Here is a 461,373-nt window from a genome sequence, read left to right as displayed (position 1 = left end):
CCAGGCTGCGGGAGCGATCACATGGAAAGCGAATTCTGCTTTGAGGTCGGGCTGTTCAAAGTTCGCGAAGACGCGGCGGCTGTCAGCCGGTTCGTACTGGGTGTAGAGGTAGCACTGGCCATCGGCAGGATCTACGAAACGGTGCATGCCCTCTCCGGAGCGGCTGTACAGGGCCGTGCCTGACACCGTTACTACATTCTCGGCCAGCAAGCCTTCCAGGATGATCCTGTCGCGGTCCACCGCTTTATCCACATCCAGGGACTGCCCGTTCAACACAACGCTGTTCACGGCATCACTGATGAAATCAAGGAACGTGGCCGTTCCGGGTTCCGCTGAAAACTTGATGGTGCTGGTGCTCGGATAGCCGGCGACCGCGGGATCTGCCGCATTCCGGATATCGAGGGTGACGTCGTAGCTGTGGGTGGTGATCAGGGCTGAACGGCTTGCGGCTTCGTCGCGTGAGAGATTGTGATTCGACACACAGCTATCTAATCATGATCCATACGGCACCCAGGCCCAGCGTTGCAATCAGCAGCCACGATCCCAATGCCACCGCAACGGCGCGGCCTCCGGTGTGGATCAGGGTGCGGACACGCACGGCGGAACCGAGCCCAAACAGGGCAGTCGCGAGCAGGATGTCCTGTACTCCAGCGGCCGCTTCCAGCGCTGCAGGTGGCGCCCATCCCAGGGTGCGGACGCCCACCATCGCGATGAAGCCGAGGACGAACAGAGGGACAATCGGGGGAAACCTGCCGTCGCCGTCGTCCTTTCCTGATTGGCCTGGCATTCCGTTCGCCCGTCGCCGTACGTGCATCACCCGCTGGTGCAGCCCTGCTGCCGCGGCGATGGGCGCCAAGAGGACCACGCGCGTCAGTTTCACGACGACGGCGACAGCCAGCGCCGCTGTTCCGGCAGTTTGGGCGGTGGCAACCACTTGGCCGACATCATGCACCGACGCACCTGTCCACGCACCGAATTGTTCCGGGTTCAGGCCCAGGGGGTGCATGAGGAGGGGCAGCACGCCAATCGCCAGAGTTCCACACAAGGTCACGAGCGCCACAGGAAGTACTGTGTCCTGGTGTTTGACCCGCCTCACCGCTGCCACAGCACCGATGGCCGACGCACCACAAATCGAGAACCCCGCGGCGATCAGGAGGGCAGCCTCGTCCGGAAGGCGCAGGATTTTTGCGAGCCCATAGGTCCCGGCGAAACTCAGTACGACCACGGCCGCAATAAGGAGCAGTGCCAACCAGCCCAAGCCAAGGACGTCGCCCATGCTCACCTTGAGTCCGAGCAGGACGATTCCTGCACGCATGAGGTGCTTCCCGGCGAAGTCCAGGCCAGGCCTGGCGCGCCCCGCGGCCCAGACTGCGGTACCCGGTATATTTGCAGAGAGCAGGCCCAATGCAACAGCGAGCGTCATGACGGGAATGACCCCAAATGCGGGAAATACCGCGTGGACGGTGAAGGCGACCCCCGTTGCGGCAATACTCAGGACCAACCCGGGCCCCAGCCGGGGCAGGTGGGGTGCAAGACTGTTGAAGGGCATGCCTCAACCCTGCCGGATGGGGGCACGGAAAGGCGAACCGGGAGTCCCCGGAAACCACGACACAATCAGTGCGAAATGCGCTTGACTCAAAAAGGTGATTGTCTAATTCCCATGTCTGACCTATTCCAGGATTATTCCGAGGCCGCTGCGCGCAGTGGCGCCTATGACGAGATGTTTGCACCAGGCCACGTCGCCAGAAAATCCTACGGTCAGGTTGCCGGTGCACTGCGCGAGCTCTCCCTGGCCGATGTCACCGCACGTGCCGATTCCATGGCGCGCACGTTCCTGGACCGCGGCGTGACATTCGACTACGCGGGGGAGGAGCGGCCGTTCCCGCTGGACATCGTCCCGCGCGTGGTCCCGGCGGACGAGTGGGACGTCCTTGAACGCGGCGTGGCACAGCGGGTCAAGGCGCTTGAAGCGTTCCTCAACGATGTCTATGGCCGGATGGCCGTGGTTACCGACGGCGTTATTCCCCGGCAACTCGTTACCACAAGCGCCCACTTCCACCGTGAGGTTCATGGCTTCGAACCTTCCGGTGGCGTGCGCGTCCACGTGTCCGGTATCGACGTCGTCCGTGATGCCGCCGGCACCTTCCGGGTCCTCGAGGACAACGTCCGCGTGCCCTCCGGAGTGAGCTACGTACTGGAGAACCGCCGCGCCATGGCCAAGGGCCTGCCCGAGGCCTTCGGCCAGCAACACATTCGGCCGGTAGAGGAGTACCCCCGCAGGCTCCTCTCGGCACTGCGCAAGACCGCACCAGCCGGCGTCGACGACCCCACGGTTGTGGTCCTCACCCCCGGGGTCTTTAACAGCGCGTATTTTGAGCACACCCTCCTTGCCGGACTCATGGGCGTGGAGTTGGTGGAAGGGCGGGACCTGATCTGCCGCGGCAACCGTGTGTACATGCGGACCACCGCGGGCGAACAGCGCGTGGATGTCATCTATAAGCGCATCGACGACGAATTCCTGGACCCCCTGCAGTTCCGTTCGGATTCCATGCTTGGTTGCCCAGGCCTGGTCAACGCTGCCCGTGCTGGCGGCGTGACCATCGCCAACGCCGTGGGCAACGGCGTAGCCGATGACAAGCTCGTGTACAGTTACGTGCCTGACCTGATCCGGTACTACCTTCACGAAGAGCCGATCATCGCCAACGTCGACACTTTCCGGCTCGAGGAAAAGGAAGCCAGGGAACATGTTCTGGACCGCTTGGAGGAACTGGTGGTCAAGCCGGTCGACGGTTCAGGCGGCAAGGGCCTGGTTATCGGTCCTGACGCCTCCAAGGATGAGCTTGATGCTTTGCGGAGGCGCGTGATTGCTGATCCCCGTGGCTGGATCGCCCAGCCCGTCCTTCAACTCTCCACGGTGCCCACGCTGTCCGGAGATAAATTCGGCCCCCGGCACGTGGACCTGCGTCCCTTTGCGGTCAACGACGGCGACGACGTCTGGGTCCTGCCCGGCGGCCTGACCCGGGTGGCGCTGAAGGAAGGTTCCCTGATTGTGAATTCCAGCCAAGGCGGCGGTTCCAAGGACACCTGGGTGTTGGCCAATTCGCCGCAAATGCCGGCTGAGATCATTCCGCGCCAGTCGGTGACCGTCCGCGAACAGGTTTCTGTATGGCCTGTGGAAAGCAACTGGCGCGACCGCCAAACGGAGCAGCAGCAGTGAACAGGGCCCCAAGCCTCAAAGGAACCCTTATTTCATCAACACCTGAACTTCGACAAGCACCACGCGAAGGAGGCACAGTTCCATGCTGAGCCGTATTGCCGAGTCACTTTTCTGGATCGGACGCTATGTAGAGCGGGCCGACGGCACTGCCAGGATTCTGGATGTGCACCTGGAGCGCCTGAACCACTTGCCCTTGGAGGAACAACGCAGTGTGGCCAGGGAACTCCTCGCCGTCATGGGTGCAAAGCCACAAAGCGAAGATTTCGGACTGCCCGAGTTGTTGCATGCCCTTGCCTATGACAAGCAAAGCGCATCGTCCATCGCAGGCTCGCTTGGTGCTGCCCGCGAGAATGCTCGCAGGGCGCGGGAGACCGTCTCGCAGTCGCTCTGGGAAAGCCTTAACACCACGTATTACGGCCTCAACCAGCATCGCAAGGACGTCGTGGGAACCTACCGCTTCTGCAATTGGGTCCTGGAACGGACCGCCATGGTGCGTGGGCTGGCGGACACCACCGTTAGCCACGACGAAAGCTGGCTGTTCATGGTGCTCGGGCGCTCCCTTGAGCGTGCCGATATGACTGCCCGCATGCTTTCCACGCGCGACGTCCAGTCCGCCGGAATGTCGTGGGTCAACATGTTGCGGTGCGCTGGCGCCTACGAGTCCTTCATCCGGACCCGGAGGGCGGCATTTGGCGACCAGCACGCAGCTGAGTTCCTCCTTCTGGACCGGCTGTTCCCGCGCTCGATCGTCTACGCGCTCCGTGACGCCGACGAGTGCTTGGCGAAGCTGGATCCTTCCGCGCAGCGGGTCGGCTTTATCAACGATGCCCGTCGCATCGTTGGGCAGGCCAGAACGTTCCTTGAATTCCATCGGACGGATGACCTGATGTCCGAATTGCCCGAGCATATGGAACGTGTGCAGAAAGCCGTGACCCAGGCTTCGGACGCGATTTCCCGTAAGTATTTCAATCAGGCTGATGAGCACGCCTGGGTGGGAGAGGTTTCATGACCAGGCTGAATATCGTCCACAAGACGGCCTACAAATACAACCGGCGCGTGACGTTGTCCTACAACGAGGCGCGCATGACTCCGCTGACGGACGGCCAGCAGGTGGTCCTGGAATCCTCGTTGAAGGTTTCGCCCAATCAGGCTTCTGTCAGCACCTACCGCGACTACTGGGGGACCCGGGTCACTGCCTTCGACATGCAGATGCCGCACGAGAGCCTTGAGGTCCTTGCGACGGCCACCGTGGAAGTGCACCGGACCGAGCGTGTGGCAACCGAGGATGACATCGTGGGCTGGGACGTCATCGCGTCCGGAAAGATCCAGGACGAATTCAGCGATTGGTTGCCCCAGTCCCGCCTGAGCGGTCCCGGCGAGGAAGTCCTGGGCATTGTTCCAGGCGTGGTTCAGGGTAAGAACCCTCACGAGGCCGCGCTGGCGGTCTTTTCGTGGATGGCCGGCGAGATGACGTACATGAAGGGCACCACAGGTGTCACTACGAATGCCGAACAGGCGTGGAACCAACGCCAGGGCGTCTGCCAGGACCTTGCCCACTTGGCTATCGGCGCGTTGCGCAGCCGGGGCATTCCTGCCCGCTACGTTTCGGGCTACATCCATCCCCGCTCGTCCGCTGATATCGGCGAAACGGTTGCCGGGCAGTCCCACGCGTGGCTGGAGTGGTGGGACGGCGAATGGCGCAGCTGGGATCCCACCAACCATAAGCCTGCAGGCGATTACCACGTGACAGTGGCCAGGGGGCGGGATTACCGGGATGTACCGCCGCTGAAAGGCATTTTGTCTGGCGGCGGCGGTTCGGGGCTGTCTGTTTCCGTGGAGATTACCCGCCTCGCGTAGGGCCTACCAGGGCGAGGGCTTGTAGTCCTTGAGGAACACGCCGTACTGGTCCTCGCCCTTTTCACCCATCACGATGGGGTCATAGACGCGGGCGGCGCCGTCCACCAGGTCCAGGGGTGCGTGGAATCCTTCTTCCATCAGCCGCACCTTGGTGTAGTGCGGGCGTTCATCGGTGATCCAGCCGGTGTCCACCGCTGTCATGAGGATGCCATCGGAATCCAACATTTCCTGCGCGCTGGTGCGCGTCATCATGTTCAGGGCAGCTTTGGCCATGTTGGTGTGAGGATGTCCCGGTCCCTTGTAAGCACGGGAGAACTGGCCTTCCATGGCCGAAACGTTCACGATGTACTTTCGTCGGGCCGTCGAGCGTTTCATGGCATCGCGCAAGCGGCTGACGAGCAGGAACGGTGCCGTCACGTTACAGAGCTGTACTTCGAGCATTTCGAGCGGATCCACCTCGTCCACCACCTGCGTCCAGCTGTTGATCGTGGCGAGGTCCGGGACCAGCCCACCGGCGTCAATAGCCGTTCCGGATTCGATACGGGCCAAAGATGCCGAACCCGTGGAGAGCGCCAGGGAAGTGATCGCATCGCCGGCAAGGACAGGATGTTCGGTGACGCTGCTGGCCAGGGCCAGCGGATGCTTGTCATGGGCGTGCCCGAACGTGACCAGCTCGGGTCCGCCGTTGGCAGCCTCCAAAGCGGCGGGCAACGGCTCGTCCTCGGCGTCAACCAGAGGTTTGTAGGCGTTTCCTGAGCGTCGCACAGTCTGGGCGGCGTTATTGATGATGATGTCCAGCGGCCCGGCTTTGTTCAGGGAGTCCGTCAGGGCCATTACCTGCGCGGGATCACGGAGGTCGATGCCAACGATCCGCAGGCGGTGCAGCCAATCCGCGCTGTCTTCCATGGCGGCAAACCGGCGTGCCGCGTCCTTGGGGAAACGGGTGGTGATGGTGGTGTGGGCGCCATCCCTGAGCAGGCGGAGCGCAATGTACATACCGATCTTGGCACGCCCACCGGTCAACAAGGCATTTCGGCCGGTGAGGTCCGTACGGGCATCACGTTTGCTGTGGCTGAAGGCCGCGCACTCGGGGCACAGCTGGTGGTAGAACGCGTCCACCTGCGTGTAGTGCTGCTTGCAGATATAGCAGGGACGTGAACGGATCAGGTGGCCCGCGATTTCGCCAGTTGCTGACGGAGCAAGCTTGTTGCCACGGGTTTCGTCATCAATGCGGTCCGGTGCAGCTGTGGCGGTGAGGGCAATGACTGCACGGTCCGCTTCCGCAATCAGATCCCGCTTGGTCACGCGGCGGTGGCGCTTGACAGCTTTAAACATCTTGCCCGTTGCACGGCGAACGGCGACGTAGTCCGGGTGCTCCTCGTCGTAGACGTGGATTGTGGTCAGAACCTTGAGGCAGGCCTGGATCTCTTCAGGCGTCAGATCGGTGGAGCTCATTGACCTGATTTTACAGCCTTGGGAGACTACGGCCTGCCTCGGGTTCTGCTACTGCAGCGGCTGGTGGGACGGGACCCTAGCGGGCAGCGCCCTGTGACGTTGCGTCTACCACCCTGGCCTGGATTCCGGCAGCTACCTTTTCGGCCGAATCGCGGATCACGGGGTCATCCTGCGTGGCAGCCTTGACGGCTTCCGGCAGACTCCGGCGGTACTCCGCGGACAGGGCGAGCTCTGCTTCGCCAGGTTCCGGGACAAGCTGCCCCTTGGCAAGGACGGTGATCCCGGATTCGGTGACCTTGTATCCGCGGGCCTTGTCCAACGCCGGATCCAGTCCGATCGCGGCGCCGGCGGGGACCTTGACGTTCTTGTCCAGGATTGCCCGCTTGATCACGGCACCTTCGCCAACGCGGACCTTATCCATCAGCACGGAGTCCTGGACGCGGCTGCCCGCCTCCACGAAGACGTCGTTGGACAGTACGGAACCTTCGACGATGCCGCCTGAGATCACCACTCCGCTGGCAACAATGGAGTCCAGGGCAGTACCCACGGTGCTGTTACCACCGCGCACAAACTTGGCGGGAGGGGAGATGCTCTGGCGGGTGTAGATGGGCCATTCGGAGTTGTATAGATTGAAGATCGGCATGGGGGAGATGAGGTCAACGTGGGCGTCGTAGAAGGAGTCGATGGTGCCGACGTCCCGCCAGTAGGTACGGTCACGTTCCGTCGCACCAGGAATGTCGTTAAGCGTGAAGTCGTAGACCCCGGCTTCGCCCTTGTCCACGAAGTAGGGAATGATGTCGCCGCCCATGTCGTGCTTTGTATCAAGGCGCTCGGCGTCAACGTGCAGCGCCTCAACCAGGGCGTCGGCGTTGAAGACGTAGTTGCCCATGGAGGCGAGGAACTGGGTGGGATCGGCTGCCAGCCCGGGCGTGCTGGCCGGTTTCTCGACGAATGCTGCAATCTTCTGGGGATCGTTCTGGTCAACCTCGATGACGCCGAACTGGTTGGCCATGTTCAGCGGCTGCCGGACGGCTGCTACGGTAGCCTTCGCGCCGCTGGCAATGTGCTGTTCGACCATTTGAGAGAAGTCCATGCGGTAAACGTGGTCTGCGCCGACCACAACCACAATGTCCGGAGCGTCGTCGTGAATAAGGTTCAGCGACTGGTAAATGGCGTTCGCACTGCCAAGGAACCAGCTCTTGCCGACGCGTTGCTGCGCCGGAACGGAGGCTACATAGCGGCCCAACTGCGTGGACATACGCCAAGTCTCGGAGATGTGGCGGTCCAGGCTGTGCGACTTGTACTGCGTCAGGACCACGATTCTCAAATATCCCGAATTGACCAGATTCGATAGTGCAAAGTCAATAAGTCTGTAGCCCCCTGCAAACGGAACTGCTGGCTTGGCCCTGTCCGCCGTCAAAGGCATGAGACGGTTGCCTTCGCCGCCAGCCAACACGATTGCCAATACTTTCTTCAACGCCATGGTCATAGCTCCCCGTACGTCTTCGTAGCCCCCAAAAGTCCGATTTTCCGGACTCTTTCACACTAGAACACATAAGCCGGAACGACTACGTTGGGTAACGTGCGAATAGACATTGTGACTAAAGAATTCCCTCCGGAAATTTATGGCGGTGCCGGTGTCCACGTTGCCGAGCTCAGCCGGGTGCTGGCGAAGCACGTGGATCTTCATGTTCGGGCGTTTGGCGCCCCACGTGATGCCGACTACCATGGCGCCACCGTCGCCTCCTACGCCACGCCCGAAGACCTCGGTGATGCCAACGCCGCCATCCAGACCCTGGGCGTTGATCTTCGGATCGTTCCGGACATTGCGGGAGCGGACCTTGTCCACTCGCACACCTGGTACGCCAATATGGCAGGACACCTGGCTTCGCTGTTGCACGGCATTCCGCATGTGCTCAGCGCCCACAGCCTTGAGCCGCTGCGCCCTTGGAAGGCCGAACAGCTTGGTGGCGGCTACGCGTTGTCATCGTGGGTTGAGAAGACGGCCTACGAAGCGGCTGCCGCGATCATCGCCGTATCGGATGGAATGCGGCAGGACATCCTGCGCAGCTACCCCGAGGTGGACCCGGCCAAGGTCCGTGTCGTCCACAACGGAATCGACGTTTCGTTGTGGGAACGGGACGAAGAGGACGACGCCATTCGCGCGTTGGGAATCGATCCTGCCAAGCCGAGCGTGGTTTTCGTTGGCCGGAACACGCGTCAAAAAGGCGTGCCCTACCTGCTGCGCGCCGCTTCCAGCCTTCCCGCCGACGTGCAGCTTGTCCTCTGCCTGGGCGCGGCCGATACTCCCGAATTGGCGGCTGAAACGGCACGCCTGATTGAGGAACTCCAGAGCAAGCGTGGGGGTGTCATCCTGATTGAGCGGATGCTCCCGCGCCGGGAACTCATCCAGGTCCTCAGCCACGCCACCGCATTCGCCTGCCCCTCCATCTACGAACCGCTGGGCATCGTTAATCTTGAAGCTATGGCTTGCGGCGCCGCCGTCGTGGCAAGTGCTACCGGCGGCATTCCAGAAGTCGTCCAGCATGGCGAGACCGGCCTCCTGGTTCCCTTGGAGCAGGTCACAGACGGTACGGGAACACCGCTTGATCCTGAAAAATTCGTGGCCGATTTCGCTGCAGCCCTGAACGAGGTAGTCGCCGATCCAGAGCGCGCCCGCAAGATGGGCATTGCGGGCCGGCGCCGTGCCGAGGAACATTTCTCGTGGGAATCCATCACCGAAACGACGCTCGAGGTGTACCGGTCAGTGCTTATCTGAGCAACAAACCGTCCTGAAAAGCAGGCAAAACCACGACGGCGCCGCCCCCTGCCTGGGGGACGGCGCCGTCGCGCTTTGGCGAAACTTCCGAAAAAGTTCACCGTTCGGAAATCACGTCCTGCTAGCGGGACTTTGACGCTTTCAAGGCCAGTAACGACTTCTCGTCGGCCGGCGCGGAGCCGCTGGCGCGCTGTTTACGGAAGTGGATGGCGGCCTCATCCTGTCGCCGTGCTTCAGCGCCGGTCGCGATTGCGGCGCGCAGGTGCTCGGGGCCGTAGCCAAAGGCCTCCACAAGGTCAAGCGCGTGCGGACGGATCTTGACCAGCAGCCGGTTGATGTAGGTGCCCACGGTCCGGCCACGCTGCATCGAGAGCCGGCCGTTCATGAGGTACCACGCCAGGTGCTTCTCGATAAGCGAAAGACCGAACAGATCACGCAGCCATGTGAGGACCCGCTTGGTCCCGTCGTCGGAAACCTCGGCCAACGCCTCCGTGAAGGCTTCCCACTGGAGCAGCTCGGCGTGTGCCTGCGCGGCTTCTATGAGTTCGTGCTGGTGCTGGTTGAAGAGGGCCGCGGCCTGGTGCTGGGGCAGCTTATTGGCGCCTTTCAGCGCAGCCCCGACTTCCGCCACCATGGACTGCACGCGGTCAGTCAGCAGGGTCCTCTGGCCTTCCTCGTCGCGCAAAGCCAGCGCTGCTTTCTGCACCGAACCCGTGTCCGCTACGAACTGGGCAACTTGGCGAAGTCCCGTCCGGTGCAAAGCGACGCCAGCGGCCTGGTCCACTACGTAACGTGCGAGCACGCCGAAGTCGGCACTGCGGAATTCCTTGGCATAGTCAGCCAGGAGACGTTTGGCCACCAACTGCAGCAGGACGGTGTTATCGCCTTCAAACGTCACATAAACGTCAAGGTCCGCACGCAGCGAGGCAAAGCGGTTCTCGATCAGGAATCCCGCGCCACCGCAGGCTTCACGGCATTCCTGCAGGGTGTCCAGGGCGTGCCACGTGCTGAGCGGCTTCAGAGCCGCTGCCAATGTTTCCAGGTCCTGGCGGTCGGCGTCAGTGTCGTGGGCACCGGAGAAGACGTCGTCGAACTTCTGCAGAAGCTGCTCGTGGGCAAAACTGGCAGCGTAGGTGGTGGCGAGCCGGGTGAACAGGCGCCGCTGGTGACGCTGATAGTCCAGCAGGACTTCTTCATCGGTGGGGGAAGATGCATTGAACTGACGGCGCTCGGTGGCGTACTGGATGGCTGTTTTGAGCGCCACCTTGCTGGCTGCCACGGCGGCACCGTCCAGGGAGACCCGGCCTTGGACCAAGGTTCCGAGCATGGTGAAGAAGCGGCGGCCGGGGCTTTCGATCGTTGATGAATACGTACCATCGACGGCTACGTCGCCATAGCGGTTCAGGAGGTTGGTGCGGGGAATACGCACATCAGTGAAATGCAGCCTTCCGTTGTCAATGCCGTTGAGGCCGCCCTTGATTCCGTCGTCCTCCCCGCCAATCCCTGGCAGGAACTCTTTGGTGACGGGATCCCGCAGCTCTACATAGAAGGCGTGGACGCCGTGGTTGACGTTCCTGGTGACCAGCTGTGCAAAGACGACGGCGGCAAGGCCATCGTTTGCCGCGTTGCCGATATAGTCCTTCCAGGCTGCCCGGAACGGGGTATTGATGACGAATTCCTGGCGCGCCTCGTCATAGGTGGCCGTGGTGGCGATGCTTGCGACGTCGGAGCCGTGGCCGGTCTCGGTCATCGCGAAACAACCCGGGATGGCCAGGCTCATGATTCCGGGGAGCCATTGGTCGTGGTGCTCCCGGGTACCAAGGTGCATGACAGCGGAGCCAAAGAGGCCCCATTGAACGCCGGCCTTGATCTGCAGCGACGGGTCTGCCGTGACGAGTTCTTCGAATCCGGCGATGTTGCCGCCGTGGTCATCTGAGCCGCCCATGCGGGTGGGAAACGCCCGGTGCACGGCATTGTTATCCACCAGGAACTTCAACTGTTCGAACACGCGGGCCCGGTGTTCGGTGTGATGGAGCCCTTCAATTTTCTGGACATCGGGATGACCCGCTATTTCGCGGGCCTGGCGCCGGATGTGGGCCCACTTGCCCAGGAGCTGCTCGCCGAGCCCTGCGACGTCGACCACCGGGTCCCCAACCTGGCCGGCGGATCCACCAGTGTGCACTGCCGCTTCCTCGCGGCCGGATGGTTGATGGGCTGACGACGCCCGGTCCACTACTTCAGTCATGCTGATTCCTTCTTTGGTTCCTACAACTGATGGGTCTTTTTCATGTCAGGTGGTTGGTTTGAGCTCCGGAGCGATGCCCAGGCATAGCCAGTCCGTGATGTGCCCGGCCATGGATGCCTGGTCCGGTTTGGTGTCGGAAGCGGGGCTTCCCAGCCACATTTCGCCGGCATTCCGAACGAGCCCGATGGCTGCTGTGGGCCAGTACTCGATCAACGCTTCGTTCTCGGTTCCGAGGTACTGCCGCATGGGTGTCGCGATCATGTCCGTGATTTGCTCGAAGAAGTTACCCAGTGCCCCTGACGCCGCAATGGCATCCTGTGACGAAGCTTCCCCGGGTGTCAGCCGGGTAATGAACGCGTAAACGTTGGGGCTGGATTCTGCCATTTGCAGGTACGCCGACACCATGGCGCAGAGCCCTTCCCGGGGCGTCTGCGCCAACTGGGCCGCTTCCTTCATGCGGCGTTGCATTTGCCCCAGGACTACTTCTCCCATGGCCTGTTGAAGGCCTGCCTTATCACCGAAATAGCGGTAGTACACAGACTTTGAGGTGCCGGCGGCTCCAGCGATGTCTTCCATGGAAGCCTCGCTGCCCAGGGCGTGCACGGCCCGGCGTGCTGCCTTGATGAGCTCGCGACGACGTGACTCGCGATGGCTTTGCCATCTGGCGGCGCGCCCATCGATTCCAGCGTCCGGAACGGCACCGCCGGAGTCCTCTGAAACATCAACAGCATTGGCCCCGGAGGAGGCAGAAGCTTGCGGGAAATCTGTACTGCGACTGTTCACGATACCCAGCGTATCAGGTACGCTGGGTATCAGTAACTGGCATTGATCGAAGGAGTCAGGCATGGCCGCAGCAGAAACACCCGCAGGCACGAACACAGACACAAGCGGCTTCGCAACGGGGGAACAGGGCAAACGCCGTCAGGGAACGCGTTCTGCAGTCATTGCGGGCGGCAACAGGATCCCCTTCGCCCGCACGGGCGGCGCTTACGTGAAGTCGTCCAACCAGGACATGCTCACCGCGGCATTGGACGGGCTCATTGCCCGGTTCGGACTGCAGGACGAACGGATAGGCGAAGTAGCGGCAGGTGCCGTCCTGAAGCATTCACGCGACTTCAACCTCACCCGTGAAGCTGTATTGGGTTCGGCATTATCGGCAGAGACACCGGCATACGACCTCCAGCAGGCATGCGCCACCGGGCTGGAAACCGTCCTGGGGCTTGCAAACAAAATCAAGCTGGGACAGATCGATTCCGCCATCGCCGGGGGTGTTGACTCGGCGTCCGATGCCCCGATCGCCGTCAGCGAAGGACTCCGGGAGATCCTCCTGGACCTCAACCGCGCCAAGACACCGGTACAGAAGCTAAAGATCCTGGCACGCATGCGCCCCAAGGACCTGGCCCCCGATGCTCCCAACACGGGTGAGCCGCGCACCGGGCTGTCCATGGGCGAACACCAAGCCCTCACCACGGCACAGTGGAAGATCAGCCGGGAGGCGCAGGACGAACTCGCCTTCAACAGCCACCGCAACCTCGCCGCCGCTTACGATCGTGGCTTCTTCGACGACCTCATCACTCCGTACCGCGGCCTTAATCGGGACTCCAATCTTCGCGCGGACACCACCTTGGAGAAGCTCTCCACCCTGAAGCCTGTCTTCGGCAAGAACCTGGGGTCCGAGGCCACAATGACGGCCGGCAATTCGACACCATTGACCGATGGAGCCTCAACAGTCCTGCTTGCCACCGAAGAGTGGGCGGACAGCCGGGGCCTGCCCAAGCTCGCCACCGTCCTGGACGGTGAGGCGGCCGCCGTCGACTTCGTCCACGGCAAGGACGGACTACTGATGGCGCCGGTCTTCGCCGTGCCGCGCCTCCTTGCCCGCCACGGGCTGACACTGGAAGATTTCGACTTCTTCGAAATACACGAGGCCTTCGCCGGGACCGTCCTCAGCACCATGGCCGCCTGGGAAGACGAGGACTTCGGGCGGACGCGGTTGGGGCTGGACGGCGCTTTGGGAAAGGTGGACCGTGCAAAGCTGAACATCAACGGGTCTTCACTGGCGGCCGGCCACCCATTCGCAGCAACCGGTGGCAGGATTGTGGCATCGCTGGCAAAGATGCTCCACGAGAAGGGACTTGTGGACGGCAGGCCGGCACGGGGCCTGGTTTCGGTGTGCGCCGCTGGCGGGCAGGGCGTTGTTGCCATTCTGGAAGCAGCCTAGGGGAGCGTGATGACAGACAAGTACACCAGGATCGTCAGCCAGGGACTGGGCAAGGGCGTCGCAAAAAGGCTCGGCCTGCCGCAACCGGTTGAGTTGCGCCGCCACCAACCAGGCGCACCGCTCATTACTGGGCCCGTGCTGGTCAACGGCGATAGCGTGGGCGCAGATGACCTCGCCACCACGCTTCTAGGTTGGGGCTTGGACGTCCGTCGCCACGCCTTGCCCAAGGAAAAGCTCGGCGCCATCGTTCTTGTCCTGGATGCCGTGCAGCACCCAGCGGACCTGGCCAAACCCGTGATGACAATTGGTGCTTCCTTGCGGGATCTCGCGCCCAACGGACGCATCATTACTGTCTCAAGGACGGCCCGGTCCGCGCCCACGCCCGCTTCGGCCGCCGCCCGGCAGGGCATCGATGGCCTCCTGCGTTCATTGGCCAAGGAATTACGTGCCGGAGCGACTGCGAACGGCATTCTTCTTGATGAGGATTTGGCCACCACCAGCCCTTCAGCGCTGGGAGCCCTGCGCTTCTTCCTTTCCGGGCGCTCCGCCTATGTGGATGGCCAGTTCCTGACGATCAGTTCATCCTCCGGCAGCCTGCCCGTCGAGGACGACAAACCGCTTGCAGGCAAAGTCGCCGTGGTCACTGGTGCAGCGCGGGGTATCGGCGCCGCGATCGCCCGGACGCTGCACCGTGATGGAGCGAAGGTGGTGTTGGTGGATATTCCCGCCGCAGGCGACCATCTCGCGGACGTGGCCAACGAGGTCCACGGGACGGCCCTCCAGCTCGACATCACGCGGGACGACGCCGGTCACCGGATTATCGACCACGCAGTGGAACGCCACGGCAGGCTCGACGTCGTCATCCACAATGCCGGCATCACCCGCGACCGCCTCTTGGCCAACATGGATGAGGGCCGCTGGCAGTCGGTCATCGCGGTTAACATCGCCGCCCAATTGAGGATCAATGAGGCACTTCTGGCCTCGGAGCACTTCAAGGAGGCGCCGCGCATCGTTTCGGTGGCGTCCACTAGTGGCATTGCCGGCAACAGGGGCCAAACCAACTATGCCGCGTCCAAAGGCGGCGTGATCGGAATGGTGCGCTCCACAGCCCCGCTCATGGAGTCCTTCGGGGGCACGATCAACGCAGTAGCACCGGGCTTCATTGAAACAGAGATGACGGCGCGGATGCCGTTCGCCATCCGGGAAGCCGCCCGCAGGCTCAATTCACTGAGGCAGGGTGGCCAGCCACAAGACGTCGCGGAAGCAATCGCCTTCCTGGCGAGCGACGCCGCCGGAGGAATCTCGGGGGGAGTACTTCGCGTGTGCGGACAGCAATTGGTGGGAGCATGAGCCAACCGCAGCCGGTCATCCTTGGAGAGCTGCCGTCCCTGTCCAAGCTCTACGTCAACGCCGCGGCAACCGCCGCCCGTCGCCGGGTCCTTGGTTCATCGACGGGACAGGCGACGTTGCCAACGGTCAGCCACGAGGTCAGGGATGTCCAGGCGGACGTCGCAAACCTGACTGCCTACCAGCACCTTCTGGGGGAGACGGCCAGTGACATCCTGCCAGCAGGATTCGTCCATGCCCTGGCCTTTCCGGTCTCCATGAGTGTGATGAACCGGGATGACTTTCCGTTGCCGCTGCTCGGCATGATCCACCTCAGGAACCATGTGGAACAGCGGGTCCCCATACAATTCACGGAAGCCTTGGACATCCGGTCATGGTCAGAAAACCTCTCCGGCCACCGGGCTGGGACGCAAGTGGACGTCATAGCGGAAGTCCGCTCCAGCTCCTCAAGCGAGTTGCTGTGGCGGGGCGTGTCCACCTACCTCGCAAAAGGGGTCTTCCTGCCTGGCATCGACAAGCCGGGAAACCCAAGCAGCACGGGAGATAACAGTGATTTTTCCCCGCCGGATCCCACGGCCGTATGGCAACTGGACCTGGACATTGGACGCAACTACGCCGCTGTCTCCGGCGATTTCAATCCCATCCATTTGAGTGTCTTATCCGCCAAAGCCCTGGGCCTGCGGGGGTCCATTGCCCACGGGATGTATCTTGCCTCCCGTGCGCTGGCAGACGTCGGGTCGGTCAAGCCCGATGCCTTCACGTGGGAGGTGAGGTTTGAGGCGCCAGTTTTCCTGCCCGCACGGGTGGCGCTGGACATCTCCACGATCCAGGCGGACACCGGGGCGTGGCAGCGCTCGGATTACGTGGCGTGGAACCCACGCAGCGGCCGGCGTCACTTCAGGGGCAGCGTCGCGCCGTTGTCTTAAGCCCTCCATAAATCCTTGCGAGCCGGATATTCTCTTGAGACGTATTGCCGGAGGAGGAGAGACTCGCCACATGAACCAGATCAGTTTGTGCGTCTCGACCTACAACCGCGTCGATGATCTCAAGAGGTTGCTTTCGAGTGCTCTTGCCCAGGAACCCGCAATCCCCATCATTGTCTACGACGACGCATCCTCGGACGGGACGCCAGAGGTGGTTCGAGAGCAGTTTCCCGGCGTTCAGCTCATTTCCGGCCAGGAAAACGTCGGCCTGATCGCTGCCCGGAACATTTGCATCAAGGCAGCATCCACTCCCTTCGTCCTCATTTTGGACGATGACGCATACTTTCGGTCCGTCTCCACGGCCCGGCAAACGCTGGCGGACTTTTCGTCAGCTGCCATTGCAGCGGTTGCCGTTCCCTTTACCGAGAATGGTGCCCTAATGCAGGGCCATCGGGGCGGCGATACTGTTGAGCTGGCCAGGAGCTTTATCGGCGCCGCACACGCTCTGCGCCGGGATGCAGTACTTGCCTGTGGCGGTTTGCGTGAATCGTATAGGTTCTACTGCGAGGAATCCGATATAGCGATTCGTCTTTTGGCCTCTGGCCTCGTAGTCAGGCACGGCACCGCAGATCCGGTTGAGCACTGCCCGAATGCTGACCGCCAACCTTTGCGAAGGCGCCAACTGCGGTGGCGTAGCGAACTTCGTTTCAAGTGGTATCACACGCCCGCTTTGCTTGTGGTGCCCGTGCTCGTTGGTCACCTGGGCCTTCTGCTGGTGAGGTCCGGGCAGTTTGGTGGCCTCCGGGAATCTCTTCGGCTGTGCTACACATCCTGCAGAGACGTCCTCGCGTCACGGTCCGAACGCAAGGGAGTGGATATCCGGACCTACCTCCTGTGGAGGCGGCTTGCCAAGCTTCCCCGAGTGACCCTGGACGCGGCCGACCATATCCTTGCGGCTGGACGTGCTCCCGGTGAGCGGAATCTTCAGGGGCGCGGCATATCCCTCAGACGATGAGCGGAACCAGGCCCCGCGTGGTTGAGGGCACAAAAAAACCCCGGTTTCCCGGGGCCTTCTTTGTGCGCGGAGGGGGACTTGAACCCCCACCCCCTTTCGAGGACTAGCACCTCAAGCTAGCGCGTCTGCCATTCCGCCACCCGCGCAGGTGGTGTTCGGAGAAGCCATTCTGCACCTTCCGGTGCTTCACTTTCCTCCGAAGCAGCGAGAAAAACTCTAACACGGTTTGAAGGAACTAAAAAATCGATGCGGGTCAAGGCTGGCCTGCAGACTTTCGAGGCGTGGCGGCGCCCGGAATTGCTCAACCGACGAGGCTTTCGGTGAGTAGGCTGGAGGAACACGGGACGGTAGAGCTGCGGGATCCGCAGTGCGCGTCGCCCGCACCTGCAGCCCAGCCACGCAAGGAGAATTTCCATGTCTGTCATCCGCCCCGAAGACGAAGTTGTCCGGATCTGCCAGGAGCTCATCCGTATCGACTCCTCCAACTTCGGCGATGACACCGGACCGGGCGAACGGGCCGCTGCGGAGTACACGGCCGGCCTCATCAGCGAAGTGGGTCTCGATGCCGAGATTTTCGAGTCAGCACCGGGACGCGCCAACGTCGTAACGCGCATGGCAGGGGAGGACCCGTCAGCTGACGCCCTGGTTGTCCACGGACACCTGGACGTTGTACCGGCCCTGAAGGATCAGTGGAGCGTTGATCCGTTCAGCGGCGAACTGAAAGACGGCCTGATCTGGGGCCGTGGAGCTGTGGACATGAAGGACATGGATGCCATGATCCTTTCAGTCATGCGGAACTTCGCCAGGACTGGCCGCAAGCCCAAGCGGGATATCATTTTCGCCTTCTTCGCCGACGAGGAAGCCGGCGGCACTTATGGTGCCCGCTATGCCGTGGAGCACCGGCGCGAATTGTTCGACGGAGCCACCGAGGCTATCTCCGAAGTCGGCGGATTCTCCGCGACCATCGGCGGTCAGCGGACCTACTTGCTTCAAACTGCCGAAAAGGGCCTTTCCTGGTTGCGGCTGGTGGCCCATGGACGGGCTGGCCACGGCTCGCAGATCAATACGGACAACGCGGTCACCCGGCTTGCGGCGGCTGTCACCAGGATCGGAGAATACAAGTGGCCTGTAGAGCTGACCCCCACCACCAGGCAGTTCCTGGACGGCGTGACTGAGCTAACGGGCGTCGAGTTTGATGCCGACAACCCGGACATCATCCTCAAAGAACTCGGCACGGTTGCCCGGTTCGTGGGCGCAACGCTGCAAAATACCTCCAACCCCACCCTGCTCCGCTCCGGCTACAAGCACAATGTCATCCCGGAATCGGCCGAGGCATTCGTGGACTGCCGCACGCTGCCCGGCCAGCAGGAACTGGTGTTCGAAACCATCAAGGAGCTCGCTGGAGACGGCGTGGAGATCAGCTACGTTAACAAGGATGTGTCCCTTGAAGTGCCCTTTGCCGGCAACCTGGTGGACTCCATGATCGATGCCTTGCACTCCGAGGACCCGGGCGCCAAGGTGCTTCCTTACACCCTTTCCGGAGGCACCGATAACAAGTCCTTGAGCAAGATCGGCATCACAGGTTACGGCTTCGCTCCGCTGATGCTGCCGGACGAGCTGGACTTCACCGGCATGTTCCATGGAGTGGACGAGAGAGTGCCGGAGGAGTCCCTGAAATTCGGGGCGCGCGTCCTGGACAGGCTGCTGAGCAACTACTAGACCTTCCCAACATCAGGAGGCCCAGCCATGACTCCAGAGGAAATCCTGCCAGAGGCCCTTCTTGAGCGGCTACGTGGACGCGCTGCCGGCTACGACCAAAACAACCTGTTCTTCCACGAGGACCTCGAGGAGCTGGTGAACGCCGGCTATCTGAAGCTTTTCGTGCCGGAGGGCGACGGCGGCATGGGCCTTGGGCTCGAAGCGGTGGCTGCGCTTCAGCAACGGCTCGCGACGGCGGCCCCGGCCACAGCGTTGGCTGTCAACATGCACTTGGTCTGGACCGGCGTCGCGCAGGTCATGGCCACGCGGGGTGATGACTCGCTGGACTTCGTGCTTAAGGAAGCAGGCCGAGGCGAGGTTTTTGCGTTCGGCATTTCGGAGGCCGGCAATGATTCGATGCTGTTCGATTCCACCACGGTTGCTGAGCCGCTGCCGGATGGCGGCTATCGCTTTACTGGCCGGAAGATCTTCACGAGCCTCTCCCGTGGCTGGACCCGTCTAGGGACGTTCGGCAAGGATGCGGACGCCAGGGATGGCGAGGGCGAACTCGTATTCGGCTTTCTCCGCCGTGACGAACCCGGCCATGAGACGCTCAGTGACTGGGACACGCTGGGCATGCGGGCAAGTGCGTCGAACACCACCTTGCTGCATGGCGCGGTCATTCCTCCGGAACGGATCTTCCGAAAATTGCCTGTGGGCCCCAACCAGGACTTGCTGATCTTCGCCATTTTCGCTTGTTTCGAGACGCTGCTTGCCGCCGTCTACACGGGACTGGCGCAACGTGCCTTCACACTGGGCGTTGAGAATGTGAAGCGTCGGACCTCGGCGAAGCACGGCGGTCGGAGTTTCGCGCAGGATCCGGACATCCGCTGGAAAGTTGCCGACGCGGCGCTGGCCATGGACGGTATCTATCCCCAGTTGTCGGCAGTTGCGCGCGATATCGATAACCTGGTGGACCATGGACCCCAGTGGTTCCCCAAGCTTGTTGGGCTCAAGTCGCGGGCCACGGAAAACGCCCGGTACGTGGTGGATCTGGCGATCAGGATCACGGGAGGATCCAGCTACTTCCGGGGCTCGGAAATGGAGCGCCTCTACCGCGACGTTCTCGCCGGAATTTTCCATCCGTCCAATGACGAGTCAGCGCATAACACAGTGGCAAACGCTTGGCTGGGGCCTTTGGAAAACTAAGGAAACCCTCTGCAAAACCAAGGAAACAGAGGGCCGGCCCGCGCTGCTTGTGACTTCAGCTAGACCGTGCGCTGCACGGAATAGACTTTGCGGCGCAACCAAAAGCGCCTGCCGCCGCCGAGGTATAGCCGGCTACGTTCCAACTCCCATTTCCCGTACTCCGAATGCTCCGCGAGCCGACGCCGGGCTTCGGGCAGTGAATCGTCAGGTCCGACCGTCAGTACGAGGTACTCGTACTGACGTGCATAGTCACGTTGGCGCTCTTCGGAGCTGCCTCGAAATTGTTCCTTCATCCCTCTCCATTTTCGTCCTTTTCGGGCTAACGTGAAGTCATGAGCATCGATCCGCGTGTCGCGCTTCAATCACTGACTGCTGCCCTGGAAGAGCATTTGGCCGCCGCTTCAGCCCGTCGAGGTGAGGGTGACCCCAATGTCGAGGCGGCGTTCTTCGCCGTCGCGGATGCCTTCGAAGTTTACGAAGACGCCCTGTACGAGGCATATTCAGAGGTTACTCCGCTGCAGGTGTTTGATGACGAGGAAGAGGACGACGACGAGGTCCTCGACGAAGACCTCGAAAGCCTGGAGGACTAAGAGCTGTTAGAACGGCAACTGACCGGACGGAACCGGCCACCGGTGGTGGCCGGTTTTTTGTGTCGTTTTTCAGGTTGTTTGTGTTGTGCTTGGCCCGGATTTCCGCGGTTTTCCGTGGTGTCGTGCGGATTAAAGCACGTAGTCCTGCATCAGCCAGCTAGGTACTGGCACGTAGGAGCCATAGGTAAAGCTGCGCAAACTTGAGTACCGACTACTGGTGCGCCTCCTGACCGCCGCCGCTTCACTGGGTTGTAGGCAATGGCAGGTCTGCGAAGAAGGCTGACATGGTAAAGGTTCCAGTCTTGCGTTCGGGCAAGGAGGGCGCACCACAAGGTGCGCACCCCTTTTCCTTGGGCGCGGCGTTCACAGCCAAACCTGCCGTCGCCGATGTCAATCCGCCGGTGTCTCCCTGGATTGACAAGTCCGTTGCTGCACAACGGGCTGAAAAGGCGGGACTGGCGGCGTTGAGGGCAGATGTCACCCTGAACCTCAAGCCGCCAGTCACCCACCGCCGCTCCGCCCTGGCCCGCCGGTACGGCTGGACGCGGTTGCTTACCAACAGCCTTCGCTTGGCAGATACCGCTCTTGTAGCTGCGGCCGTGACGGCCGGTTTCCTCTTGAACACGGATGGCCTTTCCGTTGCGGTGGGCGGCACGGGCCATGAGCGGCACCTCATGCTCGGTTTTATACTCGGCGTTGCCTGGTTGGGCGCGCTGGAGGTCTACCGGACACGGGATCCGAAGGTGCTGGGGGTGGGCCCCGAAGAATACAAACGCGTCCTGTCCGCGAGCCTGCGTGTTTTCGGCTTCCTGGGAATCGTGGCGGTTGTTTTCCGGCTCGAGTCCGCAAGCTCATTCGTCCTGGTGTCGCTGCCGGTGGGCTTGGTGGCCCTGACAGGTAGCCGGTGGATGTTCCGGCGCTGGCTGACCCGTGAAAAATCACGCGGCCGTTGCCTCTCCCGTGCCATTGTGGTGGGAGAGCCCCAGGACGTCAGATACGTCATCAAGCAAATCAACCGGAAGTCCGGTGCCGCCTACAACATCCTGGGGGCATGCCTTCCAGGGGCACGGCGTGGCGCCGTCCTGGTGGTGGATAACGATCGCGTCCCCGTCCTGTCATCGATTTACGGCATTGCCCACACCGTGCGCCAGACGGGCGCCAACGCGGTGATCGTTGCCGGTCCTGTCCCCGGGGGCAACCAATTCATCCAGGAGTTGGGCTGGCGCTTGGAGGAAGATTCCGCCGAACTTGTCCTGGCAGCAACGTTGACCAACGTGGCCGGCCCGCGCATCCACTGGCGTCCCGTGGAGGGATTGCCCTTGATGCACGTGGATATTCCGCACTACTCGGGCGGCAAACACACGCTCAAGCGCCTGATGGACATCGTGGTCTCCGCTGCTGCTTTGCTCTGCCTGGCGCCGCTTCTGGCGGTTCTGGCGCTGATAGTCAGGTTGGACAGCCCGGGTCCCGTGCTTTTCAGGCAGGAACGGATCGGTAGGCGAGGCACCACCTTCCAGATGCTGAAGTTCCGTTCCATGGTGGTTGACGCCGAAGCGCGGCTGGAAGAACTCAGCGGGAAGGACCAGGGAGCCGGCGTCCTCTTCAAGATCCGTGAGGATCCCCGCGTCACCAAGTGCGGCCGTTGGATGCGCAAGTACTCCCTGGACGAGCTACCGCAGTTCTGGAATGTGCTGGCCGGAAACATGAGCCTGGTAGGCCCCCGCCCGCCACTCCTGCGCGAAGTCAGTGGCTACGAACGGCACACCCACCGCAGGCTTCTCATCAAACCCGGAATCACCGGCTTGTGGCAGATCAATGGACGATCAGACCTCCCATGGGATGAAGCCGTCCGGCTGGACCTCTATTACGTCGAAAACTGGTCCATAGCCGGCGATCTGATGATTATGTGGCGGACCTTCCGGGCCATGATCCAGCCCTCCGGAGCCTATTGAACGACCTGCCGGAACTTACTGACACGAGAGCAATAAAAAGAAGCTTTACAGGGAAAGAACCGAGTTATCCAACACAGAATCCGAGTGGAAAATGAGCATAGGAACTATTCCATCAGGCCACCTTAACGGCCACGGGATGACCCCGAAGTTACGGATCGCCGTGGTCGGAGCAGGATATTGGGGGCCGAACCTCGCCAGGAACCTCAAAGCAAGCCCGGACTGGGAACTCGTGGCGATTTGCGATCTCGACGTCGAACGCGGCCTCCGGCTGGCCGAAACAGTAGGCGGCGTCGCCGTCGTTGAGTCCTTGGACGAACTCCTGGACACGTACAACCTGGACGCAGTCGCCGTAGCCACCCCGGCGCACACGCATCACGGAGTAGTGATGACAGCCTTGCGGGCCGGCATGCACGTGCTCGTCGAGAAACCACTGGCGGATAGCCGTGCCAAGGGCCTGGAAATGGTGGAGGAAGCCAAGGCGCGCGGCCTGGTCCTCATGGCAGACCATACCTATTGTTTTACGCCCGCAGTTTTGAAGATCCAGGAGCTCGTATCCAGTGGGGCATTGGGCGACATCCTTTATGTCGACTCCGTGCGTATCAACCTCGGACTCGTCCAACCGGACGTCAACGTGTTCTGGGACCTTGCACCCCACGATCTCTCGATCCTGGATTTCGTCCTTCCGGGAGGCCTGCACCCCACCGAGATCGCCGCCCACGGCGCAGATCCGCTGGGAACGGGCCGCGACTGTGTAGGCCACTTGACCTTCGGCCTGCCAAACGACGCCATGGTCCATATCCACGTGAACTGGCTCAGTCCCACCAAAATCCGCCAGATGATCATTGGCGGCTCAAAGAGGACGCTCGTCTGGGACGACCTGAACCCGCAACAACGCCTCAGCGTCTACGATCGCGGAGTCAGCCTGGAACAGCAGCCCCGGTCTGCGGCGGACAAAAAGAACTCAGCCATCTCCTATCGCCTGGGCGACACCTGGTCACCAGCGTTGCAGGAACGCGAACCGTTGGGCCAGGTGGTCGCCGAGCTGGCCGGATCCATCCGGAACCACACGATACCGCGCACCAGTGGCGAATCCGGGCTCAGGGTCCTCTCAGTACTGGAGGCCGTCACCCAAAGCCTTGGAAAAGACGGCCAGTCAACCATTGTTGCCGGCAACGAGGTCGCTCTCCAGGTCGCACAGTGAAGAAGCTGCTCGGCGCCAACGTCCTGGTCACCGGAGGCGCCGGAACCATCGGATCCACCCTGGTAGACCAACTGCTCGACGCCGGTGCGGCGCACGTGGACGTGCTGGACAACCTGGTCAGGGGACGCCGGGCCAACCTCAGCGACGCCTTGGCCACCGAACTTGTGCAACTGGTGGAAGGTGACCTGCGGGACCGGGACCTGGTCCACGACCTCACGCGGGGCAAAGACCTGGTTTTCCATCAGGCTGCAATCCGCATCACCCAATGCGCTGAGGAACCACGATTGGCCCTCGAGGTACTGGTGGATGGAACCTTCAACGTGTACGAAGCCGCCGTGGAACACAACGTCGACAAAGTCATCGCGGCGTCGAGCGCTTCCGTCTACGGAATGGCCGAAGACTTCCCCACCAAAGAACGCCACCACCATCACAACAACGACACCTTTTATGGCGCCGCCAAATCATTCAACGAAGGCATGGCGCGGAGCTTCCGGGCAATGTCCGGCCTGGACTACGTAATGCTGAGGTACTTCAATGTGTACGGGCCCCGCATGGACGTGCACGGACTTTATACAGAAGTACTGGTCCGTTGGATGGAACGGATAGTCGATGGCCTGCCGCCGCTGATATTCGGCAGCGGCCACCAGACCATGGACTTCATCCACACCGCGGACGTCGCCAGGGCCAACATTCTGGCCGCCACCAGCGACGTCCGCGAAGGCGCATACAACGTAGCCAGCGGCACGGAAACCAGCCTCGCCGAACTGGCACAAACCCTACTTCGGGTCATGCAGTCCCCACTGCACCTTGAACACGGACCCGAACGGGCAGTCAACGGCGTCGCCCGCCGACTCGCAGACGTCACCGCCGCCAAGCGGGACCTCGGCTTTGAAGCAGCGATAGAACTCGAAGATGGACTGCGCTCGCTCGTCACCTGGTGGCGTCCACTCCGTGAAGAAATCGCAGCCTCCCGGCAGCTGGCCCGGCCTGAAGCACCCTCAGTAGGTGCCCGATGACCACCTCCGAGACCTCGCTGGCACGTATCGACGTCATGAAACCCTGGCTCGGAGAAGAAGAAGCCCAAGCCGTGGCCGAAGTCATCGCATCCGGCTGGGTGGCCCAAGGCCCCAAGGTCAGGCAGTTCGAGGAAGCCTTCGCCCTGGAGCAACAGGCTGGCTTCGCCGTAGCGGTCTCCAGTTGCACTTCTGCCCTGCACCTGGCGCTCGCCGTAGCCGGGGTAGGACCAGGAGACGACGTCGTCGTCCCGTCCTTCTCCTTCATTGCCACGGCCAACGCACCAACATACGTAGGCGCCCGGGCGGTCTTCGCCGACGTCGACGTCCTAACAGGTTGTGTCACCGCTGAAACCGTTGCCGCCGCCTTGACGCCTGCCACGCGGGCTGTCATTGCCGTGGACCAAGGCGGAGTGCCCGTTGATCTCGATCCTCTTCGGGCCCTCTGCGATCCCCTTGGCATCATCGTCATCGAGGACGCAGCCTGCGGCATCGGTTCACGCTACCGCGGCCGTCCAGTGGGAGCCGGTGCCGAACTGGCCGCCTGGTCCTTCCACCCCCGCAAAATCCTGACCACAGGGGAGGGCGGGATGCTCTCCACACCGCGGCAGGATTTCGCCGACCGGTCCCGCCGACTCCGCGAACACGCAATGAGCCTCTCAGCCGCGGAACGTCACGCCAGCATCCTTGCCCCCGCCGAGGAGTACCTCGAAATAGGGTTCAACTACCGCATGACTGACCTTCAGGCCGCCGTCGGGCTCGTCCAACTAGGCCGCCTACACCAAGCAGTACAACGCAGGCGCGAACTCGCCGCCAACTACGCGCATGCCTTCGCGGGCATCGAAGGCCTCCGGTTAGTGGACGACCCCGGATACGGAACCGGAAACTTCCAGTCTTGCTGGCTGGAAGTAGGCCCGGCGTTCCCCATGGGAAGGGACGCACTGATGACCCGCCTGGCAGAGGACGGAATTTCGGCACGACGCGGCATCATGGCCGCACACCGGCAACCCGCCTACGCCGGGACGAACACGGACGCGGTTTCACTGGAAGCAACTGAGTGGCTGACGGACCACACGCTCATCCTGCCCCTCTACCACCAGCTCTCCTTGGGCGACCAGATCCGGGTCATTGATTCAATACTTCGCGCGGCAGGACAGGGAAGATGACCGAGCTCCTCCTCATCGCCGCCAGCGGACTCGCCCGCGAAGTCCTGGCCATGGTCCGCAACACCGGACAGTACGACGTCATCGGAATCCTGGACGACGACGAAGACAAAGTGGGCCGCGTCGTGGACGGCGCCCACGTCCTGGGCCCCATCCGTGATGCCCTGACATTCCCGCACGCCATGCTGCTGGTCTGCATCGGCTCGGGCCGTGGACGGGAAAGCGTCGTCATGAGACTGCGCACCTTGGGCCTGGCTGAGGACCGCTACGCGACGGCGATCGACTCGTCCGTACACCCACCCGAAGGATGCAGGATCGGACTGGGGAGCATCCTCCTGGCGAACGTCACCATGACAGCCTCCGTCACTGTCGGAAGCCACGTGGTAGCCATGCCAGGAGTCACGCTCACACACGACGACGTCGTCAGCGACTTCGCCACCCTGGCCGCCGGCGTATCCCTCGGCGGCAACGTCCACATCGGCAGGGCAGCCTACATCGGCATGAACGCCAGCGTCCGCGAGCGCCGCACTGTCGGCGCCGGGGCAACCATTGGCATGGGAGCGGCAGTGCTTACCGATGTCCCTGACGAGGAGACCTGGGCCGGGGTGCCCGCACGGGTAATACGCCGCGGATTCTCCCCCGAACTGGAGGACGCCCTGTGACCCTCCGCAGCCGTGCTGCAAGCCCGCGAACGCCCACTCCAACACGGGCGTTCGTCATCAGCGTCCTGAACGCAGTCGTGACACGCCTGGGAACGATCGCAATCGGCATCGCACTCGCGCGGTTACTCGGGCCCGAACAGTTCGGAACATACGCTGTGGCCTTCGTAGCACTCATGGCCGTATTGAGTTTCAACGAACTTGGGGTCAGCCTGGCAATCGTTCGGTGGCCGGGGGAACCCAAGGAAATCGCAGCGACCGTGACTACGATCTCAACGGCATGCAGCATAGTCCTCTTCGCAGGTTCCTACGTGATGGCCCCCTATTTCACGGCAGCCATGGGAAACGGAGCCGCCACCGACGTGGTCAGGGCGCTCGCCTTCTGTATCGTGCTCAATGGACTGGTGGCTACGCCTGCGGCCCTTCTGCAACGGAACTTTCGGCAGGGCCAACGCATGGTCATTGACCAGGTCAACGTTTGGCTCGGAGCGGGTGTGTCCCTGGTTCTGGTCATCATGGGCCTGGGAGCCATGAGCCTGGCAATCGGGCGGGTGCTGGCCAGCCTCATTTCGGCTGTCCTTTTCCTTATTTACTCGCCGTTGCCGTATCGCTTTGGGTTCTCCAGGAAGTTGGCGAAACAGCTGCTGGCTTTTGGGTTGCCCCTGGCGGGGGCGAGCATGGTGGTCTTCGGTGTGGGTTACATTGACCAACTGGTTGCTGGAAAGATGCTCGGGCCAGTGGTGTTGGGGTTTTATGTCATGGCCACCAATATGGCCGGTTGGCCGGCCAGCTTGCTGTCCCAGCCTCTGCGCAGCGTGGCTCCGGCGACCTTTGCAAGACTGCAGGGTGCACCCGCGGAGATGCGTGCCGCGATGCTATCCATTGTCGCGGTGGTGGCTTCGGCGATGCTACCGGTCTCCGCGGTCCTGACGGCTTGCGCTGTTCCTGTCGTGACGCTGCTGTATGGCGAGGCATGGGCGCCCGCTGCTGTTGCGTTGGCTTGGCTGGCACCTGTTGCCGTCTTCAGGGTTTTTCACGAACTCATTTACGACTACCTGGTGGTGATCAAGCAGTCGGTTTCTATTCTGAGGGTCCAAGTCTTGTCACTCCTGGCCTTGGTGCCGGCGCTGGTTTTGGGCGCACAAGTGGGTGGCCTCGCTGGTTTGGCAGCAGTTCCCCTTGTCATTGCGGCAGCTGTCACTTCGCCTCTCTATCTCGGAGCTCTCTCACGAGCGGGCGTTCCCTTGAGAAGCCTTGGAGCCAGCATCTGGGTTTCCACCACCATATCGGTCGCCGCCGGAGTGGTCTGTTTCGTCCTGTCCTCTTCGATTCCGTCGCCAGTCATGGCAGTTGCTGCGTGCCTGTTCGTTGGGATGCTGGCACTTACGGCATCGGTGTTCCTCAGACTGGGAGACATCCATCAATTACGTCGGATGGGTCTGGAACAGGAGGCTGTCCGGTGAAGATCCTTGTCTATCCGCATGACCTTCGAATCGGTGGCAGCCAGACCAATGCCATTGAGTTGGGAGCCGCTGTCCGGGACCTTGGCCACAGTGTCGTCATCTTCGGACAGCCCGGGACGCTTATGCGGAGGGTTCGGGAGCTTGACCTCGAATTCATTCCGGCACCGACTCCCCGCAAACGCCCGTCTCCGACAGTGTGCGGCGCCTTGGGCAAGCTGGCCCGTGACCGCTCCATTGACATTCTCCACGGCTACGAGTGGCCACCGGCACTGGAGTGCTTGATCGCTTCCAAACTCGCATACGGCAGCACCAGCATGGCGACTGTCATGTCCATGGCAGTGGCCCCGTTTATCCCTGCGACGATGCCCCTTCTCGTGGGAACTGAACAGATCCTTAAGGCCGAATCAGCATTTGGCCGCCAGAGGGTGGGGCTTATGGAGCCCCCAATCGATGTCGTCCAAAACAGTCCGTCGGCCGCGGTAGGACATGACAAATTTCGGGAACGGTTCGGGCTGGCTCGCCATGCACAAATAGTCGTTTGCGTTTCACGACTTGCCCGGGAGTTGAAGCTTGAGGGCATCTTGGCCGCGATGGATGCTGTCGCAGGATTGGCCCGGAATAGAGACGTTCGCCTTGTGATTGTCGGCGACGGGCCCGGGATGCGGGAAGCGGTTGCCAAAGCTTCTGTCGTCAATGACCGGCTAGGACGGCCCGTTGTCCTGTTAACGGGTGAGCTGGACGATCCCCGGCCAGCGTATGCGGCTGGTGATGTTGTTCTGGGGATGGGCGGCTCGGCCTTGCGTGGTCTTTCCTTCGGGAAGCCACTGGTTGTTCAAGGAGAGCGCGGCTTCTGGGAATTGTTGACCCCTGAAACGCTGGACCGCTTCCTATGGCAGGGGTGGTACGGGGTGGGCAACGGCACGGAGGTGGGCATGGAGAACTTAACCTCCATCCTTGGATTCCTCTTGGACAACGGACACGAACGGGCACAGTTGGGCTCCTTTGGACGCCAACTTGTTGAGGATAGGTTTTCGCTGACCAACGCCGCCCGGGTGCAGGTTCAGTTCTACCGGCGATCATTGGCGGAAAGCGCTGGAACACTCTCTACGTTGTGGGCCGAAGCGGCAGCTGGTGCCAGGTATGCCGCGTACGTGGGGCATCGGCGCCTCCACCGCTACTTCGGACGCAATGCAGCTGATGACTTCAATGCGAAGCCGGTCGCCTCGCTGACTTCCCTGGCCGTGCGCGGGCGGAGCAGATGATGGAAACAATCGTCTACATGTCCGGTACCCGGTGGGACAGTCTCTCGGGAACTGACAAGATGCTGGCCAAATCACTGGCCAGGACACACCATATTTTGTGGGTTGATCATCCGGTTCCACTGACCAGCTTCCAGGATGTTCGGAGCCACCTGATCCACAGTCTTCGTGGTGTCACCGAAAATGTCGCGACGGACATCACCCGCCTGCGGATTCCGGCGCTGCCCGGTGTGAGCAAACCAGTTGTGCGTCGCTCTACGGATGTTCTTGTGCGCCGCTGTGTAGATGCAGCCATGGAACGGGCTGTCGGGCCTATTGCCGGCATCGTCAACTCATCGCCGATCATGCTGTTTCCGTCCTACCCTGAAGGGACGCGGCTCCTGCATTTGACCGATGATTGGCTGGCGGGGACGAACCTCATGGGCTTCACTTCGTCCCATTTGATCCGGGTGTTGGAAGCGAACATCCGATCGGCCGACGCCATTTCTGCGGTCTCCGAGGAGCTGGCAGCCAAAATCTCGAAGTTCTCCGGCAGGGGTGTTGAAGTCTTGCCCAACGGCTGCACTCCTGCGACCCTTGCACCGGATTCGCGCCGCCGTCCGGTTGTGGCACTGGTTGGTCAACTCAACAATCGGTTGGATCTTGATGCACTGGAATCCGTAGCGGCAGCAGAGGTCCAACTGCTCATTATTGGGCCCCGGGCTGACGGCGATCCCGTTGTCCGCTCCAGGCTGGACGCCCTGTTGTCCAGGCCAAACGTGGATTGGCGGGGGTTGATGGGTCACGACGACGTTGCCCGGCTCCTGCAAACCGTGTCAGTTGGTATCACTCCCTATGCAGACACGGAGTTCAACCGGTCAAGCTTTCCCTTGAAGACCCTCGAATACCTTGCCGCAGGGCTTCGGGTGGTGGCCACTGACCTGCCATCGACCCGGTGGATCGGCTCTCCGGCCATTTCTTCAGCCAAGTCACCGGCCGAGTTCTCAAAACTCGTCCTGAACGCCCTCCGTGAGCCCGTAACACAGGAACTTCGGGAACATATTGACGCCACTGCCCGGTCCCATAGCTGGGATTCGAGGGCCGCCAAAGTCCGTACGCTCCTGGCCACTGGAAAGCAGGCACCCAACAACAGCGTAGGGCACCCAACGGAACAGGCAGCTCCTGCCGGACAGGGCCGACCGGATGACGTGCAGCCAACGGTAGACCACGCGCTCCTCACCAGGTTCAACCTTCCGTCCAAGGGGTTTGAGAGCCTTGTCCGGGCAAAAGAGGGATGGCTGCACAACCGCGTTGAACTCTTCGAGAGATATTGCCTTCCCTCAGTTCGTGCCCAGACACGCAAAAGCTTTCATTGGATTGTCTACTTCGACCCCGAAAGTCCTGATTGGTTATTGGACCGGATTCAGGACATGAGTGCGGACGGCCTGTTCACCCCGATTTTCCGGGCCGAGGTTGATGCCGCCGAGCTCCTCTCGGACATCGAGCGCGTCACCGGTCGGCGTACGCAAGATCTGTTGACTACCAATGTCGACAACGACGACGGTCTGGCGGCTGACTTTGTGGCCCAGGTACAGGACGTCCAGTGCTCCCAGTTGCCTTCAGCCATTTATCTCTCCTCCGGATTGGTCAAAGGAGGTGCCTCGGTCTACTTGAGGCACGATGACAGGAATGCATTTTGTTCGGTGCGGTGCACCTGGAGTGCTCCCGTTACATGTTGGTCTGCCTGGCATAACCAGCTGGGCGGGATCATGGCCACCGAGGAAATCGGTGGGCCGCCAGCATGGTTGCAGGTTGTGCACGGGTCAAACGTCAGTAACAGAATCCGCGGACGACTTGTGGCTGTTGATCCATTTGCAGACAGGTTCCCCGGGTTGCTGGACGACGTGGCTACCGTGCGCACGCTGGAATTAGTGCGCGACGCCCTGGTTGAGGGGCCAGTACGCCTCCTTCGCGACGGCCTTCGCAGCGCCATCAAAGCGGTCACGATCAGGCTCCTCGGCAGAAATGGAATCGACAGGGTGAAGGTTTTCCTGGGACAGAATAGGCGGGAGATCGGATAATGCAAATTAGAACGATTCTAAGGAGCCTGGGCCGAAGGTGGTACTTCGTTGTCCTCGGCCTGATGATGACGCTTGTGCTGTGTTTCCAGGTCCAACAGAACACCCCCGAGAAATTCAAAGCGCAAGCAAGCCTCGTGATCATGCCATCCACGCACAGTGTTGGAACTGACGGTAATCCCTACTTGAACCTGGGCGGGATGGGTGAGGCGCTGGATATCCTCACGCGCCGGCTCTCGGCCGAGGACATCCGTGGCAAGATCGCGGAGGACTTTGCAAACGCAACATATACGGCCGAAACCGACCGAGGCACCAGCGGGGCTATCCTCCTGATCACAGCCACGTCACCGAACCCGGATGAATCCTTGGGCACCATGCGGGCCGTCATGGACCAAGCCCCACTGTTGCTGGAAAACATGCAGGGTGCGCTGAATGTTCCGCAGGAGTCCCGCATTTCAACCATGACCCTTCTGGTCGATAGTCGGGCCACGCCGGAATCCAAGGCACGAACCCAAATCCTCCTCGTGGCAGCAGCCGGGGGAGTAGGGCTGACCTTGGTACTCACCGTTCTGTTGGACAGCCTGATGAAGTCCCGGAAACACCGCCGCGACAGGGCCAGGACGCGTACTCCGGAGGACACCACCCGTCCAATGCCCGCCGCGGCGACAGCACTGGAACCTGCCCACGATGAAGTTCCGGCCGCATTGCCAGTCTCCCAAAGGCCCTCGTAGCCATGACTCCCAAAACTCTGCTCCAGGTCCTGCGTAGGAGGTGGTACGCCGCCGTTGCTGTTCTGTTGATTGGCTTTGCAGGGCTGGGGGCCATCCGGTCCCTGGATCCTGTGTATTGGACGCAAGCAGAGGTCTCATTCGTTGCACCCAAAGGCGAACCGGCCTACTGGGTTCCAGGAGGAGATGTGGCTGCGCTCGTGCCCTTTGCCGCTTTGGTGGAGAAGCGCGTCAACGATGACTCCGCATCGGTCAATTTGGTCCTGTCCCGGGGAACCCTCTATGGAGCAGGGGTCAAGCACGGATATTCCGTGACGCTGCCCAACACCGGAGGCCAGTGGACCAAGAGCTTTTCCCGGCCGGTGTTGGCGGTCCAAGTGGTGGACTCGAGCGCGGAGAGGGTCAACGAAGTCCTGTCTGCAGTCATCGAGCGAATCAAGGAGGAATCCGCCGCACTGCAACAGGAACAGGACGTCCATGGCGCCCTGATAACCACTGTGACCACGCCATCAAGTCCCGAGATTATCTTCGGCGGGGGTACGCAGACGGACCGCGTCAAAGGCGCCAGCGCCTGGCTGGCCCTGTCAGGCGCTGCCGCAATCGCCTTTGCCGCGACTGTTGAACGCCAGATTGCCCGGCGCCGCGGAATACCTCGAGGGGCAGGGCAGTAGGAGATGCGAGGCACATCAGATGGCTGGGCCGCGCAGGGTGTAACCATGGGCCAGACAGCACAGCAGCCCGAGCGCTCGGAGGTCGCAACGTTTGTCACCATATATCTGGTGGTCACGTGCGCGGTTCCCTCCAACCTGACAATATCCGCCTTAGGCACTGTAGGACGGTTGACTACCTTGTGGGCGCTGTTGGCACTCATATGGTGGGTGCTGTACCAAGTCCATAGGACGAAGCCGGAGGCCGTGGGGCGGCGCCCGGTCCGGCTCGCATTAGCCCTCTTTTTGGCCGTCGCTGTGGCCAGTTACGCCGTCGCCATGCTGCACGGCTTACCCGATAAGGAATCCAGTCCCGCTGATGGTGGACTCATTCGGTTGCTCGCCTGGGCCGGGATTCTCCTCCTGATCCACGATGGGCTGAAGAACCGAGATGGACTGGTCACCGTCATGCGCAGTGTCGTATTGATGGGAACATTCACCGCAATCCTTGGACTTCTTCAGTTCGTCACAGGAGCATCCCTCATCGACTGGATCACCATACCGGGCATGTCATCGAGCGCCGACTTCTCCAACATTGACGTCAGGGGCGGATTTGTCCGCGCTGCTGCCATGGCCTCCCACCCTCTTGAGTACGGAGTTGTCCTTTCGAGTTCATTCCCCATTGCGTTGACGTTGGCACTCACGGAAACCACCAGGAATTGGCTACTACGGTGGCTGCCAGTGATAGCTATCGCCGTAGCTTCCGTCCTGTCGGTATCGCGGTCCGCACTGATCGCGGTCGCCATAGCCTTCGTTGTCCTGATCCCCGCATGGTCCAGATCATTGCGGCGCCGAGCCTATGTGGCGTCCATAGGACTTGTGGCCGCTGTCTATGTAGTCACTCCCGGATTGCTCGGTACGCTTCGGGGGCTGTTCACTGTTGGAGGCGACGACAGCAGCATTACTTCCCGGACAAACGGGTACTCGACAGCGTTGGGGATGCTGGAGAACAATCCCATCGTTGGACGGGCTTTCGGAACATTCCTTCCCGAGTACATCATCGTCGACAACCAGTATTTGGGACTGCTTGTGGAACTGGGGGTTCTTGGACTGGCAATGTTCCTTGCCTTGATCGCCAGTGGGCTAAGTTGCGCATGGCGTGCGCGTCGCCTGGCAGTAGACAACGAAATGCGTCAAATGAGCCAATCAGTCCTGGCGTCCCTGGCCGCAATTGCTGCTACCTTCGCGTTTTTCGATGGGCTCTCTTTTCCCATGGCCGCAGCCATGTTGTTCGTCATGCTTGGAGTCGCGGGTGCGTTGTGGCGCATCGTGCAGGATGAACGGGGAGGCCTCCTTACGGAGAGGCTGCGCGCGCTGCCCGGCGGAAAGACGGCTGTTTTCGGATTACTGCGCCCGCGTCGAGACGGAGTTGATGATGGTTCGAACAGATGAAGCCTTCCCGGCAGATGCGCCGAGAATCCTCCTCGTCAAGACCCGGGGTCGCGCCACCGTGGAACGTTCCGAGCGGCAGCGCCGCGAATCGGCTGGCGAAGAGCCTCGCAGTCTCCTGTTTGAGGAAACCCTCAAGTGCGATGTCCTGGATGAAAATACCATTCGCCAGACAGCGGGCTTCCGAGCACACATCTATAAGCGTTTGCCGGCTTTTGCCGCCCAGGCCTTGGAAGCAACGCGGATCAGCCGCTCCTACGACGTCATTATTACGTGGTCGGAGCGGCATTCAGTCGCCGTTGCGGCACTGTTCGCAATCCTTCGTGTCAAGACCCCGCATTTGGCCCTGATGTTCTGGCTGTCAAAACCGGCAGTCCGATGGCCTCTCAGGTTCGTTCGGACAGGCATTGACAAAATCGTCACGTGGAGCTCGATCCAACGGGCCGTAGCGATTGAACAGATTGGATTTGATCCCGGGGATGTTGTCCTCGTTCGTCATCCTGTCGATCTGGACTTCTTCAAACCAGCCGGCTCCGGGCACGAAATCATTTTCTCAGCAGGGTCCACGCAACGGGACTTTCAGACCTTCTCAAACGCCGTCAGGGGACTGGACGTTCCGGTTCACATTGCGGCCTCGCTGGTGGTTGCCCTCGACGGATACAAAATCGTCACGCGGGACGTTCGCGATGAACCAGGGTGGCCTGATAATTGCCAGGTTCGCCCGCTCACGTCCCTTGAGCTGCGTGACTCGTATGCCGCCGCCAAGGTAGTGGTTGTCCCGCTGCTGCCCACCGACATTGACGCAGGCGTGAACGTCATTCTAGAGGGTATGGCCATGGGAAGACCGGTCATTGTCTCCCAAACCCTCGGCCAGGTGGACGTTATACGTGACGGCGACAACGGAGTATTCGTGCCAACCGGGGACTCCTCTGCGCTGAGGAGTCGCATAGAGTCCTTTCTTGCCGATCCGGAAGCTGCGGAGGAACTTGGGCGCCGTGCCCGCGCCTATGTGGAGCAAAACCATCGTTTGGAAGACTTCATAGAGAACGTTAGGGGGACTGTGCTGGAATTGTCGGTGGGGTCAAGCAGAAGGAACTTTTGGTCCAAGAGGAGCAGAGTCCCACTAAGGTCCAGCTAGGCCCCGCCCGTCCTCTACGCCCCGAAAAGCATTATTGCCTGCTGCTTTCATCGCGTTCCCAGCCATCGCTCTTTCCTCCGGGAAAGAATGCTCCGTACCGGCCAACAACAGCGAAAACTGCATAGACAAAGGCATCGAATGCGCTGACTGGCCCCCGGATTGAAACGGCAAGCTCCCGCAATGTCTGCCGCGTTGAGGAAGCTGAGCCAGATGCCCCCGACCCACGGTCCTGTGACGCTCTTTGCTGGCGGTTTCCCCGGTAGTTTCGCCGAAGAATGGCAAGCAATGCCCTCGATGAGCGTGGGGTCCTCACGACAACCGGGTCTGTCGCCAGAACCCGCTTTTCGCCGGCTTGGAACAAACCGTCCACGAAGTAGTCGTCGCCGGTCAAAGCTGGAAACTCGCCCAGCCGTTCATGTCCCTTCGCGTTCAGCGCGTAGGCGCCGGCACCCCACATTCCTTGCGCGTTTCCAGGAATCCGGTTCCGGGCCCGGTAATACGCCCGGACCAACGCAGGGGCCCCTGTGGTTTCGTAGCTGAAGGCCGGCCGCGCAGCCAGAAGGGTCCCGCCCTCAAGGGCCTTGAAGACGGCACGGACAGCCTCAGGTGTGGGCTCTACGTCCGCATCCAGATATAGGCGCGGCCACAACTCCGTAGCACCGTCTGCGGCGTTGAGCGCCGCTGTCTTGGACGCTTCCCCGACGTGCAGAACTTTGACGCCGCGATAGTGGGAGGCCACAGTTTCCGTATCATCGGTACAGCCATTGCACGCCACGATGACGTCCACGGTTCCGGCATTGATGACTTCCTTCAAGGATTCCAGTGTCCGGCCGATGACTTTTGCCTCATTGTGCGCCGGGATGATGACCGCTCCGGCTGGAAAGACCTGAGGGAGAGCAGGGGATCGGGTGGCATGGGGCAATGTCGGCCAGAGCCGCTTCCTTAGCAGGGCCCGTGCTGCTTCCCGGTGGCCCGGCTTATTTATTCGTGCCAATTCCGCAGCGAATACAGCCGCCCGGAAGAGCACGGCCTTGCTCCGCCCGAGATGTTTGGATGCGTAGCGAACGCGATTCACGGACATAAGCGCCGTCAATTGGGGCGAGGTGCCCGAGCCTCCGCCTTCATGCCACATCCTTGCTGTGGGCTCGAACCAGATCGATTTCCCTGCTTGGCGGATTCGATGGCAATAATCTGTCTCTTCCGAGTAAAGGAAGAATTGCTCATCCCATTCCCCAACGGCCCGTGCTGCATCTTCGCTTATCAGGAGGGCTGCGCCGGTGGCCCATTCGATGCGATGGGCGTATTGGTAGCCCTCCACGTCAAAGTCCATTTCGGAGAGCCAGGAGGGGCGGCGGCGCAGATGGCTGCCCAGTGCGGCATCGCCCAGGGCGCGCATCACACTCGGCTCGCGGCGCAGCGACGGATAGACTTTGCCATCGTTTTCCAGCAGGACCGGCACAACCACGCCAGCGTGGGACTCACTCATCCTTCGACGTAATGCTGCTACCGCGCCAGGACCCACGCGCAGGTCCGGATTCAAGATGAGGTAGGCGTCGGCAGGGCCCGCCACGCGCAGCGCCGCATTGATCCCACCCGCGTAGCCGAGGTTTCCTCCCGTGCGCAAGGCCATAACGTCCGGATGATGCGCAAGCTCGGTCATCGTGAGCTCGTCAGGGGAGTTGTCGGCAACCACTACCTTCATGGTTTGGTCAACCGTCTCTGCCCTCAGACTCGAAATCAAAGGCCCGACGTCGTCGGCGTTATTGTACGTAACTACTATGACTGCGATGTCCGCCTTGGCCCCAGCCAGCAGGAAGGGCCTCGGAGCCTGTTTGCCGGCCTCGGCAGGGGCAACGATTGGGTCCTCTGGCCTTTGGTTCATCGGCAGTGCGGTTGGCGGGACGTCTGCGGCGCTGACCTGGCGCAGCTTCAGGTAGGCCTCGGGCCCATCCACCAGGTACCGGCGAGCAAGCCTGCGCGGCTCAAGCATAAGTCGCCAGGCCCACTCGAAGCCGTGGGAACTGATCCAGGATGGGGCGCGCCGGATCCTTCCAGCAAGAAAATCGACAACGGCACCGAACGCGAGCAGGATCTTGGCTCCTGTGAGGCGTCCATACTTACTGACCCACAGTTCCTGCCGGGGCTTGCCCATGCCCACCACAAGGATGTCCGGCGCAGTGGCCGCTATCTGCGCGGCGAGTTCCAACGAAGCCTGCTCGTCGCTGATCACGGACCTTTCCGGAGCCCACCAGCCTGCCACGGCCAAATCCGGACGCTCCACTGCGAACCTGCTGCGGATAAGTTCCTGTGCCTGCTCGGTCCCACCCAGGAATCCTACGCTGAGCCCGCGGCGTTCAGCTTCGTCCAGCAATGGCTCCACAAGATCGCTTCCTGCCAGTCGCGGCCACGGCTGGTCCGTCAGGCGCCGTGCCTGGGCAACCAGCGGGGCTCCATCCAACAACGTCAGCCACTCGACAGACGTGTGCTCCGCCATGGTGCCCATCCACCTGCTGCCGGCACCAAAGTGCAGGATATGGTCCAGGTTCGCAGAACAAACGCCAAGAGGTGAAGAGCCAACCGAAGTCGCCCGGTCCATGATTTCCTGCAGGGCACCGTCAAACTCCAGGAGCTTCACGGGGACGCCACCCAGGCTTACCCACAAACCCTGCCCGGGTTGGGAAACGGCTGGACGCTTGGAAACAGTTGGACGCCTGGAGTCATGCCCTCTGGCTTCTCCCGGGCGAAGACGGGAAGAAATGTGGCGGGTTGCGACCCGGGAGGGCGCAGTATCTGGGTGCAGCATTCTCGGCTCCAGGCTCGATGATCCAACTCACGGCACAAACGTGCCCGGCGATCCAAGTTGCTGCACTTCCCGGATCGCCGAAGCCGGACGGCGGGTGCCGTCCGAGCAATTTACTTACTTGAGTTGTCTCCCGGCCCTGCTTGTGTCGAGCCTGCCGTAGGGCTACTTTAGGACGATTTCCCCGGGTGCACCAGAGCGTCCGTCCACGATCGGCTGAGTCAGGGTATTGCTTGCGGGCCCCTGCCGGGAGAGGATGCGTTATGTCGATACGAAGGGGACCAGCTCTGACCACGTAGAGGACGGACATGGGCAGCGAAATCACAGATTGCTCGGGGGGCTCGGCAACCCATTTTGTTCTGACACGCTTCAATGTCCGCAGCTTTTATCACAGGGCAGAACCCACGGACGCATGGCTTCGCGAGCGACTTCAACTCTTTGAGATGTACTGCATCCCGTGCTTCCGGAATCAAACGGAACCCCGGTTTACCTGGCTGGTTTTCCTTGATTCCCTGTCACCGTTGTGGTTGAGGCAGGAGATTGACAAACTATCGCAAGGTGTCTTTCGCCCCGTTTACGTTGAGGGTGCCTTCTCACAGGAATTTCTTAGCCGCACAATCGGCCAACTTAGTGCCACTCCCTATGTGATCACCACCCGGGTTGACAACGATGACGCCGTATCAAACGACTTTATTGAGACAATCCAACGGTGTTTCAGGGAACAGGACAAAACCTTCGTTAATCTGGTGAATGGGGCGCAATATGCCCAGCGGAAACTTTACATCCGCCCGTATACGATGAATCCTTTTTCGAGCTTGATTGAGCGGACCGCGGACCGCCGTCCGGCCACGGTGTTTGTTGAACACCATTACCGGATCGATGCGTACGCCCCCGTTCTGAATGTGCGGACCGCCCACCCGATGTGGTTGCAGGTGATCCACGGTGGAAACGTCCTCAACGAGGTCGTGGGGTTGCGGGCAAGTGCCCGAAGCATTTCCCCACACTTTTCCGTTTCCCTCGATGTGGACGACCACTTGCCCAGCCGCATCGTGGACAGCGTCCTGGGCGCCTGGAAAATTCTGCTTCGCCTCCTCCGAAAACCCGCGCGGCTAAGGGAGTTGACCAAGACCCTCGTGGCGCGAAAAGCGGGACGCTTCGTCTCAAAGTGACGTTTCGGAGCGCAGGTACGCTTCCAGCCGGGAATGGGACGTGGGTGGACTAAAGCCCGTTTCCTTGATTTTCGAAAGGTCCAGGACGCTGCTGCCTGGACGCGGCGCAGTTCCGGGCTTTGCGTACTCGGACGTGCTGATGGTGATGATCTTTCGGGGATCCGCGCCGCAGAGACGATAAACATCCTGTGCAATTCCCGCCCAGGACTGCGGCTCGCCGTCGCTACTGAGGTTGTAGGTTCCGTAAGGTGCGTGGCTGTTGATCAGGTGCCGGATGCCTGCGGCAATATCGGACGCAAATGTCAGACGTCCCCACTGGTCGCCCACCACAGTGGGCGCTGCACCTTTCGCGGCCAACGCAGCCATGGTGCGGACAAAGTTGCGGCCCTCGCCCACTACCCAACTGCTCCGCACGATGTAATGCCGTGGCACGGCGGCCACAGCAGCGTCTCCGGCGGCTTTGCTTTGCCCGTAGACGCCCAGGGGAGCTGGTGCCTCGTCCTCCTTGTGCACGGCAGCCGTACCGTCGAATACGTAGTCGCTGGACACATGGACAAGCGTTAGTGAATGCTCGACGGCGGTCCTCGCCAAACGGGACACTGCGGCTGCGTTGATGCTCCAGGCAGCAGTACGGCCTTCCGCTGTCTCCGCCGCGTCGACTCCCGTAAAGGCTGCCGCGTTGATGATGATGGAGTACTTCCGCCAATCTGTGGCGAGAAAGGAATCCTCTGCCGAAATATCGAACTGCGTCCTGCCCGCAAAGTCCACTGTCGGGTCGCCGTCGAACTCCTGCCTCAGTGCTTTCCCCAGCTGTCCGTCCGCACCAAGCACCAGCGTCCGCCTGGGTTGCATGGGAGCGACGGCTGGCAGCCGAGGATGACTGCGGTCCTGCGGTGACAGGATGGCCCGTTCCAACGGTATGGGCCAAGGCACGGCGACGTTTTCGTCAGCAAGGTTCAAGAATGTATATTCGGCCTGCGCCCCGGCGCTCCAGTGGTCATTGACCAAATAGGTGTATGCGGTGTCGTCCTCCAGGGTCTGGAAAGCATTGCCCACACCGCGGGGAACGAAGATGGCATCCTTGGCCGTCAGTTCGGCATGGAAACTCATTCCGAAAGTGGGGCCGTCCCGCAGGTCCACCCACGCACCAAAGATCCGCCCCGATGCGAGGGAAATGAACTTGTCCCACGGTTCGGCGTGGATACCGCGGGTGGTCCCGCGTTTGGCATTGAAGGAGATGTTGTTCTGCACGGGTCCAAAATCCGGAAGGCCCAACGCCATCATCTTGCTACGGTGCCAGTTCTCCTTGAACCACCCCCGGTTGTCGCCGTGGACCGGTAGATGGAAAAGCACCAACCCGGGAATCGGCGTGCTAAGCGATGTCAATTCAGCAGGCTCCATGGGCTAGTGGCCCTGGCCTGCATATTTGGTCTCGGTTGCGGCCTTTTGTGGCCGCCACCAGGCCTCATTGTCCTGGTACCAGCGAACAGTGTCAGCCAGTCCGGCGTCGAAGTCCGCATATCGGGGCATCCAACCCAGTTCGTTCCGGAGCTTGCTGGAGTCGATCGCATACCGGAGGTCGTGTCCGGGCCTGTCAGTTACCAGGTCATAGGCCTCCGGGGACTGGCCCATGTGCAGGAGCAGTTTCTCGACGACGTTCCTGTTGGATTGCTCACCGTCGGCACCGATCAGGTATGTTTCGCCAATCCGCCCATGCTCGAGAATTGCTGCCACGGCCGAGGAGTGGTCCTCCACATGGATCCAGTCCCGCACATTGCGCCCAGTGCCGTAGAGGCGGGGACGGTTGCCATCCAGGATGTTGGTGATCTGACGGGGAATGAACTTCTCTACATGTTGGTACGGCCCATAGTTGTTGGAGCAGTTGCTGATGGTCGCTTGGAGGCCAAACGACCGAACCCAGGCCCGCACCAACATGTCGGAACCGGCCTTGGTTGCAGAGTAGGGGCTCGTGGGCCGATAGACCGACGCCTCGGTGAAACGCTGGGGGTCCTCCAACGCCAAGTCCCCGTATACCTCATCTGTGGATATGTGGTGGAAGCGGGTCCTGTGTTTCCGCGCCGCTTCGATGAGCGTGAAAGTCCCCACGAGGTTCGTGTCCACGAACGGCCGGGGATCCTCCAGTGAATTGTCGTTGTGCGATTCGGCCGCAAAATGGACCACTGCGTCAACGGCTGCCGTCATGCGGTCTACCAGCGGGGCATCGCAGACATCGCCCCGGACGAAATCGAAGCGTTCAGGAGGCAGTCCGGCGAGGGACTCGATGTTTCCCGCATAGGTGAGTTTGTCCAGGGCCGTGACATGGAGGCGTGAGTGCTCCATGATGTAGTGGATAAAGTTGCATCCAATGAATCCGGCCCCGCCGGTGACAAGGATTCTCTGCATGGCCATAGCGTAGCCGTCAATTGTGGCTATGTGCAGCGGGAAGGGACAGCTAATATGCGCGGCATCGTTCTTGCAGGCGGCACGGGCTCCCGGCTTCATCCAATAACGCTTGGAATCAGCAAGCAATTAGTCCCTGTATTCGACAAACCCATGATTTATTACCCCCTTTGCACGTTGATGCTGGCCGGCATTCGGGACATTCTGGTGATTACTACGCCCACTGATGCGCCGCAGTTTGAGAACTTGCTGGGCGACGGATCCCAATTCGGCATAAATCTCACATATGCACAACAACCTACCCCTGATGGATTGGCCCAGGCATTCATCCTGGGGGAGCAGCACATAGGCAGCGGCAAAGTGGCGCTCATCCTGGGGGACAACATCTTCAACGGCCCAGGCATGGGTAACCAGTTCCGCAAGTACGCCGATGTAGAGGGCGGAGCGATCTTCGGCTACTGGGTCAAGGATCCGAGTGCTTACGGCGTGGTGGAATTCGACGACGATGGGCTGGCCGTCTCCATCGAAGAAAAGCCGACGGCACCGAAGAGCAACTACGCGGTCCCGGGCCTGTACTTCTACGACAATGACGTCGTTGCCATGGCAAAGGACCTCAAACCCTCGCCTCGAGGGGAACTTGAGATCACGGATATCAACCGGCAATACATGGAACTCGGCAGGCTCCACGTGCAAAAATTTCCACGCGGGACTGCCTGGCTGGATACAGGAACCTTCAGCGACCTCAACGATGCGTCAAACTATGTCCGCACCACCGAGAACCGGCAGGGCCTGAAGATTGGAGCGCCGGAGGAAGTGGCCTGGCGGATGGGATACCTGAACGACGACGAACTCCGCCAGCAGGCTTCCAAGCTGGCCAAGAGCGGCTACGGCAGTTACCTGCTGGATATCCTCGACCGCCAATAGGGAACGCAACGGCTATGTCGCGGAAACGTCCTCCAGGGCACGCGAAATCTCAGCCGGGAGGACCGTCAACTGCGCATCCAGCAATTCCTTGAGCTGGACAGCGTTCCTGGCCCCCACGATCGCGGTGGCAACGCCAGGACGCGAGAGCAACCAACTCAGGGACACGTCCAAGGGCGAACGCCCCAAACCCCGCGCGGCCATAGCCACGGCCTCCACTACCCGTGATGCCTTCGGCTCAAGGTATGGCTCGACATACCCGGCGAGCCGGCTCTGCGCGGCACGCGAATCGGCAGGAATCTGGCCGCGGTACTTCCCGCTCAAAACACCACGCCCCAGGGGAGCCCAGGCCATCAGGCCAAGCCCGGCGTCTTCCACGGCCGGAATGAGTTCTTCCTCCGGTTTGCGCTGTACCAGGGAGTATTCGGATTGGTTGGCTACGAGTGTGAAACCAGCGACTGCCGCTGCCTTGGCCGTCTGCCAGCCGTTGTAGTTGGAAATTCCCACATAGCGGGCGCGTCCTGTCCTCTGCGCGAGCTCCAATGCGGAGAGAGTCTCGTCCAGGGGAACATTCGGGTCCCACTCATGGACAAACCAGATGTCAAGGTAATCGGTTCCGAGCCGTGCCAGGCTGGCATCCAACGCTGACAGCAGGGCACCGCGTGATGCGTTGATACTGCGCCTGGATTCCGACGACGAGACGCCGGCTTTGGTAGATATGACGACTTCCGAGCGGGCCACGACGTCACCCAGCATGGAGCCCAGCATCGCCTCCGCCTGCCCATGGGCGTAGGACGCAGCGGTGTCGATGACCGTGCCGCCGGCGGCTACGAAAGCATGGAGCAACTCGGCAGCGTCCTGCTCATCCGTCTCCTGCGCCCAGGACATGGTTCCGAGGGACAAAGAGGAGACACGGAACCCACTGTTCCCGACATAACGCTGCTGCATGCTGATAGCTTACGGGGAGTTCCCAGTCTTCATGACGTAGGGTCTATTCACGTGAACTGGATAGAAGCAGCCCTGCTGGGCCTGGTGCAAGGCCTCACCGAATTCCTCCCGATCTCTTCAAGCGCTCACCTGCGGATCGTTGGCTCATTCCTTCCGAATGCAGCAGATCCCGGAGCGGCCTTCACGGCCATCACCCAGCTGGGTACGGAGACGGCGGTCATCGTCTACTTCTGGCGCGATATCGTGCGGATCATCGGTGCCTGGTTTGGATCCTTGGGCGGAAAGGTCGATCGAAGCGACCCGGACGCCCGCATGGGATGGCTGGTAATCCTGGGCAGCCTTCCGATCATCGTGCTGGGCTTGTTGTTCCAGGACCAGATCGAGTCGGTCCTGCGGAGCATGTGGATCGTGGCCACCATGCTCATCGTCTTCGGCATGTTCCTTGCAGTTGCCGACGCCGTGGGCCGCCAGGAACGCGATCTCACACAGCTCAGCTACAAGCACGGTATTCTGTATGGCTTTGCGCAGGCGATGGCCCTGATTCCGGGCGTTTCGCGTTCCGGCGGAACCATTACTGCCGGCCTGCTGATGGGGTATACGCGTGAGGCCGCGGCCCGCTACTCATTCCTCCTCGCGATTCCCGCGGTTTTCGGCAGCGGCCTCTACCAGCTCTATAAAACGGTCTCCAAGGAGGGCCTGGCCGGTCCCTACGGCCTTCCGGAGACCGCACTGGCCACAGTTATCGCCTTCGTGGTGGGCTATGTCATCATCGGCTGGTTCCTGAAGTTCGTCTCAACACGTAGTTACAGGCTCTTTGTCTGGTACCGCATCCTTCTCGGCCTGGCCCTGTATGTCCTGCTCGGTTTCAATGTGATCAGCGCCTAGCACTAAGGTTGAGTCGTGAAATCGTGGACTTCCCGCCCTGTTCCTGAGCTGCCCGGCAGTATGCCCCAACTACGCCTCTTCGACACCGCCTTGGGCCGCGTCGTGGAGATAGAGCCGCAGCCGGAACAATCGATGTACGTCTGCGGTATTACGCCGTACGACGCCACGCATATGGGACACGCCGCAAGCTATGTGGCCTTCGACCTTCTCAACAGGGCCTGGCGGGACGCCGGAATCCGCGTAGCCTATGTTCAGAACGTCACCGACATCGATGACCCCCTCCTCGAGCGTGCCACCGCCACCGGCGTGGACTGGCGTGACTTGGCGCAGAGCCAGATTGAACTGTTCCACACTGACATGGACGCCCTGAACGTCCTTGCCCCGGATCACTACATCGGCGCGGTCGAGGCCATCCCGGACATCGTGCCCGCGATCGAACAGCTCATTGCTGACGGCGTCGCCTACCGCGTACAGGGTACGGATGGCGAGCCCGACGGCGACGTCTACTACGACGTCGAAGCGGCAGGCAAACGCTCCGACGCCACGGATGCGTGGACGTTGGGCGACGTTTCAGGCCTTGGCGAAGCGGAAATGCTTGCCCTCTTTGCAGAGCGTGGCGGCGATCCGGGCAGGGCGGGAAAACGCCAAGCACTCGATCCATTGCTCTGGCGGGTAGCCCGGGAAGGCGAACCCAGCTGGCCGGGGGCCACCTTGGGGGACGGCCGTCCCGGTTGGCACATTGAGTGTACGGTCATCGCGCAGAAGTACCTGCCCGCACCCTTCACCGTTCAGGGCGGCGGCTCTGACCTCGTGTTCCCGCACCACGAAATGGGAGCAGGACACGCCTATTCATTGGCTGGCGTTCCGCTGGCCAGGCACTATGCCCACGCCGGTATGGTGGGCCTTGACGGAGAAAAGATGAGCAAGTCCAAGGGCAACCTGGTACTTGTCTCCAAACTCCGCGCCGCCGGAGAAGAACCAGCGGCCATCCGCCTTGCAATCCTCGCCCACCACTACCGCTCGGACTGGTCCTGGACCGATGAGGACTTTGCGGCAGCAAAGGACCGGCTGGCCCGGTGGCGAAAAGCGCGCGACGTGGCTCCTGCTGGTTCGGCTTCCGCACTTGTCGAGGCCATGCGCCGGGAATTGGCCAATGACCTCAACGCTCCCGGAGCCATTGCCGCCGTCGACCGCTGGGCTGAGGAGGCATTGAGCACCAATGCTCCGATGTCTGAGCTGGACGCCGCGCTTATGGGCGATGCCGTCGACGCGTTGCTCGGCGTGGAGCTCTAGCCGAACCGGGGCAACACAAACCAACGGCCCTGGCTAATCGCCAGGGCCGTTGGTTTTGGAGATGGTAGTTGTCTAAGTGGTTCTGCCCCTAGGGCCGGTCCTTGCCACGGCGCTTCAAATACCGCTCGAATTCCCGGGCGATGGATTCGCCCGACGCTTCAGGGAGGTCCGCAGTGTCCTTGGCTTCCTCCAGTTGGCGCACGTAGGCAGCAATCTCAGGATCTTCTGTGGCGAGTTCATCGACGCCCCGTTCCCAGGCCTCCGACTCTTCTGCCAGGGCCTGGCTGTCCAAGGGAACCTGGAGCAGGTCTTCAATCTTGTGAAGGATGGCCAGCTGGGCTTTGGGTGAGGGCGGTTGTGCGACATAGTGGGGCACAGCTGCCCACAGGGAAACCGTTGGCAGCCCGGCAAGCATGGCGAACTCGGCCAGGACACCAACAATTCCCACGGGTCCTTCGTACTGGGAAGCCTCCAGATTCAGCCGTTCCCGCAGCGAACTGTCTTCCGTGGTGGTGCTGACCGGAATTGGCCGGCTGTGGGGTACATCGGCCAGCAGTGCACCTACAAGAATGACCGAATCGACTTTTAGCGCCTCGGCATGGACCAAAAGTTCGGTGGTGTAGGCCCGCCAACGGTATGAAGGTTCGGTGCCGAGAACAAACACCACGTCCACATTGCTGTCCGGAACTGAGGCCTTGTAGATCCGCGTTGAGGGCCACTTGACCTTCCGCGCACCCGAGGACGTGCGGCGCACGGTTGGCCGGGTGAACTGGAAGTCGTAGTACTCCTCGGCATCTACCGTGGCAACCTTCTTGCCGTCCCAGACTTTGTTCAAGTAGTGCAGCGCATCGCTGGCGGCCTCACCGGCGTCGTTCCAGCCTTCAAACGCAGCGATCATTACGGTGACGCGTTGGCCTTCCGCGGGTTCCTTAAGGAAACGCTCGGGCTCCGCGGTGATGTCCTGTCCTTCGGGGGTCCCGTCCACACTGTTCATCCACTCACCCTACGTCCAAGACCCTTGTGGATGCATGGCATTTCGCGTCGAAGCGTGTCCTGTATTCGCCCACAGCGCAAGCCCGGCGGGAAGCGCCCCGGGTTCCACGTAGACTTGAAACCATGCCTTCGTCATCCAGTCAGCCCCTTCTCAAAGCCGTGCTCTGGGATATGGATGGCACCCTTGTGGACACTGAGCCTTACTGGATTGCCGCCGAGCGCGCACTGGTGGAGGCGCACGGGGGGAGGTGGTCACACCAGCAGGCGATGCAGTTGGTGGGCCAGTCCCTGCTGCACTCGGCCGCGGTGCTGCAGGCCGCTGGAGTCCGCCTTGAAGCCCGGGAAATCGTGGATACGCTCAGCGCGCAGGTGATCAAGCAGGTCCGTACTGAAGTTCCCTGGCGTCCCGGCGCCCGCGAGTTGCTGGACGAATTGCACCAGGCGGGCATCCGTTGCGCCCTGGTCACCATGTCCGAGGGCCCGTTGGCCGGCGTTATTGTTGAAAGCCTCCCCAAGCCGTACTTCGAATTCCTGGTCACCGGAGACAGTGTGACCAACGGAAAACCCCACCCCGAGGCCTACCTGACGGCTGTCGAACGACTTCGGCTCGATGACTCCTCGCTGACCATCGATCACTGCGTCGCCTTGGAAGATTCCATTCCGGGAGCCACGGCCGCCTTGGCATCCGGCGTACTGACTGTGGGCATCCCACACCAGGTTCCGCTTCCCGAATATCCCGGAATGGTCATGTGGGAAACCCTGGTGGGCCGATCCGCGGCGGACGTCAGCCAATTGGTGGTAGACCGTTTCGCGCCACGGAACCTCCTTGAAGGGGCAAACTAGGTGAGCAGCTCCTCCACGCCACATCATGCTGCCACCAAAAAGGACGGCATCCCACTAGGAAAAATCGGCGGTATCCCCGTATACCTCGCGTACTCGTGGTTCGTCATCGCCGGTTTCACCGTGATCGTCTATGGGCCAGCGCTGCTGGTGCGAATGCCGAACCTCGGCATCTGGGCCTACTTTGTTGCCCTCGGCTATGCCTTGCTGCTCGCGCTCTCCGTCTTGGTCCACGAGCTTGCCCATGCGCTCAGCGCCAAGGCGTTCAACTGGCCCACGGAAAAGATTGTCCTGAATCTGTGGGGCGGACATACCCAGTTCGAGAACTTCACCGCATCGCCGGGACGCTCTGTAATCGTTGCCCTCGCCGGACCGGTTTCAAACTTTGTCCTGGCCGCCGGAATGTGGGCTGTCCTTTCGGCGGGTATCCTCGGTGGCGTCACTGAAATCCTGGCAAACATCCTTATGTGGGCCAACCTCCTCATTGGCATCTTCAACGTTCTTCCCGGTTTGCCCTTGGATGGCGGCCGGCTGGTGGAATCAGCGGTCTGGAAGGCCACGGGCAGCCAGGACAAGGGAACCATTGCCGCGGGCTGGTCCGGGCGCGTCATCGTTGCCGCACTGGTCATTTGGTTTATCGCAGTGCCGCTCTTGAGCGGCGCACCCTTGGACATCAACCTCATGCTGATCACCGTCCTCGTCTGCGGCTTCCTGTGGATGGGCGCATCGAGTTCAATCAACCACGCAAAGCTCCGCAGCCGCCTTTACCTGGTTAGCGCGGCCGGCCTCGCGGAGCCAGCAGTGGGCCTGCCGAACGCGGCCACTGTGGCAGACGTCCTGGCGGTGTCCCCGGCAGGGAGTCCCGCCGTCGTGATTTGCGGACCTGACGGAAAGCCGCAGGGAGTAGTGGATCCGGGCGCAGCTGCCGCGGTCCCTCCTGAGGCGGTAGCGACGACGCCGGTCACCGCCGTAGCGCACGCCTTGGCGGCCGGTGCCTACGTCCCGGAATGGTCCAAGGGCCAGGAGCTGATTCAGTATCTGGCGCGGCTGGAGGGTGGCGAATACGCTGTGGTGGACCACAACGGAACCGTGACCGGTTTGCTCCGCCAGCAGGCAGTAGTGACAGCGATTACAGGTAAAGAAGCCCGGGGCAGCGGGCGCGCCTGACGCCCTTGCCGGTAGAGTTACCTGCCGGTCCACAAAACAAACCATCGATTTTCGGCGCCCATACGGCAGCAACACATGGCGGCGCAGCCGCCCAGGAGCGAGGAACACCACATGAGCAGCGAAACCGCCGCGGCTGAGACAAGCGCAGGCACGGAGACCGGCACCGACAAGCCAGCCACTGACTCTGCCATGCAGCCAACAGGGGCAGCGCGGCGCCGTGGGCCTTTCCGCGTGGGCGAGCGTGTGCAGCTCACGGATGAGCGTGGCCGGATGAACACCATCACGCTTGAAGTGGGCGGAGCTTTTCATACCCACCGCGGTTTCCTGAACCACGATGAAATCATCGGCCAGGTTGATGGCTCGGTGGTCAGCAACAACATCGGGCAGCAGTACCAGACTTTGCGTCCCCTGCTCTCGGACTTCGTCTTGTCCATGCCCCGTGGCGCGGCCGTTGTCTATCCGAAGGACGCCGGCCAGATTGTCACCATGGCTGATATCTTCCCGGGTGCGCGCGTTGTTGAAGCCGGCGTGGGCTCCGGTGCGTTGTCCATTTCCCTGCTCCGTGCAGTGGGCGATGGCGGCTACCTCCATTCCTTTGAGCGCCGCGAAGAATTCGCGGACATCGCCCGGGGGAACGTCGAGACGATATTCGGTGGCCCGCACCCGGCTTGGCAGATCTCCCTGGGGGATTTCCAGGAAGAGGTGGTCCGTGCCGAGGCACCTGGCTCCGTAGACCGTGTAGTGCTTGACATGCTTGCTCCGTGGGAGTGCCTTGACGCGGTGGCAACCGTCCTGGCCCCTGGCGGCGTCTGGATCAATTACGTGGCCACCGTGACGCAGCTTTCCCGCACCGCCGAGGCCATCCGGGCGGACGGACGCTTCACGGAACCGGACGCCTGGGAATCCATGGTCCGCGGCTGGCACCTCGAAGGACTCGCAGTCCGTCCTGATCACCGTATGGTGGCCCACACGGGATTCCTTCTGGTCACCAGGCGGCTCGCCGACGGCGTCACTGGGATCTCCGTCAAGCGGCGCCCATCCAAGACCGAATTCAGCGCAGAAGACCTGAACGCCTGGACTCCGGGGGCGGTGGGGGAGCGCGCGGTATCAGACAAGAAACTCCGCCGTGCCGCACGCGATGCCATTGCCGGAACCAACGTCCAGGACGACCCCTCGGTCACAAACTGAAAAGGTCACAATAGGGTCCGCATTCCGGATGTCACGAAGCACCCTGAGCTTTTCGGGACTAAGGTCTTGTTAAGCGCAGGAAGGGGCTGATGAATCGTGGATACGTCGAACAACGACATTGGACGGCCGACGCCGGAGGAAGCTAACGCCGCAGCTGAAGAGGCAGCAAACCGGAGGCTTGCCGCCATCCAGCCGCCCGACCCCTCGAGTGAATTGACCGTGGCCGAACGGCAGATCAACATCCTCCGGGACAAGCTTCGCCACATCGACCGCCAGCTTGCCGCCGCCACCCAGAACAACAGCAAGCTCGTCAGCATGCTTGAAACGGCGAAGGGTGAAATCCTCCGCTTGAAGGGTGCCTTGGAGCAGGAAGGGCAGCCGCCTTACAGCTTCGGGACCGTGGTTCAGATCAACCCCCGCAGGCAGCCAAGCCCAGGCAGTTCGGGGCAGGCGGCCACGGAAGAATCCGTGGACATTTTCAATGCGGGCCGCAAGATGCGCGTTGGCATCAGCCCGCTGGTGAATGTCAACCAACTCGCCGTCGGACAGGAAGTCCTCCTGAACGAGGCCCTGCTGGTGGTCGCCGGACTTGGCTACGAGCGTGCGGGTGAACTCGTCACGCTCAAGGAGATGCTGGGCAAGGACCGCGCTCTGGTAGTTGGTCGGGCCGATGAGGAGCGGGTGGTCCGGCTTTCCGGAGCACTGCAAAGCGTGCACCTGAAGGTGGGCGACGCCTTGTCATTGGATTCCCGCACCGGCTATGCGCTGGAGAAAGTCCCGCGCGCCGAGGTAGAGAACCTTGTCCTGGAAGAAGTCCCGGACATTACCTATCAGGACATCGGCGGCCTAGGCCCCCAAATCGAGCAGATCCGCGATGCTGTGGAACTCCCGTTCCTGCATCCGGACCTGTACCGGGAACACGGTCTCAAGGCGCCCAAGGGCATCCTGCTGTACGGTCCGCCAGGCTGCGGCAAAACCCTCATCGCCAAGGCCGTGGCAAATTCCCTGGCCGCCCGTGCTGCTGAGCGCGCCGGAAACACCGACCTCAAGAGCTACTTCCTCAACATCAAGGGACCCGAGCTCCTGGACAAGTATGTCGGCGAAACCGAACGGCATATCCGGCTCATCTTCTCCCGCGCCCGCGAAAAGGCATCCGATGGCAGCCCCGTTGTGGTTTTCTTCGATGAGATGGACTCGCTGTTCCGCACCCGTGGCACCGGTGTGTCTTCCGACGTCGAAACCACCATCGTCCCGCAGCTGCTCAGCGAGATTGACGGCGTGGAGCGATTGGACAACGTGATCGTCATTGGTGCTTCAAACCGTGAAGACATGATCGATCCCGCGATCCTTCGTCCCGGCCGCCTGGACGTAAAGGTCAAGATCCAGCGGCCCGATGCCGAGGCCGCAGCAGACATCTTTGGCAAGTACATCACCACGGACCTGCCGTTCCACGCGCAGGACCTGGCTGAGTACGGCGGGGACGTCCAGGCCACGGTCGACGCCATGATCCAGCGCACGGTTGAGGCCATGTACTCCACCGAGAAGTCGAACGAGTACCTGGAAGTCACCTACGCCAACGGCGATACGGAGATGCTCTACTTCAAGGACTTCAACTCAGGTGCAGTGGTCCAGAACGTGGTGGACCGGGCTAAGAAGTACGCGATCAAGGACCTGCTGACCAACCACCAGAAGGGTCTGAGGATCGACCACCTGTTGCGGGCCGTAGTGGACGAATTCCGGGAACATGAGGACATGCCGAACACCACCAACCCTGATGACTGGGCAAGGATCTCGGGGAAGAAGGGTGAACGGATCACGTACATCCGCACGATCGTGCAAGGCAAGGCCGGCCAGGAACCTGGCAAGTCGATCGAGACCACGGCCAACACGGGCCAGTACCTGTGACGGCCCGAACCGAGGGCGTGCCCGGCGAGAGGTTGCCTGTTGGCGGCGCCATGCGCGTCATGGGTTCCGAAACCGAGTATGGAATCCATGCGCCATCGGCGCCGGGGGCCAACGCCACCATGATGTCCGCCCGGATTATCCAGGCCTATGCCACGGTTACCCGGCAACGCGCCGCCGGTGGAGCGGAAACCCGATGGGACTACACGGACGAAGAACCTTTGCACGATGCCCGCGGCTGGACCGTGGACCGGGCAAGCGCCGATCCCAGCCAGCTGACTGACCAGCCGCCAGTGCTCGACGCCGAGGCAGTAGCGTTGGCGTATGGTCGCCAGGAGTTGGAACTGGATGGCCAGGACGAATCCGGTTCGCTCCTCATGAACATGGTCCTTGGCAACGGTGCACGCCTTTACGTAGACCATGCGCACCCGGAGTACTCGAGCCCGGAGGTTACCAACCCAAGGGACGCGGTTGCCTGGGATGCCGCCGGCGATCTCGTAGCCCTAGCCACCGTGAGGAAAGTAGCGGCGGACACGAGCCTTCCGCCGATCAACCTCTACAAGAACAACACTGACAACAAATCGGTGTCCTATGGCTCGCACGAGAACTACCTCATGCCCCGGTCCGTTCCCTTTGGTGACATCATCCGGGGGCTCATACCGTTCTTTGTGTCCCGGCAGGTGGTTTGTGGGGCCGGACGTGTGGGGATCGGACAAGACAGTTCCACTGCCGGCTACCAGATCAGCCAACGGGCAGACTTCTTCGAGGCTGAGGTTGGCCTTGAAACTACCATCCGACGCCCCATCATCAACACCAGGGACGAGCCACACGCGACGGCGGATAAGTACCGTCGGCTCCATGTCATCATCGGTGACGCGAACCTCAGCCAGGTTTCCAACTACCTGAAGTTCGGCACCACGGCCATGGTTCTCAGCCTCATCGAGGCAGGCCAGGCACCCCGGATCGAAGTCCACGAACCCGTCCAGGCGCTGCAGGCCATCAGCCATGACACAACCCTGGCCACTACGGTCCGGCTGTTGGACGGACGCAGGGTAACCGCTCTGGACATCCAGTGGATGTACTACGAGGCGGCGGCGAAGCTGGCGCAAGAGACCGGAGTTGCCGATTCGGTCACTGGCGACGGGCACACGCACGCCCTCCTGGAGCGCTGGGAATCGACGTTGTCAGTACTTGGCAGCGATCCTGCTGCCGCGGCGCCATCCGTTGAGTGGGTGGCGAAGAAGTCGCTCCTTGAGGGCTACCGAAACCGGGACGGCCTTGGTTGGGACGACGCCAGGCTCGGGTTGGTAGATCTCCAGTGGTCAGATATACGGCCAGAGAAGGGCCTCTATTACAGGTTGCTGTCCAAGGACAGGATGGCCCGAATCGTTGACGACGCCGAGATCGCCCGGGCGGTGGGCGAACCGCCGTCGGACACTCGCGCGTACTTCCGCGGACGGTGTGTTTCAACCTTCGGCAAAGACGTTGTCGGCGCCAGTTGGGACTCGGTAATCTTCGATGTTCCGGGACTCGGGAAGCTGCAGCGCGTCCCCACCCGGGAACCACTGCGGGGAACCCGGGCGCTGACCGGTGCACTCTTTGACAGGCACCAGGACGCTGGCTCGTTCCTGGCCGAATTGCTGGGTCAAAAACCGCCGCCGCCCAAGAGCTGAGGCATTCAGCCACGAGCAAAAATGGTGCCCTGGCAAAGCCGGGCGCAGCAGCCCATGGCGTGGCAATATGGCAGTAGGAAGTCCCCACAAACGGGGGCTGACAGTAGGGAGATAGAAATGGCAGCTCAGGAGCAACAGCAACCGCAGTCACGGGACACCGAGACTGAAGTCGACGTCCCGGAGGCCCCACCGGCAGCACCCGAAGCCCAGGCCTCGGATGCCACCCAAGGTGTGGACGACCTCCTTGACGAAATCGACGGCGTCCTGGAATCCAACGCTGAAGAGTTCGTCAGGGCCTTCGTCCAAAAGGGCGGCCAGTAAGCGGACCCGACACACCATGTACTGCCCGGCTGGCGCGAGGCCACCGGGCATCGGAATGCAGAGTCGAAGGAGTGCAGCAATGCAGGACCCATCAACCGGCCCCCTGGCCACCCAGGCAACGTCTTCATTCACGGAGCACCTTCAACGCTCGCGTCCCGAACTCCTTCCCTTCAACCAAACGTTGCCGGCCGGCACCGTACCGTCCTCGCCGCACGCAACCACGATCGTCGCCTTGACGTATGCCGGTGGCGTGCTGATGGCGGGGGACCGGCGGGCAACCATGGGAAACGTGATCGCCAGCAGGCACATTGAGAAGGTCTTTCCCGCGGACCAGTATTCGGTGCTGGGCATTGCCGGTACAGCTGGCCTGGCGATCGACATTACGCGGCTCTTCCAAGTGGAACTGGAGCATTACGAGAAGATTGAGGGCACCCTCCTCAGCCTGGTTGGCAAGGCCAACCGTTTGGGTGCCATGATCCGCGGCAACCTCCCCATGGCAATGCAGGGAATGGCAGTAATTCCCTTGTTTGCCGGCTTCGACCAAGTATCAGGCACCGGACGGCTGTTCTCCTACGACGTCACTGGTGGGCGCTATGAGGAACAGGAACACCACTCCGTGGGTTCGGGTTCAGTCTTTGCGCGGGGTGCGCTGAAAAAACTTTGGAAACCCAACCTCTCGGAAGAGCAAGCTGTCGCCGTAGCGGTAGAGGCGCTTTACGACGCCGCAGACGACGACTCCGCAACGGGCGGCCCGGACCCTGTCCGTCAGCTGTGGCCCGTGGTGTACACCGTCAACCGTGCCGGCAACCGCCGGGTACCCGAACGGGACTTGGCTGCGATAGCTGGTACCATCGTCGAATCCCGTGCCATCGCCGGACGGGAGGCCTGAGATGACGCAGCAGTTCTATGTCTCGCCCGAACAGTTGATGAAGGACCGTGCGGACTTTGCACGGAAGGGCATAGCCCGCGGACGTTCCGTAGTGGTGATCAGTTGCGCGGACGGCATCGCGCTGATCGCTGAGAATCCGTCACCGTCGCTGCACAAAATCGGCGAGATCTACGACAAAATAGCCTTCGCGGCAGTGGGCAAGTACAACGAGTTCGAAAGCTTGCGCCAGGCCGGCGTACGGTATGCGGACGTCCGTGGCTACTCCTACGATCGCGAAGACGTGACCGCGCGGGGGTTGGCCAGCGTGTACGCGCAGAGCCTTGGCGCCGTGTTCACGGCCGAACAAAAGCCCTTTGAAGTGGAACTGGCCGTGGCTGAGGTAGGCCTGACGCAGGAGCAGGACCACCTGTACCGGCTCACCTTTGATGGTTCGATTGCCGACGAGAACGGCTTTGTGGTGATGGGCGGCCTTGCCGACCAGATTTCCGACGTCGTTAGCGGGGCTTGGGAGCCTGAGCTTGGTTTTGCTGGGGCAATGCGGCTGGCTTTGCGCGCTTTGGCGGCAGACAAGGAAGCCGACGCCCTTCCGGCTACGGCCGTCGAAGCCGCTGTCCTGGACCGCGCTTCGGAGAGCCACCGGGGTTCCCGCCGGGCTTTCCGGCGTCTGCGTCCCGAGGACATGACACAGCTGCTCACAGAGGAGGCTTGAGATGGACAAGCGCATATTCGGCATCGAGACGGAATTTGGAATTTCCTATTCCAGCCCCGACTCACGTCCCTTGGCCCCCGAAGAAGTGGCCCGCTACTTGTTCCGCAAGGTGGTGAGCTGGGGCAGGTCTTCGAACGTCTTCCTGACCAATGGCTCACGCCTGTATCTGGACGTTGGTTCGCACCCGGAATACGCCACCGCAGAATGTGATGACCTCGCGCAGCTCATCGCCCACGACAGGGCAGGGGAGCTCATCCTGGACGACCTCGTCGATGAAGCCCAGGCCCGCCTCGCTGCTGAGGGTTTCAACGGAACTGTCTACCTCTTCAAGAACAACACCGACTCTGCCGGAAACTCCTACGGCAGCCACGAGAATTACCTCATACCCCGCCGGGGTGAGTTTTCCAGGCTGGCCGAGATTCTTATCCCGTTCCTCGTGACCCGTCAGCTCATCGCAGGAGCGGGCAAAGTCCTGAAGACGCCCCACGGTGCAACCTTCGCCTTTTCGCAGCGGGCCGACCACATCTGGGAGGGCGTGTCCTCCGCCACCACCAGGTCCCGGCCCATCATCAACACCCGCGACGAGCCGCACGCCGATGCCGAGTTCTACCGCAGGCTCCATGTGATCGTTGGTGATTCCAACATGTCTGAAACCTCCACACTCCTCAAAGTGGGTACGGTGGATCTCATCCTGCGAATGATAGAGGCAGGCGTGATCATGCGGGACATGCGAATGGAAAACCCCATCCGCAGCATCCGCGAAATATCCCATGACCTTTCGGGCAGCGCCTTGGTACGCCTGGCCAACGGCAGGCAACTGTCGGCCCTTGATATCCAGCGGGAGTACCTGGCAAAGGTCAAGGAGTTTGTGGCCGCGAACGGCGCACACAACGCCCATGTGCCGCTCATTCTTGATCTCTGGGAGCGGACACTGGACGCCATTGAAAGCGGCGATACCAGCACCATCGATACCGAGGTGGACTGGGCCATCAAGAAGAAGCTGATGGATTCTTACATGCGCCGGCACGACCTCAGCCTGGACTCCCCACGCATTGCCCAGCTGGATCTTACCTACCACGACATTTCACGGCAGCGCGGTCTCTTCTTCCTGTTGCAGTCACGCGACGCCGCGCGGCGCCTGGTCCCTGAAACCGAGGTCAAGGACGCCGTGGATACTCCTCCACAGACCACCAGGGCAAAGCTGCGGGGCGACTTCGTCCGCAGGGCGCAGGAACTTGGACGCGACTACACGGTTGACTGGGTTCATTTGAAGCTCAACGACCGCGCACACCAGACGATCCTCTGCAAGGACCCGTTCCGCAGCGTGGATGACCGCGTTGATGCGCTCCTTGACTCCATGGGCTAACGGGTTTTCTGAGGGGACTCCCAGCTTCACCGGCTATTCTTGACTGTGGCCTCTTACCAAGAGGCCATTGCCTTGGATCTGCCATGCGCCTTTCCGAGTGTCCTTTGCCCCGACGAAAGTGTCTTTTTTGTGCGCCGACTCCTAGCAATTCTTCTTCCTGCCCTGCTGCTCATCACCGCGTGCGGGGGAGGGGGCACGCCAGCCGCCGAGCCCACCAGCCAGTCATCCGGCGATGTCTCCAAACTTGATTCCGTCAAGGTAACGGACAACGGAGACGACAAAGCACCCGGCCTGGACTTCACCAAGCCGCTCACCGTCACTGAACCCACCATCAAGGTAGTCAGCGAAGGCGACGGAGATCGCATCAAGGCCGGCCAGGTAGCCGAACTCGCGTATATCGCCGTAGACGGCAACGACGGCAAGACCGTTGAAGATGTCTACAAGAATGGTCCGCAGCCCATTGAGCTGAATGACGAGCTCAAGAAGGGCAACGAACTGATCTACAACGCCATTGTCGGCGCCAAGATCGGCTCACACATCGCTTTCGCCGCACCGGGCTCGGCCGCCACTGGGGCGGCAGCGGGCTCAACGCAGTTGGTCGTTTTCAAGCTGCTTTCCGCCAAAGAGGCGGCACCGGTTCTGTCGAAGCCGGAAGGCGAGACCATTACCCCTCCGGCTGGGCTCCCAACCGTCAAGGAAGACGACAAGGGCATCCCGCAGATCTCCGTTGACGGCGCAGCCGCTCCGAAGGAACTCATCGCCCAGGACCTGATCAAGGGTTCCGGCGCTGCCGTCAAGGCAACTGACACCCTGACCGTCAACTACGTCGGCGTCAATCTTGTGGGCGGCCAGAAGTTCGACTCGAGCTTTGACCGCGGGCAGACAGCGAGCTTCGCGCTCTCGGGCGTCATCAAGGGCTGGACCCAGGGCCTGGAAGGCAAGACGATCGGCTCCCGGGTCCTGTTGGTTATCCCGCAGGACCTTGCTTACGGCGCGGCCGGACAGGGTGAAGCCAAGGGCGATCTCGTCTTCGTCGTTGACATCCTCGGCGTCAAGTAGCAGCCACATAATCAGGCTGGCTAAGCTTGTTCCTGACACCATTCATCCCCCAAACCAAGGAGCAACCATGTCATTTGGTCAGCGTGACTTCGACCGCACCAAGCCGGAAATCGACTTCCCGGAAGGCGATGTCCCCACCGAACTCGTCATCACGGACCTCATCGAAGGTTCCGGCGCCGAGGCCAAGGCCGGCGATACCGTTTCCACCCACTACGTTGGCGTCGCCTGGTCCACGGGCGAAGAGTTCGACGCTTCCTGGGGCCGTGGCGCACCGCTGGACTTCCGTGTTGGCGTAGGCCAGGTCATCCAGGGCTGGGACCAGGGCCTGCTGGGTATGAAGGTTGGCGGCCGTCGACGCCTGGAAATCCCTTCAGAGCTGGCGTATGGATCCCGTGGCGCTGGCGGAGCGATCAAGCCCAACGAGGCCTTGATCTTCGTGGTTGACCTCGTAGCTGTCCGCTAGGACGCAAGCTTCCTGACAAGGCGCGTTACCTTCCGGCTTTGCCGGGCGGTGACGCGCCTTGCTGCTTTCGCCCAGGACTTTAGTAACGTAGCAAGCGTGTCCGCATCCCGCACTGAACGACTCCTGAACCTCCTGCTTGCCTTGCTCAACACCAGGGTGGGCCTTCCGCGCGCTGTCCTGCGGGAAAAGGTCTATCACGACTCCGCCGAAAACGATGTCGCCTTCGGGCGGATGTTCGAGCGCGACAAAGCGGAACTGAAGCAGTTCGGCTTTGAGATCGAGACTCTCACGGACCCCCGCGCCTTTGGGGGCGACGACCCGGCATCAACCCGATACCGCATCGGCAAGGATTCCAACAGACTTCCTGATGTCAGCCTGACGCCGGCTGAATGCACAGTCCTCCTGCTGGCCGCCCAGTTGTGGGAACGGGCTGCACTCGGCAACGCCGCAGTCAACGCCGTCCGGAAGCTGCAGGCCGCCGGTGGATTCACCGACGTCGACCTGCCTGCCGGCGTCCAGCCGCGGATCAAGCCCGCTGGGCAAGCATTCGACGACGTCGTGGCGGCGATGCACGGCCGGCATGCGGTCCGCTTCGGCTACCTCGCCGGAAGCACCGGGCGTGAAGAAGTCCGCGAAGTGGAGCCCTGGGGCCTGGGAAGCCGGTTCGGACAGTGGTACCTCGTGGGATTGGACCGGGGGAGGGCAGCCAAGAGGATCTTCAGGTTGTCGAGGATGACCAGCGCCGTCTCGGCCATACCGGGGAGTTCCTTCGAGCCGCCTGCAGGTTTCAACGCCCGCGCTGAGCTGGACTCACTTAACGAACTTCCCTTGCAGCAGGCGGTCATGGACGTGGACGCCGGCCGACTGCTGGCACTGCGTAAGCGGGCTGTTTCCACAGAAGCTGACAGTGGCCAGGGCGGCCGGGACCGTGTGGTCGTGGAATTCCGGGATCCCGAGCAGCTTGCCGAGGAACTGGCCTCGTACGGCCCCCACGTCAAGGTGGCTGAGCCTGCCGAGTTGCGTGCCGCCGTCGTACGCAGGCTCAAAAGCGCCGCCGCGTTCAATGCGTCTCCTGCCATCCCGGTGGAATTCCCCGAGGCTGCGCGCGCGCAGCGATCGCGGAAACGAACGTCCGAAGACCAGCTCACACGCATGCTGCAGCTGGTGCCGTTCCTCGTCCACCACCAAGGCCTGCACGTCCAGGAAGTAGCGGACCGCTTCGGCATCAGCCGCAAAGCCCTCATTGACGATCTCAAAATACTGATCTGCTCCGGGCTGCCCGGGGGCTATCCGGACGACCTCCTGGACATCCAATGGGAAAACGACCATGTGTACATCACGGAGCACCTGGACCTGAATCGTCCTGTGCGGTTCAGCGAGGACGAAGCCGCGGCGTTGCTGACTGGATTGTCCATGCTCGGTGACCTGCCCGCACTCGCAGGTCTGCCTGAGGATGAACCGGGAAGCGCCTTGGAGTCAGTGACGATCAAACTGACGGGTGCCGCAGGGCAGGCCGGCCGCATGGCGGGTGCCGTCGCCGGCCAATCAGTAGCCCCCGAGCAATCGGAGGCGTTCGCTACCATTACACGCGCCATCAGGGATGGCCAACAGCTGCGCCTGGACTACCTTTCCCCGCAAAGGGATGAGGTAACGGAACGCGACGTGGACCCCCTGAGGCTCTACTCGTTGGACAACACGTGGTACTTCGAGGCGTACTGCCACAGCAAGTCCGGACTCCGCAATTTCCGGCTGGACCGGGTTCAATCCCTGGAGCCCAATGGCCGGGCCGTCTCCGGAACAGCAACTGCTGACGCAGACTTTCCTGCGAGGCTTTTCACTCCCAGCGACGACGACGTCCTGGTGGTGCTTGAGTTGACCCGGCAGGGCGTTGGCTTGGCTGATGACTACTACGCCGAGCGGACCGCGGAATTGCCGAACGGTGGGCTCTTGGCTGAGGTGCGCTTTGGAAACGTGGAATGGCTGCCCATGTTTGTGTCCCAACACGGAGGAACGGTGCGCGTGCTGGATCCTGCCGAGCTGCGCCAGGAAGCCCAGACGTGGCTCATAGCGGCCCTTGCGCAATACGACACTGACCAGTACGGCACTGCCCAATACGACGCCGTTTCCTCCCCGGACAACGCGGCTGGCTAGACTACTCAGATGCCTTGGTGGTTTTGGATCCTGTTGTGGATCGCGCTCATAGCCCTTTCGTTGCTCCTCCATGTGACCCTGGGTTTTCGGTTGTTCAGGAAGTTCATGGCTACTGTTCACGAATTAGGGGACGCAGGGAAACGTTTCGGCCATATTTCTCCTGCCGCGGAAACCTCCGATGTTGAGGCCCCTGATGGTCGCCCGGAGCCGGGTTCCGCAATTTTTGCCTCGCCGGAGCAGATGCGTCATGATTACCTGACGGCCAAAGCCTTCCGCCAGGAAGTTCGTCGCCAGAAGCGCGTTCAGCGCAAAGCAGAGCGGGGTCAGCCCCAATCCCTGCACGACATTGAATTCAGATAGACGTAGGATGTATCCAAAAGGAAAGGACCTCCCCACATGAGGCTCGAAGGCTGGCATCTCATCATCATCATCGTTCTGGCTCTGGTGCTTTTTGCTGCACCGAAGCTGCCGTCCATGGCGCGCAGCATTGGCCAGTCGATGCGTATTTTCAAGTCTGAAGTCCGGGAAATGAAGAAGGACGGTTCCTCCGAAAAGAAGGAAACCGAGGACCCCTCTGACGCCGTCGAAGGCAGGGTTGTAGACCACCCGGACGTCAAGGCCAAGAACACTGGCGAGACCGACGTTCCGCCCTCCAACCGCGTCTAAGAAGAAGTGGTAGAGACGAAGGGGCGCAAGGCCAACCCCGAAGCCCGGATGGCGCTCCTTGACCATCTTAAGGAGCTGAAGAACCGGCTCTTCAAGGCTGCCATCGGCGTTATTCTTGGGACGGTGCTGGGCTTCATTGTCTATCAACCCCTCTTGGAAGCTTTGATCAAGCCGATCAAAGACCTGAACGAAAAAGAGGGCCGCGCAGCCAGCCTCAACTTTGATGGCGTAGCCAGCTCATTCGACCTCATGGTGCAGGTCTCGGTTTTCCTTGGCGTGATCCTTTCCAGTCCCGTCTGGATCTATCAGCTGTGGGCCTTCATAGTCCCGGGCCTGCACAAAAAAGAGCGTCGGTTGGCTCTGTCCTTCGTTGCGGCTGCCGTTCCGCTGTTTATCGGCGGCGTCCTGTTGGCATGGCTGGTGCTTCCCAACGCAGTGCGTGTCCTGACGGACTTCACGCCCACCGGCGCTTCAAACTTCATTAGTGCCGAAATCTACCTTGCGTTTGTCCTTAGGCTGCTTCTGGCCTTCGGCATCGCCTTCCTGGTGCCGGTGGTGCTGGTGGGGCTGAACCTGGCCGGAATCATCAAGGGCAAACAACTCGTCAAGAGCTGGCGTATAACGATCTTCCTGGTCTGCCTGTTCGCGGCAATGGCTGCCCCGGGTGCAGATGCCATGAGCATGTTCTACTTGGCTGCGCCTATGCTGCTTCTGTTCTTCGCTGCAATCGGCGTTTGTCTCTGGAACGACCGCCGGCGGGAACGTCGTTCCATCAAACGGGCTGCTGAGACCGAGGCCACGGCAGATATTGCCACCCCGGCCTCGGATCTGGAGAATCTCTAGACCCCGGGCCATTAGGCTTGGTGCATGTCCTCCATTTCCGGGTCCCAATCACCATCAGAGAGCTACCAGGCGGCGGCGCACCGGGCAGCTGAGGCCAAGACGTATCTTGGTGCCTTTGCCCGTTCCCTGGACTTTGAATTGGATGACTTCCAACGTGAGGCGTGCCGCTCACTGCAGGAGGGCCGCGGTGTCCTCGTTGCGGCCCCAACGGGTGCGGGAAAGACGATCGTTGGTGAATTCGCTATCTATCTGGCCTTGGAACGTGGCCTCAAAGCGTTCTATACGACGCCCATCAAGGCGCTAAGCAACCAGAAATTCTCGGAGCTCGCCGCGAAGTACGGCGCTGCCAACGTTGGACTGCTGACGGGCGATACCACCATCAACGGTGAGGCACCCGTTGTGGTCATGACCACCGAAGTCCTCCGCAACATGCTGTACGCGGAGTCCGAGACACTCGGGGACCTCGGCTTCGTGGTGATGGACGAGGTCCACTACCTCGCAGACCGCTTCCGCGGTGCAGTGTGGGAAGAAGTGATTATTCATTTGCCCACTGAGGTACAGGTCGCTTCGCTGAGCGCCACTGTGTCCAACGCCGAAGAGTTTGGTGCTTGGCTGGATACAGTCCGGGGCGATACCGATGTCATCGTTTCCGAGCACCGGCCTGTCCCGCTCTGGCAGCACGTCATGGTAGGCCGGGAGATTGTTGACCTCTTTGCCGGTGATACCACTTTCGATGAAATCGCCCCTCAGATACCGGACACCGATGTACCGGATCTCAGCGATGTTGAGGATGCCGTGGACGAAGCCACCCTTCCGGCAGAAGCACGAAAGATCACTGCCAAGAGTTTTGTGGCATCCACGGCCCGGCAGGCAGTAACTGGACCTGAGTTCGAAGTGAACCCGGACCTGCTGGCAATGGCCCGCTCCGAGAGCCGGATGAATTTCAACGGCCGCTTCGGCCATGGTGGCCGGAGCCGCCGTCGGCAGGACCGCTACCGGGATGAGCGGCAGAACACTGAGCAGCGCAGCCCGGTCCGGAAAGCAAGCCGCCCCCAGGTCATTGAGAGCCTTAACCGTCAGGGCCTGTTGCCCGCCATTACGTTCATTTTCTCCCGGGCCGGTTGCGATGCTGCGGTGGCCCAGTGCGCGGCGTCCGGCCTGTGGCTCACAACTGAGCGCGAACAGCAGATCATTGCCCAGCGGGTGGATGAAGCAAGCCACGAAATTCCTGCAGACGACCTTGACGTCCTTGGTTTTTGGGGTTGGCGGGACGGCCTCATCAGGGGCTTCGCGGCTCATCACGCAGGCATGCTTCCCACCTTCAAGGAAGTAGTGGAGAAGCTGTTTGCCGATGGCCTGGTCAAGGCGGTGTTCGCTACGGAGACCTTGGCACTGGGCGTCAACATGCCTGCGCGTTGCGTGGTCCTGGAAAAGCTCGAAAAATTCAATGGGGAAGCCCATGTCAACATCACCGCGGGGGAGTACACGCAGCTGACCGGTCGGGCCGGACGCCGCGGTATCGACGTCGAAGGCCACGCAGTGGTCCTGTGGCAGCCCGGGACGGACCCAGCAGCAGTGGCGGGCTTGGCGTCACGCCGCACGTATCCGCTGAACTCGAGCTTCACGCCCACGTACAACATGAGCATCAACCTGATTGCCCAATTCGGCCGGGTGCGGGCGCGCGAGATCCTGGAGTCGTCCTTCGCGCAGTTCCAGGCTGACCGTTCCGTGGTGGGCCTGGCCAGGCAGGTCCGTGGACGTGAAGAATCACTGGCTGGCTACGCCAAGTCCATGGAATGCCACCTTGGCGACTTCACGGAGTACGCCCGGCTCCGCCGCGAACTCAGCGACACGGAGCAGTTCGCGGCGCGCGACCACCAGCGCGCCCGGAAATCCCGCGTGGCTGATTCCCTGACCCGGCTCATACCGGGGGACGTCATTAGTGTCTCCAGTGGCAGGTTGGCGGGGCACGCCGTCGTGCTTGATGTCGACCCCAATGCCCGCGAACCGCGGCCGTCCGTCCTCACGTCGGACAACCAGCTGCGTCGTATCGGCGTCCATGACCTCGACGGCCCCATTTCCCCAGTGACCCGGATTCGGATTCCCAAGTCGTTCAACGCCAAGGTGCCTAAGTCGCGCCGCGATCTTGCAGCCTCCATGCGGCACGCGGTTAGCGATGAAGCACCGCGGGCCAGGCGCAACAGCAGGCACGAGGACTTCGGCCTGGGTTCGCGTGCCCAGGACCAGGAACAGAAGATCACTGAACTACGCAGGGCGCTCCGGGCGCATCCGTGCCATGGCTGCAGTGAACGCGAAGACCATGCCCGCTGGGCGGAGCGGTGGTGGAAACTCCGCAAGGAGACGGACGGCCTGATCCGCCAGATCCAAGGCAGGACCAACACGATTGCCAAGACGTTCGACCGCGTGTGCGACGTCCTGTCAGCCTATGGGTACCTGGAAACGAACGACGCCGGAATGGTCACCATCAGCACCGATGGGCAGCGGCTTCGGCGCATTTACGGTGAAAAGGACCTGCTCATCTCGCAGTCCATCCGGCGGGGCGCCATCAATGATCTCGACGCCGCTGAGCTTGCCTCTTTGGCCAGCACCCTGGTGTACCAGGCAAAGCGCGAAGACCGGGGTCTTCGCCCCAAGATGCCGTCGGTTTCGCTGGAGACCGCGGTGGATATAGTGGTCCGCGAATGGTCACAGCTGGAGGACACCGAGGAGCAGAACCGTCTTCCGCTGACTGGTGAACCGGAGTTGGGCCTTATGTGGCCCATGTACAAGTGGGCCAAGGGCCGCCATCTTCAGGACGTGCTCAGTGGCACGGATCTCGCCGCCGGCGATTTCGTCCGTTGGGCAAAGCAGGTGGTTGACCTCCTGGATCAACTGGCCAAGATTCCGCAGCTGGATCCGCGCTTGACCCGGATCTGCCGCGAATCCATCGATCTGGTCCGGCGCGGCGTGGTGGCCTACTCCACGGTCGCCTGAACCAGAACCGTTTTCGATCCCAGACTTTTCTTCAACGCTCGAGGAGCACACAGCATGAGCCAGGCAGGCCTGTCCGCCGGGGACCACCCGCACAATAACGACCGCAAGGTCACCATGTACCGGAATGGTTCCATTTACACGGCTGCCGATCCTTTCGCTACTGCCATGGTGGTGGATGGCGACACTGTCGCCTGGGTGGGTTCCGAGCAGGCAGCGACGTCCATAGCGGATTCCTCCATGGAAATCATTGATCTCAGGGGTGCCCTCGTGGCGCCGGGTTTTGTTGACTCGCACACGCATCTGACGGAGACGGGCCTCGCCTTGGCCGGACTGTCCTTGTCCGGCGTGCGCTCTGCCCGGGAACTGCTCGACGCCGTTGCTGCCGCCGGCGGTTCGGGTACCGTCATTGGCCACGGTTGGGATGAAACAACCTGGCAGGATCCCACCCTTCCAATGCTTGAAGAGCTTGAACAGGCCTCGGGCGGGAGGCAGGTTTACCTTTCCCGCGTGGACGTCCACTCCGCTCTCGTATCTTCCTCCCTTGCCGCCGCGGCAGGGCTGGCGGGCATGGACGGCTTCACGGGAGTCGATGCCCGTGTAGTAAGGGCTGCCCACACGGCCGCCCGCCTGGCCGCGCGGCGCTTTAGCGACGCCGAACGGAGTGGGTATCAGGTGCAGGCCCTCCATCATGCGGCTTCCAACGGGTATGTTGCCTTGGCGGAAATGTCGGCACCACACATTTGCGGGCCGGAAGATCTTCACATGGCGACGTCCTGGAACAGGCAGGCCGGAAAACCGCAGGTGCTGCCGTATTGGGGTGAGCTGGCGTCCTCCGAAGATCACGCCCGCAGGATCCTGGAAAGTGTAGTGCCCGGAGTCCTGGGCTTGGCAGGAGACCTGAACATCGACGGTTCCATCGGGTCGCGCACAGCTGCCTTGAGACATGACTATTCCGACGCGCCAGGGCAACGTGGCAACGTGTATCTGTCTGTGGATGAGGCCGCCAAGCACCTTGCCGCTTGCTCACTCCTGGGTGTCCAGGGTGGTTTCCACGTCATCGGTGACGCGGGCCTTGATGCTGCGCTTGACGCATTGGATGCCGCAGCTGCCGAGGTGGGGGAGCAGCGTATCCGCGCAGCAGGACACCGCTTTGAACACGTTGAGCTCGCCGACCAGTCTGCCGTGAAGAAACTGGCGAAGTACTCCGTGACGGTCAGCATGCAGCCGGCATTCGATGCTGCATGGGGAGGCCCTGGAGGACTCTACGAGCAGCGACTGGGCGACCGCAGCAAGGCTATGAACACGTTCGCGGCGTTCTACGCCAACGGAGTTCCGATCACCTTTGGCAGCGATAGTCCCGTGACGCCACTCAGCCCATGGTCCAGCATCCGTGCCTGCTTGGAACACAGCAACCCTGAGCAGCGCATTTCAGCACGCGCGGCCTTCCTTGGCCACACGCGGGCAGGCTGGCGGGCAGCCAAGCACAGGAACCCCCTCATGGGCCAGCTAGTGCCCGGTGCGCCAGCCAGCTTCGCGGTATGGGAAGTTGAGGAACTTATGGTGCAGGTAGCCGATAGCCGTGTGCAGTCGTGGAGCACCGATCCGCGCGCCCGCACGCCCTTGCTCCCGGCGCTGGATACCGGGAGCGATCCTGTGTGCCTGCAGACCGTGAGGGAAGGCCAGGAGCTCTTCGCGCACCAATCTCTTCGAGTCTGAGCGCATATTTCCCCACCTTCGACTGTCCCCTGCTGAACTGGGACGATGCACGAATGGGCAGGTCAGCCCGTGGTTGACAGCTTTTGTAAAGTCCGTAACATTGAGGCTCAACAGATCATTAAGGCTTGGGTTCACCCGGGAGTAATTATCTGGTCGCGGCCAGGATTTGGCCTGGTGGCGGTACGCGAGTGGGCAGGCCCATAGGGCCCCAGAAAACGGTTCGTCCGGCAAAATACCTGTCCGGACAACACTGGTCCTGGGTCTATGGACCTGCCCGCAGCACTTACCTGTGTGTGGCCAGGGCCACAGCTGCCTCAGCAGTGCACGCAATCGCCCTATAATGGAGAGTTGCGCCAGAACGCCAGCCCTGAGGCTGGTCCGGCACACTGACCGCTCCATCAAGGAAAGGCCTCTTCTTGCGTGTCCTGACGATCATCCCTACCTACAACGAGCTGGAATCGCTCCCCAAGACCCTGGGCCGGCTGCGGACAGCAGTCCCAGAGTCGGACGTCCTGGTGGTTGATGACAATAGCCCGGACGGCACGGGACAACTTGCCGACGGCATAGCCGCCGAGGACCAGCAAGTGCACGTACTGCACCGTAAAGGCAAAGAAGGCCTCGGCGCAGCCTACATCGCCGGCTTCAAATGGGGCCTCGCCGCCGGGTATGACGTCTTGGTCGAAATGGACGCCGATGGCTCCCACAAGCCCGAGCAATTGCCCCTCCTCCTGGATGCTGTCAAAGAGGGCGCGGACCTGGCGATGGGCTCACGCTGGGTACCGGGAGGCAGTGTTGTTAACTGGCCGCTCTACCGCCAGGCGATCTCACGTATCGGCAGCACCTATGCCCGCATCATGCTTGGCTTGAAAATCAAGGACGTCACTGGAGGCTACCGTGCATTCCGCCGCAGCACGCTTGAAGCCCTCAAACTGGATGAAGTGGACTCAGTAGGCTACGGCTTTCAGGTTGACCTTGCCTGGCGCGTTGCCAAGCTCGGCCTGCGCATTGAGGAGCGCCCCATCACCTTCGTTGAGCGGGAACTCGGCGCATCCAAGATGAGCGGCAACATCGTGGTGGAAGCCATGATCAACGTGACCAAATGGGGCCTCGCAGCACGCTGGGCCAAGCTCACCGGCAAACAGCCGGCCCTCGCAAAGTAGAGGTAGCTTCCAAAAGAAGAGGCCGGGCCGGTTCCCGAAGGAACCGGCCCGGCCTTTCTGCTTGAGTCTGAAGACTAAGCTGAGCGACGCTCTCCGCGGCGCTCACGCAGGATGTTCAAACGATCCTCAAGGATCTGCTCCAGCTCTGGAAGGCTGCGGCGTTCCAAAAGCATGTCCCAGTGTGTACGGACTGCTTTCTCGTTGGCATCCACGGGACGCTCGCCATCTACAAGCAAGGCTTCCTTGCCGGTCTTGGAAACCCAAACAGGGGGGATCTCGGCTTCAGCAGAGAAGGTCACGAAGACCTGCTCGCCGTCCTCGCAACGGTATTCAACCCGCTGGCGCGGTGCCGGTTCAACGCCGGACTCGGTTTCCATGCTTTGGGCGCCAAGACGCATACCCCGCAGGCTGCGATCGCTCATGATTACTCCCTCTGTCTCTTCGCGGAGCCTGAAACCCCGCGCTAGCCGTAAGCCGTTTGCACGTTCCTTACGGACTACTTCTGCACACCTTGCATCACTAATTGCAACGCCTGGCCAAGCCTTAATGTTCCATCCACACTGAACCAGCCGGACAAATATCCCATTATACCCGGATGGATAGCGAGTACCCAAAAGCTGTATAAACGCATCGAGCGGCCAGCCTCGCTGGCTGGCCGCTCACTTGCCTCAAAACGGAGTTAGTCTGGGGGCCTTGACGCTACTCTGTGGGCCTCGACTGTGCTGCCGGGCTGGACTCGACTGGCGCTGCCGGCACCGGAGCTGCAGCTTTGTTGCTGCCGCCAAAGAGGCCAGCAGCATCCGAGTCGCCGTTGGTGCCTCCGAGCGCGCTGCCAATGCCCTTAAGGGCTTCGCCAACCTCGCTCGGAATGATCCACAGCTTGTTGGAACTGCCCTCTGCGAGCTTGGGCAGCGTCTGCAGGTATTGGTAAGCCAAAAGCTTCTGGTCCGGGTTGCCCTTGTGGATGGCGTCAAAGACCTTCTGTATCGCCTGGGCTTCGCCGTCTGCCCGAAGGATGGCCGCCTTCGCATCACCTTCAGCGGCGAGGATGGCCGCTTGGCGCTGGCCTTCTGCTGTGAGGATTTGCGACTGCTTTGTTCCTTCAGCGGTCAGGATGGCTGCTCGACGGTCGCGCTCGGCACGCATCTGCTTTTCCATCGAGTCTTGGATGGAGTGGGGCGGATCAATAGCCTTCAGTTCAACGCGTGAGACGCGGATGCCCCAGCGGCCGGTCGCTTCGTCCAACACTCCACGCAGCTGGCCATTGATCTGGTCGCGGGATGTGAGCGCCTCTTCGAGGTTGAGGCCACCTACAACGTTACGAAGCGTGGTAGTGGTCAGCTGCTCAACCGCCTGGATGTAATTGGCGATTTCGTAAGTGGCTGCCCGTGGGTCCGTCACCTGGAAGTAGACCACGGTGTCGATCGAAACAACGAGGTTGTCCTCGGTGATGACTGGTTGCGGCGGGAAGGACACAACCTGCTCACGGAGGTCAAGCAACGGCAGGAGCCGGTCGACGAACGGAATCAGGATGGTAAGGCCCGGGTTGAGCGTGCGCTGGTACTTGCCGAGGCGTTCAACGACGCCGGCACGCGCCTGCGGGATGATCCTAACCGACCGGACCAACACGATGATGACAAAAATGACGAGAACAATCAGCACAACTGCTGCCGCTGTTCCTCCTAAACCGTCCATGCGTCTCCTTCATTCCCCAATTGCGTGGCTTGCTATGGCCTTTTGCGGGCAGGCTACCAGCCCGTCACCCGCGTAATTCTGATTGTCTTGGCTAAATCAGCGTGGGCTGTTTTCGGCAGGCGAGGCGACTACCGCCGTCGCGCCGTCAATCCTGGTGACCTGAACGGTGGCGCCTGCGTCGAGGACTCCCGCAGTGCTTCGGGCGCTCCAGACATCGCCGCCGATCTTGACCAGTCCACTGGTGCCTGTGACGGCTTCAATGACCAGGGCGGGCTGACCGATGAGCCGGTCAATGTTCGTCCGCTGTTCCGCTGGTCCCTTATGCAGATGCTTCAGGGCGACCGGCCGGACGAAGGCGATCATCAAGAGGGAGACCACGCTGAAGATGACGATCTGGAGCCAGAAATCGGCGCCGGCGAAGTCTGCGATCAGTCCCGCAAGTGCTCCGCCGCCAAGCATGATGAAGAAGAGGTCGAGGGTAAGCATCTCCACCACCGCGAACGCGAGGAAGACGGTGAGCCAGAGGGCCCACCAATTCTCGCCGAGCCATTCGAACATCAATTCCCCCTTGGTCCCGGACCCCGCTGGCGGGATCACAGTCGCTGTTCCTCCATCCTAGCCCGACGCGTAGTCCCTCGTCAGGAAGCCGAAGCCCCCACTGTGAAGAGGCTGATTCGGAACTTCGCTGTGGTTGCCACGGTCCCATCCGCATCGGCCAGCAGTGCGAGTTCTTCGGGCTTGATGTGGTGGCCGGCCGGTCCCATGTAGGCGATGTCGGCCAATTCGGAGCCCGTGAGGAGCAGGGGTACGTCAAGGTCGAAACCTGACGTTGCATGAAAATAGCCTTCCAGTGACTCGGCCAAACGCGCGGCCTTGCCTTCCTCGATGCCAAGCATTCCGGTTCGGGCAGCGATTTCAGCCAGATGTCCCGGCTGCGGCGTCACGACAATCAGTGTTCCACCCGGCCGCAGCACTCGGGCGAACTCTGCCGGATTTCGTGGGGCAAAGACCACGATGACGACGTCGACCGCGTTATCGGCGACGGGCAGCGGACGCCAAATGTCCCAGACGAGGTTGGCAGCGTGGCCGTTGAGCCGTGCGGCACGCCGGAGTGCGAATTTGGAGATGTCCAGCCCTATGGCTGGAACCGGAGCCTCTTCCAGGACCCTGTGCAGGTAGTGCCCGGTGCCAGTTCCGGCGTCGAGAACCAGGGCCCCCGGCCGCTGCAGCGATGCGGCTGCCAAGCCGGCAACGCGATCAGCCAAGGCGGCATAGTGTCCGCTATCCAGGAACCGCTGGCGGGCTCCAACCATCCCTGCCGAATCAGCTTCGAAAACCGTGCCTTTGCCCGTGAGCAGGTTGAAGTAACCCTGTTTCGCGGCATCGAAAACGTGCCCTGAACCGCAAACGAGCCTCCGCTGCGGATCCTCGACCAGCTGAAACGGCCCTTCGCAAACGGGACAACGGAGGGCGGCAACAGCGTTGGACAACATGGGTTCAATCCTACGGTGGGCCGGAGTGTCTGGTGCCTGTGGCAAGGTGGCAGGGCTAGGCTCACCAACGTGAAACCCGAGCAACTGCCTTTGTTGAACTCCGTCTCCGCCCCTGCCATCCACCCGGACGGCACCAAAGCGGTGGTATCCGTCGTCAGGCCCGATTTCGACGCCGATACCTACGTAGGTCAATTGTGGAACGTGCCGCTGGACACCACCAAGCGCCCACGGCGTATCACCCGCGGGTTCAGGGACACGTCGCCGGCTTTCTCGCCTGACGGCCTTGTTTTGGCCTTCCTGCGGAGTGATGCCGAGGGAAAAGCACAACTGTTCGTCGTGGAATCAGCAGGCGGCGAACCACAGCAGGTCACGGATCAGCACACCGGGGTCAACGGTTTTGCGTGGGCTCCCGATTCCCATCGGCTGGTCTTCACCAGCCGCGTTGCGGAACCGGGACGCTATGGAACCGTCGACGGCGTTGATTCCGGAAGCGAAGACGCCCGGCTTATCGCCGTGAACCAGTACCGGATGAATGGCGTGGGGTACGTCCTGGACCAACGCCAGCAGCTGTTCCTGATTGACGTGCCGGAATTGGGCGGCGAGCCTGTTGTCATTCCACGTGGCAGAGCCGCCCACGAACGGTCTGGGGCCAAGGTAACCGGAGTCCCCACCGCCAAGCAGATTACGTTTGGCGAATCGGATCATGAGGCGCCCTGCTTCTCGGCAGACGGCAGGTTCCTTTACTTCATAGCCGCACTGCACGACCGGCACGATGAAGACCTCGTGACGTCCGTGTACCGGGTTGACGCATCAGGCGGCCAGCCCGGGCTCGTCAAAATTAACAACCAACGTCTGCAGACGGTCACAGCCGTGCGGGAATCTACCGATGGCCGTTGGCTCTTCTTCACGGCGCAAGACCTCGGCCACACCGGACGGGATTTTGTGGCGCGCAACGGAGTTCTCTATTCAATGCCCGTTGCCGGGGGAGAGGCCGTTGCCCTTACCGACGTCGAGCATTTGGACATCTCGGGGCCGCTGGAACCGAGCGGGCCGGACAGCGTCCTTGTATTAAACACGGCGCTGGGCAGCGTGGAGCTCCTCGATATCACCGCGGAAGGAAGCATCACTCCTCTGGTGCATGGAGCGCGGGTAGTCAGTGGAGCCACCGTCGCCGCCAATGGCGAAATTGCCGTGAGCTTCCAGGACGCCTCCACCGCAGGCGACGTCGCCTCCCTGGAGCGAGGTGAACTGCGCCTGCTGACGGACTTCTCGGCGGAACTGCGGAATAGTTCCCGCGTCAGTGAACCCATGGAATTCCAGGCAGATGCCAGTGACGGGTACCTCGTGCATGGTTGGTTGGTGCTGCCTGACGGACCAGGGCCACACCCTGTCCTGCTCACCATCCATGGTGGACCGTTCTCCCAATACACGGGAGCCTTCTTTGACGAAGCGCAAGTCTATGCAGCTGCGGGATATGCAGTAGCAATGTGCAACCCCCGGGGTTCGTCAGGCTATGGACAATCCCATGGGCGCGCCATCAAGGAGCGCATGGGGACCCTGGACATGCAGGACGTGCTCGCCTTCCTGGACGCCGCCTTGTCCACGCATACAACTTTGGATGCTGATCGTGTGGGCATCATGGGCGGATCATATGGCGGCTATCTCACGGCATGGACCATCGCACACGATCACCGTTTCAAAGGGGCAATTGTGGAACGTGGATTCCTGGACCCGGTCAGCTTCGCGGGCACTTCCGACATCGGTTGGTTTTTTGGTGGCGAATACGCCGGAGCGACACCGGGGCAGCTTGTGGCACAGAGCCCATTGGCCGTAGCCGCCTCGGTCCAGACACCGACTCTGGTAATCCACAGCGAAAACGATCTTCGGTGTCCACTGGAACAAGGGCAGCGGTACTTCGCGCTGCTGAAGGAGAGAGGAATTGAGACCTCGTTACTGGTCTTCCCCGGGGAGGATCATGAATTGTCGCGCTCCGGGACCCCGCATCACCGCAAGCAACGGTTCGAACACATCCTGGCATGGTGGGCCACCCACCTGCCTACGGCATCGAACCGCATGCCCGACTGAGGCACGTCACGGAACGGCTAGCTGTGCAGGAAACCAAGAGTCCTGCGCGCGTCCTCAATATCCGGATTGGACCACCGTTCTGAGTGCTCCGCGTTGCTGGAAAGTGATCGCAGTTCCGCCTTGTCCAGGTAAAGAATCCCCTGTAAGTGGTCCGTTTCGTGTTGCACTATGCGTGCCTGCCACCCCGAGAACCATTCCTCCACAGGGCGCCCCTCTGGAGTGAGATAGCTCAATTCCACGTTGCGGTGCCTCGTGACCACTGCCTGGTAGCCGCTGACTGACAAACACCCTTCGTAGAACGCCGCCGTCTCGTTGCCCAACGGCCGATACTGCGGGTTGAGGACAGCCAGGAACTCCAAGGGCTCCCTATGCCGGACCGTTGCCGACTCGGGATCCACCTCGTACTTGTCTTCGAGTACTGCCAACTGCAACGGAATGCCCAACTGCGGTGCTGCCAGCCCGACCCCCGGTGCTGCACGCATGACGTCCCGCATCCGCTCGATGAACGCCGCCAATTCAGGGCCATCAAGCTGGCCGTCATACGGCGCCGCTTGCTGCCTCAGGACAGGATGTCCGGCTTGAACGATCGGCGGAAGTTCCTCTGATTCAAGTAGCCGCAGGACTGCGTCCCTGATCTGAAGGGGATTGAAGTCAGTAGCCGGGCTGGGCGCCTCGGGGTGAGGTTGGTGCGTCATGACTTGAGCCTAACGCGAAGGCCTCGCCTCGTGCCTGGGCATTGCGCTTCCGTTCGCCCTGCCGGGCCGCGCCGTCCGCGTTTCGGCTAGGCTCGTCGGATGAGTATTAGCAACCCTCTGGAACATGTACTCGGGTTTGTCAGGACGGTTGAGGCTGGTGGCGGCGCCGCTGAGATCAGCCCGTACCTGGCCCACGACTTCACACTCACGGAGTGGCCGCACGCCTTGTCCAAAACAGGTTCTACAAGAAGCCTTCAGGAGACGCTCACCGGTGCCGATCACAGCAAGAACATTGTTTCGAACCAGCGTTTTGAGGTGGTCCGCACCACGTGCCAGGGAAACCGCGTTGTGCTTGAAATGAACTGGTCAGCCACTTTGCTCCTGGACCTTCCGCACTGGGATGCGGGTGAGACCATCCGGGCGCGCAGCACTGCCGTCTTTGAACTCCGCGACGGACTGATAGTCAGTCAGGATACGTACGACTGCTACTACACCCTTCCTGATTCGGAGCCCGGCGCTGGGTGACTGAAAACCGACGAGCTAGCGCATAGTGAAGCGCCGCTCGACCAGCGCGGAGACAGCCGGCAGCTCCAAGGCATGGGCAAAAAGCAGGTTTCGGGACGCCATAATTGCCGGATGCAGGGGCCTGCCAAGGGCCATGTTCAACCCGGCCTGCAGCGAAGCACGCGATGCCGCCCGGCGGCGCTTCTCTTCGAACTCCCGGAGTCGCACGCCCACCGCTTCACCCTTCAACGAAGAATCAACTATGGGTGCCAAGGCAGCGGCATCAAGCCATCCAAGGTTCATTCCCTGGCCTCCGATGGGGCTGATCTCGTGGGCGGCGTCGCCCAACAAAACCGTCCTGCCATGGACCATTCTCTTCGCGAGCCTTGATTGGACCTCGAAGGCGCTCAGCATGGTGCTGCTGTCGGGGTCCACGACAACGCCCGTCCTGGCTTCCACCAACGCAGCCAAGCCCGCCGCCGTCGGGCTTCTTGCGGGGACGCCAAGCCGCACCACCCATCGCCGAATATGGCCGGGCAAGGGGAAAGACTCCACGATGCCATCCGGCTCAAGGTAAAGAACTGCGTCATCTCCGTGCCCTGTGCTGTCGATGAAGTCTCCCATCAGATAGCAGTCCGGATAGCTGCGTACGGAAAGGCCTGGGAGAAGGCGCCGGCGTATCATCGAGTGAGCTCCGTCGGCCGCCAGCAGCAAGCGGCTTGTGTAGGCGAGGGCACCGGACGGCGAGTCGGCCAGGACGCTGACGGTTCCGCCGTCGTCGCTAAATTCCCTGACGGTGGCGCCACGGACAATCGCGTCCGGATCCAATGCCAGTACTGCCTGTTCAAGCACCTGTTCCGTTATTGGCTGCGGCACGGCAAGAATGAACGGAAAGTCGGGATCCCCGCTAAAAGGCAACTCGGCGACCTTTGCGCCTTTGCTGTACGCAACGCCCCGCTCGATGCGGACGCCGGATGCCACCAAAGCGGGCGCGAGACCGGCATGGTCCAGTTCCTTTAGCGCCGGAGGGTGAATCCCTATCGCCCGTGAACGGCGGCTTCTGTTCGGCCGACGTTCAACTATGCGGACGCGGTGCCCCTGTTGGAGCAGGATAACGCCCATGAACAACCCAACGGGCCCGGCCCCAACGATGACGACGTCAAGCATGCCGGTAGACGAGCAGGTTGTGCCATGGACCATTGTGTTCCACGTTCCAGCCCGGCGGAGCCGCCCGCTGGAGCTCTGCGGCGGTAAAGCTTCGCTTGATGGAAACCAAGCCGTCCCCGCAAATATAGGAGCCGATACCCAACGGCCAAAAGCCGGCCGCGAACAGCACGTACGCGGCGTTGCTGCGTTTGAGGTCGTTGTGGAGCACTAGTCGCTTGGCGAGTGCCTCCGAGTCCTGCAACACTGCGGCGAGTTGATCGGCGTCGAGGTGGTGGAGGATGTGGTTGGACAGGACAATATCGAACGCACTGCCTTCAGCGACGAGCTCGGCACTATGGGCCCGCCGGAAACTGACACCCTCAACGGCTGGGGCCCGGCTGGCAAAGCTATACGCGCGCTTGTCAGGATCGATGGCCGTCACCAGCAAAGAGAACCCGTCCCTCGCGGCCCACTTGGCAAGGCTTCGAGCGACGTCTCCACCACCGCATCCGATGTCCAGGACCGACGCCGTACCGGTAGAGGCCAGAATCGGCCGAAAACGGTCACGGTAAATGCGGTGCCATCCTGAAAGGAGGCCGTTTACCACCGGGAAGCGGGCATAACTACGGTTGAGGCGCTGGAGGTCGCAGTCAGATCGGTCCATCTCCTCAATGATCTGCAGATCCCTGTCCCGCAGGGATCCCCACGGGCTCACAGGCTGGGGGAGACCAGCGTAAACAGGCCCGTCTCCACCGTGAGGCCGGGGCCAAATGCCATGGAACAGATTGGTTCCTCGCGCTGGCTTGGCGTTTCTCCGAGCATGTATTTGAGGACAAAGAGCACCGTGGCACTGCTCATGTTGCCGTATTCCCTGAGTGTTTCCCTTGCTGGAACCAGTTGCTCCTCAGTCAGTTCGAGCTTGGACTCAACCTTGTCCAAAATGCTTCGTCCACCCGGATGGATGGCCCAGTGCGTTATTTCGCGGTAAGGGAGTCCCGCCAGTTGTGGCGCCTTAGCCAGCAATGGCTCCAACGCGCCAGTGATGTGTTCCTCGATGATATGGGGCACATAGGAACCCAACACCATTTCGAATCCTTCGTCGCCGATGTTCCAGGCCATGGCTTCTTCGCCCACGGGCGTGAGAACCGTTTCGAAGTGGTCCAGCCTGATCACCGGCTCAGGCCCCTGGGGTTCCTTGGCCGTTACTATGGCCGCCGCCGCGCCGTCGCCGAATATCGCTGAACCCATAATGGTGTCCGGGTCGTTGGAGGTCCGCACGTGCAGCGAACAAAGCTCCACACAGATAACAAGGACGACGGCGGCCGGGTCAGCCAGGCAGAACTGCTTTGCTGCCTTCAGAGCAGGGAATGCGGCATAGCAACCCATGAAGCCCAGATGGTAGCGCTGCACAGCAGGATTCAGTCCAAGTGCCCGGACTACTTTGTAGTCGGGACCGGGGTTGAAGAATCCCGTGCAGGAAACGGTTACGACGTGGGTGATGTCATCGAGGTCAATGTCAGGGACCCGGGCCACTGCAGCCTTGCCGGCCTCGATGAAGAGTTTGGTGGCTTCCGTAGCAAAGATCTCGTTCCGGACTTTGGTGCTGGGGCTGAGCACTTGGTTGGTAGCGGGGTCGAAGAAGCGCGGATTCTCTGGGTGTGCATCCAGGCTTAACTCTTCCACAGCGGTGTAGCGGGTATCGATGGCAGCTGAGTCGAAGCAGGTGGAGACAAGCCGCGATCCCAGCCGCGTCAGGCCTGGTTGGGCTGCGAAGACGTCGCGTGCCTGCGACTGCACGAGGATGGTTGGGGGAACTGCGGTTTCAAGGGACCTCATGTATACCGGCATGCTTCATTGTTAGTGAGTCCGTGGCTGATGACAATGGTTGGCGTGGGTTCCGCTTCGCGTCCTCCCCGAGGCCCGTGGCGTAGGCCGTTAGTGTGGACAATGACCGTTGCCGCATTCGCGACGACGAACGAGAATTTTTACGTACTGACCGAGGCTGGTCAGTCCTAGCCAGGCGACGCCGACGGGGGACTGTTGGGCAGCGCCGCCTAACAGATGGAGCGATCATGAGCATTGCCACGAGCACCGACACTCAGTCTCCTGCGTCGCACGTAGCAGACACCCACGACCTCATACGGGTGCAAGGTGCGCGTGAGAACAACCTCAAGGACATCAGCCTCGAGATCCCCAAGCGTCGCCTCACCGTGTTCACCGGCGTTTCCGGTTCGGGCAAGAGTTCGTTGGTCTTTGGGACCATCGCGGCAGAGTCCCAGCGAATGATCAATGAGACCTACAGCGCTTTTGTCCAGGGCTTCATGCCGTCGTTGTCGCGGCCGGACGTGGACATGTTGGAAGGCCTGACCACAGCCATCATCGTGGATCAGGAGAGGATGGGATCGAATCCGCGCTCAACCGTGGGCACTGCGACAGATGCCAATGCCATGCTCCGCATTCTCTTCAGCCGGCTCGGGCAGCCCCACATCGGATCGCCCAACGCGTACTCGTTCAACGTGCCAACCGTTAAGGCCAGCGGGGCCATCACAGTGGACCGCGGTGAGGGTAAAACCAAGACGGAGAAGGCCAGCTTCCATCGCCTGGGCGGCATGTGCTCACGCTGCGAAGGAATGGGCTCGGTCAACGATTTCGATCTCACCGCGCTGTACGACGACAGCAAGTCCTTGAACGAGGGCGCTCTCAGCATTCCCGGATACACGATGGATGGTTGGTATGGCCGGATCTTCAGCGGGTCAGGCTTCTTCAACATGGACAAGCCAATCGCCAAGTTCAGCAAGAAGGAGCTCCACGACCTCCTGTACCGGGAACCCACCAAGATCAAGGTAGAAGGCATCAACCTCACCTATGAAGGCGTCATCCCCAAGATCCAGAAATCGATGCTCTCCAAGGACGTCGACGCACTTCAACCGCATATCCGCGCCTTCGTCGAGCGGGCCATCACATTCACCACCTGTCCGGAGTGTGAAGGTACAAGGTTGAGTCCGGAGGCCCGATCTTCCAAGATCAAAGGCAAGAGCATTGCCGATGTCTGCAAGATGCAGATCAGTGACCTGGCCGTTTGGATCCGGGAGCTCGAAGAGCCTTCAGTGGCACCACTTCTCAAGGGACTGCAGCATCTTTTGGATTCCTTCGCCGAGATAGGCCTCGGATATCTGTCGCTTGACCGGCCTGCCGGCACGTTGTCCGGGGGAGAGGCGCAGCGGACCAAGATGATCCGGCACCTGGGCTCATCCCTGACTGACGTCACATACGTCTTCGATGAGCCAACTATCGGGCTCCACCCGCATGACATCGAACGCATGAACCAGTTGCTGCTGCAGTTGCGGGATAAGGGCAACACGGTGCTGGTGGTCGAACACAAGCCGGAAACCATAGCGATCGCCGACCACGTAGTAGATCTGGGGCCCGGCGCGGGCACTGGCGGCGGCACCGTATGTTTCGAAGGCGACCTGGACGGGCTGCGGGGGAGTGACACCATCACCGGACGCCATTTGGACGACCGGGCGTCCATCAAGGAGCGGGTTCGTTCAGCCTCCGGCACGCTTGAGGTCCGTGGCGCATCCACCAACAACCTTCAAAACGTGGATGTTGACCTTCCGCTGGGCGTGTTGTGTGTGCTCACCGGCGTGGCCGGATCCGGCAAGAGCTCACTGATTCACGGCTCAGTAGCAAACCGCGAAGGTGTCTTGGTGATCGACCAAGGTGCCATACGGGGTTCACGCCGAAGCAATCCTGCAACATACACGGGACTCCTTGAGCCCATCCGTAAGGCGTTCGCCAAGGCCAACAATGTGAAACCTGCACTTTTCAGCTCCAACTCGGAGGGGGCATGCCCCACATGTAACGGCGCAGGAGTAATTTACACAGACCTGGGGGTCATGGCCACTGTGGAATCCACCTGTGAGGAATGTGAGGGAAAGCGCTTCCAGGCAGCCGTATTGGAGTACAGGCTTGGCGGCCGCAATATTGCAGACGTGCTTGCAATGTCTGTGGACGAGGCTGAGGTTTTCTTCAGTGAAGGCGAAGCGCGCACACCCGGCGCCCATAAGGTCCTGGACCGCCTGGCCGACGTCGGACTCGGTTACCTGACGCTTGGACAGCCTCTCACCACCCTCTCGGGCGGCGAACGCCAGCGGCTCAAGCTTGCTACGCAAATGTCCGAAAAGGGCGATATCTACATCCTGGACGAGCCGACTACAGGCCTGCACCTGGCCGACGTCCAAAACCTGCTGGGAATGCTGGACCGCTTGGTCGAGTCGGGAAAGTCGGTCATCGTGATCGAACATCATCAGGCTGTCATGGCGCATGCCGACTGGATTATCGATCTCGGGCCCGGCGCAGGGCACGACGGCGGCAAGGTCGTCTTCTCCGGAACGCCAGCTGACCTTGTGGCTGATCGCTCAACGCTTACGGGTAAGCATCTGGCGGCCTACGTCGGCGCTTGATACTCCATTTTGGCCTGAAAAAAGGCCAATCATTCTGGCTTCGACACGGCCGGTGATGGTTGCGGCTATGCACGTTGGCTCGAATTCCTTGACTATTGCAGGTGGTGTACCTCACACTTACTCAAGACATTTGGACTATTTACAGACCATTAAGACTCTTGAGAGCAGGGGGAAAGCATGTCCGCATCTTCGTCAGGTCAGGTCAACTATGTCAACATCCACAGGAAGGAATCCCGCAGGAGACACTATGTCCGCCTTGCAACCTCCGCAGCGATAGTGACCACGCTCATGTCGGCCACGTCCTGCGCCACGCCACTGGCAAACAACGCCGGGACAGCGGCTGAATGCCGCCAACTTGAGGCCCAAATGGCGTGGCCTGGGGAGGTCCGCGAACAATTACAAAAGACCATTGACGCCCACAGCAGCTGCACCGGAACGGCCCGTGGAGACAAAGCCCCAGTGGCAATCTTCGACTGGGACAACACCGTAGTGAAGAACGACATTGGCTACGGCACCAACTTCTGGATGCTGCGCCACGACAAAGTCCTGCAACCGGCCAACAAGGACTGGAAGAGCACAAACCGCTACCTTACGGACGCGGCCGCTACGGCGCTGTCAACGGCATGCGGCACCGACACGCCCGCTGGCCAGCCCCTCAAAACCAGCAGCAACACGGACTGCGCTGATGAAATCCTCGCCATCCTCGAGGACAAGACGCGCTCGGGCGAACCAGCTTTTGAGGGCTTCAACGCCCGCCACCTCATAGGCGCCTACGCTTGGGGTACGGCCTTGTCTGCCGGCTATACCGAGGAGCAGCTCGGCCAGTTCGCACTCGCAATGAAGCAGGAGAACCTGTCCGCAGCGGAGGGCAGCATGCAGACCGTTGGAAGTCAGCAGGTGGACGGCTACATACGGATCTACCCACAGATCAAGGACCTCATCGGAACCCTCCAGGCGCACGGCATCGAAACCTGGGTGGTGTCCGCATCCCCTGAGCCGGTGGTCAAGGCGTGGGCCGGCGATGTCGGCATCGATGCCGGGCACGTCGTTGGCGTCCGCAGCGTATATGAGAACGGCATCCAAACCTCCCATCTGAAAGGCTGCGGCGGAATACCCGACGGCGAAGATTCCGTCATGACCTACATCGAAGGAAAACGTTGCTGGGCCAATCAGGTGATCTTCGGCGTCGAGGGGCCTTCAGCCTTTGAGCAGCTTCCCGCTGAACGCCGCCAGATCCTGGCCGCCGGCGACTCTGGCACGGACGTTACATTCGTCGGCGACGCCACCGAAGCCAGACTGGTTGTGAACCGGAATAATGCCGAAATAATGTGCCGCGCGTACGACAATGAAGATGGCAAGTGGCTGATCACGCCTATGTTCATCGACCCCAAACCTCAGCGTAGCGAGCCCTATGCATGCGCCACCAAGGCGTATACCAATCCGGACAACAGCAAGGGACCGGTGCTCCGCGAGGACGGCAGCGTCATTCCGGACCAGGTGGATCGCGTCCACTAAACGGGAGTTCGTCGGTGGCGAGTTGGCGGAGCGCCGCGGCCAACTCGCACCTACTTCTACTCCCGTGGATTGAACGCCGATAATGGACCATATGTCGGGTTGCACTCGGCGAACCCATCCGTCGAATCATACGCGTCCGGCCTTCTCACGGGGTGACCGCGGTCCGTCGGCATCTCGAGAGCTAGACGTTTCCTCAAGGGATTCAATTTGCGTGACCGTCAGCCGAGAACGGATTCCAGCTGTTGAGGTTCGGCATTACCTGTCCTCGGTTGTCGTTCGTTAGCTGAAGCGTTGGACTCGCGGGCAGAGTCAAACGCCGCAATGCATTGTGCGTAGTAGGGCGTCTCCAGCAGGCAGCGCTCACCTAAGGCTCGCTTACAGGCGGCAGCGGCATCCTCGAACGTTTGCCCGCTCCCAAATATTATCGTCAGGAAGTCTTCAGTAGGGTGCGACGTCGCGGTGTTAGTAAACCGCAATTCATCACCCTCCAGCTGCTCGATACTAAGCTCCCAGATGACCCGCGTGGTGGCCCAAACGGAGGATGGGAAAGCATCGGGGACTGACACCATTTTGCAGTAGTGGGGGTGCCGACTTCCATGCGGTATTGCTCGATTACGATGCCTGTTCCAATTACCTCAGCATTGATCGACATCACGTCGCTGTAGCCGGCGTTCTTGTTATGCCCAGCTGGGCGCTGCTGATATTCAAGGGCCTGCTGAGTTTTCAACCATTGCTCAATGTTGGCGTGCGCAAACGGCGCGCTCACGTCTGCAGTGACGATCGCGCGGGAGAGGACTAAGTCGTCCCGAACAACAGCACTCATCGGCTCTGCCCTTCCAGCTGTGCCGTGATCCGGCAGAGCTTGCTGTGGACAGTACTTCTCGTTCCTAGACTGACAAACGACCGTGGGTGGGTGTAATACACCCGTCATGCCCGTTCGGTGGAGAAACTTGTGTCATGGTGCTCGGCGATCGCCTGTTCGGCGACCCGGAACGAGGCCAGCGCAGCAGGGGCACCACAATAGACCAAAGTCTGCAGCAGTACTTCCTGGATTTGTGCTTCCGTGAGCCCGTTGTTGAGGGCTGCGTGGACATGTCCTGCCAGTTCCTGAGGACGGTTCAGTGCCGTGAGCATGGCGAGATTGAGCATGCTGCGGGTCTTGTGGTCAAGTCCGGGCCTGGACCAGATTTCTCCCCACGCATACTCGGTAACAAGTTCTTGAACGGGACGACAGAATTCACTGGTTTGTTTGAGGGCCAGTTCCACGTGGGCACTCCCCATTACTTTTGTTCGCAGGCCCAGACCTTCGGCGTACCTCTGTGATTTTTCCTCGCTTTGTGACACGGCATCCTCCTTTCTTTTCAGCTGCTGAGGTCCTGCTCGGTCGTTTGTGTTTGCTTGAACCGATGCAGGGTTGCCTCGGCATGCTTCAGGATCGGACCGTCGATCATCTTGCCGTCGAGCCGGAACACGCCATTTTCGGCGTTGGCCGCCGCTTCTAGGATCCTCTGTGCGGCTAGAACCTCAGTTTCGGAGGGCGCGTAGGCAGCGCGCACTACATCTACTTGGTTCGGATGGATGCACGCTTTGAACCCGAAGCCCGAGGCTGCGGCATCGCCGGCTTCGACGGCCAGCCCGTCAAGGTCGAAGATATCCAAGTAGACCGAGTCGATGGCGGGCTTGCCAGCAGCCGCCGCTGCTATGAGCACAGAAGATCGTGCCTGGACCGCGACGTCCCGGTAGCTCCCGTTAGGATGACGGCTTGATGTCCCACCGATAGATGCCAGCAAGTCTTCGGCCCCCCACATCACGGCCACTACGTTGGGCTCGGCAGCAATGGCGTTTGCATTTGCCACGCCCGCGGCGGTCTCACAGAGAGCAACCACTCGGTAGCCCTCCAGGACTCGGGTCTGTGCGGCGTTCTCGGTTTTGGCCAGCATTATGGTGCGGTAGGGCGTAAGTGCTAGCCACTGCAGGTCCTTTTCAAAGTCTTCGGTTGCTACACCACTTATCCGAACAATGGTCCTGTCGGGCTCCAGACCGTGGAATTTTCCATGGTCGCTAAGCCGGGAGAGGATTTCCCGTCTGGCTCCTACCCGATCTTCTGATGCCACGGCGTCTTCGAGGTCGAGAATGACCGCGTCTGACCGGGCAGCGGCCTTGATGAACCGGTCAGGTCTGTCGGCGGGGCAAAACAGGAGTGCAGGGCCGGTAGAGAATTCCATATTCATGAAAACCGCCTGGAAGCTTTGTGAGCGTCTTCAGTCCACATGAGGGCGCTGCGTGTCGCTACGGCGACAGCAACCATGTGTTGATTTCTGCCGGTGTGTTTCATGACGGCGATCCCCTGCCCGGGCCTGGTGGCGGACAGCCGCTTTTCGAGGACAACGGTCTCGGTGTACAGAGTGTCCCCGTGAAAGAGCGGATGAGGGAAGGAAACGTCGGTCATCCCTAGCTGGGCAATGATTGTTCCCTGCGTTAATTGGGTTACAGACTGCCCCACCATCGTGGCCAGGGTAAACATGGAGTTGATCAGTCTTTGACCAAGGGGCTGCTGGGCGCTCCATGCGGCGTCCAAGTGAAGGGGCTGGGTATTCATTGTGATGGTGGTAAAGAGCACGTTGTCTGTTTCGGTGACGGTTCGGCCTGGCCGGTGGGCATAGGTGACATCCAGGTCGAGTTCATCAAAGTACAGCCCACGTTGTTCGATGAGTGGGGGAGCGTGCGCGGGTGAGGGCACAGGGATCTGCGTCATGGTTCTATCGCTCCGCTACAGGCCGAGTTCACGGGCAATGAGCATCAGCTGGACCTCAGTGGTACCTTCGCCTACCTCCAGAATTTTGGAGTCTCGGTAGTGTCGAGCTACAGCGAATTCGTTGATGAAGCCGTAGCCGCCAAACACCTGGGTAGCATCTCGCGCGTTGTCCATGGCTGCCTCGCCTGCGACCAGCTTGGCAATAGCAGCTTCGGTCTTAAAGGGTTTGCCGGCTAGCATCCTGGCAGCGGCGTCGTAGTACGCAAGGCGCGCTGTGTGGGCTCTGGCCTGCATACGCGCGATTTTGAACTGGATGGCTTGGTACTTGCCGATGTTCTGTCCGAATGCGCTGCGTTCCTTGGCGTACTTCACGGACAGGTCCACGCATCCTTGGGCTGCACCGGTGGCCAGTGCAGCGATCGCGATTCGGCCCTCATCCAGGATGGCGAGGAAGTTTGCGTAGCCGCGTCCTTCCTCTCCAAGCAAATTCGACTCAGGTACCCGGACGTCCTTCAGTGTTAGAGGGTGCGTATCCGAAGCGTTCCAGCCAACCTTGTTGTACGCCTTTTCGGCGGTGAACCCGGCAGTGTTGGACGGGACCAGAATGGTGGAGATTTCTTTCTTCGTGGTGCCGTCCTCGCGTTCCCGCTGGCCGGTGACAGCGGTGACCGTGACGAGCCGGGTGATGTCCGTTCCGGAGTTGGTGATGAACTCTTTGTTACCGTTGATCACCCATTGGCCTCCATCACGGTGGGCGTGGGTTCGGGTGCCGCCGGCATCGGAACCGGCCTCCGGCTCTGTGAGCCCGAATCCTGCCAGTGCTCGTCCGGACGTCAGCTTAGGCAGCCATTCGTTCTTCTGGTCTTCAGTTCCAAAACGGAAGATTGGCATGGCGCCGAGCGAGACGCCGGCCTCCAGGGTGATGGCTACAGACTGGTCCACTCGCGCGAGTTCTTCCAGAGAGAGGGCGAGTGCGAAGTAGTCGCCGCCCATGCCCCCATATTCTTCAGGAAAGGGGAGCCCGAAGAGGCCCATGTCCGCCATCTGGGAAACTACGTCGTACGGAAAGCTGTGTTCCTCGTCGTGTTTGCTTGATACGGGAGCGACGACTTCGTCGGCGAAGTCCGCCACCGTCTTCCGGAGTTCTTGGTACTCCTCGCTGAGTTCAAAATCGACCATTTTTTGTTTCCCTTCTTAATATCTTCTGTCTGTGTTTTGTTTACAGCGCGTGAGTTGAGGTGTTGCGTCCGGGTGCGTCTAAGGAAGAAGTGCCATCCGGTGTGAAGTTCTAAGAGTCAACGGCTTGTGGACCGCGGACCGTCGCCAAAATCTGGTTCGCCCTGACCAGTGCACCGGTGTGCGCGTTTATTTGGACGGTTCCGTCTTGCGGGGCCAGTAGTTGATGTTCCATCTTCATGGCTTCCACGGAGAGGAGGACTTGGCCGGCAACGACTTCTTCACCGGTACTGACTGCTACAGATACGACAGTTCCCGGCATGGGGGACCGGACTTCGGGGTCTACCGTGCCCTCCGCTCGTTGGATCCTTCCTAGCATCCAGTCGAGGCGGGCCTGACGTGTCAGAATATCCATGCGGCAGGCCCAGCCGTGTTCGCCCAGATACAACGCGGTCGGGTAGTTGATTACTTGTTGTTGGTACGAGCTGTTGGTGGTGGTAGCGATGGAGTACTTACGGACTTCGCCGCTGTAGCTCAGCAAAATGGCATCGTCGCCGAGCTGGGAGAGAGCAGCGGTGTGCGGCGGACCGTTGTCCACGCTTACCTCGAACTCGCTGCCGGTGCAGTCCCCGTGGGTGACTGACACGGTCCTCACCTCACCACTGGAAGCACTTAGACTGATGCGCCGTGGTGCGTGTTCTCCCAAGCGCCAGCCTGTGGGCTGGGTCCAAACGTCGGCTTCCAACGCCGGTCGGCCGGCGTCCATCGCGAGCAGGTACAGGGCTGTCGCCACAAATTCTCTGTCGGCAGCTGCCCTGAAGGAGAACCCCGGCATCTTGCGTTCAATAAGTTCCGTATCGAGCTCTCCTGCACGGACCTCGGCGTCGTTGATCAGCAGGCGCAGATACTCCACATTGGTCTCGACGCCAAGTAGCCTGTAGCCCGAGAGTGCGTCATCGAGGGTATCGAGCGCCGACTCACGGTCCTCGCCCCAGGCGATTACTTTGGAGATCATCGGGTCGTAATGGGGTGATATTTCAAGGCCGGGCAGCAGGGCTGAATCGATCCGAACTTCACCTTTCGCCTCTGCCCCGGCTGCCGTCCAAGTTGCCGGTTCGTGTAAGAGCTGAACCGTGCCGGTTGACGGTAAGAAGTTCTGCTCGGGGTTTTCCGCGTAGATCCGGGCCTCGACGGCGTGACCCTTGAGTTCGACATCGGATTGCGACAAAGTAAGTTCTTCACCGGCGGCGATCCTTACCTGCCATTCGACGAGGTCCACTCCGGTGACCATTTCCGTGACGGGGTGTTCCACCTGCAGCCGGGTGTTCATCTCCATGAAGAAGAACTCGTCCGGAGCATCATTGGAGACGATAAATTCGACAGTACCTGCACCGCTGTAGTCGACGCTGCGCGCCGCTTGGCAGGCCGCTTCCCCGATCCGAGCGCGGACGGCTTCCCCATCGTGAAGTCCTCCAAGCAGCGGCGAGGGGGCTTCTTCGATGACTTTCTGATGGCGGCGCTGCAGCGAACATTCGCGTTCGCCTAGATGGATCACGTTGCCGTGATTGTCGGCCAGGATTTGGACCTCGATGTGCCTGGGAGTGCGGACCAGACGCTCAAGGAAGAGAGTGTCATCACCGAAAGCACTGGCTGCGACGCGGCGGGCAGTAGCCAGGGTAGCCGGCAGGTCCGCTGGATCTTCGACAACGTGCATGCCTTTGCCGCCACCACCCGCGGAGGGCTTGATCAGCAGCGGAAATCCGACAGCAGCTGCTTCGTCGATGAGTTGTCCGTCTGTCATACCGGGCTGCGCGATGCCTGGGACGACTGGAACGCCGTAACCGGCAACATGATTCTTGGAACGGATTTTGTCGCCCATGACGTTTAGCGATTCGACTCCGGGACCAATGAAGGCGATGCCGGCCGCTTGAAGTTCACGGGCGAAGTCGACGTTTTCGCTGAGGAATCCATACCCAGGGTGCACAGCGTCGACGCCGGATTCCCGGCAGGCTCGGATTACGGCGCCAATGTTCAGGTAGCTCTCAGTGACAGAGGCGGGGCCGATCCGCACCGCTCGATCTGCCTCTTGCACATGCCGGGCATGGGAGTCAGCATCGCTATACACAGCTACTGACTGGATGCCCAAGGACCGCAGGGTCCGGATGATGCGGCAGGCTATCTCACCACGGTTGGCAATGAGCACAGTTTCGAAGAGGGGTCTAGTTGAGCCGATGCCGGTGGGATTGTGAGCGGAAGAGGTGAGTGAGGGATGAGTCATTGTGGGCTCACATTCTGAAGAGACCGAAGGAGGTCTCCGGCAGTTGTTGGCGGGAGACGACGTCCAGGGCCATCCCCAGGACACGGCGGGTGTCAGCGGGATCGATGATGCCGTCGTCCCAGAGACGTGCGGTGGAGTAGTAGGGGCTTCCCTGGTCTTCGTATTGCTGTTTGATGGGGGCTTTGAAGGCTTCCTCGTCCTCGGTGGACCATTCCTGGCCGGCCGCCTCGTACTGGTCCCTTTTGACCGTGGCGAGGACGCTGGAGGCCTGGTTTCCGCCCATCACAGAAATACGGGCGGCCGGCCACATCCACATAAACCGCGGCGAGTACGCCCGCCCGCACATGGAGTAGTTGCCGGCCCCGAAGGAACCACCGATCACTACAGTCAGTTTCGGCACGCGTGCCGTAGCTACGGCGGTGACCATTTTTGCGCCGTTCTTGGCGATGCCGCCTTGTTCGACGTCTTTGCCCACCATGAAGCCGGAGAGGTTCTGCAGGAAGATCAGGGGAATGCCGCGTTGATCGCAGAGCTCGATGAAGTGGGCGCCTTTGAGCGACGATTCGCTGAAGAGGACGCCGTTGTTGGCCACGATGCCCACTGGATGGCCGTGCAGGTGCGCGAAGCCGGTCACCAGGGTGGTGCCGTAGTTCTTCTTGAACTCGTGGAATTCGGATCCATCAACCAGCCTGGCAATGACTTCGCGGACGTCGTACTGGGCGTTGACGTCCGTGGGAACCACGCCGTAGATCTCTGAAGGATCGACGACGGGCGGCAGGACGACGTCGGACACGTCCCAGGCCGGCTGCGCCGGCTTCGGCAACGTCGCTACGATGTCCCGGACAATTTCCAGCGCGTGCTGATCGTTCTCGGCCAGGTGGTCCGTTACGCCGGAAATCCGCGAGTGAACGTCGCCGCCGCCCAGGTCCTCGGCGCTGACAATCTCACCAATGGCTGCTTTGACCAAGGGCGGGCCACCCAGAAAGATCGTGCCCTGGTTCCGGACGATGACCGTCTCATCGCTCATTGCAGGTACATAGGCGCCGCCGGCCGTGCACGATCCCATGACAGAGGCGATCTGCGGGATCTTGGCTGCGGACATTTTGGCCTGATTGAAGAAGATCCGGCCGAAGTGCTCTTTATCCGGGAAAACCTCGTCCTGCTTCGGTAGGAAAGCTCCGCCGGAGTCCACGAGGTAGATGCAGGGAAGCTTGTTCTCCAAGGCGATTTCCTGGGCCCGGAGGTGCTTCTTCACGGTCATGGGATAGTAGGTACCGCCCTTGACGGTGGCGTCATTGGAAATCACCAGAACATGGCGACCATGGACCAGGCCAATACCTGCGATAACCCCGGCACCTGGCGAATCATCGTTGTACATGCCATTCGCAGCCAGAGGCGCGATCTCAAGGAACGGGCTGCCGTCATCGAGCAAGTAGTCGATGCGTTCCCTCGGCAGCAGTTTCCCGCGGGAGATGTGCCGCTCACGCGACTTGGCTGGGCCGCCGAGGGCCGCCGTGGCCAACTTGGACCGGAGCGTGGCTACGAGATCCCGTTGTGCAGCATGATTTGTGGCATATGTTACATCGACGAAATCTGCTGAGCTTTGCAAGGCATGCATGCACATCTTCCATTCCACATAGGTTTCTTGCCCCAAATGGGGGCTTCCTTCACGTCTTTTCGAAAGCCACTGGAGAGCTTTCCGGAGAGATGCTGTGAGGGGCGACTGATACTCAACTACTTCGGTATCACCGCTTTACAAATTGGTACTACCACTCTACGAGTTGTGGACCCGGTGTCAAGAGCTCTGAAGTGGCTACCTATAGAATCGGAGGGTCCGCCAAGAGGTGAATGAGGTAAGGGCCGATGACAATACATGATGGGGAAGTCCACTCCCTCGCCAGCGTCTTCGCGAACGACCCAGTCTCTGCAGCTCTCGCGCGGCTCATTAGGGAACTGCGTCCTGGCGATCGACTTCCTAGTGAACGCGACCTTGCCCTTGAACTGGGAGTGAGTAGGACGGCGTTACGCGACCGTTTGGGGGTGCTCGAGGGTTTGGGAATCCTGCGGCGCCGTACCGGGTCGGGAACATTTGTTGAGACTCTAAACCCAGATGCTCTGGCACTGGCTCTGAACTTGGCCATTGCTTCGTCGCACCTTCCGGTATCTGCTCTTGAATCTGTCCGGATCGCGCTAGAGCGGCAAGCGGGCCGTGAAGCGGCTACATCATCGGATCCCGTCCTTGTTGCTTATATGCAGCGCGCCATTAACACGATGGCATCCACAGATGTCCGAGCAGACGTCATGGATGCCGATCTCGCATTCCACCAGTCCCTTCTTAGGGCGGCAGGGAATCCCGCACTGTCCTTCTTTGCTGAAGCACTCTCTGATGTCTTCGCCCAAGACCTCGCATACCGCAGCGCGCGTCTAAACAGCACGAGACTCACTGACTCCGTCCAAACCTTGTTGGTCGAGCACCATCAGAGGATCCATGACGCAATCGTTGCCGGTGATCCTTCTGCTGCGATGCAGGCAATCGATGACCATTTCGACGCCCTTCGCATCAGTTGAAGCATTCCTGGCCAGCTTCTAACGGGTGACCGACCCTGTCATAGCGGCCACCGGGCGCAGGAACAGAGGTCGCGCCAATCCCCACGCGGCGACCATAGCGGCCAGGGAAGCGGAGAAAATCCAGAAACCAACCCAGCTTTCACCGTCCTGTGCGGCGTACATATGGTTTAGGTTTCGCAGCGTACCCGTGGCCAAAACCAGAGTCACGTGAACAGCAATGAACGAAACCAGATAGAACATCACCCAAAGATGCACCTTGCGGCAGATCTCCATGGGGAGAATGCGACTCAATATGGCGGGGGCCTTTGTCCAGGCCGGGGACATTCGTAGGCCTGTCACTATGGATAGAGGTGAAGCAACGAAAACTGTTGTGAAGTACGCCAACAGTTGCAGCGAGTTGTAGTTGTTCCAGCCGTTCTCCACAGGCCAATTTAGAGAAATGTACTGCAGGGCAGCTGACGCCGCGTTGGGCACGACGTCCCACCCCGTGGGTACAAGCCGCATCCAGTGCCCCGTCGCGAAGATGAGAACGAAAAACACGGCACCGTTGAGTACCCAGAGCGCATCAAGGGAGAGATGAAACCAAAGGTCCAGGCTGATCTTTGTGAGCCCCTTCTGGGACTTCTTCGACCAAATCAGTCTCTTGGGTGTCCAGTACGCAGGCGGTTTGCTTCGAGTTCGAACAAGCCACCCTGATCGGATGATCAGTACGATCAGCAAAGAGTTGAGGAAGTGCTGCCATCCCACCCACGCCGGAATACCTGGTTGCGCTCCTTCGGGCTGGTGCGACTCACCGGGATACGCCGCGATGAAATCTTGTATCGGGCTCATCTCGCGGAGCCACAGTCCCAACAGGACGAATACAAGCAGGATGCCGAGAGCCAGCGCAACCCTGCCTGTTATGTGAACCCAGCGTCGCCTGGCTGTGGGTGGGGCTTTGGACTTAGTAGACATGACAGATTCTCCGTGCTTCCGTGAACCGCGGCAGTTAGCGGATTCCCGAGGATTCAATGAGTCGACAGAGTTCCAAGGTGTAGTCTCCTGCGGTGGCTCCATCAATTACACGATGGTCGAACGTTACGGTGACGTTCGAGAGTGTCCGAACAACCACTGCACCGTCACGGACCACAGGGCGTTGGACAGCCCGGTGGACCCCAATAATTGCAGTCTGAGGATGGCTGATGAGCGGAGTCGCCAAGACCCCGCCTCGTTTCCCGGGGCTGGTGAGCGTGACTGTTGCCCCGGTCATGTCAGCTGGAGTGAGCTTGCCGTCGCGTGCGAGTGCAGCCAGCCGTCGAATCTCTTCCTGGATATCGTCGACTTTTCGGTTTCCTACGTTGCGAATCACCGGGACCATGAGGCCGCGTGGGGTATCTACGGCTATGGCCACGTTGCACTCGTCGAAGCAGACAATTTCCGAGTCCACGACATGGGCGTTGAAGTAGGGGTACGTGGCAGAAAGTTGTCCGATTGACGAGCAGGTGATGGCCACGATCCTGCTGAGATCAACCTCAGTGACGTCACATTCCTCGACAACGTGGACACCCGGGATTTGTGTGTGTGACAGGACCATGCGGTCTGAAATGATTTTGCGGATCCCCGAAATTTTAATGCGACGTTCCCCGGGAGCCGTCGTCGTACTCATATCGGTCACGCTGCGCCTCCCTCTGCGGGAACGGCAGTGGACCTGGCGATCGCGTTCCTTCCGTGTGCCTTACTGACCGCGGCTGCGATGTTTTCGATGCTAGGAACGAAAGCCGCTTCCAACTGTGCCGCGAAGGGAACGGGGGTGTGGGGTGGCTCCACGAAGTCGACAGTGAAACTTGGGAGACCGTCCACCGCACGGATCAGTTGTGCGCAAATTTCGGACGCCGGACCCGCGACGGGCCAGGACTCTTCGGCTATAACCAGGCGGCCTGTTCGTTGCACCGACTTCAGAATGGTGGAAATATCCAAAGGGGCCATCGACCGGGTATCAATAAGCTCAACGTCGATGCCTTCGGCCGCTAAAGCCTTGGCAGCTCGAAGTGCGCGGGAGACCATCAAGCCTGAGGCTACGACAGTGACGTCATTCCCGGGCCGCCGTATGCTTGCTGTTCCTATTTCGATGCTCAGCTGTGTGTCCACCTCTGCCCGTGCACCGTGGAGCAGACTCATGTGTTCGAGGAAGACGACCGGATTGTCATCTTGAATAGCTGCGCGCATCAGAGAGTAGGCATCCTGTGGACTGGTCGGGATGACGATCTTCAAGCCGGGAAAGCCCATCAGCATGCCAATGCACGACTCGGCATGGCCGCGGTGCGGCCCAATCCCAAATTTCGCCCTCACGACAAGGGGAACGGTAACCCCGGACCGGGTGCGATAAGCCACCGAGGCGCCTTCAAGAGCCAGCGGCGTCATGGTGAGGGCGAGGAATTCAGCAAACATGAGGTCGATAATGGGGCGGCTGCCGGCCATTGCGGCCCCCACAGCACTGCCAACCATGGACGCCTCAGAGATGGGCGCATCAATGAGTCGGCCGGCGGGACCGAACCGTTCCCACAACCCCTTTGTTGACTGCATTGGACCCTCGAAGATCCCAATGTCTTGCCCCAGAAGGTACACAGAATCGTCTGTGTCCATTGCATCGCCGATCGCCGCAACGATGGCTTCACTGATGGTCATCCTGGTCACGATGCGATTCTCCAGTCCTCGGCATAGGCCGACGGGTTCAGTACCAAGTTCTCTGTCGGCGGAGCATCTTTGGCCGCCGCAACAATGTCATTCATTTCCGCCATCAGGGACAGCGTCTCCGAGGCAGCTTCGTCGGCCCCTAATTCGCCAGCAACAATCAGCTTCTGCTCGAAGCGTGTGATGGGATCCAGCTTCTCCCAAGCGGCCACTTCGTCTCTTGTTCGATATGTCTCCGGATCATTCATGTAGTGCCCTCCCATCCGGTAGGTGAGCGCGTGGATCAAAGTAGGACCTCCGCCCTCGCGTGCCCGCGCGACCGCTGTGGCGCGGGCACTGATCACTGCCTCGAGATCGTTGCCGTCAACGTCAACGACCTCAAGTCCCAAAGCCTTTGCCCGGTCAGATACTGTCCCCCCGGCAATGGCAGTGGTCGCCGGAAGAGAGGTGGCGTACTGGTTGTTTTGGCAAATGAAAACCAGCGGCAGCTTCAGCATGGATGCAAGATTCATTGACTCAGCCACAATGCCCGCGTTCGCGGTGCCGTCGCCGAATGCACAGACGGCGACGTTTTTCAGGTGTCGCTGCTGCAGATGGAGCGCGGCTCCGGTTGCGTACGCGACGGTGGTTCCAAGCGAACCCGAGAACATCCCGATAAAGCGCTCACTGGGAGTGGGACAGATGTCCCCGCGCCAGTTTCCCCCCGAATTGCTTCCATCCGTGCCGAAGACCCCGGCAGCCAACTCGGCCGGATCACTGCCACGCATCAGGCTAACGGCGCAAGCACCGCGGAAATGAGGTGCGACGATATCGTCTGCTTCAAGTTGCGCGAAACCTCCGATGAAGACCGCTTCTTCGCCGCGGGCCTCATGCCAATGGTTGTTGTGCCGGCACATGGCTTGATCGAAAGCACGACCCCGGACCATCGCCCGCCACAGGTTCATTCGGCCCTCTGGTGTTCCGTGGTCAAAGCTCATGATGCCTGCACATCAATCAAGCCGATGACCTGGCCAAGGCGGACAGTGTCCTCGGGCTCACAATCCTGGCTCGCAAGCACGCCGGCCACGGTTGACTCGATTTCGAGGTTGACCTTGTCGGTCATGACCTCGGCGATTGCTTCACCGACAGCGACGGAGTCCCCGACCTCCTTCAGCCAAGCAGCGAATACAGCCTCTTCAACTCCGTCGCCTAGGTCATTAATAGACACCTGAGCACTCATGTGACACGTCCTTTCCGTTCGAAGTCGCCGCGTGTAGAGTGGTACCACCGCCTGACGAATTGGTATCACCACTCTACGAGACGTGAGCTTTCTGTCAAGGGCCTCGTCTCGACGCCATCGCGGACCATACACGAAGGAGTGTTCTTTGAAGATCATCGTGCTCATCAAGCAAGTTCCGGATACCTCCGACGAACGATCGCTCGATATGTCCACCGGCCGCATTGAACGAAGTCCGGACAGTTGCGTCGTCGACGAGATAAGCGAGCGTGCGCTCGAAATGGCTCTGCGATTCAAGGACGTTGACAAAAAAACTGAAGTTGTAGCGATGTCGGTCGGGCCGCGGCAGGCTAACGCGGCACTGCGCAAGTGCCTGTCAACAGGAGCGGATTCGGCCATTCATGTCTGCGACGACGGACTTATCGGAGCTGACTCAGTCTGGACTTCCCAGGTCCTCTCAACTGCCCTGCGCGACTCCACATTTGACCTCGCAATCGCCGGAAGCCAGTCCACAGACGGCTGGACCGGAGCGGTGCCGGCCATGATTGCCGAGTACCTGGGCCTGCCTTTGCTCGGCTTCGTCGACGATGTGGACGTCTCGGGAAATCTTGTCAGCGGTCAACGCCACGGAGATGGAACAGTCATGAAACTGCATACGACGCTGCCGGCCCTCGTGACAGTCACAGAACGCTCACCTGAGGTACGCTTTCCAAACTTTAAGGGCATTCTGTCGGGCAAGCGAAAATCCATCACAAACCTCTCCCTCGCTGACCTGGGCCTGGTGGCATCGGACCGTAACGGGAGCGGCCAATCCGTTGTCGTGTCCACCAACGCCAAGCCGGCAAGGACTGCCGGTAAAAAGATCGTCGATGATGGCGCGGCTGCCAACGATCTGGCCGAATTTCTTATCTCCAGCAAACTCATTTGAAAGAGGAAGCGACGATGCCCAACGTACTAGTGTCAGTTGACACTTCTCCCGAAGGAAAACTCAGCCGGAGCACCCGGGAGGTCCTCGCTGCGGCTTCGCAGCTAGGCTCGCCGGTGGCCGTTCTGGTCGCTTCAAGACCCATAGAGGACAGTGTCGTCGCGGAGCTGGGCAACCTCGGAGCCGAACACGTATTCGCGGCTTACTGCGAGGACGCCGAATCTCTCCTGTTGGCACCTCAGTTGGAGGCGCTGCACCTGGCAGTGGAACACTTTAAGCCTTTAGCAGTTCTTTTGGCCGCTACTCCAGGAGGGCGGGAACTCGCTGGCCGTCTCACAGTCCGCACGAAGGGCGGACTGATCGCCGATGCGGTCGACCTGCAGCTCACTGACGGAACAATAATTGCCACGCACTCTGTTTTCGGAGGATCCTACGCGGTTGAGTCCATGGTTGCCGACGGCCTACCGGTAATAACGCTCCGAGAAGGAGCAATCGAAACACAGGCAAGGCCGGCTACGCCTGCCATGACCACGGCAAAGGTACTTTGCGAAAAGCGCAAATCAGTGGTCATCGATGGCTCCTCTGCAATGACAGTTTCCAGTCGCCCGGAACTGCGTGCTGCGACTAAAGTCGTCTCAGGTGGCCGAGGCCTGGCCTCCAAAGAGAATTTCTTGCTCGTCGAGCAGCTTGCCGATGCACTCGGAGCAGCCGTTGGCGCTTCCCGGGCAGCTGTTGACGCTGGTTTTGTCGGCCGTGACTCGCAAGTTGGCCAAACCGGAGTCAGCGTGACCCCGGACCTGTACGTGGCGCTGGGAATTTCCGGAGCGATCCAACATCGGGCCGGTATGCAAACCGCGAAGACGATCGTAGCCATCAACTCGGATCCGGATGCGCCCATCTTCGATATTGCTGATTTCGGTGTTGTTGGAGATGTCTTTTCCGTGGTTCCGAAGCTGATCGAGACCATCAATTCCCGCCGCTGAAAAGACAACGCCATCCGGCAGGCTTCACCTCTCGAAGTCTGCCGGATGGACAACAAACCTGGATGCACCGGCCAGCTTTCCGGTCACGGCTGTCGCGATGCTAGTGGGCCGGCTCCAAGCGAATGAAATGATGGTTTACCGCTGCCATCGCTCGCTCTGGGTCCCGGGCGAGAATAGCTTCGTGGATTTCACGATGTGCATCCAAAAAAAACTCAGTGGAGCTCTGGGAACCTTCTCCGGCAAGCGCCTGGCTGGAGCGCGTCTTGACATCTTGAGTAAGAACGCCAGCTATGGCGTCCGCGAAGAAGGTCAAGGCGGGATTGGAGGCGGACCGGAGCAGCGCCTGGTGGAATTGCCTATCAGCCTCATCCCTCGTTGCCTGATCTTGCGCTGACGCCATAAGGTCCAAAGCGCGATGCATATAGGCGACAAGCACCGGGTCAGCACTCGTCGCAGCCTCCATCGCCGCCTGTCGCTCCAGCGCAATGCGTACCGACTCCAGCGCCTTGAGCGGGAGTTGGGCGGAACTGATGCCCAAATTCAGGGCCATCGATACGGAGGCCGGATTGAACTCCTGCACATAAGTGCCCGAGCCGGGCCGACGTTCCAGTATGCCCAAGCCTTCAAGGACACCCAACCGGTCACGCAACGCGGTTCTACCGACGGCAAGCTGCTTGGTGAGTTCTCGTTCCGTCGGCAATTTATCGCCAGGCTTGAGGCTCTTAACAATGTCCGAGAGCGCAGCAACGAGCGGGTCTTCCTGAGCAAGTGCGTCAAAAGGATCTTTCGCCGGCTCCAAGGCCGGTTCTACCAGTTGTGACATGAACCCTTCAGCTCTCCAGTCGGCCCGCACTCCGCGGGCAGCTCCAGTTGTTGGATGATCGGTCGAATCTACCCCAATCATAGCAACCACGGTCTACCAAATTAAAAAATTGGTGATACCGACCACAAATTGGTAACACCAGGGTTAGACTGAGTTTCATCGGCCCTAGTGGGCTAGGACACAATCAGGAGGTTTTCGAGTGGACCCCGCAACGATGACTCACGAGGACACCAGAGTCTTCCACCGTGATGTCACCAACGTACCCGTCCGGGTAGAGCGCGCTGAAGGCGTGCATATCTGGGACGAGGCTGGAAATCGCCTCCTAGACGCATCTTCGGGCCTCAACGTCGTTGTCAACATTGGCTACGGCGTACAGGAGGTCCTTGACGCCATGCAGAAGCAGGCCGCCCTGGTAACCTTCTGCGGCGGATTTACCAGCGCACCACAGGAGGAGTTGGCCAGAGTTCTTGCCAACATGGCCCCCGGGGACCTCAACCACGTTCGCTTCACATCGGGGGGAGCTGAGGCGACAGAGACAGCCATCAAGCTGGCCCGTCATTACTTTGTCGAAATCGGCCAGCCCTCCAAGTGGAAAATCATCAGCCGATGGAAGAGCTTTCACGGCAACACTTTGGGGGCCCTTGCTGCCTCCGGTTACACGGCGCGACGGCTGGAGTACACACCGTATCTCAGTAACTTCCCGCACATTTCGCCAGCTTATGACCTGGCAGCAGCCGAGGAACTCGAGGCTGCGATTCTCAACGAAGGACCCGATGAGATAGCAGCTTTCATAGCCGAGCCTGTGGTGGGCTCAGCCGACCTTGCCCGGATACCTCCCGAGGGCTACTTCAAGCGTGTCAGGGAGATCTGCGATAAGTACGACGTTCTCTTCATAGCCGACGAGGTTTTGTGCGGCATTGGCCGCACCGGCAAGAACTTCGCGATTGATCACTGGAATGTGACACCGGACATGATCATCTTCGGCAAGGGCGTCTCCAGCGGTTACACCCCGTTGGGCGGGGTCATCACAACTGACGGTATCTACGATGCAGTCTCAGAAGGATCGGGACTTTTCGACCATGGCTACACATACAGCGGCAACCCCCTTTCGTGCGCGGTTGGCCTAGCTGTGCTGAACTACCTCAACGAGCACCAGCTGGTCGAACGTTCCGCAGAGACAGGTCAATACCTCCTGAATTCGCTTCGGCGGGCCTTGGCAGAGAGCCCGATCGTCGGAGAAATCTCCGGACTGGGGATGCTCACAGGTATTGAGCTGGTTTCAGACAAATCAACACGCACTCCTTTTGCCGCAGCGAAGCGAATCGGAGCAAGGATCGGCAAAGCAACCCGTGACCGGGGTGTGCTCATCAACCCGGGTTTCGGGGCACCCAGTCTTCCCACGGACCCCGAACGGATTGGCGTCTGCCCGTCATTTATTTTCACCAGGGAACACGTCGACGAAGCCGTAGCCGCCCTCTCCGCTGCAATCATGCAGATCGCCCAAGAAGAAGGTCTCGCTTAGTTCCCTGCCTTCCTTTTCCCCAACACCCCAGTAAGGACTCACTATGCGCATTATCAAGCCTTCGGCTCTCGCCGGCCTTTTCGGCGTGTCCGTTTTAGCACTCTCTGGCTGCTCAAGTCCGTCACCGGCAGAGAGCTCAAATCCGTATTCGGGCAAAACCGTCTGCATCGACCAGTACGCGACGGCCACAGCGATCACGGACATCATGGCCGGGCTGGAGACCGGCTTGGCTGACGCCAAGGCTAATGGACTCAAAGTCGTCATCGAGAACCCCAACGCTGACCCGGCCACCGAGCAGAGCATTGCTCAGAAGTTCATCAGCAGCGGTTGCGATGTCATCGGGGGAGTAGGAACTGCAGCAGCGCAGCTACAGGCCAACGCTTCCAACGGAATCCCGGTCGTGTTCCTTGCTTCGTCCACCCCGGTAGAAGCCGGCCTCGTAGCATCAATGGATGCGCCGGGAAGGCACGTCACGGGCGTGGCCGACGTCCTTGACCCAGCTCCCGATATCGACGCAATGATCAAACTGGATCCGTCCATAAAGACCATCGGTCTTATCTGGAAGACGGGTGACCCTGCGGGAGACACACTTGCGAAAGCCGCGCAGAAACACATGGATTCATTGGGTCTCAAGAACATCACATCCACCATTACGACCGGAGCCGACGTTACCCAGGCGGCTCAAAGTCTCGTAGGCCGTGTTGATGCAGTCATGATCCCGGGCGATACAACCACCATCAGTGCCGCCGCGGGAATCACTGCAGTTACAGACGCTGCCAAGATCCCGGTCTTCGGCGGGACAACGTCGGCCGTCGACGCGGGTGCAGTGCTGGCCTCCGGTTACAACTACGTCGACGTAGGCACCGAGGGCGCCAAGCTGATGCTGGGCATCTTGGATGGGAAGGACCCGGCAACCACCCCGGTTGTCATCCCCCACGTCGGAGGCTTCGACATTGCCACCGACAAACTCTCGACCTTCGGTCTTACGCTGCCTGACTCGCTTAAAGACCAGCTCTTGAAGAAGAAGTAGAACGGAAATTCTGTGCTTGAATCAATCACTATCGCAGTCCAGGTGGGGCTGTTGTACATCCCGCTCGTCCTAGGTATCTACATCACCATGGGCGTCCTAAGCCTGCCCGACTTCACGATGCAAGGATCGTTTGGCATCGGCGGAGCGACGGGAGCCGTTCTGGCGATTAATGGAGCGAACCCACTCGTCGCAATCCTGGTCGCAATGATTGCCGGGGCTCTCACCGGCCTCGTGACCGCGGCGATGCACTTGTGGCTTCGACTCAACGTCCTGCTGGCAAGCATCCTGGTCTCGGCGGCCGCATATTCGGTGGCGCTCGTCATCATGGGCAGCGGAAATCTCTCTCTGATGGGCAAAAAGAGCGTCTTCTCCTGGTTCCAGAGTCTGGGGCTGACCCCCCAGATGTCGACGATACTCGCCGGCTCTGCCATCACGATCCTTCTGAGCGCCGCAATTCTGGTCTTCCTCCGCACACAGTATGGTGTCTCCTTGATCGCCTCAGGCCAGAGTATTCAGACGGCCCGAGGTCTGGGTATCCGAACTGAATCCAGGCAGGTCGTCGGTTTGGCGATCGGCAACGGGCTCGCCGGCGTATCGGGTGCCTTGATCGTCCAAAATCAAGGCTTCATGGACGTCACCATACAAAACGGAATCATCGTCATCGGACTCGCAGGAATGATGGTTGGGCTCAGCCTTGTTCGCACCAACAAGACGACCCTTGTCCTCATCGGACTCATCCTGGGGGTCTTCATCTACCGGCTCGTTGTGGTCTACGCGATCCAACTGGGCATCAATCCTAACCTTGTTCAGCTGATCACAGCAGCACTTGTTGTGCTCGTCGTGTGGTTGCGTAACAACGGCAACATGCTCACCGGACTTACATCCAAACGCGGACGAAACAATCTCCAAATGTCACGCGTCAAATTCTACGAGGAGGACCGTGTTGCTAGTTTCTTCTAACTCAGCCCCCGACCTGGAGATCGTCCATCTTGCCAAGCAATTCAAAGGGCTTGGCAAAGAAGTCAACAAGGTCATCACAAATTTCTCTCTGACCATCGAGAAGGGAACCACCGTCGCCGTCGTAGGATCCAACGGCGCAGGTAAATCCACGCTTCTGAACATGGTCTCGGGAACAGTTCTGCCAGACTCAGGACGGATCTCAGTCCGGGGAAAAGACATAACTTTCCTCCCTTCCTGGAAGCGGGTTCCCCTAGTTCGCCGTGTGCGTCAGAATCCGCAAGACAACATGATTTCATCGCTAACAGTTGAGGAAAACTTCGCCATGGCCCTCTCTGGTACCCGTCAGAGATACAGGCTGACTCCTGCCAGAAACAAGGCAGTTCGAGAGCTGGCCGTGAGGCAGATCGAGATGCTGGGAATGGGCCTTGAAAACCGGCTTCATGCGACCTCAGAGAGCCTCTCCGGAGGCCAAAGGCAAGCGATCGCCCTTGCCATCGCCGCTCTCGGCTCACCGGCTGTCATGCTCCTCGATGAACATACGGCGGCTCTCGACCCAAACAGTGCCCAACGAATCAAGGAAGTCACTGAGCGCATCGTGAAAGAGTCTGGAACAACAGCTCTCATGGTTACTCACGACATGGCGCATGCGCTCAAACACGCCGACCGGCTGCTCATGCTTCACGCGGGAACCATAGTCATGGATCTGAACAAGGACGAAATGCAGCGCCAGAGCGTCCAGCAGATCTCCGCGCAGTTCGCCGCCCACGCGGGGGAGTCCCTACCTGACGAAACAATGCTGACCGCATCGTGAACGGGTACCGTCTCCGGTTCGGTGCACGACTAGAGCCCTAACCAGTGAATGCAGGTGGTGGGCGTAGGACTCATGTAGAGGCTGCGCCCACCACGCCATAGGCCCTCGAGTCGTGCGCTGTGCCCACCCGGAGAGCGCGCCGCCACAAGCCACGTGATTTTCAGCCCTTTGACAGCAGGTAGTACTCATGATCGAGATGTACAGATATGACGGCTGGTCCCTCCTACGAGGTCACTTCGTGGAGGTAAGACGTCGGGACAACGTTGTGCGGAGAGGTTTCATCGAAGAGGCCACTTCAGATTCGGAAGTTATGTGGCTGACCGCAGACGGCACTTGCACTCGACAGATGTTTGAGAAGGCCGAGGACTACGAAGTTTGGGTTTGCGTGAACGCCGCCCAGCCTCAAGTCCCGGACGAGAAAGGAGCCTTGAAATGAAGAAGCGCAGTAATCATTGGGCCCGGACCGGTGAACATTGCCCTATGACAGGGTGGTGGAGCCCCAACGCAGAAGGCCAGCGCACGATGTTTCTGAGCGAGGGCACCTTGATGCCTCCAGCAAAAAGCGAACCGACCACCTGGCGGATGCTACAGCAGCCATCCCTCGGGACACTGCCGGCGTACCACCCCCTCTATGACCTACCCGCGACTGGGCGCAATCAGACCGGACCAGCTTAGGCTCCATTGTGTGGTCGTGCGCAAAATCTCGCACAATACGCCCTTTAAGCGGCGCCAATTTGAGTCTCATAGAGAGTCCCCGGCCGGTGGGCTCCGGGAGCTGCTTCCGCTCTCGTTCAACTGGCATGCACGGTTATTCATGAGGCGGGAGTAGACCGTTTTGTCGCACGTGACGTTCAACTAAGTCATTTGGGGTCAGGGCCCTATGGTGTTGCTATGGAATGGTACCAACGAGTGGAATGGCACCACGGCTTCGACGAAGAGCCGATCGTGATCTATAGCGAGATAGATGCCAAAGGGTTCGAGACGCGCAAAGTCGAACAGTTCCGGGACGGCTCCACCACCTTCGCGGACGAATTAACGGCCACTGGGAGCAGTTGGCTCTCGGAAGTTGCCCTTCCTTCCTTGGAGGAGATCAACGAGCAGTCTGAGTTCAAAGCAGAGCCGATCGCAGCATCGACTTTCGAAGGCGTCTGGCGATCCGCTCACGAGGAGCGTGGGTAAACCTTCAAGGTCGTTATTTGCGTGCGGCAATGTATTGGGCATAAGCGGCGGCCGAGTCTGTGGCGTGGCGTTCGATGGTTTTGGGGGAGTAGCCGAGGGTTTCGGCGATGATGGCCACGGGTGCGAGTTTGGTGAGTTCGTGGCGAGTTCCAAGTCGTGCGGCCCGCGTGCTGAACAGCTTGCTGATGCGTGTTGTGAGGTGCCCGGGGTGGATATGTCGGCCGGGATGCGTTCGGGGGTGGCGGTGACCAGCCGGTAGACCTGGCTCTCAGAGAGGTTGATGCCGCGGGATCTCAGAAGGGGCATCAACTCGGTGGTCTTCCAGAGGTTGCGCTTCGCCATGAGGGCGCGCAAGTTCCAGCGGTAGCCGATCCGGCGCTGTTCAGGCATCGGGGTCCTCCAGGTTCGTGATGCGGCGGGCGATCATCTGCTGCACGGTTTTCTGCTTGAAGTCCGACGATACCGATGTGTAGAGGCCGGTGGTCGAGGCGTACGAGTGGCCGACCTGCGTCTGCACGAATGCCGGGTCGTAGCCGGCTTCGATCAAATATGTCACATACGAATGCCTGAGGCAGTGCAGCCCCCAGCTCGTTTGGCAATCCAACGGCATCCCGTGCAGCTGCAAAGGCATCCCCGAAAGAACCAAGCGACATCCGGGCGCCCCGCTCGCTTGGCCACATCGCCGATGACCGGTCCGCTGTTGCGAAATTCGCCCGCATCCCTCCGGATGTCCACGTCCTCAGCTGATCGACGACCCAGTCGAACTCCGGCACGGTCAGAACAGTGCGCCGCCTGGGCCCTGAACCTGCATTGCCTTTGGCAAACCGCACCTGGATGGCACCGAACCGGCCATACTCACTCACGTGGGGATTCGGCCCGAAGTCCTCAAGATCCAGCATCGTCATCTCACGCCGGCGAAGCCCATAGGCATAACAGACTTTAAACGCCACAGAATCACGGAACAGGGGCAGCCAGCGCTTTGTGCCGGCCGCGTACTCACGGTCGACGAGATCGTCGATGTGATCGAAAATCCGTTGGAGTTCCGGCTTGGTGAACGCCCGCCGCGCTGCCGGGACGGCGTCATCGGTCGTGTGCCTGGGCGTGTTCCATTCAAAGCAGATCTGGCTTGGAATATCGCCGAAAGTGCGTTCGCAGAACTCACCCCCATCCGTAGCCAGGGTGCGTCAGGTAGGCTCAGAACATCGCCACGGCATTGTTGTACGAGCGCAGCGTCGTCAAGCTGATCGGCTTCTCACCGGAACGCAGCCCGGCCAGAAATTCCTCAATGTCCATTGGACGCCATTGCCACGGAAATTCACCCGTGAACTCCTGGAACCGTTCCAGCAACTGGCAGCTGATGGTCTGCGTCGTGAGCCCACGGGCCAGCATCTGTGCCCGCCAGCCATAACGCCAAATTCGTCAAGGAACGGGAGTTCTCGCATCCACTTCTACTCCCGTGCGTGGAACGCCGATAATCTACATTATGTAAAGTAGTGGTTTTCGTATGTCATCATATGGATCAATCAGTCCCTCTCCTGCTCACCTCGCCGTCGACGCCATAGCTTCAGACGTGCTCTGGCGTTCGGCACAGCTAGGCGTCACTGTATGACTATGCAATCCCCCAACTAGAGAATTGGAGGCGGCACGATGGCAAGTGAACGTAATGTCTTGGTTACGGGTGGCGCGCGAGGAATCGGCCGATCCATTTCCGAACATCTCTCAGGACTTGGCTGGAAAGTTGTTGCAACATACAACACCGGCCTCGACGAAGCCAGGGAACTCAACCGCACGCACGGGGTAGACATGCGCCAGCTTGATCTGACAGATCGATCCCGGACGCGGGACTTCGTTCGCCGGATTTGTGATGAATTTCAGTTTCATGCGCTGGTCAACAATGCCGGGATCCTTGAAAAGGAGTCCTTTGAGGAATTCACGTTTGACGTGTGGGACAAAACCTTCGAGGTAAATGTCACCGCACCCCTCATCCTTGCCCAGGAAATCGGCCTCCGTATGCCTCACGGTGGGAGCATCGTTAACATAGCCAGTACAGACGCGCACATCGGGTCCTTCCGCAGCATCGCTTACTCAGCCAGCAAGGCAGCTCTTCTGTCTGTCACCCGCAGTCTCGCCAACGTGCTTGGCCCCCGTGGAGTTCGAGTTAATGCTGTGACTCCCGGCTGGGTTGACTCCGGCATCCTGTCCGAACGTTACGAAGCGGCACGTCTCACTCCGTTGGGTCGCAATGGCAGCCCGGAAGACATAGCCAGGATCGTCGCATTTCTTCTCAGCTCAGATGCATCCTTCATCACGGGCGCTTCCATCGTCGCTGATGGCGGTTACACCGGTGTGGATTACTTCATGAAGAAGGAGAATGATTCCCTCGGCTGAGCGCTCAGCCGAGGAAGGCAAACTCCGAGGCACCCGTATTTCCAGCGTGGGCGCCGGCATGTTTCATTCGTGACTGAACGTCCACCAACTCAGCCACCACACCTGTGCATTGAAGGCAATTGTCCAAGTGGTGGCGAACCTTGTCGTGGGCCGTCCGGCGCACTGCATTTCGGACGTATTTGCCTAAGTAGCGGGAAAAGTCCGCGCAAGGGTCCGTCGCTGATTCCTGCACATGTTTTTGCAGGTACGCCTGGCGGAGACCTTCCCGTGCCCGGATGAGCAATGACGACACAGCGTTTGGAGTCAGTTCCATAGCCCGGGCCGCTGTAGCCGGCTTCATTCCCTCAACGTCCACGTGCCAAAGTACGGCCTGCCAGCGGGATGGCAGGGAACGGAACGCCAGCATAAGGATCGTATTCTCGAAGTCTTTGAGAACAGGATCATCGTTAACATCCATGACCTGACTCTCAACGCCATTCACCGTCGCCGCTGCTCGTCTGCTTTGAAGATTGCGGCGGTGCGACATTCGCCGGACGGTGGTCAACAGATAAGCCCTGAATGAGTCCACCGGTCCCCTGCCCCCCAGCAGGGATTCCAGGATCGATGCAAATGCCTCGGAGACCACGTCGTCAGCATCCGTTGGATTATCCGATTCAGTCCGGGCGACATAGGTGGCGATGCTTTGGTGCCGGCGAAAAAGCTCCTCGTAGGATCCAGAGTCACCCCCGCGCACGGAAGCAAGCAGAAATGTTTCACTCTCGCCCGCCACTATTGGGTGTGTGCCCAGTCCCCTCCCCTGCTGGCTAAGTGCAGGCTTCGGAAGCACTTGTACTTGCTGAGCCGTCGTGGAAGATTGGACGCGGCCGAACGGCAGGATGGGAGCAAGCATGGCTGCCTTCCGAAGTGTTTGAGTGGTGACGCCTAGAATCTAGGCAGCAAGTGATTGGTCACACTCAAAACGCAGGCAATTTGTTGGAAGTAGACGTTCCATGCAGGATTTCGACTTTGATGAACGGGACCTCAAACTCCTGCATGCCCTTCAGATCCGCCCCCGGGCACCATGGACGGCATTGGCACCTGGTGTGCGTGCCGATGCAGTCACCTTGGCCCGACGCTGGAATTTTCTTTCCGGTGAAGGGCTGGCATGGGTAGCAACCTATCGTGGGCGAGGTTCCAATGTCGCCTTTGCCTTGGTGGAAGTTGAGTGCTCGCCTGCCAGCATGGCAGCAGTGACCGAAGAACTCGCGGCGGAGCCGGATGTGCTCTCAATAGATCACACCGCAGGTGGCAGGGATATGGTCATCACCGTCGTGTGCCGCGATGAGGCAAGCCTTGGACGGTTCATTTTGGACCGCCTGCCAACCGTGAACGGTGTCCGCAGCACAAGAACCCATCTCGGCATCAATCTGGTGGCCGACGCCCGGAGCTGGCGCTTGCGCTCCTTGCAGGACCACGAGGTAAAACTCATAGAACGCGCAGCACCTCAACCAAGTCCGGCCGTGAAGGGCGCATCGGCGGACCTGGAAGAACAACTTTTTTGGATCCTACGCGCTGATGGTCGGGCCTCGATTACTGAAATATCCCAAAAGCTGGGAATCAGCCCACCGCGCGCGAAGAGCGCCCTCGGGGCAGCCCTTGCCCAGGATCGGATCGTTGTCCGGCTGGAAATCGCCCGTACATTGTCTCCTTGGCCGGTCAACGTTTGGTACTTCCTTCGTGTCCCGGCCACGCAGGTGGAGGCAGTGGCGGCCAGGTTGGTCGGCCTAGGAGAAGTGCGTCTGGTGGTCACCACTGGTGGGCTGTATTCGATTGTCATGTCGGTGTGGCTTCGCCGGCTTGAGGACATGACAATCTTGGAGCGGCAACTGGGCGAACGATTGCCCATGGTGGAGATCATGGACCGTTCCGTCGTATTGCGCACCCCCAAGCACGTCGGGGTCAGGCTGGACCCTTCGGGACGACGGATCATGTAGGTGCCCGGACACGCGAATACCTCGTCCAGCGCGCACTGGATGAGGCATTCGTTGTTTCGTCGTTCCGCGCGGCCTGCTACTGCTCCTGTTGTTGCGCTCCTGCAATGTTGACCAGCCACGCGATGCCAAACTTGTCCACGCACATCCCGAAAGTGTCGCCCCAAGGTGCGCTTTCCAGGGGCATGGTGACGGTACCGCCGTCGGCCAGTTTGTCCCAGTAACCACGAAGCTCGGCCTCGTCCTCGGACTGGCCGCTTAGCGAGACCGACATGTTGTTGCCGGGGTTGTAGTCCATGCCGTTGGGCGTGTCAGCGGCCATTAACGTCAATCCGTTGGGGGTCACCAGCATGGAGTGCATGACCTTCTCAGCTTCGGCGGGGTCTTCGCTCGCCTGGTATTCGCCGAAAGTGCTGAGTGTCAGTTCGCCACCAAAGACGGACTCGTAGAAGTTGATTGCGTCCCTGGCATTGTCGCGGAACGAGATATACGGGTTGAGGCGGGTTGTCATTAGTCAGTTCTCCTCATGGTTGTAATCGGTGCGCACGTCACCGTGCGGTAATGCTAGCAGCGCCCAAGGCGCCTGTCCCCCCAAACTTTCAGTCGCCGTCGTACGCCCTTTGCAGAACGTTGATATCCAGCTTGCGCATCTTCAACATGGCCTCCATTGCCCGCTTGGAACCAGCTGCATCCGGACCGTTCAAAAGCCTGGGCATCTCAGTCGGGACGATCTGCCACGACAAGCCAAACTTGTCCTTCAACCATCCGCACTGGCTTTCTTCTCCCCCTTCCAGAAGTGCATTCCAGTAACGATCCACCTCCTCCTGCGATTCGCAGTTCACCACAAGGGATACTGCCTCGTTGAAGGTGAAGGCCGGTCCCCCGTTCAAGGCCATGAAATGGCGGCCTTCAATTTCAAAGTCCACGGTAAGGACCTGTCCATCTGGTCCGGGCATCGATGTAAGGATGGACGAATTGTCAAATGTCGATGTGTAGAACTCCGCAGCCTCTGCCGCTTTGCCGTCAAACCACAAACAGGTGGAAATCTTCTGCATTCTGCAAGTCCTCCAGGATCGTGAGGAACCTCTTGTCCCCCGACCGAGGCTAGTCGCGAGCGTTCGCATGCACAACGCCTAAAAAATCTCCGCGGAGGGGTTCGTTGCCGCCTCTCCTCAACGCCCGGACGTTCCGCCTCAATGACCTTTGAAGGCCTCGGCCAGCCACCACGCGCCACCATCAGAGGCGATCCGGGCGTCAATGACCAGGGGCGCATTCTGTGGACCCGCAACCCATTCCTCAACCGGGGCCAGATCAGCGAGGCACCGGACCGTTACGGCCGTGGCACCGTAGCCTGCTGCGATGGATGCGATATCTGTCGTAGGAAAGCGAACCACTTCCAAGTCTTCGTCATCCGCATCGAAGTGATGGACCTCGGCGCCGTACGCGGAATCGTTGTAGACAATCACCACCATCGGGATCCGCTCACGGACCAGCGTCTCCAGTTCGGAAATGGCCATGAGGAAGCCGCCATCGCCGGTGCCAAGGACCGGCAGGCGTTCGGGGTGGGCAATTGCAGCGCCGATCGCAGAGGAAAGCCCCAGACCGATCGACTGAAAGGCCTGCGTGAAGCAGAATCCAAACTCATCGGGAACTGAGAGGTAGGTGCTCGGGTACCCCATGAAATTGCCGGAATCAACGGAAACAATCCGGTTGGCCGGCAATATTAGGTCCAACTCGCGGCTGAGCACCCGGGGATCAATCGCCTCGGCAGTGGATAGGTCCGCAGTTTCGACCGAGTTCCAGCGGGCATGCCGAGCGATCCGGTCAGCCATCTCTGGGGTACGCAGGCCAACCGCTTGGTGTCCGGCAGAACGCAGTTCATTAAGCACAGCTAAAGCTGTCTCGCGGCAATCACCCAGTACGCCCAGGTCGATGGGTCGGTTTGCCCCCAGTGCTGAGTCATCAAGGTCCACCTGCACCACTTTTGTTCCAGGCCCAATTAGCGAACCATGGCGCATCGTCCACATGTTCAGCGCGCAGCCCCAGCCGACGATCAAGTCCGCTTCCCGCACGGCATCCGCAGTGAAAGGCGAGGAGAATCCGCCGGAAATACCCAGGCTGTACGGGTCGCCGTTGAAGAGTCCGTGAGCGACTGCAGAGGTCGCCACGAGTGCTCCCGCAGTTTCGGCGAGCGCCGCGATTTCCGGGCCTGCTTCGCGGCCTCCACGGCCGGCCACGAATACCGGCTTCTTCGCTCCTTGGATGAGCGCCGCCAGCTTCGTGACTGCCGCCTCTGAGGGCCTAACACGTTGGCGGGGTTCCAAAGGCTCCGTGAGGCCGTTTCCTATCGGCGCTTCCATAGTTTGGATGTCTGTGGGCAGGGAAAGGACCACTGTGCGGCGTTCATTAACTGCTGTCCTGTAGGCCCGGACGGTATCTGCTACCGCGCTTTGCGGCGAGTGGATCCGCTCCGCCACTGCGCCGACGCTCCGGGCAAGTGCATCCTGATCGATCGTGAAGTTGGACCTGACGGCGGATGCAGCAGTGTCCGCGGTAACGACGATCATTGGGGTGCGGCTCTTGGCTGCCTCGCCGATGCCGGTCACAGCATTGGTCAGCCCGCAACCCTGATGCGTAGTGACAACTCCGACCTTGCCAGACATCCTGCCGTAGGCGTCGGCCATGGTGGCGGCGCCGCCTTCGTGCCTTGCTGCGGTATAGGGCACCCCTTCCCGGCGGAGCGCGTTTGTTACGACGAAATTTCCGCTGCCTACAACTCCGAAGACGTGACCGATGCCAAGCCGGGCGAGGGTGATTCCAACGAGTTCGGCCACGCTGTCGCAGCGGGATGTGGCGCTCGGCGGGGTGACGTCCTCGTTGAGTACCGGGCTGCCGGTGGTGATAGTCATCGTGTTTGTCCTTCTTTGAGCGCGAACACGCGGGCTGGGCTTCCGGTTCCGCCGACGATTGGCAGGGGCGCAACGATGAGGATTGCTCCGGTTGGGGGCAGTTGGTCCAGGTTTTGCAATGAGGTGACTCCGTACTTGTCGTTCCCCAGCAGGAAGTGGTGGGCGGGAAAAGGGGGGTGCTGTCCTCCTGCAGCCCCTGCATCGATACCAACTGTTTCCACTCCAATGCCGGACAAAGAGGACTCCTCGGCAATCCATCGAGCGCATTCAACTGTGAGCCCAGGAGAGTGTGGGCCGTGCTTGTCCTTGTTCAGGAAGCGTTGGCGGTCTTGGGAGCGCTTGTCCCACCCAGTTCGAATGAGCAGCCAGCCGCCTTCGGGCAGGGGCCCGTACGTTTCCTCCCAAGTGCGGATGTGGTGGATATCGAGGAGAAAGTCGGAGTCGGCAGCGGCTTCGGCGCTCACGTCGAGGACGAGAGCCGGGCCAATGAGCCGGGTGGGTTCGATCTGGGCGACGTCTTTGCCGCCACGCCCGGTGATCCAGTGCACGGGTGCGTCCACGTGGGTGCCGATGTGTTCGCCGGTGTGGATGTTGTGATGCTTCCAGAAAGGGCCTGGGCTGTTGTATGCGGAAACCTCCTCAAGGCTGAAGTCAATAAGGTTTGCGAAGGGCTCCGGCAGGTCCAGAGTGGGAGTGTTCCTTGAGAGCCGGGTAGTCAGATCAATGACATCAATCCTGCCTGCGACGAGGCCGGCAAGTACCTGGGCAAGGCTGCCTTGGCGCACGCCAATATTGGTGCTGGTTTCCATGAGGGTTTCCTTGGGTGTGGGTTCGCCGTCGATGAGGGCGTTGGTGGCCCGTGGCGGTTCACAACGGGACTTGTGGCTGCGACATTAGCAGCACATTCACATCCGCCGGAACAGTGTTTTGGTCCCAATCGCAAGGGTTACCCGGAAAGGCATATCCCCTGGCTAAACAGGCATTCGACGTTCCCCGGCCCCCGGAGGAAACTGAAATCAGCAGCTGTAACGCCCATCACAATCGACTGTTTCGATCATTAAACGGACAACCCTGGTCCGCAGAGTTACGGCCAGGACGCTGGTCCGTGATCGCCAGAGTTTTTCGCACTAAAGGAGCAACAATGTCCCATCACCACCACACCCTGCCGGGGCAACGTCCCGGCGTCCGTCGGTACGTTGTTGCCTCGCTCGTCGGCAATGCCCTGGAGTGGTATGACTTCTTCCTCTACGCCACTGCTTCGGCAGTCGTCTTTGGCCGGTTGTTTTTCCCTTCCGACGTCGACCCGCTCGTTGGTACCATGGCCGCCTTCGCCGGTTTCGCCGTCGGGTTCGCTGCCCGTCCTCTGGGCGGCATCATTTTCGGGCACATCGGGGACAAACTGGGGCGCAAGCGTGCTTTGGTCATGACTCTATCCATCATGGGGATCAGCACTGCCCTCATGGGCCTGCTGCCTACCTATGGCCAAGTAGGGCTGTGGGCCCCTGCCTTGTTGATCCTGTTGAGGGTTGTCCAGGGCATTGCCGCAGGTGGCGAGTGGGGTGGAGGCGTCCTGCTGATCAGCGAGAACTCCTCCAATTCCCGGCGGGGTATGCTCTCCGCCTTTAGCCAAGGTGGAATTTCACTTGGTTTCGTGTTGTCTTCGCTTGTCTTCTTCCTCGTCCAGTTGATGCCGGATGCCCAGTTCATGGCGTGGGGCTGGCGCGTCCCGTTCCTCCTGAGCGTGGTGCTGCTCGCGGTGGGTGCCTACATCCGCTTCCGGCTGCCGGAAAGCAAGGAGTTCACCGCCACCAGCCACAACAAGCAGCACCGACTCCCTGTGCTTGCGGCCATCAAAACCCACCCCCGGGAAATCCTCGTTGCCATGGGACTTCGCGTGGCAGAGAACGGTGGCTCGTATATCTTCCTCTCCTTCTCCATCGCCTACGGAGTTCACGTGGGCGTGGACAAAGGCCTGCTGCTCATGGCCGTGGCAGTATCGATGCTTGTCTCATTTGGAACCTACATCTTCTTCGGCCACCTCTCGGACCGGATTGGACGGCGTCCGGTCTACGCCCTAGGTGCAGTTGGCATGGGCGCCATGGCATTCCCGTTCTTTTCGATGATTGATTCCAATACCCCTGCCGTGGTCATCCTGGCTTTCCTCTTGGGCAACGGCCTCTGCCACGGGGCAATGATCGGAACGCAGCCAGCGTTCTTCCACGAACTGTTCTCCGCCGAGGTCCGCTATTCCGCAATGGCGATCGCCCACGAGCTCGCTGCGGTCTTCGCCGGCGGATTCGCTCCGTTGATCGCTACAGCTTTGCTCCTGCAATACGGTTCCTCCGTCCCTGTATCCCTTTACGTGATTGGCCTGGTCCTGGTCACGCTCGTAGCGCTTGCCTTCTCCCGCCATGGCATCAAAGTCGACCAGAAGGAAGAGGCTGGCCGCGAGGCAGAAGTCCTCTCGTAGGCAGCCAAGATCCTTCTGCTCTGCTTTCATTCTTAGAAAGGATGGCCATGACGGTCTCCATCATCGGGACTGGGCAGTCCCCGTACACCCGGCACCCTTCAGCAGGCACAACCACCTCCCAGGTTATTGCCCGGGCTGTGAGCAAGGCACTGCATGATGCCGGCCTCCAAACCAGTGATGTGGACGGGTTTGCGGTATCCAGCTTCACGCTCGCACCCGATCACGCCATTGACCTTGCCTGGCGCATGGGCCTTCGCCTCTCCTGGCTGATGCAGGACACCAACGGTGGGGCCAGTGCAGGCGGAATGCTCCAGCATGCCGTCCGTGCCATTGAAGCAGGCGACGCCAACGTCATCGTCCTGGCCGCCGGCGACCTCATGGACCAGTCCGCGTTCCGGCGCCTTGTAGCCAGCTACAACAAGGCCACTGAGGAACACCTGGCCCCCTTGCCACTGAACGGACCGAATGCACTCTTTGCGATGCTCACTTCCCGCCAGATGGAGCAGCTCGGACTCTGCCGTGAGGATTACGGACGCATCGCAGTCGCGCAGCGCCAATGGGCCATGGATAACCCGGCCGCCGTCTACCGCAAACCACTGGGCATGGACGAATACCTTAACGCCCCGATGGTTGCCACACCGCTGGGCCGCTACGACTGCGTACCTCCTGTTACCGGGGCGGACGCCGTAGTTCTGGTGGCAGATCGGAGCAAGGGAACTCCGCACGCCAAAGTCCTTTCCGTGGGGGCCTCCTACAACTCCGACCAACAATCCGACGACGGCCTGGCAACGGGGCTGCAAGCGTGCGCAGCCAACGGCTGGGAGCAGGCCGGAATAGGCCCCGGCGACGTAGGCCTCGCGTGCGTCTATGACGACTATCCGGCAATGGTGGTGGCGCAGTTGGCGGACTTGGGCATTCTTTCGGACCGGGACAACCCTGCCGACTTCATCGAGCGCCGTATTGCGACGCGGTTGTTGCCCGTGAACACTTCCGGAGGCCAACTTTCGGCGGGGCAGGCTGGGGCAGCGGGCGGCATGCATGGACTTGTTGAAGCCGCCGCCCAGCTAATGGGGCGTGCAGGGGCCCGCCAAGTCACGGCACGCCACGCAGTGGTCAGTGGGTACGGAATGGTCCTCTACCGTTACGGGGCCTGTGCCACGATGTCGGTGCTGGAGGCAGCCCAATGAGCGCCGCCATCCAAGCCTGCCTCGCCTGCGGGAGCCTCTTCTTTCCCGAACGCCTCATCTGTCCAAGCTGCGGAAAGGACGAGTTTTGTAAAGTCCTGGCCGACCACGCAGACGTTACGCAGACAACGCAACTGGCCGACGGCACGCTCCTTGCCACGGTAACCGTCCCGAATGGGCCTCAACTTATTGCCCGGGTGATGGGCGGCACGACAGTGCCGGGCGAAAGCCTGCCGCTCACCAACAACCCAAACGCCGGCCCCGGCGTCCACGCTTATATACCTGTCCGCTTAGACATAAATGAGGATCAGCCATGAACCCTCGGGTAATCGACCCAAGCCCCCGTCCAATGACTATCCCGGAAATGCTCCTGGAACGAGCCCGGAAAGCTCCGAACGCGCCGCTGTATCGCTGCGGTGAAATCCGCCGGGACGGCCAGATGATGGCTGATGCCGCCGCCCGCACCGGTGGGCTGCTGCGCAGTGCCGGGATCGAGGCTGGTCAAACCGTTGTCCTGATGTCCTCCAACCGCACAGAGCTGCTCGATTTCATCTTGGGCTGCGCCTGGATCGGCGCCATCGCTGTCCCCGTAAATACGGCAAGTAGAGGCGAACAGTTGCGGCACGTCCTGGCCAATTCCCGGCCCGCGCTGGTGGTCGCCGAAACTGAACTGCTGCCACATATCGCCGCACTCGGTCCCATGCCGGACCTTCAGAAGGTATGGGCACTTGACGGCCCGACGGCGGACCTCACCACGGTTTTCGAGGTCACCCCCGTCCCTGAACCGGTTCCCGCAGTGGAACCTGTGGCTGCGGCGCCGGCAGACACCGCTGCCATCCTCTACACTTCGGGCACAACGGGGGTATCCAAGGGTGTCCTGTGCCCCCAAGGCCAGTTCTATTGGTGGGCCGAGAATATGTCAGACCAGCTGGGACTCAGGCCTGACGACGTGCTCTATACCTGTTTGCCGCTGTTTCACACGAACGCCCTCAATGCCTTCATGCAGGCCGTCGCCTGCGGAGGCGAGTATGTACTCGGTCCCCGGTTCTCAGCTTCACGATTCTGGGCAGATGCATCATCGGCGGGAGCCACCGTGACATATCTTCTCGGCGCGATGGTGGGAATACTCGCCAGCAAGGAGCCTGGACCCGGCGACCGGAGCCACCACATTCGTCTGGCCCTGTCCCCCGCTACGCCTGCCCGGCTGGTGGAACCCTTTCAGGAGCGGTTCGGAGTGCTCCTCCTGGATGGCTACGGGTCCACTGAGACGAACTCGGTGATCGGGTCCACGCCCAAGCAGTGGCGTCCAGGCTACATGGGCCAAGTGCGGCCAGGATTCTCCATCCGCGTCGTAGACGGCCACGGAGTGCCCGTTCCCAACGGGCAACCGGGTGAGCTACTCATCCGCAGTGACCAGCCCCATGCCATGGCCACCGGCTACCATGCCATGCCCGAAGCGACAACGAAGGCGTGGCAGGATCTTTGGTTCCATTCCGGAGACAGGGTTGTCCTGGAACAAGACGGGTGGGTCCGGTTTGTTGACCGCATCAAGGATGTCATCCGCCGCCGTGGGGAGAACATCTCCTCCGTCGAGGTGGAGCAGGTCCTGCGGCAGCATCCCGCCGTCCAGGAGGCCGCCGTGTACGCAGTCGATTCCGAACTCGGTGAAGATGAGGTCATGGCCGCACTGGTCCTCCGTGAGCCCGTGGATTTTGCCGAGTTATGCCAATTCTGTGTTCCGCGGCTGGCTTCCTTCGCAATCCCCCGTTTCCTGCGAGTCGTAGATACGCTGCCCCAGACGGAAAACGGCAAGGTCCGCAAACAGGTTCTTAAAGCCGCTGGCCGGGAAGCGGCCCAGTGGGACCGGGACGTCGCTTCTCCGCGCCGGGCCGCGGCTGCGGGCACCCGCTGATTGCCCCTCCTGTTGCCGGGTGGCAGCAGCCCGCAGGATATCGACCCGTAGGATGAAGACATGGACCTGCGGGCGCTGCTGACCACCCACGTAAAGCTCCGCCACCTTGTCATTGTGCTCACCGTCGCGGAGCGCGGCAGCTTGGTCCGGGCGGCCGAAGAACTCTATCTAACGCAACCGGCGTTGAGCCGCGCTTTACGGGAAGCCGAACACGCGATCGGAGCGCCACTTTTCGAACGAACGGCGCGCGGGATGGTCCCTACGCTGGCCGGGGACGCATGCCTGGAGCATGCAAAGGCCATCGTGGGTCATCTCAGCACCCTGCGGCGCCGGGTAGAGGAACTGGCCGACCCGGCGTCGGGCCTTGTTAAGGTGGGCGCCCATGTCACCGGCGCCAATCTCCTGTTGCCGCGGGCTGTCGCGCGCCTCACCACCGAAAAGCCACGCGTGGAAGTCCGTCTCCGCGAAGCGCCTCCTGAGACGCTGATCCAGGAACTGGGCAATGGTGACCTGGACCTGCTGGTAGGCCGTGTGACTGACCATCCCAGTACAGCCCGGTTGCGGCTCGTCCCCCTGTACCGGGAGGACTTTCGCATCGTCGCCGCCCCATGGCACCCTGCCCACGCTATGCCGGAGGTCTCCTTGCAGGACCTGGCAAAACACCGATGGGTGGTGCCCCTGGCCAACACACCCCTTCGGGATGAGCTCGAACAGAACTTCCGGAATGCTGGACTCGCCCCTCCTGCACAACAGGTCGAATCCGGTGCTCCGGCCACCGTGCGTACGCTGGTGGTTGAGGCAGGATTCCTCGCCCTCATGCCGGAGTCCATGGCGTTGGCGGAACCGGATGTGAAGATACTCAGCCTTCATCTGACCGGGCTCGCCCAACAAGTAGGCCTGTTGCTCCATCCGGACAGGCCCTTGGCCCCCAGCGCGGCACTCCTGGCGGAAAAACTCCGGGAAGTAGGGGACGAGATGGCGCGGGAACTTGCAGAGCGGGCGACCGATCCCCCAGCAGAAGGCTGAACGAGGTCAAGGCGAATAGCTCCCTAGCTATTGTCAACAATTGACGATAAAATAAGGCTGCAACCCGTCCTTGAAAGGCAGCCCCATGCGACAAAGTCGTCGCGCATCGCCCTGGAAATTATCTGAGCCTGGGAAGGTTCCACCGCCGTGCTCAGCGTGAGCGTCATTATCGCCGCGGCGCTCGTGACCAGCTTCAGCGCAGTCTCCTTTATGCCGCGGGGCGCGTCTGGCCGCTTGCGGCGTTTCAAGGAAGGGTCCCTATGGCAGGCCGGCATCGGAATCCTCGCACTGGCGTCTGTACTCCTTGCCCTCAACATTCAACTGGGGGCGTTCCGGTGACGGAATCGCCGTCAAGTACTTCCCCCGCCGGATGGAAACAAACGGTAAGTAACGCGCCTCGGGCTTGGGACGCCGTGGCACTTGGCACAAAACGGCCATAAGTCAGCGAAGAACGCACTTCAACGGAGCCTGCGGTGGCCGGGTGGCAAGCAGACAACGCAGCGGGTCCTGGTGGGCCAGGTTAGCGGCGAAGGCTCTCTGAAGGAAGCTCGCCGAACGTGTCAAGGTAGAGGGCCGAGAAGCGCCCCTGATGGGAGAAACCGCAGCGCTCCGCGATGGAGACAATTGTCTCCTGTCCGGGGGCGGCTGCAAGAAGCAGTTCCCGGGCCCGGTCCAGGCGCACCCTTCTCAACAATTCCGACGGCGTTGCCCCCACCTCGGAGCGAAGAGCCAGTTGCAGGGTGCGCACCGACACGCCCAGGTTTTCGGCGATGTCCGGAACCGCGAGCTCCTCAGAGGCGTGCCGTTCCAGCAGTTCCCGGAATTGTCGTATCAAGCGGCTTTCCGAGGCGGGGCTGGAGTGGTCAACATCCGTCGCCGGATCCATTGCCAGGAGCAGCCGAGAAACCATCGTGTCCGCAAGGAGCTTCTGAACAAAGCCCGGAGCTGTTCTTGGCTCCTGGCTGATCATGTCGTCGTGGAGTTCGACGACGGACCTCAGGAAGGCCCGCCCCGCGGGACCCGTGAGGTCCATGGCATAGCCGAGCTTCACGCTATTCTCCGGATCGCGGCCATAGAGTTGAGCCGCTACGGAAGCAAGCGCGAGGCGGCTCACGTAGACAATCAAGTGAGGGGTTCCACGATCCCACGTCATGGTGAACGGGCGGTCGATCGGCGGAACTGTCGCGGTTTTGGGGCTGGAATCTACGGACGACGAGCCCACTTCCATGTGTGCATGGCCCGCAAGGGGAATCTGGATCAGATGGAAGTTCTCCAGGCCTTCCGGACTGATTCGAACGTCCGCGCCATAGTCCAGGAATTCGATGCCAATATCACCCCGGTGCAGGGAGCGCAGTTTCATATCCACTGACGTCCCACGGGTCTGCGGAACGAGATCGTGGCCGCAGAACAAATCGGCGATCTTCTGATGGGCATCATCCACGTCCGTCGTGGTCACTGTTGGGCGACCCCTGAGGACATCACGGGGAAGGATCCTCACCATCGCGCGTTCCTTCCCAGGTTTTCGTTTTTCGGATGAGCCCTGCGCCAAGCGGATAGACCCGTTTTTCGCCTCTGAATAGAGTCGCTCTTAGAACAAGTATGACGCACGTCATAGAAACGCAGCAATGAAACCCGATGGAAGGGGTGAGCAGAGATGAAGAACGTCAAGCTGGTGCAGGAACGCCGAATCGAGTGGGAGCGGACTCATCCGAAGCCCGCGCCAAGGCCCACTGTCAAGTAGGCAGAATCACCGTCGAATAGGCAGTAAGCAGCCACTCCCTCGGCAATGACGAGCGTCATGCATGGAGACAACTTCCACCCCATGGATTCACTACGAAAGGTTTGGCCATGTCAGCACTCTCGGGCAGGACCGCAGTCGTCACAGGCGGCGTCACCAAGATCGGCCAAGGCGTCGCCAGGGCGTTGCGCGATGCCGGTGCCACCGTTGTGGTCGCCGACATCGACGCCGACGGCGGCGCCCAGCTCCACACGTTGGGAAGCGACATCAGCTTTTCACTCACTGACATCACAGATGACGCAGCCGTAGCGCGACTCATGGACGATACGGCAGCCGCGCACGGAGGCATCGACATCCTCGTTAACCTGGCCTGCACCTACAGGGATGACGGTGCGGCATCGGACCGGAACGATTGGCTTCAGGCGCTGAACGTCAACGTCGTGAGTGCCGTCATGGCAAGCAACGCGGCGCGCCCCTACCTCAAGGCATCCCGGCACGGAGCCATCATCAACTTCACCTCGATTTCGAGTTCCGTTGCCCAGACAGGCCGCTGGCTCTACCCTGCGGGCAAGGCCGCCCTCGTCCAGCTGACCCGGAGCATGGCAGTCGATCTCGCCGACGACGGCATCCGTGTCAATTCGGTCAGCCCTGGATGGGTGTGGAGCAACATCATGGACACCCTGTCCGGCGGCGACATTGATAAGACGGATTCGGTGGCAGCCCCGTTCCACGCCCTGAAGCGGGTGGGACGGCCAGAGGAGATCGGAGCCGTGGTCGCTTTCCTCGCCAGCGACGCTGCCAGCTTCGTGACAGGCGCCGATTGGGCCGTCGACGGCGGCTACTCCGCTTTGGGACCCGAGCGCGCCGAAGAAGCCATCCCACTCCTCGCCGCCGAAAAGAGGTGACGACACATGAATGACATCAGACTCGTACACATCAGTCTCCCCGGCTGGGAACAAACCCATCCCGAACGCACGCCGAGGCCCGGCCAAATATCCTCCCCCATCATTTACGGATGCAGAGACAGCAGAAAGACAAGGTCAACACTATGACACAGCGCCACATCACCATCGTCGGAGCAGGGCAATCGGGCCTGCAACTTGGCATCGGTTTGCTCAAAGCCGGATTTGGGGTCACCACGATCTCCAACCGCACCGCCGAAGAAATCCATGAGGGAAAAGTCTCCTCCAGCCAGTGCATCTTCCACGATGCCTTGGAACACGAGAGGGCGCTCGGCCTGGACTTCTGGCCTGAAGCTCCCACCGTGGACGGAATATCGTTCACGATCCCCCACCCTGAAGTTCCTGGTGAGAAGGCCATCAGCTGGGCATCCCGACTGGATAACCCGGCCAAGTCCATTGACCAGCGGGTCAAGTTCCCGAGGTTCATGGAAGAGTTCGTGGCGCAGGGAGGCGAGCTCGTGTTCGAGGACGCCGGCGTTGAAGAACTCGAGCGGTACTCCCTTAGCTCCGATCTGGTGATTGTGGCTGCCGGCAAGGGAGAAATTGCGCAGCTCTTCACCCGTGATGCCCAGCGCAGCGCCTATGACTCACCGCAACGCGCTTTGGCGTTGACGTACGTCACGGGAATGGAGCCCAGGGCAGAACACTCGGCCGTTTCCTTCAACCTGATTCCGGGGGTGGGCGAGTATTTTGCCTTCCCGGCGCTCACCACCACCGGTCCGTGCGAAATCATGGTTTTCGAGGGCATCCCGGGCGGACCCATGGATTGCTGGAAGGGCCTGACTCCCGGGGAACACCTGGAGAGGTCCAAAAACATCCTGAAGCAGTACTTGCCGTGGGAAGCCAGTCGGGCGTCCGACGTCGAGCTGACCGATCCCAACGGGTTCCTGCAGGGCCGGTTCGCACCCACTGTCCGCCATCCCATCGCCACGCTTCCCAGCGGCAAGAAGGTCCTGGGACTTGCCGACGTCGTGGTCCTGAACGACCCCATCACCGGCCAGGGCTCCAACAACGCCAGCAAATGCGCGGCTTCCTACTTGCAGAGCATCGCGGCGCACGGCGAAGGTGCCTTCGACGCGGCGTTCATGCAGGCCACTTTCGAAACGTACTGGAACTATGCCCAGCACGTAGCACACTGGACGAACGCGCTGTTGGCTCCGCCGCCCCCGCACGTCCTTTCGCTTCTGGGAGCGGCCGGTCAGTCGGCCGAAATCGCCCACCGCTTCGCTAATGGATTCAACAACCCACCGGACTTCCAGGAATGGTTCATGGATCCGGATAAGGCAGCTGCATACCTTGCAAGCGTGAACGCCGCCGTACCCGCGACCTGAGCGTCGCTCCAATCCCCCTGGCAACAACGTTCCACGAAGGAAAACCAGACATGCGAAAGATCGCAATCATCGGAGCCGGTGAAGCCGGCGCCCAACTGGCCTTGGGCCTGCAGCGGGAGGGGTACCAGATCACCCTGTTCTCGGACCGTTCAGCCGCCCAAATCCGGACTGGCAAAGTCATGTCCAGCCAATGCATGTTCCCAACGGCCCTTGCCGCCGAAGCGCAGCTCAGTTCAGCCCTTACCAGGCTTTACGACGGTGACGACGTGCCCGGGATCAACTCGATCCGACTGCGTGTCGAGGACGAAACCGGCGCAGAGGCCATCGAGTGGGAGGCACCCCTTGAAGGGACCGCCCACTCGGTGGACCAGCGGATAAAGAGCGCGGCTTGGATAGAGGCCTTCGTGGCTGGCGGCGGTGATTTTCGTATAGAGAAAGTCACGCCGCGCATGCTGGAGGAACTATCACGTGACTACGAGTTGGTGATCGTCAGCACCGGCAAGGGAGAGGTAGCCCAGATCTTCCCGAAGGACAGGTCCAAGTCCCCGTTCGATCGGCCGCAAAGAGTCCTCGCCCTGAACTATGTCTCGGTTGAGGGGGCCTCACTCGATACACCCGCCACCAAGGCGACCGATCAGCCCAGTGACAGCATCCGCATGTCCGTAGTCCCGGGCGTCGGGGAATTCTTCACCTTTCCCGGGCTCACTGTCTCCGGGCCGTGCCAAATGATGGTCTTTGAAGGGGCAGTGGGCGGCCCGATGGATAACTGGACCGATGTTGCAAGCCCGGAGGAACAACTCGCCCGGTCCCTGGAAATCCTGGAAGAGCACTTTCCCCACGAGGCGAAGAATTTCGCCAACGCAAGGCTCACGGATGAGGGCGCAACGCTGCTTGGCCGGATCACCCCCACTGTCCGCTCAGCCGTGGGCGAGCTCGGCAATGGCAACCTTGTCTTCGGCCTGGGCGACGCCGTGCTGCTCAACGATCCCCTAACCGGCCAAGGGTCCAATAACGCGACATTGGCTGCCAAGTACTACCTGGATTCCATCGTCCGGCGCGGCCAGCAGCGCTTCGACAAGCAGTGGATGGAACGCACCTTTGACGAGTTTTGGCGGGGCTGGGGTCAGTGGGCCGTGGCGTGGACGAACGACATGCTCAAACCCCGCCGGGAACACCAACAGGTTGTCCTGGCCGAGGCGGCGGACCACCCCGCGCTGGCCGCGAGCGTCGCCGGAGGATTCGATGATCCCCGCACGTTCTACCCGTGGTGGTTCGATCCCGCTGCGGCAGCCGAGTTTGTGCAGGCACGCAAGGACGAAGATTCTGCCGCATTTGATCTGAGGGATTTCAGGGGCGCCCTGGGACAATTCGCCACGGGCGTCACGGTCGTTACCACCCTCGGAGCCGACGGACGGAAAGTGGGAATGACGGCCAATTCCTTCACGTCGGTTTCGATGGAACCACCGTTGGTGCTGTGGTGCCCCAGCAAACGGGCCCCGAGCCTGGTGGACTTCGAGGACGCTACGCACTTCGCCATCAACATCCTGGCAAGTGACCAGCACGTCCTCTCCCGCCAGTTCGCAACGCCCGCCACAGACAAGTTCGCCGGCGCGGAAACCACTGAGGGAATTGCCGGAATTCCATTGCTGGACGGCGCTGTGGCCACGTTCCAGTGCCGGACTGTCTCACGGCACGACGCCGGCGACCATGTCATCTACGTCGGCGAGGTGGAAAAGTACGAGAATGCTGGAGGAGCTCCCTTGGTGTTCCACAGCGGCAAGTACCACGCCGCGACCAACCACCCGGACTTCTGAGATGACGGTGCCCTCCATGACGGACTCGACCGAGATTGCAATCATTGGTTCGGGGATCAACTCCTTGGCAGCCGCTGCGGAGCTTGCGATGGCTGGCAAGCGTGTCTGCCTGATTGAACGTGCCGATAGGCTGGGCGGCTTCATCCATTCAGCGGAACGGACGCTGCCAGGGTTCATCCACGATTCCTTTTCCTCCTGGCATCCCCTGTTCGTTTCAGGAGGCGCCTACCAGGCTTTGGGAAGCGAGCTGCATGCTAGGGGACTGGAATACTGCAATTCCGACGGCGCGGTAACGGCAAGCGTCGCAGCCGATCCAAAGACTCGGCAACACAGGGTGGTGGTGGCCCACCGCGATCCAGCGGTCACTGCATCGGCTTTGCAGGCAAACGGGGATGAAGGCGCGTACCTGGCGATGCTGGAGGACCTCGGCCGCAATGCCGGAACCATCTTCGGTGCCTTCGGCGCGGAACTGCGGTCTTTCAGGGAGGTCCTGACGATCGCCGCGGGCGCCCTGCGGCGGGGAAAGGTCAAACGCACCGAAGCGTTCGTCCGCGATTCCGTGATGAGTGGCCGCAACTACCTCCGCAGCCGCTTTGACGGTTGGCAAACCGATCAGCTGTGGTCCCCTTGGCTCCTCCATGCCGGCCTCGGCCCGGACCAGGCGACCGGCGGCGTCATGCTTCCGGTCATGGCCCTAAGCATGCATGGCTTTGGCCTCCCCGTGGTGAAAGGCGGCGCCTCGAACTTTGTTGCAGCTTTCGAGGCACTCCTGAGGGATAAAGGCGTCCGGATCATGCTGGATACAGAAGCCGAGGAAATCCTGGTCGACTCCAAGGGTGCAACAGGCGTAAAAACCTCCAACGGACTGGTCACGGCACGGACCGTCCTGGCAAACGTGTCACCCCAGGCCCTGTATTCCAAGCTGTTGCGCCAGCCGCCAGCCGGGTTGGCCGACGCAGCGGCACGCTATCAAAATGGCCGCGGGGCAATGCAGATCCACCTGGCCCTGGACAAGCCAGTCCAATGGCTGGATCCCCGTTTGGACTCCGTGCCCCTGATTCACTTGAGCAACGGTTCGGACAGTACCGGCATTGCGTGCGCGCAAGCAGAGGCGGGGCTGTTGCCTACGGAACCTACCGTCGTCGTCGGGCAGCAGTGCGTCCTGGATCCTTCCCGGGCTCCAGCAGGCAAAGCGACACTGTGGCTGCAGCTGCAGGAAGTGCCGTTCGCACCAGTGGCGGACGCCGCAGGGGCGCTCGCCGTGAACGGTGGTTGGACGCAGGAACTCAAGGAACAGTACATGGAGCGTGTCCTGGCAAGGCTCGAGCAGTTCGCACCGGGCACCAGGGCCTCCGTTCTGGCCTGGGACATCCTGGCACCGACCGATCTTGCCGCGGAAAATCCCAATGCTGTCAACGGCGATCCCTACGGCGGATCCGCGGAACTCTTCCAGAACCTCCTGTGGAGGCCCTTCCCCCAGGCCGCGAACCACAAAACCCCGGTCAAGGGCTTGTGGCACATCGGCGCGTCCACCCACCCCGGCCCCGGGCTTTCCGGCGGATCGGGGCATCTGGTGGCCCAAAAACTGAAATGAACCCACACATCAATCCGACAGGAGAACAATGTCTGTTCTAAATGAGCTCACCGCAGCCTTGTCATCCGGCGCCATCGACGTCGTCGACCTCACCACGCCGCTTAGCGGTGACACACCCATTTTGAATCTTCCCCAACCCCTCGCCAATACGGTTGGACTTTCGCTGACCCCCGTGAGCAATTTTGACGACGCCGGACCCGCCTGGGCGTGGAACGACGTCACCGTGGGCGAGCACGCCGGGACGCACCTGGACGCTCCCGTCCACTGGATCACCGGCAAGGACGGGAAGTCCGTTGACCGGATCGAACCGCACCGCCTGGTGGGGCCTGCAGTCGTCATCGACAAGACCACAGAAGCCGCCCAGGATCCTGACTTCCTGCTGGAGCCCGAACACTTCGAGCTGTGGCAGCAGGAGCATGGGCCCTTCCCGGAAAACTGCTGGGTCATCTTCCGGACCGGCTGGTCCGCCCGCGGCGGTAACGCTGCGGACTTCATGAATGCGGACGACGCCGGTCCCCACACACCCGGGGTATCGGCGGCAGGCGCCAAATGGCTTGCCGGAAACGCCTCCATCAGTGGCTTCGGCGTGGAAACCGTCGGTATCGACGCCGGCCAGGCCGCCACACTCGATCCCATGTTCCCCGTGCATTCCTTCCTCCTGGGCGCTGACAAATATGGTGTGACATCGCTCCGGAACGTTGATCGCCTCCCCGTCACGGGCGCGACCCTGGTGGTGGCACCCCTGCCGATCGTGGGTGGAACCGGCAGCCCCAGCCGCGTATATGCCTTGGTTGACAGCTCAGCAAGCGCATCAAGCACGGCATCGGAGCCGGGCGCATGAGCGGGGAAGCAAGGGTCTCCACCCTGGTCGGTCAGACATTGGTGAAGCTAGGAGTCGGGCACGTCTTCGGTGTGGTGGGCAGCGGCAACTTCGACGTCACCAATACGTTGATGCAGGCCGGAATTCCATACACCGCAGCCCGCCATGAGGGCGGCGCTGCTACCATGGCCGACGCCTACTCCAGGATGTCCGGCAAGGTGGGCGTGGTGACCACGCACCAAGGCTGCGGACTGACCAACGCGATCACCGGCGTCGGAGAGGCTGCAAAAAGCCGCACACCCATGATCGTGCTGACGGCCGATACGCAAGCGGCTGCCATCCGGTCCAACTTCAAGATTGACCAGGACGCCCTGGCGCGCAGCGTTGGCGCCGTGGCGGAGCGGATCCACTCCCCCGAAACGGCCATCGCGGATACGGTCAGGGCTTTCCGAACAGCCGTGAACGAACGCAGGACCGTGGTCCTCAGCCTGCCATTGGATGTCCAAAGCGGCACCGCCGCAGATACGGTGAGTACCGTCGTCGCGCCTGTTCCAGCCCGGGTTCGTGCGGACACCAACGCGGTGAACCAACTGGTGGAACTGATCGCAAATGCGAAACGTCCCGTATTCGTCGCGGGCCGCGGCGGCAGGGGCGCCCGCGATTCCATCCTGGCCTTGGCCCGGCATGCCGGGGCGCTGGTGGCGACCTCGGCCGTTGCCAACGGACTGTTCAATGGCGATTCCCATAATTTGGGCATTTCCGGCGGCTTTTCATCTCCGTTGACTGCGGAGCTCATCACGTCGGCTGACCTCATCGTCGGATGGGGTTGCACCCTTAATATGTGGACCATGCGCCATGGCCGGCTGATCTCTGCCGGAACAAAAGTAGTCCAGATCGACGTCGAAGACTCCTCCTTGGGCGCCAACAGAGCGATCGCGCTGGGCGTGCTGGGTGATTCCGCCCTCACAGCGGACGACGCCCTGGAAGTCCTCCAGTCGATCCAGCCGGCCGCGGCAGAAAAGTACCGCACCGAGCAGAACGCCCTCGCCATCAAACAGAGTTCACGCTGGCGGGACGTGGAGACTCCGGACCTCAGCACTGCGACGTCCATCGATCCCCGTGTGATCAGCCGGGAACTGGACTCGATCCTTCCCGCAGACAGGATCGTCGCAGTGGATTCGGGGAACTTCATGGGGTATCCCAGCCAGTATCTGGCGGTGCCGGACGAGTTCGGATTCTGCTTTACGCAAGCGTTCCAGGCCATTGGCATCGGCCTTTACACGGCAATCGGTGCTGCAGTAGCGCAGCCACACCGGTTGCCCGTGCTAGGCGCCGGTGATGGCGGCTTCCTGATGGGTATCAGCGAACTGGAGACGGCCGTACGGCTCAAGCTGCCGCTGGTTTGCATCGTCTACAACGATGCCGCGTACGGCGCTGAGGTACATCACTTCGCTGAGCACCACGTCCAGGACGAACTGGGCAGTGTGTCGTTCCCGGAGACCGATATTGCGGCCATCGCCAGGGGCTTTGGAGCCGACGGCGTCACTGTACGCACGCTTGAAGACCTGCAGCCAGTACGGGAATGGGTTGCTGCCTTCCGCGATGGCGGGCAGGACCGGCCCTTGGTGATCGATGCCAAGATCGCCTCTGACGGCGGCTCCTGGTGGCTGGCGGAGGCCTTCCAGGGACACTGATCTCCGGGGTGGAGAGCTGGGAAAGGGTTGTGGCGCGATGCTGCCCCAACCCTTTCCCGACTATTTAAGCTCCCGCTTGCTAAAGGGATGCGGCTGGTACCGGAGGTGATCCGACGATGGACAGTGCATAATCATGGGCCTTCGGACCCAATAATTTGTGAAGCATATTGAAGTGCTCCTGTGCGGCAAGTCCATGCCAATTTTCAGGCTGGTATTCTCCGGGAGCTCGCGGCCGTGCCCGCGGAGCGCTGTACGCGACGGGTTTTGGTGGTAGTGCGGCTAAATGAAATTCAGGCCGGCCCACGGGGTGGCAACCGGCGTTGTCCCTTCGAACACCGAGCGGAACTCTTCATCGAGCAGAGCGCGCATGGTCAGGTCCTGTGAATTTTCCTTGATCTCTTCAAAGCGTGAACCAGACATCTTTGTCTCCTAGTAAGCGCATGGGGAGCGGGACCACCACTCGTGGCGCTCCAGCATGCTTCCAGACACAATTTTATATCGAGAATATGACGCTCGTAAATAGATCGACATATATTTCTACTTCTGCCAAGAGTCCCTTCTTCGGGACAACATTATGCAGGCCAAAAAAGCGCCCCAGACCGCCTGAATCACCAGCGGTAGCAGAGGGGCTGGAGTGGCGACCTGATTGAGCGTAAATTGGCGCCAGGTCCGGGCCCTCTTCACGGCGGGTCCGGGAGTGGGCTGAAAGTGACATTCAGTGAGCGGAAGGAAATCAAGATTGAGTGAAGTCATAGACCGGCTCTTGGTGGCGATGAACGCCCACGACCTCGAAGCGGTTGCAGCCCTGTTTCACGAGGACTACCACAGCGAGCAGCCTGCCCACCCCGGCCGGACGTTTGTAGGCAGGGGGCAGATGCACGCGAACTGGGCGGCGATGTTCGCTGGAATCCCTGACTTCCGGACAGAATTGATCCGTTCAGTCGACGACGGGAACACCACGTGGACGGAATGGTCATGGACCGGCAAGAGGGCTGACGGGGAACCCTTCCAGGCGCGCGGGGTGACCCTCTTCGAAATAGATCACGGCCTGATCACGTCGGGCAGGCTGTACATGGAAGAGGTTGAACGGGACGTGGTGGGGATCGAGCAAGCGGTCGAAAATCTATCCGGACGTCGCCCGGATTCCTCCGGGACCTGAGCCAGGGAGGACCACCATGCTGATCTGTGCAACCTGCGCCGTCGAACGCGACGAACCCGTGCCGGAGTTCTGCCCGATTTGTACGGACGAGCGCCAGTACGTTCCCGCGGACGGACAGAAGTGGCACACGCTGGAAGAGCTGGCGCAGGCTGGACATCAGTTATTGCTGGAGGAAAACGAGCCGGGACTGATCGGCATAAGAGCTGCGCCGAAAATCGGGATCGGCCAGACCTCCCAACTTGTGGTGACACCAGAGGGTTCGCTGCTGTGGGATCCCGTCGGCTTCGTCGATGAGACCACGGTGAAGGCCATCCTCGAGCGAGGCCCGGTTTTGGCTGTCGCCGCGAGTCATCCACACATGTTCGGCGCGCAGGTGGAATGGTCGCATCGGCTCGGTGGCGTCCCTGTGCTTGCGGCGGAAGCCGACCGTCGATGGGTGGGACGCAGTGATCCAGTCATCTCCTACTGGTCCGGCAGCAGAACTATCGCCGAAGGGCTGGTACTGCACCAGACCGGCGGCCACTTCCCAGGCAGCGCGGTGGCGCACTGGACTGCAGGAGCCGGCGGCAAAGGGGTCCTGCTGTCAGGTGACAGCGTGTTTCCCAATCCAGACCGTCGCTCCGTGGCTTTCATGCGCAGCTACCCGAATCATCTTCCACTTTCGGGGGCGGTCGCGTTGCGGGTCGCCGCACAGCTGGGAGAGCTTACATTCGACAGGATCTACGGCAACTTCAACAACGTGATCGCATCCCGAGCCAAAGTCGTTCTGCAGGATTCGGCTCGACGACATGCTGCCTGGACCCGAGGAGACTACGACCAACTGACGTGAACGGGTAACCGGAATGACTGGCCGGCCAGCCTGGGAATACCTGTCGACGATGCACAGTTAAAACTGCGCCGACGATGAAACTGGCCATATGTTGAGGAGGTAGCAACGAACATGGCAACCGATTACGACACTCCCCGGACCCTGCCCGACGACGAACAGGGTCTCCCTCTCGAGGGGCTATCCCCCACCAAGGGTTCGCCCGGTGCGGAAGCCATCGACGTGGACGAAGTGGACCTCGCCGATACCTTCGAACTTCCTGGCGCCGACCTCTCCCGGGAGGAACTCCTGGTTGAGATCATCCCAGTACAGGACGACGAATTCACGTGCATGTCCTGCTTCCTGGTCCACCACCGTAGTCAGTTGGCAAGGGAAAAAGACGGTCAAAAATACTGCACGGAGTGTGAAGGCTAAAGGCATCCGTAGCTCAGTGGTCAGAGCAGGGGACTTTTAATCCTCGGGTCGTGGGTTCGAACCCCACCGGATGCACTCTGGTCGACGGCTAGGTTGCCGGACTGGGTCCGGCAACCGCGGCATCGTTTGGCGAGGCGTGTCCCAACAACACAGGGAAGTCCCGGGCCCTGTCCGACTGCAAGGAGGTTACATGTCCAGATGGCCGAGGAACTCACCTGTATAGGGGCAGAGGTACGCGACGGTATCTTTCACGCGAACCGTAAAGTCGGTACCGCCCGGAACCTCGAACCTTTCGCCTTCCTTGTAAGTCGTCCACTCCCCCCGGCCTGCGGGCTGCTGCACGTCCCAGGTTCCGCGCACCAGGTGCATCCACTCCTTGACCGGCGCCTCAAACCTCCACTCACCCGGCTCCATCACCCCGACGGTGAAGTTGCCCTGCTCATTCTTGAATTCGAGGCTGCGCACTTGTCCCTCAAAGTATTCGTTCTGGCCAATCATGGAATGCTCCATTCGTGTTGACGGTCTTCGGCGCGCTGTTGCGGCCTACTGCGAATCACAGTATTGAAGCTCCTCCGCCCAAGCCATCGCCGGAGCGTACTCTTTGCTGAGTAAATAGTGGCCGCCGCGTACAGTACGACGGCGGTAACATGAGGGCATGGCACTTGATGGACAGACGTTCACGGTCACTAAGCTGATCGCGACCAATGGACTCGGGCTGACGATGGCCCACGAAGGCAGGGCAGGTCAACGACCAGCCGGCATCCCACTGGCCCTTGAGCGCAAGGGCCCCATTCCGGGCCTGCGCGGCGGGGAACTGGTCCTCACCAGTGGACTGCACCTTGGCTCGGACTGGGGCGCCTGGGAAGCGTTCCTTTCGGAAGCCATGGGCGCTGGCGCCTCCGGGTTCATCATCGGGCTCGGGTCCGGGGCAGCATTCGAGACGCTCCCTTCGCAGGTGCTTAGCCTTGCCAACGAGCATGATGTGCCGCTGCTGACTGCCGACTTCGCCGACATGGGACGGATTGCTCACTCCATTACAGCCCTGGTCTCGGATGCCCAGCGGGAGGCCCTGAGACGACCCCTCGATCTGCAGATGGAAATTACCGCAATCGTGACCCGCGGCGGCTCCGTCGGGGACCTGCTGTCCGGCTGGCAACAACGAACCGATGAGCCAGTAGCTGTTTTCGACCGGCTCGGGCGGGCCATGGCCCGAAGCTCGACGTTCCCATCGAGCCTGCTGGCTCCGCTGGGCGAACGCCTCGCCAGTCATCAAGCGCCCCGGCTTGGTGAGCAACTCCGGCTGTCCGCGTCCACGTTGACAGCACAGCCGGACAATGCAACCGGGGAGGCGGAGGCCACGGTCGAGATTTCCCCCTTTGCCGGCAACGACACCGTACGCGGCTACTGCGTCCGGATTCCCTCGGGCCGCGAGACGGCTGAGCTAGCCGCGCCGGCGCTCCGGTCCCTCCTGGCACTCGAATTCGAACGCCTGTGGTTCCTCGACGAGTCGGCACGTCGGAAACGAGCCGAACGGTTTGCGCGCCTTTTGACGCTCACGGAGCCGGGAGGCGCGCGGACATTCCTGCGGAGCCTTGGGATCGATCCAGGCCCACTCCGTGGCGTAGCCATCGAAGCAAGAAATGAGACACACGCCGAAGTGCTCATCGACGACCTCGCTGTGGTGCTCGCCGCGCCCTTTATCCGGCACCGCCACCGCGTCGTCGAGTGCCTGGCAACAGTGGACCCCCGCCAGGCGCTTGCCGACTACGGCCTGGACGTCCCAACGGGGATCGGCACCTCCGGCGCCCCTGAACACTCCGTCCGGAGCATAAGGCAAGCCACCCTGGCCTTGGAGACCAGCCGTCGGGCCGGCACGCCAATCGAGTATGTCGACGGAGCCTCGCACGAGTTCCTGATCAACGCGGCCCCTTCCGACTACCTGGAATCGTTCTCCACCGCCGTCCTTGCCCCGATCGAGAACTCACGAGGAGGTGAAGCCCTCCTCCGCACCTTGCACACCTGGCTTCTCGAACGTCGATCCATCGAAGCAACAGCCGAACGCATGGGCGTCCACCGGCATACGGTTCGGAACCGGATGCAACGGATCGTCCAGATCACAGGGCACGATCTTGACGGCATCGATGCTCAGACCGAGCTCTGGCTCGCCCTCAAGGCCCGGGGCTTCCGCGACAGCGCTGATACTTCACCACTAGGTCCATAACGATAAGTTCAGGTTCGCCACTGGGGCCATATTCCGGTGCGGGGTTAGCTGCCATGATGGTCGTCACATCCATGCGGATCCACCGCACAGACCCGGTATTCAAACGAGGAACGCCATCATGCCCACAACCCTTGTCACCACCGATTCCGTCCCCCGGTCCATGCTCCGCCGAGTCGTCATAGCCAGCGGGCTTGGAACCTTACTGGAGTACTTCGATTACGCCAGCTATAGCTACCTCGCAACTACCATCGCCATGGTCTTCTTCCCCCCGGAAGACCGCGCTGTTGCACTGATGAGTACCTTCGCGGTGTTCGCGCTCTCCTTCCTGGTTCGCCCGCTGGGCGCTTTCGTCTGGGGCAGCCTGGGCGACAAAATCGGGCGCAAGAGCATCCTCGCCACCACTATCATCCTCATGTCCGGAGCGACTTTCCTCATCGGGTTCATTCCGAGCTATGGCATGATCGGCGTTTCTGCACCGATCCTGCTCCTCTTGCTCCGCATGACGCAGAGTTTCTCTGCCTCCGGGGAGTACGCCGGCGCGGGCACTTTCGTTGCCGAGTATGCCCCCGCCGCCAAACGCGGACTGCTTACCAGCGTTGTACCCATCGCAGCAGCTGCTGGCTTCCTGGCGGCATCACTCATGGCCACCGTCCTCTACGCAAGCACGTCGCCGGAGTTCATGCAGGAGTGGGGCTGGAGGATTCCGTTCCTCGTGGCAGGCCCGCTCGGCATTGTTGGCCTCTGGCTCCGGCTGCGCCTGGAAGACACCCCTCAGTTCCGCCGGGTGCTTGAACTCGAAAAGAAGCAACGCGAGATCCTTGTCGATCAGCACCCGGCCACGAGCCGTTGGTCCGAGACGCGCAAGAGCCTGCCGTCGATGTTCAAGGCACTGCTCGTCATGTCACTCAACGCCGGCGCCTACTACCTTCTGCTCAGCTACACGCCCTCTTTCCTCATCGAGGAAGCAGGTATGAGCGAAGCAAACGCGACTCTGGTGGTCACCATTGGCTTGCTGGCACACATCATCTTCATCCCCCTCGCCGCCCGTCTCTCCGACCGCATCGGCCGTAAGCGCACCCTGATGATCTCGAGCATCGCTTTCATCCTCTTGAGCTACCCGATCATGACGCTGCTCTCCTTCGGCGGAGTGGTCCTCGCCTCGGCCGTCCTTGTTGCGTCGCTGATGTTCTTCGCAATGAACGACGCGGTCTTCCCGTCGTTCTTCACCGAGTTGTTCGGCACCCGCTCGCGCTACCTCGGGTTCGCGCTGCCCTTCAACGTCGGCGCCATGCTTTTCGGAGGCGTCGCACCGCTCATCGGCACATGGCTGATAGCCACCACCGGCAACGCGAGCTCGCCGGCGTTCTTCCTGATGGGCATCGGCGTACTCTCGCTGGCCGGGCTGCTGATGAGCGCAGAGACAGCACGTCGCCCCCTGGCCGACGAGCAAGCTGGGGTGCGGAAGCACTCCGTCCCATCGATCTAGGGCCGTGAAGCCGAAAAGCTCTCCCGTTTAGCAGCAGCACTGGGCCGTACAGCACTTGCAGCAGTGTTGTGCGGCCCTCACGGCGGAACGTTCAGGCCCGACCGGCACACGATGGGAAATCGTTGGCCGGTGGGTGAATCCACTGTCTTCCAAGTTCCGTCGTCGCCGCGTTCATTCTTGTGGTCGGCACCGGGCGAGTCAGGGACGGCCAGGACCAGCCTTGCTTGAACCCACTGCTCCGCGTACGATCGTACACATAGCGTTCGGGATGCCGTAACGTCTCCCCTTCTCGTTGTCGTCCGTTTCTGAAGCAGGCCGATAGGCCACGTCAAGACATCGCCAGGGTTACACGAGGACGTTCCACAGTCTTGATCCGGAAGGATTTCCATGCCGCCCTGCCTCCTCAAGCCTCAGCGCGCACTTGTCCGTGCCCGGTGGGGCGTGTTCGGCACGTTTGCCGTAGTCGGGTTCCTTTCGGCAATCTGGCTTGTCAATATTCCGGACATCCAAGAGCGGACCGGGACATCCCATGCCGTTCTCGGCGGACTCATCCTTCTTCTTGGACTCGGCGCACTGGTGTCAATGCAGTTCACCGGTATCCTCATTCGCAAGATCGGTAGCCGGGCCAGTTCCTTGTTGGGACTCGGATTCCTGGTCGTCACCGTGAACCTGCCGGGCATGGCCACCGATGCGGTCTCCCTGGGTGCCGCCCTGTTCATCTTTGGCCTCGGCCACGGAATCACCGATGTGGCGATGAATCAGCATGCGGTCGTTGTGGAACGAGGATACAGCCGGCCGATTATGTCCGCTTTCCATGCCTTCTATTCCTTGGGCGGCGCTGTCGGGGCCGTTGCCGCAGCGGCCGGGCAATCCTCCGGCCTGGACCTGGCGTGGATTCTCTTCCTTGCTTGCCTCGTAGGTGCGGCAGGCGCAGCATTCTCTGCGCCCAGGCTGCTGTCCACCGCAACCGAACTCCGGCTCGAAGCCGGAGCCGGTCCTGACCCTGTAAACGAAGATGCATCACAAGGCACTGTTTTGCCGGATCGCAATCGGCGTAGGATCGTTGCCCTCGCCGTCATGGCGTTCCTGATACTGCTTTCGGAAGGGGCAGCCAACGATTGGAGCGCGCTCCAGACTGTCGAGTGTCTCAATGAGTCCGAGGCTGCGGCCGCCTTGGCCTATGGTGCATTCGCGTCGGCCATGACGGTTGGTCGGCTGCTCGCCGACCGGGCGGCGCATGCGCTGGGGCCTGTCCGGGTGATTCGCTACGGTTCCCTTATGGCCGGAGCCGGGATGCTGGCTGTCGTCACATCGACGCTCTATCCGCTCTCGATCATCGGATGGCTACTGTTCGGCCTGGGACTTTCAGGGATCATTCCGCAGATCTACACGGCAGCGGGCGCCGCAGGACGGGACGATTCCGGCAAGACGCTCGCGCGGGTGGTTAGCTGCGGGTACGTGGGACTGCTTGCAGGCCCGGCCATTATTGGCTGGCTGGGTGGAATGGTTGGGCTGACGCTGGCGTTCATCTTGCCCTTGCTGTTTTGCGCCTTCGGAGTCATCCTCGCGAAGGCTGTGGCTCCCGCGAGTGACGAAGTAGCACCCGAGCACATGCACAACATCCAGGCGTCCAGTTCGGAACGCTAGACGGCGGCCGGGAGCTGCGGCGGTCGACGACGGGTTAAAACGCCATGGTCGATGGTCCTTCCCTCAGGAGGCCCATCGACCATGGCGAATGGTGGCTGTTAGTTGGAGGGGAAGTTGTAGGAGGCGCCGGAGGCGTGGGTGGGTTCTGGCCAGCGGGAGGTGATGACTTTGCCGCGGGTGTAGAAGGAGACGCCTTCGGGGCCGTAGATGTGTTTGTCGCCGAAGAGGGAGTTTTTCCAGCCGCCGAAGGAGTGGTAGGCGACCGGGACGGGCAGGGGCACGTTGATGCCCACCATGCCCACGGTCACGGAGCGCTGGAACTTCCTTGCTGCGGCGCCGTTGGAGGTGAAGATCGCGGTGCCGTTGCCGTAGGGGTTGGCGTTGATCAGCGCGATGCCTTCTTCGAGGTCGGCGACGCGGACCACGACCAGGACGGGGCCGAAGATTTCCTCGGTGTAGGCGCTCATTTCGGTGCCCACGTGGTCGATCACGGTGGGGCCGACCCAGAACCCGTCTTCGTGGCCGGGGACCACGAGGTCGCGGCCGTCCACGACCATGGCCGCGCCGGCGGTTTCGGCTTCGGTAACGATCCGCAGGATGCGTTCCTTGGAGGCCGGGGTGATGACCGGTCCCATTTCGGCGTCGGGCTCGGTGCCGTTGGCGACTTTCACGGCCAGGGCGCGTTCTTGAACTTTTTTCACGATCAACTCTGCGGCGTCCCCGACGGCGACGGCGACGGAGATGGCCATGCAGCGTTCCCCGGCGGAACCGAACGCGGCGGCGGCGAGGTGGTCCGCGGCGTTGTCCAGGTCGGCGTCGGGCATGATGATGGCGTGGTTCTTCGCCCCGCCCAGGGCCTGGACCCGTTTGCCGTGCCGGGTGGCGGTCTCGTGGACGTACTGGGCGATCGGGGTGGAACCAACAAAACTAATGCCGTCCACGTCCGGGTGGGTCAGCAAACCGTCAACGGTTTCCTTGCCGCCGTGCAGGACCTGGAACACACCATCGGGCAGGCCGGCCTGCTTCCACAGCTTGGCTAGCAGCATCGGCGCGGACGGGTCCCGTTCGGAGGGCTTGAGGATGAACGCGTTGCCGGTGGCGATCGCCATCGGGGCCATCCACAGCGGGACCATGACGGGGAAGTTGAACGGGGTGATGCCGGCGACGACGCCCAGGGGTTCGCGGAAGGAGAAGACATCGATACCGGTGGAGACCTGGTCCGAGTAGTCGCCCTTGAGCAGCTGCGGGATGCCGCAGGCGAACTCGATGACTTCCAGGCCGCGGCCGATTTCGCCCTTGGCGTCGGAGAGGACCTTGCCGTGCTCGGCCGTGATCAGCTCGGCGAGTTCGTCCACGTGCGCGGCGACCAGTTCGCGGAACTTGAACAGCACCGCGGTGCGCTTGGCCAGGGAAATGTCACCCCAGGACTCCGCGGCCTTCTTCGCCGCCGCGACCGTGGCGTCCAGATCGGCTTCGTTGGCCAGGCGCAGCTGAGCCGTGACCTGCCCGGTTGCGGGGTTGTAGACGGGCTGGGTCCGGTCACCTTCACCGGACGTTTCGGCGCCGTTGATGAAGTGGTTAATTGTGGTCATGTCTATCCTTTGGAGTCTTGGTGTTGAACTGGCTTTGCGTGGTTTGCCTGGCAGATCAGGCGAAGATTTCCCCGTAGATGCTCTGAATCTGCTCTGCGTTGGGGACGAGCGGGTTGTTGCCCGGGGAGCCTGAGGACAGCGCTTGCTCTGCCATCAACGGGATTTTTGCCTCCCAGGCTTCACGATCGATTCCGAACGCTTCGGGTGTGGGGACCTCAAGGTCCCGGTTGAGTGCATGCAATTCAGCCACCAGGGCCTCAGCTGCATACTGGTCCGTACTGCTTGGACTGGCGACACCAAGGGCCCGCGCGCAGTCTGCGTACCGAGACGCGGCAGCGGTCACTGAAAATTCCGTGACCGACGGAAACAACATTGCGTTGGCCAAACCGTGGGCGACATGGAAGTGGGCGCCGATGGGGCGGCTCATCCCATGGACCAGCGCCACGCTGGAGTTCGAGAAGGCGATACCTGCCTGAGTGGCGGCGAGCATCATGGCTTCCCGGGCCTTCGTGTCCGTACCGTCGGCATAGACGCGCCGAAGGTTTGAGCCAATTGTTCGGATCGCCGAAAGCGCAAATGTATCGGAGAAGGGGTTGGCCCTTCGGCTTACATAGGCTTCGATGGCATGCGTCAGCGCATCAATTCCAGTGTCGGCTGTCAACCGGGGCGGCATGGAGACCGTAAGTTCGTAGTCAATAACTGCGGCCACCGGCAGGAACGAGATCCCGGCGCAAAGCATCTTTTCATGCGTTTCCGAGTCGCTGATGATGGTGAACTGTGTTGCTTCCGATCCGCTGCCTGCCGTTGTAGGAATCGCTATGACGGGAATAGCCGGCCCTGTGTTGTTTAGCGGAGCCTTGTAGTCACGCATGGCTCCGCCTTGACGGCTCAGCAGCCCCAGGGCCTTGGCAGTGTCGATGGCACTTCCACCGCCCAAGCCGATGATGATGTCCGCATCATGGTTCCGCGCGGCAACCACCCCTTGATGCAGGGAGTCTGTAGTGGGGTCCGGCACTACGCCCGAGAAGACAGCAGGCTCCAGGCCACTGCTTTTGATGGAATTCAGAAGGGTGTCGACGCTGCCAGTGGTCAGCATGAAGGCATCCGTGACAATGAGCGGCCTGGCGGCCCGCAGTTCCTCCAGGAGCGACCCAACATGTCCGACGGAGCCTCCGCCAACCTTCATGATTCTGGGTAATGCGATATTTGCGACCATTTTTCCTCTATCCATTTACTGGAGCGCAACAGCGCCCCGGCGGTTGATTTCTAATCCCTGCATACAAGTCTCGGCAAGTTATTTGCCCAAAACAATGGCCAAAGATGCCCGTTCCTGTGCAAATATGCACGGTAGTATTGGAGTGTGATTTCGGCAGACGACCTTCGCTTCTTCCTTGAAACCGCCCGGACGGGCAAGCTCGTCGCAGCTGCACGTGGTCTCGGCGTGGACCACACAACCGTCGGACGACGGATTTCGCATTTGGAGCGCAGCGCCGGCTCCAGGTTGTTTGTTCGTTCCGCAGGCGGATGGAAGCTTACAGACGCCGGTGAACGCCTCGCGGTTCACGCAGAAGCGGTTGAGTCCTCGTTGTTGGCGGCGGCGGAAGAACTTGGGTCAGGGCCGGGACGCATATCGGGAACCGTCCGCATAGCCACGCCGGATGGATTCGGCGCCTTCGTCCTCAGCCCGGGGCTAGGTGCCTTGAGAAACAGGCATCCGGACCTGGCAGTTGAGATCGTTACAGCTACCCGGCTGAACCTCTTGGCAACGAAAGAGTTCGATGTGGGAATTTCGTTGGCCAAGCCCACCATTCGTGGCGTCGACGCTACAGAACTGGCCGCGTATCCGTTGGGTTTCTACGCTGCCCCGGCGTATTTGGAAGGGAATCCCGTCATATCCTCAGTCGATGACCTGAAGGAACACGCGGTTATCGGGTATGTGGACTCGCTTCTGGATATCCCCGACTTGCGATTCCTGGATGCAGCATTGCCAGGTGTCCGCCCCGTCATACAGACCAACAACCTCACTGGGCAATGGATGTCGGCAGTCGCTGGCCTGGGTGTTGCTGTGTTGCCAATGTTTGTTGGTGAACCCGACAGACGCCTTGTACGGATCCTTGCAGACACGGTAAGTATCCGCAGGAAATATTGGTTGGCCATACCGCGGGAACTGCAACGCCTGGCGCGGACCAGGGCAGTCCAGGATGCGCTGGTTGAACTTGCATCTGCCCACCCCTATTTAGAGGCGGCTGCATAAGGTCCTGCGAAGCTGGCCGGAGCCGGTGGAGCGCCCTGAGGGAGCGCCCCACCGACAGGGTGTTAGGAGGCCCAGGCTGGTCGTTCGCCAGCGGGCCGGGCAGCCCGGATGTCTCCGGATCGTGCATGGCCTTCGAAGTTCTCCGCTCGTGCTGCCCTACCAAGTAGCTCTCCGAGCTCAGCACTGGCAGCTACTGAAGTGACTTCCTGGTACGTGACAGTCTTGATGTACTTACCCACCCACAAACCGCCGGTGTAGCGTGCAGCATGGCGTGTGGGCAGAACGTGGTTGGTGCCGATGACTTTGTCACCAAAGGAAACGCAGGTGTTCTCGCCGAGGAAAAGTGCTCCGTAGTTGATCATGCTGTCCAGCGCTTCGCGTGGATTCGCCGTCAGGATCTGCACATGTTCGCTGGCGAACTCGTCGGCAACGGCATAGGCCTCTTTCAGGTCATCGACCAGAATTACTTGGCCATGGTCCCGCCAAGCGACTTCTGCGACTGCGCGGGTGGACAAGCCGACCAGTTGGCGATCGATCTCTTCAATGGCCTGCTCGCCGACTTCCCGGGACGTGGTGACAAGAATGGCCGGTGAGTCGGGGCCGTGTTCTGCCTGGCTGAGCAGATCGACGGCGATAAGGAACGGGTCGGCCGCCTCGTCGGCGACAATCAAGACCTCGGTAGGGCCTGCGAAGAGGTCGATTCCTACTTCACCAAAGAGTTGCCTTTTTGCCTCAGCAACGTAGGCATTTCCTGGGCCAGCCAGGAAATCAACGGGGGCTATGGACTCTGTGCCCACGGCAAGTGCGGCGACTGCCTGGACGCCGCCAAGCAAGTAGATCTCATCTGCTCCCGCGAAGTGCATAGCGGCGATTGAAGCATCCGGAACCACTCCCCCGGCGGCCGGGGTGGCTGCTGCGACCCTCCGGACCCCGGCGACCTTGGCAGTGACGATGGTCATGTGGGCAGAGGCCAGCAGAGGGTAACGCCCGCCGGGCACGTAGGCACCGACTGCGTCGATGGGAATGTTCTTCTGGCCAAGTATGATTCCAGGTTCAACTTCAGCCTCAAATTCCTTGAGCGAGTCGAGTTGCAGGCGGGCGAAGCGCTCAACGTTCCGCTGAACTGCCTTAATGTCTTCCACGGTTTGTTCGGGGAGCCGTGCAATGGCCGCATCGATCTCGTCCTGCGACAGCAGGAAGGAGGCGGGGGACCACTTATCGAACTTTTCAGAGTAGGCGCGGACCGCGGCGTCGCCGCGTTCACGAACGTCGGCGATGACGGTTTCAACGGTTTCCCTGACGCCTACTGGCGATGAAGGGTCCGAGATAGTGACTTCAGCGTTCTTAAGGGAGGTGCGCAATGGTTTTCTCTTTCGTTGCTGGAGCCATAGCGCAGGTAGTGCGTGTGCTCCACGTTACTTGGAAACGACTTAACCATAACATTACCCCCCTAAAACCGACAGAGTCGAAAGCTTTTACTTATTATTGATTGGCGGACGATCCCAACTCCAGCCAACTGTGCCGTGGCTACCTATAGGATTGCCTTATGACTTTGGCCCAACTTGAAGCATTTGTAGCAGCAGCTGAGGGACACACTTTTACTGCGGCGGCTGCAGCGCTGGGCATGAGTCAGCCCGCAGTTTCCGACCTCATCCGTCGGCTGGAAACCGAACTCGGTGCGCCCCTCTTCAGCCGGAGTGGCCGGACGCTCGTATTGTCGGCCGCAGGGGAAGAATTACTTCCCTATGCGGAGCAAACCGTTTTTGCCGCCAAGCAAGGCGCAGAAGCGGTAAGCGCCCTCCTCTCCCTGGGCGGCGGAACGGCCACCTTTGGCCTTCTGCGAAATGCGGAGTTCTACATCAAGCAGGACCTGGCGAAACGATTCCGACAAAAGCATCCCAACGTTCGTATTCGGCTGGTGGGTCAGAACAGTGCAGAGACCGTGAGCGACGTTGTCGCCGGGCAATTGGAAGCCGGCCTGGTAACACTGCCCGTGGATGATGACCGCCTCGATGTGCTCCCGCTGGCACGCGACGAAGTGGTCTATGTAAGCGCAGCGCCGGAACGGGTACAAACGCCCCCGGATATCGCTGCAATATGCGCCGCTCCCCTCATTCTCTACGACGCCCATTACGCCCAAACCGATCCTGCCCGGAAGCAGCTCTCCGCCCGGGCTCGACTGAGAGGGATGTCGATTAACGCCGGCATTGAAGTCGAGTATCTCTCAGCGGCACTGTCCTTGGCCGCCGACGGCTTCGGAGACACGATTGCATGCAGGGCCGCCCTGGAGTCCGAGGTCTACCCCCTGGGACTGCAGGCTGTATCCATGGCAGAGCCAATGTTCGACACGCTGGCACTGATCAAAAGACATGGACAGCTGTTGTCCCCTGCGACCAAGGAAATGGCCAGATTGGCACATTCGGCTCTCATCGACCATCAAACCTCTGATCATGGGACGGCCGAGATTCTCAACGGCGGACACGATATAGAGGCTTTCCTGGGCGATCGATAACTTCGGCGGTCCGGGATTCTTCCATGAAAAAGCCCGGATTGGAGCCCAGACGCAATGGTGGGCGGCATCTCCAGGGATGCCGCCCACCATGATCTTGGTCGCCAGGAGACCCCGACGCAGTTGATTGCAGGTTGCGTTGATCAACTACCTGCGGCCCAGCACTACCGGCCGGCCAACGAACCAGCGACGCCGCCGACGCTGAAGTACTTGTTCAGCGTCCCAAAGACGATCGCGGGAGGCAGCATCATGATGACGGCTACGGCCATGACCGAGCCCCAGTCCGTTGCATGCTGTTGGAAGAACGTCTGAACACCGATGGGGAGGGTAAATGTCCCGGACGAACGCAGGAAGATGCTGGCTACCAGATAGTCATTCCACGCCATCAGGAAAGTGAAGATAGCAGTGGAGAGGATCCCAGGCAACGAGTTTTTGAGCACGATATGCCAGAAGCTGCCGAACACTGAGGCGCCATCAATCCAGGCGGCCTCCTCCAGGCTGTCGGGAATGCCGTCCATGTAGGAAGCCATCATCCACGTTGCTACGGACATCGAACTGGCGACGTAGAGGATGGTTATGCCGATGAGGTTGTCGGCCAAGCCCATGCCAGAGAAGAGGATGAACAAAGGAATGACTGACGTGATAACGGGAAGAGACTGGATCACGAAGAGCAGTAGCGAATAGCCTTCCACGAGCCGGCTTCGACCTCGGGAGAGGACATAACCGGCAGGGGCTGCGACCAGCACGGATACCACCACCGTGGCCAGTGTTACTTGGAGACTATTGAGCAGCCATGCCACCACCTCGGTGTCGCCGATGACATGGATGAAGTTGTCAAGTGTCAGGCTGCCGGTGCCGTTGTTTGACCTCAGGGACAAGACAAATGTTCCGGCGATGGGCACCAAGGCAACGCATGCGACGAGGATCAGGATCCAGAACCGCTTCCATTTACCGCGGTCGGCCGGGTCTAGATTCCGGCGCACCTGAGTGCCTGTACTTCGGGTGAGGCTGGTGGTTGTCATTCGACTCTCGACTTTCGGATCTGCCGGAACAGGATGGTGGCCACCGTCGCCAGCGCCACGGTCATCATGAATGCGATGGCAACGCCAGGGCCGGTCTGGAAGTTCTGGAAAACCGTCCTGTAGGCGAGCACCACGAGGGTGCTTGTTGAGCCAACGGGACCGCCGTGCGTCAGGAGATAGATTGCCGGGAATTCATTGACGCAGAAGATCGTCATGAGCACCCAGGAAATGTAGGTGGGCTTGGCGATGATAGGCAGTGTCATGTGTATGAACTGCTGGCGAGGCGTGGCGCCGTCGATCTTTGCCGCTTCGTAGATGCTTTCATCCACTGACGTGAGCGCAGCACTCATCATGAGCATCATGAACGGGAAGTTCAGCCAGACGATAAACAGACACACCGTGACCTGTGCGAGCAATGGGTCCGAGAGGAACCGCACTTCGCCCAATCCCAGTGACCTGAACAGTGAGGGTATGGGGCTGGAATCGGTGGCCAGCAGCCAGTTCCATGACGTAGACGAAACCACGACCGGTACCACCCAAGGCAGCAGCAGTATGGTTTTCAGAACGCCACGGGCCGGCACGCGCTTCTGCAGCAGGAGGGCAAGGCCCAACCCTGAAATCCAGCTTCCGAAGACACCGGTGATGGTGAAAACGAGGGTGAAGCCTGCGGCTTTCCAGAACGCTTCCCCGCCAAGGACACGGGCAAAGTTATCCAGTCCCACAAACTCACCGGCGTTGATTAATGAGCCGTTGTGTACCGCCTGGAAGGCAGCATAGGCAATGGGATATGCGTTGGTCAGCAACAGGATCAGCACCGAAGGTGCGATCAGAAGCGCCATGGTGGAGCGGGATTGCCCCGGAACGTGGTGGCGCCGTGGCCTGCTGCGCTTCCTGGCGGGCACCACCCCCCGCTGGACGGCTTCAGGCCGCCCAGCGGGGATACGGACTAGTGAGGATTGAGGAGTCATGACGAGGTAACAGACTTAACATCGCTCTGGAGTTTAGTGAGGGCCGTCTTCGCGTCGGTCTTGCCGCCAAGAAGCGTCTGACAGAAGTCAGCCATGGCCTGTCCGCCGTCGATCGCAGCAAGTTTGGCGGAGGACTGGGACCCCTTAGACGCAAGGGTCTTGGCCACGGGCTGCCACTTGTTGACAATGGCAACGTTGGATTGGCTCTCGGTGAAGAACGGTGCCTCGGCGATGGATTTCAGCGCGGGAAGCTGGGTGACCAGCTTCTTCTCCCACAGCACCTTCATATTCTTCAGGTAGTGGGTGATGAATGCTTCGGACGCTTCCTGCGACGGGGTGTTCTTGTACATCATGATGTTGTTGACGTACTGAATGGTGCCGGTGTCGCCGTGAGGGCCCTTCAAGGGGTCCATGACCACGATGTCCTTGTCAGCAAGCTGGTCATCCAGGCCAAGGTAGTAGAAACCCATTCCAATCTTCTTATTGGTCCACTGGGTGACGAGGTCGTCGTCCTTCAGGCTCACGGCCCCGGGATCAGTCAGGCCTCCCTTCACGGCTTCGATGACGAAATCTGCTGTTTCGGCGTTCCGGTCCGTGACGATGTCAAGCTCGCCACCTTCGTTGAAGAGGCCACCACCGTTGTTGATCATCAGGCTAAGGATGGCCATGGGGCCGAAGTTGCCGCTGCCGCCGCTGATGCCCCAGGCGTAGAAGCCCTTCGCGGCGATCTTCTTGCCGGCTTCCAGGAATTCGTCCCAGGTGGTCGGGGCTGCCACGCCGACGGCGTCCAGGATTGACTTGCGGTACCAGAGAGTCTGGATGTCCACAGCCCACGGAACGGCGACGTAGCCCTCAGGGGTCTTCATAGCGTCCACTACGTGCGGAAGGAAATCATCGTAGAGACCGTTCGACTTGAACGATTCGATGAGTTTGTCCGCGTATTCGACGGCGCCCTGGGCTGCGTATTGGAACGACTGGAAGCCGCCGCCGGTCGAGACGGCAGGTCCCGTCTTCGACGCGATGGCCGAGGAGTAGGTCTCGTTGAAGCCGTTCCACAGAACCTGCTGGTATCCGACGTCCTTGACGTTGCCAGCGCCCTGGAATGACTTGGCGAGCTTCTCGGCTTCTTCTGCGTAGCCGGAAGGGCCCCAAGGCATGTCCCAGAATTTCAGGGTGGTGGAACCGGCGGCGTTGCCGCTTCCACCGCCTGCTGCACATGCGGACATCGAGGCCGTCAGCGCCGCAGCTCCTGCAAGGGAGATAAAGCCGCGCCGGGACATGTTCGTGACCCGCGATGAGTTGTTGTTCATGACTATTCCTCCGGATTAACTGATGGGTTGGGGAGAGGGTTGACCGACGCGTCGAATCACGTCGCTCAAGTAGTGAAAGCTCTTGGTCGCTGCATCCAACGACCCACACTCGACTGACAGGACCGTGTCATGGTCGGCAGCTGCGAGTGTCCGCACGATGCGTTCCCAGTCGATGACCCCTTCGCCACAGGCACAGCCGAGCATTCCACGGACTTTGCCGCGGTACTTCCTGGCATCCTCAAAGGAGATGTCTTTGGCGTGGAGGTGCGTGACGTTGGCCACGATGTCCTCCAGCCATGCATGGGGGTCGTTCTCGCTGAGGTAGCTGTTCCCGGTATCCAGGTTGATCGTCAGGGCAGGCGAGTCGATCAGCTTCATCAGCCGGTCCAAGCCTGCAGGGGTGGCTGTATACGGGCCGTGGGTTTCAATCGCAATGGCGATCCCCCGTGGCTCTGCGACCAACGCCGCTTCCTGGAGGGTGTACCTCATGAGGATGAGGTTCTCCTCCTCCGTGCTCCACCCAGGCAACGGGCCGTCGTCGACCATGATCATCGGCGCACCGCACTCGGCTGCGTATCGGATGGACTGTTTCAGGTAGTCCACAGCAATGTCAGGTTTGGCGAGGGGTGCGTGGCTGGAGAGCGAGGAAATCTGCAGCCCCCGGCTCTCCGCTGCATGCTTGAGCTTGAGCGGGTCATCCAGCATTGACCGGCTATGGAAGTACCCTGCTTCGCTGAGAAGTTCCCGGCCCCAGTGGACCATGGGTTCGACGTTGCGGTAGCCGATTTCTGCTGCCCGGTCCATGGCCCAGTCAAAGGAGCCGTTTTCGTACCGCGCGAATTCGAGATTGAGTCCAAGCTTGATTTCACCCATGACGATTCTCCCTGGTCAGAACCCGCGCTGGGCGACGTACTCATCACGGGTTTCGCCGTGATAGGCCGGAACGGTGATATCCCACCAGCCAGTCGGGTGCATTTCGGTCCATGGCAGCTCGGTGGCGCTCATTGCTTCAATGACAACAGGACCTTCGGTGGCGAAAGCCCGCTCAATGGCCCCTGCCAGTTTCGCGGGGTCTTCGATACGTTCTGCAGTGCAGCCAAGGGAACGGGCGAATTCGGCAATGTTGGCGAAGTATGGCTTCCCGTCCGGGGTGCTCCAGTTGGTGACCAGGCGGCGTTCGGCGCCAAAGAGGCTGATTTGGAGGTCCTTGATGGCTTCCCATCCGCCATTGTTCAGGACAACGACGACCAGCGGTGTGCCCAGCATGACCGCAGTGGAGAGCTCAGTGCCTGTTTGGAGGAAGCTGCCATCGCCCACCATGGCAAGGACGGGGGTCTCCGGGACGGCGATTTGCGCGCCGATGGCGGCAGGAAGGCCGAAGCCGATGCCAGACATGCCGCCAGCAACGATGTTGGTCTTGGGACCGTAGATGGGGAACTCATTGAATGCCTGGTTGGCGGGGTTACTGGAGTCCGTAACGAGGATGCCTTCGCGCGGCAGGGCCTTGCGGATTTCGACCATGGCACGTGAGTTGGTCATGGGCAGGTAGTCGGTCTCACGCATGGGGCGCAGGTGCTCGTCCCACTTGGCCTTGAGTTCCTGGAGTTCAGCGAAGTAGTCGGTGGAGTGGTAGTCGGGGCCGGCCCCGAGGGCATCCCTGATGGCGGCCAGTGACGTCTTTGCGTCACCGACGATGCCGACCTCCACCGGGTAGTTGCGGCCAATCTCAAATCCATCGATGTCGATGTGGATCAGTTTGGTGACTGAGGGGATGTTGAACGTGACGCCTTCCTTGTAGGAGGACGTAATGCGGTCGCTGAACCGGCAGCCCACGGCAAGGATGACGTCGGCTGTCCTGGTGACGCCATTTCCTGGGATTGAACCCATGTCGCCGCAGGGCCATGCGTAGAGGTCGTGGTCGGCAGGGAATGCGCCTTTGCCCATGAAGGAGTGGGTGACCGGGGCGCCAAGGCGCTCTGCGATGGCGCGCAGCTCGTCACTGGCCTCAGCGGCAATAACGCCGCCGCCGGCAAGGATGACTGGGCGTTTGGCTGACTTGAGAAGCTCGACTGCTTCTGCGATGGCTGTTGCGTCACCTGTCGCCCGGGCTTGCGCCCTGCGGGAGCCGGTGACTCGTTTGTAATCTCCGTATTCAGCCTGCAGGTCCTGGGGAACGTCCACGAGCACAGGTCCGCGACGGCCTTCGTACATGGTGTTGAAGGCTTGGTCCATGACCATGGGGATCTGTTCGAGGCGGCTGGGCTGCCACCATCGCTTCACGACTGGTTCTGCCATGCGGGGGAAGTTGTTTCCGTGTGGCCTGTCGATTTCCTGCAGGACACCCCGGTTTTCCATGTAAGTGTGGACGGCACCGGTGATCAGGATGAAGGGTTGCGAGTCGGCAAATGCTGTGACCAGGCCCGTCAGAGTGTTGGTGGCTCCCGGGCCGATTGAGGTGCAGACCGCGGCGACTTTTCCCGATGCGCGGTAGTATCCGTCGGCCATGTGTGCAGCGCCCTGTTCGTGCATGGCGGGGATTACTTCGATCTCATCGGCGCGGTCGACAAAGGCATCCAAGAGTGCGGTGTTGCCATGTCCGGGCACGGCAAAGACTCGATCCACGCCTTCGCGGATGAGGCAGTCGACAATCATTTGTCCGCCGGTCAGCTGCTTCTCAGTCATTTTGGTTACTTCCTGTAAGTACGGGTGTTATCGGTAGAAATTGGTGCTGACGTGTCGCGGCCCAGTGTTGGCTGGCACCAGGCACTATGTGGTCCGCAACGCGGAACGCGTTGGCGGCGATCGTCAGCGCCGGGTTCATCACGGGTAGCGATGGGAAGAAGGACGAATCAACAACAAAAAGGTTGTCGACATCGTGGGTGCGGCAGGTGGGATCAAGTACGGATGTCCGGGGATCTTCGCCTGCCCGGATGGTCCCTGCCTGATGGGAGTTCACGGCAATTCCCGTGGTCTCACTGAAGATCATCGGGTAGCCCATCTTGCGCAGGATTCGCTTGACCTCGCGAACAAGAAGCTGGTGAGCCCGCACATTGTTGGGTTTCCAGTTGATTTGAATTGCCTTGTCGTCCCTGAGGATCACGCGGTTCTCGGGGTCGGGAAGATCCTCGGTGAACAGCCACCAGTCCACGCTGTGGCCGGCGGCGATCTCCAACGCCCATTTGGGAATGAGCGGCTTTTGACCAACCAGCATGGCGCCTTGAAGCTTTCCGATCAGCTGAACGTGGCCGAGTGGGTATGGAAAATCCTTGGTGCCCTTGAGAAGGTAGTCGTTGAAATAGAGCGTCTTTTGGAACTCAACCTTGTTTCGTTTGGGGTGGAAGGCAACCATGATGCTGTTGTTGTGCACCATGTAGTTCCGGCCGAGCATCCCCGAAGAATTGGCGAGCCCATTGGGGTGCTGGTGGTTCGCCGACCTCAGCAACAAAGCTGCGGAGTTGACCGCCCCACATGAAACGACGACCTTTCCTGCCTCGATGACGATGGTGCCGCCACCGACAACGAGCTCGACGCCGGTTGCCTTCTGCCCTGAACTATCCGTCAGAACTTTCTCGGCGTAGGCGCCGGTCAGGATCTCGACGTTTCCGGTTTCAATTGCAGGGCGAACGCAGGTGACATCAGCGTCCATTTTTGCCAGGACGCGGCACGGAAATCCATCGCAGGTACGGCAACGGATGCACGTTCCTCCCTGTCGCCAGTCCAGGCCCAAGGGAATGTTGGAAGGAGTCAGGCCCTGCCGGCGCAGGCCATCGGCGACAGTTTGAATTTCCGGCTCATGCCCAATAGCGGGATAAGGAAACGGTTCAGTCCTGGTCAATGTCGGGTCATCGCGGTGATCACCATGCACTTTATAAACGTGTTCTGCCCGTGAGTAATAGGGAGCCAAGGCATCATAATCGAACGGCCACTGGGGCGAAGTCCCCTCCTCATGCTCTGAGGCGGCAAAATCCTCGCGCCGAAAGCGCACCAGCGAGGAGCCATAGAACTTCGTGTTGCCCCCAACGTAGTAGTACGTTCCGGGACTGAAGGGCTCTCCGGACGAGGAGTACCACTTCTCGGCGTTCTTGTAGCGCCCATGTTCGAAGACCGCATCAGGGTCCCAGTTCTCAGGCTCTTGGGGCACGAAACCCCCACGCTCTACGATCAGAACGCTGGCTCCGCTGTCCTTGAGTGCGTACGCGAGGGTGCCTCCACCCATTCCGCTGCCGATAATTACCACGTCATAGTTCGTCTTTGCTGGACGTTCGGTCTGCAAAGAAGGCTGAACAGTCATTCTTCAAAACCTCTCGATTGTAGCCATCGCTGGTTTGCATGAGCTTGGGGCTGCTCCATGGACTACGGAGTGTCGTGATCTTGCCAGTGAGGCGCATCACCCATAAGTAAGAGTACACGGTATCTCGATTTACTCAAGCATGAACTTTGGGTAATGGGCACTTTCCGGCATTAGCGCATCCGTGTTCGTGATCTTTGGTGATACCCATCACAGGTTTCTAGGCTTTTAGTGTACGATCGTACCTATTGCATGTCTAGTGGACGTACGTACGTATCCCCATACTGATCGGCAGATTGAGAGATTGCCATGGATGATCCGCAGAAGGCGGTGGGCGCTGGCACCGGCAAAATTGCCGAAGACAGTTTCAGCACCACAGCCATGACCAGCACCCGATGGACCGTTGCACCAGAACGCCCGCATCGGAGTCGCCGTCGCTTTGATCCCAACCGCAGGGAACGGATCGCGGAGGCGGCGCTGGAAGTAGTTGCCGAATACGGAGTGCCTGAAACAAGCCTCCGACGGATTGCCGCTAAAGCTGACGTTCCCTTGGGGTCGCTCACTTATCACTTCGCCGGAATGCAGGACCTTCTGGCGACCGCGTTCGAGAGGTTCATCGCCCGGGAGTTGGACCTGCTGGAGGGTCGCCTTGAGGGAATCTCCACTTCGGCTGACGCCTCACGGGAAATGTTGGCATTGATCGACGAGGGGGCCTTGAGCCCGGCGCGCAGCCTGTCCTTAAGCCGCGAACTCCAAGCACTTGCACTTAGGGATCCGGAATGCAGGAAGCTGGCCAGCGCATGGATCAAAGGGAGCGCCCTGATTCTCGAGCGCTACTTCGACCCCCGCACCGCGGAGATACTGGAAGTTCTTGTGGAAGGCCTGACTCTGCGTCGGTTCCTGTCTTCCACGGACGCCTCAACAGGTCTCGCCAAAGACGCGCTGCGGAGAGTACTTGCGGCCGGGTCTTTGCGGGCACCCTAGCTATCCGCCGGGACCTGCCTAACGGCTACCCGGCCAGCAAGGCGCTAGTGCCTCTTCTTGGCCGGGAACCCGGCAAGCCCGTTCGCAGGAGTGCCGTCGGAGAACAACAGGCCCGCGCCAGCGGACGCAACCGGGATGTGCCGGGTTTCCACGGAGGCCAACAGCTTCTCTACAGCCCCGCTGACCAGCTCGCGATCATAGTCCTGGGGCTCAAAGGCGCGGTGGATGGAGAGCCCTTCAACCAAGGCATCCAGTTGCCGGGCAACGTCAGGCTCGAAGTGCCGCTCAAATGCTGTTCGGCTGCGCATCATCCAGTCGTGGGTGAGGTGCCGGAAGGCGGGCTGACGAGCGGCAAGAGTGTATAACTCCATTGTCAAAACCAGCGCGTTCCGATCACCATAGGTATCCTCGAGGATCATCTCCACGACGGCCTTCTTTACATCCTCAACTGAGTTTGCCTCGTTCATGCGGCGTTCGAAGCGGTCGCTGATGCGGGTTGCGAAGAGCGTGAATGCCTCGTGGAGCAGCTGGTCCATGCCAGCGAAGTGGTATGTCATGGAGCCCAACGGAACATCTGCCAGAGCTGCTACCTTGCGATGCGATGTTCCGGCGACTCCTTCTGCTGCAATCAGCTCCAGGGTGGCCTCGATAATCCGGTCCCGCCGGTCGGGGTCAACTCTTCGAGTTGTCATGTGTCCACCTACCCAATTGTTCTGATCACCTTTGCCGGGGTTCCCATAGCCAGGACATTCGCCGGCAAATCCTTTGTAACAACTGAACCTGCCCCAACAACACTGTTCTCACCGATTGACACGCCGGCCAGCACGATCACTCCCCCGCCGAGCCAAACATTGTCACCAATGACAATGGGTTTCGCTGCCTCCAGCTTGTCACGCCGGGGCTTGGCCTCCAGGGGATGGGTGGGCGTCAGAAGCTGTACATTCGGACCGATCTGGCAATGGCTGCCGATCTGAATCGCGGCTACATCCAACGCAGTCAGGTTGTAATTAATGAAAGTACCGGCACCAACGGTGATGTTGAAACCATAGTCGACAAAAATGGGCGCGCGAACATGTGCCTCGGCGCCCATGGCCCCGAGCAACTCACGGGCCACACTTTGGGCGGCTTCGACGTCGTCCAGGAACGCGGCCTGAAACTCCCCAGCGAGCCTTATTGCCCTTTGCTGTTTGGCCGTGATCTCTTGGTCGTCAGAGATGTAAAAGTCGCCAGCAATCATCCGCTCGTAATTACTGCGGGGGTCGCCATGGAAATACTCAGAGGCCATATGTACAACTGTACTAAACGATGGTTGATCGCTGCTCAAACACACGCGGCAGCTAAAAGACCAACAAGAACCTCACCCATACGCTACGAACTAATGCCGGACCTGAGAAGCCCGTCCGCGACGATGGCGAGCATCGATGCCAGTGACTCGGCGGGAAGCCCACTGTTGTCCGCCACCGTAGCCACACCGCCGACAAGCCTGCTGATCTGGATTGCCTCCACACCTGGGCGCAGGGCAGAGTCGAGCTCGTCAATCAGGCGCTGATTCGCGTTGAGGTAGGTCTGGCATTTCGCCGCAAACGGAGACCCGGGATCGCCCAGCGCGGCAGTGATCCGCGCGGCCGCACCCTTATGTTCCGTCAGCATCGCCGCGTAATCCGTCAACCAGGTTATTAACCGCACCCGCGCGGGGGCGTCAAGGGCAAGTGCATGGTCGACGGCGGCTTTCACCTTCTCTGCCCAGGCCTCCAGCACGGCGTCGTACAGGGACTCTTTGGTGGGGAAGTGCCGATAGAGCGTGCCAGGGCCTACTTCTGCCCCCTTGGCGACCTCGTCCATCGAAACCGCATCGAAGCCCTTGGCCCGGAAGAAGGCGCGTGCAACCTCCACGATGCGATCGCGGTTGCGTTGAGCGTCAGCTCGCACAGAAACACCTTTCAAGACATGGTTGCAAAACGGAGAGTGTCTCCGTATAGTTCTAAGCGGAGCATCTCTCCTCTTAGTGTACGTCAGCCATTCGGCTAGAACAGGACACCCCTCATGACACCCACAACCGCCACAAGGGCGCCCGCCGGCATGGCACCATCCAGCGGCCGCGCCGGCAGCATTGGCCTCTGGCTGGTCATGCTCGCCCAACTCATGCTTGTCCTCGACGCGACGGTCGTGAACGTCGCACTCCCCCACATCGCCACCGACCTCCACTTCAACCGGGCAGAGCTCAGCTGGGTCTTGAACGGCTACGCCGTCGCCTTTGGAGGACTCCTTCTGCTCGGCGGACGGATCGGCGACGTCTTCGGTCGCCGCCGCACTTTCCTGGTTGGCGTCGCAGCCTTCACGCTCTTCTCCCTGCTCGGCGGCCTGGCCACCTCTCCCCTGCTTCTCGTCATAGCACGCGCGCTACAGGGACTCGGCGCCGCATTCGCGGCCCCCAGCGTACTCGCACTCGTGACCACGAGCGCGAGGGACGAGGGCGCACGGAACCGGGCGCTTGCCTTATTCTCCGCTATCGCCTCCATGGGCGGCGCACTCGGGCTCATTCTTGGCGGCCTCCTCACAGATTTGACCAATTGGCGCTGGACCCTCTTCATCAACGTGCCGATCGGCATCATCGTGCTCATTGCCGTGCCGCGCCTTATCAACGAAACGCCACGGAGGCAGGGTCGCTTCGACATACTCGGAGCAGTGACCGCAACAGGCGGCGCAGTCGCAATTGTCTGGTCCCTCATTCAAGCAGGCGACGTCGGCTGGTCCAACCCGAACACTATTGGCGGACTCGCGGCTGGCGCGGTGCTGATTGCCGCGCTCGCCGTCACCGAGCGTAAGGTTTCCCACCCACTGCTCCGGCCCGAACTGCTCCGAAGCCCGAGCCGAGTGGCGGCCCTGGGCGCGATGGCCGCAACGTATGGCGGGATGCTTGCGATGTTCTTCCTCATGGTCCAGTACTTCGAAGATGATCTGCACTTCGCGCCCATGGTCACCGGGCTGGCCTTTTTGCCGATGCCCCTGAGTATCTTCGCGATGTCGCGGATCGTCCCTCGACTCGTGGAGCGCTTCGGGGCCGTCCGCCTCGTCATCATCGGTGCAGCCCTTCGCGTCGTCGCCTTCCTGCCACTCACACAGCTCAATCCCGACACGCCCTTCGTGATCGTCATGATTGCCCTGCTGTGCACGGGAATCTCGGCTGGCATGACGTTCATGCCACTGACAAACCTCGCGCTCCGGAATGTCGAGCCCGAGCATGCGGGGTCTGCTTCCGGGCTGTTCCAGACGATGCAACAACTTGGCGGTGCCGTGGGTCTGGCCATCGTGGCCTCCACCTTTGCAGCATTCGCAGTTCCCGGTGACTTCCTGATCGGAGGGCGTGCCGGGTTCTGGTCAGCAACCATCCTCTCCGGCCTTGCCTTGGCAGCCGTCCTGGGGCACGTCATCCGGCGTAGGCCCGCCTAGGACGAAACTGCGACAGGGCTTTGCGTTCCACGCCCGCTAGCCGAAGAGTGCTGGCGTTGAAATATTGAGTAGCCGCCGCGTCCAAGTAAAACCCCCGGCTCCGTTGCCGGGATAGAGCCACATGGAACCAGCTATGTCGCGGGCGATGACATCGCCATGGCCGTCGTAGTCAAAATCCCCGGGAGCGGCAACGAGATCCATCTTTTGCCAGCCCCACCCAACTTGTACACGGCCCAACCACCCGCCGGTCCCGTTTCCCGGATAGAGCCACATTCCACCGTTTGCATCCACCGCGAGAATGTCCGGCCTATCGTCCTCGTTGAAGTCATGTCCGCTGAAGATGGATGCCATGATGTTCCATCCCCACCCAACCTGGATGCGTCCGGGTAACCACCCACCAATGCCGTCGCCACGGTACATCCACAGCACGCCCGAACCATCGCGGGCAAGAACATCGGGGTGCCCATCACCGTTCCAGTCTCCCGGTGAAACCATGGCTGTCATTACATCCCAGCCCCAGCCGACTTGCACCGGCTTAGCCCCGCCGGTGCCGGAAAGCGAGAACAACCCGCCATCGCTGTCGCGGAACATCCAATCAGCGCTGCCGTTGCCATCCCAATCACCGGGCATGACCAAGGCGTCTGCGTCCAGGACGACCGTAGGGCCTGGGCCCAGGCCTTGGCCTTCCCATCCAGTGCCGCCCTCGCCGGGGCCGCCCTCGTAGACGGTAACGTGACCCTCGTCCGTGATCGTGGGGAGATCTGAGTAGACCTCACCAAAGTCCCACCAGATTTGGATGAAGTTGTGCCAGGAGTCGTCGGCACGGGCAGGCGAGGCGAACAAGGGCTGGGCAAGAGCCAAGGCGATGGCAGCAGCAACGATTGTGTAAGAACGGCGCACGGCAGCCCCCCGGCTCTTTGCGAATCCCCCAGCGGAATCACATGCCGCGAGGATACCCGGCTCGTAGAACTACTAGCAATATCGATGCAGGGCGGATTACTTGGTCCTGTTCAGAGCGGAACCAACTGTGCAACACTCCTGCATGGATGATCCAAGAAGCCGGATTCTGCCACTCCTACGCCACGGCGAACGCCTCCTATGGGTTGGTCAACCGGACCCTAAGGTTCGTTTTACGGGCGCTGATGCGTTTCTCGTGCCTTTCAGCATCCTCTGGGGTGGATTTGCGGTTGTATGGGAGGCCCTGGCCATTACCAGAACGCAGTCGCCTTTGTTCATTATTTGGGGAATTCCGTTCGTCCTGGTGGGCCTGTACTCTATTTTTGGCCGCTTCATTGTCAAGAAGGGGCGGAAGATCGCCACCGCCTACGGACTCACCGACAATCGGGCGATCGTTTGCACAGGGAACAGGTCAGTCGCTGACACTCCCGTGAGGGCCCTGCCAACCAAGGTGGACAAGTCCAGGGACGGCCAACATGTGAGTGTGACTTTCGGGTATCAAGGCGCCATGGGCCTGTTCGGCATGTATCAGAACACGGGATTGGACCTCCTCAGCCTTGGCCTGGGACAAAATGTCGCCTTCTTTGACGTCCCAGACACTGCCGGCTTACTGATGGCTTTGGACCAGGTCCAGGCCGGGCCAGGTGCAACCGAGGCATCCACCTAGGGCATATAGCGGGGACGATGATGCATTGAACCTAACCCGTCCAGGAGGGCACCATGTCAGCAACCTACACCTTCGACGTATTCTCCAGTCTCGACGGTTTCGGCGCCGCGAGCGGCAACTGGACCGGCTACTGGGGCAAACAGGGTCCCGAACTCCTTGAGCACCGCCTCGCTCAATACAGCCAGGAGCAGCGGATGGTTTTCGGGGCCAACACATATCGGGCATTCGTGGAGATGCTGTCCTCAAGCAGTGAGGAGTCCGAGGTCCGCGATCCATGGGTGACGCGGATGATCAATCTCCCGGCAACAGTAGTGTCATCCGCCCTGCGAGGACCTCTCGACTGGCCGGACACGACGCTCGTAACCGGCGACGCCGTCGACGTCATCGCACGACTCAAGGAAGAATCCGACGTGCCATTGCGCTCACACGGCAGCCTGGCAATGAACCGGGCACTGATGGCCGCCGGACTGGTTGACCGCGTTCAAGTGACAATTTTCCCTGTGATTACTGGCCAGACCGGAATGAGCCCGATTTTTCATGGTGCGCAGGACTTCGACCTTGAGCTGATCGAGAACCGGACACTCGACGGCCACATACAGGAGCTGATCTACCGGCCCACTCTGCACAATTGAACCCCTACGTCCTTTTCCTCGCGTCTTCCTCACTCCTAACGTAGCCGTGCGGAACGTGAATGTCTCCAAGATCATGACCCTGCCGGTCCAGTGCCGCAGCGAGCTGGAACACCGCGTCTTCATCCTCCACCCGCGTGCTGGAAGAGCATTTGTCTTCCTTGGGACTTAGACCTGAGCGGGTTGTGGGCTGGTATCGGCAATGTCGCCAATGGACAAGGCTGCGGCGAGGTCCATTGCGTGGTCCGGGCGGGAGAGGTCTTTCTGCGTCAGGGTCTGTATACGGCGCAGCCGTTGCGCCACTGTGTTCGGATGGACCTGCAGCAGTCGCGCCGTGTCCATGCTTATTTGCCCTGCGGAAAAGTAGGTTCTGAGGGTTTTCAGAAGCTCAGTTCCACGGGACTCGTCGTGCCTACGGACGGGACCGAGGGACCGTTCCGTGTACCGGAGCAGCTGGCTGGAATCGTCGAGTTGCAATAGCAGGCCCAGAAGGCCGAGGTCGTCAAAGGTGACTGATGTGTCAGTTCGGCCAGCCAGAGCGAGCATGTTCAGGGCCCCGGAGGTGGACCTATAGGCCCGGGGGTACATGCTGATGCCCGTGATGGGTCCGCGCGATACAGCGGTCGCAGTGGCGTGTGGCCGGCGTGACGCCGCCATTTTCCGGATCCTCTCCACCATCGTCGCATCCGTTGTAGAACTCTCAAGGGAGGTCGGCAGCAACACGACAATTCTGTCGTGATGGATGGCGCAAAGCGGGCGCGGTTTCAGCGTTGAGGCCCAGGCGTTGATCCGTCGGAGCCCCTGCTGCAGGCACGCGTCCTTATCGCCTTGTGCCACGCCGGACAAAGACAGGCCGACCATCGTATGGTCAATGCTCAAGTCGTGGCCCAGGCGCTCGGCACGGGCATGGATGGTGTCCAGCGCGGAAGGCTCTCCGCCGAGCAAGTCATTCAGGACCTCACCTTGGAGTCGCCATTGAGCTTCTTCGGCGGTTCGCACCCTAAGAAGTTCGAGAGAAGTAATCACCGTGGCGTGTTCAACGGCGCGCGTCTCGAGGGGAGTCAACGGTCCGGCCTCGGTCACGGTCCAAATCCTGGCAACTTCACTTTCATTGAGCAGCACCGGAAACACCTTGAAGTTGGCTGACCCCTCATCCCTCATGCCAGTCCTGGTTCTGTCGTCGGGGAATCCTGCGTCGGGATCGGATCGACCAATCACGGCTCCCTGGGAATCTTCGATCAAAACCGGACGCGATATAAGAATCGACAGTGCAGCGGCTATGCCGGGAACACCGCCACCCCTCAGAGCAATGTCAGTGAGTTTTTGGTGAATATCTTCAGATTTTTCCAGCAGATCCCTCTGCGTGTGGAGCTCCCGGTTGAGTAGCACGAGTTCCTCCATCCGGATGGCTTCGGCCGATCGCAGGCGGGAAGTCGTGAGTGCTATCGCCGCATGGTCTGCCAGTACCGCCAGAAGGGCGATCTCTTGTTGACCAAACTTGTGGATACCACTGCGATAGCAGTTCAGCGTCCCAATGACTCCCTGACCCGACTCAAGCAAAGGCACGGAGATCATGGACCGGTACCCCTGCTCCCGCGCGACGCCTCCCCAGGGCGCAAATTGCGGCTCCGCTTGGATGTCTGCAATCGCAACGGGCGCACCCGTTCGAAAGGCCTTGCTGGAAGGAGCTTCAGGTCCCGCGCTTTGGTTCAACAGGACAGGGTGATCCGCATTGACTTGGTCGATGTACTCACGGGAAAGGCCACTTGAACCCTCAATGGTTAGCCTCTGACCGGAGGGGTCAGGCAAGAGCACTCCACAGAATTCGTAACCCATGAGCCCCGCAGCAGTGTCGGCGATCAGGTCTAGCACAGGCGTGAGCGGCTGAGCTGCCACCACCGTCTGAGTGATGGCCCGAACACTGTCCAGCCAGCGATGAATCTCGAGCGATCCCTGGGCTCCAGGGCTGCGGTGCGTCATTCAAGGAGTCTAACCCACGATGTTCCTAGGCACATAGTAAACAGATAATTGTGTTGCTCAGAACATACTTTTGCAGTGACCTGAATCGCATACTGATAGGGATCCTTTCGAGAACGTCAAAGCTGACGAACGACGAGAAACGAGAAACCATGATCGAGCACCTCATGTTCATCAACGGGAAAGATGTTCCTGCCGAGAGCGGGGCATCTCTGACAATTTTCAATCCGGCCACGGGACGGCCGATAGCCACGGTGCCTGACGGCGTCCGTATCGACGTCGACAAAGCAGTTGCCGCCGCCCGTGTGGCTTTTGAAGCAGGGCCCTGGCCCCGCATGAGCCGGACCGACCGGGCAAGAGTCCTGCTTAAGGCAGCAGACGCGCTGGAAGCTGCAAGTGAAACTCTGTTCACGCTCGAAACACAGAACAATGGCCGCCCCATTACTGAGACGCGCGCCCAGCTCTCACGCGTACCGGAATGGTTCCGCTACAACGCGGCCCTTCTCGCCGCGCAACGGGACGCAGTCCTGCCCAGTGACGGTCCGTACCTGACCTACCAAAAGCGCACCCCACTCGGGGTGTGCGGAATTATCACTCCGTTCAACCACCCTGCACTGATCCTCGCTCGAAGCCTTTCTGCTGCCTTGGCCACCGGTAACACAGTGGTAGTCAAACCATCGGAGCTGACCCCACTGACAACCCTCGCCATCGCCAAAATTGTCACAGAGGCGGGCGTCCCCGAAGGTGTCATCAACGTTGTCACCGGCGGCCGCGAAGCAGGGATTGGTTTGAGCGAACACTCGGACGTAGCCAAAGTGACACTGACCGGCGGGACCGAGGCTGGACGTTCCGCGGCCGTGGCCACAGCATCACGGTTCGCACGCATTACCGCAGAACTTGGTGGCAAAACGCCCGTAATCGTCTTTGGAGACTATGAGCCTGTGGCAGCCGCCGAAGGTGCTGCCTTCGCTGCATTCGTTGCCTCCGGGCAGTCATGCGTGGCCGGTGCCCGTTTTCTTGTCCAAAGGGAACGGTATGCCGAGTTCGTTGAGGCGCTGGTCGCCAGAGCCAACGCCATCAAGATTGGTGACCCGGCACAGCCGGAGACCCAAATCGGACCGATGATCAGCGCTACGCAACGCCGCAAGGTCCTGGACTACATTTCCATAGGCCAAGAAGAAGGTGCACGCCTGGTTGCCGGCGGCAATGTTCCCGACCTGCCTGAAGACCTCCGTAATGGGTATTTCCTGCAGCCCACCGTTTTTGCCGATGCAACGAACAACATGCGCGTCGCTCAAGAAGAGATCTTCGGTCCCGTCGCCGTGATCGTTCCGTTCGACACAGAAGCAGAAGCCATAGAGATGGCCAACGACAACCGGTTCGGCCTCGGCGCTGCCGTCTGGACCCACGACCTCGCCCGCGGCCACCGTGTGGCGGCAGCCATTGAGTCAGGCATGGTCTGGGTCAATGACCACCACCGGCTCGAACCATCCCTGCCATGGGGCGGCATCAAGGAATCCGGCGCTGGAAAGGACGCGGGAACAGAATCCTTCGACGATTTCACCTGGATCAAAACAATCGTTGTACGAACAGCCGACACCAATGTCGACTGGTACGGCTCAGACACACCTGGACGTTTGAACTGAGTCAGCCGGCATCCTCGGAAGGGAGTACAAAGTGACGCAGAACAAACCGACTCAGGTGACGCCTGGCTGGCGACAACAAATCACCCGGGTGCAATGGTTGGTACTTTTCGGCACAACCATGGGATGGGCCCTCGATGGCTTCGCCGGAAGTCTCTACGCGCTGGTCCTGGGACCGGCCATGACGGACCTATTGCCGCACTCGGCAATTATGGTCAATTCAGCACAAATCGGCGTATACGGAGGACTGACCGTTGCCCTGTTCCTTGCGGGCTGGGCTACCGGCGGAATCCTCTTCGGCGTGTTGGCAGATTACTTCGGCCGCGTCCGCGTCCTGTCGATCGGCATCCTGACCTACGCAGTCTTCACCGCCGCTGCCGCGTTCGCAGATACATGGTGGCAGCTTGGCATACTCCGTTTCATTGCCGGCCTCGGGTCGGGCGTCGAAGCCCCTGTCGGGGCGGCGCTGGTCGCAGAAGTATGGCGCAACAGATACCGTGCACGGGCTTGCGGGGTCATGATGTCCGGATACGCAGGCGGATTCTTCATGGCAGCGCTGGCCTACGGCCTGCTCAGTGAAAACGGGTGGCGCTTCATGTTGGTCCTCGCGGTTGTTCCGGCCTTCCTGGTCTGGTTCCTGCGACGCTATGTCCCGGAACCGGAAGAGATCAAAGACGTCATCGCCAAGCGCAAAGAACGCAAGGGCAATACCTCGCGGGGACCTGAGGACCAATTTGTTCTCGGCAGGCTTCTTTCACCGCCACATCTACGGGCGACGCTCATCTGTACCGCCCTGGCCACTGGCGCCCTCCTCGCTTTTTGGAGCGTGTCCACCTGGTACCCCCAAATCATTCGCGACATGACCATCGCTGAATCGCTCCCAATGCAAGAGGCAAACCACCGCGTCGCCATCTCATCCATGCTGTTCAACGCCGGCGGAATACTCGGGTACGCATCCTGGGGCTTTATCGCCGACGCCATAGGACGCAAGAAGGCCTTCCTTGTCAGCTTCCTCATTGCCGGGGCCAGCGTCGCTTACCTGTTTCCCTTCGAGCACTCCTATGCCACCTACCTGATCATCATTCCAATCGTTGGCTTTGGGCTGTTCGGCGCCCTTTCCGGGAACTTCGTTTACGGTCCCGAAATGTTCGCACCGAGCATGCGGGCAAGTGGGATTGCCCTGGCCAACAGCATCGGCCGTTATGTCACCGCCGCTGGCCCGCTCGTAGCAGGTGTGATCGCATCCTCGTGGTTTGGAGGCAATCTCGGAGTGGCAACGGCAGTGTTGGCCTCCACGGGAATCCTCGCCCTCGTTGGCCTGTACTTTGCCCCCGAAACCCGCGACGCGGACCTACCAACGGATGCCCAAGCAGGCGCCCGTGAAAACCAAACCACATTGAAAGGAATTTCGTCATGAGCGCCTATGAAGGATCGCGTGCACTTGTTATCGGAGGATCGATCGGGGGACTCACAGCTGCCCTGCTGCTCCGCGACCTCGGATTCGACGTCGACATCTACGAACGGACACCAACAGACCTGGACGGACGTGGGGGCGGCATCGTTCTGCAACCGGACACTCTGCGATGGTTCCAGGAACGCAGTTCCCAACGGCCCGAAGACGTCAGCACCACAACGAGCTGGGTTCAATATCTCGACGGCGAAAACCGCATTATTGACCGGGAAGCCCGGTCCTGGTCCCACACATCGTGGGGCACGTTCTACCGCGCCTTGCTCACGGACTTCGGACGAGACCACTACCATCTGGGAGAGTTCGCCTGCGGTTTCGATCAGGACGAGGATTCAGTCACCGTACGGTTCGTCAGTGGCAGGGAAGAAAAGGCCGCCCTGGTTGTCGTCGCTGACGGCATCACCTCCGCCAACCGGGCTCGAATCGATCCGGATGTCACCCTTGAATACTCCGGCTACATCGGATGGCGCGGGACCGTCGACGAGGCAGATCTCTCGGCAGAAACGGCAAACCTGCTCAATGACGCCGTCACGTACAACGTCGTTCCCCATTCCCAGATCACGATGTATCCCATTCCCAGCGACAGGGGACTTGGTAAAGGACAGCGTCTCATGAACTACGTCTGGTACCGCAACGTTCCAGAAGGTCTTGAGCTAGACGAAATGCTCATCAGCAAGCAAGGATTCCCCGGGAAAGTCTCCGTGCACCCCAACCAGGTCCAGGACCGGTACGTGACTGAAATGCGGCAGGCCGCGTCCCGTCTGCTCGCACCGGCGGCAGCTGAACTGGTCACCTCCACGGAGTCCCCCTTCATCCAGGTGGTCTGGGACTCACGGGCATCGAAAATGGCCAATGGGCGCGTCGCACTCATCGGAGATGCCGCCTGTGCCGCCCGACCACATGCAGCTGCCGGCACAGCCAAGGCGGCCGCCGATGCTTGGGCCCTCAGTGAAGCCTTGACAGCTGCGGCAGGCAATATCGCCGAAGCGCTCGAGAAATGGGAACCGGGCCAGCTCCAGTTGAGCAGCAACCTGCTCACGCGTGTAAAAGCCATGGGCGAACGGTCACAGTTCACGAACACCTGGACCCCGGGCGACCAGGATCTTCGATTTGGCCTTTACGGCCCCGGACGCTAATCACAACAACCCAGGAAAGGACCTCACTATGACGGCCAACAGCTTCCTCAGCGATCTTCCCCTTGCAGGAACCCTTGTCGGAGAGAACTACGAAGGATGGTCCGAGGACCTCCGCCGAGAGTTCGCATCCCATGCCTTTGACGCACACGTCGGGTCCCAACTGCTCAGCCACAATGACCGGGTCAGGGTCTGGGAAATCCGGCTCGCGCCGGGTGAACGTTGGCATGCCCACCGCCATGTTCTTGACTACTTCTGGACCGCCGTCAACGCCGGCAGCAGCAGGCAGCATACCCATGACGGCACAACCCGTGATGTCTCGTACACCGCCGGTGAGACGCGGCACTTCCACTTCGGCGCCGGCGAGTACCTGCTTCACGACATTGAGAACATCGGTCAGACTGACCTCGTTTTCACCACCGTCGAACACCTCGACTCCTACAACGAGCCGCTGCCGCTGGACGCGGCATGAGCGCGGGTTTGATCGACGTTCACGCCCACTGGTTACCTTCGGACTTGTTCGGACTCCCATCCGGCTCTCCATATGGTGCCATGCGGGACCAAGATGGGGAGTTGTTCCTGGGAGACCTGCCGTTGTCTATCCGGACAGAGGCAATGAGCGACGTCAACGCGATCATCGCCGATATGGACGCCCATGAAATCTCGCTGCGGGCTGTGTCGCCACCACCGTTCGCCTTCGCCGTGAACTCATCGTCAGAGAACTACGTCGAGGACTACAACGCGAGTCTTTCAAAGGTGGTCGCCGAGTCGTCCGGTCGCCTGGCTGGCCTGGGACTGACCCGGCTCGATGACGAATCCAGTGCAGTGCGACAAGTCGCCGGCATCGCCAAAGCCGGCGTCCTTGCGGGGGTCGCCATCCCGCCGCTTCTGCGGGGAGAGTCACTGGACACCGGCGTGCTCCGGTCCGTGCTGGAATCGGCGGCCGAACACCGTCTGGCGGTGCTCGTTCACCCCATGCAGCTGCCACGTCCGGAATGGTCCTCCCACTACTTGGCGAACCTCATCGGCAACCCCGTGGAGACAGCAACGGCTGTGGCTGCGGGGATCCTTGGTGGCGTCCTTGAAGAACTGCCTGATCTGCGGATCTGTTTCGTCCATGGCGGCGGATGCGCTCCCGCACTTCTGGGGAGATGGTCACACGCATGGCATGCCCGGGCGGATGTCCGTGCGGGTAGTTCCAGCGATCCGCGGGAACTTTTCCGCTCCGCGTACTTCGACACCGTCACGCACGACCAAAACACGCTCGATCTGCTGGCGGCACACGCCGGACAAGACCGGATCCTCTGTGGAACCGACTACCCATTCGACATGGCAGAAAGCAACCTGCCCGCTTTCGTGGACAAAGGCGGTTTGGACCGAGCCGCACTGCAGCGTAGTGGTCAGACATTCCTGGGCCTGGCCCGAGATCGAAGGGGCCACGATGACTGAGCTGTTCGACCCCATTATTCTTCGGCAACTCACCATACCCAACCGTATTTGGATGTCTCCCATGATGCAGTTCTCATCCAATCCGACTGGCCCCGAAACCGGAGCAGCCACCGATTGGCATTTCCAGCACCTCGCCGCCCGCGCACTGGGCGGCGTAGGTCTGGCCATGGTCGAAGCAACCGCTATCAACCCGAGGGGGCGAAGCAGCCAATATGATCTGGGCCTGTGGAACGACCAGCAGGCAATCTCCCACCGCAGAATCATCGAATTCCTTCACGACCACGGGACCGCCGTCGGCATCCAACTGGTGCATGCAGGCCGCAAAGCCGCCAGCGGCCGCCCGTGGGGAGGCGAACGCCCTGAAGAAATGGAATGGGACCGTGTGGGTCCCAGCGCAGTGCCGTTCGGGACCATCGCAGCGCCGAAGGAACTAACCCGGGCGGAAATCCACGCCCTCGTCCGGGACTTCGCTCACAGCGCCCGTCGGGCCCATATGGCGGGCTTTGATGTGCTGGAACTCCACGGCGCCCACGGGTACCTGATCCACCAGTTCCTATCGCCCGCGTCCAATCACCGCACCGACGAATACGGCGGAGCTCTTGGCAACCGGTTGAGGTTGGCGGTGGAAGTCGTTGACGCTGTCCGGCAGGAATGGCCCGACGATAAGCCCCTGTTCTTCCGCGTCTCAGCGACCGACTGGCTGGCCGGGGACACCGGCGACGAACGCACCGGCTGGACCAGTGACGAGTCGGTCCTCCTCGCGAAGACCCTGAAGGACCATGGTGTCGACCTGATCGACGTCTCAACCGGAGGGTTGGTGCCCGACGCGCAGATTCCCGTCCGGCCTGGTTACCAGGTGGGATTCGCCGATCGGATCCGCAGAGAGGCGTCCATCGCAACAGCAGCTGTAGGGCTCATTACCGAACCTGGACAGGCAGCCGACATCATTGCCTCGGGAAAGGCCGACGCCGTCTTCCTGGCACGGAAGCTGCTTCGCAGCCCCAATTGGGCCCAGGAAGCGAGCGAGCAATTAGGCGGACCGGTGAGGTACCCCCACCAATACGCACGGGCGTTCAGAACACCAGTCCAGACCGCATTGTCTCGGTCCTGATACAGGACCCGAAAACCTGTTAATCCTCAAACCCAAGGAGCCATAAGTGATCACACTCGATCACATTGCTGTCTGGTCAGACAACCTATACCGCACCACCGTGGAACTCAGCCGCGAAACCGGTATCGGTTCCTCCGATGGCGGCTACTTTCCAGGGCTGGGATTGGGCCAAAAGATCATCTCACTGGGCAACTACGTCTACATCGAAGTAGAGAGCATAGTCGATCACCGGATGATCACAGACCGCGCCCCAATGGCCCTGGAACTGGAGCGGCAAACGGCTTCCGGTGATTGCTTCGCAGGCCTGTGCCTGCGCACCGACTCGCTGGACGACATCCACCAATTCGCCAAAGCGCACGGAATTGCGCCGATGGAAGGAATATCCGGTGGCAAAGTCGCCATGGTCCCCGCAGCCGACAAACCATCAATTCCGCACGCTCCCGACTTTTGGAACTCCTGGCGTTTGGGAAAACCCAACATCTACTACGTCCCCGACTTGGGCAGGCATTCGAGTCTGGCGCCGGTTCAGGTAGGCACGGGAGACCACAAGGGCGGCGGAGTCACATCCATCGAACTCGGCGGCAGCGAAGCCGACCTCCAGAAGTGGCTGGGCGATGTCGCCAGCACAAAAGAACTCGGCACGGAAATTACCTACAACGGCGGACCCGATGGACTATACGCAGTCACCTTCGACTCGTCCGCGGGACCACAAACTATTCGACTGAAACCCATCACTCTCTAACGTTCGCAACAGAAAAAGGAGACAAAATGTCAATAACCATCGCAGACGTTGCGGGGCTACAAAAGGCCCGGAGGGTGCGCCGTGCTGCTATCTCCGGTTTCTTTGGCAGCGCACTGGAGTACTACGACTTCGTCATCTACGGAACCGCTGCGGCCCTTGTCTTCGGCAAAGTGTTCTTCTCCGACATGACGGGCGGAGCAGGGGCCCTGGTATCCATCGCAACCTTCGGTGTTGCCTACGTCGCCCGCCCATTCGGTGCTATCTTCTGGGGCCACATCGGGGACCGTCTGGGCCGCCGGCTTGCCCTGATGCTCTCCATCGGGTTGATGGGGTCCGCCACCTTCTTCATCGGTATCCTGCCCTCCTACCAAACCATAGGTTTAGTCGCGCCGATTCTCTTGGTCCTTCTCCGGCTCCTGCAAGGCATCTCAGCAGGCGGAGAGGTGCCCGGATCCAGCAGTCTGACCGTAGAGCACGCCCCCGACGGCAAACGGGCGTTCTACACTGCTTTCTCCATGAGCGGCATGCAGCTGGGCATGTCACTGGGCACTCTGGTCTTCCTGCCTCTGGCCGCAATGCCCCAGGAACACTTGATTTCCTGGGGATGGCGTATCCCGTTCCTTCTCAGTGGCGTCCTGACCATAATCGCTTACCTCCTCAGGCGAAATCTTGAAGAACCCGAAGTTTTCAAGGAAGTACGCGAGGAAGGCAAAACGGATTCACTCCCCATCGTCACCCTTTTGCGTTATCACTGGAAAGCTACACTTCGCGTACTCATCTGCAGCTGCATCAACGTCGTCGGGACCATTTTCAACGTGTTCACCCTGGCCTATGTGTCGCAGAACCAAGGCGTATCGAGCGTCACCATGCTGGTAGCGGTCTCTGTAGGCAACATTGGTGCCGCGGTCATGGCACCCGTGGTTGGCGTATGGGCGGACCGATTTGGACGACGCCCGGTTTACATCATCGGCGCCTTGGGTGCCACTTCCACCCTGTTCGTCCTCTTCAACGCCATCGACTCGGGCAATATCATGCTCATGTTGATCGCGGCGGTCCTGGGAATCAGCGTCTTCTATAGCATGGCCATAGGCGTCGGCGCCGCATACTATGCCGAGCAATTCCCGGCAAAGGTGCGGTATACGGGGATGGCTGTAGGCCTCATGCTCGGCTTGGTTGCGGCTGGTTTCGCCCCAACCATCGCCCAAGCACTCGGCGCCGGGCCAAGCTCCTGGCAGCCGGCAGTATGGTTGTGCCTGGCCGTAGGGATCCTTGGCGCTATCGCAGCCTTCGCGGGGCCGGAAACCAGCCGAAAAACTACGCGTGAACTCGGGTGAGCGACTCAACCCGAAGGGCCCGTACAACACAATCCGTGCACAAAGTCAGGCTTCTCAGCTTTGTTTGTGATCGTGAGCGTGAGTATGGGTTTCACCGACCAGTTCGTGTAGCCCTTCAACGGCGGACGCCAGTGAAAGTTCAGCGGAATCAGCGATAAACGGCATGAGGAGGTTGTTCTCCTTATCCAAGTGCAAGGCGAAGAGTTCTTCTATGACGCCGCCGGTCACCGCAGCCTTCACACCGCGGGAAACACTAAGTTGTTCCACCAGACGGACAATTGCTTTGTGCTCTGCCAACATGCCTTCAACCAGAAGCCTGCCCTCTAAAGCTTTCCTGGGGCCTCCATAAAGGGGACCTTCCTCTGCCAAAGCGTGCGGAATCAGCTCATGCTGGCACCAGGCAAGCAACTCCTCCTGTGCGTGATGCTCGGCGTTGGAGTCACGCTCCTCGACCGCCCGTACGAGCGTGGCCACGAGCTCCCGCAGCTTCCCAAGCATCTCGGCGTGATGATGCTCAACGGCCTGGAGTGCGCGGCGTTCTGCTGCCGGATCTTTGTGCGCGTCGTGATGCATAGCGTCTCCTGTTTCCTGCCACGTGAGCGAGCGGGGTGCCAAAGCCAAGCATTTCCACTCTACGTCGCTGGACGTTTCCAGCAACCCCGTTTAGGCGTCCGGGACCGGCGGGGTTGTTCCGCCGTCGTTTGTCCCTGACATTCGCGGCTCCAGCAGCAGGACCCGGAGCTCCTCAAGTAGTTCCAACTGCTGGCTGTTGACGGCCATCAGCCGATCGATCTCGGTCTTCGCCTGCGTGTCCGTTTCATAATCGTGGAGAGCCATGGCTGCGGCTATCGCATCCTGCCGCTTTGCAGCAATCAGCAGTATGGCACCTTGGAGACCGGCCAGCATGGACAAAAAGAGGTTCAGGAGAATAAACGGATAGGGGTCCCATGCCTGATTGGCAAAAATAAACGTATTCATGGCAGCCCAAACTGACATGAATACTAGAAAGAGCCCAACGAAAGTCCAGCTGCCCATGCCATTCCGAAGGAGGTCTGCCGCGCGCTCACCTCGGCTCAGACCCGCCTTATGCTGCCCATGCCACGTTGTCTTTGTTTCACTCATGAGCACAGCGTAGAGGCATGCTCGGAAGCATAGGGACTTTCAGCACTTGTTGGCCGCTTTGTCCGCGCCGCACGCTATTGCTTAAGGACACATACACGACTTAGGAACAAATACACTACCCAGTCCACGGGGCTTCCAGCTGGCAAAAGGCGAGCCAAACACGGCAGCCGGATTCCTCAAAATGCTGGTTCGGCGTTCCGGGGACCTGAATGTAGAAGGAGCGTCCCATGCCCGCATGGCACGAAGTTGTCACACCTGGCCGGTTTGACGGTCAGACCGTCATCGTCACCGGGGCAGCCTCTGGCATCGGTCGTGCGACCGCGCTGCGCGTTGCAAGGGAAGGCGGGCACGTCATCGCCAGCGATGTGAGCCAGGATGGCTTGGACCGGCTTGTTGCCGATCATTCAGAATTGGACCTCGTGCCCGCGGCGGGTGATATCAGCGCAGAGGACGCCGTGCGGCGTGTCGTCGCCGCAGTGAACGGAAGGGTTGACGCCTTGGCGAACGTCGCTGGCATCATGGACAGTTTTCAGCCTGTTCATGAGGTAGACGACGCGACATGGGAGCGGGTTCTCAACGTGAACCTCACGTCGATGATGCGCCTCATGCGCGCGGTGGTCCCCTTGATGCTCGACGCCGGATACGGCTCAATCGTGAATGTGTCATCGGAAGCCGGACTCCGAGGCTCCGCGGCAGGAGCAGCTTATACCGTTTCCAAGCACGCAGTCATCGGACTCACGCGTAGTTCGGCCGTAATGTACGGGCGCAAGGGCATTCGCGTGAATGCCATCTGCCCCGGCGGAACAAGGACCAATATCCATGCCGAGTTCCAGTCCCAGCTCGCGGTTGAAGTTCTTGGCCCGCTCATGCAGGCCAATGTGCCGCCTATCGCAGAAGCCGAGGAACTCGCGGCCGGCATAGCGTTCCTGCTGAGCCGGGACGGATCGAATATCAACGGGAGTGTGCTCCCCTCGGACAACGGATGGGCCGCAATCTGAGAGGGGGCAGCCGCAAGAGGCGGGCGAACCCGCCCGCACATCGGGTACACAGCAGTGACTGCGTGAGGTGAAAGGTTCTTGTCATGATGTGGGGCTATGGCATGGGCAACGGTTGGATGTGGATCTGGGGGCTTCTCACGCTCATCGGCCTTGCGATACTTGTGCTTCTTGCAGTCCGGATGTTCGGCGCGGGGTACGGAACCGGGTCACGCCATACTTCGGATTTACAGTCCCCCGGACGAAGCCCGGCCCGGCAAATACTCGATGAACGCTTTGCGAGGGGGGAACTCACCGCAGACGAATACCGCGAACGGGTCAAGGTTCTCGGTGAAGGACCCTGATGGAGCCCCTCAGCAGACGCTCGGCGTTGTTGCTGGGAAGTCTGGGGCTGGCGAGCACTGTCATGGGCGTGACAGGCCTCGTTATGACGCTGGCCCGTCCCACCACCTCCACCGCTGAACCCGATTTGACCTACCCGCCCGTTTTGAAAAGTTCGGCAGGCAGACTGGACGTCCAGCTTGAAGCGAGTCACGGCCCTGTGCAGCTCGCGGGACGACAAGCATCCGCCCTTGCCTACAACCACGAAATACCGGGTCCAACGCTTCGGATCCAACCTGGCGACGTCCTAAGAATCCACCTCGTCAATAACCTCCGTGAAGCCACCAACCTCCATGTCCACGGACTGCATGTCTCGCCCCAAGGCCAAGGCGACAATGCTTTTACCGTGGTAGGCCCCGGCAGAGACTTCGGCTATGAGTACCGGCTACCTGACGACCATCCACCCGGCGTGTACTGGTACCACCCCCATCATCACGGCAATGTGGCCGACCAGGTCTTTGGAGGCCTCTTTGGAGCGATCATCGTTGAGGACCCTGAGCCCATCAGCACGGTTCGTGAAAGGATCCTGGTGGTTTCCGACACCACATTGGACCCTTTCGGGAACATCCAACAGGTGTCTCAAATGGAGAGGATGGCTGGCCGCGAAGGCACGCTCCTCCTGGTCAACGGCCAACTCAATCCGCGGTTGGAGGCACGTCCCGGGGAACGTGAAAGGTGGCGGATCATCAATGCGTGTGCTGCCCGCTACCTCCGTTTGAGCATTGACGGCCAGCGCCTTCAGTTGCTGGCGACAGACTCCGGCCGCCTCCCACAGCCACTTGCGACAGAGGACCTGCTGCTCGCTCCCGGCAACCGGGCCGACCTGCTGGTCACAACAGTCACCGGCGAAGCGGTCTTGCGAGCCACACACTACAATCGTGGCGTCATGCCGGGAATGCCGGGCACTGAAGGATCGCGGGTGCCAGGTACTGAGGACAATGACAGTACGCCTTTGGCCACGTTACGGGTTGCGGGCAAGCAAGCAGGGCCTTGGCCGGTGGTGCCCGCGGGAAGCCAACGCGCGGACCTAAGGTCGTCCCCGGTCGCGGTCCACCGTCGCCTGACATTCGGTGCCGGGATGGGTATGGGGATGATGGGATTCACGATCAATGGCAGGCAGTTCGACGCAACCAGGACGGACACCATAGCTTCGGTGGGCAGCGTCGAGGAATGGACCTTGGTCAACGGCAGCTCCATGGACCATCCCTTCCATCTTCACGTGTGGCCCATGCAGATCATCGAAGAAGACGGTCAGGCACTGGATTTCGTTCGACGTCAGGATGTGGTGAACGTCCCCGCGAACGGCAGGGTCACGGTCCGCGTGGCCTTTGATGATTTCGTCGGGCGCTCCGTTTACCACTGCCACATTCTTGACCACGAAGACCTGGGAATGATGGGCGTGATCGAAGTCCGTTAGGAATCCGGCTCCGACCACACCCAGTTCCTGATCTCTGGAAGGTCTTGGAAATGTTCCCGAATGTAGGCTGCGTGGGCGTCAAGCTGGCTCCGGCAATGTTCCAGGAGTTCGTCGCTGCCCATGAATTGCCTGCGGGCCCGGCGTAGCGCCTCCATAACGAGGTGGTAGCGGCTGACCCTGTTCAGGACCACCATGTCGAAGGGGGTGGTGGTGGTCCCTTGTTCGTTGTAACCGCGGACGTGGAATCTCTCTGGATTTGGGCGCCCATGCAGGAGTTGATGGAGGGCCCGCGCGTATCCGTGCCACGCCATCACCACGTCCACGTCCGTAGTAAAGATCTCATCAAACTTCTCACGTGAGAGCCCGTGGGGATGCGCATCCTCAGGCTGGAGGACCATGGCATCCATGACGTTGGCCACCCGCACAGTGAGCTTGGGAACGTGACGCCGGAGAAGCCAGGCGGCGGCCAATGTCTCCTGGGTAGGAACATCCCCGGCACAGGCCAGGATGATGTCAGGTTCTGCAGGGACGTGTGAACTGCCGCCCGATTCATTCCCGGCCCACCCCCATATGGATGCACCAACGGCAGCGTGCTCCCTCGCCTCGGCAAGCGTCAAATACTGGGGGTGCTCCTGCTTGTCGATGACAACGAGGTTTACGTAATCCTTGCTCCTGAGCATGTGTTCCGCCGCAACCAACAGGGTATTGGCATCCGGCGGGAGGTAGACCCTGATGACACTTCCGGACAGGGATAGGACCGTGTCGATGAGCCCCGGTCCCTGATGGCTGAATCCGTTGTGATCGTTTCGCCAACATGTAGAGGTCAGCAGGATATTCAGACTCGGGACAGGCTGGCGCCAGTCCAGCTCCCTGGAATGTTGCAACCATTTGGCGTGCTGGACTGTCATGGAGGCGCCCACCATCGCGAATGCCTCGTAGCTTGCGAAGAAGCCGTGCCTTCCTGTTAGCACATATCCTTCGAGCCAGCCTTGGCACAGGTGTTCCGAGAGGACCTCCATGACCCGGCCGCTGGCCGAGACATGATCCTCGGCCAGGGAGACAGCACCGTTAACGGGCGACTCCAGCAGGCACCTGTCCGTGGCTTCAAAGACTGCACCAAGCCGGTTGCTATTGGTTTCGTCCGGGCAGAAAAGGCGGAATATGGGATCATCGGCAGTCTCGATATAGATGTCCCGGAACATCTCCCCGAGTGGTTTGGTGCTCTCGTGCATCAACGCTCCGCGCGGAACAGCCCCGACGGCGTACCGGCCAAGGTCGGGTATCGCGAGGTCTCCACCCCCTACCCCGCGGCTCGCCGGCAGCGCCCCCATGCGAAGGCCGCCGTCGGGAGCCAATGCCGCCAGTTCAGGGATAAGGCGCCCTTGGTCGTCGAAGAGTTCCTCCGGACGGTAGGAGCGCATCCAGGTCTCCAGTTGCGCCAGATGCTCAGGCTTTTCCCTTACTCCACCCAACGGCACCTGATGTGAACGGCTGGTTCCCTCAACCGGCACGCCGTCCACTGCGACCGGCCCCGTCCAACCCTTGGGCGTGCGAAGGATAATGGCAGGCCATCGGGCCGGACCTATCACGCCTTCTTGGCGGGCATGCGACTGGATGGCCCGGATGGAGATGTACGCCGAATCCATCGCGGAGGCCAGGGCTGGGTGGACGAGGTCCGGATCGTCTCCTGCAACAGTGATGGGGTCCCAGCCATGCGCCGCGAGCAACGCTGCGACGTCCAGGTCCGAGCGACGGCCCAAGACCGTGGGACCTGAGATCTTGTATCCGTTGAGGTGGAGAATAGGAAGGACCGCGCCGTCGCGGAGCGGGTTAATAAATGCCGGCGCCTTCCATGAACCCTCCAAGGGCCCTGTTTCTGCCTCTCCATCCCCGACAACACAGGCAACTATAAGGTTCGGATTGTCCATGGCGGCTCCGGTGGCATGCATTAGCGAGTAGCCCAGTTCACCGCCTTCGTGGATGGAACCGGGCGTGGCCGGGCCGACATGGCTGGGGATCCCGCCAGGGGTCGAAAATTGCCTTACTAGGCGCCTCAGCCCTTCAAGATCCCTGCCAACAGCCGGATAAATCTCTGAGTAGCTGCCCTCAAGATACGTATTGGCAACGACGGCGGGGCCTCCGTGGCCAGGGCCAGTCACCAAGAGGACTTCCGCGCTCGTGCGACGGATAAGTCGGTTCAGGTGGGCATAAATGAGAGACAACCCGGGGCTGGTCCCCCAATGGCCCAGAAGCCGGGGTTTGATGTGCCGGGCTTCCAATGGTTCGCGTAGAAGGGGATTTTCCTGGAGGTAGATCTGTGCCACGGTGAGGTAGTTCGCAGCGGCCCAGTATCGGTTGAGCTGTTCAAAGTCCTCGGACTCCGGTCCGGAAATCTGGCGGGTGTCCGGCGTGCTTGGCCTCATCTTGCAATCCTTCCTATTCGTGTTCAGCGAGAAGTGAAGCCGTTGCTTCCGCGATCGCGCGCTCTTCGTCGCTGGGCACCACAAGCACAGGAAATGTGGAATCATCCGTGCTGACCCCACGGATACCTTTCACATCATCTGAATTCTCGTCCGCGGAGACGCGCAATCCCAACGGGCCCAGCCAGGAAAGGACCTTGGCCCTGAACAGATGGGAATTCTCCCCCACGCCCCCCGTGAACACTAGAGCGTCGGGCCGCTGAACCACCATCGAGTAGGCCGCGATGTACTTGGCGAGACGGTAGGCAGCAGTTTCGAGGGCGAGAACCGCCCTGGGCTCCCCCCGCCCTACCGCCGCGCCAATTTCGCGCATGTCCGCCGTTCCGGCCAATGCCAGGAGGCCCGATTGGTGGTTGAGGACAGCGTCGACTTCGTCTGCAGTGGCTCCCGCACGTTGCATCAACACGATGATGGAAGGGTCCAGGTCCCCTGACCGGGTACCCATGACCAGGCCTTCCAGTGGTGTCATACCCATGGAGGTGTCCACGCTGCGGCCCTCCCTGACTGCCGTCACCGATGCGCCGTTACCCACGTGCGCCACTATTGCGTTCAGCGAAGGACAGGCCACATCAAGAAACGCAGCCGCATCACGGCATGCCATCTCCACGGAAATGCCGTGGAACCCATACCGCCTGACGGGGTGCTCCGTATAGCTGTCTTCCGGAATGGCATAGCGGGCTGCGAATTCAGGGATGGAACGGTGGAACGCTGTGTCGAAGACAGCCACCTGGGGGACCCCCGGCCAGCGTTCTCCAGCAGTCTTCATACAGGCGGCGCTTGAGGGGTTATGCAGCGGCGCCAAAGGACTCAGCCCTTCAATTGCCGCCACAACGTCTGACGTGACGCATACCGGGGTGCTGAACCGGTCACCGCCGTGAACGACGCGATGTCCGATTGCCTCCGGAGATCCTGTACCCATGTTCTTGGCCACTGCGGCACCGATTTCTTCAAAGGTCTCGTGCAGGCGGGAGGGCTCATAGCGGCTATCCGGTGGCAAATTGACCTGTCCCGAAGCCAGGACGCTGTCCTGCCCTGTGGGGTGCGCGGTGTCCCTCAAGTGGTATTTTAGCGATGAGGAGCCGGGGTTCAGCACAAGAACTTGCACATCATGATCCTTCCCGCCGACGTCCAGTGGGAGCTTCCAGCTCTCTGCTGAGGACCCTAACGCACTTCTGCAGGCGGCGGGAAGGACTTCCGGCCCTTGCGGCTGCGGCCACTCGCGCAGATAGTGGAAACGATCACTGTTGGGACTGCGAGGGGAACGCCGTTACGTGAAGAAGCAGATCGTGGCAGCCCTTGATGGTTCCAGGGCGGGCCGGAATGTCGCAGACTGGGCGGCGGCACATGCTGATGCCCCTGGTCTGGGGCTCAACCTCGTTCATGTGGTTCCGCCGGACTGGGCGTTTCCCGTGGAGGGTGAACGAAAGTTGGCCCTGGAACGTGCCAGCGACCTGTTGGGCAGCGAAACCGGGCGGCTCGCAGAGGCGTACCCTTCGTTGGAGGTCTCATCCACGCAGTTGTCCGGAGAACCCGCAGAAACCCTCGCTGGCCTGTCCCCGGAAGCAGACATGCTGGTTGCCGGAACCGACCGCGGGCCAGGGACGGAAGGCCAGGGATACGGCTCCGTCAGTTTCCAGATCGCAGTCACAAGCAACTGCCCGGTCGCTGTGGTTCCGGACATGGCATCCGGAGTCCGCACGGGCGTGGTGGTCGGAGTTGACGGCTCCGCCGATTCGCTCACTGCCTTGGATCTGGCGGCGAGTGAGGCACAGCGTATGGACGAAGAACTGATCATCGTTCATGCTTCGGGTCCGGAGCCCCGATCTCCCCGGAACAGTGGCATCCTGGCTGAAGCCGTTCGCTGGGTCAACGAACGCTACCCGGGGGTATCCGTGCAGGAAAGGCTGGAGGACGGTCTCGGCCCTGGGGACGCGCTGGTGGCTGCTGCCAGGGACGCCCGGCTGCTGGTCATGGGTTGCCGCGGGCGGGGCGGCCTGCGGGTGCTGCTGGGATCCGTGGCACAGCACGTTCTTCTCAATGTCCAGTGCCCCACCATCCTGACACGGCCGTCCTAAGAGCCGGGCTACAAACCAGAACCGCGGAAACCGGGACGTGGGCACCTACCCGGTTACGGCGTCGTCCCCTTCCGCGGCCTCGTCGTCGTCAGATGCGGCAGGATCCACCGGTGGCCACCATTTGGAGGGTGGTGTGATGACAAACCTCCGTCCGCTGATTTCCGTGGGCGTCACCCGCACCAAAATATCCTTGGGACCGGGCTGCCACGGGGACAAGCCGGCATCCACCGCTTCCTGGATTTCTTCGGGATGGGTCACAAACTCGGGGCGTCCCTTGATGATGACGCTCCAGGCAATGGTCCCGTAGCGGTTGAACCCGTCAGCTTCCATCGCAAGCACGGACCCTTCGCGGAGGGCCTTGTGTTTGGTCCCTTGCCCGGTCCTGAACAGCAGCGTCCCGAAATTGGGGATGTAGTTGACCGGGAAGATCTCTGGAACGTCCCCATTGATGAGTGCCACCCTGCACGTGGACGTGGACTGCAGATACTTCCAGCAGTCGTGAACGCTGAGTTCTTTGGTTTCCTGGTCCGGTGATGTGTTCTCCATGGCGCAGAGCCTAACGCCTCAGACGCGGCACGTGTAGGGCAGAAGGTCCTTTCCCAACCGTGCCCTTTGGCCCTAGACGCGTCCCGGTCACTGGTGGAGCCTTTCATCGAACAGGCATCCCGCATTGGAGAAACGATGTCCCCTGGGAACAAACCCCCCGCACCGCTGCCTGCGGCGACCGGAACCGATGGGCTGAGTTCCGGTGCGGCCGCGGGCTTGTTGGCAGAAGCTGGACCCAATGTACTGCCACAAGCCGGAAAAGTGCCGCAGTGGCGAAAGCTGTTGGGCGAGTTGACGCACTTCTTCGCGTTGATGTTGTGGGTCGCAGCCGCCTTGGCCTACATCGGTGGCATGCCGCAGTTGTGTGTGGCAATCATCATTGTTGTGATCGTCAACGGGGTCTTCGCCCACATCCAGCAAGAACGTGCCCAGCACGCAGCTGAACGGCTGCAGGGCCTCCTCCCGGCCGAAGTGAATGTACGACGCGATGGCAGGATCCAAAGCGTCCACGCAAGCGACCTCGTCCCGGGAGACGTCGTCATTCTGGCCGCTGGCGACAGGCTGCCCGCGGACATCCTGCTCGTTGCTGCCTCAAGCTGCACGGTGGATGAATCCATGCTGACCGGCGAAAGTGCAGCAGTACCGAAAGGCAGCAATGACCCCGCCTGGGGCGGAACGTTCCTGGTCAACGGAGAAGCAGAGGGCCTTGTCACCGCCACTGGCGGCAACACCAAACTGGCTGCCATTGCGGCACTCACGAGTGGCACCAAGTCGCCACCAACTCCCTTGACCCTGGAACTCCGGAGGATCGTCCGGCTCGTAGCACTTGTTGCCTTGAGCGTTGCAGGCTTGTTCTTCGTCGTTTCACTCTTGGTAGGAATCGTCTGGCGCGACTCGTTTCTGTTTGCGATCGGCGTTGCCGTGGCGCTGATTCCGGAGGGCCTCCTGCCCACCGTCACTTTGTCGCTGGCCATGGGAGCGCAGCGGATGGCTGAACGACATGCGCTGGTTCGCAATCTGGAGGCAGTCGAGACCCTCGGTTCAACCACCTTCATCTGCACGGACAAAACGGGTACCTTGACGCAAAACCGGATGAACGCCGTCGAAGTCTTCACTTCCGACGGTCCGGTGAAAATCGGGGGCGAGGGCTACGGCCCCGTTGCACGGATCGAAGGGCAGGCACGCAGCGCGGCGTTGCTGGCTGCTTTGGGTGCACGGGCAGCGTCGCAAGGTCGGGCCGTGCAACATGCAGGTGAATGGACGGCCAGCGGCGACCCTATGGAAGCGGCGATTGATTCCCTTGCCCGGCGGCTGCTGGGACGTGAGCCTGAAACGGTCACCACGATGCGGCGCTTTGCCTTTGACGCCAACAGACGCCGGGAGTCCGTCATCGTCGGGACCACGCTTTTCGTTAAGGGGGCACCGGAGTCCGTTTTGCCCTTGTGCGGGGATACCTCTGGCAACTTGGCCGACGCTGTGGAGTCGATGGCTTCGCGCGGATTGCGGGTGATAGCAGTGGCAAGCCGGGAATTGCCTGGTACGGCGGAGGACTGGCTGGAACGATCGGCCGTGGAGGCCGAACGCAACCTTGTACCCTTGGGCCTCATCGGGCTCCATGACCCGCCCAGGCCGGATGTCGGTGACGTGATCAAGGCAGCCAGGGGGGCTGGGATCCGGATTGCAATGATCACTGGCGACCACCCATCAACGGCCGGTGCAATCGCCACGGAAATTGGGCTGATGGGTCCGGACAACCTCGTTGTCCAAGGCGTCGATCTCCCGGGGGACGAGCAGATCCTCGGTGCCCTCCTGGACCGCGACGGAGTTGTGGTCAGCAGGGTTTCACCGGAGCAAAAGCTCCGCGTGGCGAAGGCCTTGCAGGCCCGCGGCCATGTGGTGGCGATGACGGGAGACGGCGTCAACGACGGTCCCGCGCTTCGCCAGGCCGACATCGGAGTAGCCATGGGACTCAGCGGCACAGACGTGGCCCGCGAAGCTGCGGACTTGGTTCTCCTGGACGACCATTTCGCTACGATCGTGGCCGCAATCGAACAAGGGCGGGCAACCTACTCGAACATTCACCGCTTCCTCACTTACCACCTCACCGACAACGTGGCAGAGCTGGCACCTTTCGTCATCTGGGCATTGTCAGGCGGCCAGTTCCCGCTTGCGCTTGGTGTCCTCCAGATCCTGGCGCTCGACATCGGAACAGATCTGCTGCCTGCCCTGGCTCTCGGGGCCGAGCCGCCGGGAAAGCTTGTATTGAAGAGACCTCCCGAAAAGCGGCACCTTCTGGACCGTCTACTCATGCTGAGGGTGTTTGCCGTGATGGGACCCACCGAGGCCTTGATCGCAATGACGGCATTCTCAACAGTGCTGTTCGGCAGCGGCTGGGCTCGTGGCCAATCATTGGATCCGGGTGTACTGATGTCAGCGTCCGGGGCTGCCTTTGCCGCCGTTGTGCTGGGCCAACTCGCTACCGCTTTCGCATGCAGAAGCGCAACGGCTCCCCCGTGGAAGCAGGGATGGTTCACCAACCGGCTCCTGCTCTGGGCTGTATCCGCGGAATTGGCGGCACTGGCCCTGTTCCTGTTCGTTCCGCCCCTGGCCGGAATCCTTGGACAGGCGCCGCCTACTGCCTTGGGGTGGCTCGTAGCCGTCCTTGCCATTCCTGGCGTCCTTGGCGTCGATTGGCTCTACAAACGGCTGCGCCACCGGCAAAGCGGAACCCCTTCGCCGGCCTGAAAACGTGTCCTTCGGCCCTATCGTGGCACCGTGCGCAGGGCCAAGCTGGTCCCATGAACTCACAATCACGGCCGAATCGAATCGTCGTCGGCGTCGATGGCTCGGAATACTCCTCGAAGACCCTCGAAATGGCAGGGCGGTTGGCGTCCGCCCTGGGTGGGCCCATTGACGTGATCACGTGTATCGGCATGTCCGATTTCTACATGGCATCGCGCTTCGAACATGAACTGACCCGCTTCACTTCACAGCTTGAGGACACGGCGAGGCGGTTGGTGGACGAGGCACTTGAACGCGCTTTCGGAGAGTCCCGCCCCGAAGACCTGACGGTCACTGTCAAATTCGGCGAACCAGCGAAGGTATTGGTCGAGGAAAGCCGTGGATCACAGTTGCTCGTCGTAGGCAGGCACGGCGCCGGCGGGTTCCTGAACCAGCCCATTGGATCGGTCAGCAAGGCTTGTGCAGCCCATGCCCACTGCCCGGTTCTTCTGGTGGCTACGGAGGACGACGCCTAGCCTGCGTGCTGCGCCTGGACGGCGGTGATGGCTACCGTGTTGATGATGTCATCCACTGTTGAGCCCCTGGATAGATCGTTGATGGGCTTGCGCAGACCCTGCAAGATGGGCCCGACGGCGATAGCACCCGAGGACTGCTCCACCGCCTTATAGGTGTTGTTGCCAGTGTTGAGGTCGGGAAAGATGAAGACAGTCGCCTTCCCTGCCACTGCTGACGAAGGCAACTTGGAGCTCGCGATGGTCGCATCTACTGCGGCGTCGTACTGAATTGGCCCATCCACCGGAAGGTCAGGACGTGCTTCCCTGACCAGTTCCGTAGCGCATCGCACCTTGTCTACGGCAGTTCCGGATCCAGAGCCTCCCGTCGAATAGGAAAGCATGGCCACCCTCGGCTCTACGCCGAAACGGGAAGCAGTGTCAGCGGAAGCGATGGCGATTGCCGCGAGTTGTTCTGCGTTTGGCTCGGGAACCACTGCGCAGTCTCCATAAACGAACACCCGGTCCGGAAACAACATGAAGAAAACAGAGGACACCAGGCCCTCCCCCTCCCGGCCCTTCACGAACTCCAACGCAGGCCGTATGGTGTTGGCCGTAGTGTGAGCCGCGCCGGAGACCATGCCGTCTGCTTCACCGAGCTGGACCATCATTGTGCCGAAGTACGCCCCTTCAAGCATGATTTCCCGGGCACGTTCCATGATCATGCCTTTGTGCGCCCTCAAGCGGCAATACTCGGCAGCGAAGCGCTCCCTGAGCGGTGAACTGGCAGGATCAAGGATCTGGAGCCCGCTCACATCGATGCCATGGGCTTCAGCGAGCTCCCGGATCACAGCAACGTCGCCCAGGACCGTTATCCTGCAAACATCCCGGCGTCGAAGGATCTCGGCCGCCCGCAGGACGCGCAATTCTTCGCCCTCGGCCAGGACAATTCTTCGTTCCTGCTTCCGGGCCCTTTCGATCAGCTCGTTGAGGAAGCGGAGGGGTGTCATCGTGGCCGGATGGGGAAGGGCCAAACGATCGAGCATTTCGGTTTCGTTGACGCATCGGGACCACACACCCAGGGCAGCTGCCAGCTTACGGTTCTCCCCCGTGTGGATTTCGCTGCGCACACCTGCGACTTTTTGTGCTGTGGCATACGTATCTGTCGAGTGTGTGAAGACAGGGAAGGGCGCACGCTCCAACAACGGCAGCACGTGTGCACCGGGAAGCAACCCATCCGTCAGGATAATGCCCGCAGGCGTCGGAAGTTCGGGCGACAGGGCCGAGGCCAGGCAGGCCATCATGACGTCGGAGCGGTCACCGGCAACGATGACCAGATCGCCCGGACGGAGGGTCTCAAGGAAGTTATCCACGTTCATCCCCGCCACCTTGATGCTGCGCACATCACGGTCCAGCTCTGTGCTGCCCGACAGACGGGTAAGGCCCAAGGCGGAAGCGACGTCTGCAACAGTCAGGGTGGAAATATGAGGCACTTCGGGTATCACGTATGAAGGGACCTCCCCCGCAGACGCCCTTACAGCTCGATGGACATCCTCCAGTGCCCCGGGATCGGCGCGATTCACCACCAACGCCAGGACCGGGCAGCGCCCGGCCTTGAACTGCCTGACGGCTGCCTCCGCTGCGCCTGCTGTTTGTTCCACCGAGAGTCCCCTTGCGCCAACCACAGCCAGCACAGGCAGCCCCAGGTTGTTCGCCAACCTGGTGTTGAGGTCAAATTCCCTTCCGGCGTCGTTTCCACGGAGATCCGAGCCGTCAACCACCACCACATCGCACTCTTGCGCAATCCCCCTGTACTCCGCGAGGATCCAGGAGAACACTTCGTCCTGGCGGCCCGCCGCGACGTCAGCCCTCGCTGAGTCGAGGGACATACCGCTCCGGCAGCGGGAGGGTTCCAGTTCGTAGAGTCGCCGAAGCATGACGATTACGGGGTCCTCCTGCGCCTCGGCGCGATTGACCAGCGGCCGGAAGAAGCCCAACCGTCCCGTCCTGCGATGCAGGGCATCGGCCAGCCCCAAAGCAACCAGCGACTTTCCGGAACCCGGAGCCACGGAAGCAACGTAAACGCCCTGGACCATATGTTTCCCTCCAGACCTGAACTGGCTGCTTCACAGCTTCTCCCGGACAGGCCCCGGAAGCCAGAGCCGAAGGTCATGGTCCCCTGCCTGCCCACAGGACCTTCGACCCTGTTGGGGCCAACACGGCCAGCCGTAGGATCACGGACATCAGCTGTGAGAGGCCCTCCAGCCCGGCAGCCCCTACCTCAAGTGCAGGAGAAAGACCGTGGAAAATGACGAGCGACCAGGCACTATCCTGTCCGAAGCCGACTCATGGAAGGTCCTCGAACGGAACCAGCATGGTCGTTTGGCCGTCAGCGTCCTGGGCGAGCCGGACATCTACCCCTTGAACTTCATCGCACACGAGAAGCGTTTGCTTCTCAGGACGAATCCGGGAACCAAGCTTGCCGAGCTGACCGTCAATGAGAAGGTTGCCTTCGAAGTGGAAGAGATCGTTGACGCCGAAGCCTGGAGCGTGGTCCTCAAAGGGACGGCGCGCGTGATCGAGTCGCAGTCGGAAATCGACGAGGCCGACAAGTTGCCCCTCAAACCGTGGATCCCGACCCGCAAATACACCTACGTGGAGATCACTCCAACGCGCGTCCAGGGCCGTTACTTTGAACTTGGGGATGAACCCGAGCGCTACTGAACGCGGGGCCAAGGGCCCTTGAATGTGGGCTGGCCAGCCGTGGACCAAGCGCCCTGAGCGCATTCAGGATAGTAGCCAAATCCACGAATTCCTGAAGCAGCGCCCCGGCCACGGCGGGGATCACGCCCAACATTGCCACGGCCATCAGGCCTAAGCTCAGGAGTATGCCTGTCCAGATGCTCGTGCGGGCGATCCGCATGGTGTGCTGGCCGATGTCCACCGCAAACGCGGCTCTTGAGAGGTCGTCGAGCATGATGACCACGTCCGCCGATTCACTTGCCGCAGTGGCACCTTTGGCGCCCATGGCGATGCCGACGTCGGCCGCCGCCAGGACAGGGGCGTCGTTGACCCCGTCACCAACCATCATGACCGGCCGCACAGGGAGGGCTGCAACGGTGGCGACCTTGTCGGAAGGCAGACACTCCGCATGGACATTGCCGATCCCAGCGGTTTCGGCGATGTGATGGGCGGTCGACGACGCGTCGCCAGTCAACAGCATGGTTTGTGTGACACCAAGCCTGCGGAGTTCCGTAAGTGTTTCCACAGCATTTGCCCGCAAGGGATCACTCATGATGAGCGTCCCGGCAAACTTTCCCCCCACACCCACGTAGACCGCGAGTTGCCCTCCCTCCAGGGGCGTTCTTTCAAAGCCTGCCGTATTTTCCTCGACGAACGCCGGCTTTCCCACCACCACCCTCCGGGTTCCGACATCGGCACCCACGCCATTGGTGGCGTGTTCGCTGGCGTCCGTCGCCGGCAGCAACGGTAAGCCCCGCTCGCGTGCCGCCGCAATGACGGAGGCCGCAAAGATGTGCGACGAATACTGCTCAGCCGATGCCGCCAGCTGCAACAGCTCGTCTATTGACAGGCCTGCCCCCGCAGAAAGGCGAATCCCGGTCAGGACAGGTCTGCCTTGGGTGAGAGTACCGGTCTTATCGAACACAGCTGTCTTCACGCGGCTGAGCTGTTCCAACGTACCTGCATTCTTGATGATGATGCCGGCCTTGGCGGCCCGGCTGGTGCCGGCAAGGAAGGCGACGGGCGCGGCAATCAGCAAGGGACACGGCGTCGCAACAACGAGCACCTGCACAAACCGGACTGGATCCTGGCTAAGCCACCAGGCCGCCCCGGCAAGGACAAAGGCAACCAGGGTGAACGGCACGGCATATCTGTCAGCCAGGCGAACCGTAGGTGCACGACTCGCCGCGGCCTCCCTCACCAAGGCAACAATCTGGCTGTACTGGGAATCGCCTGCAGAAGCCGTGGCCACCATCCGGATCGCGTCGGCCCCGTTCACGGAGCCACTGAGCAGCAAGTCTCCCGCCAGTCGCTCCGCCGGCAGGCTTTCGCCTGTCAGCGCGGACTCGTCAAAGGTCCCGACGTCGGACAGCAGCCTACCGTCCACGGGGACCGTTTCAGCCGGCTTCACCAGCAGAATGTCACCGGGACCAACGTCGTCTACGCCGACATCTTCCACGCTCCCACCGGCTTCCTCACGGTGGGCAATACGCGGGGTACGTTCCAATAGGGCGCGGAGCTCCTTGGTGGCGCGGCCGTGGGCAAAGTCCTCCAACGCTTCGCCACCGGTCAGCATGAGAACAATGACAAGTGATGCGATGTACTCCCCGACAATGGCGGTGGAACAGATGGCTGTTACGGCCAAAAGGTCAATACCCCAGCGTCCTTGAAAAAGGCCCTTGACCATGCCTCCGGCGCGGTAGAGCGCTACCGAGAGCGAGTAGATGGTGGCCGTCCCCTGGGCTGCGGCATTGTTCCCGCTGATAGCCAGCGCCGCCACGCCGAGCATGGCCAGCACAGTGCCGGCCACCAACGGAAAGCGCGCAACCAGCGCCACCAAACGATGTCTCACGGCGAAGGTTCAGTCATGGGGAGTCCTGCTGATTACCACTTTCAATGCCTCCGTTTCGGCGGCCCTTGAAAAGGTGTCATAGGCATCCATGATCCGGTCGAGGGAAAAGTGATGGGTGGCGAACTTCTCTGCGGGCAGCTTGTGCTGGGCAACCAAGCGCAGGAGCATCGGGGTGGTGTTCGTGTTGACCAGGCCCATGCTGATGTTGATATTGCGGATCCACAAGTCCTGCAAGGGCAGTTGAATGGGCTTCCCATGAACGCCGATATTGGCCACATTGCCTCCTGGACGCACCAGCCGCAGTGCCATCTCGAAAGTCTCCGGTATCCCCACCGCTTCCATGGCAACGTCAACGCCGGCACCATCCGTGAGGGCCAGGACGTCGCTGATCCAGTCCGGGCTTTCGGGGTTGACGGTGTGCGTTGCACCGAAATCGGCGGCCCTTGCAAGGCGGCTTTCGTTGGGGTCGATGGCGATGATCGTCGACGCGCCGCAGAGTCCCGCCGTCGCCATGGCTGCCAGGCCAATGGGTCCGGCCCCCACTACGGCGATAATGTCGCCGGGAGCTACGCGGCCATCCAGCACACCGATCTCAAAGGCCGTGGGAAGGATGTCGGACAACATGACGGCCTCATCATCGCTGACACCGTGCGGAAGCTTGTGAAGTGAGTTGTCCGCGTAGGGAACCCGAACGAACTCCGCCTGCGTCCCGTCAATGAGATGACCGAAAATCCAGCCCGTACCCACCTGCCCTTCGTCTCCAAGGCAATGCGAGAACAGCCCTTTCCGACAATTGACGCAGTGTCCGCAGGACTTGATGCAAGAGATGATCACACGGTCTCCTGCCCTGATGCCGCTAACTGAACTGCCAACCTCCATGACGGTACCCACGCCTTCATGGCCGAGGATCCGTCCAGGTTCCACCGCAGGTACGTCGCCTTTGAGGATATGCAGATCGGTCCCGCAAATGGTGGTTGTGTCGATGCGCACAATCGCATCCGTGGGCTCTGTGATGCCTGGATCCGGAACATCTTTCCACGTCTTGGTTCCTGGACCGCCGTAAACAAGGGCTTTCATGGTGCTGATCCGTCCTGTGCGTTGCCTTGCAGGCTGCCGTCCAGCACGCGTGCAAGGCAGTTTGGGAGTGGGTTAGTGGAAAGTATCGGTGCGCGCGTCGTTCAACGGGGTTCCCCAGAGGTCCGGCCGCTTGGTCGTGAAGCGGCGGCCGGTGACGGCGTCCGGAGTAAGGCGCACGTAGTAGTTCTTGCTGCCGGGTTGCCAGGGATCGAGCCCCAGTGCGTCGACCTCGGCCCTTTCCTCCCGGTCCAGGATCAGGGTTGTCCGGCCGCGAACGACCACACTCCAGGCTTTTCCGCTGAGTGCCCGGTAACCGTCGATTTCCAAGGCGCAGGGGGTGGTCATGGTGCTCCAGAATTTTGTACCAGCACCTGTACGGAAGACGATGCTGTCTCCGTCCAGGACGTAGTTCACCGGAAAGACATCGGGGTGTCCATCAACCAGGACGGCAAGCCGGCCAACGTTGGTCTCACCCAACAGGTCCCAACATTCGTCCGGGGCCAGCCGTTCTACTACGGCATCAGGCTTTGTCTTCATGCCCTCGACGCTAGCGGCGGCAGGTCGGCGTCGTTAGGGCCGTTGGTCCCGGGCCAGGAAGGGCCGGCCACTACTCCAAACCTGCGCGGGTGGCATCGTCCAAGGGGCTCCACCACGTCAGGGGCGGCGTCACTTTGAAGCGTCGCCCGGTCATGGAAGTTGGGACAATGCGGACAAAATGGTCCTTCCGGCCAGCCTGCCAAGGAAAGAGCAAAAGGCCAACAGTGTCCAGCACATCCTGTGTCAACTTGATGCTTTCTGTTGTCCCCTTGATCACGACGCTCCAGGCAATACCGGATCCGGAGTCCACCCCGTCCGCCTCCACCGCTACAGGTGTTGCCCCCAAGGCTGCATGGAGCTTTGTGCCTTCGCCAGTGCGGAACACCAAGGTTCCGTGATCGACCTTGTAATTAATGGGGAAGATGTCGGGATGGTCGCCTGCCCAGACTGCCAGGCGCCCCACTGACACACTGCGCAGCAGTTCCCAGCATTGCTTGATGTCCAGGTTCTCTGCCTCGGGGATAGCTGGTTTGTTCGTCATGCGATGACACTAAGCCGGCCCACGGCATTGCGACAGGGCCCAAAGCCCCCTACCCAGCCAACTGTGGAGGCCTGAATGGCCCCGGAGTAGGCTGGCACCGTAGATGGCTGCGGCACCTCGCAGGGTGTTGCCGGTCCCGGTCGAAAGGCGACGATGAACGACTCTCCGGAGGAAGCACGCAACGAGCCCCCGAGCGCGCCGGGAGTCCAGTTGGAAGATCTCCTGAAAGACTTCATGGCCCGGGCGGGAGAACTGCTCCAGGCGCAGGAGAGAACACGGGGGCTGCTGGAAGCGGTGGTGGCCGTGGCGGAGGATCTGAGCCTCGAATCCGTGTTGGAGCGGGTTGTAAGATCCGCCTGCGATTTCCTCCAAGCACGCTATGGCGCTCTGGGCGTCATCGGCGAGGACAACGCACTCAGTCACTTCATCACCGTCGGCATCGATGACCACCTGGCCAGCCGGATCGGCCCTCTTCCCACCGGCCACGGGGTCCTTGGTCTCCTGATCACTGAGCCCGCGCCGCTGCGGCTCCATGATCTCAGCCAGCATCCCAAAGCGTATGGCTTTCCCCGGCACCATCCTCCAATGAAATCGTTCCTCGGTGTACCGGTCCGGGTCCGGGACACGGTCTTTGGGAACCTCTACCTGACGGAAAAGAACGGCGGCGAGGACTTCACGCCGGAGGACGAGGATCTGGCGATTGCCTTGGCGGCCGCAGCCGGCGTGGCCATTGAGAACGCGCGCCTCTACGAGGACGCCCGTCGCCGGACATCGTGGCTCGAAGCCTGCATGGACATCACCGGCAGGATGCTTGAGGACGGCCAGCCCGAAAGTGCATCCCTGGACCTGATCGCAAGCAGGGCTTTGCTGGAATCCGAGGCGAAGCTGGCCTTGGTCCTGCTGCCTGCCGCCGAGCGGCCCGGGGGCTACACTGTGGAGGGTTTCGCCGGAATAAACAGCGTCGCACTCAGGGGTCGGGTGCTATCCGTGGATTCCGCGGATGTCGGCGCCGGTACCTTGGACGGGGCAGCCACCACCTTCGATGATCCTTGGAGACTCGTTGACGGCACAGGCGATGGGCAGCCGGGAAAATTGCTCATGGTGGACCTCAGCGCCCAGGGCACCCATCAGGGATTCCTCATACTGGGCCGTTCGCCCGGCACCGGGGCCTTCTCCGCCACCGATATTGATATGGCATCCGTCTACGGCTCACACGTGGCCTTGGCTCTGGCCCTTGACCGTATTCATCGCTTACGTGAGCAGTTGGTGGTCTTTACCGACCGGGACAGGATCGGGCGGGATCTTCATGATCTGGTGATTCAACGGCTCTTCGCCGCAGGACTGAGCATCCAAAGCCTGCGTCGTTTCACTTCCACAGGCTCTGCTGCAGGGCGAATCGATGCCATAACGGACGAGCTCGACACCAGCATCCGCGATCTTCGGAATACTATCTACTCGCTGCGGGCCAATACCCGTGAACGTGAGCTCTTGAGTAGCCGGATCCTGCGGACCATACATGCGGGGGCAAAGGCCCTGCCACATGCACCTCACCTGACACTGACAGGTGCCGTGGACGCCTTGGAAGACGAGGTTGTCGTAGAGCACCTGTTGGCAGTCATTACAGAAAGCCTCAGCAACGCCGTCCGCCATTCGGGGGCAGAAACCATCACCGTTGCCGTGGCAGTGGAAGACGGCGCCCTGATCATGGAGCTGGCCGATGATGGCCGCGGATTCAAGGAGCCCGGGTCCGGCAATGGGCTGGGGAACATGATCCGCCGGGCCGCTGAACTCAATGGTTCATGCACCATCACCAGCACCCCGGGCAAAGGTACCTCGCTGACATGGACCGTTCCGTTGCGGTGAGCGGGTCAACCTGCCTGTCAGCGACCTCGTCCTGAGTCGTCCCCTGGCGTGTGGGCCATGAAAACCGCGGCCTGGGTCCGGCGCTCAAAACCCAGTTTCGCCAACAATGACGAGACATAGTTCTTGACAGTCTTCTCTGCCAGGAGCATCTCCTCGCCAATCTGGCGGTTGGTCATGCCTTGGCCGACGTAGTCCAGGACACGCCGCTCCTGCGGGGTCAGGGACGCTACGCGCGGATCCAGCCGTTTGGGCTCCGTCAGTCCCTTGATAATCCGAGCCTTGACGGACTCATCGAACAACGATTCGCCGCGGGCTGCCCGTCGTAAGGCGCCCAGGAGATCCGTGCCGCCAATTTCCTTGAGTATGTAACCGGCAGCGCCAGCCAGGACTGCTCCCCGCAGTGCCTGCTCGTCGTCGTAGCTGGTCAGAATCAAACAGTTGAGGCGAGGGTCCACGGAGCGGACGTCCCGGCAAACTTCGATTCCTGTCCCGTCCGGAAGCCGCGCATCCAAGACCGCTACGTCGGGGTGCAGGGCTGGTATCCGGCGTGTCGCCTCCTCGGCAGACCCGGACATGCCAACCACCTCGAACCCTTCGCTTTCCAGCAACTCCTGCAAACCCCGGCGTACCAATTCGTGGTCGTCGAGTATGAAGACGCGGATGGGCTGCGCCCTACTGATGGGCTGAGCCGTGATGTCCTGGCCGGATTCCTCTATGCGATTCATGATTATCCTCTCCGGCGGGGGGCACCGCACATGCCGATCTTTCAACACCTCCAAATTGTTGCCGACCTCCTCGCCGGGTCACAAGGGCCCAAGGACCCTGCCGCCTCGTGACTTTCGGCCCTGTTGTGCCATGTGGTTTGAACGGACGCTGGGAATACGGGAGACCGGAAGCCGTCCTGCAGAGGCAGGCGGTGTTTCCAGACAATGAAGGAGCAAGAACACCATGAAGAAATGGACGCGATGGCAGGACTGGACCGTTGTCGCAGCCGGCGCCTATGCGGCCCTCTCAGTGCTGTGGACCAGTCAAATGGGGTCCTCGACGGCGGTAATGGTCACGCTGGGCATACTCCTTGTCATCGGCGGGGTCGTTAACCTTGCCATGCCGGGGATGCCTGCCGCGGAATGGGCACAAGCCATTATTGCCGTGGCCCTGCTGCTGGCGCCGTGGGTAGCCGGCTTCACTTCTGCCACGGGCGCGGCCTGGAGCGCGTGGATTGCCGGCGCCGTTGCGTTGGTAGTTACCGCATTGGCAATAAAACCCAGTACCCAGGAATACCGGCATCACCACGTCATGCCGTCGTCCTAGCAAGGACAAATATCTGGCGCCGGAGCATCGCCCGGCGCCAGATGCTTCCCCGAATCCCCCTGCAAAAAACTGCCGGCCAACGTTGATAGGTCCCCATGCATAACAAGCACGTCCCCAGACTCCGCTTTCTCGGCGCAACGGATACGGTCACAGGTTCGCGGTATCTCCTTGAATTCCAAGGCTCGCGGGTACTCGTTGACTGCGGGCTCTTCCAAGGTTATAAGCGGCTTCGGGAACGCAATCGCAGGCCCTTCCCGGTTACGCCTTCCTCCATTGACGCCATACTTCTGACCCATGCCCATTTGGACCACACGGGTTACGTCCCGGTCTTGGTCCGGGATGGTTTTCGCGGGCCCGTCTACGCGACGCATGGAACCAACCAGCTTTGCAAACTGCTGCTGCCTGACAGCGGCCATCTGCAGGAAGAGGAAGCCCGCTACGCAAGCCAAACGGGCTCCTCAGTCCACGTGCCTGCCCTTCCGCTCTACACCGCCGCGGACGCCGTCACATCACTTAACAGCTTCAGGCCAGTGGATTTCGATGCCACCGTCGACCTAGGCCACGGAGTTGAGGCCACTTTTGTCCCGGCAGGCCACATCCTGGGGGCGGCCCAAATCCATGTCCGAGTGGGCGGGCACTCCGTCCATTTCACTGGTGACCTGGGCAGGACGGACGATCCCTTCATGTACCCGCCGCGCGAACTTGGTGCTGTTGACATCCTGGTCACCGAGTCCACGTACGGCAACCGTGCACATCCCTTGGGCAGCTCTGAAAATGAACTCGGAGAAGTAGTCAACCGTGTCATCAAACGTGGAGGGGTAATCCTCATCGCGGCGTTCGCAGTGGGACGTGCCGAAACATTGATGCTGCAGTTGGCCCGTCTTCGCCGTAATGGACGCATCCCGGACGTACCGGTTTACCTCAACAGTCCCATGGCCATCGACGCCTCTTACATGTACCAGCAGCATCCGGAGGAGCATCGCTTGCGTCCTGAGGAATTCAAAAACATGTACCAGCTCGCCACCATGACCAGAAGCGCGGATGACTCAAAGCTCCTCAACCTCCGTGGGGGGCCGATGATCATCATCTCAGCCAGCGGAATGTTGACCGGCGGGAGGATCCTGCACCACATAGAGGCGTATGGCTCCGATCCAAAGAACGCCCTGGTGCTGAGTGGTTACCAAGCCGCCGGAACCCGCGGTGCGGCGCTTGCGGGCGGTGCACGTGAGCTCAGGGTCTATGGACACGACGTTCCGATACGCGCCGAAGTGATCCAACTCGAGGGTTTCAGTGCACATGCCGACGCCGACGCCATCATCCGGTGGATGCGTTCGGCTCCGCAGGCGCCAAGGATGACCTACGTCACGCACGGTGAACCGGAAGCCTCAGACGCGTTGCGTCTTCGAATCAAGCGTGAATTGGGTTGGAAAGCACGGGTTCCGGAATATCTGGAGGCCATCTCAGTCGAGGCGCCGGAATAGCCGGGGGCCAACCCGGGACAGGAGAGGCCCCAGTGTCCGCCCGGACTGGGCCTAGTAGGACTTCCGGCCCTAACTCCCAGGAAAAGGAAGGCAGAAACTGGACTCACAAAGCCCCGGCCTCACCCTTCCGGGGAAACATCCAAGAAGAACGGGACCAGCCATGAAGGAAGCAATTGTCGTTGGTGTCAGCGACTCCCCCAGTAGCGACGCTGCCACGCGGTGGGCCATGCAGAGGGCGGCCGCCCTGAAATTGCCGGTCCAGCTTGTTCACGCAGTGGATGACCGCTGGGCATATGACGCCGTTGGGTACAACGAATGGATCCGGGAATCCGGTGACAAATTCCTTGTAACGGCCAAGGACCGGGCCAGCAAACTTGAGCCGACTGTCGAAATAAGCACCGATTTGGTGTCAGGAGGGGCCGGATACGCGCTGCGTAAGAAGTCAAAGAAGGCCTCGATGGTGGTTATCGGGTCCGGGCACAGCTGGGTTGGGGGGTCCCTCACTGACCGTGCGCTGCAGGTTGCCGCCGTGGCCCACTGCCCCGTGGCAGTTATAGGAGAGCACGATCTGGCGAACCGGCACGGCGTCCTCGTCGGCGTGGACGGCTCGGAAGAGTCCACGCAAGCCGTTGCGTTTGCCGCAGCCGAGGCAGATCGGGAAGGGCAGGAACTTACCGTGCTCCACGCCTTCCGGCTGCCCGAGCCGGTGGTTAGCCGCGGCATGCCCCCAGGAAACTTCTCAGAAATCGTCGCCGAGGAAGAACGCGTGGTGTTGGCCGAAACGGTTGCAGGACTTGCCGACACCTACCCAGACCTCATTGTGCATCAGGTTCTGGAGACCCACATGGGACCGGCCGAGGCACTTATCGCCGCCGCCGCTACTGCACGCTTGCTGGTTGTCGGCAGCAAGGGGCATGGCGGTTTCAAGCGTCTTCTGTTGGGATCCACGGCACACTCAGTTCTCAGCAAGCTGCCGTGCCCGACCATCATCACCCGCGTCCATACGGTGAAGCACTCCGAGTAGCCTGAGCGCTGTAGCTTGAACGGGCCCTGGATCCAAACGTTCCGGGGCCCTTCAGGTGTTCGGGGGACCTTCAGGTTCAGGATCCTTCGCTGCCACGACCAGCCTTCTGTTATGGCTTGGTGTGCCTGACGACAATCACCGGGCAGCCGGCGTGGTGGAGCACGGCATGGGCAGTCGAACCAATACTGCCTTTAACGAGGCCGAGGCCGGAACTCCCCACAACGACAACCTGTGCATCACTTGCCGCGCTCAAGAGTGTTCCTGCGACGGATGTTCCAGTCAGCAGGACATCCGCCACCTCCAGCCCAGGCGACGTGTTGCGTACGGTACGTAATGCGGAGTCGAGCATTTCCCGGGCGCCAGGGCCCTCAGCCGGGTCATGGCCGTCGTGCTTTCTGCGAACGTGCACAACCCTTAGGCTCGCTTGGGCTTGGTGTGCGAAGGACGCTGCATACCTGAGCGTCGCCTCCCAGTCTTCCCCGTCGATTCCGACAACGACGGGTCCGCCGGGACGCTCCACGGGCCCGATGACGGCCACGGGACAGGCCGCCGTGGCGGCCAGCTCGAGGCTGACCGATCCAACCAGCAGGCCCAGGAATCCGCCAATGCCGCGCGTACCCACAACGAGGAGGGAAGCGTGTGAGGCCAATTTGCGCAGGTTCTCTGCCGGCCAGCCATACACCAGGCTTGTTGTGACCTCAACGTCAGCCGACACCTCATGAACGCGGGCTACTCCTTCGGAAACGACCGACTCGGCGGCGTGGCGCAGGCCGCTTTCGGCGATTCCAGGCACAGGTTCCAGGTTGTGGGTTATAACTGGCCAGAGCGAGCAATGCACCACTTGCAGCGGGCATTTTCTCTTGTTGGCCAGCCGGGCAGCCCACTGCACGGCCCTGTCTGCCTCGTGTGAACCGTCGTAGCCAACGACGATCAGCTCGTTGTCATTCATGGTCGATTCCTCGTTCCGCCACGCATGGCCCATGGGTGCTGTCAGGCCAAGTAGACGTGCCGGCCTGTCATCTCGACGACCTGAATACGGACGAAGAGGTCACGTCCACCGCCTGCCCAAGGCTCGGCCATGGCCTTGCCCCAGAGCTCGGTCAACAGCTCAGGCTCTACGACATGGGAAGACGGACCACTGGCGAGCACAGACCAGCCTTCACTCCTGTCCATCCGGAAGTCGTCAACCTGGAACGATACCTGCATCCGTGCAAATGGCTCGCCGATAAGCCCTTCGGCAGCTGTACGAAAGTAGATATTTTTCCTGTGGATCAAGTGGTTAACAGGAAGGATCATCACCCTCCCGTGATGCACGAATCCAACCCTGCCGGTAGTCTGCGAACGGAGCAATTCCCAGCACTGGTCTTTGCTTAGGTCTTCGCTGACATGCCGTGCTCCATCGATCCGGCCAGGCTCAGTGTTTGGCAGTGTCATCTTCATCTCCTCCATTGGGCGGGTGCGTTCACCCGTCGTCTACTGCGAGCCTAGGAAGCCCTGGGCATCGGGACGTAGGGCCAAAAGACCCCGGAACACTTCTACTGGATCCTGCCGTTGTCCGCCGTCGAATCCCTCTCAGGCTCATGCACAACGAGAACCGGACAATGGGCGTGTGCGACGCATGCTGAGCTGACCGATCCCACCAGCAGCCCACCGAACCCACCATGTCCGCGCCGTCCAACAACGATCAGATCCGCGTCGCGGCTTGCCTCGATCAGCCCCTGCCGGGGATGACTGCGGACCAGGCGGGAAACGACGTTGTCCGGAATGGCAGGACCGAATGCTTTTTCCACGGATTGCTTGAGGATCTCCCCCGCGGCTTCCTCGAAGCCGGTGATTCCCATGGCTACGTAGCCGTCATAAACACGGGGATACTCCCAGAACGCCGTCGCAACCACCTCAGAGCCCAAGGGCAAAGCCAGGCGTTGGGCTTCCCTGAGGGCAGCGATTGATGCATCCGAGCCGTCGACTCCTACGATGATGGAGCCTGCGGAACCTGAACTGTTCATAACCGTCCTCCCACCGAGCAAAGCATTTGTCCTGCCAGATTGCCGTGAAAGACCGACGGCGACCAGAGTCTTAGGTCACAACGCCACTTACGGGGCGTCCTTGGATTCGTCCGAGCGGAGTTGCTCAATGGTCTGCCGGAGCGTTCGGATGGTGTAGTCCAGTTCCGACGTCACGTCCTCCATACGCTCCAGCGCTGCAGGATCCTCCATAAAGCGCCGAAGGTTCTGAATCCCCAGTCCAGCGGCAAAGAGGCGTTGGATCACGAGGTCGTGCAGATCCCGGGCGATTCGTTCGCGGTCCGTCAGCAGGAGTGCTTGCTCGCGAAGTGCGCTGACCCGCGCAAGGTCCAGGGCGAGACCGACCCTGCTGCCAAACAAGGCGCTCGATTCGACGTCTGAGCGCGTGTAAAGGGGGCCACCTACAGCACGCGCCAGCAGCAGGACTCCGTTCCCAGTCCCGCGGTGTCCCAGGGCGGAGACCAGTACGGTTCCCAGCTTTTCCGACACGCTGGCCCCGAACACCGTCGCCGCGTCCCGCACCAGCTCGGATTCTCCCGTTTCCAGCACCGATGCCACGACGTCAGTGCCTGGAAGTTCCTGGCCCGAGTACAACCCCTGCACCCCGACGGCCGAGCGGCAGCGCAGTACTCCACCAGGGGTCGGTACGGCAACGACCCCCAGAATGGAGTCAGAGGCCCGCAGGGCAGCTTCAGCAACGCGGTCAAGGTTGCCGGAGCCACCGTCGGACTGATTGGCAATCAGGCGCCCGCCCAGCTCCATTCCGGCTTCCAACCACCGCTGCCGGCGACGACTCTCATCGAAAAGGCGGGCATTCTGGATGGCAACACCGGCTGCCGCTGCAAGAGCGATGGCAAGTTCCTGGTCGGCCGCGTTGAAGTCCTGGCCATTGCTCTTTTCCGTGAGATACAAATTGCCAAAAACGACGTCCCTGACCCGGATCGGAACGCCAAGGAAGGTCTTCATGGGCGGGTGGTTTTCAGGGAATCCCACGGCCATTGGATGATGGCGCAGGTCGTGGAGCCGCAGAGGCGTCGGCTCCCGGATGAGATGCCCCAATACCCCATGGCCAGTCGGGAGATCGCCAATGGATCTGATGCCGTCATCGTCGATACCTACTGTGATGAAGTGGCTGAGACGCTGGTCTTCGCCGATCACCCCCAGCGCTCCGTATTTTGCGTCCAGCAGCACGCAGGCTGATTTGACGACGCGATCAAGGACGGCTTCCAGGCTAAGATCCTCGGCAATTGACACGACTGCCGCGAGCAAACCGTTCATCTGTTCCTGGGCGTGCAGCAATTCGTCTGCACGCTCCACGAATTCGCGGAGAAGCGTGTCCACACGCCCTTTCGCCGGGGAGCTCAAGGTATGTTCATCGCCCATGGGTGCCGGACTCCCTTACGTCGGTCCAGGAGTGTCTTTTGGTTGAGTCTAGGGGAATTCGCGGAATACAGACATACGTCCCGGCAACTTCCGGAGTGAGCCCTTGGACAAGGCCATTCTTCCGCCGATGTCGCGACACTTTCTCTGCGCATTGGGCCGCGGTAGCCTAAGAAGGTCGCATAACTGACTCACCTATCCGCTATTAGGGGGCGACAGCAAACATTCCGTTTGCGCCGGAAAAGGGGGCTGGCGCCGACAATCCAGGCCGGGATGTCCGATACCGGCCGGAAAAACGCGCCATCGCCGCGGCAATTGCGGACGTCCGCGAATGCGTCGAGCACGGGCTCATAGAGGACCGCAGCGCCAATACCAGATCAACTACCCCTTCACGTCATGCCCAATACCCGGAAGTGAGGTACGGCCAGGCCCTTGGCGGGCAGGTAGCGACCCTCAATAAACCTCCAGTAACAGCGGAGGCTACCAGTGCGGCACAGCCCGTACTCGACCTGCAGGAAGAGGACATTGGCGAACTCCTCGGCCAGCTTGTCCGTCAGGCCGATGCTGTCATCGCTCGCCGCCCTGGGGTTGAGTGCGGCATTACGCTGCGCCGACCAAGCGGATCCCTTACAAGCGTGTGCACTGGCGCATTGGCCACAACCCTGGTTGATCTGCAGAACAGATTCCACGAAGGGCCGGCACTGGGGGCAATCGCCGACTCGCACACGGTGGTCCTTGGGGACCTTTCCCAGGATGGGCGCTGGCCCCGGTTCAGCCGAACCGCTTTGGCCCAGGGGATCAGATCAGCCGTTTCCGTACCGCTGTGGGCCGAAGATCAGGGAAATGCGGTGCTCAGCGTATGCGCCAACCGTCCGGCTGCGTTCTCGGAGGATGAGATTAGCGCAATGGAAAGGTTCGCACTGGATGCCGCCAGGCGCCTTCGCCCAGCCCTACGGATTGCCGACTTGGACCTCGCGCAGTCCATTATTGCCGCCGTCCCGGGGCAGGACGCCGTTTCCGTGCACTTCGAACCCTAGACGAGCCGGGCTCCTTACGATTCGGGGCAGCAACGGAATTCGTCCACAAAGAATCACAGGCTACCTGGGACAAGTTGAAAACCGCCGCCCTGTGACTTTCGACCCTATGCAAGCCAAACCGTTTCCGGAACCCTTGTACTTCACTGGACAGCGTGGAGGAACCATGCATCGTACGAGGTATGCCAACCACTGCAGTGAGGTTTGCCGTCAGTGACCAATCCGTACGGTCCGCCGGCGGGCCTCTCTGCTCAAGAAGTCTCACAGCGGGTCCGCGACGGGATGGTCAATGTCACGCCCATACCAACCAGCCGAAGCTTGCCGGCTATTATCCGTGCCAACGTCGTTACGCTTTTCAACGGCATCGTCCTGTCGGGTTTTTCGCTGTTGCTCTTCCTCGGTCAGTGGCAGGACGCGTTGTTCGGGTTGGCGGCCATTGGGAACGCCCTTATTGGCGTGATCCAGGAATACCGCGCCAAGCGATCACTCGATCGCCTGACCATCATCCACGCGGCGGCGGCCCGCGTCGTCCGCGACGGACATGACCACGAGATCCCCGCAACCGGACTGGTGATGGATGACTTGCTGCTGCTTGGTGCCGGGGATCAATTGCCAGCGGACGCGGTTGTCACCGGGGAGGGTTCCCTGGACGTGGACGAGTCATTGCTGACAGGCGAGTCGGCCCCTGTCCCCAAGCACAGTGGGGACGTGCTGTTGGCTGGGTCCTTGGTTTTTGCCGGTGCCGGCTCGGCCCAGGTCATCAGGGTTGGCCAGGAAACATTTGCCAACCGGCTGACCGCTGATGCCAAGCGCTTTTCCCTTGTGACGTCCGAAATACGCGGGGGAATCGACAAGGTGCTGGGGGTCCTGGCCTGGATCGTCCTGCCCGTGACGTTGCTGGTGCTGAATTCGCAGTTTGTCCGGCAGGACGGCTGGGCGGCAGCACTGGCTTCCGGGGCGTGGAAGCAGAACGCTGTTTCCACCGTGGCAAGTACCATAGCCATGATTCCCCTCGGCCTGGTGCTCCTGACCAGCGTAGCTTTCGCCGTTGGAGCCGTTCGCCTGGCACGGCAGAAAGTGCTCGTCCAGGAGCTGGCAGCTGTCGAAGTGCTCGCCCGGGTGGACGTCCTGTGCTTGGACAAGACAGGAACGCTCACGGACGGACAGATGGCGTTCGACGCCGTCCACCACCTCCGGGACGACGTCCAGGATGGCTGGAGCGAGGCACTGGAATGGTTCGGTGCCAACCAACCGGCCAACGCCACCTCGCGGTCCGTCGGGGACGCCTTTCCACTGAAACGGGAGCCTCACGCCTTGGCTTCAGTGCCTTTCGATTCAGCGCGCAAGTGGAGCTCGGTGACGCTCGACAATCTCCAGGGCGGCTCCTGCACATGGATACTCGGTGCCCCGGAAGTGGTCCTGGCGGGAGGCTCTTCTGGCTGCAGATCTGCGCGGGAGCGGGCGGAACGGCTGATAGCGTCAGGGTTCCGGACCATGGCGTTATCCCGCTCCAGCCTGGCCACTGATGGGTCCGAAGTTCCCTTGCCCCCTGATTGTGAACCGGTATTGCTACTGACATTCCGTGAAAGTATCAGGCGGGACGCGCCCCGCACGTTGGCCTACTTCCGTGAGGAGGGAGTGGCCATAAAGATCCTTTCCGGCGATGATCCCCGCACGGTTGGCCTGCTGGCCGGCAAGCTGGGCTTGGAAGACACGAATGCAATTGACGCCGGCACATTGCCTGAAGATCCCGCCATGTTGGAACGGCTTGTGGAAGAGCACTCGGTGTTCGGACGCGTCTCCCCGAAACAAAAGAAGGAGCTGGTGCTCGCACTGCAGCGTCGGGGCCACACAATTGCGATGACCGGAGACGGAGTCAATGACACTTTGGCGCTCAAAGTGGCAGACCTGGGCATCGCGATGGACTCCGCAGCTCCGGCAACCAAGGCTGTTGCGCGCATCGTCCTGCTCGATGGCCAATTCAGCAGGCTTCCTGCCGTGGTGGCAGAAGGACGGAGGGTCATCAACAATATGGAGCGGGTTTCCATGTTGTTTCTCAGCAAGACGGCGTATGCGGTTGTTATCTCCCTGTTCTGCGGGACGCTGCTGCTGCCTTTTCCCTTCCTGCCACGCCAACTGTCCGCGGTGGATGGACTGACCATCGGGCTGCCCGCATTCTTTCTGGCTTTGCTCCCCAATTCTCAAGGCTATGCCCGCGGATTCCTGCGCCGCTCGCTGTCCTTCGCGATACCCGCTGGGTTGGCCACGGCAGTCGGGATTACCGTGCTCAATTACTACATCGAGGCCACCGGCAGCTTCAGCGTCGACCAGGCCCGCTCCGCATCGACCCTGGCGCTGGCACTCATTGGTTCGTGGATCCTGGCAGTTATCGCGCGTCCGCTCGATGCACGGAAGACGGCTGTCATAGCGGCGATGTATATCGGCACAGTGACTGTCTTCACTTTCCCGCTGCTGAGTGACTTCTTCCGGCTCGACTGGCCCCCGGGGGATCTCTTGCCGGTGACGATCGGAGTCGCGGTGGCGTCTAGCGCCGCCGTCGAGATCGCGGGGCGACTCCGCAGGAAAGTGCCCCCCAGCCCCAATAACCGGATCCCGTGACCTTTGGCTCTGGTTTGGGTCCCTGCGGCCTGCAAACCTCGTGGCAATGAATCGCGGAAGGATTTGGCAATGCATGCATGGTGGGTAGAAAATCCTGGACCGATGCCGACTCGGCCCTTGGTGCAGGGGAAACGGGAAGATCCCCGGCCGAAAGCCGGGGAATTGCTGATCCGGGTGAGTGTTTGCGGTGTATGCCGGACAGACCTGCACTTGGCTGAAGGTGATTTGCAGCCGCGCAGCGCCAATGTGGTTCCGGGCCACGAGGCCGTTGGAACTGTGCTCGAAACCGGCTCGAATGAAAGTAGGTTCGCGCCGGGCGACCGCGTGGGCGTGGCATGGCTCGGTGGCACCTGCGGAACGTGCACCTTCTGCCGACGGGGCAAGGAAAACCTGTGCTTGACACCAACTTTCACCGGATGGGACCGCGACGGCGGATTCGCGGAACTCATGACGGCCCAGGAGGATTTTTCCTACGCTGTCCCGGCCAGCTTCACGGACGAACACGCCGCTCCGCTCCTCTGCTCGGGAATCATCGGCTATCGCGCACTGAAAAGGTCTTCCCTACCGCCGGGAGGGCGCCTGGGCATCTACGGCTTCGGGGGCTCTGCACACCTCACGGCGCAGATTGCGATGCATCAGGGTGCCTCGGTTTACGTCATGACGCGTTCAGCTGAAGCCCGGGCGCTGGCCCGCACCCTTGGCGCCGAGTACGTGGGCGGCGCCTCGGACGTTCCTCCGGTCAAACTCGATTCAGCCATTCTTTTCGCACCGGCAGGAGAACTGGTGCCCTACGCGTTGAGGTCGCTGGACCGCGGCGGAACCCTGGCGATTGCCGGCATACACCTGTCGGACATTCCATCACTCAAGTACACCGACGACCTGTTCTACGAACGTCAGGTCCGGAGCGTAACCGCGAACACACGCACGGACGGGGAGGAACTCCTGGCCCTCGCGGCGGACATGGCATTGACACCGACCACAACCTCGTACGACTTCGAGCGGGCAGACCAGGCCCTGGACGATCTGGCTAACGACCGCATCACCGGAGCGGCCGTACTCCGCGTCCATTGACCACGCGAACCCTGACATGCGGCGGGGACCGGTTGGCTGTGTTTACGGAGGACTTTCGACTCTGGATGCCCGTTCCCCGCTGAACAACCCCCTGCCGGATGGTGTGAAGGAAACTGATGTGACGGCGTCGTACAAAGACGGGGTCCTTGAGGTACGGGCTCCCATCCCGGAGCAGGTGCCAGCAACCTCCACTTCAAGAATCCCCATCACCAGGGAGTAGTCGTTTGGCCCGGTCTGGCCGGGCCAAGCCTTTGTCCAGGGCCCTGCTGCTCCTGTGCCCTGCTGTGGGGCGGGCGGGGGTACCCTTTCCTTAACCGAAGAGCTCTTCAGCTTCCAAATACAGGGATTCCGGCACTGTTTTGATGGTTTCCAGGGCTTCGTCCAGGCCCACGGTAATAATGTCCGTTCCGCGCAGGGACACCATGGTCCCCCATTCTGCCGCTGCCGCTGCCCGGACGGCGGCCATCCCCAACCGCGTTGCCAGTACCCGATTAAAAGCAGTGGGCTCGCCACCGCGTTGAATATGGCCAAGAACGGTTGCCCGGGTCTCGATTCCCGTAAGGCCCTGCAGTTGCTGTTCCAACAGCATCGAGATACCTCCGAGGCGGGGGCGGCCGAATGTGTCCAGTCCACGCGGCGAGTACGGAGCGTCCTGGCCCGCAGGCACAAACGCCTCGGCGACAACCACCAGGGGCGCACGGCCGCGGTCATTTGCCGAATTGACCCATGCCGCAACTTGGTTCAAAGTCACTCGATGCTCGGGAATCAAAATGGCGTGTGCACCTGTGGCGATTCCCGCATGCAGCGCGATCCAACCGGTGTTGCGTCCCATCACCTCAGCAATCATGCACCGATGATGCGACTCACCCGTAGTCCGTAGCCGGTCGATCGCTTCCGTGGCGGTCTGTACTGCGGTATCGAACCCAAAAGTGAAGTCGGTAGCGCCCAGGTCATTGTCGATGGTTTTCGGCACCCCGATGACCTTGATCCCCGTATCCGACAGGATCCTGGCAGCAGCGAGCGTGCCCTCTCCCCCTATCGCAATCAAGCCATCCAGACCGTGGCGGCGCAACGAGTCGGATACAGGTGCGGGGCCGCCGTCCTCCTTCAAAGGATTGGTCCGTGACGTGCCCAGGATTGTTCCACCGAGCCGGGAGATTCCCCGAACGGCCCGACGAGGCAAAGGGAGGACGTCATCGTCCAAGACGCCTCGCCAGCCGTCGCGAAATCCAATGAATTCGTACCCGTGCGTCAGGGCTCCGCCCAGCACCGCCCCTCTGATGACAGCGTTCAAGCCCGGGCAGTCGCCACCGCTTGTCAGGATGCCCAGTCGCTTCATCGATGTTCGCTTTGGCGCGTTGGTTGCATCCGGAAGCTTCGGGTGTCTCCACATGCGAGCATCACGGTTTGGCCGTGGACCTTGACCCTGACCGGTTGGGCGCCGCCGGCGGCAGAGGAAATTCGGATGCGTCCATCTTTAAGTTGGATGTCCATCAAGTGTCCCCGATAGGTCACATGGAAGGAGACCGCTCGAAGGCCGTGGGGCATGTTCGGCGTAAACGACAACCCCGTCCGGTCCAGCCGCAGGCCAGCGAAGCTTCTTTGGACGACATCGATGGTTCCCGCCATCGCTCCCAGATGTATTCCCGCCTTTGTGGTGCCGTGCTGTGTGTCATCAAGGTCAGCGTCAAGGGCTTCCCTGAAACTGTCCCATGCCCGTTCCGGGTCCAACGCAGCCAATACTGAGGCGTGCGCGACCCTGCTCAAGGTGGAACCATGGGCCGTCCGGGCCAGATAGTACTCAATCGTTCGATCCAATTGTCCCTGCTGCAAGGCGTAGCCCAGGCGCTTCAGAAACGAAATAAGCCCTTGGCGTCCCAAGAGGTAGGGCAGCATGAGGACGTCTGCCTGTTTGGCCAGCTTGTATCTGTTGACGTCGTCGCCCTCTGCTTCGAGAATGAGGTCCAGCCGCTCAATGTTGTCGTACTGTTGGCGGTACTTGTCCCAGTCCAGTTCCTCCAATTGGTCATAGCCGGCAAATTGGCTAATGATTCCATCGTTGGTGAAGGGCACAAACATGGCGCGGGACACGTGACTCCACCGCTCAACTTCCTGTTCAGTAATGCCCAGGCGTTCCAGGAGGTCGGCCAGCTCATGACCCGAGAAAGTTTCGGGAATCCCGGCCGCACAGGCGCAGACCCAGGCAGCCATGACGTTCGTGTACGCGTTGTCATCGAGACCTGGGTTCCCGTATCCAGGTAACTGCGTGTGATACTCGTCCGGTCCCATTACGCCGCGGATGTGGTAACGGTGGTCACCGGTATCGTAGTTGGCGACAGCGGCAAAATAGCGGGCAACTTCCACCACCAACTGTGCCCCCTTCCGGGCAAGCCATGCCAGGTCGTTGGTGGCTTCAAAGTACTGCCACGCATTAAAGGCAACAGCAAGCCCCACATGCCTTTGAAGGTGGGAGTGGTCCGGCACCCAACGTCCGGACCTCGCGTTGTATAGCCACCGCGGAGTTTCTTCAGTTCCGTCGCTCCCGCTCTGCCACGGAAACCTGGCACCGGGAAGACCGCCGCTGGCCGCGGCCTGCCGCGCCGCAGGGAGCCGCCGCCAACGATAGTCCAACAAGGCCCGGGCAACGTCAGGTGTCCTTGAGGTGAGAACGGGAAGTACGAACAGCTCGTCCCAGAAAACGTGGCCACGGTACCCTTCCCCATGCAACCCCCGTGCGGGAACGCCAACATCGAGCTCAGTCGTATGCTGCGTCAGCGTTTGCAGCAAGTGGAACAGGTGCAGGTTCAAGACAAGCTGTACCTGTGCCGGAGCGTCCAGTTCCACCTTGAACGGACGGACGGTCCGCTGCCATGCAGACTCATGGGCCCGCAGGATTTTGTCAAAATCGGTGCCGGCCCTTGCCAGGCATGCGGCGGCCGCTGTGCCAGCCGACGAAATGGGCCGGTCCCGGGACGTCGCAACGGCCACGATCCTCGTCACCATCACTGCTGCCCGGTCAGAACAATGGGCTTCGAAAGTCCGGAAGTGGAACGCCCCTTTGCTCCCGGGGGTCCCCTTGGTGCCGGCGACATCAACATGAAGGCCCACGCCAATCCGAACCTGGCTTTGGCTGGTTTCCGCTTCAACCATCAGGGTGTTCCCTTGACCGCGGCCCGCGCCGTCGAAAGTTGTCCGGTCGATCAAGTGTTTCTGGCCCGTCAAAGGTGGTTCCGGAAGGTTTGCATTGCGTATGCCGGCATTGACACCCACACGGATTCCGATCAAACCACTCCAACCAACGGGCATAATGCGGGTCTTGATGGCGAGCACGTGAGGATCTGCCATGGAGACGAGTCGCGTCTCACTGACTTCCAAACGCCGCCCGTCGGGTGACTCCAGGACGAGCCTCCGCTTAAGGACTGCCTTGTCCATTTGAAGTGTTCTCCGTTCATGGACAACCCGCAGCCCGTCACGGGACCACCATGGACTGCCTTCCAGCCGCAAGTCCATCGGGAGGCAATCGGGACCGTTGACCATGTGTTCTTCGAGGGCTGTCTCTTGACCAAGTCCGGCGGAGACACGATTGAATACCCCGGCCAGATACATACCGGCATACCGTGTGCTCCGGTTGGATTCGGCCACGGCGCCGCGGACGCCCATATATCCGTTGCCAAGTGTTGTGAGTGCCTCACGATGCCCTTCGTGGTCCGGATCGGTGCCTTCGAAAATCAGCTGCCAGGGGTCACCCATGACCAGCCCAAGATCAAGTTCGCTGACGTCATTGAGCACGACACTTGCTCCGGCGGCCTCGAGTTGGTTCCGGCTTCCCCTGCGATCGATCCCCACTACCAGGCCGAACCCGCCGCGATGGGCAGACTGCACCCCTGCAACAGAGTCTTCTATGACCACCGCGCGCTTTGGCAGGACGTTCAACCGCCGGGCTGCTTCCAGGAAGACATCGGGCGCAGGTTTGCCGGGAAGGCCCATCGCAGCGGCTGCCGTCCCATCAAGGACTACGGCGAAGGTATCTTCCATGCCGGCCGCCGTGAGTACTGGAGTGGCATTTCTGCTTGAGGTCACCACCGCCGCTGGAACCCCCGCTGCCCTCAAGCCCGCCAGGAACTGGACTGTTCCCGGATAGGTTTGGACGCCGTCGTTCCTTAGGCGCGCCAGATAGGCCTTGTTTTTCAGTGCACCCAACCCGAATGCGGTCCATGCACCTGTGTGGTCGCTTGGAAGTCCCAGCGGGATGCGAACACCCCGGGATGCCAGGAGATCCATCAAGCCTTGTTCCCTTGGCTTTCCGTCCAGAAGTGTGAAGTAGTCGTCCGGCGTGAAGGCCCGGTGGTCGGCGTCCGGCGGAAAGCGGGCATCACCAACGATCGCATCGTAGGCGTCTTTCCAAGCCCCTTGATGGACAGTTGCCGTGCTGGTCACTACCCCATCCAAATCAAGAATGACAGCGTCATAAGGAGGCCTGGCCGCAGCAGCGGTGGGTGATCCCTTCATACGGCCCTGTCCTGGGCCGGGCGCTGTTCGGCGGCTGCTATCACCGGCAAAGTGCGGAGGAAGGTATCCGGGTTCAATGAGATTGAGTCAATGCCTTCACGAACCAGGAACCCGGCGAAGTCCGGATGGTTACTTGGCCCCTGGCCGCAGAGGCCGATCTTGATGCCCGCATCGTGGGCTGCCCTGATGACTTGGGAAATCATTGTGGTGACGGCGGGATCCCGTTCATCGAAAAGGCCGGCCAACTGTTCCGAATCACGGTCCACACCCAGAACCAACTGGGTAAGGTCATTCGATCCCACTGAAAAGCCATCAAAAAATTGCGCGAACCTTTCTGCCAGGACGACGTTCGAAGGCACCTCGCACATCATGTATATCTTGAGCCCGTTTCTCCCCCGCACCAGTCCGTTGTCAGCCATGACAGCCATGACCGTCTCCGCTTCGTGGATTGTGCGGCAAAAAGGGACCATGACGATGACATTGGTAAAACCAATATCGTCACGGACGCGCTTCAAGGCCCTGCACTCCAGCTCGAAACCTTCCTTGTACTCGTTGCTGTAGTACCTGGAAGCGCCACGGAAGCCCAACATGGGGTTTTCTTCGGGACGCTCAAAGTATTGGCCTCCCATGAGGTGGGCATACTCGTTGCTCTTGAAATCGCTAAGCCGGACTACCACGGGCTTGGGATGAAACGGGGCCGCAATCTTCGCAATTCCAGTGGCCAGTACCGAAACGAAATATTCCTCAGGAGTTTCATAATCGACAGTCAGGTCACGGATCGACGCGGCCTCGGCAGCGTCGGTGACCCGCTCCGGATGCACCAAGGCCATCGGATGGACCCGGATCAAATTGTTAATGATGAATTCCATTCTGGCCAAACCCACGCCAGCTGCCGGCAGCCGCCACCAGCGAAACGCTGCCGACGGGCTGGCGACATTGATCATCACTTCTGTCCGGGTGGCAGGAAGCGTTCCCACATCCACTTCTTCGACGTCAAACTCCAGCAAGCCCTCATAAACCCGGCCTTGCTCACCTTCAGCGCACGACACCGTCACTTGCGAACCAGGTTTGAGGACTGCCGTCGCGTCACCGGTTCCAACAATTGCTGGGACTCCGAGTTCCCTGCTGACGATGGCAGCGTGGCTGGTGGGGCCACCGTGATCGGTGACAATGCCAGCCGCACACTTCATGACAGGGACCCAATCGGGATCCGTCATCTGTGTGACCAGAATAGAGCCGTCCACGAACGATTCGATATCCCCCGCATCCCGGATGACGCAGACCGGGCCCTGGGTGATCGAGTCGCCTACCGCAGCACCGGTTGCCAGTATCTTGCCAGGGCGCCGCAGGTGGTGCATTCGGAAACTGGACGCCGATCGTTGGGCCTGCACAGTTTCCGGACGCGCCTGGACCATGAACAGCTCGCCGGTGATGCCGTCCTTGGCCCATTCCATATCCATGGGACGGCCGTAGTGCTCTTCCACGGCAACAGCCCACCGGGCCAGCTGCAGTACCTCCGGATCCGTCAGAACCAACGATCGCTGCTCCCGCTCGCTCGTGTCTACGAGCCGGGTCCGGGCGGTACCACCCTGGTTGTAGACCATCTTCCGTTCCTTGGCTCCGACATCCCTTTGGATCACTGGTGCCAGCGCCGGGTCGCCCAGGAGCGGCTTAAACACCTGGTACTTGTCAGGGTTGATGGTTCCTTGAACAACCGTCTCCCCCAGACCCCAGGCTGCGCTGATCAGGACGCTCCGTGGAAAACCGGACTCTGTGTCAATGGAGAACATGACTCCGGACGCCCCGACGTCGGAGCGGACCATTCGCTGCACGCCTACGGAAAGCGCTACGTCGAGGTGCCCAAAGCCCTTGATCTCCCTGTAGCTGATGGCCCGATCAGTGAACAGGGAGGCGTAGCACTGCCTGCATGCCTGAAGGACGCCACGCTCCCCGGAAATGTTGAGATAGGTTTCCTGCTGGCCGGCAAAGCTCGCATCCGGCAAATCCTCTGCCGTGGCGCTGCTCCGAACGGCCACCGCGAGTTTTTCCTGCCCTGCGCGTTCGCACAGCATGCTGTAACTCTGCTGAACGCTTCGGGCGAAGTCCGGCGGGAATTCGGCTGACAGGAATGCTTCCCTGATAGCGCTTCCCGCCTGTCGCAAGGATGAGCGCCCGGAACGGTAACCGTCCAAAGAGTCACTGATCACCGATTCCAGGCCATTCGCGGAAAGGAAATGGCGGTAGGCGTCAGCAGTGGTGGCAAATCCATCAGGTACCTTCACTCCCGCCGATCGAAGGGACCTCGCCAGCTCACCCAATGAGGCGTTCTTGCCCCCGACGGAGGGGATGTCCTGGATGCCTGAATCTTCAAACCACAAGACGTGGGCGCTGTTCAACGAAGCTTCACGTACTGAATCCATGCCTTGATTCTGGACGCCGGGCTACTGCATGGGGAGGGTCTTTGGTCCTCTGGCCCGCTGTGACTTTTGGCCCTGTTTCGCCACCTGACAGCCGCCCATGCTGGACAAGAGAGCAGGAGGTAAAAACCATGGAACTATCCAACTTCGAGAGGCTGGAACTGGACAAGATCGCGCGGGGTCTCGAAGAAGAGGACCCCAGGCTGGCCGCCCTCATGAGCATGGAAGACCTGGGACGAATCCGCTGGAAGCATGCCGTCCGGGGAGTCCTTGTTGGCCTGTCAGGACTGGGTTTGCTGCTGGCTGGCGTCGCGCTGGGTGAACCAGTACTCGGAATAACTGGCTTCATGGTGATGGGCGGTGGCACCTACTGGGCAACTCTCTTCATGGATGCCCGTCCCTCCCGCAGGAAGGCCGCAGCCTCCAGGCTCGAGTACTACGGAAAAGACGAGGAAACACCATGAAGGCGGTTATTGTTTACGACTCCGCTTACGGAAACACCAAGGCAATCGCGGAGGCTGTGGCCTCTGGTCTGGGATCAGCGAATGCCAGGACAGTGCCGGCAGCACAGTTCCGGCGTGGGGATGTGTCGGCTGGCGACTTGTTGGTAGTGGGTAGCCCCATCAACGGCTGGCGGCCTACACCCAAGACCATGCAAGCCTTAACCGATGTTGGGACTCAGGGACTTTCCGGAATCCTTGCCGCTGCCTTTGACACCCGGGTCAAGTTATTCATCCACGGCGATGCGGCCAAGAAGATCTCCCATCAACTGAAAAAGGCAGGTGCAACTCTCGTGAGCAAGCCCATGCCCTTCTACGTGGGGGGCACGGAAGGTCCACTCCTGGCCGGTGAGACCGAGCGGGCGCGTACTTGGGGCGGGGAGCTCCTAACGCTAATGAAGACCAAAGCAACCAAGAGGAGTGCCTGATGGCTGGACGTTTGGATCCCAGCAAGATCATCGTGGGCGTCGACGGCTCCCAAGCGTCAGTGGAAGCGTTGCGCCAAGGCCAACATTTGGCAACGGCCCTCAACGCGCCTATGGAAGCGTGGGCCTGTTGGGAACTTCCCCTCGGATACGAGGCCTACCTGGCGATGGGCATCGACGGGTTCGCCCATGAAGCCGAGAAGCATTTGGAAGACGCCCTCGTGGAGGCTTTCGGGGCCGACCTGCCAAAGAACGTCAGCCGGCGACTTGTCCAAGGCTCGGCCCGGGCCGCCCTGGTAGAGGGCAGCAAGCATGCAGCACTCGTCGTCGTCGGCCGCCGCGGACACGGCGGCTTTGGTGGCCTCCTTCTCGGCTCAGTGAGTTCCGCAGTCGTCGCGCACGCCCACTGCCCCGTCGTCGTCGTGCATTCTCCCGAAAACGCTACCTGAGATGGAACCGGACCAGAAGACGCGGCTTCCAGCCAAAAAAGCTCCTCTCCCGGAGTCAGCAAGCCCACGTGCTGTGATCGAATGCACGGGCTTGACCAAAGCATTCGGACGCAAAATTGCCCTCGATGCGGTCAACCTCAGCGTGCCCGAAGGGTCGATCTTCGGTTTCCTGGGCCCCAACGGTGCAGGAAAGACCACTCTGCTCCGCATCATGACGGGCCTGTCCCGCGCTACGTCCGGCGGCCTACGCATACTCGGCATGGATGTCGCCTCGGAAGCCCCCCAGGTCCGTCGCGAGGTTGGCTATCTCCCTGATGTTCCGGCCTTCTACGGCTGGATGACCGCTTCCCAAACCCTGCAGCTCGCTGGCGGGCTATGTGGGCTCAAGGGCGGACCTCTGGCCGATCGGGTCCAGGAGTTGCTGGGCTTCATGAGATTGGACGGAAACAACCAGGCAATCGGGAAGTACTCCCGGGGAATGCGTCAACGCCTGGGCGTGGCACAGGCCCTCATCAACGCGCCCAAACTACTTTTGCTGGACGAACCCACCAGCGCGCTGGATCCCGGCGGCCGGAGGGAACTCCTGGATTTCATCGGTGGCCTGCGGGGGCAGACTACTGTGTTTTTCTCAACGCATTTCCTCAGCGACGTGGAGCGCGTTTGTGACTCAGTGGCCATCCTTAACAAGGGCAGGGTCCTCTCCCAATCCTCGATGGAAGAACTCCGGTCCAGGCACGGACAACAGACAATCGCAGTGGAGGTCAGTACGGGCGCCGAGAGGCTCGCCCAAGCAATCGCCGGAAGGAACTGGAGCATATCGGTGCATCCCGGTCCTCGGGGCGAAATCCTGGCGCGGGTATCGGATGTGGCTGCCGCCCAGCACGAGATTCCCACCATGGTCAGTGACCAGGGCACGGGCCTGGTGCGTTTGGAAAGCACCGAGATCAGTCTGGAAGACATCTTCCTCGAACTCGTTGGAGACCCGGTGCCGTGAACAGCTTTTCAGTCCTCGCCCGCAAGGAAGCCCAGGAGATAGTCCATACGTGGCGCATATGGGTGCTTCCTGCGATGGTGGTCTTCTTTGCCGTCACCGGCCCGCCGCTTGCCCGGATAACTCCTGAACTCCTGGGATCACTCACCGCCGGGTCCCAAGGGTCGATCACCCTGCCCCCGGCAACGTTTGCCGACGCGTACGGGCAGTGGATCAAGAATCTGTCCCAGATCATCCTGTTCGCCATCATCATCATGTACGGCGGAATGGTCTCCACCGAGGTCCGCGAAGGCACTGCGGCATTCGTACTCTCCAAGCCTGTGCGGCGAAGCACGTTCATCACCGCCAAAGCAGCGGCCCACGGGCTCTTCCTCACCGTCGCGATTAGCTTTGGCACCCTGGCAACGTGGCTGGTCACGCTACTTGTCTTTGGCGACGCACCCGCCGGCCGGCTTTGGGGTCCGGCGATTCTGCTCCTCCTCTTCGCCCTCCTGATCCTCGCCTTCATGGAACTCTTTTCGGTCCTGATTCCGGCCCCGGCAGGCGCCGCCGGGGCTGGCCTTGGCCTGTACGCCCTGTTGGCAGTGGGCGGAGCATGGGATCCGTTGGCGAGCTATTCCCCGGCGGGTGTCCCCGGGCTGGCTGCCGCCATAACAGCGAACCAAGCACATCCTTCGCCGGTTTGGCCTGTGGTTACGGGGCTTGTTGCCGCAGTGGCCGCCGTCGTGTTGGCAACGTTGGCTTTTAAGAGGAAAGAACTGTAGCCATGCCAAAACCAGCGTCAATCGCAATGCTCGTCGTCGGGATCATTCTGTCAATCTTCGGATTCGCGCTCACTACGGGAGGGGCAGCGGCCGGTCTACTGGCCTCGGGCCAGGGCGATGAAGGCTACTTCACTTCCCGTACGGAACGCTACACCGTGGCATCGTACGCGTTGGTCTCTCCACAACTGGATGCCATCGGCGAGGGAACTCCCGAAAGGCTCCCCTTTGACGTGGGCACGCTCAGGCTCAGGGCAACACCGGACAAACCTGATGGCCGGCTTTTTATCGGCGTTGCGCCCCAGGCCGATGTTGATGCCTATCTGAAGGGAGTCCACCATACGGAGCTGCAGGAAGTTAAGTTCCAGCCATTCCGCCCCGTCTACCGGGACATCCCCGGGTCGTCCACACCGGCCCCACCCGCCAGCCAACCCTTGTGGGCAGCCTCCGCTTCCGGTCCGGGACGACAGGAACTCACATGGAACATTTCCGCGGGCAGCTGGACCGTGGTTGTCATGAATGCCGACGCAAGCGAGGGCGTTTCCGCCGACCTCCAGGCAGGCTTCCGATCAGAGCTGATTAAGCCCGCGGCAACGGGCCTGCTGCTCGCCGGCACACTTGCCCTGGTCCTCGGAGTGCCGCTCTTGGTGGCCGGCGCCGTAGGACTTGGCAGGCACGGCGGCACTTCTGCGCCGGCGGTCCAACAAGCGCCCTTCGTGGCTGGGCAACAGCCAGCAGCCGCAGGGACCATTGGCTATCCGGTTCGCTTGGGGGGCTATTTGGATCCGACCCTCACACGATGGATGTGGCTGGTGAAATGGTTCCTTGCGATTCCACATTTCTTCGTGTTGTTCTTCCTTTGGTTTGCCTTCGTGGTGACCACCTTTGTAGCGTGGTTTGCCATTCTCTTCACGGGCCGCTACCCGCAATCGCTCTTCCAGTTCAACGTGGGCGTCCTCAGGTGGACCTGGCGCGTGGCTTTCTACGTCTACGCCGTCGGCGGCACGGATCAGTACCCGCCCTTCACACTTGCACACGCCAACTACCCTGCCGACCTGGACATTGACTATCCAGCGCGTCTTTCCCGTGGCCTGGTGCTGGTTAAGTCCTGGTTCCTGCTTATCCCGCACTTGCTCATTGTCGGGGCGATCACTGGCACAGCGACGTGGGCGTGGCGCACGCAGGACGGAGCCGCCGGTCTGGTGGGCGACCGCGGCGGAGGATTGTCGTTGCTTGGCTTGCTGGTGCTTGTCGCCCTGGTGATCCTGCTGTTCACCGGCAGGTATCCCCAAGCACTCTTTGCTTTCATCATGGGCCTGAACAGATGGGTGTACCGCGTCCTGGCGTACGGCGCGCTCATGCGTGACGAGTACCCTCCGTTCCGGCTTGACCAGGGCCCTGACGAGCCGGACGTGGTGCGGCCTCCGGGTCCAAACCAACAGGACGGCTACCCGTGACCGGGAACGGCCTGCCGTCACAAGACCTGCCGCCCAGGAGCAAGGCACGACGGCGGGTGGTCGCCGTCGTGCTTTTGGCCGCCTTGGCGGTGCTTGCGGCGGGCGTTACGCTGATGCTCACCTTGCGGCCAAATGGATCACCTGGCGCCGCGACCCAGGGTGCATCACCGGAGACACATGCGGCAAGTTCCCCTGCCAGTCCAACGCCTTCCTCCCCAGACGCGACGCCAACCACGGAGCCATCCCTGGTTCCCCTACCGGATCCAGTGCCCACCGTACCCGGATCCACCACGGCCGCGCCGCCTGCCCTCCCCTTTCCAGAGTGGCTCCTTGGACAAGACGTGACGTCGATTCCAGGAGCTGGAAACCAGATTGCCTTGACCTTCGACGGCGGCGCCAATGCGGCCGGACTTCAAAGCATTCTGTCCACGCTCGACCGCGAACACGTCCGGGCGACGTTCTTCCTGACAGGAACCTGGGCAGCAGCCAATCCGGACGGCGTGGCACGGATAATGGCAGCAGCGCACCGGCTGGGCAACCATTCGATGACCCACACTGCTTTCACCCAGCTGACGGACCCGATGATCGCTGACGAAATCGGACGCGCCGAATCGGCGATAGTTGCGGCAGGTGGTGCGCCCCGGCCTTTCTTCCGGTTCCCCTTCGGAGACCGCGACTCCCGGACCATCAACACCGTCAACGGCCTCGGCTATGTGCCTGTGCGCTGGAGCGTGGACACTCTCGGATGGAAGGGAACCAGCGGAGGCATGGCCCGTGAATCCGTAGTCCAACGGGTCTTGGGGGGTCTGCAGCCGGGCGGCATCATCCTCATGCATGTCGGTTCGAATCCTGACGACGGCAGCACCCTGGATGCGGACGCTTTGCCGCTCATTATTGAAGGGACAAGGTCCGCCGGATTCGATTTCGTGACTCTCGATGCGCTCTTGGCCGGCTAGACCAAGGATGCTGCCCGATGAAGAATGGCACCGAGCCGGCCCACCATAGCCTGCACGCCCATGAAGTGGTGCTGCTCCTGGAAGCGGATGCGTTTCGCGGCCTCAGGGTGGAGGAAATTGCGGGCCGGAGGCAGGCATACGGACTGAACGTGCTCCCGCGCGCTGCCCGGAGCGGGTTTCTGCGCTCGGCGGGCCACCAGTTCAACAATCCCCTGGTCTACGTACTGATTGCTGCGGCCATCGTGACCATGGTTCTCGGCGAGTACGTGGACACCGGAGTCATTGTTGGTGTTGTGATCGTCAATGTCGTGATCGGACTCATCCAGGAAGTCCGCGCAGAGGCGGCGTTGGAGGCGTTGCGCTCACTTGTTCCGACGCGCAGCGTCGTGGTCAGAGGGGGTACCCGGATGGAGGTCCCCTCCGAATACCTGGTACCGGGAGACCTCGTATTGCTGGAAGCAGGCGACAAGGTTCCCGCGGACATCCGGCTGGTACGTACTTCCGGCCTACGGGTTGACGAGTCCGCCCTGACAGGGGAATCAGAACCTGTGAGCAAGGACGAAGTCGTCCTGCCGCTCACCACACCTGTGGCCGACCGCCGCAACATGCTCTACGGAGGCACCCTGGTCACCACAGGCACCGGTGCCGGAATCGTCGTGGCCATTGCCGGCGAGACGGAACTCGGGGAGATCCAGCGGCTCATGGGGGCAGTCACCCCGGCACCCACTCCCCTTACCAGCAAACTGGCCTCATTCAGCATGACACTCACTGTGGCAATCCTCGGATTGGCCGCAGTTGCTTTCATCATTGGGGTGGGCCGGGGCCAGCATCCGGCCGGAATGTTTACGGCCGCAGTCGCCCTGGCGGTGGGTGCCATACCTGAAGGACTGCCGGCTGCCGTCTCCGTGACGCTGGCCATTGGAGTGAGGAGGATGGCACGCAGACGCGCCGTGGTGCGGCGGCTTCCTGTTGTAGAGACCTTGGGGAGCACCACGGTGATCTGCTCGGACAAGACGGGCACATTCACTGAAAACCAGATGACCGTGACCGCGATCAGGACGCCCGCCTGCCACTACGAGGTCACAGGAACCGGATACGGTCCCGAAGGTAGCATTGTGCCTATTTCCCCTGGGCAAACCACAGGCAAGGCCACCGCGGGTGACGCTGCGCTGCAGTGGTGCCTTGTAGCCGGTGCCGTCTGCAACGATTCCACCGTCTTCCAGGAAGATGGCCAGTGGCATGTACGGGGTGACCCTACCGAAGCTGCAATGATCGTCGTTTCGGGCAAGGACGGGGTGGACATCCCGCGCTTCGTTTCCCGGAATCCCCGGCAGGGCAGCATCCCGTTCACCCACGAACGCCAATACATGGCAAGCTTCCACAAGGACGCTGGCGAGAAATCCGGTAGCCTGCTCCTTGTCAAGGGAAGCCTCGAACGTGTTTTGGAACTCTCTTCCAGCCAAATGGGCGCTGACGGCAGCTCCCAGCCGCTCGACGTCGGGACCATCGGCCGGGCTGCTGAGGAACTCGCCGGATGCGGCCTGCGAATACTCGCAACAGCCATGAATCGCCTGGACGAAGAACCGGCAATCGATGCTGCACCGCCGCTTGAAGGACTCGTGTTCACCGGCTTTCAGGCGATGTACGATCCTCCGCGGGCGGCAGCTGCAGGCGCTGTACGATCCTGCCGGGACGCCGGCATCGCGGTCAAAATGATCACGGGAGACCACCTCGGAACGGCCACCGCGATCGCCGCAGCTGTTGGTCTTGACGGCGGAAAAACCGCCGCCACAGCCCTGTCGGGCACCGACCTTGAAGGCATGAGTGAGGATGAACTGCTGGCGGCCGTCAACACGGCATCAGTTTTTGCGAGGGTGTCTCCGGAGCTGAAACTGCGCCTAATCGATGCACTGCAAAACAAAGGCCATGTCGTCGCCATGACAGGCGACGGCGTCAACGACGCACCGGCACTTCGCCAAGCCAACGTCGGCATCGCCATGGGCCATTCCGGAACAGAGGTAGCCAAGGAGGCATCGGACATTGTGCTGACCGATGATAATTTCGCCACCATTGAGGCCGCGGTCGAGGAAGGCCGGAACGTTTTCGACAATTTGGTTAAATTCATCATCTGGACCCTCCCAACCAATATGGGAGAAGGCATGGTCATCCTGGTGGCCATCGTCATGGGGCTGACCCTGCCCATCCTGCCGACGCAGATTTTATGGATCAACATGACGACGGCTGTCGCCCTTGGCCTCATGCTCGCCTTCGAGCCCAAGGAGCCCGGCCTGATGTCCAGGCCTCCCCGGGATCCCCGCCAGTCCCTGCTGACCTGGACGCTTACGCTGCGGATCCTGCTTGTCTCGGTTCTCCTTGTTGGTGGTACCTGGTGGATCTTCGAATACGAAACAGGCCAGGGATCCACGCTTGAGGAAGCGCGGACGTCAGCCGTCAATCTGTTCGTCATGGTGGAGGTTTTCTACCTGTTCAGCTGCAGGTCGCTGACCCGCTCCGTGTGGAAGCTCCGTCCGTTCAGCAACCGTTGGCTTGTGGTGGGTGTTCTCATCCAAGCAGCCGGACAGGCCGCCATAACCTACTTGCCCTCCATGAACGCCGTGTTCCACACCGCTCCGTTGTCAGCAGAAGCGTGGCTGCGCATCCTCGGCGTCGCCCTGCTGGCTTCTCTGGCGGTGGCATTGGACAAGCACTTTCGCCACAACATCATTTAGGAGGAAGACATGACCATTGTGCTGCTTCTGATCATCCTCGGCTTCGTAGCCGCGACTTCCATAGCCGGTGGCCTCACCATGGCCCTTGGATCGTGGCTCGGTCCGGAACGCCTCGGACTGCCTGCGGAGATACAACTGCCGGCTGAATACCTGGAAGGCTCCCCTTTCAGCACCTATCTGGTTCCCGGAATCTTGCTCGCATGCGTTGTGGGAGGCCTCCATACGGCCGCCTTCGTCCTGCTCCTCAAGCGCAGTCGCTACGCCAGTCCTGCAGCCACCACAGCTGCCTATTCCATCCTGGTATGGATCTTCGTGCAGATGTCCGTAATCCCGTTCAGCGCGTTGCAAGCCGTCTACTTCGGTGCGGGCCTGGCAGAACTGGGGCTGCTGTTGCTTCTGCTCGGTGTCATTCCCCCAACTGGTCGGCAAGACCCGGCATCGCGCGTGGCAGCGAACGGATCGCGCGACGGGACTTTGGGCCCTGTTAGGCGCAAACGAGCCGCCGTAGGATCGCCGCATGACCGACAAGAACATAGTGCCTGAGGCAGAAGTCCTCGAAGCCGACGATTGCTGGAGGCTTCTTGGCGAAACGAATGTTGGGCGACTCTCCGTGATCGTGGACGGCCACCCGGACATCTTTCCGGTGAATTTCGCCGTGGACAACCGGACAATCGTCTTTCGGACCAGTATGGGAACCAAGCAGCAGGCTATTGAAGACAACGCCGTTGTTGCCCTTGAAGCCGACTCGGTGAGCGCAGAATTCGGCATGGCCTGGAGCGTAGTAGTGAAAGGCGCAGCCGGCGAGGCAGGTCCGGGCGGTCCCACCTTGGATGAAGTCAAACGTTCCCTCTTCCCTTGGCAAGGCGTTGGCCAAGACCTTTTGTACCGGGTAGTCCCCCAATCCGTCACCGGCAGGCGCTTTGATCTCTCGGCTCCCATGTCGCTGCGAACTCCGCTGGACGACGCAACCCGCGCAGGCTTGGAGTAAGTCCGGCCGTTGCAGCCATAGCGGGCGGTGATGGCACTGGGCGCCAGACTGCTGCTTCGAAGCCTTGGCAGGGCGTTGTGAGCCCTGCCCTTCCATCCGATGCTGTGGCATTTTTCGATGGATCGCCCCAAGGACTGGCGATCTGCAACGCGGTCTTCAACGCGATCTCCGGCCTCGGGCCGATATCGGTCCGCGTTTCAAAGAGCCAGATCGCCCTCCGACGCCGGCGTGGTTTCGCCTTCCTTTGGCGCCCTGGCAAATATGTGAAATCAACGGTTCCTGTCGTCTTGTCCTTGGCGCTGCCGCACGAGCTCGGATCCCACAGGTTCAAGCAGGTAGCCCACCCCGCCCCCTCGGTGTGGATGCATCATCTGGAGCTTCGGGATCCTGGGATGGTTGATGTGGAAGTGGCCCAGTGGCTGCAGGAGGCCTTTGATGCTGCATAAGACCGGTACGGACGTTCACTGCCTACGTTTTAGAGTCGTTCGGCCCTGTCGGTTGCTGCATGGTCAGGGAAATCTTGAGACATGAGCACCATCGATCTAGAACCCAGACTGATTAAGACATCCGAGCAGCCCACTGCGGTGGTCCGCGAGCGCGTGCCAATGGCCAACCTGACAGAATTCTTCGGCCGTGCCTTCGGTGCAGTCATGGCCGCTGCCCAGGCCCAACACGCCAGCCCCACAGGCCCACCTTTTGCCCTCTACCACGGCATGCCTACTGACACCGTGGATGTGGAGGCGGGGTTTACTGTTACCCCGAACTTCTCCGCTGCCGGGGACGTCATCAGTGGCCGGCTGCCGGAGTCGGACGCGTTCGAGGCCGTCCACAAAGGACCCTATGACACTTTGGAAAGGACGTACGCACTTATTCTTGAGCGAATGAGTGCGGAAGGAATGACGCCCTCCGACACAATGTGGGAGTTCTACCTGAGTGATCCGGAAAAGGAACCGAACCCCGGCAAGTGGCAGACCCGCGTCGTCTGGCCCGTAGTCGGAGCAGTGCAGGCTGACTGACCATGCCGACCCGAGACGACAATCCACGCAAGGGTGACCGTGGCCTCCATCAAGGTCACAGGGCAGACGGTCATCAGCGACGCGCCCAAGGCACCGGGAAACTGCAGATGGTGGTCAAGTTGGAGCCGGACTATCCGGCTGCCTGCCTCATTGTCCGCGGTCACATCTCCACCCAGAACATCCCGGTCATCTTTGCGGTGGTGCGTCGGGTCAACACGGCCGTTCCCGGCGTCGATATCTCCGTGGATCTCAGCCTTGCCAGCATAACCGCCGAGGCACTGGGCCAGCTCAAGGAGGTCTCCAGGAACGGCATGCTGCCCCTCGCGACGGATCCGGCGAGGGTCCCCTGCCACGTCCGGATCCTGGAATCCTCACGACAAATGGCCTGAACGCCACTCACTCCAACTTGACGAAAGCAGGCAACAACAATGAGCAACGACCACACCATCGCCGTCGGCGTAAAGGACTCTACCCAAAGTGAAGCCGCCCTGCTTTGGGCTGGTCGGCGTGCCGAAAAACGGCATGCGCCGCTTGCGATCCTCCATGTCATGGATGATCGTTGGCTGGTTGAGCCCGCTTCGTGGAGGCGTTCCCTCGCCCAATCCGGCGAAAACCTCCTGCAAGCGGCTGAGGCACGTGTCAGGCAGCGTTTCCACGTCAAGTCCACAACCGAGCTGCTCACCGGAAGTGTGGCAGCGGCACTTGGTGAGTACGCCCGGAAGACGTCGCTGATGGTGATCGGTTCGGGCAGCCCCCACCTTGGCGGCTCCATGACAGACCGGGCCCTGCAAATAGCCGGCGCTTCGGCGGGCCCGGTGGCCGTTGTCGGAACGGCAAACGACGAAGAGGACCGGCACGGAATCGTGGTTGGCGTGGACGGTTCGGAGCACTCCCTCAGGGCCGTTGCCTTCGCAGCCGCGGAAGCGGACCGCGAGGGCCAGGAACTCACCGTGCTTCATGCGTACAACGCCCCTGATCCGGTCACGGATGCCGGTTTGGCACCAGCGGAACTCAGGCAGTTGATCAGCGAACAGGAGCGCATTGTATTGTCTGAGACGGTTGCCGGACTCAGCAACTCCTATCCCGACCTGACCATCAAGAGGGTTTCGGAGCCACACAAGGAACCGGTGCGGGCATTGGTGGAGGCAGCCGCCAACGCAAGGTTGCTGGTGGTGGGGAGCCGGGGACGCGGAGGTTTCGCACGCCTGCTGCTTGGTTCGACGGTTCACGGAGTCCTTACTCATTTGCCGTGCCCCACCATCGTCATCCCGCCGGAAAACACTCCGGAGATGGACTAGCCTGAGCCGGTCCTGACGCGGGGTTGGCGTAGCAGGACGCACGTCCGCCAAGGAGGCAACCCACGACGGCGGCAGGCCGCCGTCGTGGGTTCCGGAGACCGCACTCCCCGCAGCCACGGCGGGGACTTTGGTGTGTCCTGAGCGTTTATTCTTGCGACAAGGATGCTTTCACTAGTGAACACATTGCGGCAGCCGCGAAGAGTCGTTCTCCATCCTCAGAAAGACGACTTTGATTCCTGACTGGAAGCCGCTCGATATTGGGCGCGTCCGGCAGGAGTTCCCCCTCCCCGGATCCCGGGCATTGATGAGAAAGACGCCTATCAAGGGAGGGTGTGGAAGGGCGTCTCCGGCCCTACGCCGCGGACAGGTAGTGCATCGTCGCCGCGCAGAATGGCGCGGAGCAGCCGCCGCTCCTCCCACCGAGGCCATGCGGGGGCCCTGCCGCGCCGCAGCACGAGGTCCCCGGTGGGCGCCGCGTACCGTTTCTGCAGATCCCCCAGCTCCTCGGCTTGCAGCAGCGCTATCGTGCTACCCGTAGCCCGGTCGACCAAGCGGACCAATGCGGAGGGTCCCGTGAGATCGGTCGCAACGAAGCGCTGCTCGCTTGCGGCAAGAACTGTCCTTTGCGCCGCGCGGGTCACGACCAGTGGACGTAACGGCCCGCCCAGCAAACCGCTCAGCACGTCCGCCGCGGCGTCAGGGCGGCCGGTTCGTTGCGCCGCTGCCCTCATTCGTGGCAGGCGGCCTGGCTCGCGCAGCACCTCGTCGATCTTCCAGCCGATCGTCGCGGTGCTGTTGCAACGGACGGCCGCACCCTGCTCCATCAGGTAATCGCCGTTGCGAACCTCTTGACCCGGGATAGGGTTTACAAGAACCATAGGCAAGCCTGCAGCCATGCACTCCGACGCCGAAAGCCCGCCGGGTTTGCCCACAAACAGGTCCGCGCGATGCAACAGCTGCGGCATCTCCGCCGTGAACCCGAGCACGCGGTAGCGGTCGCCAGCGGGCGCCACCAGCTGCTCGATGCGGTGCCGCAGCCTATCGTTGTTCCCGCACACTACGGTGGCCCTGAATGCCGAACGCATGTGCATCGTCTGCCGCACCACTGCCAAGGCATAGTCCCCGCCGGTAGCGCCCGCCGAGATCAGCAGCATCGGCGGCTCGCTGGCATCGCGCACCTGCACTAAATCAGGCTGCGTGGCGATGGGGATACCCGTCGCCGCTACCCGGTCGGGAGGCAGACCAAGTGCCAGGAGCTCCACCCGCCCTTCCTCCCTGGCCACGAAAAGCGCGTGGAACGCGCTTGAGAGCCACAGGCCCTGGAAGTCATAGTCCGTTGTCACGACGGCGGTCCTCGCGTCAACTACGCCGCGTAAGAGCAGAGACGCCAGCAGCTGAGCGGGCAGGAAGTGCGTACACACGATCGCGGTCGGTCTGAACCTCTTGATCGCGCTGACGACAGGACCGGCGTTCACGCGCGTCCAGGGGTCGATTGGGCCGCGGCGGCGGAACGGCGGGTTGCTGACGTCGTAACCCCACTCGACCAGCCAGGGCAGGCCCTCGACCAGGACGAAGTAACCCTTCGCCAACAGTGCGCGGTATAGGACGCTACTGACCTGAAGCACGTCCAGCACCTGCACCTCGGCGACGTCGGCGCGCGCGGTGCACGCCTGCTGCACCGCCGCAGCTGCGCTGTTGTGCCCCGCACCAACCCCTGCAGACAGGATCAGCACGCGCTCCCCTGCGGCGGTATCCGGGGCCCGTGCCGACGTTCTGCTCATGAAAGAGAGGCTAGCGGGCATCCATCTGATTGGAAACGGTGGTACTTCAGGGGGCTCAGCGCCGCTGGTAAGTTTTACGGCCAGGCACCGGCAGCGGTCGGATTTGGGGGTGGCGCCCGACATTACCGTCCGCGGGCTTTGTACTCCTCGTTGTTGCGGGCGCGGTAGCCGTAGACCAACAAGCCGATCCCCGCCAGGATCACTACGGCCAGAACGATGAAATCTCCGGCAATGAGCAGGGCAGCGGACTGGAAGGCGAGAACCCCACCCAGCAGCCCAAGCACTGCGGCCGGAATAAGAGGCCACTTCATTCGTTCGGTGCCACCATCGCCGGGGACCGGAACCAAGGAAAGCAGAGCGAAAGTGGCCGCCAGCCCGAGGAACAGGACTGCTGCAGCAGGTGTGCCCTGCAGCTGCTCAGGGAGGCTTGCAACCACTGCCAGGATCAGCATGACTCCACAGGGAATGAGCGCCCACCAGTGACTGCGCTCCCTGAGATAGACCGCTCCAAATCCCGATGCCATGAACAGGAACAAAATCGCTCCGGCAGCGCGTCCCTCCGCGAATTGGCTGGTGGCGATGACTGCGGCCAGGCCCAAGAACACAGAGGCTGGGATTGCTGCCCACCAATTTCCGCGCCGGCGGACGAAGACGGCCACAAAGATGCCTCCCACCGCGGTGAAAGTAAGCGGCGGCACATATGCCCCGCTTCCAATGAGACCGAGCTGGTCCAGAAGCAATAGAACGCCCATCGTCATAAGAATGACGCCGGCGATGATGCTTGTTGTTGTAGTCTTCACCAAAGCCTCCCGGATCTGGTCAGGCGGACCCGCCATCCTGCCTGTTCAAGGCTAGAGTCCTGTCGCGGCCAGCTGTAGGGCACAAAGCCCTGCCTTCCGCTGTCTTAAAACCGGACGCCTGCCAGACTCTGGGAAGCTGCCGCCTCTGCTTGGACAGCCTGTTGCGCCGCTGTCTCCGCGCCGGAGTGTGCTCAGTTGCGCCTCGCCCCACCTGTTCTAGCGCAGTTGGTCAAGGAGGGCCTTCGTCTCCCTCGCTGGTTGAGTCCCTATAGCGGCCAGGGCCGAGACGCATTCGGTATACATCATCAGCACGTCGTCGTGGGACCCCAACGCAGACGCAGCCCGCATACGCAGGCGCCAGGCTGCTTCCCTGAGGGGCTCGTCCGTTAGCACGGACTCGGCGAAGTTGTCGGCCTGCGCATACGCACCGAGGTCGAAGGCCAACTGTGCGCTTTCAAGCCTCAACGCGGCAGATGTTGCCTGGATTTCTGCGCGGCGAACCTCAAACCAATCCGATTTGGCTTTTGGGAGATATTCCCCGGAAGCCAAGATCGGCAACGCCGCTTGGATTTCCTCAAGTCTTGCCCTCGGATCATTACTCCGCGCCCTTTGCGCGACCTGTTCGAAACGCTTTGCATCACTCTCGACTGAGACAAAGTCGGCCAACCCTACGGTGTCATTGGAAACAAACGGGCCGACTCCGTCGGGAAGCACGGAACGGAGTTGGTGAATGACCTGACGTAAGTAGGAACGCGATGTGTTTGTGTCCTGTCCATCAAACAACGCATCCAGCAACTGGGATCGGGTGGCTGACATGCTGCCGATGGAAGCCAAATAGGCCAAAAGCTCATAACATTTCGCGATTCGCGGTTTCGCTTCCATTTCACCAACGAGAATTCTTGGGGTCCCGAACTCATGCAACTGAACTATGACCGTCGAGGAGAGCACTTGACGGGAGTCTTCATTGAGAATTCTGCTTCCAAGCCGGTGCCAATCAGTATCGCTGTTGGCAAGACCGTCGAGCCTTCGTGAGAGCACTTCCGGAAATTCCCGGAGTGCCCGGAGCAGCACTTCATCTGTTCCCTGTTGGTGGGCCGCCGCCAGGGCAATATCCGACGCGGCGTCCGAGGTTTCCTCGTCATCGCAATGCCATGCAGCTTCGGCCAGGTAGACAGCAGCAATCGGTAGCTCCAACACTCGCCCGGAGACGCGCATCGATTCCATGGCTCGCTGAAGCCGGATTCGGGCGGATTCATACTCCCGGAGGATGAGATTGCAGAGGCCCTGCCAGACATCGATTTGCTCTGCAGTGGACTGATAGACACGAGAGGATGCATGACCTTCCAAGGCGTCGAGCACTTGGCGGGCTCGAAGGGGATCGCGCCGCAGCCTGAGTTCAAGTTTCGCTTCGGAAAGTTGGGAGAAAAGATCCCACACGAGAGAGCCATTGCGTCTTGCCTCAGCCCTGCCCTGGGCGATGCAAGATCGTGCCTCGTCTTCGCGTCCCATATCGGTGTACAACTCCGCACCGACCACTGCCCTGAGGCCGGCAGTCAAGACCCCTGCCGCTTCAACCCGCTCATAGAGCCGATGAGCCTCGTCCAATTCGCCGACAGCCCGAAGGGCTGCTACTCGCCAAGGTGCCACCACTGCGTCAGTGGCTGGGTTCCGAGTTGGCGCGGATGCTGCGGCGAGCTCGCCACGCCAGTATCGAAGGCGAAGAACGAGTCCGTCAACGTACACGCTTGTTGTTGAGGACGGGAAAACTGTTGCTGGTTGTTCGTCAATCAAAGTGAGGAGGTACCGCGCCGCCTCCAGTTCCGGTCCATCTTGGGCAACCGCCAAGACTCGCGTGATGTCCTCTACGCGACACGCATGGTAATAGCACCAAATCATCATCGCTGCTGCATTGCTTGAGCTTCGGGCCAAGGCCTCCCGCTGTCCCATGGCCTCGAGTTGATCGGCAATGCGCACGCCCCGCCAGTACTCCTCGCGGGCAACAGCAAGCATGAGTTCAGCCGTCGTAAGGGGGCTGAGGGCGGCTTGACCGTGACCCGCCAGCGCCTCCAGCCACCTATCGGCCACATCGTAGTCACGACGATCTATCAACGTGCCGATGGCCTGTTCGGCGTACGGCAGTGCCTCGCCGTATGCACCAACTGACAGCAGTTCTTCGGTGGCCTCGACCAGGAATCCCTCTGAAGCCAGGAGTTTGCCGAAAAGAATCCTTAGAGCAACCACATCGGCCCGGGGACGCCTCTCCAAAAGAACCAAGAGGTAATCGCGCAGAACGGGGTGATAGCGGACGGTCTTGCCACCAGGCACCCAAACAGCCGGGATCCGGTGGGCACGCAATTCCGTAAGGAATCCCTCGCTACGTTCCAGCCCAAGGGCCGTTGCCCGTGGAGCATCGACGGCGGCAAGCACGGATGTCGTAATCGCGAATTCCCTTAGTTCGTTGTCCAATCCTTGCAGCACATGCGTCCAGAGGTACGCGTGGAGCGGGTCGATCTCTGGCTGAAGTGCGAGTTTGATGGGCTTTGCTGTGGTTCCAGCGAAAAGTACTCCCACCACCCATCCCCCTGTTGATTCCATGACGGCGTCGATGTCATCAGTTGAGCCTCCGGAAATTTCAAGCGCAGCCCGGGCTTCTTCCCGTGTGAAGGCAAGCTCTCGATCGATGAGGAAGTCCAGTCGCTCGGATCCGGGAACAGCGCTCGAGGGAAGAGTGATGGCATTGCGCGAGATCAGGATGATCCTCACGTTCGTTGGTGCAAAGCGCATCAAATGGTCGATAACGTCCATCGCATGGGGGTGATCGGCGATCCGGTCCACCTGGTCCAAAACAAGCGTGATACGGGAATCGCCCAAGAGAGCCTCAACCAACAGGCCTGCAACTTCACCGTGGGGTGCCTGGGAAGAAAACGCATACTTAACCAGCTCAGGGATCTCCGCGGCAAAAGGAGCGAGGGCAGCTGCAATGTAGGTGAGGAGACGGCCTGGTGAAGCATCGGCGGCATCAATGGTTAACCAGGCAGTGCGCTCGTCATATCTGAGCGCATGACGGACCGCGGTGGTCTTGCCCGCGCCGGCGGTGGCACACACCATCAGCACTGGCAAGGCGTCCAGCCTACTCTGAATCGACGTGTCCAGCCGCGGTCTGTTCACAAGGATCTCGGGCAACGGCGGAGGCGTTAGCTTGCCCCGCAATAACGGCAGTGTGTGCTCCATTGACACTCTTAACTCCTGGCACCGGCGGCTGTGAACGGGAACTGAGTCGATGCGTTAACGACAGCCTCGAAAAACCCGAGTGACGGTTTCGGGTCGGTTAACCGGCTCCTCAATACTGTAACGCTATGAAATGGATGCAAGCTCCACAGCGACCCCAAGAAGGCGCAGGTCTCACAGGCCGAGAGGTTCGCAGGCTTGCCGACCTGGTGCTTTCCTCGGATATTCAGCGCCGTAGGATCACACCCTTGAGTCGGATGATCCCCGGCCTCTCCATCGAAGATGCGCGCCTCGTTCGCGACGAGGTAATCCGTCGTCGTATGGCAAGAGGCGACCGGAGCGCCGTACTCATTGGGCAAGGCCATGGCTCTGGGGATCCGGCGATTCTCAATGAACGCATGGTTTCGGTTACCACCGCGAGGATACCGACTGACTCGGTTCCCCTCCTGGTGCGAGGCGTCGTCGGACTGCATCTCAGCCCAGAATCCGTCCGTCAGGCCCTTCTCGGCCATCTTGTGGAAGCACAAGATGGGAAGCTGCAACTCGGCTTGGAAGTGGCTAGCCACCGTTTCGACGATCGGAACATCGAGACTTCTGATCTGGTAGCCGTAAATGGTGGAGTGACCCGGTTGGTGTCATCCGTTTCACATGCACCAACAGGTGCAGAGCCGACATTTCGCATGCTTCGGGACGGTCTGGCCGTGGACGAAGGATGCGTTCCACCTTCCGATACGGTCCAAAAGGCGGTGGAAGACATCACAGCATACGCAATCCGTTGCTGCACGCCTCTGGCGGAACTCTTTGCCCAGGAGAACGACCAACGCCGCGGCCCGGGGATTCTTGTCGCAGTCGGCATTGGTGAGCCGATCGGACTGACATCCAACAACACCGTAGAACTCGAGGTGGCAGGTGCCCGTGTGGCAGCCGTCATCGCCGATACAGACCACTTCATCTAATGGGAGAACACCCAATGAGTAAGACCTCTTTGCCTTCCGCCAGCCCGGATGAGATAGCTGACCAACGAATCAAACCGGCCACGGCCACCAAGTCCACTCCATCGGGTCCAGTCAAGACTGCAGTCCCGCAGGAGTCCCTCTTCCGCCGTCTCACTTACAAGTACGCCGTTCTTGGCGTACTGATCTTCGTCGTTGCCTTCTTTTCCATCGCAGCCCCGGAGACGTTCTTTACGTTTGAAAACCTGCGAGTGGTCACTTCGTCCCAAAGCGTCCTCATTATTGCCGCACTAGGCCTGGTAATCCCCTTCGCAGCCGGCGAGTTCGATCTTTCGTTCGGCCCAATGATCGCATGGTCCTCCATTGTCCTTGCGGTGCTCAATGTTCAGTTGGGGCTCCCTGGAGAGGTGGCCATTCCCATTGCAGTGGGGTCCACCATGCTGTGGGGCCTCCTGAACTCATACTTCATTGTCAAGATCGGCATCAGTTCGATGATTACGACACTTGGTATGGGTACGGTCATTACCGGTCTGACCCTGGCCGTATCAGGTTCCCAGGTCATCGCAGGGGCTCCTGCATTTCTCAATCAGATTGCGACCACGCAACTGTTCGGGCTGCCTCTACCTGTCTACCTTGCGTTTCTGCTGGCCGTCATTGTTTGGCTGTTCATGGAGCACACCCCGCTCGGTCGTTACATCTATTTCACCGGCGAAGGACGCGAAGTTGCCAGGCTCAGCGGCCTCCCAACCGATCGCATCCGAGTATTCGCCCTGACTTCCAGCGCCTTTTTTTGCGGCCTGGCCGGCGTCCTGAACGTGGGACGCCTCGGCAGCGCCGACCCCAACCTGGGTGCGTCCTTCCTGCTCCCCGGTGCTGCCGCTGTTTTCCTGGGCGCCACCGTCATCAAACCGGGACGCTTCAACGCCTGGGGCACGGTCATTGCGGTGTTCTTGGTTGTGACCGGGGTAACCGGTCTGCAAATGCTGGGCGGTGCAGGTTGGCTCGAGAACGTTTTCAACGGCGCCGCGTTGGTATTGGCCGTCTCGTTCGCCGCAATCGTCAGCCGCAAGTCCGCCTCCAGCTCCTGAAATACCCCACCCCATCCCACTCCCCCGAACTAGAAGGAACCAGTGCAATGAAGAACTCGCGTCCCCTGAAGTCGCTCGCTGCCCTTGGCCTTGGCCTCTCGCTCATCGGGCTGACCGCCTGCCAGGCCGGAAACGCCTCATCCCTGGCAAACTCAACAGTCAACGCCTCCGACGGCAAGATTGCCGCGCAACGTTTCGTGGAAGACAGTGCCAAACCCACGGAGTTCTTGCGTCCTGGCGAGCCGATCGATATTTCGAAGTTCAAGGGGAAAACCATCGCAGCCGTCACCCTGGATAACTCGCTGCCGTTTGTCCGCGCGGTGCTTGATGGCATGACCGAAGCCGGCAAGCACGCGGGCGTTCGAGTCGATGTTTACGATGCCAAAGGGTCCACGGACACAGCTGCAAAGCAGATCGATCAAGCGCTGGCTTCCAAATCAGCCGCAATCGTAGCGTTCGGCATCAACTTCAATCTGCTCCCGACTGCCATCAGCACTGCGAATAAGGCCGGTGTGCCTGTCATCGGCGCATTGAACGTTGACGTGAACGCGCCCCTTGAAAAAGGTGCCGCCGGCGAAGTCAGCATCGATTACTTCAAGTCAGGCAAACTGGTGGCCGCATACGCCGTTGCCAACACAGATGGGCCTGTACACGGTGCAGTCCAGAACCTGCCCTCAATCGAAACCTTCACCGCAATGCGCAAGGGTATAGAAGAGGGTTTCAAGGAATTTTGCTCAAAGGAATGCACCCTGCAAGTCGACGACTTGATGCAGTCCAACTTCAAGACGGCAGCCGAGACCTTGACCGGATCCCAGATTTCCCGGAACTCGAAGCTGAATTGGATCTTCCCTGCAATCGACGGGATTGCGCAGTTCACCATTCCAGCCGTTGAACTATCAAGCCGGAAAGCCGACATCCGCGTCGGGAGCATCAACGCCTTCGAGGCAAACCTCGGCTTCATCCGCGACAAGCGGGTGCAGGCGGTCGACGTCGGAAACAGCAACAACTGGCTTGGCTGGGCCATGATGGACCGCACCCTGCGGGCCCTTGCCGGAGAAAAGCCAGCCATCAGTGAGGTACCAGTGAAGCTCTTTGACTCTAAGAACATCGACGGCGTTGATATCTCGTCCGAAGCTGCCTTGTACGACAACGTCGACTACAAGAACCAGTACACAGGGCTCTGGAAGTAAGTGATCGGTGCAACGGGTCGATCTCAAGGGAGAGAAGAATGAAGGATCATCAGATCACCACTACGCGCGACGGAATCGTACTTTCAGGAGTGTCGAAGACTTTCGGTTTGACCAAAGTCTTGCATGATATCTCCCTGACTTTCGCGCCCGGGACGGTAACTGGAGTGCTCGGTGAAAACGGGGCCGGCAAGTCGACCCTGTTCAAGATCCTTGCTGGGATCTACGAGCCCGATGGCGGGGCCACCTTGCGCGTGAACGGCCGCGAAGCGTCTCTCCCGCTTACGCCAACGACCTCGGCGGATCTGGGTTTCGCATTCGTGCATCAAGACCTTGGACTCGCTGGGTCCCTATCTGTCATGGAAAACGTGTTTGTGGGCGCCATGATGCGCAAATACGGTCTTATCGATTGGAAGAGCCAGGCGGCTAAGGTCGATGAACTGCTGGCTGGCTTGGGCGTTCATCTTGATCCGTCAACTCCGGTTCAGGAGTTGACCCAGGCGGAGAAGGCCGTTGTCGCCATCGCAAGGGCAATCTACGCCCGAGGGCGAGGCCACTCGACCCTCCTGGTGCTCGACGAGCCGACCGCCAATCTCACGGGCGTGGAACGTGAACGTCTCTTTGACGCAATGCGTTCTGCTGCTGCGGGCGGCACGGCAATCGCCTTCTGCACACACCGTCTGGACGAGGTGATGACCGCTACCGACTCCGTTCTGGTCCTCCGCGATGGGCGTGTTGTCATGGAGGCTCCCACAAGCACGATCAACGATGAGAAGGAACTGGCCAGGCACATCCTGGGGCGGGATCTCGAATCCCACTTTCCAGTTCGGACCAGCCACATCGTCGACAACGTCCGGCCAGCGATCAGGGTGACCAACCTAAGCGGCGGCGGAGTACGTGACCTCTCCCTTGAAATCTGCCCCGGCGAGGTGGTGGGGCTGACCGGGCTCGCGGGCGCCGGGCATGATGACGTGCCCGACTTGATCCTCGGGAGCATCAAGTCCGACTCCGGCACTGTTCACGTGGACGGCAAGACTGTCAGGACGTCCTCGCCTTGTGCTGCCACGCGTCAGGGTATTGCGATGCTGCCAGCAGACCGAAAGCGCCGTTCGGGAATCATGAGTGCCTCCATCGCAGAGAATCTGACCCTGGCTTCGCTGGGCCGGTTCACCCGACGAGGCTTCATTGACCAGAAGCGTGAGCATAGGAGCGTCGTCAAGGCCATGGAGCACTTCGATGTGAGACCGGCCGGAGATCCGAACAGGGCCCTTGAGACCCTCAGCGGAGGCAACCAGCAAAAAGTCCTCATCGCCAAGTGGGCCGCCAAGGAAGGGATTCGTTGCCTCATTCTGCATGAACCGACGCAAGGCGTCGATGTCGGCGCAAAAAGGACCATCCTTGAACAGGTCGGACTTATGGCCGCACAGGGTGTTGCCGTGCTCATCGTCTCGTCGGAGCACGAGGAGCTCAGCCACCTCTGTGATCGTGTTTTGATCATGCGCGCTGGCCAACTCCGCCGGGAATTGACAGGTGCCGGCGCCAAACAGATCACTGAACAGTGTTACGTCGCGGCATGAGAATCACGCAGACCCCCACGGCAGGTTCATCGTCGCGAACACGCCGGATAGCTGTCATCAATTCAAACTCCTCTGACCGGGTTACTCAACAACTCGCGGACACTGTGACTCCGGAGCTGTTGTCTGGCACAGAAGCTGTGTTCCTGAACCCGGCAGAAGGTCCGGAAGGCATCGACACGCTTTTCGACGTCATCGTTTCTGGCGCCCACACCGCCGCGTTGGTACGGGAATACAGCCATGACTTTGACGCTTTCGTGGTTGCATGCGGCAATGACCCTGGACTGGCTGCTGCGCGTGAACTGACTGACCGCCCCGTCATCGGGATAGCCGAGGCCGGGATGCTCCAGGCCTGCGCCCAAGGCGCGACGTTCAGCGTGGCAGTCCTTGCGCCAGCCAAAGTTGCCGGGATGCGCGCGCTTATCCGAAGCTACGGGCTGGAGTCGAGGCTGGCCTCGATCATTCCGGCCCGAACGACCAGCAGGGACGCGGCCACATCCCCGGGCGAACTCCTTGACCAACTAACAGACGCCTGCCGTAGTCGCTCGAGCGATGAGTTGGGAGATGTGCTGGTTCTGACAGGCTCGGTCATGGGTCAAATCGCTCATGCGCTCTCCACCCGAATCAACCGTCCCGTTGTCGCCGGAATCCTCGCCGGCGTCCGTATGGCAGAAACCCTTGCGGATGCCACTACCCGCCCAACCTATCCTTCCAAGGAGGAAGCATGACAACCCGGTTTGTACTCGGAGGCCCGATCCTCGACACGGACGCGCGCGCCTTTGTCAGCGATCATATGGTGGTGATCGACGGCGGTCGCTTCGTCGGGATCGAGCCGGCCAGCCAATTGCCGTCCGACGCCCACGAGGTAATCGACGTTCGCGGCGCCCACATCCTCCCGGGTCTCATCGACTCGCATTTTCATCTGATGAGTCGTTCCGGTGTGGAAGCCGACCCCAAGCTCGTCACTACCAGCGTCGTTGACGGTGTTATCACGGCGAGACGGGCTATCGAATCCGGCGTCACCACAGTCCGCGATCCAGGCTGCAAACACCGGGGAATCCACGCTTTCCGCGACGAGATCGCAGCAGGCCGGGTCCTTGGCCCGCGTGCCTTCACTGCAGGTCCGAACATCGTAGGCCGCGGCGCCCCGGTGGACTGGCGAAACCACTTCGCAGACGGCGTTGATGAAGTCCGCCGCGCGGTCCGCGAGGAACGTCTTGGCGGAGCCGACCTCATCAAACTCGTGCTGTCTCACACGACCGGCGACTCAGATTGGACAACGTGCCTCCGCTACCTGAATGACGATGAGATAGCCACAGCAGTAGCCGAAGCGCATCTCCTCGGTGCGCGCGTTGGCTGCCATTGCGAGGGCATTGATGCTGCACGTGCGGCAGTGAATGCCGGCATTGACGTCATCGACCATGGACTTACGCTGGACGACGCCCTGGTGGCCCGAATGGCTGACCAAGGGACGTTCTACGTGCCCACGCTCTGGGCGTTCTCAACGAAAACGCACCTCACCGTTGGCAAGACCATCACGGAAGACCGCGCTGCCATTTATGAAGAGCGCATTGCCCGGGTCCATCGCGAATCTGTGCAGCGAGCCATGGCTGCCGGTGTGAGGGTCGCCGCCGGATCAGACCCAATCCACTGGATTCCAGCCCGTGATGTCATGGTCTGCGAACTTGAAGCCCTGGTGGACGCCGGCATGACCAAGCTCGACGCCCTGTTCTCGGCGACCGAAGTTTCCGCTGCCGCCATCGGCGATCCGAGACTGGGCAGCATCCGGTCCGGAAACTTCGCCGACCTTGTCGTCGTCGACGGCGACCCGTCTACCGATCTGCGTGCACTGGCCAGGCCCCGCTTGGTCATGAAAGACGGTGTCGTCGTCGTCGATCTTCTTGACGACGACAAAGCGGCCAACGAGCTGTGGGCGGACATTGCTACCGGTGCTCCTGCTTCAGACCGCCAACCCGAGATCTGGCTTGCACGCAACTAGCACCAAACCACTTTTTCCATCACTTCAGGAGGACCCAATGACTATTGAAATTGCAGAAGACTGGGCCGCTGTTGCGGCTTCGGCGGCACCGGAAGGCGGCGCCTTTATCAACGGCAGATTCGTTGGTGCCGCGTCCGGCGAAACTTTCGAAAACGTGAGCCCCGTCAACGGGCACGTCATCGGACACATCGCTGCCGGCGCCGAGCACGACGTCAACGCGGCAGTCTCCGCGGCCCGTCTCGCCTTCGAAGACGGCCGATGGTCTGCTGCCCCGCCCCGTCACCGGAAGCGGGTTTTGTTTGCCTTTGCTGCCGGCATACGGCGGGAACGGGAACGTCTTGCAACGATCATGACCGCGGACTGCGGAAAGCCGATTTCCGCTTCCCTCGGTGAAGTAGACCACGCAGCGGACGTGCTTGAGTTCTATGCAGAGGCAATCGACAAATGGGCCGGTGAGGTCATGCCGACTGCCCAGTCCGCTCTGGCCCTCGTCACTCGCGAAGCCATAGGGGTCGTTGCTGCAGTAGTCCCTTGGAATTTCCCCATCGGAATGCCAATGTGGAAGATCGCTCCGGCGCTGGCAACGGGCAACTCAGTTATCGTCAAACCGGCCGAACAAGCGCCACTGCCCGTCATCGCCTTGGCGCGAATCGCGGCTGAGGCAGGCATTCCGGATGGAGTGTTCAATGTGGTCCCCGGGCTCGGCGAGAAAGCCGGAAAAGCTCTGGGACTCCACATGGACGTGGACAAGATTGCCTTCACCGGTTCCACTCAAGTTGGCAAATATTTCCTCCAGTACTCCGGACAGTCCAACATGAAGGCCGTTTCGCTTGAGTGCGGCGGCAAATCCGCCAACATTGTTCTTGCGGATGCTCCGGACCTCGAAGTCGCAGCCGCAGCCGCCGCTCTTGCCGCTTATGTCAACCAAGGTGAAATGTGCAGCGCAGGTTCGCGTCTGGTGGTGGAAGAGTCCATCAAGGACGAGTTCATTGAACTTGTTGTCACGGCGAGCCGCATGTGGCGCCCCGGCGATCCGTTTGCTGCGGACACGCGCATGGGCGCCCTCGTTGACGCCGCCCAGCTTGATCGTGTTCACGGCTATGTGGACATCGGTCGACGTGAAGGGGCCAGGCTGGTTACTGGTGGCGAGCGGGCACGCCTCGAGACCGGGGGCTACTACTTGGAGCCAACGCTTTTCGCCGACGTGGACAACCAAATGCGGATCGCGCAGGAAGAGATCTTTGGACCGGTCCTCTCCGTGATTACGGCCAAAGATGCAGAGGACGCCGTCCGGATTGCCAACGACTCTGACTACGGGCTGGCCGCAGCCGTCTGGACCAAGGACGTGTCCAAAGCCCATAAGGTCTCCCGGGCCTTGCGTGCCGGAACGGTGTGGGTGAATTGCTATAACCAGGCGGACGTCAATGTGCCATTTGGAGGTTTCAAGCAATCCGGATTCGGCCGGGATAAATCGCTACATGCTTTGGAGCAGTACACCCAGCTCAAGACGAACTGGTTCAATCTCGATGTCTGACTCACCGCGGCAAACCATTGTCAAGGGTGGCCTGGTGGTGACAGCAAGAGGTCTTGAGCGGGCTGATGTCCTCATTGTCGATGGCGTAGTGGCCGAAATTGGAAGCTTCGAGTCCGGCCACGACGACGCTGACGTTCTTCCCGCCGAAGGCTGCTACGTTCTCCCCGGCGGTGTGGACTTCCACACGCACATGGATTCGGTCTTCCGTGGGTCGATCAGGACAGCTGACGACTTCGCGACAGGGACGGCTGCCGCGGTTGCCGGTGGAACCACCACTATTATCGATTTCTGCCGGGCAGCGCCCGGCGAGACTCTTGCCGAGGCCCTCGACCAGTGGCGGCGGAGGGTGGTGGAGCAACGGCCGTGGGCCGATTACGGCGCACACATGGTGCTGGTTCAGCCCGACGACGACACTCTGTCGCAGTTGTCCAGCCTGCCCGATCTTGGTGTGACGAGTATAAAGATGTACTTGGCCTACCCAGGACGCATGATGAGCGATGACCGGGCACTGCTTCGAGCCATGCAGTCCGCGGCCGCGTCGGACCTACTGGTTCTCGTTCACGCCGAAAACGGACACGCCATACAGGTGCTGGTGGAGGACGCGTTGTCGGCCGGCCACACGGAACCTGCCTGGCACGCAAAATCCCGGCCCACGGTGACGGAGGCGGAAGCAGTTTCCCGATCAGCAGTATTGGCGCAGCTCGCTGGCGCCCGTCTCTACGTGGTCCATGTCTCTTCAGCGGCCGCGTTATCCGAGATTGAACGAGCGCGGGCGACCGGTACGGATATCACTGCAGAGACGTGTTCGCACTACCTGGTCTTTGACGATTCGATGGTGGATGGTGTCCCAAAGGAGGTTGCCTCGCGGTTCGTTTGCTCGCCGCCTACGCGGGACCTCGATGACCAAAATGCTTTGTGGGAGGCGCTCGGTCACGGGACTCTTGATGTGCTGTCCAGCGACCACTGCCCTTTCGCTCTTCAGGGCGAGAAGATCGTTGAAGGGGACTTTACACACATCATGAATGGGCTTCCCGGCGTTGAGCAAAGGCTGGCCATTGCCTACCAGGGCGTCGTCAACGGCCAGTACTCGATGGAGCGAATGGTTGAGTTCGTCAGCACCACGCCCGCCCGACTGGCCGGCATACACCCGAAGAAGGGTGAACTGGCCGTCGGCTCGGACGCGGACCTGGTCATCTTGGATCCGCATGCCACAACAGTGCTCTCTGCTGCGACCCATCACTCTGCCGCCGACTACCTTCCATATGAAGGCATGGAAGTTGCCGGCCGGGTCACAAGGGTATTGCTCCGTGGCACCACCGTTTACGTCGACGGATCGGTGCTCCCGGAAAACCGACAGGGGACATATCTGCATCGGTCCGCTTCACATCAACCAACAGGAGAAACCCGATGAACCAGACCATCCTGGCGTTGCCGCCGGCACAGGTCTCCACCAACCGCGGCGGCTTTGGCCCTGCACATTACGTCATCACACCCGCCAACCACTTCGGATCGAGACTGCCGGAATTTACCGGCACAGTGGTGAAAAAGCTGACTACTCCGCGAAATGGCTCGGCACGTGTAGCGATGTACCTGCTGGAAATTGAGCCAGGGGCTGGAACGACGGCACCTACCGGTCTCGGCTTCGAGAACTTCCTCTACGCCCTCGACGACGGCATCACCGGACCGTTCGGAGACAACGCCCCCAGCACTTCATATGCGTACTTGCCGGAGGGAAAGACCTTCGAACTTGCAAATACTTCTGACAACCTTGCACGGGTGCTCTGGGTGAAAAGGAGGTACGAGGCATCCGAGGAAACCTCAGTTCCGTCGGAAATCGTGGGTCGCGCGGACGCCATGACTCCCACGCCCGGGTCGGTTCCCGGGGTCTACCGTCTGGAGTTGCTTCCGGCTTCCCCGGAATTTGACTTCGCCATGAGCATTCTGTCTTTCGACCCCGGCGCTGTCTTCCCCAAAGTCGAGATTCATGATGAGGAACACGTCCTTTACATGCTGGAGGGCCGCGGAGTCTACGTCCTGGACCGGATCCACTATGAGATCCAGCAAGACGATTTCATCTACATGGCTCCTTACTGCCCCCAGTACTACTACCCCGGCGGGCTGTCCCAGTCCGCGTACCTGCTCTATAAGGATGCCAACCGTGACGGATTCTGAGGATCGCGCGAACCTGCTACAGACCCTACGCGACAAGCAGGGTGACCTGATGGCCCGGGTCGAGGAACGTGCAGATGAGTATCTTGCATGGCTGATTGAGTTCGCCTCCATACCGAGCATCAGCGCCACAGGTGAAGGTGTGCGTGAATGCGCAGAGCATCTCAAATCACGCATTGAGTCCATCGGGCTGAAGCCTGAATTCCTGGAGACCGGATCCCACCCCATTGTCTGGGCAACTTCCGGTGAAAGCCATAGAAAGTTGTTGGTTTACGGCCATTACGACGTGGTGCCCGTAGGTGACGAAGCTGAATGGAAATTCCCTCCGTTTGAACCAACGGTATACGAAGGCTCGCTCTGGGGGCGCGGCGTCGGGGACAGCAAAGGGCAGATGCTTGCGCATGTGTGCGCGTTGTCTGCGTGGCTCGATGTCTTTGGTGAGTTGCCGCCGGTCCAGATCAACTTCATGTTTGATGGCGAGGATGAGATCGGTTGCGGTGATACCTCGCAATACATTCGGACACATGTTGACCAATTCCGAGCCGATTTCCTTTACACCTCCGACGCCTCGACGCTTGGTGTGTGGGACCCAGCGCTATTCTTGGGCATCCGGGGGGCGCTCTATGTGGAGTTGACAGCTACAGGGAGTGATAGCGAGTGGCATTCCGGGAGTTACGGCAGCATCCTGCCGAATCCTGTGACGAGGATGGCCCAGGCAATTTCATCAATGATCGATTCCTCAGGCCGGGTTGCTATCGACGGCTTCTACGACGGTGCGGACACGATTACAGACGAACTCCGTGACTTTGCCGCGAAACTTCCGCCGGAGTTCCTTCCGCCTGCCGAAGATTTCGGGGTGCGGAACTTTGAACGGGAGCAACCCTTGGACTCGATGTTTTTTGAGCCGCGGATGTGCGTGTGCGGCATCGAGGGTGGCTACACGGGCGAAGGCCTGAAGATGGCCGTTCCCACCTCAGCGAAAGCCAAGATCGATTTCGCTCTCCTCAAGGGGCAGCGACCGGGCCACGTGGCGACTTTGCTGCGCAAACATCTCGACCTTAACGGTTATGCAGATATCGAGATCACCGTGCTCTCCGATGCGCCCCCGTCCGGCGTTGACAGCAGCCACCCACTGGTCGCGACCGCGGTCGCTGCGCTCGAGTCGGTGTGGGGCCGACCACCTGTAGTTATCCCCTCGATTGGCGGCGGTGGAGTTTTTGCCACGTTTGTGGATTCGGTGGGACTGGATTGTCTTTTGGTGCCCTACGCCCAGCCGGATATGCAGGAACACTCGGCCCGGGAGCACCTGTCCCTCGAATGGTTTGTGAATGGCATTAAGACCAGCGCGGAAGTCTTCAGGCTGCTCTCGGTTGCTGCCCTGGAACAGGATGAAGGCGGCACAGATGCCGATAATTGACGTTCATACGCACTACGTTCCGGATTTCGTCTTGGATATCCTCAGCGAAGGCTCAGGCGAGCACGGAATCGTTGGAACCTTGGGCTATCTGGAAACCCAGGCCGGCAGGCTCCCTGTGCACTACCCTGAGATGCACTCCCCCAACGAGAAACTCATCGCCATGGATGCGCGCGGAGTGGATGTTTCCCTTGTGTCCTTAACTCCTCATCTCTTTATTTACGGTCCCGAGCACGACCCCGTTGGTTTTGCCCGCAAGGCCAATGATGCACTGGCCGCGTATACCTCAGCCTCGGACCGGCTGTTCGGAATCGCCACTTTGCCATTGGGAAATCCGCCGGAGGCGGCGGATGAATTGCGTCGGGCAGTTTCCGTGCTCGGTCTCGTTGGAGGGATCATCGGCACTGGCCTGTCTGCCGAGCAGCCGCTTGATGCGATTGGACTCGACCCTGTGTTCGAAGCTGCGGCAACGCTTGATGTGCCCTTGATGCTCCACCCCTACTACTGCGGGGTGATCACATCGTCTGAGTTGTTTTTGAACAACACTTTGGGCGTCCCTTTCGACGCGGCCTGGGCGGTGGCTCGGCTCATTGCCTCAGGAACATTGGACCGCCATCCTCGTCTGAAGCTGCTGGTCCCCCACGGTGGCGGAGCCTTGCCGTACCTGTTCGGGCGGATGGAAAACGCCTGGAACAGGCGCAGCGAGGTACGTGAAGCCGCGCAGCGACCACCATCGGCTTACAAGAATCAATTCTGGTACGACTCGATAGTCCACTCCGACGAGGCCTTGCGCTATCTCGTAACATTCGCCGGCGCCGACAGGGTGCTGCTCGGCACCGACTCGCCCTACCTGACCGGGGACCTATCACCAAGCAGTAGCTTCGCAGCAGCAGGACTCGACCCCCAGACCGCTTCAGCCTCCACGGCAGAGCTCTTTCGACTGCGACTTCCACTGCCCGACTATTTAACCCAGCATTCCGGAACTGCGAAGTACGCGGGGGCAAGCGACCAACCGTGATTTTCGCCAATACCAAAGCAAGAGGACCAATGATGCTATGACAACTACAGCTAGAACCTACGCGCGACTCCCAGATGCTCCGAACAGCCCCTGCTGGGCATGGGTCATTGACGACCGTCGGTGGCGGCTCGGGGGCCACGCATACGGTTCCGACCAGGAGAACGAGATCGCCGCCGTACTGGATCTGTTGCGCGAGACCACAACAGTCAGTGAGGATACTCTGTCCATCTCCCTTCAAAATCAGTCGCTGTGGCAACGACTGGAAGTCCCTGATCGCGGTGCCAGCCGCCCCACGGCCGAATCCAGGCTTTTGGATCTCCTCTTCCGTGAATTGGACGGCAGGAACGTGTACTTCACATGGGCTGGGCCTACCCGGGCGGAATCGGGAGTGCATCCATGGTCAGGATCATCACAATTGCGCCGGAAGGTAACAAGCCCCGGCATAGCCATGGCCGACGCAGAATTGCGTGAGGAGATCCTTCGCCATGAATTGGCACTGCTCAGCGCCGAAGGGCGCAATGACAAGGCGAAGCTTGGGCAACTGATCCACCCCGATTTTTATGAAATCGGACGCACTGGGCGCTATTGGGAGCGCGAGGAGGTAATCCGTGTCCTGCACACTATTCCGGATCAGATCAAAAGTGTGACATTCGACCGAGTGGTTGAGCTCCGCCCAGGCGTAGTGCACGTCCGTTTCAGGACTGAAGATGACATCGGGGTCGTGCACCGCAGCTCAATCTGGGCGCGCGAAGGCGATCTTTGGCAACAGCTCTACCATCAGGGGACACCGGACACGCAAGCAGGCTGAAACCAATTCAGGGAAAGGAACGTAAATGTTTGCGGCTTCGGAGTTGTCTCGGATCCAGCAAAGCCCGGACGACGGCATGAAGCGCGTGCAGACCGTCGAGCGGGCGTTCGCCACCCTCGAACTCATGGTCGAGCTGGGTGGCAGCGCCACGGTCAGCGAGTTGGCCAAGTGTCTGGATCTAAGCATGGCCGGCGTCCACCGCCAGCTGCGCACGATGGCGAGGCTCGGATACGTTCATCAACGGGCCAACAAGTCTTACTGTCTCGGCCCCGGGCTGATCCGCTTGGGAGAAGGCGCTGTCGAACAGCACATACTTGCGGCGCGACCAGTTCTCGCCCTGACCGCCCAGCAGTTGGGCGAGACAGCGTCCCTCGTGATGCTGGACGGCGACTACCTTGTTCACGCAGTCCAGGTTCAGTCTTCTCGGGCTTTGCGATCGATCACACACCCTGACGCTACCGTTCCTGCACATGCAACCGGGACGGGCAGAGTCCTTTTGGCCGAGCTCACGGACAATCAGATTTGGCAAGCAATGGCGCGCGAAGGAACGTTGAGTGCTGCTTACCGCCAGCGCGTCATGGCATCGATCAGACAGATCCGCGCCGACGGCTACTGCGTAGACGACAGTGACAATCGTAACGGTCTCAGATCTTGCGCGGTCCCAACACCAAGTAACGGACGCCCCTTCGCCGTTTCTGTTACAGGCTCTCGTGAACGGCTTAGCCACATCAATCTGAACGTCATCGGCTCGCTGCAACAAGCTGCGCGACAGATCGGCCAAAGTCTTCAGCCAGTTGCGGTCCGCAACTCGTTGCCATCGCCGTTGGGTCAGTAGTCCCCTGTGCCGCAATTGCCGGCCGAATGTACCTGCAGGAGGAAGAATGCCAAGTTGAAGTAGGGGGCCGTTGTCTTCGTCTCGGCACGACCAGCATTTGGATTACCTCGGGAATGCCGTGCGGCGCCCGGCAACCGCAATGGCAAGCGCGACGCCAGCAAGCGCAGCCATGACGGAAGGCAGAATCAGGCCGTCGAAGTTGCTGATCACCACCGCGCCGGCCACGCCGGCTGCGAAAATCGCCAGATTGAACGCGACGCCGAGCATTGAGTTGGCGACGTCGGCGTTCTCGCCGCTGGCAGCGCTGATTGCGGTTTGCAGTTGGGCTGCTGCCCCGCCGAAGGCGAGGCCCCACAGTACGATGGCGCCAACAACTGCCACCACGGATGCGTTGCCAGCGACGAAAATGACGCTGGCTGCAATGAAGGACCCGAGGCTCAGCAGAATCAGGCGCCGAAGGCCCTTGTCGATCACCGCACCGGTAATCACTATCCCGCCAATGGCTGCTGCCCCGAAAATCACGAGTGCGATGTCCACCGTGACGGGACGGTTCGCTGTGCGGAGGTAGGAGCCGATGTAGGTGTAGAGGATGTTGTGCCCGAGCATCCAGCTGACGATGACGGCGAGTACGACGGCGACACCTGGGATTCCGAGGACCCTCACCAACGGGACACGCGTCCCGGCACGCTGGCCAGGTGCGTCCGGTACCAGGAAGAGGGTTAGCAGGACCGTAAGGACTGTGAGGATGGAGAGCACCCCGAAAGACCAGCGCCAGTCGAAGGTGGTTCCCAGCCATGACCCGAATGGTGTCCCCGCTGCCAGCCCGACCGGCGTGCCAAGGGACGCGACGGCCAAGGCCCGGCCAGCATGTTCCGGGGCGGTGATGCGACGCGCGTAGCCCGCAAGCATTCCCCACAACAGGCCTGAGAACGCACCGGCCAGGACACGCGCACCCAGGGAGAGCACAATATCGGCCGAGAAAGCCGTGACAAGATTCGCGGCCAGAAAACCGAGGATCCCGACGATGAATACCGGTTTCCGGCGCATCCCCCGCGTCATGGCGATCGCTGGCATCGCAGCTACGATCGTTCCCAGGGCGTAGGCGCTGACAAATTGCCCCGCAGTAGCCTCGTTGACGGACAACCCGGCGGCGATCTGCGGCAACAGTCCTGCCGGCATGGTTTCGGAGGCAATAAGGAGGAACCCCATCAGGGCCATGATCAGCAAGGACGCCCACGGAAAGCGCCCACCCGGGGCCGGTTTGACGCTCTCCAGGAGGCTCGTGTCCGGAAAGATGCCGAGGTTGTCGGGAGGCAGGCCGTCAATGGATGCGGCGGCGCTGGTTTCCAGGTCTGCGCGAGTCAAGGTTGTTCCATTCTGTGGTGGTAGTTCGCGGCTAGCCGCCGTCGTCAGCTGTCCGTCCGTGTCCATTCGGACCTCGGCTGGGCGGCGGTTCCGTACTCGCTGGCCGCCCACGAAGCCAACAGTTGCATGCGCTCGGCCGACGGCGAGCCTGGCTCTGCGGTGTAGATCGTCAGGGTCAGGCCAGGCTCCGCAGCCATCTCCAAGCCCTCGAAAGCCAAAGTCATCTCCCCAACAATGGGGTGGTTGAACGTCTTGAAGCCTGTGCCGTGATGCCGGACGTTGTGGGCACCCCAGCGCTTCCGGAACGCCTCGCTCCGAGTCCCGAGTTCGCCAATGAGATCGTGAAGTTCCTTATTGTGCGGGTCCCGGCCCGCCTCGGTACGCAGGATGGAGACAGTGACCTCAGCGAAGGCGTCCCAATCCGGATAGAAGTCGTAAGCGCGTTCGTCCAGGAAAGTGAACCGGGCAATGTTCGCCGGCTGACCCGGCATTTCATAGCAATCCTTATAAAACGCCCGTGCCAAAGAATTGACCGCCAGCAGGTCCATCCGGCCATTGCGAACAAAAGCGGGACCGGCCGTGACCGCATCGAGCGCCCACTGCAGGCTCTTGTGCGGCACATAGCCCTTCGAGCTCCGCCGCCGCGGCGGCCTGGCTACCGGACTGGCCGCGTGGGCGAGGTCGAACAAGTGCGCCCGCTCGGCGTCGTCCAACCGCAAAGCCCGGGCGATGCTCTCCAGCACCTGAGGAGAAGCTCCGCTGATCGCGCCGCGCTCCATACGGGTGTAATACTCCACACTCAGCCCAGCCAGGGCAGCCACTTCACTACGGCGCAGACCATGCACGCGCCTGTTGGTCCCGGCCGGCAATCCAACCTGCTCAGGAGAAACCTGGGCGCGACGCGAAATGAGGAATTCGCGTACTTCCGCTCGATTGTCCATGCCATCCACGCTAAGCCAACCCCCGCGAGGGAGGGAGTCCCTCCCAGGGCCTGTCTCGGGGATCTCCCTGCGCGCACGGCATGGCATGGCATCGACGCCCCAATCCATGAACAGGAACAACGCCCGCCGTGGGACTACTCTTCGCGGTCGATCTCCAAGTAGCTGAGGCCGCTTAAATCCAGCCAATATCGGGTTGGTGTCTCCACCAATCGCAGCAGCACACCTTTGCAGTCGCGACACCGGACCACAATACCGGGCGCGTCCGTGAAGACCACGGCCTCGCCAAAAGCCCTGACTGAGCCGCAATGCCTGCAGCGTCCCAGTGCCGCGATGATGTCGATGCGGAACAGTTCCGACAGGGCGCCGGCCGCGGCGTTCCCGTCCACAAACGGAATCGGGTCATGGGGTCCTGCTGCAATATCTTGGTCTTCGGAGTCAGGGACAGCGAAATCGTCGGTGCCATTCACCGGATACCTCCCGTCCCGCCAAACCGTTCAGTCTTTATCGACTCCGGCGAATAGCCAGCCATTACAAGCCAGTCCGCAACGGTCTCCACGAAGACTGTTTGGCCGCAAACAAAAACATCCGGGTTCTCCTCTGTTGGGAAGATCTTGCCCAAAAGACTCTCCGAGTTAAGGCGCGCTGGCGCGGCCGGCCAGCCCTCCGGCGTCGAACGCGTATAGACGTAGTCCACCATTAACTTGGCTGATTCCCGGTCCAATCGGCGCAGTTCGTCACGGTATAGCGAAGCATCCGGAGACTTGAGGGAATAGAGCAATCTGAAAGGGGCTGCGTTATTGGAAGCCTGGTGGGCGCGGATCATCGACATCAGCGGCACCACACCTGACCCTCCCCCAATCAACTGCACCCGTTTCTCATTACTTGGCCGCCAGACAAACCACCCGCCCACTGGTCCCCGGATTTCCAGCCGGTCCCCGACGGCCAGGTCCCGGACAAGGTAAGGCGACACTTCGCCGTCGGGCAGTTCGTCAACGGTTATTTCCAGATGCTCATCCGCGCTCGCGGATGCCACCGAGTAAGACCGGATGGCTGTATATCCGTCGTCTGCGGTAAGGCGGACGTCAATGTGTTGGCCTGCCAGATATCCCATCAAACCATCCACGCGCAGCCTAATGGTCCGGGCTGTCGCGTTTTCCAGTTCCCCGCCGACCACTTCAGCGACCCGCCATACAGAACTCACAGCGAAGGCCTCACGAGTACCGCTCCTCGCGCCATGGATTCCCGTGCAGATGATATCCATTCGATTCCCAGAAACCGGGAACGTCTTCCCCCGTCAGTTCCAAACCATGAATCCACTTGGCGCTCTTCCAGAAATACAAATGTGGCACCAAGAGCCGCGCCGGACCACCATGCGCCCGTTCAAGAGGTTCGTGATCGAACTCCCAGGCCACCCAGGCCTTGCCGCCCAGGAGATCCCATAGCGGAACATTGGTCGTGTAACCGTCGAAGGAATGGGCGGTGGCGAAGTCGCTGGTGGTTTCCACGTTTTCGAAGAGCGTGTCCACTGAAACTCCACGCCACGCTGTTCCCAATTTTGACCAGCTGGTCACGCAGTGAATGTCTTGCGTGACTTCTTCCTGCGGCAAGCCCACGAACTCATTCCAGGACCAAGAGAGCCGCTGACCATTCTCCGTGGTGATGAAGAACTCCCATTCATCGACGGGGATGAGCGGAGCGGGTCCCGCGGTGAGGACGGGAAAGTCGTGCGTTTCATGCTGGCCAGGAGGCAATGCAGGATTCTCGGAGCGTCGTCCGCGGAAACCGGAAGAAATGATACCCATGATGCACCTCCACAGTGGAGCTCCACCCCGGTCAACGACCGTTGATGTCCCAACCATAGGGCAACCTCTGGGCGTGGTCTAGGGATCAACGAGGCCAAGTCAGCGGTCCCGGCGTTTCCGGATTGTTCGACCCCCCTGACAAGGATGGTTGCCCGAATGCGCCTTTCCTGCCCAAAAACTGCGCCAAGGCTGTGGAAAACAACGGCTGCTCTTGATCCACGGGAGCCATGGTTAATCCAGCGGCAACCCAAGGAACCTGAGCCGCTGACGCGGCAGGCAATTAGCAAGATTCCGGGAGCAGGAAGAGCGATGAACCAGGCAGCACCCCTGAAAAAGGCATCCGCCATAGAGCCCGGTCAGGGTGGCTGGCTGAAATGAAACGGATAGCAGAGTACCAACCCGTCTGCCGTCCCTCCTGCGAAGGCACTGACGTTCGCGTGTCCAGTGGGATCAGCTGCCCGGCCACGGTGTGGTGTACGCCGTCGACCGTTACGAAAACATGGACCTCCGGTGACCGCATTCACGACGGCGGATCCGAAATATGGCCTGACTGCCAAGATTGAAACCTTGCCCAGCGGGGCAACAGGCCCCTGGGTTGGGAAACACGCGCTCAATGGGCAGTGTGCACCACCACACACCTTTCGCAAGCCAGGTGAGGCCTCCGATAACCGCCAAAGCCCCGGAAATACGCAACAGCATGAAGGTCCACCTCGCGTCTATGAGAGACATCGCGTCCGCCTCGTCCTGTCAGCGGGTCACACGATTCGGCCAGTGTAAGCCCCCGGAAAATGACCAGTCACCAGGGACGAGCGGCAATCGGAGCGGTCGGAAACTAGAGAGGCCGCCCCCTCCACGACTCCTGATCAACCCTCTTGATCTGTCCAGCCGGGAACCACTCAACGTGGTAGACCCGTTCATCATCCACCCACTCGATGAGCCCATAGGACCTCGTGTACTTGACTGCCCGACCGTAAATCTCACCCACGCGAACCAGCGGCTGACTGCCAGGCTCGAGGTCAATGACCCTACCGTCGTCCGGTTTGGGATGGTTTCTTTCGGCGTCGAGCTGGGCCATCATGCGGGCGAAAGCGGTGGAGTCTTGCTTCGGTCTCATAGAAACAAGATTAGAACATATATTCGAATGTGCTTCCGCTGACAAGACTGGCAGGTTGCAGAACCTGAGACCGAACGCCCCCAACTGCCGCCAAGGTCACCACGCCCCCAACTAGCGCTGACCTTGGCAGCACCTTTTCTCCACCCCTCGTGGGTGTACGGGCGTAGAGGTAGGAGTCTCTGCTCCGAGTCCCTTGACGCGACCGGCGATACGTGAGATTCTCGTCACATCGAATCGGATCCAATTCGTAATTTTCATATCCAATATCAGTTCTCCCCCCATGACCGGCTCAGAGAACCTAGTGATCCCGAGAGCCGCACGCAGTGCTGATTGAGAACAGTTAAGACAGCGTTGTTCAGGCATGTGCTCAATCAGCGTTGCGGTTGAAATCACGTTCGTGGGAGAACCACCACCGTTCGCAATGTCCCTTATACAGGAGCCTTAATGTCATCTCCCGACCTTGCTAAGCCCGCCTCATCAGGCCGGACGACCAAACCTCAAAGCGGTCGTTCAAGTCTTGCGGAACTGAGCGGCCGAGCACTTTTTTTCCTACTCATTCTGGACCTGTCCTATTTCATCAACGCAATGGACAGGCAAGTCTTCGCGGTACTTCTTCCTGATATCAAGGCAACCTATGGGCTTACCGGCGGTGAAGCTGGAATCATCGCCACAATCTTCACTCTGGGTATGGGGCTTGCTGGCATACCGGCCGGGTACCTTGCGGATCGATTCGGTCGCAAGAAGATCGTCCTTATTAGCCTCCTGATGTTTTCCATCAGTTGCGCATTGCAGGCTACTGCTGTCGGCGCAGCGGACATGGCGCTTTGGCGCATCCTCTCTGGCGTCGGTGAAGGCATGCAGGTCGCCGCGCTGTTTGCGGCGGTCGGCGCTTACTTCAACCGTCATCGTGGGTTCGCGCTTGGTTCCATCAGTGCGGCATTCGGTTTGGGCGGCTTCACGGGCCCGTTACTGGGCGGCGCCATCTTATCGGCGACCGGGGACTGGAGGTCTCCGCTGGTAATTTTTGGTGCTGTTGGAATCGTCATTCTGCTCTTGGTTCTCGTTCTTGTGCCGAAATCGGTGACTGAGATCGGTCGTAACGAGAAAGCCGAGTCGATCTCACAGTCGAGCGCACATGGTCAGCGCTTCCTGAACCGTCGCGTTGTGTGTTGCTTGATTGTTGCAAGCGCCGGTGGCTTTTCAATTTACGGGTACCTCGGCCTCTACCCCACTTATCTTCGTGAATCCCTAGGTTTCACACCCACAGAGGCCGGCCTGGCAGCGAGCATGTTCGGCATTGGCGCGCTTGGTGCCTTGATCGGCGGGATACTCGCCGATCGGATCGACCAACGACTCCTGAATGTAGTTGGCTTGCTCGCCATCATGATCCTTGGAACGGCAATCTTCGCCTTCTCTTCCCCTCTTCCGGTTCAGATGGTCTTCTCGGCACTTCTGGGTGCAGCCTTCAGCGGCGTGTTGATTACGAATACAAGCGCCCTGTTGCAGCGCTCCGTCCACGCTAATTATCTCGGACGTGTGAGTGGCCTGCTGATTGCGGCTATGTACATACCTGCTAGTGCTTCCGGTTATTTTGTAACGTTCATGCAGGGAAATTTCGGTTGGCAGACCGCAGGAATCGTCCAACTGACTGTCATTCCGATTGTTGCCCTAATCGCTATGGGCGTCATGGGGAAGACGTCCTCCCCTAATCTCAAGGTGACCTCCCACGTTTAGCTGCTGGCGGGTCCGATCCGGATAAGTGAGGTGGCTGGTCTCTTTCCATTCGAGAGTAACCAGCCACCTACACATGTCGCTGAAGGCTTTTAATCCGGATTGGGCAGGACCCTCGATGCATGCGTATCGGTGGCTACCTCAGAAGGGGAGGGCATACGTCGGGAAGCGGTTTCAACAAGGAAGGTTTGTGGTGGCACGCGGCGGTCCGCCCACCTTGGCTCCACGCTTTTTTGACGGTCATGGTTTTAGAGTGCGTTGTTTGCACTGATTCTCCGGGAGCAGTTAACCATCGCCCGGAATCTTCCGACAAGGGATCCCAGCGCTAAGATCGCTCTGGAAGGCCGCGTTAACAGACTCTTTCGCAGCATGGCAACCGGTGCAGACATGCCAGCAATGAGGGTGGCTGTCTTGATGGCGTTGGTCCGGCCTGTCAGAATCATCTCCGCCCCAGCAGCAAAGGCAGTGGGCCCGGCGGGGTAGCCACGCGGGCCGTGAAGGTGGAGGCGTTGAAGGAGTGCTCCGCGTAGTGGATCATCGAGACGTTGAACGCCGCAACTACCTCGTGCACAGGTTCTTCGCCGAATGTCATCCAGAGGAAGTTCGCGGAGTAGTCCAGGTCCTCCCGCGGTTCGACCACGTCCTGGCCGCGCCGGCGGCGCTGGTCGTAGGCGACTACCGCGGGCATCGCAGCCCAGAGGTCGATTGCCTTCTTCATGTTGGCTTCTGGTGAGGAATCCTCAGCCAGCTCATGCCGGGCTCCCATTACCGAAGCTGCGGTACGGCAAACATCCATGGGGTGGGAGGTGGCGGGCAAGCCATCGATGACGTCCTTTACGGCTGGGTCCAGCGCGCGATGGGCGCGTTCCACAGCAACGAGCGCCGCGAGTTCTTCATCGCTTGGCAGTTCCCCGTTCCATAGCAGGTAGGCGACCTCTTCAAAGCTGCACTTGGCTGCTGTTGGGTGCCCCCGTAGGCGCCGGGGATGGTGAAGTTGAGAATTTCCAACCTCGTCCAGGGCGGCCATCGCTTCGGGGAAGATCGCGTCGGCACCGGCGTCCACGGGGAATTGAGGGCTGCTTGCTGTTCTACGTGGCCGGGTTGAGAAGCTGTCGTCGGTAGGTAGTCAGTTTCTGTAGAGCAGGAGCGCGTCGCCCTGTCCCCCGCCGCCGCAAAGCGCCACCGCAGCTTTCCCGCTTCCTCGGCGAAACAGCTCCAGAGAGGCATGGAGGGCCAGGCGTGCTCCGGAAGCTCCAATGGGGTGTCCCAGGGCAATTGCTCCTCCATGGATGTTGCATGCTTCCAGCGGAATGCCGAGTTCCGTCAGGGACTGAACTGCAACCGCGGCGAAAGCTTCATTGATCTCAACGAAGTCGAGTTCTTCAGGTGTCCAGCCAGCTCTTTCCAGGGCTGCATTGATTGCCCTTGAGGGCTGGGAGTGCAGGGAATTGTCCGGGCCGGCTACCTGGCCGGGGAACCCCACGACGGCAAGGATGTCACAACCGAGTCGCGCGGCGGTGGCACGTGTGGTGAGGATCAACGCAGCGGCTCCATCGGACAGTGGTGAGGCGTTGCCGGCGGTGACGCTGCCGTCCTTCTCGAATGCCGGATTAAGAAGGGAGAGGGCGTGAAGATTGGTTTCTGGCCTGACTTGTTCGTCCTGATCGATGACCCGTTCGGGTCCTTTTCGCTGCTGGATGCGAATCGGAACCAGTTCGTCCTTGAAAACTCCCTCCGACGCAGCTTTGAATGCTCTCTGATGCGAAGCCAGAGCCATTGCGTCCTGCTCGGCTCGACCGATGCCGTGCACCTGATTTCCGCGATCGGCCAAGACTCCCATGGAGACGTTTTCCTGGGCGTCGCTGAGTCCGTCACGGACCAAGGAATCTGCCATCGAACCGGCGCCATACGGCCAACCTTGCCGGGCCCCCAGCAGGAGATGCGGGCTTCTGCTCATGGACTCTTGCCCACCTGCGACTACGACATCCGCTTCGCCGGCTCTGATGAGGCGTGCGGCGTCGATGACCGCTGTCAGACCTGACAGACAGACCTTGTTCACGGTCACGGCTGGTACTTTGGGGCTGATGCCAGCCAATGCGGCCGTTTGGCGTGCGGGGTTCTGTCCTGAACCCGCCTGTATCACTTGTCCCATAATTATCGCGTCTACGTTGTCCGGGCGAACGCCGGATTTTTCCAAGGCACCACCAACGGCCGCGGCGCCGAGTTCTACAGCGGTCAGATGTGCTAGCTGGCCGTTCAGTTTGCCCTGCGGGGTCCTGGCTCCACCGACGATGACGACGTCCTCGGGGAGAGGTAGCAGGTGCTGGGTCAACGAGTTGTGGGACATGCTCTTCCTTCGTTTCATTCGTGTCGGCAATGATGTTCCCTTATTGGGGTGACATCCGCAGAGCACCGTCCATGCGGATTGTTTCCCCGTTGATGTAGTCGTTTTCGATGATGGAGAGGGCAAGATGAGCGAACTCGTCGGGACGGGCCAGCCGCTGCGGGAAGGTGACGTTGGCAGCCAAGGTCTGGCGAATCTCGTCGCTGACGGTTGCCATCATGGGGGTCTCGACGATGCCGGGTGCGATTGAGTTGACTCGAATGCCATATTGCGCCAGATCCCGCGCTGCGGGGAGCGTCATACCGACAATGGCGGCCTTAGAGGAGGCATAGGCGACCTGGCCGATTTGTCCTTCGAAGGCAGCGATTGAGGCAGTGTTGATAACAACGCCGCGTTGTCCGTGGTCATCTGGCTGCGTCTTGGAGATCGCGTCAGCAGCAGCCGTCAGGACATTGAATGAGCCCATCAGATTGACCTGGATGACTTTCTCGAAGACGTCGGGATCGTGTACCCCTTTTCGGCCCAGGATACGCATCGTGGGGAGAATACCAGCACAATTGACGACGGTCCGTAGAGGAGCTCCCGCTGCAGCCTTGGCTACGGCCGAGCGGACCTCATCAACATTTGTGACGTTGACTGCGAGGTAATGAATGTCAATTCCAGCCGGGATATCACTTATGGCTTCTGGAAGGTCAAGAGCGTACACCTGTGCTCCGCGCCCCGCGAGTGCGCGCACCACTGCCGCGCCGAGTCCTGAGGCGCCGCCTGTGACAATGGCAGCTGTATTTATGAGATCCATGTGTGGGTCCTTTGCATTAGAGGTCGGTGGAGTCGAGAAAAGACGGGACTCAAACGAATGCCGAGATTCCCGTAACAGCACGCCCTACGAGAAGGGCATTAATTTCATAACTTCCTTCGTACGAGTAGATTGCTTCCGCATCGGCGAAAATCTTCGCCATCTCGAAGTCGGTGGTGATGCCGTTACCGCCCACGATTGAGCGCCCGAGCGCCACGGCATTACGCATATTCGCTGTGCAGCTGGATTTCGCCAGCGCAGCATGGTCCATCGATAGGCGACCTGATTCGCGGAGACGAGCGAGTTGGATCATCAAGGAAAGCGACATTGTCGCATTGCCCAGCATGCGGGACAATTGCTCCTGAATGAGTTGGAATGATGCGATGGGCTTGCCGAATTGCGTCCTTTGCATCGCGTAGGCGCGGGCAACGTCAAAGGCCGCAAACTGTTGACCGACGGCTTGCCAACTTACCCAAACCCTTGAGTGGAGAAGCAGGGAGTTCGCATCCTGAAATGATGCCGTTCCGGGAAGCCAGTTTTCGTAGGGAATGTGGACGTCGTTCAGCGTGATGTTGGCATTCTGGATGATTCTGACTGCAGTCTTGTTGTTGATCGTCTCCGTGTGGAACCCTGGTGTTCCCTTCTCCACAATGAAACCTTTGATTTGACAGTCAGCTGTGTCACGCGCCCACACCAACACGTAGTCAGCAAAGGTGGCGTTACCGATCCATCGCTTATGTCCATTGAGGACCCATTGGCCGCCTGAAAGAGTCGCAGTCGTTTGTATCTCACGAGAGATGTCCGAGCCATGAAGAGGTTCAGTCAGGGCAAAGGCGCCAATCTTTTTGAGTGACAGGAGTTCGGGCAGGATCGTCCGACGATGCTCCTCCGACCCAAGATCCTGGATCGCCGTAGTGAAGAGTTCGTCATGAACACCGAAGAACGTCGAGACGGAGGTATCCGCCCGGGCAAACTCCATTTGGATCAAGCCGGCCAACAAATGCCCGCGGTTGCTCATCCCGGTCAGATTTTGTGCAGCAATCGCCGGGAGCAGCGCGAAAGGAAATTCAGCCCGGTTCCAATAGTCCACCGCGATGGGCCGGACTTCACGTTGAAGGAAGTTGCGTGCCTCGGCATACCGCCCGTAGTCCTCTTCAGTCAAAAGATCCGAAAGGAACAGCAGATCTGCTTCCGGGTACGGGGGCGTATCTCCTGGTCCAACATGTGCCGCGAATGCAGGCTGCACCGCCTCATTGAGCACGGTCATGGCTCCTCTTTCTTGATGATGTTTGTTGGTGCTGGAAATGGCCTTGCTGGTGTCATTGCAGCTTGCCGATGCTTTTGAGCTGTTCTTCTGAGATATGGATTGTGAAACCTGATCCTTTGTCCACCAGCTGCCGGCCGAAGCCCTGCCCTTGCTGAAGCCAAACGACTCTCCCGTCGGACGTAAACGCCTCTACGACGCCTTCTCGAAGATGCTGGCGGCCTTGACGGATTTCGATCAGTGCCCCGGTTAGGATGGTCCAGTCATTGACCAGGAAATTTTGTTTTGAGCCCATGTCGTGTCCGCTGTTGTTTGCTGAACCGTGTTGGCCTAAACGAGCGCGAGGCCTGGCTCCCGCAACAAGGCTGCGGTGTCGGCGAGCAATTGAGAGCCCTGCTGGCCGTCCATGATGCGGTGGTCGAACGAAAGGGCCAATTGGAGGATAGAACGTGGCTCAATCCGTTCTCCACGATCATCTTCAACGACCCAAGGTGTGCGGCGGACAGTTCCTACGGCCAGAATCGCGGCTTCCCCGGGGTTCAAAATGGGGGTGCCTGAATCTATGCCGAAGACGCCGATATTGGTGATCGTCACCGTACCGTTGGCCATCGCTTGAGGTTCTGTTTTTCCGAGACGGGCGGTCGTAGCCAGATCTGCGATAGCAGCCGCAAGCCGAGACAGGCCCAGTTCCTGGGCATTCTTGATGTTAGGAACTATCAATCCGCGTGGCGTGGCTGCTGCGATGCCCAAATTTACCCGGCCGAACTGGACAATCTCCTGCGCCGACTCATCCCACGATGCGTTTGCTTCCGGAGTGCTTCGCAATGCGTGGAGGAATGCCTTGGCAACAAATGTCAGCGGTGTGAGCTTCACGCCTGCGAACTCACGGCGGCGGATCAGCTGGTCTTTCAATTCGAGGGTTCGGGTGATGTCTACAGCAACGAACTCTGTCACGTGAGGGGCCGTGAACGCCGACTGAACCATAGCTGCGGCCGTGCGCTTCCGGACACCCTTAATCGGAATGCGAATGTCTTCGGTGGTATCCGTTTCAGAATCGGCGGATGAGACGGTTGTGGTTTCAGCGGTCGGCCGGGCTTTGAGAACGTCTTCACGTGTGCAGACTCCGTTATCTCCGGTTGCCTTGACGGCATACAGATCCACGCCGAGATCCTTGGCAAGCTTCCTCACCGGTGGGCTGGCTTTGGGGCGTCCGCTTGCGCCCGCAGCGGGTCGGGTTGCGGTAGTGCCCTCCGGCGCCGGGGCCTTTGTGGCTGGATGGCTGGTGTTGCGTCCGCGACGACGACGGCCGACAACCTCGCGCGCCCCGTATCCAACCAGCAGTTTGGGGTCTTCGATTGTTTCCGGCCGTGCCTGCGGAAGAACGCCTTCGCCATCTGGCTCGGATGAGGCTGTAGCGATGCTGATGATCGCTCGCCCAACGTCAACGGTTTGACCCTGCTCTACGAGGAGCTCATTGACTTCTCCTTCGTAAGGGCATGGGAGCTCCACCAATGACTTCGCCGTTTCAATCTCGACAATTGCCTGGTTGACAACCACTCTGTCACCGCATTTCACCAGCCAATTTACTATTTCTGCTTCGGTGAGCCCTTCTCCGACGTCCGGCAGGGCGAATTCCTTGATGGTCATTGTTTGCCTCCGTTAGTAGGTGAAGCTGCGGTCTACGGCATCGAGGATTCTGTCCAGGCCCGGCAGCCATTCCTCTTCGAGGCGACTGGCGGGATAGGGCGTGTCGTAACCGGTGACCCTGAGAACCGGGGCTTCCAGTGAGTGGAACGCGGCATCCTGAACTCGCGAAGCGATCTCTCCGCCAAGGCCGCCAGTACGTGACGCTTCGTGGGCCACGACCAGCCTGCCCGTCCGTTCCACAGATTGGATGATCGTCGCATCGTCGATGGGAGACAGTGACCTCAAATCGATGACCTCGATATTGCGGCCCTCCTCTGCACAGACATCTGCGACCTTGAGGGCCACAGGCACCAATGCCCCGTAGGTAACTAGCGTTAGGTCTTCTCCAGGGCGGACAACTGCTGCTTTGTCCAGAGGCCCTGGTGTGCTGGCCCGATTGACCTGACCTTTGAGCCAGTAGGATCGTTTGGGTTCCAGGAAAATGGTGGGATCGTCGCTACGGATCGCCTCCCGGATCATGTCGTATGCTTCCTGTGGAGTGGACGGCATCACTACCTTCAAGCCGGCAGTGTGGGTGAAGTATGCCTCCGGTGATTCCGAGTGATGTTCGATGGCGCCGATACCGCCGCCTACGGGTATGCGGATCACAACCGGCAATGAGACCCTGCCATCTGAGCGGTGCCTGTACTTGGCCAGCTGAGTCGTGATCTGGTTCATGGCGGGGAATACGAAGCCGTCGAACTGAATTTCGCACACTGGCCGGTACCCAGCCATGGCCAGGCCTATCGCGCTTCCTACGATGCCGGCTTCGCCAAGGGGCGCGTCCACTACGCGAAGATCACCAAAACCTTTTTGGAGCCCGTCGGTGACCCTGAATACTCCGCCCAATTGGCCGATGTCTTCGCCGATGAGCATGACCTTGTCGTCGGTCTCCATGGCGGCACGGAGCCCAGCATTGAGGGCGTGGGCGATAGGCATGGTACCCGGCAAAGTCGTCATTCTCCAGCCTCCACGAAAACCAAGTGTTCGTTCATTTGACTCTCAAGTTCTTTCGGCATGTCGGCATAGGTATTCCGGAACGGTTGGTCTGGAGCCGGGTTAGGAAGTTCACGGCAACCTGCACGCAGCTTTTCGGCAAGTTCTTCCTCTTCCTGGGCGACTCCGTCGAGAAAGGCTTGGTCCAATGTGCCGGAGGTCTTCAAATAGTTCTTTAGGCGTTCGATGGGATCCAAGGCGGCCCAAGCATCGTTTTCAGCCCCGGAGCGGTAGCGTCCGTCGTCGTCGGACGTCGTGTGGGGGTTGCGGCGATAAGTAAAGGCTTCGATGAGGGTGGGACCGTTGCCCGACCTGGCCGAAGCCATCGCCTCCCGGGTTGCGGCAAGGCAGGCAAGGACGTCGTTTCCGTCTACACGGACGCCTTCGAACCCAAACCCTTGGGCGCGCTGCGCCACGGACACGCGGCTTTGAACCGAGTAGGGGGCGGATATGGCCCATTGGTTGTTTTGACAGAAGAAGACAACGGGCAGGTTCTGTGCAGCGGCCCAGACGAAGGCTTCATTGGTTTCACCCTCGCTGAGCGCACCATCGCCCAAGAAGACCAACACTGCCCGGTCTCGTTCCGGATCGCCTGTGCCCACGTCGCCGTCTCGAACGATTCCCATGGCGTATCCAACTGCATGAAGAGTCTGGGCCCCGATAACGAGGGTGTAGAGGTTGAAGTTGTTCTCTGTTGGGTCCCAACCGCCCATGGTCGTGCCCCGAAAGAGTCCTAGCAGGTTCACCGGATCCACCCCGCGACACCAGGCAACGCCATGTTCGCGATAGGTGGGGAAGACGATGTCCTGTGGATGGAGGGCCCAAGCTGCTCCTACCTGAGCTGCTTCCTGACCAAGCAGGGACGGCCAAAGCCCCAGCTCTCCCTGGCGTTGCAGCGCAATGGCTTCTGTATCCACTCGGCGGGTCATGATCATGTCCCGCAAAAGACGCTGCGAGTCAACGGAATCCGGATCCAGGGCAAGCGACTCGTGGGGTTGATACGTTCCCTGTTGAGACAGTAGAGATAGAGGTTCGGCGGTCATGCGGGAATTCCTTCTGCGTCAGCAAGACGGCGCTCAACAAGTTCCCGGGCAGCCTCGGCCGGGGTCCTTGACACGTCACCGGCTGCTTGGAGCATGCCCGTAACGGCTGAGCCGATCATTGCAATTCGGTCGGTTACCTCTTCGGGTTGCAAATCAGTGACCTCAGAGGAGACTTGGATAAGCCCTCCGGCATTTGCCACGTAGTCTGGAATCCAAAGAATGCCAGCGGACTGCAGTTGTTCTTCGCAGTCAGCGTTGAGGAGTTGATTGTTGGCCGCACCGCAGACGATTTGCGCGCGGACCATGGGTATTGTGCTCTCATTCAGAGTGGCGCCCATGGCGCAGGGAGCGTAGATGTCGATGTCTTGGTCCAGGACCCGACGAGAAATCGCAACCCGGGGGTTTGTCTCAGATACGCGCTGCAGTGCTGCCGGGTTGCGGTCGGCCAGATTAACGTGCGCTCCGGCGTCGATCAGCAAGCTGACCAGCTGACTGCCGACTTTGCCAGCACCTTCAACACCGACTCGGCGTCCGGAAAGTCCTTCGCTTCCCCAGACGTGAACTGCAGCGGCCTGCATCGCCACGAAGACCCCATAAGCCGTGGAAAATCCGCTGTCACCCGATCCGCCGGCGTCGCGACCTACGACCCATGGCGTCTGCGAACCGATGATATTCATGTCGGTTGCTGTGGTTCCCACGTCACCGGCTGTGATGTAGCCGCCCCCAAACGAGTGGACAAACCTGCCATAAGCGCGCAATAGCCCAGGGGTTTTGTGAGCGTGAGGATCACCAATGATCACAGCTTTGCCTCCACCCAAAGGGAGTCCCGCAGCCGCTGCCTTAAGCGTCATGCCCTCCGACAACCGGAGTACATCTGTAAGCGCGTCCGATTCTTCCTTGTAAGGAAAGAAACGCGTTCCCCCCAGTGCCGGGCCCAAGGACGAATTGTGGATCGCAACAATGGCCCTGAGTCCGGTGTCCTCATCACGAAGCATCCGAACCTGTTCGTGACCGCTGGTCCGCTCATCGATGATGTCGATGTGGCCGTTACCAGCTACGCCGGGTCCGCCCAATATTGCCGCACACACGTGCTGCCTCCTGATTGCTCAAGCATTGGATCCAATACCAATGTGTTCCCCAACCTTGAGCCAAGGGGGACGATGTGGTCAACTGATTTCTCTCGAACGAATCGAAATGTTCAGGTCGATGGGCTTGGCATGGAAGGCATCTGAACAAAATGATCAGCATTGATCGGCTTGACGCCGAGCTCCTTAGGCGCCTTCACGGCAACGCGCGGGCAGGCGTAGCAGAACTTGCGGGGCTCTTGGGCATCTCCCGCAATACCGTCCTGGGTAGACTCCAGCGCCTGGAAACTGCGGGGATATTGAAGGGCTTCAGGCCTGTCATGGACCTGGAGGCCGCCGGCATACCCGTTCAGGCATTCATTGGCTTGGAGCTGGACCAACGAAAACTCTCCAGTGTCGTAGAAGCGCTTAGTCGCATTCCCGAGGTCTTGGAGGTCACCACTCAAGCTGGCCGGGAGGACCTCATGGTCAGAGTCGCGTCGACAACCCTTCAAGGAGTGCAGTCCGCCGCTGCCAGAATGGTGGACATCCCCGGAGTGCGGCACACCAACACGACACTCACAGTTTCGACGCCCTTGCCCTATCGGGTTCAGCCGCTTTTGGACCACCTGACGAGGGATTCCGGTTGGGGAAGGTCAACACCTTTGCCCGTGGAATCTCATCCACCAAAAAGATTCGATTAATTGGATCCAAAACGTCTTGCTTTGAATACAATGAGGGTATGACGCAGACGACTTTCTCCTCCATGACCTCAACACCGCCGGCTTCTCCGACGCGCCCCACACTGAAGGGATCCTTTGGGATGAGCGCCTCAACGCATTGGCTGGCGACAGCCAGCGCGCAGTCGGTTTTGGAACGGGGCGGAAACGCGTTCGACGCTGCTGCGGCCGCCGGCTTCGTCCTGCACGTCGTTGAACCGCATTTGAATGGTCCTGCCGGCGACTTGGTAGCCATTTACGCACCCCACGGACGTGAACCTCAGGTCCTCATGGGCCAGGGACCTGCCCCCGCGAAGGCAACCATCGAGCACTTCACCTCTGAAGGGCTCACCTCGGTGCCCGGTGCTGGCGCTCTGGCGGCCGCCGTCCCTGGAGCCGTGGAGGCCTGGCTGCTCCTGCTAGCCAAACAGGGAACCTGGGAGCTGGCCGAAGTGCTCGGGTATGCCATCCACTATGCCGAAAACGGCCATCCCATAGGTAAGCAAGCAGCCACGGTCATTGAGACCATGGCTGGTCATTTCGAAGAACACTGGCCCAGCTCCGCGGCCCAGTGGACACCACAGGGCAGACTGCCAGCGGCGGGCGAGAACGTCAAGAACAGCGCCTATGCCATGGTCTTGCGCAAACTGATCGCAGCAGGCCACAACGCGAGTACACGTGAAGCGCGCATCCAGGCAGCACTGACGGAATGGAAGGAGGGCTTCGTAGCTAAGTCTCTGGTGGAATTCGCCCGCGCTCCCCACCGCCACTCGTCCGGCACCGACCATGCAGGAGTGATTCAGCTCAGCGATTTCGCAAACTTCGCCGCTTCCATCGAAAGTCCGCTGGCCTTGGAATTCCATGGCACAGAAATCGTAAAGGCCGGGTTCTGGTCCCAGGGTCCCGTACTGTTGCAAGTCCTGTCGATCTTAAAGAATTTTGACGACAGGCATCTTGACCCCTCAACAGCTCTCGGCGCGCACACCGTCATAGAAGCCATGAAGTTGGCAATGGCCGATCGTGATTCCTATTACGGTGACTCGTGCACGCCAAAGGTGAATCTCGCTGAGCTCTTCTCCGATGCATACGGCAAAGAAAGAGCCAGCCAAATCTCGGACTACGCGTCGACGTCCTTCAGGCCTGGATCCTTGCACGGGATCTCTCCCCGACCTCCCGAGCTTAGAGCATCCGCTGACGAGCCGTCTGTACTCGGGGCGGGCGAACCTACAGTTCGGATATCCGGAGAAACCCGTGGCGACACCTGCCATTTGGATGTCGTCGACAAGGACGGCAATATGATCAGCGCAACGCCCTCCGGCGGATGGTTACAGTCCTCGCCCGTCATACCCGAGCTCGGGTTCCCCCTGGGGACGCGACTCCAAATGTCCTGGCTGGACGAGACTTCCCCGTCGGCGCTCCGGCCGGGCAGAAGGCCAAGGACAACGCTGAGCCCGACGCTTCTTATGCGCAGGGGGCATGCCGTGGCTGCCCTCGGTTCGCCGGGGGGAGACCAGCAGGACCAGTGGCAGCTGCTCTATCTCCTCCGGACCCTTGTGGGTGGCTATACGCCTCAGGAGGCCATCGATGCTCCAACCTTCCATACCAGCGCCTTGGCGAGTTCATTCTGGCCCCGCACGTGGAACGCGACCGGAGTCGTAGCCGAGAGCCGCCTTCCAGCCGACGTAATCGCTGAACTGCGAGAGCGTGGCCATGATGTCACCGTGGTGGACGGCTGGTCTCTGGGAAGGATGTCTACCGTGACGAGGGAGCCATCCACTGGCGAATTAGGGGCAGCCGCCAACCCCCGTGGAAATCAAGGGTATGCCGCCGGCCGATAATCCCTGTGCTCCTGCATAACGGACGCGTCCTATATCTGCGGAGGGCACAAGGCTCGCAACTCAGATAGGATCCAATTGATTGGACCACAAGCATCGACACCGGAGGGCTTTCATGACGGATCCCATTGAGCTCGGAGCCAGACATCAGCAGGTGGACGTCCGCGCAAAAACTGTGGAGTCATTGGTCGACGCCCTGCAGGAACGAATCAGCGACGGAGAATTCGGCGTCGGCTCCTGGATCCGCCAGGAGCGGCTGGCCGAAGAATACGGAGTCAGCCGGATGCCCATCAGGGAAGCGCTGCACCGACTGCAGGCGCTCGGGGTCGTCGAAATTGTCGCCAACAGGGGCGCCCGGGTTCAGATGCCCTCCATGCGTGACATTGCCGAGGCCTATGAAGTTCGCGGTGTTCTTGAGGGCCACGCAGCATACCGGGCCGCGCGAGCCTGCACACAGGCGGATATCGACCGCCTGCACCAGGCAGGTAAGTGGTTCGATGAAGCTGCTGCCCAGGCGCGAGCCGGAGCCAAGGCAGCGGCCAAGGACCTCTGGTACAAAGCAAATGAACTCTTTCACAGCACCGTTATCCAAGCCGCCGGAAATGCACAGCTCAGCACAAGTATCAGCGCACTCCACCACCGAATGCCCAGAAACCTCACCTGGTCGGCTCTTGGCGGGGATTCGCGGCTGTTGGCCGACAATGCTGCGGAGCATATGAAAATCGCCCAAGCGATTGAGAACCGCGATGCTCAGTCTGCCCGGGAGCTGACAATAGAGCACAGTGCACATGCCCGCGAGCTCGTCGAAATTCACGTGCAACGTTCCACCCCTCAGCGGTGATCCGAAGAACTTTCTCCGACACATTGGATTCAATATTGGTTTTCTTGGATACTATCCTGTCATGACTATTTTCAGGCATCCTCACTCAGTTCCTGCCCACCTGCTTGGAAAGGGAGGACAACTGTGAGCCGTAGGCGTCCCACGGTCCAAACCATTCATTTGGGGTTGATGCTCGCACTGACCTTCTCGACAGGTATTGCTGATGCCGTGGGCTATTTGGGCCTCGATAAAGTGTTTACGGGCAACATGACCGGAAACGTGGTGATACTCGGAATGGCACTGGCTGGCGCGGACGGGCTGCCGGTAGTCGGGCCGGCAGTGGCCCTCGCAGGCTTCATGGCAGGCGCCGCCGTTGCAGGGCGGGCCCTAAGGGGAATAGAAGCATCATGGAATTCAATTACCACGACCATCTTGTTGACAATCGGCCTGATACTTTGCGCAATGACCGTTTACCTGGCGATTGAACCCAACGCCACACGTGGCGCGAACCACGTGATCGTTGCAGGCGTGCTCGCGACGACGATGGGCGCACAAGCTGCCACAGCACGTCACTTGGCAGTCAAGGACGTTACAACTGTGGTCGTTACTTCGACCATCACAGGGCTCTCCGCAGACTCATGGCTCGGTGGCCGCGTGGCCCAGCCCTGGGTCCGGCGGCTATTGGCGATTCTCCTGATTAGCGCAGGCGCCACCGTCGGCGCACTGCTGCTGAGGCTGCACCTGGCGACGGGGGTTGGGCTATCTGGAGCCATCACGCTCGCTGCTGCACTCGCTGGCCATTTCTATGGACGGGTCGCCAGCGCGCCGACAAGGGATTCACAGAAAATACACGCGTAGGACCGTCGCCTACACAAATCCGTAAAACCGGCTATGCGCATCAAAGGCCGCCGACCAGGCAGTGGTCGGCGGCCTTACTGCAGCATGCTCAATGACACCTTGTCGACGCCAATGCTCTTTACGAATTGCAATGCTGGCACCCTGCTGGGTCTCAAAGTTAATAAGGCCTGCAATCTCGCCCACCGTTTTGGCTGCACCAAGTTCATCACCCATCCGCCACTTCTGCAACGCTGAAGCCAGCACTTCCGGCTTCGAAATGCCAGCGGCCATTCCAACAGCTCCGGAGCGCAGATCATCAATCAAGCCGATGCCGCCGAACCCGCCGATGAGTCGCGAGGATATCCTCGATTCCAGAAAGTTGATCCGCGTGAAGGTGGGTTCCGATTCACACTTGACCGCTTGGATGAAATCCAAACCCGAGAGAGTGTCCGCGAGGTCTTCGACACTGATTCGGATTCCTGTGGCCCTGGGCAGGTCCTGGACTATCACCGGTAAGCCCGTGGATTTGTGAACAGCACGGAGAGAGTCCCTAAACTCTCGGGGGTCGCTACTGGAGACGGGCACCATGATGGCCGACAGCTTCCCAGGCAGAGCCGAGGTCAGTTGACGCGCCTCAAGCAGAGCCTCAGCCCACCCGGGGTTCATAACACTTGCTACGACTGGTAAGCCCCCCGCGCTGCCGGCAATGGCTTCCATGGCCATGACCTTTTCCCGCATGGTCAGACTCGCAGGCTCCGCAATCACGCCCAACCCCACGAGGCTGGTGCATCCACGTTCAACCAAGACCCGTGACAGCCGCGACAGCGACTCCAAGTCGATTACTCCCCCACCAGGCCCGAATGGCGTCGCCACCATGCCCCAAAGCTCAAGTGTTTCCTGCTTGCCAGAAACGCGTGGAGTGGAAGGGTTGCCCTTGGCATTCATCTTCGAACCTATCTAGTGGGGGAAGGAGGCACCTGGTAGACCTCCGCGAGCCAGCCGCCCGTCCACGCCTGCGGCAGAGAACGAACTTCCGAAACAACTTGACGTGGAGAGGCTTCTCATGCGATATTCATCACATCAGATCGGATCCAATTCTACATGTTTACATCCAATCCATGCTCGGCGCGAGGCCTTGTGTCTGCCATCGCTAGTGATTGATCGACCTATTGGAGAGTCATGACCCAGGGAACTTTTCCACCCACTCCCGGCGACAAGCTGATATTCGAGAATGAACGCGTGCGTGTGTGGTCGATGACAATTCCCGCCCATGGAATGTTCGACTACCACCAACATTTTCACGACCACGTTATTCTGTGGCCAGAGGCCGGCCATGTTCAAGGGCAGGAACTCGGGGACCCTGACTGGTCACTTGAACAGATCGCCGAGCCGGGCTACGTGGCATTCAAGACCGTTGGAGCATCTGGCCCATTGGTTCCGCACCGGGTGCGTAGCCTGGACGACCATCCAACGACTCACTACATTGTGGAGCTCATCAGCGAACCTTCCCCTAGCAGCACCGATCTCCCCACCGTTTCGAATGACCTCGGCAAAGTCAGGGACCTGCGCAACAGATACTGACTTTCCAAGGGCCGAAAGCCCGGACCCGTCCACGGCCACGCTAGTTCACGGCATCTTCGTGCCCATGATTTCGAAACAGAATTCGCTTTCCGTGCTCCCCAAACCAGCAGAACGGAGGCAGCAATGCCAACGAACGACTCACTCGTAACTGACGGCCAAGCGCACATATCATCACTCATGCCGGCCTTCGATTATGAGAAATTGGCCCCTGCGGAACTGCTCGTGGCGCAGCCGCAGAGGTTGCTTCCCGGTACCGCCAGCTTCCTAAACATTCCGTACGCATCACCATTGGGCTGGCGGCCACTGCTGCTTGATGTTCATTTGCCGGACAGGGGACAAGGTCCATTTCCTGCAGTTATCTATGTACATGGCGGCAGTTTCCTGGGGGGGATCAAGGCCATGGGACCATGGCGTTCGCTACCTTTAGCGGGGATTGCGGTTGTATCCATCTCATATAGGTTCTCTGGCGAAGCCCAATACCCGGAGCCCGTTGAAGATGTCCGTGCCGCAGTTCGATGGACGCGTGCCAACGCGGCGCAGTTCAATCTCGCCCCTGATGCATTGGCTCTGTGGGGTAGCTCAGCAGGTGCGTACTTGGCTTCCATGGCCGCAGTCACCGGAGACTTCCCTCTCGGTCGCCCCGTGGGTCAGGAAACCACTACCTCCGCACGGGTGACATGCGTTGTCAACCATTATGGGATTTCCGACTTCGCTGCTCTTGGCGACGATGCGCTCGAAGACGACGTAGCGGAGAAGGAAGCGTTGGCCCGCATCGTCCGCCAGTTTCTTGGATTTGATCCTGCCCTCGACCGCGAGAGAGCCTTGGATGCCAACCCGATGAGGTTGGCCGCGGAGCATCCGGACACTCCACCTTTCCTCTTCATGCACGGCGACAGAGACCGCCGCGTGGGTTACAGACAAAGTCTTCGTTTCCACCAAGGACTGTTGCAGCTGGGCCGTTCTTCGACTCTGGTAACCGTGCCCGGGGCCGACCACGGGGACAAGATTTTTGAGGAAGAGGACGTGGTGGGCCGAGCGGTGGCCTTTCTGCGTAGCTGCTGGGCCAAGGCAGCCGGCAGAAACCCGTCGGGTTCCGATGACTAGCACTGCGCGTCCCAGAGCCTCCCAGCCGCGAAGCATGCGAACTGCTGGCATGCGACGCCGGGGCTTTCAGTTCCATCAGAATTGCAAGACGCTTCTGCGTCATTCTCTGTTGGGGAGCTGCCCTGCCCTGGCAGCCACAGCGAAAATCGACATTCTCTACGAAATCGTCGTACAAAGCCTGCTTATGCGGGTCACTTCTCTGGGCACCGTTTCGGACCCCAAGCACATGTACGACGGCTTTCCCGACAGGGTCACCTATGAACGAGAACTTATGAAACTGGCTCAACTATCTGGCTTCCGACTCCTGGCGCCCTAGCCAGCCGGAGCCACCAAACGAAGACTCTTCCACTCCAAACACTGAAAGACACCAATGCCACACTCAACACCCTCCGTCCATGACCTCCACACAGGGGCCGCCAACTCCCCAACCACAGCCCTCGTCGTGGGCGCGAGCATGGCTGGACTTTCAACTGCGGCCCAGCTGACAGATATCGGTTACAAAGTCACCGTTGTGGAACGGGCGCCACACCTGCGGCTCGTTGGCTCCCCCATTGACGTCCGAGGTGAAGCCCTGACTGTGGCCGACAAGATGGGCATTCTGGACACCATACGCCAACACAAGGTCGCCAGTGACGAACGGCCCGTGTTCACCACCTTCGTCGACTTCAAAGGACAAGCAGTAGCCGAGTTGCCCGTGGAAATGGCGAACGATTCCGTGGACGACATCGAAATTTCACGCGAAGCCCTCATCAACGTCCTCCACTCGAGAATCGGAACGGCGACAGACTTCGTTTATGGCGATTGGCCTGTCAGCGTGACGGAGGACGGCGCAGGGGTGGCTGTGGCCTTCGCCAGTGGAAGGAATGATAGATACCAGATTGTCGTCGGGGCGGACGGAATCCATTCATCCATCCGCAAGCTGGTTTTCGGGCCTGAATCCATCTTCAGGAAACACCTTGGTGTCTACTACGCCATCGTCGATCTTCCGACTGGCACCAAAAATATAGTCAATGAAAGCCGGACCTATAACTGTCCCGGCGGCATGGTGGGGATCAACGACTACGGGGATCGTGCGTTTGGTGTCTTTGCCTTCCGGGCGCCCGAGAGAGACTACGACTACCGTAATACAGCGGCACAGAAAGGCCTTCTGATCGAGGCGTTCGACAATGAGCAAGGCTGGCACGTACCGTTCCTCCTGGATGCAGTAAGTGATGCCGAAGACATTTACTTCGACTCCGTCAGCCAAGTCCACATGCCGCGTTGGTCGCATGGCCGCTTCGTTCTGGTCGGGGATGCGGCCCACGCAGCCTCACTGTTCTCTGGACGAGGAACGTCATTGGCAATGATGGGCGCCGCCATCCTGGCCGAGGCTCTCACGGAATCAGGACATGAACCATCCGCGGCCTTCGAGCGCTACGAAACGCGTCTGCGGCCAGCAGTCCAAAAAGCCCAGGAGGGCGTCAGTGAGGCGCGCGACTTCATGGTTCCCGAAACCCAGGCCGGCATCGACCAGCGCAACCTACGTTTCCCCCTGAAGTCAGCCTCACACCTCGTCTAAGAACCGGCCAGATCAGCAGACCGCCCAGCGGGGCGCGCCGGCCCAACAGTATTCTGCAGGTCCCCCTCACTGCCTTCCATGAATCCGTGGCCGGGCAGGCGGCAGGGATCGCAAAGGAACGACGGCGGGCCCCGCCTTGGGAAGGCAACATTCATTTCCGGTCCCCGGTGCCACCTGCGTGCGGTCGTACGTCGCTTCTGGCAGCACGGGTTGTGTCGGTGGCCTGGATGCCAAAGGGCTCGAGAACGCTATGGGTATCTCTGGGTTGCGTTGGGCGGCCAGATACACCTGACTTCCCCCAATGACAGGCATTGGCCTGACAGTTGCCACAGGATCCGCTCAGACCAGCCAGCGCCACCAGCGTGACTGTTCCGGTCGTGGCGGTGTCGGTTCCGGCTCCGGCTCCTCGCCCAAGGCCAGCGCGGCCTCGACGATGTCGTCCTCCGTGAGCGTCATGACGGCCTCACGATCGAGCGCGTCGAGACTTTGTTCCTTGTCGCGCGACAGCCGCAGCGCCTGGCGGTTGAGCGCCTGCTCGAACAGCGTGCGGGCGAACCGTGCGTTGCCGGAGTCCTCGCCCGCGTGGAGCCCGGTGAGGATGCGGCGCAGCATCTGGTCCGCACCCGGCTCCAGCGTGTACTCGTGCTGGACCAGCATCTGGTGGAAAATCGTCTGGAGTGCGTCGACGGAGTAGTCGGGGAACGTGATCTCTCGGGCGAACCTGGACCGCAGTCCGGGGTTGGAGAGCAAGAAGGACTCCATCAGCCGCGGGTACCCGGCCACGATCACCACCAAGCGGTGGCGATGGTCCTCCATCCGCTTGAGCAGGACCTCGATGGCTTCCGGGCCGAAGTCCATCCGGCCGTCCTCCGGGGTCAACGCGTACGCTTCGTCGATGAACAGGACGCCGTCCAGCGCACGCCGGATCACCCGGTCCGTCTTGATGGCGGTTGCGCCGACGTACTGCCCCACCAGGCCCGAACGGTCGACCTCGACCAGGTGCCCTTTCTGCAGCAGACCAACTGCTCGGTACATCTCGGCCAGGAGCCGCGCCACGGTGGTCTTGCCCGTGCCCGGGTTTCCGAGGAACACCAGATGCTGCGATGTGGCCACTTCCGGCAGGCCGTGCATCTTACGGCGGGCTTGGACCTGGAGCAATGCGACGAGCGCCCGCACCTGTTCCTTCACGGTCTCCAGTCCAACCAGCGCATCGAGTTCGGCCTGCACCTCTGACAGTGGCCGGCCCGGCCCGGGCTTCGCACCCATGAGGTCGCCGACCAGGTCGTCGACGCGCTCCGAACCGGACAGCTTGAGCTGGTTGGCTAGATGACCGATGGTTTCGCGCAGGTCATCGAGCGGATTGCGGCTGGCAGCCATACATCCACTGTAGTACTCGATTTCCGACCAGCGTGGGGTTGGCCCCACGAGTATCAGCTTCCTGCTGGGCGTCGTGGCCCGCAGGCACACTTCGTCCTGGCACTCCCGACGACGCACGCGCAAGCCACCGACGAGAGGCCAGCGGACCTGGCTCCGTTCAGGGACGACAGCTGGGTGTGGCTTCCGCGCGCGATCTCGCCGGATTATCACGACGAAATGGTGGCAGCCTGCCGCCAGGCAGGATTCAGCCCGCCTCAGCACAGCCGACGGAGAACTCCTCGCCACTGCCACGAGCACGCTGCTCGTGTTTCCCCACAAACCGGGCACTGGGGCAACATGACGGCCTCGCAGGGCTTCTTGGCGCAGCCGTCTGGTATCTGATGTGGCTACCAGATGGTCCGCCAGGATCATTGGACCTGTTGCAGGAAGTTGCCGCCGTCGTCCTTCGATAGGGTGGTTCGGTAGGTTCGGCCACGGGTACCCGGCTCATGGGAGAAGACATGAAAGCGATTGTGTACGAAGAAACAGGTTCGTCCTCAGTGCTGAAGTTTCAGGACAAGCCGCTGGCTGACCCCGGCGCGGGTGAGGTTCGGGTTCGCATCGTCGTCTCCGGGGTGAACCCCACCGACTGGAAGGCCCGGGCAGGCGGAGGACGAAACATCCCGCTGGAAGCGCCGAAGGTTCCTAACCAGGACGGCGCCGGCGTGATCGACGAGATCGGCTCCGGAGTGACAGGACTCAGCGTCGGCGACCGAGTCTGGCTCTGGGACGTCGCCTGGGACAGCCATGAGGGCACAGCACAGGAGTATGCGGTTGTACCGGCCGCCAAAGCAGTGGCGCTTCCGGACGCAGAGTCCTTCGATACGGGGGCGTCCATCGGCATCCCCGCCCTGACAGCGCACCGGGCGCTGACCTCGAACGAGGACGGCCCTGCCAGGCTCTCCCCCGGCGCGTTGGCGGGACGAACGGTACTGGTCACCGGCGGTGCAGGCGCAGTGGGACACGCTGCGATTCAGCTCGCAAATTGGGCCGGAGCAACCATCATCACGACTGTCAGCGGAGATCGGAAAGCTGAACTCGCACGCCTCGCGGGAGCCCATACCATCGTGAACTACCGCACCGACGACGTCGTGGCTGCCGTCCGTCGCTCCGCCCCCGGCGGGGTCGACACCATCGTTGACGTCAACGCTCCAGCCAACATCGATTCCGACGTGAAGGTGCTCAAGCCAAGCGGAACCATAGCCATCTACGCGGCGAACCCCGGAGAAACAGTGACAGTTCCAATCCGCGAAAGCATGACCAAGAACGTCCGATACCAGTTCATTCTCACTTACACCGTGACGGACGAGCAGAAAGAGCACGCCGTGGCAGCCGTCTTTGAGGCGCTGAAGGCCGGCGCGTTGCGCGTCGGCGAAGCGCACGGCCTGCCGCTGACCCGCTTCCCGCTCGAAGATACCGCCGCGGCACATGATGCCGTGGAGCAGGGCACCATCGGGAAGGTGCTCATCGACGTCGCACCATCATCCTGAGACTCGCCATGGCCTCCAGGCCAACCGGGTCGGGGCCCAAACAGGAAATTCAATGACCTACTGCTATGGGAGCCGAACAGCATTGCCCCATTCCGTCCATGAGCCGTCATAGTTTCCCGCCGCGGAGGACCCCCTCCTGCGGGTAATCGGGGATTGAAGTTCGCTCGCCCGTGTATTCCTCAGGGTTGTTGCGGATATAGGCCGCCCACCAGTTGTGCTTGTCACCATAAATGACAACGGTACTGTCCCGTGAAATACCTCGGGAGGTCATCAGGTTGGCAAATTCCTGTCCGGTCAAATAGTCGCGCATCACCTGGTTGTTCAGAAATGTGGATATTGTCCACACTTCGTTTGGCTCGATCGACCACCGAAGAACAAACATCAGCCGGGCCAAGTGCGGCCCAATGGGTCAGCAAATCCCACACCTCAACCTACTTCGAAAAATGGCGAACCCCGCGAAAGGGAGTGAACAGACCGTGATGACAGCCGCCGTCGAGAGTCACCAGCGCCGGCGGGTTTATGGTTGAGGAAGCAGTCAGAGTCCGGCTGTCTTCCAAAAAACAGGAATGGTGGTCGTTGGTGCAGCCGAGCCATCGCGTAAGAGCTGACAAAGCGTGCCTGAGGTGACCTCAGCGGCGGCGTATGGACCCCACGGCGATCTGTGTGCCGCATTCCTCCAGGAACTGCCCATCGACGGCGCAGCTGTTTCCATTTTCGGTGGTTCTGCAGCCGAAACATTGATGTGCGCGTCCGACGTTACGGCCGCCCGGCTTGATGAGCTCCAGTACGATCTCGGGGACGGACCACGGTGGGATGTTTTCCGCACCCAACTGCCGGTCATGATCCCAGACCTCAGCGCCGCCGGAGTGCGCTTATGGCCGGCGTTCGCCGAAGCTGCGGCCACGACCGACGCAGCCGCGCTCTTTGTCTTCCCGTTGCTCGCCGGTGGCCTGGTCATCGGTGTGGCGGAACTTTACTGCACTTCTCCGCGCGAATTCAGTCCCGCCCAGATCAGCCGGGCCACCCACATCGCCAGCCGGACCGCCTGGACTTTGCTGCGGGGATTGATGCCAGACCATGAGACCGAATCCGCGGCCATTCCAGTGGCCCGTCGGGAAATCCACCAGGCAACCGGTATGGTGCTGGTCCAGACCGGAAGCACCGCCGCCGAAGCGTTGCTGTTGCTCCGCGGTCATGCCTTCGCCAGCGGACGTTCCCTGCAGGACACCGCCGTGGACGTGGTGAACCGACGGCTGAATTTCACCCCGGCACCGGACGCCGCCGATAGCGGTCCACAGTAAAATGCTGACATGGTAAACAAAAGCAGAGCCGAGCGTCTCAGCGATACGTTCGTGAAGCTTACCGACACCCTCGTTGCTGACTACGACGTCCTGGACCTCCTCCACACCCTCGTGGAGGACGCCGTCGACTTGCTCGACGCCGCCCATGCCGGACTGTTGCTCTCCGACGCCGACGGGAACCTGCAACTGCTCGCCTCCACCAGCGAGCAAAGCCAACTGGTGGAGCTGCTGCAACTCGAAGCCGGAGCTGGCCCCTGCGTGGAGTGCTACCGCACCGGAACCGTCATCACCGTCGATGACATCGGCACCCTTGGTGACCGCTGGCCGGCATTCCAACACATTGCCTTGGACATGGGATTCAGGTCAGTGCACGCCGTGCCAATGCGCGTCCACACCAGGGTCATCGGCGCCATGGGCCTGTTCGGCGCCGAAACCGGCGCCCTAACCCCCGAAGACGCCTCCATCGCCCAGGCCATGGCCGACGTGGCGACCATCAGCCTTCTCCAGGAACGCACCATCCGCGAAGCGGGCGTCCTCAACGACCAACTGCAACGCGCGCTAACCACCCGGGTGCTCATCGAGCAGGCCAAGGGTGTCATCGCACAGACCAAGAACCTCGACATGGACAGTGCTTTCAATGTGCTACGCGCACATGCCCGCTCCTCCCGGCAAAACCTTCACGACGTCGCCGAAAGCATCATCAAGCGCACTTTGATGATCTAGCACTTTCCGGGCACGCCCCACTTGAAAGGATTGCCCGGCAAGGTCCATTCCCTCTGGACTCACATCGCCCTTCGTGCCTACGCTGGTGTTGTTGCCCCAGACCTCGGCAGCGCATCACCAGCGCGCACGAGGAGGCAACACCTTGACCTCAACCCATCAGCCCCCGCCGGTCGTACCCACGCTCACGCCAATATCCAAGCATGCAACGCCCGGAATCCGGATCAACAAAGTCACCAACAGCTACGCGGGCCTCTTGACGTCAGTCAAGGAGGCCGGGCTGCTTGAGCGGTGCCGGCGCTATTACCTCCTGCTCTTGATGCTCCTGGTCGTCGCGGGCGCCGCTGTCTGGGTGGCGTTCTTCCTTCTAGGCGACTCTTGGCTCCAGCTTGCAGTCGCGGCCGTGCTCGGTGTCGTGTTCACGCAGTTCGCGTTGGTCGGCCACGAAGCTGCGCACCTTCAGGTGTTCTCCTCCCGGGCTGCAAATGAGTGGACTGCACGCCTGATCGCCACCCTGATGGTGGGTATGAGTTATGCCTACTGGACCGACAAGCACTCAAGGCACCACGCCCGACCGAACGTGGTTAATAAGGATCCGGACATCGCTCCCGGCGCCATCGTCTTCCACAACGAAGTGCCGACCAAGCGTGGGCGCTTTTCCCGGGCCTACGGCAAGCGACAGGGCTTTCTCCTTTTCCCGCTGCTTTTGTTCCTTGGATGGACATTGCACATCGACTCGCTGAAGTATCTGCTGCGTCGCGGGCCGGTGAAGTACCGATGGCTTGAGCTTGGCCTGCTGGGTCTGCGCCTCGGCACCTACATCGGATTGCTGTTCCTTGTGCTGTCCCCTGGTGTCGCCGCAGCGTTTATCGGGGTTCAGGTCGCCGTCTTCGGGTTGTATATGGGCGGAACCTTTGCACCAAACCACAAAGGAATGCCGATACTTCCCGAAAACAGCCGTGCCGACTTCCTGACCCGGCAGGTGCTCACTTCCCGAAATATCACCGGCGGTGGATTCGTCACGTTCTTCATGGGTGGGCTCAACTACCAGATCGAACACCATTTGTTTCCCGACATGCCCCGTCGGCATCTTCGCGAAGCCAGCCAGTTGGTCAAAGCACACTGCGCTCTCACAGGCATCCCCTACACCGAGACTGGGCTGATGAGCTCCTACGGAATCGTTATCCGCTACCTCAACAAGGTAGGACTCAAGGCCGCAGACCCGTTCACCTGCCCCCTCGCCCAAGGGCACCGACGCTAACGGGCCATTGCGCTCACACGCATGTCTCCGGCAACATCAGGACACAATCCGCCCCGGGCCTAAAATGCGGATTTCGCAGCGGTTTGTCCCGCTTAACGAACCGCCACCCTCCGTTCTCCGATGTCGAAACCAGGCCCTCCAGGCACGGAGTCAATAAGGCGTCGGGTATACGGGTGCCAGTGGCGGAATCGTCGTCGAAAACCTCATCCAATGCGAAGTCCTTGGCCGAAACCGTGACGAGCTCTGCCTTGCGTTCTGCGATGGAGGGCGTAGCGGCGAGAAGGGCTTTCGTGTAGGGGTGCTTCACCTTGCCGGCAGCGAGTTCTTCGCCGGTGAGCCGCTCCAGGATCTTGCCCCGGCTGCCGGTAAGACCTTCAGGATGATCGCGAAGACCGCCGGCCCCATTGGCGCACGGGAGGACGGACCGGCCGCCTGAGTGGCACACCCCGAACCATAGAGCCACCTCGGATTCCATATACATCCCCTTCCACCGCATTGAAGTCCGCCAAAAAGGCCAATGTGGCCCGCTCCCCCGCTAGCCCAAGCCTGACGCGCATGGGATGAGTCAACATGCCTTCGAGGTCGCGCGAGTTGCCAAGTTTAAGCATTTGCTTGACATCATGTGAACTGATGTTCGACCTCACCGGGACAGTAGAAAGGGACCGGCACCGAACGATATTCACGGTTCGCTGATCACATCGGGTACTTGCCCGAGGAGCGTGTCTCCCGGACGTTGCCTTCGGCTCGGTGCTTGCAGCGAGCCGAAGGCGTCGTCAGGCTCGCCTCCCGAGGGCGTCGGACCGACCACCGCGGAACGAGTCGCAGGGTCCGGTCGGCACGGTCAGCGGTCGGCTTACGGGAGATGTTGGATTGCCTGCTCGTTTTCAGTTACGGTCCTCGACGCGTTGCTTCAAGGAAGCTCGACGAACACAGACCCCTGCGCGCGCTGAGTGCGTGACGCTTGAGAATTCAGGTCGGTGCACCATGCGGGATAGACGCGGAATCCGCGTTTGCCGGGATGCCAGTCGGAGCTGACGTATCCGAGCGAGGTCAGGTGCTCCGTGGTGAATTGGAAGACCCCGAACCGCTCCTGCTCCTCTACGAAGACGAGCAGTCCAGACATCGACTCGTTAGCCGTGAAGGGCCTGGTGGATCCGCCTTCGCCGCGTTTCCAGACCGCGACGAAGGCGCCCGGCTTCGTCGGTGTGATCCGGGCGGTGCGGATTCGCCACTGCTCGTTCCCGATGCGTGCAACCCCGGATTCGTAGTCGCTGTTCTGTTCTTCAACCTGGACGACAGGCTCTGCATCGACAGCAGCAGGTGCGAGATCGATGAAGCGCTTGAATGCGTGGAAATTCACTCTCAAACTGTAATCGCTCAAGAATCCGGCCTGAAACCTGCCCGCCGCAAGCCAGGACTATGGTGGTCCGGGAGGTCATAGCCGCCTTAAGGTCAGCGTTCAGTTGCTCTACCGCCTCGATCCACAGCGTTCGAAGCGAATCCTGTCACTCCCAGCAGAATCCCGCTGATGTTGGGAATCCATTCCCCTTTTCGCATCAGCTTTTTGGGCGCGGATGTCGAGGAAATCCGGCATCGTAAGTAAACTGACCATTGAGCCGCTGAAGATCATCAACGACACTGGGGATACGGCATGGATGACCCACGGAAGACAGCACGACAGCTCATAGCGAAACACGAAATCACCCTTGAGCGTCTATGGCTCAGGTACTGGGCTGAAGGCGGGAACGCTTCCGAACCCGAATTCGACGCCTTCGTTCACGGAGCACTGCGGTTGCCACGATTCGATCTCCGGGTCCTCACCTGGGCCATGGAAGACCTCGACACCAGCTCTGCGCACTGACCACACATCCCAGCCCCCAAAGCGGTGGAACTAGTCCTCCTCCCGCGATTCCACCGTCCAACGCTCACGGTGAATGCCGCCGCATACGTATAGTGCGTTCCGATCAGCTCAGGACTAGACGAATGCGGATTTTCCGGTGACGGCACGGCCGACAATGAGTGAATTCATCTCGTAGGTTCCCTCGTATGTGTAGAGGATCTCGGCGTCCCCCAGCAGCTTGCCCATTTCGTAGTCGCTGCTTATCCCGTTTCCGCCAAGCAGGGATCTGCCCATGGCTACCGAAGCCCTCGCCATCCGGGTGGTGGTTGCCTTGCTCATGGCGGCTTGGGCCATCTCAAGCTTTCCATCGGTCTGTATTCTCGCCAGGTGTGCCATCAATCCGAGCGACGCCGTGGCGTTCCCGATGATCTCGGCCAGCTGTTGCTGTACCAGTTGGAACTTAGCGAGTTCCCGACCAAACTGCTTTCGCTTCAGCGAGTAGGCGCGGGCGATATCAAATGCCGCGAGCTGAATGCCGGCGGCCTGCCAGCCTACCCATGCCCGGGAATCCCGCAAGAGGTCGTTTGCTTTCGAGAAGTCGGTCGCTCCCGGCAGGAGGTTTGCTTCGGGAATCCGCACGGACCGCAACTCGATGTGGGCGTTTTGCATGATCCGCAAACCGATCTTGTTGCAGATTTTCGTTGCCGAGTATCCGGGGCGATCCGTCTCAACAATGAAGCCCTTAATCTGCCCATCCGCGACATCCCGGGCCCAGACCAAAGCGAAGTCGGCGACAGTACCCGAGCCTATCCAGCGTTTTGCACCATCGATGACCCATTCCCCGCCTTCAAGGCGGGCAGTAGTCTCAACGCCGCCGGCTATATCTGAACCATGGTCCGGCTCCGTGAGGGCAAATGCGCCGAGTTGCCGGAATGAGGTCAGACCAGGGAGCCAACGGTCTTTTTGGGCCTGCGACCCCAATGCGTTAATCATTCCCACGATGAGTTCATTGTGGATGCCTACCAGGGCTGACAGTGAGACGTCCGCTCGAGCGACCTCAACATATACGAGTCCCTTAAACAGGACTGATGTTCCGTCCGTTTGCAAGCCTCCCAATCCATAGGCTCCGAGCTTGGGCAGGAGCTCGAACGGGAACTCCTCCCTGTTCCAATAGTCAATGGTTGCTGCCCGGACGTCCTCCTGAAGAAATCTACGGATGTCCAACAGCCGGGAACGCTCGGCCGGTGGGAGCAGATCCAAGATATGCATCATGTCGGCATCAGGGAAAGGCGGCACTATGGTTGGCGCCACTTCGTCGGGCAGGTTGCGGACTCTTTCTTCCAGTTTCATGGGCATGTGTCCTTTCATCCTTGACAGGAGTAGCTTGACTGGGCTTACTGGCAGCAGAAACGCACCAGGTCCTCATAGTAGGACTTCCTAGTAGATACTAGGAAGTCCTACTAAAGGTTTGTTTAGGCAGACATAGTGTGCGTTGATGCACAGGAGGCGAAACGTTGGACTTTAAAGGACTTCCAAGCGCAGACGATCTTCTCGTCCTGCTCACTGTTGCCCGCTTGGGTAGATTCAACGCGGTCGCTGAGGCGCTGGAAACCACCCACACCACCATCTCGAGGCGGATCATCGCCTTGGATAAACGTCTGGGCGGCCGCACCCTGGAACGCACTCCCTATGGTTGGGAGCTGACCGAGTTGGGACGACAGGCGGTCGCTGCGGCAGAGGGCGTTGAGCGAAGCTTGGGAGGCCTTGCGGCCGGCTTGGAACGCACTTCCGATTCGCTCTCGGGTTTGGTCAGGATCAGCACCCCCGACGTGTTCGGACCCATGTTCGTGACGCCGGCGCTCGTGCGGCTTCAGCGCAGAAACCCCTTGCTCCGGATCGAAATGCTCAATGCCACACGCAAGCTGAGCCGGAACAGGTCCGGCGTGGATCTTGAGATTGTCGCCGGCATCGTGGAGGCGGGGAGAACTGAGACAATCTTCCTCGCTGACTACGTCCTCCGCCTTTATGCCAGCCCAAATTACCTGAAAGAGCGCGGGACGCCCCAAACACTTCCGGAACTTCAAAGCCACAGCTTCGTGTCCTACGTGGAGTCACTTCTTCAAGTTGTCGAAATAGGGCACCGTTCGCAAACCCTGACAGAGAGTCCGGCAAACTTTCAGGCAACAAGCCTCTTTGCCCAGCTGGAGGCGGTTCGACATAACGGCGGAATCGGCCTCCTGCCCTCCTTCATGGTCTACGGACTCCCGGGTTTTGTCCCCGTACTGCCGCATGGTTTTGAACGGCGGCTCAGTTTCTGGGCCGCGGCCAGACCAGAATCACTTCGCTCCCCTGCCGTCCAGGCCGTCATCAAGGCCGTTCTGTCGGAAGTCCGCAGCCGCCAAGACGAACTGATGGCCTAACCGTCGGAACAAGGGCCGACCCATCGCTGATGCCATGTGCACGTATGCACATGGCATCTGCTTTAACTGCGCTTGTTCGCACCGTTGAGGCGGTGGGACGCTGAATCAACGGCCCAGCAGAAAGCTGGAATCCCCCAGACCTTCGACCAGATGATGGATCACCCAGCCCACGGAACCGAGGCCAGTGATCCAGAAGCAAAGGAGCATTTCATGGTCAACGTACTCACGCACTACATTGGCGGAACACGCACGGAGGGCACGTCCAAGCGCTTCGGCGACGTCTTTGACCCCTGCACCGGACAGGTGCAGGCACGTGTCCCGCTTGCCACCCCCGCAGAGGTAAGCGAGTCTGTGGCCAATGCCGAAAAGGGTCACGCGGAATGGTCAGCGATGAACCCGCAGCGCCGCGGCCGAATCCTGCTGAAGTTCGTCGCACTCGTCAATGAACATCTGGACGAGCTCGCTGAAATGCTCTCATCTGAGCACGGCAAGACCTTTGCCGATGCGAAGGGGGACATCCAGCGTGGCCTTGAGGTCGTGGAATTCTCAGCTGGAGCGGCTGCTCATTTGTTGAAGGGTGAGTTCTCCGACAGTGTCGGGACGGGAATCGACGTCCACTCCCTGCGGAAGCCGCTCGGCGTCGTCGCGGGCATCAGCCCCTTCAATTTTCCAGCCATGATCCCCCTGTGGCAGGCTGGACCCGCGTTGGCTGCCGGCAACGCCTTCGTCCTCAAGCCTTCCGAACGCGATCCGTCCGTTCCTCTTCGTCTGGCGGAACTACTCACCGAAGCAGGGTTGCCGGACGGCGTGTTCAACGTGATCAACGGCGACAAGGAAGCCGTTGACGCTCTCCTTGAGGACCCGCGCGTCAAAGCAATTGGTTTCGTTGGCTCCACGCCGATCGCTCAGTACATCTACGCGACGGCCGCCGCGCAGGGCAAGCGTGCCCAGTGCTTCGGCGGAGCCAAGAACCACATGGTGATCCTTCCGGACGCCGATCTGGATATGACCGCTGACGCCTTGATCGGCGCGGCTTACGGCTCCGCGGGCGAACGCTGCATGGCGATATCAGTCGCAGTGCCGGTGGGCGAAAAGACGGCCGACGCGCTGGTTGCCAAGCTCAAAGAGCGGATCAACAAACTCACCGTCGGGCACAGCATGAATAAGGCCAGCGACTTCGGTCCGGTCATTGCTGCATCAGCGAAGGACCGCATCGAGTCCTACATTGCCGCCGGTCAGGACTCAGGAGCCACCCTGGTGGTGGACGGGCGTGGACCAACCGTAGAGGGCTATGAGGGCGGATTCTGGGTAGGCCCCACCCTGTTCGACCACGTGACGCCGGAAATGAGCATCTACAAAGAGGAGATCTTTGGTCCCGTGCTGAGCGTTGTCCGCGCCGAGGACTACGACGAAGCACTGCGCTTGTGCAACGAGCACGAGTTCGGCAACGGCGTCGCGGTCTTCACACGCGACGGCGATGCGGCGCGCGACTTTTCCAGCCGGGTCGAGGTCGGCATGGTGGGAATCAACGTTCCGCTCCCGGTCCCGATTGCTTACTACACTTTCGGCGGCTGGAAAGCATCTGGCTTCGGCGACCTTAACCAGCACGGACCGGATGCGTTCCGCTTCTACACAAAAACCAAGACTGTCACCAGCCGCTGGCCGTCGGGCATCCGCGGGGGCGCCAGCTTCGTCATGCCTGCCGGAAGTTGAACATGCCCACCGACCAAGTCCTCTTCGAACGTCGAGGCCGGCTCGGCATCATCGTGCTCAACCGGCCCCGGAACATCAACGCGCTAACCCCACAGATGGTGGAAGCAATGCTCGCCAAGCTTGGCGAGTGGGCCGAAGACGATGCGGTGAGGACGGTCCTGATGCGGGGCGCCGGGGAACGCGGCCTCTGCGCCGGCGGCGACATCGTGGCGATCTACCGGGACATAGTCGACGACGGCGGCAGCGCCACTGCGCAGTTCTGGGCCAGGGAGTACCGTCTCAACTCGCTCATCAGCCGCTATCCCAAGCCGTACGTGGCGTTTATGGACGGTCTGGTGCTCGGCGGCGGTGTGGGCATTTCGGCCCACGGCTCCCACCGTGTCGTTACCGAGCGCACACGAATGGGGATGCCGGAGACAACGATTGGTTTCGTTCCCGACGTCGGCGGTACCTTCTTGCTCGCGGCAGCCCCTGGTGAGTCCGGAACCCATGCGGCCCTGACAGGTGCCCACCTCGACGGCGCCGACGTCCTGCACCTTGGCCTCGCTGACCACTTCGTTGCGGGCGACAGACTGGACTCACTTGCGACGGCGCTGGAAGAGGAGTCTGCCGACGACGCCGTCGCGCGCTTCGTCCAGGAGCCACCGCCTTCCAGCCTGGCTGCAGAGAGGACCTGGATAGACCATGCCTACGCGAGCGACGACGTCGGCGAAATCGTGCGTCGTCTACGGACCGCATCGGTACCGGAGGCGGACCACGCAGCGGACACTATCGAGGCCAAGTCACCGACGGCCCTCAAAGTCACACTTCAGGCACTTAGATTTGCGCGGGCGCGGGATCTGGCTCTTGAGGAAGCACTGGACATGGAATACCGCATCGGTCTCCGTTTTCTGGAAGGCAACGACTTCCGTGAGGGCATCCGCGCACAAGTCATCGACAAAGACCGGAGTCCCCGCTGGAACCCGGCAACCACGGTCGACGTGACCAACGACATGGTTGCGGCGTGCTTCGCATCCCTCGGCCGACGTGAGCTCGGGCTTGGCAATCAGTTGACGCAACCGAGGCCAGCAACCAACCAATTTTCAACTTTTTCAGGAGTGTGAAGCATTCCATGTCTGCATACGCTGATAGCTACTCACGCAGTATGGCCGACCCCCAATCGTTCTGGCTCGAAGCCGCCGGCGCGATCGACTGGTATGAAAAGCCCCATCGCGCGCTCGACGACTCCGAGGCGCCGTTCTTCAACTGGTTCCCGGACGGCGTACTCAACACCTGTTACAACGCGCTTGACCGGCACGTGGTCCAAGGGAAAGGTGACCGACTGGCCCTCGTCTGGGAATCGGCAATGGCCAATCGAACGGAACGCTATACATACACCGAACTCCTTGACCTGGTCAGCCGGTTCGCAGGCGCCCTTCGCGACCTGGGCGTAGGCCGCGGAGACCGCGTGCTGATCTACATGCCGATGGTTCCCGAAGCCGCCATTGCGATGCTGGCGTGTGCTCGGCTAGGCGCAATTCACTCGGTGGTCTTTGGTGGTTTTGCCGCTCCTGAACTTGCCTCGCGAATCGACGATGCCGAGCCAACAGTCATCGTGGCTGCATCCTGTGGCCTCGAGCCAGGCCGTGTTGTGGAATATACCCCTATCATCCGGGCTGCATTGGAAAAGACCAGCCACCGTCCCGATGCCACGATCATCCTTCAACGTGAACAGTCCATGTCGGAACTGGGAGAAGGCGAATTCGATTGGGATGCCGTCATTGCCGCTGCCGAACCGGCCGAATGCGAACCCGTCATGTCAACCGATCCCCTCTACATCCTTTACACCTCGGGAACCACAGGAAAACCCAAAGGTGTAGTCCGGGACAACGGCGGCCACGCCGTCGCCCTGGCTTGGTCCCTGCCCAACGTGTACAACGTTCAACCAGGGGAAACCATGTGGGCGGCCTCAGATGTCGGATGGCAGGTCGGCCACACTTACACGGTGTATGGGCCCCTTATTTGCGGAGCCACTACTGTCATGTTCGAGGGAAAGCCTGTTGGAACTCCGGACGCAGGTGCGTTCTGGCGCATCATCGAGAAGTACAAAGTCAAAGTATTGCTCACTGCACCTACGGCCATCCGGGCAATTAAACGGGTTGACCCCGACGGGAAGTGGTTGGACGGGCACGATCTCAGCAGTCTGGAGACCCTGTTCCTCGCAGGCGAAAGGCTTGATCCAGACACTTACTCGTGGGCTGGCAACATCCTGGGCGTTCCGGTGGTCGACCACTGGTGGCAAACGGAAACCGGATGGCCCGCATGCGCGAACCTCCGCGGTCTGGACCCTATGCCCCTCAAGCCGGGGTCGCCCTCGGTTCCTGTTCCCGGGTTCGACATTCGGGTGCTCTCACCGGACGGCAATCCGGTTGAGGCCGGTAGCGAGGGGATGCTTTGTATTAGACTGCCGCAACCCCCAGGCATGCTGAGCACCCTCTGGAAAGACAAAGAACGCTATCGGAAGGCGTACTTGAGCCGGTTTGACGGGTACTATCTCACCGGCGACAGCGGCCTGATCGATGAGGACGGATACGTGTTTGTCATGGGACGCACTGATGATGTCATCAACGTTGCCGGCCACCGTTTGTCCACTGGGGTCATGGAAGCGGTATTGGCTGCTCATCCGGCCGTCGCTGAATGCGCGGTCATCGGAGTACCCGACGCGTTGAAGGGACAGGTGGCCCGGGGCTTCGTGGTCTTGAAAACCGGGGCCAACATTGCCGAGGACACCTTGCGAGAACAGATCATCGCCTCTGTCCGCGCAGAGGTTGGACCGGTTGCGGCCTTTCGCGAACTATACGTCGTGGACGGCCTCCCGAAGACGCGCTCGGGAAAGATTCTGCGCCGCAGCATGCGGGCAATCGCCGAAGGGCGCAGTGAAGCGCTGCCGGCGACCATCGAGAATCCCGAAATCTTCACTTCGCTGAGCCCAATACTTCAGGGTAAGCACGCCAATCACTAGTCGCTCGACATGCCCGACCAAAAGCACTCATCGAAACGCGAGGAAAACTCATGACAACACGAATCGCCTTTATCGGACTGGGCCACATGGGTGGTCCAATGGCAGCCAATCTCGCAAATGCCGGGTATGAGGTAACTGGGTTTGACCTGGCAGCTTCTTCCCTCGATCAGGCCCGCACCCACGGAATCAAGATTGCTGAGTCCGCGGTATCGGCCGTTGACGCTGCCGATGTGGTTATCACGATGCTCCCAGCAGGCCGCCACGTTCTGGAACTTTACAAAGGAACGGATGATTCCAGGGGGCTGTTGTCGGCAGCCTCCCCAGGAACCCTCTTTATTGACTGTTCCACCATTGCGGTGGGAGATTCCCTGGCCGCACACGAGTTGGCGGCTTCGGCGGGCCAAAGGTGCTTGGAGGCTCCTGTTTCCGGTGGGGTTGCCGGCGCCACTGCCGGCACATTGACGTTCATGGTTGGAGGACTTGACGCTGACTTTGCCCAAGCGGGCCCGCTGCTCGACACTATGGGCAAACGGAAGGTGTACTGCGGCGGGCCCGGAGCCGGCCAAGCAGCCAAGATTTGCAACAACATGATTTTGGGCATCACCATGATCGCCGTCAGTGAAGCCTTTGTCTTGGGCGAGCAACTTGGGGTTGGCAACGACGCACTGTTCGATGTGATGGCAAATGCGTCCGGTCAGTGCTGGGCGCTGACCTCCAACTGCCCCGTACCAGGTCCTGTGCCTGCCAGCCCGGCGAACCACGATTTCCGTCCCGGTTTCGCGAGTGCCCTCATGGCCAAAGACCTGGACTTGGCAGCCGACGCGCAGGCTTACGCCGGCCTGCAGGACGTTGGACTTGGGGGAAGGGCTGCCGATATGTATCGCGCGTTTTCCGACGGCGGCGGTGCAGAACAGGACTTTTCTGCGATCATCAACGCCATGAGGGCAAAAGCGGACGAATCAGACTTCGCCGGTCAGCCTACGGTTACTGCGACGGACGCCTCATGACGGACTACAAAAACAGGGCTGTCGGCAAGTCCAAGGGAATGGACATGCTACTGACTGATCTTATGATTGGGCAGAAGAAGCTGAACGTTCAGGTTTGGTGAGCCAGGTTCTGCCAGCGGCGGAACTCATGTCGCACGCTCTGGAGACAGCAACCGCTATATCCAAGCTCTCGCCTTTATTGAGAAGCGTCCGCCGAGCTTCCTTCACCAGTAGCGGGTACGTTCATGCAGCCTAACGACTACTACCGCCCCGATGACCGCGAGTTGCTCCGCGCCGCGATGCGCGAACTGGCCCAACGGTTCCGCCCGGCAGTGTTGTTCAGTGGAATGGTGGCCCGCGACAGCCTCCAGCTCTCGGATTTCATCGGGACGACCACAGCTAGCCTGCGCAACGTCAGTGTTTTTCCTGGCACTGGTCTGGGTGGCTGGGTAGTCAGTCAGCGCCAACCCTGTCTGGTGACGGACTACATCGGTTCCGACCGGATTACCCACGAATACGATGCTGCGGTGAAAAACGAGCGCATTAGGTCGCTGACTGCGGTCCCCGTTCTAGTACGGGGCGAGCCGCGCTCCGTCCTGTACGTCGGAAGTCGGGAGAACGTCCCCCTCGGTGAGCGCGCCATGGAGAATGCAATGGCTGCGGCCACGGCAATAGCTTCGGAACTCCGGATCAGGGATGAGGTGGACCGGCGAGTTTCCGTCATGAAGCATGTCCAGGCCGAACCAGCCTTGGCGTACGACCTCAACTGGCTGGAGGAAGTCCGGCAGGCACACGCCGAGTTGCGGTCACTTGCCAGCATCGTCACAGATGTAGAACTCGCCCAGCAGCTCGATGGCATCGGCGCGCGCCTGGCCCCGTCCCCCGCCAGCGGGAAGGAGCCCCATGTCCGGCTCGCACCACGGGAACTGGATGTGCTGGCTCAGATTGCCCTGGGCTGCTCCTATGCCGAAACCGCAGACAGGCTGAGTCTGAGGCCTGTCACCGTGAAGAGTTACCTTCAAAACGCCATGGCCAAGCTTTCGGTGCATAACCGGCTCGAAGCGGTGTCGGCGGCACGAAGGCTCGGCCTGCTGCCGTAGTTGACCGCTGAAACCGCTGTCCATGTCCTCCCGGATTCCCGGGAGGACATTCCTGTCTCTGCCCTTGTGCGGGCCCTTTGGTTCCTGGGGCTCCATGGAACACCGAGCATCAACGAGTGCGGGGCCGCCGACGTGTCGGCGGCCCCGCGTCGTCCAGTGGGGTTTCTATGCCACCGTAGTACGGTCTTCCGTCAGGGTTCCACCGGGACGTTCTTCAAGTCCCGTCTTTTCCTTGTTGGGCAGGGCCATGGTGCAAGCGATGCTGAACACGCCAATCGCGGCGAGCAGGACGCCGATGCCCCAGCCTCCTGTGCTGGTAATCAGCTGCGCCGCGACGAGCGGAACAATTCCACCGCCCAGGACGCCGGCGAGGTTGTAGCCCATGCCGGCACCGGTGTAGCGGTACTTGGTCTCAAACAGCTCGGGAAGGAGCGCACCTGCCGGGCCGTAGGCGATCGCGAAAATCACAAGAGTGACGGTGAGGCCAATGCCGAAGGCCAGAACAGTGCCCGTGTTCAGCAATGGGAACAGCACCAGGGACCATGGCACAGCGAAAATGCAGGACGCTGCGATGACCTTCTTGCGACCGAATCGATCGGAAAGGATGCCGGAGGCCATCGTGGCGGCGGCAACGAAGACTGATGCGATGATTCCAGTGGTAAGGACAACCGGACGGCTCAACTGCATGCCGGTGGGACTTGTGGCGTAGCTGGTCAGGAACGCCGTTCCGATATAGAAGAGGGCAAACAGCAGTGTCAGGGAACCGCCGGCCAAGAGGATTTCCTTGGGCTGGCCCTTGATGGATTCCACGATGGGCAGCTTGGCAGTCGTTGCGGGGCGGCTGGCATTCCTGAATACCGGGGTTTCCTCGATGCTGGTCCGCACCCAGAAGCCCACCAGAACCAGGACGGCGCTGAGAATAAAGGGCACCCGCCAGCCAATGGTGATAAATGCCTCGGACTTATCGCCCAGGGTGAGGCTGGTAACCAGAAACGTGCCACTGGCCAATGCGAAAGCCACCGATGGACCTAGCTGCGGGAAAGAGCCGAACATTCCTCGCCTGCCTTGTGGCGCGTATTCGGCTGTCAGCAGGGTGGCCCCCGCCCATTCCCCGCCGACAGCCAAGCCCTGTACGAATCGAAGGACCACCAGCAGGATCGGTGCTGCAATGCCGATGGTGCTGGCATCCGGGATCAGGCCGATCAGCACCGTGGCGATTCCCATCATGAGCAGGGTTGTGATCAGCGTCTTTTTGCGTCCGATCCTGTCTCCGTAGTGTCCGAAGATGATCGCCCCCACCGGCCGCGCGATGAACGCGACGGCAAAGGTGCCGAAAGATGCGACGGTTCCGGCGGCGGCACCTAAGGCGGGAAAGAAGACTACCGGAAAGACCAACGCCGCTGCAGTTCCGTAGATGAAAAAGTCGTAGAACTCGATGGTGGTGCCGGCCGCACTGGCGAACGCTACTTTCCTAAGCGTCTTGCGGCTGTGCGGCGGTGAAAATGCAAGGGATGAAGCTGAGCTCATGGGAATCTCCTTTGATGTCCGGCTCGTTTTCTCACAGTGTGATGCAGAGCACCTTAGCGAGAAGCGAGGACATCCAACTACCTCCCGAAGGAGGTATTCACGAACATCACCCCAATGTATACAAAAACCTGCAAATAGTCGTGTCGATTGCCATAATGCAGCACCTGTGTATACATTGGTTGCGTGCGCGCCAGTGATCGGGCCTATGCGGCTCTCCGTGAAGACATCATTGAGTGGCGCCTGAGGCCAGGAACCGTCCTTGCCGAGGTGGAACAGTCCGAGCGGCTGGGGGTGTCCCGGACGCCGGTGCGGGAGGCGTTGGGCCGGTTGAGTGCTGAGGGATTGACGACGGCGGCCGGCGGCCGTGGCGTCGTCGTGACCGATATTTCGCTGGAGAGCATTGATGAATTGTTCGAGTTGCGCGAAACGCTGGAGGTGAGGGCTGCGGCCCTGGCCGCTGAGCGGGGAGAGCCGGCCGTTTTCGCCGAGCTGCATGCGCAGCTTCTGCAGGCGCCGGAGATGCTCAGCGAGAAGGATCCTGCCCGTCACGAGTATTACGCGTTGGTGGGACGGCTGGATGAGGCCATCGATGCTGCGGTCTCCAACTCCTACCTTGCCCAGGCCATGCGGAGCCTGCGCGTCCATTTGGTCCGGGTCCGCCGGCTGGCAGCGGACGACACTGCCAGGCTCCACGCTGCTGCCGCGGAGCATGCGGCCATTGCCGAGGCCATCGCCGCCGGGAATCCCAGGCTGGCCGAGGCCGCCACCACACTTCATTTGCACCGCAGCCTCACCCACGTCAAAGCCGCCCGCTGGGCGCACTGAACCGTCCCACCAGAAGGAGCACCATGGTCAAGAACAACCACGTCCGTGTCTACAAGTCCGAAGAGAACCTCCCGCGTGAGGAGCAACTGGCGCACAAGATCGCCGTGGTCGCCGCCGACCCTGTCGAGGTCACCGCCGAGGTGACGGACATGGTGATCAACCGCATCATCGACAACGCCTCGGTAGCGATCGCGTCGTTGAACCGTGCACCGATCATCGCAGCCCGCGCCCAGGCCCTGACCCACGCCCCGTCCGCGAACGGCAAGGGCGCCCACGTTTTCGGCATCACCGACCGGGTCTCCCCTGAGTGGGGAGCCTGGGCCAACGGTGTTGCCGTGCGCGAACTGGACTACCACGACACGTTCCTGGCCGCGGACTACTCCCACCCCGGGGACAACATCCCGCCGATCCTCGCCGTCGCGCAGCACGTCGGTTCCAACGGCAAGGACCTGGTCCGTGCCATCGCCACCGGGTATGAAATCCAGGTGAACCTGGTCAAGGCCATCTGCCTGCACAAGCACAAGATCGACCACGTCGCCCACCTGGGCCCCTCCGCCGCCGCCGGCATCGGCACGCTCCTTGGCCTGGACGTTGAGACGATCTTCCAGTCCATAGGCCAGGCCCTGCACACCACCACCGCCACCCGCCAGTCCCGCAAGGGCGAAATCTCCACCTGGAAAGCCCACGCCCCGGCCTTCGCCGGGAAGATGGCCATCGAAGCCGTGGACCGTTCCATGCGCGGGCAGACCTCCCCCGTGCCGATCTACGAAGGCGAAGACGGCGTGATCGCCTGGATGCTCGATGGACCCGACGCCTCCTACGAAGTGCCCCTGCCGCTGCCCGGCGAAGCCAAGCGCGCCATCCTGGACACCTACACCAAGGAACACTCCGCCGAATACCAGGCCCAGGCCTGGATCGACCTCGCCCGCAAACTCCACAACGAACACCCCGAAACCACCGACCCGGCCAACGTGGCCTCGGTCCTGATCAAGACCAGCCACCACACCCACTACGTCATCGGCTCCGGCGCGAACGACCCCCAAAAATACTCCCCCACCGCGTCCCGGGAAACCCTGGACCACTCCATCCCCTACATCTTCACCGTCGCCCTGCAGGACGGGTCCTGGCACCACGTAGACTCCTACGCCCCCGAACGCGCCGCCCGCCCGGACACCGTGGAACTCTGGCACAAAGTCACCACCGTCGAAGACCCGGAATGGACCCGCCGCTACCACTCCCTGGACATCGCCGAAAAAGCCTTCGGCGGCACTGTTGTCATCACACTCACGGACGGGTCGGTTGTCACGGACGAGATCGCCGTGGCCGACGCGCACCCGCTCGGTGCCCGGCCGTTCGCCCGCGAGCAATACATCAACAAGTTCCGCACGCTTGCTGCCGGGTTGGTGGAGGAAGCCGAAATCGAACGGTTCCTCACCGCCGTCGAACGCCTCCCCGAACTCGCTGCAGGCGAGCTGGACCAGCTGAACATCACCGCAGCACCCGGCGTCATCAACCTCGAAGCAGCTCCGAAGGGACTGTTCTAAATGCTGTACTCCACAACCACACCCGAACAGAAACGCCTCAAACTCCGCGAACTGCTGAACTCCGGGACCGTGCAGCAATTCCCCGGCGCGTTCAACCCGCTCTCCGCCCGGCTCATCGAGGAAAAAGGCTTCGCCGGGGTCTACATCTCCGGCGCCGTCCTCGCCAACGACCTCGGCCTGCCCGACATCGGCCTGACCACCCTCACCGAAGTCGCCACCCGCGCCGGGCAGATCGCCCGCATGACCGACCTGCCCTCACTCGTGGACGCAGACACCGGCTTCGGTGAACCCATGAACGTAGCCCGCACCATCCAGGAACTCGAAAACGCGGGCCTGGCCGGCTGCCACATCGAAGACCAATTCAACCCCAAACGCTGCGGGCACCTCGACGGCAAAAACGTCGTCGACCTCGACACCGCCACCAAACGCATCCGCGCTGCAGCAGACTCCCGCCGGGACCCGAACTTCCTCATCATGGCCCGCACCGACATCCGCGCCGTCGAAGGAATCCACGCCGCCCAGAACCGCGCCAAAGCCCTCGTCGACGCCGGCGCCGACGCCATCTTCCCCGAAGCCATGGCCACCCTGGACGAATTCCAAGCCATCCGCGACGCCGTCGACGTGCCCATCCTGGCCAACATGACCGAATTCGGCAAAAGCGACCTCTTCACCGTGCACCAACTCCAAGGCGTCGGCGTGAACATGGTCATCTACCCCGTCACCCTGCTCCGCAGCGCCATGGGGGCCGCAGCGGAGGTCTTGAATACCTTGAAAAGCTTGGGCACCCAAGAGGTTCGGGTTCCCCAGATGCTCACACGGGCACGCCTCTACGAACTCGTGGATTACGAGGCCTACAACCAATTCGATACCGGCGTCTTCAACTTCGCAGTACCGGGCGTCCGGTAACGCATTCAACACAGAACGAAGGAGTTCAAACATGCCTGAATCAGACATCCGCAGGGGCCTTGCCGGCGTCGTGGTGGACTACACCGCGGTCTCAAAGGTCAACCCGGACACCAACTCCCTGCTGTACCGGGGATACCCGGTCCAGGAACTGGCCGCCAAGTGCAGCTTTGAAGAGGTCGCCTACCTGCTATGGAACGGGGAACTGCCAAGCGATGAAGAACTCGCGGCGCTCGTTGCTGTGGAACGCGCCCATCGCGCGCTGGCCCCAGCCGTAAAGGACGTCATCGATGGCTTGCCCGCCACCTCCCACCCCATGGATGTTTGCCGTACCGCAGCTTCGGTAATGGGAGCCCGGCATGAGCTGGCTGAGGATTCCTCACCAGAAGCCAACATGAAGAAGGCAATCGACCTCTGGGCTGCGATGCCCGCGGTAGTCGCCTACGACCAGCGCCGCCGGCGCGGCCAGGACGTGGTCGAACCGCGGGAAGACCTGGACTACTCCGCGAACTTCCTCTGGATGACATTCGGCGAAGAACCTGTGCACGAGGTAGTTGCGGCGTTCAACGTCTCGATGATCCTCTACGCGGAACACTCCTTCAACGCCTCCACCTTCACGGCCCGCGTGGTCACCTCCACGCTCTCTGACCTGCACTCGGCTGTGACCGCTGCCATCGGCGCCCTCAAAGGCCCACTGCACGGCGGCGCCAACGAAGCCGTCATGCACACCTTCGACGAGATCGGCATCCGCAGCGAAGAATCCCTCGATGAAGCCGCGGTCCGGGCCCGTGCCTGGATGGAAGACGCCCTGGCGAAAAAGAAAAAAGTCATGGGCTTCGGACACCGCGTCTACAAGCACGGCGACTCCCGCGTGCCCACCATGAAAGCCGCACTGGACAAAATGATCGCCCACTACGGACGACCCGAACTCCTGGGCCTCTACAACGGCCTCGAACAGGCCATGGACGAGGCCAAGGCCATCAAACCCAACCTCGACTACCCCGCCGGGCCCACATACCACCTCATGGGCTTCGACACCCAGACCTTCACCCCCTTGTTCGTCGCCAGCCGCATCACCGGCTGGACAGCCCACATCATGGAACAACTGGCATCGAACTCCCTCATCCGACCCCTGAGCGCATACAACGGTGCGGAGCAACGCTCACTCTAATGCCGCCGTCGAGCCCCTGAACTGGTGGTGGGGCACCGGATGATCACCCGGATCATCACATCTATCGCAACGTTTCGGTGCCCCGCCTCCGCTTTTTTGATGCTGCTCGTGCAGCCAGAGCCCTTGAAGAAAAGAGGAGCCAAACCGTGGACTTGCACCCACAACCGGACTGGGGCCGACTCTTGGGCCAACATGTGGAAATCCGCCAGGCCGGACACTTTGTCAGAAGCGGCATCGTGGACTCCGTGATGCCCGACAACTCGATCATTTGGCTTTCAGCCGAGGGGCCATGGCCCCGGGAAATGGTCGAAAAGTCAGGCAGCCGGGAGGTCTTCGCCCGCTACCAGTGGGATGTCCCGAAACAGAACACAGCTTGAGCGCGCGCTGCAGGCCATCACAGTGTGGGAACAAATCTTCTCACGCCAGTCCAACGCGAAACGTGGGGACGAGCTGGCTAGTGGCCCCCGGCACCCGTAGCTAGCTCATCCTTGCCCTGCCAACCCGCTGGTGGCTGCCTCTCGATGAAGCTTCATGAGCGCCTGCGCCAGCAAGGGAAACGCCTCTGCCCTTGTTTCCGGACGGAGACCGAGGTTGATCCGCACCCGCCCGGGGACACCGAAGCACGCATTCCCCGGCGCCACCAGGAGGCCAAACTCCTCCGCTATGCTGCCGCACCACACATCCACGTCAGGAACGTCCACTTCGGGAAAAACGGTGGTGCCGCCGTCGGGCACCGTGAGCCGAATTCCGGGCACCCTGTCGCACAGTGCCGCGAGTTCGACGTAACTGTCGTAGACCAATGATTTGGCCCGGGACAGCAGTCCTTCGCTGTTGTCCAGTGCTACCTTCCCGATCACCTCGCTGGTCACGGCGGGCGACCGGGACGTCCAGCGCTGGATTGAGCGCAGGTCGTCAACAACCATCATTGGCCCGGCTGCCCAGCCCAAACGGAGTCCCGGAAGACCATAAACCTTGGAAAGGCTTCCGATCGAGACACCGTTGGGCACCAAAGCGGCAACAGCCGGCGGTACCTCCTGGACCCCCAGTGGCAAACCGCGGTAGACCTCGTCAACGACTAGAAGCGCGCCGACGCTGGCGAGCTTGGTGGCGATCTCTGTCAGCATGCCCGCGGTCAGAACTTGGCCGGTGGGATTATGTGGGGAACTCAGGAACACCGCGGTGGTCGACGAACGCACATGTTCGCTAATCGACTCCGCGGTCACTGGGGCCCTTAGCAGGGAGACAGCGCAACCCCGCCTCTGCGCAGTCATCAAGGCACTCTCATGCGTGGGGATTTCGATGATCACGTGAGCGTCCGGATGGCAGAGGAGCTCGGCGACCATCGCCAGTGCGTCCCCGGCCCCGGCAGTGACTGTCACGTTGTCCGCGACAAGCCCCGGCATGGCGGAGGCTATTTGCTCCCGGAGCTCCAAGGAACCGCCTGGTGGACCGTATTCAAACAGCAATCCCGGCGGGGCCAGGTCCGTGACAGCCAAGCCGGCGATTGCCGCCAGTTCGCTGAGCTCCAAGGGTGCGACGACGCTGGAGCCAAGCACGAGCGGGGCAACGGATTGGTAGGGCGCCGCCCAAGCCGAGTGGCCAAACGGACGCCGAATATCGCTTTGCAATTCAATCCCCTTTGATTTGGGCTCCTTGGATCCCGGTTTCAATCCGGCAGGACCACGAAGTGTTCGAAGCTGCCTGTGCCCGACCCGGCGCCGCAGGAATGCGCGGTGAACAAGTGCTGGGCATCCCCGGTTGCCGAATGACCGTAGACGCTCCGCACCACCAGACGTCCCTGCATATCCCTAACGACGACGTAGGTGCCGCCCGGTTTCGGATCACGGTCCAGCCTCACTGTCTTCCTCGTGAGTTCATGCTGGGCGTACCAGACCGGTGCCCGGCAAGCCTGGCACTGTTCCTGATTCATTCGCCCGGCCCCTCTGCTCTCCCCGGCCGGGTATGCCGGCCCGGCTGGCGTCTTCGCTGTCCCTTCCCCCGCGCCCCGGGACGGCCGGAACCTAAACGGCGGCGCGCTCGAATGACGTGGCCTTTAGCTTGCGCATGTGTTGTGTCATTGCCGTTTCCGTAGGCAGGCGCTCCACGCTCGAGGCTCCGAAGAACCCCACCACGCCGCTTGTACGGTCCAGGACGTACGCCACGTCGTCTGCGTCAGCGATTGGCCCGCCGTGGCAGAGGACGATGACTTCCGGATTTATCGCGTGACCTGCATCGGCAATGGCCTGGACCTCTGCGACACATTCGTCAAGGCTTTTTGCCGTCCGGGCACCGATGGTCCCCGAGGTTGTCAGCCCCATGTGTGCCACGAGGATGTCCGCGCCCGCTTCGGCCATGGCGCGGGCGTCCTCGGCGGAGAAGACGTAGGGCGACGTCAGCAGTCCCAGGCTGCTGGCCTGGCGGATCATCTCGACTTCGAGGCTATAGCTCATTCCTGTTTCCTCGAGGTTCTGCCGGAAGGTCCCGTCGATGAGTCCCACCGTCGGGAAGTTCTGAACGCCGGCGAACCCCAGTCCCTGCAGTTCGCGCAGAAAAACGTTCATGTTCCGGAACGGATCAGTGCCACATACGCCGGCCAGGACGGGGACATCCTTCACGATAGTGAGGACCTCACGGGCCATGTCGACCACCACTGCGTTGGCGTCACCGTAGGAAAGCAGTCCTGCGAGGGACCCACGCCCGGCCATCCGGTAACGACCGGAGTTGTAGATGATGATGAGGTCGGCTCCGCCGGCTTCCGCGCACTTGGCTGAGAGCCCGGTTCCCGCACCGGCGCCAACAATGACGCGGTTGGCTGCGATCTCGTCCTGGAGTCGCTGGACTAGTGGGTGTCGTGTCATGGCGTGATTGTCCTATCGTGATCGGCTTCGTTGTGGATATCGGTGTACATGTTGTGCAGGCGGGTGGCCATGGCTAGGCCGAACCCGGGTTCGTTGATGTCACAGTCATGGGCGTGGATCTCGATCCCGTCTCCGCTGTTTTCCTGGATGGCGGTCCACAACCGGGCGTCCGCGGCGGGATCGTGGAATGTCTTGCCTTCGGTTGCGATGCCGGACGTGCCCTTCAACGGCAGGTAGAGGGCCACGGGCCCCTTGGCGGCGTTCAGCTTCACGGCAATTTCCCGCCCGAGCTGATCGCACTCTTCGCCTGTTGTCCGCATGAGCGTGACAGTGTCGTTGTGGCGATGGAAGGTGCGGTTCTCGAACTTTTGCGGCACCGTTGAGGCCGCCCCGAAGTTCACCATGTCGATGGCCCCAACGGACACGACCTGCGGGATTCCCGCCCGTGCGGCGGCGGTCAGGCGCTCCGGACCCGCCGAGAAGACGCCCCCAACAAGGTTGTCGGCAAGTTCAGTGGTGGTGATGTCGAGCATCGCGTCGACCATGCCGGCGTCGACAAGGTTCTCCAAGGCGCGTCCACCGGAACCCGTGGCGTGGAAAACGATCACCTCGTAGCCGCGTTCTTCCAGGTACTGCCTGGCAGTCGTTACGCAAGGTGTTGTGAGCCCGAACATCGTTGCCCCTACCACCGGCCGCTGGCTAGTATCCTCGGGGGGAACAACCTTGGCCATGCCTGCCACAGCTCCAGCGGCGTTGGCGATTATTCTGCTGGAGATTCGGTTGATGCCTGCGATATCGACGATCGAATTCATCATGGTAATGTCCGTGTCCCCGACGTAAGGGCGTGTATCTCCGGAGGCAACAGTGGATACCAGCAGTTTGGGAACGCCGACAGGCAGGGTCTGCATGGCGCGGCTGATCAGGGTGGAGCCTCCAGTGCCACCCAGGCCCGCCACGGCGTCGAGCTTTCCGTCGCCATGCAGACGCCGCAAGATGGCCGAAGCGCCGAGCGACATCACATCCAGTGCGTGGGCCCTGTCGTTTGCCTCGATCAGCTCAGCGATGCTTGAGCCTCCCAGCCGCGAGACTTCATTGCGATCGACGTCGGGTTCAGGGCCCTGCGGCTCGTGGATGCCCGTGTCGACCAGGATGACGTCGACTTCCGCTTCGGCCAGGCACCGCCTGAAATAGTCGTACTCGGTACCCTTCGTGTCCAGCGTGCCCAACAAAACAACTGTTGGCCTCATGATTACTCCTTAAGTGCATGGGTTTGGTATTGCAGCGGATTGCGGAGGAGCGCCTAAACCCGACGGCGGGCGGTGACTGCGACGGCGAGGATAATGATCGCCCCTCGGGCTACCTGCTGCTGGGCGCTGTCGAGGCCCATGAGGATCAGCCCGTTGTTCAGAAGGCCGATCATCAATGACCCAAGAAGTGCACCGACCACGGAGGCGCGGCCGCCGAAGAGGCTCGTGCCGCCCAGGATCACGGCTGCGATAACCGACAATTCGTCACCGGTGCCCGTGTTGTAGCTGCCGGTATGGAACCGCCCCGCGTAGAGCATTCCGGCAAGTGCCGCGAGGACGCTGGACAAGAGCAGTACCAGGAAGACCACGCGCTTGGTGTGGACGCCACTGAAAGCCGCGGCTTTGCTGTTGCCGCCGGTGGCCAGCACCTGGCGGCCGAAACCCGTCCGGCGAAGGCCGAAATGCCCGATCAGCACTATCAACAAAGTCCACAGGAGCAGCCCGGGAATAGGCCCGATGTTGCTGTCGCCGAAGAGGAAAGTGAAGTCGAGGTCGTTGATGGCCTGGGGCGCCGCGCCGGTTATCCACATCGCCGCACCCTGGGCCATGCCGAGCATGCCCAGTGTTGCAAGGAATGACGGGACTCCCACGACGCTGACGAAGAAGCCATTAAGTAGCCCAACGATCACGCCCGTGGCCAGGCCGGCTACGATGCCTGGCACCAGTCCCACAGAGTTGATCGTCATCGCCGTCGTGACGGATGCGAGGCCCGCGGTGGCGCCCACCGAGAGATCGATCTGCGCCGCGGCTATGACGAATACGACGCCGACTGCCATGACTGAGATGGTTGAGGTCTGCCGGACGATGTTGAGCAGGTTGTCCGACGTGAGGAAACCACGGTCATTGAGAGTGATCGAAAAGAGGACGAAGATGACTGCGAAGCCAACGTAAATAAGGTTCTGGCGCCAGCTGAAGGTCGAGACGATCCGCTTGATCGAATTCTTCGATGACTGGTCGACCGGTTCGAGAATAGTTGTCATGGTCAGACTCCCTGAATGGCACGATGGAGTGCCTCTTCTGATGTGAATTGATGGCCTCGATACGCGTTATCAACGCGCCCGTTTCGAAGCACTAGGATGCGGTCACTGACCTCCAAAAGTTCTTCAAGCTCTGACGAGATCACGATGACTGCTTTGCCCGATGCGGCAAACTGACGGAGAATCCGCATGATCTCCTTTTTGGCGCCGATGTCGATCCCCGCCGTGGGCTCGTCGAGCAGGAACACTTTCGGCTCCGTCAGGAGCCATTTGCCGATGACGATCTTCTGCTGGTTACCGCCGGAAAGCAGCCCTACGGCTTTCCCGGTGGACGACGTTCGAACGTCCAGGCGCTTGATGACGGCCTGGGCGGAGCGGAGCGTCTCGCTTTTGTTGATCCAACTCCTGCGCCCCGACGCTATGAGGGGCAGTTCGGAGTTCATCTCAACGGAATGGTCCAAGACCAAGCCCTCCATGCGACGGTCTTCGGGCACGAGGGCAATGCCTGCCCGGATGGCGTCGCGGGGGTTCTGGATCTTCACCTCCTGGCCCTGGACCCGTATGGTGCCCTTTGTAATCCTGTCGATCCCGAATATGGCGCGCACCAGTTCGCTACGCCCGCTGCCCATCAACCCGGCGAGACCGACCACCTCACCAGCGCGGACGTCGAGGTCAAGGCCGCTGATGCCATTGGCGCAATGCAGGTCGCGGATTTGCAGGAGCGGAGTGGTCTGTCGCGGACCTTTCGGCGCTGGAACGGACGACGCCGGACTGGACACCAGCGGATCGGGCGCGGTGGATCCGTGTTGCTTCTTTTGCTCGCCAAGCATGTCAGCAATAACTTCACCGACGGGGTAATCGGAGACAGCCTCGGTCCGGACCCTGCGGCCGTTGCGCATCACGGTGATTCGATCGGCGATGTCGTAGATCTCCGCCATGCGATGCGAGATGTAGACGATTGACATACCGGCGTCGCGCAGCATCCTGATCCGCTGGAAGAGCGTCTCCGTTTCATCCTTCGTCAGCGATGCGGTTGGTTCATCCAGAACGAGGACGTTCGCGTCCTGGGACAGTGCCTTCGCAATTTCCGTAATCTGCCAGTAGCTGGCAGGGAGCGGCCCTACCTCGGAGCGGGGGTCCAGTTCGACGTTCAGCTCGGCCAGGATTTTCCTGGCTTGTGAAATCATCATGCGTTCATCGATGAATCCCAGACTGGTTCGGGGCTCCCGCCCCAAAAGGATGTTTTGCGCCACCGTCAACGTGGGAATGAGGCTGAACTCCTGGAAAACCATGGTGATGCCGTTTGCCTTGGCATCCAAGCCGGATTCAAGCGGCACTGACTTTCCGTTAATAAGGACTTCTCCGCCGTCGGGAGTGTAAACGCCCTCAAGGATCTTCATCAATGTTGATTTGCCGGCACCGTTTTCGCCCAGAAGAGCGTGGACTTCACCCCGAGTCACTTCGAAGTCGACTTCCTTCAGGACCTGCACGCCGGCGAAGCTCATCTTCATTCCGCGCATGGCCACCGCCACCGGCGGTCCGGCAGTCTCTGTGGTTTCTGTTTCCTGCACCCGTGTTCACCCCTTTGGGAACTGTTGTGTGGGTAGGTTCGAAAGTTCCGGCGGGTGTCCGGAGGCCCCCAAAAGGCATCCGGAAACCCGCCCGAGCCTCCTATTTCTTGTTGACTGCGTCAGTGATTTCCTTCGGCGCTTCAGCGTTGTAGATCTGTTTCCACTGCTCCACCACGTTGGAACGGTCAACCGGGAGTGCGTTCCATGCGTAGTAGGGGTTGAGATCTTTTCCGAGCAGCGAGTAGGCAACGGCCATCGCTTCGGCCACGCCCTGGTTGTATGGCTGCGACCCGCCGACTCCCTTCACCATGTCGTCCCTGGCTGTGCTCACGGCAACCGTCTTACCGAGGTCGATCGTGGTGATGGCGAAGTTCGAACCGTTCTTACCCCTCTCGCGCGCTGCTGCGATGACGCCCTCGGCGTGGGTATCCCAGACAGCCCAGATTCCGTCGAGATCCGGGTGCTGGCTTAGCATGCTGTTCGTAGCGGCTGCACCCTGACCGGTAAAGTCAGGGCCCGGGCTCCCCTTTTCCTCCACGACCTGGATGTCGGGGTATTCCTTCAACACTGCATGCACCGCATCAAGCCGCTGCTGCGTGGCGTAGTAGTGGGCGGCGTGGTAGATAATGCCGACCTTCCCCTTGCCGTTTACCGCTTTCACCAACTGGCATGCCGAGGCCACGCCGGTACCGTAATCGTCGGAACCGACGACCGTGAGGTAGTCCTTGCCTGCTTTCATCTCGGGCGGCGCATTGAGCGCGAAGACGAGCTTCACTCCGGCTGCGGCAGCCTGCTGGTAGATGCCTGTCTCGGAGGGCGCGTCAACCGGAAGGGACACCATGAAATCCGGCTTGCGTGCCAGGATCGTCTGAATGTCGTTGGTCTGTTTGTTGACTTGGAACTGGCCGTCCGTGGTAGTCAGGACCTCGATGCCCAGCTTATTAAACGTGTCTTTCAGGGCCGCTACCTGGGCTGTGGAATAGTCGCTGCCAAAGACATGCCATGCGATGGCGACCGTCTTCTTCATAGCCCTGACTTTGTCGATTTCTTCCTGCGTCAATGTCAGTTGCGAAGCGGGCGTCGCCGTCTCGCCTTGTGGACCCTTGTTGTAGACCTTTTGGGCTACCTCGGTGAGGCATTTTTCGACCTTGCTCTGGATGGCCGGGTCGACGGTGGCGACTGCTGTGCCAGCCCCGGTACCGCCGGCACTACAACCGGCGAACATGGTAATTGTCATGGCGGAGGCCGCCACGAATGCTGCGCCTTTGATTCGGCTCTTTATCGACATTCTGAATGTGCTCCTAGCGAATGGATGGCAAAGGTGGAGGGGAGCCCTGAGGGCGGCGGCGCAGGAAAGCGACGGACCCTGCCGCAGGTGTCCGGGTGCCTGCTGATTCCACTGCATCGGCCATCTATCTACGCCTATGCGAACGAATCAGCAGGCAGACCGGGCAGCTGCATGCTCCTGTTTGGTTACTTCGACGCGGCGGCTGGCCGCGGCGTGAAGTCGCGCCACGTGTACTGGGGGTCATAGCCGAGGAGATTGCGAGCCTTGCTGATGTCGTAGAGGGGGTACTGGGGTTCCGCCCGGTACAGGTCCTCGTTCACCCGTGCCTCCGGGTAGTACTTCCTGATGAGGTCCAGCGAGTCCCGGGTCGAGAAGACATCGCCGGCCCCGATGTTGAAGTTGTCCCACTGCACGTCTTCGTTACCGATCCGGCCCGTCTGCACTGACTCCAGTGCGAGACGGAATGCCTGCGCAACGTCCCGCGGGTCGACATACTGGTAGACGAAGTCGGTCATCGTCATGTCTCCCGCGGAGGGTAGTTCCGGGTTGGCCACGGCTGGGAGCACATGTTCCGGGTTGTCGATGTCGGCAACGGCGTCGATCCAGTAGTCCTGGTCGAAGAGACCCACCGTTGCCAAGCGGAGGGACGCGATGCGCTGCTTGTAGCGGCGGCTATACCCGTAACCGAGGACTTCGCCGATGATCTTGCTCATCCCGTACATGTCGTCGGGGCGGTTGGATATTTCCTCGTCAATCGGGAAGTATTCCGGAGTCTGCGGGGTGGACCAGAAGATCGGGCCCCAGGCGCATACGCTGCTGGTCAGAACGATGTCCTGGACACCGGCCCGACGCGCAGCTTCGAGGACGTTGAACGTGCCGTCGCTATTCACGCGCCAAATCTTTTCTTCTTCGCCTTGCCCGGTGTAAACGGGGATAGCGGCCAGGTGGACTATGGCGTCGGCGCCCTCGAAGGCGCTTGCCAGGTCATCGATGGACAGGATGTCGCCCTTGTGGAAATCCCATTCTGAGTTCGGGGGTTCAATGGCGTCGAACACTTTGATGGAGTGGTCCTTCGCGAGTTCCGGTACAACGAACTCACGTCCGAGGCGGCCGGAGCCGCCGGTAACGACGATGTTACTCATTTGCTTTTCTCACTTTCCTGGTGGCCCTCCAACGGAAGCGGCCATCTAGAGGGGTGTGCTGCCCGGAGAAGAAGGCCCGGGCCGGTGGTTTCACCCATTGCGGGGCGACCTGCAGCAAATGTACCAACACTGTACCGAGAGTCAAGGAATTTTGACTTTTCTTTTTGAAAACCCGCAAATGACAGCATCCATTGACCAACCTGGAACATAACTGGTACACATGCTTTAGCGTCAGAGTGGTCGCACGCTTGTCGCTGGCAGACGCGGGCGAAGCCATTCGGCCGCTTGTATCTCCATCCAAGAAAGGTAGGACTATGGCGTACCCAAACCTGCTACGCGAGGGCAGAATCAACCGCATGCGGACAAAGAACCGCATCATCACCGGTCCGATGGAACGGGCCATGGCTAATCGCGATGGCACCCTGAACCAGCGCTACATCGACTACTTGGTCGAACGGGCCCGGGGCGGTGCGGGCCTGGTGAATGTCGAGTCCACATACGTTGACCCTCGTGGCCAAGGGAATCCGTTCCAGGTCGGGTGCCACGACGATCGGGTTATCCCAGGCTTCACCCGGCTCGTCGACGCGCTCCACAACGAAGGGGCAGTAGTTTCGGTTGAGCTGTATTTCGCGGGTCGACAGTCTGCATCGACCGCAACGCTGCGTCAGCCCTTGGCGCCAACCGCGATACCGTGCAGCTTCTTCGACCCCATGCCGCTTCCACTGGAAATGACCCAGGCCGATATCGACGACGTTGTCCGCGCCTTCGCAGACGCCGCAGCGCGGTGCCTCAAGGCCGGCGTCGACATGATCCATCTGCACGGTTCGCACGGTTATCTCCTGGAACAGTTCCTTTCTCCCTGGAGTAACAAGCGGACTGACAAGTATGGAGGGTCGGCCGAAAACCGGGCCCGATTCGCCCTCGAGGTCGTCGCCGCTGTCAGGAACGTCGTCGGGCCGGACTATCCCATCGGCTACCGCATCTCCATGGAGGAATACGTGGAGGGTGGCCTCACGACAGCCGACACCATTCCCTTCTGCAAGCTCCTTGTAAAGGCCGGCATCAACCTGATCGACATCACCGCCGGCATCTACGAGACGGGAAGCGAAATCTTTCAGGGCCCCGAAAGGGGACACGGTGGTTTCGTACCCATCGCCGAACAGCTGAAGAAGGCGGTTGGAGACACAGTACCGGTCAGCGTGACGCAGAAACTCAACGATCCTGACCTTGCTGAATCCGTGCTGGCGGACGGCCGGGCCGATTTCATTTCCATGACACGTGCTTTCCACGCGGATCCCCATTTCGTACGCAAGATCGAGCAGGACCGGGCCGAGGACATCGTCCCCTGCATCGCCTGCCACACCTGCCTGAATCTATTTTTCGGCCGCAAGGTGGCGCATTGCGCCGTGAATCCCCAATCGACGTTTGAGCGCACGCGGGCCCTACGCATCACGGAACGTCCCCGCCACGTGACGGTGATCGGCGGCGGGCCGGCCGGAATGACCGCCGCCCGGCTCTTGGCACGCCAAGGAAACAGCGTGGAGCTTTATGAGGCGCGGCCTGTGCTTGGTGGTCAGCTGAACCAGGCCGCCCTCGCCGCGCACGACTATGGCTACTTCGTCAGCTATCTTTCCCGGCAGATGGAAAAACTCCATGTCGACGTAAAGCTCGGCCAGACACTGGACGCAGCCACACTGGCGGACCACGACACAGATGCGATCATCATCGCCACGGGCGCACGCGGCGGTTACACCTACGCGACGACCAGTGGCGGCCGCCCGGTCTTCAACGTCATCTCGGCCTTTGATCGTGACATCACCGCTTGGTCCGGCCGAGTCGTGATAATCGGCGGAGATGCCGAAAGCTGCTTTCTCGCCGTACGTCTTGGTACAGCAAGGCCGGATCTCCGGATCGACATCGTGGACCCTGACAGTGGGTTCGCGCTCAACAAGGCCGCGCCCGCACGCAATCTGTTGATTGCCCAGGTCGACGCACTGGAGAACGTCCACCTGCATCCGGAACGCACTGTCGAGGAAGTTGGGGATGGGTTCATCCGCCTACAACACCGGGGCGTGCCGGAAACCTGGAATGACGTCCAGGATGTTGTAACCGGTGGGCGGGTTTCCAACGTTGAGCTTTACGAGAGCCTGATGGAAATCAATCCCGAACTGGAGGTTTACCGCATCGGGGACTGCATTGAGCCGCGGGATATCCACGAAGGAACCCAAGAGGCTGCGGAGGTGGTGGAGCTCATTCGTTTGCGGAGTTTGGAACGCCGCGCAGCTCCCGCAGAGGCCGGGGTGGGCATCCGTTGATCCCCGAAGCCGCCCCGAAAAGACAAAAGTCCGGGCGCTGACACCAAACAATGTTCCGGCCACCACAAAAATGGTGGCTGGAACATTGTTGTGTTGGCGGCTTGAACATTGCCGGTACCCTTACCCGATCCCCCGGCAGCAACGACGCCACCCAGGTCACTGTGCAGGCAGTTCGATCTTCGTGTGGTCAGTCGTGGTCTCGGCTGTTGCCGCTTGCCCCAGCGAACCTGCAAGCCGGGACCGCAGGAAAGTGAGCTCCGCAAGGGAGATTTGGCACCGGTAGCGGGCCGTCGGGAGATTGCCGGTGTCGGCCACCATCGCCTCGGGCAGGAGCAGGAGCGATGTATCTCCGAGCTCCCGTGGTATTTCCGTATGGCTATGGATGGAAAGGTCCGATCGCAGTTCTGAGACCTTGTCCATCACGGCCCTCAAAACCCGTTGGTCCTCCGAGACAACTGCCACACTTGTCTCCGAGGGAAGGCCGGCCACCGCAAGCCGGAGGTCGGTCTCTAGTGTCAGGCCGATGGCAAAGACGTCTGCGCGGCCGGCCATCCTGGCTCGGGCCTTGGTGGCATCGGACGCCAACGCGACGAACACCGTTCGTGGGGCGGGCTCGATGGCCTCAAGGCGTTCGCTGGAAACCGGATAGTCGAGAAGGCGGGAAAGATCCTCGGCACCCATGCCCGGAACCTCGACCTCGGGTTCAACAAAGACGACGCGTATGTCCGCCATAGCCGCGGCGCGGAACATTTGCCGTGCCAATTCGATGAATGCGGATTCGGAAAGCCCATCGCGGACAGCCAGGCCGGCCGTCGTCCTTAGGCGCCCGGCAAGGGCTGCTGCTCCATCTTCTCGAACTGTGGCCACGAAGTTTGCGACAAAGCGCCCATTAGCAATTCTGGCGAGGGTTCCCCTGTCGACCAGGATTTCGAAGGCCCCCTGAACGGTGGCCCGATGAACGCCCCATGCGTCCGAGAAGTGCCGCGCTGAAGGAAGCAGTTGATGGGGCGCGCGATGTTCCAATAGCCACTCTTCGAGGCCATCAGCCAGACGCCGGCGCAGATCGCGGCGGTCTGAGACGTCCACCCTCTTCGCTACATCAGTGACTATCGCCGAATCCACAGCCGTCAAGGCTCCAGAGACGGGAAGCTCGTCAGTCAGGCCCTGCTGCGTCGTCCCATCCATGCACCAAGGCTATCACCGCCACGCCGAAATTCCGGGCATTGCATGTACCGGATTCATACCAGCCCTGCGCTCCTGGGACAAGCAGACTCCTCTTGGGTCAAACCTCAGCGGCTCCTAACGCCGGAGCGTGGGGTTCCCTTAAGGGCTTGAGCGAGAACTGGAAAGGCCTTCGCCCTCACCTCCGGCCGTAAGCCCAGGTTGATGCGGATCCGGCCCGGGATTCCGAAGCATGCGTTGCCAGGCGCTAACAGGACCCCGTACTGCTCTGCGACCCGTCCACACCATGCATCCACATCAGCAACATCAATCTGCGGGAAGGCGGTAGTCCCTCCGTCCGGCGCCGTCAGCTGCATTAGCGGTGACCTGTCGCAGATGGCGGCCAGTTCGGCGTAGCTGTCGTACACGATTGATCGGGCGCGGGAGAGAAGAGCCTCGCTGTTGTCCAAGGCGATCGTGGCGATCACTTCGCTGGTGGCTGCCGGAGACCGCGAAGTCCAGCGCTGCATGGATTTCACGTCATCGACCAACAGGGCGGGGCCTGCTACCCACCCGAGGCGCAACCCAGGAAGTCCGTATACCTTGGAGAGGCTACCTATAGATACACCGTTGGGGACGAGGGCGGCAACGGCTGGAGGGACCTGTGACATTCCCAGGGGCAGTCCTCGATAGCTCTCATCAACAACAAGGAGCGCGTCGACCTTAGCCAACTCCGCTGCGATCCGGGTCAGGGCGTCAGCACCCAGTACTTGACCGGTCGGGCTGTGCGGGGAAGTCAGGAAAACGGCCCTTGTGGTTGGACGTAAGCTGCTAACGACCAATTCCCAAGTGATCGGGCCCTGGAGCAAGGTGACGGACGCGCCTAGTCTTTGTGCTGCCATAAGGGCACTTCGGGGAGCCGGAGTTTCGATAACAACATGGGCGCCAGGAAGGCAGGCCGCTTCGGCGACCATGGCCAGCGCTTCGCCGGCTCCAACGGTGACGGTGATGTTATCTGAGATGACGCCAGGCATTATGGCGGCGATTCGTTGACGGAGCTCCACCGAGCCGCCAAGTGCCGTGTAATCGAGGCTGAGCCCTGTGGCCAGAAGGGGGTCTGGGTCGATGCGGGCGATGGTGGTCAGCTCCCCCATCGTGAGTGGAGCTATGGCGCTTGACCCAACGACTAGCGGAGCAAGTGATTCGTACCGCGCTGACCACTCGGCATGGCCCAAAGGTAGGTAAAGGTCGGCTGGCAATGCGGTCCCCTTGGGGTCGGTTTGGAACGGCCCCCGACGCCGTGCTTACGTCTGACTTCGAGCGCCGCCGCCGAGAGGCGGAGGTACTCCCCGTATCGGCGGACGCTCGCCCGGGATGTCCGGTCTTGCGGACAGTCAAAGTTTCGCGCTCCGCACTGATCAGTCCTTGCTGCTGAAGGCTGCGTCGAAGCTGGTTTGGGATGCGGGGAAGTCGAACTTCTTGAGGGCGGCGAGGGCTTCGGGGGCGCCGTGGAGGCGGTCCATGCCGGCGTCTTCCCATTCCACGCTGATGGGTCCGTTGTAGCCGATCGCGGTGAGGGCGCGGAAGGATGATTCCCAGGGCACGTCGCCGCGTCCGGCGGAGACGAAGTCCCAGCCGCGGCGCGGGTCGCCCCACGGCAGGTGGGAGCCCATGACGGTGTTCCGGCCGGTGGGGCGGAGCTTGGTGTCCTTGCAGTCCACGTGGTAGATCCGGTCCTTGAAGTCCCAGATGAAGGACACGGGATCGATGCCCTGCCACATGAAGTGGGAGGGGTCCCAGTTCAGGCCGAACGCTGGCCGGTGGCCGATCGCTTCGAGGGTCCGGACGGTGGTCCAGTAGTCGTAGGCGATCTCACTGGGGTGGACTTCGTGGGCGAAGCGGACACCGCATTCGTCGAAGACGTCCAGGATGGGGTTCCACCGGTCGGCGAAGTCCTGGTAGCCGGCGTCGATGACTTTTTCGGGGACGGGCGGGAACATGGCCACGTACTGCCAGATGGAGGAGCCGGTGAACCCGACCACAGTGTCCACACCCAGGGCGCGGGCGAGGCGGGCGGTGTGTTTCATTTCTTCGGCGGCGCGTTGGCGGACGCCTTCGGGCTCCCCGTCGCCCCACACGCGGGAGCCGACGATGGCTTCGTGGCGGAAGTCGATGGGGTCATCGCAGACGGCTTGGCCTTTGAGGTGGTTGGAGATGGCCCAGACCTTCAGGTTGTACTTTTCCAGGACGGCGAGTTTGGACTCGATGTAGCCGGGTTCGTCCCAGCGCCAGGCGTCCAGGTGGTCTCCGGAGACGGCGATTTCCAGGCCGTCGTAGCCCCAGCCCGAGGCTAGGCGCGCGACTTCCTCGAAAGGGAGGTCGGCCCACTGGCCGGTGAACAGGGTGTACGGGCGGGGCATGTCAGGCTCCTTCAGTGATGAGTGACTTGTGCTCGACGGCGGTAATGATGCTTTTGTTCTTGGCTGAGGCTTCCACAGCATCCAGGACACGTTGGACCTGCAGCCCGTCTTCGAACGACGGTGACGGCGCCTCCCTGGTCTGGACGGCCAAAAGGAAGTCCCGGATCTGGTGCGTGAAGGTGTGTTCCCAGCCGATGATGTGACCCTGCGGCCACCACGCTTCCATATAGGGGTGTTCGGGTTCATTGACCAGGATCCGGCGGAAACCCTGCTCACGGACAGGTGCGGTCGCGTCCAGGAAGTTCAGTTCGTTCAGGTTTTCCAGGTCGAACGTCAGGGAACCTGCGGTGCCGTAGACCTCGATCGAAAGGCTGTTCTTCTGGCCGGTCGCGACGCGGGATGCTTCGACCGAGGCGCCCATGTCACCGGTAAGCCAGAACGTTGCCCATACCGCGTCGTCCACAGTGACGTTTTCTAAACCGCCCGGACCGGGCCGCTGAGACACGAACGTTTTCAGCACCCCCGATGCCTCGAGGATGGTCTGCCCGGTCAGGTACTGGATTTGGTCGATGGCGTGGGAAGCGATGTCGCCGAGGGCACCGGAACCGGCCGTTTCCTTCCGGAGCCGCCAACTCATCGGGGACTCGGCGTCGGAGAGCCAGTCCTGCAAGTACGCGGCGCGCACGTGCCGGATAGTGCCGAGCCGGCCCTCGGCAATGAGCTCCCGGGCCAGAGCCAGGGCAGGAACGCGACGGTAGTTGAAACCGATCATCGACTGCACCCCCTTGGCGCGGGCCCTGGCAGCAGCCGCTGTCATCAGCTCCGCCTCACCCAGAGTGTTCGCCAGCGGCTTCTCCACCAGCACGTGCTTGCCGGCTTCGAGCGCGGCGATGGCGATTTCGGCGTGCATCCACCCCGGGGCGCAGATGTCCACGATGTCGATGTCGTCGCGTTCAATTACGGAGCGCCAGTCGGTGGCGGACTCTGCCCAGCCGTACTTGGCTGCGGCCTCGGCTACCTGGGTGGCGTCCCGGCCCACGAGCACTTTCTGCTCGAAGGCCGGGACATCGAAGAAACTGGCCACGTTCCGCCACGCATTCGAATGGGCCTTCCCCATGAAGGCGTAGCCGATAGCCGCTATGCCGAGCCGTTTGTCTTTCACTGCTGTTTCTCCTGCCTGGGGTTTGCTGCTGGTAAGAGTTTGTTTGGGATGGACTCCGTGCTTGGTGGCCTCCGATGGTCGTAATCAGGGCGCTGAATCTCGTTTCATGCATTCTTTGATGTAAGCGTCGGAGGCGCGGAGGTGTTTGCTGATCTTTTCAAAACTCCAGCCCCCCGTTCCGTGGCATTTAAGGCTAGCCACGCCTTCATATCCGACACGGCGCAGAGTGCCCAGCATGACGTAGTGGTCCAGCGTCCCATCGGAGCGGGGAAGTTGTTGTTCAGCGGGGCCGAAGTTGAGTCCGTCCCTGCCGTGACGGTAGGCCCGGTCTATATCCCAGATGTAGTAATAGAAGAGCCGTTTGCGCTCGGCGAGGAAGGTGATGGCCTCGCTGATGGTCTCCTGCATAACCCATAGGTGCGGGGGTGCAATGCATACTCCAAGGTAGGGGTGGTCGATGTCGCGGATCAGTCGCTTCATCTGGGCCAGGGTGTCTACGCCTTCGTGCCACCGATTGTCTTCATTGGCGCCGGATTCGAAGTCCTCAGAGAAAGGCATCGTGAGATGGTTCTCAACGGCTATCCGCACACCCCTGCGGGCTCCAGCCTCAACGATTGGAGGCAGGAAGGTGGAGACGAAATCGGAATAGTTCGCCTCACAGTCAAAGATCAGGGTGTCGATGCCCAGGTCGGCGGCGAAATCGACGCGTTCCAGGATTTCGTCTTGGGTCTTGCCGTAGACGGTCAGTCCGCACGGGGTGAGTCTGTATTTATTGAGCAATCCACGGATGGTGCCCGGGTCGTCGCCGGGGTTGACGTGATGGGCCAGCGGTGCCGCTGACGACCAAAGGTTGACTTCTTTGAAGCCGATGTCAGCGAGGACGCGGAGCGAATCCTCCAAGTCGTAATCGTGGAAGGGGACCAGTTCGGCAGCATATCTGAACATAGACTTTTCTTTCGAAGAAACTGATTTCTTGGGACTACCAGATAAAGAGGGCTTTTTCGGTTTCGCGACGATCGAAGGCTTGGAAGGCTTCTTCTGCCTGGTCGATGGAGAATTCGTGGCTGATGAGCTTTTCAACCGGGACCTTGTGATCAAGGACAAGGCGAACGATTCCTTCCCAGTCACCTGCAGGGAAGTACCAGCCCCCGACGACGGTGAGAAGCTTGCGTATGATCTGCTCGCTTGGGTTGATTTCCGTTGCTCGGGATTCTCCGACGAAGGCGACGGCTCCTAGCTTCGCCGCAGCATCCAGGGCAGAGTTTTGCCCGGCCGGATTGCCGGAGCAATCGATGCAGATCTCGGCACCACGGCCTTGGGTGAGCTCAAGGACCCGCTGGAGGGCGTCGTCGGCCGCGCTGTTGATGACGACATCTGCCCCGAGCCGGCTAGCCTGTTCCAGACGGTCGGCAATGACATCGACGGCGATGATACGGGCGCCGAACGCCCTCCCAACAAGTACCGCGGCCAATCCCATTGGACCCATGCCGAAGACGGCGACGGTCTTACCGCCTGCAACTCCAAGTTGCTTTTGTACGTGGTACTGGCTGCCGAGCATGTCGGTCATGACTGCTCCTGCTCGGAAGGAGAGCTCATCGGGAAGATGTAAGCAGTTCCGTTCAGGCAGGACGAAGTAGTCGGCGTCGCCGCCGTCGACATCGAATCCCAAACACTTCCACTGCTTGCATAGCATCATGTAGCCGCTGAGGCAGTATTCGCAGAAGTTGCAGCCCAGAGCGAGGTACCCCGCTACGCGATCACCTTCCTTTACCTGGGTGACGGAATCGCCGATGCGGACGACTTCGCCCGCGGCTTCGTGTCCCGGGATCACGGATCCTTCTCGGGCGCCTTCACCACCGACAATCGGGCTGCCATGGTAGAGGCTCATGTCGCTGCGGCAAATGGCCGACGCGCGGGTGCGAACCAATACGTCATGCGGGCCGAGGTCAGGGATTTTCCGCTCTTCCACGATGACTCGCTCGTCACCGGGAAGGATGACTGCTTTCATTCTCAATTCTCCATGTTCCTTATTCGATGATGCTGATGAACGCTTCGCCGGATTATGACGCGTTCCTAACGGTCCGGAAGCCGCAGTTGCCGCTGGAGGAATCGGGCGTGTTGAAGGTGCGTGCAGCGACGCGGTAGCGGTTGCAGTAGGAGTCATGGCAGAGGTAGGAGCCTCCGCGCATGACGCGTCCGGCACCGATCGTGGGCCCCTGCGGATTGTCCATGGGTGACTGGCGGTAGTACTTGGGCAAGAACCAGTCGGCGCACCATTCCCAGACGTTGCCGGCCATTTCGTAGAGCCCGTAGCCGTTGGCGGGGAAGGTCTTCACCGGCGAGGTTCCAAGATATCCGTCTTCGCTGGTGTTTGCTCCGGGAAAGACGCCTTGCCAGATGTTGCAGTGGTGCTCCCCGCCTGGGGTGAGCTCGTCACCCCAGGCGTATCGCTTGCCTTCGAGTCCCCCGCGGGCGGCGTATTCCCACTCCGCCTCCGTGGGTAGCCGCCGACCGGCCCAGACGCAATAGGCCAGGGCATCGAAGTGGGAAACCTGCACGACCGGATGATCCGGGCTCTCGGACCAGTGGGAATCCGGGCCGAAAGGATGGGCCCAATCGGCACCGCGAACGTTGAACCACCATGGCGCTCCCGCCGCGGTGCCGACGATATCCCGCCCCGTGGCACGGACGAGCAGATGGAAGACAGCGGAGGAGCCGTACTGCTCGGCCTCAGTCCGATAACCGGTTTCCTTTACAAAGCAGGCGAACATGCTGTTGGTGACCGCTGTCGCGTCGATTCGGAAGGCGTCCAGCCGCACGCTGTGAACCGGTGTCTCGCCGTCGGCGGCGTATCCCTCATCGAATACGTCGCCCATGGAGAACACTCCTCCCGAAAGCAGCACTTCGTCATTCACTGACAGGCAGGGCCGAGGACTTCGATTCTCGTCCTGAACCACGGGACGCTTCTTGTTGTCACTTCCCGGCCTGATGGATGTGGAACAGCAGCCGACCATCATGCTTCTCCTATTTCTTACTTTCCCCCGTCACCGCTGGGCGTGGGCTCGCGTTTGCACGGGTTCCACCTTTACCCACTCGTGCGTGGCTCCTGATGTCGCGATCGCTTCATCGACGAGTGCCGCTTGGTAGCCGTCGGCGAAGTCCGGCCGAATCCGTTCTCCCGTTTCCACGGCCTTCATGAGTTCGTAGGCCTCGATGATCTTGGTCTCGCCGTATCCGATGCCCAGTGCGGGAATGGGCCAGAGCGCTTCGCCGTATGGCGTGGCCGGCCCGGTGTACACGGTCCGGAAGCCTCGCCGGTCTGCAGGATCATCCGCGAAGGCGACTTGGAGTTCGTCCCGGCGCTCGTAGTTGAATACCAGGGAGCCACGGGTGCCGTGGATCTCAAACGTCAAGAAATTGTTCCTGCCCCAGGCATTCCGCGTGGCTTCCAGCGACCCTACTGCGCCATTGGTGAACCTGACCAGAGTCACGGCCTCATCATCGACGTCCACGGTCCCGCGTGGTCCCGAGGAGACCTTGGCGGTGCCGAGGGAGTCGAAACCGCCACTTTGCAGCGGACGCTCCTTGATCCAGGTCGAGACTACGGAATTTACCTCGGCAATTTCTCCGACGAGATAACGTGCGAGGTCAACGACATGCGAGCCGATGTCGCCGATGGCACCTGAACCTGCGATCTTTTTCTGGAAACGCCAACTGAGGGGTGAGTTGGGGTCCGCACTCCAATCCTGCAAGTACGTACCGCGGAAGTTGAGGATGTCACCAATCTCTCCGTTCTCGATGTACTTCCTAGCCAGCACCACGGCAGGAGTTCGCCGATAGTTGAAGGCGACGGCATTGACCACTCCGGCCCTTTCGACTGCTTCGAGCATGAGCCGTGCTTCGTCTACCGTTGGTGCCAAGGGCTTCTCGCAGATGACGTGCTTGCCCGCGTTCGCGGCGGCAATTGCGATTTCCGCGTGGAGATGATTGGGCGTTGCGATGTCGACGACGTCAATGGTTGGATCTTCAACGATCTCCTGCCAGGACGAGGAGTGCCGCTCCCAGCCGTAGCGATCGGCCGCGGTCCGGGCCAGTTCGTCAGTCGCGTCGACCACCACCTTTCGAATGGGGCGGGCCGGGGCCGGCCAGAAGAACATTGGCATCGCGGCGTAGGCCAGAGAATGGGCTTTGCCCATGAAGCCTCCGCCGATGAGTGCGATATTTACATCACGCATTGGTAGCCTCCTGAAGGAATTTGAAATTTTCGGCAGCTGCAGCGCCCGGATCACCCGGGTAGCCGTCGAGTTCCACTCCGATCCAGTCGGAGTAACCCCGGGTTGTTATCGCAGCGAGGATGGCACGAATGTCGAGATCCCCATCCGCCAGAGGGACAAACGTGCCCGAAGCTGCGACGTAGTTCTTGAGATGGACATAGGTGAGCCGGTCTGCGTAGCGGTCGATGATCCTGATCGGATCGCCACCACCGGCGGCGAGATGGGCGACGTCGGCGCAGAGGCCAATGGATGAGGCCGCAAGGAGGGCATCAATCTGCTCCGGGTTTTCAGCGAGGCTGCCCAGATGGGGGTGGTAGCTGGGGATGAGGCCCTCCGCCGTCGCGCTTTCAGCTACACGCTCCAGCAACTCCGCCATAACCCGGTAGTCCGAATCGAGCCGACCACGGGTCCTCACTCCACCTCCCCCAATAACGAAGTGGCGGGCACCCAAGGAAGCGGCAACCTTGATGGAGCGCTCGAAACGCAGGTATTCCTCCTCGTGTGCGTCTGGATAGATGAAGTGGCCGCCGGAATAGACACCAGCCAGAGCAAGGCCATGGGTTTCCAAGCGGCGTCCGAACGATTGCGCATCGTCACCCAAGGCCAACAGGTTGCCGTCGAAGATTTCGATGCCGGGAAACCCTGCTGTTGCTATCGCTTCGAGTGTGGGGTCCAAATCTCCTGGCGTGAAATAGTGTCCGGAAGCCACATCAGTGACCGCTCCCGGGGTGCCCACAACGTCACCCCAGGCATTTACCTGGTACGCATACATGGTTTTAGTCCTTTCTTGAAAGTTTCCGTTCATCGGGCGTCGACATTGCCTTCGAGCCACCAAAGGCGTCCATCGTCATGGGACCTGTCGATGGTTCCCTCCTGCTGGTCCATGAGGCGGCTAAGCTCGACGACGACGTCGGGATGCCTCCTGCTGAGGTCATAGGACTCGCCGGCATCAGCCTCGATATCGAACAGTTGTGGCAGGGACATGGTGGCGAATCGCTCCGCTCCCCAAGTCTGTCGACGACGGTGCAGCTTCCACTTGCCTTTGCGGACCGCGTTCAGTTCATATCCGTCGAAATACCAGATGGGGTCGTGTTCGGAGGCTTCCCTGCCCTCAAGGGCATCCGCAATGATCTGGCCATCCACTGGCTTTCCGTCGGGATCCAGCCCAAGGTAATGGCAAATGGTCGGCAGTAGGTCAACCGACGCCAGAGGCGCGTCCACAACCACTGACCGTGGAAGCTGCCTTGGCCACGACGCCAGGAACGGGACACGCGTACCCCCTTCCCACGTCTCGAACTTTCGTCCTCGCATACCGCCCGTTGACCCCTCGAACCATGGGCCATGGTCAGCGGTGAACACGAAGATCGTGTCCTCGAGAATGCCTCGCTCCTCAAGGGCGTCGCGTAGCACTCCGACATGATGATCGATGCTCTCAACAGTGTCCCCGTAGGGACCGCCCGCAGACCTGCCCTCAAACTCGGGGTCCGGCTCCAAGGGGTAGTGCGGAGTGGTGAAGGCGACATATGTGAAAAACGGCTGTCCCTCGGGAACGTTGTCAATGAACTCGATGGCTTCTTCGACATAGCGGCGAGTCAGTGACGACATCTCCGGGCCGTCCTCGAGCACTTCCTCATTTCGATACAGGAAGTATGGTGGCGTGTCATTACTGAACGGCAGGCCGAAGTAATGATCAAAGCCGAAACGAAGCGGACCCCTTGCGGGCATCTGTCCCACATGCCATTTGCCGAATGCTCCGGTGGCATAACCGGCTCTGGACAGGTAGGACGCGATGGTCATCTCGTCCTTATGGAGACCCGTATCCTCGTCCGGGAAGAGCACCCTGCCTACTCCAGTGCGCGGTGCCACCCGGCCCGTAAGCAGCGCCGCCCGGGAAGGTGAACATGTGGGGCCCCCGCTATACATGGCCGTGGCACGCACTCCGTCTGCTGCAAGCTCGTCGAGCCGGGGTGTGCCGATGACTGTACCGCCATTGCAAGAGAGGTCACCGTAGCCGAGGTCGTCGCAGATGACGATCACTACATTTGGCCGGGCATGTGATGGTTGTGTCATTTGCCCATACCTTCCACGACGGAGGATGTGACGAAGTCGGCGACGTTCGGAGCGGACTTGAGAATGCCGAGTTTGGTCATCGTTTCGACCATCTTTTGGGTTATCTTCGTGAAGCCGGCGCCCGGCGTCAGAGAAACGGGCGAACCAGGGTCAGCAAGCGTGGAAGAGACCAGGCAAGGCGATGGCTGGTTGTCGTAGATGATCTGGGCCTGATCGCCGGCAAGGCCGATGCCCTTCTGGAGCGCCTCGATGTAGGTCGCCTTGTCCTGATTGACGATGGGAGTCGCCTCGTCCACGGCCGCAAGGAACTTCTGCAAGGCAGCCTTGTTGCCGTTGATATAGTCCTTCGACGCGATGAAGTTGCCGGTATCCGGGACGCCGAGCTCGGTCGACATCGTGCCTTTCACGATCTTTGCTCCGCTGGACAGGAACTTGGCGCCGACCGAGGCGAACATGAACACGGCGTTAAGGTCCCCGCGGTCGAAGCCGGCCACGAGGCCAGCCGGATCGTAGAACTCAATCTGAACATCCTTGGGAGTCATGCCCGCTTTTTCCAGGGCGATCAGCAGGAAGATGTGCGCCACTGTGTTCTGGGTGGTCGCCACCTTCTTGCCTCGAAGATCCTGAATGGATTTGATGTCGCTGTCCGGCTTCACATATAGGGCAGCCATATCTCCGGCGTTGTTTGCGATGCTGAAGACCTGGAGCTGTGCGCCCTGCTCGTTGGCTGTAGCCATGGCAGGAACTCCGAAGTAGCCCACATCTGCGCTGCCGCCCACCAGGGCGGAGATAAGGGCAGGCCCGGAATCAAACTTCGTGCCTTCAACCTTGACTCCGTGCTTCGCGAAGAGATCATGCTGGAGGGCATAGTAGAAGTTGGCTTGCAGGCCCTGTGCGTAGGCAACCCGGATGGTGGGCGTCTCGCCCCCTCTTCCGCCGGAGGAACCGGCGGAAGAACAAGCTGAAAGTCCGAGGACCAGCGTCAGGGCCGCCGCCAGGGCAGTGGCATACCGACGCAGACGAAAGGTAGACATTTTCGATCTCCGTTGATTCGTAATTGATGTTTATGGGTTTGGCTAGGATGTGGTGCCGGTGGTTGTTCTGGTTTCATTCCGGCGCGCGTTGAGCGACCTGAGGAGCGCTGCTTTGAGCTCGACGTAGTCGGGCTCACGCTGCAGGTCCTCCGCCGACTCCGCCATCGCTGCGAGTCCGCTGCGATATACCGAGGTAATGGTTCCCGGGATACCCGAGATGATCATGATGGTTCCGCACAGAGTGATGGCCTCGTCGACGTCGTGGGTGACCATGACCGTAGTGAGCTCGGGTGATGTCGACACGAGATCGCGCAGGAGCACGTACATCTCGCGACGGGTCAGGGCATCCAGCGCGCCAAACGGTTCGTCCATGAGCAGCACCTTCGGCCGGGTGAGGAAGACCCTTGCCAGAGCCGTACGGGCCCGCATTCCCCCTGAGATCTGATAGGGGAAGAGGTCCGCCGCGTCGGAAAGCCCGACCCGGTCCATGAAGTACTCGGCTTGGGAGAACATGGCCTGCTTATCGGCACCGTACGTCTTTGCGTGCCTGGCCCCAAACAGCACGTTCTCCTTTACCGTCATCCAGGGGAACAAAGCCGGTTGCTGGAAGAGGTACCCGATGTCCGCCGCGGGCTCCGCGAGGCTGCTCCTGCCGTCATTCCATAGCTTCACTTCGCCACTGGTCGGACTCTCAAACCCTGCGATCAGACGGAGCAGCGTGCTCTTGCCGACGCCGGTCGGTCCGATAACAGCGACGCTTTCGTTTGTCTTGATTTCGATGTCAAGGCCGGTGAGTACTTCCCGGCGTCCTCCGCGAACGGAGTATGCCTGGGCTGCACCGGCCAAGGTGATCTTCGTGTCGCCGATCGCGCGGGCCGGCGTTTTCTCCATGCCGTTCATGGTCTGCTCTCTGATGGGTCGGGACGAGAGGATGTTCTTCTGGTTCATCGGGAGACCTGCCAATGCAACAGCCGGTTCTCGAAGTAACGGAACCCGTACTCGAAGGCAACGCCAACCACGCCGATAAGGAGAATCCCCACGTAGCCCGTGTTGACGTCGAAAACCTGGGATGAGTTACGGATCATGTAGCCGAGGCCCTGCGATGCGCCGATCAACTCCGCCGCGACCACAACCGCCCAACCGACAGTCAGGGCCGTTCGCAGCCCCGCAAGGATCTGCGGGAGTGCCGGTGGAAGCACGACTTGCCTCAGGAACTGCAACCGGCTTAGTCCATAATTGCGGGCTACAAGGTAGAAATCCTGAGGTACTGCCCGAACACCAAGAGCCGCGCCCGTCGACACGAACAGCACCGCCGTCATGAAGATGACGAAGACCTTCGACTGTTCACCGATCCCCAGCCAGATCACGACAATCGGAATCCAGGCAAGTGCCGGGATGGGCCGAAGGAAGCCGATGATCGGGCTAACCAGCCGGTCAAGGAACCTGTTGAGGCCGATACCCAGTCCCAGCGGCACCCCGATGACCGTAGCCAGCCCCACCCCGAAAAGTGTTCTGCTGATACTTGCCAGGAAGTGCTGCCACAACGGGGTTCCGGTGTAGCCGGACTGTACGAGCGTGACGAGTGCATCGAGGATCCCCCCGGGAGAACCCAGGTACCTCGAAGGAATCCCCAAGAAATTGACCCGGGTGAGCACGAACTGCCAAAACAGCAGGCCGAGGACTATCAAGACGACAGTTGGGCCAAACCGTACGAACCAGGTCCCAACGTGTCGACCCGCAGATGGGGACGCTGGAGCCGGGCGGGAAGGACCAGTCTCCGTGACGGCCCGCCGCTGAGGAGCTTCAAATTCCTTGGTCCACAACATCAGATGCACCTCTTTCCAATTGAACGAATGACTCAGCTAGAGAGCTGCGAACAGGACCTTTCGATCTCAAGAACGTCGGTTCCAGCCCAGGTCGGCAGGAGATTTTTTCTAACATGAGTCCAGTCTGAAACTCCCTGATCAATAAGTCGATGGGGTGCAGGTTCTCATGCGATAATCTGTCCTTATGGACCTAAAGGACATGCTGGCCTTCCGTACACTCGCCGATGAATTGCACTTCGGAAGGGCCGCCCAGCAGTTGGAAATAAGTCAACCGGCGCTCAGTCAGAAGATCCGCAAGCTCGAAGACGAGCTGAACGTTCAACTGCTTACACGGACCAGCCGGGACGTCGGTCTGACGCAGATCGGCGAGCTGTTCCTCCAGTCATGCCGTCGAACTCTTGCCGAGGCGGAGCGTGCGCGGGAGACCGTGCTCGATGCACGGGACGGGCTTTTTGGCCGCCTGGTGATCGGGTGTCTCGGCGCCGCCGCCAATGGCCCAGTGCCGGACCTTATCCGTCGCCTTCTTGGGAAGGAACCGGGGTGCATGGTGGAACTTCAGCATTTCCTGGATGCCGGGGCCCAAGTGCGCGCAGTGGTAGCAGGGAACATCGACATCGGATTCGTACGCTCGGCTGCGATGGACGACAAGGTTGTGTCCACACATCTTCTTGACGAATCATTCAAGGCATTCATGCCTGAGGAACATCCCCTTGCTGCACGCACCAGCCTCAAACTCGTAGACCTGCGTGAGCAGCCGATGGTCTTCCTGCCGCGTGAGTACAACCCTTCGTACCACGACCTGATCGTCTCTGCCTGCAGGTCTGCGGGCTTCGAGCCATTGGTTAAGGGATACGCCACGAGCCTGGAGACGCAGCTGGCCCTCACAGCCGCCAACGTAGGCATCGCCCTCCTGTCGACCTCGAATGCGAACATCTCCCGCACCGGAGTCGTGGCCGTGGACATCGACCCAGATGACATCATGGCCCCTCTATGGATGATTCACGCCCGGTGGCGGCGAAGCCGCCTCGCCGATCTCTTCATAGACGTTGTAGCCTCGTGAGCCACAACTTCCAGCGATAACGAAGAAGTCGTCCGGCAGCTGCAGCAGCCATGCCCCACCTTCAGCCGACCGATACCTCTAACGCGAAGTCCGCCGCGCCCCGAAGGGCACCGGGAGAGACGATCTGCCCGGCCTTGATGACAGTGCGCGCCTTACTTTCGTCCCAGAGGACCGAGGGGTCACGGAAGGGATTCCCGTCCAGCACAACCAAGTCAGCACAGGCCCCTTCGGTGATGCTTCCCAGGTCAGCGCGCCGAAGCAGGGTGGCGTTGGTGGAAGTTGCCGACCGGAGGGCGCCGTACACGCCAAGCACTTCACACTGCAGGCGGAGTCCGGCCAGTTGCTCGTCCTCCAGTTCACCCATGAGGTCTGTTCCGAATCCGATCCGGACCCCGGCGTCCCGGGCCAGTGCCAGCGCGTTCCTCCCGGCCTCCAGTACTTCCCGGTTCTTGGCCGCTCCCGTCTTGGTGAGGCCGACTTCCTCTCCGCGTCGTTCCATGGCCTCGTAGGTCACCAAGGTGGGGACGAGATAGACATCGTTATCAGCCATGAGCTGGGCGGTTTCCGCATCCATCAGATTGCCGTGTTCGATGCAGCGGACCCCACTAAGTACTGAATGGCGAATGGCCTCGGGCGAATATGCGTGGGCCGTGGCGTAGCTGCCCCGCCGGGAAGCCTCGTCCGTCACGACGCGGATTTCCTCCGCGCTGTACTGCGGAACCCGAATCGGATCGACCGGTGAAACGACCCCTCCGGAGGTCATGAGCTTTATCGCGGTGGCGCCGGTTCGGAATCGGTGGCGCACGGCCCGCAGCAGGTCATCGGCGCCGTCCACCACTTCGCACATGTGGCCGCCATGGAAGCATCCTCCGTCGTTCGCGGCCCGGATATCGCCGTGGCCTCCTGTTTGGCTTAGCGCCGGTCCCGTGAAGAAGTAGCGTGGACCAGGGTACAGTCCCTCCTCGATGGCGTTGGCAAGGCCGACGTCACCGCCCGCCACGTCACGAACCGCTGTGAATCCACGGAGCAGTGCAGCAGCGAGGCGCCTTGCCCCAGCCAGTGCGGAATAGCTAAGTGGTCCCGTCTCGTTCGTGGCAGACGTCAGGCTGAGCGCGTAAGCATGAAAATGTGCATCGATAAGTCCTGGAATCACGGTGCGGCCGCCGGCGTCAAGGACGATGCCGGCCTCTTCCACCTCCTGCCCTGCCCCTGTGATCCGGCCGTCCCGGATGCTGATGGAGCCCTCAATCAGTTCGGGTGATTCACCGTCGAAGATCAGGGCATTCCGTATTGTCAGGCTTCCCGGAGTGGTCACGTGTAGGTCCTTCCTGTGGCCCAGCGCGGGCGGGCCCCCAATTGGTACCCGCCCGCGAAGGAACTAGTTGGCGGTGGTAAGGGCTTCTTCAAGCAGATGGACGGAACGGCGGGCGACATCCACGGCTGCCTCTACGGAGTCCTGGTCATAGCTGCCCTCAGGGGCGAGGAAGTTCATGGATCCGATAGTCCGGCCGCTGCTCACGACCGGAACGTTCACGATAGCCCCGCAGCCCAATGACTCGATCGTTTCCGAATCAAAGAAGAATGCGCGGACCGCTTCCTTGTCCGCCCCCAGGAACGGCTGCTGTCCCTTGAGAACCTGTTCAAGCCACACCCGGTTCGTGTCGCCGTCGAGCGTCTTCTTCCCGCCTACCGGATAGACATCCGGATGGGTGGTGTAGACGCGGGCCATGCTGGCGCCGTCGTCGGCGATGACTGAGACGGTAAAGAGGGTGACGCCGACTTCTTTCCGGGCGTTTTCGTAAACGTCGTCGAAGGATTGATATTGGGAACTCATGGAGTCCTCCCTTCTGGATGGGAACCCATCCGCTGGTGGGGCTTAGTAGCCGTAGTGCGTCTTGGCGAAGTCCTCGGTGATGAATCCATTGACTATGTCGTATGTGATGTCCTCGCGGGAGCGCTTGGAGACCTCTCCGAAGCCGCCGCCGCCACCCACGGCGAGGCGGACGACGTCGCCGGCCTTGACCTTGTGGGCGTTCGCCTTCAGGGTGCGGACCTCATCACGCCGCCCGGGGTTGATCACAACTTCCGGGCCTTGGGCGTCCGAGCCGCCGAAGAGCCCCCAGGCGGGCGTCTTTGACCGTTCGAACCAGAGCCCGACCACGCAGTCGGCCAGGAATTCGTATTCGCGCACCACGCCGTTGCCGCCGCGGTACTGCCCGGGGCCGCCGGAGTTCGGGCGGATGGAGTACTCGTTGATCCGGAACGGGTAGCGGGTCTCCAGCATCTCGATGGGCAGGTCCTTGAGTGAGCCGTTGACGTTGTTGATCATGGCGGATTCACCATCCGTGCCCTGCCAGGCACCCCAGCCGCCCAGAGTGGCTTCCATGGTGACGAAGTTCCGGCCGAAGCGGGTGTCAAAACCGGCGGCAGTGATGATCATTGAGTCACCGTGGCTGGCGCTGGCGACGCGTTCGGGCATGGCCGGGGCCATGGCCTTGGAGACGAGGTCGATCAGCAGCCCAAGGTGGGAGAAGTACCACTGGCACGGGGCTGGCGTTACGGCCCCGAGCACTGAGCCAGACCGCACCTGAGTGGTCATTGGCCGGAATGATCCGCCGTTGGAGTTGGAGTCCGGGCTGACAAGGAGTTTGTAGCCCACGCGCAGTGCCGAGACGGCCTGGGCGGCGCCGCAGTTGACCGGCCCCATGGTCTGGTCCGCCGAACCGGTGACGTCGAAGTCAACGGTGTCGCCGGCTACGGTGATCCGCAGCTTGATCGGAATCGGAGTGTCCAGATTGATGCCGTCGTTGTCCAGGAAGCCCTCGGCTTCGTAAACCCCGTCCGGGATGTTGCGTACGGTCGCACGCTCGATTTCCTCCGTTTGGCGGAAGATCTCATCCCGGGCGGCATCCAACTGCTCCATCCCGTACCGGCCCACGAGCTCCTTCATGCGGGTGGTCCCCATCCGGAGGGCTGCGATCATCGCGTGCATGTCACCAATGGTCTGGTAGGGGAAGCGCACGTTGGTCCGGATCAGGTCAACGACAGAAGTCTCTATACCGGCTTCGACCAGCTTGACCGGCCCCATCCTGAAGCCTTCCTGGAAGATGTCGGTCGAATCCATCGAGCCGCCCACATCTTTGGACCCCATGTCCATCCAGTGCGCACGGGTGGCCGCGAATCCGACCACCGCGCCCTCGTCGAAGATCGGAGCGAAAAGGGTCACATCGTTCAGGTGGGTGCCGCCCAGGTATGAGTCGTTGAGGATCCAAATGTCTCCTTCCTGCCAGACCGCGCGGCCGTACATCTCCTCCACGGCGATGGAACAGGTTTCGAGGTTGCCGAGGAACAGCGGTAGGCCGGCGGACTGTCCGAGCACGCGGTGTTCGGTGTCCAGCAGGGCCACGACGCAGTCCCCGCCCTCGTAGAGGATGGGTGAGTAAGCGGAACGGATCAGGGTGGCGTTCATGTCATCCGCGGCGCTGGTGAGCGCGTTGCGGATGATTTCCACGGTGACGGGATCCAGGGTTTTGACTGCTGTAATTGTCATTTTTGGTACCTCAGTTTCCTTCGACGTTTTCAGAGCGGATGACCAGTGAGCCGAGCTCGTCGACCGTGACGTTGAACCCGGGGGGAACCACGGTGGTGGCGGTCTGCTCCACGATGATGGCGGGTCCTTCGAATGTGTGGCCAGCGCCGAGGTCGTCCCTGCGGACTACGATGGTGTCGTGCTCGACGTGGTCAAAGACCACTTGGCGGATTTCGTGCTTGAACTCCGGCCCCTGTGCAGTGACGTAGCTCGGAGCTTCCAGCCGTCCCAGGTCGCCGACGGCCTGCGTCCGCAACGTGACGATTTCGATCGGGGCGCCGAGGTTGGAGTGGCCGTAGCGCTCGTGATACATCGCGGAAAAGCGAACAGCGAGGTTGGCGATGAAGCCGGGAGATTCGGGTTCGTCAGCGGACGTCAGCGGAACGTTCAGGGAGAACTCCTGCGATTGATAACGGACGTCCACGGACGCCGTCGTGGCGCGGCTTTCCTCCGGGACCCCTTCCGAGACCAGTGACGACAGGCCTTCGACTTCCATCGAGCGCAGGATGCCAGCCATATCTGCCACATCGATGTCTTCGTCGAGGTAGAAGTAGGGTTCGGAAAAGTCCTTGCGGATGTTGGTTTGCAGCATGCCCCAGGCCGAGAAAGCGCCGGGGAAGCGGGGAACGACCGTTTCCGGGATGCCAAGCTCCTTAGCGAGGAAGACGGCGTGCATGGGTCCAGCTCCGCCGAATGCCACGAGGGAGAAGTCGCGGGGTTCGATACCCCGGGAGATGGTGATGGTCCGAATGGCCTGGGCCATCTGCGAGTTGGCGACGTCGCAGATGCCTTCGGCCATGGCTATGGGGTCCAGCCCGAGTTGGTCACCGACTGTTTTCAGGGCTGTTATCGCGGCTTCACGGTCCAAGGCGACCTGTCCGCCGGCGAACCAGTCGGGGTCGACACGGCCGAGCACGAGGTTTGCGTCGGTAACGGTGGGTTCCGTCCCGCCGCGGCCGTAGCAGGCCGGCCCGGGATTGGCTCCTGCGGAACGTGGTCCGACCCGGAGGCCGCCGGCTTCGAGCCAAGCGACGGAGCCGCCACCAGCGCCGACGGTGTGGATATTGACAACGCTCATGAGCATCGGCAGACCTTCAAGGTGGGCCTCCGTGGAGACGTCCGGCTTGCCGTCAACCACTAAGGAAACGTCAAAGGATGTGCCGCCCATGTCCACACCGATGAGGTTGCGGCTGCCCGAGACACCCGCCAGTTCGACATCGCCCATGGCACCGCCGACGGGGCCGGAAAGCAGCGTCTGCAGCGGGCGCTTACGGGCGGACTCGGCGGTAAGGACGCCGCCGGAGGACTGCATGATGTGCAGCGGGGCTTCCACTCCCCGGTGAGCGAGTTTCTCTTCCAGGTCCAGGAGGTAGTTGCGTACAACCGGCCCCGTATAAGCCTCCACGACGGCGGAGGACGTGCGTTCGTATTCGCGCCATTCCTTGGCTGCTTCGTGCGAAAGGGAGACTGTGAAGTCTTGTCCGAGTTCCTCGATCAGGATTTCGCGGGCCCTGAGTTCATGCGAGGGGTTCTTGTAGCTGAACAGGAATGCAACCGCGACGGCGCCGTACCCCTCATCCACTGCCCGGCGCGCTGCCTGGCGAACTGCCAGTTCGTCCAAGGGCACGAGTTCCTGGCCTTGACTGTCCAACCTGCCACCGACGCCGATGACGTCCTTGCGCTCAATCAGCGGGGCAGGCTTGCGGTACTGAGCATTGTAGAGCTCCAGACGGGGGCCGCGGGCAATGTGATAGGTATCTTCGATGCCGGCCGTTGACAGCAGTAGCACGGGAACCCCACGACGTTCCAGGAACGCGTTCAGGCCCTGGGTGGTGCCGTGGACCAGGAAATCGATGTCCGATAGATCATCAACTATCGATTCGAGGCCGGCAATGACTCCGGCACTCAGGTTCCCCGGTGTGGTGGACGCTTTCGTAGCCGCGTAGGTTCCCGCGTCCTGGTCGTACGCCACAATGTCAGTAAAGGTTCCGCCGATATCCATCGACACCCTGTAGTTCGGCATGTGTATCTCCTCATGGTCTTGGAATGGAACTTTGTGTGTGAGAGATCACGGTACATACGGGGCCGACCAAGATGGTGGGCATACTGCATGATTCGGCTACAGCTGGACGGGCAGTGTGCATAATGCCGGTGTTCGGGCACCAGAAACTGTTGAGGCCGGTGGGTTCGGCGCCATCGGCGTGAGGTTTACTGAATTGGCGCCTGCCACTCCTCAGGACGACAACGAAGACGCTTCCGGGTGGGATGTAGCGGCACGAGCCATTCTGGTCGGGGCAGGGACAAGTGCTCGAAACAAACCGTGGCTCCTTTTGACCTGCGCAGAGAGTGCGCGTTTAGACGAGCAGTGCTTTACGCCCAATCGGCTGGATCAAGAAAGTGCAAACTGAACACTGCCTGAGCACTCCTCGTTTGTAGTGTGAGTGCAATCACTCGGCGGGAGGCTAGGACGACCTGCCGAGTGGAGGCTTGGTGAGCTGCTCCGAGGTGAATTCCCTGATATCCGGACTGTTCTCCGTGCAGAAACCTGCGTGTACTTCTTATCCTGTCCAAAATATCGGAGGTCAAGACATGTCCAGTATCGACCCACTCATTTCAGGGCAAGCGCCCGGGACGGCGAGCCCACCTCGCTCCATGGCCGTCGGGCACGCGTTCCGCGACATGCCTTTCGGGTCCATCCACTTCAAGATCTGCGCGGTCCTCTTCATTGCTTTCGCGATCGAAGCCTGGGAAATGCTCATGCTCACCTACGTTTCTGGTGATCTGGCTACTAGCCTGCAGGTCGGCATGACGCAGGTAGGAATCGCCATCTCGGCGCTCTTCCTCGGCATGATCCCCGGCTCACTAATTTGGGGGCCCATCTCTGACCGGATCGGCAGGAAAGCTACGTGCGCATGGAGCTTCGCCGGTTATGGCGTCTTCACGCTCCTGAGTTGCTTCGCACCGAACTTTGAGACCCTCTCGGTGGCTCGCTTCCTCGCCGGTCTGGCGTTCTCCGGCGTGTTCACCGTGACTTTCCCCTATTGTGAAGAACTGCTCCCGGTTAAGGTCCGCGGAAGGGCCACGGTCTATCTTGCCGCAGGGTGGCCGATCGGTATCCTGGCCGCCCTCGGCACCGCTGCTCTGATCGGAGGGCACGGCTGGCGCTGGGTCATTGCCGTTAGCGCACTTGCCAGCCTGTGGGGCATCGTTCTGTACAAAGTCGTTCCGGAATCCCCGTACTGGCTCGCGAGGAAGGGGCGGAACGAGGACGCGCACGATGTCCTCGACCGTTTGGGAGCACGCGACATCTCCCGTAGCACCATTTTCACCGTGTCGGAGGACAAGAAGCAGTCCATCTGGAGCCTCTTCAAGGGAAAGATGGGCCGGATCACGGTCATCCAAATCCTCATCAACTTCACCTTCTCCTGGGGCTACTGGGGACTTCAATCGTGGATGCCAACATTGCTTGAAGGGCGAGGACTGAGCGCCTCATCAAGCTTTTCCTTCATTGCCCTGAGCGCGGTCCTCATGATCCCCGGATACATGACAGCTTCCTACCTAACCGGACGGTTTGGCCGCAAATGGATATTCACGATCTACGTCCTCGCAGCGGCAGGCGGCGGTTTCTTCTTCGGTACAGCCGCAACCGAAACCGAAATGTATATCGGCATGTTCGCTCTTGCCTTCTTCGCCCTGGGAGCCTGGGGTGTCTGGGACACGTGGATGGGCGAACTCTATCCCTCGGCCATGCGTGGCTCAGGCTACGGGTTCGGGATTTTCGGTCAGCGGGTCGCAAATACGGTCGCACCGAGTCTTGTCGGTTTCCTCCTAGCCTCCGCCGCCGGAGCCACCTCGACGATTCTGTTTATCAACATGTTCTTGTTTGCCACGGTCATCCTCGGCCTGTTCTTGCCCGAAACCGAAGGAAGTGAATTGGAATGATCACCACCACCGACAATCTCTACGATCTCTCGGAGAACGCCCGAATCCTGTGGATCAACCCGCTCTACACCGATGTGTACAACCGAGCGATGGCGGATTCCTTCCGCCAGATAGTCCGTCCCGGCACCGAAGTTGATGTCGTTTCCCTTGACGGAGAGGGACCCTCCCACGTTGAATACAACGCTTTCGAGGCACTTATGCTTCCACAGCTGTTGCGGACGGTGCGGTGGGCGGAAGAAGCAGGCTATGACGCCGCCGTCATCGGTTGTTTTTACGACCCGGCGCTGCGAGCCGCACGCGAAATCACCGATCGCATGGTGGTTGTAGGCCCGGCGCACTCGGCGCTGAGCATCGCCGGAAGTCTGGGCGAGCGATTCTCCATCCTCGTCGGACGGAAAAAGTGGATTCCCGAGATGGCCGAAAACGTCCATCGTTGCGGCGCATCAGAGCGTCTTGCCTCATGGCGCGTGCTCGAGATGGGCGTCGATGACTTCCAGGCGGACCCGGCACTCACGGAACAGCGGATCATGACCGAAGCCCGCAAGGCCGTGGAGCAGGACGGCGCAGACGTCGTCATCCTCGGCTGCACGGCCGAATTCGGATTCTTCCGAACGGTTCAAGAGGAAATTGGCGTACCCGTGATCGACGCCACTGTGGCCCCGCTCAAACACGCCGAGCAGCTCGTCGACTCGGTTCGTCGGTTCGGTTGGACGCACAGCAAGCGCCTGGGCTACGACGGGCCCACGGCTCAAGAACGCCAGCGGTTCTTCCCGGCTCTCGAGCCAAAGCACATGGTGTCAATGACCACGGTGTCCCCGTAAATACATTGCACCACCCGTCACGCCGACTGCTTGCGCGTCACAGAGCCCCTGCGCCGCTCGCGCATCTTTGGCCGGAGTTACTCCGATGCCCTCGCTTGCCTCGACATCCCGTGATCGAGGCAGGCGAGGGAACCCTTGCGGATCACCAGCAATGCGGGGACGGGTAACCGCATCCTTCCCGTAACCCCGGCGGCAGCAGCGCCGGCTAACCAATCAAAATCAAACGTGGCATATAGCACCACGCATAAACGGAGGTACGGCTATGTCCAGACGGATCCTATCTATCAACCCCATGATGACCCACGCCTACCATGTCCCTATCGGACGCCTGTCCCCCCTCAAACCCAACTGCTCGCTGGTCCAGCGATGAGCAGGCCGGAATCCGCGGTTGTCTTCCGCAAATTAGGCGGCCCCGAAGTGCTCGCCGTCGAAGCCGCTTCTCCAAGTCAAGCCGGCGAAAACGACGTCCGCATCGACGTCGCAGCATTTGCGCTCAACCGGGCAGATCTAATGTTCATTCACGGGGAGCACTACACGATCCCGGTGTTCCCCTCGCGCATTGGTTCCGAGGCAGTGGGAACCGTCACCGAGATCGGCGGGAATGTCACCGCCTTCAGCATCGGCGACCGCGTTACGAGCATTCCTTTCTTCACGACAACCGACGGCGTGCAGGCAACAACAGCCGTCCTCCCGGCAGACTACCTAACCCTTGCACCGCCGGAACTTTCGGATGCCCAGGCATGCTCTGTGTGGATGCAATATCTCACTTCTTACTTCGCCTTCGCAGAAGTAGCCAACGTCGGATCTGAAGACACAGTGCTCGTCACGGCCGCCGCCAGTTCGGCCGGTCTTGGCGCCATCGAGATCGCACGCGCACTGGGAGCGAAAGTGGTCGCGACGACGCGCTCGGAGAAGAAGCGATCGCTGCTCCTCGAGGCAGGCGCGAACGAAGTAGCCCTCGTGGGAGCCGAGGACCTCGGCGAGGTCATCGACCGCGCCACCGATGGCAAAGGCGTGCGGGTCGCGTTCGATCCTGTCGGAGGAGAGTCCCTCGACACCTACGTCCATCACCTCGCACCCGGCGCCATCATTTTCGGATACGGAACGTTGAGCGATCTACAGCCTGTCATCCCTATGGCCGCAATGTGCAGGACTCAATCGGTTTTCCACCCGTACTCAATGTTCAACCACGTCGGACGGGCCGATGAGCGGCGGCGAGGTGTCGAATTCGTCCTCGAGGGGATTAGCTCCGGCGCCCTGAGGCCCAGAGTCGACCGCGTCTTTGCTTTCGACCAAGTGGTTGGCGCCTACCGCTATATGGAGTCAAACGAACAGTCAGGGAAGATTGTCGTCGAAATTGGTTAGCCCTGCCGTAAGCCAGGTCCGTGTCCGTGGAACAGTCCGGCGGGCACGGGCCGGGGTCGGGCTCAGGAATGGACCGCACCGTTACGGACTGCTGACGGATGAAGATGCGCCGACGGGGTCTTCGGAAGTCGTTTTGTCTGGCATGGAATGCCCCAGCACTTTGACGATGAGGTGGACGGACAGCATCTCAGAGGGGATATCAAGCGGGACACCGAGTTCCCGTGCCCGGTTAAGCCGGGCCTGCAGGGTGTTCCGGTGCAGGTTGAGGGATTTCGCAGCGAGGCTGACTGAGCCGCGGTGATCGAGGAAGGCGGCCACTGCAGTAATGATCACGTCGCGGTCAGGGGACGTCACCAGTCGCGGCAGTGATAGTTCTGCCACGAGCGCGACGGCGTCCATGTCGACGAAGGTCGTGGCCGCGACCACCCCGAGGCCGGCGAAGCCTAGAACCGTGCCGGACCCCACTGACCGGGCAGATTCAGCAGCCAGCCGCGCCTCACGCACGATCAACGCCAGCGCCGGGGCATCCTCCTGCCACCGGGACAATCCAGCCACCAGGCCTAGCTCGACAAGAGCTGGCCCCAGACGTGTCCTGATTCGGGTTTCAAGTTGGGCCGAGGCGTCCTGGTCCCCGGCCGGTACGAGCGCCAGCCAACCGCCTTGAACCTCAGCCAAGGGGCTGCGTACTGCGACCTTGCGCCAGAGCAGGCGCAACACGGCCGTCAGCTCGGGCCTATGGTCTTGCACCTGCCCGCTGCGGAACCACACGGCCATGTACGGCTCCCCTTCGCGCCAGCCCAACTGGGTCAGAAGATGTCGGTGCTTTTCCGCGAACTCCGCGCCCGACGCGGCAAGGTCCTGATCCAACCCGGCGATCGCCGCCGTGGGAACTGCCCGGGCAGTGCTAAGCAGCTCCTCCAACAGCCAGGCGGCCTTCACCGCGGGGGTGGCCACCTCGAGGATTGAGCGCACCAGCCGCAGGTTGTGGACGCCGGAAGCGGGCACGCGGGCCGTGAAGGTGCAGCGGACGGCGCTATTGGCCCCGCCGACTTCCACAGTGATGACTTCGTCAGTCTCCCGTGGAGGCATTCCGGCGGAGGCCAGAACCACGCCGTCGTACTCCAGCGAAACTCCAACCCCGTCCAGTTCCCTGGAAATGGTCTTGAGAACATCACCGAGTGTGGTGTCCTTTGCGACAGTCCGGGCGACCCTGGCCAGTTCCGCATCGACCACCGACAGGGCCGCGCCGATCTCGGCCGCCAGTGCCAGGGCAAGTGCTGCAGGTTCCCCGTCAGTGGCCAGCAGCGTGATGCCCAACCGCTCCGCCAGTCCGACCGCCGCGCTTGCATAGGCGCTGCCGGCCACGACGACGGCGCTGGCCCGCCGCTCCCACGCATGGCGCAGCGCCGCGGACACCAGCCAACCCCCTGATCCCATCTCTGAGGAGAGGACCACCACAGTATTGGGCCGCACCTGCCGGATCGCCTCAAGCTGGGAGACGAGAACAACACTTTCTATCAACCCGCTGGATGGCGTGAGATATAGCGGCGTGGTGCCACGGAGGGAACCGTGCGCCAATAGCCCGGCGACATCGAGCCGGGTTTCATTTTTGGATCTACGCATGTCGCCGCCTTGGGTGCACGATCGGAATGCCGAAAGCCTTGGGCTCGGTGAGATCAAGGCCCGCCTCCGAATACCACTGCGCGGCTGCCGTGATCTTCAAGATGTCGATGACGTCGCCCACCTGGACGTCGTCGAGGTTGACCACCGTGCCCTGCTCGGAATTGAGCAGCGTCACCATGTCCGGAACGGCTGCTGTTACCGCACCATCCACGAGGACCAGCAGGATCTCATTCTGGATTTCAAGACGGACGATGCGTCCGGTGGTTTCGTCTTCGAGCGTCACGCTGGACGGCTGCGCCGGCAGGCCGAGGTCGGTGGGCCGGGAGAGGCTTTCGATGTGGCTCACGCGGGCCCGGGCGATGCGAGTGGTGCCGAGGAGATCTGTCAGCAACAACAGCTTTCTCTCAACCGAGGTGTCCCCGCCAAGGATTTGCCCAATCCGGATCATCCGGCTGATGGAGCCATGAACGCCATGCTCCCTCAGCTGTTGCGCGGAACACGGATACATGGCGGTGGCTGCCCAGCCGCCGAGTTCGGTCACCAGTGCACGCACCAGCGTCTCGGCCCGCTGCGGGCTTTCGACCTCAACCACCGCCCGTTCCCCGGTGACCCCCATGAGCGCGATAGGGCCGATCGCCACGTTTCCAATGTTCAGAGTTGTTTGGCTGATCAAGGGGAAAACGCGGCCCATGGGGTCGGAATCGATGACGGGCAGCGAGGACTGCAGCCCAACCATGAGGGGGACGATTCCGTTGATGTTGGCGGCGGCGAGCGAATAGATCGCCCTCACCCTCCGGCCGAGGCTGGCCTCGATGGCACTGATGCAGCCGAGGAACTCATCGCCCACGGGAGGCATGTCGGCGATGAAAAGGCCCTGCGTGACCATTCCGACCGCCACCACCAGATCGTCGGGAGCAAGCTCGTCGACGCTGATGAGTTCCAATGACCGGTCCTCCATCGCCCGCTGGATCATCTCTGCATAGATGTAAATGGCCGTCGGGTCGATGGTGCAAGCCAGGAAGTGGGCACCTGTTCTGAGGTTCCGGACGTCCTCGGTGGTGAGTACGGTGCTCATGGGTTGGTTCCCCGCGCGGCTGCGGTCAGCACGCGTTCCTCGTCAGCGGACGTTTCTCCTGCTGCCTGGACCCGGATTCGAACGATTCCGGGGTTGCCGTAGGGCATCGCAAAGACGTTCGATTCAATGATGTGGGTCTGCCCGGGGCTGGCGCCCAACTGGACCGCCGCTGAGTGGGCGTCCTCTTCGGCGAGGTTCTGCACGCGTTTCAGGTCAACCCGTCCGCCGACGGTCTCGAGCCTGTCGATCCACGCCGTCAGCGGGGCCACGGCAGATCCTACCAGTGCGGCGTCCTGCACCGCCGGCAGAGTGGGCACCAGCCCGAAGGGCAGCGCACTCTCCTGCCACTCGCGGAGATCGGCAATCACGGAGGGGATGTCGGTGCGAACCGGATGGTGGACGGTGTACGGCTCCAGAATGGCGGCGTTGCTGGCGAGGCTTGCGTCAAATCCTTGGCGAATGAGGCTTCTGGCGACAGGCAGGCCTCCCCGGGTGTGGCCCACGGTGACCCCGGCCTCCGTGCAGAGAATGACTTCCCCGTCGGGGATTCCCGCCAACGTTGCCGCGCCAAGGATTCCCATCGCGGGCTCAGCGCGCAAACCGTGTACAGGCGCCAAGGCCAGCCGTGACAGAGGTGCGCGGCCGCCGTCGTTCTTAGCAAACGACAAGAGGGTGGCCGGGAACTGGCGCCGGCCTGCCTCCTCAAGCATGGCGGCCAGCTCTTCCCCCGTCTCCATCAGGGCGCTGTTAAGGATGGCGGTGTAGTCGCGGTCCCGGAAAACGCTGGAATGGAAGTCACTGGAAATACTGATCCGCATATCTCTGTCGTTGCTTAGGATGGCATCGGCTATGCGCGTTTCATGGTCCTTTGACGCCGTCGAACCGACGGCAGTGATCGCCACGTTCCGCACGTCGCTGGCAAGGATGCCCGGGAGATCGGCCAGGAACGCCTCCAGGTCCAACCGGGCCAGAGGCCGTCCCCGCAGGTCGTGACCCCCGCGGACGTGCACGGTCCGGGTCACTGCCGGCTCAACAAGGGCTGGAAGGACGGTCATGTGGAAGTCGTCCGCGGGGGGACGGGGCGATATACGGATGGCGACGACGTCGGCCGGTTTCCGCTCCACCAAGACCCGTCCGACGTCGGCAGTGATTTCCGTGATGCCTGACCCGAACTCCCGACGGAGCCCGGACAAGGACGACTCCAATGCTTCCGACAAGCTGCCCGCCTTCACCTCCCGAGCGGCGGAAACTACGGTCCGCCCGTCCACTACAACGGCCCGGCAGCTGGTTCCCTGCAGCCGCAGTCCCACTCTCATTGTTCAGTTCCTGTCTGGCGTCTACCAACGATGAGTATCTGCCGAGTAGTCAATATCTTCCATGCGTATAGAGTGCACTAAGGCGTGTCTCTTAATTGCCGGGGAGGTCGTTGGGCCCCGCACCCGCCCGGACCGGGCCCTGGCAGACAAGGCCTACTCATCCAAGGCCATCCGGGCCTACCTGCGCGGGCGTGGCATTGAATGCGTCATCCCCGAAAAGGACGACCAGAAAGCCAACCGCAAACGCAAAGGCTCCGCCGGCGGGCGACCCGTCACCTACGACAAGGACGCCTACAAACGACGCAACGTCGTCGAGCGCAGCTTCAACACCCTCAAGCAATGGCGCTCCCTCGCCACCCGCTATGACAAACTGGCCCTCACATACCGCTCAGCGACCGTTCTACACGCCGTCACCATCTGGAGCACCGCATTAAAAGACACGTCTTAGGTGCCGCCCGGGAGGCGAACCGCCAACTCATGGGTCAACTCAACAAGACGGCGGCAAACTATGGTTTCGATGGCCGACGTGGCACGATCCGGCATGCGGCCTGCCAAGACTGAACTGCCTCGCCCCATGGACGTCGCGGGGTGACATCGCCTGTGTGGTCCCTATCGCCATAGCTAACCCGTGGCGGTCTGCCCGCTGAAAAGCCGCCTGTACTCCGACGGCGTGGTGGCGTAGGCGGACATGAAGTTCTGCCGCATGGTGACTGGGCTCGTGAAACCGCATTTGGCGGCGATCTGCTCGATGGGAAGGTCCGTAATTTCCAGGAGCCGTCGCACTTCGTCCAGCCGGCGCGTGCGGAGCCAAGTGGCCGGCGTGGTACCGGTGGCCGCCCGGAATGCCCGGATGAAACTGCGCCGGCTCATGTGGGCAGCCTGTGCGAGGTCGTCGACGCCGAGCCGTTCGCCGAGTTGCTCCACCGCCCAGTCCAATGCCTCCGCAATGGGGTTTGCGTCTCCGGGGCGGCGGACCGGGCGCTCGATGTACTGGGCCTGACCGCCGCTGCGGTGCGGTGCGACCACCAGGCTGCGGGCTACCCGGTTCGCTGCCTCTGCTCCCAGCCGTGAGCGCACAATGTGCAGGCACGCGTCCATCGCAGCAGCAGTCCCGGCGGAGGTCAGGATGTCTCCGTGGTCGATGTAGAGTACGGTCCGGTCCACGGGGATGCCCGGGTGGCGTTCGCTGAACGCGTCGAGCGCATGCCAATGGGTCACTGCGGGACGGGCGGCGAGCAGGCCGCTGTCGGCCACCGGAAACGCTCCCAGGCACAGGCCGACGATCATTACGCCCTTCCCGTGTGCCTGCCGGATTGCGCCGGCAAAGGGTGCAGGCAGGGGCCGTCCGTCTTCGAACCAGGAAGGGATCACCACGATGTCGGCCGCGGGCACCACTTCATTGCCGGCCAGTCCATCGATCCCGTAGCCCTCGGCCGTGCGGACCGATCTGCCATTGTCCGTAAACAGGACCGTCTCCCAGTCGGCCAGGCCCTGCCGGGCCACCTCCCCGAACACCAACTGGGGAACCGAGAGATGGAACATCGTGACGCCGTCGAAGGCATAGACAGCGATCTTCACCGCTTTCACAGGAAACCGCCTCTCGCTTGGCCCGATTTCATCGGAGTTATGCACTTGTGCCAATTGTGGCACATGCGCGGGCGCGGGAGGCTGGACTTGGGCGCGAAGGCCGCGCCCATCCAAAGACCCAGGAGGTGGACATGACGGCTCCCCGTCGTGCCCTGATCGTCATCGATTCCCAGCAGGAATACTTCACAGGTCTCCTGCCCATCCAGTACCCGCCGCGGGAGGAATCGATCCAGCGCATCGTGGCTGCCGTCGAAGCCGCGGAGCAGGCTGGCATTCCGGTTGTCATGGTCCAGCACTCCGCCGGCGAGGACGCTCCGGTCTTCAACCCAGGCAAAGAAGAATGGCAGCTCCATCCCTCGCTGGAGGAGCGCCGGTCCGGCGGGTGGAAGACGGTGGTCAAGCAGTACAGCTCTGTCTTCCCGGGCACCGGCTTGGCGGGATGGCTCCGGGAGAACGGTGTGGACACCATCACGCTGGCCGGCTACATGACCAATAACTGCATCATCGCCTCGGCCAGCGACGCCGAGATCCACGGCTTCACCGCCGAGGTGCTCTCCGACGCCACGGGTGCCATCAACATCTCCAACAGCGCGGGAACCGTGGACGCGAAGACCGTGCACACCACGCTGATGGCCCTGCTCAACTCGAACTTCGCCGCCGTGGCCACCACCGAGCACTGGAGCCAGGCCGTCCAGGCCGGAGTGCCGCTGGAAAAGAGCAACCTGGTCGAATCGGCAGCGGGAGGAACCGGACTGTGACCCTCACTGTCACGCTCGTCGGAGGACCTACCGCAGTCCTTGACCTTGACGGATTCCGGATCGTCACCGACCCCACCTTTGACCCGCCTGGAGAATACCGCCAGGAAGGTGCTCCGATCACCCTCGTCAAGACGGCCGGCCCTGCGCTTTCGCCCGAGGAGATCGCCCCGGTCCATCTGGTTTTGGCGTCACATGAGCATGATGACAACCTGGACCGCACGGGACGGATGTTCCTCGCATCCTCAGCCAGGGCCTTTACCACCCCCGACGCCGCAGCCAGGTTCGGAGAGCATGTCACCGGGCTGGCGGACTATGAGTCCGCCACGGTGACCCGGCCGGACGGGAAGGTCCTCACCGTCACCGCGGTCCCGGCGCGGCACGGCCCCGAAGCGGTCTTGCAGCAGAGCGGGCAGGTAGCAGGATTCGTGCTGTCAGGCGAGGCCTGCCCCAGGATCTACGTCAGCGGAGACAATGCTTCCGTTGAGGTGGTCGCGGAAATCCAGGAGAAGTGCGGACCCATTGGCGTCGCCGTCCTGTTCGCCGGCGGAGCCGGCTTCAAGGAACTGGCCGACGGCGCCGACCTCACCCTGGGGAATGACGCAGCCCTCGCAGTCTCGAAGATCCTCAGCCGCGCGGTCATCGTCCCCATCCACGCGGATTCCTGGGCGCATTTCCGGCAGACCACGGCCCAGATGCGCGAGTTGTTCCAGGCAAACGGCCATGGTGACAAGCTGCTCGTACTCAGCCCGGGAGAGACCGCAACCGTGCCACCGGCCGGAACTGCTGACAGCTGAGTCACACCTTCCTCTTCAACAGACCGCGCAGCCCCGGGCCTTCGACAAGCCAGTCAGAAGGTTCGGGGCTGCGGGCGCTGAGTCTTGTGTGGGCAGCCCACCAAAGCCAGTTAGGTAACGATTTGATTAACAGACCGAGCACACGGTCTGTTAATGCTATCGTGGTACTCATCACATTCGGCATTGATGCCTGATGTTCCCCACCCTCAATCCACAGAAAGCGATGAGACCCATGGTTGTGTCTGATCCGGCGGCAGGAACGACGTTGCCCTCGCCCGCCGTCCCCGCTCCCAAAGAAAAAGCCAAAGCAAGCGTCATCGCCACGATGGTGGCCGCCCGGCTCGGACTTATGACTGCCCTTTCCGTGCCAATCGTGGCCGGGATGACGCTCAAGGTGCAGTCCTTGGTTTCCCCGGCTGAAGTAGCCTCTACGCTCGGTTTCGTCATCTCCATGGGCGCCTTCGCCGCCCTCATCTTCGATCCTGTCTTTGGCCGGCTCAGCGACCGAACCATTGGCCGTTACGGCCGCCGTCGCCCGTGGCTGGTCGCGGGAGCACTGGGACTCCTGGTCAGCCTGACCGTAATTGCCCTGGCACCAAACGTCGTGGTTCTAGGCATCGGCTGGTTCTTCGCACAGGCCCTTGGCAACGCTGCGGTCGCTGCACACACGGCCTCTCTGGCAGACCAGGTACCTCAGTGGCAGCGCGGCAAAGTCAGCGGCATGATCGGCATCGCCTCCCAGGCAGCCGGCCTGGGGGCGGCGTACTCGGCAAGTCTTCTCGGGCAGAACATGCTCCTTCTGTTCCTGGTTCCCGGAGTCCTCGGGCTGATTCTGGTCCTCGTCTTCGCCTTCGTCCTGCCGGACCAGCCGATGTCCCGCCGGCCAGCTTCCGAAGGTGGCTTCCGTACAGTTCTGAAGACCTTCTGGGTCAACCCGGTCAAGCATCCGGACTTCGCCTTCGCCTGGATCTCACGCTTTCTCGTCGTCCTGGCACTGTTCATGTTCGTCACGTTCCGCCTGCTGTACCTGCAGCAGGACCTTGGCCTTTCCAAACAGGACGCAGCAGGCGCCTTGGCGACCGGTGTACTCATTTACACCCTGGCTCTCGTTACGGCAGGCCAAATCGCCGGATGGATCTCGGACAGGCTCGGGCGTCGGAAGGTCTTCATCTGGATTTCAGCCATCATTTTCGGCATTGGCACGTGGATGCTGAGCCTGGCAGACTCCACAAGCGGGTTTTATTGGGCCGAACTGGTCATCGGCATCGGCTTCGGCATCTACATCGCCGTAGACCTCGCCCTGGTCATCGATGTCCTCCCCAACCCAGATGACACCGCAAAGGACCTCGGCGTCTTCAACATCGCCATGGCCGGCCCCCAGACTATTGCCCCTGCCATCTCCGCGGCGTTGCTGGCACTTGGCGGCGGCAGCTACGACCTCCTGCTGGCCGTAGCGGCCGTGATCGCCCTGCTCGGTGCGCTGACCATCCTCCCCGTGAAGAAGGTCCGATGAGCGAACATCACACCCTGACAAGTACAGACAGCGAGGAGACCGCAGCAATGGGCCAGGACCTTGGCAGCGTCATTGAACAGGCACTTGCCACTTTGGACCTTCCTTCGAAGGTGAACCTCCTCTCCGGCGCAAGGATGTTCAGCTTGTCGGATGAGCCGGCAATCGGCCTCCAGGAAATCGTCATGTCCGATGGCCCCTCAGGGGTCCGTGGACCCCTGGTGGTCGGAGGGCGGGTCGCTTGCCTCCTACCCAACGCAACGCTCATCGCCCAAAGCTGGGACCTGGACGTGATGCGCGAGGTCGGGCAAATCCTTGCGGACGAAGCGGAGGACCAAGAGACCCATGTGGTCCTGGGGCCCACAGTAAACCTTCACCGGACTCCCCTGGGCGGGCGCCTGTTTGAATGCTTCAGCGAAGACCCTGTACTGACCGGCCACCTCGGGGCGGCCTATGTACAGTCCCTCCAGGAACGGGGGATTGCCGCGACGCCGAAACATTTCCTGGCCAACGAAGCTGAAACCGAGCGCACCACCGTGGACTCCGTGGTTCCGGAAGATGCCCTCCGGGAGCTGTATCTGCTGCCCTTCCAGATCATGGTCGAAGACGCTCGGCCGTGGACGATCATGGCCTCCTACAACCGGATCAACGGAACCACCGCCACCGAGCACGACGAGCTCCTGAACAAGGTCCTCAAGGACGAATGGGGTTTTGATGGCCTGGTGATCTCCGATTGGCTCGCTACCAAGACAGCGGTGGAGAGCGCCAACGGCGGACTCGACCTCGTCATGCCGGGACCGGACACCCCCTGGAGCCGGTCCCTGGTTGCCGCCGTCGAAAGCGGTGATGTCTCTGAAGACACGGTGGATGATCACCTCCGCAGGCTTCTCAGGCTCGCATCCCGGGTGGGCGCCTTCGACGGGAGTCGCAGCTGGACCAAGGAGCTGCCGCGCCCTGACAGCCCGGAGCGCCGCGAACAGCTGCGCCGGCTCGCTGCCCGGAGCATGGCGGTACTGGTCAACCGGGCCAACACCCTTCCCCTCCGCAAGGACTCCACGGAACGCGTCGTGGTGATCGGCCGTCACGGGATCGATACCGTGGCGCAAGGCGGTGGCTCCGCCATCGTGCGCCCGCCCCACGTCATCAGCGCCGCCAAGGGAATCGCGCGGGCTCTCGGCGAGGACCGCGTAACCGTCGTCGATGGGGTCCAGACCCGCACGCAATGGCTCGCAGCGAACCCAGAACTCCTCCGCGACCCGGAAACCGGGACCCGCGGTGCGCGCACACGCATCTTCGACAAGGAAGGGAACCTGCTCGGCACCCGTCATCTGGAGGTCCCGGAGCTTGAGATCAGTGGGGAAAGCTGGGCCTCGGGAGCGTCGTCCATCGAACTCTCAGCCGAGCTAGCAATCGACAAGCCCGCCAGGATGATGATCGGCACCCGCGGGGCCGGCAACTGGGACATTACTGTGCCTGGATACCGGGAGTCCATACGGACCCCCTTCCACGACGGTCCGGGCGGCGGATTCTTCCGCCCCAAGAGCCACGCCACACCACTGGACGTCGAACCGGGCGCCCGGATCACCGCGATCACTGATGCGGAGCACGAGAACCGCCTCATCGGCCTGGTCGCGGAACCTGCGCTGAGAAACAGCGCAGCCGCCATCCGAGACGCCGTCGCGGCCGCCGCGGACGCCGACGTGGCCGTCGTCGTCGTCGGTTACACGCAGGAACAGGAAACCGAAGGCCAGGACAAGAACACCCTTGCCCTGCCCGGCGACCAGGATGCACTCGTGGCGGCGGTGGCAGCCGTAGCCAGGCGGACGGTCGTCGTCCTGAACGCCGCCACCCCGGTTCTCATGCCATGGATCGCCGACGTGGACGCCGTGCTGTTCGCCGGCTTGCCGGGGCAGGAAGCGGGGGACGCCATCGCAGCGGCGCTGACCGGCGACGTCGAACCCGCAGGACGCTTGGTGACCACCTTCCCTGCCCGGGACGGCCAAGGTCCGGCATGGTCCGTGACGCCGCGCGGCGGCAAACTTCCCTACTCAGAGGGAACCGGGGTGGGATACCGCGGATGGAGCACCTCCGCCGAGAAACCCTTGTTCTGGTTCGGACACGGTCTCGGCTACACCGAATGGGACTACAAGAGCGCCGAGATCACGTCCATGGAGAGGGAAACCGTGACTTCGGTAAGGGTTTCCCTCAGCAACGTCGGGGACCGCACAGGAACGGAAACAGTCCAGGTCTACCGCTTCCCCGGCGACCCGTCCGTTCCTCCACGGCTCATCGGCTGGGCGCAGCTTCACCTGGAACCCGGCGGGCAGGCAAGCATCGACGTCAGTTGCGATCCCCGCGCGCAACGGCTATGGAACAGTACCGCTCACCGCTGGGACGACATCACCGGAGGCCGGATCGTCATCGCACGCGGACTCGGCGATGTCAGACTGGAACTGGCTCCCACAGGGCGCGAGGCCATGGTGGCCGGAACAAGCAAGGAGTAAACCATGTCGTATCCAGCCGGATACCGGATAGAGCGTGAGCACCCCCGGCGCCGCCGCAACGGCGAAACCGCAAGGCTGAAGGCAATCCAGGCCGCGATTGAGCTCTTCGCGGTGGGCGGTTACGGCGGAACGTCCATCGCGGACGTCGCGGCGAAAACCGGACTCTCGCAATCCGGCCTGCTCCATCATTTCCCGTCCAAAACAGCCCTGCTGGCCGCGGTGCTCGAGCACCGTTCCAAGGAAGACGCCGACTTCCTTTTCGACGGAGAGCAGGCTCCACTGGGCTGGGCAGCCTTCGATGCCCTGGTGTCCCTGGTCGCGCGGAACTCCACCCGGCCCGACTGGGTAGGCCTTTTCGTCAGGCTCTCCGCCGAAGCCACCGAGCCGGGACACCCCGCGCATCAATGGCTTCTGGACCACTACTCAAGCCTGCGCCTGTGGCTCGGCGAAGCGTTGGAGGACGGGAAGAGCCACGGGGATCTCGCACAGGACGCGCCCGTGGAAGCAATCGTCAACAACACCATCGCCATCCTCGACGGCATCCAGCAGCAATGGCTCTGCGCACCTGGCAGCTTCTCCATGGTGGCGCAGTTCAGAACCTTCACCGAAAGCATCAAGACCACCTGGGGCTAAGGTCCGGCACCGGGGAAGCTCCGCTTACATCGCGGACCTTCCCTTCTGTTGCCGTGCCCGAATCACGGAGAAAGTCAGAAAACATGGAAACTCCTGCCACACACCAAGAAGCGGTTGAAACGGACGCCCCGGACCGGCACGAAGGCCAGCGGCGCACCATCGCTATTCTTATCGCTGGGCAGATCCTCGGTGGAATCGGAATGGGCGCCTCACTTTCGCTCGGCTCCCTCCTTGCCGTCCAGGTTTCCGGTTCCACGGCCTGGTCCGGAATGGCCGCCACGATGAACACACTCGGCGCCGCCGCCTTTGCCATCCCCCTGGCCCGCGCCGCCGTAAAACGCGGACGGGGAGTCTCGCTCGCGGCCGGATCGCTGACCTCCGGATTCGGAGCAGCCATCGCCATTGCCTCGGCGGCACTGTCGGCCTTTCCGGCGTTGCTGATCGGGCTCATTCTGCTTGGCGCCGGGACCGCGGTGAGCTTCCAGGCCCGCTTCGCTGCCACGGATCTGTCAACACCTAAAACCCGCGGCCGCGACCTTTCCATCGTCGTCTGGTCAACCACCATCGGCGCAGTTTCGGGCCCCAACCTCTTCGAGCCCGGAGAAGCGTTCGGCAGGCTGCTCCACTTGCCAGCGCTGACGGGCGCCTTCGCGTTCACCGTGGCGGCCCAGTTACTTGCCGCCCTGGTCTTTTACACGGGCCTCCGGGCCAAACCTCCCGTCGAGGCTCCTGCTGCGGAAGAAGACAGCGGAGTCACCACCAAAGCTGATTCCGGCTTCTCGATCCTTCGCCGCAATCCCGGCGCCCGGTACGCCGTGACGGTGGTGGCGCTCAGCCACGGCACCATGGTGGCGCTCATGTCAATGACCCCAGTGCACCTGCACGACCATGGGGCGAGCCTCGCCGTCGTCGGCATCACCATCAGCCTCCATATCGCAGGGATGTTCGGCCTTTCACCACTGTTCGGATGGCTCTCGGACCGCCTCGGCCGGATTCCCGTGCTGCTGACGGGACAGGCCATGCTGCTGGCTTCCTTGGTGCTCGCGTGGCTCGCACCGCACACCATGGTGACTCCCAGCCTCATCCTCCTGGGCCTGGGATGGTCGGCATCCATCGTTTCCGGCTCGGCCCTGGTGGGAGACTCGGTGTCCGCAACCGAACGTGCTCCCCTGCAGGGCGTTTCAGACCTCCTCATGAACCTCACCGGAGCAAGCTGCGGAGCCCTCGCAGGACCCGTTCTCGCCGCCGTCGGCTATTCCGGACTCGGCGCCGGGGCTATGGCCCTGGTCGGGACAGTCACCGTGTGGACGCTTTTGCGCCTGCTCACGGGTCGCCGGGCTCCGGCCAGCTGACATGACCACCGCCAGTTGTGCGCCACGGGCCGAAGCCGTCCCCGGGATATTCGCAGCAGCCCAACAGGACATGGAGTTCCATTCACGCCTTGCCGTGGCGCGGCACTACCTCGAAAACCTGCTTGCCGGTTTCTCTGCCACGGTCGCCGCCGCAGATCCCGAAAGGATGGCGGCCCTGCTTCGCGGTGCGCGCCTTATCGCGGAAGAATCCGACGGAAATCAGCAAGAACTGACTCCGCAAGGGGCGGTAGGCTGGCTCGCGCCTGCAGGGCGCACCGCCGTCGTTACCACCAATAACCTCAGCCTCAGCCATGACGGTCCCAATATCCGGTACACCGGAACATTCCAGTGCTGGAGGTCGGAGTCGCTCCCGCAGTGCGCTGCCTTCGGCACCTTCCATGGACTCCTTGTCGCCGGCCCCCAGGTCTGGAGATGGTCAGAACATGTGATCCGCTTCCCGTCCTGGGAAGCCGAATCCACTGCCTGCCAGGGCTCCCCCTGACATTTCAGGAGAAAACACCCTTGGGCTTTGCCGAAGAACTGAAGAACAGCTGCGCCGCGGACTGGGACGCCGCCGTCGGGCATGAGTTTGTTGACCGGCTGCTGGAGGGCAGCCTCCCCAACCCCGTGCTCCGGCCTACCTGGTGCAGGATTACCAGTTCTGCGACGCCTTTCTCGCCCTGCTGGGGCTGGCGGTGGCTTCCGCGCCCTCGCTGCCATCCAGGCTGGTGTTCGCCGGGGTGCTGGGAGCCTTCGCCTCGCACGAAAACAGCTACTTCCAGGATTGTTTCGAGGAACTGGCCGTCCCCGAGGCAGAGCGGAACGCCCCGGAGCCGACGGCGGCCACCCGGGACTTCGATGCCCTGATGCGCCGCGCCCTAGAACCCCCGCTCCTACCCGGACGTCGTCGCGGTGCTGCTGGTGGCCGATTGGCTGTACGGCGACTGGGCGGCCAGGGCCGGCGAACCGGAGTCCTGGCCGCCGGCGCCGAAGCACCCCCAATGGGCCCGGCTGCACAACAACCCGCAGTACAACGGCTGGGTGAGGTGGCTACGGGAGGAGTTCGACGCCGTCGAGCCAGCCGACGCGGTGATCCGCGCACGCGTGGCGGCCACGTTCAAGGAGGCCGTCCGACTGGAGCGGGCGTTCTTCGATTCGGCGATGGCGGCGGGCTGAGAGCCGGCAGCATGGCTGTCGACCCTGCCGGCCTCCTGTTGACGCAAAAAGAACTAGGGCTGGCCCCAGAAGGCGTCCTCTGCCTGGCCGTCGGAGGAGAAGAGCCTGACCTCCACGATTTTCCCATCGCGGATCGTAAGGAGATCGATGCCGGGCATGTCCATCGAGGCATCCGCGCGGTTGCCGGAGAACCGCACCGGCACGGCGACGAGTCCGCCGTTTGCCATCGCGGGCCCGGTGACGGCGAGCTGGAAGGTTCCCTGGCTCGCTTCCATCATCCCGCCGAGCAGCGCCCCCACGCCGTCGATGCCCCGGTGATCACCGGAGAAGCGGTTCGCGCCCGGCTGGTGCCAGATGACGTTGGGGCTGAGCAATGCCATCGCCGAGGGGACATCGCCCCGGCCGAGGGCGTCGAAGTACGATCCGGCTACGGCAACGGGTGTCTGGTCAGACATGTTGATCTCCTTGCTTGTTGGTTACGGTCCCATGGTTACATTCGGTAACCTGTTACATCAACGTAACTGAGGAGACTGGTCACATGAACGCGCCCGCCTGGAATGTCATGCTGGCAAGCTGTCCGTCGCGCACTTCCCTGGCGAAGATCGCCAACAAGTGGACTGCCATGATCATCATCGCCCTGAGTGGCGGTCCGCTGAGGTTCGGTGAACTGCGTGAAGCCGTGGACGGCATCAGCGGCAAGGTCCTGGCTGACACGCTACGGGATTTGGAACGCGACGGGATCGTGGACCGGACCGCCTACGACGAGATGCCTCCCCGCGTTGAGTATGCGCTCACCGCTCTCGGGCAAACGCTGCGGGTACCGCTGACGGCATTGGGCCATTGGGCCGAGCAACACATCGAAGACGTACTGTCAGCGCGGGAGTCCTATGACAACCGCACCGCCCCAAGGACCCTGACCTAGGCGGTCATGTTGTAGTGGTCTGCCAGCAATTCCACTGTGCGTGATTGCACACGGCGCGAGTGCCCCTGTACAACCAGCATGACCTCGTCAACACGAGTCTGGCCGTGAAGCTCCTCCAGCCCCTGCGCCACCTCGGCCGCCGTTCCATGAATTACCCGGTCGGTGTACTCCTCAATAATCTGCCTCTCCTGGAAGGTAGCCTGAAAGGCTTCAACCTCTTCGGGCGGGAAGATTGAAAAAGTCTTGCGCTGGAACATCCTCAGCATCGCCAGGGCCGCCGTCGCCGACTGGCGCCGCGCCTCAGCCGGATCATCATTTGCGACCACGCCCACGCTGACCAGACTGTAGGGCTTGTCCAGGAACGGTGAAGGGCGGAAGTTCTCGCGGTAGATGCGCATGGCATTCAGAATGTCTGCGCTGCCGAACTGCAGCGCAAAGGCGTATGGCCGGCCGAGGCGGGCGGCCAGGTGCGCCGAATAGATGGAGGATCCCAGAATCCAAATGTCGGCGCGTGAATTGGCCTGCGGGACCCGGTTCTGCTCTTCCTGCCAGGGGCCCGGTACGGCCGGCACGCCCCGGTAGGGATGATCCTCCGGAAAATCGTTCCCAAGGAACCCGAGCAATTCATCGATCTGCTCGGGAAAGTCGTCATTTGCGCCATGACGACGACGCAGCGCCGCCGCCGTTGCTCCGTCAGTTCCAGGAGCCCGCCCCAGACCCAGGTCGATCCGCCCGGGAGCCAGTGCGTCCAGCATGCCGAACTGCTCGGCGATCATCAGGGGAACGTGATTGGGCAGCATGATTCCGCCCGCGCCGAGCCGGATGTGCCGGGTCTCGCCGACGAGCCTGGCCACCATGAGCTGAGGGGACGGTATGGAGGCGCCGGGCATGGCGTGGTGCTCTGACATCCAGAACCGCTGGTAACCGCGCTCATCGGCAAGCCGTGCGAGTTCAATGACGTCATTGAAGACTTCCTGGGCTGAAAAGCCGGCGCCGGTCAACGCATTGTCGAGCACTGACAGCGCGAACGGGGCCGTGCCGGAAGGACGCGGACGAATCATGGAACTACCTCACCTATCACGGTATGTGGATGTTTTTAGCGTGATAGCTACACGATAAAGACTTATCACGCTAAATTGCAACTGATACCGTGATCAGATGACCATAGTTCCACTTCCTGACGCTCCGGGAACCGCCGAGCACCTGTGCCTGGCGCTGGCCAACAGTGTTGTCACGCTTCCGGGAGGGCAGCAGCTCGATGAACTGGACAGCCCCATGAACGCCACGGCATGGCTCGTCGGCCATGGCCTGGCGCCTCACGGCACCGGCCTGCTGGAGTACTGCCAGCTTCAGCTCACGGATCTAAGAAGGAAGCTCCGCGCCGTGCTGCTGGCGCATGCCGAGGGCACCGCTCCCGATCCCGACTCGCTGGAAGGCATCAACCGCGCCCTTTCGGCAGTGCCAAGCGCCGCCTTGCTGCGATACAGCCCCGACGAGGGCCTGAACCGCGTCGCCAGCCATCCGCTCACTCAGATCGTCGATCACGCAATGGCGCAAATCGCGGAGGACGCAGCCGCACTATTGACGGGCCCTGATGCGGCCCGAATTGCACGCTGCGCGTCCGAACCCTGCGATCGCCTTATGGTCAGAACGCACGGGAGGCGGCAGTGGTGCTCCGCCCGCTGCGGCGCCAGGCAACGAGCCAACCGCGCATACGCCCGCAAAAAGGGCTCAGCTCCCGCACCAGACATTTTGGCCTGAATCAATCGCATATGGGCATTTGTGCCACTGGTGGCCGCTGTCCGGAACGCGAAAGATTGGAGGGTTGCCTTGCGGCGCAGCCACAACGGAATCGATCCCGCTGACGCCGCGGCACCAAATTGACTGACTGACGACTTCACAAGGACTTAATGCATGAAGTGGATACTTCTGGGCTGCGCGATCATCAGCGAGGTAACCGCGTCCCTCGCCCTGAAAGCGGCGCTGAACGAGCCGGTCTTCTTCATCATCGTCGTTGCCGGGTACGCCGCCTCCTTCGCCTTCCTCTCCGGAGTCCTCCGGGCAGGCCTGGCGCTGGGAGTTGCCTATGGAATATGGGCTGCTCTCGGCGTGGTTCTCACGGTGCTCCTCGCGGCGCTCCTCTTTGCCGAACCCTTGACTCCAAAGATCCTCGTGGGTGTCGCCTTGGTCATCGGCGGCGTGCTCTGTGTTGAACTCGGTTCGCGCAAACAACCCAAAAAAGAGGTAACGCCATGATGTGGCTGCTATTGGCCACGGCAATCCTCACGGAAGTAAGCGCCACCCTTTGCCTGCGTCTGGCGTCCCATGGCAAAAGGTTCTTGTACCTCGTCGTCGGCGCTGGATACACACTGGCCATTGCGCTTCTCAGCCTGACATTGGAGCAAGGCATGAGCCTCGGCGTGGCCTACGGCATCTGGGCTGCCGCCGGAGTCGCCCTTACGGCGATCGCCAGCCGCATCTTATTCAAGGAACGCCTCACTCCTGTCATGATTGCCGGACTCGTTTTCATCATGGCAGGCGTCCTGCTCATTGAGCTGAGCGCGGCGCACTAGCTAAGGCGTGTCTTTTAATGCGGTGCTCCAGATGGTGACGGCGTGTAGAACGGTCGCTGAGCGGTATGTGAGGGCCAGTTTGTCATAGCGGGTGGCGAGGGAGCGCCATTGCTTGAGGGTGTTGAAGCTGCGCTCGACGACGTTGCGTCGTTTGTAGGCGTCCTTGTCGTAGGTGACGGGTCGCCCGCCGGCGGAGCCTTTGCGTTTGCGGTTGGCTTTCTGGTCGTCCTTTTCGGGGATGACGCATTCAATGCCACGCCCGCGCAGGTAGGCCCGGATGGCCTTGGATGAGTAGGCCTTGTCTGCCAGGGCCCGGTCCGGGCGGGTGCGGGGCCTTCCCGGACCAATCCGTCCGACCGTCAGGGCGTCCATGAGCTTTTCAAACATGGGCGAGTCCCCGCCCTGGCCAGGCCCCAGAAGCAGAACCAGGGGGCGCATGTTGCCGTCAACCAGGGCGTGGATCTTGGTGGTCAGCCCGCCGCGGGAGCGGCCGATGGCGTGATCATCAGGCTCCTCGAGCAGATTCATGTAATTCGAGAGGTCCCCCTGTGTGGCGGGGAAGGTTGGTGCCGTGCTGGTGGGCGCGGTTGATCGTGGAGTCCACCGACACCTCCCAGTTGATCAGCCCTGCCGCGTCGGCGCGGGTCAACAACGCAGCCAGGACCTTGTCCCAGGTCCCGCTGGCGCTGTTGCGGCGGTGGTGCTTCCACACTGTCTTCCACGACCCGAAATGGGGCGGCAGATCCCGCCAGGGAATGCCTGCCCGGTAGCGGTAGATGATGCCCTCGGTCATCAACCGGTGGTCATTGAACGGCCGTCCCGGCTTCCCCGAGGAATCAGGCATCAACGGGGCAATGAACTCCCACTGGGCATCGGACAACACGGCATAACGCGAACTCACCCGACCATTCTGACCAACGACCTCCCCGGCAATTAAGAGACACGCCTTAGTCGTCCCATAGTGCTCCCCAAGTCGCTGAAAGAGTATCGTTGCGTGTTCCTCGGCCTATCGAGACGTGGCCGCAAATGTGCAGGACTCAATCGGTCTTCCACCCGTACTCAATGTTCAACCACGTCGGACGGGCCGATGAGCGGCAGCGAGGTGTCGAATTCGTCCTCGAGGGGATTAGCTCCGGCGCCCTGAGGCCCAGAGTCGACCGCGTCTTTGCTTTCGAGCAAGTGGTTGGCGCCTACCGCTATATGGAGTCAAACGAACAGCCAGGGAAGATTGTCGTCGAAATGACGCCGCTATTGATTGGTCGATACGCCGAGGCATACCGCTGCGACTGGTCTCCCTGGTGGAGTTGGACGCCGAAGGGGACAGCGGTGAAGCGGTCAACGAGGAAGCTATCGACGACCTCGAATGGGATGACAATGAAATCCTGCTGGTGGGTTCATCGCGCCTTGCGGAACCGAACAAGCTGTTCATCGGCAGCACCGCCAACAAGGTGCTGCGGGCATTGCCCGTTCCCATGGTGCTGGTCCCGCGCGACTACGAGCGTAGGGACGCGTAGGCAAGTCCAGCCGCTTCAAGAGAGAAGGTTCACCAATGAATGTCCTCGTCGCCTTCGCCACCAGACACGGTGCAACCGCCGAGATAGCCGGGCGCATTGCAACCCGTCTCCAAGCGGCCGGCGTACCGGCCGAAGCCCGCTCCGTAAACGAAGTTAACGACGTCGGCCCGTACGACGCCGTCATCATCGGCGGTGCCGCCTACATGTTCCATTGGCTAAAGGATGCCACTACCTTTGCGAAGCGGCATCAGACGGATCTGAACCGGCGCCCCGTTTGGCTCTTCAGCAGCGGCCCTCTTGGCAACGATCTGGTGGATAAGGACGGCCAGGACGTGGTGGTGGCCAGCAGGCCGAAGGAGTTCGACGAGCTGCAGGCGCTACTCCACCCACGCAATGAGCGCGTCTTCTTCGGCGCGTGGGACCCGAACGCGCCGCCAGTGGGAATCGGCGAGAGGCTCCTGCGACTCATGCCCGCCGCGAAAGAAACCCTGCCCGCCGGCGATTTTCGTGACTGGCCCGTCATCGATGCCTGGGGAATATTGTCGACGACGTACGTGGACGTCCCAGGGGGAGGGCAACGGTCCGGTCACGAAAGACTGGATGTCACGCGCTCATATTTCAGTGACCACGGATCCCTCCCGCGAGAGGTCTCCCTCCAGCCGTCCCTGGCCAGATGCCGCTGCAGTTCTTCCAGCGCAGCCCTCATCCCCGGAGCCCATTGCTCTTGAGGGGAGATCGGGCCGACCGACCCCGCCACGGGGAAGGTAGAGCTCTTGTAGCGGGTCTTCCCGTCGACCTGGCCCACAAAACGCTGTTGGGTGCTCCCGTACTGGGATCCAAGGATTGTCAGGATCTTGGCCCACCATGAGGTGTCTCCTACGTCTTCCAAGGCCACGGTAAGGGTTTCTGTATGTGGGGTCATCCGCCAATCGTTACTCCGGCCCTGCGCGGTGTAAAGATTTGGCTGCGGAACGGTGCAGGGTCGATCACCCGAGGTGCTAGGAGGCTATTGGCGCTCCTTCGCGGCCTTGTTCGGCACCTTCGTACCGGTCCGAGGGCGCTACCTGCGTGACTGCATTGCGATCGCTTTTCCGTTGCCCCCAGCTTCCTGTCGGCAGAGTGGCGAGGCGAGTTTCGGCTGGTACCCGGTGGCCGGGATTCTCTGGGCAACGGGGACAATTCTCGGTCTGGTGTTCGCCATCGCTTGTTGACCGGGGCGTTTCGACGCCGGTGGACTCCCCCAAGAGTCCCCGGCATCCCGGGAGGCAGAAAGTTCCCCGAGTGGATCACAGCTGCGATCTAACAGGGCGTTGTGTTGGTTGGCGACGTTCGGCATCCCGCTGCCACACCCGCAGATCTTGATTGCTGACAACGGTGCAACTTACTGATAACGGTGCAACGGAAGCGCAGCTCAAGCCCTTCCGGAACGTGGAAGTGTGGAGATTTGTCACGCAGCGGTGGTGTATGCCTTCCGTTCGTCCCGGTCGGCTGCCCCGCCAAGCAAGAAATTCAGGAAGGGCCAGGGAGGTCCTGACCAAGCAAAAATGCTTGCTCTTCGTCTTCGCCAGTTTCCCTGACTGCACTACTTGAGGCTGAGCACCTCGTCGATCGGGCGTCCGTTGACGAAAACTTGGGCGCTCGCTGCCCCAGACGCAGCCTGGCGGTGAACTCCAGCTGGGCCTTCGCACGCGGGATATCGCACACGCCTGACAGCATGAACTGCCCGGAGAGGTAGATCGTGATTGTGCTGCCGTCCAGCTCACCCCCGAGGTAGGTGATGTTCGGCCCCGGATTTTCAGGACTCCACTTTGAACTTACGCCGGAGCCGCCCTACGAAACAGGGACTTAAGTTCGACGTCGACGCCGGTTATTGCTGTGGGCTCGACCCGCCAGGATGTGGCGGGGCCCGCGCTTTGAGTTTCAGCCCCGATCGAGCAGGAGCCCGGGCCCGAGCTCCACAGCACCGGCCTCAGCGCAGAAGAAGGCCTCTGGACCCGAAAGGAGGGGCAGGACGCACATGACACACCCGGGATTTAGACACGTTTTGTCCTATGGCTGCCCATGTGGATCTCGACCTTCCGCCGCCCCGGCCACTCCAAGGCTGGCCCTGCCGACATCTTCTTCAGGGACTTGGCGGTATCGCATAGCTCCGGTCCTGCCCGTCACGGCATTCCCTTGCACCACTCGTCCAGAACGTCCTGATAGGTATCGCGGTATTCTGCGCTGGCGTCATGATTCTGTCCAGCAACCCCCATCAAACGTCCAGCGCGAATCTCGCAACGTCGAACTGCGTCACGTTTACGAGCCGGCCGTCACTAGGACAGTGCTAGGGAAAGCATCGAAGCTGCCCCAACTGTCTAGGAGGGGATCCGAAGTGCGTGGAGATCTTGTTCTGCTTCTATGTTCGGGGAAAATCGCCGGATTAGCACTGCATGACCAACTAATGGGACTTGATGAGGCTAACGAGACCCGTACCTCAGACAGGCGCTCTCCCCCAGAGAACTCGTGCCCATCGCCAGTCACCCACTTGTTCAACAGCTCGGGCCGAATGTTCTAGAGGAGATCCTCACAAGGCAGATGTACCGTTATCTCCATTTCACGGCCAAACTCGAGTATTTAGCCATCAACCACGTAGCTCTGGGGATTGCTAACGGAGACATCCGGGTCCCCATCCCTGAGGACATGCGGTTTGACGCCTTTCGGATCTACTGCGACGAGGCGTATCACGCGTACTTCTCGGTCGATCTGATCCGACAGGCAGAAAAGCTCACTAATTTCACGGCCCCGGAAACTCAGGTCGAGCCGTATTTTCTGTCCCGGTTGCGGGCGCTGCAGGCCAAACACGACGCCAATTTGGCCAGCCTTGTCGAGCTGGTCTTCACCATGCGTAGATCGGAGTTGGTCAAGAAGAGCCTGTCTTTGCAAATCGTGTCGGTGGGCACTAACAACTGTGGGAGAATCGCCAATGAATAATCACACTAATAAAATTGAGCCAAACAATGACTATCTCATTCGCTTTCTAAGTGATTGGGACTATAGAACCGATGCCTTTCGGATAACCGACAGGAGCATCAATGAAAACATAACCGATCCCGAAGATATACTGACGCTCGCCCACAATGACAAAATACTTGTGGAATTAGTGACTTATCTCGCGGCGTCGAAAAGAGCGGTGAAAAATATTGCTAAACCTTTGAGCGTAGGTATCGTCTTTGCCGTTTGGAAGGAGGCCCGGCGACTGCAGCCCCGAACAGAACTGAATCCAGCAGGCGAGGACGCTCTAAGAGCAAAGGTTGCAGAGCTCGACTGGCTTTTCCGAGACAGTCTGGTCTCCTGGTCTCTCTATGTGGTGGATGATGAATGCCCTCAAGGAAGTTTCGAAGTCGCACAAGCAATCATCAAAGAAGAGGGCTTCGATTCAATCGAGTTGCTTCGCCTTCGAGATGCGTTGCCATCCCCAAACATTCCCTTGAAAAAGCTAAAAAGTGCCGATCTCTCCGTAAAAGGCGGTGCCATCATATTCGGCCTGGAGAGGGCCGCGGCTGATCGCCACGAATATATCATGTTCACTGATTGCGATAACAGCAATAACCTTGGTCAAATCGGGTTGCTTATGCAGCCGCTTTTGCCCGGCAAGGTGAGAGTTGCAATCGGCGACCGCAGGTCAACGCGCGTCTCGCATTGGCAAAACTCACGAGACAGCGAGTCAAGCGCGAACTACATGCTGAAACGTGTACGTCAGCTTCTCGATTTTGACCTGATCCTGCGAGACGTGACATGTCCTTTCAAAATGTTTGAGCGAGAATACCTTATTGGGATGCTCGAAGAGCTCGATGTCTTCGACTTTTGCGTTGACTATGACATGTTGGGATATCTGAAAAGCAACGGGACACCTCTTGCTGTCGTTCCAATCGTTTCCCTCGACTCCGAAGCGCAAACGACTTGGATACCTCTCAGCAATGCAAGCGTCTGGTGGCAGAAACTGAAAGGTTTTGTTCACGTGGTTGAAAAATACCGGCTACCACACAACGAAGAGCCGGCCGAGCTCGTCACGAAGTACTTGGGATCTTTGGAAAATATCAAGACTGTGCTCCGGACTGGCGAACAAGGTGTCTTTCTTGAAAGACGACATTTCAGTCCTGAAGAGCAGCTCGAAATGAGCTTAGGCGAGGTGGAGGAATGGTTGCAATCCATTCTAGTTAGATAGTCCAAAGTGCCTGGTGGCGAAATAGTGACTATGCCGAGATGGCGTAGAAATGCGGCGAGACTTGCCTGGCAAGCGAATCATAAGCGCTTGCAGCCCCGGGGCAGCGTAAAGAAGGATTCCAATGAGGAATAATCGTTCAGAAGATGACGATGTACAGATCCTGGACGTGGCAAGCGAGCCGTCGTCTAGGAAAGCGACAAAATACAATATAACTTACTCTTCTCCGATATCGCAGCAGGCAGTGTCAGTGAACTGCATTGACTTACCGGATCTAGTCGCCGTTATACCGTTTTGCCGCGAAAATCGGTCAATTTACCTTATTGAACAATTGCGTCCGGCACTTTTCGTTAAGCATGGCTGGCAAGCTGGCAATTTGCAGTACTGAACCCGCTGCTCGCTGTCCTCTTAGTGACACTCTACGAGGCCACCCCAACACAAGTCGGGCTGACACTCGGCGCGTACAACCTTGGCGGCTTCATCGCGTCCCTGGTAATTCCGACCGCCGCGGACCGGACGGGCGACTACCTCCGCCCCCTGCTGATCTGCGGGGTCTGTGGTGTCGCGATGGTAATCGTCCTCGCGCTGACGACATCGTTGCCGTTCGCGCTGCTCGCGCTCGTACTTCTCGGCGGTCCGCCGGGCGTGGGTTCCACACTCCTTTTCGCGCAGCTGCGTCACGACGGCGCTTCGCCATCTCGGGTGATCCGGACCCGCGCCATCGTTTCCTTTGCCTGGGTTGTCGGCCCGCCCCTCGCAACTGCGTGCACCGGTCTTTTCGGAAGCTCCTCTGCGCTGTTGCTACTCGCCGGTATCGGCCTGGTCAACATCGCGACCACAGTACTGCTCCTGCGCAGCCGAAGCTGCCGCTTGATTGAACCAAAGCCGCTGACTTCGCGTCCATCGATTCTCGCGCAGTTGCGCGGCTGGGGGCGCTGGGGCGTTGTCATCGCCTTCCTCACGCTCCAAGTGACCAACATAGCCACTGTGACGGTGGTGACTCTGTTCGTCACCCGCGAGCTGCAGGCACCACCACTCTGGGCCGGTATCGTCCTCGGGACGGCCGCGCTCTTCGAGATCCCCTCGCTCCTCCTAATCGGCTGGCTCCACACGCGCTTGTCAGCACGAGCCCTGATTCTCATCTCCTGCTTTGTTGGCGCTCTACTACTTATTAGTGGCCGTCATCCAGGCTCCGTGGCAGCTCGTCGCGCTGCAGCCGCTGAACGCCTGGTTCTTCGCGACTGTCGCAGGTGTCGGACTGACGGATTTTCAAGACATTTTCCCGAGTCCAGGTTTGGCGTCCGGCCTTTTCACCAACACACGTCGCGTTGGCGCCGTGCTTTCGGGCCTGCTCATCACGGCTTCAGCCAGCTTTCCCGACGCCTACAGAGCCGTTTACGGAGCAGCAGCGATCCTCGTGGTTCTAGTCCTCGTCGGCTACTCGGCGACCTTCTTCATCTCGTCGCATGACCGCATAGAGCGTCGAGGCGCACTAGCATCTCCACAGTCAAAGGCTGGAACGGATTCGCGCACGCCGTGAGACGCCTCGTCGTTTCTATGTCACGGGCTCCTTGCTCTTTGGAGTTCGCGGTACACAGTCGTACGTGACGCCCGGAACAGTTCGACCTGGGTATGCTCACCGGCGTCATGCAGCGTCGGAAGGTGCCGCTGGGTCTTGGATAATTTTGGCGGCTTGCCTTGCAGCCGCCCCTTGGCTTTTGCGACCGCCATGCCCTCGCGGGTGCGCATCCAGATCAGATCCGCCTCAAATTCGACCACCATTCCCAGGGCGTTGAAAAGCAGCCGGCCAATCGGATCAGTTGGATCGTGGGTGCTTCCACCAAGACTTAGCACAACGCGTTTGGCTGTTACGCAGCTCCTCAGGGAACCCATGAAGAAACTCACAATGGCAGAAACACCCGCCGAACTCGCCGCCCTCAACGTCTTCATCCGCGAACGCAGCCTGGCCACAACATGAGCGGTGGAGAACTCACCGCCGTTCAAATCCGCGCACTTCTCCACGAACTCGGCAGGCGCCTGCGGGCCCAAGGCGTCCATAGCGACATCAAACTCGTCGGCGCCGCAGCGCTCATCCTGCAAGGAATCGGCAACCGGCCCACCGCCGTCATCGACGCCAGCTACGCCGACAGACAAACCGGACAACGCATCTCCTAGGTATTGGCGCAGCCAGAACTGGATCAACCGCCGTTGGCAAGCAGGAAGTCCCAAGGGCAGAACACCCAAGCCTATCGATCAAGCCAGGGCGTGGTTCCCGCTTCCAACTTCCAGAATGGAGCGGCTCAATGCCACCGCGTGGTCCATGAGGATTTCAAGTTCCGCGTCACCGCCGCTCCAGGCAGCCCAGCGTCCCGCGCCGTCGAGGAGCGTAAAGATCAGATGGGCACTCTGCCTGGTGAGCCGGAATCCCATCTCTTCAGCCGCAGCGGCATACATGCCCTCATGCAGCCTCAGCCAGGACGCCGCTTCATCCCGTAAGTCATCACTGAGGAATCTGGCCACCCTGTCCGTTGCAATCAGGAGGCGCCAGAGATCCGCCTCCGGGCGCTGCAACTGTTGGGCAAGATGGAAACGGACGAGCGCGGCCCAGTACTCCTCCGGTGTCGTGGCTGCTTCAGTTGCAGCAAGCAGGTCGTGGGCGAATCTGTGGGTAAACCAACTAAGCGACTCAGCAACAATCTCATCTTTTCCACGCGGGAAGCTCGAGTAGAGACTGGGCGCTTTAAGGTCCAGTTCGTGGCTCAACGTCCGCATGGTCACCGAACTGAAGCCTTTGGCAGTAGCCAAGCGGAGGAAGGCCGCAAGGATCCGCTGCCGGGCAGGGGTTTGCGCCGACCAATCTCGACTGGACAGGAACTCCTCAACGGCAGCGTTTGCTTGGGCGCGCGGCGACTGATTCATTTCGTCCTCACAGCATTGGTCGATTACCATCAGTGTAACTAACGATCGTTAGGTAGTCGGCCACTCCCCCGAACGCAACCACACCGAGTCGCCCAACCCGATCTCCGGGAGTCTTGACAACAAGGCTTCACTGACCCTGCCCACCACAAGTTCATCCGTGTAGCCGGTGCAGCTTGTCACGGTCACCCCGAGCGGCGAAAGCGTGAGAGAACCCTGCGGGGCCACCCTGCCGGCTTTGCCGACGTGTGCGTTTTGGTGCCAGTCCGCGGCCCAAGGAACCTCGATCAGGGCGGAGGCACCCGGCGCGGCGAACATCCTGACGGTGTGCTTTGTCCGGCATACCCTCCGAACCAGGGTCCGCTCCGGAGTGTTCAACAGCACGCAAGCCATGGACAGATCCGGACCGGCGGATCCTCCGAATGTCACGGGCAGAACGAGGGAGGAAGGGGAATAGTCCCCCATTGCGTAACTAAGCTTGGAAAGGGCAGCCATAAGTATGGGCCGCAGGTCGTCCAATTCCAGCGCCCGAGCGTCGTAGTCGACAATGACGCCGTCTTTCAGTCGTCGGAATCGTGTAATTCCCAGCAGTTCAAAGGACTGCAGGGCGTCCACGAACGCTGCTACGCTGAGCCCCCCACATTCAGGCTGCGGCAGTTCCACCAGCAGCTTTCCGGACTCGGTGGCGTGGACCGCGGGTCCGGGATTAGCCAACTCTTCCTCCTGCGTTGAGACGGGAAATTGGGAGCTAGGTGCCCGGTATTGGCCACGGCGACGCATCGCTGATGTCGCGGCCTTCCGCCATATCTTGGAGGAGTCTGTGAATGAGCTTTCCGGAGCGCTTCGGCTGCAGGTCGGTGCGCTCACCAAGATCTGACTCATTGAAGTGTGCTGACGCCCGCAACCATTCGACGTGCCGTCCTTGCGCGAGCTTCCTGTTCATCATCGAGATCAACCCTTGTTACTGGTAGGACTTTTGGGGTCACTACCAGCATCGGACGGTGGCGATGGGACCGATCGTGTCACTTTGAGACACTGCTTCGGTGGACGGTCCCGCGTAGTGCTGCCCGGCGAGGCGCAGCCCAGCCGCCACAAGAATCAGGAAGATCCCGACGTACTCCACTAGTCCACCCAGCGGGCGCTATATGGATCCATCGCCACAGCCAGGTGCTGACTCGGACGCCCCGGGTCTATCTGTGAGACCTGCATGGCACAGCTGAATCCGTCGGTGAGGACCAGAGCGCCGGCCTCGCCCTTTACAAGAGCAGGAATGACGGAGTGCTCGGCAACTTTCATGGACATGTCGAAGTGCTCGGCTTCAAAACCGAAGTTGCCGGCTACGCCACAGCATGAGGACGATTCCACGAGGTTAGGAACTCCCCAGGCTTTGAGTACGCGTCTCTGGGCGGCTGAGCCGAACACGGCGTGCTCATGGCAGTGGGTTTGCAACACGGCTGTCTCAGGCGGCGGCGCCTTCGGCTTCCAACCACGCTGGATGGCTTCATCCACGGCCACGGAGAACGAGCGCACCCTTGCGGCGACCCTCGCAGCAGCGGCACCGCCTACGAGTTTCGGTCCTTCATCCCGGATGGTCGCCGCGCAACTGGGTTCGAGGACGATGATGTCCCGCTCCGTGCCGTCGTCGAGCTTGCTGATCAACCCGGACAGCCGCCGTCGTGCCCCATCACGTTGCCCTGTGGAGATCCAGGTCAGGCCGCAGCAAGCGTCCGGCGTACATCCCACGGAGCTGCCGGAGTCGCGGAGCACCCGAGCCGCCGCCGGGACAACCTCGGGCCGGAATGCGCGCGTAAAACTGTCGATGAACAGAAGGACATCTGCGTTGTCCGCGAATCCGGCTTCCCGCACCCGTCTGCGGATCCTGCCGTTCGCCGCAAAAGCCGGGAGCCGCCGTCGGGCACTGATGCCCAACCATTCCCCCACAAGCCTTAAGGGACGGAAAGCCGTGCCCACATTGGCCAGAGGTGCCACGCGCGTCATCAACGGAAGCCACCGAGGCAGCCAGCCAATCGAGTAATGCGTAAACGGTCGGATCCTCCCGCGATAGTACTCGTCTACCAGTTCCGATTTGGCCTCGGCGATGTCCACACCTGTTGGACAGTCGGTGGAACAGGCCTTGCACGACAGGCATAGATCCAACGCTTCCCGGACTTCGGGGCTTGACCATCCGTCCTTGCTGCTGCCCTTGGTCCGCGTCAGTTCCTGCAGCACCCGGGCCCTGCCACGGGTGGAATCCTTTTCATCTTTCGTGGCCCGGTAGCTGGGGCACATGAAGCCGCCGGTGGTGGACCGGCACCTGCCTACGCCGATGCAGGCATGGGTATTCCCGACGAACGGACTCGCCACCGGGAGCAGCTCACGCTCCCCGGAGGAAGGCACGACGGCGCCCCCCGGGTCTGCGGTCAACTCACCGTGAGTGGGGCCTGGTTTGGCGACGCCTTCCAAGGCCAGCGAGGAAGCGAAGGGAGCGGGGTGGACGATGATCCCGGGGTTGAGAATTCCTGCCGGATCCCAGAGATGCTTGAAGGCCCCGAAAATGCCTAGCATCTCCTGGGAGTACATCACCTCAAGCAACTCGCTGCGCGCCCGACCATCACCGTGCTCCCCGGACAACGAGCCACCATGGGCCACCACTAACTGGGCTGCTTCACGGGTAAAGTCACTGAATGTCCGGCGTCCGGACTCGCTGCGTAAATCGTAATCCAATCGCATGTGGACGCAGCCCGCACCAAAGTGGCCGTACATCAGGGCCGAGTAGCCGTAATTTTTCACCAGTGGGAGCAGGTCTGACAGATAGTCTGCAAGCCGCTCCGGAGCGACGGCAGAATCCTCCCACCCCGGCCACGTTTGCACCCCGTCAATCCGCCGCGAGGACAGCCCTGCGCCGTCTTCACGCACCCGCCACAGCTTTGCCCGCTCCGCGGGGTCAGTGACGATCAAAAAGTCAACCACACGGCCGTCAACATGGAGCTTGTCCACCAAATCCTCACAGGAAGCAGCCGCCTGCTGAAGGGTGTCACCAGAAAACTCGACCAGGAGGAAGGCCTTGCCATACGGCAAGAACTCAACACTGGCCGCTCCCCGCCGGTGCCGCATGATGTCCACGATGGATACGTCAAGGCCCTCGATGGCGCTCGGTTTTGCGGACAAAATGGTCATGACATCGCGGGCGGAATCAATGGTGTCCCGGTAGCCAAGGCACAAGAGCGCGGTGGCGCGGGGCTTGCGCACCAAACCTACCTTGGCCCTTACAACAACGGCGCACGTACCTTCACTGCCAGCCAGCGCGCTAGCCACGTCGAAGCCGTGCTCCGGCAGCAGGTGGCCCAAATGATACCCGGAGACCTGCCGGGGAATGTTCTGCAACTCGACGCGGAGTGACGCCAGATTTTGCGCAGCCAGCGCCTTCATGCCCTTCAACAGCTCCTGAGCCCGGGCAACTGACTGACTATCCGATTCATCGACAGCGCGAAGGAAATCGCGCCCCGCTCTCAGATGTGCGCCGTCAGCGGTGACCAGCTCCACTTCCTGCACATGATGGGTCATGCGGCCATATGCCACCGAGTGATTTCCGCAGGCGTCATTGCCGATGGAACCGCCAATTGTGGCACGCGTTAGGGACGAAGGGTCCGGGGCAAACGTCAACGTCCCTGTGGTTTCGTTCTCAACCTGCGCGCGCAGCTCACCAAGGACGACCCCCGCGTCCGCCCATACCGTCGCCTGGTCGGCGTCGAGGGTTCCTACCGATTTCATCCACCGGGAGAGATCGATCACCAAACCAGCGCCGATGGCGTTGCCCGCCATCGACGTGCCCCCGCCGCGTGCGGTCGTCGGCACCCCCAAGGCCGAACATACCCGCAAAACTGTGCGTACATCGTCGACGTTCTTTGGGAAGGCGACGGCGGCAGGCCGTACCCGGTAATTCGATGCATCATAGGAGTACTCAGAGCGTCTACGCGGGGAGTCGTCCACCTCTATCCCGTGATGCTCCAACCTGGCGAGTAACTGCCTCAGTGTCGTGTCGCCGTCGTCGCCATGGGGCATGGTCGCATTCTCCGTTCGTCGTGCTCCGCAGGAAGTGTAGGCAGGTGTGGTGGGGCGTGGATTGTGCCAAAACAGAACGGGCACAGCGGATGAATCCGCTGTGCCCGTTGAGTTGATGGAACTTCTTACTTCAAGAACTCAGAAAGGTTGTCCTTGGTGATGAGCGTGAACGGCAGCGTGTAGCGGTTCTCCACATTCCCGCCCTTGAGGAAGTCAGTGACAACCTCAACTGCTTTGACGCCTTGTCCAGCAGAGTCCTGGCGGACTGTCGCCGACATCGTCCCAGCCTTGATGTCCTGAAGGGCGGGATCGGTACCATCGACGCCGACTACCGACTTGAACTCGGCAGTGCGGCCCGCGTCAGCAATAGCAGAGGCTGCACCAATGGCCATTTCGTCGTTGTTGGCCACCACGGCATCGATCTGGCCCGCGCCAAACCGCTGAAGAGTGTCCTCCATGTTGCGCTTGGCATCGTCACGGCTGCCCTTGGCCTGGAACTCAGCCACGACCTTGAAGTTCTTGTTGATCTTGCTGTCGAAGCCACTCTTTCGGCGATCCGTCCAGGAGGCTCCGTAGATGCCAGCGGCGAACACGATGTTTCCGCCTTGGGGAAGCATCTTGTTCAAGTACTCAGCCTGCATTTCGCCGGCCACGGTGTCGTCCACACCGATGTAGCTCTTGTAGGCGACGTCAGCGCCCTCCGCAAATTCAGTGGACAGGATGAACAGCGGAATGTTGGCGGCGATGACCCGTTTTGCCGCGTTCTGGCTGGCATCGCCATCCAGTGGCTGCATGATGACTGCGTCAACCTGGCGCGTGAGCAGGTCCTCAACCTGGTTGAGTTCGCTGCCAACGTCCTTCTTGGAGTCGGTGATGTTGAGCTTGACGCCCTTTTCGTCAGCCGTCTTCTTCATTGCGTCCGTCATGTGGGCCAGGTCCGGGTCCTGGAGGTCAAGGACCACAACGCCAATGTTGTAGGTCTTGCCTGCCGCCTCGGAACTGCCTGCCGTGCTGCTGCCCCCACAGCCGGTGAGGGTGAGAGCGCCTGCAGCCAGCATTGCGGTGGCCACAGCGAGCTTCTTTCGAATATCCATCATCGTTCCTTTCAGTGGTTCTGATTGCTTAAGGAGATTGTTTTCTTTATAGAAAGCAGCCCGTTGATTTCGGACAGCTCCGGTGAAGGCGGTGGTTAGTCCGACTTCCAGCGGTTCAACAGCACGGCCAGCACCAGGATGATGCCTTGGACTCCCTGCTGGTAGTAGGACGAAACCCCCATCAGGTTCATGCCATTCATCACGACACCCAGCAGGAGGACACCAACGACTGTTCCGCGAATGGTGCCGACGCCACCGAACAGACTTGTGCCTCCAATCACGACGGCGGCAATCACCTGCAGCTCGTAACCGGTGCCGGCCACCGGGGCCGCCCCATCGAGACGGGCAGTCAAGACGAGGCCGCCCAGAGCGGCAGTGACACCGCCGATGAGGTAGACAGTGAAGAGCACCCGACTGGTCGAGATGCCGACTTTCTTTGCGGACTCTTCATTGCCCCCCACTGCATAGACGTGGGAACCGAACTTGGTCCTGCTGAGCACGAACTCGCAGAAGACAGCGACGACTAAGAAGATGATGACCGGAACCGGGACGGGACCAATGAAGCCCGAACCGAGCCATTCTGCGGGGCCACTCAGTCCGGAGACAACCTGTCCATCCGTCATGACCAGCGCTGCCGTGCGGGCTATGGCCATCGTTGCCAACGTGGCCAGGAAGGGAAGGATGGCTCCCCAGACCACCATTGCCGCACTCAGGAAGCCCACCAGCAAACCAACGCCGAGGCCGGCGATCAGAGGCAGCCAGAAAGCGCCTCCACTGGCAGGAGCAAGTATTGCGAAGGTCATCCCGGCAAGACCCACTACGGATCCTACCGAGAGGTCGATGCCGGCGGTGATCATGATGAATGTCATTCCAAGGGCGATCAGTCCGATGATGGACGACTGCCGAACGACGTTCACGATATTGTTCAGTGTCAGGAAGTTTGGTGCCGCGGCCGCCAGGAAAACGAGGATCACCACGAAAAGGATGATGATCCCATAGTCACCGATGAAGCGCTTGACTTTGGTTGCCGTGAGTCCTTCCTTAAGGTCTGCCGGGCCCAGCTTTGTCTTGAGGTTTTCCATTGTGAGGCTCACGAGTCGCTCCCATTCGTAGTGCCGCGGGCAGCCATTGCATCAACGACATCCATCGATGACGTGCTTCCGATTTTGCGGCGGTCTTCGGGGATGCCGGCGCCGTCATCGACGTAGTCGTCCAATGTGCCGTGGGAAATCAGGTGTGCAACCTGCGCCTCGGATACCTCTCCAACCCGGAAGCGGCCCACTACCTGTCCTTGGCGCATGACAGCGAAGCGGTCGGCGACCGCGAACGCTTCATCCAAGCGGTGCGTAATGATAATCACTGCGATACCCAGGTCTTTGAGCCGCTGCGTTACTTCGATGAGCTTGTCCACCTTGGCTACCGACAGGTTGGCCGTGGGCTCATCCATGATGATGAGACGTGCATCAAAAGCAAGCGCCCGGCCAATGGCGACGGCTTGGCGCTGCCCTCCGGACAACCGCTTTACCTTGAGCCTCGGGTTGATGGGGATGTCCAAACGTTCAAGCACGCGCTTGGTCTCGATCTCCATCTTCTTGCGGTCGATGATCCGGAGGAATGGGCCGAGGATGTTCTTTTGCGGTTCCCGTCCGAGGAAGATGTTGGTACGAACATCCAAGTTGTCAGCCAGGGCAAAGTCTTGGTAGACCATCTCTACCCCTTGGTCACGGGAGGCTGACGGGGTGGGGAACTCCGTCGTTTTTCCGTCCAGCTCGATGGAACCACGATCGGGTTGGTAAACGCCCGTAAGTACCTTCATGAGCGTGGATTTGCCGGCGGCGTTATCGCCAAGCAGTGCAAAAGTTTCGCCAGGTTGGACATCGATGCTGACGCCGCGCAATGCGGACACCGCCCCGAATGTCTTGTGTATGTCTCTGAGGGCAACCAGTGGAGGGGTCGCCGGTGGTGCGTCGGTCATCTCATCCTCGTTCGATAGGGCCATGTGAATGATCCGGTGAAACACGTTGAGCGGCGGCCAATCTAACTGCATTGTTTGACCTGCTGATTAAGGGGCAATTCCGGGGAAGCCCCAAAACCTCGTGACCTTCGCCACACTGTTTCACTTACTTGAACTTTGACGGATTCGGATCCGGGGCATGTGTGCCACTTTGGAACACGGGCATGAATCGTTTCAAACCAGGTTAGTATTAAATCCGAATGACCTGCTCTGGGCCGCAGATGTCGTTGCGAAACATCCGCGGCCCAGGCAGGCGGCTTTATGGGCCCTGCTAGCCCAGGTCCACTGCTATCGCAGCGCCGGTCCGGGCAGATTTCTCAGCTGCGTCCGCCAGGATCAGGGCGGCACGGCCGTCGTCGAATCCTGGACTTCTCGAAGGGAGGCCACGGACCGCGCGGAGGAATTCTGCTACTTCCAGACGGTAGGCCTCGGCATACCGTTCGAGGAAGAAATTCTGGTACGGCCCCACCGATTCGACAGACCTGGCCCCCCAGTGCCTGACCATGTTGTCGTTCTTGTTGCCTACATGGAGCAATCCGGTTGAACCGAACGCCTCGATGCGCTGGTCGTAGCCAAACGCCGAGTGACGCGAATTCAAGATCGTCACAAGTTCATCTTTGGAACCCCGCAGTGTGACCACAGTTGAATCGAAGTCATCAGCGTGGCGGATGCTGTCGCTGAATACGTTTGCACCGTTGGCCGAAACCTCAACAATTTGGGGGATAAAGTACCTCGCCATATCAAGGTCGTGGATGGTCATGTCGCGGAAGATTCCGCCGGATTGAGGGAGATAGGCTGCCGGCGGCTCCCCCGGGTCCCGACTGGTGATCACCAGTTGCTCCAACGCTCCGATTTCGCCGGCAGCCACGCGTCGTTTCAGCTCCACGAAGTGCCTGTCAAAGCGTTTGTTGAAACCCAAGGCTACCGGCACTCCTGAAGCTGCGACCTTGCCCCGAAGGGCGTCCACACGAGCTATGTCCAGATCGATCGGTTTCTCGCAAAGCACTGGCACGTTCGCGTCAATGGCCTTTTCCACGAGGTCCAGATGAGTTGCCGTAGGCGAAGCCACAATGACGGCGTCAATTTCCCCCGAGGCGAAAACTTCGTCAGGATCCTCGCTCACGCGGCCGCCGAATTCGGCGGCGGTTTGTTTTGCACCTTCTATAAAGGGATCACATACCCAGGACAGTGTTGCCTCGTCCAAAGTAGCCAAACTCATGGCGTGTACCTGGCCTATTCTCCCGGTTCCGAACAGGCCAACCCTGATCTGTTGCGTCATTGCAGGTCTCCACATGGTTGAAGTTGAAGTGAGGTCGAGTTTCTAGTCGATCTTTTGCCGGCCCAGGCGTGCATAGACATGTGGACGCTTGGAACGCAAGAAGTATGCGTAAACAATCCCGCCGAAGAACAAGGCAAAGGTGAAGGTCATGAAGATGGCGGTCATGACTGCCGAACCGCCGATGAGTTCCGGGTAATTGGTGATTGCCAGATAGGTGATCAGGCCAAGGAAGATAACGCTGACGATCGGCGCAACAATGGTCTTCCACACAGATTCCGGGGCAAAACTGCGGCGGCGGACAAAATACACCAACACAGCGAAGCTGGTGATGAACATCAGGAGCAGGACCGCAAAGGTGCCGCTTCCGCTGGCGATCGGGTAGAGGGCCTCCGGCGCAACTCCAATAACAGTGAAGACCACAGTGGCCGCCGCCCACAGGAGGCCAACTGCCAGCGCGGAAACGTAGGGCGACTTGTGGCGGGGGTGGACCCGTCCGAGCACTGAGGGCAACGCCCCGTCGGCGGCCAGCGAAAAGCTGTATCTGGCGGCGATGTTCTGGATCGAGAGCATTGAAGCCAAGATCGACGTGATCAGGAGGACAACCGCTATATCTGCAAAGATCTTGCCGACCAGTACCGTGGCGCCGTCATTGAAGAGGTTCACCGTGTTTGCTGCAGCTTCACCTTGGACTTTGTCCGGACCGATGAAGGCCGTGTAGGCCCAGGCCGCCACGGCGTAGAAGAGCCCGATTCCAACTACCGCAATGTAGGTGGCCCGCGGAATGGTGCGGTCCGGATTCTTGACTTCGTCCCTGTAGATGACCGTAGCTTCGAACCCGAAGAAGTTTCCGACAGCGAATAGCAGTGCCAGCCCCAGACCGGCATCCGTGATCCACGGCATGGAGAAGCCGATGCCCTGAACGACCTCCCCGGACCCTGTAGCGAATGCGGCGATGTCGAAGACAACTACTACGGTCGACTCCAGCAGCATGACTACCGTGAGTACTTTTGCCGAGAGATCAATGCGGTTATAGGCAAGGAGTGTGGTGACGGCTATGATCCCTAACCCATACCAATACCAGGGGATCTCGGGACCGTTCAGCGTATTCACCACGAAACCTTGGAGTGTCAGCGCGAATAGGGAGGGAGCAAAGAACCCAATAAAGACATAGCCGAAGAGGGCCAACAGCGCGCCTCCGAGGCCTGCAGGCTTACCCAGGCCCGCTGTGACAAATGAGTAGAATCCACCGGGCGCTTCAACACTGCGGCTCATTTTCACGAAGCCAACAGAGAAAATCAGCAGCATGAGAGTCACCAGAACGTAGATGCCCGGTGCCGTGTGGCCGCTGAAAAGAAGCATCACAGGCAAGGTGCCCGCAACGGTGGTCAGCGGAGAGGAGAAGGCGAGAACGTTCATCACGAGCTCACCCACGCCCATATTGCCGCTGAGCTTGTGTTCCTGGGTTTGGGTCGGCGTTGTCGTCGTACCTTTTGTTGTGCTTGACATGTAATCCTCGTCACGAAATTTTGAGTGCTGAATCACACTATCGACGAGGATCGTGGGAGCACTGTACCAGCTTGGGACACGGGATCCCATGGGGTGTTGCGGCGTTATTGCGTGTGACCGGAATACCCCATGGGCCGACCTTGATTAGGGCGTTTCGACCACCAGCGAAGGAGTAGCCGGACCAAGCTTCTTCAGGTCCACCACATCCTTCAGCGGCTCGTGCGCCTTCCACCGCCTGAGATTCCGCGCGAAGCAGTCCACCACTCTTCCCCGCCAGCCGATGAGGTCACCGGAGGCATGGGGAGAGACCAGGATGTTCTGTCGGCTCCACAGCGGATTCCCGGCATCCAATGGCTCATGCTCGAACACATCCAGCGCCGCCGCGCCCAGGTGCCCGGAGTCAAGGGCATCGAGGAGGTCGTGCTCGAGCACCACCGCCCCGCGTCCGACGTTGACCAGACGCGCCCCGGGCCTCATAGTGCGGAACCGCGACGAGTTGAAGAGCCCACGAGTTTCCTCCGTGAGGGGCAGTGTCAGCACGACGTCATCGGCTTGGCCAAGGAGCCGGTCAAGCTCATCAAAGCCTGAAATGAAACCCAGTTGCGCATCATTCCTGGCAGACCTGCCCACGACGTTAACGTCCATTCCCGCAGCGCGCAGGAGAAGGACGGTTTCGCGGCCAACTGGCCCGGGCCCCACAACCAGGACTTTGCGACCCAGCAGCGGCTCGGTCTCTCGATGCTGCCAGGTACGGGCCTGCTGCAGCTCTATGGTGCGGCGCAGGTCCTTGGTAAACATCAGCAGGACACCCAGGACCCACTCGGCTATCGGCCGCTCACACACACCGCGCGAGTTGCTCACAACGATGTCGCTGTTGATGATCTCGCCGGTCATCAGGCTGTCAACGCCGATGCTTGACGTATGTATCCATCGCAACTCCCCCGGCCCCACCTCCCGCAGGAGCTTGGTTCTAAAGTCGTTCAGGAACAGGATTTCCGCTCCAGACTGCGCGGCCCGGAATTCGTCTGCGGTACGCACCACCACGACATTCGCCTCGGCTTCCAACCGTTCAACAGGAGGGAGCGGCCGACCCTCCTGGACAATCGCTATCACTTTTGGTCGTGACACAACTTCCTCTTTCCGGGGCGATCCCACAGGAGCATCCCCCGCTTGTTCTCTTGTTTGGTGATTGCTGCGGTTTACCAACCGCCCTGCCAACCGCTCATCAGGCCGTACGGCAAGCGCTGTGGCTCCTCGTCCGGCAGGCCCTTCAAGAAGTCGAAGTCGCAGCCCTCATCGGCTTGGTTCACGTGATCGATGAAGAGTCGTCCATAGCCGCGCCGGTATTTCGGTTCCGGAAGCTTGAGATCCGCCAGCCGGCTCTCGATCTCTTCGGCAGGGATGTCCAAATCCAGCCGCTGGTTCTCAACATCCAGCACAATAGGGTCACCATCCCGAACAATCGCCAGCGGTCCACCAACTGCGGCCTCTGGCGAAACATGCAGCACTGTGGTGCCAAATGCGGTACCGCTCATTCGAGCGTCCGAAATGCGGACGATGTCACGGATCCCGCGCCGCAGGAGCCTTTCGGGAATGGGGAGCATGCCCCATTCGGGCATGCCGGGGGCTCCCACAGGGCCACTATTACGCAGGACCAGCACAGAGTCTTCCGTGATGTCCAAATCAGGGTCGTCGATTCGACGTCCAAGATCGTAGATGTCCTCGAACACCACTGCTGAGCCCTTGTGCTGCAGCAGGTCCTTGGACGCCGCACTTCGCTTGATGACCGCACCGTTGGGAGCCAGGGAGCCGCGGACGACGGCGATGCCTCCGGAGGCATCAAAGGGGGCCGCGAGAGTGCCGACCACGACGCCATCAGGTTCGGGGGCCGAACTGTAGCCATTCTCGAGGGACTCCCCCGTGACTGTGATGGCGTCCTTATTCAGCAGTGGTGCCAGTTCCTTGAGTACGGTGGAGATGCCGCCGACCTGGAACAGCTGCTGCACCAAGTACTCGCCCGATGGACGGACGTTGACTATGCGAGGGGTACGTTGCGAGATCTCGTGGAAGCGATCCAATGGCAGCTCGTATCCGACGCGCCTCGCCAGTGCCAGAAGATGCACCACGGCGTTGGTGGAACCACCTACAGCCATCAGGAGGGTAATGGCGTTATCGAACGCCTCTTTCGTCAAAATTTCGCTGGGCTTTGGCCCCTGTGACATGGCCATTTCCACTGCCCGGCGGCCTGTGGCTTCGGCCGCTTGGGCGCGGCGCGCATCCACTGCAGGGATTGACGCAGTACCCGGCAGGCACATGCCGAGCGCTTCAACGAGGGACGTCATGGTAGAGGCCGTGCCCATCTCGCTGCAGTGTCCGGCAGAGGGCTTCGCGGCTGACTCAAGCTCGTCGAAGTCCGCCTCCGTGATCTTCCCTGCACGCAGCTCATCTGCATACTTCCACGTGTCCGTGCCCACACCGAGCTGCTTACCCCGAAAGTGTGCAGGCTCTTGGGGCCCACCGGTGAGCATGATGGTTGGAACATCCGCACTGGCAGCACCCATAAGCTGGGCCGGAACGGTCTTGTCGCAGCCACCCAGGAGCACGATAGCGTCCAACGGGTAGGCGCGGATGGACTCTTCAACGTCCATGGCCATGAGGTTTCGGAACTGCATGGCCGAGGGCTTCATCAGACTCTCGCCCAAGGAAATGGTGGGGAACTCCAGCGGCAGACCGCCGGCCATCAGGACACCGCGCTTAACGGCATCTGCCAGCAGCTTGAAGTGGATATTGCAGTTGACCAGCTCCGACCACGAGTTAGCGATGCCGATGACCGGCTTGTCCTTGAGGGCGAAGCGCGAGAAGCCCTCAGCCTGAATCGCTGTCCGGTGAACGAACCCCGTGAGGTCGTGAGGTGCAAACCAGCGCGCACTGCGGAGGTCCTTGTAGTTCGACTCTTCCATGTCTTTTAACTCCTTGGGCTTGATCGGTCTTGACGGGTAATTGGTGACGTTCCTACGCGGCCGATGTGCCGCCGTCGAACGCCATGCTGGTTCCGGTAGCGAAGGTTCCGTCGACCGCCAGGAAATAGATAGCTGCTGCCACCTCGTCCGGATCCGCGAGCCGGTTAAGCGGCACTGTGCTTTCTTTCAATCGCCGGGCTTCAATTGGATTCGGCGCCGCAGCCAGGCCCTCACGCACCATGGGCGTGTCAATCGGCCCTGGGCAAACGGCGTTCACGCGTACCAGGGGAGCGAGTTCCAGGGCCATGGCGCGGGTGAGTCCCACAACGCCTGCTTTCGCTGCACAGTAGTGAACAAGCCCGGGCACGCCCATGGCGGCGAGATCGGATGCCACGTTGACGATCGAGCCTCCGCCGGACCGCCTCATGTGGAGCGCGGCCTCCATTGCTACATAAAAAGTGCCGGACAAGTTTGTCTGCAGCACCTCGTGCCAGTGGTCCTCGGTGAGGTCTTCCAGGGCAACATGCCCTGCTACACCCGCAGCGTTGACCGCGACGTCCAGGCCGCCCAGTGTGTGGATCGCTCCCCGCACTGCATTCTTGACCGCTCCGGCATCGGCGACGTCGGCAACAACGGCGTGCGCACCGTCGCCGATCTCTTCTGCCACGCGCTGCAGTTCCGCAGAGCGCCGACCCAGCAGTGCCACGCGAGCGCCTCGGCTGGCGAAAAGCTTCGCGGTCGCTTCCCCGACGCCTGATGTGGCACCGGTGATGAGTACGCGAAGCGGTTCCGTTCGAAGTTGTTGGTTGCGGTCCATCATCGTCGACGGGCTCCTCTTGCTTGGCAGTGGCGGACTAGTACGTTCCACTAAAACAGCGCTACTCTGCCGCTGGCTGTCTCACATTGAGACACAGCGCACACGGCCAACGTTCCTAGGCTGATCAACAGATGCCGCCATCCGTCTGCGGCACAGCACCGCCGGACAGCGGTAGAGACTAAGGAGTGCACTTGGAACAGCAAAACCGCATTGGGGTTGGCTTGATTTCGGTCGGATGGATGGGGAGACTGCATTCGCGCGCGTACCTGGCGACCAAGCAGTTCTTTCCGGAATTGCCCCGCCATCCGGAATTGGTGATAGCGGCCGACCCGGACGACGCCGGACGCCATCACGCCGAAGACGCACTCGGCTACAAGGAAACGGCCACGGATTACCGCAAAGTGCTGGAGAACCCGGACGTAGATGTTGTCTCCATCTGCTCCCCCAACTTCCTCCACCACGAAATTGCAATGGCCACCATCGAGGCTGGCAAGCACTTCTGGATCGAAAAGCCCATGGGCCGCAGCGCCCAAGAGTCGCGCGAGATTGCCCAAGGGGCCGAAGCCGCTGGCCTCATCACGTCGGTTGGGTTCAACTACCGCCATGCCCCGGCAGTGGCGGAAGCGCGCAGGCTGATCCGGTCCGGAACCCTAGGCAAAATCACCAATGTGCAGATCCGTCTCCTCACCGGATACGCCTCGGATCCAAGCCAAGTATTCACCTGGCGCTACGAGCAAGCCCGTGCAGGTTCTGGCGTCCTGGGCGATGTACTGAGCCACGGCTTTGACCTCGCTCAGTTCCTGGTGGGTCGCATCACGTCGCTGAACGCCGTCACGGAGACCTTCATCAAGGACCGACCGCTCCCTGCCGGCAACTCCTCGAATTCCTTCGATATGGGCCAGGCTTCCGAGGTCACACGCGAGGTGGAGAACGAGGATTACACAGCCATGCTTGCCCGCTTTGAGGGTGGCGCGATCGGCATGTTCGAATCCACTCGCGTCGCCATCGGCCCGCACGCCGAGTACATCATCGAGGTCTACGGCTCCGAAGGGTCTTTGCGCTGGAACTTCGAACGGATGAACCAACTGGAACTCGCCACCGACCGGAGCGGCTACCGCACGATCATGACGCCCCCGTCCTTCGGCGAGTTCGGACGCTTCCAACCCGGCCCCGGCCCGGGCATCGGGTTCAATGATCTCAAGACCATTGAGGCGGCCTTGTTCCTGCGTTCGGTGGCCGAAGGAAAGCAACTTGGTCCATCCGCCGCGGACGGCTGGTCAGCATCCGAGCTCGTGGATGCCTCGCTGCGTAGCGCCGACTCCGGCGATTGGGTCCAGATTCCGGAAGTCTCGGGGCAGACGACCTACCAGGCCTAGGCACCACCTCACTCCACCCGCAGCAAGAGGAGGCCGGATCACCATCGCGATCCGGCCTCCTCTTGTAGCGTTTTTCCAGTTACTTGGCGAAGCGGAACAACTTCTTGTTCGCGAACTCGAGCATCCCAACCTTGCCTAGTTCACGTCCATAACCGGACTTCTTAACGCCGCCGAACGGTACGTCGGCTCCGCTGAGGTCGTAGGCACCAACAAAGACCATTCCGACGTCGAGCTGGTTCCCGACGCGCTCGGCACGCTCGTGATCATCGCAGATCACCACGGAGCCGAGGCCATACGGCGACGAGTTCGCGAGTTGGATGGCCTCTTCGTCACTACTGACCTTGTAGAGCTGGGCAACAGGTCCGAAGAGCTCTTCGCTGTAGACGTCCATGGCAGGAGTGATGTTGGTAATCACCGTCGGGGTGAAGACATTGCCCTGCGGTTCATTGTTGCCTACGAGGATCTCGGCACCTTGATCGAGGGCTCCCTGCACCTGCTCTTTCAGGAACTTGGTGGCAGAGTCTGAAGAGAGCGGACCAAAGTCGCCGTTCTCGTAGGACTGACCGGCAATCGCTGCTGTGAACTTCTCGGAGAACTCGTCGAAGTACTTGTCCAGCACGACGATCCGCTTGGAGCCATTGCAGGACTGGCCAGTGTTGCCCATCCGGCCCATGACAGCTTTTCTCACGGCCTGATCCACGTCCTCAGTGTCCAGCACAATGAATACGTCAGCGCCGCCGAGCTCCAACACGCACTTCTTCAAGGCACGGCCAGCCTGCTCCGCCACAATGGCGCCCACCTGTTCCGAGCCCGTGAGAGAGACGCCCTGGACGCGGTCGTCCGCGATGATGTCCGAGATCTGCTGATGCGTGGCGAAAAGGTTAACGTAGGCACCGTCCGGGAAGCCGGCGTCGCGGAACAGTTCTTCAAGAGCCAGCGCGGACTCCGGGCATTGGCTCGCATGGCGGACTATCACGGTGTTGCCCAGGATGATGTTGGGAATCGCGAAGCGTGCCACCTGATAGTACGGGTAGTTCCACGGCATGATGCCCAGAATCACGCCCAGGCCTTGGTACCGGAAGAAAGTCCGCAAGCCATCGGCTACCTCAATTTCCTCGTCAGCCAGCCATTCCTCTGCGTGCTCGGCGAAGGCTGCGGCGATGGCACCGGAGAACTCCGCTTCTCCGGCTGCCTGTGGGAGGGGCTTGCCCATCTCCCGGTTGATGATGGCTGCAAGCTTGTCCTTGCGTTCCACGAACAGCTCGGCCAGGCGCTTGGCCAAAGCAGCCCGCTCAGCCACGGTGGTGGTGCGTGACCAGTCCTGGTAAGTCGCCTGCGCTGCGCTCAGGCTGGCTTCTACCTCTGCGTCTGTGGCCGCGGGGTAGTGTGCGTGGGTGGTTCCGGTGGCTGGATCAATAACGGCAAATGCGCTCATACTGCTTACTCCTTTGTCGGAAATTTGGGATGGGGTTGCCCCCTTAAAGGGACGGGCGGGACCGTCGCATGACGGTCCCGCCCGTTGCGTCTAATGCGCGTCAGGTGCAGTGGTGGCTGCGTAGAAGCGCTGGCGGGCGCGGCCCTCGAGGTGCTTCGCAGTACCTTCCTGGCTACCCGGACGCTGCGAGGTCATGGGCACTCCCACATCCCAAAAGGCACCGTTGCCGGACAAGTAGCGCCAAGGCTCGACTCGAGCGACGATGACCGCAGGCCCATCCACTTCCTTGGCCTCCGTAAGCGCAGTCTGGAACTCCTCAATGGTGGAAGTGGACCATGCTGCACAACCCATGCTGGCAGCGTTGGCCGCGATGTCGAAGTCCAGAACTGGTCCGTCCAGGCGACCGGACTCGTTGCTACGTTCCCGGTACTGGGTACCAAACTCACGGCCAGGGCCGCCCTTTGACACCTGCAGTGGCCAAATGCATTGGTGCCCGCGGTTGTCGATCACAATGGTGATGATCTTCTTGCGTTCCTGTACCGCAGTGACCAGTTCCGTAGGCTGCATGAAGTACGTGCCGTCACCAATCAATACGTAGACCTCCCCTGGCGCGTCCCCACGTGCAATGCGGTAGCCGAGGCCGGCCGGGATTTCATGGCCCATGCACGAATTGGCGTACTCGAAATGGATTTCGGCGCCGTTGGACGGATCCCAGGCCTTGTGGATACCCTCAACCACACCACCGGAGCCCAGGATAAGGGCGTCCTGGTTGGTTGCCGTGCGGTTAAGCACGTCGATAACCTGGGCCTGACTCATGTTTTCACCGGGGAATGCCTGAAGGTCGTGCTTGCGAACCTCGAAAGTGGCCTTCCGGGCGTCCGCAATGTCGCTGCGGTAAGCATCGGAGGTGCCGTAATTGGCTGCTGCCAATCGTTCCCGCAGCGCCGCAAGGGAAAGTTTTGCATCGCCGATGACAGGGAAAGACCCCATCTTGTGGGCATCGAACGAGCCAACATTGAGGTTTACGAACTTCACGTCGGGGTTCTGGAACAGCGAGTGTGATGCGGTGATGAAGTCCTGGAGTCGTGAGCCCACAGTGATGACAACATCGGCACCGTCGGCGATTTCGTTGGCTCCCACCGTTCCGGTCACACCAAGCGCGCCCAGATTGAGCTCGTTTATGGGGCCGCTACCCTTGCCTGCATAGGTCTCAGTGACAGGGATGCCGAACTCAGCGCTGAAGCGTGCCAGTTCGTCCTGGGCCTTCGAGTACCGGACGCCACCACCCGAAATCAGCAGGGGACGCTCGGCCTTCGCGATGATTTGGGCAGCATCCCGATATTCGTCCTCCACAGCCGGGCGACGACGAATGTGCCACACCCGCGGCGTAAAGAAGGATTCCGGGAAGTCGAATTCCGCTCCCTGAATATCCTGCGGCAGACACACCACAACGGCGCCGGTTTCCACGGGATCGGTGAGGACACGCATGGCCTCAGGAAGGGTGGACAGCAGCTGGGCCGGATGAGTGATCCGGTCGAAGTAGCGGCTGACCGGACGGAAGCAGTCGTTGGCGGAGACGTCCCGCTCTACCGGATGTTCGATCTGCTGCAAAACAGGATCACCAAAACGGTTGTTGATGATGTCAGCAGGGAACAGGAGCACGGGGAGCCGGTTGGTAGTTGCCGTGGCGGCACCGGAAACCATGTTGGTGGACCCGGGCCCTGCGGAAGCCGTGCAAGCAAGGGTTGCTGCGCGGTTGGAAGCCTTTGCAAAACCGATGGCGGCATGGACCATGGATTGTTCGTTCTTGCCCTGGTAGTGAGGAAAGTCCACGCCGTACTCGTCGATTCCCTGCGCCAAGCCAACTGAGTTGCCGTGGCCAAAGATGCCGTACATTCCGGGAACGAGGCGCCGACGTTCACCGTCCAATTCGCTGTATTGGACCTGAAGGTATTCAACGATTGCTTGTGCGACAGTGCGACGGCGGACGGCCCTATTGTCGACCACGGTGCCGATGTCAGCAGCGGCTGTGCTAGTCATGCGATCTCCTAAATTCGAAGGTGCGTCGGCATTTGCAAACCGATTCGCCCGAACTTCAGGTTTTCACTGTGGTGAAGCGCTGGTGTGTCCCACTTTGATACGCGGCCGCGATCTTCAGCGGAAAACAGCAGAGGTCAGAAAAAAGCAGCCGACGGCGGCACGTAAGTACCGTCGTCGGCTGCTGTTTCTTGTTGTCTCTTTAGTCGAAGCGGAAGGGCTCCTGCGGCCCCACAGATGGCAGCGGCCGTGGCCGCTCGCAGGTGCTTTCAATCTCAATGTGGCGGCTCTGCTCCGAGGAAGCCTCGAAAGCGAGGAGGACTTCGAGCACGTGGTACGCGAAGGCGCCTCCTGTGCGAGGTTCCAGACCCTTGCGGATGGCATAGCCGAATTCAGCCAAGCCGATGCCGCGATAGGCGTCATCCCGGTGGGTGATGGGCGTTTCCCGCCAGTCGCCTCCACCCGGAGGAGTCATGTCCAGAGCCAGGTCACCGGGTTCGCCACGGCGAAGCACGGGCGCGCCGGAGAAGTGGTCCGGGTTCGGTGCAGCCAGGGAGCCACCTGTTCCGTAGATCTCCAAGTGCGGCAGATTGTGGTTCCAAATGTCCCAACTGACAATGACGGTGGCGGTCGCACCGGACTCGAAGTCGAGAGTGCCGGTGACATGCGTTGGGGTTTTGACGTGAATGACTTCGCCCTCTTTGCCCGGACGCGGCCGGGTCTCAGATGACCGCGGCGTGGTCGCAGAAACCCGCTTAACCGGACCGAAGAAGTTCACCAGGTTGGTGATCAGGTAGGGCCCAATGTCCAGCATCGGGCCGGCACCGGGGCTGTAGAAGGGGTCGACGTTCGGGTGCCAGTGCTCGTAGCCGCGGCATGCGAAGGACGCGAAGGCGGCCAGTGGCTCACCGATCCAGCCGTCATCTATGAGCTTTCGGCTGGTCTGCATGCCTGAACCCAGGAAAGTGGTTGGCGCCGAACCCACTCTCACCCCGGCCTCGCGGGCTGCGTCCAGGATCTGGCGGGCTTCCTCCAAGGAGGTGGCAAACGGCTTTTCCGAGAGGACGTGCTTGCCTGCGGCGATGGCTTGGAGGGTTACCGGTGCGTGGAGCTTCGGGGGCGTGAGATTGAGCACCAACTCAACCTCGTCATCGGCGAGCAGTTCGTCCGGCGTGAGGGCCTTGGGAACCGAGTATTCTGCTGCCCGGGCTTTAACAGCCTGCGCGTTGACGTCGGCGAGCGCCACGACCTTTACGTCCGGGTGGACGCCGATCTTGTCCAAGTATTGGTTGAGAACGTTTCCGACGCCGATGATGCCGACTCGAATGGGTTCCATGTGTATCTCCGTCAGTAGTTAGTGAAACCGTCCGGGGCGAGGACTATACCTCGCCCCGGAATGAGTTGCTATGGCTGATACGTCTAGCCGACCAGACGCGCTTGGCGGGTCTTTGCCGTGGCTGCTTCGTCAATGGCGCCGTTGGTGATGACCACGCCGTATTGTGCAGCTGCCGCTTCCAGGGAAACCCGTGATTCGCGGTAGTCGTCAAGGACCGCCAGGACGTCGCGTTCCAGCGGATCACCGTACCCACCACCACCTGGGGTGATGGATACGACCTTTTCACCGGACTGGAGGTCGTATCGACCCACCACGGGGATCTCACGGCGTTCTCCGGTCTTGAGGTCTTCAACCCAGGCTGACGGCTCCGATCCGTCGTAACCGCCCCGGACGCCCTTCGGCGGATTGATCTTGCCCTCAATGCCGTACGTAAGAGTGACGCTTTCCCCACGGGGTTCCATTGTCACCCGGGTCGCGAGACCTCCTCGCTGCCTGCCGGCTCCCCCAGTGTCAGCCACCAGAGTGCGTTCGTGAACCAGGATGGGGTAGCGCTGCTCGTCTACCTCGACGCTGTCGTGGTAGAGGAGTGCGCCACAAACAGGACGCTGGTAAGTAGGCCAACCGTCAACGTAAGGTGTGGCCGGTCCGCCGACGCCGCCTACCAGAATCTGGTTGACGTAGGCGTTGCCGTTGCGTTCGTCGATTCCGGAAATGACCGACTTTGCGGGTGCCTGCCCGGCAGCCCCCTCTGCGGTGCCGTAGCCGTCGTCGATTTGGGAGAAGGCGGCCTGGACAATGTTTACCACCCGGTCGGCGAGGTTGGTGGTCCCCGACGAGCAGGAGTACGGGTGCTTGGGGACTCCAACGGCGCAGCCGTCACGCAGCAGCACTTCCACCCGGCGGAAGGTCCCCGCGTTACTCGGGAGGTTCTCCGGGATGCCGGACAGAATACCTGCCAGTGCAGCGCCAGTGGCCGTGGCCTTCGTGAGGTTCAGGCCGTTGGGGAGGTTGTCCGGGTTGTCGCGCAGGTCAATGACGATCTTGCCCTGCTTGGGTTTCACCTCAAGGGTTGCCTGCAGGTGGACACCGTCCGGGCCGGTGCCGGGGAAGGGATCGTGGACCGATGAGCCGTGGAGGACGTACTCGGGGAGTGTTTCGATCGCACTGGCGGTGAGGCGTTCGGAGTAGTCGAACCAGGCGTCCACGAAGTCCACAAGGTCTTCCACTCCGAACTTTTCGGCGAGCTCGTGGATGCGGCGTTCGGCGATGCGCGATGCACCGACTGAGGCGAGGTAGTCTCCGTACCACTGGTCGGGTACGCGGATGCGGGACCGGCACATGCGAATGATGTCGTCGATGTCCGTGTAGTCCCGCTGAACCCGGACACACGGGAAGATGAGGGCACCTTCTTCATACACGTCCCGGGCTGTCGCGAAGAAGGTTGTGGGCAGCGAGTTGCCGCAGTCGGCTTGGTGGGCCTTGGTGACGGCGGTGAAGAGGTGGCGTCCCTTGATGAAGACGGGCACCAGGATCACGTGGTCGGCAGCGTGGGAGTTGCCCATGTAAGGGTCGTTGTGGAGGAACGCGTCACCTTCCCGGATGTCGTCATGCAGTTCCACCATGTCTTCGCCGAGCGGGCCGGCCCCGAACACATGTACTGGGACACCCTCTGCTGCTGCCAGCAACTGGTTGTCTGCTGTTAACACGGCGCAGGAGAAATCGCGGGCCGTGTTGATGACAGAGGAGCGGGCAGAACGCAACAGACCACTGGTCATTTCGCGGACAATGCCGTCAAATGCGTTGGCGAGTACCGAGAGCTTTACGGGATCAAATTCGCGCGTCACTTCTTACGCCTCCTTACGGGTGAGGTAGATGTTGGATCGTTCGTCGAGCGTGGCGTTCCACTCAGGTGGCACCACGATGGTGGTTGTGGGTTGGTCGATGACGGCAGGACCTTCGATCTTGTCCCGCGGTGCAAGGGTGACGCCGCGATAGCGCTGGGTGCTGAAGCTCGCGCCGCCGAACACGATGGAGTCGGTACGGTGGACTTCGGTTTCACGACTGACCTCGGCTTGATCCTTGGTATGCTCTGGCCGCGGGATTTCCACGCGGACGCCCCAAGTGATGATCTCCACTCGGCTATCCGGGTCGTGGGTACCGTTGCGACGGTCGTGCTCTTCGTGGAAGGCGCGCTCAATAATTCCGGCAGCGTCGCCCCCGGTGTCCGGCGCAGCGTCCAGGTAAACGCGCAAGTCCCATGCCTGGCCCGGGTAGCGGGCATCGACGAAGTAGGTGACATTGGGTGCGTCGCCCACGCCGTCGAACCGCTTCACGAAGACCTCGGCCTTGGCCGTCAGGTCCTCAACAGCCCGGGAGGCGGACCCGGCGTCGAAACTACGGGTGTCGTTGTGCAGTGGTGAGAGGAATTCCGTAGCGATCGGAGCACGATGGGCACCGTACGCGGCGAGCACGCCGGCGGTCGCGGGAATCAGGACAGTGTCAGCCTCCAGGAGGACACCGATGGCGGCCGCCACCATGGCACCTGCGCCACCGCCTGCCACAATCAGGGCGCCCCGGGGGTCGACACCCTGTTCCAGTGAAGCCTGGCGGATTGCTGTGGCCATATGGTTGGCGGAGACGTCCAGGATCGCCTGTGCGGCCTGCAAGGTGTCCATATTCAAGGGGCCAGCGATGCGGGTATCGATGGCACGCACAGCCGCCTCGCGGTCCAGCGTGAACCCACCCTCAAAACCATCAGCGTCAAGGTAGCCCAGTGCGACGCACGCGTCAGTCACGGTGGGCTCCTCGCCACCGCGTCCGTAGGCGGCCGGACCTGGAGTACTGCGGGCGCTCTGGGGACCCACGCGAAGCAGACCACCGCCGTCGATCCACGCAATGCTGCCGCCACCGGCGCCGATGCTGGAGACGGCCACGGACGACAGGCCGGTCAGATGCCCCACAAAGGGCTCACCCAGCCATGCTTCCCGGGTATGGCGGACAACGCCCTCTTCAACAAGGGATACGTCGAAGGTGGTCCCGCCCATATCGCAGACCACTACCGTGTCCCGCTCCGGAGCAGCTGCCGCGCCAACAAGCGGTGCCATGGACGGACCGGAGTTAAGCAAAAGTACCGGCCGGTCCAGGACATCCGCGACGTCGAGCACCGCACCTTCGGAGGTAACCACCAGCAGGTCACCACCGAAACCGTACTCCTGGAGGTCGGCCCGCAGCTTGCCCAGGTGGTCTGCCATGAGCGGCTTCAGGGAGGCGTCGATCGAGGCTGCCGAGGAGCGGCGGTATTCGCGGATGGTCGGGTTGGCCTCGTTGGACAGCGTGTAGGGAACACCAGGCAGGATTTCCTGGATGAGCTCCGCGACGCGCTTTTCATGTGCGTCGTTGATGATCGACCAGAGGAAGGAAACGGCCACTGCTTCGATTCCCTTTTCCTTGAAGGATTCCAGAACCTCACGCACTTGCTCTTCATCCAGCGGCACCAGGAGATCGCCCTCAGCAGAAATGCGTTCGGTGATCTCAAAGGTCAGGTGACGCGGGATGTACGGCGGCGGGTAGGCAGCCTTGGAGTCAAAGGCATCCCGGCGGCCGCCTTCACGCAGCAGCAGGGTGTCGGCGAACCCGTCCGTGGTCAACAGGGCCGTCTTGGCAACTTTGCCCGTCAGAACTGCGTTGGTGGCATGCGTCGTGCCATAGACAATCACATCCGCGTTGCGCAGGACGTCATCCCCGCTCCAGCCAACCGATTCGGCCGCCCGGCGAACAGAGGCTTCGAAGCCGGTGAAAACGCGGTCATAGGTGGTCAATGCCTTACCAACGGCCATGTCGCCTGTGTTCGATCCGACCACCACGTCCGTGAACGTGCCACCGGTATCGACGGCGATGCGGTACCTCGCTTCACCTGATTGTGTCTGTACTTCACTCATGGGTTTCTAACTTTCGTAGAGTTGGAGGGGTTATAGCTGGGGCTTGCCGACGCGGTTACGGAGCAGCCCTACTTTTTCGATCTCGATTTCCACCGTGTCCCCCGGCTCAAGCCAAACGGGAGGATTCCGCTTTGCACCAATGCCTTGCGGAGTACCGGTGGCAATGACGTCTCCCGGTTCAAGGGTGAGGAAGCTCGACAGATAGGAGACGACGCGGGCGATGGAGAAGATCTGGTATCGCGTGTTGGAACGCTGCACTTCGATGCCGTTCACCCGTGTAGCGATGTCCAGTTCCTGCGGGTCTCCTACTTCGTCCAGCGTCACCAGTGCCGGGCCCCAAGGGGTTGAGCCGTCAACGGCTTTGCCGGCCAGCCACTGCGTCCCGCGGTACTGGAGGTCGCGTGCTGTGACATCATTCAGTGGAGCAAGGCCTGCAACGTAATCGAGTGCTTCCTCTTCAGGGACCACACTTGCCCGCCGGCCAATGACAACGGCAACTTCTCCTTCGAAGTCGAGATTGCCGCTGACCTGGGCCCCTCCGATTTCGTCCTCTGGACCCACCATGGTGGAGGCGAATTTTGCGAACACGTCCGGATATTCCGGGAAGGCCCGGCCGGTTTCCGCCACATGGTCCTTGTAATTGAGACCGATGCAGAGCACCTTGGCTGGATCCGTGACCGGGGTGCTCAACCGAACCTCCGTCACCGCGCCCACCCGGGCCACCGGGTCTTGGGCGGCGAGACTGCTGATCCCGGCCGAGATCGCAGGAACAAGGTCGCCGTAGAGCTCCAGGAACTCACGAACCGAAGTAGTCGCACCGTGGACTGCCTCAGTTGAGCCCTGGAGGAGCAGTTCCAGATCAAAGACAGCATCGTCGATCAGCACTCCCCCACGGACGCCTGACTCATGGTGGTACGAGACAATCTTCATGGCTACTTCCCGCCTTCCATGCCCGGGGTCCGTCCCGCAACGGCGAGCACGGCCTCGACCAGGCGCTCTGCGATGTCCCCCGCGACCTTCTCGTCCATGGGGGTGGACAAGGACAAGAGGTTGGCAGGCGAACCGAGCAATCCCCGCTCGTAGGAAGCCCACCAGAGCTCGTGCTGGGTCTTTTCGTCAACCTTCTCCGCGCCAGCTGGAACCGCGCGGAGCAGCGAACCTCGGCCTCGGACTTCCCAACCGGCGTCGGCGATCTTCAGGTTCACAGCGTCGCGGGTGGTGTCACCGAGGTGGTTCAGCCTCTTCACTTCCTCTTGAGTGAAGAGGCGCAAGGCGACTGCTCCCGCAGCCATGCTTACCGGATTTCCGGAGAAAGTTCCGCCGTGGGGCAGACTGCCCGGATGGGTCGGGTCGACCTCTGCCATAAGCTCAGCCCGTCCGGCCACAGCGCCGACGGGGAAACCGCCGCCGATCAACTTGCCGGTGGTCAGCAAGTCGGGTGAAACGCCGTATTCACCGCTGAAGCCCTTGAATCCGAGGCGCAGGCTGATGACTTCGTCAATGATCAGCACAATCCCGTACCGCGTCGCAAGCTCACGGGCAGTGCGTACAAAGTCCTCGGAGATCCTGAGAAGACCTGCCCTGTTGGGCAGCAGGTCCAAGATGATCGCGGCGTAGGAATCCGGTGCGGCTTCAACTTCCTGGCGCAGGATGTCGACGTCGTTGAGCGGCACCGCGGTGACGTCCTTGATCACGCCGCGCGTGACTCCGCGCTGATATGCCGGCCCGCCAGGAACCAAGGCCACCTCGGACGTACCATGGTAGCCGCCCTTGGTGACGATGACCCGTTCGCGCCCTGTGCTTGCCCTGGCGATGCGGATGGCGGACATCACGGCTTCGGTGCCGGAGTTGGCAAATCGTACCTGGTCAAGATCAGGCAGCCGGGACAACAAGAGATCTGCCAGTTCCCACTCGTAGAGGTTGGGAATTCCCCAGCTGGCGCCGGCGCTGAGCGCCTTCGTAGCGGCCTCGGTGATCTCGGGGTGCGCGTTGCCATGGATGAGCGACGTGAAATTGTTATTCGCGTCGATGAGTTCCCGGCCACGGTCATCCCAGACGCGGTACCCCTCCCCTCGGATGGCGTACGGGCTCGGAGCTCCCGTGTAATACGTTGAACGGCCGTAGCCGCCAGGCAGCAGAGGGAAGCCGCGGGGTCCCCTGCGCAAATGTGGATCCTCCGCGGGCTGGCGCTCCGCGACCTTTTCCAGGTGGTTATTTGTTCCCAATTGGTTTTTCTCCAGTCTTTTCAGTTCACGAGGTCGATGAGCGGTTGCCCGGTCAGGGCCAGGCGAACCCGTTCCACGGCTCCGTCCTGCAAGGCCCCGGTGGAGCGGTTGGAACGCCACGCAATGTGCGGAGTCAGGATGGTGTTCGGGGCTGAGCGGAGAGGGTGCCCGTCACGCAGGGGCTCCTCTGCAAAGGTGTCGATGCCTGCACCGGCAATGTGACCCGAGGCGAGAGCTTCGGCAAGAGCCGATTCATCGATGAGTCCGCCGCGGGAAACGTTGACCACCACTGCCCCCTTGCGCATTCGTGCCAGGGCATCCCCGGAAACAAGGTTTGCCGTGTCTGTGGTCAGCGGCAGATGCAGTGAAACGACGTCGGAGTTTTCGAGAATGTCCTCGAGTCCGGTCAGCCCTACAAAGCTGTCCGTCACGAACGGATCGTAGGCCCTTACCCGGGCGCCAACAGCTTGGTACATCCTGGCCACGTGCTGGCCAATGCGCCCCATTCCGAGGACGCCGACTTCGAGCTCGGACAGTACCGGCGTGTCGTAGCCAATGGTTCCGGCCCAGCCGAGATCCCGGATCGATGCATCTCCTGCGGGCAGCCTGCGGGCCAATGCCAAGCCCATGGCGAAAGCGTGCGAAGCCACTTCCTCCGAAGCTGTCCCCGGGACAATCGACACCGGGATGTCTGCCGCCGTAGCTGCGGCGACATCGATGTTGTCATAGCCGATTCCATAGCGGATGACAGCCTTGCACTTGGACATCACAGGGAAGTCCGCAGCGGTGAGTTTCGCGTAAGGAGTGATCATCACAATGTCGGCTTCGGGAAGTCCTTCACGGAAGGCTTCGACATCGGCAGCCGGGTTTAGCGTGTAACCGAACTCCTCCGCGAGCGCGTGCTCGCGGTCCAGGTTCGGAAAGTGGTGGGGGGCCACAAGAATGGTTCCCTGGGCATCGCGGGTCATAGTCGCCGTCCTGTTCGTTTTGTACCCTCTTCATCTGCCAAGCACCCCTTGGAAGGTGCCGGTGTCCGGGTGAATTCAAGTAGAACGCGATATGCCCAGGCCCATCCGTACCAAATCGAGACACGTGGGTGGGATACTGTCCCACCCATCCGCCTGCAGGGATCGATGGAGACACAAAGCAGCCGGCCACACGCCGTGGCCGGCTGCTTTTAACCGGTTTCAAAGTTAGAGGTCGAACCCTCGGCTGCGGAAATAGTCCATGCGACGGTAAAGGGTGGAACGGCCAATCTGCAAGGTCTCCGCCGCCAGGCTTCGGTTACCGGCGGCTTCCTGGAGAGCGGTCCGGAGTTCGCTGAGTTCGGCGTCCTCCAGCCGGGACAACCGCCCCTTGGTGAAGACCCTCTGGAAGCCCTGCGGGAGGTCGTCCACAGTTACTTCTGCACCACCGGCCCGTTCAACAGCATTGGACACCACTGCGCGTAGCTGGTCGATGTTTCTGGGCCAGTCTGCGTGCGTCAACGTTGTGAGAAGCCGGCGGGACAACCTGCGATCCCCCATCTCTTCAGCGATCGCGTTCGCAAGTTGCGGAATGTCTTCCCTCCTGTTGCGCAAGGGCTCAACTGAGATCTCGAGGACATTGAAGGCTTCAGAGAGAATCAGGGTGGCGTCGGTCGGGTGCGTGATAGTGAATGCGAGTTTGGTGGTGGCGTTGCCCCGCAGGTTCCGGGCGAGTTCAGTGGCTTCGCTTTGTGAAAGTTCGTCGGCATGTTCAACGATCAGCGTGGATGGCAGTTCCGTGGATACACGATGGATGACATCCCTGAGCTGTGGATTCCGGAGCGCGCCACCCCTGGCATCAACCACCATCTGCTCGCCACGCATGGCGGCAATGGCGCCAGCAAGCCTCCGCTTCCCGCTACCCAGCTCGCCGATGACAACAACCGAACGATCCTGTTCTACAGCCTTTCGAGCCAGGTTCAAGGTGCGTTTGAATCCCATACTCGTCCCGTCAAGATGCTTTAGGAGACGGCCCGCCGTGTCCGGCAGGGAATTCTGCGGGTTGACCTGGCTACTTCCCGGCTCGGCAGTGCGCTCCTTGGCAGGCGAATGGGGCCGGACAACCACGATCGCCCCGACATTAGCCGCAGACAATGTGACTGGTGATACTTCCAAGGTGGAGAGCCCAGGCCCTTGGAGCGACACCTCGCAATTCAGCTCGCGGCCTGAGGACATCACCGCTTTCGCGTACCCAGAGATGACGGAGACGTCGCCGTCCTCCAACGTAGCCGTTGCGGAAGCGTTGAGGAGGGAGTTCTTGCCGTCAAGCGCAATCACGGCACGGTTTCCCCTGCGGCGGGAGACCCTCAAGTACTCGCTGAGCAGCGCCCGTTCCTTGGACGACGTCCGGACCTCAATGTCGCGCTCAATCCTGGAAGCCACCCCCTCGAGCATCAACAAAGTGGACGACGGCTCCAGCGTGGAGACCCTGTTGGCAGGCAGAGTGAGCCCGATGACAGCCCGAACCCTGTTGTGGAACGGGTCCCGGACCAGGGAAGCAAAGCACCAGTTACCCCGCATGTCCTCGCGGAAGTGCTCCTCCGGCGCGAGCCAGACACCGCGTCCTTCTTCCAGTGCCAGACCTTCACCGTTGCTCCCGCAGCTTTCCTCCAGCAGTGAATATCCGGCAGGGAAGCCGTCATCCCGCAGGAAGTCCGCTTTGACCAGTACACCGTTAGGCGCTGTCAGGTTGACGTAGCCGCCAAGGTCGGCGGCAACCTCGTCCAGTTTCTGGAGGTGTGGACCGGCCGCCTGGATGGTGTATTCGTCCACGCGGCCCTCGTCAAAGAATCCCCGGTCCACCACGGCATCGACACCCGCAGCCCGACTTCTGTACCAAGAGCGCGCCACGATGGGACGAACACCGGTGAGGTCGGCGTGGGGTTGCATGAGGAAGAGTTCACGTAGCCGGTTTATTTGGCGCATCGACTCTTGCGGCAGCCAGGGGGAAAGTACTTCGGCAGAGGCCATGGCATTAGTTCTTTCTGGTGGAGCCCGGAATTCAAGAGACGGCGGTAGTAGTACCACCGCGGCGGGAGGGAAGCCATCTACTTACCCAGCCTTGGCCCTTAGGTCGAAAGGCTTGCTGCGCGTGCCAGCTTTCGTTGTGAGCTGCATCGTCTTCCAGCGCCTTGGCGCTGATATATGCGGCAACCATGCCCGAAAGCCCACTGCCAAAGATCATGCTGCTTCCTCTGGCCCCCCGGTTCGAATCGTCGCCTGACATGATTCGTTCCTTCCCGCTATTGACTCATGACGGCGGAGCCAGCAGGTGCTGCTTTGCGCCTCTTTCAGGATAGCTAACTAATGGTCGTTAGCCAAGAGTCTTCATCAAATTTGCTTCATGTTTGGATGCCGAGGGTGCGTCCGTCAGTCAGGCTGCCGGCATCACAACTGCTAGGGTCAAATCATGAGCAGCACGTCCTACAAAGCCGCCCGCGACGCCTTCGCCCACCGCTTGGAAGAGTGGGACTGGGCGGGTCAGGGAGCTTCTCGGCGACACATACTCGAGGCTTTCTTGCAACTCGCCATCGCCAACGGGTTCAACTCCGTATCCATGCGGACCATCGCCAACGCCGTCAACATCAAACCGCCGAGCCTCTACTCGCATTTTCCAGGCGGCAGGGACGAAATCGTGGCGGAATCACTACGCTGGCACTTTCACCGGTTTGGCGTGGCACTTCTAGAGGCCGTTGACCAAGCGGAATCGGCAGGGGCGTTCTGGGACGCCATGGTCAGGCTGCACTTCACTCGACAGGTGACGCTTCCGGAAAGCAACCTGTGGGACCTATTGGTGGCCACCGACAGGATGGCAACAATCCTTCCGGCGGACTTGCGCGCCCAGGTGGATGATTGGGTTTCGCTCCACGAAAACATGTACGTAGCCGCCGCCGTTGATATGGGATTTAAGCAACCTGAAGAACGCGTAAGAGTGGTGATGACCCTTCTGGAAGGTGCCACACGGTGGGCATCTACAGACCCTGACGACGAAGAACTCACGGCTCTTACCGACCGCGCCATCGCGCTATCCAGAACTATTTTGGAGATGGATTTCTAGAAGCGGGACCCAAAAAGGGATGCCTCCGGGGCTTTAGGCATAGCCCTGGTGGCAATTGGGAGAGACCCAGGTTCATCCAAATATCGGTCCGACTCCGCGAAGATAATTTCCAACCCATGCCGCTAACCGGACTTAAGAAGGCTCCCCTTTGAGTTCCTATTAAAAAACTTTGAGTTCCTATTAAAAAAGGGGGCAGCGCGTCCTCGCAGCCCCGCCCCCGACATAGGTACCGTCAGCGGCGAACCGAGCGCTCCGGAAGCAACCGGTTCAACCGCTGGGTCCTGGGCGGATCCGCCACATACTCTTTCGAGGGTTCGCCAAGTTTGACCCTCCAAGAAGCAGCCGAAGCCCTGAGCGTCTGGCCCACCACACTGTCCCGTCTGGAACGAGGACTGTCCCACCCTGCGACGTCCACCACCGCTACGAAACCTGGCTCAACTCCCAATCCACCGCGCACGCGCAGACGCCCTATCCACCGGTGAACCGGGTGCTTCCAACCTGACCGTGGACACCGAGGCTCCGGGGTCAAGGGCGGCCCCAGGCCGTCGCGCAGCGATCGCGGCAGCGACCCTTGAAGCCGGAGTGGAGGCCACGGTAGCCTAACGGCGCCTGGTCCAGCGACCATTGACAAGAATAGGAGCATCATTGTCCCCACTGCTCATTTACCTCCGCCTACCCCTGACCTAGTAGCAGGGACACAGCAACTTCGTATGTTTTGCGTCAAACGAAGCCGCCCCCTCTGTCGCGCTGCGCACGGCCCGACCGCGACGAGGTGGCGCCCCTTAGCGTTTCGACTAAGAGACGCCACCGGTCAACCTCCGGAAATCAGGCTTCCAGCGTCACCGTCGTGGCACCGGTCACGCGCCCAGCCTGGAGTTCCAGCAGTTCGGCCCGGAGTGAGGTGTCCAGAGCCGCATCCAGAACCGTTAGTGCCAGGACGGTGGCGCCGTCGAGGATGGCTTCGTCCGCCTCCGGTGAGATGGCGGCGGCGGTGAAGTCCGGGTGGTGCGGCACCGCGGTGCTGTTGCGGACCACCACCATGCCGTGCACGGACGGGACTACCTGGGAAACGTTGCCCATGTCGGAGGAACCACCCCCGAAGATGGGCGTCGTGTCCACGGGCCTTCCGACGGCTTCCATGTTGGCGTCCCATGCCTTGCCCAGCCCGGCGTGGGTGTCGATGGGAGCGTAAGGGTGTTCGGTCTGCCGGTGCGTCCATGTGCAGCCGGTGGCGATGGCTGCACCTTCGAAGCACGCGAGGACGCGCCGCTTGAGGTCCCGCCACACATCAACGTCTCCGGCGCGGACTTCCACCTGAACGGTGGAGTCGCCGGCGATGACGTTGGTGGCACCGCCGCCGTGCGAGATGAAGGCGTTGGTGTTTGCGTTCTCCGGCAGGTGCTGCCGCAGGACGGCCATGTTCATCAGCGCCAGACTCGCCGCCGCGCCAGCGTTGATGGCCTTGTCCGGGGCGCCTGCTGCGTGGGCTTCGCTGCCTTTGAATTGCACTTCGAAGCGCTCGACGGCGGCCATGCCGATGGCCGCCGCGCTCCGCTCAGTGCCCGTCATGCCATGCACCATGAGGGAGAACGCTGCGTCCTCCCACGCTCCGGCCTGAAGCAGCGAGACTTTTCCGCCGCCGTGTTCCTCCGCGGGAGTGCCGAGGAGTTTGATCCGCAGTCCGGCGGCGTCGGCCACGGGCTTAAGGGCCAGCGCAGCGCCGACGCCGGCTGCGGCGATCATGTTGTGCCCGCACGCATGGCCGACTTCGGGGAGGGCATCGTATTCGGCACAGATGACCACGGTCAGTTCGCCGGTCCCGTAGACGGCCTCGATCGCCGTCGGAACATCATAGGCGCGTTCGGTCACCTCGAAGCCGCCGTCGCGGAGGACAGCGGCCACGGCCGCTGCTGAGTCGTGTTCCTCCCAGGAGATCTCTGCCAGTGCATGGACCTTGTGGCTAAGTTCAAGGATGGAAGGCCCGACGGCGGCAGCGGACTCGCGTACGGTGTCGCGCAAGGTGTCTTGGGAGGTGGTGTCGATGGAAACGGTCATTGTTGATCCTTCGTGTCGAGGTGAATTAGTTGGCAGGTTCGAGGACGTCGTCGACATTCGATGACGATGTGGTTGATTCGACCGGTGTGGTCTGGGCTTGGCGGATGAAGAGCACGGCCACTGCGAAGAGGACGCAGACTCCGGCGCAGATCCACCAGACGGCGTGGAAGGACAGCTCGGTGGCCGCCCGCGTTCCGGCGGCGGTTGGAGTGGTGAGCGCTGCCATCAGAAGCGCGAAAAGTGCTCCGGCGACTCCTCCGGCGGCGGTGCGGGCTGTGTTGTATAGCCCCGAGGCGATACCTACTGAATCGGTTGCTGCGCGCTGGACCACCAAAGTGGGGAGCGTGCCGCTGACCAACCCGGAGCCGAGCCCGGCCATGACGAGCCATACCGCGAAGGTCACCAGGGTACCTGGTGCAAGGATCATCAGGACGTACGCGATGGCGCTGAGCCCTCCTCCAAGAGCGACACTCCGTGGGCCGCCGATCAGCCGGGATGCCCGGTCGCTGAATGAGGCACCCAGGAAGGCTGCAAGCGCCATGATGCTGAGCATTGTTCCCGCGGCAGAGGCTGCAGCGCCGAAGCCGAATCCCAGCGTGGCCGGATCGGAGCGCAGGTAGACGGAGATGGGTGCTTGCGCGCCGAACAGTTGCGCGCCGTAAAGGAAGGCGACGACAATCGGGAGACCAATGCCGCCACGAAGGAGCATGGTGAGGTCCACCAGGGGGTGTTCCGTCCTGCGGGCTGAAACCACCCAGCCGGCCAGGAGGGCAATGCCGACCGACATCGCGAGGGCCGTGGTCAGCGGCGGCCATGTTGAGAGATTTGAAGCGCCTCCCAGGAGAGCAGCCAAGCCACCGCCAAGCAGTGCAGCACCGAGATAATCCACCCGGCCTTTGCTCCGCAGCGGGCTTTCCTTGACGAAGAACGCGATGCCGGGGACGCACAGGGCCATGAAGATCGCTGGCATCAACAGAGTGATGGACAGGCTCTCAGTCGCGTCGAGGACAAATCCGGCCAGGAAACCGCCGATCGTTGCGCCGAGGGTCAACGCCGCCACGAGCCTGCCGATGCTTCGCCCGGAGCGTTCAGAATCGCGTTGATGGACGATGGCGAATTCCAAGGGGAGGAAAACGGCCAGCGGGGCTTGGATAGCACGTCCCAGAAGGAACAGTTCGTAGTTTGGGGCGAAGGCAACCAAGACGGAAGCCGCGGCAACGATAGCCGTGGAGATCATGAGTATCCGCTTGTGGCCGTGGATGTCACCCAGCTTGGACAGCAAAGGGACCACCAACACTGTCGCCAACAAGTAGGCGGCGCTGATCCAATTCAGCGATGCTGCCGAGACTCCATGGTGTTCACCAATGGAAGAGAACAGAGGATTCAGCCAGCCCTGAAGTATGCCACTGCCAAGCTCCATGACCACCAGGAAACCGACGGCTCCTGCCGCCGTGGTGGATTTCTGCGCCGTTGTACGCATGTGCGCTCCGATGTGATGAGAAGTGAACGGGATCACAACATCATGGAAGTGCCGTGTTTCCAATTGATGAAATTGCAGCTTTCCGTGGATAATCTGTTGTCTATGCCGGAAAACATGCTTGATCCCCTCGAAGAGCGTCTCATCCATGCTCTTCAGATCGAAGGTCGGGCGCCGTGGAGTGAACTGGCCCCCATGATCGGAGTCGACGCCGTAACCCTCGCCAGGCGCTGGGACTCCCTGAGGGAACGCGGGCTCGCATGGGTCACCGGTATCTTCCCCGACGGAGCATCGGCACTGGTGGACATCACGTGCAAACCCCAGCAAACGGGCGAAGTGGCCCGCCAACTGGCACAGATCCCGGAAGTGATGACCCTCGACCACACCTCCGGCGGACGGGATCTATTGGCCACGGTCCTCGCCGACACCCCGCTCTCCATCTGGGACACAGTCACCAACCGCATCGGCGGCTTGGAAGGCGTCAGGAACACCCAGACGCATCTCGTTACCGAAGTAGTCATGGAGGCCTCCGATTGGAGGCTCCGCGCCCTCACAACGCAGGAGGCAGCCAGGGTCCCCCGCCCTCGCCCACCACGGGCAAGGGCGCCGCGGACCGTGCACCCTGACGTCGAAGCAGCGCTCCGCCATTGCCTGGCCGAAGATGGCCGGCGCCCCGTCAGCCGGATTGCCGCAGAACATGGACTAAGCGAACAGCGCGTCGCGGATGGGCTGGCCCGCATGCGCGCCGATGGCATGCTGCGGATACGCACGGACGTCGCACGCACGGTCACGGGTTGGCCTGTCTACGCCTGGTACTTCATGCGGACCGCCGCCAAGCACGTTCAGCAGATGAAAGGACTCATGGCTAAGATTCCTGAAGCCCGAACGGCTCTGGCCGTCGCGAGCCAGTACAACTTGGTGGTGGCCGTCTGGCTGAAGGAAATGTCCGATGTCATGCGCTTCGAGGCTGCCATGGAAGCTGCTGTGCCGAGCGCCCGCATCGTTGACCGCAGCGTAGTGTTCAGGATGAGCAAGCACCTCGGCCGGCTCATCGATGAACAAGGGGCCGCGACGCTGGGATTCGTCCACCCGTCCTCGGAAAGTAGCTGAGGCCTCAGTTCTGAGGTTAAGTGGTCCTAAACCCTGGGAGGTCCCGTGCTCGAAATCCGACGCCTGCAAATACTCAAGACCCTTGAGGTTGAGGGAACCATGACGGCCGTTGCCGCCAAGCTCCATATGACAACGTCGGCGGTCAGCCAGCAGTTGGCCGTGCTGGAACGGGAGGCCGGGATGGCGCTCCTGATCCGCGCCGGCCGGAAAGTGCGGCTGACGGAAGCTGGAGTCATGCTGGTGAAGCATTTTGGCCGGATAGCTGCGGAAGTTGAGGCAGCCGAGGCGAACTTGAAGAAGCTTCAGACAGATGTCCGCGGACACCTCGCCATCAGCGCTTTCCCCAGCTTTTGCAGCACGGTGCTGCCCGCCGCCGTCATGTCCCTTCAGGCCAGCTACCCGCGACTCGACGTCACCGTGTCCGACCTTGAGCCGTTCGAGAGTGTGGCCCAGTTGAGAGAAGGGCACATCGATGTCGCAGTGGTGGACGACCTGCACGACATCCAGGATGAGGGGCTCGTCAAGACTGTGCTGGCCCGCGATGAAATTATCCTCTGCCTACCACAGGACCGGGAGGCCCCGGATGCAGCGACGCTGGCCGACTACGCCGATGAACGCTGGATCCTTGACCAGGAAGGCAGCGTTTTTGAGCGATTCGTTCTACGAACCTGCCGTGACGCTGGATTCGAGCCGAACGTCATAGCCCACTGTCGGAACCTGATGGCCACCTTGGGGTTGGTCCGTGGTGGCCTCGGAGTCGCCCTGATGAGTGAACTGAACCTCGGCCGGGAAACGGAAGACCTGGTGGTGCGTCGAGTAGATCCAAGCTGCGGCCGCAACATCATTGTCTTGCACCGGGCGGCCAGCCGGGAATCGCCGGCAGTAGCCGCCGTCGTCGACGAACTGCGGAAAGCGACCGACGCCCGCCCGAAAGCGTGACGCGCGTTGGCGATCAGGCGAACTGTTAAGTTCTGCTTGACGTTCCGTTCAAAAGTTTCCGATAGACGCTGGCCGCATTCCCACCCAAGCTGGTAGAAGATCCCTATCAACCCTGCTTCGGAGGTATTCCATGGCTTTGAGTGCCCTTGACCTTTTTTCGATCGGAATCGGCCCCTCGTCGTCCCACACTGTGGGGCCAATGCGCGCGGCCCGCTCGTTCGTCGAAGACCTTGAAAGGGAAGGAAAGTTCGACGCCGTTGATCGCCTTAATGCCGGACTGTTCGGTTCCTTGGGGGCTACCGGACGCGGGCACGGTTCAGACAAGGCGGTCATTCTGGGATTCATGGGCGAATCGCCGGAAACCGTAGACACACTGACGGCAGACAGCGTTGTTGACGAAGCCACAGAGGCCAGGAAGATACTGCTTGCAGGGCGCCGAATGATCACGTTCAACAGAACCCAGGACGTGGTGCTCCACCTGCGCAAGTCACTGCCGGCGCATCCCAACGGAATGCGGTTCCAAGCCTTCGACAATCAGGGAAGAGTGCTGAGCGAACGCGTCTACTACTCCGTGGGTGGCGGATTCGTCGTTGGCGAGGACGGAGTTGGAAAGTCGTTCCCCGAGGCGGTACAACTCCCCTACCCGTTCTCCAACGCCGAGGAATTACTGGCCCACTGCAAGCGTGAAGGCCTGGCCATCAGCGACATCATGCTCGCCAACGAGGGCGTCTGGCGCAGCGAACACCAGACCCGCGCAAAACTGCTGCACATTTGGCAAACCATGAAAGAGTGCGTGTCACGCGGCTGTAGCCGAACGGAAGAACACCTGCCCGGGAACCTGATGGTCCGCCGTCGTGCTCCGCGGCTGCTGGCGGACCTGCAAGCGAAAGACGACACCAGCGATCCTTTGCGTGCGGTGGACTGGGTGAACCTCTTTGCGCTGGCGGTGAACGAAGAGAACGCCACGGGCGGGCGCGTCGTCACCGCCCCTACCAACGGCGCTGCCGGAATCATTCCAGCGGTATTGCACTACTACATGATGTTCACACCCGGAGCCACCGAAGAATCAGTGATCCGTTTCCTCCTCACCGCAGCTGCCATAGGTGTCCTGTTCAAGCAGAACGCCTCAATCTCCGGCGCCGAAGTGGGTTGCCAAGGGGAGGTCGGTTCTGCGTGTTCCATGGCCGCGGGCGCGCTGTGCGAAATTCTGGGCGGCACACCCCAGCAGGTGGAGAACGCCGCCGAAATCGGGATTGAACACAACCTTGGCCTCACCTGCGACCCCGTTGGTGGCCTGGTCCAGATACCCTGCATCGAACGCAACGCCATGGCCAGCAACAAAGCCATCAACGCTGCACGGATCAGCCTGCGCGGAGACGGCGTCCACCACGTCTCGCTTGACACCGCCATCAAGACGATGCGCGAGACAGGAGCAGACATGAAAAGCAAGTACAAAGAAACGTCCCGCGGCGGCCTCGCTGTCAACGTGATCGCTTGCTGATGCCCGCTGTCGCCTCCCCTCATGGGCGAGCTGGAGGACTTGTCGATGGAGGGGGCTTATTGGAGATACTTGAAAGCGCTCCGGGGGCGGGCACTAAGTAGACAAGCTTTGTCGGGCTGCGCGCCGAAGGTAGGACACCGTTTGGATAACACTGTACGGAACGTTGCTTTCTGTCCGCACGCAAGAAAAACATCAGATGGCGGCGCTCCTCCTGCCAAGACCTTTCCATCCGATCGAATTCTTCGGCGGAGATGTCCTGGCTATCGAGGAGACTCAGCGTGCGCTTCATGGACCCGATGCATTCTTGCCACCCTGGTGCCTGGTCTAATTCCACCCTGTTTTACGTCTGGATCGAGCAGGTAGATCAGCAGTCCTCCTGCTTTTGGGCCTGAAGCGGGCTCCACCGGTTCCGACAATGCACCGGACCCGAGCTCCATCATGTCGGCGAACACCTTCCCGACGTCAGCCCCAGCAAAGGCAAGATGCGCAGTTCCTGGCTGTGCCTGTGATGGATCGACGGCAGGCGGAGGATCCTCGACCTGGGCAAGTTCCAGCCGGAAAATGCCGTCACCCGTGGTGACCATCAGGGCTCTGACCTTCACATCGGGACGGCCGTAAAGTTTGCCTACGTAGGGTCCCGACGTCCATGCATCCAATCGGCGTAGCCCGAGCCCATCGGCGTAGAACTGACGTCACGGAACTTCTGGTCGGAGAGTCCCTGCAAGGCGTCCGATTCGACGCTGATGCTGGCGGTGTTGATCAGGAAAATGACGTCCCGTGCCTGGGTAACGGCAGCCGAGATCGAGGGGTCGGTGACGTCAAGAATGAGGGGGACCACACGTTTCAACTGCAACAGAATCCAACGTTCCAGTTCGGGGGTAACGTTCACGATGCAAGCGACTAGAACGGAACACGTGAATCCCGTAGCGCCCAGACCAGCACGCCAAGCCACGGGCTGCTCACTCTGGGCTGCTCAACCTGTGTTAGTGGGCGGCGAAAGGTTCCAGCTTTCAAAGGTCAACATCTAGGGCTGAGTCAGGGATTTAGCCCGTTCGTGATCTATATCAAATCTTTCCTTGACAGAGCCATCCTGCGGCCCTAAATTTAGTGCAACCGATCTCAGCAACCGATCTCAGTCCAACTTCCAATAATGCAACCGATCTCAAAGGAGAGACTCGATGAACCAATCGGCTTCTCCCCACCGTCGAAACCCCGCATTTAGCACGCGTCGCTTGAGCACGGCATGCTCCCACATCAGCACACTCATTCACAGGAGAAATTCATGATCAAAAAGCGATGGGGCTTAGCGCTCGTAACAGCCGTTGTGGCCGGCCTTGCACTCAGTGGCTGTTCACCCTCAGCTTCGGAACCCAAAGGTCCCGTGACGCTGAACTACTGGGACTTCCTCGATCCCAGCCAGGCTAATCCGCGTTCAAAGGCACTGAAGGAAAACATTGCCAAGTTTGAGGCGGCCAACCCCGACATCAAGATCAACCTCTCCGTCGTTTCGTTGGGCGACATGTTGAACAGACTGCCGCAAGCCGCGGCAGCAGGTCAGGCCCCTGATGTCTTCAAGATGTTCACTCCCGTCGTTCCCCAGATGGCATCTGCCGGCGTCTACTCCCCGCTGCCTGACGCCGCTTCGAAGGTAACTGATTGGCTGCGTCCCACCGACACTCTTGCGGGGCCCGACGGCAAGCCGGTTGCCGTGCCGTACGAATACCGAACCTGTGCCCTGTACTACAACCAAAAGATCCTTAACCAGATCGGCGCGACCGTCCCGACCACATACAACGAGGTTGTTGAAGTTGCCAAGAAGGCTGCTGCCGCTGGCTTTACCGGGTTCGGGACGGGCTTCTCGGACACAGACAACTCGGCCATCATCAGTACCTTCTTTAACTGCTTCATGTCCCAGGTGGATCAGGAAATCTGGAACAAGGATGGTCAAGCTGATTTCGCGACGGCCAAAGGCAACGAGTTTGGTGACTTCCTGGCCAAGCTCAGGGACGCAAAGGCTCTTGGTAGCAACGTCGTTTCTGACACGTACGGCACGGTAGCTGACGGCATGGCGAGCGGCACTGTCGCAATGGCGGTCTTGGGCACAGAACGAGCGGTTTCCTTCGGCTCGCAGAACAAGGACCTCAAATGGACGGCCCTGCCTAAGGCGAGTACCGGCGACACGACAGGTACCACCATTGGGTGGACCTTGGGCATCGGCAACGGCAGTAAAAACACCGAGGCTGCCTGGAAGTTTATTGAGTACATGACCGGGCCGGAAGCCGGTGCACTGATGGCAACCGGCGGTGAGGTACCCACCCGTGCCGCCACCTACCAGCAACCGTTCTTCTCCACTCCAGAGGCGAAGACCGTCAACGACATCGCGGCCTACGTCAAGACCAACAGTGAACCACGCACGTATTCCAACACATGGACCGCGCTTGCCACTGGCCTCTCCCAAGCCGGGCAGAAGCTGACTCTCAACGGCTCATCAGGCAACGACTTTATTCGTTCCGCCCAGGACGCGGCCAACAAGAAGTAGCCGCCCGAAATAGGGGGAGCCTGGGAAATCAGGCTCCCCCTGAAAGGGACAGATAATGTCAACCAAAAGCCCCACCCGCAGCCCACGCAAGACCGCAACGTCTCCCTTAGGCACCCAGACCTTTCGCCGAGTCCGTAGGGATCGAATGGTATGGCTCTACGTCCTCCCGGTCAGCGCCGTCTTCCTCTTTGTATTTGTGGGGCCGCTCATCTACACAGCGTGGACGGCCCTACACGAGACGTCGTATTACCAGATTGGCAAATTCTCGGGTCTGAATTCCTTTGCCCGATTGTTCTCAGACTCCGACCTGCCGAGCCGCATATGGACAACCTTGGTGTTCTCGCTCGGGGCCTTGGTTATCGCTTTGCCGGCGGGGCTGCTATCTGCAATCGTGCTCAACAACCTTCACCGCTTCAAGCGTTCGGTCCGGAGCCTCTTCCTCCTTCCCTGGCTGATGTCTCAGGCCACTGCAGGAACAATCTGGCTCTGGTTCCTCAACCCCAACTATGGTCCGGCTTCAGCGATCACCAAGTCCCTCGGGTTCGGTCCCACTGACGTGTTCTCATCTCCGACCAGTGCGCTGGTTGCAGTAACTCTGATGACAGCCTGGTGGTCCTACCCGCAAGCCATGCTCCTCTTCTTGGGCGCCCTTCAAACGATTCCTGAGGAGCTCCGGGAAAGCCTCAAAATGGACGGCGGCGGCATCTGGCATCAGTTTGTGAATATCACACTGCCCTACTTGCGCAACACCATCGTCTCCGTTGTGGTCGTCCTTCTCATGCTTTATGTGCAGATGGTCACCATCATCCTGGTCACCACAAGAGGAGGCCCCATCGGGTCTACAGAAACCTTGTCCATGCGGGTCTACAACCAGATGTTCGACAAGTTTGACCTCTCGGGAGCCTCAGCAACGGCAATCCTGCTTTTTGCCGTCAATATCGCCCTGACCCTCGTCGCCATTCGCTTCCGACGGAAGGAAAGCTTGTGAGCATCACAACCCCGCGCCGCCAACGACGCTTGGGCAGTTTCATCCGGGCAGTCCCTGCCTGGGCGTACATCATCCTCTCCGCAGCGGTGGTACTCCCCCCGGTCGCATGGATTGTGTCCACGTCACTCAAGACCGGTTCAGGCACACTGGAATTCCCGCCAAGATGGATACCGGCCCCATTCTCATCCGAGGGCTATGTCGGCCTTCTGACCTCGACCAACATCCGATTCTTCGCAAACTCCCTCATCTATGCCGGCGGCTCGATCGTTCTTGCTCTGACCATTTGCATCCCCGCAGCGTATGTGGCGACGAGGTATAGGAGCCGCCGCATGGAAACTCTGATGACTGGGATTCTGGTCCTGTCCATGGTCCCGGCCATCGTAGTCTTTATCGCGCTGTACTCGATGTTCGTCAAAACCGCATTGATCAACACTTACCCCATGATGATCATCGTCTACACGGCAATCATCTGTGGACAAACCATCCTGTTCTTACGTAATTTCATCGAGAATATTCCTGTGGAGATCGAGGAAGCGGCCGCTATCGATGGATGCTCCCGCATGCAAATCTTGTGGCGCATCATCCTCCCACTCATCCGTCCTGGTATCGCTGCCGTCGCCATCTTCATCTTCGTGTTCGTTTGGAACGACTTCCTTGTCGGCACTGTCCTCGCCACCACAGAAGACATGAAGACCGTGCAGAACGGCATAGTGCGATACATAACCACCGGCTTCGGTAGCTTCTGGGGACTCTTCGCCGCATTCATCGTCGTTGCCTTCATCCCTGTTCTCTCAATCTTCCTGGCATTCCAGCGCTGGTTTGTGGCCGGCATGACCTCCGGTGGTGTCAAGGGGTAAGTCGACGCACCAATCAGCCGCACTCTCCCGCAACACACAAAAGGCAGGCCCTGTGACCGTCACCGACGGCTCACGGGGCCTGCTTTTGCGCAACATTGAGCGGAGCTCTTGCACCCCTAAAGCAGTCGGGGGTGGCGGGGCCGGGCGCGTCATTCAGCCAGCGAGCGCCTTACGTGTCCTGGCTTGGGCGCCAGTCTGGCGGCTGAATCAGCTCCACCCGATTTCCGTCAGGATCGAGGAGGTAAACCAACCACCCGCCGGCAATGGGGCCCGAGGTCGGGGCAACGGGTTCGGATACCGCGCTGTAACCAAGCGCTGTCATCCTGGTGTAAACCTGCCGCACGTCAATATCTGTAAAGGCAAGATGAGCCGTGCCCGGTTGCGCCTCTGATGGATCGACTGCTGGCAGTAGCGGCTCAGCATGTGCTAGTTCCAGCCGAAAGGATCCGTCGCGGGTAGCGAGAAGCATGGCTCTGACGGTCACGTCGGGACGGCCGTAAAGTTCTCCGATATATGGTCCCGACGTCCAGGCATCCAAACGCGCCAGTCCGAGGCCATCCACATAGAATCGCTCGCTCCGCTCCATATCCGTGACGTGCAGGGCAGTGTGGTGATGTCGCATTAAATGTCTCCTTCGTAGGTCAGGGACCCGTCTCTGATTGCTCAATTGCCTTTCCAGGATGAGAGCAGCCCTATGGCGTTGATGTTGCTCTGGGTGAGTCAAGGGCACACAGGCACGGCCCGCCAATGGACAAGCGCTGTCGGGTGTTTCAGGTTCCTATGCCCAGATGCGCCCCGCCGGCCACATCCAAGGACACTCCCGTGATGTAGCGGTTGTCGGGATCTGAAAGGAACAGGATGGCCCGGGCAACTTCATCGGGTTCGGCGAACCGGCGCATCGGCAGTTCCGCCGCCCTCTTCGCTCGGTTGGCTGCTGCGTCCGGACCAGCATCCCGGGCAAATTGTGCCCACATGGGTGTGTTCACCGGTCCTGGTGCGATCGCGTTCACGGAGATTCCGTTGGGTCCGAGCAGTTCGGCAAAGGACCACATGATGTGGAGGACGGCGAGCTTGCTCGCGTTGTAGGGCAGGTAGTTGAGGCGTGATTCTTTGGCCGCAACTGAGGACAGGACCACGATGGCGCCGGCTGTGCCGGTCTCAAGCATGGATTTTGCGGTCTCCCGGACCATGGTGAAGGTCGCGGTGGCGTTGATCCTCAGGATGGAGTCGAACTCTTCGGTGGTTGTTTCCATGATGTCCGGGGTGGGGCCAAGCACTCCTGCTGCATGGATGAGGACATCAACACGGCCGTGTTGGGCTTGGATGTCCTGTATGACCGTGGCGCATTGTTGTTCTGAGGTGATGTCGAGGGGGTAAAACGCTTCCAAGGACTGGCCCTCCTTGGGGGAACGATCGGCGCCGATGACGATGGCTCCGGCGGCTATGAGTGCGGTGACTGCGGCGTCACCGATCCCTCCGCTTGATCCGGTTACCAGGACCACTTGGTCTTTGAGGCTCATCGGTTCTCTCCGTTCTGGGTGCAGCTCGAGCGCAGTGCTCCCGCGGTCGGAGTGTGAGGTGCTGGTTTCATGTTCATTTTCCTTACTCGATAATGCTCGGTTCGGCGGGTCGACCTTTGTTCGGTTTCATTGATGCTTAGGGGGCTGGCACCTCCCGAGCGCCGGAGGCCGAGGCTGCCTGGACGGCGTCGGCGATTTCCGTGGCGCGGAGCGCCTGGGCAAATGTAACGGCAGGCGCCTCACCCCCGCAGAACCTCACGGCTGCTGCTGCCTGGCGCAGGAAGAGGTCCGAGGGCTCGAAGTTTTTCTCCTGTTGTCCGCCGTCACGGTTCCACACGTGAAGGGAATCGTTTGACCACAACATACGGCCGCCAGTGGCCAGAACATCCATGGTGAGGCTCCAATCCCCCTGGTTGAGCCCTTGGGGTTCCTGCCAGGGAGACCAGTAACTCTGCAGAGTGAACACCACGCCAGACGGGAATTCGAGGGTGGAAACGACGTGTTCCGGTACCGGAGACCCGTACAGGCTGCTGCTGACGCTTGTGGCCAGGACTTTTGGGTCACCCTCGAACCACGAAGAGACCAGTTCGATGGCATGAATGCCGTTTACCACCGCAACGCCGCCCTCACTCGGATCAGCGCGCCATGAGTCGATGGTCTCCTTGTGGGCGACCGATCGAACGTTGACAGCGATCACGTCGTTGTCTCGGATCCACTGGGAGAGGAGTTCGACGGCGGGATGCTGATGGAGTGTATACCCCACCATGAGTCGTTGGTTCACTCCTGTAGCGGCGGACACGACGGCGGCACCTGCTGTATCTGCCGCCACGGGCTTTTCCGTCAGCACCCGGAATCCCCTGTTCAGCAGATCTGCACAGATCTCCGGTTGCAGAGTGGTGGGTAACGCTACGACGACCAAGTCCAGTTGATCAGAATGAAGGTCCTGGATGCTGGGCACCACCTGCGCGCCCAGCTCGTCAGCCAATGGGACCGCCCGTTTGTCCTTCTCCACAAGGTGGGTGACGTTGGCGCCCACCTGGGCGAAAGCTCGGGCATGACGGGATCCTGCCCACCCGGCCGCGCCCACCACGGCTACGCGCGGGGGCTGTGTCGCCGTCGTCATGATGTCGGACGCGCAAAGATCAGGCCTAGGGTCATAAGCGGTGCTCATGTAAATCTCTCCTTTGAGTTGATTCGGAAATCAATGAATCGGTTGCTTGGAACGGCGGCACCAAACTGTGGTGTCTTCAAGAAGGGGTGTCAAGGAAGTTGTTTTGTTTGGTCCCTGCCTGGAACCGACCTTGGTCTTCAAGCATGCGTGGCTTGTTGACCATGATGGCCCCTGCCACAAGCACCAGGAGCCAGACACCGAGCATGCCGAACGAGGGCAGCCATCCATCCCCGGGAGTGTGCAGGAGCGCGAAAAGGAACGGGCCGACGCTTGCGAGGGCATAGCCGGTTCCTTGGGAAAACGCGGACAGACTTCCTGAACCGGACTGCGTTCGTGTTCGCTTATTGATCATGATGAATGCAAAGGAATAGGCGCCCTGGCCCAGTCCGGCAGTGATGACCCAGAACGCTGCCGAAGCTGGCGGCGCCAACATGATTCCGCCGTAGCCTAAGGCGAAAGCTACGACAAACAGGACGGCAACAGGTAGTGGCCGGGACATTCTTACAACAACCATGGGCACAATCAGAGCGACCGGCAGAGCAAGAATTGAATAGAGCGCCAGCATGGATCCGGCAGTTTCCTGGCTCATTCCTCTGTCAACGAGGACAGCCGGGAGCCAAGTGAGCGCCGCAAAAGTATTGCTGGAACAACCAGCAAAAACCAATGCCGTGCCCCAGCCGATTGCTGATCGCCACGGTCTGACCCCGTTCGCAGAAGGCAACTGCATACCCTCCGCTGCATGGTTCCCGGAGCGGGCAACGGTCCGTCTGGCCACAAGAAGAATCAGCCACGGGACCGCAGCCAACGCGCTGAGGGCAGCCCAAATACCGATGGAGAACCGCCAGCCATAAAGAGCCTCCAAGGGAATGGCGAATTGGGCGGCCACTGCCGTGCTGACACCCAGGAGTGTGACGTGGATCGCTGCGAGAAGCCCGATTCTGTCTGGAAAGTACTTTGCCAGGAGAGGTGGAGCCACGACATTGACCAGACCAATCCCGAGCATGGCGACACAGGTGAACGCCAAGAATGCCAGGACATTCCATCCCACTGCGCGGCCTAGCTGACCCAATGTTGTTAGCAGGATCGCGATCACCAGGAGGTGTTCCAGCTGGAGGCGCCGCAGGAGCGGCAGCGCAAGGAAGCCCACCACTGCGAAGCTGGCGGTCGGCAGCATTCCGAGAATTCCTGTGGTCAGGGCGTCAAAGGGAAGGTCCGTGCCTATTCGACCCAGGAGCGGAGACGCCGCCGAAACCGCTTCCCGAGCGCTAAAGGCAACCAGCAGGATGCCTGCAAGCGCGGTGAAACGCCCACGAAGTGGCCGCTTCCCCGCTCCGAAGACTTTTGGTGCATCCCTACGCGCACGAAGGAGAGCGATGGTGACACCTCCTTACGTGAGTAAAGATTCAGCTTGCGTTGACTGCGTGGCTCGCCCATTCGCGCCCGGCTTGCTCCTCTGTGGGCAGACCAGCCGCGGCGAGGATCTGGTCCAGCAGGCGCTGGGTGCGAACAGCTTCGCGGCCTGAAGTCAGCGGCTGGGCCCTGTCGACCACCCGGTCCAGAAAGTGGTGAACTGCGGCTGAGAATCCGAGGGTGTCTGTCGCAGTAGCCCAGCCGTACGCTTCGGCGCTTAGTTCCCGTGAAGTGGTGACGCCGTTGATGGTGGTGGAAACTGACTCGGGCGCCCTGACTTCGACGGTCTTCCCGTCACCGTAGGCGTCCAGTTTCTCGTTCCATGCTCCCGCTGTTCGGGCTGCCACCAGGACGCCGGTGTTACCGGTGCTGAAGCGGACGGTCGCTGCGATTCCGTCTTCTTCCCAAGGATCTTCACCAGCAGCGTGGGCGGCCACGTGCTCAGGTTCGCCCCCGCAGTACCAGCGCAGGAGATCGACCATGTGGATGGCGTTCTCGAACGTTGCACGGTATTCGGAGCCAGGGCGGTTCTTCTGGGCAACGCAGAAGGTGGCGCCTTTGTCGCCAAAAGCCTCCCGGCCGGCCGTGTAGACGGGTGCATAGCGCCGGTTGAAGTCAACCATGAGTATCCGTCCCCGCTCGTCGGCGAGGTCTGCCAGATGTTCTGCCTCATCTGTCGCTGGGGCAAGCGGTTTCTCGCAGAACACGTCCACGTCGTGTTTGAGGCAAAGCTCGACGGCGTGCGCGTGCTCTGAACGCGGGGTGAGTACGAAGACGGCATCCAGTTCCTGCGCGGCCAGCATCTCCTCCACTGTCTTGTAGGCGGCGTTGAAGCCCCAGCGGCGGACCAGGCTGCTCGGATCTTCGCGCCGGGAAACCAGGGCAGCCAACTCGACGTCGTCCCGTTGGACGAGGGTGGGCAGTTGCGCGATGGTGGCGATGTTGCCGGCGCCGATAACTCCGACACGGAGGCGATTGGTGTTCATCAGGCGTTCCTTACTTGGGCCAAATCAGTGAGCATTGAGCGCAGGACTGCGACGGATTCCCGGAATCCATCCTCGGGGGTGGGGAGATCTTGCGGGTGCCAGCGGTATTCGAGTTCGATGCTCAGTACATCGTCGTAGCCGTGCTTCAGCAGTGCGGCGAGAATCGGGGACCACGGTACAACGCCGCTTCCGACCACACGTGACCGGACTGCACGCTCTGAGGCGTTGACCCTGGCCGTCTCCGAGGCTCGGAAGGTCGCCGTCGGGTCGGTGAAGACAAGGTCCTTGACGTGGACGTGGCCGATCAGGTCACCTTGGACAGCGAAGGCTTCTTCGTAGGTTTCGTCGTGTGTGAAGGTCAGGTTGGCCTGGTCGTAGAGCACGCGGACGGACGGCTGGGCAATTTCCCGGACGAGTGCCGCGGTGTCCGCTGCGGTCTGGGTCATCGTGCCGAAGTGGTTCTCCACGCAAAGGCGGACGCCAGCTTGATGGGCTTCGGGTGCCAGGGTCTCCAAGGCTTTGCGCAACTGCCCCCACCGCGCAGCGTGGTCGGTGTCTCCGGGGTGCCAGGAACCGGCATAGACACGGACCCGGTCAGCGCCGAGCAGTTGTGCGGTATCTATGGCTCCACGGAATTCGTCGACGGCTTTGCGCCATTCGGCATCGTCCAGTGAGTTGATGGCGGTGGTGTAGGGCGTCAGGCCCACGATGGGTATGCCTTCGCCTTCGGCCGCTTTGAGTGCTTCCATCGCGGAGTGCCGGTCCCCTAAGGGCAAGCCGGACTTGTAGTCGTCCTGGTAGATGACTTCTGCCGCTTCGAGCCCTGCTGCCTGGAAGAGACTCAGTGCTTGGGGAACCGTGTGGTTCGGGGTGCCAAGTGTGTGACCCGCTAGCCGCATTGTTCTATGTCCTTTCTGAAGTGTTTGGAGATGCTGTCCAGTCCGAGGGACCGACCAGCCGGGGCGGGGCCGGGACGCGGGATCGATCCACGATCTCCATCAGCAGGCCCCAGGGGGTTATGAAATAGGTCCAACGGTTGCCGGCTACGCGCGGGCTATCGCCAGCGACTTCCTTGCGTTCACCGAGCACACGAACCCCAGGCGTTTCCTTCAGCACGGCGATGGCGTCATCGACGTCGTCCACGACGAAGCACAGATGGTGCCCTCCAGCGTCGCAATGCCTCGGTGGTGTCTCCCGCCGCTCAGCGCTGCTCCACTCGAAAAGTTCGATATTGAGATTCGGTGGCAGGCGCAGCATGGCAAGTGTGAGCTTGGCATCTGCAGGGACTTCGAAGTTCGTGGGCATGAATTCTTCGTCTGGCCCGCGTTCGGAGCGGTATAGCTCTTCAGCTCCGAGGACGTCGACGAAGAAGCGAATGCCTTCTTCGAGGTTTGGAACTGTCAAGCCGACGTGGTCCGTGTGCTGGAGGCCCGGCAGAGGCCGGAGCCTCTGCTCCTGCGCGCCGCTCATTTGCGCGGCCCGGAAGTGGAGCCACGGACCAGAAGCTCAGGTTCGAGGACGATATGGTCCACCGACCCGTCCAGATTCTGTTTTTCGGCCAGTTCGATGGCGATGTGTCCCATGTCAGCGATGGGCTGGCGGACCGTTGTCAGTGGTGGGTTGAAGCGGGCACCGAGAGCCAGACCATCGAAGCCGACCACCGAGACGTCGTCCGGCACCCGTAGGCCGCTGCTGCCCAGTGCCGAGATCACGGCAAAAGCCACCATGTCGTTGGCCGCGATGATAGCTGTTGGCGGGTTGTCCATTTCCAGGAAATGCTCCGCACCGCGCGTGCCCGCATCAAGGTCTGACCCGCTGTCGAGCACTACAGGAGTGCTTCCGCTTTGGGCGGTGAGCTCCAGATAGGCGTCCATCCGGTCCTGGGCCGTGTGTGTCCCGGCGATACCGGATACGTATCCGATCGACGTATGCCCCAGGGAATGCAGATGATCCAACGCCAGCATGATTCCTTTGCGGCTGTCGACGGTAACCGTTGGAACGGAGTCGTCGCCTTCCACGCGGTCAATCACCACCACCTTGTGGCCGAAGGCGAAACGCTTCAGCGCCTCGGTGTCCACCTTTGTGGAGGGTGCCACAATCCCGAACGGGGCATACATCGCCTGCATGGCCGTGAAGTATCCGTCGGATTTGGCAGGGTCGCCGTTGGTGACGCAAAGCATGAGCTGGTAGCCGCGCTCGTCAGCTGCTTGTGTCATCGTCTTGGCAAGTTCCGCGAAGAACGGGTTCGTAATGTCAGGGACGATCAGAGGGATGATGGTGCTGGTCTTTCGACGGAGCGCCTGCGCCAACGGACTCATGGTGTAGCCAAGTCCCTCGGCGACCCGAAGGATATGCTCGCGCGTTTCACTTTTCACAGCCTCAGGGCGCGAGAACGCCCGGGAGACCGTTGACCGATGGACACCAGCGGCTTTTGCGACGACGTCGATACTCAAGTCAGGCATGTTCTCTTCCTCCGTGCTGATCGTCATAGGCCCGCCAAATGGGGCGCATGACATCTTCGAGCTGGGCCAGCGTTGTCAGGCCCTGGAATCCATCTTCCAGCGTCCGGGCGACACTTCGGACAAACGGATCGTAGAGTGGGTCGCTATCGACATTGATCTTGTCGACTTCCGTGGTGCCGTCCGTTGACGTGAAAGTAGCTGTGCCGTCGGAATCAACGGCGGCGAATCCCGCTTCGCCGACCGATGTGAAGCTGCAGTACCGCTTCAGTGGCGAGCCCGGGAATGCGTAGCCGACTTCCACGATGGTTTCGCGGCCCTCGGGCGTGGTGAGGATAAGGCTCGCGTGATCCTCAATATCTTGGCCGTGAAGGACTGTTGAGAGCCGGGATTGCACCTGCAGCTCTGATTCGCCGGTGCCCCTTAGAAACAGGTCAACAAAATGTGGGGCTAGGTTGGCCAGGCAGCCTCCCCCAGCCCTGGAAGGATCGAGCATCCAGGGATTGGCATTGTGGAGGTACCGGGATGGCGGACCAGCAATGAACGAGGACCGTTGATAACTTGGCCGGCCTGCCTTGGCGAGCCATTGGTCCGTCGGGCCGCCACGCTGCACCAAGGGCACAGTGGCCGGTACGCCTGCTGCTTCGGCGGCTTGGCGCACGGTGGCTAGCTCTCCAAGGGAGGTGCCCAATGGCTTTTCCACTACGAAAGGAATACCCCGCTCGATCAGGGCCATGCACTTTTCTGCCATACCCTCGTGGGGACCAAACACATAGGCGAGTCCGACGTCGGGCAAATCCAGCAGTTTCTGCCAGTCAGCTTCAACCGGCGCTCCCCAGCCGTTTGCCAGTTTCTGCACCTGCACACGGGAGACATCATCGTCGCCTACTGCGATCATGTCGTGTTCTTCGGCCATGGCCTGTGCGCAGAGTGGAACATGCCAATGGGAAGCACCAAGAATGATTGTTCGTACTTTAGTCAACCGCAATACCCCCTTGTATGAGATCGGTTGCTGAGATCGGTTGCAATAACACTATGGATGGTGGGAGAGTTTGTCAACGAAACATCAATAGAGCCGGGGTTGGCTGGAGCAAAAGAGCCACCCGGCCAGAGAGAGGCCATCATGAATAAAAAACTTCGTACCCTGCAGACCATCGATGAGTCCGGGGCTGTCCTTATCGTGCGGCTTGAGAGCGCCGAGGTTGCCGAGAAGGTCGCGGAGGCTGCCATCGAGGGGGGCTTCCGGGCATTGGAGATCACCCTGTCGATACCCGGGGCCGTTGAGGTGATCCGGCGCCTGGCCGCAAAACATGGACCCCGCGGCGTGGCGGTCGGTGCAGGAACGGTTCTTGACGAGCACTCCGCGTACGAGTGCATCCGCGCTGGCGCCGAGTTCCTCGTCAGCCCCCAGTTGAACCCCGCGATGATCCGGACCGCGAACCGCTATCAGGTGCCAACCATCAGCGGAGCCTTCACACCCACGGAATTCGTTGAGTCCGCCGAGGCAGGTGCTGACATCCTCAAGCTCTTCCCCACCGAGGCCGGCGGGGTGGCCTATGCGAAGGCAGTGCTGGCACCTCTGGCGCACCTGCCGATCATGCCCGCAGGTGGCGTCACACTGGAAAATGTTGGCGAGTGGTTCGCCGCAGGCGTGGCAGGTGTCGGCGTGGGCAGCTACGTTACCAAGGCATGGCAGCCTGACGGGGACTTCACCCGCGTCACCGAAGCAGCCCGAGCCTTCCTCGCAGCAGTAGCAGAGGCCCGCGGATAATGTCTCCCCAGGTCTTCATCGTCATTGGACCAGCCGGCTCAGGGAAAACAACCATCGCTCAACAAACGGCTGAGAAGCATCAAGCGGCTTACCTTGACAAGGACCGGGTGAGCGGCCGCTTCGTCGAATTCGCACTGACCGCCACGGGGCATGACCCAACCGACCGCGAGTCAAACGATTACTATCGTGCCAATCTGCTGCCCCTTGAGTACGAGACCCTCATGGATGTGGCAGGAGTAAACCTGCGCCTCGGCCGCTCCGTGGTTCTCGATGCCCCCTTCGGTGCCTATTTTGACGATCCGGACTACCTGACCCGTGCGGTAAATGACTTCCACTGGCCCTCTCCCGAGATCACCGTGATTCGAGTCCGGGTGCCGCAAGACGTCCTGCGTTCGCGACTCATCCGGCGTGCTTTAGAGCGCGACAACTGGAAACTCGCACACTGGGATGACTACTGGGCCACCTACGGCCGTCTGGAATGCACCTGGTCCGGCGTGCAGTTTCAGGACTTCGACAACGAGGCACCGCTTTCCCTCGATTGATGCAGCCTCGCGACGGGCCGTGAGTGGCGTTGGCATGGGACGAAGCGTCTCTACTGCACATTGACAAAGATCACATTCCATCCGTATCGTTGAATGCAACCGATCTCAGCAACCGATCTCATTCGGAGCCTGGAGGTTTGTGAAAGCTTTCTTCTTATTAGCAAGCAGCGCCGCCCGCCCCGCACCGGCCGCCTCCCCTGGCATTTCGTCATCCGGTCGGACGCATTTACAGGCGGCCCTGCCCCGCACACCAGGTGCCCAGATCCAGCACTATAACCACCGCGCTAAACGTGAAAACATGGAGAGTTCAATGAAGACCTCAAAAGAAGCAGTCGGCAGTCCCGACACTTCGGGGCGTCCCGAAACGTCCAAACATCCGCGCCGCACCCTGAACATGGTTGCAGGTACAATCGGCCACTTCGTTGAGTGGTACGACTGGTACATCTATGGGCTGCTCGCAGCGGTATTCTCGTCGCAGATATTTCCCAGCGACTCCGCGTTCGCATCCCTGATCGCCGCACTCCTGACATATGCCGTTGGGTTTGTTGTACGGCCTCTTAGCGGCATTATCATCTCGCCACTGGCTGATCGTTTTGGACGGCGGCTCATCCTGACACTATCCGTCTCCGGGATGGCGCTCGGCTCACTCATCATCGGCCTCACGCCATCATTCGCGAGCATCGGCTATGCGGCACCCGTCCTCTTCCTGGTTGCCCGCGTCATCCAGGGCATTTCAGCCGGCAGCGAGGGCCAAAGTGCCATCGCGTTCATGGTCGAACACGCCCCAGCGCACCGGAGGGGTTTATTCGGTTCCTTCACCAACATGGCAAGTGGCCTCGCAACCCTGGCAGCTACGGGCGCCGCAGCTATGGTGACGTCATCGTTCTCCACCGCCGAACTCGCTGCATGGGGATGGCGCATCCCCTTCGTTATTGGCGGCTTCCTCGGCATTGTCGGCCTGATCCTGAGGGCCCGGGCTGAAGAAACCCCCGAATTCGAAGCAGAAGCCCTTGTCGACCAGAAGTCCGCTGCGGCGCGCCTGATGGACCTGCTTCGCGAACACCCGAAGGCCCTGCTTCAGGCAGCTGCACTCTCGGCGCCGGCCGTGGCCTACTACACCTGGGCCACCTTCCTCCCCACGTACGCCAAACTCACCAGCGGCCGGGACCTCTCATCCACACTCGCCGGAAGCGTTATCGGGCTAGTCCTGTTGGTGATTATCGTGCCGACGTGCGGCGCACTCTCTGATCGACTCGGCCGGCGCAAAATCTTCCCCATCATCGGCGCCATCGGCATGATCGTTCTCTTCTACCCCTTGCTCCTGCTCCTCAACCAGCCGGGCTTCTGGGTATACGTCCTGGTCTCGGCCTCCGGGTGGGTAGTTCTCGGCATCTGGCAGTCGGTCTATCCGACCATCCAGGCCGAACTGTTCCCGGCCTCCGTCCGGGTATCAGGCATCGGCTTCGCGCATCAGATCGTGATTGCCGTCTTTGGTGGAACCGCACCTCTGATCGCTGCCGCATTTGTCGGAGCCGGCCAGCCGATGCTCGTCGCTGTCTACATGATCGTCGTCGTCGCATTGTGCCTCGTCGTGTACTTCACGCTGCCGGAGACCGGCAACCGCGGTGACCGTTCCACCGTGGCACTCGCAGACCCTGAGGTACTCGAAGGCGAAAAGTTGGTTTCGGGCACGACGTCGATGGTCGACGTCTCCCGGCACTCCAAATAGACGGTCGGCTCGGAGCTGCGGCAGCTCGGCTGCAGCTCAAGATTTATAGCGCGTTATGAAGGTAAGCCTTTTCTCCATGGCGCGGAATTGAGAGGACTTCTCCTACGTGAACAGCATGATTATCAATACGTTTTCATATCTTTGGTCAGCGACGGCGATCGATGCGATAGCCGAGCTTGTCGACAACGGCTACAAAACGTTCGAGGTTCCAGTCAGTTCTCCGCACTGCTGGCCGGATGAGCTACCAACCTCCGAACGCACGGCAATCCAAGACAGGCTCAGCCAGTACGGTGCGAAAATACGGTCCTTGAACGCTGGCGGATATGACATCAACCTGGCCAGCCCCGGGGCCAGCATGCGCCGCAAAAGTATTGATCACATCAAGTCGGTCATCGACTTGGCTGCCGCTTGGGACGTACCCGAGGTTGTGATCTCCCCCGGCACCCGCCGTCCTATGATCTCGCCGTCGCTCGAAAGCGTCCACGGATGGATGTATGAAAGCCTGGAAAGTCTTATCCCGGTGGCGAAGCAGGCTGGCACACGGTTGCTCTTCGAAAACACCCCGTACTGCTTCACTCCCGCAATCCAGGATCTGGCAGGTGTGGTCAGCACGATCAACGACGATTCAGTCAAGATCGTCTACGACGTCGCCAACGCCGCTTTCATCGGAGAAGATCCCGTCGCTAGTCTGCGGGAGCATCACCAGGCCATCGGACTGGTGCACATTTCCGACACCGGCGTGGACACTTGGGGTCACGACCCCATCGGCACGGGAGTCATCAACTGGAATGGGCTGGGCGACGCCGTCAAGGACACGTGCGGCGTCGGGAATGTCGTTCTGGAGATCATCCGTGAGGACAATCCGGTCCACGAATTTGCGAAAGCAATGCAGGACCTCAAGAACCACGGATGGGAACTGGAGAGCTAACTCCTCACGCCGAAAACCAGGCTCCACCAAGAATTTATCGAAGCATGGAAGAAACCAGCATTGTTGAGGTCTAATTTTCAATGCGAAACAACCTGAAGAAGGAGTTTGTGTAATGAGGGCTTTGGTCAGTGGCGGAAGCAGCGGAATCGGCGCAGCAGCCTCCCTGAGACTCGCGGAGGCAGCCCTTGCGCGCGGGGAGCAGCCAATGATTGCAGTCTGCGGACACGAATCAAACAGCAGCCAAGAGCAGGTCGTTCGTTCAATCCAGGCTATGGGAGGCACCGCCATCGCACTGGCAGGTGATCTCGGCGACCCCAACGTGCCGAGCCAGCTGGTCAAAGCTGCAGTTGCAGAATTCGGCGGCCTGGACGCGTTGGTAGCCAACGCCGGAATCGCCAACCCGGGACCTATATGCGACGTCTCCCTTGAAGACTGGGACGCAATGTTCTCCGTCAACCTGCGCGGCCCATGGCTTCTCGCCAAAGCAAGCTACCAGCACCTGAAGGACAGCCACGGCGCCGCCTGCTTCACCTCGTCCATGTCCGGTCAACAACCACACGCGGGATCCGGCGCCTACAGCCCAAGCAAGGCCGCGCTGACAATGTTGGCCCAGACACTGGCATTGGAATGGGCACCCGAGGGCATCCGCGTCAATGTAGTCTCCCCCGGCATGACCCATACTCGGATGACCGAAAAAATGTATGAAGATCCGAAAATCAAGAAGGCACGGGAGGAAATTATCCCGCTCGCAAGAATAGGAGATCCGATGGACATCGCCAACGTGATCGAATTTCTCGTAAGCCCACTATCCGGCTACGTCACCGGTCAAGATATCTGCGTCGATGGCGGCTTCTCTAAGTCCATTCTTAGCCATATCCCCGGACGACCCAGCTCGAAATAACAGACCTGAAGGCCGGTCATGGGCCGCAGGGGCTACCTGCGGCCTATGACCTTCAGACGGCCGAATCGTCTCCAGAACAAAGATGGCACGCAATGAGGTGCCAAAAAACTTATCCCGCCCAGACTGGTGACTGGCACGGGCTCGCGGGATACCAGCGTTCGCGAGGTGGCCGACGGCGGAGCTTATTGATGGCCGTTCGAACTTCAGTTAGCAATACACGAGGAGGCACCTTGTATATGGCAAAAAGCAAATTGGATGGCACGGAATGGACTGCAACAGAATTTGCAGGGCTTCTTCCGGAAGAGCAGAGAGCAACCCGCCAGGAATTGGCATGCCTTTCTTGTGACGGACGGGCCGTGTTCCGAGCGGGACAGCAGCGTCAGCCGTCGTTCGCAGCCCGACACCGGCAGGACTGCCGATTGGTTTCGAGGCCGTGGAGCGCCTTTAGATTCCTTGCAGAAGCAGGACGAGGTACTTAGCGTGCCGTACGCATGGTTCCGCAGACTGATCACCACACTTCGCCGGCCGTTTCGAGCTCTGACGGCTTGTCATGGACACCATGACGAGTTTGAGCCTGGACTTGAGCAACCCCTATTCGCCTAGATCAATTCAGCTTCGTTGCTCGGAGGCGCCAACAGCTCAGGGGCTGCCAAGCGGGTTGTCCCGGACTTCGGTCCCTACCGTCAGCGCGTCCGCCCTCCGCAGGGGGGGCTGCACTCGCTGTTTGTCACTGTCCATGCAGCTAGTTGCTGACCTTACATAGGTGCTCATCACATGTGTGCATATCGGCTCTAGACGACCCCTCCATGGTGATAAGTCAAGCCATGAGTGTCTGGAGTTGGCGGAAATCTGGCGGGCGATGAGGCGTTTGAGGCAGTGGCGGACTTCCCTTGGGCTCCTGCCTTCTGCGGTGCGACGCTCGATGTGGGCACGGGCGGCGGGGTCTGTGAGGCTTCGGGTCCGGGCGACGACGTCTAGTTGTACTAACCCTCGCACTCAACGCAGTATGCGTGACCGTCTTTTTCGCGTGCGATCTGGGACCTGTGCCGGACCAGGAAACACGAGAAGCATGTGAACTCGTCGGCTGCCGCCGGAATCACCTGGACGATCAATTCTTCGGCGATGATCTCGCCGCCAGGGCCTTCCTGGTCCAGGCCATCAGCCTGGTCGAGCTCCAGAACAACACTGCGTGCATCGGGTGCGTTGGCTGACTTCAAGGCATCAAGCGAGCTCTCCTGGGATTCCTTGACGTCAGACCGCACCTCGTCGTAATCAGCTGCCACAGTCTTCGCTTCTCCCTCTTCCGTTCGGATCTTCGACTGCAACATACACGATGTCGCGAAAATTCCGCGAAGCCACAGACAACGCGAACGCTCAGAGGACCAGGCTGATGTAATCCGCAGGTAACAGGCGTACATTCAGAATCACCACGACACACAACAGACGTTCCGTCTGCACCGACGACCTTGGGTGGGGTCGCCTCGAATCCGGCACTTACTGCATGAGAACGAGACCCCATGAGACCCAACAGAATTGCGTCCTGCCTGTTCTTCGTCTTCGTCCTATTCTGCTCGGCGTGTTCGTCAACGCCCAAGGCAGGAGGTCCAAGCCCCACTGCCCCCTCGCGTTCTACTCCCACATCTTCCGTGTCCCCGTCCGTAACTCCGCCACCAACGACCCCATCCGTTACGCCCTCAACCAAAACCGTCACCCCGCAGCCGAAAAGCTCTCCACCTGCAACCTCACCGGCCACGACGAAGCTCCCACAACAGCCCGCTGCCCGGGAAGGACAGCAGCTCCGCTCCGCGGGCAACGCCCCGGCAACCATGTACTCGTTCATCACCATGGTCATGACAGATGTAGACAGTTACTGGACGAAAGTCTGGTTGGGCGCGGGCTATAAAGCGCCATATGTAAAAGTGACCTTCCCAGGGACCAATGAGAGCGTCTTTACCCCCTGCCCCGACCCAGAGAACCCTAACGGCCGGATGACAAACGACAATGATGCCTTCTACTGCGACGCCAACGACACCATCGTCATTTCCCAGATCATGGCAATAAAGATCTGGAATGGACAAGTCACTGCAAATACCGATGCTGACGCTCCTCGGTGACTACCACTTCCAGGATCCAGGGCACCACGGTACCCCGGATCAGAGGTCCAAGGCATTTATGGCCGGATATAATTCCGGCGTCCCCGCCAGCTGCGACCCTTGGTTGGTGAACAACTACTGAGTGAACCCCTGCGCACAGTGCCGGGAGCGGCAGCGCCTCCTGCACTGGATTCTTCGTATGACCCCATTCACCGAAGCCGAAGCCGAAGCCGTGACCATGAAGCGGAGGGAGCCGCTGTCAGCGTGATGCCGGGCGCATTCGCCAGCTTCCAGGAATGGGAAGCGGCTCTGAGCCAGTACAGCACAGCGCAGGCTGGCTCCCCGCTCGGCACCGATGATGCAGCGCCCCATTACCCGGTGTCCCAGTTCGCTTACCCGAACGAGAGCAGCCTCACGGTACCCTCGGAGGCGAGGCTCACGTGCTCACGGCCCAAAGCCTTGTAAACGCGGGCCGTGAGCGGCGGACAGTTGGCGAAAATTTCGACGGCGGACCGGTCCGGCACGCCTCGACCGGCAGCCCGCGGACCAATCGAGCGGGCCGGAGACCGACGTGGTTATACGGCGGTGCACCGTACTGGCTGAAGCAGGTGAAAGTTGGAGCGCACGCTATGGCGTGACCTTGAGCTCACGAATGGTCAGCGCCCGAAACGTGGCCGCCCCATCCTGGGCGTAGAGGCGGATGCCATTGTCTCCTTCAAGGGGGAACACCCGGTGTGAGTGCACCACGCGCCCATCTCCGACAAACATCTCGACGCTGGTGCAATCCACCAGGATGCGTAGCGTGAGTCGCCCGGTTGAGGGGTCCACCGGGGTTTGGGTTTCGCCCGCCGTAGGGTTGATGGTGGGGCGGCGATTGACGTAGGTGAATGGGCCACGCAGGTAGGCACCGGCGGCGACATGCCTGCCTCCTCCTGGTGGGCGACATAGCTCAAGACCGAGATTGGCGGGTGGTGCGGCGGGGTCCCAGACGAGCTCGCAGGTCAGATCGTAGGCGTTCGAGCGGACAATAAGGTCCTTTGTACCTGCTACCGCCACATCGCCCAGGCGGTGTGTGCGCGTCACGTGGTTTCCCAGCGCAGACGTGGGGGCGGAGGCGAGGTAATAGGCATCGTTTCCACGCTTGAGCTGGACATCGCGCACGATCATGTCGTCACCGTTGTAACCGTCAGTTGCCAGTGTTGGCGTGTTGTGGGGATAGTCCCAGAAATTTGCCCACCCGATCGCCCGCCGGAGGGTTGGGTCCACCGCACCCGATGCATCGTGATGTGGGTAGGTCACTGCGCCATAGAAATCGAAGCCGTAATCGAGCCATTCCGGCTCGGAACGGTCGGGCGTGAAGGAACTGCCGTCAAAAGCTCCAGTCCAGTAGGCATACGTCGCGGGCAGTCCGCGGCCCTTCCCGTTCGCGCTGGTGCCCAAGACCCAATGCGAGGTGCCGTCGTCGGCAGTCATCCGAAAGACGTCAGGGCACTCCAGAAGCCCCAAGTCGCTGCGAAAAAACTCGCCAACACGCTTCCAGGACCGCAGGTCCGGGGAAGCGTAGAAGCCCAGCTTTTGCCCCTCCGCATTGGCCATGAACCACCGGCCACAGTCCTCATCCCACATCACCTTGGGATCGCGGAAATCATGCACCCCCGGGTTGGGCAGTACCGGCACCACACCTCCGGGCTCAAAGGAGCGCCCCCTGTCCGTGGAGTACCAGAGGTACTGCGCTTGTCGGCCTTCCGGCGCCTGGGTGACAAGAGCAATGACCGAATCCGCCCCGTAGCCCGCAGTATTTCCCTCATCAACCACCAGGCATCCGGACCAACAGTCACCGTTGTCGTTGCTGAACTTCGGTATCGCCACACCCCGGTCCCGGAACGCGACGTGATCAGTAGTGGTGGCACGGCGCCAGGACGTGCCGCCGCCGCCACTGATGTAGTCGGCGTTGTACAAGTAGTAGTAGTGGTACTCCCCGTCAAGGTAGATGGGTCGTTGGGGGTCGTTCTTCCAGTTGTCGGGCACACTGAAGTGATAGACCGGGCGCATCCGGGATGTTCCCTTCGAGAGTGAGCCGCCCGTTGCAGTGGCTTGGGTCATTGGCGTGGCTGCCGCGGCGGGCCCGGCCTGTCCTGACAGCGCAATCGAGCCGGCGAACGCAACCGCACTGCCTCCGGTGAGTAGTACACGACGCGAGACCGATGGTAATGCTTCCATGAGTTTCAGCTTCTTTCCGGGCAGCATCGGTGCTGCCACACAAGTGGGTTCTGATGATCTGTCCAACGAGGCCGTGTGTCAGGGCAACAGGCCCCGGGTAGTCCCAAGGACCCCGGCAGCCGTCCATGCGTAGAACGAGAGGAGACACACCGTAACTTTGGCGGTGACCGGCCTTACCTACTCCCCGCCCAGGGCCGGATGACGCGTGCCATGAGCGGCTTACCGCTGGCGACGATTTCGACGGCGGAATCTTGAATGCTGCGGGCTTTTCCCTGATCTGGCTGCTCGGTCAGGGTAACCAGCAGTAACGCGCGTTACTGGCCGAACATGTGACTGACATTACCCGCGTTACTTCGTATCCGTCAACAACCCCAGTTGGCTCGCATAGGGTCTGCCTAACTAAGTTCGTTGCGCGCCCGGGCTTGCGGCTGGGGTATTCGAGGTGACAACGATGTCTGAGTGCTCGAAATTCGATCGATGGACCCTTCAGGGCATAAGAAACCGTTGACTTGTCCGCTGGACTTGTCGTAGCTTACAGGCACTGACAACGTTGTCTACGTGGGGATGGGCACGCTCAATGAAGGGCGAGCAAGAAGAACAATGACTAAATTCAAGATCAGTAGGATGCGGGCAGCGACGTCTGCGTTGACATTGGCGGGACTGACGCTTTCGGGCGTCATGGCCGGTGTGGCGCCAGCCTCTGCGGCACCAGAGGTGGGAAGTGAGCAATATCGACCTGCCTACCACTACACGCCAGAGAAAAACTGGATGAACGATCCCAACGGGATGGTTTTCCACAAGGGTGTCTATCACTTGTTCTACCAGCACAACCCCTCCGGCAACACGTGGGGGAATATGTCGTGGGGCCATGCGACGTCGAAGGACCTGGTTCACTGGCAGGAGCAGCCCCTGGCCCTGTCCACCGATGCGCAGGAGGATGTGTTCTCCGGCAGCATCGTGGTTGACAAGGACAACACCACGGGATTCGGGACGAAGGAAAATCCCCCGCTGGTGGCCATCTACACCAGCGCCTACAAGGAAGCCTCCCCGCATCGCGGCCTGCAGGCCCAGTCTCTGGCCTACAGCCTGGATGATGGCCAGACTTGGACCAAGTACTCCGGCAATCCTGTGCTGAATCGCAATTCAGCCAATTTCCGCGACCCGAAGGTCTTCTGGTATGACAGCCCGTCCGGCGGTGGCTATTGGGTCATGACCGCAGTCGAATCGCAAGATCACAAGGTTGTCCTCTACAAGTCCGGCAACCTCAAGGACTGGACTGCCTTGAGCGAATTCGGGCCCGCGAACGCGACCGGCGGCCAGTGGGAATGCCCCGATTTGTTCCCGCTAGCGGTGGATGGGGATAAGAACAACATCAAGTGGGTCATGGTCGTGAACATCAACCCCGGCGGGGTCGCGGGAGGCTCGGGCGGCCAGTATTTCGTGGGTAACTTCGACGGCACCACGTTCACCTCCGAAACCACCGAACCAGCCACAGCGGCACCGGCTGGCACTGTCCTGGCCGGCTTCAACGACGGCACCTACAACGGCTGGACAGTAAACAACGAGCCGGGCAACTGGAAGAATGGCCCTTTCGGCGACGCTCCCGCGGCCGGTTCCCTGCCCGGTCAGAGCCCGGTGACCGGATTCGGCGGCTCAGGACTGATCAACTCATTTAACGACGGCGACTGGCCTCTGGGTTCCATGCAGTCACCAACCTTCACCGTGACCGAGGACTACCTGAACTTCCTTATCGGCGGCGGCAAGCACCCCCGCGTCTCCGACAAATTGGACAATACCCCGCCCGTAGGAGAGCTGAAGTTTGACGGCTTCGAGGTACCCGAAGGTACAACGCTGGCCGATGCCGGCTGGACCGGGACAGGAGACCTGACCCCCAATTTCCAGCCGGCCACTAGCGGTGGGGACTTTTACCTTGGCGCCAAACGAATCAACACGTTCGAAACCGGCACCGTACCCGGTGATGACCGTCAGGGTACCCTGACATCCCCCGAGTTCCCCATCACGAAGAACTTCATGAGCATGCTGGTCGGAGGCGGCAACCGCTCGGCGGACTCCGGTCAGACATTGGCCGTCCAACTACTCGTCAACGGCAACGTGGTCCGCTCCTTGGCGGGCGATAACGCCGGGGTGCTGAACTGGAAAGGCTGGGACGTTTCGGAATACGCGGGACAGAATGCACAGCTGCGGGTCGTTGACCAAGCTACCGGCGGGTGGGGACACCTGACCCTTGACCACGTCATGCTCACCGACACCGCCGCCGTTCCCAGGTCTGACGAAGAAACGGTGAACTTGGTAGTCAACGGACAGGTGGTCCGCACGGCCACCGGCAACGACAGCGAAACCCTGGATTGGGCATCGTGGAGTGTCAAGGAATTCGTTGGCCAGCAGGCACAAATCAAGGTTGTCGATAACAACAGGTTCGGCTGGGGGCATATACTCGCGGACGAGTTCACTGCAAGCTCCACAGCAGCGCAGTCCCGGCTGGAGTCCTATGACTGGCTGGACTACGGACGCGACTACTACGCGGCCGTTTCCTTCTCCAACATGCCCGACAACAAGCGGGTCATGCTGGGTTGGATGAATAACTGGGACTACGCCAACAACATCCCAACCAGCCCCTGGCGCAGCGCCATGTCACTGCCCCGGGAGGTGCAGCTGACCCAGACACCCTACGGACCACGCCTTACCCAAAGTGCAGTTAAGCAAGTGGACGACCTCGCGCAAAAGCCCAGCTACGCCGATAAGAAGGGCGGCGCTGTCGCGGCCGGAACAACGTCGCTGCCGGCGACGACTTCGGGCCAGGTCCAGCGCTTGGACATCACCTTCGCCCCCGGCACCGCGAAGAAGTCCGGCATCACCGTACTGGGCGACGGCAACTCCTCCACCATCATCGGCTACGACGCCACAACCGGAAAGATCTTCGTTGACCGCACAAAGTCCGGGAACACCACTTTCCACCCGGCATTCGCTTCCGTGGATGACGCCCCTGTCACCCTGGACAATAAGGGCAACATCACCCTGCGGATCTACCTCGACCACTCATCAGTAGAGGTGTTCACCGCCGACGGCCTGCGGACCATCACCGACCAAGTGTTCCCGAACGCCGGAGCGGACAAGATGGCGCTCTTCGCGGAAGGTGGAACAGCGCAGTTGAAGTCGTTGACCGTGACGCCGATGGAACAGTCCATGTTCCTTCCCGGAAAGAAGTAAGCTCCTGTGGGCCCCTGGCTGCATGCAGTCCGGGGACCCACAGCAGCCCACGATCGGCTACGCAGGAAACACCCGGGCAAGCTGGCGATGCCAATGTTGGCACCGTCCCAGTGATGCGCTCGTGCAGCCTGTCCGTCGGCGCCGAACCATCAAGGCTCGAAGGCAAGGACGGCGGCCGGCTTACGCCGGCCGCCGTCCTTTTCGCGTTTCTGTACCGCATTGGGGAACTGTGGCTACCCCTCGAGGTGCGCGCAAGAGTGTGCCGAGTGTGTCTCGTTTGAAGGATGCCCGATTTAGCCGTTGCACGTGTCGCGACTGGGGAGGGCTGCATGGGGCTAGATCAGTGGTCTTAGCCAGGTGAGGACGGATCCGTCGCCTTCGATGTGTTGGGCAAGTTCGGTGTTGAACTTTTGGCCGTATTCCGCGCTGATGTGTTCCTGGAAGGCTTCCTCGTCGCGGTAGACCTCGAACACGAAATATTCCCGTGGATTGGTTTCGCGGGTGTAGGGCAGGAAAGTGACGTTGCCGGGTTCGTTGCGGACGTGCCCGGTGAGTTCTGCCATCATTTCAGCGACTCTGGTTTCGCTGCCTTCCTTGACGGTGAATTCTGCGTACAAGGTTTTGGTCATGTCCGGTCCTTTGGTCGGTTGAGTGGGATTGCTTTTGGTTAGTTCGGCGGCAGTATCTCGCCGGAGCCCCTGGGGATGAGTTCTGTTGGGACGATATAGGTTTGCGGTGCGCGGTTGTCACCGTCGATCCTTGCAAGGATCCTCTCGGCAGCGAGCTTTCCGATCCGTTCAGGGTGCTGGGCAATCACGGTGACTCCGGGCTCCATCATGTCGGCCAGGGTGAAGTCGTCAAATCCGACCAAGGCAACTTTATGGTGCAACCCGAGGGATTTCAGCGCCCGCATGGCACCGAATGTCACCAGGTTCTGACTGGAGAAGATCGCCGTCGGTGGGTTCTCCGAAGTGAGCAGTTCGCGTGCAGCCCTGAGAGCAGTTTCCTCGTCGTGGAGATTCTCGCGGACCGCAACCGTGGAGGTCGCGATGCCGGACCTGCCGATCTCGTCCAGGAAACCTGTGCGCCGTTTCACGGCAGTCTGGATATCGGTCCGGTCCCCAAGGTAGGCCAGTTTGGTGTGGCCATGCTTGATGAGATGCGCGGCTGCCGCCGCGGCGCCCACCTCGTTGTCCGTGACTACCGCATCGGCCTCGATCCCCACGGGCTCGCGGTCGATGAACACCAAGGGCATGTCCCGTGAGTGTTCCGGGATCATGTACGCCTGGCTCTTGGCGATCGTGGTCAGCACAAGTCCATCAACCCGGCGCCCCAGGAAAGCCGAAATCAGCTTCCTTTCGCGGTCCGGATCGTCATCCAGGCTTGAAGCGAAGACGGCGATTCCCCGCACAGCCAAAGCGTCTTCCATCGCGCGGTGAATCTCGCCGCTGAAGGGGTTGGACACACTCGGAAGCAACAATCCTATGGATTGCGTCTTGCGGCCGGAACGCTTCAGGCTCCCCGCCGTGATGTCCAGGTGGTACTGCAGCTGCTCCGTTGCCCGGAGGACCTTTTGCCGTGTTTCCTCCGAAACGCCGGGTTCGTCGTTCACCACTCTTGAGACCGTCTTGATGCCCACCCCGGCAAGATCAGCGACATTTTTCATCGTGGGGGGCTTGCGCACAGAATCGGGTTGGTAACGATTAGACATCGTTGTCAACGAACTACTCCTCAACTTCAATTAACACTTGACTGCACCGTGTGAGATTGGTTACATGTTACCTGACAACGTTGTCATGGGGGAATCACTCGCCATGAGCAGCCACAAAAAACAGGAGTTTCAATGTTGAGTTCCAAATCGGCCAAGACCCGCCTTCTTGCCGCTGGTGCAGTCCTGACCCTGGGCGCACTAAGCCTCACAGCATGCGGCGGCGGTTCCACGCCCTCGTCCAGCGGAAACACCAATGAAAAGATCGGCGTTTCGCTGATCGTGAAGACCACGTCCAACCCGTTCTTTGTGTCGATGCAGGATGGCGCCAAGAAGGCTGCCGCGGCGGACGGCGTTGATCTCAAGCTTGCCGCAGGCAAGGCCGACGGCGACGAAGACACCCAGATCCAGGCCATTGAAAACGCGATCTCCAAGGGCGACAAGGGAATTCTCATCACGCCCAACGGTCCGTCGGTAGTGGATGCCTTGAAGAAGGCCAAGGACGCCGGCTTGTTCGTGATCGCCCTGGATACCCCGCCGGACCCCGCCGATGCCGCTGACATCACGTTTGCCACGGACAACTTTGCCGCCGGTGAGCTGATCGGCAAGTGGACCGCCCAGCAGCTGGCGGGCAAGAAGGCTGTGATCGCACTCGTGGACCTCTTCGATGACAAGGTTGTGTCCGTTGACTATAACCGTGACCAGGGCTTCCTGACTGGACTGGGCATCGACACTGCCGATAAGAAGAAGAACGGCGACGAAGCCAAGACCGGCAAGTACACCGGCGGCAAGGGCGGCGAGTACGAAATCGTCGGCAGCCAGGCCTCCCAAGGCGCCGAAGACGGCGGACGTACCGCCATGGAAACCCTGCTGGCCAAGAACCCCAACATCAACGTCGTCTACACGATCAACGAGCCTGCCGCTGCCGGTGCCTTCGAAGCACTGAAATCCGCAGGCAAGGAAAAAGACGCCCTGATCGTCTCCGTTGATGGCGGCTGCTCAGGCGTGAACAACGTCAAGTCCGGCGTGATCGGCGCCACCGCACAGCAGTACCCGGTGAAGATGGCCGAGCTTGGAGTCAAGGCCATCGTTGACCTCGCAAAGACCGGCAAGAAGCCTGCCAACTCCGAGGGCCTGGACTTCTTCAACACCGGTGTCGAGCTCGTCACGGACAAGCCCGTCGACGGCGTGAAGAGCATCACCACCACTGAGGCGTCCCAGATCTGCTGGGGCAAGTAAGTTCAGGAGCAACCTAAAGTGACCCAGCAACAAACCGCCGGCCCCCCGAGCGCCGGGCACGCTGACCTGGCCGAGGAATTCCTCGACCGCCAAACACCCCTCAGCAGAATCCGCAACGTTCTCCACCGCTACCCCGCCCTCAGCCCGGCCATTGTCCTGCTGATCGCCGTGGTGGTCTTCGGACTCCTCAACGACCGCTTCCTGCGGGTGGAGAACCTCTCCCTGATCACCCAGCAGGTCGCCGTCGTCGGAACCCTGGCCATTGCCCAAACCCTCATCATCCTGACCGCCGGCATCGACCTCTCCGTCGGCGCAGTCATGATCCTGTCCTCGATGGTGATCGCCCAGATGGCTGTCGGCAGTGGTGTCCCCGGCCCGCTGGCACTCATCGCCGGTTTGATCGTGGGACTTGCGTCAGGTGCACTGAACGGTTTCCTCGTGACACGTTTCCGGCTACCACCGTTCATCGTCACGCTCGGAACCCTGAACATCTTCATCGCCCTGACCCTGCTCTACTCCGGCGGCAGCACCGTCCGCGGGTCCGCCATGCCCGGCGTGCTCACCTGGCTGGGAAGCACCTTCCCGATCGGCCCGGTCCGCATCTCCACCGGCGTCGTGATGATGCTCCTGCTCTACATCGCCGTCGCCTTCATCCTCGGCAAGACCGCCTGGGGACGGCACGTCTACGCCGTGGGCGATGACAAGGAAGCGGCCCGCCTGGCCGGCATTCCCGTCAACCGCGTCCTGATGAGTGTCTACCTTGCCGCAGGTGCAGTCCTTGCCGTTGGCGCATGGATCCAGATCGGCCGCACCAACGCCGCAAGCCCCAACGCCGGCGTCGACCTGAACCTGGACTCCATCACCGCCGTCGTGATCGGCGGAACCAGCCTCTTCGGTGGCCGCGGCTCCATCTGGGGTTCCTTGCTCGGAGCGCTGATCGTCGGTGTCTTCCGCAACGGACTCTCCCTGGCCGGCCTGGACGTCCTCTACCAGACCCTCGCGGTGGGCATCCTGATCATCATTGCCGTGTCCGTCGATCAGTGGATCCGAAAGGTCAAGTCATGACCATGACTGAATTTGCAGCCTCACAGACAGAGACCCGCGAGCCCATCCTTAAAGCCAGGAACCTCGTGAAGACCTTCGGCCGGGTGGTTGGCCTCGACGGCGTCAACCTTGACCTCTACCCCGGCGAAGTCCTGGCCATCATCGGCGATAACGGTGCCGGTAAGTCCACGCTCATCAAATGCCTCACCGGCGCCGAAGTTCCCGACACAGGAGAACTCTACGTCTCCGGCCAGCAGGTGCACTTCAAACGGCCACAGGACGCCCGGGTCCACGGCATCGAAACGGTTTACCAAAACCTGGCCGTCTCACCGGCACTCGATGTCGCGTCCAACCTGTTCCTCGGCCGTGAAGAGCGTCTCCCCGGGCCCCTGGGGAGCCTGTTCCGGATCCTCGACACCAAAGGCATGCGCAAGAAGGCCAAGGAAGAGCTGACCCGGCTGGGCATCTCCACCCTTCAGGACGTCACCGTACCGGTGGAGAACCTTTCCGGCGGCCAGCGCCAAGCCGTCGCCGTCGCCCGCGCCGCGGCATTCGGATCCAAGGTGGTTGTCCTTGACGAACCGACAGCTGCACTGGGCGTTCGTGAATCGAACCAGGTACTGCAGCTGGTCCGGGACCTTCGTGATCGCGGCCTGCCTGTCATCCTGATCAGCCACAACATGCCCCACGTGTTCGACGTCGCAGACCGCATCCACATCCAACGCCTGGGCAAATGCGCGGCCACCATCACCCCGCAATCCCACACCATGACCGACGCCGTCGCCATCATGACAGGTGCGGCCAAAGCCTGACGGCCGCGCCCCACAATCCGTGCCAGCGGAACCCTCTTCTCCGTCCGCGGACCTGCCCACAGGTCCGCGGACGGATCCACACCCGGCCCTCCAGCCGGTACCGACGAAAGAACCGAGATGCACAAGCCTCCCCCCGGCACCTCCGCCCACGACCAGCTGGATGTTGTTGTTATCGGCGAAGCCCTGATCGATATCGTTAACACCCCCGAAGGAACCATCAGCTACCCAGGAGGATCCCCCGCGAACGTGGCCTATGGCCTTGGCCGGCTCGGCGTATCCACAGGGCTGCTCACAGCAATCGGCGAAGACGACCACGGCACCGCCATCACCAACCACCTCCAGAGCGCAGGCGTCCGGCTTCTACCGGGATCAACATCCCTCGAACACACAGCCACCGCAACTGCCACCCTGGCCGCAGACGGCTCGGCCAACTACGAGTTCGACATCGCCTGGGAACTTGCACCGGTAGCGCCGGCCATGATCCCGAAAGTCCTGCACACCGGATCCATCGCCACATTCCTCGCCCCGGGAGCCACCACCGTCCGCTCCCTTCTCGAGCAAAGCCACACGTCATGCCTGGTCACCTACGACCCCAACATCCGCCCCGCCCTCCTTGGCAGCCATGCCGAAGCAAAGAGCATCTTCGAGGACCTGCTCCCGCTCACCGACGTCGTCAAACTCAGCGACGAAGATGCCCACTGGCTCTACCCGACTGCGTCTCCGGACGAGGTCACGTCCCGCCTGCTCGCGCAGGGGGCACGCCTGGCCGTCATCACCATGGGCGCAGACGGCGCCCTCCTCGCCACCCAAAGCTCCAAACTCAACATCCCCTCCGTGAAAACCCACGTAGCAGACACCATCGGCGCCGGCGACTCCTACATGGCCGCCCTCATCTTCGGCCTTTTGGCAGAAGGCGAAGAAGGATTTGCCCCGGGAGCACTGGAAAACATCGGAAAAACTGCCTCCATGGCCGCAGCAATCACGGTCAGCCGCTCCGGCGCCAACCCACCCACCGTTTCGGAACTGCAGGCACGGCTAAGCGAGCTCCAACAGCAGCCTTTCGCCGCCGTATAGTCTCTTCCAGCCTGCTCGGTAGCCACGCCAACCCGCCTTGGCGAAAAACGACGAAATCCGGTCCGTTCCGCGCCCTCACCTCCGATGGGCGTGCGCGAACATATGGGTCCTTATCAGTAAACCGGTCGGCTTCCGCATGCTCAGCCGACAATCGCGTGGTCAGTAGCGTTCCGGCGGCCGAGCTACGGCCTATAAATCTGTGGGGAGACCACTCGCCCTTTCATTCGTGTCGTCGCGTCGATGGCGCGCACGAAACCAACCCGAAGCACTCGGTCGGCAGTAGCCAATAAACTCTCGCCCCGAAATAGCCCTGGCCATGGAGAGCTTGCGCGTCACCGTCATGTCGCAATGGCCACCCCCATGCAATGAAGGGGCAGATGCAGCCAAGGAGGGACAAGCCAATGATGGGCAATAGTCGCAATAAAGCAGACTTAAGTGTGCACACTGTACACACCCCTTGTGGCCTGACAAAGCAAGTATTCGGCGCCGTGACATGCCGGAAATCTCATGGCTGAAACCGACGAGACGGAAATCTGTGGAAGTCATGTCGTACCTAATCCCCTAGCCCATGAACAGGTGTAGGCCGCTCCAGACCAACCGGGCAGAACCGAAAGAAGGAACTCGAATGACCCCAGCTCAGAGCCAGCGGAGCGCCCACCAGTCTGGGCGCTGACCCCGCTCCCCCATCCAAACTGAACAGGCCGCGCCCGGCGGCCAGGCACCCTCCGGGAAGATGACGCAGAGGCACTTGTCAAGCTTTGTACACACGTTAAAGCAAAAACCCCCTCTGACGAGGGGGTATGCCGTGCCCGAGGTGGGACTCGAACGGGCTTCCAGGCCTTGGAAACAGTGGGAAATGGCGGAAACCTGCGGAACCCGGGGCAATCCGGCCGATGTACGGGCCAGTCCAAGGTGGAAGGCGTGGACATTGTCCACACTTCTCGTGGGCGCGGTGTACCACCGATAAACGAGGGCCCGAGCTTCCCCTGCGCACTGATTAACAGCGACCGGGAACCAACCGCTGCCGCCAATGCCTGCGGGGTGGTACCTCTCAGTCCTTATAAATCCCCCGAGCCAAGATGACGCCGCCGCGCTCTCCAAGGCAGGACTTCCCAGCGGCCGGCAGAACACTCCAAATCCGACCAACCGCTCCCCGCCAGAACTATGAATATCCCACACAGGAGCTGAACCTCCTTCATTTACTACATGGCGGAGACGACACCGAGCATCATGACAAGACCTTCCGGCCTGGCCGACGACAGAAGGCTGGTTATCGGTTATTCGAGTCTGGCCGCCCGAATGTCTCCGGCGGGTAACGGCTCGTCCTCGCAGGGTTTCAGCCCCGACAGACCCGCTGGTTTGTTTAGCCTTCCAGCGGCCTGCTGCCGCCGAGCATGCCGGTTGTAGTTTGCCATTGTTGTACTTGTAGTACTGCTGGGCGCATGAGACCACTGCGACTTCATGGCTGAGACGAAGCCTGGCGCCGGCGTTTGCCCGGAGGAATTTCATGGGGGCCATGAAGGTGGCGACGTGGGTCGGATGCCATTCCGCGCATCTCTCCATGTCCTCCAGGCTATGCCAGAAGCGTATCCCTTGTGGCCGGCCATCGGGAGGATGACCCCTTCGACGGCGGCCGCAGCGTCGCGACTGGATCCAGAAATGCAATGGATGAACCGCTACATTGCGAGGGTGACGCATGGGTGTTTACCAAGCCACTCCAGAGCGCCCCAGACCTACCTGTTCCTTCGGAAAGACCCGCCCGCTCAACTGCAGTCAGTCGATCAGCGCTACGCCGAACTCGGCGACAACGGCCCGCAATTCCTTGAGGTAGCGCTGCGCTTGGTCGGTGAGCGGAATCGCTGCGTGGCCGATCCAGCCGATCTCGATGCGTTCGTCAACGTCCAGCGGGATGGCGACGATCTCCGGGTCGAGCTGCCCGCTGATGATGCCCGTTGAGATCGTGTAGCCGTGGAGCCCGATCATGAGGTTGAAGATCGTGGCACGGTCAGAGACCCGGATCTCCTGCTTGCTGGACAAGGTGGAGAGAATCTCCTCGGCGAAGTAGAAGGAGTTGTTCGCACCTTGATCGAAGGTTAGCCGCGGCATCCCGGCGAGATCGGCGAGAGTCGCGCGCTCTTTTGAGGCGAGCGGGTTGTTGCGAGAAATGAAAATGTGCGGATCGGCGAGGAAAAGCGGAGTGAACGCGAGCCCGGAATCCCGGAGCAGCTTGTCGATGACCTTCCGGTTGAAATCGTTCCGGTAGAGGATGCCTATCTCGCTGCGAAGCGTACGGACATCCTCGATGATGTCCCAGGTGCGGGACTCACGCAGCGAGAACTCGTATTCGGCCACGTCAGTGGTCTTGACCATCCGGACGAAGGCGTCCACCGCGAACGAGTAGTGCTGCGTCGATACCCCGAGCAGACGTCGCGTCGGTGGCGTACCCAGGTAGCGCTGCTCGAGGAGAGCGAACTGCTCGACAACCTGCCTTGCATAGCCGAGGAACTCTACGCCGTCGGCGGTGAGGGTGACCCCGCGGGCGGAGCGAACCAGAAGCGCACGGCCCACCCTGGCCTCAAGGTCCTTCATCGCTGCGGACATGGTGGGCTGCGCGACGTAGAGAAGATCGGCAGCTGCCGAGATCGACCCCTCAGCTGCAACTTCTATGAAGTAGCGGAGCTGCTGCAGCGTGAGTCCGCTCGAAATCTGGGGCATAGGAAAAGTCTATATGAATGCATAGTAATGCCTAGTTACCCGATACCCGCAGAAAGGTTGCACCATGAATACATGACCTTCGGAAAGGCCGTCTCCGGCCCATCAACGGATTGGCAGCACATGGCAGACGACTTCACCTTCAGTATCACCACGACCCCCTTCGACGAGGACTACTCCCCGTCCGAAGGATCGCGGATCACAACGAATTTCGCCAATCTGGCACGCGGCGAGCACCGCCAGGAGAACCTCCGCAACGCCTTGACCATGATTCGCCGCCGCTTCAACGATCTCGCAAGCTGGGACAACCCGGACCGGGACCGTTACACGCTCGAGCTTGAGATCGTTTCCGTGCAGATAGAGTTCACTGCGGAAGGTACGGATCAGCAGTTCCCCCTGTTCGAGGTTCTCGACATCCAGATCGTCGACCAACTGAACGGGGTCCGCCACCAAGGGATCGTCGGGAACAACTTCTCCTCCTACGTCCGTGACTTCGACTTCAGCGTAGTACTCCCAGCGGCAGCAGGGGACTCAGGCAAGCCCACCGTTCCCGAGGACTTCGGCGATCTTCACGGCAAACTGTTCCAGCAATTCCTCGATTCCCCGGCATGCCAGGAACGCTTCCCGCAGCCGCCAGTGGTGTGCATCAGCGTCTCAACGAGCAAGACGTACAGGCGAACGGAGAACCGTCACCCAGTCCTGGGCGTCGAGTACCAGCAGGACGAGTTCTCGCTGACGGACGCGTACTTCGCAAAGATGGGGCTGCAGGTTCGCTACTTCATGCCACGCGGCAGCGTTGCGCCGCTCGCCTTCTACTTCCGCGGCGACCTGCTCAACGACTACTCCAACCTGCAGCTCATCGGCACGATCAGCACCATGGAGACGTTCCAGAAGATCTACCGCCCGGAGATTTACAACGCGAACTCCGCCGCCGCCGTCGTCTATCAGCCAAGCCTGGGAGAGCAGGATTACTCGCGGACCCAGATCGCTTACGACCGCGAGGAGCGCAGTCAGCTCGCGATTACTCAGGCGAAGTACACGGAGGAACACTTCATCACGCCCCACAAGGATCTATTGGACCAGTGGACCGCCAAATACCCAGCTCTCGTCAACTGACCCACGGAGAATCGTCAATCATGAACACACTTTTGCCCACCACCGTTGTCGGAAGCCTGCCGAAACCATCGTGGCTCGCACAGCCGGAGACTCTGTGGTCTCCGTGGAAACTGGAGGGAGATGAGCTGCTCGAGGGCAAGCAGGATGCTCTGCGCATCGCCATCCACGAACAGACCCGACGCGGCATCGACATCGTCAGCGACGGCGAGCAAACCCGCCAGCACTTCGTCACCACCTTCATCGAACATCTCAGCGGGGTCGACTTTGAACAGCGCAAGACCGTGCGCATCCGCGATCGCTACGACGCGAGCGTGCCGACCGTCGTCGGAGCGGTGCGCCGCGAGCGTCCGGTATTCGTCGAAGACGCTAAGTTCCTCCGCGCAACCACAGACCGGCCGATCAAATGGACTCTTCCCGGTCCAATGACCATGGTGGACACGCTCTACGATGACCACTACAAGAGCCGCGAGAAGCTGGCGTGGGAGTTCGCCACGATCCTGAACCAGGAGGCGAAGGAACTTGAGGCGGCCGGCGTGGACATCATCCAGTTCGACGAGCCCGCGTTCAATGTCTTCCTCGATGAGGTCAAGGACTGGGGCGTGGCCGCGCTTGAGAGAGCGGCAGAGGGGCTGCGTGCGGAGACCGCCGTGCATATCTGCTACGGCTACGGGATCAAGGCGAACACTGACTGGAAGGCGACGCTCGGCTCACAGTGGCGGCAGTACGAGGAAACGTTCCCGCTGCTTCAGAGCTCCAGCATCGACATCATCTCGCTGGAATCCCAGAACTCCCACGTGCCCATGGAGCTCATCGAGCTCCTCCGCGGCAAGAAAGTCATGCTCGGGGCAATCGACGTCGCAAGCGAGATTATCGAGACCCCGGAGGACGTCGCCAACACCCTCCGCAAGGCCCTGCAGTTTGTCGACGCGGACAAGCTCATCCCCAGCTCCAACTGCGGTATGGCACCGTTCCCCCGGGACGTCGCACTGGCTAAACTGAGTGCTCTCAGCGCAGGGACGAACATCATTCGCGAAGAACTCGCCCGCTCTGCAACCACGGTGTCATAACCATGTTTCACGCTTACCCCCCAGACACCTGGCTCGAGGCTCCCAAGCCAGGCTTCCCGTCCTCCCTCTCGGCCGACGACTTCAAAGCACTGTTCCGTGGTCACCCGGGAGGTGTCGCCGTCATCACGGCGGATGCCGGCGAAGGACCGGTGGCGCTGACGGTATCATCGGTCGTGTCAGTGAGCGCGGAACCTCCGTTGCTGATTTTCTCGGTCTCGGCACTGTCCTCTGCCTCCGATGTGCTTTCACGCGCGGAAACCGTCGTCGTGCACCTGCTGGACGCGCACGACGTCGACTTGGCGAAGTTTGGAGCGACCCCCGGCGCCGACCGCTTTGACCAGACGCACCGCTGGTCGACCCTTGCAACCGGCGAAGCGGTTTATGACGATGTCCGCGCCTGGGTGCGCTGCGCCGTCATCAATCGCATGGAGGTGGGAACCTCCACAATCATCGCCGTTCACGCCCTGGAGTCCCGCGTGATGCGTGACGTCCAAGCAGGCGAACCCGGCGACGCTCTGGTCTACCACAACCGCTCATGGCACCGTCTGGGTGAGCATTCCAAGCATGAAGGCTGAGCGCCGCGCCAGCAATGCGAGGCAGCAAGCCGAACGGCGCACGACGGCGGGTGCATAACTCCCGCCGTCGTCCTCGTTGACATCGGAGCATCCATCGACTTCCTGAAGTACAACCCTGGTCTGCACGCATGCGACGCTTCGGTTCGCCTTCGAGAAGCTCCCACCGGAAGCGTTTTAACGGCACCGTACTGGCGATCGATGAGCTCTATCATGTCTCCGCGGACACCGAAGCGAACCGTTCGGCGCGCTCCTGCGTGAGGCCATGAACGGCTCAGACGTATGAGTACTTATCGGCGTCAAAAGTACCGGTGGAAGAAGCGCGGGGACTGCGGTTCGCGGCGAATCGGACAATTACAATCAGCCGCGCTTTGCTAGTCCGTCGGCAGGAATATCCTGTCGAAGCAAGAACGTTCCCGCACGCTTACTCATCATGTAATTCGGGCTGGTAGGTGCCGGCGCTCCACTCCTTTCCCTTGGGGATCGAGCATTCGGCAGCGAACCGGGCGACTATTGAGATGAAAACCGACGATTCTCAAGTCCTTTGGGTAGTCGGCCATGCAACCGGGTGGCGAGCCTTTCATTGTCGGGATGGCGTCCTGGTCACGCCACCATCGCCGGCAACGGACAGACATCATGAGCTCCAGACGTCGTGAGGGTCACAGCCACTCAAGGAGCCGTCCGCGAAGAACGGGACGCCCACCCGGCGCCAATAAGCTGTGGGAATCGACCGTTACGCCAGGCCGTGCCACGGCGGAGACGGCTGACTTCGGCAGCTTTCCCGTGCCAGGCATAGCCCGTGTGGGGCGGGGTCCATCTGCCCAAGCCCTGGATGTCATACAGAGCAGGCATCGGCGACAGTACGCTGGCCAGTCACCGCAAAGTGTCAAGGCAGCCCGAAGAACGCAGATGTGAATACCGGCAACCAGCCGCAACAAGGAGATCTAGGCGTGGACGACGTGCACACCCTCTTGGGTTTGATAATGCATCGGCTAACTCCGGGTCCTCACGCCAAGGACGCGTAGAAGTCCGGTGGTTTCGACGCCCCGCCCCGCCCCGAAGTCATGTTGTGGTCCCCACCTCCACCCATGAAGAGGTGTAGGCAAACCATGACCTACCCGGCCGCACCACGAGAGGAATCCATGGCCCCAGTAGAGAGCCAGCGGAGGGCCAACCAGCCAAGACCCTGAACCCGCTCCCCCACAACTGAACAGGCCAACCGGCAGCCAGGCACAAGCCGGCACCACACATCAGAGGTCGTGTCAACAATTGTCAACACGTTAAAGCAAAAACCCCCTCTGACGAGAGGAAACAGGCTGGTTGACCGGTGCAATTGTGCGCACCCCAACGGCTGCGGAATTCCTCGCTGCGGGTTCTCAGCTCGCGGATAAGGTCGTGAAGCTCCTTGTTATGCCGATCCCGGCCGCCTTCGGACAGCGCCTGGAAAATTGCTACACCTTTGGCCGGAGCATGGGAGGTCGGCTGTCGGCACTATCGGCATGTATAACCTGGCATGGGACTACCAAGCGGAGAGCGACGCTAATCCCGGCGATCCAAACTCCTGCTCAACCCAGCCGGAATCGGTCATCAACCGCCACCGCCAGGACAACATCCAGTCCAAGCTAGCCGATCCCGTCGATGCCCTGTCGCATCATGGCGTTCAGGGCATCAACGCCACCTTGGACGGTTCCGGTCACGGCGAGGTCTACCAACTTCAAGAGCAGCGCCCTTACCTTGCCAGCATCGGGAGCCAGTGAGTAAATCTCCCCATCTACTTCATTGGCGATAACCTGCGCTTCGGTCGTTACATCCTCACTGACTCCAAGAACCATCGGGTTCAACATGGCGCGTACAGAGCCGAGGATGCGCTCTACTACTTCAACCTGCCCGCGCGTCATGGAGTTGGACTGCGTGACATTGGAGCTCTGCAGAGCAACGTTGACAGCCTTAGATCCCGTAATGGTTACGTTGTTCGTGACCCCAGCTGCATCCAAGGCTCTATTGACTGATTGTTCAGCCTCTATGACCTTGCTGCCTCTGGTGGTGATGGTCGGCCTCAGCAACTCAGCACCCCATGTCTTGGTGCCGTCGATGTATTCCTCGTCAATCAACCAGTTTGAAGCCCGTGCCAGCTCCTCTTCTGAGTAAGGCTCGCCTAGGAAGTGATTCTTGGAGCTTTTAAGGAAGTCACTGATGCCTAAGACGTTCGCCCCCTTCAGCTGCTCGTCGTAAAGCCAGTTGAGGACGGCATCCCGCACCTCCTTGACCCGGCGCCGCGGATCAGTCCGTAAAGCCTTGAAGTCTTCCGCGACGTCTATGCCCGCCTGAGTCAGAACAACAGAGTCGATGCCTCCAACTGGCTTTTCAAACCATATCCATCTGTGCTCTTGCAGGGCTTCGAGGTCGCCCGTAACGCTTTTTTTAGGGCGTCCCTGCAACCTCGCCACGGTGTACAACTCACTGACATCCATCTGACGTTCACCACTGAGTGGCAGCCAGTCAACAAGACGTGAAAGCAGCTGTAGGTGCCGGAGTCCGGACATGGTTTGAACTAGTGATTCAACTGTGGACAACAACTTCCCCTTTAGTTTGAGCAACTTCTTTGCCGGTCGGTGATGCCTTCCCTAGATGGCAAGAGCGGCGGATATTCGTTCTCGGTTTAATGCCCAGGCAAGTTCTGGTTCCCGATCGATAACCTCGACCCGGATGACATGCGGGATACCCATTGCGGGTAGGACTAAATCTTTCATACTGTCGTAGAAGGCTCCCTGTTTCGCCCGACTCCTCGGACCGAAATTCACGGTGTCGTTGGCAGCCCAGCCAGTTCGGTCTATTCGAGGACCGTGCAGCCGGCAGAGCGCCCGGTACTCCTCCAGGTCAAAGCCGTAGTCCACGTCAGGCCCATAAAAGTCCAACATCTTCAGGCGGTGGGTACTGAAGTGCTGCTCTTCATCCACCTCGATGTGGATGCCGGTTGGTTCGTGGATCAAGTCGAAGTCAGCGCGCTTGGTGCGTTTCGGCGAGCGCATGACATCTAGGTAGCCATCCAGAGCTTGTGCCATCTCCAGAACCGTGTCGAAGAGCGGTCCAGATTGAGTCGCCAGACCAAACGGCCCTCGGGTGCCGATCCAGTCGTAATTAGGAGCTGGCACCAGAGTCACACCGTCCTTGGCCGCAGCGACAAGAAACCGCTGCTCACACTCAGGCAAATTCCGCGAGGGATTTACCCCAGGAATTGAATGGCCTGTTCGATGACGCTGATGACAGCCGTCGATACACCCTTTGTACCGTGCTCAGCCACGATCCCCGTCAGGCGCTCCAGTGCCTGACGGATCTTTCCCGGCTCAGCGTTCACATCGGCGGTTTCTTCCTCAAGCTCGCCTACGAGAGTTTCAGCCACTTCTAGCTGCTCTTCCGGGAGGTTGAGAGCCCCGCTCAACGCGCGATACGAATCAATCACATCGCTGATCTTGCCCAACTGCTCCCGAGTCAGGGTATTGCTCTGGGTCACGTTCGAGCTGTCCTGTGCCACATTGACGTTCTGAGAGCCGGTGATGTTGATGCTGCGGTCTGTCATTGAGATTCCTCCTGCTTGCCATTCATTCACGGAGCGACCGCTTTCGACGGCGCGGTTACCTTTTGAAGTGATTTCTGCATAGTAGATGTCGTTGTCGGCAGACTTTTTGCCGACGATGAACCCTTCTTCATCCAACCAGTTCTTAGCGTCTTTGAGTTCCTGCTCGCTGTACGGCGAGCCGTAGAAGGAGCACTCGCTGTGGAAATCACCAGGAGCGTCGTCGCCCTCGTACAGCCAGTGCAAGTAAGCATCGCGGCATGCCCTGTTACGACGAACCTTGTCCTTAATGAAGGTCCGGTATTCCTTGGTGGCATCTAGGCCCGCTTGCTGAATAAAGACGTTATTTATGCCAGCCAACGACTCAAAGCACTCAACCATACCCAGAGACTGCAGGTATTTGAGGTCGCTAGTTACGGCTGCCGATTCAAGCCCCCACTTCGCACCTTCAGCCCGGATCGGACTGACACCTACCTGACGATCTCCGTCAAGAGGTTCTAGCTCCGTTAGTGCCTGCATGAGGCGCAACTGTCGCAGGCCGGCCGGTGACTGGATCAGCGATTCAACTACAGACAAATGGTCCCCCTAAGAGTGCGAGCTAACGTGCTCAACCACTCTAGCCATGGGGTCTGACAATGACTGGCACACGGGTCACGTTGTCCAGCGGACCGCCTGTGAGCGTCCTCACACCATGACGGCTGAACTCCGCTTCCCGGTATGGGGTCCGGCACGTCGCGACAAGCGCCGAGTGTTCGCCAAAGCAGAAGCTCCCATCACCGATCCGCACACCGAGCTGCATTACCAGACCGCGACGAGGGCCATGACATCCATCGAGACCGCGTAAGCCTGTCGAGCAAGATCCCCAGACGAACATACGTGCTCTTACTGGTCAGAACACGCTCTCGGACAGCAACAAAAGAAGGCCAACGGGGCCCGACCATGGGCAAGCCGCCGCGATGTCATCCGGGTAAGCAATCGGCCGGCGCATCATGTTGCGCTGACAACGCTACACATATGCCGGAGGAATTGCCGTCCACCATGGACTACCACACTCGCCCAGTCCAGTCCCAACTAACGGTGGCTCGACGCCTCGACACATTTCCCAGGTCACCGTAGTCTCTGGATAATACTGGGGACGTTCAAGGAGTCGCAATGTCAAAGAACTCACGCTTCAAAAGCGGCTTTACTCTTGGTGGTGAACAAGCAGAAGCGGATCCTCTTCTCGCCGATGCCTTCTACGAGTCCGGCGACTACGACGTCATCCGCTCTAAGGAAGATCCCAGATGCTTCGTCATCGGGCGTACCGGGGCAGGAAAATCTGCGGTATTCCAACGCATCGAAGAAGAGATCCCAGAACATGTCATCCGAATCAACCCTGAAGACTTGTCTTTGCCTTACATAACCGACTTGCAGGTTATCCGATATCTCGACTCCCTCGGCGTCAACCTTGATCTTTTCTGGATTGCTTTGTGGAAGCATGTACTTCTTGTCGAAATAATACGTCATCGCTACAGCGTCAATACACCAGCTGCAAAGCAGAGCTTTCTGAAGAACCTCCGCGAACGGATATCAAAAGATCACGGCAAGGAGGCGGCACTCGGCTATCTTGACGAGTTCGAGGGAAGGTTTTGGTGTGAGACAGAGGAGAGAGTTCGCGAGATAACGGACAAGTTCACCCGCCGCATTGATGCCGAAGTTGAAGGAGGGACTAGTGGCGGCTTTGTTTCGGCACGTGCTGTCGCGTCCACTGGCACGGAGGCTTCTACCGAATCCAGGGCAGAACAAACTGAACGGTTTCAGCGAATTGTTAATGACACACAGCTGGCAAAATTGAACAAGATGATCTCCGTGCTGGACGAAGATATACTTGATGACCAACACTTCACATATGTCATCATCGATGATCTGGACCGGGACTGGATCGATGAGCGACTTGCAAATGACCTGATCCGCTGTCTTTTTCGAACCGTTTTGGACCTAAAGCGCGTGAGAAATCTCAAAGTCGTGGTTGCACTAAGGACGAACATTTTTCAAGAGCTCGATTTCGGAAAGAAGAGCGGCGGGCAGGAGGAAAAATTTCGCTCACTGGTCTTACACCTCCGGTGGACAAGGGCAGACTTGCAAGAGCTTCTGGACGAGCGCGTCAAGGCCTCAGCGGCAAGGACCGACGTCGCAGCCACATCGATGGGTGATCTTCTTCCTCATGCCAATAAAACGAGAGGGAATCCTCTCCACTACATGTTGGAGCGCACCCTCATGCGGCCGCGCGATGCGATCGCCTTCGCAAACGAATGTCTTGGCGTGGGTATTGGAAAGACCCGATTGACTTGGCAGGACATTCACAATGCAGAACGCACCTATTCGGCCAAACGCCTCCTTGCGCTTCGAGACGAGTGGAAACCCACATATCCTGGGATAGATCAAGTTTTTGCCAAGTTTCGCGGGTGTTCGGGCCGAATGGATAAACAAGAATTCCAACGCCGACTTGATGAGGCTATGCTGCTTATATCAGAACCGAATTTCCCTGGCACGGACTGGCTAAAGGATCTATCCTCCGCCATGTGGTCCCCTGGAAAAGACTCGACCGGCTTTGCTCTTTATCAGCCATTGGCAAAGTTGCTATATTCGGTTGGACTCATAGGCTGTGCAGTTCGTTCTTCACGAGCACCGACCTTCTATCTCGACGACCCTTTATTTGCCGATTCCGAGTCAAATTACGAGCAATGTGAATACTTCTTTCCGCACCGCATGTATCAAGCCGCATTGAATGTGAAGGCAGGAAACACTGAAACTACGAATTGACAGCACCTATACATTCGCACTAGATAGGACATTTATAGGTCCGAATACGACTGTCTCGCCCTTATAGTAGCTGTCTTGACGCATGGTCATTACGCAAATGGCGGATGACCAAGTCCGCGAGATCCATCAGTCTTTTGAAAATTTCCCTGTAACAGTGGATGCGTTGCTCCGGCCTTGGGAACAACTCATCCATTGTTGTATTCCGCCGCCGTAAGCACCGTCATTCTTCCTTGGCATTTCTCGAGGCTGTGGACGAAGAGATAGCTGCACCTGTGGAAGAGATCCGCGATCTCGTCAACTCAATCAGTGTGTTCAGCCTCCTTGGCAGTACAGCTAGGATGTGCCCGAAACGGCAGTCGGCTGAACTCAGTCCTGCCGTCGCTCGGGAGCTTGGTATTGCTGCTGAGTAGGAAAGCTCCAACCCGAGAGATCGGGGTCTCAAAGGCGTTGAACTGTGGCTTGTGTCGTTCTTCAAGCGTGATGACGGCAGTTTCGCTCAGCTCCAAGTGTTGACCAATGCGCTAAAGAATACGTTCGGTTGGGGGCAGAGTTGAGTCGCTCGCTTTGCTTCACGCCTGTAGTCATGCCAGTCGGTAAGCTAGGAACTGCTCCGGGCGGCATCACAACCCGCCCATTCCCACAGAAACCTGGAGCCTTGCGAGCTATCAACATGAGGTCATGAATATGGGCGATCGCGCCACAAAACTCCTTCGCGACATTCAAAGCGGCGCACTGGACAGCTCGAGTTCGATATCGGACCTCTTGCGGAAATGTGTAGCGCTTGGAGGCGCATCCGGCTCTCGGGAACTCGTGGCTTGGGCCTCATCCGAACTGAACGGTTACCGAGGAAAGACAAGCGAGTTGCCCGCGTACAGGAGAGTCCCGGCTCCGTTGCTCATAGACGGTATCGCGGGTTGGGCTCAGTTCCAGCGACAGGTTATTGCCCCTAGTTCCTTGCCGGAGTTTGCGCAGGATGCGATAAAGGAAGAAGTACCGCTTTCTCAGGGAATCGGGCAGCTCGAGGAATTGGCTGGCCACGCAAACGGTGACACCGTGATGCTCTCACCTCCCGGCTCAGCCGAGCTAGTCCGGCTATGGAACCACGAGAACCAGAGTGACACTCACGAGATCCATCGTTTGTACTGGGCAGTTTCCAAGAGCGAGATAATGGGAGTCACCCATCAGGTAAGAAATCGGCTGATCACTCTTATCGCCGAGTTTGAGATTGAATTCGAAACGGCAGATTCAACACGCCAGGCTGTTGATCGTGCCGTTCAGGTCACTATGGGCAACGGCTCCAGCGTTGCTATCGTTTCGTCCCAAGGGCGCGGCTCGAGAAGCAATGTGAAGGTGAAGAATGGAGCCGATCCGTTGGGCAATCCGAAATGGTCCGTCAGCAAATTCTTAGGGACGGGCCTGATTGGCATTGCCACGATCGCAGCCGCGTGGTTCGGATATCTCGCTCTGCTCAAATAGTCAGGAACGTTGTAGTGGGCTGCCAGTGGACGCCTGCTTGACGTTACGAGGCTACCTCGTGACGTCAACTGTAATGCCGTCTTGGCATCAAGGACCGGGACGCTACAGCTTTACGGTACGTCCGTTTTTGTTGATGAAACCCACGGGAGTAGAAGCAACCACGGCTAGAGTTCTCAGCGCCGGATCAACGACCTGGACGAGAGTGGATGCAATGAACGGGAGCCTGGCGTTTGCGTTACGCGGTACCCCTGAAGGTTGAAGGCGAGGCGATCTGCAGCTCTGCCGTTCTGCTCCATTGTGTTCATTATATGTCGGCAAGTGCCTTCAGTTCCTGTCGCAGCTGGTCGAGACGGTTGGGGTCATATCGTACAAGTGCATGGCCCACGCTTTGCGGTATGAGGTGGTATGAGACGTGGGGAGGATCTTCTCCTCTTCCATTAGGCCAGTACCCTTCCGCATTGGACGCGATCAGCACCCTGCTCACTCGCTGATTGGGGTGAAGTTGCCCGGCGCCGCGAGGCTTTTCCGACACTTCAAACTGCCTGACAATTACCTCGGCGGCGGCGTCCCGAACTCGCTCGCGGGGGTCCAGCTGACCATCTTCATCAATCCAGAGGGGCTGCACTCCGACTAACGTGCCCTTCTTGGTTCTGTATAGAAATGGCGCGTTTTGCCCGTGTGCAAACACGCGAGTGAGTCCCGTGGGGAGTGAGAATGTGAGGTCAGTTAACACACTTCGCCGAAGAGCGGTGAATCCCGTAGAAGTCGACACCGATTCGTTGACGGCCTGCCTCAGATTGGAGAGCTGCGTAGCGGTTTCAGGATCATGCTTGTCCTCGAATACTGCCGTGATTCTGTCAAGCGCTCGGGTCTGCACCGCTGACAGCCCTGGTACGGCAAGCGATTCAAAGATGCCCAGCACGGCTTTTTCCTTGAAGTGGTTTGCAGGGGTTCCATCTTTACTGGCCTGTTCATACGCCCACTGGAGAACGGTCCACCACTGGTCCTCGCCGTTCTTGCGCGCAGTTTCCGCGTTCGCATCAGCAACGTTTTGGTTGGCACTCTCGGCTTTTGCTACCTGTTGCTTGATTCCTCGATAGGCGACGGTTGCTGCGAGGACAGCGAAAAGTCCGGCCATTGGAGGTCCGGTGACGAAGTCATATCCAAGTCGTCCCATCTCATCAAGCCATGCTCCTATATTCGCTAGGGTCTGCTCAGAAATAGGAGAAAACGGCACCCGCGCGGCAGCGGAGGAATCTAGGGGGCGGGAAAGGCTCACTCGGACAACAATAGGCGATATTGCACGTGTGGCTACGCAGGCGAGCCGGTGGCCAGGAGTGACCGAGTCGAGTCCTTTCCTTGACGGTTGGGGCAATATTTCTACGGATCAGATCCCCAGGGGGGCGAACTAGGAAGCTGCATTGATCTCGTTGCCGGCAGTTCAAGCGAAGAGGTTGTCGATCAAGCGATCAGCGAAGTGATGGCTGAACGGCTCGGCCATACAGAATAGTAAGCAGTACTGTACATGAGGGCCCGCATCGGCAGACTGATCGGCCTCGGTTTGCCTGGCCCGACGAGCGTGTGAACTCCAAATGCTCGGCGACCTTGGAAGGGACCGTAGTCCGCGCCGGACACTCCCCCATTTTAGTCTTAGAAGTCATGTTGCGCCCTATCCCTCTACCCATGAAGAGGTGTAGGCCAACCACGACCTACCGAACGAACCAGGAAAGGAACGCATGATCCCAGTTCAGAGCAAGCGGAGGGCAAACCAGCCACACCCCTGAACCCGCTCCCCCACAACTGAACAGGCCAACCGGCGGCCAGGCACAAGCCGGCGCCACGCATCAGAGGCTCGTGTCAACAATTGTCAACACGTTAAAGCAAAAACCCCCTCTGACGAGGGGGTATGCCGTGCCCGAGGTGGGACTCGAACGGGATTCCAGGCCTTGGGATCACTGGGAAGTTGCGGAAACATACGGAATCCGGCCCAGTCCGGTGGGTGTACAGGCCAGTTCGTGGCGAGAAGTGTGGACACTGTCCACACTTCTTTTTTTGCTCGATTGACCACAGAAAGAACAGCGACCCGCACCTTCTCCGCCCCTCGAACCGGCGCCAGCCATTTGGAGCCGCCACCCCTGCAGATCGCTTACTCGATGGCACCCTTTCAGCCCGCTAGCAGCCTCCTGCCGGGGTGAGGCCGCGACCTCTAGGCACGACTCCCCCCGACCGGTCGAACGACCCACGATCCGACCACACTCCGCCCCGCCAGAACCTAACATCGAACACAATGACAGCACCTCCTTCCTTGATACATGGTGGAGACTACTCCGAGCATCATGACAACGCCTTCCGCCGGCCCGGCGACAGAACGTCCGTCATCGGCGCTTGAATTACGGGAGTAGAAATAGCTGCGCTGGGCAGGGCCTCTGCACAATCAGGGCGCTAAGGCGCCGGACACGATCCGGAAACTTCGCTTGGCGCTCCTACGTCGCTCCCATACTCCCGAACGTTGCGTCCCTGGCCCGGTCCCCCAGGTTGCACTCCGGCCCCAGCCCAGCGGCGAGGTCCCCTATCAGGGCGCCCCACCGACCAACGACCACAAACACAACAGATAAGGGCAAAGGACCAGGACAATGAGTGCGCTCACCGGTGGGCTCTGGTCAGCGTGACAGGAGTAGCGCTTCACCTTGGCCGCCACCGCCGCACAGTGCCACCGCAGCCTTGCCGGAGCCGCGACATTGAAGTTCATATGCTGCAGAGACCACTAACCGGGCACCGGAGGCACCAATCGGATGGCCAAGGGCGATCGCTCCGCCGTTGATGTTGACCTTGTCCATGGCGATCCCGAGCAGCCCGGCCGAATGCAATGCTACCGAGGCAAACGCCTCGTTGATCTCCACGAAATCCAGGTCTTCCACGCTCCAACCGGCCGCACTGAGCGCCTTGGCGATGGCCAAGGACGGCTTATCCGGTAGCGAGGTGTCCGGGCCGGCAATTTGCCCGGGGGCACCGATCATTGCCATGATCTTGAGGCCATGGGCTTCTGCGTAGCCGCGCGTCGTTAGCACTACGGCGGCGGCACCGTCGTTGAGTGGCGAGGCATTTCCTGCGGTTACCGTGCCTGTTGGGGAGAACGCTGGCCTGAGCCTGCCAAGCGACTCCTCGCTGCTGTCCGGACGCACACCTTCGTCTGTGCCTGCGATGTGGACCTCTCCGCGGCGCCGCGGCACTTTGATCGGGACCAACTCCGCGTCGAAATGCCCGGCGGCCTGGGCTGCCGCCGCCCGCCGATGGGATTCCGCCGCCGCCCTATCCTGGGCCACGCGGGGAATCCCCAACGCCTCATTGGCACCGTCCGTAGCCAGCCCCATTGCGGCATGTTCGAACGCATCGGTCAGTCCATCGTGGGCAGCTGAATCGACCAGCACGGCATCTCCGTAGAGGTGCCCTGCGCGGGACCCCGGCAGCAGATGCGGGGCGTTGCTCATTGATTCCTGACCGCCTGCAACCACCACCGCGGCTTCTCCCAGTCGCAGCACGCGGCTCGCGTCGATGATGGCGCTCAGCCCGGAGAGACACACCTTATTAACAGTCGTAGCGTGGGCGCTCAGCGGAATACCCCCAGCGACGGCAGCCTGCCGTGCGGGATTCTGTCCTGCTCCGCCCTGGAGTACATGTCCCATGATGACGGCGTCGATGGCCTCGGCGTGGATACCAGATCGGTCGACCGCCGCGGCAATGGCGGCGCCGCCTAGTTCGACGGCGGACAGCGGGGCAAGCTGACCCATCAACTTGCCTTGCGGCGTGCGGGCGGCCCCAACAATGACAACATCTGTAGTGCGGTTCAATTCTTCTTCTCCTGAGACGGGACGGCGGGGTGGAGATGGACGTTACGGGCTGTTGCTTGGGGCGGCCCGGGACTTTCGCCGGCGGGCGTTACTAGACGGCGGGGACGGGGACGCGTAGCCCGTAATGGAAGACTGTGCCCGTTTCCCGGTCCAGCAGGGGTGTCAAGCCACCGGTATGGAACGGGAAATTGGCGCCGAGGATCATGCACAGGTCGACCTCCTCGGGCCCCGCCACCACCGACTCGTCCAGCATCGCGGTGACCTCCCGGGCCAGTGCGGCCAGAATTCGGGCGCGTACCGCGCCTGCATCTGTCGGGTACGACGCCGGCAGCAGCATGGCAGCGGCAGGTGAGATTTCGCCGTCGTTGTCCAAATAGCCTGGGAGCCCCGCGGCCACGAGCGCAACCAGGCTGGGGCTTTTTCGAAAGCGCTCCGGAGACGCCCGACGCATGGCCTCGCAGATATGAAGCTGCACGGCAGGGCCGATGAATTGCAGAAGCTGCAGCGGCGTCATGGGCAGTCCCAGCGGATCCAGAGCGTGGTTCACGGTGGCGGGGTGAGCCCCGTCGTCGAGCAGGAACAGCACCTCGTTGAACAACCGCGTTAGCACGCGGTTCACCACGAACCCGGCTGTGTCTCTGGTGAGTACGGCCGTCTTTCCCAGCATTCGGGCCAGCTCAAACGAGGTTGCAAGTGTGGTCTGGTCCGTCTGGGGCGCCGTGATGATCTCCACAAGTGGCAAGACGGCCACGGGATTGAAGAAGTGGAAGCCGATCAGCCGCTCCGGGCGGACCAGGGCGGCACCCATGGCCTCAACGGACAGAGAGGATGTATTGGTCAACAGCAAAGCATCTTGCCGCAGCAGCGGTTCGAACTCGGCGAACACTGCGCGCTTGACCTCCAGTTCCTCAAAGACAGCTTCGATGACCACATCGCAGTCAGCAAACGCGGCCTTGTCCGTGCCTCCAGTGACCAAAGGGCGGATGGCCTCGGCGTCAGTGCCGCACAGCTGCCCGCGGGCCACGCGCTTGTCCAGCTGCCCGTCGATCCAATCCAGTGCCGCGTCGATGCGTTCCTGGGACAAGTCCGTCATCAGTACAGGTACTCGCAGCTGCTGCGCGAAGAGGAGGGCGAGCTGGCTGGCCATCAGCCCGGCACCGATGACGCCTATTGAGCGGACCGGCAGTGGCTCGGCCATGGGCCTGCCCGCGGGCTTCTTCGCCAGGGATTGTGTGAGGTGGAAAGCATAAATGCTGGCCCGGGCCTCGTCGGAGAGAAGCATCTCGCCGAATGCCCGGATATCCGCGTCTTTTCCGACCGTGGCGGCGGGCTGAGCGGCAGCCGCAGCGATCAGCTCCAGGGCTCGGTACGGGGCGGGCGCAGCGCCGTGCAGTCGTGCGTCGAGCTGTGTCCGAACGGCCGCCAGCGCTTCGGATCCACCGACACCGCCGGAGGGCTTCTGCTCCGCCCTGTCGCGGAAGCGACCACCAGTCCCGACCTTGCCGGAGAGGACGCCGACAACGTAATCGAGCGACGCCGACAGGAATCCGTCCGCCGGCAGCAGCACGTCGACCAAGCCAAGCTCGGCCGCGGTCCGGGCGGAGAGGTTGTTGCCCGCGAGCGAATCCGTGACCACCAGTCGGGATGTGTGTTTCGGGCCGAGTAGTGCCACCGCGCGCGGGATGCCGCCCCAGCCAGGCACCAGGCCAAGCCGAACTTCGGGAAAACCCACGGCCCGGACGGAGTCCGCCGCGGTGCGATAGTCTGCATGCAGCGCAAGCTCCAACCCGCCACCCAGCGCGATCCCATTAATGAACGCGAAGGTGGGCACCGGAACTGCGGCCAGCCGGCCGAGCACCTCCAAACCCCGACGCGCCACGTGCTCGGCTTGCTCCACCGTGGCAGCCGTCATCATCGTTCTCAGGTCCGCCCCGGCACAGAAAACCGGGCCCTCGCCAGTCACTGCCACCGCGTCCACCCTTGCGAGGTCGAGGTCTTTTAGCGCAGCCTCGAAGCCGGCCAGCGACTGCGGGCCCAACGTCACAGGGCGGTGGCCGGAGTTCTTGAGTGTCAGGATGGCAATGCGAAACCCTGAATGATCCACATAGGCGGTGCAGGTCTTGGTAACGGATTCCGCGGCCGGGCTCCTGGAGTCAGCATCACGTAAATTCTCGTTCACGATACTCCCCCGCACGCTACGAAAAGCTCGGGATGCCGGTGATCGCGCGGCCCATGATCAACGTATGGATCTCGTCGGTGCCCTCGTAGGTGCGGACGCTCTCGAGGTTGTTGGCGTGCCGCAGGGGTGAGTGTTCAAGGGTGATCCCGTTTCCGCCGAACATGGTGCGGGCGGAACGGCAGATCTCGATCGCCTGGCGGACGTTGTTGAGCTTTCCAAAGGAAATGTGCTCGGGACGCAGACGACCAGCGTCCTTGAGTCGCCCTGTCTGAAGAGCCACAAGTGTTCCCTTCTGGATCTCCAGGACCATGTCCACGAGCTTCTGTTGCGTCAGCTGGAAAGAAGCGAGGGGTTTACCGAACTGGGTGCGCTGCTGCGAGTAGGCCAAGGCCGCCTGGTAGGAGTCGCGGGCAGCGCCCATGGCGCCCCACATGATGCCGTACCTCGCTTCGTTGAGGCACGAGAACGGCCCACGGAGGCCCACCACCCCGGGCAGCACCGCGGTCTCTGGCAGATGCACGTCCTCCAACGTGATGTCGCACTGGATTGATGCGCGCATGGACAGCTTCTCGGAAATCGGTATTGCAGAGAAGCCGGGAGTGTCGGTTGGGACCGCGAAGCCGCGGATGCCGTCGTCGGTATTCGCCCAGATGATCGCAACGTCGGCAATAGACGCGAGTCCGATCCACCGTTTGGCTCCGTTCAGCACCCAACCCGAACCGACATGTTCCGCTCGGGTGAGCATGTTGGCGGGGTCGCTGCCCGCGGTTGGCTCGGTTAGGCCGAAGCAGCCAATCAGCTCACCCGCGGCCATGCCAGGCAACCACTGCTCCTTCTGCTCCTTTGAGCCGAACTTGGAAATGGCGCTCATGGCGAGTGATCCCTGCACCGAAACAAAAGTGCGGATGCCGGAATCGCCGGCTTCCAGCTCCATGGCCGCAATACCGTACTCGACGGCGGTGCGGCCACCGCAGCCGTACCCTTTGAGGTGCATGCCCAATAGTCCGAGACTTCCCATCTCCTTGACCAGTTCCAAGGGGAAGACTGCTTCCTCGTACCAAGCGTTGATGTTAGGCCGAATACGATCGTCAACGAATTGGCGTACCTGGACGCGCAGATCAATCTCCTGCTCGCTTAGCAGTGAGTCTATGTCGAGGTAGTCGGCGGCAAGATCGGTCACGAGTGTGCTCCCATAGGCTGTTTGTGGTTGATGTCGCGGGGGTGATTCGGGGGTTCTGCGATGGTCTGGCTGTTAGGGGTCGGCTGGCTAGTTAGCCAAGCGCGCACCTCTTCGGCGTGTTGCCCGAGCCGTGGTGGCCGACGAAGGTACGCGACCGGGGTCTCAGACAGGGTGATCGGGTTGGCAGCCAGATTTACGCTGTCCTCGTCGGGCCCCACAGTAACGCGGGCGTTCAGACCAAGGTCATTTGCCATCGCAAACGCTTCAGCGATGTTGTTGACCGGGCCGCAGGGAATCCCGCGGGCTGACAACACCCGGTACCAATGGTCGGCGGTCGCCTCAGTGGTCCGTGCCGTGATGACGCGATCTAGTTCGTCGATGTGGGCGACGCGGGACGAGTTGGTCGCGAAGCGCGAATCCTTCGCTGCCTCGGGAATTCCGAGCGCCTCGCACAACTGAATGAACTGCCGGTCGTTTCCGACCGCAACGACGACCGGTCGGTCCGAAGCCGGGAACAACTGGTAGGGCGCGATTGAAGGGTGCCGGTTTCCCAGGATGCCGGGGATGGCGCCTGCGGCGGTGTAACCGACGCTCTGATTAACCATGCTGGACAGCAAGGTGCTGAACAGGTTGACCTCAACGAGCTGGCCCCGGCCGGAAGTTTCGCGTGCCCGCAGGGCTGCCAGCACTCCGATGGCAGCGTGCAATCCTGTCAGCACATCGACGAGGGCGACGCCGGCCTTGACTGGCTCAGCGGAGCTCGGACCAGTAACGCTCATCAGTCCACCCACGGCCTGCACTAGCAAGTCGTAACCCGGCAGGGCCGCGGCGGCTTCGTCAGAGCCGAACCCGGTGATGGAGCAATACACAAGCCTTGGGTTAATTTCGGCGACCTTCTCGTAGGAAAGCCCGTGCCTCGCCATAGTGCCGGGACGAAAGTTCTCGATCAGCACGTCAGCGCGTCGAATCAGCTCCAGCAGATCATTGTGATCTTCCTGGGCGGACATGTCGGCTGTGAACGATCGTTTGTTGCGGTTCACGGATAGGAAGTACGTTGCCTCATGATGATCAGTGAACGGTGGCCCCCACTGACGGGTGTCATCACCGGAGCCGGGACGCTCTATCTTGATCACGTCGGCCCCGAGGTCCCCGAACAGCATGGTGGCATAGGGCGCAGCCAACACTCTGCTGAAATCGGCGACGATGATTCCCTTCAGTGCGCCCGCAGGTGGATCCTGCGAATCGGCGTCAGTCATGTGGCTCTCCTTTCAGGGTGATTAGTGCGCAGCCGCTGCGGCAGCGTTGTTGAACAGTGAGGGTCGCACGATCAGCATGATTGCGGCCGCGAGCAGGGGCAGCACGGTGACCTGCAGCAGGCCGGCTCCCTGCCAGCCGAGCATCGGCACCAGCGCTGCGAACAGCAGCCCCGAGAAGGCTGCCGACCCGTAGAAGCAGGTGACGAACAGACCGGCGGCTCGCCCGACCTGGTGGGGACGGACAGCCCGCTGGATCGCACTGTTGGTATTGGGAAAGAAGACTCCGGTACCGAACACACCCATCAGGCAGGCGAAGACGCACTGCCAGACGAAGGATGCCTGCACTACGTAGATCAGTACTCCGATGACCGCCATGACAGTCAAGGCAACTATCAGCAGGGTCCGCTGGTTGATCCGGTCACCGATCCAGCCGCCGAACAGCCCGGCCAAGCCTCCAATACCTACAAAGCTGAGCGCCAGTGCGGCCTCCCCGGTGGATATGCCAAGCTGAGTGGTCAGGTAGGTCGGGTAGAGACCCAGGAACCCGTACAGGGCGAGGGCCCCGCAGCCTGACGCGGCGGCGATCGCCAAAGAGTTGCGGTTGTAGGCCTTGGCCGGCATGTAGTCGTAGGAACCGTGGTCACCGGTCATGCTGATGGCCCGCTCAGTGAATTTCGGGCTGACGACGAACACGGCGACGAAAGCGATCACCAAGCCGATGATCCCGAAAATGAAAAACGGGGCCCGCCAGGATCCAAAGTGGCCGGCGAACATGACACCCAACGGCGGACCGAAGGTCGCACCCAGGCCGAAGGCGAACCCTAGGACCCCTAGGGCCAGACCGCGGCGGTTATGGAAGAAGGCGCCCACGGCGGCGAACAGCGCGGCGGCCTGCATCCCTTCCCCTAGCCCCGAGATGATCCGATACAGGGCCATGTCGCCCCATGAGGAGGCCAGAGGTGTGGCCATGGTGCCCAAGGAGTAAATCACAATGCTGACTATCAACACCGTCTTGCGCGAGAAGCGCTCGACGAGGAAGCCTGCAGGGATGCCCGCGATGGCCATCCCCAAGGTGAATATTGTGGCCAACAGTCCACCGGCCTGAAGGCTGAATCCGTGTTCGGCGCTGATGGTGCCGAGCAAGGGAAAGAAGACCTGTCGGTCCATCGCATTGAGCATAAACGTGAACGCCAGCACCGCAAATGACACACCAGCGACGAGCTTGGTGGGCATGCCCTCGGGGTTGTTCTTCACCCTGGATGGTTCAGGGCTGGACGGGATCGCGTCCATGGAGATGACGTCCATGGGCTCCGGGTATGTGGGCACGGCCGGCCCGGCGGGGGCTCCAGTCGAGGCCGGAGTTTGACCTGATCCGGACGGGTTCGAGTGGGACATCTTTGTCTCCTAGTCGAGAAGGTTTGGATTCTTGGGTGAATTTGGGCCAGCTGTTGATTTGGCTGGGGCGCATGACAGCTCCGAAGTGCGGCGTGGAGGACAGTCACGATGAAACCCGGAACGTTCGCTCCGGGGTTCAGCGGTGGACGCATTTGGTTCGCAACCAAATTGACAGTTTTCAGGCTGGAGGTCCTCGTCTAGCAAGTCTGCCGGCGAGCAACCATGAGTGGGGGAATGCTCGAACTAGTGCTAACGATAGCACCCTGGGCGATGGAGTCAAGAGGGAATTCAGGTCGCCTTGGTCGATGCCGGAGGCATAGCCAGTAACGGGAACCCCGGAGCCGCTCGGCTCGCAGCGGCCAGCCATCGGCTAACGCTGCGATCTGCCCGCGTTCCACATCTAAGCAATGGGCCCTTCTTGACTCCCGCTACTAGCGTGCTATCGTTAGCACGTGGACAGCGCCTTGCGCTAAGATCCCCGTTCGGCCCCGGTATGGTATTCCGCTACAGACAAGCGTAAAGGAGGAACGATGGTAACCACCAAGGACATTGCCGCACATCTGCAACTGTCAGTCTCCACCGTGGGTCGTGCGTTGGCCGACGACTCCCGTATCAGCGAACAGACCAAGGCCCGTGTCCGCCAGGCTGCTACCGAGTTGGGATATGTGGGTAACCACGCAGCCCGGATGATGCGAGGTGCTCCGAGCAATGTGGTGGGTTTGGTCATTCCCGATATCCGCAACAGCTTCTACTTCACTATCGCCCACGAACTGTCGGCCATTATGGCTCGCGAGGACTATCAGCTGACTCTGGCCGAGACATTCGATGATCGACTCATTGAACGTCGCCACCTCCGCGAGCTGTCCGCAAGCCGTGCCGCGGGCGTGATAATTGCACCAACACCCAACCCCCATAGTGACTCCGTAAACCTGCTGCGGGGCATGCCGCACGTACAGTTGCTGCGCAGGCAGCCTGCACTCGGCAGTCACTGGTTCGGCCTCGACGATCGCCGGGCCCTGGATGATGCCACTACGCATTTGCTGGATCTCGGCCACACCAGAATTGCCTACATCGGAGCAATGTCCGACCTGCCGACAGGCAGGGAACGCCTGGACGGTTACCGTCAGGCATTGCGGAAGAAGGACATTTCGCCACGTTCCGATCTGATCGAACTCGGCCCCCCCGCTTCGCCTGAACACGCCCGGGATGCGATGCGTCGGCTTCTGGACGGGCCCAAGCCCCCGACCGCCGTCGTCCTTGGTTCGGTTCTGCACACCGTGGGTGTGCTTGACTGCTTGTTGGAGCTGGGCGTCGACGTCCCCGCCGAACTGTCCGTCGTGGGCTTCGGCGACCAGAGCGGCTTTTCCTGGTGGGGGCCGGGGCTCACTACAGTGAGCCTCCCAATCGGCGACGTAGCCACCTCCTGCGGACTCTGGTTTGTCCGCCGCCTGAACAACCCCCCGGCCGGCAACGACCCTTACGAGTCGGTGTCAGTGGGCTGGATCGTGCCCCGAGGCAGCACTGCCGTACCGTCGGCGGCGTCGCGCAAGCGTTCTGCCTGAACTTCCACCGCACCGTATAAAACCCGCTTATGCCTATTCAAAAAATCGATAAAATGCTAACGATAGCAACTATCTGACCCCCCCATTGGAGAGATTGAGAATCATGCTGCCACCGGTCGATTTGCGTCCGCCGTTCAACATCACACGAACCAGCCATCTGCGGCTCAACGTCGCCGACTTGGCCACGAGCCGTGACTTCTACACCCGGGTCCTAGGCCTGGTGGTTACCGAGGAAGATGACTCGACGGTCTACATGCGCGGCCTCGCAGAGGCATGCCACCACAGCCTCGTGCTGGAGAAGAGCCCCGATGGCGGCACAGCCCGCCGAATAGGATTCCGGGTCTTCTTCGAGGAGGACCTTGACGAGGCTTACCGCTTCTTCCGTGAGCGGGACCTGCCAGCCGAGTGGGTGGACACGCCGCACCAAGGCCGCACGCTGCACGTCTCCGACCCGGTCGGGACGCCGCTGGAGCTGTGCGCAACCATGGAAACCCGCCCCAGGCTGCACATCAACTTCGAGCAGTACCAGGGCGCCCACGCCCAGCGGCTGGACCACTTCCAACTGCTCACGCACGACGTCTACGACCTGTGTGCGTTCTACAGCGCACTGGGCTTCCGCAACTCCGAATACCTGGAATACGGCCACGATCTGGTGGGCGCCTTCATGTACCGCAAAGGCACCTGCCTCGACCTGGCCATGGTGCCTGGCGCCGGCCCAAGCCTGCACCACTTCGCCTATACCGTTTCCGAAAGCCACGACATCTTCACCGCCTGCGACTTCGCTGGCATCCTGGGCTACGGCGACCAGGTGGAGCGCGGACCTGGCCGGCACGGACCCGGCGGCATGCTCTTCGCGTACCTTCGCGATCCGGACGGCCACCGCGTCGAGGTCTTCAACAGCCATTACCAGACCATCGACCTCGAGACCGAACCCGTGCGCTGGGACGCCGCTTCCGTCAGCACCAACGCCCGCTGGGGGCTCCCCGCCCTTGAGCAGTGGTACTTCGAGGCCTCATCCTTCAACGGCGTACCCCTGACGGCGCCAGCCATTCCCCCCGCCCCGATGACGCTGGAAAAGTTTCTGGCCAGCCCGCAGCCCCACTGATCCCCACCAGACTGGAGAATCACATCATGTCCCGAGTTCCTACTTTGTCCCGCGACGACGCCGCTTCGGCCCACGAGCAACCCTTATGGGACCGCCTTGAGGCCGAGCGCAAAGTGCCGACCGCCAACATCTTTCGCGCACTGGCGAATGCGCCGGTTCTACTGGACGCGTTCCTGTCCTACGCCAATGCCATGCGTGACAGCTCCGTGCTAAGCCCCAAGCTGCGCGAACTGGCAATCTTGTCTGTCGGCCATGCCACCGACTCGGAATACGAGATCGCGCACCACCAGTCCCACGGTCGCAAAGCCGGCCTCACCGACGAACAGCTCGCCGCAGTGGGCGAGGGTGGGAATACTAAGGTGTTCGACGAGTCAGAACGCGCCGTGATAGCCCTGGCACGCGAATCGACCACCAAGGTCCATGTGTCCGACGCTGTCTGGGCTGCCGCAGCCAAGCACCTCGATGACCAGCAGATGGTGGAGCTGACGTTGACCATCGCCTGGTACAACTCAGGCGTACGCGTCATGGGACTGCTCGGCATCGAACTTGAGGACAGTTACCGCAAGTAGTGCCCGCTGGACCTGCACCCAATAGACAACCCAATTCTTCCTTAGAAGGAGCCGTCAATGGCGACGATGCGCGCAGCCCGACTGCACAAGATCGGCGAACCCATGTCGATCGACACCATCGAAGTACCCCAGCCCCGGCCCACCGACGTACTGGTCAGGGTCAAGGCCGTCGGCATCGTGCCGAACATGGCCAACGTGATCAACAATTGGCCCACCTGGTACCCCCACCAGCCACTCCCCGCCTTCCCGGCGGTCTTCGGGCTCGATCCCACAGGGATCGTCGAGGAGGTCGGGGAATCGGTCATCAACGTCAAACCCGGCGACCGTGTGTACGTGAGTCCGCTGCGGTCCTGCGGCAGCTGCTATGCCTGTTCCGGCGGCACCCCCAGCCGCTGCCGCTACTACACACTGAACGGGTACTTCAGCACTTCACGTGACGGCCAGCGGATCTTCGACCTCTACCCCTACGGCGGGTTCAGTGAGTTCATGACGGCGCCCCAACAGGCTCTGGTCAAGATTCCCGATAACCTTCCGTTCGAGCTGGCCGCCCGCTTCGGCTACATCGGCACAGCCTATGGAGCGCTCCGCCTGGCGGACGCCGGACCTGGGACTGTCGCCCTGATTGACGGTATCACCGGAACATTGGGCGTCGCCGCGACTGTACTGTGTTTAAGCATGGGCGTGGCTAAAATTCTGGGCACTGGTCGCAACCAGGAGCTCCTCCAACGCGTGAAGGCGCTCTCACCGGACAGGATCGAGGTCATGAACCTCGGCGAACAGTCGTCCGGTGACTGGGCGAAAGCCCGGACGCGCGGCGACGGAGCCCACTTCGTCATCAGTGCGCTCGGCGCCAGGGCCGACGCGGCCACCATGGTCGACTCCATGCGAGGCGTCCGGCGCGGCGGTAAAGTCGTCAACGTCGGAGGGGTTTCCGGCGAGGTCCCAGTAGACATGAAATGGCTGATGGACGAGCAGGTCCAAATCCTGGGGTCCAACTGGTTTACCGCTGCCCAAGGGCAGGAGATGGCCGACATGATCGAGACCGGCACCCTGGACCTCAACTATCTGGAGACCGAGTCGTTCCCACTGCTTGATGTCAATACTGCGATTTCTGGTCGGCTGAAGGACCCCCGCGGCGGATTCAGCAACTACGTGGTACTCCCCTGACAGCAACGGGGCCAATCCTTCACACCGATTGGCAATGAATTCCCATGTGGGGGCGCTTGTGCGCCCCCACAACCATTCAGGCGCTGACGCCGGTGAGCACGAACGCCACCGTCGCTGGCGCCTGTGTTTTGTTGCGCCAGGCATGCCGCGCGGCTACCTGCACAACGGTGTCGCCAGCCCTCAGATGCACCTGTTCTCCGCCGTCCAGCTCAAGCCACACTTCACCCGCAATTACGACTCCGTAGTCGACACTGCGGGTGCGGTGCATGCCATCCGGCTCAAACACCTCCGCCAGGTCCGGCGCAAAGGTGGCCAGTTCCTGGCCCGCCGCGGCTGGATCGAAATCCGCGCTCTTAAACACGGATTCGGGGGCGTATGACACGATCACGAAGCTTGCACCACCAGGACCCGGAACAACCGGGCCGGTATTGTTGGTCGGCTCGACCCCGGGTGGAACGGGCGAAGGTGCCCCGGGAGTAAACCACACCCGGACCTGGGCCTGACCGGGCATGGTATCGAAGTCGTGGCTGTTGGGTACTTCGCCGTCGGACACCAGGACCGAATTTCCCTCGGGGTCTGTTCCGGTGACCACTCTACGCACTGTCACGTTTAGTTCCTCTCGTCGATAAATGCGATCGTTAGCACTATCCCTCGGCCGACCCGCGCTGTCAATAACTCAGTTTTCGCAGGTTCGCGGCGGCTTTCCCAATGGTGGCCAGGCAAGACCCCGCCCTCAGGCCACATCTAATTGCATCAAAGGGGTGACGAGTTTCGATTGTTAATGCTATCGTTAGCACATGCTTGTAGATGACTATCGCCCTCAAGACTTTGCCCCTGCCGGGGTTGTGTTGGCCCAGGCAAGTTTGCCGAAGGAATCGACGGCAATTTGGCTGGTTTACGGCGGCCGCGCGCTGCGCATGGCGGATTGGGCGGAAGAGTGGCCCTGCGCACAGTTCTCGACGGTTACCGGACTTATTCAGAAGTGGGCCACCCATCACGCCGACCTTCGACGGTTGACCGAACGGCCAGAAACCGCACAGGCAATCGCAGGGAAAGGGCTTCCGCTCGCCTCGCTGCAGTTGGAGAATCCGGTTCAACCCGCTCAGCTGTTCTGCACCATCGGCAATTACAGGAGGCAGGTCGTTGAGGCTGCCGTCGACGCCGGCGACCCTGCAGACGCCGAGCTCCTGCGCGCTGCAACCATGCGGGCGCTGAATCAGCGCCGCCGCGATGGTGCCCCCTACATCTGCCTGACCAGCAGTGACCGCGTCGGCTCTCCGACGGGTCAGCTCATCCTGGGCCCGGACACGGACACCCTTGACTGGGAGGTCGAGATCGGTGCCGTCATCGGCATGGTTGGTTCGGGGCTCACCCCGTCCGAGGCACACGAGGTGATCGCTGGCTACTGCGTGGTCAATGACCTGACCATCCGCTCCCGTGTCGTCCGGCCCGACCTGCCGGGCTTGGGCAGCGACTGGCTGCAATGCAAGGGCCTTCGGGGATCCCTTCCGCTCGGACCGTGGTTCGTGCCTGCCTGGCAGGTGCCGACCCCCGCGGTCTTACGCCTGCAGCTTTCACTCAACGACGCCCTCCTGCAAGACGACACTGCAGATGACATGCTGTTCAGCATTCCCGAACAGCTTTCGTACCTGTCCCAGCACACCAGGCTGCGCCCCGGCGATCTGCTCTGCACCGGTTCCCCCGCCGGGTTCGGTCTGCACCACGGCCGCTTCCTGCGCGCCGGAGACACTCTCAGGGCTTCGGTGAGCGGGTTGGGCGAACAGATCACCCGCGTAGTGAGCCATACCAATTCTTCCGACAACGCCCCCGATCAAGATCCGGCCTCTCAAGGCCACACCACTACTAAGGAGCACGCGCTATGACCCCGCAGCAGACCGTCCTGCTGACCGATCGGGCCTGGCCCGACGACAGTATCGAACGAGACATCCTCGAAGGCGCCGGTTTTATCGTCGTCTCCGGCCCCGCTGACCCCGTCCCGGTGGAGTCCATCGACGCACTGGTCGCCGAACATCAGCCCGCTGCTATCCTCACCTGCTGGGCCACCGTGTCCGCCAATGCGATCGCATCCTCTGCCCCGCTTCGCGCTGTCGCCAGGATGGGAGTGGGCCTGGACAACATCGCCGTTTCCGCCGCCACCGATCATGGCGTGCAGGTCACGAATGTCCCGGACTACTGCGTCGCAGAAGTCTCCGATCACGCAATCGCCCTGGCATTGGCTTGGACCCGCGGTCTGGTTTCTGCCGACAGGGAGGTCCGGGCCGGCAGATGGAACCCTGCCGGAGCGCGGCTTCGGCGCCTGTCCAACCTAACGTGCGGCGTCATTGGATACGGCCGGATCGGCCGAGCCACTGCGGCCAAGCTGCGGGCGCTCGGTGCCAGAGTCGTGATCAGCGACCCGCACCCGCCTGCAGACACAGGCGACATCGAGGTGATGTCCCTCGACGATCTTCTTGTTGCCAGCGATATCGTCGTCCTGCACGCCCCCTTGGTCCAGCACACTCATCACTTGATCGGCGAACGGGAGCTGGCGCTGCTGCCGCAGGATGCGTTCCTGATAAACGTCAGCCGTGGCGGACTGATCGATACTGCCGCCCTGCTCGCGTCCCTCCAGGCCGGGCATCTGGGCGGAGCAGGCCTGGATGTCCTCGAGGAGGAGCCGATGGTTCCCGCTGAGCTGTTGGACCACCCCGGAGTGATCGTCACCCCCCACATCGCCTTTTCCTCCGACGCGTCGGTTATCGACCTGAGGCGCAGCGCCGCAGAAGAAGTCGTGCGCGTCCTGCAGGGCGAGCCAGCCCGCTACCCCTGCAACACCCCATCCGCCCTCTCCACTGGAGTGTCATCTTGAGCACAATCCGCACCGTCCATGGCCGACAGATCTTCGACTCCAGGGGGCGGCCGACTGTCGAGGTCGACGTCGTCCTCGACAGCGGCACCGTGGCCCGCGCCTCGGTTCCCTCCGGGGCATCCACCGGCACCCACGAAGCACACGAGCTTCGCGACGGAAACCCGTCCGTGTTCGGCGGTCTCGGTGTCACCGCCGCAGTCGACAACGTGAACGGTGAGATCGCTGCTGCGTTGCGCGGCTGCGATGTCGACGACCAACGGGCGATCGACGAGCGACTGCGGGATCTGGACGGCACGCCAGGCCTCTCGCGCCTCGGCGCCAACGCTGTCCTCGGCGCCTCGCTGGCAGTTTGCCGCGCCTCGGCCGGGGACAGCGGGCAGCCTCTGTATCGACGCATTGCCCAACTCGCCGGCGTCGGGGAGCCTGTGCTGCCCATGCCGATGGTCAACATCCTCTCCGGTGGCCTCCACGCCGGCCGCGGCATGGACGTCCAGGATTTCCTGGCTGTGCCAATCGCGGCCACATCAGCACTTGAGGCGATCCAACTCACCTCCCGGGTCCGGGCCGCCGCCGCAAGTCTCTGCTCAGCACGGGGGTTGCCCACCCTGCTGGCCGATGAAGGCGGGTTGAGCCCGGGCTGCCGCACGGCTGACGAAGCCCTTGAGCTGATCACCGAGTCCATCGAGGCAGCAGGTCTGCAGCCTGGCGCTGACATCGCCATCGCCATCGACGTAGCCGCAACGTCCCTATACGACAGCAAAGCCGGCGATTACCGTCTGCGTCGGCAGGAACGACGTCTCAGTACCGCTGAGATGATCGATATGGTCTCGTCCTGGGTCGACCGTTTCGCGATCGTCTCGATCGAGGATCCGTTGGACGAGGATGACTGGGCGGGCTGGCAGATACTCACCCAGCGCCTTGGGCACCGGGTCAGGCTGATCGGCGATGATCTGTTCACCACGAACAGCCAACGTCTCGCTGAGGGCATCACCCGTGGAGTCGCCAACGGCGTCTTGGTCAAGGTAAACCAGAACGGTACGTTGACGGGCACCCTCGACGTCGTCGCTCAAGCGCGCGCAGCAGGGTACGCGCCCGTCGTGTCAGCGCGATCCGGAGAGACCGAAGACGATTTCCTCGCCGACTTGGCTGTCGGAACTGCCGCCGGGCAGATCAAGATCGGGTCCGTGCGGAACTCCGAGCGACTTGCCAAGTACAACCAACTGGTGCGCATCGCCGAAGACCCAACTCTGGGCTTTAGGAATCTGCCCAAGTTGGCCTTATCAGCGGACGGTGGGCGGTGAACGGCACCGAACACCAAACCCGTGTGCGGGAGTTCCTACGCCGCCAGGGGCTGATGGAACCGGAAGAAGAGGCTCAACTGACGCCTTTGACCGGTGGCGTCAGCTCTGACCTGTGGCAGGTGGCGCTTCCCGGCCGGACGCTGTGTGTGAAGGGAGCGTTGGCCCGGCTAAAGGTGGAGCATGAGTGGCTCGCGCCGCTCTCCCGCAACAGGGTGGAGTACGAGTGGCTGCAATTTGCCGGCACCGTCGCGCCCAAGAACGTCCCTCAGGTGCTCGCCTACGACGAACAGGACGGACTGTTCGCCATGGAATTCCTGCCACCGCAGGAGTACCCCGTGTGGAAGGACCAACTCCTTGCCGGTCAGGTCAGACCGGCTGCCGCATATGAAGTGGGCGACCTCGTGGGCCGGTTGCACGCAGCGAGCACGAAAGACCTGTCGATTCCACGCTTGTTCGCAACCGACGATAACTTTGATGCGTTGAGGATCGAACCGTACTTCCGGGTTACCGCCTGGGCGAACCCCGACCTCGGCGACCGGATCGACGAGCTCGCCGCAGTGACTGCCGGCACTCATCTCGCAGTAGTGCACGGGGACGTTAGCCCCAAGAACATTCTTCTCGGCCCCAACGGCCCTGTGCTGCTCGACGCGGAGTGTGGTTGGTTCGGGGACCCTGCGTTCGATGTCGCATTCTGTCTGAACCACCTGCTGCTCAAGGCGATCATCCTGCCCGAACAAGCGGCGCAGTTGCACCTGTCTGCCCACCTGCTGATGGAAGGGTACGCCCGGCACATCAGCTGGGAGCCGGCGACGAAGCTGATGAGCCGTGTCGCGGCACTCCTGCCGCTGCTCGCCTTGGCCCGCGTCGACGGCGCCTCCCCGGTGGAGTACCTGACTCCCCTGCAACGCGGCCGCGTGCGGGACCAGGCCCGGTTCCAGCTGTCCCGGCCTGCCTCCGACATCGAGCAGCTCGTCAATGACTGGATCCTGACGGCCCGTACAGCAGTCGTCGACAGGACACAGATTAAGGAGCGCACCCCATGACGTTCTCCCTGTCCACTGTGAGGGTCTACGGAACACCCACCCCCGTGATCCGGCTCTCTGACGGCCGCCTGTACCGGCTCGCCGACCTCGCCCCCGAAGTTCTGGCCCCTAACCCGGGAGGCGGGCTGATGACAGTCTTCGCCCACTGGGAGACCGCGGAGCCTCTGCTGATGGCCGCCGTCGACGCCCTCCCCAGCAGTGCCGTCGAGCCGCTCCCAGGACCGGCCGAGCCGGAGGACTGGCTCACTCCGCTCCAGTACCCGAACAAAGTCATCTGCACCGGCGCCAACTACTACGACCACGTCATCAACGACGGCGGTCACACGGGCTTTACGAAAGAGGACAACATCCCGGTCTTCTTCCTCAAACCGCCCACCACCACGCTCGTTGGTCAAGGCCGGTCCGTCCGCTACCCTACTCAGACCGAAAAGTTCGACTACGAGCTTGAGCTGGCATTCGTCATCGGTAAGCGTGGTAGGCACATATCTGTGGACCGTGCACGTGAGTACATCGCCGGCTACACGATCGCATTGGACCTATCGGCGCGCGACTGGCAGCGCCATCCCCGGCACCTCGTCAAGTTCGACCTCTTCGGCGGCAAAGTCTTCGACGACAGCTGCCCTCTCGGGCCGGGCATTGTGCCCGCCCGATTCATCGACGACAGCAACCTGCAGCTGCAGTTTTGGCTCAATGGGGAACTCCGGCAGAACGCCAACACCTCCGACCTGATCTGGCCGGTGCCCGAGCTGGTCTCCCGGATCAGCGAGCACGTCACCCTCGAACCAGGCGACGTAGTGCTCACCGGCACCCCCGCTGGGGTCGGGCTCAGCACCGGCACCTGGATGCACGTCGGTGACGAGCTTAAGGGGCAAATAAGCGGCCTCGGATCAATCAGCGTACAGATCATCCCCGCCGACACCGTTCGGCCGCGCTAACCCGCGCGGCACTGCCGAATGCGGACAGCCCCCAACCCAGACACAGGAGTACACCATGAAAGCAGCCGTTCTATCCCACACCGGAGCCACGCCCGCCTACGCAGATTTCTCGGACCCCGAGCCTGACACTGGCCAAGTTGTCATCGACGTGACCGCGGCCGGTGTCCACCACCTCGACCTTGCCATGGCGTCCGGCGCCTTCGGCAATCCGCGTACATTGCCGTATGTAATCGGGGCTGATGGAGTGGGCCGGACCGCAACAGGCCGGAGGGTCTTCTTTACGTCACCGGTGTCGCCTCACGGCTCTTGGGCCGAGCGGACAGTCGTCGCCGAGGACGACCTACTCGACCTTGCAGACGGCGTCGACGACGTCACCGCGGCCGCCCTCGGCAACACGGGACTGGCCGCGTGGCTCGCCCTTACCTGGCGGGCGAAACTGCAACCGGGCCAGAATGTGCTGGTGCTCGGCGCGACCGGAGCGCTCGGTTCGGTCGCCGTCCAGCTCGCCAAGGCCCTCGGCGCCGGCACGGTGGTGGCCGCTGACAGGGATCCCGACCGGCTTGACCTCTCCGTGGAACGGGGGGCGGACGCCGCCGTGACGATCACGCCGGGTGCTGATCTGGTGGGAGCCTTCCGCGACGCCGTAGGTGAGCACGGCTTCGACGTGATCATCGACCCGGTCTGGGGCGACCCAGCACTGGCCGCCATGCACGTCGCCGCCCGGGGTGCTCGTCACATACAAATTGGCCAGTCAGCGGCGGCAACAATCCAGCTGCCTGCCGGCCTCGTCCGTGGAGCACGGTTGGAGATCTTGGGGTTCGCCCACGTCGATCCGCCCGTTGAAATACGCCGTGACGCTTACCTTCAACTCACCAGGTTCGCGGCCAAGGGGATGTTGACGGTCGATACGATGACGCTCCCGCTAAGGGATTGCAAGCGGGCCTGGGAACTTCAGCAACAAGGAGCACCACGAAAGTTGGTCCTAAGCCCTTAGCCCTTTACGGCATCTGGGTGTTCTCACTGTCGTTCAGGTCCACCATCTCCTAGAAGCCCTGGCGGGGCGCGCCCGGTGCCACATTCGCCACGGAAGACCGGGAAGCAAGCGAAACCCCAGAGCGCAAAAGAAGGACCCATGAACCACCAATCAGCCACATACCAAGATCTGGTCAAGGTCTCCCACAGCGGAGAATTCGAAAATGCGCTCGACAGAGCCGTGGAGAATGCAATTCTCCAGGGGTACAACAACCCAGGTCGCGGAATCATGGTTACCCGCCATGATCACCGGACGTTCACCGTCGAGCTGTCGCCCGACGTCCCCTACGGAACCATTTTCGAACAACTCGGGTTCGGCCTGGACCCGCGGCAGCACCCCGAGGCCGGATCCTGGCAATTACAGGAAACCACGCACGTACAAGTAAGCATCTGAAGCGGGAGCCAAGAGCCCCAGGATTACCGCCCAAGGCAGGGAGAGAGACACATGTCCAACGAAACGGACACAGAGCCGGCCATCCCGTCGAACACGCGGGAAGAGCCGGTCGAACACGAAGAAAAAATCGTCGAAGAAGCGATCCGAATCCTACGCCGGACACTGTTCGACGACTCGATGGTTGCCCTGCCCTGGACTGGCCTGCAATACAGAAATGAACCCGACGGACGTGGACTGCCTGCTTAGCAACGGCTGTGCTCCGGTGAACAAGGGCCTCGCCACGGCTCGGAACAGCAACGACGCTGGCCGTACGGCCCTACACGGACACACAGCATCACGAGCCATGAGCAATAAAGAACAGGTGAGGATGCCGAAACGGCCGGAGTCGTCCGTCGCTCGAGCAAATGCCCAATTTGAGACCAGCCATGAAATGAAGTTCAACGTGGAAAGAAACCGACGCGTCCGGACCCGGACCTCAGCCCGCAGACACGTCGCCGCGAAGCCTGCCACTGACTGGAGGCTGGCGACAACGGCGACCGGCGCCCCGGAACAAGACCTCCGACGTGACCCGCTGCTGATGAAGCACTGGAAATACCTATGGCGCCACGAATATGTAGAGCTACGCCGTGGAGACACCGTCGTGGGCAGCGGATACGTCGACGAATCGACCAACGATGCCAGGATCATCTGGATCCAGCTCGCCAACGGACTGGGCCGCATCATGATCCATGATCTGGACGGAATCGACATCTGGCGTGTGGACCCCCGTATCAATGGCCGGCGAAGCCAAGAGTAGGCCAGTACAGTCCAGGCGCGCCTACAGCCTGCGGCGGGGCGGAAAGACGATCATCCGGATCGCCGACTATCGCAACGAACGACCGCCCCGCCGCCCGGAGAGTGAACCTCCCCGGGTACTCAACAGAGCGCCGCATCTGGGGTAAACAGGGTTTTCGGTGACGGCGAACACCTTGTCCATCCCAGGTTCAGCCAGGCGCTAGGCTCGTCGAGAGGATAGAGCCGGGCCGGTGCGCGAACGCCGCAATGAGGGCCACCTGCTGACACTTATCGCAGAGGAAGTCCCCGACATCCTGGTGGGTGCCGGCACGATCCTCACACCAGCCCAAACGGACCAAGCCGTGGCAGCAGGTGCTCAGTTCCTCGTAGGTCCAGGAATGACACCTGCACTGCTCCAGCATTTGTTGTCGTTGAACCTCCCGGTCCTCCCCGGGGTGGCTACCGTTGGCGAAATCATGGCCGTCCTCGAGAACGGACTGAACGCCATGAAGTTCTTCCCCGCCGGACTCTCATACCTGGCAGCGATCGGGGCACCCATCCCCCACGCGCAATTCTGCCCGACCGGCGGCGTGAGTCTGGTTGGCCTCAGCGCCGGAATACCTTGCGTTGCCGAACGTCGCCTGTGTCGGAGGTAGCTGGCTCACGCCGAAGACCGCAGTGGAAGCCCAGGACTGGGCGAGGTTCATAGAGCTGGCGCGGGGGCTGCGGGCCTGTAGGACCCTGCGGTCTCTGCCGTAACGCCACCACGGGCGGACCGACGATAGCTCGCCTCTCTGCCACAAGGACGCCTACGGCACTCCATCGATCTCGCAACCGCCGTTCGTTTCCCGTTTGAGCTGCGCCGGCTGAGGCCAATCCAGACTCTTCCGGTGGCGCTACGGCATAGACGAAGACGGCGGTCGACTGGCCGCCATCTTCGTCTCTTCCGGATTTTTCAGGTCCTATTCTTGGATGATCTTCATATAGTCGTCGGCGAGGCTTGCACCGGTGGCGGGTGCCAGGCCGCGCAGATCTGTTCACAGGACGGATCGATTCCTTCGGCGGTGAGGCCGACCCGGAGCGTGAAGATGATGGCAAATCTGCACCGTAACCGCTTGCCCTATTCATTCGAAGTGCCGCGTCGAAGACCCGGACGGGGCCAGCCCCAAAGCGCCCTGTCAGCCATAGTGACTGAACTCTCACGCCGGAGTGCTCGGCAGATGGTGCGCTTGCGATTCGGCGTCATGTCGTTGTGGCCACTCACATGCATGAGCAGATGTAAGCCCAGGGAAGGGAGGAGCCAATGGCTGCAACCAGACACTATAAAGAAGATTTAAGTGTGGACAATGTCCACACCCCCTTTGACCTGCCAGGGCAGCGGCTGACCTGGCGTCCTCACGCCAGGAACAAGGCGAATCCGTGTGGCCTCGACATAGGATCTCGAAGTCATGTTGCGCTCAGTCCTTCTACCCATGAAGACGTGTAGGACAACCACGACCTACCGAACGAACCCAGAGAGGAACGCATAACCCCAGCTCAGAGCAAGCGGAGGGCCGACCAGCCACGGCCCTAAACCCCGCTCCCCCACAACCAAACAGGCGACCCGCGGCGCCAGGCACACCCCGCGGCCAGAGTCAGAGGGACCTGACCAACCAGAATGTACACACGTTAAAGCAAAAACCCCCTCTGACGAGGGGGTATGCCGTGCCCGAGGTGGGACTCGAACGGGATTCCGAGCCTTGGTAACACTGGGAAGTCGCGGAAACGTGCGGAATCCGGGCCGGTCCGGTGGCTGTACGAGCCAGTCTGAAGTGGGAAGTGTGGACATTGTCCACACTTCCTTTTTGCTCGATCGACAGCCGAAAGACGGGGAATCGGCGCTTCAGGCATTGCAGATGACCTGCTGGTTGGCGGCTCTCAATCCGAGCGAAGCCTCCGGTCAGGATCAGGCCCCGACCTCCAAGGCACGCCTCCCGCCGGCCATTATGACCGCCCAAAGCGCGACGGCACTCTGCCCGTAAGAACTCTGAATAGCTCGACAAAGTGGGAGCACCTCCTTCATCAAGTACATGGCCGAGGTGGCACCGGGGAACATGAAGAGGCCCTTCCGGCCAGCCCGACGACAGAGCATCGGTTATCGGTGTCCGGTCCGGGCCGTCACTAAACGAGGAACGCGCATCTAATTGCCGCAAAGGCCGGCACGAAGATCTCGGACAGGTTGCGTGCGGCCGCTGCGATCGTCGTTGCTGGCCACGAGTCGGGCATGAGGCAACGATTAGTTGAAGCAGCATTGTTAGCCGGAGCCATCTTTCAGGGCCTCAAACAGGTCGAGGGTGCCGTTTCGGGTTTCAAGTTTGCGCCGAACCCATACTGAAGGCGCAGCAGTCCGAACTATGATGCGTCGAATTGGCGAAGCCGAGAGCCGGCTTTGAAGCCGCTCGTTCCTTTTATGAGCGGAGGTACACCAACTGACAAGCTCCGCCCGGCAGGTACCTAGCCGCAGCTCGGCCTTCGCGTCCGCCGGATAGGGCGTGACATCGAATCACCTGGCACGTAGTTCCGGTGCGGGCCTTTGGGGCCGCTGGATGAGCTTTTTCCGGCCGCCAGGCTTGCGGTGGATGAGCACTCTGGACATCGCCCCGGACTTTACTTTGGTAGTCACCTTATCTTGCAAACTGTGATGGTCAGTCAAAACTGCTGGTGTTCCAAAGTCACATCACCCTGCCGTGTTCCTTTTGTTCGATTGGCACTGACCGCAGCATCGCTGGACTCCAGATGGGATTTGGACTCGTCCAACAAGTAGTCGGCGCTCTGGGCGGGCGCTTCGCCTGTCGCCACGGCGCCGAGGACCCCTGAGCCAAGGGGCATACGGATGTTGTGAAAGAGAGCAGTCGTTGCCCCGTCGGTCACCCGGACGTAGGACTCCCCACTGTCATAGTCATTCAGGCTCAAGTAGGCTATGTCGCTGCCGATCAATGACCGGGTGCGCCTGACTATTGCCTTAAGCACAGCCTCAACATCACGTATGCCGGTCAAGTCCGTGGCCGTATCGTACAGGACGCGCAACAGGCCCTCTCGGCGGCTCGCCTCCCATAATTGAATGTTCAATCGGCGTGCGGCCGCCGCAGTCGACTGGTCAATGATTCCGGCGTCCAGCCAAACAGAAAGCGTTGTCTCCAGCTCAGCCCCGGAAACACCACGATCAAGCATCGCCATGAGTTGGCCCTCACCGTCAGTACCAACTGACGGGCCTCCCCCGGCGTGAACGGCAGAAGGTTCGTTGGCTCGCATGAACCCAATGCTAGTCCGAGGGTTGTGCTGCCCGCGCACTCAGCTGACGCCGCGCCTGGCTGCCCCTAAACCCAGCGGGACACAGCGTCAGGCCGTGGCAAGGCAGAGGGTCGAAAACGCACCAATACATGCAACCAGCCTCGCCACCGCGGCCCGAGCAGGATCCGCCGCAAAGGCCAGCCCTACCCTCCATTTGACTGTCTAATGCCCTTGGCAAGAGACCGAAAGGTGTAAATCCAGCCGCCTTCATTTCCGCTCACCGTTACATAGCCATCAGTGGTCCCAGGTGCGATGGCGATGTTGGTTGCTGAGGACAATCCATTGCCTTCAGTGGGTATGGATATGGTGGAGATGTGTCCGCCAGCGGTGTCGTAGACGAAGATCGCTGCCTGGTTGTGAAATCCGACGTATAGATTCCCATCCGCGTCTACTGCCAAGGAGTCGACTTGGCCGATGCCTGCGCTGACGTGAATCGCGGGGTGTGCAGTCTTCACTTCACGCCCGTTCTCGCTTAGCCGCAAGTAGTCGATCCGGTTCGCTGTGTTGTGACTGACCCACAGCCCATCGAATCCAGGCGTAAAGGCGAGTCCGTTGGGGGCGGGCAAGCCATGGGCCAAGACCGTTGCCTCCGCTGTTCGACCGTCGATTCGAACCAGGCGTCCTTGTGGCTTCCAGTAGGGATCTTGGGCGCCGGTTGAATCTGTGATGTAGAGATTTCCGGCTTGGTCGAAGCTGATGTCGTCCGGATTCATTGGTGCCCCGCCCACCGGACCAGAGAAGAAGACCCGTGGATCTTTGCCGTCCGCTGTGATGCTCACGATGGAGCCAAGGAAGTCCGTCAGATACAGGCGTCCATCGAGGGGGCTGAATTGGGCGGATGTAAATGCGCTCGTGTTGTCTGTGTAGACGGACCGCTGTTCGCGGGACCCCGGGTCGATTGCAATGACCTTTGGGGATCCTGCCGGGGCGGTTACATCCACGATGTAGAGGTCTCCATCGGGTCCCACGGTAGGGCCTTCCAACAGCGTCATTCCAGTGGCCTCGTGGACCGACGTGGCGCGAAGGAGTTCTGTGGCAGTCTCTTTGGACGGGATAGGGGCCTCAGTAGATAAGGAAGGGGCAGCCGCCGTACAGCTGGAGAGCGCGAGGATGATCACAATTGCCGCTGGGACAACTGACATCGTGCGTCGCCGTCCGAGCGCCGGCTTCACAGTGCAGTCCTGGGCCTTGCAGGGGCGAGCACGTCGCTCATGTCACCTGCACGCCAGTCCCGAAGTATGCGGTGGAAGGCTACGGGACCGGGGCTAAACGAAGAACCCGTGATGGCACGGGATCCCTCGCCGTTGTAGTAGCCCGGAGTGCACTCGGCCTGGAAAGCGCTGGTGTCGGATGCTGTCTCGCCGACGGTCCTGACCCAGGCGGCCTCGGATTCCGGGGTGGGTTCGATGACCTGGACCCCGGCGGCACGTCCTCGGGAGATGACGGCTGCGATGTGCTCGGCCTGTTCCTGCAGGATGTGCACGAAGTTGACGGAGTTCGCGTTCTGCAGGGCACCTAGATGAAACAGGTTTGGGAATCCATGACTGTAGAAGCCATGCAAGGTGCGCAGTCCCCCCGCCCATGCTTCCAGCAGTGAGCGGCCGCCTCTCCCCCGGACGGGCAGGGTCCCGGACAGCACTCCAGAGACTCCAACGTCGAAGCCGGTAGCGAAGATGATGCAGTCCACTTCGTAGTGGGTTTCGCCGACGATGATCGCGGTCTCAGTAAGACGGGTGATGCCGCCACAATCGGCTGTGTCCACGAGAGTCACGTTGGGTCGGTTGAATGTTTGGAGGTAGGTATCACTGAAGCATGGGCGTTTGCACATGTACCGATACCAAGGCTTGAGAAGCTCGGCCGTCCCGGGGTCCTGGACGATCTCGTCTACGCGGGAGCGAATGCGGCCCATCGTCTCGAAGTCGGTTAGTTCGTCCCGCAAATCACGTTCCGCGGGCGTGAGGGTAACGTCGACCGCGCCGGAGAGGATCTTGCGCTGCAACTGGATAGTTTCCGTCCATCCGTCCGTGATGAGGCTTTCCTCTACCGGCTCCCCGGCAAGCACCGACAGGAAGTTTTCCATGCGTTCGCGCTGCCACCCCGGCTGAAGGGACGCTTCCCAGGAAGGGTCCGTCAGGCGATTGTCACGCACATCGATGGTCGACGGCGTCCGCTGGAACACGTAGAGTTGCTCCGAATCCCGGCCCAGATGCGGAATGACCTGAACGCCCGTAGCCCCGGTGCCAACAACGGCCACCCGCTTGCCAGCGAGTCCGGCCAAGCCGCCCTCCGCAGATCCACCGGTGTACGCATAATCCCAGCGGCTGGTGTGGAAGGTATGCCCACGATAAGTCTCAATGCCCGGGATGCCCGGCAGCTTGGGTTGTGTGAGCGTTCCCGAGGACGTGATGACGAAGCGTGCACGGAACCGGTCCCCGCGGTCGGTCTTGACTACCCATACCTCGTCTGCTTCATCCCAGGCCAGTGCCGTTGCCCTGGTGTGAAAAAGTACGTCCCGATACAAGTCAAAACGCTTGGCAACAGCTATGGCGTGCTGCCGGATCTCCTCACCAGGCGCATAGCGCCATTTGGGCACGTATCCCACCTCTTCAAGAAGCGGCATGTACACGTACGATTCGATATCGCAATGGATTCCCGGATACCGGTTCCAGTACCACGTGCCCCCAACGTCGCCCGCCTCATCCATCATTCGAATGGACTCCACGCCCTCCTCCCTAAGCCTGGCGGCTGCGAGCAGCCCGCCAAATCCGGCGCCGATGACGAGTACTTCCACGAAATCCGTCTGCGGGTCCCGCTCGACCGGCTCGGTATAGGGATCCTTCGCGTAGTAGCCGTACTCACCGGCCGCGCTTTGATACTGTCCGAGGCCCTCTGGCCGGATACGCCTGTCGCGCTCGGCGCGGTACTTGGCCCGGAGCGCTTCGATATCAAGCCGTTCCTGGTTTTTCGTTTGACTCATGGATCGTCCTCGCTTCGCTTCTGCGCCATGCGCACGTTTACGCGAACGCCCCCAATGTGCGCCCGCGACCCAGGTCCGGGGAAGAGCCCAACGGATGGTTCCTGTACGCGTCGACCCGACTACGGGTCGGCTTACGAAAAAAGCTTAGCCTGAAGCTAATCAATCCGGCAAAGCGAGGTCCCGGGATATCTTATTGTCATGGCGGAATCACATGACCGGGATGCAGTACTAAAGAGCATTGACGCTCTGGCAATCGCCATCACCATCCGCTCTATCCCCCGTATCCTTCAGCCACTTCTGACAACTGACCTAACTATCCAGCAGTTGAAAGTCCTGTCTGTTGTGGTCACCACGGAGAGTGGCGCCACGGGAGTCGGATTGGTCGATACCTTCGGGGTTTCGATGGCTTCCATGTCCAAACTTGTCGATCGCCTCGAGGCTGCAGGACTGGTTACCAGGTCCCTCGACTCTGAAGATCAGAGGGTCCGTCGGATATACGCAACCGACTTGGGCCGTTCCGTTGTTCGTGAACTCATGGCCGCACGCCCGGAGCTTGGCGGAGAAGTCCTTGCTGGGCTTTCGGTAGACGAGTTACGGGCACTTGAAACAGGGCTGCGGGCTGTAAGTCGCGAGCTGCGCAGCAACGCGTGAGGGCAACAACGCATCCGGTTGCCATCCGGTCTACGATAAAGCCGTGACGGACCTCATCAACCCCAAGGCAGCAACCACGCCCATCAAACGCGGGCGGGCAGAGAAGTCCCCGGCCACCATTTACGACATCGCCAAATTGGCCGGGGTAAACCCGTCCACCGTGTCGCGCGCCTTGAGCAAGCCCGGCAGGGTCAGCGCGAAGACGCGACAAATCATCGAGGACGCGGCCGCGGAACTGAATTATCAGGTCAACCCGTTCGCCCGCGCCCTCCCCACGGGCCGTACACAGACCATTGGTTTGATCGTCGCGGACATTACCAACCCCACGTTCTTCGATATCATCCGCGGCGCCGAAACTATCGGTTCCTCCCGGGACTACACACTGGTCCTCGCGGAGTCCGCAGAATCGCCGGAAACGGAAGTCACAGCCGCCCGCCGGCTGCTGAGCTCTGTTGACGGCCTCATCCTGGCCAGCCCACGCATGGATGACAACCACATCCGGGCCCTGGCAGCGGACAAGCCGGTGGTCATTATCAACCGCGAAATCCAAGGCGTTCCCTGCGTTGTCCCGGACGTCAACAGAGGCATTAGGGAAGCCGTGCGAAGCCTTGCCGCCGATGGCCACCGAAACCTCGCGTACGTTGCCGGCCCCAGGCACTCCTGGATGACGACCCGACGCTGGGAAGGCGTCAAAGATGCGTGCAAGTGGTCAGATGTGCGCGCCGTCCGGCTGGAATCGGCCAAGCCAACAGTCGACGGCGGCAGGCACGTTGCGCGGGACGTCGTGGAAAGCGGGGCGACGGCGGTGATCACCTACAACGACCTCCTCGCCATCGGCCTGATGCAGGAACTTCAGGCCGGGAACGTGGACGTCCCAGGCCAGATCAGCATCGTTGGTTTCGACGACATTTTCGGCGCGGACTTCACCACACCTGCGTTGACCACTATTCGATCGTCCTTGGGTGAGTGCGGAAGGCGCGCCTCGGCCATCCTCCTGGACATCCTGCAGGGCCACGAGACGCCGGACCAAACCTCGAGTGTCGAGACAGAGCTGGTGGTGCGGGGCTCCACCGGCCGCCCCCTCACGCAGCCCCGAGTCCACGCTGGGGTCGCTGCTACTGACTAACTAGTTAGGCTTCTTCCGGCGTGTCGATGAACCGCATGAGCGTCTCCAGTAGGTGCAGCGTTTCCCGATGCGGGTCCAGGAGGAATTGGATCCGGAGTCCGTCGATCATCGCCATCACCATGGTGACCTTGTCGTCAGCAGTGAGCTCCTCACTATCCTCTGTGGTAGCGAGCCGCTTGCTGGTGAAGTAATCGCGCATGCGCTCACGACGGGCTATGAAGAAATTGTGGGCGGGATGATCCGGCTTGGTCGCCGCGATGGTGATGGACAGCCAATTCCGCATGTGCTCAGGATGCGCAAATTCCTCTTTAAGCACATTGCTCAACACCAACTCCCGGGGCACCTTGGATTGCACAATGCGCTTGGCAAGCTCGGCATCGTCGGCGTCCCGCTCCGCAAGGGCGGCGAGGAGAAGGTCATCCTTGGTGGCGAAGTGACGAAGCAGGGCCGCGTGGGTGACGTTCGCCCGCGCGGCGATATCCCTTAGGCTGGCTCGCTCATAGCCGTGTTCAGCGAAACTGGCCGAGGCTGCGCGAACAATCTGCGCGCGACGAGCCGGCGTTGTTGCGTACGGGCCGCGCCGACCGGTGCTGGCTTTCTTCCCGGTCTCCTGCTCAGAAGTGGTAGTCACGAACGGCCTTCCCCTATGGACGGAAATCTCTTTTTTGCGTTGGGTCTTGTCAATTGTAACCACCGTGACTACTATTCATGAATAGTAACCACCGTGGTTACCTTTGCTGGTAACGACCTCAGGGTCGCCCAGTTCTCGCCTGCGATGCCGCAGGAGACCAACTACTGTTAAAAATGTTAAAGAGGAGTCATTGGTGACTACTGACAAGCACGAGGCTCCACGTCTCGCCGGCGGGATTGCAGCCGCCGAACCATCGCCGGGCAGTCATCTGCCAGTCGGCCCCGTCGAACATCCGGAGCTCACGGAAGAGCCCCAGACTCCCGTGAGCAGGGGCTACATTCTGTGGCTGATGCTTGCCAGCTTCGGGGCATCAATCGCAATGATGGTGCCTCTCTCCTACGGCATTGCAGTGCGGATCACCGAACTTGCTCCCGGCCAGGAGCAGATGCTCGGGTTCATAACAGGGACAGCACAGGGGATCTACCTGGTTGTCAGCCCAATAATCGGCATTTGGAGCGACCGCACACGGTCCCGCTTCGGCCGGCGGGCGCCTTTCATTTTCCTGGGAACAGGTATCGGCCTGGCCGGGCTGGTGGTCATGGGCCTGGCCCCGAACCTCCTTCTAGTCGGCGCAGGGTGGGTCCTTGGCATGTCCGGGTGGTCCATTTCCGGTGCCGCCATCCAGAATCTGATGGCTGACAAGTTGCCGGAAGGCCAGCGCGGCCGGGTCTCGGCACTGACGGGCCTGATGACCCAGATCGCCCCTGTTCTGG

At 61.0% G+C, this 461,373-nt stretch carries 407 protein-coding genes, 2 tRNA genes and 3 pseudogenes (2 of these 412 cut by a window edge); 225 read left to right on the top strand and 187 right to left on the bottom strand.

All coding sequences use genetic code 11. The annotated features are described in order from the left end of the window. Both pepN and LDN75_RS13685 read right to left on the bottom strand, forming a co-directional pair. On the bottom strand, window positions 1-480 hold the beginning of the coding sequence (pepN, locus tag LDN75_RS13690; RefSeq protein ID WP_223932838.1) for an aminopeptidase N. 2,124 nt of this gene lie to the left of the window's left edge; the window shows 480 of its 2,604 coding nt (coding positions 1-480); its start codon is at window positions 478-480; the stop codon falls past the left edge of the window. Between the two features lie 4 nt (window positions 481-484). Next, window positions 485-1,549 (bottom strand): putative sulfate exporter family transporter, encoded by a 1,065-nt coding sequence (locus LDN75_RS13685; RefSeq protein WP_223932837.1) that lies wholly within the window; start codon window positions 1,547-1,549, stop codon window positions 485-487. Between the two features lie 111 nt (window positions 1,550-1,660). Here LDN75_RS13685 and LDN75_RS13680 point away from each other — a divergent pair, with 111 nt between their 5' ends. The 3 genes from LDN75_RS13680 to LDN75_RS13670 all read left to right on the top strand — a co-directional run bounded on the left by LDN75_RS13680 (window position 1,661) and on the right by LDN75_RS13670 (window position 5,074). Beyond that, a complete protein-coding gene (locus LDN75_RS13680) occupies window positions 1,661-3,217 on the top strand; it encodes a circularly permuted type 2 ATP-grasp protein (protein WP_223932836.1) in 1,557 nt (518 codons plus the stop codon). An 82-nt stretch (window positions 3,218-3,299) separates the two neighbouring features. Next, window positions 3,300-4,226 (top strand): alpha-E domain-containing protein, encoded by a 927-nt coding sequence (locus LDN75_RS13675; protein ID WP_144648266.1) that lies wholly within the window; start codon window positions 3,300-3,302, stop codon window positions 4,224-4,226. After that, window positions 4,223-5,074: a transglutaminase family protein gene (locus LDN75_RS13670; RefSeq protein ID WP_223932835.1), complete on the top strand. Its 852-nt coding sequence runs from the start codon at window positions 4,223-4,225 to the stop codon at window positions 5,072-5,074. Before LDN75_RS13675 ends, LDN75_RS13670 begins: the two co-directional genes overlap by 4 nt. 3 nt (window positions 5,075-5,077) lie before the next feature. Here LDN75_RS13670 and LDN75_RS13665 read toward each other — a convergent pair whose 3' ends face one another. Continuing rightward, the gene (locus LDN75_RS13665) at window positions 5,078-6,529 is read right to left on the bottom strand and encodes an SDR family NAD(P)-dependent oxidoreductase (protein WP_223932834.1); all 1,452 of its coding nucleotides are present in this window, start codon (window positions 6,527-6,529) and stop codon (window positions 5,078-5,080) included. Window positions 6,530-6,605: 76 nt separating this feature from the next. Then, a complete protein-coding gene (gene glgC, locus LDN75_RS13660; RefSeq protein ID WP_223932833.1) occupies window positions 6,606-8,018 on the bottom strand; it encodes a glucose-1-phosphate adenylyltransferase in 1,413 nt (470 codons plus the stop codon). Between the two features lie 93 nt (window positions 8,019-8,111). Between glgC and glgA the strand changes: the two genes are divergently transcribed. Then, window positions 8,112-9,308 (top strand): glycogen synthase, encoded by a 1,197-nt coding sequence (glgA, locus tag LDN75_RS13655; RefSeq protein WP_223932832.1) that lies wholly within the window; start codon window positions 8,112-8,114, stop codon window positions 9,306-9,308. A 121-nt stretch (window positions 9,309-9,429) separates the two neighbouring features. On the opposite strand, the gene LDN75_RS13650 is transcribed toward glgA, so the two are convergent. Both LDN75_RS13650 and LDN75_RS13645 read right to left on the bottom strand, forming a co-directional pair. After that, on the bottom strand, window positions 9,430-11,553 hold the full coding sequence (locus LDN75_RS13650) for an acyl-CoA dehydrogenase (protein WP_223932831.1): 2,124 nt from the start codon (window positions 11,551-11,553) through the stop codon (window positions 9,430-9,432). Window positions 11,554-11,598: 45 nt separating this feature from the next. Next, window positions 11,599-12,399 carry a TetR/AcrR family transcriptional regulator gene (locus LDN75_RS13645; RefSeq protein WP_223932830.1) on the bottom strand — a complete coding sequence of 267 codons (801 nt, stop codon included), beginning with the start codon at window positions 12,397-12,399 and terminating at the stop codon, window positions 11,599-11,601. Here LDN75_RS13645 and LDN75_RS13640 point away from each other — a divergent pair. From LDN75_RS13640 to LDN75_RS13625, 4 genes are all read left to right on the top strand, one after another. Beyond that, complete coding sequence (locus tag LDN75_RS13640) at window positions 12,398-13,774, top strand: acetyl-CoA C-acetyltransferase (protein WP_223932829.1); 1,377 nt, start codon at window positions 12,398-12,400, stop codon at window positions 13,772-13,774. The genes LDN75_RS13645 and LDN75_RS13640 overlap by 2 nt on opposite strands. Window positions 13,775-13,783: 9 nt before the next feature. Further along, the gene (locus tag LDN75_RS13635) at window positions 13,784-15,124 is read left to right on the top strand and encodes a 3-oxoacyl-ACP reductase (RefSeq protein ID WP_223932828.1); all 1,341 of its coding nucleotides are present in this window, start codon (window positions 13,784-13,786) and stop codon (window positions 15,122-15,124) included. Continuing rightward, window positions 15,121-16,047, top strand: a complete 927-nt coding sequence (locus tag LDN75_RS13630; RefSeq protein WP_223932827.1) for a MaoC/PaaZ C-terminal domain-containing protein — start codon at window positions 15,121-15,123, stop codon at window positions 16,045-16,047. Before LDN75_RS13635 ends, LDN75_RS13630 begins: the two co-directional genes overlap by 4 nt. A 70-nt stretch (window positions 16,048-16,117) precedes the next feature. Beyond that, window positions 16,118-17,059 carry a glycosyltransferase gene (locus tag LDN75_RS13625; RefSeq protein ID WP_223932826.1) on the top strand — a complete coding sequence of 314 codons (942 nt, stop codon included), beginning with the start codon at window positions 16,118-16,120 and terminating at the stop codon, window positions 17,057-17,059. A 63-nt stretch (window positions 17,060-17,122) separates the two neighbouring features. On the opposite strand, the gene LDN75_RS13620 is transcribed toward LDN75_RS13625, so the two are convergent. Then, a tRNA-Leu gene (locus LDN75_RS13620) sits at window positions 17,123-17,205 on the bottom strand. Between the two features lie 268 nt (window positions 17,206-17,473). Between LDN75_RS13620 and LDN75_RS13615 the strand changes: the two genes are divergently transcribed. After that, window positions 17,474-18,778 carry a M20/M25/M40 family metallo-hydrolase gene (locus tag LDN75_RS13615; RefSeq protein ID WP_223932825.1) on the top strand — a complete coding sequence of 435 codons (1,305 nt, stop codon included), beginning with the start codon at window positions 17,474-17,476 and terminating at the stop codon, window positions 18,776-18,778. 27 nt (window positions 18,779-18,805) lie between these two features. After that, window positions 18,806-19,966: an acyl-CoA dehydrogenase family protein gene (locus LDN75_RS13610; protein ID WP_223932824.1), complete on the top strand. Its 1,161-nt coding sequence runs from the start codon at window positions 18,806-18,808 to the stop codon at window positions 19,964-19,966. A gap of 59 nt (window positions 19,967-20,025) precedes the next feature. Here LDN75_RS13610 and LDN75_RS13605 read toward each other — a convergent pair whose 3' ends face one another. Further along, window positions 20,026-20,259, bottom strand: a complete 234-nt coding sequence (locus tag LDN75_RS13605) for a DUF5703 family protein (RefSeq protein ID WP_216925728.1) — start codon at window positions 20,257-20,259, stop codon at window positions 20,026-20,028. Between the two features lie 39 nt (window positions 20,260-20,298). Here LDN75_RS13605 and LDN75_RS13600 point away from each other — a divergent pair, with 39 nt between their 5' ends. The 13 genes from LDN75_RS13600 to LDN75_RS13540 all read left to right on the top strand — a co-directional run bounded on the left by LDN75_RS13600 (window position 20,299) and on the right by LDN75_RS13540 (window position 35,285). Continuing rightward, window positions 20,299-20,556 carry a hypothetical protein gene (locus LDN75_RS13600; RefSeq protein WP_223932823.1) on the top strand — a complete coding sequence of 86 codons (258 nt, stop codon included), beginning with the start codon at window positions 20,299-20,301 and terminating at the stop codon, window positions 20,554-20,556. A 284-nt stretch (window positions 20,557-20,840) separates the two neighbouring features. Beyond that, entirely contained in the window at window positions 20,841-22,508 is a 1,668-nt protein-coding gene (locus tag LDN75_RS13595; RefSeq protein WP_223932822.1) for a sugar transferase, read from the top strand. A gap of 91 nt (window positions 22,509-22,599) precedes the next feature. Further along, the gene (locus LDN75_RS13590) at window positions 22,600-23,709 is read left to right on the top strand and encodes a Gfo/Idh/MocA family oxidoreductase (RefSeq protein WP_223932821.1); all 1,110 of its coding nucleotides are present in this window, start codon (window positions 22,600-22,602) and stop codon (window positions 23,707-23,709) included. Continuing rightward, complete coding sequence (locus LDN75_RS13585) at window positions 23,706-24,725, top strand: NAD-dependent epimerase/dehydratase family protein (RefSeq protein ID WP_223932820.1); 1,020 nt, start codon at window positions 23,706-23,708, stop codon at window positions 24,723-24,725. Before LDN75_RS13590 ends, LDN75_RS13585 begins: the two co-directional genes overlap by 4 nt. Further along, window positions 24,722-25,888: a DegT/DnrJ/EryC1/StrS family aminotransferase gene (locus tag LDN75_RS13580; protein ID WP_223932819.1), complete on the top strand. Its 1,167-nt coding sequence runs from the start codon at window positions 24,722-24,724 to the stop codon at window positions 25,886-25,888. Before LDN75_RS13585 ends, LDN75_RS13580 begins: the two co-directional genes overlap by 4 nt. Further along, window positions 25,885-26,547, top strand: coding sequence for an acetyltransferase (locus LDN75_RS13575; protein ID WP_223932818.1), 663 nt, complete (start codon window positions 25,885-25,887; stop codon window positions 26,545-26,547). Before LDN75_RS13580 ends, LDN75_RS13575 begins: the two co-directional genes overlap by 4 nt. Beyond that, window positions 26,544-28,007 carry an oligosaccharide flippase family protein gene (locus LDN75_RS13570; RefSeq protein ID WP_223932817.1) on the top strand — a complete coding sequence of 488 codons (1,464 nt, stop codon included), beginning with the start codon at window positions 26,544-26,546 and terminating at the stop codon, window positions 28,005-28,007. Before LDN75_RS13575 ends, LDN75_RS13570 begins: the two co-directional genes overlap by 4 nt. Next, complete coding sequence (locus LDN75_RS13565) at window positions 28,004-29,269, top strand: glycosyltransferase (protein ID WP_223932816.1); 1,266 nt, start codon at window positions 28,004-28,006, stop codon at window positions 29,267-29,269. Before LDN75_RS13570 ends, LDN75_RS13565 begins: the two co-directional genes overlap by 4 nt. Then, the gene (locus LDN75_RS13560) at window positions 29,266-31,326 is read left to right on the top strand and encodes a glycosyltransferase (RefSeq protein WP_223932815.1); all 2,061 of its coding nucleotides are present in this window, start codon (window positions 29,266-29,268) and stop codon (window positions 31,324-31,326) included. Before LDN75_RS13565 ends, LDN75_RS13560 begins: the two co-directional genes overlap by 4 nt. Next, complete coding sequence (locus LDN75_RS13555; protein ID WP_223932814.1) at window positions 31,326-32,054, top strand: hypothetical protein; 729 nt, start codon at window positions 31,326-31,328, stop codon at window positions 32,052-32,054. Before LDN75_RS13560 ends, LDN75_RS13555 begins: the two co-directional genes overlap by 1 nt. Before the next feature lie 2 nt (window positions 32,055-32,056). After that, entirely contained in the window at window positions 32,057-32,722 is a 666-nt protein-coding gene (locus LDN75_RS13550; protein ID WP_223932813.1) for a hypothetical protein, read from the top strand. A 45-nt stretch (window positions 32,723-32,767) separates the two neighbouring features. Further along, complete coding sequence (locus LDN75_RS13545; protein ID WP_223932812.1) at window positions 32,768-34,150, top strand: O-antigen ligase family protein; 1,383 nt, start codon at window positions 32,768-32,770, stop codon at window positions 34,148-34,150. Next, window positions 34,131-35,285: a glycosyltransferase family 4 protein gene (locus LDN75_RS13540; protein WP_223932811.1), complete on the top strand. Its 1,155-nt coding sequence runs from the start codon at window positions 34,131-34,133 to the stop codon at window positions 35,283-35,285. Before LDN75_RS13545 ends, LDN75_RS13540 begins: the two co-directional genes overlap by 20 nt. 31 nt (window positions 35,286-35,316) lie before the next feature. Here LDN75_RS13540 and LDN75_RS13535 read toward each other — a convergent pair whose 3' ends face one another. Continuing rightward, window positions 35,317-38,088: a WecB/TagA/CpsF family glycosyltransferase gene (locus LDN75_RS13535; protein ID WP_223932810.1), complete on the bottom strand. Its 2,772-nt coding sequence runs from the start codon at window positions 38,086-38,088 to the stop codon at window positions 35,317-35,319. Between the two features lie 305 nt (window positions 38,089-38,393). Here LDN75_RS13535 and LDN75_RS13530 point away from each other — a divergent pair, with 305 nt between their 5' ends. Beyond that, window positions 38,394-39,254, top strand: coding sequence for a glycosyltransferase (locus LDN75_RS13530; RefSeq protein WP_223932809.1), 861 nt, complete (start codon window positions 38,394-38,396; stop codon window positions 39,252-39,254). Here LDN75_RS13530 and LDN75_RS13525 read toward each other — a convergent pair. Continuing rightward, window positions 39,246-40,655, bottom strand: a complete 1,410-nt coding sequence (locus LDN75_RS13525; protein WP_223932808.1) for a bifunctional dTDP-4-dehydrorhamnose 3,5-epimerase family protein/NAD(P)-dependent oxidoreductase — start codon at window positions 40,653-40,655, stop codon at window positions 39,246-39,248. The two genes, LDN75_RS13530 and LDN75_RS13525, sit on opposite strands and share 9 nt — an antisense overlap. A 3-nt stretch (window positions 40,656-40,658) precedes the next feature. Beyond that, a complete protein-coding gene (gene rfbB / locus LDN75_RS13520; protein ID WP_223932807.1) occupies window positions 40,659-41,657 on the bottom strand; it encodes a dTDP-glucose 4,6-dehydratase in 999 nt (332 codons plus the stop codon). Window positions 41,658-41,711: 54 nt separating this feature from the next. Between rfbB and rfbA the strand changes: the two genes are divergently transcribed. After that, window positions 41,712-42,578 carry a glucose-1-phosphate thymidylyltransferase RfbA gene (gene rfbA, locus LDN75_RS13515; protein ID WP_223932806.1) on the top strand — a complete coding sequence of 289 codons (867 nt, stop codon included), beginning with the start codon at window positions 41,712-41,714 and terminating at the stop codon, window positions 42,576-42,578. A gap of 12 nt (window positions 42,579-42,590) precedes the next feature. Here rfbA and LDN75_RS13510 read toward each other — a convergent pair whose 3' ends face one another. Further along, window positions 42,591-43,523: an aldo/keto reductase gene (locus LDN75_RS13510; protein WP_223932805.1), complete on the bottom strand. Its 933-nt coding sequence runs from the start codon at window positions 43,521-43,523 to the stop codon at window positions 42,591-42,593. A gap of 51 nt (window positions 43,524-43,574) precedes the next feature. On the opposite strand from LDN75_RS13510, the gene LDN75_RS13505 reads away from it, so the two are divergent. Next, window positions 43,575-44,408: an undecaprenyl-diphosphate phosphatase gene (locus LDN75_RS13505; RefSeq protein ID WP_223932804.1), complete on the top strand. Its 834-nt coding sequence runs from the start codon at window positions 43,575-43,577 to the stop codon at window positions 44,406-44,408. Between the two features lie 15 nt (window positions 44,409-44,423). Then, the gene (gene mshC / locus LDN75_RS13500; RefSeq protein ID WP_223932803.1) at window positions 44,424-45,701 is read left to right on the top strand and encodes a cysteine--1-D-myo-inosityl 2-amino-2-deoxy-alpha-D-glucopyranoside ligase; all 1,278 of its coding nucleotides are present in this window, start codon (window positions 44,424-44,426) and stop codon (window positions 45,699-45,701) included. Between the two features lie 88 nt (window positions 45,702-45,789). Here mshC and LDN75_RS13495 read toward each other — a convergent pair whose 3' ends face one another. Then, on the bottom strand, window positions 45,790-46,695 hold the full coding sequence (locus LDN75_RS13495; protein WP_223932802.1) for a PAC2 family protein: 906 nt from the start codon (window positions 46,693-46,695) through the stop codon (window positions 45,790-45,792). Window positions 46,696-46,817: 122 nt separating this feature from the next. Between LDN75_RS13495 and LDN75_RS13490 the strand changes: the two genes are divergently transcribed. From LDN75_RS13490 to LDN75_RS13405, 18 genes are all read left to right on the top strand, one after another. Beyond that, window positions 46,818-47,537, top strand: coding sequence for an HAD family phosphatase (locus LDN75_RS13490; protein ID WP_223932801.1), 720 nt, complete (start codon window positions 46,818-46,820; stop codon window positions 47,535-47,537). Then, window positions 47,538-48,701, top strand: a complete 1,164-nt coding sequence (locus LDN75_RS13485; protein ID WP_223932800.1) for a site-2 protease family protein — start codon at window positions 47,538-47,540, stop codon at window positions 48,699-48,701. Window positions 48,702-48,812: 111 nt separating this feature from the next. After that, on the top strand, window positions 48,813-49,889 hold the full coding sequence (locus LDN75_RS13480) for a tRNA (adenine-N1)-methyltransferase (RefSeq protein ID WP_223932799.1): 1,077 nt from the start codon (window positions 48,813-48,815) through the stop codon (window positions 49,887-49,889). Between the two features lie 96 nt (window positions 49,890-49,985). Continuing rightward, on the top strand, window positions 49,986-51,794 hold the full coding sequence (gene arc, locus LDN75_RS13475) for a proteasome ATPase (RefSeq protein WP_223932798.1): 1,809 nt from the start codon (window positions 49,986-49,988) through the stop codon (window positions 51,792-51,794). Then, window positions 51,791-53,464: a depupylase/deamidase Dop gene (dop, locus tag LDN75_RS13470; RefSeq protein ID WP_275959784.1), complete on the top strand. Its 1,674-nt coding sequence runs from the start codon at window positions 51,791-51,793 to the stop codon at window positions 53,462-53,464. The genes arc and dop overlap by 4 nt, the downstream gene beginning before the upstream one ends. Before the next feature lie 117 nt (window positions 53,465-53,581). Beyond that, complete coding sequence (locus LDN75_RS13465; RefSeq protein WP_216925702.1) at window positions 53,582-53,785, top strand: ubiquitin-like protein Pup; 204 nt, start codon at window positions 53,582-53,584, stop codon at window positions 53,783-53,785. Between the two features lie 79 nt (window positions 53,786-53,864). Further along, on the top strand, window positions 53,865-54,674 hold the full coding sequence (prcB, locus tag LDN75_RS13460; RefSeq protein WP_223932797.1) for a proteasome subunit beta: 810 nt from the start codon (window positions 53,865-53,867) through the stop codon (window positions 54,672-54,674). A gap of 1 nt (window position 54,675) precedes the next feature. Continuing rightward, window positions 54,676-55,383 (top strand): proteasome subunit alpha, encoded by a 708-nt coding sequence (gene prcA, locus LDN75_RS13455; RefSeq protein WP_223932796.1) that lies wholly within the window; start codon window positions 54,676-54,678, stop codon window positions 55,381-55,383. Between the two features lies 1 nt (window position 55,384). Next, the gene (gene pafA / locus LDN75_RS13450; protein WP_223932795.1) at window positions 55,385-56,749 is read left to right on the top strand and encodes a Pup--protein ligase; all 1,365 of its coding nucleotides are present in this window, start codon (window positions 55,385-55,387) and stop codon (window positions 56,747-56,749) included. A 129-nt stretch (window positions 56,750-56,878) separates the two neighbouring features. Beyond that, window positions 56,879-57,808, top strand: coding sequence for an FKBP-type peptidyl-prolyl cis-trans isomerase (locus tag LDN75_RS13445; protein ID WP_223932794.1), 930 nt, complete (start codon window positions 56,879-56,881; stop codon window positions 57,806-57,808). A 67-nt stretch (window positions 57,809-57,875) separates the two neighbouring features. Next, the gene (locus tag LDN75_RS13440; protein ID WP_216925697.1) at window positions 57,876-58,271 is read left to right on the top strand and encodes an FKBP-type peptidyl-prolyl cis-trans isomerase; all 396 of its coding nucleotides are present in this window, start codon (window positions 57,876-57,878) and stop codon (window positions 58,269-58,271) included. 96 nt (window positions 58,272-58,367) lie between these two features. Next, the gene (locus tag LDN75_RS13435) at window positions 58,368-60,422 is read left to right on the top strand and encodes a WYL domain-containing protein (protein ID WP_223932793.1); all 2,055 of its coding nucleotides are present in this window, start codon (window positions 58,368-58,370) and stop codon (window positions 60,420-60,422) included. A gap of 9 nt (window positions 60,423-60,431) precedes the next feature. Then, the gene (locus tag LDN75_RS13430) at window positions 60,432-60,782 is read left to right on the top strand and encodes a hypothetical protein (RefSeq protein ID WP_223932792.1); all 351 of its coding nucleotides are present in this window, start codon (window positions 60,432-60,434) and stop codon (window positions 60,780-60,782) included. A gap of 36 nt (window positions 60,783-60,818) precedes the next feature. Next, on the top strand, window positions 60,819-61,088 hold the full coding sequence (gene tatA / locus LDN75_RS13425; protein WP_223932791.1) for a Sec-independent protein translocase subunit TatA: 270 nt from the start codon (window positions 60,819-60,821) through the stop codon (window positions 61,086-61,088). A gap of 6 nt (window positions 61,089-61,094) precedes the next feature. After that, window positions 61,095-61,931 carry a twin-arginine translocase subunit TatC gene (gene tatC / locus LDN75_RS13420; protein ID WP_223932790.1) on the top strand — a complete coding sequence of 279 codons (837 nt, stop codon included), beginning with the start codon at window positions 61,095-61,097 and terminating at the stop codon, window positions 61,929-61,931. Window positions 61,932-61,955: 24 nt separating this feature from the next. Next, window positions 61,956-64,925, top strand: a complete 2,970-nt coding sequence (locus tag LDN75_RS13415) for a DEAD/DEAH box helicase (protein ID WP_223932789.1) — start codon at window positions 61,956-61,958, stop codon at window positions 64,923-64,925. A gap of 54 nt (window positions 64,926-64,979) precedes the next feature. Beyond that, window positions 64,980-66,641 carry an amidohydrolase family protein gene (locus LDN75_RS13410; RefSeq protein ID WP_223932788.1) on the top strand — a complete coding sequence of 554 codons (1,662 nt, stop codon included), beginning with the start codon at window positions 64,980-64,982 and terminating at the stop codon, window positions 66,639-66,641. Between the two features lie 416 nt (window positions 66,642-67,057). Then, a complete protein-coding gene (locus LDN75_RS13405) occupies window positions 67,058-67,801 on the top strand; it encodes a polyprenol monophosphomannose synthase (RefSeq protein ID WP_223932787.1) in 744 nt (247 codons plus the stop codon). A 74-nt stretch (window positions 67,802-67,875) separates the two neighbouring features. On the opposite strand, the gene LDN75_RS13400 is transcribed toward LDN75_RS13405, so the two are convergent. From LDN75_RS13400 to LDN75_RS13385, 4 genes are all read right to left on the bottom strand, one after another. Next, a complete protein-coding gene (locus LDN75_RS13400) occupies window positions 67,876-68,223 on the bottom strand; it encodes an RNA polymerase-binding protein RbpA (RefSeq protein WP_021470504.1) in 348 nt (115 codons plus the stop codon). Between the two features lie 277 nt (window positions 68,224-68,500). Further along, complete coding sequence (locus LDN75_RS13395; RefSeq protein ID WP_223932786.1) at window positions 68,501-69,496, bottom strand: SPFH domain-containing protein; 996 nt, start codon at window positions 69,494-69,496, stop codon at window positions 68,501-68,503. A 96-nt stretch (window positions 69,497-69,592) separates the two neighbouring features. Further along, window positions 69,593-70,054, bottom strand: coding sequence for an NfeD family protein (locus LDN75_RS13390; RefSeq protein ID WP_216925837.1), 462 nt, complete (start codon window positions 70,052-70,054; stop codon window positions 69,593-69,595). An 80-nt stretch (window positions 70,055-70,134) separates the two neighbouring features. After that, window positions 70,135-70,989, bottom strand: a complete 855-nt coding sequence (locus LDN75_RS13385) for a methyltransferase domain-containing protein (RefSeq protein ID WP_223932785.1) — start codon at window positions 70,987-70,989, stop codon at window positions 70,135-70,137. Window positions 70,990-71,058: 69 nt separating this feature from the next. Here LDN75_RS13385 and LDN75_RS13380 point away from each other — a divergent pair, with 69 nt between their 5' ends. Further along, complete coding sequence (locus LDN75_RS13380) at window positions 71,059-73,074, top strand: S9 family peptidase (RefSeq protein ID WP_223932784.1); 2,016 nt, start codon at window positions 71,059-71,061, stop codon at window positions 73,072-73,074. Between the two features lie 17 nt (window positions 73,075-73,091). Here LDN75_RS13380 and LDN75_RS13375 read toward each other — a convergent pair whose 3' ends face one another. Continuing rightward, window positions 73,092-73,769, bottom strand: coding sequence for a peptide deformylase (locus LDN75_RS13375; protein WP_223932783.1), 678 nt, complete (start codon window positions 73,767-73,769; stop codon window positions 73,092-73,094). Between the two features lie 99 nt (window positions 73,770-73,868). Between LDN75_RS13375 and LDN75_RS13370 the strand changes: the two genes are divergently transcribed. Then, window positions 73,869-74,294, top strand: a complete 426-nt coding sequence (locus LDN75_RS13370) for a nuclear transport factor 2 family protein (protein ID WP_223932782.1) — start codon at window positions 73,869-73,871, stop codon at window positions 74,292-74,294. 15 nt (window positions 74,295-74,309) lie between these two features. Here LDN75_RS13370 and LDN75_RS13365 read toward each other — a convergent pair whose 3' ends face one another. The 3 genes from LDN75_RS13365 to LDN75_RS13355 are packed head-to-tail and all read right to left on the bottom strand — an operon-like array spanning window position 74,310 to window position 77,267. After that, complete coding sequence (locus tag LDN75_RS13365) at window positions 74,310-75,440, bottom strand: NAD(P)/FAD-dependent oxidoreductase (protein ID WP_223937579.1); 1,131 nt, start codon at window positions 75,438-75,440, stop codon at window positions 74,310-74,312. Beyond that, entirely contained in the window at window positions 75,433-76,083 is a 651-nt protein-coding gene (locus LDN75_RS13360; RefSeq protein WP_263422327.1) for a class I SAM-dependent methyltransferase, read from the bottom strand. The genes LDN75_RS13365 and LDN75_RS13360 overlap by 8 nt, the downstream gene beginning before the upstream one ends. Before the next feature lie 47 nt (window positions 76,084-76,130). Further along, entirely contained in the window at window positions 76,131-77,267 is a 1,137-nt protein-coding gene (locus tag LDN75_RS13355) for a type III polyketide synthase (protein ID WP_223932780.1), read from the bottom strand. A gap of 224 nt (window positions 77,268-77,491) precedes the next feature. Here LDN75_RS13355 and LDN75_RS13350 point away from each other — a divergent pair, with 224 nt between their 5' ends. After that, window positions 77,492-79,885, top strand: a complete 2,394-nt coding sequence (locus tag LDN75_RS13350) for an excinuclease ABC subunit UvrA (protein ID WP_223932779.1) — start codon at window positions 77,492-77,494, stop codon at window positions 79,883-79,885. 177 nt (window positions 79,886-80,062) lie between these two features. Then, complete coding sequence (locus tag LDN75_RS13345) at window positions 80,063-81,400, top strand: haloacid dehalogenase-like hydrolase (protein WP_223932778.1); 1,338 nt, start codon at window positions 80,063-80,065, stop codon at window positions 81,398-81,400. Between the two features lie 927 nt (window positions 81,401-82,327). Here the strand turns inward: LDN75_RS13345 and LDN75_RS13340 are convergent. From LDN75_RS13340 to LDN75_RS13315, 6 genes are all read right to left on the bottom strand, one after another. Next, window positions 82,328-82,744 carry a carboxymuconolactone decarboxylase family protein gene (locus LDN75_RS13340; protein WP_223932777.1) on the bottom strand — a complete coding sequence of 139 codons (417 nt, stop codon included), beginning with the start codon at window positions 82,742-82,744 and terminating at the stop codon, window positions 82,328-82,330. Between the two features lie 17 nt (window positions 82,745-82,761). Then, on the bottom strand, window positions 82,762-83,625 hold the full coding sequence (locus LDN75_RS13335) for a CoA ester lyase (protein ID WP_275959817.1): 864 nt from the start codon (window positions 83,623-83,625) through the stop codon (window positions 82,762-82,764). A 2-nt stretch (window positions 83,626-83,627) separates the two neighbouring features. After that, window positions 83,628-84,155, bottom strand: a complete 528-nt coding sequence (locus LDN75_RS13330) for a MaoC family dehydratase (RefSeq protein WP_223932775.1) — start codon at window positions 84,153-84,155, stop codon at window positions 83,628-83,630. A 15-nt stretch (window positions 84,156-84,170) separates the two neighbouring features. Next, a complete protein-coding gene (locus LDN75_RS13325) occupies window positions 84,171-85,334 on the bottom strand; it encodes an acyl-CoA dehydrogenase family protein (RefSeq protein ID WP_223932774.1) in 1,164 nt (387 codons plus the stop codon). Between the two features lie 109 nt (window positions 85,335-85,443). Beyond that, a complete protein-coding gene (locus LDN75_RS13320) occupies window positions 85,444-87,609 on the bottom strand; it encodes a biotin carboxylase N-terminal domain-containing protein (protein ID WP_223932773.1) in 2,166 nt (721 codons plus the stop codon). A 7-nt stretch (window positions 87,610-87,616) separates the two neighbouring features. Then, window positions 87,617-89,227 (bottom strand): carboxyl transferase domain-containing protein, encoded by a 1,611-nt coding sequence (locus LDN75_RS13315; protein ID WP_223932772.1) that lies wholly within the window; start codon window positions 89,225-89,227, stop codon window positions 87,617-87,619. Between the two features lie 245 nt (window positions 89,228-89,472). Here LDN75_RS13315 and LDN75_RS13310 point away from each other — a divergent pair, with 245 nt between their 5' ends. Next, window positions 89,473-90,177 (top strand): FCD domain-containing protein, encoded by a 705-nt coding sequence (locus LDN75_RS13310; RefSeq protein ID WP_223932771.1) that lies wholly within the window; start codon window positions 89,473-89,475, stop codon window positions 90,175-90,177. Between the two features lie 18 nt (window positions 90,178-90,195). On the opposite strand, the gene LDN75_RS13305 is transcribed toward LDN75_RS13310, so the two are convergent. From LDN75_RS13305 to LDN75_RS13285, 5 genes are read right to left on the bottom strand one after another with little or no spacing between them, the layout of a single operon-like run. Then, the gene (locus LDN75_RS13305) at window positions 90,196-91,131 is read right to left on the bottom strand and encodes a cytochrome b/b6 domain-containing protein (RefSeq protein ID WP_223932770.1); all 936 of its coding nucleotides are present in this window, start codon (window positions 91,129-91,131) and stop codon (window positions 90,196-90,198) included. 34 nt (window positions 91,132-91,165) lie between these two features. Next, on the bottom strand, window positions 91,166-91,822 hold the full coding sequence (locus LDN75_RS13300; RefSeq protein ID WP_223937578.1) for a 2-oxo acid dehydrogenase subunit E2: 657 nt from the start codon (window positions 91,820-91,822) through the stop codon (window positions 91,166-91,168). Window positions 91,823-91,827: 5 nt separating this feature from the next. Continuing rightward, window positions 91,828-92,841, bottom strand: coding sequence for a transketolase C-terminal domain-containing protein (locus LDN75_RS13295; protein ID WP_223937577.1), 1,014 nt, complete (start codon window positions 92,839-92,841; stop codon window positions 91,828-91,830). A gap of 5 nt (window positions 92,842-92,846) precedes the next feature. Beyond that, complete coding sequence (locus LDN75_RS13290; protein ID WP_223932769.1) at window positions 92,847-93,824, bottom strand: thiamine pyrophosphate-dependent dehydrogenase E1 component subunit alpha; 978 nt, start codon at window positions 93,822-93,824, stop codon at window positions 92,847-92,849. Continuing rightward, entirely contained in the window at window positions 93,821-94,066 is a 246-nt protein-coding gene (locus tag LDN75_RS13285) for a lipoyl domain-containing protein (protein ID WP_179018270.1), read from the bottom strand. Before LDN75_RS13285 ends, LDN75_RS13290 begins: the two co-directional genes overlap by 4 nt. 145 nt (window positions 94,067-94,211) lie before the next feature. On the opposite strand from LDN75_RS13285, the gene LDN75_RS13280 reads away from it, so the two are divergent. Both LDN75_RS13280 and LDN75_RS13275 read left to right on the top strand, forming a co-directional pair. Then, window positions 94,212-94,991, top strand: a complete 780-nt coding sequence (locus LDN75_RS13280) for an electron transfer flavoprotein subunit beta/FixA family protein (RefSeq protein WP_223932768.1) — start codon at window positions 94,212-94,214, stop codon at window positions 94,989-94,991. A gap of 14 nt (window positions 94,992-95,005) precedes the next feature. Continuing rightward, window positions 95,006-95,971: an electron transfer flavoprotein subunit alpha/FixB family protein gene (locus LDN75_RS13275; protein ID WP_223932767.1), complete on the top strand. Its 966-nt coding sequence runs from the start codon at window positions 95,006-95,008 to the stop codon at window positions 95,969-95,971. Window positions 95,972-96,071: 100 nt separating this feature from the next. Here the strand turns inward: LDN75_RS13275 and LDN75_RS13270 are convergent, their stop codons facing one another. Then, on the bottom strand, window positions 96,072-96,794 hold the full coding sequence (locus LDN75_RS13270; RefSeq protein ID WP_223932766.1) for an FCD domain-containing protein: 723 nt from the start codon (window positions 96,792-96,794) through the stop codon (window positions 96,072-96,074). A gap of 199 nt (window positions 96,795-96,993) precedes the next feature. Between LDN75_RS13270 and LDN75_RS13265 the strand changes: the two genes are divergently transcribed. The 6 genes from LDN75_RS13265 to LDN75_RS13240 all read left to right on the top strand — a co-directional run bounded on the left by LDN75_RS13265 (window position 96,994) and on the right by LDN75_RS13240 (window position 102,296). Continuing rightward, window positions 96,994-98,316: an aspartate aminotransferase family protein gene (locus LDN75_RS13265; RefSeq protein WP_223932765.1), complete on the top strand. Its 1,323-nt coding sequence runs from the start codon at window positions 96,994-96,996 to the stop codon at window positions 98,314-98,316. A 43-nt stretch (window positions 98,317-98,359) separates the two neighbouring features. Further along, window positions 98,360-99,346 (top strand): ABC transporter substrate-binding protein, encoded by a 987-nt coding sequence (locus LDN75_RS13260; protein WP_223932764.1) that lies wholly within the window; start codon window positions 98,360-98,362, stop codon window positions 99,344-99,346. A 12-nt stretch (window positions 99,347-99,358) separates the two neighbouring features. After that, a complete protein-coding gene (locus LDN75_RS13255) occupies window positions 99,359-100,306 on the top strand; it encodes an ABC transporter permease (protein WP_179018264.1) in 948 nt (315 codons plus the stop codon). After that, complete coding sequence (locus LDN75_RS13250) at window positions 100,290-101,117, top strand: ATP-binding cassette domain-containing protein (protein WP_223932763.1); 828 nt, start codon at window positions 100,290-100,292, stop codon at window positions 101,115-101,117. Before LDN75_RS13255 ends, LDN75_RS13250 begins: the two co-directional genes overlap by 17 nt. 187 nt (window positions 101,118-101,304) lie before the next feature. Further along, entirely contained in the window at window positions 101,305-101,553 is a 249-nt protein-coding gene (locus LDN75_RS13245; protein ID WP_223932762.1) for a hypothetical protein, read from the top strand. Between the two features lie 455 nt (window positions 101,554-102,008). After that, complete coding sequence (locus LDN75_RS13240) at window positions 102,009-102,296, top strand: hypothetical protein (protein ID WP_223937690.1); 288 nt, start codon at window positions 102,009-102,011, stop codon at window positions 102,294-102,296. Window positions 102,297-102,678: 382 nt separating this feature from the next. Here the strand turns inward: LDN75_RS13240 and LDN75_RS13230 are convergent, their stop codons facing one another. Together LDN75_RS13230 and LDN75_RS13225 are read right to left on the bottom strand one after the other, a co-directional pair. Next, window positions 102,679-102,852, bottom strand: coding sequence for a hypothetical protein (locus LDN75_RS13230; protein ID WP_263422326.1), 174 nt, complete (start codon window positions 102,850-102,852; stop codon window positions 102,679-102,681). Between the two features lie 638 nt (window positions 102,853-103,490). After that, window positions 103,491-103,685: a hypothetical protein gene (locus LDN75_RS13225; protein WP_223932761.1), complete on the bottom strand. Its 195-nt coding sequence runs from the start codon at window positions 103,683-103,685 to the stop codon at window positions 103,491-103,493. A 258-nt stretch (window positions 103,686-103,943) separates the two neighbouring features. Here LDN75_RS13225 and LDN75_RS13220 point away from each other — a divergent pair, with 258 nt between their 5' ends. After that, complete coding sequence (locus LDN75_RS13220) at window positions 103,944-104,684, top strand: SDR family oxidoreductase (protein ID WP_223932760.1); 741 nt, start codon at window positions 103,944-103,946, stop codon at window positions 104,682-104,684. 4 nt (window positions 104,685-104,688) lie between these two features. Here LDN75_RS13220 and LDN75_RS13215 read toward each other — a convergent pair whose 3' ends face one another. Continuing rightward, window positions 104,689-105,573: a sigma-70 family RNA polymerase sigma factor gene (locus LDN75_RS13215; RefSeq protein WP_223932759.1), complete on the bottom strand. Its 885-nt coding sequence runs from the start codon at window positions 105,571-105,573 to the stop codon at window positions 104,689-104,691. Window positions 105,574-105,673: 100 nt separating this feature from the next. On the opposite strand from LDN75_RS13215, the gene LDN75_RS13210 reads away from it, so the two are divergent. Next, the gene (locus LDN75_RS13210; RefSeq protein ID WP_223932758.1) at window positions 105,674-106,657 is read left to right on the top strand and encodes an Lrp/AsnC family transcriptional regulator; all 984 of its coding nucleotides are present in this window, start codon (window positions 105,674-105,676) and stop codon (window positions 106,655-106,657) included. A gap of 76 nt (window positions 106,658-106,733) precedes the next feature. Here the strand turns inward: LDN75_RS13210 and LDN75_RS13205 are convergent, their stop codons facing one another. The 4 genes from LDN75_RS13205 to LDN75_RS13190 form a co-directional block, all read right to left on the bottom strand. After that, window positions 106,734-107,165: a VOC family protein gene (locus tag LDN75_RS13205; RefSeq protein ID WP_223932757.1), complete on the bottom strand. Its 432-nt coding sequence runs from the start codon at window positions 107,163-107,165 to the stop codon at window positions 106,734-106,736. 88 nt (window positions 107,166-107,253) lie between these two features. Beyond that, complete coding sequence (locus LDN75_RS13200; RefSeq protein ID WP_223932756.1) at window positions 107,254-107,709, bottom strand: VOC family protein; 456 nt, start codon at window positions 107,707-107,709, stop codon at window positions 107,254-107,256. Between the two features lie 138 nt (window positions 107,710-107,847). Beyond that, the gene (locus tag LDN75_RS13195; RefSeq protein ID WP_223932755.1) at window positions 107,848-109,563 is read right to left on the bottom strand and encodes a thiamine pyrophosphate-binding protein; all 1,716 of its coding nucleotides are present in this window, start codon (window positions 109,561-109,563) and stop codon (window positions 107,848-107,850) included. Next, window positions 109,560-110,372, bottom strand: a complete 813-nt coding sequence (locus tag LDN75_RS13190; protein ID WP_223932754.1) for a cyclase family protein — start codon at window positions 110,370-110,372, stop codon at window positions 109,560-109,562. Before LDN75_RS13190 ends, LDN75_RS13195 begins: the two co-directional genes overlap by 4 nt. 332 nt (window positions 110,373-110,704) lie before the next feature. On the opposite strand from LDN75_RS13190, the gene LDN75_RS13185 reads away from it, so the two are divergent. From LDN75_RS13185 to LDN75_RS13160, 6 genes are all read left to right on the top strand, one after another. Further along, window positions 110,705-112,033 carry an MFS transporter gene (locus LDN75_RS13185; protein WP_223932753.1) on the top strand — a complete coding sequence of 443 codons (1,329 nt, stop codon included), beginning with the start codon at window positions 110,705-110,707 and terminating at the stop codon, window positions 112,031-112,033. 47 nt (window positions 112,034-112,080) lie between these two features. Continuing rightward, window positions 112,081-113,220 (top strand): thiolase family protein, encoded by a 1,140-nt coding sequence (locus LDN75_RS13180; protein WP_223932752.1) that lies wholly within the window; start codon window positions 112,081-112,083, stop codon window positions 113,218-113,220. Beyond that, window positions 113,217-113,534, top strand: coding sequence for a zinc ribbon domain-containing protein (locus LDN75_RS13175; protein ID WP_223932751.1), 318 nt, complete (start codon window positions 113,217-113,219; stop codon window positions 113,532-113,534). Before LDN75_RS13180 ends, LDN75_RS13175 begins: the two co-directional genes overlap by 4 nt. A gap of 32 nt (window positions 113,535-113,566) precedes the next feature. Beyond that, a complete protein-coding gene (locus tag LDN75_RS13170) occupies window positions 113,567-115,129 on the top strand; it encodes an ATP-dependent acyl-CoA ligase (protein WP_263422325.1) in 1,563 nt (520 codons plus the stop codon). A 60-nt stretch (window positions 115,130-115,189) separates the two neighbouring features. After that, the gene (locus LDN75_RS13165; RefSeq protein WP_223932749.1) at window positions 115,190-116,155 is read left to right on the top strand and encodes a LysR substrate-binding domain-containing protein; all 966 of its coding nucleotides are present in this window, start codon (window positions 115,190-115,192) and stop codon (window positions 116,153-116,155) included. A gap of 147 nt (window positions 116,156-116,302) precedes the next feature. Beyond that, a complete protein-coding gene (locus LDN75_RS13160) occupies window positions 116,303-116,494 on the top strand; it encodes a hypothetical protein (RefSeq protein ID WP_223932748.1) in 192 nt (63 codons plus the stop codon). 181 nt (window positions 116,495-116,675) lie between these two features. Here LDN75_RS13160 and LDN75_RS13155 read toward each other — a convergent pair whose 3' ends face one another. Further along, window positions 116,676-117,656 carry an AraC family transcriptional regulator gene (locus LDN75_RS13155; RefSeq protein ID WP_223932747.1) on the bottom strand — a complete coding sequence of 327 codons (981 nt, stop codon included), beginning with the start codon at window positions 117,654-117,656 and terminating at the stop codon, window positions 116,676-116,678. Between the two features lie 347 nt (window positions 117,657-118,003). Between LDN75_RS13155 and LDN75_RS13150 the strand changes: the two genes are divergently transcribed. The 6 genes from LDN75_RS13150 (at window position 118,004) to LDN75_RS13125 (ending at window position 126,108) form a co-directional block, all read left to right on the top strand. Then, window positions 118,004-118,798 carry an SDR family oxidoreductase gene (locus LDN75_RS13150; protein WP_223932746.1) on the top strand — a complete coding sequence of 265 codons (795 nt, stop codon included), beginning with the start codon at window positions 118,004-118,006 and terminating at the stop codon, window positions 118,796-118,798. A 143-nt stretch (window positions 118,799-118,941) separates the two neighbouring features. Beyond that, window positions 118,942-120,186 carry a styrene monooxygenase/indole monooxygenase family protein gene (locus LDN75_RS13145; RefSeq protein ID WP_223932745.1) on the top strand — a complete coding sequence of 415 codons (1,245 nt, stop codon included), beginning with the start codon at window positions 118,942-118,944 and terminating at the stop codon, window positions 120,184-120,186. A gap of 50 nt (window positions 120,187-120,236) precedes the next feature. Then, a complete protein-coding gene (locus LDN75_RS13140) occupies window positions 120,237-122,000 on the top strand; it encodes a flavin reductase (RefSeq protein ID WP_223932744.1) in 1,764 nt (587 codons plus the stop codon). Window positions 122,001-122,016: 16 nt separating this feature from the next. Continuing rightward, entirely contained in the window at window positions 122,017-123,594 is a 1,578-nt protein-coding gene (locus tag LDN75_RS13135; RefSeq protein WP_223932743.1) for an NAD(P)/FAD-dependent oxidoreductase, read from the top strand. 28 nt (window positions 123,595-123,622) lie between these two features. Continuing rightward, window positions 123,623-124,435, top strand: a complete 813-nt coding sequence (locus LDN75_RS13130) for a cyclase family protein (RefSeq protein WP_223932742.1) — start codon at window positions 123,623-123,625, stop codon at window positions 124,433-124,435. Beyond that, window positions 124,432-126,108 carry a thiamine pyrophosphate-binding protein gene (locus LDN75_RS13125; RefSeq protein ID WP_223932741.1) on the top strand — a complete coding sequence of 559 codons (1,677 nt, stop codon included), beginning with the start codon at window positions 124,432-124,434 and terminating at the stop codon, window positions 126,106-126,108. The genes LDN75_RS13130 and LDN75_RS13125 overlap by 4 nt, the downstream gene beginning before the upstream one ends. Window positions 126,109-126,387: 279 nt before the next feature. Here LDN75_RS13125 and LDN75_RS13120 read toward each other — a convergent pair whose 3' ends face one another. Beyond that, window positions 126,388-126,528, bottom strand: coding sequence for a hypothetical protein (locus LDN75_RS13120; RefSeq protein WP_223932740.1), 141 nt, complete (start codon window positions 126,526-126,528; stop codon window positions 126,388-126,390). 319 nt (window positions 126,529-126,847) lie between these two features. Here LDN75_RS13120 and LDN75_RS13115 point away from each other — a divergent pair, with 319 nt between their 5' ends. The 4 genes from LDN75_RS13115 to LDN75_RS13100 all read left to right on the top strand — a co-directional run bounded on the left by LDN75_RS13115 (window position 126,848) and on the right by LDN75_RS13100 (window position 128,582). Further along, window positions 126,848-127,267 (top strand): nuclear transport factor 2 family protein, encoded by a 420-nt coding sequence (locus LDN75_RS13115; RefSeq protein ID WP_223932739.1) that lies wholly within the window; start codon window positions 126,848-126,850, stop codon window positions 127,265-127,267. A gap of 16 nt (window positions 127,268-127,283) precedes the next feature. Then, window positions 127,284-128,096 (top strand): MBL fold metallo-hydrolase, encoded by an 813-nt coding sequence (locus LDN75_RS13110; RefSeq protein WP_223932738.1) that lies wholly within the window; start codon window positions 127,284-127,286, stop codon window positions 128,094-128,096. Between the two features lie 111 nt (window positions 128,097-128,207). Continuing rightward, a complete protein-coding gene (locus LDN75_RS13105) occupies window positions 128,208-128,507 on the top strand; it encodes a DUF4193 domain-containing protein (RefSeq protein WP_223932737.1) in 300 nt (99 codons plus the stop codon). 2 nt (window positions 128,508-128,509) lie between these two features. Continuing rightward, a tRNA-Lys gene (locus LDN75_RS13100) sits at window positions 128,510-128,582 on the top strand. A 111-nt stretch (window positions 128,583-128,693) separates the two neighbouring features. On the opposite strand, the gene LDN75_RS13095 is transcribed toward LDN75_RS13100, so the two are convergent. Next, window positions 128,694-129,005 (bottom strand): pyrimidine/purine nucleoside phosphorylase, encoded by a 312-nt coding sequence (locus LDN75_RS13095; protein ID WP_223932736.1) that lies wholly within the window; start codon window positions 129,003-129,005, stop codon window positions 128,694-128,696. A 157-nt stretch (window positions 129,006-129,162) separates the two neighbouring features. Here LDN75_RS13095 and LDN75_RS13090 point away from each other — a divergent pair, with 157 nt between their 5' ends. The 3 genes from LDN75_RS13090 (at window position 129,163) to LDN75_RS13080 (ending at window position 133,861) form a co-directional block, all read left to right on the top strand. Continuing rightward, window positions 129,163-130,728, top strand: coding sequence for a helix-turn-helix domain-containing protein (locus tag LDN75_RS13090; protein ID WP_223932735.1), 1,566 nt, complete (start codon window positions 129,163-129,165; stop codon window positions 130,726-130,728). Between the two features lie 118 nt (window positions 130,729-130,846). Further along, window positions 130,847-132,214 carry an MFS transporter gene (locus tag LDN75_RS13085; RefSeq protein ID WP_223932734.1) on the top strand — a complete coding sequence of 456 codons (1,368 nt, stop codon included), beginning with the start codon at window positions 130,847-130,849 and terminating at the stop codon, window positions 132,212-132,214. A 387-nt stretch (window positions 132,215-132,601) separates the two neighbouring features. Further along, window positions 132,602-133,861: an MFS transporter gene (locus LDN75_RS13080; protein ID WP_223932733.1), complete on the top strand. Its 1,260-nt coding sequence runs from the start codon at window positions 132,602-132,604 to the stop codon at window positions 133,859-133,861. Window positions 133,862-133,959: 98 nt separating this feature from the next. Here the strand turns inward: LDN75_RS13080 and LDN75_RS13075 are convergent, their stop codons facing one another. Next, on the bottom strand, window positions 133,960-135,453 hold the full coding sequence (locus LDN75_RS13075; RefSeq protein WP_223932732.1) for a CoA-acylating methylmalonate-semialdehyde dehydrogenase: 1,494 nt from the start codon (window positions 135,451-135,453) through the stop codon (window positions 133,960-133,962). Between the two features lie 55 nt (window positions 135,454-135,508). Continuing rightward, window positions 135,509-136,669, bottom strand: coding sequence for an iron-containing alcohol dehydrogenase (locus LDN75_RS13070; RefSeq protein ID WP_223932731.1), 1,161 nt, complete (start codon window positions 136,667-136,669; stop codon window positions 135,509-135,511). 144 nt (window positions 136,670-136,813) lie between these two features. Between LDN75_RS13070 and LDN75_RS13065 the strand changes: the two genes are divergently transcribed. Next, window positions 136,814-137,707 carry a LysR family transcriptional regulator gene (locus tag LDN75_RS13065; RefSeq protein WP_223932730.1) on the top strand — a complete coding sequence of 298 codons (894 nt, stop codon included), beginning with the start codon at window positions 136,814-136,816 and terminating at the stop codon, window positions 137,705-137,707. Window positions 137,708-137,769: 62 nt separating this feature from the next. Here LDN75_RS13065 and hisD read toward each other — a convergent pair whose 3' ends face one another. Beyond that, window positions 137,770-139,068 carry a histidinol dehydrogenase gene (gene hisD, locus LDN75_RS13060; protein ID WP_223932729.1) on the bottom strand — a complete coding sequence of 433 codons (1,299 nt, stop codon included), beginning with the start codon at window positions 139,066-139,068 and terminating at the stop codon, window positions 137,770-137,772. Between the two features lie 185 nt (window positions 139,069-139,253). Between hisD and LDN75_RS13055 the strand changes: the two genes are divergently transcribed. Beyond that, window positions 139,254-140,219, top strand: coding sequence for a LysR family transcriptional regulator (locus LDN75_RS13055; RefSeq protein ID WP_223932728.1), 966 nt, complete (start codon window positions 139,254-139,256; stop codon window positions 140,217-140,219). Window positions 140,220-140,380: 161 nt separating this feature from the next. Here LDN75_RS13055 and LDN75_RS13050 read toward each other — a convergent pair whose 3' ends face one another. From LDN75_RS13050 to LDN75_RS13025, 6 genes are read right to left on the bottom strand one after another with little or no spacing between them, the layout of a single operon-like run. Further along, window positions 140,381-141,238: a carbohydrate ABC transporter permease gene (locus LDN75_RS13050; RefSeq protein ID WP_223932727.1), complete on the bottom strand. Its 858-nt coding sequence runs from the start codon at window positions 141,236-141,238 to the stop codon at window positions 140,381-140,383. Beyond that, on the bottom strand, window positions 141,235-142,206 hold the full coding sequence (locus LDN75_RS13045; RefSeq protein WP_223932726.1) for a sugar ABC transporter permease: 972 nt from the start codon (window positions 142,204-142,206) through the stop codon (window positions 141,235-141,237). Before LDN75_RS13045 ends, LDN75_RS13050 begins: the two co-directional genes overlap by 4 nt. Continuing rightward, entirely contained in the window at window positions 142,203-143,516 is a 1,314-nt protein-coding gene (locus tag LDN75_RS13040) for an extracellular solute-binding protein (protein ID WP_223932725.1), read from the bottom strand. The genes LDN75_RS13045 and LDN75_RS13040 overlap by 4 nt, the downstream gene beginning before the upstream one ends. A gap of 15 nt (window positions 143,517-143,531) precedes the next feature. Continuing rightward, the gene (locus tag LDN75_RS13035) at window positions 143,532-144,389 is read right to left on the bottom strand and encodes a sugar phosphate isomerase/epimerase family protein (RefSeq protein WP_223932724.1); all 858 of its coding nucleotides are present in this window, start codon (window positions 144,387-144,389) and stop codon (window positions 143,532-143,534) included. 15 nt (window positions 144,390-144,404) lie between these two features. Next, window positions 144,405-146,198: a thiamine pyrophosphate-binding protein gene (locus LDN75_RS13030; protein WP_223932723.1), complete on the bottom strand. Its 1,794-nt coding sequence runs from the start codon at window positions 146,196-146,198 to the stop codon at window positions 144,405-144,407. Continuing rightward, entirely contained in the window at window positions 146,191-147,807 is a 1,617-nt protein-coding gene (locus tag LDN75_RS13025; RefSeq protein WP_223932722.1) for a GMC family oxidoreductase, read from the bottom strand. Before LDN75_RS13025 ends, LDN75_RS13030 begins: the two co-directional genes overlap by 8 nt. Window positions 147,808-148,113: 306 nt before the next feature. On the opposite strand from LDN75_RS13025, the gene LDN75_RS13020 reads away from it, so the two are divergent. Next, on the top strand, window positions 148,114-148,788 hold the full coding sequence (locus tag LDN75_RS13020) for a TetR family transcriptional regulator (protein ID WP_223932721.1): 675 nt from the start codon (window positions 148,114-148,116) through the stop codon (window positions 148,786-148,788). A gap of 44 nt (window positions 148,789-148,832) precedes the next feature. Here LDN75_RS13020 and LDN75_RS13015 read toward each other — a convergent pair whose 3' ends face one another. From LDN75_RS13015 to LDN75_RS13005, 3 genes are all read right to left on the bottom strand, one after another. After that, window positions 148,833-149,480: a TetR family transcriptional regulator gene (locus LDN75_RS13015; RefSeq protein ID WP_223932720.1), complete on the bottom strand. Its 648-nt coding sequence runs from the start codon at window positions 149,478-149,480 to the stop codon at window positions 148,833-148,835. An 8-nt stretch (window positions 149,481-149,488) separates the two neighbouring features. Then, window positions 149,489-150,073 (bottom strand): sugar O-acetyltransferase, encoded by a 585-nt coding sequence (locus tag LDN75_RS13010; protein WP_223937575.1) that lies wholly within the window; start codon window positions 150,071-150,073, stop codon window positions 149,489-149,491. Window positions 150,074-150,156: 83 nt separating this feature from the next. Then, the gene (locus LDN75_RS13005; protein ID WP_223932719.1) at window positions 150,157-150,717 is read right to left on the bottom strand and encodes a TetR/AcrR family transcriptional regulator; all 561 of its coding nucleotides are present in this window, start codon (window positions 150,715-150,717) and stop codon (window positions 150,157-150,159) included. Window positions 150,718-150,831: 114 nt separating this feature from the next. Between LDN75_RS13005 and LDN75_RS13000 the strand changes: the two genes are divergently transcribed. Then, window positions 150,832-152,238 carry an MFS transporter gene (locus LDN75_RS13000; RefSeq protein ID WP_223932718.1) on the top strand — a complete coding sequence of 469 codons (1,407 nt, stop codon included), beginning with the start codon at window positions 150,832-150,834 and terminating at the stop codon, window positions 152,236-152,238. 36 nt (window positions 152,239-152,274) lie between these two features. Here the strand turns inward: LDN75_RS13000 and LDN75_RS12995 are convergent, their stop codons facing one another. Beyond that, window positions 152,275-153,138 (bottom strand): VCBS repeat-containing protein, encoded by an 864-nt coding sequence (locus LDN75_RS12995; RefSeq protein ID WP_223932717.1) that lies wholly within the window; start codon window positions 153,136-153,138, stop codon window positions 152,275-152,277. Window positions 153,139-153,391: 253 nt separating this feature from the next. Between LDN75_RS12995 and LDN75_RS12990 the strand changes: the two genes are divergently transcribed. Then, window positions 153,392-153,862 carry a hypothetical protein gene (locus LDN75_RS12990; RefSeq protein WP_223932716.1) on the top strand — a complete coding sequence of 157 codons (471 nt, stop codon included), beginning with the start codon at window positions 153,392-153,394 and terminating at the stop codon, window positions 153,860-153,862. 53 nt (window positions 153,863-153,915) lie between these two features. After that, window positions 153,916-154,494 (top strand): dihydrofolate reductase family protein, encoded by a 579-nt coding sequence (locus tag LDN75_RS12985; protein ID WP_223932715.1) that lies wholly within the window; start codon window positions 153,916-153,918, stop codon window positions 154,492-154,494. A 165-nt stretch (window positions 154,495-154,659) separates the two neighbouring features. On the opposite strand, the gene LDN75_RS12980 is transcribed toward LDN75_RS12985, so the two are convergent. Next, a complete protein-coding gene (locus tag LDN75_RS12980; protein ID WP_223932714.1) occupies window positions 154,660-156,471 on the bottom strand; it encodes a GAF domain-containing protein in 1,812 nt (603 codons plus the stop codon). Window positions 156,472-156,620: 149 nt separating this feature from the next. On the opposite strand from LDN75_RS12980, the gene LDN75_RS12975 reads away from it, so the two are divergent. Genes LDN75_RS12975 through LDN75_RS12940 form a run of 8 tightly spaced genes read left to right on the top strand, consistent with a single transcriptional unit; the run spans window position 156,621 to window position 165,348 of the window. Then, the gene (locus LDN75_RS12975; protein ID WP_223932713.1) at window positions 156,621-158,114 is read left to right on the top strand and encodes an aldehyde dehydrogenase; all 1,494 of its coding nucleotides are present in this window, start codon (window positions 156,621-156,623) and stop codon (window positions 158,112-158,114) included. Window positions 158,115-158,145: 31 nt separating this feature from the next. Then, complete coding sequence (locus LDN75_RS12970) at window positions 158,146-159,528, top strand: MFS transporter (RefSeq protein WP_223932712.1); 1,383 nt, start codon at window positions 158,146-158,148, stop codon at window positions 159,526-159,528. Continuing rightward, window positions 159,525-160,715 carry an FAD binding domain-containing protein gene (locus tag LDN75_RS12965; protein ID WP_223932711.1) on the top strand — a complete coding sequence of 397 codons (1,191 nt, stop codon included), beginning with the start codon at window positions 159,525-159,527 and terminating at the stop codon, window positions 160,713-160,715. Before LDN75_RS12970 ends, LDN75_RS12965 begins: the two co-directional genes overlap by 4 nt. A 28-nt stretch (window positions 160,716-160,743) precedes the next feature. Then, a complete protein-coding gene (locus LDN75_RS12960; protein WP_223932710.1) occupies window positions 160,744-161,184 on the top strand; it encodes a hypothetical protein in 441 nt (146 codons plus the stop codon). Then, the gene (locus LDN75_RS12955) at window positions 161,181-162,161 is read left to right on the top strand and encodes an amidohydrolase family protein (RefSeq protein ID WP_223932709.1); all 981 of its coding nucleotides are present in this window, start codon (window positions 161,181-161,183) and stop codon (window positions 162,159-162,161) included. Before LDN75_RS12960 ends, LDN75_RS12955 begins: the two co-directional genes overlap by 4 nt. After that, window positions 162,154-163,272, top strand: a complete 1,119-nt coding sequence (locus LDN75_RS12950) for an NADH:flavin oxidoreductase/NADH oxidase (RefSeq protein ID WP_223932708.1) — start codon at window positions 162,154-162,156, stop codon at window positions 163,270-163,272. Before LDN75_RS12955 ends, LDN75_RS12950 begins: the two co-directional genes overlap by 8 nt. 46 nt (window positions 163,273-163,318) lie before the next feature. Further along, window positions 163,319-164,014, top strand: coding sequence for a VOC family protein (locus tag LDN75_RS12945; RefSeq protein WP_223932707.1), 696 nt, complete (start codon window positions 163,319-163,321; stop codon window positions 164,012-164,014). 26 nt (window positions 164,015-164,040) lie between these two features. Continuing rightward, the gene (locus LDN75_RS12940) at window positions 164,041-165,348 is read left to right on the top strand and encodes an MFS transporter (protein WP_223932706.1); all 1,308 of its coding nucleotides are present in this window, start codon (window positions 164,041-164,043) and stop codon (window positions 165,346-165,348) included. A gap of 54 nt (window positions 165,349-165,402) precedes the next feature. Here LDN75_RS12940 and LDN75_RS12935 read toward each other — a convergent pair whose 3' ends face one another. Both LDN75_RS12935 and LDN75_RS12930 read right to left on the bottom strand, forming a co-directional pair. Beyond that, a complete protein-coding gene (locus tag LDN75_RS12935; protein ID WP_223932705.1) occupies window positions 165,403-165,921 on the bottom strand; it encodes a hemerythrin domain-containing protein in 519 nt (172 codons plus the stop codon). Between the two features lie 90 nt (window positions 165,922-166,011). Beyond that, entirely contained in the window at window positions 166,012-166,470 is a 459-nt protein-coding gene (locus LDN75_RS12930; RefSeq protein ID WP_223932704.1) for a DUF1003 domain-containing protein, read from the bottom strand. Window positions 166,471-166,697: 227 nt separating this feature from the next. Between LDN75_RS12930 and LDN75_RS12925 the strand changes: the two genes are divergently transcribed. The 3 genes from LDN75_RS12925 to LDN75_RS12915 all read left to right on the top strand — a co-directional run bounded on the left by LDN75_RS12925 (window position 166,698) and on the right by LDN75_RS12915 (window position 169,263). Continuing rightward, window positions 166,698-167,468, top strand: coding sequence for an SDR family NAD(P)-dependent oxidoreductase (locus LDN75_RS12925; RefSeq protein ID WP_223932703.1), 771 nt, complete (start codon window positions 166,698-166,700; stop codon window positions 167,466-167,468). An 83-nt stretch (window positions 167,469-167,551) separates the two neighbouring features. Beyond that, window positions 167,552-167,809 carry an SHOCT domain-containing protein gene (locus tag LDN75_RS12920; protein WP_223932702.1) on the top strand — a complete coding sequence of 86 codons (258 nt, stop codon included), beginning with the start codon at window positions 167,552-167,554 and terminating at the stop codon, window positions 167,807-167,809. Continuing rightward, window positions 167,809-169,263 carry a multicopper oxidase family protein gene (locus tag LDN75_RS12915; RefSeq protein ID WP_223932701.1) on the top strand — a complete coding sequence of 485 codons (1,455 nt, stop codon included), beginning with the start codon at window positions 167,809-167,811 and terminating at the stop codon, window positions 169,261-169,263. The genes LDN75_RS12920 and LDN75_RS12915 overlap by 1 nt, the downstream gene beginning before the upstream one ends. On the opposite strand, the gene LDN75_RS12910 is transcribed toward LDN75_RS12915, so the two are convergent. Both LDN75_RS12910 and LDN75_RS12905 read right to left on the bottom strand, forming a co-directional pair. Continuing rightward, complete coding sequence (locus LDN75_RS12910; protein ID WP_223932700.1) at window positions 169,260-171,686, bottom strand: phosphoketolase family protein; 2,427 nt, start codon at window positions 171,684-171,686, stop codon at window positions 169,260-169,262. The genes LDN75_RS12915 and LDN75_RS12910 overlap by 4 nt on opposite strands. Before the next feature lie 13 nt (window positions 171,687-171,699). After that, window positions 171,700-172,848, bottom strand: a complete 1,149-nt coding sequence (locus tag LDN75_RS12905; protein ID WP_223932699.1) for an acetate/propionate family kinase — start codon at window positions 172,846-172,848, stop codon at window positions 171,700-171,702. A 166-nt stretch (window positions 172,849-173,014) separates the two neighbouring features. Here LDN75_RS12905 and LDN75_RS12900 point away from each other — a divergent pair, with 166 nt between their 5' ends. Then, window positions 173,015-173,818 (top strand): universal stress protein, encoded by an 804-nt coding sequence (locus LDN75_RS12900; RefSeq protein ID WP_223932698.1) that lies wholly within the window; start codon window positions 173,015-173,017, stop codon window positions 173,816-173,818. Between the two features lie 45 nt (window positions 173,819-173,863). Here LDN75_RS12900 and LDN75_RS12895 read toward each other — a convergent pair whose 3' ends face one another. Continuing rightward, a complete protein-coding gene (locus LDN75_RS12895) occupies window positions 173,864-174,364 on the bottom strand; it encodes a pyridoxamine 5'-phosphate oxidase family protein (protein WP_223932697.1) in 501 nt (166 codons plus the stop codon). A 135-nt stretch (window positions 174,365-174,499) separates the two neighbouring features. On the opposite strand from LDN75_RS12895, the gene LDN75_RS12890 reads away from it, so the two are divergent. Both LDN75_RS12890 and LDN75_RS12885 read left to right on the top strand, forming a co-directional pair. Next, window positions 174,500-177,109: a cation-transporting P-type ATPase gene (locus tag LDN75_RS12890; protein WP_223932696.1), complete on the top strand. Its 2,610-nt coding sequence runs from the start codon at window positions 174,500-174,502 to the stop codon at window positions 177,107-177,109. 53 nt (window positions 177,110-177,162) lie between these two features. Further along, window positions 177,163-177,621, top strand: a complete 459-nt coding sequence (locus tag LDN75_RS12885) for a universal stress protein (protein ID WP_223932695.1) — start codon at window positions 177,163-177,165, stop codon at window positions 177,619-177,621. Here LDN75_RS12885 and pta read toward each other — a convergent pair. Then, entirely contained in the window at window positions 177,618-179,693 is a 2,076-nt protein-coding gene (gene pta / locus LDN75_RS12880; protein ID WP_223932694.1) for a phosphate acetyltransferase, read from the bottom strand. The two genes, LDN75_RS12885 and pta, sit on opposite strands and share 4 nt — an antisense overlap. 205 nt (window positions 179,694-179,898) lie before the next feature. Here pta and LDN75_RS12875 point away from each other — a divergent pair, with 205 nt between their 5' ends. Continuing rightward, window positions 179,899-180,321, top strand: a complete 423-nt coding sequence (locus LDN75_RS12875) for a pyridoxamine 5'-phosphate oxidase family protein (RefSeq protein ID WP_223932693.1) — start codon at window positions 179,899-179,901, stop codon at window positions 180,319-180,321. Here LDN75_RS12875 and LDN75_RS12870 read toward each other — a convergent pair. From LDN75_RS12870 to LDN75_RS12855, 4 genes are all read right to left on the bottom strand, one after another. After that, window positions 180,260-182,128 carry a heavy metal translocating P-type ATPase gene (locus LDN75_RS12870; RefSeq protein ID WP_223937574.1) on the bottom strand — a complete coding sequence of 623 codons (1,869 nt, stop codon included), beginning with the start codon at window positions 182,126-182,128 and terminating at the stop codon, window positions 180,260-180,262. The two genes, LDN75_RS12875 and LDN75_RS12870, sit on opposite strands and share 62 nt — an antisense overlap. A 72-nt stretch (window positions 182,129-182,200) precedes the next feature. After that, window positions 182,201-183,268: a zinc-dependent alcohol dehydrogenase family protein gene (locus tag LDN75_RS12865; RefSeq protein ID WP_223932692.1), complete on the bottom strand. Its 1,068-nt coding sequence runs from the start codon at window positions 183,266-183,268 to the stop codon at window positions 182,201-182,203. Window positions 183,269-183,340: 72 nt separating this feature from the next. Further along, entirely contained in the window at window positions 183,341-183,805 is a 465-nt protein-coding gene (locus tag LDN75_RS12860; RefSeq protein ID WP_223932691.1) for a pyridoxamine 5'-phosphate oxidase family protein, read from the bottom strand. 70 nt (window positions 183,806-183,875) lie between these two features. Further along, window positions 183,876-184,346 (bottom strand): pyridoxamine 5'-phosphate oxidase family protein, encoded by a 471-nt coding sequence (locus LDN75_RS12855; RefSeq protein WP_223932690.1) that lies wholly within the window; start codon window positions 184,344-184,346, stop codon window positions 183,876-183,878. A 153-nt stretch (window positions 184,347-184,499) separates the two neighbouring features. Here LDN75_RS12855 and LDN75_RS12850 point away from each other — a divergent pair, with 153 nt between their 5' ends. Continuing rightward, window positions 184,500-186,209, top strand: a complete 1,710-nt coding sequence (locus LDN75_RS12850) for a GAF domain-containing sensor histidine kinase (RefSeq protein WP_223932689.1) — start codon at window positions 184,500-184,502, stop codon at window positions 186,207-186,209. Between the two features lie 17 nt (window positions 186,210-186,226). On the opposite strand, the gene LDN75_RS12845 is transcribed toward LDN75_RS12850, so the two are convergent. Then, window positions 186,227-186,934: a response regulator transcription factor gene (locus LDN75_RS12845; RefSeq protein ID WP_223932688.1), complete on the bottom strand. Its 708-nt coding sequence runs from the start codon at window positions 186,932-186,934 to the stop codon at window positions 186,227-186,229. 223 nt (window positions 186,935-187,157) lie between these two features. Here LDN75_RS12845 and LDN75_RS12840 point away from each other — a divergent pair, with 223 nt between their 5' ends. The 3 genes from LDN75_RS12840 (at window position 187,158) to LDN75_RS12830 (ending at window position 190,025) form a co-directional block, all read left to right on the top strand. Continuing rightward, the gene (locus LDN75_RS12840) at window positions 187,158-187,520 is read left to right on the top strand and encodes an SPW repeat protein (protein ID WP_223932687.1); all 363 of its coding nucleotides are present in this window, start codon (window positions 187,158-187,160) and stop codon (window positions 187,518-187,520) included. Between the two features lie 95 nt (window positions 187,521-187,615). Beyond that, window positions 187,616-189,001, top strand: coding sequence for an MBL fold metallo-hydrolase (locus LDN75_RS12835; RefSeq protein ID WP_223932686.1), 1,386 nt, complete (start codon window positions 187,616-187,618; stop codon window positions 188,999-189,001). A gap of 160 nt (window positions 189,002-189,161) precedes the next feature. Beyond that, entirely contained in the window at window positions 189,162-190,025 is an 864-nt protein-coding gene (locus tag LDN75_RS12830; RefSeq protein WP_223932685.1) for a universal stress protein, read from the top strand. Window positions 190,026-190,134: 109 nt separating this feature from the next. Here LDN75_RS12830 and LDN75_RS12825 read toward each other — a convergent pair whose 3' ends face one another. The 4 genes from LDN75_RS12825 to LDN75_RS12810 form a co-directional block, all read right to left on the bottom strand. After that, complete coding sequence (locus LDN75_RS12825; RefSeq protein ID WP_223932684.1) at window positions 190,135-190,974, bottom strand: universal stress protein; 840 nt, start codon at window positions 190,972-190,974, stop codon at window positions 190,135-190,137. A 41-nt stretch (window positions 190,975-191,015) separates the two neighbouring features. Continuing rightward, window positions 191,016-191,459, bottom strand: a complete 444-nt coding sequence (locus LDN75_RS12820; RefSeq protein WP_223932683.1) for a pyridoxamine 5'-phosphate oxidase family protein — start codon at window positions 191,457-191,459, stop codon at window positions 191,016-191,018. Between the two features lie 101 nt (window positions 191,460-191,560). Continuing rightward, window positions 191,561-192,031 (bottom strand): universal stress protein, encoded by a 471-nt coding sequence (locus LDN75_RS12815; protein WP_223932682.1) that lies wholly within the window; start codon window positions 192,029-192,031, stop codon window positions 191,561-191,563. Between the two features lie 87 nt (window positions 192,032-192,118). After that, on the bottom strand, window positions 192,119-193,432 hold the full coding sequence (locus LDN75_RS12810; RefSeq protein WP_223932681.1) for a GAF domain-containing protein: 1,314 nt from the start codon (window positions 193,430-193,432) through the stop codon (window positions 192,119-192,121). A 410-nt stretch (window positions 193,433-193,842) separates the two neighbouring features. Here LDN75_RS12810 and LDN75_RS12805 point away from each other — a divergent pair, with 410 nt between their 5' ends. The 4 genes from LDN75_RS12805 (at window position 193,843) to LDN75_RS24285 (ending at window position 198,373) form a co-directional block, all read left to right on the top strand. Next, window positions 193,843-194,466, top strand: a complete 624-nt coding sequence (locus LDN75_RS12805) for a GAF domain-containing protein (protein ID WP_223932680.1) — start codon at window positions 193,843-193,845, stop codon at window positions 194,464-194,466. A 210-nt stretch (window positions 194,467-194,676) separates the two neighbouring features. Next, complete coding sequence (locus LDN75_RS12800; protein WP_223932679.1) at window positions 194,677-197,082, top strand: HAD-IC family P-type ATPase; 2,406 nt, start codon at window positions 194,677-194,679, stop codon at window positions 197,080-197,082. 69 nt (window positions 197,083-197,151) lie between these two features. Further along, window positions 197,152-198,153, top strand: coding sequence for a zinc-dependent alcohol dehydrogenase family protein (locus LDN75_RS12795; RefSeq protein WP_223932678.1), 1,002 nt, complete (start codon window positions 197,152-197,154; stop codon window positions 198,151-198,153). A gap of 16 nt (window positions 198,154-198,169) precedes the next feature. Next, window positions 198,170-198,373, top strand: coding sequence for an Hsp20/alpha crystallin family protein (locus tag LDN75_RS24285; RefSeq protein WP_223932677.1), 204 nt, complete (start codon window positions 198,170-198,172; stop codon window positions 198,371-198,373). A 90-nt stretch (window positions 198,374-198,463) separates the two neighbouring features. On the opposite strand, the gene LDN75_RS12785 is transcribed toward LDN75_RS24285, so the two are convergent. The 3 genes from LDN75_RS12785 to ppsA all read right to left on the bottom strand — a co-directional run bounded on the left by LDN75_RS12785 (window position 198,464) and on the right by ppsA (window position 205,082). Beyond that, a complete protein-coding gene (locus LDN75_RS12785) occupies window positions 198,464-199,492 on the bottom strand; it encodes an ATP-dependent 6-phosphofructokinase (protein WP_223932676.1) in 1,029 nt (342 codons plus the stop codon). Beyond that, window positions 199,489-202,590 (bottom strand): HAD-IA family hydrolase, encoded by a 3,102-nt coding sequence (locus LDN75_RS12780; RefSeq protein WP_263422324.1) that lies wholly within the window; start codon window positions 202,588-202,590, stop codon window positions 199,489-199,491. The genes LDN75_RS12785 and LDN75_RS12780 overlap by 4 nt, the downstream gene beginning before the upstream one ends. 68 nt (window positions 202,591-202,658) lie before the next feature. Continuing rightward, window positions 202,659-205,082 carry a phosphoenolpyruvate synthase gene (gene ppsA, locus LDN75_RS12775; RefSeq protein WP_223932674.1) on the bottom strand — a complete coding sequence of 808 codons (2,424 nt, stop codon included), beginning with the start codon at window positions 205,080-205,082 and terminating at the stop codon, window positions 202,659-202,661. A 128-nt stretch (window positions 205,083-205,210) separates the two neighbouring features. Between ppsA and LDN75_RS12770 the strand changes: the two genes are divergently transcribed. The 14 genes from LDN75_RS12770 (at window position 205,211) to LDN75_RS12705 (ending at window position 216,649) form a co-directional block, all read left to right on the top strand. Beyond that, entirely contained in the window at window positions 205,211-205,543 is a 333-nt protein-coding gene (locus LDN75_RS12770) for a DUF3040 domain-containing protein (protein WP_223932673.1), read from the top strand. Beyond that, a complete protein-coding gene (locus LDN75_RS12765; protein WP_223932672.1) occupies window positions 205,540-206,007 on the top strand; it encodes a flavodoxin family protein in 468 nt (155 codons plus the stop codon). Before LDN75_RS12770 ends, LDN75_RS12765 begins: the two co-directional genes overlap by 4 nt. Next, window positions 206,007-206,453: a universal stress protein gene (locus LDN75_RS12760; RefSeq protein ID WP_223932671.1), complete on the top strand. Its 447-nt coding sequence runs from the start codon at window positions 206,007-206,009 to the stop codon at window positions 206,451-206,453. The genes LDN75_RS12765 and LDN75_RS12760 overlap by 1 nt, the downstream gene beginning before the upstream one ends. A 91-nt stretch (window positions 206,454-206,544) precedes the next feature. Beyond that, window positions 206,545-207,447, top strand: coding sequence for an ABC transporter ATP-binding protein (locus LDN75_RS12755; protein ID WP_223932670.1), 903 nt, complete (start codon window positions 206,545-206,547; stop codon window positions 207,445-207,447). Beyond that, the gene (locus LDN75_RS12750) at window positions 207,444-208,208 is read left to right on the top strand and encodes an ABC transporter permease subunit (RefSeq protein WP_223932669.1); all 765 of its coding nucleotides are present in this window, start codon (window positions 207,444-207,446) and stop codon (window positions 208,206-208,208) included. Before LDN75_RS12755 ends, LDN75_RS12750 begins: the two co-directional genes overlap by 4 nt. A gap of 2 nt (window positions 208,209-208,210) precedes the next feature. Then, entirely contained in the window at window positions 208,211-209,662 is a 1,452-nt protein-coding gene (locus LDN75_RS12745) for a DUF4389 domain-containing protein (RefSeq protein WP_223932668.1), read from the top strand. Between the two features lie 341 nt (window positions 209,663-210,003). Next, on the top strand, window positions 210,004-210,618 hold the full coding sequence (locus tag LDN75_RS12740; RefSeq protein WP_223932667.1) for a polysaccharide deacetylase family protein: 615 nt from the start codon (window positions 210,004-210,006) through the stop codon (window positions 210,616-210,618). A gap of 17 nt (window positions 210,619-210,635) precedes the next feature. Then, window positions 210,636-213,347, top strand: a complete 2,712-nt coding sequence (locus tag LDN75_RS12735; RefSeq protein WP_223932666.1) for an HAD-IC family P-type ATPase — start codon at window positions 210,636-210,638, stop codon at window positions 213,345-213,347. A 9-nt stretch (window positions 213,348-213,356) separates the two neighbouring features. Continuing rightward, complete coding sequence (locus LDN75_RS12730) at window positions 213,357-213,890, top strand: hypothetical protein (protein ID WP_223932665.1); 534 nt, start codon at window positions 213,357-213,359, stop codon at window positions 213,888-213,890. Next, window positions 213,865-214,335, top strand: coding sequence for a pyridoxamine 5'-phosphate oxidase family protein (locus tag LDN75_RS12725; RefSeq protein ID WP_223932664.1), 471 nt, complete (start codon window positions 213,865-213,867; stop codon window positions 214,333-214,335). The genes LDN75_RS12730 and LDN75_RS12725 overlap by 26 nt, the downstream gene beginning before the upstream one ends. Window positions 214,336-214,412: 77 nt before the next feature. Further along, window positions 214,413-214,781 (top strand): DUF5655 domain-containing protein, encoded by a 369-nt coding sequence (locus LDN75_RS12720; protein WP_223932663.1) that lies wholly within the window; start codon window positions 214,413-214,415, stop codon window positions 214,779-214,781. Window positions 214,782-214,862: 81 nt separating this feature from the next. Further along, window positions 214,863-215,351, top strand: a complete 489-nt coding sequence (locus tag LDN75_RS12715) for a GyrI-like domain-containing protein (protein WP_223932662.1) — start codon at window positions 214,863-214,865, stop codon at window positions 215,349-215,351. 2 nt (window positions 215,352-215,353) lie between these two features. Next, complete coding sequence (locus LDN75_RS12710; RefSeq protein ID WP_223932661.1) at window positions 215,354-215,740, top strand: hypothetical protein; 387 nt, start codon at window positions 215,354-215,356, stop codon at window positions 215,738-215,740. Between the two features lie 39 nt (window positions 215,741-215,779). Next, complete coding sequence (locus LDN75_RS12705) at window positions 215,780-216,649, top strand: universal stress protein (RefSeq protein ID WP_223932660.1); 870 nt, start codon at window positions 215,780-215,782, stop codon at window positions 216,647-216,649. Between the two features lie 320 nt (window positions 216,650-216,969). Here the strand turns inward: LDN75_RS12705 and LDN75_RS12700 are convergent, their stop codons facing one another. From LDN75_RS12700 to LDN75_RS12690, 3 genes are all read right to left on the bottom strand, one after another. Continuing rightward, window positions 216,970-218,430: a glycosyltransferase gene (locus tag LDN75_RS12700; protein ID WP_223932659.1), complete on the bottom strand. Its 1,461-nt coding sequence runs from the start codon at window positions 218,428-218,430 to the stop codon at window positions 216,970-216,972. Between the two features lie 122 nt (window positions 218,431-218,552). Beyond that, a complete protein-coding gene (locus LDN75_RS12695) occupies window positions 218,553-219,230 on the bottom strand; it encodes a hypothetical protein (protein ID WP_223932658.1) in 678 nt (225 codons plus the stop codon). Between the two features lie 216 nt (window positions 219,231-219,446). Next, complete coding sequence (locus LDN75_RS12690; RefSeq protein WP_223932657.1) at window positions 219,447-222,461, bottom strand: BTAD domain-containing putative transcriptional regulator; 3,015 nt, start codon at window positions 222,459-222,461, stop codon at window positions 219,447-219,449. A gap of 245 nt (window positions 222,462-222,706) precedes the next feature. Between LDN75_RS12690 and LDN75_RS12685 the strand changes: the two genes are divergently transcribed. The 13 genes from LDN75_RS12685 to LDN75_RS12625 are packed head-to-tail and all read left to right on the top strand — an operon-like array spanning window position 222,707 to window position 237,037. Then, on the top strand, window positions 222,707-223,414 hold the full coding sequence (locus LDN75_RS12685) for a hypothetical protein (protein ID WP_223932656.1): 708 nt from the start codon (window positions 222,707-222,709) through the stop codon (window positions 223,412-223,414). Between the two features lie 14 nt (window positions 223,415-223,428). After that, window positions 223,429-224,499, top strand: coding sequence for an ABC transporter permease (locus tag LDN75_RS12680; RefSeq protein ID WP_223932655.1), 1,071 nt, complete (start codon window positions 223,429-223,431; stop codon window positions 224,497-224,499). 47 nt (window positions 224,500-224,546) lie between these two features. Continuing rightward, window positions 224,547-225,689, top strand: coding sequence for a sugar ABC transporter substrate-binding protein (locus tag LDN75_RS12675; RefSeq protein WP_223932654.1), 1,143 nt, complete (start codon window positions 224,547-224,549; stop codon window positions 225,687-225,689). 38 nt (window positions 225,690-225,727) lie between these two features. Next, complete coding sequence (locus LDN75_RS12670) at window positions 225,728-227,263, top strand: sugar ABC transporter ATP-binding protein (RefSeq protein WP_223932653.1); 1,536 nt, start codon at window positions 225,728-225,730, stop codon at window positions 227,261-227,263. Further along, window positions 227,260-227,988 (top strand): aspartate/glutamate racemase family protein, encoded by a 729-nt coding sequence (locus tag LDN75_RS12665; RefSeq protein ID WP_223932652.1) that lies wholly within the window; start codon window positions 227,260-227,262, stop codon window positions 227,986-227,988. The genes LDN75_RS12670 and LDN75_RS12665 overlap by 4 nt, the downstream gene beginning before the upstream one ends. After that, the gene (locus LDN75_RS12660) at window positions 227,985-229,259 is read left to right on the top strand and encodes an amidohydrolase family protein (protein WP_223932651.1); all 1,275 of its coding nucleotides are present in this window, start codon (window positions 227,985-227,987) and stop codon (window positions 229,257-229,259) included. Before LDN75_RS12665 ends, LDN75_RS12660 begins: the two co-directional genes overlap by 4 nt. A 37-nt stretch (window positions 229,260-229,296) precedes the next feature. Next, window positions 229,297-230,793, top strand: coding sequence for an aldehyde dehydrogenase (locus LDN75_RS12655; RefSeq protein WP_223932650.1), 1,497 nt, complete (start codon window positions 229,297-229,299; stop codon window positions 230,791-230,793). Next, the gene (gene hydA / locus LDN75_RS12650; protein ID WP_223932649.1) at window positions 230,786-232,204 is read left to right on the top strand and encodes a dihydropyrimidinase; all 1,419 of its coding nucleotides are present in this window, start codon (window positions 230,786-230,788) and stop codon (window positions 232,202-232,204) included. The genes LDN75_RS12655 and hydA overlap by 8 nt, the downstream gene beginning before the upstream one ends. After that, on the top strand, window positions 232,201-232,965 hold the full coding sequence (allE, locus tag LDN75_RS12645; protein ID WP_223932648.1) for a (S)-ureidoglycine aminohydrolase: 765 nt from the start codon (window positions 232,201-232,203) through the stop codon (window positions 232,963-232,965). Before hydA ends, allE begins: the two co-directional genes overlap by 4 nt. Then, window positions 232,952-234,379 (top strand): M20/M25/M40 family metallo-hydrolase, encoded by a 1,428-nt coding sequence (locus LDN75_RS12640; RefSeq protein WP_223932647.1) that lies wholly within the window; start codon window positions 232,952-232,954, stop codon window positions 234,377-234,379. Before allE ends, LDN75_RS12640 begins: the two co-directional genes overlap by 14 nt. Further along, window positions 234,366-235,394, top strand: coding sequence for an amidohydrolase family protein (locus LDN75_RS12635; protein ID WP_223932646.1), 1,029 nt, complete (start codon window positions 234,366-234,368; stop codon window positions 235,392-235,394). The genes LDN75_RS12640 and LDN75_RS12635 overlap by 14 nt, the downstream gene beginning before the upstream one ends. Window positions 235,395-235,431: 37 nt before the next feature. After that, entirely contained in the window at window positions 235,432-236,202 is a 771-nt protein-coding gene (locus tag LDN75_RS12630) for a nuclear transport factor 2 family protein (RefSeq protein WP_223932645.1), read from the top strand. Window positions 236,203-236,227: 25 nt separating this feature from the next. Further along, window positions 236,228-237,037: an IclR family transcriptional regulator gene (locus tag LDN75_RS12625; RefSeq protein ID WP_223932644.1), complete on the top strand. Its 810-nt coding sequence runs from the start codon at window positions 236,228-236,230 to the stop codon at window positions 237,035-237,037. Between the two features lie 102 nt (window positions 237,038-237,139). Here LDN75_RS12625 and LDN75_RS12620 read toward each other — a convergent pair whose 3' ends face one another. The 6 genes from LDN75_RS12620 to LDN75_RS12595 all read right to left on the bottom strand — a co-directional run bounded on the left by LDN75_RS12620 (window position 237,140) and on the right by LDN75_RS12595 (window position 242,259). Continuing rightward, entirely contained in the window at window positions 237,140-238,402 is a 1,263-nt protein-coding gene (locus LDN75_RS12620; protein WP_223932643.1) for an MFS transporter, read from the bottom strand. Between the two features lie 44 nt (window positions 238,403-238,446). Further along, a complete protein-coding gene (locus tag LDN75_RS12615; RefSeq protein ID WP_223932642.1) occupies window positions 238,447-239,343 on the bottom strand; it encodes a helix-turn-helix transcriptional regulator in 897 nt (298 codons plus the stop codon). A 134-nt stretch (window positions 239,344-239,477) separates the two neighbouring features. Beyond that, window positions 239,478-239,810 (bottom strand): DUF6510 family protein, encoded by a 333-nt coding sequence (locus LDN75_RS12610; RefSeq protein ID WP_223932641.1) that lies wholly within the window; start codon window positions 239,808-239,810, stop codon window positions 239,478-239,480. Further along, window positions 239,807-240,604 (bottom strand): ferredoxin reductase, encoded by a 798-nt coding sequence (locus LDN75_RS12605; RefSeq protein WP_223932640.1) that lies wholly within the window; start codon window positions 240,602-240,604, stop codon window positions 239,807-239,809. The genes LDN75_RS12610 and LDN75_RS12605 overlap by 4 nt, the downstream gene beginning before the upstream one ends. Beyond that, window positions 240,555-241,145: a molybdopterin-dependent oxidoreductase gene (locus tag LDN75_RS12600; protein ID WP_223932639.1), complete on the bottom strand. Its 591-nt coding sequence runs from the start codon at window positions 241,143-241,145 to the stop codon at window positions 240,555-240,557. The genes LDN75_RS12605 and LDN75_RS12600 overlap by 50 nt, the downstream gene beginning before the upstream one ends. Window positions 241,146-241,977: 832 nt before the next feature. Continuing rightward, entirely contained in the window at window positions 241,978-242,259 is a 282-nt protein-coding gene (locus LDN75_RS12595) for a hypothetical protein (RefSeq protein WP_223932638.1), read from the bottom strand. 444 nt (window positions 242,260-242,703) lie between these two features. Here LDN75_RS12595 and LDN75_RS12590 point away from each other — a divergent pair, with 444 nt between their 5' ends. Continuing rightward, on the top strand, window positions 242,704-243,993 hold the full coding sequence (locus LDN75_RS12590) for an MFS transporter (protein ID WP_223932637.1): 1,290 nt from the start codon (window positions 242,704-242,706) through the stop codon (window positions 243,991-243,993). A gap of 475 nt (window positions 243,994-244,468) precedes the next feature. Here the strand turns inward: LDN75_RS12590 and LDN75_RS12585 are convergent. The 9 genes and pseudogenes from LDN75_RS12585 to LDN75_RS12545 all read right to left on the bottom strand — a co-directional run. Beyond that, a pseudogene (locus LDN75_RS12585) lies at window positions 244,469-244,963 on the bottom strand (citrate/2-methylcitrate synthase); the annotation flags it as partial. 153 nt (window positions 244,964-245,116) lie between these two features. Further along, entirely contained in the window at window positions 245,117-246,337 is a 1,221-nt protein-coding gene (locus LDN75_RS12580) for an acetyl-CoA C-acetyltransferase (protein ID WP_223932636.1), read from the bottom strand. A gap of 40 nt (window positions 246,338-246,377) precedes the next feature. After that, window positions 246,378-247,133, bottom strand: coding sequence for an SDR family NAD(P)-dependent oxidoreductase (locus LDN75_RS12575; protein ID WP_223932635.1), 756 nt, complete (start codon window positions 247,131-247,133; stop codon window positions 246,378-246,380). A gap of 49 nt (window positions 247,134-247,182) precedes the next feature. Then, window positions 247,183-248,397 (bottom strand): acyl-CoA dehydrogenase family protein, encoded by a 1,215-nt coding sequence (locus LDN75_RS12570; protein WP_223932634.1) that lies wholly within the window; start codon window positions 248,395-248,397, stop codon window positions 247,183-247,185. Window positions 248,398-248,449: 52 nt separating this feature from the next. Beyond that, on the bottom strand, window positions 248,450-248,689 hold the full coding sequence (locus tag LDN75_RS12565; RefSeq protein ID WP_223932633.1) for a hypothetical protein: 240 nt from the start codon (window positions 248,687-248,689) through the stop codon (window positions 248,450-248,452). A gap of 35 nt (window positions 248,690-248,724) precedes the next feature. After that, the gene (locus LDN75_RS12560) at window positions 248,725-250,041 is read right to left on the bottom strand and encodes a dihydrolipoamide acetyltransferase family protein (protein WP_223932632.1); all 1,317 of its coding nucleotides are present in this window, start codon (window positions 250,039-250,041) and stop codon (window positions 248,725-248,727) included. A 12-nt stretch (window positions 250,042-250,053) separates the two neighbouring features. Then, window positions 250,054-251,040 carry an alpha-ketoacid dehydrogenase subunit beta gene (locus LDN75_RS12555; protein WP_223932631.1) on the bottom strand — a complete coding sequence of 329 codons (987 nt, stop codon included), beginning with the start codon at window positions 251,038-251,040 and terminating at the stop codon, window positions 250,054-250,056. Continuing rightward, window positions 251,037-252,119, bottom strand: coding sequence for a thiamine pyrophosphate-dependent dehydrogenase E1 component subunit alpha (locus tag LDN75_RS12550; RefSeq protein WP_223932630.1), 1,083 nt, complete (start codon window positions 252,117-252,119; stop codon window positions 251,037-251,039). Before LDN75_RS12550 ends, LDN75_RS12555 begins: the two co-directional genes overlap by 4 nt. Further along, on the bottom strand, window positions 252,116-253,207 hold the full coding sequence (locus LDN75_RS12545) for a Glu/Leu/Phe/Val dehydrogenase dimerization domain-containing protein (RefSeq protein ID WP_223932629.1): 1,092 nt from the start codon (window positions 253,205-253,207) through the stop codon (window positions 252,116-252,118). Before LDN75_RS12545 ends, LDN75_RS12550 begins: the two co-directional genes overlap by 4 nt. Before the next feature lie 149 nt (window positions 253,208-253,356). Between LDN75_RS12545 and LDN75_RS12540 the strand changes: the two genes are divergently transcribed. The 4 genes from LDN75_RS12540 to LDN75_RS12525 all read left to right on the top strand — a co-directional run bounded on the left by LDN75_RS12540 (window position 253,357) and on the right by LDN75_RS12525 (window position 257,415). Continuing rightward, window positions 253,357-253,887, top strand: coding sequence for an Lrp/AsnC family transcriptional regulator (locus LDN75_RS12540; protein WP_223932628.1), 531 nt, complete (start codon window positions 253,357-253,359; stop codon window positions 253,885-253,887). 119 nt (window positions 253,888-254,006) lie between these two features. After that, window positions 254,007-255,740, top strand: a complete 1,734-nt coding sequence (locus LDN75_RS12535) for a gamma-glutamyltransferase (protein WP_223932627.1) — start codon at window positions 254,007-254,009, stop codon at window positions 255,738-255,740. Between the two features lie 112 nt (window positions 255,741-255,852). After that, window positions 255,853-256,578, top strand: a complete 726-nt coding sequence (locus tag LDN75_RS12530; RefSeq protein WP_223932626.1) for a GntR family transcriptional regulator — start codon at window positions 255,853-255,855, stop codon at window positions 256,576-256,578. 123 nt (window positions 256,579-256,701) lie between these two features. Then, window positions 256,702-257,415, top strand: a complete 714-nt coding sequence (locus LDN75_RS12525; protein WP_223932625.1) for a YoaK family protein — start codon at window positions 256,702-256,704, stop codon at window positions 257,413-257,415. A gap of 9 nt (window positions 257,416-257,424) precedes the next feature. Here LDN75_RS12525 and LDN75_RS12520 read toward each other — a convergent pair whose 3' ends face one another. Next, window positions 257,425-258,339, bottom strand: coding sequence for a dihydrodipicolinate synthase family protein (locus LDN75_RS12520; RefSeq protein ID WP_223932624.1), 915 nt, complete (start codon window positions 258,337-258,339; stop codon window positions 257,425-257,427). Window positions 258,340-258,573: 234 nt separating this feature from the next. Here LDN75_RS12520 and LDN75_RS12515 point away from each other — a divergent pair, with 234 nt between their 5' ends. The 3 genes from LDN75_RS12515 (at window position 258,574) to LDN75_RS12505 (ending at window position 261,637) form a co-directional block, all read left to right on the top strand. After that, window positions 258,574-258,975 (top strand): hypothetical protein, encoded by a 402-nt coding sequence (locus tag LDN75_RS12515; protein ID WP_223932623.1) that lies wholly within the window; start codon window positions 258,574-258,576, stop codon window positions 258,973-258,975. A 123-nt stretch (window positions 258,976-259,098) separates the two neighbouring features. After that, the gene (locus tag LDN75_RS12510; protein ID WP_223932622.1) at window positions 259,099-260,079 is read left to right on the top strand and encodes an alpha/beta hydrolase; all 981 of its coding nucleotides are present in this window, start codon (window positions 259,099-259,101) and stop codon (window positions 260,077-260,079) included. A gap of 370 nt (window positions 260,080-260,449) precedes the next feature. Next, entirely contained in the window at window positions 260,450-261,637 is a 1,188-nt protein-coding gene (locus tag LDN75_RS12505; RefSeq protein ID WP_223932621.1) for an FAD-dependent monooxygenase, read from the top strand. A gap of 339 nt (window positions 261,638-261,976) precedes the next feature. Here the strand turns inward: LDN75_RS12505 and LDN75_RS12500 are convergent, their stop codons facing one another. Continuing rightward, window positions 261,977-263,014, bottom strand: coding sequence for an AAA family ATPase (locus LDN75_RS12500; protein ID WP_223932620.1), 1,038 nt, complete (start codon window positions 263,012-263,014; stop codon window positions 261,977-261,979). 500 nt (window positions 263,015-263,514) lie between these two features. On the opposite strand from LDN75_RS12500, the gene LDN75_RS12495 reads away from it, so the two are divergent. Beyond that, on the top strand, window positions 263,515-264,543 hold the full coding sequence (locus LDN75_RS12495) for an NADPH:quinone reductase (protein ID WP_223932619.1): 1,029 nt from the start codon (window positions 263,515-263,517) through the stop codon (window positions 264,541-264,543). 63 nt (window positions 264,544-264,606) lie between these two features. Here LDN75_RS12495 and LDN75_RS12490 read toward each other — a convergent pair. Then, window positions 264,607-264,874: pseudogene (locus LDN75_RS12490) on the bottom strand (hypothetical protein); the annotation flags it as partial. Window positions 264,875-265,157: 283 nt separating this feature from the next. Between LDN75_RS12490 and LDN75_RS12485 the strand changes: the two are divergent. From LDN75_RS12485 to LDN75_RS12475, 3 genes are all read left to right on the top strand, one after another. Continuing rightward, window positions 265,158-265,844: a GAF and ANTAR domain-containing protein gene (locus LDN75_RS12485; RefSeq protein ID WP_223932618.1), complete on the top strand. Its 687-nt coding sequence runs from the start codon at window positions 265,158-265,160 to the stop codon at window positions 265,842-265,844. Between the two features lie 9 nt (window positions 265,845-265,853). Then, window positions 265,854-266,567 (top strand): GAF and ANTAR domain-containing protein, encoded by a 714-nt coding sequence (locus LDN75_RS12480; protein ID WP_223932617.1) that lies wholly within the window; start codon window positions 265,854-265,856, stop codon window positions 266,565-266,567. A gap of 73 nt (window positions 266,568-266,640) precedes the next feature. Beyond that, a complete protein-coding gene (locus LDN75_RS12475) occupies window positions 266,641-267,825 on the top strand; it encodes an acyl-CoA desaturase (RefSeq protein WP_223932616.1) in 1,185 nt (394 codons plus the stop codon). Between the two features lie 13 nt (window positions 267,826-267,838). Here LDN75_RS12475 and LDN75_RS12470 read toward each other — a convergent pair whose 3' ends face one another. Together LDN75_RS12470 and LDN75_RS12465 are read right to left on the bottom strand one after the other, a co-directional pair. After that, window positions 267,839-268,300 (bottom strand): hypothetical protein, encoded by a 462-nt coding sequence (locus LDN75_RS12470; protein WP_223932615.1) that lies wholly within the window; start codon window positions 268,298-268,300, stop codon window positions 267,839-267,841. A gap of 435 nt (window positions 268,301-268,735) precedes the next feature. After that, window positions 268,736-269,185, bottom strand: coding sequence for a MepB family protein (locus LDN75_RS12465; protein ID WP_223932614.1), 450 nt, complete (start codon window positions 269,183-269,185; stop codon window positions 268,736-268,738). 291 nt (window positions 269,186-269,476) lie between these two features. Between LDN75_RS12465 and LDN75_RS12460 the strand changes: the two genes are divergently transcribed. Then, the gene (locus LDN75_RS12460; RefSeq protein ID WP_223932613.1) at window positions 269,477-269,686 is read left to right on the top strand and encodes a hypothetical protein; all 210 of its coding nucleotides are present in this window, start codon (window positions 269,477-269,479) and stop codon (window positions 269,684-269,686) included. Between the two features lie 114 nt (window positions 269,687-269,800). Here LDN75_RS12460 and LDN75_RS12455 read toward each other — a convergent pair whose 3' ends face one another. Continuing rightward, entirely contained in the window at window positions 269,801-271,015 is a 1,215-nt protein-coding gene (locus tag LDN75_RS12455; RefSeq protein ID WP_223937573.1) for an acyl-CoA dehydrogenase family protein, read from the bottom strand. Between the two features lie 164 nt (window positions 271,016-271,179). On the opposite strand from LDN75_RS12455, the gene LDN75_RS12450 reads away from it, so the two are divergent. From LDN75_RS12450 to LDN75_RS12425, 6 genes are all read left to right on the top strand, one after another. Continuing rightward, a complete protein-coding gene (locus tag LDN75_RS12450; protein WP_223932612.1) occupies window positions 271,180-272,085 on the top strand; it encodes a LysR family transcriptional regulator in 906 nt (301 codons plus the stop codon). 210 nt (window positions 272,086-272,295) lie between these two features. Beyond that, a complete protein-coding gene (locus tag LDN75_RS12445) occupies window positions 272,296-273,798 on the top strand; it encodes a CoA-acylating methylmalonate-semialdehyde dehydrogenase (protein WP_223932611.1) in 1,503 nt (500 codons plus the stop codon). Between the two features lie 2 nt (window positions 273,799-273,800). Beyond that, window positions 273,801-274,901 carry an enoyl-CoA hydratase/isomerase family protein gene (locus LDN75_RS12440; RefSeq protein WP_223932610.1) on the top strand — a complete coding sequence of 367 codons (1,101 nt, stop codon included), beginning with the start codon at window positions 273,801-273,803 and terminating at the stop codon, window positions 274,899-274,901. An 8-nt stretch (window positions 274,902-274,909) separates the two neighbouring features. Beyond that, complete coding sequence (locus LDN75_RS12435) at window positions 274,910-276,799, top strand: propionyl-CoA synthetase (protein ID WP_263422323.1); 1,890 nt, start codon at window positions 274,910-274,912, stop codon at window positions 276,797-276,799. Window positions 276,800-276,849: 50 nt separating this feature from the next. Beyond that, the gene (gene mmsB, locus LDN75_RS12430) at window positions 276,850-277,806 is read left to right on the top strand and encodes a 3-hydroxyisobutyrate dehydrogenase (RefSeq protein WP_223932609.1); all 957 of its coding nucleotides are present in this window, start codon (window positions 276,850-276,852) and stop codon (window positions 277,804-277,806) included. A 224-nt stretch (window positions 277,807-278,030) separates the two neighbouring features. Then, the gene (locus LDN75_RS12425; protein ID WP_223932608.1) at window positions 278,031-278,885 is read left to right on the top strand and encodes a LuxR C-terminal-related transcriptional regulator; all 855 of its coding nucleotides are present in this window, start codon (window positions 278,031-278,033) and stop codon (window positions 278,883-278,885) included. A gap of 165 nt (window positions 278,886-279,050) precedes the next feature. Here LDN75_RS12425 and LDN75_RS12420 read toward each other — a convergent pair whose 3' ends face one another. Next, window positions 279,051-280,412 carry an MFS transporter gene (locus LDN75_RS12420; RefSeq protein WP_223932607.1) on the bottom strand — a complete coding sequence of 454 codons (1,362 nt, stop codon included), beginning with the start codon at window positions 280,410-280,412 and terminating at the stop codon, window positions 279,051-279,053. Window positions 280,413-280,595: 183 nt separating this feature from the next. On the opposite strand from LDN75_RS12420, the gene LDN75_RS12415 reads away from it, so the two are divergent. From LDN75_RS12415 to LDN75_RS12395, 5 genes are all read left to right on the top strand, one after another. After that, window positions 280,596-281,237 carry a GntR family transcriptional regulator gene (locus LDN75_RS12415; protein WP_223932606.1) on the top strand — a complete coding sequence of 214 codons (642 nt, stop codon included), beginning with the start codon at window positions 280,596-280,598 and terminating at the stop codon, window positions 281,235-281,237. A gap of 23 nt (window positions 281,238-281,260) precedes the next feature. Next, window positions 281,261-282,781, top strand: a complete 1,521-nt coding sequence (locus LDN75_RS12410; RefSeq protein ID WP_223932605.1) for an MmgE/PrpD family protein — start codon at window positions 281,261-281,263, stop codon at window positions 282,779-282,781. After that, complete coding sequence (gene prpB / locus LDN75_RS12405) at window positions 282,782-283,687, top strand: methylisocitrate lyase (RefSeq protein WP_223932604.1); 906 nt, start codon at window positions 282,782-282,784, stop codon at window positions 283,685-283,687. Window positions 283,688-283,718: 31 nt separating this feature from the next. Further along, window positions 283,719-284,855 (top strand): bifunctional 2-methylcitrate synthase/citrate synthase, encoded by a 1,137-nt coding sequence (locus LDN75_RS12400; RefSeq protein ID WP_223932603.1) that lies wholly within the window; start codon window positions 283,719-283,721, stop codon window positions 284,853-284,855. Window positions 284,856-285,001: 146 nt separating this feature from the next. Further along, a complete protein-coding gene (locus LDN75_RS12395) occupies window positions 285,002-285,232 on the top strand; it encodes a hypothetical protein (protein ID WP_223932602.1) in 231 nt (76 codons plus the stop codon). A 105-nt stretch (window positions 285,233-285,337) separates the two neighbouring features. On the opposite strand, the gene LDN75_RS12390 is transcribed toward LDN75_RS12395, so the two are convergent. The 8 genes from LDN75_RS12390 to LDN75_RS12355 form a co-directional block, all read right to left on the bottom strand. After that, window positions 285,338-286,483 (bottom strand): pyridoxal phosphate-dependent aminotransferase, encoded by a 1,146-nt coding sequence (locus tag LDN75_RS12390; RefSeq protein ID WP_223932601.1) that lies wholly within the window; start codon window positions 286,481-286,483, stop codon window positions 285,338-285,340. 38 nt (window positions 286,484-286,521) lie between these two features. Beyond that, entirely contained in the window at window positions 286,522-286,785 is a 264-nt protein-coding gene (locus LDN75_RS12385; protein ID WP_223932600.1) for a hypothetical protein, read from the bottom strand. Between the two features lie 91 nt (window positions 286,786-286,876). Continuing rightward, window positions 286,877-287,713 carry a phosphoenolpyruvate hydrolase family protein gene (locus LDN75_RS12380; RefSeq protein WP_223932599.1) on the bottom strand — a complete coding sequence of 279 codons (837 nt, stop codon included), beginning with the start codon at window positions 287,711-287,713 and terminating at the stop codon, window positions 286,877-286,879. Further along, window positions 287,710-288,960, bottom strand: coding sequence for a Tm-1-like ATP-binding domain-containing protein (locus LDN75_RS12375; RefSeq protein ID WP_223932598.1), 1,251 nt, complete (start codon window positions 288,958-288,960; stop codon window positions 287,710-287,712). The genes LDN75_RS12380 and LDN75_RS12375 overlap by 4 nt, the downstream gene beginning before the upstream one ends. Window positions 288,961-289,013: 53 nt before the next feature. After that, window positions 289,014-290,000, bottom strand: coding sequence for an ABC transporter permease (locus tag LDN75_RS12370; RefSeq protein WP_223932597.1), 987 nt, complete (start codon window positions 289,998-290,000; stop codon window positions 289,014-289,016). 2 nt (window positions 290,001-290,002) lie between these two features. Continuing rightward, window positions 290,003-291,568 (bottom strand): sugar ABC transporter ATP-binding protein, encoded by a 1,566-nt coding sequence (locus tag LDN75_RS12365; RefSeq protein WP_223932596.1) that lies wholly within the window; start codon window positions 291,566-291,568, stop codon window positions 290,003-290,005. Window positions 291,569-291,668: 100 nt separating this feature from the next. Continuing rightward, window positions 291,669-292,856: a substrate-binding domain-containing protein gene (locus tag LDN75_RS12360; protein WP_223932595.1), complete on the bottom strand. Its 1,188-nt coding sequence runs from the start codon at window positions 292,854-292,856 to the stop codon at window positions 291,669-291,671. A gap of 185 nt (window positions 292,857-293,041) precedes the next feature. Then, window positions 293,042-293,998 (bottom strand): NAD(P)-dependent oxidoreductase, encoded by a 957-nt coding sequence (locus tag LDN75_RS12355; RefSeq protein ID WP_223932594.1) that lies wholly within the window; start codon window positions 293,996-293,998, stop codon window positions 293,042-293,044. 314 nt (window positions 293,999-294,312) lie between these two features. Here LDN75_RS12355 and LDN75_RS12350 point away from each other — a divergent pair, with 314 nt between their 5' ends. After that, entirely contained in the window at window positions 294,313-296,313 is a 2,001-nt protein-coding gene (locus LDN75_RS12350; protein ID WP_223932593.1) for an NADH:flavin oxidoreductase, read from the top strand. A gap of 156 nt (window positions 296,314-296,469) precedes the next feature. Here LDN75_RS12350 and LDN75_RS12345 read toward each other — a convergent pair whose 3' ends face one another. The 13 genes from LDN75_RS12345 to LDN75_RS12285 form a co-directional block, all read right to left on the bottom strand. After that, window positions 296,470-297,498 (bottom strand): GntR family transcriptional regulator, encoded by a 1,029-nt coding sequence (locus LDN75_RS12345; RefSeq protein WP_223932592.1) that lies wholly within the window; start codon window positions 297,496-297,498, stop codon window positions 296,470-296,472. Window positions 297,499-297,602: 104 nt separating this feature from the next. Further along, on the bottom strand, window positions 297,603-298,733 hold the full coding sequence (locus LDN75_RS12340) for an aminotransferase class I/II-fold pyridoxal phosphate-dependent enzyme (RefSeq protein ID WP_223932591.1): 1,131 nt from the start codon (window positions 298,731-298,733) through the stop codon (window positions 297,603-297,605). A gap of 159 nt (window positions 298,734-298,892) precedes the next feature. Further along, window positions 298,893-299,894, bottom strand: coding sequence for a sugar phosphate isomerase/epimerase family protein (locus tag LDN75_RS12335; RefSeq protein ID WP_223932590.1), 1,002 nt, complete (start codon window positions 299,892-299,894; stop codon window positions 298,893-298,895). A gap of 1 nt (window position 299,895) precedes the next feature. Continuing rightward, on the bottom strand, window positions 299,896-301,011 hold the full coding sequence (locus LDN75_RS12330) for a Gfo/Idh/MocA family oxidoreductase (protein WP_263422393.1): 1,116 nt from the start codon (window positions 301,009-301,011) through the stop codon (window positions 299,896-299,898). Window positions 301,012-301,140: 129 nt separating this feature from the next. Continuing rightward, a complete protein-coding gene (locus LDN75_RS12325) occupies window positions 301,141-302,001 on the bottom strand; it encodes a TIM barrel protein (protein ID WP_223932588.1) in 861 nt (286 codons plus the stop codon). Window positions 302,002-302,035: 34 nt separating this feature from the next. Continuing rightward, window positions 302,036-303,064, bottom strand: a complete 1,029-nt coding sequence (locus tag LDN75_RS12320) for an alcohol dehydrogenase catalytic domain-containing protein (RefSeq protein ID WP_223932587.1) — start codon at window positions 303,062-303,064, stop codon at window positions 302,036-302,038. 52 nt (window positions 303,065-303,116) lie between these two features. After that, a complete protein-coding gene (locus LDN75_RS12315) occupies window positions 303,117-303,977 on the bottom strand; it encodes a formylglycine-generating enzyme family protein (RefSeq protein ID WP_223937571.1) in 861 nt (286 codons plus the stop codon). Window positions 303,978-304,100: 123 nt separating this feature from the next. Beyond that, a complete protein-coding gene (locus LDN75_RS12310) occupies window positions 304,101-305,291 on the bottom strand; it encodes a Gfo/Idh/MocA family oxidoreductase (protein WP_223932586.1) in 1,191 nt (396 codons plus the stop codon). Further along, window positions 305,284-306,102, bottom strand: a complete 819-nt coding sequence (locus LDN75_RS12305; protein WP_223932585.1) for a sugar phosphate isomerase/epimerase — start codon at window positions 306,100-306,102, stop codon at window positions 305,284-305,286. The genes LDN75_RS12310 and LDN75_RS12305 overlap by 8 nt, the downstream gene beginning before the upstream one ends. 29 nt (window positions 306,103-306,131) lie before the next feature. Then, entirely contained in the window at window positions 306,132-307,400 is a 1,269-nt protein-coding gene (locus LDN75_RS12300; protein ID WP_223932584.1) for a sulfatase-like hydrolase/transferase, read from the bottom strand. Continuing rightward, on the bottom strand, window positions 307,397-308,434 hold the full coding sequence (locus tag LDN75_RS12295) for an ABC transporter substrate-binding protein (protein ID WP_223932583.1): 1,038 nt from the start codon (window positions 308,432-308,434) through the stop codon (window positions 307,397-307,399). The genes LDN75_RS12300 and LDN75_RS12295 overlap by 4 nt, the downstream gene beginning before the upstream one ends. A 42-nt stretch (window positions 308,435-308,476) precedes the next feature. Beyond that, a complete protein-coding gene (locus tag LDN75_RS12290; protein ID WP_223932582.1) occupies window positions 308,477-309,382 on the bottom strand; it encodes an ABC transporter ATP-binding protein in 906 nt (301 codons plus the stop codon). Further along, the gene (locus tag LDN75_RS12285) at window positions 309,379-310,260 is read right to left on the bottom strand and encodes an ABC transporter permease (protein ID WP_223932581.1); all 882 of its coding nucleotides are present in this window, start codon (window positions 310,258-310,260) and stop codon (window positions 309,379-309,381) included. Before LDN75_RS12285 ends, LDN75_RS12290 begins: the two co-directional genes overlap by 4 nt. 199 nt (window positions 310,261-310,459) lie before the next feature. Here LDN75_RS12285 and LDN75_RS12280 point away from each other — a divergent pair, with 199 nt between their 5' ends. Beyond that, the gene (locus LDN75_RS12280; protein WP_263422322.1) at window positions 310,460-311,320 is read left to right on the top strand and encodes a LysR substrate-binding domain-containing protein; all 861 of its coding nucleotides are present in this window, start codon (window positions 310,460-310,462) and stop codon (window positions 311,318-311,320) included. Window positions 311,321-311,381: 61 nt separating this feature from the next. Here LDN75_RS12280 and LDN75_RS12275 read toward each other — a convergent pair whose 3' ends face one another. The 4 genes from LDN75_RS12275 to LDN75_RS12260 all read right to left on the bottom strand — a co-directional run bounded on the left by LDN75_RS12275 (window position 311,382) and on the right by LDN75_RS12260 (window position 316,932). Further along, on the bottom strand, window positions 311,382-312,635 hold the full coding sequence (locus LDN75_RS12275; protein WP_223932579.1) for an amidohydrolase family protein: 1,254 nt from the start codon (window positions 312,633-312,635) through the stop codon (window positions 311,382-311,384). A gap of 63 nt (window positions 312,636-312,698) precedes the next feature. Continuing rightward, window positions 312,699-313,154: a GAF domain-containing protein gene (locus tag LDN75_RS12270; RefSeq protein ID WP_223932578.1), complete on the bottom strand. Its 456-nt coding sequence runs from the start codon at window positions 313,152-313,154 to the stop codon at window positions 312,699-312,701. Between the two features lie 42 nt (window positions 313,155-313,196). Further along, complete coding sequence (locus LDN75_RS12265; protein WP_223932577.1) at window positions 313,197-314,870, bottom strand: hydantoinase B/oxoprolinase family protein; 1,674 nt, start codon at window positions 314,868-314,870, stop codon at window positions 313,197-313,199. A 10-nt stretch (window positions 314,871-314,880) separates the two neighbouring features. Next, a complete protein-coding gene (locus LDN75_RS12260; protein ID WP_223932576.1) occupies window positions 314,881-316,932 on the bottom strand; it encodes a hydantoinase/oxoprolinase family protein in 2,052 nt (683 codons plus the stop codon). A gap of 566 nt (window positions 316,933-317,498) precedes the next feature. Here LDN75_RS12260 and LDN75_RS12255 point away from each other — a divergent pair. The 3 genes from LDN75_RS12255 (at window position 317,499) to LDN75_RS12245 (ending at window position 321,037) form a co-directional block, all read left to right on the top strand. Beyond that, window positions 317,499-318,851: an MFS transporter gene (locus LDN75_RS12255; protein WP_223932575.1), complete on the top strand. Its 1,353-nt coding sequence runs from the start codon at window positions 317,499-317,501 to the stop codon at window positions 318,849-318,851. After that, window positions 318,848-319,672: an aspartate/glutamate racemase family protein gene (locus LDN75_RS12250; RefSeq protein WP_223932574.1), complete on the top strand. Its 825-nt coding sequence runs from the start codon at window positions 318,848-318,850 to the stop codon at window positions 319,670-319,672. The genes LDN75_RS12255 and LDN75_RS12250 overlap by 4 nt, the downstream gene beginning before the upstream one ends. Window positions 319,673-320,038: 366 nt before the next feature. Further along, window positions 320,039-321,037, top strand: coding sequence for a zinc-dependent alcohol dehydrogenase family protein (locus tag LDN75_RS12245; protein ID WP_223932573.1), 999 nt, complete (start codon window positions 320,039-320,041; stop codon window positions 321,035-321,037). A gap of 81 nt (window positions 321,038-321,118) precedes the next feature. On the opposite strand, the gene LDN75_RS12240 is transcribed toward LDN75_RS12245, so the two are convergent. From LDN75_RS12240 to LDN75_RS12230, 3 genes are read right to left on the bottom strand one after another with little or no spacing between them, the layout of a single operon-like run. After that, window positions 321,119-322,660, bottom strand: coding sequence for a PucR family transcriptional regulator (locus tag LDN75_RS12240; RefSeq protein WP_223932572.1), 1,542 nt, complete (start codon window positions 322,658-322,660; stop codon window positions 321,119-321,121). After that, entirely contained in the window at window positions 322,653-323,735 is a 1,083-nt protein-coding gene (locus LDN75_RS12235) for a DUF917 domain-containing protein (protein WP_223932571.1), read from the bottom strand. Before LDN75_RS12235 ends, LDN75_RS12240 begins: the two co-directional genes overlap by 8 nt. Then, a complete protein-coding gene (locus LDN75_RS12230) occupies window positions 323,732-324,952 on the bottom strand; it encodes a hydantoinase/oxoprolinase N-terminal domain-containing protein (protein WP_223932570.1) in 1,221 nt (406 codons plus the stop codon). Before LDN75_RS12230 ends, LDN75_RS12235 begins: the two co-directional genes overlap by 4 nt. 214 nt (window positions 324,953-325,166) lie before the next feature. On the opposite strand from LDN75_RS12230, the pseudogene LDN75_RS12225 reads away from it, so the two are divergent. Further along, window positions 325,167-325,499: pseudogene (locus LDN75_RS12225) on the top strand (transposase); the annotation flags it as partial. A 173-nt stretch (window positions 325,500-325,672) separates the two neighbouring features. Here the strand turns inward: LDN75_RS12225 and LDN75_RS12220 are convergent. Next, window positions 325,673-326,638, bottom strand: coding sequence for a helix-turn-helix domain-containing protein (locus LDN75_RS12220; RefSeq protein ID WP_223932569.1), 966 nt, complete (start codon window positions 326,636-326,638; stop codon window positions 325,673-325,675). A gap of 131 nt (window positions 326,639-326,769) precedes the next feature. On the opposite strand from LDN75_RS12220, the gene LDN75_RS12215 reads away from it, so the two are divergent. The 8 genes from LDN75_RS12215 to LDN75_RS12180 all read left to right on the top strand — a co-directional run bounded on the left by LDN75_RS12215 (window position 326,770) and on the right by LDN75_RS12180 (window position 335,365). Continuing rightward, window positions 326,770-327,396: an isochorismatase family protein gene (locus LDN75_RS12215; RefSeq protein ID WP_223932568.1), complete on the top strand. Its 627-nt coding sequence runs from the start codon at window positions 326,770-326,772 to the stop codon at window positions 327,394-327,396. Next, window positions 327,393-328,190 carry an MBL fold metallo-hydrolase gene (locus LDN75_RS12210; protein ID WP_223932567.1) on the top strand — a complete coding sequence of 266 codons (798 nt, stop codon included), beginning with the start codon at window positions 327,393-327,395 and terminating at the stop codon, window positions 328,188-328,190. Before LDN75_RS12215 ends, LDN75_RS12210 begins: the two co-directional genes overlap by 4 nt. Before the next feature lie 232 nt (window positions 328,191-328,422). Continuing rightward, window positions 328,423-329,703, top strand: coding sequence for an MFS transporter (locus tag LDN75_RS12205; RefSeq protein ID WP_223932566.1), 1,281 nt, complete (start codon window positions 328,423-328,425; stop codon window positions 329,701-329,703). Continuing rightward, entirely contained in the window at window positions 329,700-332,204 is a 2,505-nt protein-coding gene (locus LDN75_RS12200; protein ID WP_223932565.1) for a glycoside hydrolase family 3 C-terminal domain-containing protein, read from the top strand. The genes LDN75_RS12205 and LDN75_RS12200 overlap by 4 nt, the downstream gene beginning before the upstream one ends. Before the next feature lie 3 nt (window positions 332,205-332,207). Further along, window positions 332,208-332,837 (top strand): TetR/AcrR family transcriptional regulator, encoded by a 630-nt coding sequence (locus LDN75_RS12195; RefSeq protein ID WP_223932564.1) that lies wholly within the window; start codon window positions 332,208-332,210, stop codon window positions 332,835-332,837. Between the two features lie 83 nt (window positions 332,838-332,920). Next, on the top strand, window positions 332,921-334,189 hold the full coding sequence (locus LDN75_RS12190; RefSeq protein ID WP_223932563.1) for an MFS transporter: 1,269 nt from the start codon (window positions 332,921-332,923) through the stop codon (window positions 334,187-334,189). A gap of 1 nt (window position 334,190) precedes the next feature. Continuing rightward, window positions 334,191-334,691 carry a hypothetical protein gene (locus LDN75_RS12185; RefSeq protein ID WP_223932562.1) on the top strand — a complete coding sequence of 167 codons (501 nt, stop codon included), beginning with the start codon at window positions 334,191-334,193 and terminating at the stop codon, window positions 334,689-334,691. Between the two features lie 419 nt (window positions 334,692-335,110). Next, window positions 335,111-335,365 (top strand): hypothetical protein, encoded by a 255-nt coding sequence (locus LDN75_RS12180; protein WP_223932561.1) that lies wholly within the window; start codon window positions 335,111-335,113, stop codon window positions 335,363-335,365. Between the two features lie 53 nt (window positions 335,366-335,418). On the opposite strand, the gene LDN75_RS12175 is transcribed toward LDN75_RS12180, so the two are convergent. Beyond that, complete coding sequence (locus LDN75_RS12175) at window positions 335,419-335,820, bottom strand: nuclear transport factor 2 family protein (RefSeq protein WP_223932560.1); 402 nt, start codon at window positions 335,818-335,820, stop codon at window positions 335,419-335,421. 83 nt (window positions 335,821-335,903) lie between these two features. On the opposite strand from LDN75_RS12175, the gene LDN75_RS12170 reads away from it, so the two are divergent. Beyond that, on the top strand, window positions 335,904-336,287 hold the full coding sequence (locus LDN75_RS12170; RefSeq protein ID WP_223932559.1) for a helix-turn-helix domain-containing protein: 384 nt from the start codon (window positions 335,904-335,906) through the stop codon (window positions 336,285-336,287). Here LDN75_RS12170 and LDN75_RS12165 read toward each other — a convergent pair. Continuing rightward, complete coding sequence (locus LDN75_RS12165) at window positions 336,284-337,348, bottom strand: LLM class flavin-dependent oxidoreductase (protein ID WP_223932558.1); 1,065 nt, start codon at window positions 337,346-337,348, stop codon at window positions 336,284-336,286. The two genes, LDN75_RS12170 and LDN75_RS12165, sit on opposite strands and share 4 nt — an antisense overlap. A 97-nt stretch (window positions 337,349-337,445) precedes the next feature. On the opposite strand from LDN75_RS12165, the gene LDN75_RS12160 reads away from it, so the two are divergent. The 3 genes from LDN75_RS12160 to LDN75_RS12150 all read left to right on the top strand — a co-directional run bounded on the left by LDN75_RS12160 (window position 337,446) and on the right by LDN75_RS12150 (window position 338,860). Then, window positions 337,446-338,048 (top strand): CGNR zinc finger domain-containing protein, encoded by a 603-nt coding sequence (locus tag LDN75_RS12160; RefSeq protein ID WP_223932557.1) that lies wholly within the window; start codon window positions 337,446-337,448, stop codon window positions 338,046-338,048. 153 nt (window positions 338,049-338,201) lie between these two features. Next, a complete protein-coding gene (locus LDN75_RS12155; protein ID WP_223932556.1) occupies window positions 338,202-338,543 on the top strand; it encodes an SMR family transporter in 342 nt (113 codons plus the stop codon). Then, a complete protein-coding gene (locus LDN75_RS12150) occupies window positions 338,540-338,860 on the top strand; it encodes an SMR family transporter (protein ID WP_223932555.1) in 321 nt (106 codons plus the stop codon). The genes LDN75_RS12155 and LDN75_RS12150 overlap by 4 nt, the downstream gene beginning before the upstream one ends. On the opposite strand, the gene LDN75_RS12145 is transcribed toward LDN75_RS12150, so the two are convergent. Continuing rightward, window positions 338,861-339,704 (bottom strand): IS5 family transposase gene (locus LDN75_RS12145; RefSeq protein ID WP_263422392.1). Its coding sequence is split into 2 segments (ribosomal slippage): window positions 338,861-339,397 and window positions 339,399-339,704, totalling 843 coding nucleotides; the frame shifts between segments, so codons are not numbered across the junction. Window positions 339,705-340,158: 454 nt separating this feature from the next. On the opposite strand from LDN75_RS12145, the gene LDN75_RS12135 reads away from it, so the two are divergent. The 5 genes from LDN75_RS12135 (at window position 340,159) to LDN75_RS12110 (ending at window position 346,118) form a co-directional block, all read left to right on the top strand. Continuing rightward, window positions 340,159-340,374, top strand: coding sequence for a universal stress protein (locus LDN75_RS12135; protein WP_223932554.1), 216 nt, complete (start codon window positions 340,159-340,161; stop codon window positions 340,372-340,374). A 35-nt stretch (window positions 340,375-340,409) separates the two neighbouring features. Next, window positions 340,410-341,102 carry a flavodoxin domain-containing protein gene (locus LDN75_RS12130; protein ID WP_223932553.1) on the top strand — a complete coding sequence of 231 codons (693 nt, stop codon included), beginning with the start codon at window positions 340,410-340,412 and terminating at the stop codon, window positions 341,100-341,102. A 1,777-nt stretch (window positions 341,103-342,879) separates the two neighbouring features. Next, the gene (locus LDN75_RS12125; RefSeq protein ID WP_223932552.1) at window positions 342,880-343,347 is read left to right on the top strand and encodes a hypothetical protein; all 468 of its coding nucleotides are present in this window, start codon (window positions 342,880-342,882) and stop codon (window positions 343,345-343,347) included. Next, a complete protein-coding gene (locus LDN75_RS12120; RefSeq protein WP_223932551.1) occupies window positions 343,340-344,581 on the top strand; it encodes a glycosyltransferase in 1,242 nt (413 codons plus the stop codon). The genes LDN75_RS12125 and LDN75_RS12120 overlap by 8 nt, the downstream gene beginning before the upstream one ends. Window positions 344,582-345,752: 1,171 nt before the next feature. Further along, window positions 345,753-346,118, top strand: a complete 366-nt coding sequence (locus LDN75_RS12110) for a hypothetical protein (protein ID WP_223932550.1) — start codon at window positions 345,753-345,755, stop codon at window positions 346,116-346,118. Window positions 346,119-346,138: 20 nt separating this feature from the next. Here LDN75_RS12110 and LDN75_RS12105 read toward each other — a convergent pair whose 3' ends face one another. The 13 genes from LDN75_RS12105 to LDN75_RS12045 form a co-directional block, all read right to left on the bottom strand. Beyond that, window positions 346,139-346,741: a recombinase family protein gene (locus tag LDN75_RS12105; protein ID WP_223932549.1), complete on the bottom strand. Its 603-nt coding sequence runs from the start codon at window positions 346,739-346,741 to the stop codon at window positions 346,139-346,141. Between the two features lie 90 nt (window positions 346,742-346,831). Continuing rightward, the gene (locus LDN75_RS12100; RefSeq protein ID WP_223932548.1) at window positions 346,832-347,497 is read right to left on the bottom strand and encodes a TetR/AcrR family transcriptional regulator; all 666 of its coding nucleotides are present in this window, start codon (window positions 347,495-347,497) and stop codon (window positions 346,832-346,834) included. A 48-nt stretch (window positions 347,498-347,545) separates the two neighbouring features. Next, on the bottom strand, window positions 347,546-348,208 hold the full coding sequence (locus tag LDN75_RS12095) for a carboxyltransferase domain-containing protein (RefSeq protein WP_223932547.1): 663 nt from the start codon (window positions 348,206-348,208) through the stop codon (window positions 347,546-347,548). 34 nt (window positions 348,209-348,242) lie between these two features. Next, the gene (locus LDN75_RS12090) at window positions 348,243-348,440 is read right to left on the bottom strand and encodes a hypothetical protein (protein ID WP_223932546.1); all 198 of its coding nucleotides are present in this window, start codon (window positions 348,438-348,440) and stop codon (window positions 348,243-348,245) included. 176 nt (window positions 348,441-348,616) lie between these two features. After that, the gene (locus LDN75_RS12085) at window positions 348,617-351,556 is read right to left on the bottom strand and encodes an FAD-binding and (Fe-S)-binding domain-containing protein (RefSeq protein ID WP_223932545.1); all 2,940 of its coding nucleotides are present in this window, start codon (window positions 351,554-351,556) and stop codon (window positions 348,617-348,619) included. A 125-nt stretch (window positions 351,557-351,681) separates the two neighbouring features. After that, window positions 351,682-352,653 (bottom strand): sugar ABC transporter substrate-binding protein, encoded by a 972-nt coding sequence (locus LDN75_RS12080; RefSeq protein ID WP_223932544.1) that lies wholly within the window; start codon window positions 352,651-352,653, stop codon window positions 351,682-351,684. 92 nt (window positions 352,654-352,745) lie between these two features. Continuing rightward, window positions 352,746-353,744 (bottom strand): ABC transporter permease, encoded by a 999-nt coding sequence (locus LDN75_RS12075; RefSeq protein WP_223932543.1) that lies wholly within the window; start codon window positions 353,742-353,744, stop codon window positions 352,746-352,748. Next, window positions 353,741-354,625: an ATP-binding cassette domain-containing protein gene (locus LDN75_RS12070; RefSeq protein WP_223932542.1), complete on the bottom strand. Its 885-nt coding sequence runs from the start codon at window positions 354,623-354,625 to the stop codon at window positions 353,741-353,743. The genes LDN75_RS12075 and LDN75_RS12070 overlap by 4 nt, the downstream gene beginning before the upstream one ends. Window positions 354,626-354,935: 310 nt before the next feature. Then, the gene (gene iolG / locus LDN75_RS12065; RefSeq protein WP_223932541.1) at window positions 354,936-355,943 is read right to left on the bottom strand and encodes an inositol 2-dehydrogenase; all 1,008 of its coding nucleotides are present in this window, start codon (window positions 355,941-355,943) and stop codon (window positions 354,936-354,938) included. A 42-nt stretch (window positions 355,944-355,985) separates the two neighbouring features. Continuing rightward, window positions 355,986-357,449 (bottom strand): APC family permease, encoded by a 1,464-nt coding sequence (locus LDN75_RS12060; protein WP_223932540.1) that lies wholly within the window; start codon window positions 357,447-357,449, stop codon window positions 355,986-355,988. A 144-nt stretch (window positions 357,450-357,593) separates the two neighbouring features. After that, window positions 357,594-358,577, bottom strand: coding sequence for a D-2-hydroxyacid dehydrogenase (locus LDN75_RS12055; RefSeq protein ID WP_223932539.1), 984 nt, complete (start codon window positions 358,575-358,577; stop codon window positions 357,594-357,596). Between the two features lie 71 nt (window positions 358,578-358,648). Continuing rightward, on the bottom strand, window positions 358,649-360,409 hold the full coding sequence (locus LDN75_RS12050) for an IlvD/Edd family dehydratase (RefSeq protein ID WP_223932538.1): 1,761 nt from the start codon (window positions 360,407-360,409) through the stop codon (window positions 358,649-358,651). Window positions 360,410-360,461: 52 nt separating this feature from the next. Further along, window positions 360,462-361,229, bottom strand: a complete 768-nt coding sequence (locus tag LDN75_RS12045) for an SDR family NAD(P)-dependent oxidoreductase (protein WP_223932537.1) — start codon at window positions 361,227-361,229, stop codon at window positions 360,462-360,464. A 188-nt stretch (window positions 361,230-361,417) separates the two neighbouring features. On the opposite strand from LDN75_RS12045, the gene LDN75_RS12040 reads away from it, so the two are divergent. After that, on the top strand, window positions 361,418-362,602 hold the full coding sequence (locus LDN75_RS12040; protein WP_223932536.1) for a Gfo/Idh/MocA family oxidoreductase: 1,185 nt from the start codon (window positions 361,418-361,420) through the stop codon (window positions 362,600-362,602). Between the two features lie 79 nt (window positions 362,603-362,681). Here LDN75_RS12040 and LDN75_RS12035 read toward each other — a convergent pair whose 3' ends face one another. From LDN75_RS12035 to LDN75_RS11995, 9 genes are all read right to left on the bottom strand, one after another. Continuing rightward, a complete protein-coding gene (locus LDN75_RS12035; RefSeq protein ID WP_223932535.1) occupies window positions 362,682-364,037 on the bottom strand; it encodes an aldehyde dehydrogenase family protein in 1,356 nt (451 codons plus the stop codon). A 90-nt stretch (window positions 364,038-364,127) separates the two neighbouring features. Then, window positions 364,128-366,077 carry a 3D-(3,5/4)-trihydroxycyclohexane-1,2-dione acylhydrolase (decyclizing) gene (gene iolD / locus LDN75_RS12030; protein ID WP_223932534.1) on the bottom strand — a complete coding sequence of 650 codons (1,950 nt, stop codon included), beginning with the start codon at window positions 366,075-366,077 and terminating at the stop codon, window positions 364,128-364,130. Between the two features lie 199 nt (window positions 366,078-366,276). Further along, window positions 366,277-367,410 carry a Gfo/Idh/MocA family oxidoreductase gene (locus LDN75_RS12025; RefSeq protein WP_223932533.1) on the bottom strand — a complete coding sequence of 378 codons (1,134 nt, stop codon included), beginning with the start codon at window positions 367,408-367,410 and terminating at the stop codon, window positions 366,277-366,279. Between the two features lie 83 nt (window positions 367,411-367,493). Then, on the bottom strand, window positions 367,494-369,254 hold the full coding sequence (locus LDN75_RS12020) for a hydantoinase B/oxoprolinase family protein (protein WP_223932532.1): 1,761 nt from the start codon (window positions 369,252-369,254) through the stop codon (window positions 367,494-367,496). A 3-nt stretch (window positions 369,255-369,257) separates the two neighbouring features. After that, a complete protein-coding gene (locus tag LDN75_RS12015) occupies window positions 369,258-371,348 on the bottom strand; it encodes a hydantoinase/oxoprolinase family protein (protein ID WP_223932531.1) in 2,091 nt (696 codons plus the stop codon). 30 nt (window positions 371,349-371,378) lie between these two features. Then, on the bottom strand, window positions 371,379-372,278 hold the full coding sequence (locus tag LDN75_RS12010) for a fumarylacetoacetate hydrolase family protein (protein ID WP_223932530.1): 900 nt from the start codon (window positions 372,276-372,278) through the stop codon (window positions 371,379-371,381). 2 nt (window positions 372,279-372,280) lie between these two features. After that, window positions 372,281-373,573 carry an aminotransferase class III-fold pyridoxal phosphate-dependent enzyme gene (locus tag LDN75_RS12005; RefSeq protein ID WP_223932529.1) on the bottom strand — a complete coding sequence of 431 codons (1,293 nt, stop codon included), beginning with the start codon at window positions 373,571-373,573 and terminating at the stop codon, window positions 372,281-372,283. Window positions 373,574-373,593: 20 nt separating this feature from the next. Continuing rightward, complete coding sequence (locus tag LDN75_RS12000; protein WP_223932528.1) at window positions 373,594-374,541, bottom strand: C-terminal binding protein; 948 nt, start codon at window positions 374,539-374,541, stop codon at window positions 373,594-373,596. Window positions 374,542-374,766: 225 nt separating this feature from the next. Beyond that, entirely contained in the window at window positions 374,767-376,569 is a 1,803-nt protein-coding gene (locus LDN75_RS11995) for a helix-turn-helix domain-containing protein (RefSeq protein WP_223932527.1), read from the bottom strand. A gap of 439 nt (window positions 376,570-377,008) precedes the next feature. Here LDN75_RS11995 and LDN75_RS11990 point away from each other — a divergent pair, with 439 nt between their 5' ends. Continuing rightward, window positions 377,009-377,656 (top strand): TetR/AcrR family transcriptional regulator, encoded by a 648-nt coding sequence (locus LDN75_RS11990; protein WP_223932526.1) that lies wholly within the window; start codon window positions 377,009-377,011, stop codon window positions 377,654-377,656. An 825-nt stretch (window positions 377,657-378,481) separates the two neighbouring features. On the opposite strand, the gene LDN75_RS11985 is transcribed toward LDN75_RS11990, so the two are convergent. After that, window positions 378,482-379,711 carry an amidohydrolase gene (locus tag LDN75_RS11985; protein WP_223932525.1) on the bottom strand — a complete coding sequence of 410 codons (1,230 nt, stop codon included), beginning with the start codon at window positions 379,709-379,711 and terminating at the stop codon, window positions 378,482-378,484. Window positions 379,712-379,736: 25 nt separating this feature from the next. Further along, window positions 379,737-381,191, bottom strand: a complete 1,455-nt coding sequence (locus LDN75_RS11980) for an MFS transporter (RefSeq protein ID WP_223932524.1) — start codon at window positions 381,189-381,191, stop codon at window positions 379,737-379,739. A 114-nt stretch (window positions 381,192-381,305) separates the two neighbouring features. Here LDN75_RS11980 and LDN75_RS11975 point away from each other — a divergent pair, with 114 nt between their 5' ends. The 3 genes from LDN75_RS11975 (at window position 381,306) to LDN75_RS11965 (ending at window position 384,738) form a co-directional block, all read left to right on the top strand. Continuing rightward, on the top strand, window positions 381,306-382,298 hold the full coding sequence (locus tag LDN75_RS11975) for an Lrp/AsnC family transcriptional regulator (protein WP_223932523.1): 993 nt from the start codon (window positions 381,306-381,308) through the stop codon (window positions 382,296-382,298). Between the two features lie 45 nt (window positions 382,299-382,343). Beyond that, window positions 382,344-383,237 carry a LysR family transcriptional regulator gene (locus LDN75_RS11970; protein ID WP_223932522.1) on the top strand — a complete coding sequence of 298 codons (894 nt, stop codon included), beginning with the start codon at window positions 382,344-382,346 and terminating at the stop codon, window positions 383,235-383,237. 130 nt (window positions 383,238-383,367) lie between these two features. Then, window positions 383,368-384,738 (top strand): L-serine ammonia-lyase, encoded by a 1,371-nt coding sequence (locus LDN75_RS11965; protein WP_223932521.1) that lies wholly within the window; start codon window positions 383,368-383,370, stop codon window positions 384,736-384,738. A gap of 625 nt (window positions 384,739-385,363) precedes the next feature. Here LDN75_RS11965 and LDN75_RS11960 read toward each other — a convergent pair. Further along, the gene (locus LDN75_RS11960) at window positions 385,364-385,627 is read right to left on the bottom strand and encodes a hypothetical protein (protein WP_223932520.1); all 264 of its coding nucleotides are present in this window, start codon (window positions 385,625-385,627) and stop codon (window positions 385,364-385,366) included. Between the two features lie 393 nt (window positions 385,628-386,020). Here LDN75_RS11960 and LDN75_RS11955 point away from each other — a divergent pair, with 393 nt between their 5' ends. From LDN75_RS11955 to LDN75_RS11945, 3 genes are all read left to right on the top strand, one after another. After that, a complete protein-coding gene (locus LDN75_RS11955; protein WP_223932519.1) occupies window positions 386,021-387,277 on the top strand; it encodes an extracellular solute-binding protein in 1,257 nt (418 codons plus the stop codon). 145 nt (window positions 387,278-387,422) lie between these two features. Beyond that, a complete protein-coding gene (locus tag LDN75_RS11950) occupies window positions 387,423-388,265 on the top strand; it encodes a sugar ABC transporter permease (RefSeq protein ID WP_223932518.1) in 843 nt (280 codons plus the stop codon). Beyond that, the gene (locus LDN75_RS11945) at window positions 388,262-389,122 is read left to right on the top strand and encodes a carbohydrate ABC transporter permease (RefSeq protein WP_223932517.1); all 861 of its coding nucleotides are present in this window, start codon (window positions 388,262-388,264) and stop codon (window positions 389,120-389,122) included. The genes LDN75_RS11950 and LDN75_RS11945 overlap by 4 nt, the downstream gene beginning before the upstream one ends. Window positions 389,123-389,291: 169 nt before the next feature. Here LDN75_RS11945 and LDN75_RS11940 read toward each other — a convergent pair whose 3' ends face one another. The 9 genes from LDN75_RS11940 to LDN75_RS11900 all read right to left on the bottom strand — a co-directional run bounded on the left by LDN75_RS11940 (window position 389,292) and on the right by LDN75_RS11900 (window position 397,566). Then, a complete protein-coding gene (locus LDN75_RS11940; RefSeq protein ID WP_223932516.1) occupies window positions 389,292-389,744 on the bottom strand; it encodes a VOC family protein in 453 nt (150 codons plus the stop codon). Between the two features lie 148 nt (window positions 389,745-389,892). Further along, entirely contained in the window at window positions 389,893-390,642 is a 750-nt protein-coding gene (locus tag LDN75_RS11935; RefSeq protein ID WP_223932515.1) for an SDR family NAD(P)-dependent oxidoreductase, read from the bottom strand. A 136-nt stretch (window positions 390,643-390,778) separates the two neighbouring features. Then, entirely contained in the window at window positions 390,779-391,813 is a 1,035-nt protein-coding gene (locus tag LDN75_RS11930) for a Gfo/Idh/MocA family oxidoreductase (RefSeq protein ID WP_223932514.1), read from the bottom strand. Window positions 391,814-391,889: 76 nt separating this feature from the next. Next, entirely contained in the window at window positions 391,890-393,092 is a 1,203-nt protein-coding gene (locus tag LDN75_RS11925) for an MFS transporter (protein WP_223937569.1), read from the bottom strand. Window positions 393,093-393,216: 124 nt separating this feature from the next. Then, window positions 393,217-394,209 (bottom strand): Gfo/Idh/MocA family oxidoreductase, encoded by a 993-nt coding sequence (locus LDN75_RS11920; protein ID WP_223932513.1) that lies wholly within the window; start codon window positions 394,207-394,209, stop codon window positions 393,217-393,219. After that, a complete protein-coding gene (locus LDN75_RS11915) occupies window positions 394,209-395,108 on the bottom strand; it encodes a sugar phosphate isomerase/epimerase family protein (RefSeq protein WP_223932512.1) in 900 nt (299 codons plus the stop codon). The genes LDN75_RS11920 and LDN75_RS11915 overlap by 1 nt, the downstream gene beginning before the upstream one ends. A 4-nt stretch (window positions 395,109-395,112) precedes the next feature. Then, entirely contained in the window at window positions 395,113-395,679 is a 567-nt protein-coding gene (locus tag LDN75_RS11910) for a VOC family protein (RefSeq protein ID WP_223937446.1), read from the bottom strand. Next, entirely contained in the window at window positions 395,676-396,671 is a 996-nt protein-coding gene (locus tag LDN75_RS11905; RefSeq protein ID WP_223937445.1) for a LacI family DNA-binding transcriptional regulator, read from the bottom strand. The genes LDN75_RS11910 and LDN75_RS11905 overlap by 4 nt, the downstream gene beginning before the upstream one ends. Beyond that, entirely contained in the window at window positions 396,664-397,566 is a 903-nt protein-coding gene (locus LDN75_RS11900) for a Gfo/Idh/MocA family oxidoreductase (RefSeq protein WP_223937444.1), read from the bottom strand. The genes LDN75_RS11905 and LDN75_RS11900 overlap by 8 nt, the downstream gene beginning before the upstream one ends. A gap of 225 nt (window positions 397,567-397,791) precedes the next feature. On the opposite strand from LDN75_RS11900, the gene eda reads away from it, so the two are divergent. The 5 genes from eda to LDN75_RS11875 all read left to right on the top strand — a co-directional run bounded on the left by eda (window position 397,792) and on the right by LDN75_RS11875 (window position 402,539). Then, window positions 397,792-398,439 carry a bifunctional 4-hydroxy-2-oxoglutarate aldolase/2-dehydro-3-deoxy-phosphogluconate aldolase gene (gene eda, locus LDN75_RS11895; protein ID WP_223937443.1) on the top strand — a complete coding sequence of 216 codons (648 nt, stop codon included), beginning with the start codon at window positions 397,792-397,794 and terminating at the stop codon, window positions 398,437-398,439. Further along, window positions 398,439-398,981, top strand: a complete 543-nt coding sequence (locus LDN75_RS11890; protein ID WP_223937442.1) for an ATP-binding protein — start codon at window positions 398,439-398,441, stop codon at window positions 398,979-398,981. The genes eda and LDN75_RS11890 overlap by 1 nt, the downstream gene beginning before the upstream one ends. Before the next feature lie 310 nt (window positions 398,982-399,291). Then, entirely contained in the window at window positions 399,292-400,710 is a 1,419-nt protein-coding gene (locus LDN75_RS11885) for an MFS transporter (RefSeq protein ID WP_223937441.1), read from the top strand. 115 nt (window positions 400,711-400,825) lie between these two features. Continuing rightward, window positions 400,826-401,638, top strand: a complete 813-nt coding sequence (locus tag LDN75_RS11880; RefSeq protein WP_223937568.1) for a sugar phosphate isomerase/epimerase family protein — start codon at window positions 400,826-400,828, stop codon at window positions 401,636-401,638. A 112-nt stretch (window positions 401,639-401,750) separates the two neighbouring features. Beyond that, window positions 401,751-402,539 (top strand): SDR family oxidoreductase, encoded by a 789-nt coding sequence (locus tag LDN75_RS11875; RefSeq protein WP_223937440.1) that lies wholly within the window; start codon window positions 401,751-401,753, stop codon window positions 402,537-402,539. Between the two features lie 983 nt (window positions 402,540-403,522). On the opposite strand, the gene LDN75_RS11865 is transcribed toward LDN75_RS11875, so the two are convergent. Then, a complete protein-coding gene (locus LDN75_RS11865; protein ID WP_223937438.1) occupies window positions 403,523-403,822 on the bottom strand; it encodes a DUF4193 domain-containing protein in 300 nt (99 codons plus the stop codon). 787 nt (window positions 403,823-404,609) lie between these two features. Here LDN75_RS11865 and LDN75_RS11860 point away from each other — a divergent pair. Further along, on the top strand, window positions 404,610-404,774 hold the full coding sequence (locus LDN75_RS11860) for a hypothetical protein (protein WP_223937437.1): 165 nt from the start codon (window positions 404,610-404,612) through the stop codon (window positions 404,772-404,774). Between the two features lie 485 nt (window positions 404,775-405,259). Here the strand turns inward: LDN75_RS11860 and LDN75_RS11855 are convergent, their stop codons facing one another. Further along, window positions 405,260-406,684, bottom strand: coding sequence for a glycoside hydrolase family 32 protein (locus LDN75_RS11855; RefSeq protein WP_346347178.1), 1,425 nt, complete (start codon window positions 406,682-406,684; stop codon window positions 405,260-405,262). Between the two features lie 768 nt (window positions 406,685-407,452). On the opposite strand from LDN75_RS11855, the gene LDN75_RS11850 reads away from it, so the two are divergent. Then, complete coding sequence (locus tag LDN75_RS11850) at window positions 407,453-410,080, top strand: GH32 C-terminal domain-containing protein (RefSeq protein WP_223937435.1); 2,628 nt, start codon at window positions 407,453-407,455, stop codon at window positions 410,078-410,080. A 335-nt stretch (window positions 410,081-410,415) separates the two neighbouring features. On the opposite strand, the gene LDN75_RS11845 is transcribed toward LDN75_RS11850, so the two are convergent. Together LDN75_RS11845 and LDN75_RS11840 are read right to left on the bottom strand one after the other, a co-directional pair. Then, a complete protein-coding gene (locus LDN75_RS11845) occupies window positions 410,416-410,709 on the bottom strand; it encodes a putative quinol monooxygenase (RefSeq protein WP_223937434.1) in 294 nt (97 codons plus the stop codon). 38 nt (window positions 410,710-410,747) lie between these two features. Next, the gene (locus LDN75_RS11840) at window positions 410,748-411,746 is read right to left on the bottom strand and encodes a LacI family DNA-binding transcriptional regulator (protein WP_223937433.1); all 999 of its coding nucleotides are present in this window, start codon (window positions 411,744-411,746) and stop codon (window positions 410,748-410,750) included. A gap of 177 nt (window positions 411,747-411,923) precedes the next feature. On the opposite strand from LDN75_RS11840, the gene LDN75_RS11835 reads away from it, so the two are divergent. The 4 genes from LDN75_RS11835 to LDN75_RS11820 all read left to right on the top strand — a co-directional run bounded on the left by LDN75_RS11835 (window position 411,924) and on the right by LDN75_RS11820 (window position 415,957). Then, on the top strand, window positions 411,924-413,027 hold the full coding sequence (locus LDN75_RS11835; RefSeq protein WP_223935676.1) for a substrate-binding domain-containing protein: 1,104 nt from the start codon (window positions 411,924-411,926) through the stop codon (window positions 413,025-413,027). Window positions 413,028-413,045: 18 nt separating this feature from the next. Next, entirely contained in the window at window positions 413,046-414,092 is a 1,047-nt protein-coding gene (locus LDN75_RS11830) for an ABC transporter permease (protein WP_223935675.1), read from the top strand. Beyond that, window positions 414,089-414,883 (top strand): ATP-binding cassette domain-containing protein, encoded by a 795-nt coding sequence (locus LDN75_RS11825; protein WP_223935674.1) that lies wholly within the window; start codon window positions 414,089-414,091, stop codon window positions 414,881-414,883. Before LDN75_RS11830 ends, LDN75_RS11825 begins: the two co-directional genes overlap by 4 nt. A gap of 117 nt (window positions 414,884-415,000) precedes the next feature. After that, window positions 415,001-415,957: a carbohydrate kinase gene (locus tag LDN75_RS11820; RefSeq protein ID WP_223937432.1), complete on the top strand. Its 957-nt coding sequence runs from the start codon at window positions 415,001-415,003 to the stop codon at window positions 415,955-415,957. A 636-nt stretch (window positions 415,958-416,593) separates the two neighbouring features. Here the strand turns inward: LDN75_RS11820 and LDN75_RS11815 are convergent. Together LDN75_RS11815 and LDN75_RS11810 are read right to left on the bottom strand one after the other, a co-directional pair. Continuing rightward, on the bottom strand, window positions 416,594-417,520 hold the full coding sequence (locus tag LDN75_RS11815) for a phenylacetaldoxime dehydratase family protein (RefSeq protein ID WP_263422375.1): 927 nt from the start codon (window positions 417,518-417,520) through the stop codon (window positions 416,594-416,596). Between the two features lie 210 nt (window positions 417,521-417,730). After that, a complete protein-coding gene (locus LDN75_RS11810; RefSeq protein ID WP_223937430.1) occupies window positions 417,731-418,672 on the bottom strand; it encodes a LysR family transcriptional regulator in 942 nt (313 codons plus the stop codon). Window positions 418,673-418,792: 120 nt separating this feature from the next. Between LDN75_RS11810 and LDN75_RS11805 the strand changes: the two genes are divergently transcribed. Genes LDN75_RS11805 through LDN75_RS11795 form a run of 3 tightly spaced genes read left to right on the top strand, consistent with a single transcriptional unit; the run spans window position 418,793 to window position 421,427 of the window. Further along, on the top strand, window positions 418,793-419,785 hold the full coding sequence (locus LDN75_RS11805; protein WP_223937567.1) for a DUF1852 domain-containing protein: 993 nt from the start codon (window positions 418,793-418,795) through the stop codon (window positions 419,783-419,785). Window positions 419,786-419,805: 20 nt separating this feature from the next. Further along, the gene (locus LDN75_RS11800) at window positions 419,806-420,852 is read left to right on the top strand and encodes a methionine synthase (protein ID WP_223937429.1); all 1,047 of its coding nucleotides are present in this window, start codon (window positions 419,806-419,808) and stop codon (window positions 420,850-420,852) included. A 2-nt stretch (window positions 420,853-420,854) separates the two neighbouring features. Next, on the top strand, window positions 420,855-421,427 hold the full coding sequence (locus LDN75_RS11795) for a flavin reductase family protein (RefSeq protein ID WP_223937428.1): 573 nt from the start codon (window positions 420,855-420,857) through the stop codon (window positions 421,425-421,427). A gap of 1,269 nt (window positions 421,428-422,696) precedes the next feature. Here the strand turns inward: LDN75_RS11795 and LDN75_RS11790 are convergent. The 4 genes from LDN75_RS11790 to LDN75_RS11775 form a co-directional block, all read right to left on the bottom strand. Next, complete coding sequence (locus LDN75_RS11790; protein ID WP_263422391.1) at window positions 422,697-422,804, bottom strand: hypothetical protein; 108 nt, start codon at window positions 422,802-422,804, stop codon at window positions 422,697-422,699. Window positions 422,805-423,046: 242 nt separating this feature from the next. Further along, window positions 423,047-423,997: a hypothetical protein gene (locus LDN75_RS11785; RefSeq protein WP_223937427.1), complete on the bottom strand. Its 951-nt coding sequence runs from the start codon at window positions 423,995-423,997 to the stop codon at window positions 423,047-423,049. 51 nt (window positions 423,998-424,048) lie between these two features. Next, window positions 424,049-424,585 carry a hypothetical protein gene (locus tag LDN75_RS11780; protein WP_223937426.1) on the bottom strand — a complete coding sequence of 179 codons (537 nt, stop codon included), beginning with the start codon at window positions 424,583-424,585 and terminating at the stop codon, window positions 424,049-424,051. Between the two features lie 62 nt (window positions 424,586-424,647). Further along, window positions 424,648-425,574: a hypothetical protein gene (locus LDN75_RS11775; protein WP_223937425.1), complete on the bottom strand. Its 927-nt coding sequence runs from the start codon at window positions 425,572-425,574 to the stop codon at window positions 424,648-424,650. Window positions 425,575-425,689: 115 nt separating this feature from the next. Here LDN75_RS11775 and LDN75_RS11770 point away from each other — a divergent pair, with 115 nt between their 5' ends. The 3 genes from LDN75_RS11770 to LDN75_RS11760 all read left to right on the top strand — a co-directional run bounded on the left by LDN75_RS11770 (window position 425,690) and on the right by LDN75_RS11760 (window position 429,276). After that, window positions 425,690-425,842 (top strand): hypothetical protein, encoded by a 153-nt coding sequence (locus LDN75_RS11770; protein WP_223937424.1) that lies wholly within the window; start codon window positions 425,690-425,692, stop codon window positions 425,840-425,842. A gap of 308 nt (window positions 425,843-426,150) precedes the next feature. Next, on the top strand, window positions 426,151-427,800 hold the full coding sequence (locus tag LDN75_RS11765) for a hypothetical protein (RefSeq protein ID WP_223937423.1): 1,650 nt from the start codon (window positions 426,151-426,153) through the stop codon (window positions 427,798-427,800). A gap of 678 nt (window positions 427,801-428,478) precedes the next feature. Further along, on the top strand, window positions 428,479-429,276 hold the full coding sequence (locus LDN75_RS11760) for a hypothetical protein (RefSeq protein WP_223937422.1): 798 nt from the start codon (window positions 428,479-428,481) through the stop codon (window positions 429,274-429,276). 304 nt (window positions 429,277-429,580) lie between these two features. On the opposite strand, the gene LDN75_RS11755 is transcribed toward LDN75_RS11760, so the two are convergent. The 6 genes from LDN75_RS11755 to LDN75_RS11730 all read right to left on the bottom strand — a co-directional run bounded on the left by LDN75_RS11755 (window position 429,581) and on the right by LDN75_RS11730 (window position 439,134). Continuing rightward, entirely contained in the window at window positions 429,581-430,555 is a 975-nt protein-coding gene (locus LDN75_RS11755) for a hypothetical protein (RefSeq protein WP_223937421.1), read from the bottom strand. A 1,381-nt stretch (window positions 430,556-431,936) separates the two neighbouring features. Beyond that, window positions 431,937-433,064, bottom strand: coding sequence for an acetyl-CoA C-acyltransferase (locus tag LDN75_RS11750; protein ID WP_263422390.1), 1,128 nt, complete (start codon window positions 433,062-433,064; stop codon window positions 431,937-431,939). 151 nt (window positions 433,065-433,215) lie between these two features. Then, a complete protein-coding gene (locus tag LDN75_RS11745; RefSeq protein WP_223937419.1) occupies window positions 433,216-435,303 on the bottom strand; it encodes a 3-hydroxyacyl-CoA dehydrogenase NAD-binding domain-containing protein in 2,088 nt (695 codons plus the stop codon). Window positions 435,304-435,319: 16 nt separating this feature from the next. After that, the gene (locus tag LDN75_RS11740) at window positions 435,320-436,483 is read right to left on the bottom strand and encodes an acyl-CoA dehydrogenase family protein (RefSeq protein WP_223937418.1); all 1,164 of its coding nucleotides are present in this window, start codon (window positions 436,481-436,483) and stop codon (window positions 435,320-435,322) included. Further along, on the bottom strand, window positions 436,480-437,739 hold the full coding sequence (locus tag LDN75_RS11735) for a CaiB/BaiF CoA-transferase family protein (protein WP_223937417.1): 1,260 nt from the start codon (window positions 437,737-437,739) through the stop codon (window positions 436,480-436,482). Before LDN75_RS11735 ends, LDN75_RS11740 begins: the two co-directional genes overlap by 4 nt. Before the next feature lie 21 nt (window positions 437,740-437,760). Next, window positions 437,761-439,134, bottom strand: a complete 1,374-nt coding sequence (locus LDN75_RS11730) for an MFS transporter (protein WP_223937416.1) — start codon at window positions 439,132-439,134, stop codon at window positions 437,761-437,763. Window positions 439,135-439,664: 530 nt separating this feature from the next. On the opposite strand from LDN75_RS11730, the gene LDN75_RS11725 reads away from it, so the two are divergent. From LDN75_RS11725 to LDN75_RS11710, 4 genes are all read left to right on the top strand, one after another. Next, window positions 439,665-440,696, top strand: a complete 1,032-nt coding sequence (locus LDN75_RS11725) for a LacI family DNA-binding transcriptional regulator (RefSeq protein ID WP_223937415.1) — start codon at window positions 439,665-439,667, stop codon at window positions 440,694-440,696. A 103-nt stretch (window positions 440,697-440,799) separates the two neighbouring features. Further along, window positions 440,800-441,801 (top strand): VOC family protein, encoded by a 1,002-nt coding sequence (locus tag LDN75_RS11720; protein ID WP_223937414.1) that lies wholly within the window; start codon window positions 440,800-440,802, stop codon window positions 441,799-441,801. 26 nt (window positions 441,802-441,827) lie between these two features. After that, window positions 441,828-442,370 (top strand): carboxymuconolactone decarboxylase family protein, encoded by a 543-nt coding sequence (locus LDN75_RS11715; RefSeq protein WP_223937413.1) that lies wholly within the window; start codon window positions 441,828-441,830, stop codon window positions 442,368-442,370. A 57-nt stretch (window positions 442,371-442,427) separates the two neighbouring features. After that, a complete protein-coding gene (locus LDN75_RS11710; protein ID WP_223937412.1) occupies window positions 442,428-443,537 on the top strand; it encodes an alcohol dehydrogenase catalytic domain-containing protein in 1,110 nt (369 codons plus the stop codon). A gap of 76 nt (window positions 443,538-443,613) precedes the next feature. Here the strand turns inward: LDN75_RS11710 and LDN75_RS11705 are convergent, their stop codons facing one another. After that, window positions 443,614-444,144, bottom strand: coding sequence for a cupin domain-containing protein (locus LDN75_RS11705; RefSeq protein WP_223937411.1), 531 nt, complete (start codon window positions 444,142-444,144; stop codon window positions 443,614-443,616). A 190-nt stretch (window positions 444,145-444,334) separates the two neighbouring features. On the opposite strand from LDN75_RS11705, the gene LDN75_RS11700 reads away from it, so the two are divergent. The 11 genes from LDN75_RS11700 to LDN75_RS24280 all read left to right on the top strand — a co-directional run bounded on the left by LDN75_RS11700 (window position 444,335) and on the right by LDN75_RS24280 (window position 452,644). Next, the gene (locus LDN75_RS11700; RefSeq protein ID WP_223937410.1) at window positions 444,335-445,420 is read left to right on the top strand and encodes a fumarylacetoacetate hydrolase family protein; all 1,086 of its coding nucleotides are present in this window, start codon (window positions 444,335-444,337) and stop codon (window positions 445,418-445,420) included. After that, window positions 445,417-446,406 (top strand): C-terminal binding protein, encoded by a 990-nt coding sequence (locus tag LDN75_RS11695; protein WP_223937409.1) that lies wholly within the window; start codon window positions 445,417-445,419, stop codon window positions 446,404-446,406. The genes LDN75_RS11700 and LDN75_RS11695 overlap by 4 nt, the downstream gene beginning before the upstream one ends. Beyond that, window positions 446,403-447,707 (top strand): phosphopyruvate hydratase, encoded by a 1,305-nt coding sequence (gene eno, locus LDN75_RS11690; protein ID WP_223937408.1) that lies wholly within the window; start codon window positions 446,403-446,405, stop codon window positions 447,705-447,707. The genes LDN75_RS11695 and eno overlap by 4 nt, the downstream gene beginning before the upstream one ends. Beyond that, entirely contained in the window at window positions 447,704-448,750 is a 1,047-nt protein-coding gene (locus LDN75_RS11685; RefSeq protein ID WP_223937407.1) for an aminoglycoside phosphotransferase family protein, read from the top strand. Before eno ends, LDN75_RS11685 begins: the two co-directional genes overlap by 4 nt. Beyond that, on the top strand, window positions 448,747-449,685 hold the full coding sequence (locus LDN75_RS11680; RefSeq protein ID WP_223937406.1) for a fumarylacetoacetate hydrolase family protein: 939 nt from the start codon (window positions 448,747-448,749) through the stop codon (window positions 449,683-449,685). Before LDN75_RS11685 ends, LDN75_RS11680 begins: the two co-directional genes overlap by 4 nt. Before the next feature lie 55 nt (window positions 449,686-449,740). Continuing rightward, window positions 449,741-450,679, top strand: a complete 939-nt coding sequence (locus LDN75_RS11675; protein WP_223937405.1) for a zinc-binding alcohol dehydrogenase family protein — start codon at window positions 449,741-449,743, stop codon at window positions 450,677-450,679. Between the two features lie 138 nt (window positions 450,680-450,817). Next, complete coding sequence (locus LDN75_RS11670) at window positions 450,818-451,111, top strand: hypothetical protein (protein ID WP_223937404.1); 294 nt, start codon at window positions 450,818-450,820, stop codon at window positions 451,109-451,111. 51 nt (window positions 451,112-451,162) lie between these two features. Further along, on the top strand, window positions 451,163-451,357 hold the full coding sequence (locus tag LDN75_RS11665; protein WP_223937403.1) for a hypothetical protein: 195 nt from the start codon (window positions 451,163-451,165) through the stop codon (window positions 451,355-451,357). 196 nt (window positions 451,358-451,553) lie between these two features. Beyond that, window positions 451,554-451,907 (top strand): hypothetical protein, encoded by a 354-nt coding sequence (locus LDN75_RS11660; protein WP_223937402.1) that lies wholly within the window; start codon window positions 451,554-451,556, stop codon window positions 451,905-451,907. A 229-nt stretch (window positions 451,908-452,136) separates the two neighbouring features. Then, window positions 452,137-452,541 (top strand): hypothetical protein, encoded by a 405-nt coding sequence (locus tag LDN75_RS11655; RefSeq protein ID WP_263422374.1) that lies wholly within the window; start codon window positions 452,137-452,139, stop codon window positions 452,539-452,541. Further along, the gene (locus LDN75_RS24280; RefSeq protein ID WP_346347171.1) at window positions 452,486-452,644 is read left to right on the top strand and encodes a hypothetical protein; all 159 of its coding nucleotides are present in this window, start codon (window positions 452,486-452,488) and stop codon (window positions 452,642-452,644) included. Before LDN75_RS11655 ends, LDN75_RS24280 begins: the two co-directional genes overlap by 56 nt. A gap of 1,929 nt (window positions 452,645-454,573) precedes the next feature. Here the strand turns inward: LDN75_RS24280 and LDN75_RS11650 are convergent. The 3 genes from LDN75_RS11650 to LDN75_RS11640 all read right to left on the bottom strand — a co-directional run bounded on the left by LDN75_RS11650 (window position 454,574) and on the right by LDN75_RS11640 (window position 458,192). Continuing rightward, entirely contained in the window at window positions 454,574-455,176 is a 603-nt protein-coding gene (locus LDN75_RS11650) for a hypothetical protein (RefSeq protein ID WP_223937401.1), read from the bottom strand. Window positions 455,177-455,358: 182 nt separating this feature from the next. Next, window positions 455,359-456,357, bottom strand: coding sequence for an SMP-30/gluconolactonase/LRE family protein (locus LDN75_RS11645; protein ID WP_223937400.1), 999 nt, complete (start codon window positions 456,355-456,357; stop codon window positions 455,359-455,361). Between the two features lie 26 nt (window positions 456,358-456,383). Next, window positions 456,384-458,192 carry an NAD(P)/FAD-dependent oxidoreductase gene (locus LDN75_RS11640; RefSeq protein WP_223937399.1) on the bottom strand — a complete coding sequence of 603 codons (1,809 nt, stop codon included), beginning with the start codon at window positions 458,190-458,192 and terminating at the stop codon, window positions 456,384-456,386. Window positions 458,193-458,390: 198 nt separating this feature from the next. On the opposite strand from LDN75_RS11640, the gene LDN75_RS11635 reads away from it, so the two are divergent. Both LDN75_RS11635 and LDN75_RS11630 read left to right on the top strand, forming a co-directional pair. Beyond that, a complete protein-coding gene (locus tag LDN75_RS11635) occupies window positions 458,391-458,843 on the top strand; it encodes a MarR family transcriptional regulator (protein WP_223937398.1) in 453 nt (150 codons plus the stop codon). A 43-nt stretch (window positions 458,844-458,886) separates the two neighbouring features. Then, entirely contained in the window at window positions 458,887-459,969 is a 1,083-nt protein-coding gene (locus LDN75_RS11630) for a LacI family DNA-binding transcriptional regulator (RefSeq protein ID WP_223937397.1), read from the top strand. A gap of 4 nt (window positions 459,970-459,973) precedes the next feature. Here LDN75_RS11630 and LDN75_RS11625 read toward each other — a convergent pair whose 3' ends face one another. Beyond that, on the bottom strand, window positions 459,974-460,600 hold the full coding sequence (locus LDN75_RS11625) for a TetR/AcrR family transcriptional regulator (protein ID WP_223937396.1): 627 nt from the start codon (window positions 460,598-460,600) through the stop codon (window positions 459,974-459,976). Between the two features lie 193 nt (window positions 460,601-460,793). On the opposite strand from LDN75_RS11625, the gene LDN75_RS11620 reads away from it, so the two are divergent. After that, window positions 460,794-461,373: the start of an MFS transporter gene (locus tag LDN75_RS11620; RefSeq protein ID WP_223937395.1), read on the top strand. 773 nt of this gene lie beyond the right edge of the window; only the first 580 of its 1,353 coding nucleotides appear in the window; its start codon is at window positions 460,794-460,796; its stop codon lies off the right edge, out of view.

Source organism: Arthrobacter sp. StoSoilB5 (genome assembly GCF_019977235.1).
Lineage (GTDB): Bacteria > Actinomycetota > Actinomycetes > Actinomycetales > Micrococcaceae > Arthrobacter.
This window is presented reverse-complemented; position numbering and strand designations above follow the sequence as displayed.

Bases quoted from the DNA above. Each gene is read 5' to 3' on its own strand.
- LDN75_RS13580 (WP_223932819.1), top strand. From the start codon at position 24,722: ATGACCACCTCCGAGACCTCGCTGGCACGTATCGACGTCATGAAACCC.
- LDN75_RS12165 (WP_223932558.1), bottom strand. From the start codon at position 337,348: ATGATTCGTCCGCGTCCTTCCGGCACGGCCCCGTTCGCGCTGTCAGTG.
- LDN75_RS12925 (WP_223932703.1), top strand. From the start codon at position 166,698: ATGCCCGCATGGCACGAAGTTGTCACACCTGGCCGGTTTGACGGTCAG.
- LDN75_RS12895 (WP_223932697.1), bottom strand. From the start codon at position 174,364: ATGGAGAACACATCACCGGACCAGGAAACCAAAGAACTCAGCGTTCAC.
- LDN75_RS13360 (WP_263422327.1), bottom strand. From the start codon at position 76,083: ATGGACCGATCTGACTGCGACCTCCAGCGCCTCAACCGTAGTTATGCC.
- LDN75_RS12950 (WP_223932708.1), top strand. From the start codon at position 162,154: ATGACTGAGCTGTTCGACCCCATTATTCTTCGGCAACTCACCATACCC.
- LDN75_RS13130 (WP_223932742.1), top strand. From the start codon at position 123,623: ATGTCTGTTCTAAATGAGCTCACCGCAGCCTTGTCATCCGGCGCCATC.
- LDN75_RS13600 (WP_223932823.1), top strand. From the start codon at position 20,299: ATGAGCATCGATCCGCGTGTCGCGCTTCAATCACTGACTGCTGCCCTG.
- LDN75_RS12980 (WP_223932714.1), bottom strand. From the start codon at position 156,471: ATGACGCACCGCAGCCCTGGAGCCCAGGGATCGCTCGAGATTCATCGC.
- LDN75_RS11720 (WP_223937414.1), top strand. From the start codon at position 440,800: ATGCTGCCACCGGTCGATTTGCGTCCGCCGTTCAACATCACACGAACC.
- LDN75_RS12810 (WP_223932681.1), bottom strand. From the start codon at position 193,432: ATGGGCGATGAACATACCTTGAGCTCCCCGGCGAAAGGGCGTGTGGAC.
- LDN75_RS11700 (WP_223937410.1), top strand. From the start codon at position 444,335: ATGCTTGTAGATGACTATCGCCCTCAAGACTTTGCCCCTGCCGGGGTT.
- LDN75_RS11640 (WP_223937399.1), bottom strand. From the start codon at position 458,192: ATGAGTCAAACGAAAAACCAGGAACGGCTTGATATCGAAGCGCTCCGG.
- LDN75_RS12255 (WP_223932575.1), top strand. From the start codon at position 317,499: ATGTCCAGTATCGACCCACTCATTTCAGGGCAAGCGCCCGGGACGGCG.
- LDN75_RS11845 (WP_223937434.1), bottom strand. From the start codon at position 410,709: ATGACCAAAACCTTGTACGCAGAATTCACCGTCAAGGAAGGCAGCGAA.
- LDN75_RS13270 (WP_223932766.1), bottom strand. From the start codon at position 96,794: ATGTCACAACTGGTAGAACCGGCCTTGGAGCCGGCGAAAGATCCTTTT.
- LDN75_RS12850 (WP_223932689.1), top strand. From the start codon at position 184,500: ATGAACGACTCTCCGGAGGAAGCACGCAACGAGCCCCCGAGCGCGCCG.
- LDN75_RS12785 (WP_223932676.1), bottom strand. From the start codon at position 199,492: ATGAAGCGACTGGGCATCCTGACAAGCGGTGGCGACTGCCCGGGCTTG.
- LDN75_RS12680 (WP_223932655.1), top strand. From the start codon at position 223,429: ATGAGTAAGACCTCTTTGCCTTCCGCCAGCCCGGATGAGATAGCTGAC.
- LDN75_RS12635 (WP_223932646.1), top strand. From the start codon at position 234,366: ATGCCGATAATTGACGTTCATACGCACTACGTTCCGGATTTCGTCTTG.
- LDN75_RS13490 (WP_223932801.1), top strand. From the start codon at position 46,818: ATGCCTTCGTCATCCAGTCAGCCCCTTCTCAAAGCCGTGCTCTGGGAT.
- LDN75_RS13375 (WP_223932783.1), bottom strand. From the start codon at position 73,769: ATGACGCACCAACCTCACCCCGAGGCGCCCAGCCCGGCTACTGACTTC.
- LDN75_RS11645 (WP_223937400.1), bottom strand. From the start codon at position 456,357: ATGTCAGTTGTCCCAGCGGCAATTGTGATCATCCTCGCGCTCTCCAGC.
- LDN75_RS13415 (WP_223932789.1), top strand. From the start codon at position 61,956: ATGTCCTCCATTTCCGGGTCCCAATCACCATCAGAGAGCTACCAGGCG.
- LDN75_RS11825 (WP_223935674.1), top strand. From the start codon at position 414,089: ATGACCATGACTGAATTTGCAGCCTCACAGACAGAGACCCGCGAGCCC.
- LDN75_RS11835 (WP_223935676.1), top strand. From the start codon at position 411,924: ATGTTGAGTTCCAAATCGGCCAAGACCCGCCTTCTTGCCGCTGGTGCA.
- LDN75_RS11920 (WP_223932513.1), bottom strand. From the start codon at position 394,209: ATGAACACCAATCGCCTCCGTGTCGGAGTTATCGGCGCCGGCAACATC.
- LDN75_RS13325 (WP_223932774.1), bottom strand. From the start codon at position 85,334: ATGGTCGATTTTGAACTCAGCGAGGAGTACCAAGAACTCCGGAAGACG.
- LDN75_RS13650 (WP_223932831.1), bottom strand. From the start codon at position 11,553: ATGACTGAAGTAGTGGACCGGGCGTCGTCAGCCCATCAACCATCCGGC.
- LDN75_RS12870 (WP_223937574.1), bottom strand. From the start codon at position 182,128: ATGCTCGGCGTGGCGGCGCTGGCTATCAGCGGGAACAATGCCGCAGCC.
- LDN75_RS12920 (WP_223932702.1), top strand. From the start codon at position 167,552: ATGATGTGGGGCTATGGCATGGGCAACGGTTGGATGTGGATCTGGGGG.
- LDN75_RS12435 (WP_263422323.1), top strand. From the start codon at position 274,910: ATGTCTGCATACGCTGATAGCTACTCACGCAGTATGGCCGACCCCCAA.
- LDN75_RS12000 (WP_223932528.1), bottom strand. From the start codon at position 374,541: ATGACCCGCGATGCCCAGGGAACCATTCTTGTGGCCCCCCACCACTTT.
- LDN75_RS13480 (WP_223932799.1), top strand. From the start codon at position 48,813: ATGAGCAGCGAAACCGCCGCGGCTGAGACAAGCGCAGGCACGGAGACC.
- LDN75_RS13210 (WP_223932758.1), top strand. From the start codon at position 105,674: ATGCAGGATTTCGACTTTGATGAACGGGACCTCAAACTCCTGCATGCC.
- LDN75_RS12710 (WP_223932661.1), top strand. From the start codon at position 215,354: ATGCCGACCCGAGACGACAATCCACGCAAGGGTGACCGTGGCCTCCAT.
- LDN75_RS13285 (WP_179018270.1), bottom strand. From the start codon at position 94,066: ATGAGTGCTCAGGTGTCTATTAATGACCTAGGCGACGGAGTTGAAGAG.
- LDN75_RS11800 (WP_223937429.1), top strand. From the start codon at position 419,806: ATGAACACACTTTTGCCCACCACCGTTGTCGGAAGCCTGCCGAAACCA.
- LDN75_RS12975 (WP_223932713.1), top strand. From the start codon at position 156,621: ATGATCGAGCACCTCATGTTCATCAACGGGAAAGATGTTCCTGCCGAG.
- LDN75_RS13595 (WP_223932822.1), top strand. From the start codon at position 20,841: ATGGTAAAGGTTCCAGTCTTGCGTTCGGGCAAGGAGGGCGCACCACAA.
- LDN75_RS11965 (WP_223932521.1), top strand. From the start codon at position 383,368: ATGGCTTTGAGTGCCCTTGACCTTTTTTCGATCGGAATCGGCCCCTCG.
- LDN75_RS12960 (WP_223932710.1), top strand. From the start codon at position 160,744: ATGACGGCCAACAGCTTCCTCAGCGATCTTCCCCTTGCAGGAACCCTT.
- LDN75_RS11840 (WP_223937433.1), bottom strand. From the start codon at position 411,746: ATGAAAAATGTCGCTGATCTTGCCGGGGTGGGCATCAAGACGGTCTCA.
- LDN75_RS11715 (WP_223937413.1), top strand. From the start codon at position 441,828: ATGTCCCGAGTTCCTACTTTGTCCCGCGACGACGCCGCTTCGGCCCAC.
- LDN75_RS11760 (WP_223937422.1), top strand. From the start codon at position 428,479: ATGAATATGGGCGATCGCGCCACAAAACTCCTTCGCGACATTCAAAGC.
- LDN75_RS12955 (WP_223932709.1), top strand. From the start codon at position 161,181: ATGAGCGCGGGTTTGATCGACGTTCACGCCCACTGGTTACCTTCGGAC.
- LDN75_RS11950 (WP_223932518.1), top strand. From the start codon at position 387,423: ATGGTATGGCTCTACGTCCTCCCGGTCAGCGCCGTCTTCCTCTTTGTA.
- LDN75_RS12235 (WP_223932571.1), bottom strand. From the start codon at position 323,735: ATGAGCACCGTACTCACCACCGAGGACGTCCGGAACCTCAGAACAGGT.
- LDN75_RS12845 (WP_223932688.1), bottom strand. From the start codon at position 186,934: ATGAATCGCATAGAGGAATCCGGCCAGGACATCACGGCTCAGCCCATC.
- LDN75_RS12580 (WP_223932636.1), bottom strand. From the start codon at position 246,337: ATGTCCCACAACTCGTTGACCCAGCACCTGCTACCTCTCCCCGAGGAC.
- LDN75_RS13575 (WP_223932818.1), top strand. From the start codon at position 25,885: ATGACCGAGCTCCTCCTCATCGCCGCCAGCGGACTCGCCCGCGAAGTC.
- LDN75_RS12375 (WP_223932598.1), bottom strand. From the start codon at position 288,960: ATGAGGCCAACAGTTGTTTTGTTGGGCACGCTGGACACGAAGGGTACC.
- LDN75_RS12060 (WP_223932540.1), bottom strand. From the start codon at position 357,449: ATGTCAAGCACAACAAAAGGTACGACGACAACGCCGACCCAAACCCAG.
- iolG (WP_223932541.1), bottom strand. From the start codon at position 355,943: ATGACGCAACAGATCAGGGTTGGCCTGTTCGGAACCGGGAGAATAGGC.
- LDN75_RS13430 (WP_223932792.1), top strand. From the start codon at position 60,432: ATGCCTTGGTGGTTTTGGATCCTGTTGTGGATCGCGCTCATAGCCCTT.
- LDN75_RS13590 (WP_223932821.1), top strand. From the start codon at position 22,600: ATGAGCATAGGAACTATTCCATCAGGCCACCTTAACGGCCACGGGATG.
- LDN75_RS12965 (WP_223932711.1), top strand. From the start codon at position 159,525: ATGAGCGCCTATGAAGGATCGCGTGCACTTGTTATCGGAGGATCGATC.
- ppsA (WP_223932674.1), bottom strand. From the start codon at position 205,082: ATGGATTCAGTACGTGAAGCTTCGTTGAACAGCGCCCACGTCTTGTGG.
- LDN75_RS12535 (WP_223932627.1), top strand. From the start codon at position 254,007: ATGAGCGCCTCAACGCATTGGCTGGCGACAGCCAGCGCGCAGTCGGTT.
- LDN75_RS13120 (WP_223932740.1), bottom strand. From the start codon at position 126,528: ATGTCTGGTTCACGCTTTGAAGAGATCAAGGAAAATTCACAGGACCTG.
- prpB (WP_223932604.1), top strand. From the start codon at position 282,782: ATGCTGTACTCCACAACCACACCCGAACAGAAACGCCTCAAACTCCGC.
- LDN75_RS13355 (WP_223932780.1), bottom strand. From the start codon at position 77,267: ATGCCGGTATACATGAGGTCCCTTGAAACCGCAGTTCCCCCAACCATC.
- LDN75_RS12410 (WP_223932605.1), top strand. From the start codon at position 281,261: ATGGTCAAGAACAACCACGTCCGTGTCTACAAGTCCGAAGAGAACCTC.
- LDN75_RS13685 (WP_223932837.1), bottom strand. From the start codon at position 1,549: ATGCCCTTCAACAGTCTTGCACCCCACCTGCCCCGGCTGGGGCCCGGG.
- LDN75_RS13540 (WP_223932811.1), top strand. From the start codon at position 34,131: ATGATGGTTCGAACAGATGAAGCCTTCCCGGCAGATGCGCCGAGAATC.
- LDN75_RS13020 (WP_223932721.1), top strand. From the start codon at position 148,114: ATGGATGATCCGCAGAAGGCGGTGGGCGCTGGCACCGGCAAAATTGCC.
- LDN75_RS12480 (WP_223932617.1), top strand. From the start codon at position 265,854: ATGGTAAACAAAAGCAGAGCCGAGCGTCTCAGCGATACGTTCGTGAAG.
- LDN75_RS13305 (WP_223932770.1), bottom strand. From the start codon at position 91,131: ATGTCTACTAAGTCCAAAGCCCCACCCACAGCCAGGCGACGCTGGGTT.
- LDN75_RS12630 (WP_223932645.1), top strand. From the start codon at position 235,432: ATGACAACTACAGCTAGAACCTACGCGCGACTCCCAGATGCTCCGAAC.
- prcA (WP_223932796.1), top strand. From the start codon at position 54,676: ATGACGCAGCAGTTCTATGTCTCGCCCGAACAGTTGATGAAGGACCGT.
- LDN75_RS13635 (WP_223932828.1), top strand. From the start codon at position 13,784: ATGACAGACAAGTACACCAGGATCGTCAGCCAGGGACTGGGCAAGGGC.
- LDN75_RS13510 (WP_223932805.1), bottom strand. From the start codon at position 43,523: ATGCAGCAGCGTTATGTCGGGAACAGTGGGTTCCGTGTCTCCTCTTTG.
- LDN75_RS12045 (WP_223932537.1), bottom strand. From the start codon at position 361,229: ATGATGGACCGCAACCAACAACTTCGAACGGAACCGCTTCGCGTACTC.
- LDN75_RS13035 (WP_223932724.1), bottom strand. From the start codon at position 144,389: ATGGGTGAAATCAAGCTTGGACTCAATCTCGAATTCGCGCGGTACGAA.
- LDN75_RS13615 (WP_223932825.1), top strand. From the start codon at position 17,474: ATGTCTGTCATCCGCCCCGAAGACGAAGTTGTCCGGATCTGCCAGGAG.
- LDN75_RS13150 (WP_223932746.1), top strand. From the start codon at position 118,004: ATGTCAGCACTCTCGGGCAGGACCGCAGTCGTCACAGGCGGCGTCACC.
- LDN75_RS13240 (WP_223937690.1), top strand. From the start codon at position 102,009: ATGGAATGGTACCAACGAGTGGAATGGCACCACGGCTTCGACGAAGAG.
- LDN75_RS12190 (WP_223932563.1), top strand. From the start codon at position 332,921: ATGGAAACTCCTGCCACACACCAAGAAGCGGTTGAAACGGACGCCCCG.
- allE (WP_223932648.1), top strand. From the start codon at position 232,201: ATGAACCAGACCATCCTGGCGTTGCCGCCGGCACAGGTCTCCACCAAC.
- LDN75_RS12290 (WP_223932582.1), bottom strand. From the start codon at position 309,382: ATGAACCAGAAGAACATCCTCTCGTCCCGACCCATCAGAGAGCAGACC.
- LDN75_RS11650 (WP_223937401.1), bottom strand. From the start codon at position 455,176: ATGCGAGCCAACGAACCTTCTGCCGTTCACGCCGGGGGAGGCCCGTCA.
- LDN75_RS12245 (WP_223932573.1), top strand. From the start codon at position 320,039: ATGAGCAGGCCGGAATCCGCGGTTGTCTTCCGCAAATTAGGCGGCCCC.
- LDN75_RS13640 (WP_223932829.1), top strand. From the start codon at position 12,398: ATGGCCGCAGCAGAAACACCCGCAGGCACGAACACAGACACAAGCGGC.
- LDN75_RS12890 (WP_223932696.1), top strand. From the start codon at position 174,500: ATGTCCCCTGGGAACAAACCCCCCGCACCGCTGCCTGCGGCGACCGGA.
- LDN75_RS11680 (WP_223937406.1), top strand. From the start codon at position 448,747: ATGACGTTCTCCCTGTCCACTGTGAGGGTCTACGGAACACCCACCCCC.
- LDN75_RS12300 (WP_223932584.1), bottom strand. From the start codon at position 307,400: ATGACACAACCATCACATGCCCGGCCAAATGTAGTGATCGTCATCTGC.
- LDN75_RS13000 (WP_223932718.1), top strand. From the start codon at position 150,832: ATGACACCCACAACCGCCACAAGGGCGCCCGCCGGCATGGCACCATCC.
- LDN75_RS13155 (WP_223932747.1), bottom strand. From the start codon at position 117,656: ATGGTGAGGATCCTTCCCCGTGATGTCCTCAGGGGTCGCCCAACAGTG.
- LDN75_RS12460 (WP_223932613.1), top strand. From the start codon at position 269,477: ATGGATGACCCACGGAAGACAGCACGACAGCTCATAGCGAAACACGAA.
- LDN75_RS13275 (WP_223932767.1), top strand. From the start codon at position 95,006: ATGCCCAACGTACTAGTGTCAGTTGACACTTCTCCCGAAGGAAAACTC.
- LDN75_RS12515 (WP_223932623.1), top strand. From the start codon at position 258,574: ATGACCCAGGGAACTTTTCCACCCACTCCCGGCGACAAGCTGATATTC.
- LDN75_RS11900 (WP_223937444.1), bottom strand. From the start codon at position 397,566: ATGATCGCAGTAGGCGACGATGATGTCTCCCGTGTGCAGGTGCAGAAA.
- LDN75_RS12090 (WP_223932546.1), bottom strand. From the start codon at position 348,440: ATGATGAACAGGAAGCTCGCGCAAGGACGGCACGTCGAATGGTTGCGG.
- hydA (WP_223932649.1), top strand. From the start codon at position 230,786: ATGTCTGACTCACCGCGGCAAACCATTGTCAAGGGTGGCCTGGTGGTG.
- LDN75_RS11990 (WP_223932526.1), top strand. From the start codon at position 377,009: ATGAGCAGCACGTCCTACAAAGCCGCCCGCGACGCCTTCGCCCACCGC.
- prcB (WP_223932797.1), top strand. From the start codon at position 53,865: ATGCAGGACCCATCAACCGGCCCCCTGGCCACCCAGGCAACGTCTTCA.
- LDN75_RS13095 (WP_223932736.1), bottom strand. From the start codon at position 129,005: ATGATTGGCCAGAACGAATACTTTGAGGGACAAGTGCGCAGCCTCGAA.
- LDN75_RS11735 (WP_223937417.1), bottom strand. From the start codon at position 437,739: ATGACTGACGCCGATTCGCAGGATCCACCTGCGGGCGCACTGAAGGGA.
- LDN75_RS12445 (WP_223932611.1), top strand. From the start codon at position 272,296: ATGGTCAACGTACTCACGCACTACATTGGCGGAACACGCACGGAGGGC.
- LDN75_RS12325 (WP_223932588.1), bottom strand. From the start codon at position 302,001: ATGTTCAGATATGCTGCCGAACTGGTCCCCTTCCACGATTACGACTTG.
- LDN75_RS12860 (WP_223932691.1), bottom strand. From the start codon at position 183,805: ATGAAGACAAAGCCTGATGCCGTAGTAGAACGGCTGGCCCCGGACGAA.
- LDN75_RS11770 (WP_223937424.1), top strand. From the start codon at position 425,690: ATGACGGCTGAACTCCGCTTCCCGGTATGGGGTCCGGCACGTCGCGAC.
- LDN75_RS11710 (WP_223937412.1), top strand. From the start codon at position 442,428: ATGGCGACGATGCGCGCAGCCCGACTGCACAAGATCGGCGAACCCATG.
- rfbA (WP_223932806.1), top strand. From the start codon at position 41,712: ATGCGCGGCATCGTTCTTGCAGGCGGCACGGGCTCCCGGCTTCATCCA.
- LDN75_RS12560 (WP_223932632.1), bottom strand. From the start codon at position 250,041: ATGACCATCAAGGAATTCGCCCTGCCGGACGTCGGAGAAGGGCTCACC.
- LDN75_RS12350 (WP_223932593.1), top strand. From the start codon at position 294,313: ATGGCGTACCCAAACCTGCTACGCGAGGGCAGAATCAACCGCATGCGG.
- LDN75_RS13630 (WP_223932827.1), top strand. From the start codon at position 15,121: ATGAGCCAACCGCAGCCGGTCATCCTTGGAGAGCTGCCGTCCCTGTCC.
- LDN75_RS13315 (WP_223932772.1), bottom strand. From the start codon at position 89,227: ATGCATGCCTTGCAAAGCTCAGCAGATTTCGTCGATGTAACATATGCC.
- LDN75_RS12665 (WP_223932652.1), top strand. From the start codon at position 227,260: ATGAGAATCACGCAGACCCCCACGGCAGGTTCATCGTCGCGAACACGC.
- LDN75_RS13525 (WP_223932808.1), bottom strand. From the start codon at position 40,655: ATGGAGCCTGCTGAATTGACATCGCTTAGCACGCCGATTCCCGGGTTG.
- LDN75_RS11890 (WP_223937442.1), top strand. From the start codon at position 398,439: ATGTCTCCCCAGGTCTTCATCGTCATTGGACCAGCCGGCTCAGGGAAA.
- LDN75_RS13385 (WP_223932785.1), bottom strand. From the start codon at position 70,989: ATGTTGTCCAACGCTGTTGCCGCCCTCCGTTGTCCCGTTTGCGAAGGG.
- LDN75_RS11810 (WP_223937430.1), bottom strand. From the start codon at position 418,672: ATGCCCCAGATTTCGAGCGGACTCACGCTGCAGCAGCTCCGCTACTTC.
- LDN75_RS11910 (WP_223937446.1), bottom strand. From the start codon at position 395,679: ATGAGCGGCGCGCAGGAGCAGAGGCTCCGGCCTCTGCCGGGCCTCCAG.
- LDN75_RS13080 (WP_223932733.1), top strand. From the start codon at position 132,602: ATGCCGCCCTGCCTCCTCAAGCCTCAGCGCGCACTTGTCCGTGCCCGG.
- LDN75_RS12160 (WP_223932557.1), top strand. From the start codon at position 337,446: ATGACCATAGTTCCACTTCCTGACGCTCCGGGAACCGCCGAGCACCTG.
- LDN75_RS13550 (WP_223932813.1), top strand. From the start codon at position 32,057: ATGACTCCCAAAACTCTGCTCCAGGTCCTGCGTAGGAGGTGGTACGCC.
- LDN75_RS11980 (WP_223932524.1), bottom strand. From the start codon at position 381,191: ATGCGTACAACGGCGCAGAAATCCACCACGGCGGCAGGAGCCGTCGGT.
- LDN75_RS12885 (WP_223932695.1), top strand. From the start codon at position 177,163: ATGAACTCACAATCACGGCCGAATCGAATCGTCGTCGGCGTCGATGGC.
- LDN75_RS13545 (WP_223932812.1), top strand. From the start codon at position 32,768: ATGGGCCAGACAGCACAGCAGCCCGAGCGCTCGGAGGTCGCAACGTTT.
- LDN75_RS12570 (WP_223932634.1), bottom strand. From the start codon at position 248,397: ATGACCGTGCTCAATGAGGCGGTGCAGCCTGCATTCGCGGCACATGTT.
- LDN75_RS13010 (WP_223937575.1), bottom strand. From the start codon at position 150,073: ATGGCCTCTGAGTATTTCCATGGCGACCCCCGCAGTAATTACGAGCGG.
- LDN75_RS12205 (WP_223932566.1), top strand. From the start codon at position 328,423: ATGGTTGTGTCTGATCCGGCGGCAGGAACGACGTTGCCCTCGCCCGCC.
- LDN75_RS13465 (WP_216925702.1), top strand. From the start codon at position 53,582: ATGGCAGCTCAGGAGCAACAGCAACCGCAGTCACGGGACACCGAGACT.
- pafA (WP_223932795.1), top strand. From the start codon at position 55,385: ATGGACAAGCGCATATTCGGCATCGAGACGGAATTTGGAATTTCCTAT.
- LDN75_RS13225 (WP_223932761.1), bottom strand. From the start codon at position 103,685: ATGCTGGCCCGTGGGCTCACGACGCAGACCATCAGCTGCCAGTTGCTG.
- LDN75_RS13050 (WP_223932727.1), bottom strand. From the start codon at position 141,238: ATGACAACCACCAGCCTCACCCGAAGTACAGGCACTCAGGTGCGCCGG.
- LDN75_RS12715 (WP_223932662.1), top strand. From the start codon at position 214,863: ATGAGCACCATCGATCTAGAACCCAGACTGATTAAGACATCCGAGCAG.
- LDN75_RS13345 (WP_223932778.1), top strand. From the start codon at position 80,063: ATGTCCGCATCTTCGTCAGGTCAGGTCAACTATGTCAACATCCACAGG.
- LDN75_RS13560 (WP_223932815.1), top strand. From the start codon at position 29,266: ATGATGGAAACAATCGTCTACATGTCCGGTACCCGGTGGGACAGTCTC.
- LDN75_RS13140 (WP_223932744.1), top strand. From the start codon at position 120,237: ATGCGAAAGATCGCAATCATCGGAGCCGGTGAAGCCGGCGCCCAACTG.
- LDN75_RS13625 (WP_223932826.1), top strand. From the start codon at position 16,118: ATGAACCAGATCAGTTTGTGCGTCTCGACCTACAACCGCGTCGATGAT.
- glgC (WP_223932833.1), bottom strand. From the start codon at position 8,018: ATGACCATGGCGTTGAAGAAAGTATTGGCAATCGTGTTGGCTGGCGGC.
- LDN75_RS12260 (WP_223932576.1), bottom strand. From the start codon at position 316,932: ATGCCGAACTACAGGGTGTCGATGGATATCGGCGGAACCTTTACTGAC.
- LDN75_RS13070 (WP_223932731.1), bottom strand. From the start codon at position 136,669: ATGGTCGCAAATATCGCATTACCCAGAATCATGAAGGTTGGCGGAGGC.
- LDN75_RS13175 (WP_223932751.1), top strand. From the start codon at position 113,217: ATGAGCGCCGCCATCCAAGCCTGCCTCGCCTGCGGGAGCCTCTTCTTT.
- LDN75_RS13165 (WP_223932749.1), top strand. From the start codon at position 115,190: ATGGACCTGCGGGCGCTGCTGACCACCCACGTAAAGCTCCGCCACCTT.
- LDN75_RS13675 (WP_144648266.1), top strand. From the start codon at position 3,300: ATGCTGAGCCGTATTGCCGAGTCACTTTTCTGGATCGGACGCTATGTA.
- LDN75_RS13185 (WP_223932753.1), top strand. From the start codon at position 110,705: ATGTCCCATCACCACCACACCCTGCCGGGGCAACGTCCCGGCGTCCGT.
- LDN75_RS11730 (WP_223937416.1), bottom strand. From the start codon at position 439,134: ATGTCCCACTCGAACCCGTCCGGATCAGGTCAAACTCCGGCCTCGACT.
- LDN75_RS11665 (WP_223937403.1), top strand. From the start codon at position 451,163: ATGTCCAACGAAACGGACACAGAGCCGGCCATCCCGTCGAACACGCGG.
- LDN75_RS12310 (WP_223932586.1), bottom strand. From the start codon at position 305,291: ATGCGTGATGTAAATATCGCACTCATCGGCGGAGGCTTCATGGGCAAA.
- LDN75_RS12940 (WP_223932706.1), top strand. From the start codon at position 164,041: ATGTCAATAACCATCGCAGACGTTGCGGGGCTACAAAAGGCCCGGAGG.
- LDN75_RS12015 (WP_223932531.1), bottom strand. From the start codon at position 371,348: ATGAGTGAAGTACAGACACAATCAGGTGAAGCGAGGTACCGCATCGCC.
- LDN75_RS12670 (WP_223932653.1), top strand. From the start codon at position 225,728: ATGAAGGATCATCAGATCACCACTACGCGCGACGGAATCGTACTTTCA.
- LDN75_RS12660 (WP_223932651.1), top strand. From the start codon at position 227,985: ATGACAACCCGGTTTGTACTCGGAGGCCCGATCCTCGACACGGACGCG.
- LDN75_RS11725 (WP_223937415.1), top strand. From the start codon at position 439,665: ATGGTAACCACCAAGGACATTGCCGCACATCTGCAACTGTCAGTCTCC.
- LDN75_RS13205 (WP_223932757.1), bottom strand. From the start codon at position 107,165: ATGACAACCCGCCTCAACCCGTATATCTCGTTCCGCGACAATGCCAGG.
- LDN75_RS12495 (WP_223932619.1), top strand. From the start codon at position 263,515: ATGAAAGCGATTGTGTACGAAGAAACAGGTTCGTCCTCAGTGCTGAAG.
- LDN75_RS12770 (WP_223932673.1), top strand. From the start codon at position 205,211: ATGGAACTATCCAACTTCGAGAGGCTGGAACTGGACAAGATCGCGCGG.
- LDN75_RS13495 (WP_223932802.1), bottom strand. From the start codon at position 46,695: ATGAACAGTGTGGACGGGACCCCCGAAGGACAGGACATCACCGCGGAG.
- LDN75_RS13295 (WP_223937577.1), bottom strand. From the start codon at position 92,841: ATGACCATCAGTGAAGCCATCGTTGCGGCGATCGGCGATGCAATGGAC.
- LDN75_RS11985 (WP_223932525.1), bottom strand. From the start codon at position 379,711: ATGACCGTTTCCATCGACACCACCTCCCAAGACACCTTGCGCGACACC.
- LDN75_RS11670 (WP_223937404.1), top strand. From the start codon at position 450,818: ATGAACCACCAATCAGCCACATACCAAGATCTGGTCAAGGTCTCCCAC.
- LDN75_RS12725 (WP_223932664.1), top strand. From the start codon at position 213,865: ATGACCGACAAGAACATAGTGCCTGAGGCAGAAGTCCTCGAAGCCGAC.
- LDN75_RS24285 (WP_223932677.1), top strand. From the start codon at position 198,170: ATGCGGCGGGGACCGGTTGGCTGTGTTTACGGAGGACTTTCGACTCTG.
- LDN75_RS13145 (WP_223932745.1), top strand. From the start codon at position 118,942: ATGACACAGCGCCACATCACCATCGTCGGAGCAGGGCAATCGGGCCTG.
- LDN75_RS13670 (WP_223932835.1), top strand. From the start codon at position 4,223: ATGACCAGGCTGAATATCGTCCACAAGACGGCCTACAAATACAACCGG.
- LDN75_RS12370 (WP_223932597.1), bottom strand. From the start codon at position 290,000: ATGACAACTATTCTCGAACCGGTCGACCAGTCATCGAAGAATTCGATC.
- LDN75_RS12335 (WP_223932590.1), bottom strand. From the start codon at position 299,894: ATGCCCCGCCCGTACACCCTGTTCACCGGCCAGTGGGCCGACCTCCCT.
- LDN75_RS13045 (WP_223932726.1), bottom strand. From the start codon at position 142,206: ATGACTCCTCAATCCTCACTAGTCCGTATCCCCGCTGGGCGGCCTGAA.
- LDN75_RS12625 (WP_223932644.1), top strand. From the start codon at position 236,228: ATGTTTGCGGCTTCGGAGTTGTCTCGGATCCAGCAAAGCCCGGACGAC.
- LDN75_RS11750 (WP_263422390.1), bottom strand. From the start codon at position 433,064: ATGGGTCAGCTTGCCCCGCTGTCCGCCGTCGAACTAGGCGGCGCCGCC.
- LDN75_RS12765 (WP_223932672.1), top strand. From the start codon at position 205,540: ATGAAGGCGGTTATTGTTTACGACTCCGCTTACGGAAACACCAAGGCA.
- LDN75_RS12010 (WP_223932530.1), bottom strand. From the start codon at position 372,278: ATGAAGATTGTCTCGTACCACCATGAGTCAGGCGTCCGTGGGGGAGTG.
- LDN75_RS11765 (WP_223937423.1), top strand. From the start codon at position 426,151: ATGTCAAAGAACTCACGCTTCAAAAGCGGCTTTACTCTTGGTGGTGAA.
- LDN75_RS13260 (WP_223932764.1), top strand. From the start codon at position 98,360: ATGCGCATTATCAAGCCTTCGGCTCTCGCCGGCCTTTTCGGCGTGTCC.
- LDN75_RS11815 (WP_263422375.1), bottom strand. From the start codon at position 417,520: ATGGAGAGATGCGCGGAATGGCATCCGACCCACGTCGCCACCTTCATG.
- LDN75_RS13555 (WP_223932814.1), top strand. From the start codon at position 31,326: ATGCAAATTAGAACGATTCTAAGGAGCCTGGGCCGAAGGTGGTACTTC.
- LDN75_RS13075 (WP_223932732.1), bottom strand. From the start codon at position 135,453: ATGACCACAATTAACCACTTCATCAACGGCGCCGAAACGTCCGGTGAA.
- LDN75_RS12690 (WP_223932657.1), bottom strand. From the start codon at position 222,461: ATGGAGCACACACTGCCGTTATTGCGGGGCAAGCTAACGCCTCCGCCG.
- LDN75_RS13535 (WP_223932810.1), bottom strand. From the start codon at position 38,088: ATGCTGCACCCAGATACTGCGCCCTCCCGGGTCGCAACCCGCCACATT.
- LDN75_RS13310 (WP_223932771.1), top strand. From the start codon at position 89,473: ATGACAATACATGATGGGGAAGTCCACTCCCTCGCCAGCGTCTTCGCG.
- LDN75_RS12050 (WP_223932538.1), bottom strand. From the start codon at position 360,409: ATGGAAGAGTCGAACTACAAGGACCTCCGCAGTGCGCGCTGGTTTGCA.
- LDN75_RS12100 (WP_223932548.1), bottom strand. From the start codon at position 347,497: ATGAATCAGTCGCCGCGCGCCCAAGCAAACGCTGCCGTTGAGGAGTTC.
- LDN75_RS12025 (WP_223932533.1), bottom strand. From the start codon at position 367,410: ATGGAACCCATTCGAGTCGGCATCATCGGCGTCGGAAACGTTCTCAAC.
- LDN75_RS11935 (WP_223932515.1), bottom strand. From the start codon at position 390,642: ATGAGCCTCAAAGACCAAGTGGTCCTGGTAACCGGATCAAGCGGAGGG.
- LDN75_RS13370 (WP_223932782.1), top strand. From the start codon at position 73,869: ATGAGTATTAGCAACCCTCTGGAACATGTACTCGGGTTTGTCAGGACG.
- mmsB (WP_223932609.1), top strand. From the start codon at position 276,850: ATGACAACACGAATCGCCTTTATCGGACTGGGCCACATGGGTGGTCCA.
- LDN75_RS12425 (WP_223932608.1), top strand. From the start codon at position 278,031: ATGCAGCCTAACGACTACTACCGCCCCGATGACCGCGAGTTGCTCCGC.
- LDN75_RS12700 (WP_223932659.1), bottom strand. From the start codon at position 218,430: ATGAGCAGAACGTCGGCACGGGCCCCGGATACCGCCGCAGGGGAGCGC.
- LDN75_RS12820 (WP_223932683.1), bottom strand. From the start codon at position 191,459: ATGACACTGCCAAACACTGAGCCTGGCCGGATCGATGGAGCACGGCAT.
- LDN75_RS13680 (WP_223932836.1), top strand. From the start codon at position 1,661: ATGTCTGACCTATTCCAGGATTATTCCGAGGCCGCTGCGCGCAGTGGC.
- LDN75_RS12170 (WP_223932559.1), top strand. From the start codon at position 335,904: ATGAACGCGCCCGCCTGGAATGTCATGCTGGCAAGCTGTCCGTCGCGC.
- LDN75_RS11880 (WP_223937568.1), top strand. From the start codon at position 400,826: ATGATTATCAATACGTTTTCATATCTTTGGTCAGCGACGGCGATCGAT.
- LDN75_RS13170 (WP_263422325.1), top strand. From the start codon at position 113,567: ATGACTATCCCGGAAATGCTCCTGGAACGAGCCCGGAAAGCTCCGAAC.
- LDN75_RS12295 (WP_223932583.1), bottom strand. From the start codon at position 308,434: ATGTCTACCTTTCGTCTGCGTCGGTATGCCACTGCCCTGGCGGCGGCC.
- LDN75_RS12565 (WP_223932633.1), bottom strand. From the start codon at position 248,689: ATGGGCTCAAAACAAAATTTCCTGGTCAATGACTGGACCATCCTAACC.
- LDN75_RS12070 (WP_223932542.1), bottom strand. From the start codon at position 354,625: ATGACCGACGCACCACCGGCGACCCCTCCACTGGTTGCCCTCAGAGAC.
- LDN75_RS13030 (WP_223932723.1), bottom strand. From the start codon at position 146,198: ATGACTGAGAAGCAGCTGACCGGCGGACAAATGATTGTCGACTGCCTC.
- LDN75_RS11955 (WP_223932519.1), top strand. From the start codon at position 386,021: ATGATCAAAAAGCGATGGGGCTTAGCGCTCGTAACAGCCGTTGTGGCC.
- LDN75_RS12855 (WP_223932690.1), bottom strand. From the start codon at position 184,346: ATGACGAACAAACCAGCTATCCCCGAGGCAGAGAACCTGGACATCAAG.
- LDN75_RS12320 (WP_223932587.1), bottom strand. From the start codon at position 303,064: ATGAAAGCAGTCATCCTTCCCGGTGACGAGCGAGTCATCGTGGAAGAG.
- LDN75_RS12595 (WP_223932638.1), bottom strand. From the start codon at position 242,259: ATGAGACCGAAGCAAGACTCCACCGCTTTCGCCCGCATGATGGCCCAG.
- LDN75_RS12735 (WP_223932666.1), top strand. From the start codon at position 210,636: ATGAAGAATGGCACCGAGCCGGCCCACCATAGCCTGCACGCCCATGAA.
- LDN75_RS12400 (WP_223932603.1), top strand. From the start codon at position 283,719: ATGCCTGAATCAGACATCCGCAGGGGCCTTGCCGGCGTCGTGGTGGAC.
- iolD (WP_223932534.1), bottom strand. From the start codon at position 366,077: ATGACTAGCACAGCCGCTGCTGACATCGGCACCGTGGTCGACAATAGG.
- LDN75_RS12830 (WP_223932685.1), top strand. From the start codon at position 189,162: ATGAAGGAAGCAATTGTCGTTGGTGTCAGCGACTCCCCCAGTAGCGAC.
- LDN75_RS13105 (WP_223932737.1), top strand. From the start codon at position 128,208: ATGGCAACCGATTACGACACTCCCCGGACCCTGCCCGACGACGAACAG.
- LDN75_RS11675 (WP_223937405.1), top strand. From the start codon at position 449,741: ATGAAAGCAGCCGTTCTATCCCACACCGGAGCCACGCCCGCCTACGCA.
- LDN75_RS12130 (WP_223932553.1), top strand. From the start codon at position 340,410: ATGAATGTCCTCGTCGCCTTCGCCACCAGACACGGTGCAACCGCCGAG.
- LDN75_RS12705 (WP_223932660.1), top strand. From the start codon at position 215,780: ATGAGCAACGACCACACCATCGCCGTCGGCGTAAAGGACTCTACCCAA.
- LDN75_RS12455 (WP_223937573.1), bottom strand. From the start codon at position 271,015: ATGAAACTGGAAGAAAGAGTCCGCAACCTGCCCGACGAAGTGGCGCCA.
- LDN75_RS11930 (WP_223932514.1), bottom strand. From the start codon at position 391,813: ATGAGCACCGCTTATGACCCTAGGCCTGATCTTTGCGCGTCCGACATC.
- LDN75_RS11855 (WP_346347178.1), bottom strand. From the start codon at position 406,684: ATGCGCCCGGTCTATCACTTCAGTGTGCCCGACAACTGGAAGAACGAC.
- LDN75_RS12865 (WP_223932692.1), bottom strand. From the start codon at position 183,268: ATGAAAGCCCTTGTTTACGGCGGTCCAGGAACCAAGACGTGGAAAGAT.
- LDN75_RS11795 (WP_223937428.1), top strand. From the start codon at position 420,855: ATGTTTCACGCTTACCCCCCAGACACCTGGCTCGAGGCTCCCAAGCCA.
- LDN75_RS13290 (WP_223932769.1), bottom strand. From the start codon at position 93,824: ATGAGCTTTGACCACGGAACACCAGAGGGCCGAATGAACCTGTGGCGG.
- LDN75_RS13135 (WP_223932743.1), top strand. From the start codon at position 122,017: ATGACGGACTCGACCGAGATTGCAATCATTGGTTCGGGGATCAACTCC.
- LDN75_RS12385 (WP_223932600.1), bottom strand. From the start codon at position 286,785: ATGAATCAGGAACAGTGCCAGGCTTGCCGGGCACCGGTCTGGTACGCC.
- LDN75_RS11915 (WP_223932512.1), bottom strand. From the start codon at position 395,108: ATGCGGCTAGCGGGTCACACACTTGGCACCCCGAACCACACGGTTCCC.
- LDN75_RS12185 (WP_223932562.1), top strand. From the start codon at position 334,191: ATGACCACCGCCAGTTGTGCGCCACGGGCCGAAGCCGTCCCCGGGATA.
- LDN75_RS12285 (WP_223932581.1), bottom strand. From the start codon at position 310,260: ATGTTGTGGACCAAGGAATTTGAAGCTCCTCAGCGGCGGGCCGTCACG.
- tatA (WP_223932791.1), top strand. From the start codon at position 60,819: ATGAGGCTCGAAGGCTGGCATCTCATCATCATCATCGTTCTGGCTCTG.
- LDN75_RS13440 (WP_216925697.1), top strand. From the start codon at position 57,876: ATGTCATTTGGTCAGCGTGACTTCGACCGCACCAAGCCGGAAATCGAC.
- LDN75_RS13530 (WP_223932809.1), top strand. From the start codon at position 38,394: ATGGGCAGCGAAATCACAGATTGCTCGGGGGGCTCGGCAACCCATTTT.
- LDN75_RS11860 (WP_223937437.1), top strand. From the start codon at position 404,610: ATGGACAAGTCACTGCAAATACCGATGCTGACGCTCCTCGGTGACTAC.
- LDN75_RS12345 (WP_223932592.1), bottom strand. From the start codon at position 297,498: ATGGATGGGACGACGCAGCAGGGCCTGACTGACGAGCTTCCCGTCTCT.
- LDN75_RS11940 (WP_223932516.1), bottom strand. From the start codon at position 389,744: ATGCGACATCACCACACTGCCCTGCACGTCACGGATATGGAGCGGAGC.
- LDN75_RS12080 (WP_223932544.1), bottom strand. From the start codon at position 352,653: ATGATGGATATTCGAAAGAAGCTCGCTGTGGCCACCGCAATGCTGGCT.
- LDN75_RS13200 (WP_223932756.1), bottom strand. From the start codon at position 107,709: ATGCAGAAGATTTCCACCTGTTTGTGGTTTGACGGCAAAGCGGCAGAG.
- LDN75_RS12420 (WP_223932607.1), bottom strand. From the start codon at position 280,412: ATGAGCTCAGCTTCATCCCTTGCATTTTCACCGCCGCACAGCCGCAAG.
- LDN75_RS12795 (WP_223932678.1), top strand. From the start codon at position 197,152: ATGCATGCATGGTGGGTAGAAAATCCTGGACCGATGCCGACTCGGCCC.
- LDN75_RS12760 (WP_223932671.1), top strand. From the start codon at position 206,007: ATGGCTGGACGTTTGGATCCCAGCAAGATCATCGTGGGCGTCGACGGC.
- LDN75_RS12540 (WP_223932628.1), top strand. From the start codon at position 253,357: ATGATCAGCATTGATCGGCTTGACGCCGAGCTCCTTAGGCGCCTTCAC.
- LDN75_RS11905 (WP_223937445.1), bottom strand. From the start codon at position 396,671: ATGCCTGACTTGAGTATCGACGTCGTCGCAAAAGCCGCTGGTGTCCAT.
- LDN75_RS12840 (WP_223932687.1), top strand. From the start codon at position 187,158: ATGAAGAAATGGACGCGATGGCAGGACTGGACCGTTGTCGCAGCCGGC.
- LDN75_RS12655 (WP_223932650.1), top strand. From the start codon at position 229,297: ATGACTATTGAAATTGCAGAAGACTGGGCCGCTGTTGCGGCTTCGGCG.
- LDN75_RS12155 (WP_223932556.1), top strand. From the start codon at position 338,202: ATGAAGTGGATACTTCTGGGCTGCGCGATCATCAGCGAGGTAACCGCG.
- LDN75_RS13040 (WP_223932725.1), bottom strand. From the start codon at position 143,516: ATGAACAACAACTCATCGCGGGTCACGAACATGTCCCGGCGCGGCTTT.
- LDN75_RS11995 (WP_223932527.1), bottom strand. From the start codon at position 376,569: ATGGCCTCTGCCGAAGTACTTTCCCCCTGGCTGCCGCAAGAGTCGATG.
- LDN75_RS12175 (WP_223932560.1), bottom strand. From the start codon at position 335,820: ATGTCTGACCAGACACCCGTTGCCGTAGCCGGATCGTACTTCGACGCC.
- LDN75_RS12815 (WP_223932682.1), bottom strand. From the start codon at position 192,031: ATGAACAGTTCAGGTTCCGCAGGCTCCATCATCGTAGGAGTCGACGGC.
- LDN75_RS11975 (WP_223932523.1), top strand. From the start codon at position 381,306: ATGCTTGATCCCCTCGAAGAGCGTCTCATCCATGCTCTTCAGATCGAA.
- LDN75_RS13350 (WP_223932779.1), top strand. From the start codon at position 77,492: ATGAGCATTGCCACGAGCACCGACACTCAGTCTCCTGCGTCGCACGTA.
- LDN75_RS12615 (WP_223932642.1), bottom strand. From the start codon at position 239,343: ATGGACAATCGAGCGGAAGTACGCGAATTCCTCATTTCGCGTCGCGCC.
- LDN75_RS12150 (WP_223932555.1), top strand. From the start codon at position 338,540: ATGATGTGGCTGCTATTGGCCACGGCAATCCTCACGGAAGTAAGCGCC.
- LDN75_RS12575 (WP_223932635.1), bottom strand. From the start codon at position 247,133: ATGGATCTCATAAATACAGCTGCCATTGTCACAGGCGGCGCCTCAGGA.
- LDN75_RS12195 (WP_223932564.1), top strand. From the start codon at position 332,208: ATGTCGTATCCAGCCGGATACCGGATAGAGCGTGAGCACCCCCGGCGC.
- LDN75_RS12510 (WP_223932622.1), top strand. From the start codon at position 259,099: ATGCCAACGAACGACTCACTCGTAACTGACGGCCAAGCGCACATATCA.
- LDN75_RS12270 (WP_223932578.1), bottom strand. From the start codon at position 313,154: ATGAGTTCCCAATATCAATCCTTCGACGACGTTTACGAAAACGCCCGG.
- LDN75_RS12590 (WP_223932637.1), top strand. From the start codon at position 242,704: ATGTCATCTCCCGACCTTGCTAAGCCCGCCTCATCAGGCCGGACGACC.
- LDN75_RS12835 (WP_223932686.1), top strand. From the start codon at position 187,616: ATGCATAACAAGCACGTCCCCAGACTCCGCTTTCTCGGCGCAACGGAT.
- LDN75_RS11635 (WP_223937398.1), top strand. From the start codon at position 458,391: ATGGCGGAATCACATGACCGGGATGCAGTACTAAAGAGCATTGACGCT.
- LDN75_RS12470 (WP_223932615.1), bottom strand. From the start codon at position 268,300: ATGGAATCCGAGGTGGCTCTATGGTTCGGGGTGTGCCACTCAGGCGGC.
- LDN75_RS12910 (WP_223932700.1), bottom strand. From the start codon at position 171,686: ATGAGGCCAAGCACGCCGGACACCCGCCAGATTTCCGGACCGGAGTCC.
- LDN75_RS12085 (WP_223932545.1), bottom strand. From the start codon at position 351,556: ATGCCCCATGGCGACGACGGCGACACGACACTGAGGCAGTTACTCGCC.
- LDN75_RS13665 (WP_223932834.1), bottom strand. From the start codon at position 6,529: ATGAGCTCCACCGATCTGACGCCTGAAGAGATCCAGGCCTGCCTCAAG.
- LDN75_RS12825 (WP_223932684.1), bottom strand. From the start codon at position 190,974: ATGAATGACAACGAGCTGATCGTCGTTGGCTACGACGGTTCACACGAG.
- LDN75_RS12240 (WP_223932572.1), bottom strand. From the start codon at position 322,660: ATGCGTAGATCCAAAAATGAAACCCGGCTCGATGTCGCCGGGCTATTG.
- LDN75_RS13015 (WP_223932720.1), bottom strand. From the start codon at position 149,480: ATGACAACTCGAAGAGTTGACCCCGACCGGCGGGACCGGATTATCGAG.
- LDN75_RS11885 (WP_223937441.1), top strand. From the start codon at position 399,292: ATGAAGACCTCAAAAGAAGCAGTCGGCAGTCCCGACACTTCGGGGCGT.
- LDN75_RS11820 (WP_223937432.1), top strand. From the start codon at position 415,001: ATGCACAAGCCTCCCCCCGGCACCTCCGCCCACGACCAGCTGGATGTT.
- LDN75_RS11695 (WP_223937409.1), top strand. From the start codon at position 445,417: ATGACCCCGCAGCAGACCGTCCTGCTGACCGATCGGGCCTGGCCCGAC.
- LDN75_RS13025 (WP_223932722.1), bottom strand. From the start codon at position 147,807: ATGACTGTTCAGCCTTCTTTGCAGACCGAACGTCCAGCAAAGACGAAC.
- LDN75_RS12605 (WP_223932640.1), bottom strand. From the start codon at position 240,604: ATGGATATCATCTGCACGGGAATCCATGGCGCGAGGAGCGGTACTCGT.
- LDN75_RS12915 (WP_223932701.1), top strand. From the start codon at position 167,809: ATGGAGCCCCTCAGCAGACGCTCGGCGTTGTTGCTGGGAAGTCTGGGG.
- LDN75_RS12355 (WP_223932594.1), bottom strand. From the start codon at position 293,998: ATGAGTAACATCGTCGTTACCGGCGGCTCCGGCCGCCTCGGACGTGAG.
- LDN75_RS13195 (WP_223932755.1), bottom strand. From the start codon at position 109,563: ATGACTATCACCACCGGCAGCCCGGTACTCAACGAGGACGTCACCCCG.
- LDN75_RS11850 (WP_223937435.1), top strand. From the start codon at position 407,453: ATGACTAAATTCAAGATCAGTAGGATGCGGGCAGCGACGTCTGCGTTG.
- LDN75_RS12265 (WP_223932577.1), bottom strand. From the start codon at position 314,870: ATGACAATTACAGCAGTCAAAACCCTGGATCCCGTCACCGTGGAAATC.
- LDN75_RS11875 (WP_223937440.1), top strand. From the start codon at position 401,751: ATGAGGGCTTTGGTCAGTGGCGGAAGCAGCGGAATCGGCGCAGCAGCC.
- pta (WP_223932694.1), bottom strand. From the start codon at position 179,693: ATGGTCCAGGGCGTTTACGTTGCTTCCGTGGCTCCGGGTTCCGGAAAG.
- LDN75_RS13365 (WP_223937579.1), bottom strand. From the start codon at position 75,440: ATGCTTGACGTCGTCATCGTTGGGGCCGGGCCCGTTGGGTTGTTCATG.
- LDN75_RS13085 (WP_223932734.1), top strand. From the start codon at position 130,847: ATGCCCACAACCCTTGTCACCACCGATTCCGTCCCCCGGTCCATGCTC.
- LDN75_RS13605 (WP_216925728.1), bottom strand. From the start codon at position 20,259: ATGAAGGAACAATTTCGAGGCAGCTCCGAAGAGCGCCAACGTGACTAT.
- rfbB (WP_223932807.1), bottom strand. From the start codon at position 41,657: ATGCAGAGAATCCTTGTCACCGGCGGGGCCGGATTCATTGGATGCAAC.
- LDN75_RS13410 (WP_223932788.1), top strand. From the start codon at position 64,980: ATGAGCCAGGCAGGCCTGTCCGCCGGGGACCACCCGCACAATAACGAC.
- LDN75_RS12555 (WP_223932631.1), bottom strand. From the start codon at position 251,040: ATGACGACTTTGCCGGGTACCATGCCTATCGCCCACGCCCTCAATGCT.
- LDN75_RS11805 (WP_223937567.1), top strand. From the start codon at position 418,793: ATGGCAGACGACTTCACCTTCAGTATCACCACGACCCCCTTCGACGAG.
- LDN75_RS12120 (WP_223932551.1), top strand. From the start codon at position 343,340: ATGAATAATCACACTAATAAAATTGAGCCAAACAATGACTATCTCATT.
- LDN75_RS13320 (WP_223932773.1), bottom strand. From the start codon at position 87,609: ATGACTCATCCCTCACTCACCTCTTCCGCTCACAATCCCACCGGCATC.
- LDN75_RS13125 (WP_223932741.1), top strand. From the start codon at position 124,432: ATGAGCGGGGAAGCAAGGGTCTCCACCCTGGTCGGTCAGACATTGGTG.
- LDN75_RS12550 (WP_223932630.1), bottom strand. From the start codon at position 252,119: ATGACCGCCGAACCTCTATCTCTACTGTCTCAACAGGGAACGTATCAA.
- LDN75_RS12935 (WP_223932705.1), bottom strand. From the start codon at position 165,921: ATGCATCACGACGCGCACAAAGATCCGGCAGCAGAACGCCGCGCACTC.
- LDN75_RS13090 (WP_223932735.1), top strand. From the start codon at position 129,163: ATGGCACTTGATGGACAGACGTTCACGGTCACTAAGCTGATCGCGACC.
- LDN75_RS12440 (WP_223932610.1), top strand. From the start codon at position 273,801: ATGCCCACCGACCAAGTCCTCTTCGAACGTCGAGGCCGGCTCGGCATC.
- LDN75_RS12520 (WP_223932624.1), bottom strand. From the start codon at position 258,339: ATGAATGCCAAGGGCAACCCTTCCACTCCACGCGTTTCTGGCAAGCAG.
- LDN75_RS12360 (WP_223932595.1), bottom strand. From the start codon at position 292,856: ATGTCGATAAAGAGCCGAATCAAAGGCGCAGCATTCGTGGCGGCCTCC.
- LDN75_RS13220 (WP_223932760.1), top strand. From the start codon at position 103,944: ATGGCAAGTGAACGTAATGTCTTGGTTACGGGTGGCGCGCGAGGAATC.
- LDN75_RS13610 (WP_223932824.1), top strand. From the start codon at position 18,806: ATGACTCCAGAGGAAATCCTGCCAGAGGCCCTTCTTGAGCGGCTACGT.
- LDN75_RS13215 (WP_223932759.1), bottom strand. From the start codon at position 105,573: ATGCTTGCTCCCATCCTGCCGTTCGGCCGCGTCCAATCTTCCACGACG.
- LDN75_RS13335 (WP_275959817.1), bottom strand. From the start codon at position 83,625: ATGGAATTCTCTACCGGCCCTGCACTCCTGTTTTGCCCCGCCGACAGA.
- LDN75_RS13400 (WP_021470504.1), bottom strand. From the start codon at position 68,223: ATGAGCGATCGCAGCCTGCGGGGTATGCGTCTTGGCGCCCAAAGCATG.
- LDN75_RS12930 (WP_223932704.1), bottom strand. From the start codon at position 166,470: ATGAGTGAAACAAAGACAACGTGGCATGGGCAGCATAAGGCGGGTCTG.
- LDN75_RS13330 (WP_223932775.1), bottom strand. From the start codon at position 84,155: ATGACGCAGATCCCTGTGCCCTCACCCGCGCACGCTCCCCCACTCATC.
- LDN75_RS12250 (WP_223932574.1), top strand. From the start codon at position 318,848: ATGATCACCACCACCGACAATCTCTACGATCTCTCGGAGAACGCCCGA.
- LDN75_RS12675 (WP_223932654.1), top strand. From the start codon at position 224,547: ATGAAGAACTCGCGTCCCCTGAAGTCGCTCGCTGCCCTTGGCCTTGGC.
- LDN75_RS12305 (WP_223932585.1), bottom strand. From the start codon at position 306,102: ATGTATGCGTACCAGGTAAATGCCTGGGGTGACGTTGTGGGCACCCCG.
- LDN75_RS13300 (WP_223937578.1), bottom strand. From the start codon at position 91,822: ATGAGTACGACGACGGCTCCCGGGGAACGTCGCATTAAAATTTCGGGG.
- eda (WP_223937443.1), top strand. From the start codon at position 397,792: ATGAATAAAAAACTTCGTACCCTGCAGACCATCGATGAGTCCGGGGCT.
- LDN75_RS13055 (WP_223932728.1), top strand. From the start codon at position 139,254: ATGACTTTGGCCCAACTTGAAGCATTTGTAGCAGCAGCTGAGGGACAC.
- LDN75_RS13645 (WP_223932830.1), bottom strand. From the start codon at position 12,399: ATGCCTGACTCCTTCGATCAATGCCAGTTACTGATACCCAGCGTACCT.
- LDN75_RS12215 (WP_223932568.1), top strand. From the start codon at position 326,770: ATGACGGCTCCCCGTCGTGCCCTGATCGTCATCGATTCCCAGCAGGAA.
- LDN75_RS12280 (WP_263422322.1), top strand. From the start codon at position 310,460: ATGCTGGCCTTCCGTACACTCGCCGATGAATTGCACTTCGGAAGGGCC.
- LDN75_RS12730 (WP_223932665.1), top strand. From the start codon at position 213,357: ATGACCATTGTGCTGCTTCTGATCATCCTCGGCTTCGTAGCCGCGACT.
- LDN75_RS13110 (WP_223932738.1), top strand. From the start codon at position 127,284: ATGCTGATCTGTGCAACCTGCGCCGTCGAACGCGACGAACCCGTGCCG.
- LDN75_RS13395 (WP_223932786.1), bottom strand. From the start codon at position 69,496: ATGGACGGTTTAGGAGGAACAGCGGCAGCAGTTGTGCTGATTGTTCTC.
- LDN75_RS13190 (WP_223932754.1), bottom strand. From the start codon at position 110,372: ATGGAAACCAGCACCAATATTGGCGTGCGCCAAGGCAGCCTTGCCCAG.
- LDN75_RS12380 (WP_223932599.1), bottom strand. From the start codon at position 287,713: ATGACACGACACCCACTAGTCCAGCGACTCCAGGACGAGATCGCAGCC.
- LDN75_RS12500 (WP_223932620.1), bottom strand. From the start codon at position 263,014: ATGGCTGCCAGCCGCAATCCGCTCGATGACCTGCGCGAAACCATCGGT.
- LDN75_RS12505 (WP_223932621.1), top strand. From the start codon at position 260,450: ATGCCACACTCAACACCCTCCGTCCATGACCTCCACACAGGGGCCGCC.
- LDN75_RS12330 (WP_263422393.1), bottom strand. From the start codon at position 301,011: ATGGGGAAGGCCCATTCGAATGCGTGGCGGAACGTGGCCAGTTTCTTC.
- LDN75_RS12200 (WP_223932565.1), top strand. From the start codon at position 329,700: ATGAGCGAACATCACACCCTGACAAGTACAGACAGCGAGGAGACCGCA.
- LDN75_RS12600 (WP_223932639.1), bottom strand. From the start codon at position 241,145: ATGGGTATCATTTCTTCCGGTTTCCGCGGACGACGCTCCGAGAATCCT.
- LDN75_RS12035 (WP_223932535.1), bottom strand. From the start codon at position 364,037: ATGAGCGCATTTGCCGTTATTGATCCAGCCACCGGAACCACCCACGCA.
- LDN75_RS12985 (WP_223932715.1), top strand. From the start codon at position 153,916: ATGTCAGCAACCTACACCTTCGACGTATTCTCCAGTCTCGACGGTTTC.
- LDN75_RS13180 (WP_223932752.1), top strand. From the start codon at position 112,081: ATGACGGTCTCCATCATCGGGACTGGGCAGTCCCCGTACACCCGGCAC.
- LDN75_RS13245 (WP_223932762.1), top strand. From the start codon at position 101,305: ATGATCGAGATGTACAGATATGACGGCTGGTCCCTCCTACGAGGTCAC.
- LDN75_RS12530 (WP_223932626.1), top strand. From the start codon at position 255,853: ATGACGGATCCCATTGAGCTCGGAGCCAGACATCAGCAGGTGGACGTC.
- LDN75_RS12745 (WP_223932668.1), top strand. From the start codon at position 208,211: ATGCCAAAACCAGCGTCAATCGCAATGCTCGTCGTCGGGATCATTCTG.
- LDN75_RS13390 (WP_216925837.1), bottom strand. From the start codon at position 70,054: ATGTTCGAATGGCTCGGCGAGAATTGGTGGGCCCTCTGGCTCACCGTC.